The 461,373-nt window shown below is 45.2% G+C and carries 399 protein-coding genes, 1 tRNA gene and 2 pseudogenes (2 of these 402 only partly in view); 241 read left to right on the forward strand and 161 right to left on the reverse strand.

Going from position 1 to position 461,373, the window contains the following annotated elements; translation table 11 throughout:
- On the forward strand, positions 1-747 hold the 3' portion of the coding sequence (locus tag R3D00_02555; GenBank protein MEZ4772035.1) for a GNAT family N-acetyltransferase. The gene continues 348 nt to the left of window position 1, outside the view; 747 of the gene's 1,095 nt are visible here — the last part of the coding sequence; the start codon falls outside the window, past its left edge; its stop codon occupies positions 745-747.
- A 23-nt stretch (positions 748-770) separates the two neighbouring features.
- Positions 771-1,586, forward strand: coding sequence for a cyclase family protein (locus R3D00_02560; GenBank protein ID MEZ4772036.1), 816 nt, complete (start codon positions 771-773; stop codon positions 1,584-1,586).
- Positions 1,587-1,588: 2 nt separating this feature from the next.
- Here R3D00_02560 and R3D00_02565 read toward each other — a convergent pair whose 3' ends face one another.
- From R3D00_02565 to R3D00_02575, 3 genes are all read right to left on the reverse strand, one after another.
- Positions 1,589-1,945 (reverse strand): MmcQ/YjbR family DNA-binding protein, encoded by a 357-nt coding sequence (locus R3D00_02565; GenBank protein MEZ4772037.1) that lies wholly within the window; start codon positions 1,943-1,945, stop codon positions 1,589-1,591.
- Positions 1,945-2,463 (reverse strand): hypothetical protein, encoded by a 519-nt coding sequence (locus R3D00_02570; protein ID MEZ4772038.1) that lies wholly within the window; start codon positions 2,461-2,463, stop codon positions 1,945-1,947. Before R3D00_02570 ends, R3D00_02565 begins: the two co-directional genes overlap by 1 nt.
- Before the next feature lie 140 nt (positions 2,464-2,603).
- A complete protein-coding gene (locus R3D00_02575; protein ID MEZ4772039.1) occupies positions 2,604-3,899 on the reverse strand; it encodes a dicarboxylate/amino acid:cation symporter in 1,296 nt (431 codons plus the stop codon).
- A 263-nt stretch (positions 3,900-4,162) separates the two neighbouring features.
- Here R3D00_02575 and R3D00_02580 point away from each other — a divergent pair, with 263 nt between their 5' ends.
- Complete coding sequence (locus R3D00_02580; GenBank protein MEZ4772040.1) at positions 4,163-4,987, forward strand: DUF6089 family protein; 825 nt, start codon at positions 4,163-4,165, stop codon at positions 4,985-4,987.
- A gap of 47 nt (positions 4,988-5,034) precedes the next feature.
- Here the strand turns inward: R3D00_02580 and R3D00_02585 are convergent, their stop codons facing one another.
- From R3D00_02585 to R3D00_02600, 4 genes are all read right to left on the reverse strand, one after another.
- Complete coding sequence (locus R3D00_02585) at positions 5,035-6,579, reverse strand: glycine--tRNA ligase (protein MEZ4772041.1); 1,545 nt, start codon at positions 6,577-6,579, stop codon at positions 5,035-5,037.
- 125 nt (positions 6,580-6,704) lie between these two features.
- Positions 6,705-11,636: a C25 family cysteine peptidase gene (locus R3D00_02590; GenBank protein MEZ4772042.1), complete on the reverse strand. Its 4,932-nt coding sequence runs from the start codon at positions 11,634-11,636 to the stop codon at positions 6,705-6,707.
- An 11-nt stretch (positions 11,637-11,647) separates the two neighbouring features.
- Entirely contained in the window at positions 11,648-12,781 is a 1,134-nt protein-coding gene (locus R3D00_02595; protein MEZ4772043.1) for a PorV/PorQ family protein, read from the reverse strand.
- Between the two features lie 232 nt (positions 12,782-13,013).
- Entirely contained in the window at positions 13,014-13,703 is a 690-nt protein-coding gene (locus R3D00_02600) for a hypothetical protein (protein ID MEZ4772044.1), read from the reverse strand.
- Between the two features lie 199 nt (positions 13,704-13,902).
- Here R3D00_02600 and R3D00_02605 point away from each other — a divergent pair, with 199 nt between their 5' ends.
- From R3D00_02605 to R3D00_02645, 9 genes are all read left to right on the forward strand, one after another.
- Positions 13,903-15,579 (forward strand): peptide MFS transporter, encoded by a 1,677-nt coding sequence (locus R3D00_02605; protein ID MEZ4772045.1) that lies wholly within the window; start codon positions 13,903-13,905, stop codon positions 15,577-15,579.
- A gap of 4 nt (positions 15,580-15,583) precedes the next feature.
- Entirely contained in the window at positions 15,584-17,095 is a 1,512-nt protein-coding gene (locus R3D00_02610) for a peptide MFS transporter (protein ID MEZ4772046.1), read from the forward strand.
- A gap of 111 nt (positions 17,096-17,206) precedes the next feature.
- Positions 17,207-19,807 (forward strand): DNA gyrase/topoisomerase IV subunit A, encoded by a 2,601-nt coding sequence (locus R3D00_02615; protein ID MEZ4772047.1) that lies wholly within the window; start codon positions 17,207-17,209, stop codon positions 19,805-19,807.
- 117 nt (positions 19,808-19,924) lie between these two features.
- The gene (locus R3D00_02620; GenBank protein ID MEZ4772048.1) at positions 19,925-20,485 is read left to right on the forward strand and encodes a tetratricopeptide repeat protein; all 561 of its coding nucleotides are present in this window, start codon (positions 19,925-19,927) and stop codon (positions 20,483-20,485) included.
- A 191-nt stretch (positions 20,486-20,676) separates the two neighbouring features.
- The gene (locus tag R3D00_02625) at positions 20,677-21,399 is read left to right on the forward strand and encodes a hypothetical protein (protein MEZ4772049.1); all 723 of its coding nucleotides are present in this window, start codon (positions 20,677-20,679) and stop codon (positions 21,397-21,399) included.
- A gap of 36 nt (positions 21,400-21,435) precedes the next feature.
- Positions 21,436-22,134 carry a hypothetical protein gene (locus tag R3D00_02630; protein ID MEZ4772050.1) on the forward strand — a complete coding sequence of 233 codons (699 nt, stop codon included), beginning with the start codon at positions 21,436-21,438 and terminating at the stop codon, positions 22,132-22,134.
- Between the two features lies 1 nt (position 22,135).
- The gene (locus tag R3D00_02635; protein MEZ4772051.1) at positions 22,136-22,735 is read left to right on the forward strand and encodes a sugar transferase; all 600 of its coding nucleotides are present in this window, start codon (positions 22,136-22,138) and stop codon (positions 22,733-22,735) included.
- A complete protein-coding gene (locus R3D00_02640; GenBank protein ID MEZ4772052.1) occupies positions 22,736-24,793 on the forward strand; it encodes a hypothetical protein in 2,058 nt (685 codons plus the stop codon). It abuts the gene before it with no gap.
- A 99-nt stretch (positions 24,794-24,892) separates the two neighbouring features.
- On the forward strand, positions 24,893-27,133 hold the full coding sequence (locus R3D00_02645; GenBank protein ID MEZ4772053.1) for a putative porin: 2,241 nt from the start codon (positions 24,893-24,895) through the stop codon (positions 27,131-27,133).
- A gap of 11 nt (positions 27,134-27,144) precedes the next feature.
- Here R3D00_02645 and R3D00_02650 read toward each other — a convergent pair whose 3' ends face one another.
- A complete protein-coding gene (locus tag R3D00_02650; GenBank protein MEZ4772054.1) occupies positions 27,145-27,855 on the reverse strand; it encodes an RsmE family RNA methyltransferase in 711 nt (236 codons plus the stop codon).
- Positions 27,856-27,997: 142 nt separating this feature from the next.
- Here R3D00_02650 and R3D00_02655 point away from each other — a divergent pair, with 142 nt between their 5' ends.
- From R3D00_02655 to R3D00_02685, 7 genes are all read left to right on the forward strand, one after another.
- Positions 27,998-29,560, forward strand: coding sequence for a hypothetical protein (locus R3D00_02655; GenBank protein ID MEZ4772055.1), 1,563 nt, complete (start codon positions 27,998-28,000; stop codon positions 29,558-29,560).
- Between the two features lie 33 nt (positions 29,561-29,593).
- A complete protein-coding gene (locus R3D00_02660) occupies positions 29,594-30,355 on the forward strand; it encodes a uroporphyrinogen-III synthase (protein ID MEZ4772056.1) in 762 nt (253 codons plus the stop codon).
- 146 nt (positions 30,356-30,501) lie between these two features.
- Positions 30,502-31,494 carry a PorP/SprF family type IX secretion system membrane protein gene (locus tag R3D00_02665; GenBank protein MEZ4772057.1) on the forward strand — a complete coding sequence of 331 codons (993 nt, stop codon included), beginning with the start codon at positions 30,502-30,504 and terminating at the stop codon, positions 31,492-31,494.
- A gap of 215 nt (positions 31,495-31,709) precedes the next feature.
- Positions 31,710-32,786 (forward strand): SUMF1/EgtB/PvdO family nonheme iron enzyme, encoded by a 1,077-nt coding sequence (locus R3D00_02670; GenBank protein MEZ4772058.1) that lies wholly within the window; start codon positions 31,710-31,712, stop codon positions 32,784-32,786.
- 141 nt (positions 32,787-32,927) lie between these two features.
- Positions 32,928-33,701: a gliding motility protein GldL gene (gldL, locus tag R3D00_02675; protein MEZ4772059.1), complete on the forward strand. Its 774-nt coding sequence runs from the start codon at positions 32,928-32,930 to the stop codon at positions 33,699-33,701.
- A gap of 49 nt (positions 33,702-33,750) precedes the next feature.
- Entirely contained in the window at positions 33,751-35,448 is a 1,698-nt protein-coding gene (locus tag R3D00_02680; GenBank protein ID MEZ4772060.1) for a GldM family protein, read from the forward strand.
- 12 nt (positions 35,449-35,460) lie between these two features.
- Positions 35,461-36,357, forward strand: coding sequence for a hypothetical protein (locus tag R3D00_02685; protein MEZ4772061.1), 897 nt, complete (start codon positions 35,461-35,463; stop codon positions 36,355-36,357).
- Between the two features lie 54 nt (positions 36,358-36,411).
- On the opposite strand, the gene uvrC is transcribed toward R3D00_02685, so the two are convergent.
- Genes uvrC through R3D00_02700 form a run of 3 tightly spaced genes read right to left on the reverse strand, consistent with a single transcriptional unit; the run spans position 36,412 to position 43,261 of the window.
- Positions 36,412-38,229 (reverse strand): excinuclease ABC subunit UvrC, encoded by a 1,818-nt coding sequence (uvrC, locus tag R3D00_02690; protein ID MEZ4772062.1) that lies wholly within the window; start codon positions 38,227-38,229, stop codon positions 36,412-36,414.
- Between the two features lie 2 nt (positions 38,230-38,231).
- Complete coding sequence (locus tag R3D00_02695; GenBank protein ID MEZ4772063.1) at positions 38,232-40,529, reverse strand: transglycosylase domain-containing protein; 2,298 nt, start codon at positions 40,527-40,529, stop codon at positions 38,232-38,234.
- Between the two features lie 50 nt (positions 40,530-40,579).
- On the reverse strand, positions 40,580-43,261 hold the full coding sequence (locus tag R3D00_02700) for a tetratricopeptide repeat protein (protein MEZ4772064.1): 2,682 nt from the start codon (positions 43,259-43,261) through the stop codon (positions 40,580-40,582).
- A 74-nt stretch (positions 43,262-43,335) separates the two neighbouring features.
- Between R3D00_02700 and R3D00_02705 the strand changes: the two genes are divergently transcribed.
- The 10 genes from R3D00_02705 (at position 43,336) to atpG (ending at position 50,592) form a co-directional block, all read left to right on the forward strand.
- A complete protein-coding gene (locus R3D00_02705; protein MEZ4772065.1) occupies positions 43,336-44,289 on the forward strand; it encodes a M23 family metallopeptidase in 954 nt (317 codons plus the stop codon).
- A gap of 15 nt (positions 44,290-44,304) precedes the next feature.
- Complete coding sequence (locus R3D00_02710; protein MEZ4772066.1) at positions 44,305-44,796, forward strand: polymer-forming cytoskeletal protein; 492 nt, start codon at positions 44,305-44,307, stop codon at positions 44,794-44,796.
- Positions 44,797-44,845: 49 nt separating this feature from the next.
- Positions 44,846-45,049 carry an AtpZ/AtpI family protein gene (locus R3D00_02715; GenBank protein ID MEZ4772067.1) on the forward strand — a complete coding sequence of 68 codons (204 nt, stop codon included), beginning with the start codon at positions 44,846-44,848 and terminating at the stop codon, positions 45,047-45,049.
- Positions 45,050-45,082: 33 nt separating this feature from the next.
- Positions 45,083-45,457, forward strand: a complete 375-nt coding sequence (locus tag R3D00_02720; GenBank protein ID MEZ4772068.1) for a hypothetical protein — start codon at positions 45,083-45,085, stop codon at positions 45,455-45,457.
- A gap of 38 nt (positions 45,458-45,495) precedes the next feature.
- A complete protein-coding gene (atpB, locus tag R3D00_02725; protein ID MEZ4772069.1) occupies positions 45,496-46,638 on the forward strand; it encodes a F0F1 ATP synthase subunit A in 1,143 nt (380 codons plus the stop codon).
- 36 nt (positions 46,639-46,674) lie between these two features.
- Positions 46,675-46,914, forward strand: coding sequence for an ATP synthase F0 subunit C (gene atpE / locus R3D00_02730; protein MEZ4772070.1), 240 nt, complete (start codon positions 46,675-46,677; stop codon positions 46,912-46,914).
- Between the two features lie 82 nt (positions 46,915-46,996).
- Positions 46,997-47,491: a F0F1 ATP synthase subunit B gene (gene atpF, locus R3D00_02735; GenBank protein ID MEZ4772071.1), complete on the forward strand. Its 495-nt coding sequence runs from the start codon at positions 46,997-46,999 to the stop codon at positions 47,489-47,491.
- Positions 47,492-47,496: 5 nt separating this feature from the next.
- Positions 47,497-48,042, forward strand: a complete 546-nt coding sequence (gene atpH / locus R3D00_02740) for an ATP synthase F1 subunit delta (protein MEZ4772072.1) — start codon at positions 47,497-47,499, stop codon at positions 48,040-48,042.
- A gap of 19 nt (positions 48,043-48,061) precedes the next feature.
- Positions 48,062-49,639 carry a F0F1 ATP synthase subunit alpha gene (gene atpA, locus R3D00_02745; GenBank protein MEZ4772073.1) on the forward strand — a complete coding sequence of 526 codons (1,578 nt, stop codon included), beginning with the start codon at positions 48,062-48,064 and terminating at the stop codon, positions 49,637-49,639.
- 44 nt (positions 49,640-49,683) lie between these two features.
- Positions 49,684-50,592, forward strand: coding sequence for an ATP synthase F1 subunit gamma (gene atpG, locus R3D00_02750; protein MEZ4772074.1), 909 nt, complete (start codon positions 49,684-49,686; stop codon positions 50,590-50,592).
- Positions 50,593-50,679: 87 nt separating this feature from the next.
- Here atpG and R3D00_02755 read toward each other — a convergent pair whose 3' ends face one another.
- A complete protein-coding gene (locus R3D00_02755; GenBank protein MEZ4772075.1) occupies positions 50,680-51,711 on the reverse strand; it encodes a hypothetical protein in 1,032 nt (343 codons plus the stop codon).
- Between the two features lie 111 nt (positions 51,712-51,822).
- On the opposite strand from R3D00_02755, the gene R3D00_02760 reads away from it, so the two are divergent.
- The gene (locus tag R3D00_02760; GenBank protein MEZ4772076.1) at positions 51,823-53,040 is read left to right on the forward strand and encodes a serpin family protein; all 1,218 of its coding nucleotides are present in this window, start codon (positions 51,823-51,825) and stop codon (positions 53,038-53,040) included.
- Here the strand turns inward: R3D00_02760 and R3D00_02765 are convergent.
- Together R3D00_02765 and gcvH are read right to left on the reverse strand one after the other, a co-directional pair.
- Complete coding sequence (locus R3D00_02765; GenBank protein MEZ4772077.1) at positions 53,037-54,839, reverse strand: tetratricopeptide repeat protein; 1,803 nt, start codon at positions 54,837-54,839, stop codon at positions 53,037-53,039. The genes R3D00_02760 and R3D00_02765 overlap by 4 nt on opposite strands.
- Positions 54,840-54,936: 97 nt before the next feature.
- Positions 54,937-55,320: a glycine cleavage system protein GcvH gene (gcvH, locus tag R3D00_02770; protein ID MEZ4772078.1), complete on the reverse strand. Its 384-nt coding sequence runs from the start codon at positions 55,318-55,320 to the stop codon at positions 54,937-54,939.
- A 139-nt stretch (positions 55,321-55,459) separates the two neighbouring features.
- On the opposite strand from gcvH, the gene R3D00_02775 reads away from it, so the two are divergent.
- The 3 genes from R3D00_02775 to R3D00_02785 all read left to right on the forward strand — a co-directional run bounded on the left by R3D00_02775 (position 55,460) and on the right by R3D00_02785 (position 57,513).
- Complete coding sequence (locus tag R3D00_02775; GenBank protein MEZ4772079.1) at positions 55,460-56,074, forward strand: AAA family ATPase; 615 nt, start codon at positions 55,460-55,462, stop codon at positions 56,072-56,074.
- A 23-nt stretch (positions 56,075-56,097) separates the two neighbouring features.
- Positions 56,098-56,580, forward strand: a complete 483-nt coding sequence (locus tag R3D00_02780) for a hypothetical protein (protein MEZ4772080.1) — start codon at positions 56,098-56,100, stop codon at positions 56,578-56,580.
- Between the two features lie 96 nt (positions 56,581-56,676).
- On the forward strand, positions 56,677-57,513 hold the full coding sequence (locus R3D00_02785) for a glycerophosphodiester phosphodiesterase family protein (protein MEZ4772081.1): 837 nt from the start codon (positions 56,677-56,679) through the stop codon (positions 57,511-57,513).
- On the opposite strand, the gene R3D00_02790 is transcribed toward R3D00_02785, so the two are convergent.
- The 6 genes from R3D00_02790 to R3D00_02815 all read right to left on the reverse strand — a co-directional run bounded on the left by R3D00_02790 (position 57,482) and on the right by R3D00_02815 (position 65,124).
- Positions 57,482-59,998: a hypothetical protein gene (locus R3D00_02790; GenBank protein ID MEZ4772082.1), complete on the reverse strand. Its 2,517-nt coding sequence runs from the start codon at positions 59,996-59,998 to the stop codon at positions 57,482-57,484. The genes R3D00_02785 and R3D00_02790 overlap by 32 nt on opposite strands.
- 215 nt (positions 59,999-60,213) lie before the next feature.
- Positions 60,214-61,092: a glucose-1-phosphate thymidylyltransferase RfbA gene (rfbA, locus tag R3D00_02795; GenBank protein MEZ4772083.1), complete on the reverse strand. Its 879-nt coding sequence runs from the start codon at positions 61,090-61,092 to the stop codon at positions 60,214-60,216.
- 15 nt (positions 61,093-61,107) lie between these two features.
- Complete coding sequence (gene rfbC / locus R3D00_02800; GenBank protein MEZ4772084.1) at positions 61,108-61,659, reverse strand: dTDP-4-dehydrorhamnose 3,5-epimerase; 552 nt, start codon at positions 61,657-61,659, stop codon at positions 61,108-61,110.
- Positions 61,640-62,599 (reverse strand): UDP-glucuronic acid decarboxylase family protein, encoded by a 960-nt coding sequence (locus R3D00_02805; protein MEZ4772085.1) that lies wholly within the window; start codon positions 62,597-62,599, stop codon positions 61,640-61,642. The genes rfbC and R3D00_02805 overlap by 20 nt, the downstream gene beginning before the upstream one ends.
- Complete coding sequence (locus tag R3D00_02810; GenBank protein ID MEZ4772086.1) at positions 62,592-63,932, reverse strand: UDP-glucose/GDP-mannose dehydrogenase family protein; 1,341 nt, start codon at positions 63,930-63,932, stop codon at positions 62,592-62,594. The genes R3D00_02805 and R3D00_02810 overlap by 8 nt, the downstream gene beginning before the upstream one ends.
- Before the next feature lie 46 nt (positions 63,933-63,978).
- Complete coding sequence (locus R3D00_02815) at positions 63,979-65,124, reverse strand: DegT/DnrJ/EryC1/StrS family aminotransferase (GenBank protein MEZ4772087.1); 1,146 nt, start codon at positions 65,122-65,124, stop codon at positions 63,979-63,981.
- A 263-nt stretch (positions 65,125-65,387) separates the two neighbouring features.
- Between R3D00_02815 and R3D00_02820 the strand changes: the two genes are divergently transcribed.
- The 7 genes from R3D00_02820 to R3D00_02850 all read left to right on the forward strand — a co-directional run bounded on the left by R3D00_02820 (position 65,388) and on the right by R3D00_02850 (position 71,325).
- A complete protein-coding gene (locus tag R3D00_02820; protein MEZ4772088.1) occupies positions 65,388-66,212 on the forward strand; it encodes a hypothetical protein in 825 nt (274 codons plus the stop codon).
- 70 nt (positions 66,213-66,282) lie between these two features.
- Positions 66,283-66,618, forward strand: a complete 336-nt coding sequence (locus R3D00_02825) for a nucleotidyltransferase domain-containing protein (protein MEZ4772089.1) — start codon at positions 66,283-66,285, stop codon at positions 66,616-66,618.
- 334 nt (positions 66,619-66,952) lie between these two features.
- Entirely contained in the window at positions 66,953-68,215 is a 1,263-nt protein-coding gene (locus tag R3D00_02830) for a glycosyltransferase N-terminal domain-containing protein (GenBank protein ID MEZ4772090.1), read from the forward strand.
- Positions 68,216-68,269: 54 nt separating this feature from the next.
- Entirely contained in the window at positions 68,270-68,620 is a 351-nt protein-coding gene (locus R3D00_02835) for a hypothetical protein (GenBank protein MEZ4772091.1), read from the forward strand.
- Between the two features lie 23 nt (positions 68,621-68,643).
- The gene (locus R3D00_02840) at positions 68,644-69,711 is read left to right on the forward strand and encodes a branched-chain amino acid aminotransferase (GenBank protein ID MEZ4772092.1); all 1,068 of its coding nucleotides are present in this window, start codon (positions 68,644-68,646) and stop codon (positions 69,709-69,711) included.
- A gap of 6 nt (positions 69,712-69,717) precedes the next feature.
- Positions 69,718-70,155, forward strand: coding sequence for a (4Fe-4S)-binding protein (locus R3D00_02845; GenBank protein ID MEZ4772093.1), 438 nt, complete (start codon positions 69,718-69,720; stop codon positions 70,153-70,155).
- Between the two features lie 69 nt (positions 70,156-70,224).
- The gene (locus R3D00_02850) at positions 70,225-71,325 is read left to right on the forward strand and encodes a family 20 glycosylhydrolase (protein MEZ4772094.1); all 1,101 of its coding nucleotides are present in this window, start codon (positions 70,225-70,227) and stop codon (positions 71,323-71,325) included.
- Between the two features lie 534 nt (positions 71,326-71,859).
- Here R3D00_02850 and R3D00_02855 read toward each other — a convergent pair.
- From R3D00_02855 to R3D00_02875, 5 genes and pseudogenes are all read right to left on the reverse strand, one after another.
- Positions 71,860-72,213: a carboxypeptidase-like regulatory domain-containing protein gene (locus R3D00_02855; protein MEZ4772095.1), complete on the reverse strand. Its 354-nt coding sequence runs from the start codon at positions 72,211-72,213 to the stop codon at positions 71,860-71,862.
- Between the two features lies 1 nt (position 72,214).
- Positions 72,215-73,033, reverse strand: a complete 819-nt coding sequence (locus R3D00_02860) for a hypothetical protein (protein ID MEZ4772096.1) — start codon at positions 73,031-73,033, stop codon at positions 72,215-72,217.
- A 24-nt stretch (positions 73,034-73,057) separates the two neighbouring features.
- Positions 73,058-73,117, reverse strand: a pseudogene (locus R3D00_02865) (hypothetical protein).
- Positions 73,118-73,323: 206 nt separating this feature from the next.
- On the reverse strand, positions 73,324-73,710 hold the full coding sequence (locus R3D00_02870; protein MEZ4772097.1) for a type II toxin-antitoxin system VapC family toxin: 387 nt from the start codon (positions 73,708-73,710) through the stop codon (positions 73,324-73,326).
- Positions 73,710-73,919 carry a DUF2281 domain-containing protein gene (locus tag R3D00_02875; GenBank protein ID MEZ4772098.1) on the reverse strand — a complete coding sequence of 70 codons (210 nt, stop codon included), beginning with the start codon at positions 73,917-73,919 and terminating at the stop codon, positions 73,710-73,712. The genes R3D00_02870 and R3D00_02875 overlap by 1 nt, the downstream gene beginning before the upstream one ends.
- Before the next feature lie 323 nt (positions 73,920-74,242).
- On the opposite strand from R3D00_02875, the gene R3D00_02880 reads away from it, so the two are divergent.
- From R3D00_02880 to R3D00_02895, 4 genes are all read left to right on the forward strand, one after another.
- Entirely contained in the window at positions 74,243-76,471 is a 2,229-nt protein-coding gene (locus tag R3D00_02880; GenBank protein MEZ4772099.1) for a GH92 family glycosyl hydrolase, read from the forward strand.
- Between the two features lie 74 nt (positions 76,472-76,545).
- Positions 76,546-77,658: an Sb-PDE family phosphodiesterase gene (locus R3D00_02885; GenBank protein MEZ4772100.1), complete on the forward strand. Its 1,113-nt coding sequence runs from the start codon at positions 76,546-76,548 to the stop codon at positions 77,656-77,658.
- Between the two features lie 40 nt (positions 77,659-77,698).
- Positions 77,699-78,934, forward strand: coding sequence for a hypothetical protein (locus tag R3D00_02890; protein ID MEZ4772101.1), 1,236 nt, complete (start codon positions 77,699-77,701; stop codon positions 78,932-78,934).
- 29 nt (positions 78,935-78,963) lie between these two features.
- Entirely contained in the window at positions 78,964-80,526 is a 1,563-nt protein-coding gene (locus R3D00_02895) for an AAA family ATPase (protein MEZ4772102.1), read from the forward strand.
- Between the two features lie 21 nt (positions 80,527-80,547).
- Here the strand turns inward: R3D00_02895 and ddlA are convergent, their stop codons facing one another.
- From ddlA to R3D00_02910, 3 genes are all read right to left on the reverse strand, one after another.
- Complete coding sequence (ddlA, locus tag R3D00_02900) at positions 80,548-81,633, reverse strand: D-alanine--D-alanine ligase (protein ID MEZ4772103.1); 1,086 nt, start codon at positions 81,631-81,633, stop codon at positions 80,548-80,550.
- Between the two features lie 123 nt (positions 81,634-81,756).
- A complete protein-coding gene (locus tag R3D00_02905; GenBank protein MEZ4772104.1) occupies positions 81,757-82,569 on the reverse strand; it encodes a hypothetical protein in 813 nt (270 codons plus the stop codon).
- Between the two features lie 71 nt (positions 82,570-82,640).
- A complete protein-coding gene (locus tag R3D00_02910; GenBank protein ID MEZ4772105.1) occupies positions 82,641-83,069 on the reverse strand; it encodes a thioesterase family protein in 429 nt (142 codons plus the stop codon).
- Between the two features lie 124 nt (positions 83,070-83,193).
- Between R3D00_02910 and R3D00_02915 the strand changes: the two genes are divergently transcribed.
- From R3D00_02915 to R3D00_02940, 6 genes are read left to right on the forward strand one after another with little or no spacing between them, the layout of a single operon-like run.
- On the forward strand, positions 83,194-84,033 hold the full coding sequence (locus R3D00_02915) for a DUF3592 domain-containing protein (protein ID MEZ4772106.1): 840 nt from the start codon (positions 83,194-83,196) through the stop codon (positions 84,031-84,033).
- A gap of 23 nt (positions 84,034-84,056) precedes the next feature.
- Positions 84,057-85,802, forward strand: a complete 1,746-nt coding sequence (locus R3D00_02920) for a M14 family metallopeptidase (GenBank protein MEZ4772107.1) — start codon at positions 84,057-84,059, stop codon at positions 85,800-85,802.
- Between the two features lie 9 nt (positions 85,803-85,811).
- The gene (locus R3D00_02925; protein MEZ4772108.1) at positions 85,812-86,315 is read left to right on the forward strand and encodes a PAS domain-containing protein; all 504 of its coding nucleotides are present in this window, start codon (positions 85,812-85,814) and stop codon (positions 86,313-86,315) included.
- A gap of 8 nt (positions 86,316-86,323) precedes the next feature.
- A complete protein-coding gene (locus tag R3D00_02930; protein MEZ4772109.1) occupies positions 86,324-86,791 on the forward strand; it encodes a TlpA disulfide reductase family protein in 468 nt (155 codons plus the stop codon).
- Positions 86,792-86,831: 40 nt separating this feature from the next.
- Entirely contained in the window at positions 86,832-87,470 is a 639-nt protein-coding gene (locus R3D00_02935) for a hypothetical protein (protein ID MEZ4772110.1), read from the forward strand.
- A gap of 57 nt (positions 87,471-87,527) precedes the next feature.
- The gene (locus R3D00_02940; protein ID MEZ4772111.1) at positions 87,528-90,308 is read left to right on the forward strand and encodes a 2-oxoglutarate dehydrogenase E1 component; all 2,781 of its coding nucleotides are present in this window, start codon (positions 87,528-87,530) and stop codon (positions 90,306-90,308) included.
- Between the two features lie 2 nt (positions 90,309-90,310).
- On the opposite strand, the gene R3D00_02945 is transcribed toward R3D00_02940, so the two are convergent.
- The 5 genes from R3D00_02945 to R3D00_02965 are packed head-to-tail and all read right to left on the reverse strand — an operon-like array spanning position 90,311 to position 94,914.
- On the reverse strand, positions 90,311-91,336 hold the full coding sequence (locus R3D00_02945) for a cytochrome c peroxidase (protein MEZ4772112.1): 1,026 nt from the start codon (positions 91,334-91,336) through the stop codon (positions 90,311-90,313).
- A gap of 11 nt (positions 91,337-91,347) precedes the next feature.
- Positions 91,348-92,172, reverse strand: a complete 825-nt coding sequence (locus tag R3D00_02950; GenBank protein MEZ4772113.1) for an MbnP family protein — start codon at positions 92,170-92,172, stop codon at positions 91,348-91,350.
- 12 nt (positions 92,173-92,184) lie between these two features.
- The gene (locus R3D00_02955) at positions 92,185-93,198 is read right to left on the reverse strand and encodes a cytochrome c peroxidase (GenBank protein MEZ4772114.1); all 1,014 of its coding nucleotides are present in this window, start codon (positions 93,196-93,198) and stop codon (positions 92,185-92,187) included.
- Entirely contained in the window at positions 93,198-93,992 is a 795-nt protein-coding gene (locus R3D00_02960; protein MEZ4772115.1) for an MbnP family protein, read from the reverse strand. The genes R3D00_02955 and R3D00_02960 overlap by 1 nt, the downstream gene beginning before the upstream one ends.
- 28 nt (positions 93,993-94,020) lie before the next feature.
- The gene (locus tag R3D00_02965; GenBank protein ID MEZ4772116.1) at positions 94,021-94,914 is read right to left on the reverse strand and encodes a hypothetical protein; all 894 of its coding nucleotides are present in this window, start codon (positions 94,912-94,914) and stop codon (positions 94,021-94,023) included.
- A gap of 656 nt (positions 94,915-95,570) precedes the next feature.
- On the opposite strand from R3D00_02965, the gene dxs reads away from it, so the two are divergent.
- The 6 genes from dxs (at position 95,571) to R3D00_02995 (ending at position 104,211) form a co-directional block, all read left to right on the forward strand.
- Positions 95,571-97,481 (forward strand): 1-deoxy-D-xylulose-5-phosphate synthase, encoded by a 1,911-nt coding sequence (gene dxs, locus R3D00_02970; GenBank protein MEZ4772117.1) that lies wholly within the window; start codon positions 95,571-95,573, stop codon positions 97,479-97,481.
- A 289-nt stretch (positions 97,482-97,770) separates the two neighbouring features.
- On the forward strand, positions 97,771-98,151 hold the full coding sequence (locus R3D00_02975; GenBank protein MEZ4772118.1) for a hypothetical protein: 381 nt from the start codon (positions 97,771-97,773) through the stop codon (positions 98,149-98,151).
- Positions 98,152-98,166: 15 nt separating this feature from the next.
- Positions 98,167-100,269, forward strand: a complete 2,103-nt coding sequence (locus R3D00_02980; protein ID MEZ4772119.1) for a sensor histidine kinase — start codon at positions 98,167-98,169, stop codon at positions 100,267-100,269.
- A gap of 11 nt (positions 100,270-100,280) precedes the next feature.
- Positions 100,281-101,018 carry a response regulator transcription factor gene (locus R3D00_02985; GenBank protein ID MEZ4772120.1) on the forward strand — a complete coding sequence of 246 codons (738 nt, stop codon included), beginning with the start codon at positions 100,281-100,283 and terminating at the stop codon, positions 101,016-101,018.
- A gap of 134 nt (positions 101,019-101,152) precedes the next feature.
- Entirely contained in the window at positions 101,153-101,824 is a 672-nt protein-coding gene (locus R3D00_02990) for a response regulator transcription factor (protein MEZ4772121.1), read from the forward strand.
- Between the two features lie 338 nt (positions 101,825-102,162).
- Positions 102,163-104,211, forward strand: coding sequence for a caspase family protein (locus R3D00_02995; protein ID MEZ4772122.1), 2,049 nt, complete (start codon positions 102,163-102,165; stop codon positions 104,209-104,211).
- Here R3D00_02995 and R3D00_03000 read toward each other — a convergent pair.
- Positions 104,199-105,098 (reverse strand): hypothetical protein, encoded by a 900-nt coding sequence (locus tag R3D00_03000; protein MEZ4772123.1) that lies wholly within the window; start codon positions 105,096-105,098, stop codon positions 104,199-104,201. The genes R3D00_02995 and R3D00_03000 overlap by 13 nt on opposite strands.
- A 61-nt stretch (positions 105,099-105,159) precedes the next feature.
- Here R3D00_03000 and R3D00_03005 point away from each other — a divergent pair, with 61 nt between their 5' ends.
- The 4 genes from R3D00_03005 to R3D00_03020 are packed head-to-tail and all read left to right on the forward strand — an operon-like array spanning position 105,160 to position 109,514.
- Positions 105,160-106,518, forward strand: a complete 1,359-nt coding sequence (locus R3D00_03005; GenBank protein ID MEZ4772124.1) for a hypothetical protein — start codon at positions 105,160-105,162, stop codon at positions 106,516-106,518.
- 8 nt (positions 106,519-106,526) lie between these two features.
- Positions 106,527-107,783 carry a GNAT family N-acetyltransferase gene (locus R3D00_03010; protein MEZ4772125.1) on the forward strand — a complete coding sequence of 419 codons (1,257 nt, stop codon included), beginning with the start codon at positions 106,527-106,529 and terminating at the stop codon, positions 107,781-107,783.
- Between the two features lie 49 nt (positions 107,784-107,832).
- Positions 107,833-108,459, forward strand: coding sequence for an LON peptidase substrate-binding domain-containing protein (locus tag R3D00_03015; GenBank protein ID MEZ4772126.1), 627 nt, complete (start codon positions 107,833-107,835; stop codon positions 108,457-108,459).
- Positions 108,456-109,514 carry a hypothetical protein gene (locus R3D00_03020; protein MEZ4772127.1) on the forward strand — a complete coding sequence of 353 codons (1,059 nt, stop codon included), beginning with the start codon at positions 108,456-108,458 and terminating at the stop codon, positions 109,512-109,514. Before R3D00_03015 ends, R3D00_03020 begins: the two co-directional genes overlap by 4 nt.
- On the opposite strand, the gene R3D00_03025 is transcribed toward R3D00_03020, so the two are convergent.
- Genes R3D00_03025 through R3D00_03040 form a run of 4 tightly spaced genes read right to left on the reverse strand, consistent with a single transcriptional unit; the run spans position 109,511 to position 114,944 of the window.
- A complete protein-coding gene (locus tag R3D00_03025) occupies positions 109,511-110,560 on the reverse strand; it encodes a hypothetical protein (protein ID MEZ4772128.1) in 1,050 nt (349 codons plus the stop codon). The two genes, R3D00_03020 and R3D00_03025, sit on opposite strands and share 4 nt — an antisense overlap.
- A 26-nt stretch (positions 110,561-110,586) precedes the next feature.
- On the reverse strand, positions 110,587-112,371 hold the full coding sequence (locus R3D00_03030; protein MEZ4772129.1) for a BamA/TamA family outer membrane protein: 1,785 nt from the start codon (positions 112,369-112,371) through the stop codon (positions 110,587-110,589).
- 3 nt (positions 112,372-112,374) lie between these two features.
- Positions 112,375-113,676 carry a hypothetical protein gene (locus tag R3D00_03035; GenBank protein ID MEZ4772130.1) on the reverse strand — a complete coding sequence of 434 codons (1,302 nt, stop codon included), beginning with the start codon at positions 113,674-113,676 and terminating at the stop codon, positions 112,375-112,377.
- Between the two features lie 5 nt (positions 113,677-113,681).
- On the reverse strand, positions 113,682-114,944 hold the full coding sequence (locus R3D00_03040; protein ID MEZ4772131.1) for an ABC transporter ATP-binding protein: 1,263 nt from the start codon (positions 114,942-114,944) through the stop codon (positions 113,682-113,684).
- Between the two features lie 247 nt (positions 114,945-115,191).
- Between R3D00_03040 and R3D00_03045 the strand changes: the two genes are divergently transcribed.
- Both R3D00_03045 and R3D00_03050 read left to right on the forward strand, forming a co-directional pair.
- On the forward strand, positions 115,192-116,679 hold the full coding sequence (locus tag R3D00_03045) for a trypsin-like peptidase domain-containing protein (protein MEZ4772132.1): 1,488 nt from the start codon (positions 115,192-115,194) through the stop codon (positions 116,677-116,679).
- A 118-nt stretch (positions 116,680-116,797) separates the two neighbouring features.
- The gene (locus R3D00_03050; GenBank protein MEZ4772133.1) at positions 116,798-117,511 is read left to right on the forward strand and encodes a pyridoxine 5'-phosphate synthase; all 714 of its coding nucleotides are present in this window, start codon (positions 116,798-116,800) and stop codon (positions 117,509-117,511) included.
- A gap of 3 nt (positions 117,512-117,514) precedes the next feature.
- On the opposite strand, the gene R3D00_03055 is transcribed toward R3D00_03050, so the two are convergent.
- From R3D00_03055 to R3D00_03095, 9 genes are all read right to left on the reverse strand, one after another.
- On the reverse strand, positions 117,515-117,799 hold the full coding sequence (locus R3D00_03055; GenBank protein ID MEZ4772134.1) for a DUF721 domain-containing protein: 285 nt from the start codon (positions 117,797-117,799) through the stop codon (positions 117,515-117,517).
- A gap of 49 nt (positions 117,800-117,848) precedes the next feature.
- A complete protein-coding gene (locus tag R3D00_03060) occupies positions 117,849-118,544 on the reverse strand; it encodes a fatty acid desaturase (GenBank protein ID MEZ4772135.1) in 696 nt (231 codons plus the stop codon).
- Positions 118,537-119,382 (reverse strand): 4-hydroxy-3-methylbut-2-enyl diphosphate reductase, encoded by an 846-nt coding sequence (locus R3D00_03065; GenBank protein MEZ4772136.1) that lies wholly within the window; start codon positions 119,380-119,382, stop codon positions 118,537-118,539. The genes R3D00_03060 and R3D00_03065 overlap by 8 nt, the downstream gene beginning before the upstream one ends.
- A 29-nt stretch (positions 119,383-119,411) precedes the next feature.
- A complete protein-coding gene (locus R3D00_03070) occupies positions 119,412-120,125 on the reverse strand; it encodes a lycopene cyclase domain-containing protein (protein MEZ4772137.1) in 714 nt (237 codons plus the stop codon).
- Between the two features lie 13 nt (positions 120,126-120,138).
- Positions 120,139-120,978: a phytoene/squalene synthase family protein gene (locus tag R3D00_03075; GenBank protein ID MEZ4772138.1), complete on the reverse strand. Its 840-nt coding sequence runs from the start codon at positions 120,976-120,978 to the stop codon at positions 120,139-120,141.
- A gap of 17 nt (positions 120,979-120,995) precedes the next feature.
- The gene (locus tag R3D00_03080; protein ID MEZ4772139.1) at positions 120,996-121,502 is read right to left on the reverse strand and encodes an RNA polymerase sigma factor; all 507 of its coding nucleotides are present in this window, start codon (positions 121,500-121,502) and stop codon (positions 120,996-120,998) included.
- 301 nt (positions 121,503-121,803) lie between these two features.
- Entirely contained in the window at positions 121,804-122,736 is a 933-nt protein-coding gene (locus tag R3D00_03085; protein ID MEZ4772140.1) for an outer membrane beta-barrel protein, read from the reverse strand.
- 59 nt (positions 122,737-122,795) lie between these two features.
- Positions 122,796-123,458: an outer membrane beta-barrel protein gene (locus R3D00_03090; GenBank protein ID MEZ4772141.1), complete on the reverse strand. Its 663-nt coding sequence runs from the start codon at positions 123,456-123,458 to the stop codon at positions 122,796-122,798.
- 24 nt (positions 123,459-123,482) lie between these two features.
- Positions 123,483-124,010 carry a hypothetical protein gene (locus tag R3D00_03095; GenBank protein MEZ4772142.1) on the reverse strand — a complete coding sequence of 176 codons (528 nt, stop codon included), beginning with the start codon at positions 124,008-124,010 and terminating at the stop codon, positions 123,483-123,485.
- A 143-nt stretch (positions 124,011-124,153) separates the two neighbouring features.
- Here R3D00_03095 and R3D00_03100 point away from each other — a divergent pair, with 143 nt between their 5' ends.
- Genes R3D00_03100 through R3D00_03115 form a run of 4 tightly spaced genes read left to right on the forward strand, consistent with a single transcriptional unit; the run spans position 124,154 to position 127,927 of the window.
- Entirely contained in the window at positions 124,154-125,794 is a 1,641-nt protein-coding gene (locus R3D00_03100) for a S41 family peptidase (protein ID MEZ4772143.1), read from the forward strand.
- Between the two features lie 4 nt (positions 125,795-125,798).
- Positions 125,799-126,524 carry a 3'-5' exonuclease gene (locus tag R3D00_03105; protein MEZ4772144.1) on the forward strand — a complete coding sequence of 242 codons (726 nt, stop codon included), beginning with the start codon at positions 125,799-125,801 and terminating at the stop codon, positions 126,522-126,524.
- Positions 126,525-126,528: 4 nt separating this feature from the next.
- Positions 126,529-127,140: a TIGR04282 family arsenosugar biosynthesis glycosyltransferase gene (locus R3D00_03110; GenBank protein ID MEZ4772145.1), complete on the forward strand. Its 612-nt coding sequence runs from the start codon at positions 126,529-126,531 to the stop codon at positions 127,138-127,140.
- Between the two features lie 13 nt (positions 127,141-127,153).
- Positions 127,154-127,927: a hypothetical protein gene (locus R3D00_03115; protein ID MEZ4772146.1), complete on the forward strand. Its 774-nt coding sequence runs from the start codon at positions 127,154-127,156 to the stop codon at positions 127,925-127,927.
- Here R3D00_03115 and R3D00_03120 read toward each other — a convergent pair.
- Positions 127,920-128,264 carry a Rieske (2Fe-2S) protein gene (locus R3D00_03120; GenBank protein MEZ4772147.1) on the reverse strand — a complete coding sequence of 115 codons (345 nt, stop codon included), beginning with the start codon at positions 128,262-128,264 and terminating at the stop codon, positions 127,920-127,922. The genes R3D00_03115 and R3D00_03120 overlap by 8 nt on opposite strands.
- A 58-nt stretch (positions 128,265-128,322) precedes the next feature.
- Here R3D00_03120 and R3D00_03125 point away from each other — a divergent pair, with 58 nt between their 5' ends.
- Genes R3D00_03125 through R3D00_03135 form a run of 3 tightly spaced genes read left to right on the forward strand, consistent with a single transcriptional unit; the run spans position 128,323 to position 131,207 of the window.
- Positions 128,323-130,410 (forward strand): SpoIIE family protein phosphatase, encoded by a 2,088-nt coding sequence (locus tag R3D00_03125; protein ID MEZ4772148.1) that lies wholly within the window; start codon positions 128,323-128,325, stop codon positions 130,408-130,410.
- Positions 130,411-130,443: 33 nt separating this feature from the next.
- Entirely contained in the window at positions 130,444-130,776 is a 333-nt protein-coding gene (locus tag R3D00_03130; protein ID MEZ4772149.1) for an STAS domain-containing protein, read from the forward strand.
- 5 nt (positions 130,777-130,781) lie between these two features.
- Entirely contained in the window at positions 130,782-131,207 is a 426-nt protein-coding gene (locus tag R3D00_03135) for an ATP-binding protein (GenBank protein MEZ4772150.1), read from the forward strand.
- Positions 131,208-131,216: 9 nt separating this feature from the next.
- Here the strand turns inward: R3D00_03135 and R3D00_03140 are convergent, their stop codons facing one another.
- On the reverse strand, positions 131,217-131,753 hold the full coding sequence (locus tag R3D00_03140) for a YceI family protein (GenBank protein MEZ4772151.1): 537 nt from the start codon (positions 131,751-131,753) through the stop codon (positions 131,217-131,219).
- A gap of 136 nt (positions 131,754-131,889) precedes the next feature.
- Here R3D00_03140 and R3D00_03145 point away from each other — a divergent pair, with 136 nt between their 5' ends.
- On the forward strand, positions 131,890-133,356 hold the full coding sequence (locus R3D00_03145) for a Do family serine endopeptidase (protein MEZ4772152.1): 1,467 nt from the start codon (positions 131,890-131,892) through the stop codon (positions 133,354-133,356).
- A 74-nt stretch (positions 133,357-133,430) separates the two neighbouring features.
- Here R3D00_03145 and R3D00_03150 read toward each other — a convergent pair whose 3' ends face one another.
- Both R3D00_03150 and R3D00_03155 read right to left on the reverse strand, forming a co-directional pair.
- Positions 133,431-136,121, reverse strand: coding sequence for a T9SS type A sorting domain-containing protein (locus R3D00_03150; protein ID MEZ4772153.1), 2,691 nt, complete (start codon positions 136,119-136,121; stop codon positions 133,431-133,433).
- A 168-nt stretch (positions 136,122-136,289) separates the two neighbouring features.
- A complete protein-coding gene (locus R3D00_03155) occupies positions 136,290-137,396 on the reverse strand; it encodes a hypothetical protein (GenBank protein MEZ4772154.1) in 1,107 nt (368 codons plus the stop codon).
- Positions 137,397-138,309: 913 nt separating this feature from the next.
- Here R3D00_03155 and R3D00_03160 point away from each other — a divergent pair.
- The 5 genes from R3D00_03160 to secA all read left to right on the forward strand — a co-directional run bounded on the left by R3D00_03160 (position 138,310) and on the right by secA (position 146,574).
- Positions 138,310-140,706 (forward strand): histidine kinase, encoded by a 2,397-nt coding sequence (locus tag R3D00_03160; GenBank protein MEZ4772155.1) that lies wholly within the window; start codon positions 138,310-138,312, stop codon positions 140,704-140,706.
- Between the two features lie 149 nt (positions 140,707-140,855).
- Entirely contained in the window at positions 140,856-141,623 is a 768-nt protein-coding gene (locus tag R3D00_03165) for a LytTR family DNA-binding domain-containing protein (GenBank protein MEZ4772156.1), read from the forward strand.
- A 20-nt stretch (positions 141,624-141,643) separates the two neighbouring features.
- Positions 141,644-142,315 carry a 16S rRNA (cytidine(1402)-2'-O)-methyltransferase gene (gene rsmI, locus R3D00_03170; GenBank protein MEZ4772157.1) on the forward strand — a complete coding sequence of 224 codons (672 nt, stop codon included), beginning with the start codon at positions 141,644-141,646 and terminating at the stop codon, positions 142,313-142,315.
- A 100-nt stretch (positions 142,316-142,415) separates the two neighbouring features.
- Complete coding sequence (locus R3D00_03175; GenBank protein MEZ4772158.1) at positions 142,416-143,231, forward strand: inositol monophosphatase family protein; 816 nt, start codon at positions 142,416-142,418, stop codon at positions 143,229-143,231.
- Positions 143,232-143,289: 58 nt separating this feature from the next.
- Entirely contained in the window at positions 143,290-146,574 is a 3,285-nt protein-coding gene (secA, locus tag R3D00_03180) for a preprotein translocase subunit SecA (GenBank protein ID MEZ4772159.1), read from the forward strand.
- Positions 146,575-146,679: 105 nt separating this feature from the next.
- On the opposite strand, the gene R3D00_03185 is transcribed toward secA, so the two are convergent.
- The 3 genes from R3D00_03185 to R3D00_03195 form a co-directional block, all read right to left on the reverse strand.
- The gene (locus R3D00_03185) at positions 146,680-147,468 is read right to left on the reverse strand and encodes a methyltransferase domain-containing protein (GenBank protein MEZ4772160.1); all 789 of its coding nucleotides are present in this window, start codon (positions 147,466-147,468) and stop codon (positions 146,680-146,682) included.
- A 500-nt stretch (positions 147,469-147,968) separates the two neighbouring features.
- A complete protein-coding gene (locus R3D00_03190; protein MEZ4772161.1) occupies positions 147,969-149,051 on the reverse strand; it encodes a hypothetical protein in 1,083 nt (360 codons plus the stop codon).
- Positions 149,052-149,062: 11 nt separating this feature from the next.
- Complete coding sequence (locus tag R3D00_03195; GenBank protein MEZ4772162.1) at positions 149,063-151,294, reverse strand: RICIN domain-containing protein; 2,232 nt, start codon at positions 151,292-151,294, stop codon at positions 149,063-149,065.
- Between the two features lie 228 nt (positions 151,295-151,522).
- Between R3D00_03195 and R3D00_03200 the strand changes: the two genes are divergently transcribed.
- Genes R3D00_03200 through R3D00_03210 form a run of 3 tightly spaced genes read left to right on the forward strand, consistent with a single transcriptional unit; the run spans position 151,523 to position 155,015 of the window.
- Positions 151,523-153,577 (forward strand): histidine kinase, encoded by a 2,055-nt coding sequence (locus R3D00_03200; GenBank protein ID MEZ4772163.1) that lies wholly within the window; start codon positions 151,523-151,525, stop codon positions 153,575-153,577.
- A gap of 10 nt (positions 153,578-153,587) precedes the next feature.
- A complete protein-coding gene (locus tag R3D00_03205) occupies positions 153,588-154,331 on the forward strand; it encodes a LytTR family DNA-binding domain-containing protein (protein MEZ4772164.1) in 744 nt (247 codons plus the stop codon).
- Between the two features lie 36 nt (positions 154,332-154,367).
- Complete coding sequence (locus R3D00_03210; protein ID MEZ4772165.1) at positions 154,368-155,015, forward strand: PIG-L deacetylase family protein; 648 nt, start codon at positions 154,368-154,370, stop codon at positions 155,013-155,015.
- 1 nt (position 155,016) lies between these two features.
- Here R3D00_03210 and aroQ read toward each other — a convergent pair whose 3' ends face one another.
- On the reverse strand, positions 155,017-155,442 hold the full coding sequence (gene aroQ / locus R3D00_03215; protein MEZ4772166.1) for a type II 3-dehydroquinate dehydratase: 426 nt from the start codon (positions 155,440-155,442) through the stop codon (positions 155,017-155,019).
- 86 nt (positions 155,443-155,528) lie between these two features.
- Between aroQ and xerD the strand changes: the two genes are divergently transcribed.
- Positions 155,529-156,434, forward strand: coding sequence for a site-specific tyrosine recombinase XerD (xerD, locus tag R3D00_03220; protein MEZ4772167.1), 906 nt, complete (start codon positions 155,529-155,531; stop codon positions 156,432-156,434).
- Here xerD and prmC read toward each other — a convergent pair whose 3' ends face one another.
- Entirely contained in the window at positions 156,435-157,304 is an 870-nt protein-coding gene (gene prmC / locus R3D00_03225; protein MEZ4772168.1) for a peptide chain release factor N(5)-glutamine methyltransferase, read from the reverse strand.
- Between the two features lie 294 nt (positions 157,305-157,598).
- Here prmC and R3D00_03230 point away from each other — a divergent pair, with 294 nt between their 5' ends.
- Positions 157,599-158,477, forward strand: a complete 879-nt coding sequence (locus R3D00_03230) for a hypothetical protein (GenBank protein MEZ4772169.1) — start codon at positions 157,599-157,601, stop codon at positions 158,475-158,477.
- A 50-nt stretch (positions 158,478-158,527) separates the two neighbouring features.
- Here the strand turns inward: R3D00_03230 and R3D00_03235 are convergent, their stop codons facing one another.
- The gene (locus tag R3D00_03235; GenBank protein ID MEZ4772170.1) at positions 158,528-159,481 is read right to left on the reverse strand and encodes a phytanoyl-CoA dioxygenase family protein; all 954 of its coding nucleotides are present in this window, start codon (positions 159,479-159,481) and stop codon (positions 158,528-158,530) included.
- 140 nt (positions 159,482-159,621) lie between these two features.
- Between R3D00_03235 and R3D00_03240 the strand changes: the two genes are divergently transcribed.
- From R3D00_03240 to rplQ, 34 genes are all read left to right on the forward strand, one after another.
- Positions 159,622-160,284, forward strand: coding sequence for an outer membrane beta-barrel protein (locus tag R3D00_03240; GenBank protein MEZ4772171.1), 663 nt, complete (start codon positions 159,622-159,624; stop codon positions 160,282-160,284).
- 460 nt (positions 160,285-160,744) lie between these two features.
- Positions 160,745-161,119: a 30S ribosomal protein S12 gene (rpsL, locus tag R3D00_03245; protein ID MEZ4772172.1), complete on the forward strand. Its 375-nt coding sequence runs from the start codon at positions 160,745-160,747 to the stop codon at positions 161,117-161,119.
- A 9-nt stretch (positions 161,120-161,128) separates the two neighbouring features.
- A complete protein-coding gene (gene rpsG / locus R3D00_03250) occupies positions 161,129-161,596 on the forward strand; it encodes a 30S ribosomal protein S7 (protein ID MEZ4772173.1) in 468 nt (155 codons plus the stop codon).
- Positions 161,597-161,627: 31 nt separating this feature from the next.
- Positions 161,628-163,736 carry an elongation factor G gene (gene fusA / locus R3D00_03255; GenBank protein ID MEZ4772174.1) on the forward strand — a complete coding sequence of 703 codons (2,109 nt, stop codon included), beginning with the start codon at positions 161,628-161,630 and terminating at the stop codon, positions 163,734-163,736.
- Positions 163,737-163,768: 32 nt separating this feature from the next.
- Positions 163,769-164,074 (forward strand): 30S ribosomal protein S10, encoded by a 306-nt coding sequence (rpsJ, locus tag R3D00_03260; protein MEZ4772175.1) that lies wholly within the window; start codon positions 163,769-163,771, stop codon positions 164,072-164,074.
- A gap of 22 nt (positions 164,075-164,096) precedes the next feature.
- Positions 164,097-164,729 (forward strand): 50S ribosomal protein L3, encoded by a 633-nt coding sequence (gene rplC, locus R3D00_03265; protein ID MEZ4772176.1) that lies wholly within the window; start codon positions 164,097-164,099, stop codon positions 164,727-164,729.
- Position 164,730: 1 nt separating this feature from the next.
- Positions 164,731-165,363, forward strand: a complete 633-nt coding sequence (gene rplD, locus R3D00_03270; GenBank protein MEZ4772177.1) for a 50S ribosomal protein L4 — start codon at positions 164,731-164,733, stop codon at positions 165,361-165,363.
- A gap of 4 nt (positions 165,364-165,367) precedes the next feature.
- Entirely contained in the window at positions 165,368-165,661 is a 294-nt protein-coding gene (gene rplW, locus R3D00_03275; GenBank protein MEZ4772178.1) for a 50S ribosomal protein L23, read from the forward strand.
- A gap of 9 nt (positions 165,662-165,670) precedes the next feature.
- Positions 165,671-166,498, forward strand: a complete 828-nt coding sequence (rplB, locus tag R3D00_03280; GenBank protein ID MEZ4772179.1) for a 50S ribosomal protein L2 — start codon at positions 165,671-165,673, stop codon at positions 166,496-166,498.
- 11 nt (positions 166,499-166,509) lie between these two features.
- Positions 166,510-166,791 carry a 30S ribosomal protein S19 gene (rpsS, locus tag R3D00_03285; GenBank protein ID MEZ4772180.1) on the forward strand — a complete coding sequence of 94 codons (282 nt, stop codon included), beginning with the start codon at positions 166,510-166,512 and terminating at the stop codon, positions 166,789-166,791.
- Positions 166,792-166,810: 19 nt separating this feature from the next.
- The gene (gene rplV, locus R3D00_03290) at positions 166,811-167,263 is read left to right on the forward strand and encodes a 50S ribosomal protein L22 (protein ID MEZ4772181.1); all 453 of its coding nucleotides are present in this window, start codon (positions 166,811-166,813) and stop codon (positions 167,261-167,263) included.
- Between the two features lie 17 nt (positions 167,264-167,280).
- Positions 167,281-167,967 carry a 30S ribosomal protein S3 gene (gene rpsC, locus R3D00_03295; protein ID MEZ4772182.1) on the forward strand — a complete coding sequence of 229 codons (687 nt, stop codon included), beginning with the start codon at positions 167,281-167,283 and terminating at the stop codon, positions 167,965-167,967.
- 47 nt (positions 167,968-168,014) lie between these two features.
- Positions 168,015-168,434, forward strand: a complete 420-nt coding sequence (gene rplP, locus R3D00_03300) for a 50S ribosomal protein L16 (GenBank protein ID MEZ4772183.1) — start codon at positions 168,015-168,017, stop codon at positions 168,432-168,434.
- A 4-nt stretch (positions 168,435-168,438) separates the two neighbouring features.
- Positions 168,439-168,645 (forward strand): 50S ribosomal protein L29, encoded by a 207-nt coding sequence (gene rpmC / locus R3D00_03305; protein ID MEZ4772184.1) that lies wholly within the window; start codon positions 168,439-168,441, stop codon positions 168,643-168,645.
- Between the two features lie 6 nt (positions 168,646-168,651).
- Positions 168,652-168,921, forward strand: coding sequence for a 30S ribosomal protein S17 (rpsQ, locus tag R3D00_03310; GenBank protein MEZ4772185.1), 270 nt, complete (start codon positions 168,652-168,654; stop codon positions 168,919-168,921).
- Positions 168,922-168,957: 36 nt separating this feature from the next.
- Entirely contained in the window at positions 168,958-169,326 is a 369-nt protein-coding gene (gene rplN, locus R3D00_03315) for a 50S ribosomal protein L14 (protein ID MEZ4772186.1), read from the forward strand.
- 12 nt (positions 169,327-169,338) lie between these two features.
- The gene (rplX, locus tag R3D00_03320) at positions 169,339-169,662 is read left to right on the forward strand and encodes a 50S ribosomal protein L24 (protein ID MEZ4772187.1); all 324 of its coding nucleotides are present in this window, start codon (positions 169,339-169,341) and stop codon (positions 169,660-169,662) included.
- A 72-nt stretch (positions 169,663-169,734) separates the two neighbouring features.
- Positions 169,735-170,301 carry a 50S ribosomal protein L5 gene (gene rplE / locus R3D00_03325; protein ID MEZ4772188.1) on the forward strand — a complete coding sequence of 189 codons (567 nt, stop codon included), beginning with the start codon at positions 169,735-169,737 and terminating at the stop codon, positions 170,299-170,301.
- Positions 170,302-170,305: 4 nt separating this feature from the next.
- A complete protein-coding gene (gene rpsN, locus R3D00_03330) occupies positions 170,306-170,575 on the forward strand; it encodes a 30S ribosomal protein S14 (protein MEZ4772189.1) in 270 nt (89 codons plus the stop codon).
- 1 nt (position 170,576) lies between these two features.
- Positions 170,577-170,975, forward strand: coding sequence for a 30S ribosomal protein S8 (rpsH, locus tag R3D00_03335; protein ID MEZ4772190.1), 399 nt, complete (start codon positions 170,577-170,579; stop codon positions 170,973-170,975).
- A gap of 9 nt (positions 170,976-170,984) precedes the next feature.
- On the forward strand, positions 170,985-171,545 hold the full coding sequence (gene rplF / locus R3D00_03340) for a 50S ribosomal protein L6 (protein MEZ4772191.1): 561 nt from the start codon (positions 170,985-170,987) through the stop codon (positions 171,543-171,545).
- A 10-nt stretch (positions 171,546-171,555) separates the two neighbouring features.
- Positions 171,556-171,918, forward strand: a complete 363-nt coding sequence (rplR, locus tag R3D00_03345; protein MEZ4772192.1) for a 50S ribosomal protein L18 — start codon at positions 171,556-171,558, stop codon at positions 171,916-171,918.
- 6 nt (positions 171,919-171,924) lie between these two features.
- Positions 171,925-172,443, forward strand: coding sequence for a 30S ribosomal protein S5 (rpsE, locus tag R3D00_03350; GenBank protein ID MEZ4772193.1), 519 nt, complete (start codon positions 171,925-171,927; stop codon positions 172,441-172,443).
- A gap of 33 nt (positions 172,444-172,476) precedes the next feature.
- Positions 172,477-172,662 carry a 50S ribosomal protein L30 gene (gene rpmD / locus R3D00_03355; GenBank protein ID MEZ4772194.1) on the forward strand — a complete coding sequence of 62 codons (186 nt, stop codon included), beginning with the start codon at positions 172,477-172,479 and terminating at the stop codon, positions 172,660-172,662.
- Positions 172,663-172,666: 4 nt separating this feature from the next.
- The gene (gene rplO / locus R3D00_03360) at positions 172,667-173,116 is read left to right on the forward strand and encodes a 50S ribosomal protein L15 (GenBank protein MEZ4772195.1); all 450 of its coding nucleotides are present in this window, start codon (positions 172,667-172,669) and stop codon (positions 173,114-173,116) included.
- Positions 173,117-173,121: 5 nt separating this feature from the next.
- Positions 173,122-174,465 (forward strand): preprotein translocase subunit SecY, encoded by a 1,344-nt coding sequence (gene secY, locus R3D00_03365; protein ID MEZ4772196.1) that lies wholly within the window; start codon positions 173,122-173,124, stop codon positions 174,463-174,465.
- A gap of 6 nt (positions 174,466-174,471) precedes the next feature.
- Positions 174,472-175,263: a type I methionyl aminopeptidase gene (gene map, locus R3D00_03370; protein ID MEZ4772197.1), complete on the forward strand. Its 792-nt coding sequence runs from the start codon at positions 174,472-174,474 to the stop codon at positions 175,261-175,263.
- An 11-nt stretch (positions 175,264-175,274) separates the two neighbouring features.
- Positions 175,275-175,493 carry a translation initiation factor IF-1 gene (infA, locus tag R3D00_03375; GenBank protein ID MEZ4772198.1) on the forward strand — a complete coding sequence of 73 codons (219 nt, stop codon included), beginning with the start codon at positions 175,275-175,277 and terminating at the stop codon, positions 175,491-175,493.
- 46 nt (positions 175,494-175,539) lie between these two features.
- Positions 175,540-175,656 carry a type B 50S ribosomal protein L36 gene (gene ykgO, locus R3D00_03380; protein ID MEZ4772199.1) on the forward strand — a complete coding sequence of 39 codons (117 nt, stop codon included), beginning with the start codon at positions 175,540-175,542 and terminating at the stop codon, positions 175,654-175,656.
- 12 nt (positions 175,657-175,668) lie between these two features.
- Positions 175,669-176,046 carry a 30S ribosomal protein S13 gene (gene rpsM / locus R3D00_03385; protein ID MEZ4772200.1) on the forward strand — a complete coding sequence of 126 codons (378 nt, stop codon included), beginning with the start codon at positions 175,669-175,671 and terminating at the stop codon, positions 176,044-176,046.
- A 40-nt stretch (positions 176,047-176,086) separates the two neighbouring features.
- A complete protein-coding gene (gene rpsK / locus R3D00_03390) occupies positions 176,087-176,473 on the forward strand; it encodes a 30S ribosomal protein S11 (protein MEZ4772201.1) in 387 nt (128 codons plus the stop codon).
- 114 nt (positions 176,474-176,587) lie between these two features.
- Entirely contained in the window at positions 176,588-177,184 is a 597-nt protein-coding gene (gene rpsD, locus R3D00_03395) for a 30S ribosomal protein S4 (GenBank protein ID MEZ4772202.1), read from the forward strand.
- A gap of 70 nt (positions 177,185-177,254) precedes the next feature.
- On the forward strand, positions 177,255-178,241 hold the full coding sequence (locus R3D00_03400; protein MEZ4772203.1) for a DNA-directed RNA polymerase subunit alpha: 987 nt from the start codon (positions 177,255-177,257) through the stop codon (positions 178,239-178,241).
- A gap of 98 nt (positions 178,242-178,339) precedes the next feature.
- Complete coding sequence (gene rplQ / locus R3D00_03405; GenBank protein MEZ4772204.1) at positions 178,340-178,927, forward strand: 50S ribosomal protein L17; 588 nt, start codon at positions 178,340-178,342, stop codon at positions 178,925-178,927.
- 53 nt (positions 178,928-178,980) lie between these two features.
- Here the strand turns inward: rplQ and lipB are convergent, their stop codons facing one another.
- From lipB to R3D00_03420, 3 genes are all read right to left on the reverse strand, one after another.
- Complete coding sequence (gene lipB, locus R3D00_03410; GenBank protein ID MEZ4772205.1) at positions 178,981-179,685, reverse strand: lipoyl(octanoyl) transferase LipB; 705 nt, start codon at positions 179,683-179,685, stop codon at positions 178,981-178,983.
- 9 nt (positions 179,686-179,694) lie between these two features.
- Positions 179,695-180,273 (reverse strand): NifU family protein, encoded by a 579-nt coding sequence (locus R3D00_03415; protein ID MEZ4772206.1) that lies wholly within the window; start codon positions 180,271-180,273, stop codon positions 179,695-179,697.
- A 62-nt stretch (positions 180,274-180,335) separates the two neighbouring features.
- A complete protein-coding gene (locus tag R3D00_03420; protein ID MEZ4772207.1) occupies positions 180,336-180,659 on the reverse strand; it encodes a tetratricopeptide repeat protein in 324 nt (107 codons plus the stop codon).
- A 58-nt stretch (positions 180,660-180,717) separates the two neighbouring features.
- Here R3D00_03420 and R3D00_03425 point away from each other — a divergent pair, with 58 nt between their 5' ends.
- The 3 genes from R3D00_03425 to R3D00_03435 all read left to right on the forward strand — a co-directional run bounded on the left by R3D00_03425 (position 180,718) and on the right by R3D00_03435 (position 183,218).
- Positions 180,718-181,458: an electron transfer flavoprotein subunit beta/FixA family protein gene (locus R3D00_03425; GenBank protein MEZ4772208.1), complete on the forward strand. Its 741-nt coding sequence runs from the start codon at positions 180,718-180,720 to the stop codon at positions 181,456-181,458.
- A gap of 28 nt (positions 181,459-181,486) precedes the next feature.
- Complete coding sequence (locus R3D00_03430) at positions 181,487-182,461, forward strand: electron transfer flavoprotein subunit alpha/FixB family protein (protein ID MEZ4772209.1); 975 nt, start codon at positions 181,487-181,489, stop codon at positions 182,459-182,461.
- A 109-nt stretch (positions 182,462-182,570) separates the two neighbouring features.
- A complete protein-coding gene (locus tag R3D00_03435; protein ID MEZ4772210.1) occupies positions 182,571-183,218 on the forward strand; it encodes a bifunctional nuclease family protein in 648 nt (215 codons plus the stop codon).
- Positions 183,219-183,270: 52 nt separating this feature from the next.
- Here the strand turns inward: R3D00_03435 and R3D00_03440 are convergent, their stop codons facing one another.
- Complete coding sequence (locus R3D00_03440; GenBank protein MEZ4772211.1) at positions 183,271-184,152, reverse strand: TonB family protein; 882 nt, start codon at positions 184,150-184,152, stop codon at positions 183,271-183,273.
- A 149-nt stretch (positions 184,153-184,301) separates the two neighbouring features.
- The gene (locus R3D00_03445) at positions 184,302-184,877 is read right to left on the reverse strand and encodes an isoprenylcysteine carboxylmethyltransferase family protein (GenBank protein ID MEZ4772212.1); all 576 of its coding nucleotides are present in this window, start codon (positions 184,875-184,877) and stop codon (positions 184,302-184,304) included.
- 213 nt (positions 184,878-185,090) lie between these two features.
- Here R3D00_03445 and R3D00_03450 point away from each other — a divergent pair, with 213 nt between their 5' ends.
- The gene (locus R3D00_03450) at positions 185,091-185,861 is read left to right on the forward strand and encodes an energy transducer TonB (protein ID MEZ4772213.1); all 771 of its coding nucleotides are present in this window, start codon (positions 185,091-185,093) and stop codon (positions 185,859-185,861) included.
- Here R3D00_03450 and R3D00_03455 read toward each other — a convergent pair.
- Positions 185,858-187,633: an SGNH/GDSL hydrolase family protein gene (locus tag R3D00_03455; protein MEZ4772214.1), complete on the reverse strand. Its 1,776-nt coding sequence runs from the start codon at positions 187,631-187,633 to the stop codon at positions 185,858-185,860. The two genes, R3D00_03450 and R3D00_03455, sit on opposite strands and share 4 nt — an antisense overlap.
- 108 nt (positions 187,634-187,741) lie before the next feature.
- Positions 187,742-188,308 carry an AAA family ATPase gene (locus tag R3D00_03460; protein ID MEZ4772215.1) on the reverse strand — a complete coding sequence of 189 codons (567 nt, stop codon included), beginning with the start codon at positions 188,306-188,308 and terminating at the stop codon, positions 187,742-187,744.
- A gap of 209 nt (positions 188,309-188,517) precedes the next feature.
- Here R3D00_03460 and R3D00_03465 point away from each other — a divergent pair, with 209 nt between their 5' ends.
- Positions 188,518-189,474, forward strand: a complete 957-nt coding sequence (locus tag R3D00_03465; protein MEZ4772216.1) for an aldo/keto reductase — start codon at positions 188,518-188,520, stop codon at positions 189,472-189,474.
- A gap of 98 nt (positions 189,475-189,572) precedes the next feature.
- Here R3D00_03465 and R3D00_03470 read toward each other — a convergent pair.
- The 4 genes from R3D00_03470 to R3D00_03485 form a co-directional block, all read right to left on the reverse strand.
- Positions 189,573-189,646 (reverse strand) — tRNA-Ala (locus tag R3D00_03470).
- Positions 189,647-189,694: 48 nt separating this feature from the next.
- Positions 189,695-190,627: a hypothetical protein gene (locus tag R3D00_03475; protein MEZ4772217.1), complete on the reverse strand. Its 933-nt coding sequence runs from the start codon at positions 190,625-190,627 to the stop codon at positions 189,695-189,697.
- Positions 190,624-191,496: a DUF58 domain-containing protein gene (locus R3D00_03480; GenBank protein ID MEZ4772218.1), complete on the reverse strand. Its 873-nt coding sequence runs from the start codon at positions 191,494-191,496 to the stop codon at positions 190,624-190,626. The genes R3D00_03475 and R3D00_03480 overlap by 4 nt, the downstream gene beginning before the upstream one ends.
- Before the next feature lie 111 nt (positions 191,497-191,607).
- Positions 191,608-192,402 (reverse strand): thymidylate synthase, encoded by a 795-nt coding sequence (locus R3D00_03485; GenBank protein MEZ4772219.1) that lies wholly within the window; start codon positions 192,400-192,402, stop codon positions 191,608-191,610.
- Between the two features lie 104 nt (positions 192,403-192,506).
- On the opposite strand from R3D00_03485, the gene R3D00_03490 reads away from it, so the two are divergent.
- The gene (locus R3D00_03490; GenBank protein MEZ4772220.1) at positions 192,507-193,022 is read left to right on the forward strand and encodes an acyl-CoA thioesterase; all 516 of its coding nucleotides are present in this window, start codon (positions 192,507-192,509) and stop codon (positions 193,020-193,022) included.
- A gap of 289 nt (positions 193,023-193,311) precedes the next feature.
- A complete protein-coding gene (gene rpoN / locus R3D00_03495) occupies positions 193,312-194,805 on the forward strand; it encodes an RNA polymerase factor sigma-54 (GenBank protein ID MEZ4772221.1) in 1,494 nt (497 codons plus the stop codon).
- Positions 194,806-194,863: 58 nt separating this feature from the next.
- Here rpoN and R3D00_03500 read toward each other — a convergent pair whose 3' ends face one another.
- The gene (locus R3D00_03500) at positions 194,864-199,174 is read right to left on the reverse strand and encodes a PKD domain-containing protein (protein ID MEZ4772222.1); all 4,311 of its coding nucleotides are present in this window, start codon (positions 199,172-199,174) and stop codon (positions 194,864-194,866) included.
- A gap of 555 nt (positions 199,175-199,729) precedes the next feature.
- Here R3D00_03500 and R3D00_03505 point away from each other — a divergent pair.
- Together R3D00_03505 and R3D00_03510 are read left to right on the forward strand one after the other, a co-directional pair.
- Positions 199,730-203,293 (forward strand): PKD domain-containing protein, encoded by a 3,564-nt coding sequence (locus tag R3D00_03505; GenBank protein ID MEZ4772223.1) that lies wholly within the window; start codon positions 199,730-199,732, stop codon positions 203,291-203,293.
- A gap of 416 nt (positions 203,294-203,709) precedes the next feature.
- Complete coding sequence (locus R3D00_03510; protein MEZ4772224.1) at positions 203,710-205,095, forward strand: PKD domain-containing protein; 1,386 nt, start codon at positions 203,710-203,712, stop codon at positions 205,093-205,095.
- 130 nt (positions 205,096-205,225) lie between these two features.
- On the opposite strand, the gene R3D00_03515 is transcribed toward R3D00_03510, so the two are convergent.
- Entirely contained in the window at positions 205,226-205,882 is a 657-nt protein-coding gene (locus R3D00_03515) for an SOS response-associated peptidase family protein (protein ID MEZ4772225.1), read from the reverse strand.
- A gap of 183 nt (positions 205,883-206,065) precedes the next feature.
- Between R3D00_03515 and R3D00_03520 the strand changes: the two genes are divergently transcribed.
- Positions 206,066-209,311, forward strand: a complete 3,246-nt coding sequence (locus R3D00_03520; GenBank protein MEZ4772226.1) for a carboxypeptidase regulatory-like domain-containing protein — start codon at positions 206,066-206,068, stop codon at positions 209,309-209,311.
- An 88-nt stretch (positions 209,312-209,399) separates the two neighbouring features.
- Here R3D00_03520 and R3D00_03525 read toward each other — a convergent pair whose 3' ends face one another.
- Positions 209,400-210,377, reverse strand: a complete 978-nt coding sequence (locus R3D00_03525) for a YpdA family putative bacillithiol disulfide reductase (GenBank protein ID MEZ4772227.1) — start codon at positions 210,375-210,377, stop codon at positions 209,400-209,402.
- Positions 210,378-210,841: 464 nt separating this feature from the next.
- Here R3D00_03525 and R3D00_03530 point away from each other — a divergent pair, with 464 nt between their 5' ends.
- The 16 genes from R3D00_03530 to R3D00_03605 are packed head-to-tail and all read left to right on the forward strand — an operon-like array spanning position 210,842 to position 227,888.
- Positions 210,842-212,074 (forward strand): cytochrome c3 family protein, encoded by a 1,233-nt coding sequence (locus R3D00_03530; GenBank protein ID MEZ4772228.1) that lies wholly within the window; start codon positions 210,842-210,844, stop codon positions 212,072-212,074.
- A 34-nt stretch (positions 212,075-212,108) separates the two neighbouring features.
- Positions 212,109-215,270, forward strand: a complete 3,162-nt coding sequence (locus R3D00_03535) for a TAT-variant-translocated molybdopterin oxidoreductase (GenBank protein ID MEZ4772229.1) — start codon at positions 212,109-212,111, stop codon at positions 215,268-215,270.
- Positions 215,271-215,296: 26 nt separating this feature from the next.
- Positions 215,297-216,703, forward strand: a complete 1,407-nt coding sequence (gene nrfD / locus R3D00_03540) for an NrfD/PsrC family molybdoenzyme membrane anchor subunit (GenBank protein ID MEZ4772230.1) — start codon at positions 215,297-215,299, stop codon at positions 216,701-216,703.
- A 41-nt stretch (positions 216,704-216,744) separates the two neighbouring features.
- Positions 216,745-217,260: a DUF3341 domain-containing protein gene (locus R3D00_03545; protein ID MEZ4772231.1), complete on the forward strand. Its 516-nt coding sequence runs from the start codon at positions 216,745-216,747 to the stop codon at positions 217,258-217,260.
- A gap of 4 nt (positions 217,261-217,264) precedes the next feature.
- Positions 217,265-217,948 (forward strand): c-type cytochrome, encoded by a 684-nt coding sequence (locus tag R3D00_03550; protein MEZ4772232.1) that lies wholly within the window; start codon positions 217,265-217,267, stop codon positions 217,946-217,948.
- Between the two features lie 12 nt (positions 217,949-217,960).
- Positions 217,961-219,316, forward strand: a complete 1,356-nt coding sequence (locus R3D00_03555) for a hypothetical protein (protein MEZ4772233.1) — start codon at positions 217,961-217,963, stop codon at positions 219,314-219,316.
- A 52-nt stretch (positions 219,317-219,368) separates the two neighbouring features.
- Positions 219,369-220,415 (forward strand): cytochrome c oxidase subunit II, encoded by a 1,047-nt coding sequence (locus tag R3D00_03560; protein MEZ4772234.1) that lies wholly within the window; start codon positions 219,369-219,371, stop codon positions 220,413-220,415.
- 39 nt (positions 220,416-220,454) lie between these two features.
- Positions 220,455-222,326: a cbb3-type cytochrome c oxidase subunit I gene (locus R3D00_03565; protein ID MEZ4772235.1), complete on the forward strand. Its 1,872-nt coding sequence runs from the start codon at positions 220,455-220,457 to the stop codon at positions 222,324-222,326.
- A 5-nt stretch (positions 222,327-222,331) separates the two neighbouring features.
- Positions 222,332-223,312: a COX15/CtaA family protein gene (locus R3D00_03570; GenBank protein MEZ4772236.1), complete on the forward strand. Its 981-nt coding sequence runs from the start codon at positions 222,332-222,334 to the stop codon at positions 223,310-223,312.
- The gene (gene cyoE, locus R3D00_03575) at positions 223,312-224,202 is read left to right on the forward strand and encodes a heme o synthase (protein MEZ4772237.1); all 891 of its coding nucleotides are present in this window, start codon (positions 223,312-223,314) and stop codon (positions 224,200-224,202) included. Before R3D00_03570 ends, cyoE begins: the two co-directional genes overlap by 1 nt.
- A 12-nt stretch (positions 224,203-224,214) precedes the next feature.
- Positions 224,215-224,820: a cytochrome c oxidase subunit 3 gene (locus tag R3D00_03580; GenBank protein MEZ4772238.1), complete on the forward strand. Its 606-nt coding sequence runs from the start codon at positions 224,215-224,217 to the stop codon at positions 224,818-224,820.
- Positions 224,821-224,879: 59 nt separating this feature from the next.
- Entirely contained in the window at positions 224,880-225,965 is a 1,086-nt protein-coding gene (locus tag R3D00_03585; GenBank protein MEZ4772239.1) for a cytochrome c oxidase subunit 3, read from the forward strand.
- Positions 225,966-225,987: 22 nt separating this feature from the next.
- Positions 225,988-226,365, forward strand: a complete 378-nt coding sequence (locus tag R3D00_03590) for a cytochrome C oxidase subunit IV family protein (GenBank protein ID MEZ4772240.1) — start codon at positions 225,988-225,990, stop codon at positions 226,363-226,365.
- A 35-nt stretch (positions 226,366-226,400) separates the two neighbouring features.
- Positions 226,401-227,045, forward strand: coding sequence for a hypothetical protein (locus tag R3D00_03595; GenBank protein ID MEZ4772241.1), 645 nt, complete (start codon positions 226,401-226,403; stop codon positions 227,043-227,045).
- A 12-nt stretch (positions 227,046-227,057) separates the two neighbouring features.
- Positions 227,058-227,603 (forward strand): DUF420 domain-containing protein, encoded by a 546-nt coding sequence (locus R3D00_03600; protein MEZ4772242.1) that lies wholly within the window; start codon positions 227,058-227,060, stop codon positions 227,601-227,603.
- Positions 227,604-227,639: 36 nt separating this feature from the next.
- Positions 227,640-227,888: a hypothetical protein gene (locus R3D00_03605; protein MEZ4772243.1), complete on the forward strand. Its 249-nt coding sequence runs from the start codon at positions 227,640-227,642 to the stop codon at positions 227,886-227,888.
- On the opposite strand, the gene mtaB is transcribed toward R3D00_03605, so the two are convergent.
- Entirely contained in the window at positions 227,872-229,176 is a 1,305-nt protein-coding gene (gene mtaB / locus R3D00_03610) for a tRNA (N(6)-L-threonylcarbamoyladenosine(37)-C(2))-methylthiotransferase MtaB (protein ID MEZ4772244.1), read from the reverse strand. The genes R3D00_03605 and mtaB overlap by 17 nt on opposite strands.
- Positions 229,177-229,358: 182 nt before the next feature.
- On the opposite strand from mtaB, the gene R3D00_03615 reads away from it, so the two are divergent.
- On the forward strand, positions 229,359-230,030 hold the full coding sequence (locus R3D00_03615; protein ID MEZ4772245.1) for a hypothetical protein: 672 nt from the start codon (positions 229,359-229,361) through the stop codon (positions 230,028-230,030).
- A 4-nt stretch (positions 230,031-230,034) separates the two neighbouring features.
- Here the strand turns inward: R3D00_03615 and R3D00_03620 are convergent, their stop codons facing one another.
- Positions 230,035-230,814 carry an SAM-dependent chlorinase/fluorinase gene (locus tag R3D00_03620; GenBank protein ID MEZ4772246.1) on the reverse strand — a complete coding sequence of 260 codons (780 nt, stop codon included), beginning with the start codon at positions 230,812-230,814 and terminating at the stop codon, positions 230,035-230,037.
- Positions 230,815-231,097: 283 nt separating this feature from the next.
- On the opposite strand from R3D00_03620, the gene R3D00_03625 reads away from it, so the two are divergent.
- The gene (locus R3D00_03625; protein ID MEZ4772247.1) at positions 231,098-232,054 is read left to right on the forward strand and encodes a PhoH family protein; all 957 of its coding nucleotides are present in this window, start codon (positions 231,098-231,100) and stop codon (positions 232,052-232,054) included.
- Positions 232,055-232,108: 54 nt separating this feature from the next.
- On the opposite strand, the gene sucD is transcribed toward R3D00_03625, so the two are convergent.
- Both sucD and R3D00_03635 read right to left on the reverse strand, forming a co-directional pair.
- Positions 232,109-232,987, reverse strand: a complete 879-nt coding sequence (sucD, locus tag R3D00_03630; protein MEZ4772248.1) for a succinate--CoA ligase subunit alpha — start codon at positions 232,985-232,987, stop codon at positions 232,109-232,111.
- A 122-nt stretch (positions 232,988-233,109) separates the two neighbouring features.
- Positions 233,110-233,763, reverse strand: a complete 654-nt coding sequence (locus R3D00_03635) for a hypothetical protein (protein MEZ4772249.1) — start codon at positions 233,761-233,763, stop codon at positions 233,110-233,112.
- Between the two features lie 203 nt (positions 233,764-233,966).
- Here R3D00_03635 and R3D00_03640 point away from each other — a divergent pair, with 203 nt between their 5' ends.
- From R3D00_03640 to coaD, 3 genes are read left to right on the forward strand one after another with little or no spacing between them, the layout of a single operon-like run.
- Entirely contained in the window at positions 233,967-234,815 is an 849-nt protein-coding gene (locus R3D00_03640) for a DUF3822 family protein (GenBank protein MEZ4772250.1), read from the forward strand.
- The gene (gene rsmD / locus R3D00_03645) at positions 234,812-235,354 is read left to right on the forward strand and encodes a 16S rRNA (guanine(966)-N(2))-methyltransferase RsmD (GenBank protein ID MEZ4772251.1); all 543 of its coding nucleotides are present in this window, start codon (positions 234,812-234,814) and stop codon (positions 235,352-235,354) included. The genes R3D00_03640 and rsmD overlap by 4 nt, the downstream gene beginning before the upstream one ends.
- A gap of 36 nt (positions 235,355-235,390) precedes the next feature.
- Positions 235,391-235,867, forward strand: a complete 477-nt coding sequence (gene coaD, locus R3D00_03650) for a pantetheine-phosphate adenylyltransferase (GenBank protein ID MEZ4772252.1) — start codon at positions 235,391-235,393, stop codon at positions 235,865-235,867.
- Positions 235,868-235,876: 9 nt separating this feature from the next.
- Here coaD and aspS read toward each other — a convergent pair whose 3' ends face one another.
- Positions 235,877-237,646 (reverse strand): aspartate--tRNA ligase, encoded by a 1,770-nt coding sequence (gene aspS, locus R3D00_03655; protein MEZ4772253.1) that lies wholly within the window; start codon positions 237,644-237,646, stop codon positions 235,877-235,879.
- 127 nt (positions 237,647-237,773) lie between these two features.
- Here aspS and R3D00_03660 point away from each other — a divergent pair, with 127 nt between their 5' ends.
- Positions 237,774-238,304, forward strand: a complete 531-nt coding sequence (locus R3D00_03660; protein ID MEZ4772254.1) for a Uma2 family endonuclease — start codon at positions 237,774-237,776, stop codon at positions 238,302-238,304.
- Here the strand turns inward: R3D00_03660 and R3D00_03665 are convergent.
- Positions 238,301-238,666: a hypothetical protein gene (locus R3D00_03665; protein MEZ4772255.1), complete on the reverse strand. Its 366-nt coding sequence runs from the start codon at positions 238,664-238,666 to the stop codon at positions 238,301-238,303. The genes R3D00_03660 and R3D00_03665 overlap by 4 nt on opposite strands.
- A gap of 137 nt (positions 238,667-238,803) precedes the next feature.
- On the opposite strand from R3D00_03665, the gene R3D00_03670 reads away from it, so the two are divergent.
- From R3D00_03670 to R3D00_03700, 7 genes are all read left to right on the forward strand, one after another.
- Positions 238,804-239,358 carry a DUF4920 domain-containing protein gene (locus R3D00_03670; GenBank protein ID MEZ4772256.1) on the forward strand — a complete coding sequence of 185 codons (555 nt, stop codon included), beginning with the start codon at positions 238,804-238,806 and terminating at the stop codon, positions 239,356-239,358.
- A 6-nt stretch (positions 239,359-239,364) separates the two neighbouring features.
- Positions 239,365-240,924: an aldehyde dehydrogenase family protein gene (locus tag R3D00_03675; GenBank protein MEZ4772257.1), complete on the forward strand. Its 1,560-nt coding sequence runs from the start codon at positions 239,365-239,367 to the stop codon at positions 240,922-240,924.
- Entirely contained in the window at positions 240,914-241,204 is a 291-nt protein-coding gene (locus R3D00_03680; protein ID MEZ4772258.1) for a transposase, read from the forward strand. The genes R3D00_03675 and R3D00_03680 overlap by 11 nt, the downstream gene beginning before the upstream one ends.
- A gap of 105 nt (positions 241,205-241,309) precedes the next feature.
- Positions 241,310-242,974, forward strand: coding sequence for a serine hydrolase domain-containing protein (locus R3D00_03685; GenBank protein ID MEZ4772259.1), 1,665 nt, complete (start codon positions 241,310-241,312; stop codon positions 242,972-242,974).
- Between the two features lie 274 nt (positions 242,975-243,248).
- The gene (locus R3D00_03690) at positions 243,249-246,668 is read left to right on the forward strand and encodes a COR domain-containing protein (protein ID MEZ4772260.1); all 3,420 of its coding nucleotides are present in this window, start codon (positions 243,249-243,251) and stop codon (positions 246,666-246,668) included.
- Positions 246,669-246,682: 14 nt separating this feature from the next.
- Positions 246,683-247,933 carry a hypothetical protein gene (locus tag R3D00_03695; GenBank protein ID MEZ4772261.1) on the forward strand — a complete coding sequence of 417 codons (1,251 nt, stop codon included), beginning with the start codon at positions 246,683-246,685 and terminating at the stop codon, positions 247,931-247,933.
- 142 nt (positions 247,934-248,075) lie between these two features.
- On the forward strand, positions 248,076-248,801 hold the full coding sequence (locus tag R3D00_03700) for a formylglycine-generating enzyme family protein (protein MEZ4772262.1): 726 nt from the start codon (positions 248,076-248,078) through the stop codon (positions 248,799-248,801).
- Between the two features lie 58 nt (positions 248,802-248,859).
- Here the strand turns inward: R3D00_03700 and R3D00_03705 are convergent, their stop codons facing one another.
- From R3D00_03705 to R3D00_03725, 5 genes are all read right to left on the reverse strand, one after another.
- Positions 248,860-249,087 (reverse strand): DUF433 domain-containing protein, encoded by a 228-nt coding sequence (locus tag R3D00_03705; protein MEZ4772263.1) that lies wholly within the window; start codon positions 249,085-249,087, stop codon positions 248,860-248,862.
- A 66-nt stretch (positions 249,088-249,153) separates the two neighbouring features.
- On the reverse strand, positions 249,154-250,674 hold the full coding sequence (locus tag R3D00_03710) for a class I adenylate-forming enzyme family protein (protein ID MEZ4772264.1): 1,521 nt from the start codon (positions 250,672-250,674) through the stop codon (positions 249,154-249,156).
- Between the two features lie 2 nt (positions 250,675-250,676).
- Positions 250,677-251,720, reverse strand: a complete 1,044-nt coding sequence (locus R3D00_03715) for an adenylate/guanylate cyclase domain-containing protein (protein MEZ4772265.1) — start codon at positions 251,718-251,720, stop codon at positions 250,677-250,679.
- A gap of 51 nt (positions 251,721-251,771) precedes the next feature.
- Positions 251,772-253,709 (reverse strand): M1 family metallopeptidase, encoded by a 1,938-nt coding sequence (locus tag R3D00_03720; protein MEZ4772266.1) that lies wholly within the window; start codon positions 253,707-253,709, stop codon positions 251,772-251,774.
- A 12-nt stretch (positions 253,710-253,721) separates the two neighbouring features.
- Complete coding sequence (locus R3D00_03725; protein ID MEZ4772267.1) at positions 253,722-254,348, reverse strand: hypothetical protein; 627 nt, start codon at positions 254,346-254,348, stop codon at positions 253,722-253,724.
- A 71-nt stretch (positions 254,349-254,419) separates the two neighbouring features.
- Here R3D00_03725 and R3D00_03730 point away from each other — a divergent pair, with 71 nt between their 5' ends.
- The 3 genes from R3D00_03730 (at position 254,420) to R3D00_03740 (ending at position 256,495) form a co-directional block, all read left to right on the forward strand.
- Positions 254,420-255,082 carry a nitroreductase family protein gene (locus R3D00_03730; protein ID MEZ4772268.1) on the forward strand — a complete coding sequence of 221 codons (663 nt, stop codon included), beginning with the start codon at positions 254,420-254,422 and terminating at the stop codon, positions 255,080-255,082.
- A 197-nt stretch (positions 255,083-255,279) separates the two neighbouring features.
- Complete coding sequence (locus tag R3D00_03735) at positions 255,280-255,795, forward strand: hypothetical protein (GenBank protein MEZ4772269.1); 516 nt, start codon at positions 255,280-255,282, stop codon at positions 255,793-255,795.
- A gap of 10 nt (positions 255,796-255,805) precedes the next feature.
- Complete coding sequence (locus R3D00_03740) at positions 255,806-256,495, forward strand: hypothetical protein (protein ID MEZ4772270.1); 690 nt, start codon at positions 255,806-255,808, stop codon at positions 256,493-256,495.
- A gap of 52 nt (positions 256,496-256,547) precedes the next feature.
- Here the strand turns inward: R3D00_03740 and R3D00_03745 are convergent, their stop codons facing one another.
- On the reverse strand, positions 256,548-256,802 hold the full coding sequence (locus R3D00_03745; GenBank protein MEZ4772271.1) for a hypothetical protein: 255 nt from the start codon (positions 256,800-256,802) through the stop codon (positions 256,548-256,550).
- Between the two features lie 290 nt (positions 256,803-257,092).
- On the opposite strand from R3D00_03745, the gene typA reads away from it, so the two are divergent.
- From typA to R3D00_03765, 4 genes are read left to right on the forward strand one after another with little or no spacing between them, the layout of a single operon-like run.
- A complete protein-coding gene (gene typA, locus R3D00_03750; GenBank protein ID MEZ4772272.1) occupies positions 257,093-258,889 on the forward strand; it encodes a translational GTPase TypA in 1,797 nt (598 codons plus the stop codon).
- A gap of 15 nt (positions 258,890-258,904) precedes the next feature.
- Positions 258,905-259,483 carry a biotin transporter BioY gene (locus R3D00_03755; GenBank protein ID MEZ4772273.1) on the forward strand — a complete coding sequence of 193 codons (579 nt, stop codon included), beginning with the start codon at positions 258,905-258,907 and terminating at the stop codon, positions 259,481-259,483.
- A 45-nt stretch (positions 259,484-259,528) separates the two neighbouring features.
- A complete protein-coding gene (locus tag R3D00_03760; GenBank protein MEZ4772274.1) occupies positions 259,529-260,917 on the forward strand; it encodes a cyclic nucleotide-binding domain-containing protein in 1,389 nt (462 codons plus the stop codon).
- Positions 260,918-260,938: 21 nt separating this feature from the next.
- Positions 260,939-262,237, forward strand: coding sequence for a hypothetical protein (locus tag R3D00_03765; GenBank protein ID MEZ4772275.1), 1,299 nt, complete (start codon positions 260,939-260,941; stop codon positions 262,235-262,237).
- On the opposite strand, the gene R3D00_03770 is transcribed toward R3D00_03765, so the two are convergent.
- On the reverse strand, positions 262,234-263,184 hold the full coding sequence (locus R3D00_03770) for a hypothetical protein (GenBank protein MEZ4772276.1): 951 nt from the start codon (positions 263,182-263,184) through the stop codon (positions 262,234-262,236). The two genes, R3D00_03765 and R3D00_03770, sit on opposite strands and share 4 nt — an antisense overlap.
- Before the next feature lie 202 nt (positions 263,185-263,386).
- Here R3D00_03770 and R3D00_03775 point away from each other — a divergent pair, with 202 nt between their 5' ends.
- The 3 genes from R3D00_03775 to R3D00_03785 are packed head-to-tail and all read left to right on the forward strand — an operon-like array spanning position 263,387 to position 265,975.
- Positions 263,387-265,441, forward strand: a complete 2,055-nt coding sequence (locus R3D00_03775; protein MEZ4772277.1) for a thiamine pyrophosphate-dependent enzyme — start codon at positions 263,387-263,389, stop codon at positions 265,439-265,441.
- A 55-nt stretch (positions 265,442-265,496) separates the two neighbouring features.
- Positions 265,497-265,694 (forward strand): hypothetical protein, encoded by a 198-nt coding sequence (locus R3D00_03780; protein ID MEZ4772278.1) that lies wholly within the window; start codon positions 265,497-265,499, stop codon positions 265,692-265,694.
- A complete protein-coding gene (locus R3D00_03785) occupies positions 265,691-265,975 on the forward strand; it encodes a type II toxin-antitoxin system RelE/ParE family toxin (protein ID MEZ4772279.1) in 285 nt (94 codons plus the stop codon). The genes R3D00_03780 and R3D00_03785 overlap by 4 nt, the downstream gene beginning before the upstream one ends.
- Positions 265,976-266,039: 64 nt before the next feature.
- Here R3D00_03785 and R3D00_03790 read toward each other — a convergent pair whose 3' ends face one another.
- The 4 genes from R3D00_03790 to R3D00_03805 form a co-directional block, all read right to left on the reverse strand.
- Positions 266,040-266,540: a hypothetical protein gene (locus R3D00_03790; protein MEZ4772280.1), complete on the reverse strand. Its 501-nt coding sequence runs from the start codon at positions 266,538-266,540 to the stop codon at positions 266,040-266,042.
- Positions 266,541-266,549: 9 nt separating this feature from the next.
- Positions 266,550-267,014 carry a helix-turn-helix transcriptional regulator gene (locus tag R3D00_03795; protein ID MEZ4772281.1) on the reverse strand — a complete coding sequence of 155 codons (465 nt, stop codon included), beginning with the start codon at positions 267,012-267,014 and terminating at the stop codon, positions 266,550-266,552.
- 72 nt (positions 267,015-267,086) lie between these two features.
- Positions 267,087-267,605, reverse strand: coding sequence for a hypothetical protein (locus tag R3D00_03800; protein MEZ4772282.1), 519 nt, complete (start codon positions 267,603-267,605; stop codon positions 267,087-267,089).
- 198 nt (positions 267,606-267,803) lie between these two features.
- Positions 267,804-268,268: a YHS domain-containing (seleno)protein gene (locus R3D00_03805; protein ID MEZ4772283.1), complete on the reverse strand. Its 465-nt coding sequence runs from the start codon at positions 268,266-268,268 to the stop codon at positions 267,804-267,806.
- A 170-nt stretch (positions 268,269-268,438) separates the two neighbouring features.
- Here R3D00_03805 and R3D00_03810 point away from each other — a divergent pair, with 170 nt between their 5' ends.
- Both R3D00_03810 and R3D00_03815 read left to right on the forward strand, forming a co-directional pair.
- Entirely contained in the window at positions 268,439-270,121 is a 1,683-nt protein-coding gene (locus R3D00_03810) for an alpha/beta fold hydrolase (GenBank protein MEZ4772284.1), read from the forward strand.
- A 97-nt stretch (positions 270,122-270,218) separates the two neighbouring features.
- The gene (locus R3D00_03815) at positions 270,219-273,554 is read left to right on the forward strand and encodes a CHAT domain-containing tetratricopeptide repeat protein (protein ID MEZ4772285.1); all 3,336 of its coding nucleotides are present in this window, start codon (positions 270,219-270,221) and stop codon (positions 273,552-273,554) included.
- On the opposite strand, the gene R3D00_03820 is transcribed toward R3D00_03815, so the two are convergent.
- The 4 genes from R3D00_03820 to R3D00_03835 form a co-directional block, all read right to left on the reverse strand.
- Positions 273,551-274,414, reverse strand: a complete 864-nt coding sequence (locus tag R3D00_03820) for an inositol oxygenase family protein (protein MEZ4772286.1) — start codon at positions 274,412-274,414, stop codon at positions 273,551-273,553. The genes R3D00_03815 and R3D00_03820 overlap by 4 nt on opposite strands.
- Positions 274,415-274,483: 69 nt before the next feature.
- The gene (locus R3D00_03825) at positions 274,484-275,161 is read right to left on the reverse strand and encodes a DUF1361 domain-containing protein (GenBank protein ID MEZ4772287.1); all 678 of its coding nucleotides are present in this window, start codon (positions 275,159-275,161) and stop codon (positions 274,484-274,486) included.
- Positions 275,162-275,180: 19 nt separating this feature from the next.
- On the reverse strand, positions 275,181-275,483 hold the full coding sequence (locus R3D00_03830) for a transcriptional regulator (protein MEZ4772288.1): 303 nt from the start codon (positions 275,481-275,483) through the stop codon (positions 275,181-275,183).
- Positions 275,480-276,118: a hypothetical protein gene (locus R3D00_03835; GenBank protein MEZ4772289.1), complete on the reverse strand. Its 639-nt coding sequence runs from the start codon at positions 276,116-276,118 to the stop codon at positions 275,480-275,482. Before R3D00_03835 ends, R3D00_03830 begins: the two co-directional genes overlap by 4 nt.
- Positions 276,119-276,221: 103 nt before the next feature.
- Here R3D00_03835 and R3D00_03840 point away from each other — a divergent pair, with 103 nt between their 5' ends.
- The 6 genes from R3D00_03840 (at position 276,222) to R3D00_03865 (ending at position 282,055) form a co-directional block, all read left to right on the forward strand.
- Positions 276,222-276,782 carry a DUF2911 domain-containing protein gene (locus tag R3D00_03840; GenBank protein MEZ4772290.1) on the forward strand — a complete coding sequence of 187 codons (561 nt, stop codon included), beginning with the start codon at positions 276,222-276,224 and terminating at the stop codon, positions 276,780-276,782.
- Positions 276,783-276,814: 32 nt separating this feature from the next.
- Positions 276,815-277,039: an addiction module protein gene (locus tag R3D00_03845; protein ID MEZ4772291.1), complete on the forward strand. Its 225-nt coding sequence runs from the start codon at positions 276,815-276,817 to the stop codon at positions 277,037-277,039.
- Between the two features lie 204 nt (positions 277,040-277,243).
- On the forward strand, positions 277,244-280,096 hold the full coding sequence (locus R3D00_03850; GenBank protein MEZ4772292.1) for a COR domain-containing protein: 2,853 nt from the start codon (positions 277,244-277,246) through the stop codon (positions 280,094-280,096).
- A 6-nt stretch (positions 280,097-280,102) separates the two neighbouring features.
- Positions 280,103-280,867 carry an SUMF1/EgtB/PvdO family nonheme iron enzyme gene (locus R3D00_03855; GenBank protein ID MEZ4772293.1) on the forward strand — a complete coding sequence of 255 codons (765 nt, stop codon included), beginning with the start codon at positions 280,103-280,105 and terminating at the stop codon, positions 280,865-280,867.
- Positions 280,868-280,919: 52 nt separating this feature from the next.
- On the forward strand, positions 280,920-281,147 hold the full coding sequence (locus R3D00_03860; protein MEZ4772294.1) for a hypothetical protein: 228 nt from the start codon (positions 280,920-280,922) through the stop codon (positions 281,145-281,147).
- A 170-nt stretch (positions 281,148-281,317) separates the two neighbouring features.
- A complete protein-coding gene (locus tag R3D00_03865) occupies positions 281,318-282,055 on the forward strand; it encodes an SUMF1/EgtB/PvdO family nonheme iron enzyme (GenBank protein MEZ4772295.1) in 738 nt (245 codons plus the stop codon).
- A gap of 415 nt (positions 282,056-282,470) precedes the next feature.
- Here R3D00_03865 and R3D00_03870 read toward each other — a convergent pair whose 3' ends face one another.
- The 6 genes from R3D00_03870 to R3D00_03895 all read right to left on the reverse strand — a co-directional run bounded on the left by R3D00_03870 (position 282,471) and on the right by R3D00_03895 (position 287,240).
- Positions 282,471-282,719, reverse strand: coding sequence for a type II toxin-antitoxin system ParD family antitoxin (locus R3D00_03870; protein MEZ4772296.1), 249 nt, complete (start codon positions 282,717-282,719; stop codon positions 282,471-282,473).
- Positions 282,720-283,019: 300 nt separating this feature from the next.
- Positions 283,020-283,517: a DUF3368 domain-containing protein gene (locus R3D00_03875; protein MEZ4772297.1), complete on the reverse strand. Its 498-nt coding sequence runs from the start codon at positions 283,515-283,517 to the stop codon at positions 283,020-283,022.
- Entirely contained in the window at positions 283,501-283,749 is a 249-nt protein-coding gene (locus R3D00_03880; protein ID MEZ4772298.1) for a UPF0175 family protein, read from the reverse strand. Before R3D00_03880 ends, R3D00_03875 begins: the two co-directional genes overlap by 17 nt.
- 35 nt (positions 283,750-283,784) lie before the next feature.
- Complete coding sequence (locus R3D00_03885) at positions 283,785-284,951, reverse strand: DUF4105 domain-containing protein (GenBank protein ID MEZ4772299.1); 1,167 nt, start codon at positions 284,949-284,951, stop codon at positions 283,785-283,787.
- A complete protein-coding gene (gene pgi, locus R3D00_03890) occupies positions 284,948-286,597 on the reverse strand; it encodes a glucose-6-phosphate isomerase (GenBank protein ID MEZ4772300.1) in 1,650 nt (549 codons plus the stop codon). Before pgi ends, R3D00_03885 begins: the two co-directional genes overlap by 4 nt.
- 76 nt (positions 286,598-286,673) lie before the next feature.
- Positions 286,674-287,240, reverse strand: coding sequence for a hypothetical protein (locus tag R3D00_03895; protein MEZ4772301.1), 567 nt, complete (start codon positions 287,238-287,240; stop codon positions 286,674-286,676).
- A gap of 189 nt (positions 287,241-287,429) precedes the next feature.
- On the opposite strand from R3D00_03895, the gene R3D00_03900 reads away from it, so the two are divergent.
- The 4 genes from R3D00_03900 to R3D00_03915 all read left to right on the forward strand — a co-directional run bounded on the left by R3D00_03900 (position 287,430) and on the right by R3D00_03915 (position 293,811).
- Entirely contained in the window at positions 287,430-287,891 is a 462-nt protein-coding gene (locus tag R3D00_03900) for a hypothetical protein (GenBank protein ID MEZ4772302.1), read from the forward strand.
- Positions 287,892-287,994: 103 nt separating this feature from the next.
- A complete protein-coding gene (locus R3D00_03905) occupies positions 287,995-288,939 on the forward strand; it encodes a hypothetical protein (protein MEZ4772303.1) in 945 nt (314 codons plus the stop codon).
- Positions 288,940-288,957: 18 nt separating this feature from the next.
- Entirely contained in the window at positions 288,958-289,998 is a 1,041-nt protein-coding gene (ftcD, locus tag R3D00_03910; GenBank protein MEZ4772304.1) for a glutamate formimidoyltransferase, read from the forward strand.
- 81 nt (positions 289,999-290,079) lie between these two features.
- Complete coding sequence (locus tag R3D00_03915) at positions 290,080-293,811, forward strand: PKD domain-containing protein (GenBank protein ID MEZ4772305.1); 3,732 nt, start codon at positions 290,080-290,082, stop codon at positions 293,809-293,811.
- 73 nt (positions 293,812-293,884) lie between these two features.
- Here the strand turns inward: R3D00_03915 and R3D00_03920 are convergent, their stop codons facing one another.
- The gene (locus R3D00_03920; GenBank protein ID MEZ4772306.1) at positions 293,885-295,873 is read right to left on the reverse strand and encodes a caspase family protein; all 1,989 of its coding nucleotides are present in this window, start codon (positions 295,871-295,873) and stop codon (positions 293,885-293,887) included.
- 174 nt (positions 295,874-296,047) lie between these two features.
- On the opposite strand from R3D00_03920, the gene R3D00_03925 reads away from it, so the two are divergent.
- Together R3D00_03925 and R3D00_03930 are read left to right on the forward strand one after the other, a co-directional pair.
- A complete protein-coding gene (locus R3D00_03925; GenBank protein ID MEZ4772307.1) occupies positions 296,048-296,272 on the forward strand; it encodes a hypothetical protein in 225 nt (74 codons plus the stop codon).
- A 1-nt stretch (position 296,273) separates the two neighbouring features.
- Positions 296,274-297,755 (forward strand): hypothetical protein, encoded by a 1,482-nt coding sequence (locus tag R3D00_03930; GenBank protein MEZ4772308.1) that lies wholly within the window; start codon positions 296,274-296,276, stop codon positions 297,753-297,755.
- On the opposite strand, the gene R3D00_03935 is transcribed toward R3D00_03930, so the two are convergent.
- Both R3D00_03935 and R3D00_03940 read right to left on the reverse strand, forming a co-directional pair.
- A complete protein-coding gene (locus tag R3D00_03935; GenBank protein ID MEZ4772309.1) occupies positions 297,752-299,086 on the reverse strand; it encodes a dihydrolipoamide acetyltransferase family protein in 1,335 nt (444 codons plus the stop codon). The two genes, R3D00_03930 and R3D00_03935, sit on opposite strands and share 4 nt — an antisense overlap.
- A gap of 108 nt (positions 299,087-299,194) precedes the next feature.
- Positions 299,195-300,457 carry a CinA family nicotinamide mononucleotide deamidase-related protein gene (locus R3D00_03940; protein ID MEZ4772310.1) on the reverse strand — a complete coding sequence of 421 codons (1,263 nt, stop codon included), beginning with the start codon at positions 300,455-300,457 and terminating at the stop codon, positions 299,195-299,197.
- 52 nt (positions 300,458-300,509) lie between these two features.
- Between R3D00_03940 and R3D00_03945 the strand changes: the two genes are divergently transcribed.
- Together R3D00_03945 and R3D00_03950 are read left to right on the forward strand one after the other, a co-directional pair.
- Positions 300,510-301,037: a hypothetical protein gene (locus R3D00_03945; GenBank protein MEZ4772311.1), complete on the forward strand. Its 528-nt coding sequence runs from the start codon at positions 300,510-300,512 to the stop codon at positions 301,035-301,037.
- 14 nt (positions 301,038-301,051) lie between these two features.
- Positions 301,052-301,228: a hypothetical protein gene (locus R3D00_03950; protein ID MEZ4772312.1), complete on the forward strand. Its 177-nt coding sequence runs from the start codon at positions 301,052-301,054 to the stop codon at positions 301,226-301,228.
- Here R3D00_03950 and R3D00_03955 read toward each other — a convergent pair.
- The 9 genes from R3D00_03955 to R3D00_03995 all read right to left on the reverse strand — a co-directional run bounded on the left by R3D00_03955 (position 301,220) and on the right by R3D00_03995 (position 317,995).
- Complete coding sequence (locus R3D00_03955; GenBank protein MEZ4772313.1) at positions 301,220-301,654, reverse strand: NUDIX domain-containing protein; 435 nt, start codon at positions 301,652-301,654, stop codon at positions 301,220-301,222. The two genes, R3D00_03950 and R3D00_03955, sit on opposite strands and share 9 nt — an antisense overlap.
- 2 nt (positions 301,655-301,656) lie before the next feature.
- Positions 301,657-302,235: a hypothetical protein gene (locus R3D00_03960; protein ID MEZ4772314.1), complete on the reverse strand. Its 579-nt coding sequence runs from the start codon at positions 302,233-302,235 to the stop codon at positions 301,657-301,659.
- Positions 302,236-302,244: 9 nt separating this feature from the next.
- Positions 302,245-304,407 carry a S46 family peptidase gene (locus R3D00_03965; GenBank protein ID MEZ4772315.1) on the reverse strand — a complete coding sequence of 721 codons (2,163 nt, stop codon included), beginning with the start codon at positions 304,405-304,407 and terminating at the stop codon, positions 302,245-302,247.
- Positions 304,408-304,467: 60 nt separating this feature from the next.
- On the reverse strand, positions 304,468-305,748 hold the full coding sequence (locus R3D00_03970) for an S-adenosylmethionine:tRNA ribosyltransferase-isomerase (GenBank protein MEZ4772316.1): 1,281 nt from the start codon (positions 305,746-305,748) through the stop codon (positions 304,468-304,470).
- A 299-nt stretch (positions 305,749-306,047) separates the two neighbouring features.
- Positions 306,048-306,689 (reverse strand): endonuclease III, encoded by a 642-nt coding sequence (nth, locus tag R3D00_03975; GenBank protein ID MEZ4772317.1) that lies wholly within the window; start codon positions 306,687-306,689, stop codon positions 306,048-306,050.
- 69 nt (positions 306,690-306,758) lie between these two features.
- Complete coding sequence (locus R3D00_03980; GenBank protein MEZ4772318.1) at positions 306,759-307,097, reverse strand: hypothetical protein; 339 nt, start codon at positions 307,095-307,097, stop codon at positions 306,759-306,761.
- A gap of 72 nt (positions 307,098-307,169) precedes the next feature.
- Positions 307,170-309,263, reverse strand: coding sequence for a hypothetical protein (locus R3D00_03985; GenBank protein MEZ4772319.1), 2,094 nt, complete (start codon positions 309,261-309,263; stop codon positions 307,170-307,172).
- Positions 309,264-309,274: 11 nt separating this feature from the next.
- Positions 309,275-316,270: a hypothetical protein gene (locus R3D00_03990; GenBank protein ID MEZ4772320.1), complete on the reverse strand. Its 6,996-nt coding sequence runs from the start codon at positions 316,268-316,270 to the stop codon at positions 309,275-309,277.
- An 18-nt stretch (positions 316,271-316,288) separates the two neighbouring features.
- Complete coding sequence (locus R3D00_03995; GenBank protein ID MEZ4772321.1) at positions 316,289-317,995, reverse strand: hypothetical protein; 1,707 nt, start codon at positions 317,993-317,995, stop codon at positions 316,289-316,291.
- Between the two features lie 78 nt (positions 317,996-318,073).
- Between R3D00_03995 and R3D00_04000 the strand changes: the two genes are divergently transcribed.
- The 5 genes from R3D00_04000 (at position 318,074) to R3D00_04020 (ending at position 324,226) form a co-directional block, all read left to right on the forward strand.
- On the forward strand, positions 318,074-318,658 hold the full coding sequence (locus R3D00_04000) for a sigma-70 family RNA polymerase sigma factor (GenBank protein MEZ4772322.1): 585 nt from the start codon (positions 318,074-318,076) through the stop codon (positions 318,656-318,658).
- Positions 318,659-318,685: 27 nt separating this feature from the next.
- Positions 318,686-319,447, forward strand: a complete 762-nt coding sequence (locus tag R3D00_04005; GenBank protein ID MEZ4772323.1) for a hypothetical protein — start codon at positions 318,686-318,688, stop codon at positions 319,445-319,447.
- Between the two features lie 286 nt (positions 319,448-319,733).
- Entirely contained in the window at positions 319,734-323,207 is a 3,474-nt protein-coding gene (locus R3D00_04010) for a T9SS type A sorting domain-containing protein (protein MEZ4772324.1), read from the forward strand.
- Between the two features lie 356 nt (positions 323,208-323,563).
- Positions 323,564-323,857 carry a type II toxin-antitoxin system HigB family toxin gene (locus R3D00_04015; GenBank protein MEZ4772325.1) on the forward strand — a complete coding sequence of 98 codons (294 nt, stop codon included), beginning with the start codon at positions 323,564-323,566 and terminating at the stop codon, positions 323,855-323,857.
- Between the two features lie 12 nt (positions 323,858-323,869).
- Complete coding sequence (locus R3D00_04020; GenBank protein ID MEZ4772326.1) at positions 323,870-324,226, forward strand: helix-turn-helix domain-containing protein; 357 nt, start codon at positions 323,870-323,872, stop codon at positions 324,224-324,226.
- A gap of 161 nt (positions 324,227-324,387) precedes the next feature.
- Here R3D00_04020 and R3D00_04025 read toward each other — a convergent pair whose 3' ends face one another.
- Positions 324,388-325,191, reverse strand: coding sequence for a nucleotidyl transferase AbiEii/AbiGii toxin family protein (locus R3D00_04025; protein ID MEZ4772327.1), 804 nt, complete (start codon positions 325,189-325,191; stop codon positions 324,388-324,390).
- The gene (locus R3D00_04030) at positions 325,188-326,009 is read right to left on the reverse strand and encodes a transcriptional regulator (protein MEZ4772328.1); all 822 of its coding nucleotides are present in this window, start codon (positions 326,007-326,009) and stop codon (positions 325,188-325,190) included. Before R3D00_04030 ends, R3D00_04025 begins: the two co-directional genes overlap by 4 nt.
- A gap of 207 nt (positions 326,010-326,216) precedes the next feature.
- On the opposite strand from R3D00_04030, the gene pelA reads away from it, so the two are divergent.
- The gene (gene pelA, locus R3D00_04035) at positions 326,217-327,329 is read left to right on the forward strand and encodes a pectate lyase (protein ID MEZ4772329.1); all 1,113 of its coding nucleotides are present in this window, start codon (positions 326,217-326,219) and stop codon (positions 327,327-327,329) included.
- An 82-nt stretch (positions 327,330-327,411) separates the two neighbouring features.
- Here pelA and R3D00_04040 read toward each other — a convergent pair whose 3' ends face one another.
- The gene (locus tag R3D00_04040; protein MEZ4772330.1) at positions 327,412-328,185 is read right to left on the reverse strand and encodes a hypothetical protein; all 774 of its coding nucleotides are present in this window, start codon (positions 328,183-328,185) and stop codon (positions 327,412-327,414) included.
- Positions 328,186-328,350: 165 nt separating this feature from the next.
- Between R3D00_04040 and R3D00_04045 the strand changes: the two genes are divergently transcribed.
- The 3 genes from R3D00_04045 (at position 328,351) to R3D00_04055 (ending at position 329,829) form a co-directional block, all read left to right on the forward strand.
- Positions 328,351-328,707: a hypothetical protein gene (locus R3D00_04045; protein ID MEZ4772331.1), complete on the forward strand. Its 357-nt coding sequence runs from the start codon at positions 328,351-328,353 to the stop codon at positions 328,705-328,707.
- An 87-nt stretch (positions 328,708-328,794) separates the two neighbouring features.
- Positions 328,795-329,424, forward strand: a complete 630-nt coding sequence (locus R3D00_04050; protein MEZ4772332.1) for a macro domain-containing protein — start codon at positions 328,795-328,797, stop codon at positions 329,422-329,424.
- A gap of 57 nt (positions 329,425-329,481) precedes the next feature.
- The gene (locus R3D00_04055) at positions 329,482-329,829 is read left to right on the forward strand and encodes a glyoxalase/bleomycin resistance/extradiol dioxygenase family protein (protein MEZ4772333.1); all 348 of its coding nucleotides are present in this window, start codon (positions 329,482-329,484) and stop codon (positions 329,827-329,829) included.
- Positions 329,830-330,058: 229 nt separating this feature from the next.
- Here the strand turns inward: R3D00_04055 and R3D00_04060 are convergent, their stop codons facing one another.
- Together R3D00_04060 and R3D00_04065 are read right to left on the reverse strand one after the other, a co-directional pair.
- Positions 330,059-330,868 carry a hypothetical protein gene (locus tag R3D00_04060; protein MEZ4772334.1) on the reverse strand — a complete coding sequence of 270 codons (810 nt, stop codon included), beginning with the start codon at positions 330,866-330,868 and terminating at the stop codon, positions 330,059-330,061.
- 152 nt (positions 330,869-331,020) lie between these two features.
- Positions 331,021-331,602, reverse strand: a complete 582-nt coding sequence (locus R3D00_04065; protein MEZ4772335.1) for a sigma-70 family RNA polymerase sigma factor — start codon at positions 331,600-331,602, stop codon at positions 331,021-331,023.
- 360 nt (positions 331,603-331,962) lie between these two features.
- Between R3D00_04065 and R3D00_04070 the strand changes: the two genes are divergently transcribed.
- The 3 genes from R3D00_04070 to glpK all read left to right on the forward strand — a co-directional run bounded on the left by R3D00_04070 (position 331,963) and on the right by glpK (position 338,128).
- A complete protein-coding gene (locus R3D00_04070; GenBank protein ID MEZ4772336.1) occupies positions 331,963-333,489 on the forward strand; it encodes a hypothetical protein in 1,527 nt (508 codons plus the stop codon).
- A gap of 11 nt (positions 333,490-333,500) precedes the next feature.
- Positions 333,501-336,515 carry a CHAT domain-containing tetratricopeptide repeat protein gene (locus R3D00_04075; protein MEZ4772337.1) on the forward strand — a complete coding sequence of 1,005 codons (3,015 nt, stop codon included), beginning with the start codon at positions 333,501-333,503 and terminating at the stop codon, positions 336,513-336,515.
- A 116-nt stretch (positions 336,516-336,631) separates the two neighbouring features.
- The gene (gene glpK / locus R3D00_04080) at positions 336,632-338,128 is read left to right on the forward strand and encodes a glycerol kinase GlpK (GenBank protein ID MEZ4772338.1); all 1,497 of its coding nucleotides are present in this window, start codon (positions 336,632-336,634) and stop codon (positions 338,126-338,128) included.
- Positions 338,129-338,323: 195 nt separating this feature from the next.
- On the opposite strand, the gene R3D00_04085 is transcribed toward glpK, so the two are convergent.
- The 4 genes from R3D00_04085 to R3D00_04100 all read right to left on the reverse strand — a co-directional run bounded on the left by R3D00_04085 (position 338,324) and on the right by R3D00_04100 (position 341,857).
- Positions 338,324-338,704, reverse strand: a complete 381-nt coding sequence (locus R3D00_04085) for a hypothetical protein (protein ID MEZ4772339.1) — start codon at positions 338,702-338,704, stop codon at positions 338,324-338,326.
- 189 nt (positions 338,705-338,893) lie between these two features.
- The gene (upp, locus tag R3D00_04090; protein ID MEZ4772340.1) at positions 338,894-339,544 is read right to left on the reverse strand and encodes a uracil phosphoribosyltransferase; all 651 of its coding nucleotides are present in this window, start codon (positions 339,542-339,544) and stop codon (positions 338,894-338,896) included.
- Positions 339,499-340,512: a GNAT family N-acetyltransferase gene (locus tag R3D00_04095; protein ID MEZ4772341.1), complete on the reverse strand. Its 1,014-nt coding sequence runs from the start codon at positions 340,510-340,512 to the stop codon at positions 339,499-339,501. Before R3D00_04095 ends, upp begins: the two co-directional genes overlap by 46 nt.
- Before the next feature lie 34 nt (positions 340,513-340,546).
- Complete coding sequence (locus R3D00_04100) at positions 340,547-341,857, reverse strand: polysaccharide deacetylase family protein (GenBank protein ID MEZ4772342.1); 1,311 nt, start codon at positions 341,855-341,857, stop codon at positions 340,547-340,549.
- Positions 341,858-341,940: 83 nt separating this feature from the next.
- Here R3D00_04100 and R3D00_04105 point away from each other — a divergent pair, with 83 nt between their 5' ends.
- The 3 genes from R3D00_04105 (at position 341,941) to R3D00_04115 (ending at position 346,062) form a co-directional block, all read left to right on the forward strand.
- Entirely contained in the window at positions 341,941-342,675 is a 735-nt protein-coding gene (locus tag R3D00_04105) for an ABC transporter permease (GenBank protein MEZ4772343.1), read from the forward strand.
- A 94-nt stretch (positions 342,676-342,769) separates the two neighbouring features.
- The gene (locus R3D00_04110; protein ID MEZ4772344.1) at positions 342,770-344,797 is read left to right on the forward strand and encodes an OmpA family protein; all 2,028 of its coding nucleotides are present in this window, start codon (positions 342,770-342,772) and stop codon (positions 344,795-344,797) included.
- Between the two features lie 113 nt (positions 344,798-344,910).
- The gene (locus R3D00_04115) at positions 344,911-346,062 is read left to right on the forward strand and encodes an AIR synthase-related protein (GenBank protein ID MEZ4772345.1); all 1,152 of its coding nucleotides are present in this window, start codon (positions 344,911-344,913) and stop codon (positions 346,060-346,062) included.
- Here the strand turns inward: R3D00_04115 and R3D00_04120 are convergent.
- The gene (locus R3D00_04120) at positions 346,059-347,384 is read right to left on the reverse strand and encodes a tetratricopeptide repeat protein (GenBank protein ID MEZ4772346.1); all 1,326 of its coding nucleotides are present in this window, start codon (positions 347,382-347,384) and stop codon (positions 346,059-346,061) included. The genes R3D00_04115 and R3D00_04120 overlap by 4 nt on opposite strands.
- Positions 347,385-347,583: 199 nt before the next feature.
- On the opposite strand from R3D00_04120, the gene tyrS reads away from it, so the two are divergent.
- From tyrS to rhaM, 5 genes are all read left to right on the forward strand, one after another.
- Complete coding sequence (gene tyrS / locus R3D00_04125) at positions 347,584-348,882, forward strand: tyrosine--tRNA ligase (GenBank protein MEZ4772347.1); 1,299 nt, start codon at positions 347,584-347,586, stop codon at positions 348,880-348,882.
- On the forward strand, positions 348,879-350,084 hold the full coding sequence (locus tag R3D00_04130) for a hypothetical protein (protein ID MEZ4772348.1): 1,206 nt from the start codon (positions 348,879-348,881) through the stop codon (positions 350,082-350,084). The genes tyrS and R3D00_04130 overlap by 4 nt, the downstream gene beginning before the upstream one ends.
- A gap of 150 nt (positions 350,085-350,234) precedes the next feature.
- Positions 350,235-352,061 carry an ABC transporter ATP-binding protein gene (locus R3D00_04135; protein MEZ4772349.1) on the forward strand — a complete coding sequence of 609 codons (1,827 nt, stop codon included), beginning with the start codon at positions 350,235-350,237 and terminating at the stop codon, positions 352,059-352,061.
- Positions 352,062-352,112: 51 nt separating this feature from the next.
- On the forward strand, positions 352,113-353,921 hold the full coding sequence (locus tag R3D00_04140; GenBank protein MEZ4772350.1) for an ABC transporter ATP-binding protein: 1,809 nt from the start codon (positions 352,113-352,115) through the stop codon (positions 353,919-353,921).
- Positions 353,922-353,999: 78 nt separating this feature from the next.
- Complete coding sequence (gene rhaM, locus R3D00_04145) at positions 354,000-354,314, forward strand: L-rhamnose mutarotase (protein MEZ4772351.1); 315 nt, start codon at positions 354,000-354,002, stop codon at positions 354,312-354,314.
- Positions 354,315-354,328: 14 nt separating this feature from the next.
- On the opposite strand, the gene R3D00_04150 is transcribed toward rhaM, so the two are convergent.
- Both R3D00_04150 and R3D00_04155 read right to left on the reverse strand, forming a co-directional pair.
- Positions 354,329-357,241, reverse strand: a complete 2,913-nt coding sequence (locus R3D00_04150; GenBank protein MEZ4772352.1) for a helix-turn-helix domain-containing protein — start codon at positions 357,239-357,241, stop codon at positions 354,329-354,331.
- A 140-nt stretch (positions 357,242-357,381) separates the two neighbouring features.
- Positions 357,382-357,834 carry a DUF2147 domain-containing protein gene (locus R3D00_04155; protein ID MEZ4772353.1) on the reverse strand — a complete coding sequence of 151 codons (453 nt, stop codon included), beginning with the start codon at positions 357,832-357,834 and terminating at the stop codon, positions 357,382-357,384.
- Positions 357,835-358,053: 219 nt separating this feature from the next.
- On the opposite strand from R3D00_04155, the gene R3D00_04160 reads away from it, so the two are divergent.
- From R3D00_04160 to R3D00_04180, 5 genes are all read left to right on the forward strand, one after another.
- Complete coding sequence (locus R3D00_04160) at positions 358,054-358,704, forward strand: C40 family peptidase (protein ID MEZ4772354.1); 651 nt, start codon at positions 358,054-358,056, stop codon at positions 358,702-358,704.
- Positions 358,705-359,043: 339 nt separating this feature from the next.
- Positions 359,044-359,493 carry a MarR family transcriptional regulator gene (locus R3D00_04165; GenBank protein ID MEZ4772355.1) on the forward strand — a complete coding sequence of 150 codons (450 nt, stop codon included), beginning with the start codon at positions 359,044-359,046 and terminating at the stop codon, positions 359,491-359,493.
- A gap of 86 nt (positions 359,494-359,579) precedes the next feature.
- Complete coding sequence (locus tag R3D00_04170; GenBank protein MEZ4772356.1) at positions 359,580-360,695, forward strand: efflux RND transporter periplasmic adaptor subunit; 1,116 nt, start codon at positions 359,580-359,582, stop codon at positions 360,693-360,695.
- Between the two features lie 9 nt (positions 360,696-360,704).
- The gene (locus R3D00_04175) at positions 360,705-363,968 is read left to right on the forward strand and encodes an efflux RND transporter permease subunit (protein ID MEZ4772357.1); all 3,264 of its coding nucleotides are present in this window, start codon (positions 360,705-360,707) and stop codon (positions 363,966-363,968) included.
- Positions 363,969-363,993: 25 nt separating this feature from the next.
- Entirely contained in the window at positions 363,994-365,334 is a 1,341-nt protein-coding gene (locus R3D00_04180) for a TolC family protein (protein MEZ4772358.1), read from the forward strand.
- Here R3D00_04180 and R3D00_04185 read toward each other — a convergent pair whose 3' ends face one another.
- From R3D00_04185 to R3D00_04195, 3 genes are all read right to left on the reverse strand, one after another.
- Complete coding sequence (locus R3D00_04185; protein ID MEZ4772359.1) at positions 365,335-365,952, reverse strand: SPOR domain-containing protein; 618 nt, start codon at positions 365,950-365,952, stop codon at positions 365,335-365,337. It abuts the gene before it with no gap.
- 78 nt (positions 365,953-366,030) lie between these two features.
- A complete protein-coding gene (locus R3D00_04190) occupies positions 366,031-366,501 on the reverse strand; it encodes a hypothetical protein (protein MEZ4772360.1) in 471 nt (156 codons plus the stop codon).
- On the reverse strand, positions 366,498-367,067 hold the full coding sequence (locus tag R3D00_04195) for a sigma-70 family RNA polymerase sigma factor (GenBank protein MEZ4772361.1): 570 nt from the start codon (positions 367,065-367,067) through the stop codon (positions 366,498-366,500). Before R3D00_04195 ends, R3D00_04190 begins: the two co-directional genes overlap by 4 nt.
- A 136-nt stretch (positions 367,068-367,203) precedes the next feature.
- On the opposite strand from R3D00_04195, the gene R3D00_04200 reads away from it, so the two are divergent.
- On the forward strand, positions 367,204-367,620 hold the full coding sequence (locus R3D00_04200; GenBank protein ID MEZ4772362.1) for a DUF6249 domain-containing protein: 417 nt from the start codon (positions 367,204-367,206) through the stop codon (positions 367,618-367,620).
- Between the two features lies 1 nt (position 367,621).
- On the opposite strand, the gene R3D00_04205 is transcribed toward R3D00_04200, so the two are convergent.
- Positions 367,622-369,187 carry a BNR-4 repeat-containing protein gene (locus R3D00_04205; GenBank protein ID MEZ4772363.1) on the reverse strand — a complete coding sequence of 522 codons (1,566 nt, stop codon included), beginning with the start codon at positions 369,185-369,187 and terminating at the stop codon, positions 367,622-367,624.
- Positions 369,188-369,277: 90 nt separating this feature from the next.
- Positions 369,278-373,534 carry a PKD domain-containing protein gene (locus R3D00_04210; protein ID MEZ4772364.1) on the reverse strand — a complete coding sequence of 1,419 codons (4,257 nt, stop codon included), beginning with the start codon at positions 373,532-373,534 and terminating at the stop codon, positions 369,278-369,280.
- Positions 373,535-373,859: 325 nt separating this feature from the next.
- On the opposite strand from R3D00_04210, the gene R3D00_04215 reads away from it, so the two are divergent.
- Both R3D00_04215 and R3D00_04220 read left to right on the forward strand, forming a co-directional pair.
- Entirely contained in the window at positions 373,860-374,957 is a 1,098-nt protein-coding gene (locus tag R3D00_04215; protein MEZ4772365.1) for a substrate-binding domain-containing protein, read from the forward strand.
- Between the two features lie 105 nt (positions 374,958-375,062).
- Positions 375,063-376,931 carry a hypothetical protein gene (locus tag R3D00_04220; protein ID MEZ4772366.1) on the forward strand — a complete coding sequence of 623 codons (1,869 nt, stop codon included), beginning with the start codon at positions 375,063-375,065 and terminating at the stop codon, positions 376,929-376,931.
- 69 nt (positions 376,932-377,000) lie between these two features.
- Here R3D00_04220 and R3D00_04225 read toward each other — a convergent pair whose 3' ends face one another.
- From R3D00_04225 to R3D00_04245, 5 genes are all read right to left on the reverse strand, one after another.
- Positions 377,001-378,458, reverse strand: a complete 1,458-nt coding sequence (locus tag R3D00_04225; protein ID MEZ4772367.1) for a DEAD/DEAH box helicase — start codon at positions 378,456-378,458, stop codon at positions 377,001-377,003.
- A 77-nt stretch (positions 378,459-378,535) separates the two neighbouring features.
- Positions 378,536-379,639 carry a T9SS type A sorting domain-containing protein gene (locus R3D00_04230; protein ID MEZ4772368.1) on the reverse strand — a complete coding sequence of 368 codons (1,104 nt, stop codon included), beginning with the start codon at positions 379,637-379,639 and terminating at the stop codon, positions 378,536-378,538.
- A gap of 5 nt (positions 379,640-379,644) precedes the next feature.
- A complete protein-coding gene (locus tag R3D00_04235; protein MEZ4772369.1) occupies positions 379,645-382,218 on the reverse strand; it encodes an alkaline phosphatase family protein in 2,574 nt (857 codons plus the stop codon).
- The gene (locus R3D00_04240; GenBank protein ID MEZ4772370.1) at positions 382,208-382,435 is read right to left on the reverse strand and encodes a hypothetical protein; all 228 of its coding nucleotides are present in this window, start codon (positions 382,433-382,435) and stop codon (positions 382,208-382,210) included. The genes R3D00_04235 and R3D00_04240 overlap by 11 nt, the downstream gene beginning before the upstream one ends.
- Before the next feature lie 286 nt (positions 382,436-382,721).
- On the reverse strand, positions 382,722-383,834 hold the full coding sequence (locus R3D00_04245) for a hypothetical protein (GenBank protein ID MEZ4772371.1): 1,113 nt from the start codon (positions 383,832-383,834) through the stop codon (positions 382,722-382,724).
- 103 nt (positions 383,835-383,937) lie between these two features.
- Between R3D00_04245 and R3D00_04250 the strand changes: the two genes are divergently transcribed.
- From R3D00_04250 to R3D00_04265, 4 genes and pseudogenes are all read left to right on the forward strand, one after another.
- A complete protein-coding gene (locus R3D00_04250; protein ID MEZ4772372.1) occupies positions 383,938-385,221 on the forward strand; it encodes a hypothetical protein in 1,284 nt (427 codons plus the stop codon).
- Between the two features lie 77 nt (positions 385,222-385,298).
- A complete protein-coding gene (locus tag R3D00_04255) occupies positions 385,299-385,868 on the forward strand; it encodes a sigma-70 family RNA polymerase sigma factor (protein MEZ4772373.1) in 570 nt (189 codons plus the stop codon).
- A 13-nt stretch (positions 385,869-385,881) separates the two neighbouring features.
- Positions 385,882-387,165 carry a hypothetical protein gene (locus tag R3D00_04260; GenBank protein MEZ4772374.1) on the forward strand — a complete coding sequence of 428 codons (1,284 nt, stop codon included), beginning with the start codon at positions 385,882-385,884 and terminating at the stop codon, positions 387,163-387,165.
- A gap of 77 nt (positions 387,166-387,242) precedes the next feature.
- A pseudogene (locus R3D00_04265) lies at positions 387,243-389,267 on the forward strand (M13 family metallopeptidase).
- 12 nt (positions 389,268-389,279) lie between these two features.
- Here the strand turns inward: R3D00_04265 and R3D00_04270 are convergent.
- Genes R3D00_04270 through R3D00_04280 form a run of 3 tightly spaced genes read right to left on the reverse strand, consistent with a single transcriptional unit; the run spans position 389,280 to position 391,690 of the window.
- Positions 389,280-390,290, reverse strand: coding sequence for a membrane dipeptidase (locus R3D00_04270; protein ID MEZ4772375.1), 1,011 nt, complete (start codon positions 390,288-390,290; stop codon positions 389,280-389,282).
- Positions 390,291-390,296: 6 nt separating this feature from the next.
- Positions 390,297-391,091 carry a hypothetical protein gene (locus R3D00_04275; protein ID MEZ4772376.1) on the reverse strand — a complete coding sequence of 265 codons (795 nt, stop codon included), beginning with the start codon at positions 391,089-391,091 and terminating at the stop codon, positions 390,297-390,299.
- Positions 391,088-391,690, reverse strand: a complete 603-nt coding sequence (locus tag R3D00_04280) for a sigma-70 family RNA polymerase sigma factor (GenBank protein MEZ4772377.1) — start codon at positions 391,688-391,690, stop codon at positions 391,088-391,090. Before R3D00_04280 ends, R3D00_04275 begins: the two co-directional genes overlap by 4 nt.
- 233 nt (positions 391,691-391,923) lie before the next feature.
- On the opposite strand from R3D00_04280, the gene R3D00_04285 reads away from it, so the two are divergent.
- Positions 391,924-392,697, forward strand: coding sequence for a hypothetical protein (locus R3D00_04285; protein MEZ4772378.1), 774 nt, complete (start codon positions 391,924-391,926; stop codon positions 392,695-392,697).
- 6 nt (positions 392,698-392,703) lie between these two features.
- On the opposite strand, the gene R3D00_04290 is transcribed toward R3D00_04285, so the two are convergent.
- The gene (locus R3D00_04290; GenBank protein MEZ4772379.1) at positions 392,704-394,887 is read right to left on the reverse strand and encodes a cytochrome c biogenesis protein CcdA; all 2,184 of its coding nucleotides are present in this window, start codon (positions 394,885-394,887) and stop codon (positions 392,704-392,706) included.
- A gap of 132 nt (positions 394,888-395,019) precedes the next feature.
- On the opposite strand from R3D00_04290, the gene R3D00_04295 reads away from it, so the two are divergent.
- Complete coding sequence (locus R3D00_04295; GenBank protein MEZ4772380.1) at positions 395,020-396,471, forward strand: acyl carrier protein; 1,452 nt, start codon at positions 395,020-395,022, stop codon at positions 396,469-396,471.
- Positions 396,472-397,566, forward strand: coding sequence for a sulfotransferase (locus R3D00_04300; protein MEZ4772381.1), 1,095 nt, complete (start codon positions 396,472-396,474; stop codon positions 397,564-397,566).
- Here the strand turns inward: R3D00_04300 and R3D00_04305 are convergent.
- Positions 397,536-399,287, reverse strand: coding sequence for an HAD-IIIC family phosphatase (locus tag R3D00_04305; protein ID MEZ4772382.1), 1,752 nt, complete (start codon positions 399,285-399,287; stop codon positions 397,536-397,538). The two genes, R3D00_04300 and R3D00_04305, sit on opposite strands and share 31 nt — an antisense overlap.
- Positions 399,280-399,714 (reverse strand): VOC family protein, encoded by a 435-nt coding sequence (locus R3D00_04310; GenBank protein ID MEZ4772383.1) that lies wholly within the window; start codon positions 399,712-399,714, stop codon positions 399,280-399,282. Before R3D00_04310 ends, R3D00_04305 begins: the two co-directional genes overlap by 8 nt.
- Before the next feature lie 14 nt (positions 399,715-399,728).
- Between R3D00_04310 and R3D00_04315 the strand changes: the two genes are divergently transcribed.
- The 9 genes from R3D00_04315 (at position 399,729) to R3D00_04355 (ending at position 411,744) form a co-directional block, all read left to right on the forward strand.
- Positions 399,729-400,820, forward strand: coding sequence for a winged helix DNA-binding domain-containing protein (locus R3D00_04315; GenBank protein MEZ4772384.1), 1,092 nt, complete (start codon positions 399,729-399,731; stop codon positions 400,818-400,820).
- Between the two features lie 16 nt (positions 400,821-400,836).
- Entirely contained in the window at positions 400,837-401,340 is a 504-nt protein-coding gene (locus R3D00_04320) for a GNAT family protein (protein ID MEZ4772385.1), read from the forward strand.
- A gap of 131 nt (positions 401,341-401,471) precedes the next feature.
- A complete protein-coding gene (locus R3D00_04325; GenBank protein MEZ4772386.1) occupies positions 401,472-403,676 on the forward strand; it encodes an alpha-galactosidase in 2,205 nt (734 codons plus the stop codon).
- Between the two features lie 194 nt (positions 403,677-403,870).
- Positions 403,871-405,622 (forward strand): PQQ-dependent sugar dehydrogenase, encoded by a 1,752-nt coding sequence (locus R3D00_04330; protein MEZ4772387.1) that lies wholly within the window; start codon positions 403,871-403,873, stop codon positions 405,620-405,622.
- Between the two features lie 138 nt (positions 405,623-405,760).
- Positions 405,761-406,999 carry an XRE family transcriptional regulator gene (locus R3D00_04335; GenBank protein ID MEZ4772388.1) on the forward strand — a complete coding sequence of 413 codons (1,239 nt, stop codon included), beginning with the start codon at positions 405,761-405,763 and terminating at the stop codon, positions 406,997-406,999.
- Positions 407,000-407,004: 5 nt separating this feature from the next.
- A complete protein-coding gene (locus tag R3D00_04340) occupies positions 407,005-407,490 on the forward strand; it encodes a hypothetical protein (GenBank protein ID MEZ4772389.1) in 486 nt (161 codons plus the stop codon).
- Between the two features lie 338 nt (positions 407,491-407,828).
- The gene (locus tag R3D00_04345) at positions 407,829-408,815 is read left to right on the forward strand and encodes a nucleotidyltransferase (GenBank protein ID MEZ4772390.1); all 987 of its coding nucleotides are present in this window, start codon (positions 407,829-407,831) and stop codon (positions 408,813-408,815) included.
- A gap of 145 nt (positions 408,816-408,960) precedes the next feature.
- Positions 408,961-409,959: an SAVED domain-containing protein gene (locus R3D00_04350; GenBank protein MEZ4772391.1), complete on the forward strand. Its 999-nt coding sequence runs from the start codon at positions 408,961-408,963 to the stop codon at positions 409,957-409,959.
- Between the two features lie 189 nt (positions 409,960-410,148).
- Entirely contained in the window at positions 410,149-411,744 is a 1,596-nt protein-coding gene (locus tag R3D00_04355) for a hypothetical protein (protein ID MEZ4772392.1), read from the forward strand.
- Position 411,745: 1 nt separating this feature from the next.
- Here the strand turns inward: R3D00_04355 and R3D00_04360 are convergent, their stop codons facing one another.
- The 10 genes from R3D00_04360 to R3D00_04405 are packed head-to-tail and all read right to left on the reverse strand — an operon-like array spanning position 411,746 to position 420,447.
- Positions 411,746-412,435 (reverse strand): hypothetical protein, encoded by a 690-nt coding sequence (locus R3D00_04360; GenBank protein MEZ4772393.1) that lies wholly within the window; start codon positions 412,433-412,435, stop codon positions 411,746-411,748.
- 23 nt (positions 412,436-412,458) lie between these two features.
- On the reverse strand, positions 412,459-413,622 hold the full coding sequence (locus R3D00_04365; protein ID MEZ4772394.1) for an ATP-binding protein: 1,164 nt from the start codon (positions 413,620-413,622) through the stop codon (positions 412,459-412,461).
- 46 nt (positions 413,623-413,668) lie between these two features.
- Complete coding sequence (locus tag R3D00_04370) at positions 413,669-414,352, reverse strand: class I SAM-dependent methyltransferase (GenBank protein MEZ4772395.1); 684 nt, start codon at positions 414,350-414,352, stop codon at positions 413,669-413,671.
- A gap of 5 nt (positions 414,353-414,357) precedes the next feature.
- A complete protein-coding gene (locus R3D00_04375; GenBank protein MEZ4772396.1) occupies positions 414,358-415,146 on the reverse strand; it encodes a TatD family hydrolase in 789 nt (262 codons plus the stop codon).
- Entirely contained in the window at positions 415,143-415,775 is a 633-nt protein-coding gene (locus tag R3D00_04380; GenBank protein MEZ4772397.1) for a CoA pyrophosphatase, read from the reverse strand. The genes R3D00_04375 and R3D00_04380 overlap by 4 nt, the downstream gene beginning before the upstream one ends.
- Positions 415,772-416,344, reverse strand: coding sequence for a Uma2 family endonuclease (locus tag R3D00_04385; GenBank protein ID MEZ4772398.1), 573 nt, complete (start codon positions 416,342-416,344; stop codon positions 415,772-415,774). Before R3D00_04385 ends, R3D00_04380 begins: the two co-directional genes overlap by 4 nt.
- Before the next feature lie 56 nt (positions 416,345-416,400).
- Positions 416,401-417,444, reverse strand: a complete 1,044-nt coding sequence (gene rlmN / locus R3D00_04390) for a 23S rRNA (adenine(2503)-C(2))-methyltransferase RlmN (GenBank protein MEZ4772399.1) — start codon at positions 417,442-417,444, stop codon at positions 416,401-416,403.
- Positions 417,445-417,500: 56 nt separating this feature from the next.
- Positions 417,501-418,241 (reverse strand): phage Gp37/Gp68 family protein, encoded by a 741-nt coding sequence (locus R3D00_04395; GenBank protein ID MEZ4772400.1) that lies wholly within the window; start codon positions 418,239-418,241, stop codon positions 417,501-417,503.
- A complete protein-coding gene (gene tcmP, locus R3D00_04400; GenBank protein MEZ4772401.1) occupies positions 418,238-419,392 on the reverse strand; it encodes a three-Cys-motif partner protein TcmP in 1,155 nt (384 codons plus the stop codon). Before tcmP ends, R3D00_04395 begins: the two co-directional genes overlap by 4 nt.
- A gap of 47 nt (positions 419,393-419,439) precedes the next feature.
- Positions 419,440-420,447: a 2-oxoglutarate and iron-dependent oxygenase domain-containing protein gene (locus R3D00_04405; GenBank protein MEZ4772402.1), complete on the reverse strand. Its 1,008-nt coding sequence runs from the start codon at positions 420,445-420,447 to the stop codon at positions 419,440-419,442.
- A gap of 318 nt (positions 420,448-420,765) precedes the next feature.
- Here R3D00_04405 and R3D00_04410 point away from each other — a divergent pair, with 318 nt between their 5' ends.
- The 3 genes from R3D00_04410 (at position 420,766) to R3D00_04420 (ending at position 426,812) form a co-directional block, all read left to right on the forward strand.
- Positions 420,766-423,729 (forward strand): SusC/RagA family TonB-linked outer membrane protein, encoded by a 2,964-nt coding sequence (locus tag R3D00_04410; protein MEZ4772403.1) that lies wholly within the window; start codon positions 420,766-420,768, stop codon positions 423,727-423,729.
- 10 nt (positions 423,730-423,739) lie between these two features.
- Positions 423,740-425,425, forward strand: coding sequence for a RagB/SusD family nutrient uptake outer membrane protein (locus R3D00_04415; GenBank protein ID MEZ4772404.1), 1,686 nt, complete (start codon positions 423,740-423,742; stop codon positions 425,423-425,425).
- A 136-nt stretch (positions 425,426-425,561) separates the two neighbouring features.
- The gene (locus tag R3D00_04420) at positions 425,562-426,812 is read left to right on the forward strand and encodes a hypothetical protein (GenBank protein ID MEZ4772405.1); all 1,251 of its coding nucleotides are present in this window, start codon (positions 425,562-425,564) and stop codon (positions 426,810-426,812) included.
- Positions 426,813-426,826: 14 nt separating this feature from the next.
- Here the strand turns inward: R3D00_04420 and R3D00_04425 are convergent, their stop codons facing one another.
- The gene (locus tag R3D00_04425) at positions 426,827-427,228 is read right to left on the reverse strand and encodes a hypothetical protein (GenBank protein ID MEZ4772406.1); all 402 of its coding nucleotides are present in this window, start codon (positions 427,226-427,228) and stop codon (positions 426,827-426,829) included.
- A 146-nt stretch (positions 427,229-427,374) separates the two neighbouring features.
- On the opposite strand from R3D00_04425, the gene R3D00_04430 reads away from it, so the two are divergent.
- From R3D00_04430 to R3D00_04440, 3 genes are all read left to right on the forward strand, one after another.
- Positions 427,375-431,790 (forward strand): response regulator, encoded by a 4,416-nt coding sequence (locus tag R3D00_04430; GenBank protein ID MEZ4772407.1) that lies wholly within the window; start codon positions 427,375-427,377, stop codon positions 431,788-431,790.
- An 87-nt stretch (positions 431,791-431,877) separates the two neighbouring features.
- Positions 431,878-433,053, forward strand: coding sequence for an ATP-binding protein (locus tag R3D00_04435; GenBank protein ID MEZ4772408.1), 1,176 nt, complete (start codon positions 431,878-431,880; stop codon positions 433,051-433,053).
- 18 nt (positions 433,054-433,071) lie between these two features.
- Positions 433,072-437,310: an AAA family ATPase gene (locus R3D00_04440; GenBank protein ID MEZ4772409.1), complete on the forward strand. Its 4,239-nt coding sequence runs from the start codon at positions 433,072-433,074 to the stop codon at positions 437,308-437,310.
- Positions 437,311-437,314: 4 nt separating this feature from the next.
- Here the strand turns inward: R3D00_04440 and R3D00_04445 are convergent, their stop codons facing one another.
- The 4 genes from R3D00_04445 to R3D00_04460 all read right to left on the reverse strand — a co-directional run bounded on the left by R3D00_04445 (position 437,315) and on the right by R3D00_04460 (position 443,192).
- The gene (locus tag R3D00_04445; protein MEZ4772410.1) at positions 437,315-438,751 is read right to left on the reverse strand and encodes a hypothetical protein; all 1,437 of its coding nucleotides are present in this window, start codon (positions 438,749-438,751) and stop codon (positions 437,315-437,317) included.
- Between the two features lie 244 nt (positions 438,752-438,995).
- Positions 438,996-440,351 carry an ammonium transporter gene (locus tag R3D00_04450; GenBank protein ID MEZ4772411.1) on the reverse strand — a complete coding sequence of 452 codons (1,356 nt, stop codon included), beginning with the start codon at positions 440,349-440,351 and terminating at the stop codon, positions 438,996-438,998.
- 155 nt (positions 440,352-440,506) lie between these two features.
- Positions 440,507-442,243, reverse strand: coding sequence for an ABC transporter ATP-binding protein (locus R3D00_04455; GenBank protein MEZ4772412.1), 1,737 nt, complete (start codon positions 442,241-442,243; stop codon positions 440,507-440,509).
- A 106-nt stretch (positions 442,244-442,349) separates the two neighbouring features.
- Positions 442,350-443,192, reverse strand: a complete 843-nt coding sequence (locus R3D00_04460; protein MEZ4772413.1) for a DUF1295 domain-containing protein — start codon at positions 443,190-443,192, stop codon at positions 442,350-442,352.
- A gap of 143 nt (positions 443,193-443,335) precedes the next feature.
- On the opposite strand from R3D00_04460, the gene R3D00_04465 reads away from it, so the two are divergent.
- Positions 443,336-444,529 carry a thioredoxin family protein gene (locus R3D00_04465; GenBank protein MEZ4772414.1) on the forward strand — a complete coding sequence of 398 codons (1,194 nt, stop codon included), beginning with the start codon at positions 443,336-443,338 and terminating at the stop codon, positions 444,527-444,529.
- A 21-nt stretch (positions 444,530-444,550) separates the two neighbouring features.
- Here the strand turns inward: R3D00_04465 and R3D00_04470 are convergent, their stop codons facing one another.
- Complete coding sequence (locus R3D00_04470; GenBank protein MEZ4772415.1) at positions 444,551-444,886, reverse strand: hypothetical protein; 336 nt, start codon at positions 444,884-444,886, stop codon at positions 444,551-444,553.
- 180 nt (positions 444,887-445,066) lie between these two features.
- Positions 445,067-445,600, reverse strand: a complete 534-nt coding sequence (locus tag R3D00_04475; protein ID MEZ4772416.1) for a TetR/AcrR family transcriptional regulator — start codon at positions 445,598-445,600, stop codon at positions 445,067-445,069.
- 167 nt (positions 445,601-445,767) lie between these two features.
- Between R3D00_04475 and R3D00_04480 the strand changes: the two genes are divergently transcribed.
- Together R3D00_04480 and R3D00_04485 are read left to right on the forward strand one after the other, a co-directional pair.
- Positions 445,768-446,061, forward strand: a complete 294-nt coding sequence (locus tag R3D00_04480) for a type II toxin-antitoxin system HigB family toxin (protein ID MEZ4772417.1) — start codon at positions 445,768-445,770, stop codon at positions 446,059-446,061.
- Positions 446,045-446,437 carry a helix-turn-helix domain-containing protein gene (locus R3D00_04485; protein ID MEZ4772418.1) on the forward strand — a complete coding sequence of 131 codons (393 nt, stop codon included), beginning with the start codon at positions 446,045-446,047 and terminating at the stop codon, positions 446,435-446,437. The genes R3D00_04480 and R3D00_04485 overlap by 17 nt, the downstream gene beginning before the upstream one ends.
- 13 nt (positions 446,438-446,450) lie before the next feature.
- Here R3D00_04485 and rsmA read toward each other — a convergent pair whose 3' ends face one another.
- From rsmA to R3D00_04505, 4 genes are all read right to left on the reverse strand, one after another.
- Positions 446,451-447,212, reverse strand: a complete 762-nt coding sequence (gene rsmA / locus R3D00_04490) for a 16S rRNA (adenine(1518)-N(6)/adenine(1519)-N(6))-dimethyltransferase RsmA (GenBank protein ID MEZ4772419.1) — start codon at positions 447,210-447,212, stop codon at positions 446,451-446,453.
- Between the two features lie 5 nt (positions 447,213-447,217).
- Positions 447,218-448,312: a sterol desaturase family protein gene (locus R3D00_04495; protein ID MEZ4772420.1), complete on the reverse strand. Its 1,095-nt coding sequence runs from the start codon at positions 448,310-448,312 to the stop codon at positions 447,218-447,220.
- A 72-nt stretch (positions 448,313-448,384) separates the two neighbouring features.
- Positions 448,385-449,608 carry a sodium:proton antiporter gene (locus R3D00_04500; GenBank protein MEZ4772421.1) on the reverse strand — a complete coding sequence of 408 codons (1,224 nt, stop codon included), beginning with the start codon at positions 449,606-449,608 and terminating at the stop codon, positions 448,385-448,387.
- A 10-nt stretch (positions 449,609-449,618) separates the two neighbouring features.
- A complete protein-coding gene (locus R3D00_04505; GenBank protein ID MEZ4772422.1) occupies positions 449,619-450,356 on the reverse strand; it encodes a HEAT repeat domain-containing protein in 738 nt (245 codons plus the stop codon).
- A 164-nt stretch (positions 450,357-450,520) separates the two neighbouring features.
- Between R3D00_04505 and pdxA the strand changes: the two genes are divergently transcribed.
- On the forward strand, positions 450,521-451,609 hold the full coding sequence (gene pdxA / locus R3D00_04510) for a 4-hydroxythreonine-4-phosphate dehydrogenase PdxA (protein ID MEZ4772423.1): 1,089 nt from the start codon (positions 450,521-450,523) through the stop codon (positions 451,607-451,609).
- Between the two features lie 4 nt (positions 451,610-451,613).
- On the opposite strand, the gene nadD is transcribed toward pdxA, so the two are convergent.
- Both nadD and gmk read right to left on the reverse strand, forming a co-directional pair.
- On the reverse strand, positions 451,614-452,186 hold the full coding sequence (gene nadD, locus R3D00_04515) for a nicotinate (nicotinamide) nucleotide adenylyltransferase (protein ID MEZ4772424.1): 573 nt from the start codon (positions 452,184-452,186) through the stop codon (positions 451,614-451,616).
- A gap of 9 nt (positions 452,187-452,195) precedes the next feature.
- Positions 452,196-452,765, reverse strand: a complete 570-nt coding sequence (gmk, locus tag R3D00_04520; protein ID MEZ4772425.1) for a guanylate kinase — start codon at positions 452,763-452,765, stop codon at positions 452,196-452,198.
- Positions 452,766-452,926: 161 nt separating this feature from the next.
- On the opposite strand from gmk, the gene R3D00_04525 reads away from it, so the two are divergent.
- The 8 genes from R3D00_04525 to R3D00_04560 all read left to right on the forward strand — a co-directional run.
- On the forward strand, positions 452,927-454,522 hold the full coding sequence (locus R3D00_04525) for a VWA domain-containing protein (protein MEZ4772426.1): 1,596 nt from the start codon (positions 452,927-452,929) through the stop codon (positions 454,520-454,522).
- Between the two features lie 137 nt (positions 454,523-454,659).
- Entirely contained in the window at positions 454,660-455,349 is a 690-nt protein-coding gene (locus R3D00_04530; GenBank protein ID MEZ4772427.1) for a class I SAM-dependent methyltransferase, read from the forward strand.
- Positions 455,350-455,422: 73 nt separating this feature from the next.
- Positions 455,423-455,860 (forward strand): SRPBCC family protein, encoded by a 438-nt coding sequence (locus R3D00_04535; protein MEZ4772428.1) that lies wholly within the window; start codon positions 455,423-455,425, stop codon positions 455,858-455,860.
- Positions 455,861-455,949: 89 nt separating this feature from the next.
- Positions 455,950-457,389 (forward strand): aldehyde dehydrogenase family protein, encoded by a 1,440-nt coding sequence (locus R3D00_04540; protein MEZ4772429.1) that lies wholly within the window; start codon positions 455,950-455,952, stop codon positions 457,387-457,389.
- 31 nt (positions 457,390-457,420) lie between these two features.
- Positions 457,421-458,503: a phosphotransferase family protein gene (locus R3D00_04545; protein ID MEZ4772430.1), complete on the forward strand. Its 1,083-nt coding sequence runs from the start codon at positions 457,421-457,423 to the stop codon at positions 458,501-458,503.
- Positions 458,504-458,543: 40 nt separating this feature from the next.
- Positions 458,544-459,311, forward strand: coding sequence for an SDR family oxidoreductase (locus tag R3D00_04550; GenBank protein ID MEZ4772431.1), 768 nt, complete (start codon positions 458,544-458,546; stop codon positions 459,309-459,311).
- Positions 459,312-459,326: 15 nt separating this feature from the next.
- Positions 459,327-460,433, forward strand: coding sequence for an alanine--glyoxylate aminotransferase family protein (locus tag R3D00_04555; protein ID MEZ4772432.1), 1,107 nt, complete (start codon positions 459,327-459,329; stop codon positions 460,431-460,433).
- A 99-nt stretch (positions 460,434-460,532) separates the two neighbouring features.
- On the forward strand, positions 460,533-461,373 hold the 5' portion of the coding sequence (locus tag R3D00_04560) for a PAS domain S-box protein (GenBank protein ID MEZ4772433.1). 410 nt of this gene lie beyond the right edge of the window; only the first 841 of its 1,251 coding nucleotides appear in the window; it begins with the start codon at positions 460,533-460,535; the stop codon falls past the right edge of the window.

Genomic DNA, 461,373 nt, shown 5'->3' on the forward strand with positions numbered 1-461,373 from the left:
ACCCATGCGGCCAAAGGATTGTATGATTACTCGGGGGTGTTTGACGATCTTAAGAAACTGGAAGGAATCAGAGCCTATCTGCGCCTTCCTGTCTCTGACATTCTCCCCCGCAAAAAGCCTGTACTCAAATCGCTCACGCCGGTTTTGAGGTTTTTCGACAATATGGTGAATACCCTGATCTCAGTGAGGTTATGGTTTTGGCAGTCAAATCCTGCAATCAGTTGGGAGGTCATTCGCGAAATTGACGAAGAGTTGGGGGCATTTATCGAAGCCCGGCAGGAAAACCAGCTGATGCGTCGGAGTGCGGAAGACCTGAACTGGATGATTCGGTATCCCTGGCTGCTCGGTGGAGTGGGGGAGGATCGTATCAGCAGCCGGTACCATTTTTCTGCTGTGGATATGCGATTTGAAGTCATAAACCTTCGCCTGACGGATTCACAAGGAAAAACCGTGGGTTATCTTATGCTGACGGTTCGGGGCAATAACCTCAAAATCCCCTATCTGTATGTAGAAGATGGGCGTATCGCTGAAGTAGCAAAACTGATAGTCCGGCTGATGAAAGAAAAAGGACTTCGGGTGCTTACCGTATTTCACCCTGCGCTTGTTCAATATTTTCGCGCCAACCGCCGGCCTTTTTTTCACATCCGCAAAGCGTATCGCCATTTTATCATCTCCAAAATATTTGGTCCGGTAGATCCTGTGGAGATCGAAATTCAGGACGGTGACGCAGATTGCGGGTTTACCTGAATGTATTTACTGAATTGATTTCCATGAAGTTATACGCACATATTTCCGGAAAAAAATACGCAGTTGCATCTGAAGCAATGGATATTTCTATTCCGCTTGATTTTTACGGCTCACAACCCAATACGTATAATATTCCCCCGGCAACATCAAAAGCTTTCGAAGGGGGCGGATTTGTAGGTGACGTGCGTCGGGGCGGCAGTTGCAATTTTGAAACAACTTCGCTTACTGCGCATTGTAATGGCACACATACAGAATGTGTCGGCCATATTACCGGCACGCGTTTGTCTGTTCACGACCGCTTGAAGGATACGCTGGTTCCGGCAACGTTGATTTCTGTTATTCCGGAAAGAGCCACCAAGACCCGCGATACCTATGCGCCATCCTTTAATACTGAAGATCGTGTAATTACCCGCAACAGCATGGCAGAAGCGCTGGCGCATTCGGATCGGTATTTTCTGGAAGCGCTGGTCATACGTACCCTGCCCAATGAAACAGGGAAAAAGAGCCGGGACTATATGGTTCAGGCACCGCCATTTTTTTCACTGGAAGCTATGCAGATGATCCGCAGTTATGGGGTCAAACATTTACTGGTGGATATGCCTTCTGTTGACAGGTTATTTGATGAAGGATTGCTATCGGCGCATCATATTTTCTGGGAAATCACCGGGCATGAGGAAGGTTCAGTGGAAGGGGAAAGTGCATATCGGACGATAACAGAAATGATATTCGTGCCGGATGAAATTCCTGACGGACAGTATTTGCTCAACCTTCAGATTGCCCCTTTTGTAAGTGACGCTTCGCCCAGCCGGCCGAGGTTGTTTCACGTCAATCCGGAATGATACTACATATTTTCCAATTCTGCCCTGACCTTGGCAGGAAGCCCGGCTACTACCAATTCGTAGGAATGGTCAATGAGCGAAATGATCAGTGATTCCTGAAGATTATCGACGAGTGATACCGTATTCCAGTGTTTTTTGTTCATGTGATAGCCCGGTAAAATCGCCTCCGGATAATGTTCCCGTAGTTCCAGTGCGTATTCCGGATCACATTTCAGGTTGGCTGTCGTGGGGTTACTGAAAGAGGAAAGCGCAAACATTTTGCCCATCACTTTATATACAAGGGTATCTTCGCCAAAAGGGAATGATTCGGTAACACCTTTAAGGGAAAGACAGTAATTGCGTAAAGTTTCTATATTCATTATGAACCAATAGGAGCGGAAAGATCGCGGGTGACAGAATTGGGGTCAATGCGCAATTTGTCAGAATTAAGGATGATTTTTCCGACCTGCGGATTTTCGAGATTGTGGAGCGGCATTTTATGTTCGTCGAAAAACTCTTCTTTTAACAAAAGTGCCCCATTGATCTCGATAGTAATATCCTGGGAATCAGCTGACAGATTATGCCTTACAAATATATGATTCATGTAGGTGATTTTCACATCCACCTTATTTTCCTGCACTTTTTCGGGAGAAATATAGATAATGAAACTTCCATCCTTTTCAGATTGCTGTGTTGCCAGCACTTTATCGCCGGATTTAATAATAATACTTGCCTGACGAAATGGTTTCCGGGAAGTTTGTTCGACTATTTTCCCCGAAATCCTGATCATACACCCACCCGGGCATTCATTTCCTGCGGTTAATACAGAATGGCTGCCAAGGAAAAAAACAACCATCAGAAAAATCCTAAAGGAGGAGAAGGTGTATAGATTTTGCATATTTTCCGGAACTTTTATTCAAAAGGCAAAGGTATCTTATTAGGTACTACCCAATATTGCTAAAGGTTACAGTCACTGGAGGGCGATATCCTTATATGTGTCCGGAAGCGCGTTTTGACACAAAATTTAGCATTTTTCACCTATCCCGAAATGATATCGTGGTCGAGGGTAATCTGAACATTCTCTCCTTCAGATTTGGCCATTACGGTTGTAAGTACCAGGTCGCCAAAGATATTAACGACCGTACGGCACATATCCAGAATCCGGTCCAGCCCAAAAATCAGCGCGATCCCCGATTCCGGTATTCCAGCAGTGCTGAGAACGAGCGCAAGGGTAATCATACCCGCTCCGGGGACACCCGCAGCGCCTACCGAAGCCATGGTAGCGGTAAGGATAATGGTAAGTTGAGCGGCAAAACTCAGCTGGATATCAAAAACCTGGGCAATGAAAATGGCAGCTACTGCCTGATAGATGGCGGTTCCATCCATATTTATCGTCGCACCCAGTGGAAGTACAAAACTGCTGACCTGCCGCGAGACCCCCAGATTGGTTTCCGCGACGTTCATACTGATCGGAAGCGTGGCACTGCTGGAACTTGTACTGAAGGCCATGACAATGGCCTCTTTGATTGCTGAGATAAACTTCAGCGGATTTTGCTTTACATAAAAGCGAAGGAAGCTGAAATGCGTAATAGCAATATGCAAGGCGAGCCCCAGGAGTACGGCAAATGCGTATTTGGTGAGCAACAGCAAAATATCGAGCCCGAGACTGGCGACGACATTGAGCATCAGGGCAAAAACCCCGTAGGGGGCTGTTTCCATGGCAAGTGTCACCATCTTGATGATCGCATCATTCAAGCCGTCGAAGGCGTTGATCAGCGGCTGGGCTTTTTCGACAGGAATCAGCGTCATACATATCCCCAAAAATAAAGCGAAGAAGATGACGCCCAGCATATCTCCTTTGGCCAGTGCCTCAAAAGGATTTGTCGGGACCATGCTCACCATCAGGTCGATAACCTTCTCAAAAGCACTCTTCTCTTTCAAAGCCTGTGTAGCCTTCTCGTCAATTTTTGATGAGGCAGCTTCCTGATACTGTGCAACCAGTGATTCTGTTTTTTCTTTGGCCAGACCTTTACCCGGCTGCACGACATCTGCCACCAGAAGACCTATGCCCGCACCAACAGCTGTGGTAAACATAAAAAAGACAAAAGCTTTAACCCCTATTTTCCCCACTTTCCGGATATCACCCAGGCTGGCAGAGCCCAATATCAAGGAGACAAGCACCAGTGGCACCACAAGCATTTTTACCAGACGGATAAAGACTGTGCCCATCCAGTCCGTATAGACTGTGAATTCCTGCCATCCCAACAGATTGAAAAGATATCCGGCCACAATACCAGCCAGCATGCCGATAAGGATTTTTGTATAAAGCTTCATATTCGTACAGGTAGTTTGTTGCTGAAAGATAGCAGATATTGGAAGGAATCGAAAATTTTGATCATCCCTTTCAACCGGAAATGCCTGATTGAAAAATAAAGATTGACCTATTTGACTGGAATTCAGACGGATTGAACAAGGTTTTTTACCGGTTCGGGAAATAAAAAGTCAATCGAATTGTGGATTTCGCTTATTTTGTGTAATCATTTTGTCGATATTAAAAACTCCTTTTAGGTTTAATTACACACATTCCACAAAAATTTATGAATGCAAGAACCATTACTTTCATGCTCTATTTGGTTTTCGCGGCTGTCACAACCTCTTTCGGACAAAGAACTCATTCCATCTCCGCAGGGTTGGGGACGATTTATTATTATGGTGATCTCACCGATAATTTTAATAACTCTCTGCTAAAACCTGCTGTAAGCCTCAGCTACAGCAAGTATATTGTGCAGCAGCTTAGCTTTAGGGTAAACTTCACATTTGGGCAGATCGGTGCGTATGACAACGCGGCCTTTGACCGTGCCCGGGTACTTAGAAACCTCCATTTCAAAAGCAATTTGTTTGAGTTGAGCGGAAATGTCGTTTACGAATTTCTGCCTGACAAAAACTTCGGCAACGCATGGCAGGGCAAACCGCACTGGAGCCCTTACATCTTTGGCGGAATCGCCTTCTTCCGGTTTAACCCTAAGGCTATTTACAACAATGAATGGTATGAACTCCAGCCTCTGGGTACTGAAGGGCAGTTTATCCCTGGCAATGCAGGTCCTTATTCTTTGGTACAGGCTAGTGTACCTGTAGGTTTGGGAGCAAGCATTCGCCTTTCTGAAAAAGCCGGGATTAATTTTGAGATCGGTTACAGAACCACCTTCACCGATTATCTGGATGACGTAAGCACTGTCTATCCAGATTTTGAAGCACTGGCTGAAGTAAGTGGGCCGCTGGCGGTTACACTTTCCGAGCGTTCGGTAGGTGATATATTCAGACCCGGTGAAAAACGCGGTAACTCTGATGCCAACGATAGTTACTTCTTTACGATGGTTTCAGTAACTTATTACCTGAGCCGTTACGCTTCGCGTGATAACTAAAAAAAATGCCTGCTTCAAAAGCAGGCATTTTATAAAATAAGCTTGATTTAATCTTCCAGCACCTGGCGCCAGTCCAGGTGCTTTTTTATATAGCTCTGTACTTCCGCAATCGGAATACGAACCTGGTTCATACTGTCTCTTTCGCGGATCGTAACGGAGTTGTCTTCTTTGGTCTCGTAATCAACCGTGATGCAGAATGGCGTGCCAATCGCGTCGTGTCTCCGGTACCTTTTTCCAATGGCGTCTTTTTCGTCGTACATGACATTGTAGTCATATTTGAGTCCGCCGATGATCTCTCTCGCAATTTCCGGAAGCCCGTCTTTTCTTACCAATGGGAACACGGCTGCTTTATAAGGCGCAAGCAATGGGTGAAAACGAAGCACTTTCCTGACTTCCATCGTGCCCTGCGCGCTCGGCACTTCTTCCTCATCATAAGCGTTGCTGAGATGTGCCAGGAATGTCCGGTCAAGCCCCACGGCGGTTTCAACTACATAAGGGACAAAAGACTCGTTGGTTTCAGGGTCAAAGTACTGGAGCTTTTTACCTGAAAATTCCTGATGCTGTCCCAGGTCAAAATCTGTCCTTGAGTGAATACCTTCCAGCTCCTTGATACCAAATGGAAAACGGAACTGGATATCCTCTGCTGCATCGGCATAGTGAGCGAGTTTTTCGTGAACGTGAAACCGCAGGCGGTCGGTATTCAGGCCCAAAGCCTTGTGCCAGCGTGAACGTTTTTCTTTCCAGTATTCAAACCACTCTTTTTGTGTGCCGGGTTTGATGAAAAACTGCATTTCCATTTGCTCAAACTCACGCATACGGAAGATAAACTGCCGCGCTACAATCTCGTTGCGAAATGCCTTCCCGATCTGGGCAATCCCGAAAGGAAGTTTCATCCGGGAAGATTTCTGTACATTCAGGAAGTTGACATAGGTACCTTGCGCCGTTTCAGGACGGAAATAAAGATCCATCGCTGTTTCTGCGGTAGCTCCCAGCTGTGTCTTAAACATCAGGTTAAACTGCCGCACTTCTGACCAGTTTTTGGAACCTGACTCCGGGCATGCGATTTCATAATCAACAATGATATCCCGAAGGTTGTTGAGGTCGTCAGAGTTTAAGGCTGCTTCCAGACGTGCCTGGATTTCCTGCGCCTTCTGCGCATTGCGGTTTTTCTGAAGATAATCATTAAACTCTGGCCCACCGGCTGCCCAGCCTTCTTTTTCTGCACGTTTTTGCGTGTCTTTTAACGCCTTATCGTCGTATTTCTGGATTTGCTCTTCGATCAGTACGTCGGCGCGGTAGCGTTTTTTTGAGTCCTTATTGTCGATCAGCGGATCGCTGAATGCGTCCACGTGACCGGATGCTTTCCAAACCGTCGGATGCATAAGAATCGCCGAATCGAGTCCGACAATATTTTCATGCATCTGAATCATCGCCTTCCACCAGGCTGTTTTGATATTCAGCTTTAGCTCCACACCATTCTGCCCATAATCATATACGGCACCCAGACCGTCATATATCTCACTGGAAGGAAAAATAAAACCATACTCCTTGGCATGGGAAATGATTTTTGGAAATATTTCGTCGTAATTCATTGCTTACTGTTTACTGACAACTGAAAAAACTGACCACTTTTTTCGGGGCGCAAGTTAAGGATTTCTACAAAAAAGGGGCTACAAATTTGCAGCCCCTTATGCAATTCATATAAAAAACTCTTCTTTTACCGCATAATGACCATTTTCCCGAAGCCATTATTGAAGTACTGGCCGGTACTCTGGTCTTGTAATTCCAGCGTCTGTGTCGGCATGCGGGTTACCACCCGATACAGATACACGCCGTTGGCGAGTCTGTCTCCATATTCATCCGTCCCATCCCATGAATAGTTGGTGATATTCCGGCCAATATGTACATCGCCCAATGCCAGCAGGTCTATTACTTTTACCAGTTTTCCACTGATCGTATAGATATGGATCTGAAACAGATCGGGGATTTCCATACCGGTAAGTGTATAGACAAAACGGGTATTCGAAGAGAATGGATTGGGGTAATTCAGCACATGCGTAATGGTGCTTTTGGACTCAACCTTGAAGCGGATTTCGTAGAAACTTTCGCCTTTGCCGGAGGCATTTCCCCGCTGGTCTCTGCCCTGGACTTTCAAAGAATAGTCGCCATCCTCCAACGGAGTTTCTTTGCCCGGATAAAAATATAACCGCGCCTTGTTTTCGGGCAACTGCCCTGCCTGCCAGGTGATCCGGGGATCTGTACTGATAAATATCCGCTCAAAATCGGTCGATGGGGTGATCCCTTTCTTGAAGTACAGCTCAAATGCGTTGGAGTCAGACACCGCCTGGAAACGGTTTTCGTCGTTTACTTCGATCAGTATTTCCGGCCTTGGCGATATAATGTCTCCGTCAATAATATGTTTGCCGTCAACCGTCACGTCCAAAATCGGGTTGATCCTGTCCACCAGCACATAAAATCCCTGTACATAGACATTGTTAAACAAATGTTGTTCGGGCTGATCTCCGTCCGGGTTTAACTCTACAATCAGATTTACATTTCCCTCCAGTTCCATCCCGAAAGTGTTAAACTGATATTCAAACTCAACTGTAGGGCCATTTGCCAGAACCGGTGCAATCCGCATACTGTCAAGCAACAGACGGGTGCGGTCGTTTCTGTCCACAAATATCTTCACCTTCAGGCTGTCCATATTGTAGTTGGAAATATTTTTCGCCCCCATATGGATAAACACATCCTGTCCTTCCACGACGGTATCTGATCTGAACTCAAAGTTTGTAACGGGATCTACTACCACATCAGGCGTCGGGACAAATAGTACGTGCCAGTTGTCAAGCTGTGGAGCGGTGGCGCGTGCAGTATCCTGAAGATGGGCGGAGAGTCTCAAAAACTGAAACTCTTTTGCATCTATGTCGGAAATATTCAGCGTGTTGGCACTGATATTTTCGTAGAATAAGGTGTCTGTTCCGTCAAATCGCTCTCCCCGGACAGAGATTTCAGTTTTCTCCTGAACGATCGGGTCTATGGAATACCATTTCCAGAAAACTTCCTGCCATGCACTTGCCGGGCCGATCCGCGTGGATATGATATCCCCTTGCTGATAGTTGGCCAGAAAAACATTGTTGATCAGGTACTTATCTCCGGAGTTGGGCGCAAAAATTTCTGTAGCGGAGTTTGGATATCCTTTTCTGCCCATGATCATAAAAGCATCTCCATCTTTCAGCAGACGTATATTATCCGAGGCTCCGATTTCTTTGAGTGCGAGGAATACATCCTCAGACCATTGGGGTATATGGGGATTGAGATTGCTGCCTACGATAAAATAATCGCCCTGTTTGGTATTGAGAATTGCATTTCTCAGCAGGTGCATTTCGTTGGGGGCAATGGCTGAGCCGAAGTTGCCGTAATATTGGTTTGAAAAAATGGGGGTAAGTGAAAGCTGATCCAGTACGACGAATGCTACACCATCGCCCGAAAATCCATTTAATATCACGTCTGCCACGAGGTTACCGTTGCGGCTGTATGCAAATCCTCCATTTTTTCGGGTGATAAATTCATACTCAACCCCAAAATTTGCAAATCGCCATTCTTTCTGGATCTGGTCAAGCACGACTTTATCGGTTTCGTCCTTGGTAAACTGCTCCAGTCTTGCCTGAGCCCAGCCTGTGCGGTTGTTGATGTATTTGAAGGAAGCATTACTCCAGGTTACGGGGCTTACATTGGTGAGTCGTACCCGCCAGAAATATACGGTGCTGTCGGTAAGCGAGAAGGGCAGTGGCCATTCGACAAAAGTGGAGGTTCCGTTGATCACCCCTGAATTTACTTTTGCAGGGGAATTAAATAAAGCAGAGGTATCGATTTCGAAAAAATACCCCACACTCTGATCTTTCGTCATAAAAAATGCTGACGCCTGCAAAGAGATCTGACTTTCCCCCACGACTGCATATTCTGTAGGGTAGAGAATCGCAGGTATATTTCCGGGCACAATCCGGTTGATATTGACGCGGTTGTTGGTTTCAAAATACTCATCGATCGAATCACGGGAATCGACAAATACCTGAAATAAGTTTTGTCCCGTCATCTGGTTGCCTACGGGATTGTTGAGGGTAAAGGAAAGAGTATCCCTGTACCTCACAACTTCATAGTCATGCGCAGGGTGGAGGAAGTCTTTTCCATCAGGTAATCTTTGGGTTACGGTTACCCGAAAACTATCATCCGTCGCGAGTCCATAGTTGCTGGTGATGATATTGATTCTGAATGAATCATCCTGTGCGGTGAAATTGTCAGGCGTAAAATAGATACTGGATTGATTGATTTCCAGGTCGGGTTTCACCGGATGCGCCATTCTGATTGCAGGATCACCCTGGAGATTCATCTGGCGCCCGTGGTTGCGGTATTGTACGCCGATGAGAGAGTCCGAATAAACGGTAAAACCCGTACGGATAATATCTCCGATTGCCTGTCCCAACATTTTGTCGCTATAGTATTTGTAAAAAACCCTCCCGTAGTCGCGAAGCGGATTGAGATAACCAGCACTGGAATTACCAATATAGGCGATAGCGCCGCGATGAGGCTCCTTTACCCATCGTTCTCCAAAACTTTCTTCATCTACGGTAAAGTCCCCGCCAAAACAGCCCATGGCAATCATCAGTGGATATTTCCCAAAATTGTTGTACTCAAAAGGTTCCCTTACAGACACATCCTGGATATTCTGGGTGGAATGGCCAAAAAAGTGGATAATAGAAACTCCTGCCGATATTTCGTCGTGATAGGAAGCCGTCGTGGGGTCTATCGTAATCGAAGAACTATTTTTCTGAAAATAATGGGCTTTCCCGCCCAATGGAATATGAGAGAATATGTCGATCATATAATCAAAGGCAGAGCTGATAGAATTTTGCTCTCCCAGCGTTCCCCCGCCGCCAAGGAAAGTGCCTTCTTTCATCCATGGTTCCCATGGCGTATGTTCATACTCGTTGACTTTATCGAGGTACTCTAATCCTTCTGCATTCGTAAATATGTTTAACCTTCCGATGGATGCCTCCGGGCGAATGGTAACCGACTGCTGGTCAAAGTGACTGATAAACTCATAGTCTGTGGCGGGATAACCGTAGGTTGGGACAATATGCTCATCTTCGTGACCACGGGTGATAAATTTGCCCTTTCCCCACAGGAGAAAATACCGGGGTTTTACATTCCAGTGATCAAGTGCATCCTTACAAAACCGCTTGATGGCCCATGGGGTAATCGTGCCAAACCCGTATTCGTCGTAGATTTCATCTGTATAAACGATCCTGACTGAAACCGGATTGACGGTAGCCGTGTCGCGGTAATTGGCGTAGGCAATTGCCGAAGGTGCAAGTTCCCGGTGAGTAATGATAATATGTTCTGCTCCCTGTGTCGGGTCAAACAGTTTTTTTAAATTGGAAGCCTCAATGCGCGGTTTTCTTATGCCCGCATCTGTCGCAATAAAAACGTCGCGGGAATTGGGAAAACCAAGCAGGATGATACTGGCTGTTTTTCCTCCGGCGCCATTTGTGATCAGGCCTTTGTGGCGGATTCTGTTTTCCAGGTCATAGGCGAATACAGTATCCATTCCAGCCAGATTTTCCAGTTTGATATAGGCTTTGGTTGATTTATTCCAGTCAGTGATTCTTAAAGTAGAATCTCCGTTCATATTGGGCAACCGGTCATAGGTGATGGCAGAATAACAGATATTGTTGTTGTCGGTATTGGCGCGGTTGGCGTGGAAGGTGAGGTCGGTAATGGTCGTCAGCTGTCCGGATGGCGTGTAGTCCCGCTCATAGGTTTTGATATAGATAGAACTGATATTAATGGCTGTGTCCAATACCGGTGTAGTGGTATTGCCGTTCATTTCTATACGAAGCTGGTGCTGTGTATTCGATCGCCCAAAAACACGGGTGAGCACTTTTACAGGATTTCCGGTATTGGCAGCAAAAGGCGTCTGGATTTTTTCGGTATAGGGATCTCCATAGGCAAATCCCGGCCCTACATATCCCTCGCCGGTTACATAGTCGGAGTTGAGGGTATAAAATGAGTCATACGGGCCGCCGCCTCCCCTTACATATTCATATCCGCTGACACCTGCGGTATATTCTTTCCATGCCGTGTATTTGAAAGAGGATTCGGGGGTGAGTAGGGAATAGGTAGGGTCAAATATATTAAAATAGCGATTGCCGGAAGGAGTATTGTCCCAGGTGAGAAAATATACGGATTCATCCGAAAAAAGACTGATTCGCTTATTGGGCTGAAGATCGGGTTCATGAATACCTGAAGTGGGATTTCTGTACATGATCGAATCGATCTGCCCGTTGTTTCTTTCTCCGAAAAACTCCACATAGAGAAGTTGTCCGCCAGATTTTTTGACAAACAAAGACACTTCCTTTCCCCGGTAATAAAGTTTCAGGTTGTCGGGGTTGACCGACGACAGATCAAAACCTGCGGCAGCAAGATCAGAAACAGTAGCTCTGTAAATGCCCTCCTTTTCTACTACCAGCCGTATGAAAGTGCGGTTGGGGTTGGATTTATACCATGTGTTTCCGTAGTCAAAAAATTGTGCCTTTGCAGCAGAAAAGCTCAGGAGCAGGATAATATATATGAGAAAGCGCTTTTTCATTTTCGGTCAGATTACTGAATATGAAACTTCAGTGAGACAATATGTGTGTGCAAATTTTCGGACAGGTTGCCAATATTGGCAAGCGCATAGTCAATTTGAAAGTTTTTTAATACGACACCGATTCCTGCGGTTGGGAAAAGGCCCACAGCATTTTCGCCGTTTTGATCTTTAATGTTCTGAAGGTTATAAAACCCTCCCCGGAGAAAAGCCACTTTGCGGTACTGGCTGTTGAGGTAAGCCAGCTCAATACCTGCGCGCGGGTCAATGCTTATCCCGCTGCCACTGAGCAGCGAACTGCTGCGGTTCCCGTCAAAATACACGTCATTATCTACCGCGACAAGCATACTTAGCTTACGTGCAAGTTTCAGGTCATAGGCCAGTCCGAGTCTGACAGACGGGCGGGTGAGTTCTATGGAGTTGAGCGGCACGACGTTTCCGGTTTTTATAAAGTCATCCTCAAAAGTTTCCGTGTTAAAAGTCCACGCGTTAAACGTATTGGTGATATCTGTAACCATTAAACCGGCACTAAAGTTTTTGACCTGATACCGGGCTGCCACGTCAAGACCAAATCCCCAGGCATTGGCAAAGCGCCCTACACTGCGGTATATGATTTTCACATTGGTGCCGAGGCTGAGACCCTTAATACCCGGGATCGACCATGCGTAGGAAAAGAGTGCGGCAAAATCCGTATTGGAAAAGCTCTGCACTTTGTCATAATTGATCGAGCCGTCGGGTTCGACCAGTTTGAGAGTATTGGGAATATCGTCAATACCCAGCCGTATCAGCGTAACCCCAAACCTGCGCGTACCTGCGGAATCTACCGGCAGGGTAAATCCTGCGTAGTTGTAGGTAGCAATATTCGCGAAATAGGAAGCGTGCATAAGCGATACTTCCGGGTAAAGCGGGGAGGAAGCCGAAGCAAGGCCCGCCGGATTCCAGTACCCGGCAGTGACATCTTCTGCAATGGCAATCTGGGCGTTGCCCATGCCAAAAGCGCGGGCTCCAATGCCTATTTTTAGAAATTCATTGCTGTATTTGGGTGCCAGCGTCTGTTTTCCAGATGCTGCAGGATCTGATTCCTGGCCAAAGGTTGAAGATAGGATAAACAAGCAAGCAAGTAAACTACAGAGGTTTCTCAGAAACATTCTCTCATGTGATTAGCCGTCCCGGAAAAGGGTTGACGCCGAAAATCGAAGTTATCGGCAAAGTTTTGAAATTCAAATACCAAAAAAGATCACCATTAACATCATAAGACAAAAAAACCACGGGTTCATTCGCAGTTTATTTGGTTTGCCGGCTAATGGCATAAACGAAAGGTTCGGGCGAATGGTATATTAATCAGCCCGTAAAAGTAATGATTTTGCAGGAATAATCTTTTTAAACTTTGAGGAGTTCCTGGTTGAGATACTCAAAACCAGCGTAACATCTGCCCGACAATTCTTCTTCGTATTCCCGGATCATGGTGAGAAACTTTGGTGACTGAAGATATGCCACTTGCACAATACCCACCCCCTGTACGATCCGCCGCAAAATATAGCATACATGTGCCGGGTCGACATAGTTGCTCAGGTATTTTTTGCTCATGAATTTTTTCAGAAACCCGTCATAAGAAGGCATAGGCGTATGAGTTACCCACTCTGTAAGTCTGACAAGCTCTTTCACCGGATAGGTTTCGAGGTGATGGTAAAACTCCGGCACAAGGGTTTTATCATGTTGAATGAGAATCTTATCGAGAAGCAACTCAAAGAGGATATGCGCAACAAAAAATGTACGGTCGTATTCCGTTTCATCAAACGTACTTTCGATGAGCCGCGCGATGTAATGGGTTTCTTCAGTAAAAAAAGCAGATGAATGGAAAATGCGGTCAGCCTCAAAGTGACGCATGACCCCGTTGTAGAAGCTGATTTCTCCCTGGGAGGCCTCATTTTCCATGATCAGGGGCATTCGCGATTTTTTCAACCTGATATTCCGGTCAAATACTGACACGAGGTCAGGCGTAGAAACACCGGCAAAGAACAAGCTGTCATTGACTTTTCGGTCAAGGTAAAAATGCGAAATAAAATTCATTGGCCGTAGTTAGCAGAGAAGTCCTCCGGCAGCAAATAAACAAAAAATCTGTAGATTTTTCCAGATTCCTCCCGGCCTTTAACAGCCGGTGTATGAATTTATATATTTGTTTTCCTATATTCACCCCATTACTGTCGTCAAAATGCGGCTAAATCTATCCTAACTACAAAAATATCTTACCTATTAACCCCAAAAATTTATGAGTCAGGCAACTACTATGGAGAGCTCTCACCCCAAAGGACTATGGGTACTTTTTGGCACGGAGATGTGGGAGCGTTTTAATTTTTATGGCATGAGGGCACTGCTCTCGCTTTTTCTGGTGAACTCTCTGATGATGAAAGAATCTGAGGCTTCGATCATCTATGGAGGTTTTCTGGGACTGTGTTACCTCACCCCACTTTTTGGCGGTTATATTTCTGATAATTTTCTGGGTAATCGCCTCTGTATTATGCTGGGCGGACTTATCATGGCCCTCGGGCAGGGGTTCTTGTTTTGGAGTGCCTGGGTTTTTAGCAGCGATCTGCAGTTTGCTACATTCCTCACCTGGATTGCGCTGGGATTGATCATTATTGGAAATGGGTTCTTCAAACCCAATATTTCTTCAATGGTAGGTTCGCTATATCCTCAGGAAAAAAAGAGCATGCTTGATAGCGCATTTACTATTTTCTATATGGGCATCAACCTGGGCGCAATTCTTGGCCAGTTTATTTGTCCTATCGTCGGTGATGTTAAGATCGGAGATGTGCGCGATCTCACGGCGTTTAAATGGGGATATCTCGCAGCTTGTATCGCGATGCTGTTGGGCGTTGTGATTTTTTACTTTTTCAAAGACAAGTATATTGTTACACCCGAAGGAAAAGCGATTGGCGGAAAACCTAAACGCTCAACTGATTCTCACGACGAAAATGGCGAAGCAACCCGCGCAATTTTTGGGAATAAAAGTATCATTGGTGCAGCAGTGGCTTTTGTACTGCTGGTAATATTATTTCAATTTGGTCTGGGCCAAAACCTGATCTACTCCTTTATCTATGCATCAGGTATTTCCCTTGCCGGCCTTATTCTTACAGATGAGTCGCTTACTAAAGTAGAACGAGACCGGATTCTGGTCATTTATATAGTGTCGTTTTTTGTGATATTCTTCTGGGCAGCTTTCGAACAGGCGGGTTCGTCTCTGACATTTATTGCTGACTATCAGACTGACAGAAACCTTTTCGGCTGGGATATGCCGCCTTCCATGGTGCAGATTTTCAACGGACTGTTTGTGGTAGCTTTTGCCATGCCTTTCAGCTATATGTGGTTGTGGCTGCAAAAAAAGGGAAAAGAACCGATCTCTCCGGTAAAACAGGCGATTGGTCTTGCGTTGATTGCGCTGGGATATCTTGTAATCGCAAATAAAGTAGACGGATTGGGAACTTCTGGGAAAATCGGCATCATCTGGCTTGTGGTCATGTACCTCCTTCACACCTGGGGAGAGCTTTGTCTTTCACCTATAGGCCTTTCGCTGGTATCCAAATTGTCCCCTAAACGATTCTCTTCCCTGCTCTTTGGCGTATGGTTTATCTCCAATGCCTGTGCTTATGCATTTGCGGGTACACTGGGCGCTTTGCTGCCACCTACCGGGGACAAATATCTCGAAGCAGAAAAATTGGGGGTTGACCTCAATGCCTATCTGACGGGAGCAGTTACGCTTACTCCTGAACAAATGCAGGCTTATACGGAGGCCAACCTTCCAGCGGCATTCCCTTCGTTTGCCGGTTTTACCATTACCAGCCTCTATGAATTCTTTATGATATTTGTATTATTGTGCGGGGTTGCGGCAATAGTATTGTTGGCTATTACGCCATTTTTGAAACGTATGATGCACGGCATAAAGTAAAAACATGGAACAATCAGTGAGCAGAGCGGATATTCAGAAGTTTGAAGGGAAATATCCGCCCCAACTTTGGTATCTCTTTTTCTCTGAAATGTGGGAGCGTTTTTGCTTCTACGGTATGCGGGGTATGTTGATCTTTTTTATGGTAGATCAACTGATGATGGACGAGACCAGGGCAAATCTCCAGTATGGAGCGACTCAGGCTTTCGTTTATGCCTTTACTTTTATCGGCGGCTTGTTTGCAGATAAAATTCTGGGATACCGTAAATCTCTCTTCTGGGGAGGTATTCTGATGATTGTCGGTAGTCTGGTTCTGGCATTTGATCCCAGCAGGTTTTTCTTTTTTGGTATTACCTTTACCATCATTGGAACGGGCTTTTTTAAACCCAATATCTCCACGATGGTCGGGCAGCTATATGCAGAAGGAGACCCGCGGAGAGATGCCGGATTTTCACTTTTTTATGCCGGAATCAACACAGGCGCTTTACTGGGAGGTTATCTCTGCATTGCAGTAGGAAAAGGCGAACTATTTGGGGCAATCATCCCTGAAAATCTGCGTTGGAATGTGGCATTTAGTTTTGCTGCAATTGTCATGCTCATTAGCCTTCTGACCTTTCTTTTTACGCAACGCAGAATGGGGGATATTGGCCTTTCACCCCTACAGGATCTTTCCGATTCCCGTCGTAAATTGTATGAATGGCTGACATATCTGGGCTCCCTTGCTTTGCTGCCGGTAATTATGACGATGGTTTCACGTACCGAGTATACAGATTATTTTATGTATACCATCGGCCCGCTGACCATTGCGTATCTGATTTATGAAATGTTCAAACTGAGTGCAGCTGAAAATAAAAAGCTGATAGCCGCTTTTGTGTTTATTTTCTTTTCTATTGCCTTCTGGGCATTTTTCGAGCAAAGCGGAGGGTCTCTGAGTATTTTCGCTGCAAATAACCTCAGCAGTGAAGTTCTGGGTATACATCTTGACCCCAATGGCGTCAACAATTCCGCCAACTCCCTTTTTGTCATCATCTTTGCAGCCCTTTTAGGGATGGTATGGCTATGGATGAGTAAGCGGAATATCGAACCCAATACAGTCGTCAAGTTTGGCCTGGCATTTTTGTTTCTTGCCGGCGGATTTTATATTTTTTACTATACCCGTTTTTTTTCCTCTCCGGAGGGCGTTACCTCTCTGAATGTCTTTACCCTGGGATGGCTGATTATTACTTTTGGTGAGTTGAGCCTTTCCCCGATTGGGATGTCTATTATGACCAAGCTGGCTCCGGAAAAGCTGCAGGCCGTCATGATGGGGATGTGGTTTCTTGCCAGTGCGTACGGCCAGTATTTTGCCGGATTGCTCGGCGCCAATATTGCCGAAGCATCTGAGAACGCTTCCAATTATGAAAAACTGCTTGTCTATACAGAAGGCTACCGCCAACTGGGTATGTATGCAGTTATAGCCGGAGTTATTCTTATCGCCATCTCCCCTGTAGTGCGTAAACTGATGCAGGAGGTCAAATAATAGCGTGTATATGTTCGTAAAAACCTATGGGAAAGGGAAAACTTCTTGTTAGGAGTTTTCCCAACTCTTTGTTATATTTGCCAATAAAATTAGCTATACTAAGAACTTAGCATGGGCGACGAAATTCAAAATGGTCAGTACAACGGACAGGAGCATAACACAGTGCCACTTTCCGGGATGTACAAGGATTATTTCCTTGATTATGCTTCTTATGTGATTCTGGAACGGGCAGTTCCGCTGCTTCTCGATGGGCTGAAACCTGTACAGCGCCGTATTCTTCATGCCATGAAGGAAATGGATGACGGTCGTTTCCACAAAGTTGCAAATATCATCGGCCAGACCATGCAATATCACCCGCATGGAGATGCTGCTATCGGCGATGCCCTCGTCAATCTGGGACAAAAAGACTTATTGATAGATACCCAGGGAAACTGGGGGGATGTACGCACGGGAGATAGCGCTGCGGCACCTCGTTATATTGAGGCCCGACTTTCCAAATTTGCCCTCGACGTCTCCTTTAACCCTAAAATTACCGAGTGGCAGGCTTCATACGATGGCCGTAAAAAAGAACCGCTGGCGCTGCCAGTAAAGTTTCCGTTGATTTTGGCCCAGGGCGTGGAGGGGATTGCTGTCGGGCTTTCCACAAAAATTCTTCCGCACAATTTTATCGAGATCATCAAAGCTTCGATCGCGCTTCTCAAAGGCAAAAAGGTTGAGCTGTTTCCCGATTTCCCCAACGGAGGCATGATTGATGTTTCTGCATACAATGGTGGAAAAAGAGGGGGGAAAATCCGCTGCCGTGCACACATCGAAGTACAGGACAAATCAACGCTCCTGGTGAAGGACATTCCTTATGGAACTACGACTTCCAGTCTGATCGAATCCATTGTCAAAGCCAATGATAAGGGTAAAATCAAGATCAAAAAGGTGGTGGATAATACTGCTAAACATGTCGAAGTTCAGATCGATCTTCCACCTGGTGTTTCTCCTGATGTAACCATTGATGCCCTTTACGCTTTTACTGACTGTGAAATTTCTATCTCTCCCAACGCCTGTGTCATCATCGACGATACGCCGGTATTTCTCTCTGTAGAAGAACTCCTCCGCCTCTCGACCGACAATACACTCGATATTCTGCGCCGCGAACTGGAAATCAGGCTGGCTGATCTCCGCGAAAGGTTGTTGTTCTCTTCTCTGGAGAAAATATTCATCGAAAATCGTATCTACCGCGATATGGAAGAATGCGAAACCTGGGAAGCGGTGATTCAGACGATCGATAAAGGCCTGGAACCCTACAAGCCGAGCTTCTATCGCGAAATTACCGAAGAGGATATTCTCAAGCTCACGGAGATTCGCATCAAGCGTATTTCAAAGTTTAATTCCTTCAAGGCGGATGAATTAATGCGCGAACTTGAGCAGGAGATCGCGGAAGTTGAACACCACCTCGCCCATCTGACAGAGTTTGCGATCGACTATTTTGAAGGACTCCTGGCCAAGTATGGCAAAGGCCGCGAACGTGTTGCTGAAATCCTCACCTTCGACAATATTGAAGTTCGCCAGGTAGCCGTAGCCAATGAAAAGCTGTATATCAACCGCAAAGAAGGATTTGTCGGTTACGGACTAAAAAAGGATGAATATATCTGCGATTGCTCAGATATAGACGATATCATTGTTTTCCGTGCCGACGGGAAATTTATGGTTACCCGTGTGCAGGAGAAGGCATTTGTGGGAAAAAATATCATCCATGCCGACGTATGGCAGAAAGGCAACGAACGAAAAATCTACCATGCCATTTACCGGGATCCGGATTCGGGCAAAAATTTTGTCAAAAGATTTGCGGTTACGGCAATCACCCGGGACCGGGAATACGATGTGACCAATGGCGCCGAAGGTTCTAAACTGCTCTACTTCGAAACCCACCCCAACAGTGAAGCGGAAGTGGTGACGGTACAACTTACACCTACCTGCCGCGCCAAAACCAAAATATTTGATTTTGACTTTGGCGAACTGGCGATCAAAGGGCGCAGCTCACAGGGAAATGTCCTGACCAAATATCCTATTCGGAAAATCACTCAAAAGGAAATTGGTGCAGCCACGCTCGGCGGAAGAAAAATATGGTATGATGAAACCGTAGGGAGGCTGAATGTGGATGCAAGAGGAGAATATCTGGGCGAGTTTGATACCGATGATTCGGTACTTGTCATACATAAAGATGGCTCATATGAGATGACCAACTTCGAACTTACCAACCGCTATGATATCAACAAAACCCAGTTAGTGGAAAAATTTGACCCTTCTACAGTCATTACTGCTGTTTATTTTGATGGGAAACAGAAAGAATATTTTGTCAAAAGGTTCCAGATAGAAACCACTACCCTCGATAAAAAATTTGTATTTATCAGTGAAGATTCCGGCTCAAAAATGGCTTTCGTTTCTACTGATCCGTTGCCCCGTATCAAATATGTTACGACAGGACTGAAAGGGAATGCAAAAGAGGAAGTAGAAGTTAATCTCGCAGAATTTATAGATGTGAAAGGCTGGAGGGCCATAGGAAACAGGCTGGACAGAAGAAAGGTAACTTCCATTAAAGAATTACCACCGCTGGAGTTGGAAGAAGAAGAGAAAACGCCCCCTCCGGCAAATCTGAAAACCGGCGATCAGATTGAATGGAGTCACGATGAGCTAAAAGATCAGCAGGGGAAATTGTTTTGATAAATAAGCTCAGTCTTTTAGATTATCCGGGCTCTTTGGAAAAACCTGTTGGCAGGTAACAATTTTAACGGTAAATTAGGATTATATTTTTCCGGTAAATGGTAAAATATGAATAGAATGACTCAAAAAATTATAGGTTTTACAATGGCGATTCTGCTGTTTGCTGCAGTTGGCTGTACCAAACAACCCGCCGCAGATAGTATTGAAGCGCTGGAAGCAAAATTTCGCGAGGTTACTTCCTCCAGCAATGGCAATCATGACGAGATCAAACAGGTCATGTCTGATCTTGCAGGTGCTTATGAAAAGTACGCAACAGATCATCCTGGGGATCAAAACTCCGCTGAGTACCTCTACAAAGCCGCAGAGCTGTACGAGACAAATATGATGAACATCAATAAATCCATGTCCATCTTCGATAAGATTATCAGCGAATATCCCGATACAGACAGGGCCGCTGACGCGCTGTTTAAAAAAGGATATGTGCTTCACAATACTTTAAAGGATATTGACCGCGCAAGAGGGGTGTATCTTGACTTTCTGGACAAATACCCCAATCACGAACTCGCCGCCAGCGCTAAGTTTGAAATAGAAAACCTCGGCGTCGATGCCCGTGATTTACTGGATCGTATTCAGCATAAAGCAGATTCTCTGGGACAAGTCAATGCTTCTGATGAATAAGCCGCATGAAGCGTTTTACACATAAAAGATTTTTCTTTACAGGCAATTTCACAGAAATTGCCTTTTTGTTTTATACTACTTTCAGTGCTTCCTTACGTTATGGGATAAATCAGGCATAAAGTTTGACCAGAATAGGCTGGGGACTCTCTGCTTATTTTTTACAAACCACTTAACCTGTTAATTTGATTTTGATGAATCACATCAAATTTGTTTCCGGTTTATTGTTGCTATCGCTTGCTTTAATGGTTGGCTGTAAGGAGGAAACTTTCAAGCCAATTCCCAAACGGGAAAGAACTTTTATGCATTTTCTGAATGTATATTCGGGCTATCCCTCCGTCGATATACGACTGACTTCCTTTGAGGAAATTCGCACAGTTGCCGATGGGGTATCATTTAAACATGCCTGGCCTTCTTCCGGCTACGCCTCTCTTCTTACTACGCCTGATCCCGACAGCATCGACGGTAAGGGTGGCATTACAATCGAATTTCTGGAAAACAGCACTAAAAAACCGGTTGTTCCTGCCCGTACCCTCAAACTGGCCGCAGATGTATATTCGACGATCTGCCTCGTCGATAGCTTTGGGAAACCGCTGATAGTAAAAACTGTTGACAATCTCCCTGATCCGGTACCCGGAAAAGCTGTTGTCAGGTTTATGAACCTCAATTACACCGTGCTCTCTGTTTCCCTTCAGTCGGCGGATGACTCCGTTGCAATCCCCCGGCTAAATTTTCTGAACTACTCCTCTTTTTTGGAGACGCAGCCGGGAAAAAAGACTTTTTATTTTAAAAATGATTTTTCCGGAAATATTATTGGGACAATTTCTGACCTGGATTTACAGGCTGGAAAAGCATATAGCTTTTATTTAACCAACCAAAGCGGCACGCCTTCCGTTGGTTATGAAGTGTTGAGATAGATAAGGTAATCCAAAGACTATTAAACATCTGCTCTAATGAAATATAGCCATTTAGCTAAAATCTTTGTGTTTTTCCTGGCATTTGGGGCAGTAAATTCGCTTCTGGCCCAGCGGTTTAGTATCGCCGAAAAAGATGCCGTTCCTCTCAAAACTGGTACTTTTGGCAGGATTCAGTTTGGCTCCTCGTTCATCAATCTGGATGCGCTCAATCCTGTCCTCGAAAGTAAAGAGTTTATGGCTCTGCCTGAATCATATTTTGCTGTAGGTTTGGGCATTTCCCGGCTCAAACGAAAGTGGATCGTGGGGCTGGATTCCTACAACTATATGATTGCAGAGAGTAACCTCGATAATCAACTGGCTGTATTGGGCTTCCATTATGCGACGGTAAATGCGGGTTATGTCTTATTCCGAAAAGACAATGAGATTTTGATTTACCCGCTGTTTGGGATTGGCGGAGGGCTTACCAATCTCAAATCCAAACCCTATGACCAGCAGTTTCCTGTAACTTTTCGCACATCCGGATGGTTGGGTGATGTCTCGCTTAACCTCCGCAAAATCTCCCTGATGGCAGACGGGAAAGGCACGAGAATTGAACTTGGGCTGCAATTAGGATACCTGTATGCGGGAGAATCTTCCGGATTCAACCTCAAAAAATTTGAACCTGATACGGTTATCAACGTCAATCCTGGCGGTTTGTATTTCAGGCTTTCACTGGGGATGGGAAAAATGAGGTAGTATGGGAAGGCTGTCTTTCCGCCTCCGGGACATAGCGCTGGCACTTCCGGCATTGGTTTTCCTGAGCCCGGTTATGGCAATCATAGGACTGTTGCTGGCCTTCACGCAAAAAAAAATTCTTTTTCTTCAACAAAGGCCGGGCCTGAACGAAAAACCGTTTACGCTGATCAAATTCAGCACATTGCGGGATATTCTTCCCGGGGAAGAAGAGTATGGCGATATCCGCCACCGCCTCACGCCCGTAGGGCGTTACCTGCGTCAACTTTCACTTGACGAACTTCCACAACTGATCAATGTCCTGATCGGTGATATGTCGCTGGTGGGCCCACGGCCTTTGCTGATGGAGTACCTGAAGTTATATGACCAAACTGAAAAATTGCGGCATAGCGTTCGTCCCGGTATCACCGGCTGGGCGCAAATCAATGGTCGAAACCGCATTAGTTTTAAAGAAATTTTCCGTCTGGATGTGTGGTATGTACACAATCAGTCTCATTTCCTCGACCTGAAAATACTCTGGCTTACTGTTTTGCGTATATTTAGCAGTAAGGAGATTTACCGGGAAACATCCGGGGGCTCCAGTGTATTTGATGGAACAAATTGAATGACAAGGATTTGTATTTTATTTTTTTTACTGTCGATCTGTAAACTGACATTCCTTTCAGCACAGACAGACAAAACCCAGCATTCTTTTTTAGGGGGTGTTCACACTCCCCAGGGTGATCTTCACTTGCTGGTTGTTTTTATTCGTTACGACAATATTTCTTTATTTCCGGACTCACCGGTCTGGCGGGATACAACGGCGGAAGGCGTTTTGCCCAAAATCGCGACCGGCGACCCCAATGATCTGTTTCACTCCGACCCTGATGCAATCCGGGGACTGGACAGGGTACAGAATATCAGTGATTATTTTTATGTTATGTCGGGTGGAAGGTTCCGCATCACTGCTGATATTTTTCCCGCTCAGGTTCCGGTTACTTATGTGAGCGAGGCAAGAGGTAATTTCTTCAGCCGCCAGTCCCAGATGAATACAGCTGCGATCAACTGGATCGCAAAAAACTATCCCGACTTCGACTGGAGCCGTTATGATCACCGTACAAATCGCCCCAACTATTTGGTTGATAATCACGAGTCTTCCCCTGATAGTATCATCGACTATATTATCTTTATGCACAGGGCGCAAGGAAGCACTGGTATGGGTGCAAGCAGCAATATGGATATTCCCGGTACACCCTATAAAATCCGCGACGGACATACCGGTATCAAATCCTATACAGACAATAAACACAATTGGGAATATTTTAAGCATGAATTTGCCCACAATCTCTACAGTTGTCCGCATTACCTCGGTGCCAATTCTGCCGATGGGGATAAATATTATACACAGAAAGGATGGGGGTTAATGGCCGCATGGCATTCTCCTTTTTTTACCGCCAATGCCTGGGAAAGCTGGTGGCTGGGCTGGCTTGAGCCGCAGGAAATTGTAAGCGACGGAACCTATACCATTCATGACTATATCACCCAGCGGGATGCTATCCGCATTCAGTTACCCGGAACCCGCGACTATCTCTGGATCGAAAATCATCAGAAACGAGATCTTTGGGACGAAAAACTATTTTTTAAAGATCCTGCTCAAAAACACCCGCAGTCTGCACCTGGGCTCTATATGTATGTAGTTGCTTCTCCCGGGGCAGACCGTGAGCAGCCGCTTTTGAATCCGTTTAGTAACAAACACGCCAACCTCATCAAAATGCTCAATGGTGAGGGGAATTACGATTACGTAGCTACCGGAGACAGTATGCATACAGGCTATTTTCTTTGCCCACTGGTTGAAAAAACTGCATCAAACCCGATTGCCGGACAAAACCCCTTCCAGTTTATCCGCGCCGACTACAATCGCGATGGAGAAATACTGATCGGCATGTCGCATGGTAACTCAGATACAGGTGGGCGCGAACAAATGGATATTTGGACAGAGGTCATCGATGGGCAAAATGTATATACACTCAGCAGTACCGGCGACGAAAATGATGCATTGGAAGCAGGAGATGAGACGGGCCTTTCAGGCATTTTTCCCACACTCAACTATCCCATCTATGATAAAAAGGAGAATAAACTGAATCCCTATATTCTGAATGGCCTTAGTATCAAGGTGCTGGAGCAGGATGCCGAAGGTAATTTTACACTGAACATACAAATGAATGACTGGGAAGTGCGCAACACACAGCGGTGGTGCGGCAATATTCTTCTTCCCGGAAGCAATACAATTGGTGAAAATCCCTGGCTAACCCTGAAACCCGGTGCCAGGTTGAACCTCGACCTGAGTGGTACACCCGATCGAACAACACCACATCCTCAAACCGGAACATTTGCCAACCCGACGATCTTTACTGTAGAAGCCAACAAAGGATTGAAAATCATGGATGGCGCAACCCTGATTGTAGAAAACTTCAGCGAACTACACCTTCAGGCCAATTCACAGATAGAAATTGAAAAAGGAGGAAAACTGGTAGTCAGGGAAAATGGCTCTCTGTTTTTGGAAGATGTGAGCCAGATCATAGTGCGTAAAAAAGGTGTATTGATCATTGAGTCATCAGGTCATTTGAGGCAAATGCGAGACGCAAAAGTGTCGGTAGAACGTGGTGGGAAGTGGAAAGATTGATAAATGTAACGGCAGCCTCTCCGGATTTTATTAATATTGCATGGAGAAAAACAACCTTTCAGGGGGAATCGCCCACATTGGTCTGTGTTTCGGTACCGCATGGGAAAAAAAATCAAAATATTTTTCATACTGATGATGGCCGGTTATCTGTCTTTTGCGCAGATTCGGCCCGGGACATCTACGTTTCCCGGTGGTTCAAATACAGGTTTTCCTACCTCCGGGAGCGGCGGCTTTCCCGGGTCAAACTCAGGTTTTGAACTTGACAGTCTGGGTACAGACTCTGCGGCTGCCCAGCGTAAACCCGTAAAACCTGACACAAAAGTTATTGCCAGGGAACTGATGTTTACCCACAAACCCATTTATACCTTCAAGGAAGGGAGATCTTTTGAAAGAAGTTATTACTGGGATCAGCTCGACCATACTACCGGTTTTGTGCAAAGCCTTGGGCAGATCGGTAAACCTTATCAGGTCTTTTATCACGGGTTTAATGAAAACATGTATGACCTTCATTTCTGGAAAAACCCGGTGCTGGGCGCTTATAACCGCTACGCCTACAATCCGGAAACACAGGTGAAATATTTCGACACAAGAACTCCCTATGTGAATGTGGACTATCTTCAGGGGGCGGCTGACCTGCAATTGATCGGCGTTACCGTTTCCCAGAACATTACCCCCTTCTGGAATTCGACGATTTTCTTTAACCGTATCCAGTCTGTAGGAGTGTACCGCAACAATGTAACTGACCATTCCAATATGTACTTTTCGTCCAACTACCGGACGAAAAACAACAAGTACCAGGCTTTTGCAAACCTCACCTACAATAAACTCGCCAATGAAATGAATGGGGGTGTGCCCCGCAAAGGGATCGACAATTACCCGATTGTGGATGGAATCATTTACGAAGTGCCGACCTTGTACAACAGCGCCTTTTTCAAAGGGCTCTCCGCGCCAAATCTTACCGGCGCACAGTCTGAAAATAAAATAACGACGCTCTATGTGGATCATTATTACCATCTGCTTGGTGAGAATGACAGTGTCGAACGCCACAACAAACTCACTTTCCGCAATACCATTACTCAGGAACTGATGAACTTCCGCTTTATCAATAAAAATATCAGTTCCTCCCGTTCCACCAATATCATCCCTGTTTATCCCTCCGTTCCTGTTGATTCCACCAATATATATGAAAACTACCGTACCAACCGGTTGCGCATCGCGGGAGAAGCCAGCTATTCGCTGGAGGTAGGGAAAGGTTATGGCCTGAATATCAACGGTGGTCTCCGCTATCAAACCCTCGGGTTTGTAAAAGATACTACGATAGTGAGGGAAAATGCTACCACACAGTACGCTATCGCAGAGCTGATTCTTCCGCTTATTACTTTGAATGGGAAGGTGTCTCAGCGTTTTTCCGATGTATTCAAAGCCGAAAGGACGTTGTCTTTGGGTGGAACGCTTTCCCCGATTCCTTCCCGGCCATTATACCGCAGAAAAGGGAAATTTGAAGCAGACAGTGTATCTGTGCCCAAAGTGCCGGTAAAAAAGTCTTCAGATGAAAAAGAGGTGAAGCCAGAAACCCGTTCTCCTCTTACCATCAACTTTCAGTACGATGTGCGCGACCTGAATCCTTCTCTGTTTCAGACCTGGTTTACCGGAGATTCGGGCAATGCATACGCGCCCAACCCCGACCTGATCAACCAAACCCTCAATCATATTGAGGCAAAGGCTAAATATCAGTTTGCCGCACCCGTGCGGAGAAATGATACTTTGTTATCCAATTATGTTTCACTTACCGGTTTTTTTTCGCAGGCTTCCCGATTTATTTATTATTCGCCGCGCCTGCAACCGCTTCAGGCTGGTGATGGCGAAAATCTGAAGTGGATTGGTGCCGAAGCTGCATTTCGGTTTCGGTTTTTGCGGAAACTGTACATCGAATCATATACTGGAGTACAGCAGGGGAGTACCAACAGCGACAATGACTTTATGAAATGGTATGCGAGAGGTATCCCACTGGTGTATGGCAAAACTTCATTTTATTTTGATACCCGTAAGACCCCTATCGCCCAATCGCTTCGCATCGGTGTGGATGTGTATTATAATACCAACTATGTAGGGCAGTCTGTGGATCCTTTAAGCGGCACTTATTTTCCTGTAAACTACCGGGTTCCGGGATATGCGAGGGTGGATGTGCTTGCCGCAATGAAGATCAAAGGTGTGTATCTGTTTGTCAAATTTGTTCATGCCAATGAGGGGCTGTTAACAGCGGGTTATTATACGACGCCCTTTTACCCTATGCTGGAAAGGACCTTTACGCTGGGTGTTTACTGGTCATTTTTTGACTGACAGGAAAAAAGCTATTCCCTGAGCATTTTGAAAATAGAAAGACCATAAATGGCTGCGGTTTCGGTTCGGAGGCGTGTTTCTCCCAAACTCACAATTTCGTAGCCGTTTTCCTTCGCGAAGTTAGCCTCTTCGGGCGTAAAATCTCCTTCAGGACCAATCATCAGCGTGACAGTAGCGGCCTGTCTGATCGTAGTTTCATGGGTTTGCAGCATATGTTTTGTCTCACACCAGGCCAGGGCACGAAAACCTTCTGCGGGCAACTGAACGAATTTTTCGACGGAAAGCGGCTCATGGAGCGCCGGTAGTTTTGATCTGGCGCTTTGTTTTAGTGCAGTAAGGATGATTTTTTCCAGTCTTTCTTCCTTTATTTTTCCCTTGAACTTGTCAGTTCTTGAGCAGATAAGGGGAAATATTTCGGTTACGCCCAGTTCGACCGCCTTTTCCATCAGCCATTCAAAGCGATCTTTCAATCGTAGAAAAGAAACGGCGAGACGCACATTTCTGTTGGATTCACCATATCCGGGGTAGGTTTCCAGGATTTGCAAGACGGCGCCTGAAGAAGAGAAGGATTGAATACTGGCTAAAAACATACTGCCCCTTCCATCGGTGACATAAATATTGTCTCCAGGTAGATGTCGAAGGACTTTCTGGCAGTGGCGGGCTTCTTCGTTGCCCAGATGGGCCGTTTGCCCGGAGATGGAATCAGCAAAAAAAAACTGCATAAACAATTCCTGATAGAATGATAGAAATCAAATATCGGGAAATGATTCAGATATGCCTTATGTAGATTGTGCAAAATTCTACTAATTTTGCACGACCATTCTGATAATACTGCATCCCTGTTATAGTTGTTAAACTCAATCAGTGCGATTATTTCTACGAATACTGCTGTTGCTGATGGTTTTTACCAAGTCATTGGCTTTCGGTCAGGTATCTGATGATACGCTGCTCGCAAGAAAGCTGTACCCCTATACTTTTTTCTACACAGACTATTATCAACGGTTGGATTCAGGATGGGAGGTAGGGGGAAGAAAGGAAAAAATACCCTTCATATTTCCATTGGACCATGCAAGCTTCAACTGCCGGTTTTCGATGCCGGAGTGCCTGCCGGAGGAGTTGTATTTATATTTTGAGGGGTTTGCCTGGGAAGGGGAAGTGATTCTCAACGGGCATTACCTGGGATTTTTTGCCAAGCCATTTGAATCGTATTCCATTCGGGTGGATTCTCAATGGTTGCAAACAGAAAATAACTTGTTGCAGCTAAATTTGAGCAAGGGCAAATTATATGAATTGTATCCTCAACAGTTTGTCGGAATTTTTCGGTCGGTATGGTTTCTTACGAAAGCGCAATTGGCTGAAATCGGGAAAAGTACGATGCCCGAAGTTGTACATGCAGATACGGTGGCGATAGTTGCCCCATATTTTCGGACTTCAGGAGGGTATTCATTTGAAGAGTTTCCCGCTGCACAAAACCTTCAGCCACTGAGGAAGTACGGCGTTCGCCATATATACTTTCCCTTTGCACCGGATCGAAAGTTTGAGGCATTTTGCGCACAAAATGGGTTTATACGGGTCAGGAGCCTGGAAAAGGCTTCCCGAATATGTATTGTCAATGCATGTCCATGGGAGCCTGCGACTTACCCGTGGAAATTTTTGCCCTGGTTGGATATCAATGGAAACCGAACGACAGATTATGGAGAATTTTTTCCGGTAAAAGGTTATTCTCCATCAGTATTTACAGGAGAGAACCGATTTGCGCTCTCCATGCTTATGCTCATGCCGCTGATTTTTTTATTTCTGATCAAGCTTGCGAGCCCAGGTTTTTTCTATTCTTTGAGCGGCATGCTGTTTAAGCCCAAATTATACCTTGATTCCTCGATGGAATCAGGAGGTGCACAACAGGGATTATTGCTATTACTTCATACGTTTCGGCTTGCCAGCATGTCGGCGGTACTTGCGTTGGGGATATATATTATCTCCTTGCATCACGACTGGCAGCTTCTCAGTCTGATCCGGGAACCGAGTCTTATGCATCAGTTGTTTTATAAGACCAGTGGATTTTCGCTGATTCTGTTCAAAAGTGCAGCCGCAGTGCTTGGGTGGTTTATCGTCAAACACATGATGATCGTGCTGATAGGACGGATATTTAAGATTAAGGGAATGACGGATGGGCTGTTGAATCTGGAAATAGTCGGCACGTATCCGATTATTTTGATGTTGCCATTGGCCCTGCTTGCGTTTTTGACTGCTGAGGGGGCGGGATTCGGAATTATAGGGGTCGGATTGGCTGTTTTGGGTTTGATCTACTACGTGAGAAGACTGTACGTTCTGTTTGTGGGGTTAAATCGTTTATTTGGGTTTTCCTTGGGTATGAAAATTTTATATATTTGCACCTTCAATATTTTTGCGTACCTGATTTGGCTTTAGTAAGAGTAATACGGGGACTAATTGTTCAATCACATGAGCGTAGGTAAGCCAGTAAAAAGTATTTTGATTTCGCAGCCGGCTCCTTCAGATGCCGCCTCACCATATGTCAGACTTGCAGAGAAGTGGAATCTGAAGATCGACTTTCGGAAATTCATCCAGGTTGAGGGAGTCTCGTTGAACGAGTTTCGTAAACAAGGCCTTCATCCGTTGGATTTCACTGCTGTTATATTCACGAGTAAAGTAGCTGTGGATCATTATTTCAGGCTGCTGAATGAGATGCGAGTGGAAATGCCACCCGAGACAAAATATTTTTGTGTTACTGATGCTACGTCGAAGTATCTTCAGAAGTATATTGTTATTCGCAAGCGGAAGTTATTTGTCGGGGAAAGAACCCTTACAGACCTGCTTCCATTCATCAACAAACACAAGGGAGACAAATATTTTTATCCCAGCAGCAATGTTCATAAGAGCGAGTTGCTGACGATCATGCAGGATAAGGGGATCAACGTTACGGAATCCATTATCTATCGCACCGTGGACAGTGATCTTTCAGATTTGGAGAACATTTTCTACGATATGATCTGCTTTTTTTCTCCCGCCGGTATCAAATCATTATTTAATAACTTCCCCGGCTTTCAGCAGAATGATACACGCATTGCCGTGTTCGGATCAGGAACAGCAGAGGAAGCATTAAAATCAGGACTTCGTATTGATGTAGAAGCGCCTAAGCCCAATCTTCCTTCAATGACAGCAGCGATTGAAAAATATTTGCGAGATATTGGTCAGGAGATGTAACTTTTTCCTGTATCGTGTATTATGGGTGTAGAAATTGCGGAGGAGATTGCTGAATTGACAGGGCGGAAGGGTGTTTTTTTGGTATATTTGTGGAAAATGGTCATATTTATTCGAATTACCTTGTTTTCCTTTATTGTGGATCTGTCATGAGAAAACTTTTATCCGCCATTGTATTAACCGTGTGTATGAGTATGACTGCTTCAGCGCAGGTGTATTTTCAGAACACAATGTACGGTTTCAACCAGTTCGCCTACAATCCGGCAGCAGCAGGCTTTAGCCAGTTGGGAATGGACAAAGGCTTGAACCTCACGCTTTTAGGACGCCAGCAATGGCTGGGTATTGCAGGTGCACCCCGGTTGTCAACGATGACACTAAACGCGCCCGCTGACAACCTTGGAGGAGGTATTGGCGCTACATTGGTCGTAGACCAATTGGGCCCTTTGACTTCAACCGGTATGGATTTTGCCTATGCATTTCACTTGCTGGGTAGAGGTGATGACGAAGGATTGCGGCTTTCTATCGGAGTTTCCGGAGGATTTCGCCAGACTTCACTCAATGGTGACTGGATTTACGACGTCAGTAATGGTACTGACCCGGTTCTTTCAAATGGGAAAACGAGTGCCCTCGTTCCTTCACTTAATGCAGGCCTTTACCTGACCAATGCTGATGGCAGATTTTTTGCCGGACTTTCGGGACAAAATCTTCTGGAACCTTCCATCGAAGGATTGTTGCTCGACAGCAGGGGAGAAGTCTCGACCATACCAAGGAGCTTTTTCCTGATTGGTGGTTACCGGTTTGATATTGGAACAGAAACCGGCAAATCAACGCTTACACCAACGATTATGGCTCGTACAGACGGTCTTTTTCCGCCTCAGGTAGATGTGAATTTGTACTGGAATTATAAACCCGTAGTATTTGGTGCAGGTTACAGGTTCTTTAATGATTCATTTTCCGCCATGATGGGGGTAAATATTTCAGACCGTACATTCGTTGCATATTCATACGACTATACTATGAATGCCCTGAATGCCGTTGGAGATGTAAACACACATGAAATTATTATATCCTATACTTTCCCCGGTTCAGAAGGAAAAGAGTCTAAGAAAGTGGATATTTTGGACAACCCTGATAAACTTTGATACATAATTGATGGGAAAGCGGTAGGGTATTTGCAAGTATCAGTGTTAAAAAATGTGATGAATTACTTTTAAATAATTCAATATTCTTTTTAAAATAGCGTAATTAATAGCAAATGGATGAATCTCAGCGACAAGAGTTAAAGATTCCCCAAATATTAATCACCACAGAATCGTCTTTTCAACTGTAAATCGTACTTATTGAAATTCGCGCAGATATGAAAAAAGTATTTTTCCTGCTTACCGTCCTGGCAATGACTGCCTACGGATGCGGCTTGTTCGGCGGAAAAGGCACTGGCCATCATGGTGAGCTGACCGGCGTAATGGACAGACCAGATTGGGACCAGTACCAGCCGATGGGCATGGTGTATATACCGCCCGGTAGCTTCCATATGGGTCAAAACGATCAGGACGTTCCCTACTCTCAGATCGCTCTCAACCGGCAGATAACCATCAGTGCCTACTTCATGGATGAAACTGAAATTACCAATAACCAATATCGGCAGTTTCTGTATGGTCCTACTTCGAATGAAACCTCTTTCCAGCAAAATGGTGCTCTTGACACTATCGACCCGCTGTATGCAGAAATCATTATCCCTGATACAACTGTATGGATCAGAGATTTTGTTTACTCCTACAATGAGCCACTGATGGAAAACTATTTCTGGCATCCTGCCTTTGACAACTATCCTGTAGTTGGTGTCAACTGGTATGCTGCTGCGGAGTTTTGTAAATGGCGTACCGCACACCTCAATCAGTATCGTGAAGAGAAAGAACTGGCTCCTATGCCCCGGTTCCGCCTTCCTACCGAAGCTGAATGGGAATACGGTTCTCGTGGTGGCTATGAGCATAAATTGTACCCATGGGAAGGTCCTTACCTGAGAAACTCAAAAGGATGTTTCCTGGCCAACTTTAAGCCTGGTCGTGGTGACTATATCGCTGACAATTTTGAATATACTGCTCCAGTTGACTCGTACTTCCCCAATGACTACGGTCTCTATAACATGCCCGGGAACGTAGCCGAATGGTGTCAGGACGACTTTGAAGAAACCGGTTATTCGTATGCCCACGATCTTAACCCGGTGTATTACGATCCAAAGTATAAAGAAACAGACCGTGAACCAGGTGGTGCAAAAATCCGGAAGGTACATCGTGGCGGATCATGGAAGGATATTGGTTATTTCCTTTCAAATGGTTCCCGTACCTACGAATATGCTGATACCGCAAAATCTTTCATCGGTTTCCGTTGTGTGGTTACCGTAATAGGAAGATCTGGTGCCGTCGGTCGGTTCTAGTTCATCAAAATATTTATTCTTAACGAATAAGAAAATACAGGGTGTTGTCTGAAAAATGACTACAGGCAATCCCTGTAATGTCTGAAATACTTTGGACATTACTATCAGGCAACTAAAAGTTAAATTTAAGGAAAGTTTAAAATGGCAAAGAAAAAAGGTTTTCTGAAATCCCGGGTAGGTAAAAACGTAATGAACTTTGTTTACGGCGCGGGTGCTGCAGTTGTAATTGTCGGAGCTCTTTACAAAATATTGCACCTTGAAGGAGCAAATGAAATGTTGATTGTGGGTATGGTCACAGAAGCTGTGGTGTTCCTTATCTCCGCATTTGATCCTCCTGCTGATGATTACGAATGGGAAAGGGTTTACCCAATCCTCGCTGAACCTACCTATGAAGCTCCAATGGTAGAGTCTCTTACTCCTGAAATGGCAAGACTCGATAGCAGTGTTCTGAGCGAACTCTCTGATACACTCGTAGGACTTAATACAAACGTGGGCAAACTCTCTAGTGTTACTGATGCAGCCGGTGCTACCAATGAGTACGCTGTGAAAATCAGAGAAGCGTCTTCCAAAATCGACAGCCTGAATCAAAGCTACTCCGTAGCGGTAACTTCAATGTCTGGTTTCGCCAACGCTGCTACTGATGCACAAGCTTACCATGAGCAGGTTCAGTCAATCACCAAAAACCTGACCTCTCTCAATTCGATCTACGAACTGGAACTCCAGGATGCAAAAACTCACCTGAAATCTCTCAACCAGTTTTATGGTGCAATGACCGAAGCAATGTCTTCTATGGCTGAAGCCAGCAAAGACGCCGCTCAATACAAAGATGGCATGGCTGAACTGAACCGTAATCTCCAGAAACTCAACAACGTTTACGGTAACATGCTCTCAGCTATGGCCGGTGGTGCCAGATAATGGTTCATCTGTTCGATTTTAGTGTTTAACTTAAAAAGAAAGAAGAAAAATGGCATCAGGTAAAATGTCTCCACGTCAGAAAATGATCAACATGATGTATCTCGTGTTGCTCGCTCTTCTGGCTATTAATATCAGTGCGGAGATTCTCAATGCTTTTGAGAATATCCGAAACAAACTGAACAAGTCCGCCCAAAACGCGCTCTCCAACTCCGACGCTTTCATCACCAGTATGAAAGAAGAAATCAAGGAGGAAATCGCGAATGAAGGTAAACGCTCTAATGAAGGTCTGCTTGATACGCTGGACCAAATCAAAGGAAGAACTGCTCAATTAATTGGTTTACTCGAAAATCATATTTCCAAAATGACTGAGATCGCAGGTGTAAATCCTGAAACTGGTCAACTTGAGAAAAAAGATGAAACAGAGAAAAATGAGCAATATTGGCTGGGAGTGGGAAAAGAGCAGGAAGCCAATGATGGTCGCGGTAATGCTGAAGCATTCAAGCTGCATCAGGAAATGGATAGCTACATTAAATACCTTGTAGATATCTATAACGGTCAGCTGAAAGATCCTAAAGCAACCCGCCAAAAACTGGAAGAGGAGTATATGACGCAAGACCCCGAGGCGACTGCAACGCTTGACAAAGAAGCTAAAAATTGGGAGCGTTTTACATTCGAAGGTCCGGTTATTGCCAATATGGCTACCCTTGAAGCAATGAAACTTGATGTGTACGAAAAAGAGAAAATCCTTCTCGATCTTTTGAATACACGTCTGGGGGTTGCAACCTTTAAAGCGGATAAAGTTGTCGCTATCAATGCGCCTACCGCAACAATCGTCCCCGCAGGTCTTCAGTTTGAAACAAAACTGTTTGTGGCAATGTCCTCCAGCCAGTTACTGCCAAAGTTTGGAAGCTCCTCTGGTTCTATCAAACAAGAACCCGGTGCAAGTGTGGCTACTCTGACTATCCCCGCCAGTGGTGGTGTTATCCCCGCCGGCAAAAGTGAAGGCGTACAGAGCTATACTGCTTCCATCCAGGTGCCTAAGGCTACCGGTGGTTTCGAAACCTTAAGCGTGGAAGGCAAATTCACTGTCCGTAAACCTGAAATTGTAATTACCTCTGCTGCCGTACAAAACCTGTACAGAAACTGTGGTAATGACGTAAATATCGATGTACCTGCCCTCGGCGACCAGTACTCTCCAAAAATTGATGCTAGTCAGGCTACCGTAATACCTAGCCAGAAGACGCCTAAAAAATTCCGGATTGTACCTACTGGTAGTTCCTGTAAAGTTACTGTTAACAGTGTCACCGGTGGCAAAACCATTAAAGTTGGAGATGTTGATTACAAAGTAATTAACCCACCAAGACCGGGTATCAACATGGCTGTAAATGGAAAACCTTACAATGGCTCCACAATGGTTCCTAAAACGAGCCGGATAGCCCTGAGAATTGAACCTGATGACGATTTCAGATCAGCACTGCCTGAAGATGCTCAATATGGTATCACCAGTGTCGATGTACTCGCTCAGTTGTCTCTCGGACCTCCAACCCAGGTAAACCAGGTTAACTGTGCTGGTCAGGATGCTACCAAATCAATTGAAGTGGCACTCGGTACCCGTGTACGTGAAGCAAGACCAGGCACCAAAGTTTATGTCCGGATCAATGAAATCTACCGGGTGAACTTTCAGAAAAAGCGCGTTCCAGAAAGATTCAATGAAATTGAAAGAACTCTGTCTCTTGTTGTTCAATAACATCTCTTTAATATGAAAAAATACGTTCTTGTCAGCGTTATCTTTACCCTGTGCTTCGTTGATGCGTTTGCACAATTCCCTTCCCGCAAGGATGATCACTTCTGGCGGAGAAAGGTCGTGAACCGGATTGATCTGAATGAGAAGATAAACGCTCCTCTGATCAAGCGCGAAAGCCCTTTCTATACAGATAACTCCCAGTACACTGAAAAAGAAGGTCTGATCATGACGCTTTTCAACGGGCTAAAGCAAGGTAAATTCGTTGCGTACCACCCTGATAGTCTGACGAAACCTCTGAGCTATGAAGATATTTTGAAGCGTATTGATGAGTTTGAAGGTAGCCTGGATGCCGGCGGCGATTTTGATGAGCCTGATACTGGCTTTGGTGATGGCACCGAAGGAGGTGGGTTTGATGATTTCGGCGGCGAATCCGGTGGCGATGAATGGGGTTTTGGTGACGACGAAGCAGGCGGCGGTGAATTTGGTGAAGACTTTGACGATATGGGAGGTGCTGCTGATGCCGGTGGCGGTGGTTATATGGGTGATTTTGATCCCGCTCCTTTCGAAAACGTTATCCACTTTGTCGAAGACCGTATTTTTGACAAGACTCGTTCTGATATGGTGTATGATATTCAATTCGTTGAAATTATCTGGACCGATCCGGGCGAAACCCTTCCTGAAAAGAAACTATGTACATTCGCCTACAATGATATTCTGGAAACGCTGGATAATGCTCAATGGAAAAACCGCTTCAATGACGCAGAGTACAAAACCATGCGCGAAGTGTTTGAGCTCCGGTTATTCCACAGCTATATCATCAACGTTTCCGGCGAAGGTATCCGTACCCTGCAGGAAGCTGAAGACAGAAGACAAAAACTGGTGGAATTTGAACACCACCTCTGGAGCTACTAATCAGTACTCCATAATAAAAAAAAGCGTCTCTCAAAAAGGGACGCTTTTTTCGTTTTATATCTCGCCCTTTTCGATGGCGTCAGAAATCAGCTTTGCGCGGTGTTTACCAAGCTTCTCTTCCAGCTCTTCGCGTGAGGCATTTTTTAGTTTTCTTACCGATTTAAATATCTGTATAATTTCCTTTTCCGCCTGCTCCCCTATTCCCTTAATACTGGTAAGTGATGAACGCTGATTGGCGGCTTTACTCCGTTTATCCCGGTGAAAGGTGATGGCAAATCTGTGTGCTTCATTGCGTAGCTGTTGGATCAAATGAAGGGCGGGACTTTTTTTGTCGATATGAAGGGGAAAGCTATCTCCTACGCGGTAAATCTCTTCCAGTCTTTTGGCGATGCCAATCATCGGCACTTTATGTAAAAGACCGAGATTTTCCAGGGCTGTGGCCGCACTGCTTAGTTGGCCCTTGCCTCCGTCAATGAGGATAAGTTTGGGTAATACCTCACCCTCGTCGAGAATCCTTCGATATCGCCGTGTCACAATTTCCTCCATAGAGGCAAAATCGTTGGGCCCTTCAACGGTTTTGATATTAAAGTGCCGGTAGTCTTTTTTCGAAGGTTTGCCATCCTTAAAAACTACAACGGATGCCACCGGAGAACTACCCTGAATGTTGGAGTTATCAAAACATTCGATATGATCGGGAAGAACCTTCATCCGCAACTCTTTCTGCAACTCTTCCATCATTTTTTCGCCAGGCGTTTTCTTCTGTTTGAAATTCTGATTGTACAGTTTTTCTATTAACAGCGTCTTGCAGTTTTTGAGAGACAGCTCTGCCAGATGTTTTTTATCTCCCTTTTGCGGTACTGTATTGGTAAGACCATCGGGAAGCGCCTCCATATCCAGTGGAATATTTGTCACAATTTCGGGAAATAGTTCTTCCTCTTCACTCAACAGGTAATTGAGCGAAGACATAAGAATTTCGCCGTCTTCCTCCTGATTGACCCGTTTGATTTCCCAGGCATGGGTCTGAACGATGGCGCCATTTTGCACTTTAAAATGATTGACAACGGAGAGGTGTTGTTCTGTATCAATAGTCAGCACTTCCAGGTCATTGATTTTTTCGGAGACAACCGTGCTTTTAGACTGGTAGTTTCGGATTTTTTCCAGTCGGTTTTTTAGGAATTCAGCTTTTTCAAATTCGTAATTTTCTGCCGCTGCCAACATTTTTGCTTCCAGATTCTGCAGTACGGGCGCAAGTTTCCCTCTGAGAATATTTTTGATCTGATCAATTCCTTCCATATACTCAGCCTCCTGTATTAATCCTTCACAGGGACCTGCACAGTTTCCGATCTGGTATTCAAGGCACACCTTAAATTTCCCTGCACGTATATTTTCAGCGGTAAGGTTGAAATTACAGGTTCGGAGTTTGATAAACCCGCGGATCAGTTCCAGCAATGTTTTCATTGTGCCCACATTGGGATATGGGCCAAAGTAGGTTGAACCATCACTGATTTTTGTCCGGGTAGAAAAAACTCTGGGAAACCGCTCTTTTTTTATACAGATGTACGGGTAAGTTTTTCCATCTTTAAGGAGAATGTTGTACCTGGGCTGGTGGTTTTTTATCAGGTTATTTTCGAGCAATAATGCCTCAGCCTCACTATCTGTAACCGTATATGCAAGATCGTCGATATTCCTGACAAGGTGCTGGATGCGATACGTGTGTTGCCGGGATGAGGCAAAATAGCTACTTACCCGCTTGCGCAAATCTTTAGCTTTACCTATATAAATGATTTTCCCCTTCTTATTCAGAAAGCGGTAAACGCCAGGTGCGTCTGGCAAGCTCCGCACTTTGTCCAATACATCCTGTAACGTGCTCATCCTCAATCAAAACTGTCCAGATCGTCAGAACTTACCCGCAGCGTTTCCCTGGCACCTCTTGTCAAAATCTGAGGTTGGTCGCCACATGCGAAGTTCACATCAAATCCCGCCGGGCGCAGAAAACGATCTTGCGGCAATCCAATTTCAGGATCCTCATATAGTTTTTGCATATATAAAGCCCATATCGGCAAAGCCATACTTGCTCCCTGCCCCAGATCAATGGTTCTGAACCTGACTCTTCGGTCCGCACATCCCACCCACACACCAGAGACAAGGTTGGGGGTTATGCCTACAAACCATCCGTCGGCATGGTTTTGAGTGGTACCGGTTTTTGCTCCCATTTCATTGCGAAATTTATACATATACCGGAGCCTGCTGGCTGTACCGCCGGGCTCATCTACCACACCTTTGAGCAATTCGACCATCATAAAAGCAGATTTTTCGCTCAGGGCTTGTACCGGGGTCGGCTGAAATTCGGCGAGTATATTTCCCTTATTGTCTTCAATTCGCGAGATAAAATGCGGATCCAGCCGACGCCCCCGGTTGACAAACGTGCCATATGCACCGGTAAGTTCCAGCACAGAAAGATCCGTTGTTCCAAGACAAAGAGAGGGTACTGGATCCAAAGGAGTCTGAATCCCCATTCGTTGGGCGTATTTGGCTACTACGGTCGGGGTGATCTGCTTGATCAGCCTTGCGGTTACCAGATTGGTTGAAGTAGCGAGTGCCGTGCGAAGGGTCATAAGCCCACCAATTTTTCCATCTGAGTTTTTGGGAACCCACCGGGTACCATTTCCATCAGTATTTTCAAAAACTACGGGCTGATTTAGCTCAAGGTCGCAGGGGGTACGGTTGCCGTAATCTATCGCAGCAGCATAGACAAAAGGTTTGAAAGTGGAGCCCACCTGACGTTTCCCCTGACCGACATGGTCATATTTAAAGTATTCAAAATCAATTCCACCGACCCACGCCTTAATTTCACCATTGATGGGGTTAATGGATACAACCCCTGTTTCCAGAAATTGTGAATAGTATTTGATCGAGTCTAAGGGAGAAAGTACAGTATCAATATCGCCATTCCAGCTAAAAATCCGCATCTTTATGGGTTTGGCGAATTCCTCATTAATCTCAGATTCTGATTTTCCAGCCTTTTTTGCTTTCAGATATCTTTCAGATTGCCTGGTAAGATCTGTAAGAATAGCCGGTTCTTCTTTATAGGCTTCGCGCCCCTTGAGGTGTTTGTCAAAGGTTTTTTGGAGTTTCGTCAAATGTTCTCTTACAGCAGCTTCTGCATGCATCTGCATCCGGGAGTCAAGTGTCGTATATACTTTTAGCCCATCTGCATAAGGGTTGTAGAAAGAGCCGTCTGGTTTTGGATTGTTCTGACACCATTCTTTCAGAAAACTCCGTACATGCTGGCGAAAATAAGGCGCTGTACCTTGTACATGATCGCGCCCCTGGGCAGCAGTGACGATTGGTAAATTTTTGAGGCTGTCGATATTGATGGAATCCTTATTAAGGAATCCGTATTTGACCATCTGATTAATGACGACATTTCTTCTGGAAAGTACGGTATCTGGTTTTCTGATTGGATCAAATACACCCTGACCTTTAAGCATGCCAACGATAACGGCCGATTCTTCGATACTCAGGCTTTTGGATTTTTTACCGAACAGGCGCTGGGCCGCCATTTCAACTCCATAGGCATTGCCGTAAATATTTACGGTATTGAGGTAGCCCTCAATAATCTCCTGCTTGGTGTAATTTTTTTCCAGTAAGGCAGAGACAATTACTTCTTTGATTTTGCGGGTGACAGTTCTTTCCTGACTTACTGCGTTAAAAAGATTGCGGGAAAGCTGCATGGTAATCGTACTTCCCCCGCTGGTTGTACCTGTCAGATTTCTCTTCAGCAGTGCTGGAATAGACCAGTAATCGACACCGGAATGTTCATAAAACCGGGCGTCTTCTGTAGCGACGAGTGCGTCAATGACATAGGGGGAAATATCGTTGAGTTTTACATTTACCCTGTTTTCCGTGACATAAAAATTGTCGAGGATCATCCCATCAGCAGCAATAACCTGTGTGGAGAGGCTGGATTTGGGGTTTTCTATTTCAGTAAGCGCCGGAAGGTCCTGTGCGGAATAACCAATGAATCCGAATAAAGCGACAGTACCAAGGAAAACCATGCCCAGGAAAAAATATCTGGGGATTTTATAGGAGATTTTTTTTTTCGGGGGAAGGAACTGTTCAGCAACGGATTCCTGTTTTTTCAGTTCACTGGTAACAGAAGGAGTACTCATGAGCCAGGGATCAAATAGTTTGTCCCTGAAAGATAGCGAAAATTTTGAATTTATTTGTTCAGAATATTTTCGTAGTACTGGATATAGTCCTCCATTCTTTTCTGGCCGTAGGCTACTTTGAAGTTTGTATGGGAGATATAGAAGATTTTTTCATCTCCGCTGGAAATAATCGTTTTGGAAGCATTGTCTGCCAGGAAATCCTGAATGTATTTTTTTGCATCCTCAACAGTTTTGAAGCTGCTGATATAAGGAAGAAGATGCGTTTGTTGATATAAGAATGTAAAGACTTTCAGCCCCATTGCATCATAGTGGACTTTGTTGAAGTCGGCAATTTGTGTATTTGCGTCAGTCTTTGACACCTTGTTTTTATCAACAAAAATCAGGACAAAGATTTTGTCGGTAGGTTTGATTTTATCTGTAAAACCTTTGAACGCCTCATTGGAGGGGTCTGCAGATTCGGTCAGGGAAGCTCCGCTGACAGTTTCGCCCTTACTTGTAGCGGGGACACCCGTTTTGAGGTAGTTGAGGGTTTTTTGGGCCAGTGGCGCAACTTCTGATTGAGGGTAAGTAGTTACAAGATAGGTGAGGGTTTTTGCCAGACTATCTTTTTGTCCCAGATATCCATAGGACATTCCTTTTATATAATAGAGTTTGGCAAAATCGATTTCCGGGTTACTGTGAAACTGTTCGTTTGTAAGTAAGAAGTCGCTGAAGCCGATGGACGTTTCAAATTGACGGGTGGAATAGGCATTAAATAGGCCGTCATAGGCAAATGCATAATCCAGAATATCCCTTTTCAGTTCCCGGGGATCTTTATTCAGAATGAGATAGGCATAGACGGTCTCCGGATGTTCGTTGAGAATATAATTTTTATGAACTTCTGATATTGGACTTCGCTTTAGATTGTAGAGACCGTAGAGAGAATAACGGGCCCGGAGGGTATATTCGGAGTTTTCGTAGCGATCCAGCAATGTTTCAAGAGTTTTGATGGCTGAATCATTTTCGTTGAGTTTTTGTGCGTACAACTGTCCCAGATTGTACATAGCTTCTTCGATCTTCGCATTGGCGACAGCTATCCCTTCCTCATCTTTGGGAATATCTTTATAGTATTTGTATTTGTCTCCATATTGTTTGAGCAGTGTGCTGTCCACCTCTACAGGCTGTTTGTCTGCACCGGCATCAGGATCACCAGCCATAGAGATATTGGACATTTTCTTACTTCTACGCCAGTTGTCTTCATTGATACGTTTGCCCCATACCTGTTCAAACTGGAGCTTACCACTGGATACTGCGGCAGGGTTGTCAAAATACCAGACACCGCCCTGACTTTGTTTGGCCCGGTTGCCCTGATCCTGAAATTGTTGAAGTGCCGGATTATAGAAATTGTTATTGGGCGAATTCATTTCTTTCAGCATTCGCTCCTGCTCTTCTTCCTGTTTGCGTTTTTCTTCAGCTACGAGGCGGTTGATGAGGGCATCGAGGGTGTCAGCGGGAAGCGTGGACAGCCAAAGCATACTGTCCTGATAAGAGATGGTATTTTTATAATTGATGTAATCTTTGAGGGTAGCTGCGAGGGTGGTGATTTCTTTATATTCGGGAGCTTTAGGGGTGATGGCCGTAGCAGCACTGTCGTAATAAGTTTGGGCCTGGGTATAGTTTTGAAAGTCAAAGAAGTAGATCTGGCCGATCTTAAAGTAAGAAAGGGCCTTTTGACGCTGATTGCTGAGGTTGGCGCGGATCGATTCCTTGAGATAGTCAATCGCACCCTTCAGATTTTCCTTTTTGATTTCAAGCAGAGCAAATTCGTAGTAAACCTGATCTCTGTATTCAAAGTTTTTTTCATCTTTCAGCAGTTTGGTGAGATATTTATTGACTTCATCATCGTCATCCTTACCCTTCTGAAACTCTACGTAAAGGCGGGCAATCTTTATTTTGGAAGAAAAAGTCAGGCTATAATCTGCGCTAAACTTTTCTACCAACATATAATTTTCGAGTGCTTTGGGATATTCTTTGGTTTCGGAAAATAATTGACCGAGCAGGAAATGAGCCCGTGCGCGGCGGAGGTTATCTTTGATATAGATGACATTTTCAGAAAGGATTTTTGCTGCTTTTTTATAATCCTTATCCTGAATGGCGAGGCGGGTACGGAAAAGAGAAAGGTCAGCCTCAAGATCTGCGTCAATATAGACCGTATCATTGTTGATAAGTTCCTTATCGAGAATTGTTTTGGTCATTTCCGAATTTTCCATCATATAATGGGTTTTAGCAATCCAGAAATGCACCTCCGGTACGAGGCGGGAGTCAGGGAAAGTTTCGAGGATATAATCGAAATTTTCCATGGCGAGGGTATAGTTTTGGCGGTAAAACCAACTTTTACCATTGAGCAGACGGCAGTCATCTATCCAGTCCCCGTTGGGGTGTTTGAACATGACAGCATCATTTTTTTTGATGATGGTTTCAAAATCAGAAACGAAACTTTTTATTTCATCCTCATTTCCATAATAAACAACCTCAATAAATCCCTGTTCAGGAAATTTGTATTGTTCTTCAAGTCGGGTTACTGTTTCTTTGAAAAGATAAGTGGCGTTGTAATACCCGTTAAAATAAGAAGTTGTATTATGGTATAACCGGGCGGTTACTGTATCTTTTTCTTTACTACAGGAAAACACAGCCAGCAGCAAGATTATTGGCAGAAATTTTGTAAATTTGCGAAATACGGAAGACACCGTCATGACTTGAGTTTATCAATGGTTAAGAAAAGTAAACTGGTCAAATATACTTAATTTCAGCCTCAAGCTAAGAGCATATGTTACGAAACTTTTACAGGCGGATTCAGGCGAGGCTCATGAAGCAATACAGGGTTGAGTTGATTGATGACATTACCCTTTCTCAATCAAAGCAGTTCCTGTTAAAACCTATAACGGTAGTATGGATTGCAGCGTTGCTGTTTATCCTGATTGTTGGTGGAACTGCTGCATTATTTATTTATACGCCAAGCTTTCATCAACTGATTCCCGGTTACAAAAATCCGGAAGAGTTTGCGGAAGAGCGGCAGGAAATGGCGACTCAGCTTGCGGAGATGGAGGATCAGATAGAGCGATGGACTACTTATGTAGCCAGTTTCAGAAAGCTGGCCGGGGTAGAGGGGGACTCTATACCGGTATTTAGCGAGGACAGACTGGATTCGATGCGAGTAGTCAGCGAGGAGGCGATGCATAAGCGGCAGGAAGAAGAAGCTTTGGAGGAGAGTGAGACGGTATTGCCGGCCGTAGAAAAAAGGGAAATAACGCCGGAAAAAGTGGTGGAAACAACCCATGAATCCAAGCCTAAAATTGTCTATGTATCGGATACGCAAAGCGGCAACGGCCATTCACGGCATTACCCGCTGATGCAGAATCTTTTTTCCCCGATTACAGGAGAAATTCGCAAATCTTTTGATGAATCAAGTGCGCATTATGGCGTAGATATTGTAGCAGAAGAAAATACGCTGATTCGCTCAGTTGCCGATGGATTTGTGATAATCTCAGAGTATTCGGACGACAATGGATGGGTGATCGGTGTTGCGAGTGCAGAAAATGTAGTTACATTCTATAAACACAACAGCAGATTGCTTAAAGACGCCGGAACTTATGTGTATGCCGGAGAGCCTATTGCAGTGATCGGGAATACGGGAGAAAATTCTACCGGCCCCCATCTTCATCTGGAATTGTGGCGGCAGGGCAGGCCCGTAGATCCTACCAACTACATCGAATTTAATTAATAACCAGCCAAAAGCATGTTTGGAAACAAAAACGAAAACAATCGTCCAAAAGTGAATCCCTCTAGCTCTAACCCCGAAGGAAGAAGAAATATCATCTCTGAAGGTACCGTCGTTGTTGGTAATATCAACGCAGAAGGTGACCTCCGTGTAGAAGGTAAAGTCATAGGTACCCTGGTTTGTAATTCTAAACTGGTGGTAAGTGGCACAGGTTATATCGAAGGTAGCGTTGACGCCCGGATTGCCACCGTAGAAGGTGAAATCAAAGGGAATGTCGTTACCCGCGAATTGTTGACCATTGATAAAACCGGAAAAATATTCGGTGATATCTTTACGCAGAAGCTGGTTGTTCAAATGGGTGCTATCTTCACCGGAAGCAGCAAAATGGCTGAAGCCGCAAAAGATAAACTCACCGAAACGCAACCCCGTGCAAAAGATTTGCTCGCCAAATCAAGCGCTCGTCCGGTTCAACAGCCTCAGCCAGTAGAAAAGATGGGCAAAGCCAGCTAACTTTGGCAAAAATCCATTGGCTTTCGGCTGAAGGAAGATCTAAGGCTTCATGAAAGACAAAAGATCACCCTATCAGGAATATCTAAGATATACAGGCCTGGGTTTTGAAATCCTGGCCTGCATTCTTTTATTTGTTGGAGCAGGTTATGGCCTGGATACATGGGCAGGAACAGAAAAACCCTGGTTTATGCTGGTTCTTTCCATTGCCGGGTGTGCCGCTGCCATTTTTCTTGCCATCCGAAAGTTTAAATAAATATTCCTCCTCGTCATCTCCCAAACAACGCCTGTGTCGATACCTGTTTTTATTGTAAGAGCTGCCCTGATTGCATTATTTTTAATGCTTACGGGTTATGTCATCACAATCCTTTGGCTTCCTCAAATAAGCCTGGGTGCTGTAATTTCCGGTATTCTGGTCAGTTTTCTTACAGGGGTTACCGCTTACAGTATTACTTTCACAGGCTTGCAAAAGACTACCGGCAAGTTTGTGACTTTTCTGATTTTGGGGATGATGGCGAAGATGTTGGTCGGGATTGTTCTGGTAATAATTATGGCGGTAGGATACCGGACAATGATCATAGAATACGTAACTTCTTATTTCCTTTCATATTTTATTTTGACTGCGTTTGAAGTTTATGGGTTAATGCGTAAATTGCGCGCCTAAATTGATATGACGGCTGTAAACGCAGAAAATATATGCTGATGATTGTACGTAAGTCTTTCATACTTACACTCTTATGCCTTGTCTCAAGCGTTTTTGTATTTGCTGACGACGGAAACGCGACAGAAGAGTTTGACGCTTCGGAAACGATTCTTCACCACGTCCTGGACACACACGACTGGCATATTACAGATATTCCTTCGGGAAAGGACGAACATGGGAAAACCCATTATATACCGGTAGCCCTCCATCTTCCATGGCTTTTCTATAGTAGCCGCGATGGGGTACAGTTTGTGGGCAGTACAGAAGGCCTGGCCGAAAAAGGTTATATGGCGCTGCATGATCACCTGTATCCGCTGAAAGCGGGCGTTACGCCGCCAGTGGACGCACACGGGCATGTGGATATGGACGAAAAAGCTTTTGAAGAGTGGGAAGTGGAAAATATAGATCATCATACGTCTGTATATGATTTTTCCATTACGAAAGCGAGCCTTCACATGATCATGGTGGGTATTGCAATGTTACTGGTTTTTAGTGCAGTTGCCCGTGGATATAAGAAAAATGCCGGAAAAGCCCCATCGGGTATCCAGTCGATGTTTGAGCCGATCATCGTGTTTATCCGCGATGAAGTGGCAAAACCTTATCTCCACGACAAGACATCCCGTTTTTTGCCATATCTGCTAAGCTTGTTTTTCTTTATCTGGTTTTCCAATCTTTTTGGTCTTACGCCCTTCAATTCGAATGTGATGGGTAATATTTCAGTTACAGCCGCACTTGCTGTGCTGACATTTTTGTTGATCAATTTTAACGGAACGAAAGATTACTGGGTACATATTTTTAATACCCCCGGCGTACCCTGGGTGCTGAAATTTGGTATCCCCTTGATGCCCATTGTGGAAATCATCGGCGTTTTTACCAAGCCATTTGCGCTAATGATTCGTCTTTTTGCCAACATTTCCGCGGGACACTTTATGGTGCTTTCCCTGGTATGTATGATTTTTATTTTGGGAAAAAATGGTGCCCAGCCCGGCGGAGCCTTTGGTATCATGCCGCTTTCTTTCGCATTTACAACCGCAATTTTTGTACTGGAAATGGTGGTAGCCATTATCCAGGCATACATATTTACTTTGTTGACCACGGTGTTTGTCGGAATGGCTCTGGAGTCTCACGATGACCACCATTGATTTTGTATTCAATAACCATATTTAAATAATTTCCTTATGGGAACTTTCGGAATTTTAGGCGCAGGTATCGGAGCAGGTTTAGCTGCTATCGGTGCAGGTATGGGAATCGGCCGCCTGGCGGCTTCTACGGTTGAGTCTATTGCTCGTCAACCTGAAGCTTCCGGCGATATCCGCGGAGCAATGATCCTTACAGCAGCTTTCATTGAAGGTGTTGCGCTGTTGGGTGAAGTTGTTTGTCTGCTGATTGTATTCCTTAACCCTCAGGGAGTCGCTTAAGGCAACATGCAGGAAGTCAGGGGAATGCCCTGACTTCTCTGCTACATTTCAGATTTAAGTTGATACATTAATATATACAGAGATGGCATTACTGACCCCCCAGTTGGGATTATTCGCCTGGACCCTGATCATATTCCTTGTTTTCTTTTTTCTGCTCAGGAAAATGGCATGGAAACCTATCCTCAATGCACTGAAAGAGCGTGAGGATACCATTGAAAACTCACTCCGGCAGGCAGAACAGGCTCGCCTGGAAATGCAGAAACTCACCTCCGACAATGAGGCTCTTCTGAAAGAAGCGCGTGCCGAACGCGATAAAATCATCAAGGAGGCCAATACGCTGCGCGATCAGATTGTCTCAGAGGCCCGCAAAGCGGCTGCCGAAGCGGAAGCCAAAGAGCGTGAAAAAACAAAGCAGCAGATTGAAGCAGAAAAACGCGCCGCCATTGCAGAAATTAAAGAAACATCCGCTGCAATTGCAGTTGAAGTAGCCGAGAAAATCCTGCGTAGGGCGTTTGATGACAAACCTGTACAGGAAGCTTATGCGCGTCAGTTGATCGGTGATTTGAAAGAAAATTAATTCCCATGGTTGAAGATCGGATTGGCTACAGATACGCAAACGCCGTATTTAAACTTGCGGAAGAGCGGAATATGATTCCTGCGGTAAAAGAAGACATGGCGCTTATTCTGGATATTCATACGAATAACAGAGACTTCGCCAACTTCCTGAAGACGCCCATCGTGTCTTCTCCTGCCAAAGAAAAAATCATCAAGAAAGTCTTTGCGGGAAGGCTGAAGACGGAAATCGTGGATCACCTGGTCCAGCTGATTACCAAAAAAGGCCGGGAAATGTATTTACCCGCTACAGCCTCTTCATTCCTTGCGATTTGCGATAAATATTATGGTGTTGTCAGAGGAAAACTCATCTCTGCTTCCGTCCTTGACAAGGCTACTGTAGCTGCGATCAAGGCAGAAGTGGAAAAAGAAACAGGCGGCACATTTGAAATGGAACAGGAAGTGGATCCTGCCCTTATCGGCGGATTTGTACTCAATATGGGTGACAACCTCTTCGACGGAAGTGTTGTTACGGCCCTAAGAAAGATAAAACAAGAATTTTCAAAGAATAACTAACCAAAGAAATATTAAAGATATGCCAGCGGTAAGACCTGATGAAGTATCTGCAATCCTGCGTGAACAATTATCTAATTACAAAACTGTAGTCGAACTGGAAGAAACCGGTACCGTGCTTCAGGTAGGTGATGGTATTGCGCGTATTTATGGCCTGGCAAAAGTACAGGCCGGTGAGCTTATCCAGTTTGCAAACGGCCTCAAAGGCATGGTACTTAACCTGGAAGAAGACAATGTTGGTGCCGTATTGTTTGGTGAATCCGAAGGAATTAAAGAAGGCGACACCGTAACACGCACCGGCCAGATCGCATCCCTGAAAGTAGGGGAGGGGCTTCTCGGAAGGGTTATCAACCCTTTGGGCGAACCCATTGACGGAAAAGGCCCGATCACAGGTGAGTTGTACGATTCTCCATACGAACGTAAAGCTCCAGGGGTAATTTTCCGCCAGCCGGTAAACGAACCGCTTCAGACAGGTGTGAAGGCGATTGACTCGATGATTCCGATTGGTCGTGGCCAGCGTGAGCTTATCATTGGTGACCGCTCAACAGGTAAAACTGCTATTGCGGTGGATACGATCATCAACCAAAAAGAAAGCTACGACAGCGGTAACCCTGTTTATTGTATATATGTAGCCTGCGGTCAGAAAGCTTCTACTATCGCTAAGGTGGTAAAAGCGCTGGAAGATTCAGGTGCAATGCCTTATACGGTTATTGTAGCTGCTCCGGCATCTTATCCTGCTCCGCTTCAGTTTTTTGCGCCTTTTGCAGGTGCTGCTATCGGGGAGTTTTTCCGCGATACCGGACGCCCTGCCCTGGCAATCTATGACGACCTTTCCAAGCAGGCCGTAGCTTACCGTGAAGTATCTCTGCTTTTGAGACGTCCTCCCGGCCGTGAAGCTTATCCTGGAGACGTATTCTATCTCCACTCACGCCTGCTCGAACGTGCGGCTAAAATCATCAACGATGATGGTATTGCAAAAAATATGAACGACCTGCCGGAAGCGTTTAAGCCAATGGTAAAAGGTGGTGGTTCTCTTACCGCTCTTCCGATCATCGAAACCCAGGAAGGGGACGTTTCTGCTTATATCCCGACCAACGTAATCTCTATTACTGACGGCCAGATATTCCTCGAATCCAACCTCTTCAATGCTGGTGTACGCCCTGCGATCAACGTAGGTATCTCCGTATCCCGTGTGGGTGGATCTGCACAGATCAAGCCGATGAAAAAAGTAGCGGGTACGCTGAAACTTGACCTGGCTCAGTTCCGTGAACTGGAAGCTTTTGCCCGTTTTGGTTCAGATCTCGACAAATCTACCCAGCTTCAGCTTGACCGTGGTCGTCGAAGTGTACAGATCCTGATTCAGAGACAATATTCACCTGTTTCTGTAGAAAATCAGGTGGCCATTATTTATGCAGTCTCCAAAGGATTCGCTGATAAAGTGCCTGTAGAGAAGATGAGTGATTATGAAAAACAATTCATTCAGAATCTGGAACTCAGGCATAAAGGTACTCTCGATGCTATCAAAGGCCGCGACTGGAATGATGAGATCATCAAAGTACTGGAGTCTGTAGCAACAGAAACCGCGAAGTCATTTATATAACAGTTATTTTTCTGAACCATTAATCCGAAAACCCGGAACTCATAATGGCGAATCTTAAAGAAATACGAGGCCGGATAAAAACGGTAAAAAACATCCAGCAGGTTACCAAAGCCATGAAAATGGTGGCTGCGGCTAAATTGCGGCGTGCACAGGATCGCATGCTTCAGTTGCGCCCGTACGCTTCCAAGCTCAAGGAAATTATTGGAAATGTGACCGCTTCGGTCAACGTTGACGATATCCCGAGCAAATTGGTAGAGGTGCGGGAAGTTAAAAATATCCTCTTCGTAGTTATCACCTCCAACCGAGGCCTTGCCGGACCGTTTAATACCAATCTGCTCAAACAGGCCAATCAGTTTATCAAGGAAAATCACGCGAAGGATCTTGCCGAAGGGAAAATTCAGTTTTTATGTATAGGACGTAAAGGCTATGACTTTTACCGCAAACGCAAGTATAATGTCAATGGCAAAAACTTTGATGTTTTCGGTGATCTTACTTTCCAGGCAGTCAATGAGGTTGTCGACCTGATTTTTGAAAAATTTGAAAGTGGAGAAGTGGACAAGGTATATCTGGCGTTCAATGAATTCCGCAACGTCATGTCGCAGATTCGCCAGGTAGAACAATTGTTGCCTTTGTCGGTAGAAGGATTGGGAAAAGGTGGTGAAGTTGCTGCTGATGCGGATAAATATCGCTCTGACTATATGTTTGAGCCTGGCCGTGAAGAGATTCTTACAGAGCTGATTCCTAAAGCACTGCGAGTGCAGGTATTCCGCGCTGTGCTGGAGTCCAATGCTTCTGAACATGGCGCCCGTATGATTGCTATGGATAGTGCAACTACCAATGCAGAGGACTTGCTGAAAGGGCTGAAATTGAGCTATAACAAAGCTCGTCAGGCATCTATCACGAAGGAAATCCTCGAGATTGCCGCAGGTGCAGATGCGCTTGCAGCGCAGTAGCGATCGATTGTCAAAAAAATCAATATAAAAAAGGAGTATCTCTATTTGAGGTACTCCTTTTTCTTTATGTCTATGAAAACAGAAAAATCACATAGATAATTTCCGTGCAATCAGTGCCTGGGTGATGATCGTCACGATCACAAGTAAAGCAATTCCTATTGAGCTGAGGATAGGAACCCCCAAAAGCAGACCGCCCACAGTTCCTGCAATAAACCCTGATAATACAGCAGCACCTATTCTTTTCAGAAAAGTAACCTCGGGTTGCCTGCGAATGACTTTTCTCAGACTTCGTTTCTCATCATCTGAAGCATCCACTCTTTTTTGTACTAGCCGGAAAAAACGACCGAAGTTTATTGCTCCGTCTTCTTCCACAAAGGGAGGTATCTCAGAGAATCTGATATTGGTTGCGACTCTGATCCTTTTGCGCTGATTGGTTGAGCTAAGAAACAGGTTGGGTGCAATGCCGTACTGGTTCATTCGCTTATAGATATAGAGAAAAAGCTCATCCTCAGAGATATAACCCCGCTGGTCGAGATCTGCATCTCCAGTTTTTAAACCCTCAACAAGTGTTGCCGTGAACTTAGGATTTTTTACGCCATCGGCCGTTTGCGATGTACCTAATGTATCCTGAGAAGTAAGTACAAATGATTGGGTTGCCCGGGAGAAATCTGCCAGCATCGATTCTTTGTGAAATTTCTTTTCGGCATCCATTTCATCTCTTGAAAAACAATCAATGATCAGAATTTTTTGTTCTGCCTCGCAGTCTTTCATTGCATCATAAATAAATCTTGCAGACACAGAGGTCTCTTCCAATGCCTCTGGATTTGTATTGCTATCTGCAAAATATAGCCGATCACCTTCACTGACCAGTTCAAAGCCATTGAGGTATAAAAGTAGTAGTTCATGGAATTCTCTTTTTTGAAAAAAGCGCACAATCTCTCTTTTTGCTTTGGTACAATCACTCTCGGCAAGAGAAATCATTCTTCCAAACCCACCAATCTTGGGATTATTGAGTACCTCCCGTAAGTCCAAAAACTCCTGAGGAGTCGCAACGAGACTGGAAACTTGAGCATCCTCAGACGAAGGAGTACTGATCATGAGTGCAGATCTAACAATCATAGATTAGCCTTATTATTTCAGGAAACCACAAAAGTATAAAAACATTGCAAAGTATCCCACTTTTTCCACCTGGCACTTATACTGTCAAGGAGGTTTTTGTAACTTACTGGCATGGAGGAAATTATCTTAGCCCTGAAGCGTTTGTTTATGAACGATATTTTGCCCTTAAAAAGGGCTAGGGCTGAAGAATTTGGCGGCCATTTTCAGCAGGCTTTATTTTCATGGGATCCTGCAAAATTTAGCAAATATTCTTCTGCTGTCAATGATTTTTCCTCCCAACAATTTCGGTTGTGGTACAAACACCATGCCGGTAGCGGGATGATTTCCGGTGCGGGGCTTTCTGTTTTGCTTACCATGATGCTGTATATTTCTGATAATGACTCGGAGCAGGAATTTAGGGAAATGGCAGATCCGGCTATTTTTCCCAATCCGGCCCTCATGGGCGAATTGCTGGAAGCGTTGGATCGTGCAGACCGTTGGGCCAGATTTCGCTTAAAAAACGCCTTATGGTATCATCAGGGGATTGTAATGAATTCAGGTATCCGGGAAGCCTTTAAAAATTTCTTCCAAACCAGTGGTGGACCCCTGAACTTTAGCTCGGAAAGAGCCCAGCAAAAGGTGAATTCATGGGCAAAAGAAGTTTCTAACGGCCGGATTTCTTCTTTTCTGGAGTTGTTACAGGGGAATATGATATTTGCCCAGATGATCATGATGAAAGGTGTATGGCGGAATCCTTTTGAAAAGATGGGCTCTCGCACAGATTTATTTTTCCCTTACGACAAACGTCCCGTCGCTATAGAGATGATGCGCGCATCAGGATCTTTCCCGGTGCTTAAAATGCCGGATTGGGAAGCCATTTTCCTTCCATTTGGTACAGAATCCTTTAGCTGTATACTGGCCATGCCTGAGAAAGGGCAAAAGCTGCCAGACGTCCATGGAATTTTTGAGCCGGCAAAATGGAAAAAAGAATCTGCTATTTCTACAGTGGATATATCTGTGTCCATTCCGTTATTTTCGCTGAATACGGTAACATATTTTGGCCCTTTGCTCAGGGAAATGGGCTTGAGTCAGGTTTTTGATCCGGAAAAGGCCGATTTCTCCAAAATGAGTGAAGAGCCGCTCTGGCTTGACCAGGTGATTCAGGGCGTGCATTTTGAGGTAAATGAAACGGGTATAGGAGACAATCGGTTTGCCAAAACAAAACTCAGACAAACACCTTCCGAGCCTAATTTACCCGAATTGATTTTCAACCGGCCATTTTATATAGCGGTGATAGAAAATCATACAGGGCTGCTATTGCTTCAGGGCGTATTTGAAGGAGATCATTAACCTTCTTTTCGCAGTTCGCGAATTCTTTTTCGTACTTCAACCGAAAACAAGCTTCCCGGAAAGAGCTTCAGAAACTCCATATAATACTGCATGGCTGCTTCCGGATCCTTGATCGAATAATCGTAAATACGGGCCTTGGTATAGAGCGCATCATCTCCGTAGATATCGGTACTAAACTCGTTGAGGATCCGGTCAATGTAAATCATTGCCGAAGAAATATCATTTTGTTTGAGGAATATATTTGATCGCTCCCATAAAATTTCGTCAGCCAGGGTATGTGTCGGAAACTGATAGGCCAGCGAATCCAGCAATTTGAGTGAGCCTTTATAATCTCTCTGGTAAGTAAGGAGCTGGGCTTTGGCAAACATCTCCAGTGCTGTGGTTGTGGTATCAAGACCTGTATTGTCGATAATCAGGAGATTGAGTTTGATTGCGTCATTGGAGATGTCGTTTGAGGTATTGTCTTTGATTGCTCCCAAAAGAGCCTGAGCCAGGTTAAACTCTCCCCGGTAGTACGCCATTTGTCCCAGCTTAAATTTTGCCAATGCCCCGATCTGTCGGTCTTTGAAGCTTTCAGACACGTCTGTATAGATGAGTTTTGCCTTGTTGTATTCCTGTTGCATCAACAATACATCGGCGATCAGAAGCTGTCCCTGTGCCCAGTCTTCCAGACGTAAAAACTGCTTTTGCCTGACGATTTCTTCCAGTTCGGTTCTCGCTGTTTCCAGGTCGTTGAGATAGAATATCATCAGCTTGGCTCTGCGATATATGGCATCAAAATATTGCGGTTTGTAGCCAAATTCTTTCAATAAATTGCCGTAATCATTGACCGCCTGTTGTACAGACGGCATATCGACAGGAATCTGGTCAAAGGCTTTGAGTTCTCCGTTTACCGCTTTCTCAAAATGAGCCCGGTAGAAGTAGGGGGATGTTTTTTTTCGTTCAATAATATAGTCATACGCCTCATTGGAGAGGTCGTACATTTTATTGTTTCGCATGGTCTCGGCAAAATTATAGATACGGTCGCCATCCTCTCTGAACAGGCGGTCGATCGATTTCACCTGGATAAAGGCCTCGTAAAAGTTTTCGGCCTGTACATAGTATTCATACAGTATGGAGCGAAGTCCGTTGTCGTTGGGTTGTTTGTCTACCGCCTGAAGCAGCGCTTTTTCTACTTCCTGGGTTGATTGCGGGTTGACGAGATTCAGAATAGCAAGATTCGCCGCACTGAGATTGGATGCACTGGCGTAATACATGTTCAGGTATTCGTCTGTCGCCTTATCAAACTCTCCCAGTTGTGTATGGATATTGGCGATTTCATTGCTGAAAATATAGGGGTCGCCTAACCGTTTGCGCCCCTGGAGGTAAGCCTTGTTGGCAAGCTCCAGTTTGCCTGCCTGGTAGAGATAAGCACCTGCGCGCACAAAATCACCTTGAAGGATGAGTTGTTTGTCAATTACATCGAGATAGAGTTTGTCCGCTTCTTTCAGACTACCGGTTTTTTCGAGAAGGGATGCTTTGAGGAGGGAGAAAATAACCCCGGAGGATTGCCGCCTGGCATTTTTGTCGAGAAATTTTATGCCTTCTTCGAATTGGCCCAACATTTCGTAGCAGCTGACAATTCGGAGCCCATAGTTTTCCTGGGGATCTTTCCGGTAAACTTTGTCGAAAAGTTCGAGCGCAGATTCATATTCGCCGTCGGCAAAATATTTTTCGGCAAGATCAGCTTCAGGATCGGTTTGGGCAAAACCGGATATGAGCAAAAAGCTCAGGAGGAATAAGGAAATCAGTCGTATCATACCAACTAAAACGTATAAGGCAGATGAAAGATTTCCCAAGATACAAATTACAGTGGGAGAAAAGCGAATGATCGCAGGTGAAATCTTGCCTGAAAAATCAACCGTTTCCGATCATTTTTGCATAGTCTGCGGCCTTGAGTAAATCTGCAACACCTGCACTTTCCTCAATATGGATTTTCACCATCCAACCTTCACCATAGGGGTCGCTGTTTACCAGTTCAGGCTGGTCGGCAAGTTTAGGATTAATATCAATCACTGTCCCTGCCAATGGCATAAAAAGATCAGATACCGTTTTGACAGCTTCCACTGTACCAAAAATTGCATTTCGTTCAATGGACTGATCCAGTGTTTCTATTTCTACATACACAATATCGCCCAGTTCGTTTTGCGCAAAAGCGGTAATTCCAACCGTGGCGTTTTCTCCTTCGATCCGAATCCATTCGTGATCTTTGGTATAGTATAAATCTTCAGGAAAATGCATGAGAATCAAGTTACTGCACGTTAACAGAAAACAAAATATAAATTTTTTTTTATTCGGCGCTCGAAACTACAACAATTTTTTATGGAAACCTAAATGTGTATCTTGGAAACGCATTTGGGGAAAATGAATCAAATGTCCTATGATAGCTTATCGTAAAATTACCCGCATTAAAGTATTGGCCGGCCTGCTGATTTTTTTCTCAGCACAGTTTGTGTATTCGCAAAATCCTGAATATCAGATGCTTAATCAAATGTTTAAGGATCAGGTATTGCGTACGTTAACATTTGACGCGGAAAAATTTAAGGAGATACCGCCTGTTTTGCAGGAAGAGCTTAAAGAGGTTTCGGGGGCGATGTCTTCGGGAGAGGCCAACTGCCTTTTTGTAGGTGCTGCCTACAAAATCAAGGATCAGGCGGTTGCCGCATCATGGGTTGGAAATCAGCTCAAACGCAAGGTCTATCATGTCAGGCTTCAGCACGCAGTTTCTCTATATATAGGGGAAACGGAAAAGAATCTTGAGAAGCTGTTTGATCTGGCCGAAAAAGGAAAGTGGATATTATTTTTTGATGAGGCAGACGCAATCTTCGGACAGCGAACCACAGGGGAAGTTAACAGTACAAACAAATACGCAAATCTGGAAACCTCCTACTTTTTAAAGCAGATACGCGATCATCATGTGCCGGTATTTATGCGGGTAAACCGCGCTTACCCTGAGTTAAAGTCAACCTTTCAGTATCAGATCATTTTTGACTGACAACCATTTTAAAAACTTACGATATGGGACTGGTACGATCACCTATATTTTTACTTCTGCTGATTTTTATTGCGCTTGTCGTGGTTTTGTTTCGCTATAGGAAACATTCCCGGGGAATCATGCAAAATATCAGAAATCAGTTTCAGGAAATTGAGTCGATGTATGAGTCGCTGGTGAAAAAACGACTTTCGCTTAGTATTCTGGAAGACCGAAATCCCGAAAAAGAAAAAAAAGCTATTGCCGAAGAAGTGATGGCGATACTGCGTCCCGAAATCCAACTGCTGATCGCGCATATCCAAACGCAGGTAGTGCCGGATGCAAAACTGGGGTATTCTCCCCGTTATTTTCGGCTGGCAAAAAGCCTGGCAGAAAACATGGTGCAAAGAGGATCGGGGCAGGAAATTTCTTTATCTGAAATCGAAGGATTTTTTAAAGCTTTTGAAGAAGGTGTACAGGCCGATATTTCCCGCCGGATTATTGACCTGAAGACAGAAGCCCGGTTGTAATTTTTCCGAAATCTTATTCTCATCCCTGTGAAAAATATTTTTTTACTTTTTTTAATATCTGCCTGTAGTTCAGGTATTTCCAATCAATCTGAATCTATGCATACGCTCGATATTCAGGGGCATCGCGGCTGTCGCGGTCTGATGCCCGAAAACACGATTCCCGGATTTCTCCGCGCAATTGATCTTGGGGTAAACACCCTCGAGATGGACGCAGTCATTACCAAAGATGGGCAGGTGGTTCTTTCCCATGAGCCATTTTTCAACCACGAAATCAGCCTTAAGCCCAATGGGGAGGAAATTTTGGAAGAAGAAGAAAGAAGCCATAATATTTTTGAAATGACCTGGGAGGAAGTGCAGCTATATGATTGCGGCACAAAAATTCATCCCCGTTTCCCCAATCAGCAGAAAATGGCTGTTTCAAAACCGCTGTTGAAAGACGTCATAACCGCGGCAGAGAATTATGCAAGAGGGAAAGGTGTGGCTCCTTTAATGTACAATATCGAAACGAAATGTACGCCAGCAACAGATAACATTTTTCACCCGGAGCCAGAGGTGTTTGCCCGCCTGCTTATGGAGGTTGTCAATGAAGGCGGAATAGCGGAAAGAGCCACCATTCAGTCTTTTGATGTGCGGACATTGCAGATTATCCATAGAGATTTTCCCAATCAGAGCCTTGCACTGCTGGTCGAAAATAAAGAAACTCCGGAGTGGAATCTTTCTCAGCTGGGATTTGTGCCAACTATTTACAGCCCTGATTTTCTATTAGTAGATGACAATCTGATGGATTTTGTCCACGAAAAAGGAATGAAAATCATTCCCTGGACATTAAATGAAAACCCCGACATCCAGCGCATGCTCGATATCGGGGTAGATGGAATTATCTCAGATTACCCTGACCGCGTTATTGCTTTGGTTTCGGACGAAACTCCATAAAAAGTATTCCCGCAAATCCCAGCAACAGTAGGATCGAAGAAATCAGCGAGATCGTATTTCCGGTGGTAAAGGATTTGGGTTCAAATTTGAACTCAATCTTGTGCTCCCCGGCAGGAATCCGCAGTCCCCGGAGGATATAGTCTGCCCGGAAATGAGGCACTTCCTCATTATCGATATAGGCTTTCCAGCCTTTGCCGTCGTTGTAATAAACCTCCGAAAAAATACCCACCGCTTCAACAGGCGTATTGGCCTGATAGGTCAGGTGGTTGGGTTTGAAATCAGTAAGTACGATTCTTCCGCTATTATTGCCGGTTGGGGTAAATCCTTCAAATTGTTTTTTGAACCTGCCATTTTCAATCACCTGATCTACAAAAGCTGTGGTACGCGGGTTAAAATTGGTAAGTGCAGCAATTTCCTCGTCAGGTGTATTGACAAACTGTACTTCCTGCACAAACCATGCATTACCCATTGCGGCGGGATTTAGCAGCGGTTGTTTTTGTGGATCAAACATAAAATACCGGGTATTGAGCATATTGAAAATCTCCAGCCCCGCCAGTCCGGCGCGGAAAGCCGAGTCTGTCGGCTGAGATTGCAGCAGGGTGTACATATCCTGCATTTCTCTGGACAGATGGCGATCTATCATATCCTGATACCGGCGCAATTTGGCAGCATGATATCCACCTACGGATTTGTGAAAATAGGAGGTTTTTGCGTCGTTGAAAGGCCCGTCCGGCGCGTTGAAATTAAACACCCGGAAGTTGGGGTCTTTATCCTGAAGAATATAATTATTGACAGGTTGGGGCGCAAAATTGCTTTCGTATTTGCGTTTGGTGATATAGTCGCCATCGTTGAGGTAGCGATAGGCGACGGGTGCCATATCCAGAAGGATGAGGCCTGCAAGAACAGCCTGAAGAACCGTTTTATTGATTGTATCGCGAAGGTATAGCCACAACACAGCGCCGGCGGCGAGGATAAAACCGAAAGCTCTGAATGCGTCAGAGACAAGCATGGATTTTCTCACATCGTGGAGAATATCGAGGATTTGGCTATACCTTTCGAGGTCTGAGGGGCGCTCGAAAGCCATCATCTGTGCGCCGATGGTAGCCAGTAACAATGCAATTCCCCCTGTAACGCCAGCGGCGATATATAGAGACTTATTTAGCGAAGCGACGGGTATCCCCTCTTCTTTGGCTTCCATGAGCTTGGAGAGCCCCAAAATGGCCAGAAAAGGCATGGTAAATTCGACGATGACCAGACACATCGATACCGCCCTGAATTTGTTGTAGCCCGGGAAAAAGTCAAACATCAGGTAATTAAACCCGGCAAAAAATCGTCCCCATGAGAGCATAAGAAATAGGGCAGTAGCTGCTGTGAGCCACCATTTGATTTTGCCCGGGACGAGAATCAGGCCAAGTACAAACAGGAAGCAGATAATGGCACCGACATAAACAGGGCCGGAGGTGCTGGGCTGGTCTCCCCAGTAAGTGGGCAGCATCAGGTCATTGGTTTTAAACATACGCTCCAACTCGCGGTCTTCCACTTTTGTTCCGGAAGCGCCGCCATAGATATCGGGGATGAGGAGGGTTAATGATTCACTTACCCCATAGCTCCAGTTGAAAGCGTATTCTTTTTCCAGCCCGGCCTTTGCCTTTCCTTCATTTTCCGATTTGAGTACGGCTTTACCGCGCATGGTTTCGGCGGCATATTCGGCAGTTGTCATGAGACGGCCAGCATTGGGGCCGATAGCAAAAAGCGCAGCAATAAGCAGGGCACCGGAAGCTTTGGCGAAGGCCGGCAGTTCTTTGTTGCGGATGGCATCGACGAGAAAAGCGATGCCCAGCATACCGATGACAATGGCCAGGTAATACGTAATCTGGTAGTGATTGACGGTAAGTTCGAGGGCAAGAAAAAACGCCGTGATTGCTGCTCCAAGCAGAGGTTTTCCCCGGTAAGCCATGAGCACACCGGCGATGACAGGTGCCATATAAGCGATAGCATTGGCTTTAGAGGTATGCCCGGCTGTGAGGATGATAAAGAAGTAGGAGGAGAAGGCAAAAGCCGCAGCGCCTATTCCTGAAAGCCAGGGATTGATCCGCATGGAGGCGAGCAGAAAGTAAAACCCCAGAAAATAGAGGAGTACATAATTGGCGGGGCGGGGGAGGCCCAGCCAGAAAATTTTATTGATAGTGGAGAAAAAATTGCCGGAAAACTGGGTGCTGGTCTGGTAAGCGGGCATACCACTAAATAGGGTGCTGACCCAGAGCGCTTCTTCCCCGGTTTGTGCCCGGAAGTCCTGGGTTTCTTTGGCCATTCCCTGGAAGTGGATGATATCATGCCAGTTGAGCATTTTCCCTTCAAAGAAGAGCGGTTTGAAGAATACCAGCACGATAAGCAGGAATGCGAAAATGATGCCTGCGTGTGTCAGTAGTTGCTTTTGCCAGCTATTGGAGGCAGATAGTTCTGCAGTTTGCTTCGATTTTGCCATGACGAATAATGTAATTACGGTGTAAACTAATACCGTATTGGCATGGATCAAAATTTTGATCTTATTTTCATTTAGTTGGGGTTCTTGGCATGCTGGAAGAACTTAGTCATTTAGCTCAGGATGACGTTCTTGGCCGGAAACTTCAGGATATTGAATTACTGAAAGGCAAGCGATCTGTGTGATGAAGGAAATTCAGGTTGTCGCGGACTGGTGCCTCACTCCTCCTCCAGCAACTTCATCAAATAATCTCCATAACCGCTTTTGATCAGGGGCTCGGCGATCTTACGGAGTTGCTGGTCGTCAATAAAACCCATTCGCCAGGCCTGCTCTTCAATACAGCCGATTTTGAGTCCTTGTCTTTTTTCGATGATATGAACAAAACTCCCTGCCTGCATCAGCGATTCATGGGTACCTGTGTCCAGCCATGCAGTTCCTCTTCCGAGAATGGATACCCGCAGATTCCCCTGTTTGAGGTATATCCGGTTTACATCTGTGATTTCAAGTTCGCCTCTGGGTGAGGGTTTGAGGTTGGCTGCAATTTCGAGTACCCGGTTGTCGTAAAAATATACGCCCGGCACAGCAAACGAAGATTTGGGGACGGGCGGTTTTTCTTCTATACTGATTGCCTGGCCTTCTTTATCAAACTCAATCACACCGTAGGCACTGGGATTTGAGACGTGGTAGGCAAATACCATTCCGCCCCCCTCCGAAGAAATGGTCTGGCGCGCCTGAAAAAGTGTTTGGGCGAGTTGCTCACCGTAAAAAATATTATCACCCAGGATGAGCGCTGCGTCCTCATTTCCCACAAATTTTTCCCCGATGATAAATGCCTGAGCCAGCCCTTCGGGTTTTTCCTGAACCGCATATTCAAATGTTACTCCCAGCCTGGTACCATCTCCCAACAACTGGCGGAAAAGCGGCAGGTCTGATGGGGTGGAGATAATGAGTATTTCCCGAATCCCGGCCGATAAAAGCGTGGAAAGCGGGTAATAGATCATTGGCTTATCATAGACAGGCATAAGCTGTTTACTGACCGAAATGGTAAGCGGGTAAAGCCTTGTGCCAGAACCTCCGGCGAGAATAATTCCTTTCATGGCAGGGTTTATTTCCTAAAATGGCGACTCAAACCTGGCAAAAGTGGGGTGCAGTTTGTCTTTGGGTGAAATGACGGGTGGAATATCAGCCCAGGGCAGGCTAAGCTCCGGGTCGTCCCAGGCAATTCCGCCTTCGGCTGCTTTGTTGTAAAACTGCGTACACTTGTAGAAAAACAGGCAGGTATCAGAAAGTACCTGAAATCCATGTGCAAAACCTTCGGGTACGTACAGCATGGTTTTCTCAGTAGAATCAAGAACTTTTGCATAATGCTGACCGAAGGAAGGCGAGTTTTTTCGCAGGTCAACGACCATATCTAAAACCGACCCCTGAAGTGCTGCCACCAATTTTCCCTGGGCAAATGGCGGAGTCTGAAAATGCATTCCCCGTAGTGTACCTTTTACGGAGGAAGAAAAATTGTCCTGAACAAAATTGAGATGACCGAGCCCCATTTCTTTGAAGGAATTGTGGTTAAACAATTCCATAAAAAAGCCCCGGTCATCTCCAAAAATATCAGGTTCTATAATAATCAAATCCGGAAGACCGGTTTCAATTTTGCGGAACCCCATGCAATTGTTTTTTGAAATATTCTAGCGTTGTTGAAAGGCCCGTCCGGCGGCTAACCTTTGGTTCCCAACCCAGAATCTCGCGGGCAAGCGTGATATCGGGCTGACGGACTTTAGGATCGTCTTGAGGAAGGTCTTCAAAAATGATTTTACTCTTAGATCCGGTAAGTTCAATCACTTCTTTGGCGAAATCGAGGATCGATATCTCCGCAGGATTGCCAATATTAACCGGACCCGAATAGTCGCTCATCAGCAGGCGGAAAATACCTTCTACCAGATCGTCAACATAACAGAAACTCCTGGTCTGACTTCCGTCTCCAAAAACAGTAATATCTTCTCCCCGGAGTGCCTGTCCCATAAATGCAGGCAGTGCTCTCCCGTCATCGAGACGCATGCGGGGGCCATAGGTGTTGAAGATTCTGATAATGCGGGTTTCAAGGCCGTGATAACGGTGATATGCCATCGTCATCGCTTCCATAAACCTTTTGGCTTCGTCATATACTCCGCGATAGCCGATAGGGTTGACATTGCCCCAATAGTCTTCGGTCTGCGGGTGAACCATGGGGTCGCCATAAACTTCGGAAGTGCTGGCAATCAGTACCCGGGCACCTTTTTCTTTGGCGAGGCCAAGAATCTTGTGAGTGCCAAGTGCTCCTACTTTTAATGTCTGAATCGGTAACTTCAGATAATCAATAGGGCTTGCCGGTGAGGCAAAATGAAGGATATAATCGAGATTTCCTTCAACAAAAGTGTAGTTGGTGACGTCGTGTTTGATATACGTAAATCCTTCCACACCAAATAAATGCGCGATATTAGCAAGGTTTCCGGTAATCAGGTTGTCCATGACGACAACCTCAAAACCTTCAGAGAGAAATCGATCACTGAGGTGGGAACCGAGAAACCCGGCTCCCCCTGTGATCAAAACTTTTTGTTTTCTATTCATTCGTAGTGATGGTTTCACTGGCGACGACTGACTTGCGGCCAATTGAGTGGTAAGTAAAGCCAAGGCTTTCCATACTTTCTACTTCATATACGTTTCTTCCGTCAAAAATAATTGGTTTTTTCAAACCAGCTTTAATCTTATCAAAATCAGGAGCGCGGAATTCGTTCCATTCTGTAACCAACAGGAGTGCATCGGCACCGATAGCGGCTTCATACATGCTGTGGGTATATTCGATCTGAAGCTGTGGATAATATGTCTGTACAGATTCCATTGCTTCCGGATCATAGGCTTTCACTGAAGCGCCCATTGCCAGCAGTTTTTCAATGATCACAAGCGCCGGAGCTTCCCGGATATCATCAGTATTAGGTTTGAAGGCAAGCCCCCATACGCCAAAAGTAAGTCCGGAAAGATCAGTACCGTAATGAGAGACGACTTTTTCCACCAATAACTCTTTTTGGGTGTAGTTGACCTTCATAACGGCATCCAGAATCTGAAAATTGTAATCGTATTCCTGCGAAGTTTTGAAAAGCGCAGAAACATCTTTGGGGAAACAGCTGCCTCCGTAACCAACACCGGGGAAAAGGAATCTGCGGCCGATACGTGAGTCAGTACCAATACCTTTGCGCACATTGTCCACGTCAGCGCCTACTCTTTCGCAGAGGTTGGCGATTTCGTTCATGAATGAAATCTTGGTTGCGAGGAAAGAGTTTGCTGCGTATTTGGTTACTTCGGCACTGCGCTGATCCATAAAAATGATCGGATTTCCCGACATGATAAATGGCTTGTACAGTCTGCGCATAGTTTCAGCAGCGCGCTCGGTACGGGCACCGATGACAATACGCTCAGGTTTCATGAAATCCTGAACAGCAAATCCTTCACGAAGGAATTCAGGGTTGGAAACAACATCAAATTCCACATCGGTACGAGCAGAAATAGCTGCATGAACTTTGTCAGCAGTACCTACCGGAACCGTACTTTTGTTGACCACTACACGGTATTCGGTGAGCAGTTCGCCGATATCACCTGCAACACCTAATACATACTTTAAGTCAGCAGAACCGTCTTCCATCGGAGGAGTCGGCAAAGCCAGAAAAATCACTTCTGCGAACTTTACAGCTTCAGCCAGGGAGTCTGTAAAGGTGAGGCGCCCCTCTTTTGTATTGCGTTCAAAAAGTGTTTCAAGGCCGGGTTCGTAAATCGGGACTTTTCCAGCCCGAAGTTTCGCTAGTTTGTCCTGATTGTTATCCACGCACAAGACATCATTTCCAGCTTCAGCAAAGCAAGTACCTGATACAAGGCCTACATAGCCTGTTCCAACTACGGCAACTTTCATATTAGATTACGATTTGAAATATTAAGATGATTTAAAATTTGAATTCTTACTCCTGTTTGACCATTGCTGCAATATTTTTCAATGTTTGAGCAATGTACTCCTGTTGAGCTTTTTCAAGCTCCGTGTGCATGGGAAGGCTGAGCACCTCCTCTGTTAATTGTTCTGTAACAGGGAAATCTCCTTCCTGAAAGCCGTATTCGCGGTAGGCATCCTGTAGGTGTAAAGCAACAGGGTAATAGACCATGGCAGGGACACCGGCTGCTGCGAGTTCATTTTTGATCCGGTCTCTTTCTTTCCTGCCTGCAGTAATCCTTAATGTATATTGGTGAAATACATGCGTCGAGCCCGAAGCGCGTTCCGGAACCACCACCGCATGGCAATCTTTGAGTAGTAAATCATAAGTATCTGCAGCCTGAATACGTGCTGCATTATACGAATCCAGATGTCTCAGCTTTACATCCAGAATGGCTGCCTGAATGGAGTCGAGACGGCTGTTGACGCCAATTGATTCGTGATAATATTTTTCTTTGGAACCGTGATTGCAGATAACATGTATTTTTTCGGCCAGCTCCGGATTGCTGGTAAATATCGCTCCGGCATCTCCGTAAGCACCCAGATTTTTGCTGGGATAAAAAGAAGTTGTGCCAATAGCACCCATTGTGCCTGCCATTTTTTCGGTACCATCGGAGAACCGGTAAACTGCACCAATGGCCTGGGCATTGTCTTCTACCACCGGAATATTGTGGCGGTTGGCAATTTCCAGAATCGGTTCCATATCTGCACATTGTCCAAATAAATGAACCGGTACAATCGCCTTCGTAAGCGGGGTAATCGCAGCCTCCAGTTTTGAAGGATCGAGATTAAATGTACCTGGTTCGACATCGATGAATACAGGCTTAGCCTTAAGAAGGGCAATCACTTCAACCGTCGCCACAAAGGTAAAGGGGGAAGTAATCACTTCATCACCGGGTTGTAGATCCAATGCCATCAGGGCGATCTGAAGCGCATCTGTACCATTGGCACAGGGAATGACATACGGTACACCCAGATATTCTCCGAGATGTTGCTTAAAACGGCCGACAGAAGGGCCATTGATATATGCCCCGGAATTGAGGACTTCTGAAATTGACAGATCAATTTCTTTTCGGATTTTTTCGTACTGAGTAATGGTGTCAACCATCCGGATATCCATATAGGGCAAACTTTAATTTTATTCAATAGTTCAAGTGCAGGAATAAGCTGTAAGCTGCACAAATGTATTAATTTCCGAAGGATAGTTTCCTTTTTATTCGCAAACCGATAGTCTTGCCTCCTGATCGGTCATATTGATTTCTTATAAGGATATTACATCCTTGCCAGCAACCTTTTGGCCAATAAAGACCGTTGTGCTTCTTGAGTATGAGAACTTTATCTTTGCTTATTGACGAATCCTGAATGTTATTTGCCTCTAAAATAATGATCGATCATTCAACTCCCAAGTCACTTATGCGCGTAATCAATCATCAGGGTAAAAATTTTTACCGCTTTTTTTGCTATTGTCAGATAGCCATGCTTCTGTATCTGCCTGCATACCTTCAAGCCCAGAAAAGTATTGCCGATTCTGCGGTAAGTATGGCATTTTTACAGGTGGGGTATCAGGGAATGATCACCGGGAATGATCTCACCGACCGGTTTGGTTTTTCTTCCCAGCTTGGGATGGATGTGGGGTATAAATTTCGCAAAGGGCTATATCTGAGCACAGGATTGCGCGTTTTTTTTACCGATGCAGTCCGGGAAGACAAATTGTTGAATAATCTTATTGTACCGGGTGGTTTCCTGATCGCTGATAACGGTACCCTTACCGGAATACGTATTTTTGGTACAGGCTGGGTCGTGCCGCTGTCTGTGGGTAAAGTATTCTCTTTAAATCCAAAGCATAACAGCAACAGTGGCTTTTATGCAGAGGTGGGCGGACAGTTTTTCCAACATAAAATTTCACTTTTTCCTACAGACGAAAAAGTAAAAGCTATTACCGGAGATTACAAAAAAGGATACGACCGGCTGACAAATGGCATAGGAATCAGGGAAGCTGTCGGGTACAGGTACTTCGCCAATAATGGATTTCTGAATTTTTCCATCGGGTTTGAGTTTAGCCAGAACTTTACCCAAAGCCGCAGGAGCATTAATTTTGATACAGGTGAAATGGATACCCGTAAGCGCATGGATTTGCTTTCTGGGTTCAGTGTCGGCTGGATATTTCCTCTATATGAAAGGGCGCCGGATAAGGTCTATTATTTTTAAACATTTATTATTTTATCTACATTTGATTATATGGATTTTTTGGTAAAAATCTTTCGCCGAATAAGTTTCTATGGTTAATCCTGTCATCACTAAAAATATAAAAGCTATCCAGGCTCTTTGCCTGCGGCATCATGTCGTCCGGCTTTGGGTTTTTGGCTCCGTTTTGCGTGATGATTTTAATCAGGATTCTGATATTGATTTCCTGTATGAATGGGACGATGAAGCTATCATAGATAATGAATATCTGTCGAATTTATGGACACTTTTGGATAGCCTTGAGGCACTTTTAGGGCATTCCGTAGATTGGATTTATTACCCAAATCTTAAAAACCCCTATTTTATTGAAGAAGTTGAGGAAACCAAGTTTTTGATCTATGACCAGAAACAAGAAGAAATACCTGTATGATATTTTGAGTTGTATTAGAGATATCCAAGATCAACATCTACGGGAAATAAACAATTCTCAGGACTTCGAGGAATCAAAAACCATAATGAGAGCGGTCGAGAGAGAATTGGAAATCATCGGGGAGGCTGCTTATAGGCTTAGACAAATGGGTATAAGTTTAACCCAGGCTGACGCCTTGATCAATCGTCGGAATACTATTATTCATCAATATGATAGTTTTCAGCCACGTACCATTTGGAATTTTATACGACAACAACTCCCTGCGCTAGAATCAGAGGTCCAGGAATTGTTGCAAAACGCTGAGGATTAAACCATTTTCCCGATATTTAAAATAGTGGCGTATCTATACAATACAGGTATTCTCCTCCTGAACGTTTTTTTGCGTTTTGTTTCACTTTTTCACCCCAAAGCCTCCTTATGGGTTTCAGGCAGGAAAAACTGGCGGAATCGGCTGGCTGAAAAAGTGGAGCCCGGCCAACAATGGGTTTGGTTTCACTGCGCTTCTTTGGGTGAATTTGAACAATGCCGAAATCTGATCGAGTGGGTCAAGGCAAATTATTCCGAACATAAAATTCTGATTACTTTTTTTTCGCCCTCGGGTTATGAGATTCGGAAAAACTACGCATTGGCTGATTTTGTAACCTATCTCCCCCTCGATACCCCCAAAAATGCGGCTGACTTCCTTGATATTCTTAAACCTGCGCTGGTATTTTTTGTCAAATATGAGCTTTGGCTGAATATACTGAAGGAGATAGAATCGCGGAAAATCCCCTCTGTACTCATTTCTGCGCGTGTAGGCGAAAACAGTCGTTTTCTGACCAGCCTGTTTGCCCCGCTGTACCGTCGTGCTTTTCTGGGCTTTCATCATATTTTTGCACAGGATGAAGCCACCAAGGAACTCCTGACCAGATTTTCTGGACATAAAGCGATTACCGTAAGCGGGGATACCCGGTATGATCGTGTGCTCGCCAACCGGGAAAGTTTCAGTGCGATACCCTTCCTCGAAAAATTTACCCAATCCAAACTTTGCCTGATCTGCGGAAGTACCTGGCCGGTCGATGAAAACGCTATTTTTTCCGCATGGGATCGCCTCAAAGATTTGCCAGAACTCGTGATGGTCATTGCACCTCACGAAATCAATCCGCAGCGCATTCAGCAATGGAAACAAAAATATCCGGCAGAGACCCTGCTTTTTTCCGAACAAGAGCAGTACATATCTTCACACAGAATTTTGTGGATTGACAATATCGGGATGTTGTCTCGTTTATATTATTATGGACATGTTGCTTATGTTGGCGGAGGGTGGGGAACCGGCCTTCACAATATCCTGGAGCCTGCGACATTTGGTAATATCGTTTTATTCGGAAATCGCCACGAAAAATTTCCCGAAGCGGCCGACCTGATAGCCGGCGGCGGGGGGTTTGCGGTGAAAGATGAAAACGCCTTGTACGATTATCTGCGAAAGTTTTTTACAGATAAAGAACTTCGGGAAAAAATCTGCGTTTCGAATAAAAAATTTATTGATCAAAGAAGCGGGGCGACCCGTATAATTGTGGAGTGGTGTGAAAGGATGGCTTATTTTCAGGCAACAACGTAATCTGACGTGTCATTTGTCCTTGATTTTTGATGGGTTTTATCTAATTTGCGAGTTATGAAAAAATCGGTTTTCCTTTTCGGCCTACTTACTTACCTTTTGGTATCGACGCCGGTAATTCTTTCATTTGCCGGTAAACCTACAGCCGATCCCAGGTTGTATATTACCAAACTGGAGCAGAAGGCAGATGTCGTTGAAATCGCTTATGAAATCACTATGTCAGGGTTTGTGGAGCTACATCTTTTTGATCCTGATGGTAAGAAAGTTTGGATAAAAGGGCGTGTTACAGATCGTGTGGGCGTGGATAAAATATTGATTCCCCGTGCTCCGCTCAAATCCGGCCAACGTTATACCTATTTCCTTCGCTACAAGGGTAGAGATTATCCCGGTAGTTTTTATGCAAATTGAAGTAGAATAAAGAAAGAATTATCATGAATATCCTCGAAAGCAATATCCAGATCAAAAAAGTAAAATCATCCCGCATTGGCGAAGTAGATATGAACAAAATCCCCTTCGGGAGGATATTCAGTGATCATATGCTGGTTGCCCGCTATGACAACGGACAATGGCATACGCCGGAAATTGTACCTTACGAAAAACTGGCGATCGCTCCCAGTATTTCTGCGCTTCATTATGGGCAGGCTGTATTTGAGGGTATGAAGGCATTGCGTGGTCCCGTGGGAGAACCCCTTCTTTTTCGCCCGGAAGAAAACTTCAAACGACTCAACCGCTCGGCTCACCGGCTTTGTATGCCTGAGATTCCGGAGTCCATTTTTATGAATGGCCTCAAAGAACTGGTAAATCTCGATCAGGCGTGGATTCCTTCTGTTGAGCAGGGTTCCCTCTATATCCGCCCGCTGTATTTTGCTACCGATGAATATATTGGCGTAAAAGCTTCTCAGTCTTATATGCTGGCGATCATGACTTGTCCGGTAGGTGCTTATTACAACGATCCGGTAAATCTGCTCGCAACTACAGAATATATCCGCGCCGCTATCGGTGGTACGGGCGCTGCAAAAGCTGCCGGTAACTATGCTGGCTCACTCTGGCCGGATAAAATTGCCAAAGACCACGGTTATAATAATATACTTTGGCTCGATGCTAAAGAACACCAATACATCGAGGAGTGCGGCACGATGAATATTTTCTTTGTGATCGATGACCGGGTAATTACTCCCCGCCTTACGGGTACCATTCTCCAGGGAATTACCCGCGATAGTGTATTGCGTGTCCTGAGGGATAATGGCTATCAGGTCGAAGAACGACAGATATCTATCTACGAAATCCAATCTGCATACGATTCCGGCTCTCTTAAAGAGGCTTTTGGTACTGGTACAGCGGTTACCGTTATGCCCGTAGGGAAAATTGGTTTTAATGGCAGAGATATGGTTCTTCCTCCGGTTGAAGATCGCCCCATTTCAAACTGGCTGGGCGACACCATGGCGGATATTCGCAATGGCGTTGTAAAAGATCCTTATGGTTGGGTAGTAAAGGTATAGGAATATATGTCTGAAGAACAAAAAACCACTAAAGAATATACCAACGGCGAAGTGACCGTTGTCTGGAAACCCGATGTCTGTATTCACTCCGGAATCTGCTTTGGCGGCCTTCCGCGCGTGTTTAATCCCCGCAAAAGACCCTGGGTGGCAATCGACGGCGCTGAGACTGAAGCCATTGTCGATCAGGTGAAAAAATGCCCTTCCGGTGCGCTTTCTTTTTACATGAATGAAGAAGCCGAAAAAGGGAAAGTCGAAGTGGAGACAGAACGCATAATTGAAGTTGTGCCAAATGGACCACTTCTGGTATATGGGAATATCACCATAAAAAAGCCTGATGGCTCGGAGACCCGCGATGCAAAAGTTACGGCATTCTGCCGTTGTGGAGGCTCCTCCAATAAACCATTTTGCGATGGTACGCACAGGAAAAATGGTTTTGAAGGGTAACCTTTAAATTTTCCTCAAAATTTGTGGTAATTTCAGGCTGTTCATACGTAACTCCTTATTCCACAAATTATGCGATACTATCTGCTACTCCTCATGTTGAGTTTTTCCCTGGCAATATTTGCACAGGAAAAGTCTCCTGCCTTATTCCCTGTTCAGGGATTTTGTATTGGTGGTCCATCTGTTGGTGATGTGGATCGTTTTGTCAAGTTTATTGATGAAGAACTTGCGCCCCGGCATGTAAATACCCTGATCGTCAGAATTGATTACAATTACAGCTATACCAGCCATCCGGAGCTGCGCGGGGAAAACCCGTTGACTGAAAAGGATGTGAAAAAAATGGTGGCAGTCTGTAAAAAACATTCCATTCGCCTTATCCCACAGGTCAATCTTCTCGGCCACCAGTCGTGGCATTCGAAGGCAACCAAACTGCTGGAAGTGTATCCTCAGTTTGACGAAAACCCTGAAGTAAAACTACCGGAAGAATACAAATGGCCGAATGCAGACGGCCTGTATTGCAAAAGTTATTGTCCGCTTCACCCCGAAGTACATGGGGTCGTGTTTGATATTGTCGATGAAATCTGCAATGTTTTTGAGACTGATGCCTTTCACGCAGGCATGGATGAAGTATTTTATATCGGCAATGACAAATGTCCGCGATGCAGTGGCCGCGACAAAGCCGAACTATTTGCCGGAGAAGTTACCCTGATCCGCAATCACCTCGCCGCCAAAAACCGCGAACTTTGGATATGGGGAGACCGGATGATAGACGGAAAAACTACAGGCCTGGGTATGTGGGAAGCCAGCATGAACAATACCCACCGGGCGATTGATATGATACCTAAAGACGTTTTTATCTGCGACTGGCATTATGAGCGCCCTGACCAGACAGCGGTATTATTTGCGATGAAAGGTTTTAAAGTGGCTACCTGCCCCTGGCGTACCCCTGAAATCGGTGTACAACAAGTGGAGGATATGGCCCGATTCCGGGAAAGTGCGACCAAAGCCACCAAAGACAACTTTGCAGGAATGATACAAACCGTATGGTCTGGAGCGGGTCCATTTATGGATGAATACTACGGGGTGAAAAAAAACGAAAGTGCCGGCAATAAGACCCCGACCAGTTGCTTCAAAAGCATTTATGCTAAGATGAATGAGATGGCGAAGGAGTAAAAGCCAAGGCGACTCAATCCAAAGAATAGAAATGAAAAGGCCCTGCGCCAAACGGTTGAGATAGCGTCCCGTGTCGGTGTAGAGTCTGGTTGTTTATGACACCACTGGGGTACAGGCGTACCACCACCGGTTCAAGTTCGAGCGATTCAGCAATCCGGTGGCTGAGGCACCGGGTGTTTTGGGTACCCAACCTGACCAACGAGGCAGGATTGTTCGGTTACGGTTTGGTTGTACCGCCCCTGTACATGAAAAAGACCCAACAATCCACCTGGTAGAGCCAGATTATTATCTGGCTCTACGTGTTCACCCTACGTCACGCCCCGGCTTTGGGCGGGGAGGTGCATGAGGGTTGGTTGTTTTTGGGAAATGCTACCTTATTTGATTGTAGCCATAGGGTAATCATTTACCTTAATCTTTTGTCTAAATTTATCAAGGTATTAGGATAGAATGAAAAAACTCCCCGAAGGTGGGGAGCAAAAATGTTTTAACTTAAGGCAAATAAAGTAACTGGTCTCAGTTTAGTTCATTTAGCAATTACATATCTGGATTTAAGGCAAAATCTAAATTGATCTTTTTTCCTCTTATATTAATATTTTCAAATGCATCCTGGTATCCAGGAGCACTTACATGAACTTGAATAAAGGCAGCTGCCTCAATTTTTAATTCGAATTTTCCCAAACTATCGGTAGTTAATGTTTCAAATATTTCTTCAGAATAGCTTTCATCGGGACTATTCCCATAAATCCAAATCGTAACTCCTAATTTGGCTTTATGTATCGTACTTCCAGACAACTCATCAGTAACAACTCCTTGTAAGAGAATATCTTCATAGTCTGTTTTACAAGAAACCAAGACTAGAAGCAGAAATAATACAGTATATCCTTGCATTCTAATTTTGGTTATAATTAAATATACCTTCAACAAGTGTTTGTTTAATAATTGACCTTGCCTTTTGTTGAATATTACCATGAGTAACATCTGGAGCGGATAAATTTCTATTCATGACTGTTGTTTTATTTGGATTTCTGGCCTGATTTGGCCCACCATTAGAACCGGGGGAATTACTTGATGGACTAGAACTTCCACTGCTACCACTGGATGTCCCTGATGAGGATCCTATAATAGAATCAGAGCCAGAAGCAGCAAGAGAAAAAGATTCTCCACTAGAAGCAGAAGATGAAAGAGTTCCAGACCCACTACCCGAAGATGCAATTGATGTACCTGAAGAAGCATTTTGGAAAATATTCAAATTTAAACTTACATTTTCTGGAATTGTTGTAGTTACAGTTGCATTTTGCATAGGGCCATCAGAACCATCTACGGTAATTAATAAATCTACCGGAATATCTAAATCATTCAATTTCTCTGTCAGATCAACTGCAACATCTACTCCGTAACTATATCCATATATTATCACTTGATCTCCCTCTGTATAGTTATCTTTTATAAATTCCAACCCATTTTCAACTCCTGAAGCAGAGGTTAATCCAGGTGCAATGATCCTACCCTTAAACGCTGATGGAGTCATATTTGTATTAAATCTTGCGTTTTCATAGTGTTCTCCTGTTCCCCCAGCAGCATCTACATTTGTTGTTTTGCCACATCCAAATGGGCCACCATCATAGAAAACAGCAATCACAGAGCCACAGTCTCCATTAGGGCAAGGAGCCTTACCTTCTATATCGACGAAGAATATAGGATTATTCAAAGTGTAATTATACGGACTCCAGGCTGTGTACTTTTCGGCCATCGCATCTACGCCATTCCATCTGGCGATAGATGGGGCATACATTCTGGCCCCATAATCATACCACCCCAGGCCCAGCTCAGTTTGTAGTTCCTTGCCATCCCAAGGGGATTCCCTAAGGGATTTTTAATTCACTTCGTTCAATTGTACAGATACTCATTCCCCGGCGAAGCTGCGAGGGAGTTTTCTCCGGCCATGCGCAGGCGTCAAATATCAAAGAACAAAACCCGTGTCATCTGCCGGGAAGAGGGCTACCAAATCACCTTATTTGAATATAACCGAAAGGTCGCATCCTTCGAAATCAGGGTCATATTATCGGCTAGTGCCTGAGCCAATATCAACCGATCAAAAGGATCGCGGTGATGTGGCGGAAGCGTATCGAGCGTCGTAAGGTGCAAAGTCGATATGGGTAAGGATTGAATGCCTGCCTTCTCTGCATCCCGAATCATTTGCCCTATGGAATGGGGTAGTTTCAGTTTTTTCAAACCGGATTTAATCGTCATTTCCCAATATGAAGCCATGCTCACAAAAATGGAATGCTCCTGATTGGTAATAATTCTGAAAGCTGTTTCGGAAAGCTCAGACGATTGATCAAAATACCACAGAATTGTATGTGTATCCAGCAAATAGGAAGCCATCACATATAGTCCTTAAAGTCCTCTAAGGGCGCATCAAAGTCAGGAGATAATTGGATTTTTCCTTTGTACAGGCCATAAGCATACAGCCGGGGATTTTCCGGTTTTTTTTGAACAATCACTTTTTTAGAGTATTTGCTCAGCAAAAACTCGATATAATCCTCTACCTGTTGCCGAATTTCCGAAGGAAGGTTTGAGATTTGGTAAGCCATACTTATGCTGTTTACGAACCCCAATGTACGAAATTTTAAGAGAATCGGTTCTGTTTTCTTATGACTGCACGGGGGCGTGAACGGTGTGTTTTGTTTTTAGCTGGTTTAGCCCTTCATCGGGCGCATACATCCGCGCGCCCCTTCGACGATCGCTCAGGGTAAACTTCATCATACAACCCCAGCTCCGTTTGTAGTTCCTTGCCGCTGTACAGATATTTATTCCCCGGCGAAGCTGCGAGGGCGGCTGGAAGGGTAGGCGAAATGGCAGGTGTCAATCTTTAAACTTCGGGAAATTTCATTATTTTCCCCTCTCAATCCTGATTATGAAACAACTACTCCCGCTCCTTTTCCTTTTTCCGACCTGTCTGTTCTCCCAGACCGATTTGACCTCTTTTGTCGATCCCTTCATCGGTACTTCCAACTATGGCGCCACTCACCCCGGCGCTGTTGTTCCCTGGGGCATGGCCTCCGTTGTGCCCTTTAATGTCTCGGGCAAACAAAACAAATATGAAAAAGACAGCCAGTGGCTCTCCAATCCTTACTGGAAAGACAACAATTTCCTCACGGGTTTTTCGCATATCAATCTCAGCGGTGTAGGCTGCCCCGACCTCGGTGTGCTGCTGCTGATGCCGACCACAGGTGAAAGGGAAGTCAATCCCCGTATGTATGGGTCCTCTTACCGCGACGAGGAGGCACACCCGGGTTATTTTTCCACCTACCTCGAAAAACACAAGGTCAGAACCGAACTCACCGCTACCACCCGCACCGGCCTCAGCCGCTATACTTTTCCCGCCGGGCAGTCGCACATTCTCCTGAACCTCGGACTGGGGCTTACCAATGAAAGCGGGGCGTCTGTGCGAATCGTTTCCGACGCAGAAATTGAAGGCAGCAAACTGATCGGTACCTTCTGCTATAACCCCGGCACAGAAAGACAGGTGTTTTTTGTGGCAAGGTTTAGCAAACCCGCAAAAACTTACGGCGTCTGGAAAAAACAACCCAAACTTCAGGGCGTGGAAGACCAGTGGTCCAACCACAGTGGCAAATACAAGTTTTACGAAGGATTTAACCAAACCCTCGCCGGAGACAGTATTGGCGTATATTTTTCCTACGAAACCCGCGATCAGGAAGAGATTATGGTGAAAATGGGCGTTTCGTATGTGAGCATAGAAAATGCCCGTGAAAATCTCGATAAAGAACAGGCGGGTTTTGACTTTGAAGCAGTGAGGAAAAATGCAGTAAATGCCTGGAATGAGCAGCTATCCCGCATTCAGGTGGAGGGCGGTACAAAAGAAGACAAAGTAAAATTTTATACGGCCCTTTACCACACGCTTCTCCACCCCAATATCTTCCAGGATGTAAATGGCGAATACCCGGAAATGGGCAATTTTAAAACCGGGAAAATTACCACAGGCAATCGTTACACCGTTTTTTCTCTCTGGGATACCTACCGGAATGTGCACAGTTTTCTTTCTCTTGTTTATCCGGAGCGACAGGAGGAAATGGTCAATACCCTGCTCGATATGTACAAAGAAAGCGGTTGGCTTCCCAAATGGGAGCTCCTGGGAAGAGAAACCAACGTGATGGTAGGCGACCCTGCTATTCCGGTAATCGTTGACAGCTATCTCCGGGGAATACGGGGTTTTGATGTCGATCTCGCTTACACAGCCATGAAAAAAAGCGCAACAACGCTGGAGGGCAATAAACTCCGCCCCGGCATTCGAGACTATATCGAAAAAGGCTATATCCCTATCGACGGAAAAGACAAGGTTTGGGGTTCGCTTTCCACCACGCTCGAATATAATGTCGCCGACTGGAACCTCGCCCAAATGGCGAAAGTGCTGGGCAAAACCGACGACTACGACCTGTTTTACCAGCGGTCGTTGTCTTACAAAAAATTCTACGAACCTTCTTTTTCCATTCTCCGCCCCCTCATGGCAGACGGGAGTTTTATTGCCGATTTTGACCCGGAGTTTGGCAAAAACTTCGAAGCTGTACCCGGATATGTGGAGGGCACGGCATGGCAATATACATTTTTCACCCCACACGATATACCCGGCCGGATCGCACTTGCCGGAGGAGAAAAACCATTTGTCGCCCAACTGCAAAAGACATTCGACGATTCGCTTTTCAGCATGATCAACGAACCGGATATCACTTATCCCTATTTGTTTAATTACGTCAAAGGCGAGGAATGGCGCACCCAGAAAGCCGTTCGCAACAGTATCGACACTTATTTCACAACACAGGCCGGCGGTATTCCCGGCAATGATGATACCGGTACGCTTTCCGCCTGGCTGCTGTTTAGCATGATGGGATTTTATCCCGACTGCCCGGGAAATATGAACTATTCCCTTTCCAGCCCGGTATTTGAGCGAGTGAAAATTGCGCTCGACCCCGCATTTTTTCCGGGGAAAGAATTGGTCATCGAAACCAAAGGCAGCGGAAAGTATATTCAGAAAATCACCTGGAATGGCAGCCGCCAAAAAGGCTATTTTTTCCCCCACGGAGAACTGGTGAAAGGCGGGAAGATGGTATTTGAGTTGAAGGAATAATTTTAGGGAAATATCCCGATTATACTAAGGCTGTTATTTTGAAAAAGAAACCACCTTGCAAAACGAAACTAACGATGAAGAAACTTATTTTACCCCTGTTGTTCCTGACCATTTTCCGGCTCAATGCACAGGAAACCCATTCCCACGGGCGGGCGATCAATTTTCCCAATGTGCCGGGTTATCTTTCTCTGAAGTGCGACCTTCACCAGCATACCGTCTTTTCTGACGGAGAAGTATGGCCTACAATACGCGTTCAGGAAGCGCTGAAAGACAGTCTGGATGTCATTTCCCTCACCGAACACCTCGAATATCAGCCACATAAGGCAGACATTCCCCATCCCGATCGCAATCGCTCACATGATATTGCTGTGAAAGAAGCTGATGGCAATCTGCTGGTGGTACGCGGCTCTGAAATCACCCGCTCTATGCCTCCCGGCCATTGCAATGCCATCTTCATCAATGACGCCAACAAACTGCTCAATGACGATCCGATGGTAGTATTTCGGGAAGCAAAAAATCAGGGCGCATTTGTATTCTGGAATCACCCCAACTGGACTGCGCAGGCACAGGATGGTGTGGCTCGGCTGAGCGAAATGCACAAAAAGCTTATCGACGAAAAATTACTTCACGGTATAGAGGTGGTGAATGATGTTACCTATTCTGCCGAAGCACTACAGATAGCGCTGGACAATAATCTCACGATTATGGGTACATCCGATATTCACGGATTGATCGACTGGGGGCATAATGTTGCCGGGGGAGGCCATCGCCCGATCACGATCGTATTTGCAACCGAAAAGACCGAAGCCGCAGTAAAAGACGGGTTGGTTAACCGTCGTACCGTAGTATGGTACAACAATAACCTTATCGGGCGCGAAGCGCAGATATTGCCCCTATTGAATGCCTGTATGACCGTGAAAAAAGCCGAATATCAGGGCAAAACTTCAGTTGTGACCGTTACCATTGAAAACCATTCTGATGCAGAATTTATCCTGTCTTCATTTGGTGAATATACATTCCACGCCAACGACGATGTGGTGATGGTGGCACCCAACGGCATTACGGAGGTCCAGGTAAAAACCCTGGAAAAGCTCCCATCCTTTGACCTGAAATTTACAGTACTCAACGCAATCACTGCACCCCGGACACATCCGGAAATTACCTTAAAAGTAGCCGTGGGAGATTGAGGGAATTTAGTTATCTTCAACAACTAAATCCCCTGTCATTATGAAAACCCTGAAGTACTTCTGTTTGCTGGTATTGGCTGGCGTATGTATTGCTGCCTGTAACCTTGAGGTAATCCCCGATGACGATGGAGGAGGTGGTAATCCGCTTCCCGATGGGACATTTGCCAAAAAATTTGGAACAAGCAATGTCGTGGATAAAGGTTATTCAATCATCGAGACTACGGACAAAAAAATCGTAGTTACCGGTGAGGCCAGAGGTGCCGGATCTGGTGGGTCTGATATTGTACTCATCAAGCTTGACGACAAAGGTGTCGAACAGTACACCAAATACTTTGGCGGTCCACTCGATGACGTGGGCTACGAAGTGCGCGAACTCAGTACCAAAAATTATAAAATCACGGGAAGATATACAGAGGCTGATTATGAAAGATTGTATTCCTTCCAAACCCTTACCGATGGCATTATATCTGGTTCGCCTTTGAAAATGAACATTCAGAGTGAAGGGCGCGGAGCACTGGAGTTGTCCGGGCGGTTTAGCTATTTTGGTACGGAAAATCTTTGCGACCAGTCATCGGTTTGCAACCACTTCTGGATGTTTCAGACCGACCTTTTTGGAAATGTCGTAGGTATCAACGACGGGTATGGTTCCGGCGTAAATACCCTGGGTGCGGCTGCCGTCGTGTCCAGCAATTCTGCCGGCAATATTTATGGTGTGGGCAAGCAGTACAACGACAATACCAACCAGTACGATCCTTATCTCATCCGCATGCCCAACAACTTTGTAACCATCCCCAATATGCTTACAAAGGACTTTAAAGAAGCAGGTAATCAAACGTTGAATGCACTGGTAGAACTGGTGGACAATACCTTTGTGGCAGTAGGTGAAACTGAAAACAATGCGAAAGGAACCAGCGATATCCTGTTTATCCGTTTTGACGCAGACCTTAACCTGGTAGGATCTCCGGTAAAAATCGGCGGATCAGGCACCGACCGCGCCAATGCCATCATTCGCACATCAGATGACAAGCTGGTGATTGTGGGAGAAACCAGCAGTGAAGGAGCCGGAGATCTCGATGTATATCTGCTGAAGGTTGATTTCAGTGGTACCATTATCTGGGAGGAGACGATTGGCGGCACATTCAAAGATGGCGGATACGATGTGGCAGAAGCCTCAAACGGAGACCTGCTCATCACGGGTTACACCCAGAATACCGCCAACGCCAGCGACGTGGATCTCTACGTCATCAGGGCGAGTTCGAAAGGCAAGGTACAGTAGGGTTAGTTATTTTTTTGTAACTTAGTGGTATGAAAAAATACCCCATCGGCTTACAGGATTTTTCAGAAATCCGAACGGGCGATTACCTCTATGTGGACAAAACCCGGCAGGTGTATGAGTTGGCGGAAAGTGGGAAATATTTTTTCCTCTCCCGCCCCCGGCGGTTTGGCAAGTCGCTACTGCTTTCGACGCTGAAATATTTTTTTCAGGGCCGGCGGGAACTTTTTACCGGCCTCTGGGTGGACCGCGAAGTAGATTACGACTGGGCCGTGCATCCGGTGTTGCATTTCTCCTTTAGCAGTGCAGGGTACAAGGATATTGGGTTGGAATCGGCTCTGCTCCGGTTGGTGGAAGAATCCGCCGAAGCCTACCAAGTTCCGCTGAAAGAAGTGGGGCTGTCCCGGCGTTTTCGCGAACTGATCCAAACCCTGGGGCGCGGGGAAAAAAAACTCGTTTTGCTCATCGATGAATACGACAAACCGCTGGTGGATTACATCGAAAACCTGCCGCAGGCAGAGGCTCACCGTGAAATCTTAAAAAACTTTTTTTCGGTCATCAAAGACTGCGATCCCTTTATTCGCTTTTTCCTGATCACCGGCGTGTCAAAATTTAGCAAAGTATCGCTGTTTTCCGACCTCAACAACCTCAAAGACATCACCCTTCATCCTCGCCATGCCACCTTGACGGGTTATACTCCCGAAGAAATGGAGATTTTCTTCGGAACCGAATACGAAGCCCTGGCCCGCCAAAATAAAATGACTCTCCCCGAAGTCAAAGCGGCCATTCAGACCTGGTACAACGGCTACCAGTGGGAAATCGGACAGCCGGTGTACAACCCTTTTTCGATCCTGATTTTATTTGATTCTGGTCGTTTTGCCAATTATTGGTGGGATTCGGGTACCCCGACCTTTATGCTGAAACTCCTCCGTCAGGAGTTTGAGTTTGATCTCTCGACCCTGGAGGCCGGGGATGATATTTTTAACAGCTATACGCTGGCCAATATGGACTGGAAACCGTTGATGTTTCAGACCGGTTATTTGACCCTGAAGAGTTACGATCCTGACGTGCAGCTATATACGCTGAGTTATCCCAATCAGGAAGTTCGGGACTCAATGTACCGTTATCTGTTGGGGGAGTTTCGTCACGACAAACGCTCAGACAGTTTTCCCCTCATGGCCAATATCAAACGCGCGCTCGACGCGCAGGATCTGCCCCGATTGATGCAACTGATCGATACGCTATTTTCAACCATACCCTATCAACTTTTTGACGAGAAACGGGAGGGATTTTTCCACGCGGTGTTACACCTGACCTTTCAGGGGTTAGGGTTGCTCACACAGTCTGAAGTGAGTACCTCACAGGGCCGCGTTGATACAGTGGTGCACAGTAAAGCAGGCGTGTATGTGATGGAGTTTAAATTGGATGCCTCTGAGGAAGAAGCCCTTGCCCAGATTCGGGAAAAGCGTTATGGCTCTGCCTGGCTGGATGGCAAAACGTCGGTAACGGCTGTAGGTATTAGTTTTTCTTCGAAAACCCGTTCTGTGGCTGGCTGGCAGGCTATGCCTTATGCAGAACTTTTGGCAGAGGGGTAAAATATCTTATCCTCTGTTTCTTTAATCTCTCCCCTGTTTCTCCAGCGACTCTTCTCTTTTGCCGCGTTCGAAGGCAAGCTGGATCAATGCATCAATCAGCTCGGGATAAGAAGTTCCCTGATGCTGCCACAACTGCGGATACATACTGATATTGGTGAAGCCAGGCAGGGTATTGATTTCATTTACATACACCTGGCCGTCGTCGGTGAGAAACATATCCACCCGCGACATGCCTTCACAGCAGAGGGCGCGATAGGCATTTTTTGCCACGAGAACCAGTTTGGCGAGGGTAACATTGTCTACATCTGGCGCAGGAATCATGACTTTGGCCGCGTCTGCGGATACGTATTTGGAGTTGTAGTCGTAAAATCCTGCGGACATACCCACTTCGCCCACGCCGGTACTGGCTATTTCCCCATTTCCCATCACGGCACATTCCAGTTCTCTGCCAAAGACAGCTTCCTCCACGATGATCTTATGGTCGTAGCGGAAGGCATTTTTCACTGCGGCTTCAAATTCCTGCTGATTTTCCACCTTTTTTACCCCGACGGAAGAGCCCATATTGGCAGGTTTGATAAATAGCGGAAGACCGAGTTTATTGACTACGGCCGCATAGTCGATAGCCTCTTTTTCATAGTAATGGAAACAGAAAAATTCGGCGGTGAGCAGATCTGCCTCGCGCAAGAGGCGTTTGGCGACATCTTTGTCCATCGAAACCGCAGAGCCTAATACGTCTGGGCCAACAAAAGGCAGCGAAATATGCCTGAGAATGCCCTGGAGGGTGCCATCTTCACCGTAAGGACCGTGAAGAATAGGAAATACCACATCCACATGCGGAAGTTGTCCGGAACCATCACAATAGATCAACTGCCCAAATCTTTCGCCGGGCACAACTGCTATTTGTCTGCCGCCTTTCACAACTGTAAACGATGCATCCTGAAATACATCCAGCGGAAAATGATGCCAGGTACCCGATGGCGACACACCGATAAGGACGACGTGGTATTTGGATTGATCAATAGCGGCGAAAATATTTCGGGCGGAGCGAACCGATATCTCATGTTCAGGAGACTGTCCGCCAAACATCAGGGCAATAGTTGAAGACATACGAATGTGGTTATTGTAGAGATTCCAGGCTGAATACAATGATATCAGCAGGCAAATGTAAATGATTTTCCAGATAGAAATAACTATGTGGATAAACCTGTGGATAACGTGTGGGTAAGTTGTTTACAACTCCAGTCTTTGGCGGATGAGATGCCATACGGCCTCGTGTTTTCGGGTGTCGCCCCAATTCATGCTCAGCGTTGCTACGGGGTCTTTGTCGTATGGACAAAACTCAAACATCAGGCTCAGGGTTTGCCCTGTTACTACCTTGGTGATGCCTTCTGAAAGAATGGCAACCTGTCCTTCATGACTGGGAAATATTCTTTCCAACTGATAAGTACTCAGTCCGGTATAGCTCGAGCTGTCCAACGTCGAAAGAAATGCTACAGGAGGAATCCGGTGGAGAAAATTGCGCGATATTTCTTCAAACAGGCTGGTCAGCGTTTCTATGGAAAAGGTTTCCGGATCGAAGGCAAACTGCTCGGTCATTTTTTCCGGAATTATTCTTTCCTCAGGCCTGATACCTATATGATCATGAACCATTTGCAGAAGATCATCTGCCTGGTGGGAGGTAATCTCTACTTCGCCGTTGGGGCCCTGCGCAAGTGGATGGAAAGAAAGGCGCATATTCACCCATTGTCCGTCGAGCGTTGAAGCATCAATGTAAAGCATCAGCAACTTATCCCGCCGGTACTGATACATAAATTTTAGTTCCTGCGGATCCAGGCTAAAATGATAATCGCCATCCGTAGTTTCAAGCTGCATCCGGAACCAAGCCTTGTTGAGGTAGGTATGGGACAGCCGGTTGAGCAGCATGACAAGCATATCCGGAGCCACATTTGTATCAAAAAAGAAATAGTCAGACAGGGTAAATGTCGGCTTTGAGTAGGTGTACCCGCTACTCCTCATGGGCATATAGGGATTGCTGTCATACATCCTCCCAATGTACTAAAAACTTGCGAAGCAGGGTAGGGAAGAAGTATGGGTAAAATTGCGCTTTATATGTATCAGAATTCCCGCAGAAACATATCTTTCATTTTTCCCGCAATGGGGACGGCTTCGCCCTTTTCCAGATCTTTTACCACGAAGGTTACTTCTCCGTCGAGAATGATTTTCTGATTTATGCGCATCACAATTTTGTGCGAAAGGGTAATGCTCTTTTCTCCGATGCGAATAATGCCGGTTTCAATATCCAGAATATCGCCCAGGCGGGCAGCACCGCTGTAATCAAGGGTTACATTTACCAGTACAAAGGCCAGACCCAGGTCGAGAAACATCCCTGACTCAAAAAAACCCCGGAAGTGATTCCATCGCGCCTCTTCCAGAAACTCGAGAAACTTGGCGTTGCTAACCTGGCCATAAAGATCAAGCGTCCAACTCCTTACAGTAATTTCGGTGTATGATTTTTTAAATGCCTTTTCGTCCAATGGTGCCATGACTTATCGGGTGGTTTCTGCAAATAGGTGGGTAAAATAAATATAGTCCTTGTCTTTCAGGTGTTAAAGATACAAAAGCTACTGATAATTTGTATATTAGTTTTGAAATCAGTCGTTTGTAGCTATGCCTCAAAGAAATCTTCCGATACTTTCCCGCCTTGCCATCTTGTCTAGTGGTTTTGACGCCCAGTTTGGGTGGATATTTTTCGGATTTGGGATGATATTTTTCTGGATATTCTTTATGAATTCGGAGATCATCGACCTGTTTGCTTATGGGGACTGGGACCCGACTACAGGTACCGTGGTAAAGCTGGATGATACCGATGCCGAAGTAAATAATACGGATGTGTATGAATATACTTATGAATATAATGTAAACGGAGAAGTATATACCGGTACTGCTTACACTACCGGGCGATCTTTTCGGGAAGGTCAAAATGTTTCTATTGAATATAACCCCGATCAGCCGGGTGAGTCGCGGATGGCCGATTCCCGCAGTTCTTTATTTGGGTGGGAAACGATTTTTGTCATAATTTTTCCTCTGGTAGGGCTGGGTTTTATTCTTCACAGCTTCCGTCAAAATATGAAATCGATAGATCTTCTGGTGAATGGACGATTTGCGAGAGGAAAGCTGATAAACAAAGAACCTACCAATGTAAAAATCAATGATCGGACGGTGTATAAGTACACATTTAGCTTTGAAGCGCACGATGGCAGAACTTATGAAGCTACCGGAAAAACACATATTCAATCTCTATTAGAAGATGAAGAAACAGAGCGACTGATCTATGCGCCCAATGACCCTTCTTATGCGACGATGTATGATACCATTCCTTCCGCACCAAAAATCAATCCTGACGGATCTTTCCGCCCCCTGCGAATTACCAGTTATTTAAACCTGATCCTTCCATTGGTAAGCATTATTATTCATGGGGGCTTTTATCTGATCCGATATGTATTGTAGCTTCGCTGCCCAAAGAGTTGCCTATGAGAATGTTTACCCTATTATTGATTTCGCTGATTACAACATCTGCTCAAGACTTCACCACGCCTTTTGAGCGAAGCCAAAAGACACAATCGGCGACTTATGAAGAAGCTATCCACTATTACCACCAACTCGACAAGGCCTTTGGCGAAGTTGCGATGCTGGAATACGGACTGACCGATGTGGGAAAGCCGCTCAACCTTGTGGTTATTTCCCGCGATAAGGTGTTTGATCCGGAAAAAATCAGGAAGACGGGTAAACGAATTTTTTTGATCAACAACGGGATCCATGCGGGAGAACCCTGCGGTATTGATGCTTCTATGATGCTGGCCCGCGACCTTGTCACGCGCCCGGAAATGAAAAAGATGCTTGACCATGTAGTTGTGGCAATCATTCCGGTGTACAATATCGGTGGCGCACTCAACCGCGGCTGTTGCAGCCGGGCCAATCAGGAAGGCCCCGAGGCCTATGGCTTCCGGGGAAATGCCAAAAATCTCGACCTCAACCGTGACTTTATCAAGTCTGACAGCCGCAATGCCCGGGCCTTCGCAAACATTTTCCACACCTGGCAACCCGACGTTTTGGTCGATACTCACACCACCAATGGCGCTGATTATCAGGCTGTCCTGACCTACCTCGCCACCCTTCCCGGCAAGGCTGATCCCGGAATCGCTGCTTATATGACTGAGAAAATGATCCCTTCCCTCGAAAATCATATGAATAGCCATTCCATCAAAATTTGCCCTTACGTAAATGTATTTGGTCAATCTCCCGACAAAGGGTTTGCAGCATTTCTTGATCTCCCCAGATACTCTTCGGGGTATGCTTCGCTTTTTCAGACTATGTCATTCATTTCTGAAGCGCATATGCTGAAACCTTTTGCTGACAGGGTAGAAGCAACCTATACTTTTCTTGAAGGAACCCTCTCCCAGATACATGCTGACTATCAGAATATCGGAGATATCATCCATACAGCCAGAGAAAAGGCAAAAATTCAAACAAACTTTGACATAATGTGGAAACACGATCCGGGTGTTTCGCGGCCATTGGTTTTTGAAGGATTTGAGGCGCGTTTCAAACCCAGTATGGTTACCGGCCAACAAAGACTGTACTACGACCGATCATCTCCCTATAAAAAAACGGTTCCCTTTTTTTATAAATATGAGGCTGTGAAGACCATTGCAAAACCCGTTGCGTATATCATTCCACAGGCCTGGACCCAGGTAATTGAAAATCTGAAAATCAATCGGGTAGAAATGTATGACCTGAAAAAAGATACTGCCCTGCCGGTAGAGGTTTCCTATATTTCGGGTTATAAAACAGCAGAAAGAGCCTACGAAGGGCATTATCCCCATTCGCAGGTTGAAATAAAAAAGGAGCAGGAAGTGATTCAGTATTACGCCGGAGACAAGGTCGTATATGTAAACCAGACGCGCAATCCCTATATCGTACATGTGCTGGAGCCGGAATCACAGGATGCCTTTTTTGTGTGGAATTTTTTTGATGGCATTCTTATGCAGAAGGAATATTTTTCTGACTATGTTTTTGAAGAAGAAGCAGAAAAAATTCTAAAGGAAAACCCGCAGATCAGGGAATCGTTTGAAGAAGAAAAGGCCAGGGACTCCGTTTTTGCGTCTAATGCAGGCCTTCAGCTAAATTTTATTTACAAACGATCTGTTTATGCTGAAAAGACGTACAACCGCTACCCTGTTACCCGTTGGAATGGAACTACACCATTACCACATTAAACAAAGTTTTTGAACCGGACTCAGGCCCGTTTTTTCTATCACTCACTGATCTGTATGGATATAGCACAGGAACTCACCGAAGCCCGAAAGAAAATTGCCGATCTTGAAAAAGAGCTGTCGGGTACCAAAACCCGTCTTCGGGAGTTGGCGGAATTGCCGCATATGATGAAAGGCTGGTTTGGCTATTTTGTCAGGCATCTGCCGGTGTCAGTAGCTATGTTTGATAATAACATGAACTACCTCCTTGCCAGTCAAAAATATATCAAAGACTATAAAATCACAGACCCGGATATAATCGGTAAAAACCATTATGATATTTTCCCCGACGTACCTCAGCGTTGGAAAGATGTTCACCGACGTTGCCTTAAAGGTGTGATTGAGTCCTGTGAAAAGGATATTTACCACACCCGTAATGGGTATTCGCTGTATATTGACTGGATCATCACTCCATGGTATGATGAAAACAATCAGGTGGGCGGTCTGATTATGTTCGCAGAAATTGTAAACGAATGATTGGTAAAATGAGAATTTTGATCTATCTGGCTCTCTTGCCTTTATTTTTAAGTTCCTGCAAAAACCCGGGCGATATTCAATGGGAAAATATATCCGTAAGTGATCTGAATGGGCAGGCGGTGGATTTATCTCAGTATAAAGGAAAGCGATTACTGGTAAATCTATGGGCGACCTGGTGTGGCCCCTGTCGTGCCGAAATGCCGTCAATGGAAGTCGCCCGCGCCGGGCTGGAAGACCATGATTTTGTATTTATTGCGCTATCTGACGAGCCCTGGGATCGGATCCAGTCATTTAAAGAAAGCCACAACTATGGGTTTGAGTTTCTTCGCCTCAACGATCCGCTCAAGTCTTTAGGCATATTTTCTATTCCACAAACTTATATCATCGACAGCAAAGGCAACGTCGTAAAGGCAATTAATGGAAGTATCGATTGGGGGAGTAAAGAATCTCTTTCTTTTCTCCAATCAGTCCCATGAATTCCTTAAATTTACCGGTCTTTAACCAAACCGGTATGTTATGCGGTATATTACCTTTTGCCTTGTCCTTTTCGGACTGATTTTCAGCCAGAGTTGCGATCGTTCTTCTGAAGCCAGTGAAACCAAGTCTTCAGAAAAAAATCAGTCAGTCAGCCCTGACCTGCAACATGTACAACAAAATGAACGGCAAACTCCTGCCGAAGCAGAGGTCGCTCGTCTGGAACCTGCTGTGCCTGATCCCGTGCAGGAAGAGCAGAAGATTAGCAATCTGGTACAAAGCAAACCAGTCAATTCCGGCCTGGAATTTGCCATGAACCTTCCGGATGGATATACGATTGCTACTGCCAAAGGTACAGATGGTATATTAATCTACGCGCAGGAAGGCGGATTTCAACTGATTGTGAAAGAAACCGCATCGTCTCTTCCACAAATGCGTAAATACTGGGAAGATGGCCCCGATGGTCTGAAATTCAGCCGATGGCTGATCAATGGTGAAAACGGGCTCCTTGTAGAAATGGAAAAAGAGGGAAAAGCGGTTTATCATGTGGACTATTTATATGAAGGCAATATCAATTACAGGCTGACAACTCCTGTAGATAAATCCTTTTCGCAGTTTCAGGCGACACAAATGTTTCATTCCTGCCGTATGATTGCCGGATTGAACCAGAAGACAAGATAAGACTTTGGATTTTTTTTGCTTAATTTTGTTATATATCATACATACAAAGGACGAATAATGGCTGATCAATTGTCATTTTTAAGTAATACGACTCCCGAATTTGTGGACCAGTTATACCGGTCATTTCAAAATGATCCTGAATCCGTTTCGCAGGAGTGGAAAAGATTTTTTGAAGGGTTTGACTTCGCAAGAACCAATTACGGAGATGAGCCTGTCGAAATCAGACCTTCTTCAGGGGTAATTGATGCGAGCGGATTGAAAGAGATCAATGTGCTCAACCTGATCAATGACTACCGCATCAGGGGACACCTCTTTACGAAAACGAATCCGGTTCGCGAGCGCCGTAAATATTCGCCAACCCTCGATATTGAGAATTTTGGCCTTTCTGATTCCGACCTCGATACTGTCTTTCAGGCAGGAACAGACGTCGGCCTCGGCCCGGCCAAACTTCGGGATATCATAAAACTCCTGCAGGATACCTATTGCCAGTCGATCGGTGCGGAATACAAATATGTTCGCAACCCTGAAATGATCAAATGGCTGGAAGAGCGGATGGAGTCAACCCGCAACAAACCTTCCTTCGATATCGCTAAAAAGAAACACCTGCTGAGTATGCTCAACAAAGCGGTGATTTTTGAGAAATTTCTGGGTACTAAATTTGTCGGCCAAAAAAGATTTTCCCTTGAAGGTGCTGAGTCTCTGATCCCCGCCATGGACGCGGTGATTGAAAAGGGTTCAGAACTCGGCCTGGAGGAATTTGTAATCGGTATGGCGCACCGTGGACGCCTCAATGTGCTCGCCAATATCCTGAAAAAAGAGTACGACGAAATTTTCTCTGAATTTGAAGGGAAAGAACATAAAGACTCCGTCTTTCAGGGGGATGTGAAATATCACCTGGGATTTTCTTCGGACGTTGAAACCAGTTCTAAGAAATCTGTTCACCTGAGCCTTATGCCCAACCCTTCACATCTTGAGACGGTAAACCCCGTTGTCCAGGGTTCTGCCAGGGCAAAAATTGACCGCAAGTACCATGGCGACTATAATAAACTGGCTGCCATCCTGATTCATGGGGATGCTGCCGTAGCCGCTCAGGGTATCGTCTATGAAGTCAGCCAAATGTCCCAACTCGAAGGTTATAAAACCGGAGGAACCGTTCATATCGTCATCAACAATCAGGTGGGTTTTACTACCAACTATATCGATGCCAGATCCAGTACCTATTGTACAGACGTAGCGAAAGTCATACAGTCGCCGGTATTCCATGTAAATGGCGATGATGTAGAGGCACTGATATTTGCGGTAGAACTGGCGATGGAATTCCGGCAGACCTTCAAACGCGATGTGTTTATCGATCTGCTCTGTTATCGCCGCCACGGACATAATGAAGCCGACGAGCCGAGTTTTACACAGCCCCTGTTGTATAAAATTATCCGGAATCATCCTGACCCAAGAGAAATCTATTTCCAGAAATTGCTCCACTCCACCAAGGTGGAAGCCAATATGGCCAAAGCGCTGGAAAAAGAGTTTAAAGCACAGCTTCAGGCTGAACTGGAAGAGTCTCAGGCAAAAGAATATCTTACGCCCACTCCTTATCTCGATGGAACCTGGAACGGTATCCGCCGACCCAATAAAGAAGATTTCGAGCTGCCCTCACCGGCAACCGGTGTAGATAAAGGAAAACTCAAAGCCATTCTTGAAAAACTTCACCAAATCCCCGCTGACTTTAAAGCACACAGCAAAATTGTCAAGCTTTTCGCCGACCGGATGAAAATGGTAGAAGATGATAAACTGGACTGGGCATTGGGTGAGTTGATGGCATACGGGACGCTTCTGATCGAAGGTTTTCCCGTTCGCCTTAGTGGCCAGGATTGCCGCAGGGGCACGTTCTCTCATCGTCATGCGGTCATTGTAAGTGAAGATGCAGAACAAGACTATATCCCGTTGAATCACCTCTCGAAGGACCAGGCACCATTTATTGCCTATAACTCTCTCCTTTCAGAATATGGCGTTCTCGGGTTTGAATATGGTTATTCGATTACCAACCCCAACAATGTGGTAATCTGGGAGGCACAATTTGGCGATTTTGCCAATGGCGCACAAATCATGATGGATCAGTATATATCCAGTGCTGAATCCAAATGGCAGCGCATGAGCGGACTGATTCAATACCTCCCTCACGGTTTTGAAGGTCAGGGGCCGGAACACTCTTCTGCCAGAATCGAACGTTATCTGGAGCTCTGCGCCAGAAAGAATATGCAGGTGACGAATATTACGACTCCTGCCAACTTCTTCCACCTGCTCCGTCGCCAGCTTCACCGCGAATTCCGTATTCCGCTTATCGTGTTTACACCCAAAAAGCTGCTTCGCTATCCGCAGTGTGTAAGCTCGCTGGATGATTTTGCAGAAGGCGGCCGTTTCCGCGAAGTGATTGACGATAACTATGTGGACCCCGCAAGTGTAAAACGCATACTATGTTGCTCCGGGAAAGTATATTATGACCTTCTCGAAAAGCAGCAGGAAGATCAGCGCAAGGATATCGCCATTGTCAGACTGGAACAACTTTATCCACTGCCCGAAAGGCAGCTTCGTGAAATTATAGCCAAATATCCTCAGGCAGAGTTTTGCTGGGTGCAGGAAGAGCCGCGAAACATGGGGCCGTGGAACTATATCCTTAGGGTAATCACGGAAACAGACGTTCGATATATCGGACGCAAACCGGGTCCAAGCCCTGCAAGTGGTTCATATAAAAAACACGCGGCAGAGCAGGCCGATATTGTAACAGAATCATTTGATCTGGTATCTACCGCTAAATCCAGAGCAAAAGTCGCAGCCAAATAAGCTTACGGCTTAAACTCCGGATTCTGAATAAAGGTCTCATCGCTAAGTGCTTTCATGAAGGCGATGAGATCTTGTTTGTCTTGTTCAGTAAGGGTGATGTTGTTGATGAATATGTTTTTGTTGCGGTGATTTTTCCCCCCGCTGGCATAGTGGTTCATCACATCTTCGAGAGTGGCCAGGCTTCCATCGTGCATATAAGGCCCGGTAAATTCAATGTTCCGAAGGGTCGGTACCTTAAACTTTCCCTCGTCCCAATAACTTCCGGTGACTTCCATTCTTCCAAGATCACCATAGTTTTCATACAGGCCATTGTTTTGAAAAGTGCCGTCCGTAAAGTTATAACCAGAATGGCAGTGAAAACACTCGCCCAGCTCACTATTGAAAAGCGTCAGGCCGTGAAGTTCCTGCGGTGTTAACGCCGTAGAATCTCCTTCTACATATTTGTCATACCTCGAATTCGTACTGAGCAATGTCCGCTCAAAACACGCAAGTGCGTCCACTACTGCCTGCGTGGTAGGCGGCCCCCCGGTAGCTTCCTGAAACAATGCAGGGTACTCCGGATGGCGCTCCAGTTTAGGAATAAAAAATTCCGGCTTTGAGGCCATTTCCAGTGGATTAATGATTGGATGAATGGCCTGTTCCTCCAGGCTCGGATTTGCCCCGTCCCAAAAAAACTTCGTGCTGTAAACCAGGTTGATCAGCGGCATGGCGTTGCGCAATCCCAATCTCCCCTCCACTCCCCGGCTGAGAAATACAGAATCGGAGAATGCTTTATGCGGTGCATGACAACTTCCGCAGGAAATGGTACTGTCCAAAGAAAGTATGGGGTCAAAAAACAGTTTCTTCCCCAATGCAACCTTGTTGACAGTCAGTGGATTATCTGCCGGGATAGGCGGCTCCGGAAAATGCGCAGGTACAACCAGCTCGTAGTCTTCTGGCACCGGGTCAACCAACGGGAGATCGCAGCCTGAAATCAGCCATCCGCCTGCGACCATAAGAAGGATCGATATTTTTTTCGGAAATACCATAATGTGAATACTTAAGGCATTTTGTGTAAGCCGCCTGTAACCAGATTGTCAGTGATGGTTCTGGATATATCAAACTGTTCGCCCGGTACGCTATGGGAGATGTTAAATCTGACCATGTCAAGCGTATCCGTATCATTGTAAAACATACGGTTGACGTCGAGCTCGATATTGAAGTGAACGGTTTGGCCTGACTGAATGGTAAACGCATTGTCATTGTCGAGAAAAGAAATTTCCCGATAAATGACATTGGGCGAATTGATAGAATCTTTCCCCGTGTGATAGGCCAGCGGCAGATCGAGCAATGTGCCATTATTGTCAGGACTTTGGTCGATAAAACCTTCCAGTGATAAAAATTTATAACCCGTGCGCCATGACCAGTACATCGAACTGCCCACACTCAGCGGGTGGTTGACAGGGTAAGATGCCGGATCAGTATTCAGCCGGTCGGGTACGCCTATGCCAAACTTTACCCCGCGGTAAGCCCCTACGTCCACCATATCAAAAGTTTTGAAAGCGGCATTCTCAGCTGTCGTATGCCGGGCTTCCCCTCCTGAAACCAGGTCGTATAGATTGATTTCAGAGAGCAGCGTTTCCTCTCCGTTTTCTTTGACCAGAGTAATATCGGCCACGTACATCAGGAAAAAGTCTATCCGGTAATGGCGACCATTAATATTGAGTACAGGAACGCCTTGTTCGATTCTTTCCCCATTGACAGTAGGAACAAATGCCAGCTCAAAGCTTCCAGCCTCAATGGGTTTTTCTCTGCAAGATGTCAGAGACAAAGTCAGCAGCCCAATGATTGCTGAAGCAAAAATGATATTTATTTTTTTCAACATTTTGGTAAGGTATTAAGGTATGAATGCCTGATTGTTTACAAACTCAGGGTCCGTCAGCGCGTTCAAAAAATCAATCAGTTCATTTTTTTCAATGTCGCTTAGTTGTATTGGTTTTACGAATTTGCTTTGATTTGGGTGGTTTTTTCCACCGTTAATGTAGTGAGACACTACATCTTCAAGCGTTGATAGGCTTCCGTCGTGCATGTAGGGCGCGGTAAGGGCAATATTGCGGAGCGTAGGTACCTTGAATTTTCCGATATCTGATGGTTCAAGGGTAATTCTGTATCTGCCTTCATCTGTAAAAGTTTGGTAAAGCCCGTTATTTTCAAATGTGTAGTTGGTGAAATTAAATCCGCTGTGGCAATTGCTGCATCCGGTTTTTTCACTGAAAAACAAAGCCATCCCCCTTTTTTCTGATTCACTCAGCGCTTCGGGTTTATGCTCAAATGCATATTGGTCATAAGGAGAATGGCCACTGATCAGCGTGCGTTCAAAACTTGCAATGGCTCTGACAAGCACATACAGATCCATGTCTCTTCCGTAAGCTTTTTGTGCCAATGGTGTATAAAACGGATCGTCTTTTAACCTTTTTGCCAGTTCGGCTGCATTCATGTCCATTTCTACATGATTTTCGATGGGGCCGAGTGCCTGCAATTCCAGACTTGGGCTGCCGCCTTCCGCAAAAAAATAAGGCTGATAGGCCACGTTGGTAAGTGTCGGCGAGTTTCGCATCCCGATTCGCCCTTCAATCCCTATTGATATAGGAAAATGATCAGCAAAACCGGATGCAGCCTGATGGCAGGTTCCGCACGATATGGTCGAATCTAGCGAAAGGGCCGGATCGTAAAAAAGAAGTTTGCCAAGTTGTACCCGTGATTCAGTCAGGACATTGTCAGCGGGAATTTCCGGCATGGGAAAACCGGCGGGCAAACCCAGTGCATAGGGTTTGTCCACCGGTATTTCTTCCACCGGAGTATGGCAGGAAATAATGGCCAGAAAGGCATATATGACTCCCACCTTTTTCATTATTCATCTTCTACAGTGAAGATCGAAGGTACATTAGCCACCAGTTTAGCAGCCAGTCCGGGATCGTCTCCAGTGTGAGTGATTCTTTCAGTAGCCAGGTCTATGCCGGTAAACAGTTTCGCAAAATCTACTTGCATATGAATTTCCTCTTCTTCGGCGGCAACTTCCTTAGCTGCTGTGAGCATTACAGGCGCCAACTTTGCATCCGTACCAATATGCAACTCCATGAGGTCATCGGGGGTACCGTCGGCATTTGTGTCAACCTGGCCTTCGATACGGATAAAAATATACCCGCTGTTCCAGTTCCAATGCATGGTTGGATTTTGCGGAGCGAGCGGATGTTCGGCAGCATAGGTAGTAGGATCTGCATGGTTGGCAAGCGAGTCCACGCCTACATTAAACATCAGCATATGTTTGTGACCGGTTGTTATTTCTCCGACTTCATACACTGACTGGTTTGCCTTTACCAGAAGATATTTATCCGGGTTTGTATCAAAAACCCCATCTCCTCCCACCTGTATTCCCGATACATAAAACTGCGCGGTGGTGAAGGTTACAGCGACATTATTAATAGTATAAACGGTATTATAAGAAAAAACCTCATCACCGATTAACGAATGGAAGTGGAGGACAAGATTGGGGAAAACACAGTTTCCATCGCTTTCTTTTGCATCGGGGTTATAATTGGCAGCCAGTGGATCTGTACAGCCTTTTTCTTTACATCCGCTTGAGAAAGTAAGGGCGATTAATGCAATAACCGTAAGGGCGATTTTGAAGATGCTTATATTTTTCATTGAAGTAGGTTCTAAAAGGGTTAAAAACTCAGAATAAAAAACTCAGGCTGGCACTTAAACGGTTTCCGCCGCTAATTTCTCCTTCGGCGTAGGTTGAAGACAAATGTGGGGTGTAAGTGGTTCGTATTCCCCATCTTTTCATCTGCGCCTCTACCCCCAGGGTGGCGTAGGTTCCCGTTCCTCCTGTACCAGATTGGTAAACATTTTTGTGGACATTTCTGCCCAGTTGTTCATGATACACACCGGCAAAAGGCATAATACTCGCCCGGGAAGACTGTAGCAGCCAGGATAGGTAAATGGTCCCCGCCAATTGGTCTCCAAAACGATATTGTTGTGCATTGAGTGTGTTGATTCGGCCGGATATGTCCATGCTCAGGCCCCATTCGTGAAATCTGACATTGTAGAATACATGTAGCAGATAATCCCAGCTACCGCTACCCATTTGGAAATTGGCGGGCATAGGGTTTTCCTGATTTTCCAGGTCAAATTTTCCGGTTGGCGTTTTAATGCCCGTACCCAACGAGAGGAAGTGACGTAAAGGAAATTTTGTGCTGTCTTTGGATTGAAAAGCGGTAAACTCGACCATTGCCCAGCTATCGCCCGGACCTTTATAATGGCTTTTTCCCTCATCTGCGATATGCGTATTGAGGTTGTAAGGCAAAATTGCCTGTATTTGAAGCCTTTTGTTCAGTCTTAAGCCAACTCTTACATCAGCCTGCTGGAAATAATCCAGGCCTCCGTCGAGATTTTCTGAAGCATAAAAGCGGGAATAACGCCAGCCAAAGCTGACAAAATTACTTTTGTAGTTGGACATCATACCCATCATGCCACCCGAAGCGGCACAACCACAAACGTCGCAACCCCAAACCTGCCCATATCCCCAAAAGAGGATAAAAGCAAATAAGGACAATTTTCTCCTCATTGTGATAAAGATTAATAAATGGAAAACCTGAAAACCAATATGATCAGGCTTTGCGCTGAGGAGGGGGGCAAATTACAGCGGGTACATACTGGGAGACAGCCCTTTCAGGATTGACGAATTTCGCAATAGAGAATTTTTCCATCAGGAAAACCACACATAAAGCTTTGTCTATAATTTCCAGAGGCTGAACTTTGACCTTTACAGGTTGTGGAATCGTAGGAACTGAAGCGTTCTCTGCATCCAACTCTTTTTGGATTCGTTGCGCTAACACACATTTACCGTTACAATGAAGCTCCGGACGTGATTTATTAATACAGAGAACCTTTTGAATATATTCTTTGTGAAGGGAGTAATCTACATAAGGAAAAACCAGCCTGAATTGTAAACTCAGGACACATATCAGGCCAATGATAGCGATGACCGATTGTATTTTTTTTACCTTATACATTTATATTACCCCAAACCTAAAAACAAAAACTGACAAAAAAAATGACAAAAATCATGTACTATTTCTGTCAAGTTTAGCTATTCCACTTGTGGAATTGATTCGGAAATCATATAGAATTCCGTTAATTTTGGCAATTGTGTAACAATTTGCCCCTTTTGTAAGTTATTCAATGGCCTTTTCCATATTTATCTAAACAAACGATCCCATGATCAAAGTAGAGCCCGGAAAACTCCTTGCTCAGGTGAATGAGCCTTCAGACCTGCGAAAACTGAAGCCCGAAGAACTGTATGCGTTTTGTGTTGAGTTGCGCGACTTTCTTATTTCCACGGTTTCTGTTAATGGCGGGCATTTTGGCGCAAGTCTGGGCGTTGTAGAGCTTACCACAGCATTACATTATGTATTTGACACACCTCATGATCAAATTGTATGGGATGTCGGGCATCAGGCCTACGGGCATAAAGTAATCACCGGGCGAAGAGAAAATTTTCATACCAACCGGGTATATAAAGGTGTGTCGGGTTTTCCCAAAAGGACAGAGTCCGAATACGATACGTTTGGCGTAGGTCATTCTTCTACGTCTATATCAGCAGCGGTAGGAATGGCCGTAGCAAAAACTTACAAAAAAGAAGATCGCAATATTGTTGCTGTAATTGGAGATGGCGCCATGACCGGCGGTATGGCTTTTGAAGCCTTAAATCATGGCGGCTGGGAAAAAGCGGATATGCTTGTTGTGCTCAACGACAACAATATGTCTATCGACCCCAATGTCGGTGCTCTTAAGGAATACCTTACGGATATCACAGCTTCTCATACCTATAATAAACTTCGGGATGAGCTTTGGAAACTGTTGGGTAAACTCGATAAAGTAGGGCCTAAGGCTCGTTCGATTGCCCGTAAGCTCGAAGTCGGCCTTACCGCTGCTACGACCCCCGGGATGCTGTTTGAAGCACTGGGCTTCCGGTATTTCGGCCCTATAGATGGACATGATATCAATCATCTGGTGCGGGTATTAAACGACCTGAAGGACATAAAAGGGCCAAAGTTGTTGCATTGTATAACTGTAAAAGGGAAAGGGTACGAACTGGCTGAAAAGGACCAGACGAAGTGGCATGCGCCCGGACTGTTTGATAAAATCACCGGAGAGATCGTTAAATCTGTAAAAACTGAGCCACAGCCTCCTAAATACCAGGATGTTTTTGGCCATACGATTATTGAACTGGCTGAGAAGAATGAAAAAATCATGGGCATCACCCCTGCTATGCCCAGCGGATGCAGCCTGAAATATATGATGAAAGAAATGCCCGACCGGGCATTTGATGTGGGCATTGCCGAACAACATGCCGTTACATTCTCCGCAGGGCTTGCCACTCAGGGAATGAAACCTTTCTGTAATATCTATTCGTCTTTTATGCAGCGGGCTTACGATCAGGTGATTCACGATGTGGCTTTGCAAAAATTGCCGGTAGTCTTTTGCCTGGACCGGGGGGGAATTGCAGGCTCTGATGGTGCTACCCATCATGGTGCATTTGATATGGCCTATTTTCGCTGTGTCCCGAATATGGTCATTTCTGCACCGATGAACGAAGCGGAGCTGCGAAACCTGATGTACACTGCTTCGGTGTGGCAAGAAGGACCATTTTCTATCCGATATCCAAGAGGTGAGGGGGTAATGCCCGAATGGCGCACCCCGATGGAATATGTTGCGCCAGGTAAAGGCCGAAAACTGAATGATGGAGAAGAAATCGCGATTCTGTCTATTGGGCATCCCGGAAACTTTGTTCAGGAGGCAATCACAGAATTAAATACGAGAGGGTTGTTCCCCGCGCATTACGATATGCGGTATGTGAAGCCATTGGATGAAGCGATGCTTCATGAAGTTTTTGGAAACTACAAAAAAGTAATCACCGTCGAAGATGGCTGTATTCAGGGCGGATTCGGGTCGGCGGTACTTGAGTTTATGGCAGATCATGGATATGATTCGAGGCTTTTCCGTATGGGAATGCCCGACAGATTTGTTGACCACGGAAGCCAGCCCGAATTGTGGGCAGAATGTGAATACGATGCCGCAGCCATAATCGCTAAAGTAGAAGCGCTTTCGTCTGTTGCCCAAAAGGCCTAAGGCTTTGTTATATGTTTAATAATCAGGGGAAAAGCTTCAGGGTTTTTCCCCTGATTGCATTTAGAGGGTTTTGTGAATAAATTTTACCAGAAAGTTGGTAAAATGAATTTTTATTCCTAGTTTACATCAATGTGTTTATTGGTGTATTTAAAATAAGCATTTAGGAAAACATATGCCAGGCGCTGCCACTTTCCGTTGTAATCTGCTCCGAATCCGGAGGTACATGGCGTTTGAGTATGTGCGAGATTTGATGCATATACTTTTCCTAAACGTTAAAACGAACTAGAACATGATTACGAACAAACCCTATCTTCATCTCGAAAAAACTGAGTCTGGTTACCGCCTCGATGTGGTTTTTACACTCCCCTCCGGCGTCGATGTGCTGCCGGTACTTGACGAGACAGTTGGAATCAATAAAGTCCTGACTTTTCCCGTTGTAGAGGTAGAAGGACAAATGCATTTTGGCTTTAAGGATTATGTTTTTCATTTTTCAGGACTTAACCCATCCGCGTATATTGATGTCCAGCTTGTAGAAGTCAGCGCGATTGGTGGTTTGTCAGAAGATGGTTCGCTCGGTGTCACCAGAGTGTTTCTCAGCGCAGCTGACGGAGAAGAAGACCGGGAAGGCGACACCAATCAGGGTGGAACAGGCGGAGAGGGCGGTAACTAATATTTATTTATTTCCATGAACCACATTACGTATTATATCAGACTATCTTTCCCGCATCTTAAAATGACAGGTATAGCAGTTTTTTTACTGCTGTATCTGTCGTTTTCTGTTTACAGTCAGTCAAAAGAAGACTATACCTGTAGTCTGGGGGATGAAAATATTACCACGCCAGAACAGGTCGATTCTCAAAGCCGCAAGATTGCCGATAAAATCAAAAAGAGAACCCCGAAAGACTACCACTGCGCTGACAGCCTGGCTCAGGAACTTCAAAAGATCTCAGCGCGCATCGGTTATTATCGGGGCGTAGGAAAACAAATCTGCAACAGAGGCAGAATCAGGCGGTATCAGGGCAAATACGAGGAGGCACACGATTTTTATCAGGAGGCTATGGCTTACAGGGAAAAACACGGCTTACGCGATGCCTATACCGGCTATACCCTGCAGGAGATTGGGCTAAATTATCGCAATATGGGATTTTATGCAGAGGCTATTGAGGCTCATCTGGAAGCGATCCAATATTTCCGTGAAGAAAGCCTGACTAAGCAGGTGGGAGAAGAGTACAATAATATAGGTGCTAGCATTTCTGAATTTGCTTACAAGATGTATAAGATTGATTCCACCTTCAATCGGGACTCTGCTCTTCGTAAAGGAATCGTGAATTATAAAAAAGCCTTTGAAATTGCAGAAAATGGTAAAAACTGGTCTGATTGTGTCAATGTGGGTGGGAATATCGGAAGAGACTATGTGGAGATTGGCGAGCTTGATTCCGCAGCTTTTTTCCTGAATAATAGTATGGATTTATGTAGAAAAATTCTGGATACAATAACGGTTGACAATAAAGCACGAAAAGGAATCCTAAACTTGCAGGCAAGCACTTATGGTAAACTGGGGCATTTATACGAAAAACAAAAGTCCTATGATCTTGGGTTGGAACAGCATACAGCGGCATTGGCAATTTATAGAGAGCTAAATGATTCATCAGGTATTTTTACCGCCCTGACTAATATTGGCAACAACTATGAAGAACGGGGCGACAACAACAACGCATTGATATACTACAAGCAGGCTTATCAGGTAGGAGAACATGCCAAAATCGATCAGCGGCAGGATTTCCTGAGAAATAAAAATCTGTATGTTATTTACGCAAAACTGAAAGACACGGTATCAGCTTACCCCTACCTACTCGCCAAGGCTGATAAAGAACAACAGATTGCCGCAAATGAAATGGTGCAAAATGTGGCGTTTGCCGAAAATAACGGGATCCTAAAAGCAGAAGCTGAAAAAGAAAAAGCTAATGCTAAATTGAAAAATCAGATGCTTATGGGCTCAGGTATCGTCCTGATTCTACTCATATTAGGCATTATACAACAACTGCAACTGCGCAAAACACAGAAAAAACAAGCGACGCTTGAGGTTCAACAAAAAGCACAACAATACGAGGCAAGGATTGACCTGATCATGGATGAGTCTCGGCAAAGGTTGATCGCCAAACAAAACGAAACGCAGGAAATTGTACTGAAAGAAGTTGGCCGGGAATTACATGACAGTTTAGGCGGGACACTCGCCACCACTAAGCGGGTAATAGAAGAATGGATGGAAAGAGGGGTAGAAGAAGAGGCAATAAAAGAATATGGTCAAAAGGCGCTGGAGTTGATTCAGCGGTCGATTGATGGTGTACGGCAAATCTCTCGTGAATTAAAAGGTGTAACCCTTAAAGATGGTCTCATTCCCGGAATCAGGGAGTTATGCCGGGAGATCAATGAAGTATATGCCCGTCCCGAAATAAAATTACAGACTTACAACCTCAAAACCCTGAATATTCCAGCAAAATGGGAGATCAATATATACCGTATTTTCCAGGAAGCGCTCACAAATATTCTGAAATATGCCGAAGCAACAAATGTAGAAATACAGATGTTTGTCAGGGACGAAATATTGTCTGTCACCATCGAAGACGACGGAAAAGGGTTTGACATTGAAAAAAAAGCCGAAGGTATCGGGCTGAAAAACATGAAGTCGCGTGCCGAAGAAATGAAGGGTACATTTACCATTTCTTCTGTAATAGATCGCGGAACCACCCTGTTTATTGAAATTCCATTGCCTGACCAATTTTCCTGAAATACATTATTATGAAAACTATTGTGAAAGAACCCCAAACCGAAAAGAAAACTACCAAAGTAATGATCGTAGATGATCATAAGATTGTCATCGAATCCCTGGCAAATTTAATCAATAGTAAAGAAGGCTATCAGGTTGTCCAACTGGCAGAAAACGGACGCGCAGCGATTTCTTATCTGGAAAAAATAAGCCCCGCAGATTACCCGGATGTCATCCTGATGGATCTTCTTATGGAAGAAGATGATGATCAAAGAGAACCCGACGGGCTGCGCACCTCCAGATATATATTCAAACATCTGGTTAAAAAAGGCATATTTGAAACACGTGTGATTATCCTGTCTTCTGCGCTGAATGGATTGTATATCTCTGCTGCCCACGATATGTGTATTCAGGGTTATCTGGTAAAAGAATCAGGTATTAAGGAAATCATCCAGGCAATCGATGTAGTCATGAAAGGGGAAATGTACTACAGAGACAATGTTTACGCCGAAATGTCAAAGTATAAACAAGAGAGTCAGTGGGCGGAAAATGAAATTATCCCCCCTTCGGCCCTTGAGTTGGACGTATTAAAATTAACCGCAAAAGGTCTGACTGCAAAAGAGATCTCCGCAGCAACGGCAGACAACCTGAAGTTAACCGTAGATGCTACCGAAGCGCATAAAAGACAACTTTTGCGAAAGCTGGGCGCAAAAAATGTGGCGGAATTAATCGCAATTGCCTTTCGCCTGGGATATCTGAAGGTGTATTGATCCTGATACCGAGTTGGTTTATTTCCCTTCCCTTCTGTCGATTGCCATTCACTGTGGCGAGCAGGCGGCTGTATGCCTGAGGATAAACTTACTAATAGCCTAACCCTACCCATTGCGGTAGATAAAAGTGTAGAATGATGATAAAAATTATGTTGGTTGACAGCCACAAACTATATGTTGAGGCTGTGTCAGAGTTGATGAACCGTGAGAAAGATCTGGTCGTTTCTTATAAGTTGTCATCGGCCTTCGAGGCGTTACAAATACTTCAAAATCATAATGCAGAAAAACCTGATGTCGTAGTCATCGATGCCGATCTGAAAGAAAAAGAACCCGTAGGTTTATACCATGCGACTTATATCACAAGACAATACCCGGGCATTGCAGTAGTTGTACAAAGCCTCCAAAAAGTAGCGATTTATCCTCATCAAATGGAGCAGGCACAGGTGGCTGGTTTTCTATTTAAAGATTGCAGTAACAGAGAATTGTTCTCCGCTATACGGACCGTTGCCGAAGGTAAAAAATTTTATCAAAGAGAAGTTCAGGAAGTACTGAAACGATTCCGCGAATACCTCGAATCGCCAGCAGATAATGTTCCGTTTTTGACCGGTACAGAAAAATCTATCCTGCAATGGATGAGTTATGGATTTCCAGATGATCGTATTGCTGAAAATATGCAGATGTGTCAGAAAATCATTTCCCTGCACTGGAATAATATCGCCAGGAAATTTGGCTCTACGAACCTCCGGGAGATTCTTGTTGAAGCGTTGGATAAAGGGTGTTTTGAAACACGAACACTTGCCTTATAGTTGGAAATACCTGTGAATCCTGTGAAAAACTGCCGTTACCCTGTTTTCGGTGCAATTTTATACCAGAACCGTAGTACCGGTAAGGAAATATGTTGAGGATATTTGTTTCAGTTCTTTCCAACCAAATAATTCTCTCAGGGAGAAAAGCTTATTAATAAAGAGATAGGATATGTGTACCAGACCTGTCTCTTTTTTCCGGAAGTATGTACACACCTGGTTATTTTGGTGTGAATTTGAATAGGGAGTTTGTATATCGGGAAGGTTCCTCGTTTTTTGAGGGCCTTCTCGTTTCATTTTAAAGTGGATTTTGTTATTTTGTATTTTATTCCCCCTCGCCCATGACAAAACCTAAAAACCTATACGCGCTATTTGTTGGTATCAATAAATATGAGAGTGTCACTGGTCTCAATGGCTGCATCAATGATGTAAATGCTATGAGAGCGTATCTCCAGGCACAGCCGGATATTCTGTTGAAAGAACGTGTGCTGATCTCGGATGAAAATCATCATGATTTCCCCAAACCCACCAAATCGGCTATTGTAGCGGCGATAAAGGAGCATCTGGGGCAGGCCGAAAAAGATGATATGGTTTTGTTTTATTTTGCCGGGCATGGGGTACAGGAAAGAACGGCAATTCCCGCTTTCGTAAAAGCAGAACCCGGGGGGCTGATCGAATCCCTGGTTTGTTATGACAGTAAATTAAACGTTGCCAATTCTGCAGATCATACCTGCCTGGCTGATAAGGAACTTCGCTGGCTGTTTCACGATATCGCCCAAAAATCTCCGCATATTCTCATCCTTACCGACTGCTGCCATTCGGGTGATGTAATGCGCGATGCTTTGGAGGATGATTCTTCAAAAAAACGCAAAGGATCTGACAAAGTCCTTCCTCCCCGGGCGTTTGAAGGTTTCGTTTTCCATCAGCATATCTCCGCTCATGCCCTGGCTACACAGTCGCTCAATGATTTGATTCCCCTGGGTAATTATATCCATTTTGCCGCCTGCAGAAATACGGAGGTTGCCTGGGAAGGAGATTATGAACGTGATAAACCCGGAGGCCTATTCACCATCAGCCTGCTAAAAATTCTTCAAAAGGGAGGCAGAAATTTATCCTATCACGCCCTAAACAGCCGGCTGGTAAACTATATGCGCGGCTGGAAAAACAAAGCACAGCGCCCGCAGGTTTTTGCCGGATCTGATCAGATGGGTGCGTTGTACGGTTTGTTTCTCAATGGGGAGATCGCAAAAACGACCTCCCGGGCAAGTATAACCGGGAATGATAAATATGGCTGGACACTTGACCTTGGCGCCATTCACGGGATTGTGCCAGGGGATAAAAAAACGCCTGTAAAGGTATTTAACAGTACCGGCCATGAGCCAATCGGTGAAGTGATGATTGAAAAAATTTATCCCGGTTTTTGTACTCTCAACAATTCCTCGGGCCTGTTGGAAAAGGATCAATTGGTTTATTTTGCTACAATCAATTGTTTTGCCGCAACTCCACCGACCGTTTTCCTGAAAGGGCCGGATACAGGTGGCCTGGAGCTATTCAGGAAACTGGTCGGCGAAAATCTATGGGAGGCAAAAAGTCTCTCGGTTGAAATCGTCGAAAATGAAGCCGAAGCCGACTATGTACTGCATGCAGAAAATTCGGAATACAGGATTACAAAAAGCTATGACACCCGCCCTCTTGTGCAGCAGGTCTATGGCTACGAGACCGCTCAGGCAAAGCTGGTCAGAGACTATTTTTTACATATAGCCCGCTGGAAATTTGTCCGGGAACTCAACAACCCCGATACAAAACTTAATAAAAAACAGGGCATCCAAAAGTCCAACTACCCGATCAAAATGCAATTATTTGTATTGGACCCTGATGGGAACGAACGGGAGTCCGATATCCGTGAAGTCAACACGCTGGAAATGAATGTGCCCAATGAAGAGGGGGAACTTTTCGGCAAATTCAGAATCAAACTGACCAATGTAGGCTCAGAAAATCTGTATTGCTCGTTGCTGTATATGCCGATGACCTTTGGTATATACAATACGCTCCTTCCGGGTGGAGGAATCTGGCTTGACCCCGGTGATGAAATCTGGGCTGTAGAAGGTGAGTATATAGCACTTTCTGTAGACGGTTATATCTATGATTTTGACTGGGATGGATCAAGCGAATACCTCAAACTGATTGTCAGCGCTACAGAATTCAGTACGGAGGAACTCACGCTTGAGGAACTTCCCTTACCGGAAATAACTCGCAGCAAAGTCTCCCGGGGAGCTTTCCATTACTCGCCCCCCAAAAGCGGAGTAAAAGAAGACGACTGGATGGCTGTTGGGTACGAGATGTTTATCAAAAACCCCCGGGCTTTTGTACAAAAAAATCATTCGGCCTGACCATTTGTAGATAAAACCTGCAAGGTGTGAATATACTTTGCCTCCGGGTTTTGGTAGGTCCAGACGATTTTTTTGTCTCTGGTTATTTCCATCATTTTTAAACCATCTGCTGTCTGGTTGCCATAGCAGGAGACCAGAAAATGGCCATTTTTCAACACCTGCAACCCACATACATCCTGTAATTGCCCGTCAATTTCTGCGGTAGTCAGTTGCCATTCAACGGCGCCTTTTTTGTCAATCACCACCAGGCGATTGCCGGAAGCACACGTGATAACCGTTGAGCCATTATTAAGGCGTACAGCCTCGAAAGTACCGTTTTTGGCTTCTGTTCCACCGAGCTCGGGCATGTCAACACGAATGGTTCTCATCACTTTGCCGCGCTTATTGTATTCTTTCGCGAAGGGCATAAGCCGATGCGGCACCAGATACCGGCCATTCGTTAATTTTTGACTCATACGGGATTGCATGTGCACATTATCGGTTTCAGGCTGAATGGGGATCTCTCTGGTGATTTTTCCCTGCAAATCAACTTCCACCAAGCGGGGTTTTTCGCCCAGTTCGGTGACCAGTGTTTTACCGTCAGCAAGCCGCTGCGCACTCATGATTTCGGGATTTAGTTCACTTTGATACACCCAGACGACTTTCTTGTCCGGGGAAATTTCTTTCACTTCCTTTGCATAAGTGATGAGGTAGTTTCCTCCGGGAAGTTTGGATATGTCTCTGGAATTGCCATCATATTCCCATACAATCTCATCGTTTTCATTTATCTCAAATGTTTTGGGGCCACTGACGACAATGGCATGGCGTATTCCGGTTTCACTTTTTTGCTGGCCCCGGAGTGGTAGTGTGAGTACTAAAATAAGGATTAGCGTAAGTGGTAGTTTCATTTTGTAGATTCCTTAGTAGCGTGATGTCTTAAAAAATATATATAAATTCATACAGGAAATTATGCCTGTCCGAATATACATATCGACGATGATAACCGCAGTTATTTCTGCGGGTCTGTATTATATTCTACTTTTTCATACCCCCCGGGAAAATTTCTTCCAGTTGATCTTCCTGTTTGGCGCTTTGTCTGCCTGCTATATTCTTTTGGTGAAAGCTGCCAAAAATCAGGGAATCAATTATGTAGTTACCATTACTGTTCTTTTTCATCTTATTCCGCTTATTTCTCCCAATATCCTGCCTGTTTTGTCCGATGACTTCTACCGTTTTGTATGGGATGGGCAACTTCTTGTGCATGGGATAAATCCGTTTGCGGCCATTCCGGAGGTGTATATGGAAAACCCCCCATCTGCACTTGCCTATGGTCTTACAGAGGAACTTTTCCGGGGACTGAATTCAAAGGCGTATTTTACGATTTACCCACCGGTGCTTCAGGGAGTTTTTTACCTGTCTGCACGCATTTCACCAGAAAGTATTGCCGGATCAGTTATGGTGATGAAAGGGATAATTCTGGTAGCTGAGGCAGGAAGTATATGGATGATGGTCAGGCTTCTTCGTCATTTTCAGTTACCTGTGTGGCAAGTGGCATGGTATGCATTTAATCCGCTGGTCATTGTAGAGCTTTCGGGTAATCTTCACTTTGAGGCGCTGATGATATTTTTTCTTTTATGGGCTTTTTTGTGGCTTGCGGAGGGTAAATGGCTGCTTTCTTCCATTCCTTTTGCGCTGGCTGTGGGAAGCAAACTCTTACCACTTATGCTTCTCCCCTTGCTGATCAGAAGGCTGGGGTGGGGGAAAACATTGGTATATGGGACGATGGTGGTGCTGATAACAGGCATGCTGTTCATACCCGTATTTGATCTGGATACCTTTTTAAATCTGTACGAAAGTATTGATTTGTACTTTCACAAATTTGAGTTTAACGCCAGCATCTACTATCTGATTCGATGGGTGGGGTATAGAATTACAGGCTATAATATTATTCAGCTTATCGGGAAGTATCTCGCGCTCGCGGTATTTGTGGGAATCGGCATCTATACATTTCTGGAAAAAAAGCCTGGCTGGAAAAACCTTCCCGAAAGTTTTGTCTGGATATTTTTGATGTATTTCTCCCTGGCTTCTATTGTGCACCCATGGTACACCACCACGTTGGTTGCTTTTTCTGTTTTTACCAGGTTTCGGTTTCCCGTGATATGGAGTCTGGTCGTACCTTTGTCTTATTTTACCTATCGAACGACAGCCTATCACGAAAATCTTTGGTTGACAGCCCTGGAATACCTGATAGTAGTCGTCTGGATTATTTTTGAAGTAAAAAACCAAATGGGTAGTAAAACCGTTAAACCCCCGGATCAACCCGTATAAAAATTAGTATGAAGGCTATTTCCTGTCCACAGGTTACGTTCTCTTTACCCTCCTGTATATTCACACCACAGGTATTTGATACAACTTCTGATACAACTTCAACTGTTCAGACCCGTGTATTTCATTCAATAGGGGATGTTCCGGTTTACGAAATCAATAATATGCTTTCGCCTGATTTGTTGGCATTGCTGACAGGTACGGAGGCAGCCCAAATGCCCGGGATGAGTTTTAAATATGTACTCTCCACCCAGGCGGGAATGCCCGCGGTATTCGCATATTTTCAGCTATTATCTTTCTCCGCATCACAGATTCGAAGTTTTACCCCCCGCCCGGAAAATGCAGATGATCTATATGGAAAGTTGAGGAATGTGGCTGCCCGGATTGCAAAAAATATCCTTGAAAAACGACAGATACACATTCTTGTGAGTGGGAATGCCTTGATAACCGGCCAGTCAGGTATTTTTCATGCTCCTTCTTTGTCGCCGGAAGATGCGTATCGCCAATTGCCGGGCATGATCGAAAGGTTACTTGCTGAAAATCCGGGCATAGATGCAGTACTTCTCAAGGATCACCTTAATCTGCCGGAAGCAATCGCCGGGGAATGGGCAGCACAGGGGTATCAGCCATTTGCCACAGAACCCGATATGGGAATGCCGGTCATCTGGGAGACGGTAGATGATTACCATCTGGATATGGCTTCAAAATACAGGCAAAGAGTAAAAAGTGCGTATAAAAAGAGCAATGGAACTATTCGCCGGGAATTGACGGAGCACGAGGTGATAAAGTATAAAAACCGCTTGTTTGAATTATTCGATTCTGTGCTCAAAGAGGATCGCTTTAATCTTGTTCCTCATTCGACTGAATACCTTCCTGCGATGAAAGCGGCTTTGGGAGAAAAATTCCGGATTTACGGCTATTTTTCAGCGGGCGAGATCGTAGCATTTCAGACTTTAATTGAAATGGGTGAAGATTTGTATTGCCACTTTCTTGGATACCACTGTGAACTTAACCGGGAGTACAAACTCTATCAGCGAATGTTATATGATGCGGTAGCAATGGCAATTGATGGCCGGTTTAAGCGTATTTCCTTTGGCCGTACGGCTATGGAAATCAAATCTACAGTGGGTGCAACCCCGGCCTACCCGGTTTGTTATCTGAAATTCTCACGCCCTGTGATAAATCGTCTGGCAGCCCCTTATCTTCGCAATGTAAAGATCGAAGACTGGCAGCCCCGGCATCCTTTTAAATCTATGATTCCTGCATAAAATATATCTGTTGATTTTCGTAAGCGGGGTATTATTCGTATTTTTCACTATGGCTAGGTTATTCCCAATGTTTCCGCTGAATCTCGTCGTATTTCCCGGCGAAAGACTTCGGCTTCATATTTTTGAACCGAGGTACCGTCAGCTCATAGGTGAATGCCTGGCAGAAGAAAAGACTTTTGGTATCCCCACGATCATCGACAAAAAGCTGATGGGAATGGGCACGGAAGTGAAAATCATCAGTCTCGATAAAAAGTACGGCGGTGGGGAAATGGATATTAGTACAGAAGGTCTCCGGCGTCTGGAAGTCAAATCTTTCTATGAAAAAGCGCCAGATAAGCTATACTCTTCTGCTGAGATAGAATGGCTGGAGACAGAGGAGGTTTTTGATGAAACCCTTCGGCAGGAAGTGAAAAAATTGTTATCAAAACTTCACTACGCCCTTGGAATCTCCAAGAAGCTTTCAGATAGCAGGTTCCTGACCTATGAAATGGCTCATCATGTGGGATTTTCAATCAATCAGGAATACGAATTGCTCACTATCAATACAGAAGCAGACCGGCTAAAATTTTTCAAACGACATCTGGAAACCATTTTGCCCGTCGTAATGGAAACAGAACGCCTGAAGGCCCGCGCAAAACTCAATGGTCATTACAAAAATGTAATTCCGCCAAAATGAATCTCAACATTCGCTACATAACCTATTTTTTCCTAATTGCTCTTCTCGCTATCGTCTCAGCCTGTGAAGTGCCGCAGGGGCAGGGTGGGAGCAGTGGGACAATTCCCGGTCTCGATCAGGAAACCGTGGGAAACTTCGTCGAAGGCTTTCAAAATGTATCTACAGAGTTTAGAGAATTGGCCAAACCCAACAAAGTACAGGCATGGGTGGACAACCTGATTGTAAAAGCACAGCCGGGAGGCAAAGAAATGCCTCAGGTCGCAATCATGAAAGAAGGAGAGACCGCAGATTATCTCTACCAGCGTACGGTGCGAAAGTCTGAGTATCTCCTCCGGGGTCAGCGATATGTTGAGCCATGGATACTCATACGCACCCAGGATGGTACGATGGGCTGGGTACATGAAGGAGGCGTGAGGTTTATCGGCGCCGATCTCAATAATCTTCTGTCCATTGGACAGAATACAAACCCCACAGCGCGGACGCGCTCGGCAGATCAACCAACCGAAACCACAAACCCTGCACAGGACCGCCAGGTAATCCCCGGACAACGTGTAGGCGCTATCCGCCTGAAAAGCAATGAGGCAGAGCTAATGGGGATATTCGGACCGGGAAATGTGGTGCCCGGTATTGTCGATATACCCAACGATCAGAAAGAAGCCTGTACGATCATCCTGGGAGGAACCCAGGATGAGTTGCGGATTACCTGGAAGGATGATTCGCATACGCAAATCAAGGCCGTCTACATCACCCAACCCAATGCACGCTGGTTTACCCGTCAGGGACTCAGCAACGGTATCAGCCTGGCAGAACTTACAAAAGTCAACAAAGCACCTGTGAGTTTCTATGGCTTTGACTGGGGGTACAGTGGTACGATTAATTCTTGGAAAAATGGAACCCTGAATGCGTATGATAAATACTTTTATGTGGTATTGTCTCCACAAGCCCCTAAAAATCTGGTCAGTAAATATCAGGGAAATCAGGTGTTTTCTTCCAATGATGAAAACATCAACCTGCTAAATATCTATGTGAGCAGGGTGGTGGTTTATCTGGACTAACGCAGCAATAACACAAGGGCAGTTAGCAGCACGATTACTGCGATAATGATACCGTGAATTTTGGCAGAGGATAATGGCTTTTCTCCGGCCACCCTGCCTGTCTGTCCGTTGATCAGATACTGAAAGGTTTTGCCTTTATATACATAAGTGACGATCCACAAAGGTACAAGCACATGGCGCAGTGTAAGCGCCTGCTTCTCCGTTGTGATCTTCATATTTTTGTTTTCATTGGTCTTTTTTAAACGGGTCAAAACATCTATACCCAGCTGCCCGTCGATCATCGCATCTGCGATCATAAAGGCATCTTTTTCCGTACCCTGATACAATTCTGTAGTAAAAAGCCCCAGATAGTGCGAATCGTATTTTACAGCATCCCGGAAATTGTAATCTGCCACAATGGCCAAATGTCCCGGACTTCCTTTGGAAAGAGGGATGGATAGATCGCTGAAATGGCGCTCCAGGTAACCCGAAAAATTATCCCAGACCATTTTTTTCTGCTTTCCGTCATTTATCTCTATTCCTCCTTCTCCCTTCCATGTGGTGCGGGTAAATACATCAAAAAGAAAATAAGGGATAAATACTCCCCGAAGTTTATTCGCCTCGACAATCTCCCATATATCCTTGGGAAGCATAAGCGGGTACAGACTTTTGAGGTGATTGGTTAAGATTTTTTGGGCCGTCACCTCCGGAATCGTAAATGGGATGATGCTAAATGGCTGAAGAACCTTCTCCTGTTGTTTGGAAGCGGTGAGTTCGCCTTTCCCACAAAATGGGCACGATTTCAGTGGCTCTTTTTTATAAGCTGCTACAATGGCCTTGCAGGAACCGCAGGTAAACTCATTAAGCTCTGCATCCATCCCTCTGACAAAATCGTCAATCCTGATATTGTCGGTGAGTCTCCTGTCAGGAACCTGATCGGTTTGCGCATTCAGAGGCCGGCTATATCCGCAATTTTTACAGGAAAGACTTTTGTTGCCGCCAGCATACAACATCTGCTGGCCGCATTCAGGACACTTTGCGTGTATAAACTGTAGCTGATTTGCCAATTCCTAAAAAATTCAAAGTCAAACAATCAAAACTGATTTACCAGGCCTATATGGATTTTCCCTCTTGCTGGCTGAAAAGCTATTCCTTCTACTCCCCCAATGGCATAAGTAATCGATATAATCCCCGCCTTTGTACCGTAATTCATTCCCAGACCAAAACCGGCGGGGTGCAGTACCCATCCGGCTTCATGGTTTTCCATATAAGCATAGTCCCCGAATATAAACATATAGGAATCACGTTCCAGTTGAAATCTGTATTCAGCGGTAAAAAAACTATAAAAATCGGTGAAAAACTGATTTTCATTAAAGCCTCTGATACTGCGGCTGCCGCCAACCTGTAACTGGTCGTTGCGAAGGTAATTTTCCATACCCAGCCAGTACGTGTGATTGGCGAGATGAAGTACATTTCGGGGAAAAAAGGAGTAATACCATTTCACGCGAAAATTGATCTCCCGGGAAGGTTGTCTCAGATCAATACCTGTATAAATTTCGGGGTTTCTCCGGATAAGCAAAATATTCTCTCGTATCACTCTTCTTCCCAGGCCGAAGTCGAGCGACGCAAAAGTCCCTTTTCCGGGGTTATACCGGTAATCCAGTTTTTCATATACCAGCCCCACACCCAGCATCTGGCGTTTGCCATCCAACTGGGCCGGATTGCCTTTCACGGTGTCGGCGATGGCTGCGTCCAGCAATCGCGAGTTTCGGGTATTAATATAAAACCTGGCGGCAAGGTAAGGCGACAATTCATAAAGGATGGAACCCTGGTAGTTGAGATTGAGAAAATCTTCTTCCTGCTTCAGTAGATCGAGCGATCCCTCAATTTTCAGCGGAATGCCAAACAGATAAGGTGCCATCGCCTTTGCCTCCACCTGCTGCGAGGTGGAAAGTAGTTTGTTGTACTTAAACGAAATCAACTCTCCCTGCCTGAAAGGACTTACCAGTACAATGTCCATCGTGCCGGTAAAAGATAATTTTTGGGTATTATCTGCCGGAGGTAATATCCCCAGCAAAACATCAAATCTGCCGGCCTGTTTTTTCTCAAGTGAAATATCCAGCCTCGCAGTGTGAAACGGCGTAAAAACCACTTCTGGTCGCCCTACTTTTTGATAGTAGATCGAATTGTTGAGCACGCGGGGAATATCGTCTATCAGATCCTGATTGTAAGGTGAGCCGGGTGAAATTCTGGTCAGCGCGTAGATAAACCGCTCACTTTCTCTGGGTTTCCCTTTTATACGGATGCTGTCTATGCGTATCATCGGACCCGCATCAAACTGGTATCTTACCCGGGTAAATATCGTGTCCCCGGAAGGCCTGTAGGTTACAGAAAGGTTATTGAAAGCGGCAAAAGGATAACCTTCATTCTGGTAAATCTCAGCGCAGGCAAACAGTTTCTTTTCCAGATCTGCCCAACTGACAGGCAACTGTTTTTCCTCCAGAACCCCAATACCCGTTTTTTCACGGTAAAAACTATTGAGCCCATCAAGGCTGATTTCCTCAAATACATATCTCGGCCCCTGATGGAATGTTACCGCCAATGTGTCTGGGGAAAAGTGAAATGAACCAATATCAAATGTAGCAAATCCCTTGTGTTGCATTTGCCGGAATAACGGTTCTGCCGCCCGGAATAAAGCGGCAGAATCCTGCACTTTCGTCAGTTCTTTTTGTATCGTGCGGATTGTCCCGGCATCATCGATTCCCCAGACTACAACATCTCTGGCACCCCGGTTTCCGGAATTTTGGCCAGAAACCGGAGCGATAAACCAAAGCGCCAGCAGAAACACCGGAACTAATTTCCCGGGGGAATATATCATAGCTCAATTTTCCCGTGGGAAGGCAGCCAGTTTGGAAAAACGAGGTTTGTAACTACTATTCCACAAAATAATTCCCATCACTGAGCCTGTATAAAACAGCAGAATCGCCGTCTCGTCATTCATAGAATGGCTAAAGGAAGAAGTGATGATAAACGGCATAATCAGCGTAGTCATCGTAATAACAGACAAAGCAACGGATTTCCATGCAATCATCCTTTCTGTTTGTTTACGGCGAAACGCCTGATAGGTGAAAAATGTAAATGCTACAATGACGATCATTCCGATCAGACTATCATCATACACATTAAACAGATAGCGGATGGTATTGAAGGAAATGGATATGAGAATAATCGATATAATACCCGTTATCGCTGAACCTGCGAATATCTTCCAGCTTGTACTCAGAAACACCTGAAATGCCATCCAGATTATTACGAGCGCAAAAAGATAAAAATGGCCAAAGTTATGATTTGAAATTTCAAACTTTCCGCCCCAGGCACGCTGTAAACGCTCTAGGTTGGTGGTTACTTCGTATTTCGCGGTCTCAAAGCGATTTTGACGGAAATCGTCAAATTTTTTCTGCTGATACCGGGCGAGAATTTCCTCCGGACTTAAATCAATTTTTTCGCGAGTGTATTTATTAAAAACTTCTATAAAGTTGCTGATGATTCGAAGCATCTCCGGCTCAGAAAGTGTTTGATTCAGAATGTTGTTAATCTCAGTTTCGCGAAGCAAGCTAACCGGATAATAGGAGTAGTGAGAATACCGGTTGTAGCCGATATTGATGATTTCTTCTGAAAATCCTTTTTGCGCACCGGTATTCTCAAAAATATAAGGATCTGTAATGAACAGGTTTTCCCCGATATTCAGAGTGTTGATATCACTGATTAATTGTTCTTCCGAAATTTGCTGTTTGATCTTATGGTTGAGCAAATGGCCGTAAATCACGGGCGTAAAACCCAACGCAAGTATCACCGCGGCATAAATAAACTGATCGCGGATTTTTCCTTTACCCGGGATACCAAATGTTCTTTCCACCTGAAACAGTGAAACCCGGTATGCCCAAAATAAAAAGGCAATAGTGGCAGGAATCACAAGCAGCATGGTATTAATATCCGGACTCGGCACATCCTGGAGACTGATATTCCGGGTAAAACCCTGTAAAAATAGAAGTCCGGCCCCGATCGTGAAGAAATAGAGGATATAATGAATTTTGGTCGCCCAGAGTCCCGGGCGGTTTGTCAGCAGTTGATGATCCAGTTGACGGAGAAAGGGAGGGATAAACGAATCGAATTTACGTAGCATGATGATTACGAATTATGTCTTTCACGAAAGAGTTTGAGCGTAGATGTACTGATATTGCGGAAATAATCCACTGGAACGCCTTTTTTCACCAGTTCTGCCAGTAGCGCGTTTGCGTCAATTGTCAAAGGTGTATGGAAAATGATATGCTGGCCGATGTCCTCAACTTCAATATCGGGGATGTCGGATAATCGGAGGGAGAGTTCGTATTTGGACATCGGTGTGCTGATTTCGTAGAGATTTTGCGTTCGGTCCTGCCCAAATTCCTTCATTTTTCCGTTGTAGAGGGTTTCACCGTTTTTGATGAAAATGATATTATCAGCGATACTTTCTACTTCGTGCAGATGTTGTGAGCTGAGTAGAATGGATACCGGGTATTGGGTGGAGTCTGCCAGGTAGCGAAGATCTTGAAGAAAAACCTGTTGTGTATTGATGTCCAGATTTGCCAGAGGCTCATCGATGATGAGCAGTCCGGGATTCCATACAAGGGCGCGCGCCAGTTCAAAACGAAGTTTATAACCACTGGAGATTTCACTCCACCGGGCATCTTCATAGCGGGTAAGGCCTAGCCGGTGAATAATAAAGTCCACCCTGTCTTCATTTTCCTGCCCTTTTAATCCGTGGATTGCTGCTGTAAAGTGGAGATTTTCCTTCAATAACCCCTGCCATACGGGAAGTTGCTGGGTAATAAAGGCGATATTCTGTTTGATCTTGTACCAGTCTCCGGCCTGCACCCGGAAGTGCGGATAATTTAGCTTACCCCCGGTCGCTTCCAGGTCGCCTGCTACCATGCGGAGCAGGGTGGTTTTCCCGTTTCCGTTTTCGCCAACTACTCCTGTGATTTCGCCCAGGCGCAACTGGAGATCAATGGGTGGCAACTGAAAGGTGTATTTTGCAGAATAAAACGACTTTGTCATCCCTTTGCCTTCGAAGACGGTGCTGTTGTCGCGAAGCTGAACCTCACCCTTCAAAGGAATTTCGGGTATAAAATCGGTGACAGGGGTTGCGGGAATAAGTGCAGAAATTTTTTCCAGAACCTGCTGTCCGCGCTCTGCGAGGATATAAAACTTTTCTTCCGTCTGGTCTGCTTTCTCCAAAATGGAAAAAGCATTGTATGCGGCCCGGAAAGAGATTGCATCCCGTTGGATCTCAGAGGTCAGTGGAAAATCAGCAAGGAAGTCGAGAATGCGCCGTGAAAGGCGGCTGAGATCGTAATCTTTTGCCAGTGTACGGATTTCATCAAACCTTTGTACGGCAGTGAGTTTGTTCATTCGCGAAGGAGATTATCGTTTCCTGAAAAAATGACGTTTATTCACGGGAGTTATATCTGAAAGTTACGAAAAAATCCTCATGAAAGATTCAATACAATAAATTGATTTGTTCCTTTGGCTATAGGTTTTTAACTTAAGATATTCTAAGGTTGGCGGTACCTTTCTTATTTCTGATAACTCATTTTTTGTAACTTACGTTTAACTCAGTTATTCCGCAGCCTTTTGCATATTAATACCCAAATGTGATATGGTGAAAAAGAGTATTGGTTTATTCCTCGGTGCGTCGCTTATTGCATTGATCAGTTCCGGGATGGGTGCTTTCATATACGCTACGTATTTTGAAAAGCCCACCTATATGTATCTGCCACAAGAGCCGCTGCCCACTTCCTTTTCCAAATACACGGAAGATATTCCTCCTGCAAAATCAGCCTCAGCAGAAAATGATTATCCGGACTTCGTAGATGCATCTGAAATTGCCCGCCCGGCAGTGGTGCATATCAAATCACGCTACGCCGGTAAAAAAAGTGCCAAAGAAGGTGATTTTTTCAGCAACCCCTTCCGCGAATTTTTTGACGAAGATATGCTGGAAACTCCTCAGGGAATGGCTTCCGGCTCAGGGGTGCTCATTTCTCCCGATGGATATGTTGCGACCAACAACCACGTGATTCAGGATGCCGATGAAGTGGAAGTGGTGTTGTTTGACAATCAGTCCTTTACTGCAAAAGTGATTGGGACAGATGTAACTACTGATCTGGCATTGCTGAAAATTGAAGGGGAAGATCTCCCGCATCTCACATTTGGAAATTCAGACAATATCAAAGTAGGCCAGTGGGTGCTTGCCGTCGGCAACCCCATGGATCTCACCAGCACGGTGACTGCGGGTATCGTCAGCGCAAAAGGCCGCAATATCAATCTCCTCCACGCTGATTCTGAATTTGCCATAGAATCATTTATCCAGACAGACGCTGCGGTCAATAAAGGTAACAGTGGGGGCGCACTCGTAGATGTCAATGGAAAACTTATTGGTATCAATACGGCAATCGCTTCCCGTACCGGCTATTATTCCGGGTATTCTTTTGCCATTCCCGCTACCATTGCCCGTAAAGTAATGGAAGACTTGCTCGCGTTTGGGGAGGTTCGCCGCGGTTTCCTCGGTGTTTCTATCCGCCCCGTTGATGCAACCCTGGCCAAACAGCAGGGCCTCACTATTTTTAAAGGTGCTTATGTAAGCGATGTCAATGAAGAACTTGGGGCCGCCGAAGCGGGTATTCGCGAAGGAGATGTGATTGTATCAATCAATGGCGTCCCCGTAAGCAGCTCCTCCGAATTGCAGGAGCAGGTGTCTCGCTTCCGTCCTGGAGACAAAATTCGGGTACTGGCGTATCGCGGTAAAGAAGAAAAACAATTTATCGTTCCGCTCAAATCGCTCAGCAGCTCTTTACTTACCTCTGATCATCTTCGCGCTACCACTGAAATCAAAGGCAGCCAGTTTCGCCTGCTTTCCGAATCAGAATATCGCAAATTTGATGTGAATGCAGGGGTCATGGTAGATAAAGCCGGAGAAAAAATGGCCAAAGGGGGCATTCAGCAGGGTTTTGTTATCACAGAAGTGGACGGCAGAAAAATTCAGTCTATTGAAGATCTCGAAGCTGCTTTGGATGAGTCAGGCGACTATGTGACCATTAAGGGGCTTTATAGTAAGGGCATGATTGCTTCTTATAGTTTTAGCTGGTAGATATGGAAATCATATAATGAATTGTTCCGGCGGACCAGCAATGATCCGCCGGATTTATTTTGGAATTTCCCCAACGCAGATTTAAACTCGCACATTCAAATGATACAACAGGAAAACCATGGTACACCTCAGTGTAAATCTCAATAAAGTAGCGTTAATCCGTAACTCCCGCGGCAAAAATCTCCCCGATCTGATGAAGGTCGCCAGAGATTGTGTGTTTTTTGGTGCAAACGGTATTACCCTGCATCCACGACCCGACGAACGCCATGCCCGCAAACAGGATGTCTTCGACCTGAAAGCGATCCTTAATGTCGAACTAAATGTAGAGGGCTATCCGTCTGAAGATTTCCTGAGGATGGTGGAAATGGTAAAACCCGCTCAATGTACGCTGGTTCCCGACCCGCCAGAGGCGCTGACCTCCAATGCAGGGTGGAATACCATCGGGCATAAATATTTTTTGCTGGACGTAATCCTGAGGCTTCAGGCAGCAGGTATCAGAACCTCCATTTTTATTGATACCAATCTTGACCACATTGAAGCTGCCCGTGAAATCGGTACAAACCGGATAGAACTATACACGGAAGAATATGCTTCACAATTTGCACTGGGAAACCGCGCTGCGGTCGAGCCTTATGCCCGGGCGGCAGCCTTTGCTCACGAACTGGGAATGGAAGTCAATGCCGGGCATGATCTGAACCTCGATAACCTTCGCTGGTTTGCCCAAAATATTCCTTCGCTGAAGGAAGTGTCTATCGGGCATGCCCTCGTCTCAGATGCTTTATACTTTGGTCTGAAAGAGACAATCAATAAGTACAAAGCCTGTCTGATGTAAATGTCAGACTATTTTTACATCTTCGATGAGCTTGCGTTTGATGCGGGCATTGACCATATCGCGGATTTTGGTTCGCGCAAGCTGAAGCTCATTTTTCCAGACAGGGGATTTCATCTTTACATAAAGCGTCCCTTTGGAAAACCATATCTTCTCGGTATTGCTGGCGATCGGTGCGCCCATAAGTTTGTCCCACTCCTGAATCACGGCCTGAATAGAGGCCTCATCGCGGAGTCCGTGTTTATCCAGAAATGCCTGAATGGCTTCCCCAAGGCTCAAATATGGCTTCATGCAAATGTGGTTCTGTAGAAGTTAAAGATACAAACTTTTTCAATGAGTTTTACTTCATTCTCCACAATTGCCACCATGGTGTAGCCGGGGCGTCGTGATGTTCGTAGTGATAACCAAAAAAATAGCAGGTGAGAAATGCTACCATATGATTTTTGGATTGGGAGTGGGCCTTGTGCCGGTTGTCGGGTGCATGTTCTCCCATATGAGGCATATAAGTGCCAAAATAAAACAATTGAAGCGTGCTAAGGATAGAGGGGATGACCCAAAAAAGCAAAAGGTTGGTCTGCGGCACAATCAGCAAAAGCAGATTAAACACAATGGCAACGAGCACAAATTGTTTTACTGAAATATACTCCTTGAGAAAATCGAGATACCAACGCCAGAATCCCGGGTTTCCTTTATGGAAATCGGGATCTTTTTCTGTTCCTGCAAATCTATGGTGGAGGTAATGTTTGGGTTTGAGCGTTTTATAGGAATTAAACATAAAAAGCGCGGTGCATATTTTTCCTATCAGGTGGTTTACCTTTATATTTTTGGGGTAAACAGACCCGTGCATGGCATCGTGTGCCGTAATAAACATTCCCGTAAAAAGATGTGTCTGTAAAAGAATACCCAGCCAGGTCAGTGGATTGGAAAAAGACACTTCCACACTGAATAATACCGTCAGGGAAGATGCCCATAGCAGAATTAAAAAAATCGCTACTGCAATCCCGGTATAACTGCTGGATTTCCTTATCTCACGCATTCTGGAGTACTTTTCTTACGTCATCCATGAGCCATTGAGGAGTGCTCGTCGCGCCACAGATTCCTACCGAGTCATGCGGCCCAAACCAATCCATACTTATTTCCTCAGGGCTGGAAACAAAATAAGTATTCTGGTTTACTTCTTTGCAAACCTGATAGAGCATTTTCCCATTGGAAGACTTTTTGCCCGCTACAAACACAATATGATCATGCTCAATAGAAAATTCGCGCAATTCGTCATCCCGGTTTGAGACCTGGCGGCAAATAGTATCGTGTACTTTCACCTGCAAACCTGCTTCACTCAGGCGACGGGAAATATCGTAAAAAGTATTTTTGTTTTTAGTAGTCTGGCTGTACAAGGTCACCTGGCGTGGCATAGAAGCGAAATCCAGCTCTGCGATATCCTGAAATACAATTGCATTTCCCTGGGTTTGACCCTGGAGACCGATAACTTCTGCATGATCTTTTTTGCCATAGATCAGAATATTTTCCCCGTCGCTGTACGAATGATGAATGCGGTTTTGAAGCTTTAACACAACCGGGCAGGACGCATCGATCAGTTCGATATTATTTTCCAGCGCAATCCGGTATGTTTCGGGAGGCTCTCCATGTGCGCGGATCAGGACTTTTGCATTTTTCAAAGCAAGAAACTGCTCATAGCAAATAATCACGAGCCCTTTGGCTTTGAGCCGTTCTACTTCCATATCATTATGGACAATATCGCCCAGGCAATATAGGAGGCCTTCTCTGTCAAGAATCTCCTCAGCCATTTCAATGGCGTAAACTACACCAAAACAAAAACCCGACCGAGGGTCTATGGTTACCTTTAGATTGTACATATCGTGCAACGATTACAATAGGCAATCAGCTAATCTGAAATGTTAGAATTTGTAAGTAATTGGGTACTTGTAGTGGACCTTGAAAGTATATATTCAAATATATTTACATTGGCCAGTTGAAGAATAAAACCATATCCGGTATCTTCTATTGGAATAGTCCCCAGTCTGATACTTAGATTCTCCATATCATTGTAAATGACTACAGGCAGTGCAGTAAGTATCCCATTGACAATCAGAAAGGGAATCAGTGTTATCATATAACTTACGAAAAATCTTCCAATATAAGACGGTTTTATTATCCAAATGTTTATAGCCATAAGGATTGCCAGTGTCAAAAATGTCATGGCTGTGTACCATTTATCTATATGAATAATTCCGATCAGAAGCGAAATACCCATGATCATATAAGAAATGAGGGTGCTGACTCGCCCGGATATATCTGTTTTCATATAGACTTTCAGGCAGGCATAAATAAATACACAGGCATAAGGCACGGTGATAAAAAACATCCACTCTTCGGCTGGCAACCCCGCCAGATGAAGTCCCACCGTGTATGCTTCGTTGAAGGACCATACACCCATTTGGGTAAACCAAACATCCCATACGATAAACAAAACCCCAACAATCGCAATGGCGGGAAAAAGCGCGTGCCATTGCCGGAAAAACGCAACTTTTTTATCGAAAGATAATGCCAGCGTAGATCCGATAGTGCCAATATTCAACAGCAGATAAGTTAGGGTCATAGAGTCGCAGGGTTCATATAAAATTCAACTGGTCTTGAAAATAAGTACTAACCCAGATAGCAAACTTTTGGTTGTCGGGTACACGAATCCGCTCTTTCAAAATACGTGAAGCAGAAACTTTTGTAATCTTCCTGAATAGCTGAAGGTAATATCGGTAAGCCAGGAAGACCCCACGCCGCGCACCATCTGGTAATTGAATAATGCCCGTATAGGCATGCGCAAAATCTGCACTGATATCAGCTTCTATCTCTTTTTTCGAAGTATGGCTAAATTCTTGAAAATCAACTCCCGGAAAATATACTCTCCCTCTATCGAAATAGTCACTTTTCATGTCCCGGAGAAAGTTTACTTTCTGAAATGCCTTTCCCAGACTACGGGCAGGTTCTTTCAAATGATTGTACATCGCATCGTCGCCCTCACAAAAGACCCTGAGACACATCAGGCCTACTACTTCTGCTGAACCATAGATGTACGTCTCGTAACCAGATTGATTGTAAGAGTCTTCGTACAGATCCATTTCCATGCTGTGAAGAAATGCGTCGATCAGTTCCTGTTCAATCTTATACTGCCTGACGACCATTTGAAAAGCCTGGAGCACCGGATTGAGGCTGATTCCTTCCTGAATCGCTACTTTTGTATCTTCTTTGAATCGGGAAAGAAGTTTTTTCTTGTCAAAGTCATGGAAAGTGTCCACAATTTCATCTGCATACCGCACAAATCCATAGATCGCATATACCGGGTTGCGAAACCGCTTACCCAAGGTTTTGATCCCTAAACTAAATGAGGTGCTGTAACTGTTGGTGATGACCTGACTACAAGCGAGACAAGTATCCTGATATAGTTGAAGTTGCATAGTTGGGAGATTTAGTGTCAGCCTACAAGCGAACTTAACTGTTTTTTCAGTTGTTTTCTCGCTATATGAATCCTATTTTTCACGGTACCAATTGGAATATTCAGTATTTCTGCAATCTCATGGTACTTATACCCCTGATAATACATCATAAAAGGGGTTTTATAAACATAGGATAAGGCAGAAACTGCATCACCGATTTCTTCCATCGCCAAAGAAGTAAAAGCATTGTTTCCTACACTCCGGGAAAATGAGTTGAGAAAATGCTGGTCTTCTGTTGGATCCGTAAATGTATTGCGTTTGATCAACCTGTGGTAGTGGGTGATGAATGTGTTGCGCATGATTGTGTACAACCATGCCTTCAGATTCGTACCGTCGCGAAATTTATCTTTATTATCAAAGGCCTTTAATAAAGTTTCCTGAAGAAGATCCAGGGCATCTTCTTCGTTGCGGGTAAATTTATATGCGATCGGTAGCAGACTGGGCCGCAGATTCACAACTGCTGATTGAAATTCTATCTGAGTCATAGTTATGATGTTTAAGACCGGAAGGATGAAACAAAGATATGTGGGGGAGGTGTCAATTCCAAATTTTTTGTCTAACGTTTTTCAATAAATATTAAACAAAATATTATTGAAACCCAAGGTCTTTGTTTTTCGTTTAACTATGCTTCGATTTGTATTTTCCCTGTTTGTTTTATTGGAAATAGTCTATTTTAGCGCATTGCACATCATGAAACCATATAAACAGGGGGTGTTATTCCTGTAAAGATGGTAACTATTTGTTTACTGTTTATTTGTTTTTGTTAAACGGTAGTGGCACAAAACTCTATTTATGGTTTACACCAACACTATGGTTTATCGCCGGTTTGGTGGGAAGTATCTGCAGCGAGTCAATGATAATGATCAGATCTGTGCGGATAAAATTTTGCAATTGCTCGTACGCATCCGGCCGGGGCGGCTCGATTTTCGTCAATTGTGAAGGTAAATGAAATAGTTCCTCGTTGGATGGCGGTATAAGAATAGGGGAAAGTGTCAGTAAGGGAGTTTCCTCGATTTTTGTATTATTCGGATGAGCCGGAGCTGGTACAGGGGCAGGATTTAGGGAAATCAGCACACTTAACTGTACTGCCTGGATCGCATCATTTCCTTTTTTTGTTCCCAGTTTCCCGATATTATCCAGATAATCGGAAGTAGTAAAACGGTACGTATATTCAAGTGATATTCCCAGCTGTTTGCTCATTCGGGCTTCCAAACCGGCAGTGGCAGGGAAGCCTGCGATAATAGTAGAATAATTTTCATTATCCAGCCGCGTATAAATATTCTCACCGAGAAAATTCCCGGAGGCATCTCTGGGATTAAAAAATATTAACCCTGCCCCCATACTGAGATATGGCCGTACAGGCGATTGGCGCAATAACTTAACCTGCAGGCGTAAATCTGTATAAAAAAAAGAGGTTTGTACAAAATCATTGGGAATTACCTCTGTTATCGGATTGGTTCTTACAAGGTCATTCTGTTCAGTAAAACTCCCAAACCCTGCATTCATTTGCATTTGAATGCGTTTTTGCCCGTCAAACTGCAATGAAAGACTGGCTCCGGGATAACTGCGAAGGACACGTGGTGCCTGCTCTACCAGATCACCGAGATAAGAATACCCCGAAAAACCCAACCCCAATCGCAAGGGAGGACTTGCCGGTTGAGCCATAGAAATCACAGGCAGAAACAGAATAACGAGGCAAATGGATACAAAAATTTTCATGATCACCTACAATCTACGCATTCACCCGTGATATTACCACCCCAAATTCGGGTATTTCCTTACGGGTTTGCCATGATAAAGTACACACTAAGCTGTAAGGCATGGAGGGCATCAAAACCACGTCTTTTACCCAGCTGACTGATATTGTCGAGATAGTCAGTAGGAGTAAACCTATATGTATAATCAAAACTCAACCCAGCTATCTGGTTGATTTTCATATATATACCCCCGACTACAGGTAGCTGGGGAACAGCTGTATTATATTTTTCTTCTGAATCTTTGCGGGTGCCTTTGTTGCGGATCAAAAATTTCCCTTCCTGATCTCTCGGTGAGAATACGAGAACCCCCGCGCCCGCCGAAAGATATGGCTGAAACTTTTTGTGTACCATAAACCGATACCTTATCCGAAGATCCCCATATACAAAACGCGTGTCCACAAATGTATTGATCTGGGTACTGGTTGAGGATTCCGTTTGTTCTACAAAATTACCAAAACCCCCGTTTGCCTGAAGATCCAGGGCGTTTGTACTCGCCCGCTGAAGTGATAAATTTCCACCGGGATGTACACGCTGAAACTGCGTTGCTGTGCTGGACAAATCACCTACATACGCAATTCCTGAAAGACCAAATCCTATCTGTAGCGGATTCGCAGGCGATTTGCGCTGTGCAGATGCATAAAAAGAGCATAGGAGAACCAAAAATAGTAAGGGGATATTTTTCATATCCGTTATAAAGTGTTGAGTGGGTTACATAATCACAATTGCAACAATGGGCGATTCAGGCGTTATATCCTGGGACAAAATCTTTTCCCTGAGAAAGTATCCCTCGGGTTTTCCTTTATCACGGATAAGATAATGAACCGATGGATGATCTATCGAAATAATATCCAGTAGTTGATAATCTTCCAGCCATGCAACATCCCAATCCTCGTCCATAGATAAAAGCTCTGCGAAAGTCATACCAACACTGATTTTTTTTTGTACCCGGAGCTCCGGTGTCTGAATTCTGATACGGTTGATCTTGCCATTTCCCAGAAAATCCTCTTCCACATATACACGCCCCCCGCCATATTTGATGACCGCAGCCCGCCAGACAAAATCCTCCTGATGAAACATCGTATCGCGAACGGCATGTCCCTTCAGTTTAACTATTCCGGCATCAGGCATGGCGTCTCCCAGCCTGAGGTAACTCAAACCATTGTCTTTCAGGTTTTTAGAACCTGTACATCCACTTAATAAGACGAGAATCGTGAAGCTGAAAAAAAACTGCCGCATATACAAACGTATCTTTTCCCGATATAACGAAAGATTTGTAAAAGCGCACACAATTCCAAGAAAGAATTCCCTGATCTTATACGCATACCCGTAAGTGCAATTTTTGCCTTTTGTATCCAGCAGATTTCCTGTACATTAGTAGTATGAATAAGCTTATCAAATATTCTCTTTTCGGCTTTGCTTTTGTGATTATTGGCCTTCTTGCCGGGTTTAAAATCAAAGATCATGCTCCAGGTACTTCCCTGGCCAGCATCGATTCTGGTCTCAAAAAACTGGAGCAAACCTTCCTGTTTATTGAAAATAATTATGTTGAAGAGCCCGATCATAACAAACTCGTGGATGACGCTATCCGTGGGTTGCTGGAAGGGCTTGACCCACATTCCTTTTATATTCCTGCAACAGAGATGAAACAAATGCAGGAACAGCTCGATGGCAGTTTTGATGGTATCGGTGTACAGTTTGACGTAGTTGACGACACGATTTATGTAGAAACCCCTATCAGTGGCGGCCCAAGTGAAAAACTTGGTATTATGGCGGGAGACAGAATTATCAATGTGGATGGTGAAACAGTAGCCGGAATTGGCATTACCAATACTGAGGTTATGAAACGGCTGAAAGGGGTGAAGGGATCTGTTGTAAAGGTATCTATTCTGCGAAGAGGTTATAAAGATCTGCTGGATTTTGACATTGTCAGAGACCGTATTCCGCTCAATAGCGTGGATTATTCTTATATGATTCGCGAAAAAACGGGCTATATCAGAGTTACGCGTTTTGCAGAAACTACATTCTCTGAATTCAAAACTGAGCTGCAAAAACTCCGCAGTGATGGAATGGAAAACCTTATTCTCGACCTGAGAGGAAACCCGGGGGGATATATGACGATGGCCTATAAAATGGCGGATGAATTTCTCTCCTCCGGAAAATTAATCGTCTCCACAGAAGGAAGAATCCGGCAAAGCCAGCAGGAATACAAATCCAACTCTTCTGCCGGTTTGTTTGAAAATGGCCCGCTGGTTGTTTTACTTGATTATGGCTCAGCTTCTGCCAGTGAGATTGTATCCGGTGCAGTTCAGGATCATGACCGCGGATTGATTGTCGGTGTACGGTCATTTGGTAAAGGGCTGGTGCAGATTCAGGAAGAGTTTGATGACGGTTCTGCCATTCGGATCGTAATCTCCAAATATTACACGCCTTCAGGTCGCTGTATTCAAAAGCCTTATGATAAAAGTACCGAAGATTATGAACATGATATCGCTGACAGGTTCGCTTCAGGTGAAATCTTCGATGAATCCAAAATACAGTTTCCCGACTCGCTAAAGTATAAAACCATGTCCGGCCGCACAGTCTATGGCGGCGGCGGAATTTACCCCGACGTTTTTGTTGCTGATGATACAACTGGCAATAGTAAGTATTTCACCGACCTCCGGATCAAAGATATGTTCCGACAGTTTTCATTTTATTATGTGGACAATCAGGGGCGTCTCGATAAAAAGTTTGATTCACCCGAAAAATTCATTGCCAATTTCTCTGTAACACCTGAACTGGTGAAAAACTTCTCATCTTTTGCCGAAAGCAAGGGGGTGAAATTTGTACAAGAGGACTATCTGCGCTCCCAATCCTATATCGATAATCGCATAAAAGCTTATATTGGACGCAGATTGTATAATGACCCCGCGTTTTTTCCTGTGCTGCATGAAACAGACAATGTGATTCAAAAGGCTATTGAACTGATTCCAGTAGCCGAAACACTCGAAAAAACCGGAAAACTTGTAGTGAATAAATAGCCAGATGTTTAGTCAACAGGAACTGGAAAATATTTTATTTCTGGATGTGGAGACCGTCCCTGTGGTAGCCACTTTTCAGGAATTGCCGGAGAGGCTTCAGCCCTTATGGGAGAAAAAATCGTTATTGTATCAGCGAAATGATCCTGAAAAAACTCCTGCCGACCTTTTCGCAGAAAAGGCCGGGATTCATGCGGAGTTTGGAAAAATTGTCTGCATCTCCTGCGGATATCTTCAGTTTGATGATGGTGGGATACCGCATGTAACCATGAAATCCTACTTTGGCCCCGACGAATTGGCCATTCTGCAGGACTTTGGCCGGATGCTTGACAAATACACCGCGGTAAAGGACGGGCGCAACGTCTGTGCCCACAATGGAAAAGAGTTTGATTTCCCCTACCTGGGGCGAAGGTTTGTGATTCACGGACTGAGTATCCCCTATGTATTGCGGGTTCAGGGAAAAAAACCATGGGAAACCCGCTTTATCGATACTATGGAATTGTGGAAATTTGGGGACTATAAAGCATATACAAGCCTCGACCTTCTGGCAGCTGTGCTGGGAATCCCCTCTCCCAAAGATGACATGGACGGCAGCCAGGTAGCATCCGTTTTTTGGAATGATCGCGATTACGAGAGGATTAAAATATATTGCGAAAAAGATGTGCTGACTACTGCTCAGGTTTTACTTCGGATGAGTCGTCAGCCGTTGATTCCTGTTACACCTGAAGTTTAATCCTATGAGCGACAACCGCCTGCTGCTGATTTTTGTAAAACATCCTGTGCCCGGACAGGTCAAAACCCGCCTTGCCGAAGGTTTGGGAGAACAAAAAGCGCTGGAAATCTATCAAAAACTCCTGCAGTTTACTTTCGATATCACCCTCAAGGTTGATGCTGAAAAGGTGATATTCTATGGCAATGATATTCCTCCCTCCGATCTTTGGTCTGCAGAAGGTTATACACGGATGAATCAGGATGGCAAGGATCTGGGTGCCCGGATGCAGGAAGCCTTTCGCTGGGGCTGGCGTCAGGGGTATGGTAAAATTGTTATCATTGGCAGTGATTGTCCCGGCCTTTCCAAAAGGAAACTGACAGATGCATTCGAATACCTGGAATCCTATAGCACGGTGATCGGCCCCGCTAAAGATGGGGGATATTATCTTCTGGGCATGAACCGGCCTTTTCCTGCTATTTTTCAAAATAAAAAATGGAGTACTGATACAGTCCTTCAGGATTCTATTGACGATTTGCAAGTCGCAAACCGCTCATATTTCCTTCTTCCCGAATTGTCTGATATCGATACCAAAGAGGATATTGCCGGCACTTTTCTGGAAGAATATCTGATCAATTGATAATAGACCTGTTATGCCCCGACTCCACTTATTCGAATTTGAAGATCTTTCCTGGTTTCCCTCCCTGATAAGAAATTATATGACGGACTTCCTGCAGTTTGTCGTAAATAAATTTAATTTCTACGGTGGCATAATACCGCTGCTAAAAAAAGGATTAACCCATAGTGGCGGTACGACGGTCATTGACCTCGCTTCCGGTGGAAGCGGCCCCTGGCTCAGGTTGGCACCTGAACTGAAAAAAGAAATACCTTCGCTGCACATCGTACTTACCGACTATTATCCCAATATCCCTGCATTTGAAAAAACTGTCGCAGAAGGGAATGGCCTTTTCTCCTATGAAAAAAGCAGTGTAAATGCACTCGATGTGCCTGCCCGTCTCAAAGGCTTACGCACGCAGTTTCTCTCTTTTCACCACTTCCGGCCAGAAGATGCTCAAAAAATTCTGCAAAATGCAGTCAATAGTGGTATGCCGATTGGCATATTCGAAGCCCAAAAGCGCGACGTAAAACACTTTATTCAGTTTTTCTTCTCTCCCATAAATGTAATTTTGGTAACGCCTTTTCTTCGGCCATTCAGTTTCCTTCGGCTGATATTTACTTATCTAATCCCGCTTGTGCCCTTGTTTGTCTGGTGGGATGGACTGGTTTCTGTTTTGCGAACCTACTCAATTGCAGAAATGAAAGACATGATTTCCCGCCTGGATAAGAGTGATTCCTTCGACTGGGAAGTAGGCGAAAGCCGTACCGGACAGGTAACCAACCTGTATATCCTGGGCTATCCTAAGTAAAAAATCCTTTTTTTAATTTTACCCAAAGACCTCTGTTTTCGATTTTTGTTTCATAGGTCTCCACAAAGTAACCACCACTTTCAGAATTGCCGGTATCGAGATCAAAAGCAAACCGATGCCAGGGGCATACAATCTGATCGTGTGTGTTGACGATACCCTCATTAAGCGGGCCTCCAGAGTGGGGGCATCGGGCATTCATCGCAAAAACTTTCCCTTTATGCCTGATAAGACAGATTTTTTTTCCCGCTGTTTTACTTAGCGTAACAACTGTGTCCTCACCATCAGTCAGTGGTTTTACGGGAATATCGGTAATCCGGTACCATTCAAATCTTGGCATGGATGAATATAGGGAAATCGGTCGGTTTTTTATTACTTTTGGGGCTTAATTGTAAAGATTGAGACCACGTATCATCAACGGAATTATTTTGACCATGGCTATCCTGCTCTGGATGGTTCTGGTTACATTTCATTTGATGCAGCAGATCATTACGATTTTTCCTGAGGATAAAGCCGGCATGCTGCTAGGTGGGTTTTGGTTTAAAATGAGTCTGGTCGGTTTTCTTCTTTCCAATACAATCTTTATCAGCCGCATTTTCGCCAACATCGAAAAACTGCACGTGACCACGCTGCTATGGCGGTTGTTTATGATAGGAATGATTGGTATTACGGTAATCATGCTGATTACCTTTGCCAATAAAGTAACAGAATCTCTGGTCATTCACAGATATCTCGGGCCAGTGTTTTTCGGGTTGGGGTTATACGCCTTGCTAATATTTTTCCTCTCCGCTATTTTTATTTTCCGACGGTTTATTCTGTATCCGCGAACACGCCGCAAAATGATCGCCTGGCGGCTATTTCTTGGGTTTCTGTATATTTCCTTGTTGTTTCCCTTCAATTGGGGGAATTTTTCTCTCGGCATGTACGTGGTATTTTCCTACATACCCATCTCACTTATCACGCTTGCATTGTCTGCAAATGTCCGTTGGATCGCTTACCTCAATTTTAATCAGAAACTCAGGGCGCTCGGTCTTTTTGGACTGATAATGATCGTCATAGTTACTTATATCGTAGCTGCGAGAAGATTGCCGTTCCAGCTGGGAATATCTTCCGGAGAATATCTCAATACACAGTTTTTTCAGTATATCATTCTGTTTTCCGTAGTCTATAGTTCCTTTTCTATATTGGTTCTTTTCTTCAATCTGCCGACTTCTTCCATATTCGAAATGCAAAGTTTCGAAATCGCATCTTTTAGCAAGATCAATCAGGCGATTCAGTCTAATCTGGACCATGCCGATATTATGAACACATTGCTGGATGCAAGCGTTATGGCTGCCAATGCCAAAGCGGGATGGATCGAAATGATATCGGATGATACCGGAATCCCGGAGGTGCGGATATGTAAAACCATTTCAGTACAGGAAACCCAAATTATTCATCAGCCGGTGGACCTCACGCAAAAGATTCTGCAAGACCGCAAATACCTCCTGATTCGCAATACGCGTTGGCGCAGATCTTTGGTAAGACCTTACGGACGGCCCAACGGCACAAGCGAGTCCAGATACCGTTGTCTGCTGGGGGTACCGATTATCTCCAATAGCCAGGCCTATGGCGTTATTTATGTGGTCAACGATCTTGTCAATTCTTTTGAAGATGTGACCGTTCAGTCTCTCGTATCTTTTGCAGAACAGGCGGGTATCGCGCTCGAAAATGCCAAACTTGTGCGCAATTCTATAGAGCTGGAACGTTATCAGGAACAGCTGAAAATCGCCAAGGAAGTGCAAACACAACTACTTCCCCGTAACCTCCCTTTCTCCGAAGCGATAGAATTTATCGCAATGAGTGAAAATGCGCAAGAAGTCGGAGGCGATTATTTTGACGTACTTCAGCCTAAAGATCATATTTATAAAGTTGCCATTGGCGATGTTTCCGGAAAAGGAACAACGGCTGCATTTTACATGGCCGAAACCAAAGGGATTTTTCACGCACTGGCCCGCCTTGATCTTAGTGTAAGACAATTTATAACCACTGCAAATCAGGCTATTTCTGAATGTATGCAGAAAGGCTTTTTTATGACCCTGACCTATCTGGAGATTAATACACAGGATCGTGAAATAGAAATGATCAGAGCCGGGCATTGCCCAGCATTTTTTTATGATTCGGCAGCCGATCAGATTCGTATGCTTAGGGAAGGAACCCTGGGGTTGGGTATTGTGCGGGATATGAGTTTTGGCAAGTTTATGCAGGAAACCCAGAAAATCTCCTACAAATACGGCGATATGCTGGTGCTGTACACAGATGGCATTCTGGAAGCCCGAAACGCCGCAGGGGAAGAATATGGATATGACCGGCTCCAGGCAGAAATCGAAAAAAATAAAAAAGCCGCCGCCGCAGAGGTTGCCGCAAGTATAGTCAATTCAGTAAAAGAATTTGCCCAGGCAAACATTGATGATGACTATACAGTCCTGATTATCAGGTTCCGATAAAACATTACAAATTATTTGCCGTAATACGAAAAAATGGAAATCAGGGAACAGATTAACGAGAACTACACCACGCTTTATCCAATTGGAGAACTTGATGCAAATTCCTCTATTCATCTGGATGAAAAAATTGCATCGATGATTCAAAACGGGAAGGTTAACATTCACGTAGACTGTAGTGATGTATCTTATATGTCAAGTGCCGGGCTGGGAGTGTTTATTTCTCACCTGGAAGAAATATCGGCAAGGTCAGGAAAACTGATACTTTCCAATCTAAGCTCTGGCGTATTTGATGTTTTTGATCTTTTAGGACTAAATCAACTGGTAACTATCGCTGAAAACAGCGATGATATTGGAAAATATTTTTAGGCTGAATGAAGGCATACCTAAGAGTAAGGTGTAACAAAGAATACCTGGCTACGATCCGGGAATTTGTAAAAGACCGACTGGTCGATCTTAAGGTGACTGGAAAAGTCTCCCACCAGATTGTCCTGGCTGTAGACGAAGCTTGTGCCAATTGTATGATCCACCAGCATCAATGCGACAACTTTTCCACAATAGAAGTTGCCATATACCGCGAGGAAGGTACGCTCTATACTGAGATTACCGATACTGGGAAGGCTTTTCCCATCAACGAGTATGAGCCCAAACAATTAGACGATATCGTTAAAGATGGTATTAAGGGAGGACTAGGCATTAACCTCATCCGCAGGATCATGGACGAAATTCAGGTTGAGGAAAAACGCGATTGTTTTGTCTACCGTCTGGGTAAACGCATCGACCCCAATCACCCTCTCTGACAGATATAATCAGGATTTCGCCGTAACAGCAATCTGGAAGGTGATCTTCACTTCATTTCCCATCACCCAGCTTTTTTCGCCAACCCCATAGTCCAGGCGATTGACGGAAAACGAACCCTTAAATACCTTTTCTTCAAATGTAAACGGAATCGTCACCGTCTTTGAAGTATTTTTGACAGTGAAAGTACCGGTAACTGAATAACCACTGGTGGTTTTCGTAATGGTTGAGGAAACGAATTTTATCTGTGGGTATTTTTCAACCTCCAGATAGTGTTCACTGCGGAGGTCTTTATCTCTCATATTGATTCCGGTATTAATCGAAGCGGCTTCAACTGAAGCTACAATTTTTCCTGAAGAAGGATTCTGTGGGTCAAAATCAATATTACCCACCAGTCCGGTAAAAGTTCCTTCCGTATTAAGTCCGGCATTTTTAATGGTAAAACTTACTGTAGAGCCCTGTGCATTGATTTTCCATGCCGACATGGCTGCGTAAGCGAGGATCGTGCAAAAAAGGCTTAATGAAGAAATGGCTATCAGCTTTTTCATATTGAAAGATTTGCTAAAATGGCTTTATGATAAGGTGGAATTGTTAAATTTTTCTTAAAGTCTGCAATTCGGGAACAACGAACTGCTTTCTGGCGTTAATTTACAATTAAGGTAAGAACGTAAGACAGATTTATATATGAAAAATATTCTCTCCTATGTTTTGGTTTCTCTTGTGGTAAGTCTGGCGAGTATTGCCGGTTATCATTACTCTGGTATTGGCAGACAACTGATCGAAGTAAATCAGGTACCCGAATCGATGGTATTCTCCGCCAATGAAACCATGCCCAGGTACAACCCTGTCGCCCCCGAAAGTGTTCCTGCTGATTTTCATTTTGCTGCAGAAACAGCTATGCCCGCAGTGGTTCACATCAAGTCTATTCAGACAGTCACCCGTTCATACGATCCTTTTTATGATTTTTTTGGCGTAAAACCCCGGCAGTTCAACAACTCCCGCCAGCAGGTATCCAGCGGGTCGGGAGTAATTGTGAGTACCGAGGGATATATTGTTACCAATAACCATGTGATCAAAGATGCCGATGAACTGGAGGTAACCCTCAATGACAATCGCACCTATAAAGCCAAGGTAATCGGTACAGACCCTTCTACAGATTTAGGACTTATAAAAATAGATGCAGAAAATTTGCATATTCTTGAGCTTTCAGACTCTGATGAGGCCCGGGTAGGGGAGTGGGTATTGGCCGTAGGAAACCCGTTTAGCCTGGCCTCTACGGCCACGGCAGGTATCGTGAGCGCCATTGGGCGCGACCTTGAGATCATCAAGGATCAAATGGCAATAGAGTCCTTTATTCAGACGGATGCGGCTGTCAACCCCGGTAACAGCGGAGGCGCGCTTGTCAACCTGGAAGGAAAACTTATCGGCGTCAATACGGCGATTGCATCTCCTACCGGAACCTATGCAGGTTATGCTTTTGCGGTGCCCTCCAACATCGTCAAAAAAGTGATCAGCGATCTGCGACAGTATGGCGAAGTGCAACGGGCCTTCCTGGGACTTCGGTATGCCCAGAATCTTAATGGCGAACTCGCTTCGCAGCGCGGACTGAAAATCACCGAAGGTGTACTCGTCGAAGGTTTGTCTGATGAAGGGGGCTCCGTCAAAGCCGGGCTTAAGGAAGGGGATGTGATCGTAAATATTGAGGGTATACAGGTGAAAAATGATGCTCGTCTGAGAGAACTTATCGGTAGAAAACGGCCCGGAGATGTGATCGAAGTAGGTGTTTACCGCAAAGGGGCAATTGAATTGCTCAAAGTTCAGCTTACCGACCAGAATGGCGGGACTGAAATTCTTGCCTCCGAACGGAATGATATGCTGAGCGATCTGGGGATACACTTCCGCGATCTTACTGCTAAAGAACTGGAACGCCTGGGCACAGAACATGGAGTAGTTGTCAGTAAGCTCTTTGCCGGGAAAATACGCCAGTCAACGACCATGAAAGAAGAGTTTATTATCGTGAAAGTCAATCAACAGACTATCAAAAATGCAGACGAACTGGTAACTTTCCTGAACTCCGCCAAAGGGAAGGTAGAATTGACGGGTTTCTACCCGCGCTCTTACCAATTATATTCCTACACTTTCGAAATGTGATCTGATTGATTGTAGAAATAAAAAAAAGGCTGTCTCTGGACCAGAGACAGCCTTTTTTATTTTACGCTATGAGTTTATTTGATCACAATTCTTTCATAGCCTACTCCCTGAGAGGTCGTAACCTTGAGAGTATAGATACCCGCAGAAACACCGCTAAGGTCAATCTGCTCATTCAGATTGGTTACGCTGGTTTTGTTGCGCTGATAAACAGCTTTACCATTAACATCAAAAATAGTGAGCTGAAGATCATCTCTTTTGGCAAGTTCAATATTGACGGTAAAGGCACCCTGTGTTGGGTTGGGATATACAGACATGCTGTTGATACCCGCTTTAGCGAGATCTTCGATACCAACGTTTGAGTCAACATTGAGGGTAGCGGAAGTTTGGCATCCGTTGTAGTCAGTAATATTTACCGTATAAGAGCCGCTGGCCAGGTCTGATGCGGTAGCACCGGTAACCGCTGCGCTGTGGCTCCATGAGTAGGTATAAGGGTGAGTACCGCCAGTAACTACTACGGAAGCTTTACCATTGTTTGTGCCATTATCCGGATGATCAGAAGTTCCTGTTGCAGCCAGTAAAGCAGTATTGTTTACCGAGGTGGTTGTTGATACAGAGCAGCCATCGGCATCAGTCATAACCAAAGTGTAGTTACCGGGAGCAACGCCACTGATATCTTTGGTATTTGCACCAGTGCTCCATGCATAAGTGTAAGGGGTTGCACCACCAGCTACATATGCTTTGATTGCACCGTCAACCTCGCCATTGCAGGAAATAGCCGTAGGCGATATTACTACATTCGGACTAGGTTTTTGACCGATTTTTACAGGGACAGAGAATGAGCAACCACCAGCTTCGGTGATATTCACGGTATAGTTACCGCTGGCTTTACCGGTAATGATCTGGGTCGTTTCGCCTGTGTTCCATACATAGCTGTAAGGCGCAGAACCACCAGAAACACTCAGAGAGATGCCACCATCATTATTTGCACAGGAAGCTTCTGTAACGGTTGGCGTTGTAATTACTTTGCTACCGTTTGCACAGAAGTAGATACCCTGAGATTTGGCTACGGCAAATACCTCTTTAGTAGCGTCATTTTGTACCCATGCAACAACCCGCATGAAGCTCTTGTCAAATATGGCGTTTACAGGGAAAGAACCAGATACCGTGCTGGTCTGACCTACAGTTGTGCTGATCTGGGTTCCGGCTGCGGAAGGAACAGCATAACGCATGATTTCATAAAAGTTTTTCTCTCCGTTAGTTCCTGTTGGAGCCGGGTAATGCAGTTCATCCTGAGTAATCGCCACCTGAAGGGTGAGATTTCCAAGGCCTGGATCCTGAAGTGCAGTAGCAGCTACAGATACGTTGATATTCCCGCCTGTAACAGATTCCGTAAAATCGAAGTCAAACATATTGGGCTTAGCAACCTCTCCGTTTACCAGGGACTGAGTAACATCACCAGGCTGGGCATTGAGTACATTGCCACCAAGGATTGTATTGGGAACACCGTTAACTCCGTAATAGGTTCTTCTTGCAGTATTTGCCGGAACATTGAAGAAGTGTCTTGGGTCGTCATTAGGCGCAGGCCATGTTACTACCCATTTTACTACAGCAGTATTATGAACATTGTTGTGAACCAACGCGTCAAGCGCCGGATTCTGAGCGGCACACGGACCACAGTTATGTTGAGTGAAGGACTCTATCAGAGCCAGTTTTCCAGGTGCTTTTTCAACAACTTTTACCGTACGGCTGAGTTCGTTATCAGCAGGTTTTGCATCAGGTTCTCCGTTTGGATCAGTAATCCACAGTTTGATATCATAGGTGCCCAGTGCAGTAGGAACCCATGGGACATTGTGAGATACATCCAGTGTCGGGAATGAGCCGCTGAAGTGCTGTACTTTCTCCGGACCATTGTTGATGGTATAGTGAAGGTCAAAAGACTTCAACTCATCTGCGCCTACACTCAGGAATTTTCCTTTAACAACTACCGGAGCATCTGTCAGAAAGATCGTTTCCGGAACATCAATGGAAAGTCCGCGAACATCTTGTCTGGGCTGCTCGCCATAAACAAATTCATAGTAGGTATTGTCTGCAGCAGTAGGATCTGTAGAAGCCTGTGATTTCACTACTGGAGAACCTGTAACAGATACTGCCTCAGTAGCATCAATCTGAATACCCATAGTCAGGGAAGGACTACAGGTCGAAATAGCAGAACCCTTTTGGTCAACAAGGTAAATATTATTGGTATTTTCCTCCAAAACGATGCTGAAATAGTGATTACAGATCGGCAGGCTATTATTATACCCATAGTTAATATAGGAAATCCAAAGCTGCTTATTGGGGCCATTGGTAAACACCCGCATGACTATTTTATCGTCGGCAGCAGCTCCATTTAAACCCCAGATACAAACGGATTTGTCTGGTACAAGCGCGGAGGGAAGACTGGTGTTGAGAGAAGGGGGAAGAACAGTTGAGGATGTCTCAAAAGTAAGTACACCAGTAGTCGAAACCTTGAACTGGAAGGCCGGTTGTCCATTAAAGTTGAACAAAAATGGCATATTCAGAATAGGAGTCCATGCGGGCGCAACTGCTGATCCTTCCTGGATAATCGTCCATGAAGGATCTAATCCTGCGCCAACTGGTAATTCTGAAAAGGTGTTGAGTCCACCAGGGTTTGTGCCTGCATGTATGTACGGAATATAGTAATACTGGGAATAACCCATGCAGAAAGCAAACACCATAGTCAACGTGAGGAGAATTTTTTTCATAATCATGAATGTTTAAATACGGTCTGGTGATTGGGAAAATAAGAACGGATATTCCTGCATGACTACAGGAAATAGGTTAGCTCTATGTTCTTCAGAATTGACAAATATAATTCGAAAAATAACTTTATTCAATAGTAGAAGCTGCATAAATAATCAATACCTCACTAATTACAAGTTATCAAGATAATCCCCTATCCTCTTTCGCTGCATCTTTTCAATTTCCGGAAGATATTTATGGGAAAAACCTGCAGTTGACCCGGCCACATCTTTCATAGAAAACGCATTTTGTGAGAACACGAGTGCCTGCCCCATGGCCTGCATTTTTGTTGCGAGGTATTCCTGTTCGGTTTGCCCGGGAGTCGGTATAAGCACAGGTTGTGTAACACCGAGAATATGATAATCCATCAGGCTGCTGTAGCCCGATCGTGATATAAGCGTACCTGCTCGCGCAATCGCTAATGCGAGAAGATCTGAGGGTAAGTGAGAAATTGAAACGAGGTTGCCTCTGACAGCCACCTCTGCCTGGTCTGATTTCCCCCGTACAAGCCATATCACTTTTGATATTTCTTTTGCCTGTCTTTCAACCATTCTTTCAAATAAGGTTCGCTGTGGTTCGGGACCTGAAATAATAGCAAGGACTTCGGGTGGATATTTATCAAGTAATGTATGTCCAAAAGTATCGGGAAGCTGGGTTAAAGATTGAAACCTTGAAAGCGGGCCTGTAAAACAAATATTCTGACTGAGCGGAAAACGGTGTGAAAGGTCTCCACTGAGATTAAAACTGCCATCATAATCGGGAACCCAGATTTGGTCAAAATGCCTCATAGCTGCTTGATGTAATCGCGAGACGGCAGGCTCCATCCATTTCAGGCCAGAAGGCAAAAGCGGATGGAGCTGATGGCAAACAAAAACGGAAGGAATATCCGGCGAATGGATCCCATATCTGTTATCAGAGATGATCCCGTCAATCCTGATCGTTTTTAATATCTCCCGCAACCGGCGATTTTCAGCGCGAATGACTCCGGCCAGGCGCGGGGTTTGCGAAAGAATCCGGGCGACCTGCCAGTGATTGCGTGCGTAGGAAACGTTGTAGGCCGGAAGGGTAAAGGTCCTGATCGAAGGAAACTGTTGCTGAAGTAACATTAGCGAAGCCCCTGAACCGCCTGCAACCACATCTGCCCCTGCTTCCAGCAACAGATCAATCAGCCGTGCTGAACGGGTGGCGTGGCCGAGTCCCCAATCCAAAGGGGCAATAAAAATCTGTTTTCGCTTCATCTGATGTCTAACCTTTTTGCCTGTATGGATAAAAGTACAATGGTGAAGAAGATATTAAGACATTGATGCGGAAATATATTCGATAGTAGAAAAAAAACCGGGTGGCATACTATTTGCTTCATTTCAGATGAAATAGACATATTCCATCGATTTGTTTCTTTTGCTATTGGCAGATCAATACAACTGAAAAAGAAATATGCTGGATAATTATTTCACATAATTTTACGTTTCAAATAAATTTACTCCTGTAAAAGCAATAATTTTCTTACGCTTTTAAATATATATTTTACACACTATTTCAAAATCGCTCTACCGATTTTGAAATAGTGTGTATTTTTATTTAATTGATAATCAATTAATTACATGTGTGGTTATTGTGGTTTTTTTATGAGGCGGATTTGGGAAAATATTACCCATTAAAATTTTTTATTTTTTAGCAGTTCGCGCGTCCCCACAGCCTGTTCATCCCGTTTATTTTACCATTCATGTATTTTTTTAAATCAAATCACGCAATGCACACTATTATTGTAACTGAAAGGGCGATAATCCTGGATTACAAGAGCAAGGGCTAGGGTAGATTCTGTCGGAAGACATTGAATCCCCTAGTTTTTTTTTGCGTTGATATTTCGATATTTTTTTTCTCCCACATTTTAGGGGATGAAATTTACCAATCCTACATCATTCTCTTCCGTTTAAACGAATCCTGATGGGAATCTCAATTTTTCATGGTAAACTTGCATTACAACAGGACGGTAATCCTGGAATTACAAGAGCAAGGGCCAGGGTTGATTCATTCTCATGGAGTGGGTCCCCTGGTTTTTCATTTAGTTTCCAAAAATCTTTCCATTCTTTTGGGTTCTCTTTTGCACTTTCAGGGTTTTGTGCTAGTTTCAACACGAATAAGGCATAATAAATGACAAAAAAAGGCTGGGCATGGTATCTCACGTTAGGTATTTTTTACCTTGGACTTGCCACCCTGATTTTTTCATTCTACTCCCGAAGTCTACAGGTTCGAACCTTTCATTCAGATGAAGAAACAGAAGCTGTATTTGAGGGCAATGATTGGGTAACCTGGAAAGATACCCCCAAGGGTGTCGTTGTCACAAATGTTCACCCTTTGCCGCTTTACAAACCGATAGATAAAGACCGATTGCGTATAGGCGACAGGTTGTTGAGTATGGACTACACAACAATCACACAGGCTGAAGTCGTGGACAATATTACAAAGTCGTCTCGTCCGGGTTATATTTTTATTGCAAGGGTTGAACGCACCGACCCAACCAACCTTTCGGTTGAAACCCGCGAGCCGCTGATCAGAAATGGGTTTCGCCTGACTTTCAGCTTCAATCAGTTTGCCGCATACTGGCATATCATCAGCTGGGTAGTAGGGATAGGCGCGTTTGTCTCTCTGGTGATGCTCGTAATCTTGTTGCCCATTATTCGTGGTAGTATTCGCGATTATCTTCCTTTGCTGGGAATTGTCATTACGGCATTGCTTTTCTTCATGCTCCAACTGCTACATCATGTTTATCTGATTGTAGAGAGCGACCTGGTTTCTACCGGATTTGAAAAGGTGTTTATCCTGATTTACTGCCTGCTTCTCTTTATGTATGGCGGATACTATTTCTATTTTAAATCAGAAAGCAAAAATATCCTGTTTGTGCTCCCTTCGGTGCTTGCCGGGGGCTATCTTCTGTACAATTTTTACGATATTATTTTTGTCTCCGGGGAGCTCAAATACTTTCATGATATCATAGAAAACTATTCTGCATTGTATTTTCTTATGCATGTACTCACGGGGGTAGTTTTATATTTGGAAGACAATTGGAAGGTGCGGGCTATGCGACGTCTGGTGGGATTGATGGTGATCGCCGGAGTATCTCTATTGGGAATCTGGTATTATTTTTTGCCTCATCCTTCAGCGGTAATTAATAAAGAACATATTTTTTTCCTGTTGAATCTTTTGCTGTTCTTCCCGCTGATTAATGCTACGTTCCTTCAGTTGCAATTTGGAAAAGTCAGCCTTGTAGTTACGCAGACCCTGCAGTATATGGTGGCTTTTTTGGTAAGCGTTATCCTGTATCTGTTGGTAATCCAATTATTTGATTATACCCAGCCCAATATTCAATATCGCAGACTGCTTGAGTTTGTGACCTTTGTGATTTTGGTTGTCGTATTGCGGTTGATTTATGTATCGAATGAAAACCGGCTGAGCAAATATTTTGTGTCCTCTCAGCAGGAAAAGCTCAGTAGATTTAAGTCATTCATTGCCAGAATTCCGCAGTATACTTCCTCCCGGATTCTCAGGAAAGATCTGGTCGAACAACTCACGGAATTTTTTAATGCAGAAGTTGTACACCTCTGGTGGAAAGGTGATGCACCGGACTCTTCGGCAGAGCAGGCACACCACGAAAAGCAGGAAAGCATTTACGGGCAGCTGACCCGGCAGCTGACTGTATGGTCAAAAACTAAAGAAATATCCCCTTTCCGGCTTACCAATGACCTTGAAAAATATGTTCTGAACTCGCCTTACACCTTAATATCACCGATTACCGTTGATAAGGATGATTATGCCCTGCTGTTGCTGGGCAAGAAAAAGCGGGGCGTATATAACCTTTCAGATCTTGAACTGATCTCGCAGCTAATTCAGCAAACCCAGCTTACCCTCAATGTGCTACAACTTATCACAAGAGAAAAGGAGCTGATCCAGCAAACGTATGAAGCAAACCTGACCGCTCTTCGGTCCCAGATAAATCCACACTTCCTTTTTAATACGCTTAACTCAATTACCTATCTGGTACATGAATCTCCTGACCTCGCTGAAGAGGCGGTTGAAAAGCTGGCATTTATCTTCCGCTATACACTTCGTATGTCCAGCCAGAACTTTGTATCTGTCTCCAGTGAAATGAGTCTGATCTCGACTTATCTGGATCTTGAAAAAATTCGCTTTGGCGAACGATTGGATATTCACATTGAAATTGATCCGGCCGTAAAAGATATTCAAATCCCGGCATTTATCCTCTCAACCCTGGTTGAAAACTGTGTAAAACATGGTATATCCAAAATCATGGGAAAAGGACTTATTTCTATCGAAGCTTTCAAAGAGGAGGGATTTATGGTCTGTGAAGTCATTGACAATGGCCCGGGAATCGATTTAAGCCGTATTCATAAGAGTACCGGTCTGAGTAATAGTATTGCACGACTTGAAAATATTTACGAAATCAAAAATCTTTTGTATTTTGAAAACACGGGAAATGGTACACTTGTGCGATTGAAAATCCCTCTGGTAGATACGCCTCAGATCAGTTAGCGTTTTTAAGGCACGGCTTTTGATAGATTGCGATAAGATATTCGTACAATTAACGTGGGATGTTAGTACCTTCCCCAATACGCTCAGTTCTTTTTGTGAATAAATCACTAAATTTATCCTGGATCGCTTAACTTTTATCCTGACCGAACATGTCGAAATTTCGCGTACTTATTGCTGATGATGAACTGCCCGCAAGAAATAAGATGAAGCGGCTGCTGAAAAAATTTGAAAATGTGGAGCTGATACACGAAGCGGAAAATGGATTTGATGCGCTTGAACATATTCACTCCCTGAAACCTGATCTTATTTTCCTCGACATTGAGATGCCCGGGATGAATGGGCTGGAAGTCGCCGAAAATATTGATCTCGAAGAACCGCCATCAGTTATATTTGCTACGGCATACAGCGAGCACGCTATTAAGGCTTTTGAGCTCAATGCTCAGGACTACCTCCTCAAACCTTTTAGTGAAGAACGGCTAAAAGCTGCTATTGATAAGGTTTCCGATAACAGACCTTCCACTGTACTTGACAAAGATAAAATTGCTGAAATCCTGAAGTCTGAAATGGCTGAGGATATCAAATCGCCATTCTCTGATAAAGTTCCCATTCCTACCCGGGACAGATATAAACTGGTAGATTACAGTGAAGTACTATGTATAGAAGTAGAAGAGAGAAGTGTACGGCTATTTACCAAAGACAAATCTTATCTGCTCAACCATACCCTCGATACATTTGAACGTAAACTTCCCCTTGACCAGTTTTTTAGAGTAAACCGTTCTTGTATTATCGGGCTCAAACATGTAAAAGAGATTGTCATTTGGTTTGGCAATCGCTTTAAGATTGTGCTCACCAATGATAAAGAGGTAATCAGCAGCCGGGAGAAATCCAAAATCCTGAAACAGGTTCTTAAATTCTAGTACCAGTTCCCCGTTTTCCTATGTCCAGAATTACCCTTGTTCCTACCCCTGTCGGTAACCTTGAAGATATTACCTTCCGGGCCATCCGTATCCTTCAGGAAGCAACGTTGATCGCCGCTGAAGATACCAGGACCTCGGGAATTCTGCTGAAACACTACAATATCAATACGGCGCTGACTGCCCTCCACCAGCATAATGAACATCACCGCGTACCAGACATCATCGCCAGGTTGCTCAAAGAAGAAGTACACCTGGCAGTCGTTTCCGATGCGGGTACACCCGGGATCTCTGATCCCGGGTTTCTGCTGGTAAGAGCTGCGATACAGGCGGGAATCCCCGTAGAGACGCTTCCCGGCCCTACTGCCTTTGTCCCTGCCCTGGTGAATAGCGGCCTTCCCTGCGACCGGTTTGTATTTGAAGGGTTTCTTCCTATAAAAAAAGGAAGACAGACACGGATGAACGAATTGGCGGATGAAAGCCGGACAATGATTTTCTATGAATCTCCACACCGTTTGATCAAAACTTTGCAGAATTTTATTGCTACCTTTGGCCCCGACCGGCCTGCCTGTGTCTGTCGGGAAATTTCAAAAATTCATGAAGAGTCCATGAGGGGTACATTGGAGGAAGTTTCGGCAGGATTTGCAGACCGGAATATTAAAGGCGAAATTGTTATTTTGGTAGGAGGTAAATAAAAATAGTGACAATTTGGCACAAAACTCCGTATAAGTGGAGTCTGGAACAACTTTCGCCAAATTAATACTGTTCCTGCCCATAATAGCCGGACCAAAGTGTATGGATCAACTGGATATTCCGCAGACAGATGCAGCTTTGCAGGAGCTGCTCAAAAAAACCGGCAAATTTATTGTCGAAGAATTTCACCACTTTTCCTTTGACAAGGTAGAGTATAAGGGCAAAAATGATCCCTTTACCTACGTGGACGTTACCGCAGAGAAAATCCTGAAAGAAGGTTGCATCGCCCTCCTGCCCGGCTCCGGATTTGTAAATGAGGAAACCCCGGATGAACCCTCCGAAAATGGTTATACATGGATCATAGATCCTGTCGACGGGACGTCAAATTTTACACATGGCGTGCCTTATTTTTGTATCAGCCTGGCTTTACAAAAAGATGAAGATGTCATTCTCGGCTATGTCTATGAGCCTCTATACAACAATATGTTTCGCGCTGAAAAAGGAAAAGGCGCATGGCTGAATGATAAAAAAATCAAAGTAAGCGATAAAGAAAAACTTCCTACTGCCCTGATTGCTACCGGATTTCCCTATGAAAATTTTCCATGGAGAAATCTTTACCTCGATATAGTAAGGGAAGTAATGGATAGTGCTCACGGTATCCGTAGAATGGGTAGCGCAGCATTGGATCTGGCTTATGTTGCATCAGGCCGGTTTGAAGGGTTTTTTGAATTAAACCTGAAGCCCTGGGATGTAGCAGCAGGCGCTCTGCTCGTAACCGAAGCCGGAGGTGAAGTGTCCGATTTTTCCGGAGGAAAAGCGTATCTTTACGGTCAGCAAATTGTTGCAACTAATGGGCATATTCATTCTCGAATGATCGAAATTATAAAATCAAAGTATCAGTTTTTTCCTGCAGGTTGAGGCCAATAATATCTCTTTTGGCCTGAAATCCGTAATCTATCAGATAAAATTTATTACAATGTTCAACCTTCTCAAGAATATTTTCCCCTCGAAAAAGGATCGCGATGTGAAGCTGATGGCGCCGCTGGTTGCCAGGATCAACGACGCGTATGGTAAGCTCCGGAATATCTCTGATGATGCGCTCCGGAATAAAACCCTGGAGTTTAAGCAAAGAATCAGCGCTCATACACTGGAGATGCGCAATCTTATAGAAGAAACTCGCGAACTGGCCGCCAAAGAAACCAGTATCGATCAAAAAGACCGGCTGTTTAAAGAAGTCGACGAATTGAAAAAGAGTCTCTACCTGCAGTTGGATGATGCAATGGAAGAGCTCATGCCGGAAGCTTTTGCCGTTGTAAAAGAAACTGCCCGACGACTTACCGAAAACGGAGAACTGCGGGTAACAGCTACGGATTATGACAGAGAACTCGCTGCAACCCGTGAACATATTATTATTGATGGAGATACCGCTATCTGGAAAGGCTCCTGGCTCGCTGCAGATGCAAGGATAGACTGGAACATGGTCCACTATGATGTGCAGCTGATGGGTGGCTCCGTACTTCATCAGGGTAAAATTGCGGAGATGGCAACCGGTGAAGGTAAAACGCTTGTAGCTACACTGCCCGTATATCTTAATGCGCTGACGGGGATGGGAGTACATCTGGTTACCGTCAACAATTATCTCGCACGACGCGATGCCGAATGGAATGCTCCGTTGTTCCAGTTTCACGGGCTGACCGTAGATTGTATTGACCTTCACGAACCCAACTCCGATGCCAGGAGAAAAGCTTATCGCGCAGATATTACTTATGGAACCAATAATGAGTTTGGTTTTGACTATCTCCGGGACAATATGACTACACATCCTGAATTTTTGGTTCAGGGAAATCACTTCTATGCAATTATCGATGAGGTTGACTCCGTATTGGTCGATGAAGCCCGTACACCGTTGATTATTTCGGGGCCTGTACCTCGTGGCGACAAACAGGAATATAACGACCTGAAACCTCGTATTGAAAGAGTAGTAAAAAAACAGCGTGCTCTGGTCAATCAATACCTCGCCGATGCAAAAAAGAAAATCGAAGCCGGTAATGAAAATGATGAGGGTGGACTGGCGTTATTCCGCGCATATCGCGGCCTCCCTAAAAGTGGCGCATTGATCAAGTTTTTGAGCGAACCAGGCATGCGTGGTGTTCTCGCTAAAACCGAAGGGTTTTATATGCAGGACAACTCTAAAAATATGTTCATCGCAGATGACCCACTTTACTTTACGATTGATGAGAAAAATAATCAGATTGAAATGACCGACAATGGTCGCGATCTGATTGCCAATGCTGGTGAAGATCCTGATCTGTTTATTCTTCCCGATATCACTGCCAGGTTCTCCGAAATTGAGGGTAACTATGAGATGTCGGATGATGAAAAACTTAAACTGAAAGATGAAATTGCTCGCGACTATGCCGAAAAATCGGAGCGTCTCCATGCGATCAACCAGTTGTTGAAAGCCTATACACTGTTTGAAAAGGATGTGGAATACATCGTCCAGGATGGTAAGGTAATGATCGTAGATGAGCAAACAGGGCGTGTACTCCCAGGACGACGGTATTCAGATGGCCTTCACCAGGCAATTGAGGCAAAAGAAAATGTAAAGGTCGAAGCCGCTACACAGACTTTTGCTACAGTTACCCTTCAAAACTATTTCCGTATGTACCACAAACTCGCGGGGATGACGGGTACGGCGGAGACGGAGGAATCAGAATTCTATGAAATCTATAAGCTGGATGTGGTCGTGATTCCTACTAATGTTCCGATTGCACGTGACGACCGGGAAGATCTTGTATTCAAAACCAAACGCGAAAAGTATAACGCGGTTATTACCGAAATAGAAACCTTGCGCGAAAAAGGCCAGCCTGTTCTCGTTGGTACCACTTCTGTAGAAGTCTCCGAATTGCTGAGCCGCATGTTGCAGCGCAACAAAATACCGCATAACGTACTCAACGCCAAACAACACCAGCGGGAAGCTGAAATTGTAGCTGCTGCCGGTCAACCGGGAACAGTTACCATTGCTACCAACATGGCAGGACGTGGTACTGATATAAAACTCGGTAAAGGTGTAAAAGAAGCCGGCGGGCTTGCAATCATCGGTACCGAAAGACATGAATCCCGCCGTATTGACCGTCAGTTGCGTGGGCGCGCAGGGCGTCAGGGAGACCCGGGTGTTTCTCAGTTTTATGTGTCACTGGAAGACGAACTGATGCGTCTGTTTGGCTCTGACCGTATTTCTAAAGTAATGGATCGTCTGGGGCATAAGGAGGGCGATGTGATTCAGCACAAGATGATCAGCCGATCCATCTCCAATGCACAAAGAAAGGTTGAGGAAAACAACTTTGCCATGCGTAAGCGGTTGCTGGAGTATGACGATGTCATGAACTCGCAAAGGGAGGTAATTTACCGCCGCAGACGTAATGCGCTTTATGGAGACCGGATAAAGATCGACCTCGACAATATGCTCTTTGACTTTTGCAGCTCTCTGGTATCCGTTCACTTTGACATGACTGATGCCGAAGGCCTTCGGCTCGATAGCATCAGATACTTGTCTGTTGATCCGGAAATTAGTGAAAGAGAACTGAATGACCTGGATGAAAAGCGTATAGCCACGTTGATCTTTAAACGCGCACAGGAGTATTACAATCGTAAGACCCGCCTTCTGGCAGATGCGCTCTATCAGGGCATAGGAAGAATTAAAAAAGACAAACCTCAGGTCGAGCGCATCCTGATCCCATTTTCAGATGGAAGTCGCAGACTTCAAATCATCGTGGATGTAAACCAGGCGCTTGAAAGTAAAGGGCAGGCAGTTGTTGACGAACTTGAGAAAGTCGCTACCCTCGCTATCATTGATGATAAGTGGAAAGTGCACCTGCGGGAAATGGATGAACTGCGCCAATCAGTGCAAAATGCAGTGTTTGAGCAAAAAGATCCTTTGCTCGTCTATAAGTTCGAGTCTTTCGAATTGTTTCAGCAGGTACTAAATGATATCAACCGTCAGGTACTGTCTCTATTGTTTAAGGCCGATATTCAGGTGGAAGGAAGCCAGCAGGCTACCCAAACCCCGGACAATCGCCGGAGGGATGACTTCAGTAATATGAAGGCCCGCCACGATGATGCAGAACAAGAGCGCCAGCGCAGAATGGAAGCAGAACGTAAGGTGATGGCCGCCGCCGGGGGAGATGAACCTCAGCGCAAACTCTCCCGCACCGAACGCCGTGCGCAGGAAAGAAGTTCCGCGAAGAAGAAAGGAAGATAATCCGTCAAATAGCTTTTAATTAAAAAGGGTCTGGAGTAAAATTTTATTCCAGACCCTTTTGGTTGTTAAGCTATCGATAAAGCGTTTGTCGAAAACTAAAAGGAGTTACAATCCCGCCTTCCGTAATTGTAGCGACAGGATATTCTTGCTGACTTCAAACTTTCCCTCCCTTTCGCATATCTCATTCACCTGGTCAATAATGTTCTGATCAAATCCCGGGCGGTAAAACAACGAGTTTTTCAGATATTCCATAAACGCCTCTCCGGTTGAAAAAGGGATCTTGTTTCGCAACATCGATGGCTTTATGCTGGTAAAGCCTTGGTTTTTCGCCTTGTCAATGACCTCCTGATGGAAAATATCAAATACATAATCCATAAATGCCTCTACCTCATGAAGCGGTCGTATAATTTGCAGAAACTCTGCATTTGTTCCGCTATAAGGCGTAATTACCCAGAAAAGCCCACCGGGTTTTAACAATCGATACACCTCTTGTATCACATGAGAAAGGTCATGTGTATAATAAAGTGCATAAGAGGCGTAAATCAGGTCAAAAGAATTCTCCCGTAGCTGTGAAAATTTTTCTAACTCATCAAAACTTCCTTCAATTAAGGTTAGTGCTGGCGTCGACCTGTATGCGGTTCTGAGTTTTTCCAGACTTTCGCCGGACAAGTCTATTCCCCAAAAATGACTCGCTTTACTAAATACAGGGCTGAAAAGTGTAATCTGTTTCCCTGTTCCACACCCCAGGTCCAAAATCTGTGCATCAACTGGCAATTCGGGCAGTTGGCGGAAGCACCATTCATCAAAATCCCTGCTGGCGTGCTGGTTTGCATTTAACCGGGACTGGAGCATAGTGGTGGACTGAATGGATTCGGAGGATGACTGAGTCTTCATAGAATTTTTTTGTATAAAAATAATCAGTTTGCCTGCTTGTAACTAACATAAAAGTGATTTGTTCGCTTGTGGTAATATCAGGCTGGGGGAAAGAATCGGGCAAGTAAAACATTGAAAATTACCGTTCATGTAAAGATAGGTATCGAAGCCTGAAACCCGTTGTATATTTGTCATAACAGGTTAAAGTAAAGAATGAGCAAGGGTTAGGGTTGACTCTCCCAGTGGGATGAGTCCCCTAATTTTTTTTTGGGGGTACCTCCTGATGTAATAAAAATCATTCTTTTGAAGCTTTTTGTCAAAGCTATCAACCAATCCCCCGCTACTGGCACCTCACCCACTCAATTTAACCATTCACACAAAATCAGATACCAAAGGCTAATAGGCTCTGTATATTTGTCATAACAGGTTAAAGTAAAGAATGAGCAAGGGTTAGGGTTGACTCTCCCAATGGGATGAGTCCCCTAATTTTTATTTTAGGGGACTCCTGAAACTTCTTCGGCTCAATACCCCCACCTGATCCCATCCCAGGGCAAATGGTAAAAAGCCTGATCGGTTCCAACCACAATCACATCCAGTCTTTCAGGTCCCCAGGCAGTGGCTGAAGGGCCCCATTCCATCTTTCCTCCCAGATTTTCAAATGGAGTACTATCTCCGGAAAATACATTTCGGTAAAGGTGATATAACCCATCGTCCAATCCCCGTACAAAAACGTCCATAGTTCCCCGTTTTCGCGACACCGTTTGTATATGAGTACGTGGCGAAATCAGGAAGAACATGGGGCTCCACGGATTCCAGGCATTACCTGCCCAGCTTAGATGCCATAATCCTGATTCAGGCCCTTCGGCAATAATATCCAGCTGGTTGGGCGCAGCGGTTACCACGTCAAAGTGGGAAGGGTTGATTCCCCCAAGATTTTCCCAACTTCCCCAGCCGTTTTCATACCAGCTATGGATCATGTCATGTCCTTTCCGGATAGCGAATATGTCCAGCCTTCCATATCCCCATGTGACAACGCGAATGCTTAAATTCATGCGAAGGTCGCTGCCCATATAGATATACTCCCATTCGCCCCAACCATTCTCCCACCACAGATGTTTCATGTTTCCGTCAGCGGTGCGTGCAAAAATATCCAACCTTCCCTCACCCCACGATACGATATCAAAATCTCCTTCCAGGTTGCCGCCGCCCAACTGCTCCCATTGTCCCCACCAGCCTCCCTGCCAGTATGTATGATACAGATTCCCTTCTGATGTGGTAAAAACATCGATTCGCCCCGAACCCCAAGATACTGCTTTTGAGGGTCGTCGGTCTTTCTTCAAATTCCAGCCCATCGGCTCCCAGCCTGACCATTGGTTATTATCCCAACGGCGGCAAAAAATTTCGTCGTCTTCGTGCCTGAATACTGCCAGCCGGTTGGGACCATAAGCCAAAACAGTTGGGGGACTGGATGGATTTTCTCCCCCCAGATTGCCCCAGGAAGGCAAAACAGAAGCCGGATAACCGGGGTAGTCGTGAATCGTCTTTTGCCCATAGGTATTAGCCAAAAGAAAAAAAAGAATGTATAGACTCGTAATTGGTTTCATAATGGAATAGATTAAAGTGGAACCACAGAAATATCCAGACGGATCATTTTTACTATGTCGCCATCCCAGCCAAAACTTTCCATACCCTGATAGGGAGATGCGCCCATTAGTTCGGACAGATATATCTTTTTCATACAAAGCCTTCGGCTGTAGTTGCCTGTCTCACAGGTTTTGGTATTGTCCATGTACAAAAATGTGAAATGATCGTCGTCTCCGTCGGCGTACGCGTAGTCAGGATTCGCATCCTTTTCAAATAAGGAAAAGTAGATTTCAAACCAGGCGCCTTCTGCGGTGCCGGGGGGGAGTATATATTTTGCAGTACTGCCCGGCACAATCTGACTCCCTGGTTCTTCCAGATCAATGCTGTTTTCTCCGCTTATATCCATAAGCATATTCTGGCCCCGGAGTGCCGGGATTTCCTTTCCATCCGCCTGATAGGCCATTACCCAAACCTTACCGTACATCTCTACATCGCCATTTGCTCTGGGGTCGGCTTGCATCATCAACCCGCCAAAAGAAACGGTTTGCCCCCGGCTTTTTACTGCGGGAGGTACGCACCGCTGCCTGATAAACTCATCCGTAGCAGAGTGATAGTTGACAATATAGTTGTCACGGGTGGTGGCAATGGTATATTTGATCGGCTGCGAAGTGTGATAGGTGAGGTTGCGTACCATGGTTTCCACTTTGCTTTTCAGGTCGTCGAGGCTATATGCAGGTACAATATCCCGGGATTGACCACCTACCACAAACATTTTGACTGTTGTTTCGCGGGAGAGTTCTCGACTAAGGATCCCCAAATCTACCCCCGCACCAGCTACCAGCGCATTCACTTCTATATTCAGTTTGTTGGCAATTACTTCCAATGACTCGGATGTCTCCACACTTGCCAGAATCCGCATGCCATAATCAGCGCGTTTGAGATATACCATATTAGGGTCTTGATTCAGCAATTCATCCGAAAAAAAGCTTCCCGCTTTTCCATGCGCATCTATCGTGAACATGAGTTTGGTGATGTCCAGAAGCAGATAGGTGCGTTTGGCGTTTTGTTGAAAGTTGAACAAGTTTTCGAGGCTGTAAGCGAGATAGTGTGCATTGGCGCCGATCTGAAGCTGAAAGTCAGCTTCATTGTGGACTTCTTTAATAGTGGCATTATAACTCAGATTGGTCTGTTTGGAGGGATCTGCTGAAAATTGCCCGTAAAGATTGGCGATTGCCTGGCGCAAATGTGGCACAGTTGGGCTCTCTACTTCCTGATTGACATACCCCCCGGCAATTACGTTTTTTACGTCGGCAGAAAGAGTGATAGGTTGTAAAAGATCGGTCTGGCGATTCCATGATCCGTTGAGAAAATCAAGGATATTAAACACCGATCCGGGAATAATTTCGGAAAGCTGACTGGCGATATCTGCGGTCATAAAACTATTGTCGTCGAGGCTGATTCGTATATAGGCGGTTTCGCATTCGATATCACCACTATCCACAGGTCGGGGTTCGCTTGATCGGGCTTTTCCCGAAAGGTTGTTTCTCGGTATCGAATGTTGGATAACTGGCTCGGAGATATAGTAGGTGGAGGTGAGTGTTAAACCATCACTGGTAGTGCGGGTTTTTTTGATAGTTTTTGAGAGTACCGAGTTAAGGTCTGACGTTTGCCCTTTTACATCAAACAGGCTTCCGGAACCCGGCACTCTCTCAAAAATAAAGGTAGCTCCAGGGCCACTAAACTGAACCAGCGGGGCAGCATTTGCGGTATTTGTCTGGCCTCCATAGATATGCCAGTACTTTTTAGACTGCTCACAACGTACATAAAACCCATCTCCTGCCGGGTTTTTCATAAGCCGGAATAATAGATTTTCCTGATTTACATAATCCCATTGGATGACTGGCGCATTATCATCTACGGACTGATCCGCGACGTTCAAAAACCGCTTACTGTGCATAGCTTTGAGCGTAAACTGGCCGTTGGTATTGTTTTTTAACTCAAATTTGTGGTTGTCGAGGTCTGCATAATCCCACTGAATGACAGCTGCGCCATTTTGGGGATCAATGCCTGCCACACCGAGATATTTACCTGTATTGGCAATTTTGATAAAATAAATCCCATCCTCAATGGATGTTGCCATTGTCGTGGCGGTGGTTGTTTTGGGGAGGTTGGATTGAATTTTTACCGGTTGGGCTAAAGCGGCTCCCATGCTGAATATTCCCAGCATCACGCCTATCACAGCTAAAAAAGACGATTTCATCATAAAGGATATTTATTTGTTGAAACAATACCCAATGATCCGAATAGCTGTTTTCACCCAAAGGCAGTTTTTAACCAGTGACAGAAAATGAAGTGTGAAAGGTAAAATTATACAGGTATTGTGATTGTGAGGCCTCGAAAAGGTCAGTCATAGAGGAATTTGTACCATTCCTTAAAAAAATCATTGTGAAGATTTTCCGGTAGCTATCTTTATTTCGTCAATATTATCGCTATGAGGATTTTGAGGCTAATGACTTGGTTTGTGTTGCTGTTGGGGGTAATGCCCCTTATCGCTTTTTCTCAATCTCACTTGCTGGATTCTCTGCTAAAAACCCTTGCAGTGGTCAGTGGCGACCAGCAGAAAGTGATAATATTAAACCAGATAGCGGATTCTTATCTGAATATCCAGGATATCAGTCAAAGCCGCCAATATGCCGACAGCGCCTTTCTGCTTGCTGACAGGCTGGGGTATGTACCGGGAAAAGCAGACGCACTGTTGATGATCTCCCATCAACTATTTTTTTTGGACAGTCTGGATACCGCATTGGAAAAAGTCTGTCTGGCAAAAGAGTTATCCGAAGCTGAAAATTATGTTTCCGGAACTGCCAAAGCCTATATTGAGCAGGGCAATCTTCTGCTTCGGAAAAATGACCACCTGGGCTCACGGGAATCTTTTCGGAGTGCTTACCAGTTGCTGGAAATGAATCCGGACAAATCGACGGTGATACCGGCCTTAGGAGGCATTTCAGATACCTATATGAAAGAGGGTAGGGTGGAAGAGGCCCTCGATACGCTACTGCTCGCCTATCGGATTGCCGAAAATATCACCGATACTTTTTTGCTGGCAAGGTTGGCATATTCTATCACCGGTATTTATCTCAATATATCCGAAAACCCCGGCCGAGGGATTGGGCTGGGACGAAAAGGCGTGGAGTTTTCAGGGCGAATTGGAAATGTTATTCTTCAATGTCTCGCTGCTTCTAATTTGGGTAAAATGTATGTAAGGCTTCATAATCCGGATAGTGCCTTATTTTACCTCAAAATAGCACTTGATTTAGAGCAAAAACTACCTGATCCCTCCTGGCTGGTAACGGCGTGGGAGACAATGGCAGATTTGGAAACATCAAAAGAAAATTACGCAGAAGCGACGTACTGGCTGTTAAAAGCTTTGGAACAGGAGCCGCCCGATGAAGCCGGGTACTATTCGGATAAAGGCATTTATATCCTGTCTCACCTGGGAAATCTTTATCTGAAAATGAATGCATTTAAGACCGCTGAAACCTACCTGAAATCTGCGCTCAGAAGTTATACCCCCCCCAATCCGCGGATAAGCATGAACCTATATGAAGGGTTGAACCATTTATACGAACAGTCTGGAAACTCTGCCAATGCATTGCATTATTACAAACTGTTTATTGCTGCACGGGACAGTGTCTATAACGAAGAAAATATACGGCGTATGGCTCGTACCGAACTGACCCATGAGTTTGAAATCCGTAGAAACCGCGAATTGTTACAGCAACAGCGTGAACTGGCAATACGTGATGCAAAAACCCGGCAGCAGTGGATTATCTTTACTTTTGTGATGTTGGGTATTGTCGGAACAGGAATACTGGGGTTTTACAGTTACCGCCAAAGGCAGAAACGCCATCGTATCGAACTGGAGCTTGCCAGTCTTCGCGCTCAAATGAATCCCCACTTTATTTTTAATTGCCTCAACTCTATCTACCGCTATACCCGCGAAGGTGATATTGACACTGCCGGGAAATACCTTCAGAAGTTTAGCCGGTTGTTGCGCCTGGTATTGGAAAATAGCCGGCTGGAAAAAATTACGCTCGCAAGAGATTTGGAAGCGCTACGGTTATATGTAGACATTGAGGCTTTGCGATTTAAGGAAAAGCTGAAGGTGTCCTTCACCATCAGCCCGGAAATAGATCAGGGTTTCCTTAAAATTCCTCCTATGCTTATTCAGCCTTATGTGGAAAATGCAATTTGGCATGGCCTCATGCATCGCGATGCTGGCGGTGAAATCATGATCGCAATCAGCCAGCCCACTGAAGACAGGCTCCTGGTTGAAGTCGTGGATAATGGCGTGGGCAGAGCGGCAGCAGCCGAGATCGAAGGCAAATCTACCCGAAATTATACTAGCCTCGGATCACAGATTACGGAGGAGCGATTGAAAAAAACCCGCATGTCCAAACACAATATGAAACTCGAAACTACGGATTTGTTGGATAATATGGGAAACGCAGCCGGAACCAAAGTAGTGATTGAAATTCCGGTTTAATTAAATTCATATGAAAGCAATCATTATTGATGATGAATCGGATGCCGTGGAGGCACTCCATATTACCTTGATGGAAACCTGCCCTGAGGTTGCCGTTGCAGGCAAGTTTACGGATTCTGTGAAAGGTCTGGCCAGTATTCGGGCAACAGATCCGGATCTGGTTTTTCTGGATATTGAAATGCCTAAGATGAATGGATTCCAGCTTCTCGAAGAACTGGGTGATTTTCGGTTTAATTTGATCTTCACCACGGCATATGATCGGTTCGCCGTAAAAGCTTTTCGGTTTAGCGCAATAGATTATCTGTTGAAACCCATTAATCCCGAAGAGTTGAAGTCAGCGGTGGAAAAAGCGGGGCAAAAATTTCTGACTGAAAAAAAACAACTGGAACTGCTGCGCCGTCAACTCTATACTCAGGATAGCCGCCGCTTCGACAAGATCGCGCTTCCCTATGCGCATGGTTATACTTTTGTCGAACTATCCGATATCTTATACTGTGAATCGGACAGTAGTTACACGCGCTTTTATCTCGCCACCGGCGAAATTTACCTGATCACCAAAACGCTGGGCAATGTCGAGGAAATGCTGGAAGGCAGTGATTTTTTTCGCATTCATAAACAATACCTGGTCAATATGCGGCGGATTCAGCGTTATGTGCGCAACGACGGTGGTTATGTCATTATGCCCAACGGCGTCAGCATTCCCATTTCTCGTAGCAAAAGAGATGAATTCTCCGAATTGTTTACGCGCTTTTGATCCCTAAACCCCACCAGATTTTCCTACCTTCAACCTATGGATGTATTACTTATTCTCGCTCACGCCGATGATGAAACCCTGGGGGCCGGTGGATTCGTTCGTAAACTCTCCCGTAAAGGTCATTCAGTGAGGCTGGTCGTTGTTTCTGATGCCATTGTGGCCATGCGCCCGGAAAACTCTGACAATCGCCTCGCGCTAGATAAAGCCTGTCAGATATTAGGCATCGAAAGTTATCATTCCATCGGCTTTCGGGACCAGCAGTTTGATACTTATCCTGTCGCAGCAATTGCAAATGCCCTCAGCGAAAAAATGGGTACCCCCGATCTGATTATCACCCATTCCCCCAAAGATCTCAACCGCGACCACCGGCAAGTGTATGAAGCAGTCATGATTCTCACACGCCCAAGAGGAAGACAGGTGACTGTACTTGCCTGTGAGATTCCCTTTGTGGCGGCATGGAACCAGCAACCCTTCGCGCCTCAGTTGTTTGTGGATATTTCAGAATCTTTGGAAGAAAAAATCAAAGCTTTTGAGGTCTACTCTAATGAAATCCGCACGTTCCCTGATCCTTATTCTTCCGAAGGCCTGCGCACACTGGCCCGTTATAGGGGTATGGAATCAGGTTATCATGCCGCAGAGGCTTTTGAAATTGTCAGGATGTTTTCACCTGTTTTTTCACTGTAAACTAGTTTTTCTCCACCAACCATTCTATCGCCATTCGGTAACCCATTTTCCCAAAACCAGAAATCATGCCCTGACATGCCGGACTGATAACAGACTTATGTCTGAATGGCTCTCTGCTGTAAAGATGGGAAAGATGAACTTCTACTTTCGGTATTTTTACCATATTGAGCGCATCGAAAATAGCGTAACTATAATGCGTATAGGCTCCCATATTTACGATGAGCCCTGCTAGATTTTCGTCAAGTGTTTTTTGAATCCTCTCCACAAGATCGCCCTCGTGGTTGGACTGAAAATAAAGTATTTCAATCTGAGCAAACCGTTCTTTCAACTCGCCTAATATGTCCTCGAATGTTTCTTTACCATAAATATCGGGTTCTCGCCTGCCCAGCATATTGAGATTTGGCCCGTTGATGATCAGTATTTTCATATATTTCACCGTATATTTCCGTGAAACTAATCAACCCATTATCAACAAACAATTATCGTTTACCATAAACAGGTAACCATCCCGATATGATCTCCTGGACACAGGCAAAAAAAGAATATTCCCAATATCTGACGATCGAAAGAGGGATCGCCGAAAACTCTAAGGAAGCGTATCTCAGCGACCTGGAAAGGTATATCTTTTATGCCCGGCAGATACTTCAAAAGGATTCTCCTGATGAGATTTCGCTGGACAACTTACGGGAGTTTCTCACCTGGCTGGTTCAGGATTGTTTTCTCAGTGAACGCTCACTTGCCCGCAACATCTCCACCATCCGTTCCTTCCATGGATTTTTGCTGGCCGACGGTGCTACCGCTGAAGATCCCGGTCAATTACTGGAAATGCCGCGATTTGGGCGAAAGTTGCCTCAGGTTTTGAGTGTACCTGAATTGGAAAAGCTGTTTTCGGTCATTGATCTTTCTGATGATCGTGGCATACGAAACCGTGCCATGCTGGAAATTTTGTATTCTTCCGGGTTGAGGGTTTCAGAACTGGTCGGTCTTGAGCTGTCCCGTATTTATTTTGAAGAAGGTTTCCTGCGTATCCTCGGCAAAGGAAATAAAGAGCGACTTGTACCTGTCGGGCAGCCAGCCCTGGCCTTCCTTCGCGAGTATCTTTCACAAGTAAGACTGAACCTCAGGATCACCCGGGGGCATGAAGATTTTGTTTTTCTCAACAGCCGGGGATCCCAACTCTCCCGTGTGTCTGTATTTCTGATTATTAAAGATCTCGCTCATATAGCTGGTATAAAAAAAAGCATTAGCCCGCATACATTCCGGCACTCATTCGCTACGCATCTTATAGAGGGGGGAGCCGATCTCCGGGCTGTACAGGAAATGTTGGGACACGAATCCATTACAACTACCGAAATTTACCTCCATATGGATCGCGAATATTTACGCGAAGTACATGCGTTGTATCACCCCCGTAAATAATCAAGGTTTTTCTGCTCTGATCATCCGGTCTTTTCCCTGAAGATCACGACGCAGTGTGATTCCGGTAAATGAGGCTTTTTCCAGCAAGCTGACGATATCCGGGCCTGATGACTCATTGATTTCCAAAAACAGCCGGCCACCACTCGTCAACCATTCAGATGACAGCGCAATAATATGTTCGTAAAATATCCATGGATTCTGGTCTGAAACGAATAAGGCCGTCTCAGGTTCATATTCCAGTACATTTTTGTGCATGTCTGCCTTTTCACTTTCCCTGACATAGGGTGGATTACTCACAATCACATCAAGCTCTGTAAAATCGCCTGATTGGGCCAGGAAAATATCCTGATGAACAAACGCAGTCGATACATTCCATTTCTCTGCATTTACTTTTGCGACATCCAGTGCGTCCTGGCTGATATCCATGCCTGTGGTTCTTGTTTGCAGTTTCATATCTCCCAGTTCCAACGCAAGCGTAATCGGAATACAACCACTACCTGTACCAATATCAAGAATTTGTGGCGGTGTCGGATTGCGACGCCTGATCATATCGTCTCTTATCCAAACGACCAGTTCTTCAGTTTCACTACGGGGAATGAGCACCGCGGGGGATACCCTGAAATCTCTTCCGTAAAAATGCGCTTCCCCCAGCACGTACTGAACCGGCTCGGCCTGAAGTAGCCGCACAGCCATTTGATTGACAAATAGCCAGTTTGCATCAGAAAATGAGTCTGCCGAAATATCTTCGCTCCGGTTAATGAAATCCTCCAATAAGCCAACTACCGCGATGGATTCGCCGGTAGCGTATATCTTGCCAAGCAGACCGGTCAGATTTTGGTAAAACAGTGATTTTTTGCGGGGAAAATTCATGATCCAAAGCTACTATTTTGAGAGGAAATTATATCTGCAACCTGTAACCTTTTGCCTGCTCCGGTATTATGTGGGTAAATCAGGGAATCTGTGATGCAGATTTCTTTTCAGGCGGTTAAGTGTTAATAAAGGGGCGGATTTTTGTCCGCCCCGAATTCAATAAAATAAATATTGGTACGTTAAAAATTTTACCAATCAAAATCGCTGATCGCCATTATTATAAACAAAAATTAAGAACACAAATCTGATAAAACTCTACCTGTTAGATTCTGTACTTACTTAAAGCGAGCAATCATGCGATATTCCCTTTTAAAAATTGTGCTGGCAGGATTCGGCCTACTGACAGCTTTTCAACCTTTGGCTGGTCAACCAAACGTTCGCACAGAAGATCACTTCTGGCGTAAGCGTGTTGTAAACCGGATCAGCCTTGTCGAAAAAATCAACAAACCGCTGGTTATCTCAGCCTCTCCTTATTATGGTGGAAATGAGAAGTTTACGGAAATGAACGGTATGGTTCAATCTCTTATCAACGGATTAAAAAAAGGAAAATACCTTGCTTATGATCCAGATGATTGGAGGAAAACGATGACTTACGAAGATGTTGTCGCGCGAATGAACTTATTTGAGCAGGCATTGGCCGTAGACGAATCTGAAACCTGGGGAGATGATAGTCTGGAGGAAAATTTTGATGAACACTCCGGGTCTGACGGCAGTAGTGAATGGGTGTATGAAGAAACGTCAGAACAATGGGCGTCACCTTTCGAATCTGATCCACAGACTGAAAACGCACCTGAGGTAGCCAAACCACTGGATTTTGCTCCATACGAAGAAGTGATTCATATGGTGGAGGATTGGATATTTGATAAAAATACTTCCAGTATGATTCGCCAAATTGATTTTTTCGAAGTGATATGGACGGATCCTACAGGTATATTACCTGAAAAAGTCCTTGCCCGTTTTATGTGGAAAGACGTAAAAGAGCAATTAGATGAAACCCGATGGACGAGCCGGTTTAATGATGCCGAATGCCGGTCTGTGGCAGAAGTATTCGACCTTCGCATTTTCCACAGCTTTCTTATAAATGTGGGGGGAGAACCTATCATCTCACTGTCGGAAGCAGAACAGCGCCGGCAGGAGCTGGTGGAGTTTGAACATCACCTCTGGAACTACTGATTTTCTCCTTTAGTGTTATATCCGCCGGATCTGTAAAAGATCCGGCTTTTTTATTTTGCCAACAGGGCTGGCCGTTGTGTCATCTCGTGATAGCAGATTACATCGTCCGCAAAATAGTGTACTACCATACTTTTACGGGTAGAGCCCGATTTTTGGATCGGATGCCCGCCATGGATGAGGTTGGCATGCCAGATCAGCAGATCTCCAGGTTTCGCAACAAATGTTGCCGGTTTAAGATTGTATTCGTTTATGAGAGATTCTATTTTGTCCTCATAGTGACGATTGGCGTCGTATCCAAGCCTGAAAAATCCACCGCCATGATCAAAATCCCGGTTGAGAATATAGGGGAGCTTATGACTGCCCGGGTAATACACCAGGCCTCCATTCTGATCATCGATATCCTCAAGCGCAAGCCAGGTTGCCGCCAGATACCCCAACGGAAACGTAGTCATGTGAATGGAGTCAGAGTGCGGTCTTTGTTCGCTTCCATAAATAAAATTGATGCTCTGGAAAGCCGTCATTTTTTTCCCAAGTAAAAATGACATAAGCCTTACGAGCATTTCATCCCCTACCAATGCTTTCATAAGTGCAGATTGTCTGTATGCAAACATGATTCTGCCGGAGGGGTGGAAACCCACTACTTTTTCTCTGATCATCCGATCCACTTCCCTGTTGATTTCATCGACCTTTTCAGGAGAAAGAAACTGCTCAAGAATAAGGAATCCGTTATCAATCCACGAACGGATTTTCTGCTGAATTTCGGAAGAGAACGTTGCAAACTCCGGGTGTTGAAGAAGCGCCTGGTGTGCATTTGGGCTATCCAGCCAGGGCGTTTCTTCCGGAAGAGATTCAAAATCCTTGCTGGAAACCGGAGCAAATACAGATTTTTTTAGCCCATACTTTCTGTAAAGTTGCCGGTTGGCGCTCAGACTGTGAAAATGACGCAGATTGTTGAGCACATAAGTTGCCTTAAATGTTCGGAGAAATGCAGCGAGCTTTTGCATAAGAGCGATGATTTTCCTGGCAAATATATAGGATAATTATCCATTGTCTATAGCCCCCCTGTTGTAGCAACTTTTTGAGATGTTTTTTTTAATTGCAAACTTCCTTAATTTAACACAAGGATCATAAACTCACTCACTACATGAACAAACTTTACCTGGTTGCATGTTGTTTGATGTTTGAACTTCAAGTTGCTATTGCGCAAAATTTTAGCGGAGGTTTGATATTAGGCATAAATGCCAGTCAGATTGACGGCGACAATATTAAGGGTTTCCATAAGCGTGGGGGTACGATTGGCGGGTATGTCAATTACCGTTTTTCGGAGACCTTTTCGATTCAGCCGGAGATATTAATCGAACAATTGGGTAGTCGCTCAAAAGACAGGCGCCTAACTGTGTTGGGGGGATCTGCGGTTGATTTAAATATTAATTCACTGAATCTGCCTTTGCTCTTAATGCTAAGGCACCCGTTGATAATCGGTACAGATATAGAATTTGATGTGGATTGGTATGGCGGTGCTGCATTGGGGGTAAGGATGAACTGGGTAGATAATCATGGAAACAGCCCGGAAATAGATTTTTTGAAGCGGTATGATTATCGGATTATTGGCGGAGCAGACATTCCGATAGGAGATTACCTGAGCATAAATGGCCGAATCACCTATTCGGTCATCCCAACATTGGACACAGAACTACCTTTACCCGGACAAATGCCTAAGGATGAGGTTGGGCGTTTGAGATGGTTTTATCGATATATTTCACTTTCTGTCCATGTAAACCTGATCCGGGCAGACCGTTGGAAGTAGGCTCAGAGCATAATGAGGGGCAGAAATTTCAGGATTTTACCAAAAACAAAAATAGTTTCAGAAAATCCTTTGAAAGTAGCCAGAGATATGCGTAACTTGCGGCTCGAAATTCAGAAAAGGTCTAATAAACCCTATGAATTTCACGGACCAGGAAGTCCGCTTCATGGCAATGCCTCCGATCCTGTAAGGGTCCGTGGTATCCCGGAAGGTAAAAGTCAGTATAGAAGTAGATTTCTGGATTATAGCTCCAGAATATGTGAAACCACCCTCTACTCCTAACTCAATTGCCACCGCGAAACTGCGTAACAGGTGCTGTCCATGTGCGATCTTCCTCTCCGGATGATTTGGAGCAGTATTTCCTGAACAAATCACTTTATTTTTAAAATTAATAGCCTTGTGGCTTGTAGTTGGGAAAGATTATCCATACCTTTGCAGCCGCTTTCTATAAAGCATAAGAAGTATGCCTACAATACAACAATTAATTCGAAAAGGAAGAGAAGTCAAGCAGGACAAGAGTAAATCACCTGCTTTGGACAACTGTCCCCAAAGAAGAGGGGTATGTCTCCGGGTGTATACGACTACACCTAAGAAGCCAAACTCAGCACTCCGTAAAGTAGCACGGGTTCGTCTCACCAATCAAAAAGAGGTGAACGCGTACATTGGCGGAGAGGGACATAATCTTCAGGAACACTCTATTGTACTGGTAAGAGGAGGTCGTGTAAAAGACCTGCCAGGTGTGAGATATCACATAGTAAGAGGTGCACTGGATACAGCCGGTGTAGATGGCAGAAAACAAGCACGTTCCAAATACGGTACCAGAAGGGCCAAAAAGTAGTAAGGAATCATGAGAAAGAGCAGAGCTAGAAACCGAGCAATTACTCCCGACTCCCGTTACGGAGATACTCAGATCACAAAATTTGTGAACAATCTGATGATTCAGGGAAAGAAAAGCGTGGCCTTTGGGGTATTCTATGGGGCTATGGATATTATTGAAGCCAGATCTGAACAACCTGCGCTGGAAGTTTTCAGAGCTGCCCTCAACAATGCAATGCCTGCGGTAGAAGTAAAAAGCCGCCGTGTAGGTGGTGCAACTTTTCAGGTGCCTACTGAAGTACATCCAAAGAGAAAAGAAGGTCTTGGTATCCGTTGGCTGATCCGTTTCGCAAAATCACGTAATGGAAAATCCATGGAGGATAAACTTGCAGCTGAATTTATGGCTGCGGCAAAGGGTGAAGGTGCTGCCGTTAAGAAGAAGGAAGATACACACCGGATGGCAGAAGCAAACAAAGCATTCTCCCACTTCAGATTTTAGTATTTAAAGAATAGAATCGAAGGACAGTAAAATGAAAAAAGTACCATTAAAAGATATCCGGAATATAGGCATCATGGCCCACATTGATGCAGGGAAAACCACCACAACGGAAAGGATTCTCTACTATACCGGTATTTCTCATAAAATTGGGGAGGTTCATGAGGGGGCAGCTACGATGGACTGGATGGAGCAGGAGCAGGAAAGAGGTATTACGATTACCGCTGCTGCTACCACTACATTCTGGCCATACAATTCAATCGATCACCGTATTAATATTATTGATACTCCCGGACACGTGGACTTTACTGTTGAGGTAGAGCGTTCACTTCGGGTATTGGACGGAGCTGTAGCTGTATTCTGTTCTGTTGGAGGCGTTGAGCCCCAAAGTGAGACTGTATGGCGTCAGGCTGACAAATATAAAGTGCCACGTATCGGTTTCGTTAATAAGATGGATCGTTCTGGTGCCGACTTCTTCGAAGTGGTTCGCCAGGTGAAAACCATGCTTGGTGCAAACCCTGTACCCATCCAAATCCCTATTGGTTCTGAAGTGAACTTTAAAGGGGTGGTGGATTTGCTCGACAATAAAGCCATCGTCTGGAATGAACATGATATGGGGATGACCTCAGAAGTTATCGACATTCCTGCCGATTTGGTTGATACAGTAGAACAATGGCGTACTGTAATGATTGAGGCCATCGCAGAATATGATGATGCGTTGATGGAAAAGTACTTTGAAGATCCAACAACGATCACCAGAGAAGAACTTCTTTCTGCTTTGCGTAAAGCTACATTGGATTTGGCAATTACACCGATGCTCTGTGGCTCCGCCTTTAAAAATAAAGGAGTTCAGGCTGTTCTCGACTCGGTTTGTGCACTTCTTCCTTCTCCTCTGGATGTACCTCCGGTTGTGGGTATTAATCCTGATACAGATAAAGAAGAGGCTCGTAGCGCAAATATAAACGAACCGTTTACTGCTCTGGCCTTCAAAATCATGACGGATCCTTATGTAGGTCGTCTCTCCTTCTTCCGTGTATATTCCGGAAAATTGGATGGAGGTTCTTACATTCTGAATAACCGTACAGGTAGTAAAGAGCGCCTAAGCCGTATTCTTCAGATGCACGCCAACAAGCAAAACCAGATTGATACGGTTGAAGCTGGGGACATTGCAGCTGGAGTAGGTATGAAAGATATTCGTACTGGTGATACGCTTACTGACCTTAATAACCCGCTCATGCTTGAGTCTATTGTATTCCCCGAACCGGTAATTAAGCTGGCGGTGGAACCAAAGACTCAGAAAGATGAGGAAAAATTAGGTATAGGACTTTCCAAGCTCGCAGAAGAAGATCCCACTTTCCAGGTCAGAACAGATGAGGAAACAGGACAAACGATTATCGCGGGTATGGGTGAGCTTCACCTTGAGATTATCGTAGATCGTCTGAAAAGGGAGTTCAAGGTTGAAGTAAATCAAGGGCAACCACAGGTTTCTTACCGGGAGGCCATCACCAAGAAAGTTACACACCGTGAAGTCTATAAAAAGCAGACTGGTGGGCGTGGTAAATTTGCCGATATACAAATAGAAATCGGACCGGTAGAATCTGAATCTGGTCAGGGTTACGAATTTGTAAACGATATTAAAGGTGGAGTAATTCCAAAAGAATTTATTCCTTCTGTAGAAAAAGGCTTCCGCGAAGCTATGAATCAGGGCGTTTTGGCTGGTTACCAGCTGGATGGTTTGAGAGTAAGGCTTTTTGACGGTAGTTTCCACGCGGTTGACTCAGACCAACTTTCATTTGAACTTGCAGCACGTACAGCTTTCCGCACAGCAGTGCCCAAAGCAGGTGCAGTACTGAAGGAGCCCATTATGGCTGTAGAGGTGGTAACACCCGAGGAGTATATGGGTAATGTGGTTGGCGATCTTAACCGTCGTCGTGGAAAAATTGAAAATATGGGCGACAGAGGAAATTCCAAAGTCGTAAAAGCCAAGGTACCTCTCTCTGAAATGTTTGGCTATGTTACCGACCTGCGTACCATTTCATCTGGTAGAGCAGCGTCCACCATGCAGTTCTCTCATTATCAGGAGGCTCCATCTGGTATTCAGGAAGAAGTAATCGCAAAAGTAAAAGGTCTTACAAAGGTATAGGTAGTACCTGTACTCTTCTTAATCTTTGAGCAATGACCCAGAAGATTAGAATTAAACTAAAATCGTACGATCACAATCTGGTAGATAAGTCTGCCGAAAAAATCGTACGTACGGTGAAGTCCACCGGCGCCATCGTGAGTGGACCGATCCCGTTACCTACAGAGCGCTCTGTAATCACCGTAAACCGCTCTCCCCACGTCAATAAAAAGTCAAGGGAGCAGTTCGAAATCAGTTCTTACAAACGTTTGATCGACATTTTTAGTTCGAGTTCGAAAACGGTTGACGTTCTGATGAAACTCGAACTACCCAGTGGTGTTGATGTGGAGATTAAAGTGTAATTATTCTATTAACTGAAAAAAGATGGCAGGAATCATAGGAAAGAAAGTAGGGATGACCAATATTTTCGATGAAAATCGGAAAAACATTGCCTGTACTTTGATATATGCCGAGCCCAATGTGGTTACTCAGGTCAAATCTGATAAGCTAATCAATGGTAAGACAGATGGCTACAATGCTGTACAGCTTGCTTTTGATGAGAAAAAGGAAAAAAATACCACCAAAGCTCTTCAAGGTCACTTTGAAAAAGCAGGAACAACTCCCAAGCGCAAACTTGCCGAGATTGATTTCTATGATAAAGAAGTGAAACTCGGAGATACTGTAAGTGTAGATATTTTTGAGGAAGGTGATTACGTGGACGTTGTCGGAATGTCAAAGGGTAAAGGTTTTCAAGGTGTTGTAAAACGCCACGGGTTTAGCGGTGTTGGTGCCCGTACCCATGGTCAGCACAACCGGGAGCGTGCCCCAGGCTCACTCGGACCAGGTTCTACTCCTTCCCGCGTATTCAAGGGAATGAAAATGGCTGGCCGTATGGGCGGCGACAAAGTTACAGTTCAAAACCTTAGAATCGTTAAGGTAATCCCTGAGAAAAATCTGTTGGTTGTTTCCGGATCCATACCGGGGCATAAAGGGTCTTACGTCATTGTAGAGAAGTAATATGGAAGTAGCAGTTTATAATATAGAAGGTTCTGAAACCGGTAGAACGGTTTCTCTATCAGAGGGAATCTTTGGTTTGCAGAACCCGAGCGACCACGCCATCTTCCAGGATGTGCGGCTGATTCTCGCCAATCAGCGTCAGGGAACTCATAAAGCGAAAGAACGTGGTGAGATTTCGGCGACTACCAAAAAGCCCTACCGCCAAAAAGGAACGGGTAATGCACGTCAGGGTAGCCGTAAATCACCTCTGTGGCGTCATGGTGGTAGAGTATTCGGGCCAAGACCGCGCGATTATGGGTTCAAACTGAACCGCAAATTCAAGCAACTTGCACGGAGAAGCGCGCTTACCTATAAAGCTCGTGAGGAGAATATCCGGGTGCTGGAAAACTTTGACTTTGACGCACCTAAAACCAAAAACTTTCTGAGCATATTGGAAAAATTGGCTTTAGGCAACAAGAAAATCCTGATGGTTCTCGGCGACTATAGCCAGAATGTCTACTTATCAGGAAGAAATCTTCCCAAGGCACAGGTAATGACCGTAGCAGATCTGAATACTTACGATATTCTGAACGCTGAGACGCTGATCATTACTGAGGATGCAGTGAACGTTATTAATGAAAAATTAGCAAACTAAAGTCATGAGTATCCTTAAAAGACCAATCATTACTGAAAAGACGGCTGATTTTGCGGAGAAAGGCCTTTCTAAATACGGATTTGAGGTAGGACTGAGTGCTTCCAAAAGCCAGATCAAAAGTGAAGTTGAGAGGGTGTATGAGGTAGCAGTGGAGAATGTACGTACAATGGTCGTTAGAGGCAAAAGACGTACCCGGTTTACCAAAAAAGGTATTATCCATGGAAAGTCTTCAAACTATAAGAAGGCCATTGTAACCCTCAAAGAGGGAAATGAGATTGATTTCTACAAGCATATATAAAGAGAAGAGATGGGTATCAAGAAGTTAAAACCGGTAACACCCAGCCAGCGGCACATGTCCATATCGGATTTTGATACGATTACCAAATCGAATCCGGAAAAATCCCTTACCAAACCGCTGAAAAGTTTTGGTGGACGTAACCGTACAGGGATTACAACCATGCCTCACAGAGGGGGTGGCCACAAACGGAAATACAGGGTTATCGATTTCAAAAGAAATAAGTTTGGCATACCTGCAACGGTGAAAGCCATTGAGTACGATCCAAATCGTTCTGCCCGTATCGCCTTATTATTTTATGCTGATGGGGAAAAGCGCTACATACTGGCTCCTGAAAAGCTAGAAGTAGGACGGAAAATTGTATCAGCAGAGATTGCCGATCCGGAAGTGGGTAATGCAATGTGTCTGATGAATATTCCACTGGGTACTTTTGTGCACAATGTTGAATTGTATCCTGGAAAAGGAGGTGCAATGGCTCGTAGCGCAGGTACTTATGTTCAGATTACTGCACGGGAAGGAAAATATGTAACCCTTCGGTTGCCTTCCGGAGAAACTCGTATGGTACTTGGTACCTGTATGGCGACGATCGGTGTTGTAAGTAATTCTGAGCATCAGAATATTGAAATAGGTAAAGCTGGCCGAAACCGTTGGTTAGGAAAACGCCCACGTACCAGAGGCGTTGCGATGAACCCGGTAGATCACCCAATGGGTGGTGGTGAAGGTCGTGCATCGGGAGGCCACCCACGTAACCGTAATGGTCTGCCTGCAAAAGGATATAAAACAAGAAATAAGAAAAAATCTTCCAATCGTCTGATTATCAGCAGGAAGAAGAAAAGATAAATTAATTACCAATGGCAAGATCGCTGAAAAAAGGGCCATTTATTGACCCAAAACTCGAAAGAAAGGTTCTGCGAATGAACGAAAGCGGGAGTAAGCGTATGATTAAGACCTGGGCTCGGCGTTCGATGATTTCCCCGGATTTTGTTGGTCATACCGTTGCTGTACATAATGGCAATAAGTTTATCCCGGTATTTGTTACAGAGAACATGGTCGGTCATAAATTAGGAGAATTTTCTCCGACCAGAAATTTCAGAGGACATGCCGGTAATAGAAAGGATTCAAGGAAGAAGTAAGATGTCGGAAACAGCAAAAATGACCCGTAAGGAAAAAATCGCTGCCGGGATTGAAAAAGGCCCCAAGCGTAAAAAAGCTTACGCCGATAGGCTTAAAGCTGAAAAGTCAGAGAAAACAGAAGTTTCTCTGAATAACTACCGCTCCTCAGCCCGCAAAATGCGTATGGTTGTGGATCAGATCCGGGGCATGGAAGTGTTTCATGCTATTAATACCCTGAAATTTACCAGCCGTGCTGCTGCACCAGCTGTAGGAAGGCTTCTTCGCTCCGCTATTACCAGCTACGAAGAAAAAAATGAAGGGGAAAGAGTAGATATCGGTACCCACTATGTCAAAGAAGTATCAGTAGATGGTGCAAGAATGTTGAAAAGGTTGAACCCCGCTCCTCAGGGAAGGGCCCACCTGGTTCGCAAAAGGTACTGCCACCTTACACTTCAAATTGACAGGATTCCAGAAACTGAAGACGAAGATTAATCATTAACGCTAGGAAATTGGGACAGAAGACTCATCCAATAGGACTAAGGTTAGGCATCACCAAGGGTTGGGATTCCAACTGGTTTGGAGGAAAAGATTTCTCTGACAAACTGATTGAAGACGAAAAAATTCGCGCCTACCTCAATACCCGGATACCCAAAGGCGGTATTTCGAAGATTGTTATCGAACGTACACTTCGCAAGATTACAATTACTATTCACACTTCCCGACCTGGAATTGTGATCGGTAAAGGTGGTAAGGAAGTGGATAAATTGCGGGAAGAGATCAAAAAACTCACAGGGAAAGACGTTCAGATCAACATTTTTGAGATCAAACGTCCTGAACTTGATGCCACGCTCGTTGGGCAACAAATCGCTCAGCAACTGGAAGGCAGGGTTTCATTCCGTCGCGCAATGAAAGCTTCTCTTGCTTCTACGATGCGTGCAGGTGCCCAGGGTTGCAAAATCATGTGTGCCGGTCGTTTGGGCGGAGCTGAGATGGCACGTACTGAACAGTATAAGCAAGGACGCATTCCGCTACAGACTTTGAGAGCAGATATTGATTATGCACTTGTTGAAGCGCATACCATATACGGAGTTATCGGTGTGAAAGTCTGGATATTTAAAAAAGAAATTTACGGCAAGGTGGACCTTTCTCCCAACTCTAAATCAGACAGGAAAAGGACTAAAAAGCGGAGAAGGTAGGGACATAGGGCTTATACGCCATCCGAAACTCGAAATTCAGAAAAATTATGTTACAGCCTAAGAAAGTCAAACATAGAAAAGTTCAGAAAGGCAGAATGAAAGGCAATTCTGGGAGAGGTGCTGAGATTGCCTTTGGATCTTATGGTTTAAAAGTACTTGAGCCGAGCTTTATTACTTCCAGACAGATTGAAGCCTGCCGTATCACAATTTCCCGTGCAATGAAGAGGGAAGGAAATATGTGGATTCGGATTTTTCCTGACAAGCCCATTACCAAAAAGCCTGCTGAGGTGCGGATGGGTAAAGGAAAAGGTAACCCCGAATACTGGGCTGCTGTCGTAAAACCAGGAAGAATTATGTTCGAACTGGATGGGGTACCAGAAGCTGTTGCAAAAGAAGCCCTTCGGCTTGCTGCAAATAAGCTACCGATAAAAACAAAATTTGTAGTTAGAAGAGATTTACAAGGATAACGATATGAAGGCCAAAGAAATCAGGGACCTGACAACGTCAGAACTTGTCGCCAGAATAAAGGACGAAAGCGATAAGCTCCTGCGACTCAGACTCAACCACGCGGTGTCTGCAATAGAAAATCCCTCTGAGATACGGGATACGCGTAAAGCGATTGCAAGATTAAATACCATCTCTCGGGAGAGACAATTGGCGGAAAAAGCAAACAACTAACCAGTCATGAGCGAAATAACAGTTACGAGAAACCTCAGAAAGATCAGGGTCGGTAAAGTCATCAGTAATAAGATGGATAAGTCGATTGTGGTTGCGGTTGAACGGAGAGTAAAGCACCCGATGTATGGTAAATTTGTGCACAAAACTTCCCGTTTTATGGCGCATGACGAAAACAACGAATGTGGCATAGGTGACACCGTTCGTATTATGGAAACGCGCCCTATGAGCAAACGCAAACGGTGGCGGTTAGTCGAAATCATTGAGAAAGCAAAATAGGTTGCCTGATTTCAGGAACCAGAAACCCTAAGAACGATGATACAACAGGAGACGAGACTTAAAGTAGCGGATAATAGCGGAGCGAAAGAGCTTCTCTGTATACGGGTACTGGGAGGTACCAAAAGGAGATACGCCCGCGTCGGTGACCGGATTATTTGTTCCGTCAAGTCCGCCGACCCCAGCTCCAATGTGAAAAAAGGTGATGTGGTGAAAGCGGTTGTCGTTCGGACACGTAAAGAACGCCGTCGTGCAGATGGCTCTTACATCCGATTTGACGATAATGCTGCTGTGCTACTGGCAAATGACGGTGGCCCCAGAGGAACCAGGATTTTTGGCCCGGTTGCCCGCGAGCTTCGCGATAAAGGTTATATGAAAATTGTATCCCTCGCTCCGGAGGTTTTATAGAGAATAAGAATTATGGCAACAAAACTCCATATCAAAAAAGGCGATAACGTCCGCATACTCTCCGGCGCTGACCGTGGAAAAGAAGGTAAAGTCCTTCTGGTATTTCCAAAAGATCAGAAAGCAATTGTAGAGGGAATACGAATGGTTAAAAAGCACATTAAACCTTCCCAACAATACCCTAATGGTGGTATCATTGATCAGGAGGCACCTGTGCATATTTCAAACCTGATGGTGATTGATCCAGGCCTAAAAAAACCTTCCCGTGTCGGTCGCAAATTGTCTGATGAAGGTAAGTTGGTCAGATACGCCAAAAAAAGCGGAGATATTATCAAGTAAATAAGAATGGTTGGCTGCTAGCTCTCAGTAAACGCTGATTCGGCTGCTTATACAACCCTCAACATAATAAAAATGTCAAACGAACCGAGGTTATACACGCTGTACAAAGAAGAGATTATGCAAAAGCTCTTCAAGCAATTTAATTACAGTTCTGTGATGCAGATACCCCACCTGGAAAAGATCGTTCTTAACCGTGGTGTAGGAGAGGCTGTTTCAGATAAGAAACTGATTGATGCGTCTGTAGAAGAGTTCTCTTTGATCTCTGGTCAACGTCCCGTAGTTACTTTTTCAAAGAAGAGTATCTCAAACTTCAAACTGCGGGAAGACATGCCTATCGGCTGTAAGGTTACCCTTCGCAGAGTCAGAATGTATGAGTTTCTTGACCGGTTTATCAACGTCGCAATGCCTCGTGTAAGAGACTTTCGTGGAATACCGGTGCGTGGATTTGATGGTAGAGGGAATTTTACCATGGGTGTTAAAGAACAGATCATCTTCCCTGAAATTGATGTAGATAAGATTGGGAAGATTTCCGGAATGGATGTTACTTTCGTAACTTCGGCCAACACAGATGAAGAAGCAAAAGCGCTATTGGTAGCTTTTGGTATGCCTTTCCAGGGAATACAAAGAAAGCAAGAGTAAGATTATGGCAAGAAAATCAATTATAGCGAGACAGGAGAAAAGGGAAAAAATGGTAGCTAAGTTTGCTGCCAAAAGAAAAGCACTAAAAGAAGCTGGCTTATACCAGGAACTTGCGCTTTTGCCCAGAAACTCTTCCCCAGTGCGTCTGAAGAACCGGTGTAAGCTTACCGGAAGACCCAGAGCCTACATTAGAAGGTTTGGTATTTCCAGAATTAAATTTAGAGAACTTGCCCTTGAAGGAAAAATTCCTGGGGTGAAGAAAACAAGTTGGTAATATGAATACGGATCCTATTGCAGATTATCTGACCCGGATAAGAAACGCTCAAAGTGCAGGGCATAAAGTAGTGGACATTCCTGCTTCAAATCTGAAAAAGGAAATCACCAAAGTCCTCCATGAGTATGGCTACATCCGCAAATTCAAATTTGTCGAGGAAGGCCCACAGGGAGTTATTAAGATTGCGCTGAAGTATGACCGCTTCACCAAGAAGCCGGCGATCTCCAAACTCGAAAGAATTAGCAAGCCTGGCTTGAGACATTATGCCAAAGTCAAAAAAATGCCGAGAGTGCTGAATGGATTGGGTATAGCCATTGTATCCACACCCAAAGGTGTTATGACTGAAAAGAAAGCCGTTTCTGAAAATGTCGGTGGTGAAGTATTATGTTACGTTTACTAAGATAGACCCATGTCAAGAATAGGAAAATTACCGATCTCTCTGCCTGCTGGTGTATCCGTTGAATTGAGCGATTCTCATATTCTTACGGTGAAAGGACCTAAAGGAAAATTGCAGCAGAAGATCAATCCGGAAATGATTGTAAAGGTTGAGAATGGAACCGTTGTGGTTGGAAGGCCTTCGGATCTGAAACAGCATAAAGCTCTGCACGGTTTATATCGCTCCCTGATCAACAACATGGTTACAGGTGTGTCTCAAGGCTACACAAAGCAAATGGAAGTTATCGGTGTGGGTTATAAGGCTGAAGCTAAAGGCAATCTACTGGAGCTTTCATTGGGTTATTCTCACCCTATCGCAATGATTATGCCACCTGAGATTAAAGCAGAGACTGAAACCCTTCGGGGACAGGCACCCAAAATTACGCTTACTTCTATTGATAAGCAGTTGCTGGGCCAGGTTGCTTCTAAAATACGCGAAATGAGACCTCCCGAACCCTACAAGGGAAAAGGAATCCGTTTTGTAGGTGAAGATATTCGTAGAAAAGCAGGTAAGTCTGCAGGTAAGAAGAAATAATTGAAGGAAAATGTCAAAGACGGCGAATAAAACTCTGCGCAGAATACGCATTAAAAAGAGACTGCGCACCAGGATTAATGGCACGGCAGAACGGCCAAGGCTATCTGTTTTCCGGAGCAATAAGCAGATTTATGCCCAAATTATTAATGATGAGGCAGGGCATACCCTGGCGAGTTGTTCTTCTCGGGTAAAAGACTTAAATTTGCAGCCGCTTTCCAAAACAGATCAAAGCAAAGAAGTTGGTAAAAAGCTGGCTGTCCTTGCAAAAGAAAAAGGAATTGAAGCGGTAGTATTTGATCGTGGTGGGTTTAAGTATCACGGAAGAATAAAAGCATTGGCTGAAGGCGCACGCGAAGGCGGGCTAAACTTTTAAGAACTTATGAATATTCCTAACGAAGTAAGAGTAAAAAGTAGCGACGTCGAACTACAGGAAAAGGTAGTTAAGATTAAGCGCGTGGCAAAGGTCGTTAAAGGTGGCCGCCGGTTTAGCTTCAGTGCAATTGTAGTTGTTGGCAACGGAAATGGCATTGTTGGGTTTGGATTGGGAAAAGCCAATGAAGTTACAGACGCAATTGCAAAAGGCGTAGATGATGCTAAAAAGAATCTTGTGAAGGTGAATATTCTGAAAGGAACAATACCTCACAATTCTTTCACTAAATTTGGGGCTGCAAAAGTACTGCTTCGTCCCGCAGCAGAAGGTACAGGTGTTCTCGCCGGTGGTGCGATGCGTGCTGTTCTTGAAGCCGCTGGGATAAAGGATGTGATTGGAAAAAGCCTTGGATCTTCCAACCCTCACAACGTAGTGAAAGCAACTATTCTGGCTTTGGTAGGTATGCGTATGCCGCATGATATCGCCAAACGCAGAGGTATTGAGTTGAGTAAAGTATTTAATGGCTAATCAGGAAGGCCTAATAAAGAATAATTAGAAATCATGTATCCCAAAGTGAGAATAACCCAGGTTAAGAGTACCATTAACCGCCCGAAAGACCAAAAAGCTACGATCGTAGCTTTGGGACTCGGAAAGATCAACCGAACTGTGGAAAAGGAATGTACCCCGCAAATTTTGGGCATGATCAAAAAAGTGACTCATTTGGTTAAAATCGTAGAGACGGAATAATTATATGAAGCTACACACACTATCACCCGCACAAGGTGCAACGAAAACCCGGAAACGCATAGGTCGCGGTCAGGGTTCAGGAAGAGGTGGAACCTCTACCCGCGGGCACAAAGGACAAAAATCCCGGAGTGGATATAGTTTCCGTCCATGGTTTGAAGGTGGACAAATGCCCCTACAACGTCGGGTTCCTAAATTTGGTTTTAAAAATCCATTTAGGGTTGAATACAAAGTGATCAACCTTGATACGTTACAGGAACTCGTAGTGGCAAATCCCGGAGCAGAGATCAACCATACTTTACTGGTTGAACACGGTCTTATCTCATCTCCTCAGACGCTTGTAAAAGTGTTGGGAAGAGGTGAATGGAATATCAAGGCAGAGGTTAAGTTGAATAAATTTAGTAAGTCCGCCAGAGAAGCCATTGAAGGCGCAGGAGGAACCGCTACAGAAGCTTAGATTAGATGAAAGCCCTTATCGATACGCTAAGAAACATTTTCAAAATTCCGGAACTGAAAAACCGGATTTTGTACACCCTGTTGCTGCTGGCAGTTTACCGGTTGGGAACCTTTATTATCCTTCCAGGTATTGACTCCGGTGAGTTACAGTCAAACTTTGGCAATGCTGGTGCAGGCGGCAATTTGCTGGATCTCTTTAATGTGTTCCTTGGAGGAGCCTTTGCACGTGGTTCTATCCTGGCATTAGGGATCATGCCATACATCTCTGCATCAATCGTTGTGCAGTTGCTGGGAGCTGTGCTTCCTTCTATCCAGAAACTCCGGTCTGAAGGAGAAAGCGGACAGAAGAAGATGAACCAGATTACCCGGTATCTTACCGTAGCGATTACCCTCGGCCAGGCAGTCAGTTATGTGGTCTACTTAAAGGGACAGTTCCCGGGAGCGGCAGCCGGTTTATCGACTACTTTCTTCTGGATTACTACTGTCTGTATTCTTACCGCCAGTACTATGTTTTTAGTTTGGCTTGGTGAGCGTATAACAGATAATGGTATTGGGAATGGAGTTTCTCTGATCATTATGATTGGTATTATCTCCCGATTCCCGCCCACCCTGATCAATGAGGCCAGATCCACACTTCCGATGATTTTCTTCATTGAGATTTTGGCACTCGGACTTGTAACTATGGCTGTAGTTGCATTGACACAGGCTACCCGAAAAATCCCAGTAAACTATGCCCGCCAAATGATGGGTAACAGGATCGGACAATTGGGGCGTGGAAACGCAGCCCGTCAATATATTCCTTTAAAAGTGAATTCAGCTGGGGTTATGCCTATCATTTTTGCTCAGGCAATTATGTTTCTGCCGACAACCCTTATCCAACTTTCCGGAGCAGAGTCTCTGACAGGTGTTGCATCTGTATTGGGTAACTTCAACGGACTGTGGTACAATGTGATTTTCTTTTTAATGATTATCGCCTTTACTTACTTCTATACTGCAATTACTGTGAATCCGAATGAAATTGCAGATCAGTTGAAGCGTAATGGCGGTTTTATACCAGGTGTGAAACCCGGAAAAAGGACAGCTGCTTACATAGAAACGGTTCTCTCCCGAATTACACTTCCTGGATCTGTGTTCCTGGCATTTGTCTCAATCTTTCCTGCAATTGCGATGACAATGGGTACATCTCAAAGTTTTTCACAGTTTTTTGGAGGGACGACACTGTTGATTATGATTGGTGTGGTTTTGGATACATTGCAACAAATAGAGAGCTACCTTTTGATGCGCCATTACGATGGATTGATGCAGAGTGGAAGAGTGAAAGGGCGTAGCAGAAAAGGGCTTGCTGTATAATAGATCATGAGTGATCAGGTGACTTATAAATCGGTTGAGGAGATTGAATTGATTCGCGAAAGTTCTTTGCTGGTAGGGAAAACGTTAGGAGAACTCAAAAAGCATATTATACCTGGTGCCAATACATTTAAATTGGATCAGATTGCTGAAGAGTTTATCAGAGATCATGGAGGAATTCCTGCATTCAAGGATTACAGCCCTAGTTTTGGGGACTCTCCGTTTCCATATACACTGTGTGTATCTGTAAATGAAGAAGTAGTACATGGAATGCCTGGTGTAAACCGATTATTAAAGGAAGGAGATCTGGTTTCGATAGATTGCGGTGTACTCATGAACGGCTATTATGGTGACTCTGCATATACCTTTGCTGTCGGAGAAGTTTCTTCGAAAAAACGGAGGTTAATGGAAGTTACCAAGCAGTCGCTTTATATGGGGATTGAAAAGGCGATAGAGGGAAATCGTGTCGGTGATATTTCCAATGCTATTCAGCGCCATGCTGAGACTTATGGTTACAGTGTGGTAAGGGAAATGGTTGGACACGGTGTGGGAAAAAATCTTCATGAGCCACCGGAAGTTCCTAATTACGGTAAGCGTAAGACGGGTGCATTGCTGAAGGATGGGATGGTAATTGCGATTGAACCAATGATCAATATGGGAAAACGGTTCATCAAAATTGCCAAGGATGGTTGGACAGTTTTTGCTACGGACAAGTTGCCATCCGCTCATTATGAGCATTGTGTGGTAATTAGGAAGAATAAAGCAGAAATTTTATCTACCTTTGAGTTTATTGAGAATTAACAACAAAGATTTTGGCAAAACAAGCTCCTATAAAAGTTGATGGCGAAGTAGTAGAAGCGCTACCGAATGCAACCTTTCGCGTAAGGTTGGAGAATGGACATGAGTTACTCGCTCATATTGCAGGGAAAATGCGTATGTATTATATAAAAATCCTTCCCGGAGACCGCGTAGCGCTTGAAATACCGCCATACGATCTTAGTAAAGGAAGAATTGTTTACAGATATAAATAAAAACGTTTGTCCTATTCTATTGTAGGATAACACAACTAAACGAGAGATGAAAGTTAGAGCATCGGTCAAAAAAAGAACCCCGGATTGCAAAATCATCCGCCGCAAGGGGAAGATCTATGTGATCAACAAGAAGAACCCCAGGTGCAAACAAAGACAAGGTTAATTGTAAAGGAACATGGCAAGAATTTCAGGTGTAGACTTACCCAAAAACAAGCGAGGAGTCATAGGACTTACCTACATTTTTGGTATTGGCAAAACATCGGCTATTAAGATTCTTCATAAAGCCGAGATCAGCCAGGATAAAAAGGTAAAGGATTGGTCTGACGATGATATCGTCAAAATCCGCCGGATTATCGTTGAGGAGTTTAAAGTGGAAGGTGCGCTGAGATCCGAGATTCAGCTCAATATCAAGCGACTGATGGATATTGGTTGCTATCGGGGACTTCGTCATCGTAAAGGCCTACCACTCCGTGGACAGCGTACACGTACCAATGCCAGAACACGTAAAGGAAAACGTAAGACGGTAGCAGGTAAGAAGAAGGTCACCAAATAGGTAATTGTTTAGGGTAATCCTACAAAATATTCAATCAACTATGGCAAAAGCGACCAAAATAGTTAAGAAAAAGAAGAAAATTGAGCCAGTGGGTCAGGTTCATATATCCTCGTCTTTCAACAATATTATTGTAACGGTTACAGACCTTGCAGGGAATACAATTTCCTGGTCTGCAGCTGGAAAGATGGGCTTCCGTGGATCCAAAAAAAATACGCCCTATGCTGCGCAGGTAGCAGCAACTGACTGTGCAAAAAGGGCATATGATATGGGCTTGCGTAAAGCAGAAGTCTTTGTAAAAGGTACAGGTGCTGGTCGTGAGTCTGCCATCCGTGCTGTAAATGCTGTGGGAATCGATATTACCCTTATCAAGGATATCACTCCACTGCCACACAACGGCTGCCGTCCTCCCAAAAGAAGAAGAGTATAGTCAAATGTTGAACTTTGAGTGATTAGTTTTGAGTTGGACTGAACTCAAAACCCCGAAGGGGTCTCATAGGAGATCTTCGACTCAAAACTTAAACTTAAAAACGCATATAAAAAAATGGCAAGATACAGAGGCCCTAAGGGTAAGATAGCCAGAAGATTTAAGGAGCCCATCTTTGGTTCCAGCAAGGTTTTAGACCGTAGAAAATTCGGTCCAGGTCAACATGGTCGTGGCCGGAAGAAAGTTTCTGAATATGCAGTTCAGCTTCTTGAAAAACAAAAGGCCAAATACACCTACGGTGTGCTTGAACGTCAGTTCAGAAATACGTTCGATAAAGCTTCACGTAAAAAAGGTGTAACAGGTGAGGTATTCCTTCAGATGCTGGAGGCTCGTCTTGATAATACACTGTTCCGTATGGGATTCGCTCCTACCCGTCGTGCTGCCAGACAGATCGTCAGTCACAAGCATGTGATGGTAAATGGAACAGTAACTAATATCCCTTCCTTCGTCCTCCAACCAGGTGATGAAGTTTCTATCCGGGAAAATAGCAAAAACATTGAAGTGATCAGCCAGAATGCAGGCCGTAGTGCTCGTTATTCATGGCTTGATGTACAGCCTGGACAATTTAAAGGAGTATTCCTGAACTACCCTGACAGAGAATCTATTCCTGAGAATATTAATGTTCAGCTGATCGTTGAATTGTATTCGAAGTAATCCTTCGAATCCTAAGTTCGCTCTGATTATATTTTATTCATTATTTCATAAACAGAAAGGTAAACACCGTATGGCACTACTTAATTTCCAAATGCCGGAAAAAGTTGTTCTGGAAAAGGAAAATGACTTTTACGGCAGATTTCTCTTGCGACCTTTAGAGCGTGGGTATGGTATCACGGTAGGGAATGCCTTGAGACGAGTGCTTCTTTCTTCTCTGGAAGGATATGCTATCACTTCCGTGAAGATTCCTGGTGTTGATCATGAATTCTCAGTTGTTGATGGCGTTGTTGAAGACGTTACTGAGATCATCCTCAACCTCAAAGGCGTCAGACTGAAAAAAGTTGCTGACGGCGATTCTAAAATATTTGTTTCTGTACGTGGCAAAGAGGTCTTTACAGCCGGGGATATTGCAGATCATACTGCAGCATTCGTGGTTACAAACCCCTCTCATGTCATCGCTCGCCTCGATCCTAAAACGCAGTTTGACGTTGAGCTTACTGTGGGGAAAGGTCGTGGTTATGTTCCTGCAGAAGACAATAAAACCCCCAATGCCCCCATCGGAGATATTCCGATTGATGCTATTTTTACCCCGATCCGCAATGTTCGCTATATGGTGGATGATTACCGGATTGAGCAAAAAACAGACTACGAACAACTCGAGATAGAGGTTAAAACGGATGGTACGATCGACGCCGAATCAGCGTTGAAGGAAAGTGCTAACATTCTCCTCCGTCACCTTATGCTTTTCTCCGACGACAGCATAACGCTGAAATCAGATGAGCCCGAAAAGAAAGATGAGGTGGATGAAAATTATCTTCAGATGCGTAAGCTCCTGAAAACACCACTGTCTGAACTTGACCTTTCGGTTCGTGCGTTTAACTGTCTGAAAGCTGCGGATATCAAATCTCTCGGTGATCTGGTAAGCTACAATATTGCAGACCTGCTGAAATTCAGAAATTTTGGTAAAAAATCTCTGACAGAACTGGAAGAGCTTGTTGCTGACAAAAGTCTCAGTTTTGGGATGGAAGTCGCTAAATACAAACTCGACGAAGATTAATATATATCAATTTTTTAATTAACTCATTGCCCAAGGGAATATGACCCTCCTCCTTCGGTGGAATGGAATGCCCCTGGCCTGGCAAAAAGCTAATAACAATGAGACACGGAAAAACCTTTAACCACCTCGGGCGCAAAGCCGCCCACAGAAAAGCCTTGTTGAATAACATGGCTATCTCGCTCATCGAGCACAAAAAAATCACTACTACGCTTGCTAAGGCAAAAGAGCTCCGTAAATTTGTAGAGCCTTTGATTACCAAAGCAAAAAGTGACTCTGGACACTCTCGTCGTGTAGTTTTCTCTTATCTTCAAAATAAAGAAGCTGTAAAAGAGTTGTTTGGGGTGATTGCAGATCGTGTAGGCGATCGTCCAGGCGGGTATACCCGTATTCTGAAGATTGGCAACAGACCTGGTGATAATGCCGAAATGGCGTTTATCGAACTCGTCGACTTTAGCGAATTTGCCTCAGAAAAAGCTGCCGGTAGCAGCAAGCGCAAAAAACGCAGAAGAAAGTCGGGTAGTGGTGCAGGTAAAGAAACTTCTGCTGTGGTTGAAACTCCGGTAGTAAACGAAGTGTTTGAAGATGCTGAAGAAGTTGTTGAAACGGTCGCTGAAGAAACCGAAGAAATAACGGAAGAAGTAGTGGATGAAACTTCTGAAGAATCATCGGACGAAGAAGAAAAATAAAAGGTTGTTACCTTATAGTCATAAAGCGGTTGCAGATATCTGTAACCGCTTTTTTATTTGGAGTAGGTTAAGTCAAATATATCTGCAAAATGCTGAAGCAGCATTTTTTTGACTTCATCCATTGGCACTACCCGTCCCATCTCTTTGTGAAGAGAGGTTACTCCCTTATCGTCGATGCCGCATGGAATAATATGTTCAAAATAGGACAGGTCTGTGTTGACATTCAGGGCAAACCCGTGCATGGTGATCCATCTGCTACACCTGACACCCATTGCACATATCTTTCTTGGTTGATCTGTTTGAATATCGAGCCATACGCCGGTTGCACCCGCAATACGACCTCCCTCCAACCCGAAATCTGCCAAAAGACGTATGATCACCTCTTCCATATTGCGCAGATACCAACCGATATCCGTACGAAACTTTTCCAGATCAAAAATTGGATAACCTGTGATCTGGCCGGGTCCATGATAGGTAATATCCCCTCCACGGTTGATTTTGTAGTATAAAATCCCTTTTTCTTCGCGTGTTTTTTCGTCAATCAGCAGGTTTTCCGGATTGCCGCTTTTTCCCAGCGTGTATACATGCGGGTGTTCACAAAACAGTAGGTGATGAAGTGTATCGACTTGTTCGGGAACAGAAGACTTGCCTGCGGCCAGTTTTAATGCTACATTTCTTTGCAGGAGAGATTCCTGCAAATCCCAGGCTGTCTGATAGTCTATTTGTTGAAGATCCTGATATATGACGGGTTGTCTCATTCCCCGAAGCTATAATACATTATTCCCTGTAGCGGTTACCTTTCTGATCTCCGGCATTAATTGAGTAAGGAGGGGTTCCACACCATCCTTCATCGTTTGGCTCGCATAAGGACATTTATGGCAGGCTCCGTGCATGGTAAGGTTCAATACACCATCTGCATAAGATTCGAACACAATATCGCCGCCATCCTCCTGAGCTGCGGGGCGAATATGTTTATCCAACAAGTCCCGAACCATTTCTACAATTACGTCTTCAGAGCTTACGTGCTCAACGGCCTTCGAGCCAATATAGATAATCGGTTGGTTGCTTTCGAGATGCTGTTGAATCATCGCTCTGATCTCAAACAGAATATCCTGCCAGGATGTATTGTTTTTCGGATCTTTGAGAATGGTAATATAGTTATGATTGAGCATTACTCGATTCACATATCTGTACATCAGCAGTCTCCTGGCCAATGGGGAGGATTCTGCTTCAGCCAGAGAACTGAATTCGTAGGGTTTGTCAACGAGGATTCCATTTTCCAGTACAATCTTGATCGCATCTGGATTTGGAACACCCTCTATATGTAATTGTACCTTGCGGCTCATATTGATTTTTTATGGGAGCACAAAGATAAGGAAAATAGATAGCCTAAATACAACCGTTGAGATTAATCGTCAAATAGTAAATCATTCAGGGCTGTCTGTAATTCTGCCAGTGCATGCCGGTCCTTTATTTTCCGGGCGATAACAATTCCAGATTGATATACCTCTGAGGCAGCAGATTTGTTTCCCATTTTTTCCAATGTTTTTCCTAAATGATAGTAAGTGCCAATATATTCGGGGTGAAGTGATTTTAGCTGTTCAAAATATTTTATTGCAGTTTCTGCCTCCCCCAGAGTAAGATATTCGTATGCAATAGAATACAAGGTAAAAGAATCCTCTGGCGCAGTTTCAAGAAACCCCAGTAGTTGTTTGAGTCTGAGAGGTATCATAGTTTTTTTAATAGATATTCCTTTGTAATTTTGCAAAAATTTTAACTCCGACCAATTTATGAAGCTCTTAGTGTGCATAAGCCATGTTCCCGACACAACTACAAAGATTCAGTTTGAGGCGGACGGAAGTAAGCTTAACAAAACTGGCGTAACTTATATCATTAACCCATATTGTGAATATGGTTTGAGTAAGGCCCTTGACTTACGCGAAGCAGGGAAAACCGTTAACATTACAGTCCTTTGTGTGGGCGGGCCGGAAGTGGAGCCTACACTCAGAAAGGCATTGGCTATAGGTGCCGACTCCGCAGTGAGAATTGACGCCCAGCCTTCCAGTTCAGCTTTTGTAGCTAAACAAATTGCTGACTATGCTGAAGGTAAAGATTTTTCAATAATTTTTACGGGTAAAGAATCCATAGACTTTAATGGTTCAATGGTACCGGGTATGGTTGCCGAGCATATGCGTACGCCATTTATCTCTTATGCTACTTATATGGAGCTTTCCGGGGATAATGCCGCAAAGCTGCATCGTGAAGTTGACGGTGGATATGAAGTGGTTGAGACAAAATTTCCCGTGGTGATCAGTTGCCAAAAAGGTATATCTGAATGGCGTATTCCCAATATGCGCGGAATTATGGCTGCACGAAACAAACCTCTTGCCGTCATCAGTCCCACCGCTTCAACTGAACATATCAGGACGGTGAGGTTTGATTACCCCCCGGCAAAAGAGTCTTGTAAATATTTTGCCACTGATGATGTCTCCGGATTGGTAAATGCACTCGTAACAAAAGGACTGATCTGATTATTGACCCCCTCAAAACCTACTATACATGCCAGTATTATTATTTGCAGAAAACACACACGGTACATTTAAAAAACCGGTTTTTGAAGCAGCCACTTATGGCTATCATCTTGCTCAGTCGATGGGGACTTCACTAATTGCCGTTTCGGTCGGTCAGGTAAGTGATGACGAACTGGTGAAGCTGGGGACTTATGGTGTGTCCACTGTATATAAAGTCGGTGATTCCCGCCTCGATGCATTTGTTAACTCTGCATTTGCCGCAGCAGTCAGTAAAACTGCTCAGGATACAGGTGCAGATGTTGTGGTCATGTCCCAAACTTACCATGGTCGTGCAATTGCCCCCAGAATTGCCGTAAGACTAGGCGCAACGGCGTATTCGGGAGTAATCAGTCTTGCCGACCACGCCAATGGATTTGATTCCCGCAGATTTACCTATTCCGGTAAAGGGGTTGAAGAACTCCAATCAGATCCGGGAAAAATGGTTATAACTGTGAAAACAAATGGTTACACGGTGGAAGAACACCCGGTACCATGTAATATTGAACAAGGCGGCTACAGTCCGGTAAGCGAGGATTTGGACGTAGTGGTCAAGGAAATGGTGAAAGCATCTGAGGGTATTTCACTGACTGAAGCCGACGTAGTTGTTTCAGCAGGAAGAGGAATGAAAGGCCCCGAAAACTGGGGAATGATTGAAGAATTGGCAGGGCTCCTGGGCGCGGCAACGGCTTGCTCCAAACCTACTGCGGATATGGGCTGGAGGCCGCATCATGAACATGTAGGACAGACAGGTATTCAGATAGCCCCCAATGTATATATTGCCATCGGGATTTCCGGTGCGATTCAACACCTGGCAGGTGTAAGCTCTTCCAAAAATATCATTGTGATCAATAAAGATCCGGAAGCACCCTTTTTCAAAATTGCAGACTACGGAATCGTCGGAGATCTGTTTGAGGTAGTTCCTCGTTTAATAGAAGAAATAAAAAGGGTGAAAATAGCTGGTTAATAACTGTTTTTCAGATGGTTATCAGCTAGGAAAATTTCAAATAAGATATTAGATTGGGTTAGGAGTGAATTTGTTATAAATTTGGCAACAGAGTTTAAAACCCTGATAGGTGAAAAAAATTCGATTAGATATAATTGGCTTGTCTTCCAGTCATTCGCAGATTGGGCATTACGCGTTGGTTTTAGGGGAAAGTGACGGTAACCGACGTTTACCTATCATTATTGGTGGTGCTGAAGCACAGGCAATTGCGCTTGAACTTGAAAATATCAAGACCAACCGCCCAATGACGCACGACCTGATTTACAACCTTGCCCGCCATTTTGAACTGAATCTTCTTGAAGTAATTATCAATGACCTGAGTGAGGGAATATTTTATGCCAAGCTAATAATGGAAGTGGATGGGGAAATTCACGATATAGACAGTCGTCCCAGTGATGCCGTAGCTATTGGTGTAAGATTTAAGGTTCCTATTTATACTTATGAAAATGTTCTCCGGGAAGCGGGGATTGTCATTGATGAAGAGGATTCCGGCTCCGGAAATAAATACAAAGATGTAGAAGGTGAATTTTCGCTGGCGGAAATTGAAAAGTCAGAACCCGTTGAAGAAGAACGCACGCCTCCTGTAAAACGCCAGAGTGTTTCCTCTCAGGAAAAACTCAAACAACTGGAGACACAACTGAATGAAGCGCTGGCTGCCGAAGATTACGAAAAAGCAGCTCGGATCAGAGACGAGATCAAGCGACTAAGCGACGACTAAAAAAAAAGGCTGCCTTTAATCAGGGCAGCCTTTTTTTATATCTTTTAGGGTGTTATCCCTTCAGTCTAAATTTAATCGTAACCCGTACCGTTTGTCTTGTCTGCGGCTGCCCAGGCTGCAGTGCGCTGAATCTCCATTTTTTGATCGCATTGATTCCCGCTTCTTTTAACCCGGGTTTGTTGGTAACCCCTACCAACTTCACATAAGAAACAGAGCCGTTCGGTTCCACCACAAACTCAAACTGCAGCTCCCCTTCTTCCTGCACGGTGTACTGTGGTTCGGACAGAGACAGCGGAGCTCGTCCTTCCAGGCCACCACCGGCTCCCGTACCAAAAGAGTACAGACCATTGGGATCCAGTACTTTTACGTTAGGTGTGCCGGCATTGCCAGTGCCATTATCAGAATTACCCTGGTTCGACCCGGACTGTCCGGTATTATTGTTGAAAGTCAGTTCTGGCTTTTCCTGAGAGTTGGTATTGGTTGGGGTAGTGGTAGGCTTAGTTTCCGGTTTAGGTTCCTCTTTGGTCGGTGTAACGGTTTTGGGAGGCGTGGGTTTGGGATCGGGTTGTTTAACCTTTGGGGGTTCTGGCTGGGTAACCGGAGATGGTGCTTTGGTCACTACCGGAGGTTTGGGTGTGGGCGCAGGTTCTGCTACCACAGGTTGTTGAACCGGTTTTGACGTTTGAGGAGGGGTAGGTACCGGATCAGGTACGGCAGGCTGAAAATTATTCACCCGTTTACTACCATTTTTATAATCGCCAAAATCGATGGCGCCCAATACTTCATATTCTTTTGCTCCCGGAGGTGGTACACGGTTTCTGTAAGCCGTCCACATCAGGCTTAGCAAGAGGAGGGTCACAATAATAATGAAAGTAGCGACTCCGCTGATCTTTTCATTTCTTTTTTCCTCGGCGACCAATTCTGGTGTTATCATATTCCTGTTGTTGTTTGTCTCGCCTGTGTAGTGTTACAAAAAAGACAGGCATTCAGACAAAAGATTGCAAAACGTCCTAAATTCCACAAATAAACACAGTAAGTTGCAAAATTTGTTGGATTCTGTAAAGACTTATACGGGAAATATCTTCAAATGATAAACGGAATAAACATTTTCACTTTGTGTTTGTAGGTTTTGTATGCTTCGCCAAAGATTTTTTCCAGTTTTTGCTCTTCGAGGATTGTACCGACAATCAGGTAGAGAAAAGAAATCACCACAAAAATCATCGTATTGGCGGTAAATGAAATCATGAGGTACCCAGTGAGGATTAGAATGGTCGCAAAATAGAGCGGATGCCTCACGTATTGGTTGAGGCCGGTAGTAACGAGTTTGGGCGGCTCATGTTGTTGGGTTTGATTGAATCCAAAAAACTCACCTGAATCATACTGAGAGAAAGCTATGTAACCAGTAACCATCCCGCTGACCATCACAATTATTCCCCCAAAGAACAACCATGGATAGCGGGGAGAAAGCTCAATGTCCGGAATAAAAACCTGAATCCAGACAATGGCACCAAATCCAGCCAGGGAAATAACATTATAACCCAGCCGGTAGTAGCGGTAAAATCTCCCCGTTCGCTGTGCTGCCCACTCTTTTACCCGGGAAGAAGCAAGCAGGCTATGCATACAATAAAAGCCCAGCCAAAGACTGATTAATATGATCATAGACGGGAAATATAAGTAAAACTCCGAAAATTGCCTATTTGCGAAAACCATTTACCCGCAGATATAGGCAGTTCGAACCAGCGAAATGACCATTCAATACTGGCGGAAGGCGATTGAATGTAAATGATTTAGTTTGGATTTTGAAATTTACTTATTTCATAATATTAAAAACAAACGCCCACTTTAATCATTCTTTATTGTGCTGCTCATATTATGAGACCCGAAACACTAAACATTCACCAGTTTATCCGCGAAAAAGAAAAACAGGAAAAGCGGAGACTTGCCTTGCTGATTGCCGAAGTTTGTGTATGGCTTTTTATGGGAGGAATGATTCTTTCCAGGCTCAATGATCTCCGGAAGACGGAAATCGTCTGGACTGAACCTGTTACCCATTATGCCTATACATTTTTTTATCCTGAGGATTCTGATTTTTCTCAGGTTTTAAGTTTGGATTCACTCCGGGATATGTTGGATACGCTCGTTGAAGTGAAAGCCAAAGACGAACCCAATCTCTCTTCCCACCTTTCTGAAGTTCTTACCGAATGGGATATTCCGCTAACTAAAACGGATTCGGAGCCGGATGGAATCAAGGCGTCAAAATCTGCAAAAAAGAAAGCCCGTCAGGAGAAAAAAATTGAAAAAAGGATTGAACAGCTTTCTCCAGAACAGGCCAGAATGTCTTTGTTTGGCGCACAACTTCCTGCATTTCCTGGTGGAAATACAGCTTTAAACCAGTTTATTCAACGTGAGTTGCGCTATCCGATTGCTGCAAGTGAAGAGTCTGTAGAAGGAAAAGTCTTACTCCGCCTATGGGTGGAAGCCGACGGGAAAATCACGGATGTCTCCATCGTTGAAGGATTGGGATATGGTTGCGATGAAGAAGCCTTGCGGCTTGGCAACCGGATGCCCAGATGGAAACCGGGAGAAAGGCAGGGAAGAAAAACGGCCATGGCTGCCTATATCCCGGTAGTATTCTCGCTTTAATTTTTTAGTAATGTGGCGATTGCTACGGCCAGTTTGCGATATCCTTCTGCATTGGGATGAAGCCCGTCGTAAAAGAATGATTCTTCAATAGTTCCTTCTGAATTTAGGAGGACACTGCCGGGGTCTGCATAACCGACATTCATTTTGCCGGCCAGTTGCGCCAGTTTTGTATTAAATCCCGCCACCCTCTGGTCATAGTTTCGTCTGGGGTAGGTCCCAAATAGAAGTATCTCTGCCTGAGGTTGGCGCGTTTTTACAGCATTTACCAACAGTTCCATTCCCGCGATAATTTCTTCGTCTGAATTCAAATGGAGGTTGTTGGTGCCAATGTGAATCATGACTTTTTCAGCTTTGTAGCCGTCCAGTTCGCCGTGATATACGCGCCAAAGCACATTTTCCACCCGATCCCAGCCATAGCCAAAGTTGCGTACGCCCAATGGCTCAAGGTATTTGTCCCAGGAGTCGGCACCTGTACGGCGTGGACCGACGGGGTTTCCGCCCCAGAAGTGAGTAATAGAATTGCCCATATACACGATACGGGGTGGTTTTTCGTGGTTGAGTTTCAGTATTTCCCTATGCCGTGTTTGCCAGTCGTAATTATCAGGCTCGCGGTATTGGGTAACCGGGCGAGTTGTGGCGAAATCGCCAACCGGTTCATTGAGAATCATCCGGAGTGATTTTTCATACCCGTTGGCATGGCTGAGCATCCCCAGGTCATTGGGATGCGTACCATCTACGGTTCCGTCCAGTTCGAGTGCCAGCGCTTCGCGTGTAAGCATATAGATATTGTTTACCCCTTCTGATTTGAGCTGAGAAAAAGCCTTTTCGAGGGAAGCATTGACCGCAGTGTAAGCCTCTTCGCGGGAAGGCACCGTAAGCCCGTCGGTATAGCCTGCATGTTGCGTCAGGAGAATCGGCACACCAGGTCGCTTTTGCTGAAGGGTGCGAACAGAAGTGATGATTCTGCTGCGGAGCTCTTCGTCAGAAAACCGGCTGGGAACCATATTGGGGAGGCAGTCAAGGACAAAAACTTTTGCATCAATTTCGGCGATGAGGCTGATAATTTCGGGTTCCAGGCGACCATTACCAGAAAAACCGAGGTTGATGAGCGGACGATCCATTTTCCGGCTGAGAATAGCTGTCCACGCCATGCCTGGCCTGGAAGCACAGCCGCCCTGGGCGATGGATGTCCCGTAAATCACGATTGGTTTGTCCTGTCTCACAGGCAAAGGGGTAAAAATCGCCGTGTCAGCCGTGCCGATTTCGAGCCATTCCACCGAATTGTAAAGCGGGAGGTAGAGTCTGTATTCGCGGCCTCGCTTATGAAAACTATCATTGGGGCGCAGCCCGTCAAACACATAGGAGATTGTATCGCCAAAGGAATATTTCCCGTGGCACCAAAGCTCTTTTCCCTCAGCGTCAATCGCGTACATATCCACTCCACTTACACCGGTGGCAGGCATATGCGGCATTTGCAGATTCGGGCCGACGTGATAACGCACGCGGATGTCGGAAGAATTGGAAAAAAAACGGATCATCAGCCCGGCAGAATGACGGGACAGGTTCCACACGTCGGTTCTTGCTGTTTTTTCTGCCCGGGCCGGCAGCCTGTCATAGGTTTTGGCTACTTCGCCGGGCCAGGCCTGACCTTCAACGACCGGAAATCCGGCAGTGGCGGGATTCCACCAGCGGAAGCCGACAGACTGAGCGGAAGCCGAAAAACACAGGGTGAGGAAAACCAGAATCGGGAAAAAAGCAGCGCGAGGTTTCATAGGTTCAGAAATTGAGTGGAATCGAGACAGCTAAGTTTAAAAGATGGATATGTTTCGGTGAATTTGCTATATTTTTTTGGATTGAAATTTTCTTTTAGCCATTTTATCTCAAATGCTTTTCCTTCTTCGAACTGCTCTTCTACCATAAAATCCACCTCTTTCTGATCGTTTGTGCGCCAGAACTTTATCTGGTCGGGCTTGAAATTCAATGTATTCTTCGAGCGAGAGGGAGGATAGGTTAAAAATCCGCTTTCTTCCCGCCAGTGAGTCTATGAAATTTCTGTCTATATAAAATGCGCTACTGCTGGTAGCAATGATTTTTACATTGCCTTCGTACTGATCATAAATAAATTTCAGAAAATTAGTCGGATTTCGAGCGTATTGTACTTCGTCGATCAAAAGGTAAATAGGGTGTTCAAGGGTTTGTTGCAGCGTAGTGGGAGGTGTAACCGGAATATGGTCGAATATTTTTGAAGGGTGCAGATTTACACTGTCAAGGATCCGATAATCTTCAAATGTAAGATACCATACCTGTTTATTTTCACGAGTAAGTTTTTCAAATAACCATCTGAGGATGGATGTTTTCCCCACTTGCCGGGCACCCGTTATGATCGCATGTCGTTTGCCAGGTATATGCCTGATAATCTGTGAGTTAATGTGGCGTTGCCTTATCATTGGATATTTTTGGGGTGCAAACCCAGAAATATCGGATAATTTTGGGATTACCAACCGAAAATTATCTAAATCTCACGAACAGGAGATAAAAGCGAGGGCATCATAATATTTGGGATGCTGGAAAAAAATCAGGAGATTTAAATATCCTGATTTTGAAGGAAACCGAATCTTTATACATCAGGAAACTTCCGGAGTAAAACACAAAAACAATGAAAAAAACTACAGTTTTAGGACACAGTACGCTTAATATCAATCGAATAGGCCTTGGTTGCATGGGGATGTCAGAGTTTTATGGCACTTTTGATGAGGGGGAATCCATCAAAACTTTGCACAAAGCCATTGATCTGGGGATCAATTTTTTCGATACGGCTGATATGTATGGCTGGGGAGCAAATGAACGTTTACTGGGGAAAGCATTTAAAGGACATTGGAACGAGGTGATTTTAGCCACCAAATTTGCCGTGATGCGTGGCCCCAATGGGGAGTTTCTCGGAATCAACGGCAAACCTGAATACATTCAGCAGGCATGTGAGCAAAGCCTTCAGAATCTGGGTATAGAGGCGATTGATTTGTATTATATGCATCGGAAAGACCCCAAAGTGGAGATTGAAGAAATTGTGGGTGCAATGGCTGATCTGGTGAGTCAGGGAAAAGTAAAATATATTGGTCTTTCTGAAGCCGACCCTGAAACCATTCGCCGTGCGCATGCGGTTCACCCCATTACTGCCCTCCAGACAGAATATTCCCTTTGGAGCCGTGAGCCGGAGAAAGAACTTTTTGATGTTTGTAAGGAACTCGGAATCACCTTTGTCGCATACAGTCCGCTGGGACGAGGTTTTCTGACAGGAGCGATTAAAAGCCGTGCGGATTTTGAAGAAGGAGATTTTAGACTTCGCAATCCTCGTTTTACAGACGAAGCGATTAGGGAAAACTTAAAATTTGTTGAGGTGGTTGACCGGATTGCACAAAGCAAGGGGGTAACGAAAGCACAGGTTGCCCTGGGATGGATACTGAGCCAGAATGATGAAATTACCACTATCCCGGGTACAAAAAGTATTCACCGTCTCGAAGAAAATTTCGGCGCATTCGATGTGGTGTTAACGGAAAAGGATTTGGCAATTATTGAAGAACATTTGCCTTCAGTAACAGTGGGTGAAAGGTACTGAAAGAAGTATGGAATCATGCCAGTCGGATTTTGCCGGCAAATAAAATTTTTCCAACAAAAAACCCCGGCAATATTTTACCGGGGTTTTTTGATTTCTTGTGGAGCATAGCGGAGTCGAACCGCTGACCTCGTGACTGCCAGTCACGCGCTCTAGCCAACTGAGCTAATGCCCCATTGTGAGCACAAATGTAAAATATTAATTCTTAACGTCCAACATCTCTTCAAGAACTTCCTTCCTTCATTTTGCGTTTTCTCCGCTCATAGGCATACCCCAGGATATTCCGGACTTCTGTAATCATTCGCAGTACCTCCGGTTTTTCTATTACTTCCCCTGCATATATAACCTGGTCGCCGGTAAGAGCTGTCTGAATGAGCACTTTCTGCTGCTCTATGGAAAATCCCTGAATACGGCTGATATCTTCTCTCAGCTCCGTAGTGGTTTTGGTACGAAGCGCGTAGGTATCGTCAGGATCAAGGTATTTTTTCCATAGCAGATTTAACTCATCCAGTACTTTTGCCTGATCCTGCATTTGTTCCAGCCGGCGAATCTGTCGTTTGATTCCTCCCCATTCCTGTTGAATCCGGCGGAGTGTAAGGTATCTCTGAATCGGCTTTCTCAACAGGATAGCGATAATCACAAGCGCAAAAAGTGTCGCGAGAATAATCCCAAATATGATGATATAGTTGGGCGGGTCTTGAAGCCCGATGATATCCCCGCCATTTTTGTAACGAAGGTCATCCGTTACTTCTGCAATTCGCTCTACAAGGCGAATGGTGTCGCTGGTGATATATTCTTTTATAGAATCTTTTTGCGATATCCAGATAAAAGGCAGATTAACGGCCTGGCGGGGGTATAATTCGAAACTTCGAAGGGTGTAGTTGACGACATCCCAGGAAACCTGATTGACGGTACGGGTAGGCTCTGCATCAGCGCGTACAAACTCAAAAGGCGCAAATAGCCGCGGATCGCGGGGAAAAACCACCACGCTTCCCTCCGGATGTTCGATGGCCATTCGCAGTACGACCGGTCTTCCAATCGCCATTGTATCGGTAGCAAATTCGAGATTTGCACGGATCGTCTGACCCTCCACAAATTGCAGGATCAGGCACCAAAAAGCAGCAAAGGCTACATATCGTACATGCAGTTTTTTCATACTTTTCTACGGTTCCGCTGTCTGAAGAATTTTTCCAGCTCAGGGATATAGTCCTCTTTGGTGTTAATGGGAATGTAGCCGATTTTATTTCTTTTGCAAATATCCTGAAGGTTCTGGTCAATTCGGCTGAAACTTTCGTTGAGTTGTTTGCGATAACCTACATCCCCGGCATTGAGCCAGCGCTGGCGGTTGGTTTCGATATCGATCACAGGGATGGTTCCTGTTCCCATATGAAAAACCTCATTGGGATGAAAAAGCCGGATCAGGATAACCTCATGTTTCTGGCTGACCTGGATCAGCGACCTTTCGTAGTCTTCATCCAGAAAGTCAGAAATGATGATCAGAATACTTCTTCTTCGGAGCGTGTGTTTGACAAAATCGAGGGCAAAGTTAATATCGGTTTGCTCGCTTTTATTTTCATGTGTCAGCACGCCTCGCACGATTTTCAGAATATGTTTTCGCCCTTTATTGGGTTTATAATATTTTTCCAGCCGGTCGGAGAATGTTGCCAGCCCGATTTTGTCATTATTTTTCAGGGCGGAGAAGGAGAGAATCGAAGCGATTTCCATACCGATCAGGCGCTTATTTTCTTCAGCTGGCCCAAAATCACCGGAACCGCTTACATCAAAAAGTACAAACAGTGTTTGTTCCCGTTCTTCGCGAAACTGTTTGATATATACCTGTCCGGTTTTTGCGGTAACGTTCCAGTCAATCGTGCGAATATCATCGCCGTATTGGTAGGGGCGTACTTCATCAAATTCCAATCCCTGACCTTTAAAAGCCGACTGATATTCACCCGCAAAGGTATTTTCCACCATTTTGCGGATTTTGATTTCCAGGCGTCGTACTTTTTTAAGGATTTCTTTCATTATTCAGTTTGTATTTTTTTCGGTGGCTTCGGGAATTTCGTTGGCTGAGAGAAATTCGTTGGCTTCGAGAACCTCGTTGGCTGAGGTTCTCGAAGCCAACGAGAGCTACAATCAAACCGCGATAGGCGCAGAGATGGCGGGATCCGGGTGGTAGTTTTTGAGTTGAAAATCTTCAAATTTGAAACCGAAGATTGATTTTACCTCCGGGTTGAGTTCCATGACAGGAAGTTTTTTGGGTTCCCTGCTGAGTTGAAGTTTTACCTGATCGTAGTGGTTGTGGTAAATATGTGCATCGCCAAAAGTGTGGACAAAATCGCCGGGTTGGAGGCCGGTTACATGCGCCATCATCATTGTGAGCAGCGCATAAGAGGCAATATTAAAAGGTACGCCCAGAAAAAGGTCTGCACTTCTTTGATAAAGTTGGCAGGAGAGTTTGCCATTTGCCACGTAAAACTGAAACATGGTATGGCAGGGAGGGAGCGCCATATTTTCCACTTCAGCTACATTCCAGGCGTTGACGATAAGGCGGCGTGACTCAGGCTTATTTTTGATCATATCAACCACTTCTGAAATCTGGTCGATTTTCCGGCCATCAGGTGTGGGCCAAGAACGCCACTGCACACCATACACCGGGCCGAGTTCTCCATTTTCGTCGGCCCATTCATTCCAGATTCGCACGCCGTTTTCCTGAAGATAACGAACATTGCTATCGCCTTTGAGGAACCACAACAACTCGTGGATAATCGACTTCATGTGTACTTTTTTGGTAGTGACGAGGGGAAACCCTTCACTGAGGTCAAACCGCATCTGGTAGCCAAAGACACTTCGGGTGCCCGTGCCTGTGCGGTCGCCCCGGTCTGTACCATTTTCCAAAACATGTCGTAGCAGGTCGTGATATGCCTTCATTCGAAATAGGTTTAGTCTTTTGAAATCCGTTATTTCGTACATCAAAACTAATAAATTATCTGTCGGTTTGGTTGTACATTCACCTGACCGGACAAACAAAGATCATGAAAAGTAAAAAAGTCTCTGATTCCTATACGCTCAAAACCGAACTGGTATTACCTAATGACACCAATAATCTTGGGAATCTTATGGGGGGAACCCTGCTTCACTGGATGGATATCATATCGGCGATTTCAGCACAGCGGGCATCCAACCGCACCGTAGTAACTGTTTCGGTAGACTTTGTAGAATTTCGGGAGGCGATTCCTTTAGGCACCATTGTGATTTTGGAGGCAAGAGTAACCCGCACTTTTACCACATCTTTGGAGGTGCGGATAGATGTCAGTTGTGAAAGTCTTCAGACGGGAGAGCGTACAGTAAGCAATACAGCCTATTATACATTTGTAGCGGTCGACCAATCGGGTAGTCCCATACCTGTAAAACCAATAGTACCAGAAACTGATCAGGAAAAAAAATGGTACGAAGAGGCCCTGGAACGCAGAGAAATGCGTCTTTTGCTTGCAGGAAGGATCAAACCTGAAGAAGCTGTGTATCTTTCGAAGCTTTTGGCACGGAAGTAGAAAGAAATTGTAAATTCACGAGGAAATTACTAATTTATTTCCCGCTTTTCCCCTCAGAGGTTCCATATGCATTTCATGTTGGTATCCGCGAAGTAAAAGCAGGAAAGAATAGGGACAGATACAGATTCACCTACAGAAAAATTCTGGTTTGCAAATTAAGGTCTGATGCAAATGCATCCGATGAAACGCGAAAATTTGCCGATCAGGGCGAATAGTTTGGCTAAATGAATTATGAATTTGTATCTCGCAATGTCGTGAGATATGTACTCACCGGTAAAGAAGTTTTTGTATGCTTAAGCAGAACCAGCAGTTAAAACTGCTACAGAAAATATCTCCACAGCAGATCCAGTTTATCAAACTGCTTCAGGTTCCTACGGCCTCGCTTGAGCAAAGGATTAAGGAAGAAATTGAAAAAAATCCGGCACTGGAAGATGGCCAAATGGGATTTGGGGACGAGCCCCACAATGATTATGAAGATCTGGACAGAAAGGGAGATGACGATATCAAATCCGATGACAAGGAAGATATTTCCAACAATGAGGTGAGTCTCGACGATTATCTCGTCAGTGACGGTTATGATTATAAAACCAGGCTTCCTTCCAGCGGTGATGATGAAGATGAAGAATACGAGGCGCCCATTGTACAAATGAGCTCGCTGTATGATTTGCTCATGGAGCAAATTTCCCTGATACCCTTATCCGAACACGAAAGACTGATTGGCGAACATATCATCGGTAATATTGACGAGGATGGCTACCTGCGCGGACGTGGAAATGTAGATCCGGTCAAAGCTATTGTCAACTATATGGCTTTCCGCCAGAGCCTTTCCACTACAGTCGAGGAAGTGTCTCATGTTTTGTCCAAAATTCAGGAGCTGGACCCTCCCGGCGTAGGTGCCCGCGATCTCAAAGAATGTCTCCTGCTCCAACTTAAGAAAAAACCTCACAGCGAAGAGGTGGATGTTGCGATTACGATTATCGATAAATACTTTGAAGAGTTTAGTAAAAAACATTTTAATAAGCTCAAATCGCGGCTGGGCATAGATGAGGATATGCTCAAAGATGTGTATTCCCTTATTATTAAGCTGAATCCCAAGCCAGGAGAATCTCAAAGTGTAATCAAACATGAGTATATTATTCCGGATTTTATTCTTACTACAGAGGATAATAAAATCAATATTCGCCTCAACAGCCGGAATGCCCCTGACCTTAAAGTGAGCCGCAACTACGTGAATATGTACCGCGAGTACAAAGCCATGGAAAAAGCGCGCAAAAGCTCATCGGTAAAGGAAACCCTGGACTTCGTAAAAGCCCGTATTGAGGCAGCACAATGGTTTATTGACGCTATCCGCCAACGCCAGTTTACCCTTCTGAATACCATGGAGACGATTGCCGAAAAGCAGAAAGAGTTCTTTCTCTCCGGTGGTGAAGAAAACAAACTCCGGCCCATGATCCTCAAAGATATTGCAGAGGAAATTCAGATGGATATTTCTACCGTAAGCCGGGTAGCCAACAGCAAATATGTACAGACAGAGTTTGGTATTTATCCGCTGAAGTTTTTCTTCACGGAAGGAATCGAAACCGAAGATGGCATCGTCTCCAACCGTGAAGTAAAGAAAGCGCTGGAGGATATTATTTCGGGTGAGAGTAAACGCAAACCGCTTTCTGATGACAAAATCGCCGTTTACCTCAAGAAAAAAGGCTATAATATCGCAAGACGTACCGTGGCCAAATACCGCGAACAACTTGGCGTTCCGGTAGCCCGTCTCCGTAAAGAGGTGTGATTTATGGAATATTTCCGGTGGCTGAGGTTACTCGAAGCCCCGGAAATATTCCCAAAAACTACCGTAGCACCGTAATCGTTTTGCTCTCCTGCAATTCCTGCCCGTCAAAGTCGCGGGCTTTCATCACATATACATATACTCCCTCCGTCACAGTTGCTCCGGCAAGATTTCTCCCATCCCATTCAAAGTCGGGGTTGTCTGATGCAAAAACCAATTGTCCCCACCGGTTAAATATTTGTATGCTGAAGTCTGAAATGTTGTAATACCCGACTTTATAGGTGTCGTTTATTCCGTCCTGGTTTGGTGAAAATGCATTTGGCAAATAAACGCCCGTGAGTTTCAGCACTTCAATCACTGTAGTTTCGGTTCTTTCACAACCATTGATATCAGTTGTTGTTACTTTTACTTCATATTTCCCCGGAAAATGATACTCGTGGGTGGGTTCATCCTGGTCTGAAGTGCTTCCGTCTCCAAAATTCCATTGCCAGCTCACAAGACCAATACTGGATGCGGTAGTGAAATCCACAATTGCCAGCGGAAGATCCACCTTTGTCACATTAGAAACTATCTCCAGCTCCTGGTCAGGAAAAACAGCTGCATTTACAGGTACCCGATCATTGATACAGCCTTCCAGTGATCTTCCCATGACATAATAAGTCGCTTCGTAGGGCAGGGGAGGCGTTGTAAAGCTATTACCTGTATGAAAAGGCCGGTCATCATTGAGGTTTTGGTACCACTCGATGGTAATATCCTGCGGCGCGACTACCCGTAAGGTTGCCCTGTCACTAAAACACGCGGTATCTGCGTCTATCCTGCTAAACTCTGGCAGCGGATAAACCACTACTTCACGGCTCCTTACCGATGCGCATCCTGAGTCTGAAACCGCTGAAATCGTTGCTATATAATTCCCTGGTACAAGATACCTGTGGCTGGGATTGGGCAGGGTAGAATTGGCCCCATCTCCGAAGGCAAACAGATAATCAGTGATAGTGCCGCTTGCCAGCGTAGTCTGGTTAGTAAAATGTGTTGTATCTTCCAGACACTCCCGGGTCGAAGCAAAATCTACATTGGGTACAGGATTGATAACAATATTCCTGACGATAGTATCGACACAGTTTTCGGAGGTCTTGATAGCAAAGACAACCGGGTAGGTTCCTGGCCCTGCTGAAGTAAAATTATTTCTGGGCGAAGCCACATCCGCAGTCCAGCCAAACCCAAAGTCCCAGTGCCATTCCACCACAGGGGTTGATGAACTGGTTGTGGAAATATCGATAAACCGCGTATTTTCATTCGCACAGTTATCTTCATAGACAAAGTCGGCGATGGGTTCGGGATAAACATTTACCTCTCTCACAAGCTGATCACTACAACCTTTTCCGGTGGTGACAGTCAGCGAAATCGTATAAACACCTGCGGTCTGATAAACATGCCAGGGCCCTGACCAGTCAGAACTATTGGCGCTGCCGCTGCCAGGGTCTCCAAAATTCCACTGGAAAGTCTGGATATAGTCCAGCGAACCCGCGACTACAGAAGAATTTGAGGTAAAAACCACGCTGTCCTGGCAGGCACTTTCCACCCGGAAATCTGCAATCGGATTAGGATTGACAAATACTGTCCGGGTAAAATTGTCAGTACAACCATTATTGGAAATAGCAGTGAGCGTTACCGGGTAATAGCCATATTGAGGAAAAACATGGGCTGTGTTTCCCCCTGAAGCCGAAGGCGAGCCGTCTCCAAAATCCCAGTTTAGGGAAGCAATGGATCCGCCATTACCAATACTAACATTCTGGGTAAAAACATTTGGCAGCCCTTCACATACACTTGTGAAGTCAAAATCGATTACCGGCACTGGGTCAACCGTCACCATCATCGTAACTGAATCCCGGCACCCATTAGAAGAAGATACCACCAGTTTGACCGGATAGGTTCCTGCTACTAAATAACTGTGCAGCGGGTTTGACTGAGTAGCCGTTGCCCCATCGCCAAAACTCCACAGCCAGTTGGTGATAACGCCATTGGAAAGCAGAGAGGCATCTTTAAACACGGTTTCGGTCCCCTGACATACCTGTGGCGCAACAAAATCAGCGACAGGCTGTTCATAGGTTTTTACAGTTGCCGTTGCCGGTATTCCCGGACAACCCTGGCTGTCAAAAGCAGTTACTGACAAGGTGGTATCCTGGGAAATACCTGAAAGCGTAATGGCCGCATTATTCCATGCATTGGCAGACCAGAGATAGTTTACGCCGCCAAATGCAGTAAGGGTCGTTGTTTCTCCCGGACAGATATTAAGGTCGCCGGTAATTTGGGCCTGTGGGCCTTGTTGTACCACAACTGTAACAAACTTCTGGTCACTGGAGCATCCGTTATTGAAAGTAACTACAGAGTATGTTGTATTGACATTGGGCGATACGGTAATGTTTGCCGTTGTTTCCCCCGTACTCCAGAGATAGCTGGTTCCTGGCCCGAGGTTGCCCACGGCCTGAAGCGTGATGTTTTGGCCAATGCATATTATAGGGGTAGCAGGGAGAATATCAGTTTGTAAGGCAGGGTTTACTGTTACGGTAACATAGTCGTAGGTGGTACAAATACCGTCAGTAACGGTAAGCGTATAGTTGGTGGTGGTTTGAGCAGAAGTTCCGTTGGGCAGTGTGAAGGTAGGCTGCGCGATGGTGTCATTGGTAAGCGCAGTGTTGGGCGTCCATAGGTAGCTGAGACCCGGCAGAGCCGGCGTGCCCAGAGTAAAATTGTAATTGGAGCAGATCGTAACATCCGACCCCGCATTGGCTATTACACCTGTAGTGAGATTGGCTATCCCTCCAAGGTTAACTTTGCAACCAAAGGTATCCTGAATACTCAGCCCATAGAAATAAGTGTTAGGTGCAGGATAAAGGTGCGTAAAAGACGAATCGCCCGTATTCGTATTAAAGGGCAGGTTCCCATTCCCGCTCCACTGGTAATTTGTGAAAATATTCGCATAAGGGCTGGGGATCGTGGAGGACGGGAGGGCAGCAAAAGCCATTTCATTACAACCCACAGGAATAGCCGCTGCGCTGGATGCTGCGAGCACGTCTTCGACATAGACGATAATCGTAAACTGATTGAAGCCTGGGATCGGACACGCATCATCCTTTACGGAAACAACAAAGAAAAATGCACCATCAGTACCAGGAGGAGGCGTCCAGCAAAATTTTGCGACAGGTGTGGCTCCTGATACAGTGTCAATAACTGCGGCGTTGGAAGCATCCGTAAAAGTCGCGCCGGCTATACCGTGATTCCAATAAATCTGGTAATCGAGGTTAGGATCCTGAGAAATTACGGGAATCTCAAAGCAGGTTTCTATCCCGGCACAAGTTCGCACCTCATTGTATGAAAGCGAATTGGCCGGGACTTCATCTACTCCCAGCGCTACGTTTTGTACACCACCAGTCAAAGGATTTGAGGAATTGCATGCCGGAATTACCGTAATCTGCATGTCACGGGTTACCTGGCCGATTTGCTCTCCGTTTCTCCATTCCTTGACCACAATACACATCACACCGATCACCTGGTTGCCTGTAGGGTTGGGTGTCATGGTAATATCTCCGGTGAAAGCGTTGATGGAAACTGCCCATGACGTACCAATAGGCTGGGCTGGACTGAAACCTGCACTATATGTTACAGGAACTCCTGCAGTGTTCATACAATCCCCCAAATGGTAAGAAAGAGAATCGCCGTCTGGGTCGTATGCTCCCTGGTTGAATGTGAAAGGTTGCCCCGCACAAACATAGGGTACAGGTTTGTTTAAAAATTGAGGCGAGCTATTGCAGGAACTAAGAGAGGGTTTAATTACAGTCGAACCTGTGTATATCCCTTCATCAGCTGCGCCTGAGTTGATTACAGAGTTTCTGCAGCAGGAACCCCATTCGATGAGAAACGAATCACAGGCTGCGGGGACATTACAAAAGCTATAGTCCCGGTAATATACCAGTTCTGCCACGCCATTTATCGTCGCGGAAGGGTTTGTGGGGTCACAGCGGGTCGGGTGGGGGGTTCCGGGTGGCGGGTTTAGCGCATCAGGACAAAGCGGAGTTACTTCGCTGTATCCATTAAGGACCCAGCCTCCTATAGGCGCAGGAGGGGCGCAGCCTGCCGGGCTGAATATACTGAACCCCGCGGTAAGATTTGCCCATGCAGCGGTAGGCGCATTGGCATTGACTGGCGGTAGGTAAATGCTCATCGCTGCCCCCGCACAATCGTAATAGGACTTATGATAAATCCGGTAAGTACATGGACCGGTACACTCATATGAAATGTCGATCCCCATCTGGTGAGTTGCTTGTAGCGCCCCCGAAAAGATTACCAGTAAACATAAGAGTAGAAAATGTTTCATAGACACAGGGTTGATGTGTTTGCAATAAAATATGCCCGAATCTTTGCGACAGATTCGAGATACCATGATCAGGTTTGTATATCCGGAATTGGATAAAGTAAACTTAGTGAAAAAAAATACAGAACCGAATATTTTTTTTCATACTTGTCTGTAAATCAATTTTTTATGACAAAATATTTCCTTATTTGTGCGATAAATATGGAAACTGTAAATGTAAGATTACCCGTTCTGTTGATGGTAGGTTTCAGCGTATTTCGGGAGCTGGAAAGCAGCATCTACGGAGGGTTTATATGCCCATTATCGAAAGGTTGATTACCGTAGTTCTGATTATTTTGGAATACCTGATTTTTGCTCTTTTAGGAAATTATATTTAAAAATGCAGGGTTCTTAGCAGTTTATATATGTAATTTCAGAAGTATTTAGTAACCCTTAAGATAAGGTTGAAAATTCTTTTCACTTATTCGTAGGTTTTTATTAATAATTAAAATCCCTACTTTTGTTAAGTTGGATGTATTAATTCATTGTGTGAATGATATAATTTCTACCAAAAACTACATGAAATCCGCAGTCTTTTTCTCTAAGATCATCATTACCGTTGGTCTGATGTTGAGTTGGTTCTCTTCATCAGCCTCGCACTTTATGGGTGTCGATATTACATATGAGTGTCTGGGAACCTGTATTTATCGGGTGTATCACAGTACTTATTTTGATTGTTCGGCAGCACTTACGCCTACCCCTGTAGGTTCTCCCGGAACCAATCCACCCGGTGCTCCTTCTATCGGGACAGTAGGGGTTCCTAATTTTCCCGGACAGTTGTGTAATCAGCCCGTTGCTGTTGGCAACTGGGTGTTTGTTTCCTATACGGAAGTAACACCTATTTGCCCTACAACCTCGACGGAGTGTACGGTTAACAATTCGCCTATTCGTGGCGTTGCAGAGGTAAAGTACTATCGTGATTACGATTTTTGTAATACAAACTGCGACGTATATACGCTCACATGGGCCAGTTGTTGCCGCAATGGCGCCATCAACTCTCTGACGAATCCGCTGGCCGCAGGTATTTACTCAGGTAGTACGCAGATCAATACAGCGATTACCCCCTGTAACAGTTCCCCTCAGTTTGCCAATCCTCCTGTTCCTTATCTGTGCCAGGGGCAGACTTATACCTTTAATCAGGGAGCTTTTGACCCGGATGGGGATTCGCTCGTTTATTCCCTCGGCCCTTGTTTTGATGTAGCCGGTGTTCAGGTAGCGTATGCACCCGGATTTACACCTACACAGCCTTTGGGTGCTCAGTGGAATGTTTCGATCAACTCTCTTACAGGTGATATTACCGTTACGCCAAACCCAACGGGTCCTGCATTGGTTGCCGTGATGTGCGTGTATGTAGAGGAATGGCGAAACGGTGTAAAAATCGGGCAGGTATTCCGCGATATTCAGATGACCATTATCGACTGTAGTTTGTTTGGTCAGGTGAATAATCCGCCGATCATTGATACGCTCATTAATCTTTCTCCCGGTGCAACGGCAAATGGTCTCACTGTTACAACCTGCGCCTGTGATGAGGTTTGTTTTGATATACCTAGTTCAGACCCTGATCCCAACCAGAATTATCTTATGTTCTGGAACGCCAACGTGACGGGTACATTTGCAAATGCACTTAATCCAACAGTGCCGGTTGATACTGTATTTGGGCCGGGCCCGGGGCTTACGCCAACAGGCCAGTTCTGCTGGGTCCCTACCAAAACGGGGGTTTATACCTTCCTCGTTACTATCCAGGATGATGGCTGCCCGCTTTTGGGACAAAATCAGTTCTCAATCGTTATTGTTGTGAATAGTTGTTCTCTTGATCCTTATGCTTCCACTACTGTTGTAGGGTGTTATGATGTGCAGTTTGATGGAATTCCGTGTGGTGGTGCGCCTCCATTTACCTATCAATGGACTGGAAACGGTGGCCTGTTTGGTACCGGCCCCAATCTTACCCATAGCTATGGCGGACCAGGTAACTATAACTATACACTTACAATCACTGACTCTACAGGTACAAGTTCTTCTACATCAGGGAATATTGTGCTGACCAATACTTCCGTTGCTGATGGTGGACCTGATATTACTCTCTGTCCTAATCAGGTCGGAACAATCGGAACTCCCGGTTTGCCCGGTTATACCTATAAATGGACTTCTCCGACAGGTTTGGGATGGTCTGGTACGCCTAATCCTACGACTGCTTTGGCGAATGTCGCATTTAACAACACTACCAATAACCCGATTGTCCTTCCATTTATTCTTACAGCGACTGACCCCAATGGATGTATAGACATTGACTCTGTGCTTGTTACTTTCCAGGGTAAACCAATCTCATCTTTCAGTGCTACCAGCCAGGTCTGTGTGGGAGAAATCGCAACTGTTATCTACAACGCTCCTTCCACACCTGGGGCAATTTACCACTGGGATTATAATGGCGGTACAGGTACCAGTATCGGCCCCGGCCCTCACCAGGTTTCATGGAGTACGCCTGGCACAAAAAATCTTAGCCTCTGGGTTAATATTAATGGCTGTATTTCTGATACAACTTTTAAAACAGTCGTTGTAAACCCTATACCAACTGCTACTTTTACAGCTACCAGCCCTGTATGTGCTGGCCAGCCTTCATTGATCACCTACACAGGTTCTGCCAGTACAATTGGTTCTACTTTTATCTGGGATCTTGACGGCGGCGCAGGCCCGGGTGGAGGATCGCCTTTTGGCGCAAGCTGGGTATCACCTGGCCAGAAAACGGTAACTCTTCAGGTAAGTGCCAAAGGCTGTCTGAGCCCACAATTCTCGCAAACAGTTGATGTATTCCAGGTCCCTACTTCTGCCTTTAACCTTCAGGCGAGTGCTTGTGAAGGGGAAGTTATTCAAGTGGTTTATACGGGTTCCGGTACCTCAACTGGCTCCTACGCATGGAATTTTGACGGCGGGCAAATTGTGAGCGGATCGGGTAATGGCCCATTCCTCGTTCAGTGGCCAATTGCTGGACCAAAGTCTGTTTGTCTCCAGGTTGAAGAAAATGGCTGTATTTCCAATCTTACCTGCAAAACAATCAATATATCAAGTGAACCTGTTGCCTCAATCGCACCGGTAGCCAATCAGTGTCTGAGCGGAAACAGCTTCAACTTTGTGTATAACGGAGATGTGTCGGATAGTTATGCATGGAACTTCGGTGCGGACGCAAACCCAGCGGTAGGCAGCGGCCAGAATCCGGGGGCCGTCAGCTACCTCAATCCGGGCGTGAAAACGGTATCGGTGGTCGTTACGCGCAACGGATGTGTGTCTGACACAGCGAAAGTAACTTTTGAAGTCATCCCTGAGCCATCGGCCAATTTCACAACCTCGACGACGGAGATCTGCTCGGATGAGTGTATCACGTTTAGTTATAGCGGAATTCCAGTGGGTGCGAATCAGTCCTATGTGTGGAACTTCGGCAGCGGGGCGATTCCTCCGAGCTCGAGTCTGATCAATCCACCGTGTGTGGACTTTACGACACCGGGGGTACGTACGGTGAGTCTGGCGGTAACGTATAAAGGCTGTACGACGACGAGCAGCACACAAATCACGGTCAAAGGCCGTCCACAGATCAGCGCAGGGGCGGATGTGGCGTTCTGCGAAGGAGATGGAGGCGCACTGATCAACGCCTCGGTAACGGGGGGCACTGCGCCATATTTCTACTCGTGGACGTGTAGCGACCCGCCAAACTGCGGACTGAGCAGCAATGCGGTTCAGGACCCGACGGCCAACCCGCACGTGGCCCAGGCGACCGACACGGTGGTGTACTACCTGATTGTCAATGATGTGAATGGTTGTGTGAGCAATATCGACTCGGTGCAGGTAACGGTGAAAGCCAAACCTCGGATGAATGCGGGTCCGGATGTGTTCCTGTGCGAAGAAGGACTGGGCGACTTCCTCAACGGCAGTGTGGCCGCGACCAACCATGCGCCCCAACCGATCAGCTACCACTGGCAGCCTTCTTTGGGTCTGAGCGACCCGAATGTGCCCAATCCGTATGCGCGCCCAACCCAGACGACGATCTACACGCTGGTAGGCACATCGGTGAATGGGTGTAGTTCGGATGTCTGACCCTCGATACGCTGAGCACGGTAACGGTACATGTCAATCCGCTGCCGGTGGCTTCGGCCGGACCGGACACGGCGATGTGTGTGGGCGACCAGATTCAGCTGCAGGGTTTTGCCTCCGGCGCAGGGCCCAATTATCAGTACTTCTGGACCCCGGCGACGCCGGGAACGATCTCGAACCCCAACTCTGCGACGCCGACGATCCAGCCGTTGCAGACGACGACCTATACCTTGGTGGTATTGTCCAATGGCTGTTACAGTGAAGGCGATCAGATCGATGTGATCGTCGATACCAAGCCGACGGTCGATGCCGGTCAGAATGAATCGATCTGTCTGGGCGACAGTGTGATCCTGCCGGGCCGAGCCGATGGCGACCCCGATGCGACGTTCTACACCTACCATTGGAGTCCGGCCACGGGGTTGAGCAATCCGAATATTGCCCAGCCGCTGGCCAGCCCTTCGACCACGACGACCTACACCCTCGAAGCCAGTTCCAACTTCGGTTGTGGCTCCGACCAGGATGTGATTGTCATCACGGTCAAGCCGACGCCGGAGGTGCAGGCCCTGAGTGCCGACACCGTGATCTGCGAAGGCGATGAAATCGTGCTGCGGGCGACCCATAGCTGGACAACCCCCACCGGCAGTCCGGTGGTGTACACCTGGACCCCGGCCAACCAGATCAGCGGTTCGCCTTTCCTGCCCCAGGTAACGGCTTCGCCGACCCAGACGACCCTTTACACGGTGCAGGCTTCGGTGGCTTCGGCGGACTGTCCGACCTTTGACCGGGTACTGGTAACAGTGAGTCCGAAAGTCGTGGCGGGCGTGAGTGCCGACACCACCCGGATTTGTAGTGATGAAGAAACGCTGTTGACCGCCACGGGCGGACTGGGCAATGCGACCTATACCTGGTCGCCCGCCACGGGTCTGAGCGATGCCGGCACAGCGACGCCGATGGCAGGCCCCGATACGACGACCACTTACACCGTCATTGTCAGTGAGGGTGCCTGTGCTGATACGGCAGATATTACCATTGATGTCAACCCGACCCCCAAGGCCGGGTATTTCACCTCGGCACCGGGCGGTTGTGCACCGTTGGTGGTCTCGTTTATGGAAAATGCCGAAGGCGCCATCAGCTTTGAGTGGGACTTTGGCGATGGCAGCGGCGTGGTCAACGGGCCCAACCCCACCCATGTGTTTGAACTGCCGGGCAGTTATACCGTAACGCTCAAGGCCATTGGCGTGGGCGGCTGTGGCGATGAGATCACGATGGCTACCATTGAAGTATCCGAAGATATGCTCGCCGATTTCCGCTCCGAGCCCGCAGCCAACGAGACCTTATCCTTGCCAGGGGCGACGGTAGGGTTTATTGACCTGTCGCAAAACGCCGTGTCCTGGTTCTGGGACTTTGGCGATGGCAATGTGTCGAGAAATGCCAATCCTACCCATACCTATGAGCAGCCCGGAGAATACACCGTCAAGCTGACTGTTACGGATGTCAATGGCTGTGTCGAAACGGTAGAATACAGCAGCTACAAAGTGGTCATACCTGAAGTGATGATTCCCAATGTGTTTAGCCCCAACAGCGATGGCATCAATGATGTCTTCCGGGTGCAGTACAATGGCAATGAGCCCTTTGCGGTGAAGGTATTTGACCGGTGGGGCAGAGGCTTTTTCACGGCCGATGCACCCGACAAAACCTGGGAGGGTACCGATGAAAATGGCAACAAGGCCCCGGAAGGCGTCTATTTCTACGCCATCTCCATCGGCGACAAAAACTATACAGGTAATGTTACGCTGGTGAGATAAGCTGTAAGCATAAAAATATAAAACAGAGAGGGCTCGCTGTCAGCGAGCCCTCTCTGTTTTATACAAACAAAAAGGGTAGTTTTCACTACCCTTGTTATAAAGAACCTCACAAATCAGCCCCTCGTTCCGATTACGCAGCCACTTGCTCTAATCGTTCAAATTCTTGAATATCTCTTAACTCCTGTACCCTACGGATACATAGTTGATCATTTGCTTTTGAGTGAAGAATTCGGGAAACAGTACCTAAAGAAGTTTCAGGATCAATCCATATAGCCTCAAGACTCCGGGGAATGATCATGGGCATTTGGAGCCCAAATCTACTGGCATGCCCGGTAGCCTGTGTTGTTATGATTGTAAAAGTACTTAGTGTGCTTCCATCTTTATTTTGCCATAGATCATAGATACCGGCAAAACAAAAAGTTTGGTTATTGGAGAGAGAAAGTTTAAAAGTTTGGTTTCCGGTCGGGCTTTCTGTTTCTACATAATACCCGTCAGCAGGAATAAGACAGCGCATACTGCGCACAGGAGACTGATAGGCCACATTATTGAATACATGATCAGCGGCAGCAAAAATCCTGCTTTTGCCTTCTGTAGAACTTTCAGCCCAGCGGGGAATAAAACCCCATCGGAAGAATTTTAACCTGATTTGATCATATTCATTTATTAGAACAGGCGCAAATTGTTGTGGATAAAATTTTCCCCCTTCAAGAAGTTGAAGGCTGGGAAGCGAACTTCCAGGGTGGTTTACCGGGCTGTAGTGGGAGTTAAATGTGTAATTCGCTAACATGATTAGTATCCCGTTTGATTGATTGAAACAAATATACTAATAAAAATAGCAAAATCAAGAGAAAAGTCACATTTCTAAAAAAATTAGTTATGAGTGAAAAAAAGCTAAGATTTTAAAATACCTTAACATTCGGCTATTTACCTTTGCGGCGAAGTTGAATTTGTCAAACCAAACTATCCATTAATGACACAAAAACTTTTACAAACAATTATTGGGCTGGTTACCTTTTTGGTAATAGGCTCCAGCGCTTATGGGCAGGGTGTTACTACCGCTGCTATGAGCGGCCGTGTTACTGACACTGGAGGTAAAGGCCTCGAAGGAGCTACGATTGTGGCTACCCATGGTCCATCCGGTTCAGTGTATGGCGCTATTGCCCGTGGAGATGGTTATTTTAACCTTCCAGGTTTGCGCGTAGGTGGTCCTTACAAGGTTCGCATATCCTTTTTGGGTTATGGGACACAGGAGCAAAATGAAATTTATCTTGGGCTGGGTCAAAATTTCCAGCTGACTTTCAATCTGCAGGAACAGTCTGTTTCTACCGAAGAAGTAGAGATTACAGCGGTTCGTGCAGAGGTAAAAAATGGTGCAGCTACAAACATCAGCAACCAGGCCATTGGTACGCTGCCTACACTTAACCGTCGTATCAATGACTTTACCCGTCTGACACCTCAGGCCAATGGCGCTTCATTTGGTGGTCAGGACAACCGTTTCAACAACATTACCCTTGATGGTTCTGTTTTCAACAACAGTTTTGGTCTGGGCTCTCAGCCAGGTGATCGTACTGGTGTATCTCCGATTTCTCTTGACGCGATTGATCAGGTACAGGTGAGCCTCGCTCCCTATGATGTGCGTCAGGCTGGTTTCGTAGGTGCCGGTATTAATGCTGTTACCCGTTCAGGTACCAATGAAGTTTCTGCTTCTGTGTATCACATGCTTCGCAACCAGAACTTTCTGGGCGATTCTGCTGCCGGGCAGTATGTTCCCCGCGGAGACTTCAACTATTTTCAGAGTGGTCTGCGCGTAGGTGGTCCGATCATTAAGGACAAATTGTTCTTCTTTGTAAGTGGAGAGGTTGAAAGAAACTCATCACCCGGAACAACTTTTACACCGAATACAGGTGGTCAGCCTGTAGGTGGTTCTATTTCCCGTGTACTGAAGTCCGATCTCGATGAACTTTCCAGCTTCCTTTTGAACAGGTTTGATTATCAGACAGGTCCTTACGAAGGTTATAATCTTGATACAAGAGCTGATAAGTTCCTCGCCAAGTTTGACCTGAACCTGAACGATAAAAACAAAATGAGTGTACGTTACAACTACCTCAAATCCAGCCAGGATGTACTGTTATCCAACAGTTCTTCTCTCGGTTTCGGTAGTCGTCAGCCTAACCTCGAACGTTTCAGCTATCAGAACTCCAACTACAGCATCAATGAAAATATTCAGTCTGTAGTAGCAGAGTTGAACTCAAATATCACCGACCGGATTTCCAACAACCTGATTATTGGTTATACTTATCAGGATGAAGACCGTGGTGATTTTGATGGTGATAAAACTGATACCAGACCGACATTCCCACTGGTTGAGATTCAGAATAATGGTTCTACCTATATTTCTTTTGGTAATGAGCCATTTACCCCTTACAACCAGTTGAGCTACAGTACTTTCCAAATTTCTGATAACCTGACCTATTATGCTAATGCACACAAAATAACAGCTGGGTTTAACATAGAGCGTTTTTCCTTTAAAAACGTATTCTTCCCTGGCTCACAGAGTGTGTACGTATATCAGTCTCTGGCAGATTTTTATGCTGATGCTGACGGTGATGCCAATACGGTAATGGATACCACACTCCGTCGTTTCCAGCTTCGCTATTCTGCATTAGATGGGGGTGCTGAGCCTGTTCAGCCTTCGAAGGTGACCTATACAGGTCTGTATCTTCAGGATGAATGGCAGGTGAGCAATCAGTTTAACCTGACCTACGGTGTTCGTGTTGATATTCCTTTCTTCCAGAATACTGGTTATGAAAATACGGAAGTCAACAGCCTGTCTTTCCTTGATGACAATGCGCAGACAGCCAAATTCTCTACTTCTAAACTGCCAGATGCTAACCCGCTGATTTCTCCCCGTGTTGGTTTCAGCTATAACGTAAAAGCAGACGGAAGTACACGAGTACGTGGTGGAACCGGTATTTTCACAGGACGTCCGGCTTTCGTGTGGATTTCCAACCAGATTGGTAACAATGGTGTATTGACCGGATTTATCCAGGCTGATAATACCAGCGCTTATCCTTTCAATGCAAATCCTACCACTTATATTCCGGCAAATCCTACTTTGCCTTCTACTTACGAACTGGCGCTGACAGATCCGAAATTCCGATTCCCACAGGTATGGCGTTCGAATGTCGCTGTTGAACAAAAACTTCCCCTTGGCCTTATCGGTACAGTAGAAGTGTTGATAAACCGCGATGTAAATGCTGTTAAATACTACAATGCCAACCTGCCACAGGCGCAGTCTTCATTTGCTGGTCCTGACACTCGTCCCCGTTACACTGACAACCGGACCAATGACCAGATTACCAGTGCTATTGTACTTACCAACACCAACCAGGGGTCAGCTTACTCTATGACTTTCCAGGTTGAGCGTCCGTTTAACAATGGTTTCTACGGAAAACTCGCCTACAACTTCGGACAGGCTAAAAACGTAACCAATGCAGGTTCTATCGCTGCCGGGTCATGGTTTGGTAACCCAATCAGTGGTGATCCCAACAATCCTGCACTTGCATTTGCCAACGACGATCAGCGTCACCGTGTAATTGGTGCGTTGTCATACCGTATCGAATATGGCGACTTTGGCGCTACTCAGTTTGGTATCGTATATGAAGGTCGTACACAAGGCCGTGCGAGCTTTGTGTACAGCGGTGATATGAATGGTGATGGCGGTACAGCCAATGACCTGATTTACATTCCTAACAGTGGTTCTGAACTCAACTGGCAGGAATATACTTCCAGTGGTACAACGTTTACTGCCGAAATGCAAGCAGCAGCGTTTGATGCCTATATCGCCCAGGATCCTTATCTGAGCGCACACAAAGGCCAGGTAATGGAGCGCAATGGTCTCCTTCTTCCCTGGTTGAACAGAATGGACCTGAGCTTTGTACAGGAGTTTTTCGTCAATGCCGGTGGCAAACGCAATACACTGCAGTTCCGTGCTGATGTGATCAACTTCACCAATCTGTTGAACAGCAACTGGGGAGTCAGTCAGTCAGTAGTTAACACCCGTCCGGTTATTCCACGTGGTGTAAATGCTGAAAACCAGCCGATCTACCGTTTTGCAAGCTTTGGCTCTAACCTGCTCAACTCAACCTTCCGTTACAACAACTCCCTCAATGACGTGTGGCAGTTGCAGGTAGGTATCAGATATATCTTTAACTAGTTACTAGTTTACCTTTCTAAATAGAAAAGAGGCTGATTCACAAGGATCAGCCTCTTTTTTTATGCGATTCAATGAGCTAAGCGTTCGCTCATTCTTTCACATTTCCGGCAATTTCCTCCATGACTACCGCCGCGTGTTCAATGGAGTTTTCGATAAACCATTTGTTGGTATTCATTCCTCCGCAGACTGTCCCTGCCAGATAGATATTAGGAAGATTGCTTTCAAATGTTTTTTCATTTCGCTCCGGCAATTTTACTTCATCATTGGAAATACATACGCCGATTTTATTTAGCCACGAATAGTCTGGTTTATAGCCCGTCATGGCCAGTACAAAGTCATTTTTTATGGTAATGATTCCTTGTGGGGTGGAAATATCCGCTGAATCTTCTCTTACTTCGGAGAGAGAACTATTGAAAAAAGCCTGAATAGAGCCTTCTTTAATACGGTTTTCGATATCGGGTTTGACCCAGTATTTTACCCGGTGACTGATCTCTGCGCCGCGCACCACCAGGGTGACTTCTGCGCCTTTGCGCCATGTCTCCAATGCAGCATCTATTGCCGAGTTGGCCGCACCCACAACAATCACTTTATGGCCAATATAAGGATGCGGATCGTCGAAGTAATGTTTGACTTTGGGTAAATCCTCCCCGGGGATATCCATGAGGCTGGGATGATCATAAAATCCAGTTGCAATCACAACTGCGCGGGCGAGATAGGTTGTTTTTGCGCTTCTAACCTGATAGATTTTCTCAAAAGGTGTAATTTCTTCCACCTTCTCATAAGTTTGAATCCGAAGACTCCAGTTTTGCATCACTCTGCGGTAGTACTCCAGTGCTTCCTTGCGGGTAGGCTTATCGCGGTGAGAGACAAAAGGTACACCGCCAATCTCTATTTTTTCGGAGGTGGAGAAGAACGTCATATTTACCGGATAATGGTAGATAGAATTGACCAGGCAACCCTTTTCAACAATCAGATAACTGAGATTTCTTCGGGTTGCTTCAATGCCACAAGCCAGACCTATCGGGCCTCCGCCTACAATCAATACATCGAGAATTTTATCAGGCATAGTGAGTGAAATTTCCGCAAATTTCGGTATTTTTCCGGCGGTGCAAAAACTTTCAGTATTTATTGAAACTTATTTTGATAAATACCAAACAATCTGATTAAACAGAGTGTTAATCGAAGAAAATCAAGTGATTTATGAAAATAACCGATATAACAGATGGAGATAAACAGGAATTTTCTTAAATCGTGGCAATAATTGTATCAAATCAAAAATCATACGATGGTCAGGATTTCTGATACTGATAAAAACGAAACAACCCGATTTAAGTTGATTTTACATCCGGTCCGAATCTTATCTGACTTAGAAAATTTTTTAAGAAAAGGAAGGATTTTAGGAATTTAATTTAGAATGATTCTAAATGTAAGAATAAGATGAGAATCTTTGATCCAAGTGCTTTGAACAAAATCAGGACTATCTTAACTTGCCGCCCGAAAAAAGCAATGTCCGCTTTAAACGAAATCATTATGAAAAAGTTGGGCGACATAGAAAATATCTCATACTATATGGCACGATCCTATACCCGCTATATTCTGTTTTCCTCAATTTTGCTTTCCTTCTTCCTGCTGGGAGCTAATCAGCTTTATGCAGATGTGGATACAGCAGCCGGGGAAGCTTTATTCAAACAAAACTGTTCTGCCTGTCACAGGGTAAATGCAAAACTCATTGGCCCGCAGTTGTCGGGTGTCGCTACCAAATACGCCGCTGACAAAGAGTGGCTGTACAAATGGGTGCAAAACTCCACCGCGCTTATCCAATCCGGAGACGCGAAAGCTGTAGCCCTCTGGGAACAATATAATAAAGTGGCAATGACCGCTTTTCCTCAGCTGACCCCTGCGGAGATCGATAACATCCTGGCCTATGCAGATGAAGCTGCTGCTCCTCCCAAGCCTGTAATTATTGATGGACAGACTGCAGAAAGTCCACTCCCCACCGGTATTTATTATGCTGTGCTGGGACTCATTGGTTTGCTGGTGCTGATTGCGCTTTTGCTGGTGGTAATTACAGCCACACTGGTCACCGCGGTTCAATCCAAAGAGCAACAGGAAGCATTTTCTTTTGCGGATGTCTTTTCCCGGGCAAAACTTATCCTTCAGAACAAATTTGTCATTGCAGCGATCACCACCTTTGTGCTGGTGGGCGGCTCTGCCAAAGCTATCGTGGAAGCCCGTACGATAGGACTCAATCAGGGTTATATGCCTGAGCAGCCTATCAAATTCAGCCATAAACTTCACGCTGGTACCAATCAGATTGCTTGTGAATACTGCCACTCTGGTGTAACCAAAAGCAAAAACGCATGGATTCCTTCTGTGAATGTATGTATGAACTGTCATACGTACATCAACCAGGGGCCCAATTATGGTACAGAAGAGATTGCTAAAATCTACGAAGCAGCGGGGTTTGATCCTGAAAACGCGACTTATTCCAAAGAGCCGAAGGCGGTAGAGTGGGTGAGAATTCACAACTTGCCTGACCACGCGTACTTCAACCATGCACAGCACGTAGTTGTGGGTGGTGTAGCCTGTCAGACATGCCACGGTCCTATTCAGGAAATGGAAGTTGTCTATCAGTTTACCAATCTGGGTATGGGCTGGTGTGTAAATTGCCACCGCGAAACCAAAGTGAAAGTCCTGGGAGAAGAAACCGACTTTACAGTTGAAGATATGGGCGGACTTGACTGCGCCAGATGCCATTATTAATATAAAAAACAGATCATCATATAACTTTACATAGATGAAAAAACCAACGTATTGGAGAGGCCTGGAGGAAATGAAGCAAACGCCTGCGTATCTCAAACAGGCAACTGAAGAATTCCCCACTGATATTTCTCTGGAAGATGCGTTAAGTGAAGCTTCCGATAAGTCGCTCGGCTTTGCGTCCAACCGCCGTGATTTCCTGAAGGTTTTGGGTTTTGGGATTACTGCTGCTACCGTTTCTGCCTGTGTGGAAGGTCCGGTAAAAAAGGCAATCCCTTATGTAAATAAGCCTGACGATATCATTCCGGGTGTGGCAAACTGGTACGCTTCTACAGCTTCTACAGGGACCCCCATTCTGGTAAAAACCCGTGAAGGTCGCCCGATCAAACTGGAAGGCAACCCGGATTCTCCGCTGACCAAAGGCGGACTTTCTGCTTTGGGACAGGCTACCCTGCTGAATCTGTACGATATCGACCGTATGAAAGGCCCTATGAAGGGGGGAAATGACGCCGGTTGGGAGACGGTTGACACAGAAATCATGCAAAAACTCGCGCAGATCCAGGCTTCCGGTGGAAGCCTCCGCGTAGTATCCAATACCATCCTCAGCCCATCGTTGCAAAAAATCGTTAGTGAATTTGTTGGCGCATTTGGAAACGGTGCGCATGTAACTTACGATCCTGTATCGGTTTCAGCGCTGGCTAAGGCACATGAAGTTGCTTTTGGCAAAAAGGGTATTCCTTCTTACAAATTTGGCGATGCAGACGTAGTCATCAGTTTCTCCTGCGACTTCCTCGGCACATGGCTTTCTCCGGTTGAATTTGCTGCACACTATGTAGCAAAGAGAAACCCCGACCAGCCCATGTCAAGACACCTGCAGTTTGAATCTCTGCTGACGATCACCGGTGCAAACGCAGATATGCGTTTCCCAATCAATCCTTCGCAGGAAGGTGTCGCACTGCTGAACCTGTTTAATAAAGTTGCACAAAAACTGGGCAAAGCCACCATTCCGGGCGTGCCTGAATACAACGTCGCACTCAGTGGGCTGGATAAAGCCGCTGATGACCTCGTAGGTGCTCAGGGCAAATCACTGGTGGTATGTGGTACCAATGATGTCGCTATTCAGGTTGTCGTTGCCGCTATCAACAATATGCTTGGCAACTATGGCAATACACTGGACATAGATAATCACTCGCTGTACAAGCAGGGAGATGACGAAGCGCTCGCGCAACTGGCAAAAGAACTCGAAGGCGGTCAGGTTAAAGGTCTGATTGTCGTAGGTGCCAACCCCGCGTTTAACTCAGCTTTTGCTAAAGTATTCGCAGATGCCATTCCTAAACTAGATCTTTCTGTTTCGCTTGCTTATAAAGAAGATGAAACCTCTGCACTTTGTCAGTACACATGTCCTGACAGTCATTTCCTCGAATCATGGGGAGATGCACAGCAGACGGCCAGTCATTATAGCCTTATTCAGCCTGCGATTCATCCGATTTATAAAACCCGTCAGGCTGCTGCATCATTTTTGAAATGGTCAGGGCAGAAGACTTCGTATCTGACATACCTCCAGAATTTCTGGAAGGATAAGTTTTACGATGGTAGCAGTGAGTTTCGTGTATTCTGGAATGAGACACTACGCAAAGGTGTAAGGTTGACTTCCCCCAATGCAGCCGGAGCTACTTTCCAACTGGCCGACGTTTCGCTAAGCACTTATGCCAATACACTGAAACAAGGATTTACCGATTCCCCTGCGGAAGGACAGTTTGAGCTGGCTTTCTACCAGAAAGTAGCCATCCGCGATGGCGTTGAATCAGGAAATAATCCATGGCTTCAGGAAATGCCCGACCCGATTACCAAATCTACCTGGGACAACTATCTGACCGTTCCTTACAGCTATGCGGAAGCATCAGGTCTCAAAAATGATGACGTAGTGAAAGTATCGTTTGGCGGAAACGAACTGTATATGCCGGTAGTGGTTCAATCAGGCCAGGCCAAAAATACCTTAGGGATTGCGGTAGGTTACGGAAGCACTAAAGCTGGTAAAACAGCCAAAAGAGCTAGCGGAGAAGTTATCAGCGGACGTCAGGTTGCAGGAGCCAATGTATATCCATTTACATCAGTAAAAGACGGCGCAGTATCTTACTCGGTGAGCGGCGTTACTATCGAGCGTACAGGTCTTACGTATCAGGTTGCGCTGACTCAGACCTTCAATACGCTGTATGATCCTGCAAAAGGTGTACAGTTTGGAGAAGATTACGACCGCACAGATCATATTATTCAGGAAACCTCATATAACGATTATAAGGATCCCGATGGTCACTATGCAAAACATCTCGAAGAAAAAGAATCGCATAGAAAACATCTGGTAACCCTTTGGGATTCACACTTTGAAGACCCCGAAACCAGCCGTTATATCCACTGGAAAATGGCCATCGACCTTAACAAGTGTACGGGTTGCGGTGCTTGTGTGGTAGCTTGTCAGGCCGAAAATAATATTCCGGTTGTAGGTAAAAAAGAAATCCTTACCCGCCGTGATATGGCATGGATGCGGATTGACCGCTATTACAGTGGCAACCCCGACAATCCGGATGTGGTTTTCCAGCCGATGCTTTGCCAGCACTGTGACAATGCACCATGTGAAACGGTTTGTCCGGTTCTCGCTACGATCCATAGCCACGAAGGATTAAACCAGATGGCTTACAACCGTTGTGTAGGAACCCGCTATTGTGCCAACAACTGCCCATATAAAGTGCGTCGCTTCAACTGGCATAACTTCTGGAAGAGCGAAAGACTTTTCGGCGATTTCTATACCCACAATGAGCTGGGACGTCTGGTACTGAATCCTGATGTTACCGTTCGTTTCCGGGGTGTGATGGAAAAATGTTCATTCTGCGTACAGCGTCTTCAGGATGGAAAACTGAGAGCGAAAGTAGAAGCAAACAGCACATTTGCCAAGCCGGAAGATGGTTCTATTAAAACCGCCTGTCAGCAATCTTGTCCTACGGGAGCGATTGTATTTGGCGATTTCAATGATCCAAACAGCGAAGTTTCACGCCTTTTCCGCGACAAACGCGCTTACGCAGTATTGGAAGATGTAAAGACCCTGCCTTCTATCAATTATATGACCCTCGTGAGAAATCGCGATGCAGAGGAAGTTGCATATAAGGAAGAAGAAAGAGCTGAAGCAAGAAATTATCAAGCATAAAAAATATTTAAGAATAAACACTGACTATGAGCCACGCAGAATCACCCATCAGGCAGAAATGGGTAGTCAATACAGACCACTACGGGCAGATAACGGAAGACGTCACTCGTCCGATTGAGTCAAAACCCAACCTTCTCTGGCTGGCGGCTACTGGTTTTTCCGCCATGGTATTAGGATTAGGTACTGTGTTAATCGTTTGGACGATTTACGAAGGTATCGGCGTTTGGGGGCTTAACCGTACAGTTGGTTGGGCTTTCGACATCACAAACTTCGTATTCTGGGTCGGTATCGGTCACGCCGGTACGCTGATCTCAGCTGTACTGTTGCTGTTCCGCCAGAAGTGGAGAAATTCCATCAACCGGGCCTCAGAGGCTATGACCATTTTTGCGGTTATGTGTGCGGGTCTTTTCCCGCTGCTTCACATGGGCCGTCCGTGGTTGGGTCTTTGGTTTTTGCCTTTGCCCAATACAAGAGGATCGCTGTGGGTGAACTTCAACTCTCCGCTGCTTTGGGACGTGTTTGCTATTTCGACCTATCTGACGGTTTCGCTGGTATTCTGGTATCTGGGTATGATTCCTGACTTTGCTACCATTCGCGACCGTATGGCTAAAAAAGGTCGCAACATTGCTGCGATGATCTATGGTGGAATGGCTTTTGGATGGGAGGGTTCTTCACGGAACTGGTCTCGATTTGAGATTGTCTCGCTGATCCTTTCCGGTCTTGCTACCCCACTGGTACTTTCTGTACACTCCATCGTAAGTATGGACTTTGCGACTTCGGTTATTCCTGGATGGCATACGACGATTTTCCCTCCATATTTCGTTGCAGGAGCGATCTTCTCCGGATTCGGTATGGTACAGACGCTGATGATCGTAACACGGAAGGTGTATAAGCTTGAAAATTACATTACAATGGATCACATGGAATCCATTGCTAAGATTGTAATTGCGACAGGCTCGCTGGTCGGTCTGGCGTATATGACAGAGTTTTTCACTGCATGGTATTCCGGGTCGCTGTGGGAAAGATATATCTTTATCAACCGCGCTTTTGGTCCTTTCGGATGGGCATACTGGATTATGTTCAGCTGTAATGTGATCACGCCACAGTTGTTCTGGTTCAAGAAAATCAGAACTAATATGGTGCTGACTTTTATCATTTCCATATTCGTGAACGTGGGGATGTGGTTTGAGCGTTTTGTAATTATTGTAACTTCCCTTCACCGCGACTTCCTGCCTTCAAGCTGGGCTAGTTATGCGCCTACCTATGTTGAGGTTGGGATTCTGTTGGGTACCTTCGGTTTGTTTATGACCTGCTTCTTCCTGTTCTCCAAATATCTGCCGGTAGTGAACATGTTTGAAGTAAAAACACTGGTCAATCATCCGAAAAAGCCTAAAAATCTGGAAGAAAGAGCAGAAGAACCGGTAACAGTATAATGAAAAAAGAATCAATAGACGGCCATTTTAGATTAAGATAGATGAAAAAGAATTTCTTACTAGGCAAATACTGGGATCCGGATGCAACGCTCGACGGATTGAAGCGCCTTCAGGATGCAGGAGTACTCGTATCGGATGTATTCTCTCCGTTTCCCATTCACGGTATTGAACCCTATCTGAATATCAAGCGGACCCGCCTTACAGTTGCAGCGTTTATTTACGGCTGTCTGGGTGCTTTGACAGGGATATTGCTCATAGCAATTGTATTTGGGGTGATATGGCCCATGAACATTGGGGGTAAACCTACTGTTCCGTGGCCAGACTTTGTACCGATTACCTTTGAGCTTACGGTATTATTTGCTGCTCATGGAATGGTCATTACCTTCCTGATCGTAGGCAGATACTGGCCGGGTAAAAAGGCTGTGCTTATGGATGACCGTCAAACCGACGACGTATTTGTTGTGGCGATTGATAAAAATAAAGTGGAAGACGAAGCGGAAGTCCGCAGAGTTTTTTCCGAGACAGGTGCTTTTGAAATCACTGAAAAAGAAGTATAAGCCAATGATACGGATCAATCATAAATGGAAGATAGCGGGAATACTGGGCGTAGTAGCACTTGTTGTTACCAGTTGCTATACAGATAAATCCAAGCGGAATATTGAGTTTGCCCCCAACATGTATAACTCACTTCCATTGGAACCCTATTCCCAAACCGATTTTTCCGGAACAGCCACCGGCGGGCACTATGCAGCCACCGGTAATTCCGGACCGATGAACTCCATATTTGCTGATGGGCTGAATGCACAGAAAGCCCCCGAAGGTACAATCCCTCGCGAAGAGTCCTGGATTCGCCCGGAAGCTTATATGCCTTATCCTTTTGCCAATACACCGGAAGGAAAGGACAGTGCCAGACAGTTTTGGACGAGTCCGTTCAACAATGTGTCCATGAATGAGAAAGGCTACGAATGTACAGAAGCTACCTATCTGAAAGGAAAAACTGTCTATGAGACTTTCTGTATCATGTGTCATGGAGCCAATGGCGACGGACAAGGCAACCTGGTTACCAGTGGAAAATTTGGCGCAGTGCCTAACTATAGAGACCCTGCTGTAATTGTGTTAAGTGAAGGAGAGATGTTTCATTCAATTACCCATGGAAAAGGGATAATGGGATCTTATGCCTCTCAGGTTACACCTATGCAGCGCTGGCAGGTGATTTGTTATATCCGAAAATTTCATGAGCAATAAAAAATAAAGACTTTGGAAGCTGTACACACTACATCCGAAAAACTCAACGATCGGTTTAATTTCAGCGGTATCTCGCGTACAGTGGCTTATGCCCTGATCGGGATTGGAATTATTCTTTCTATCGCTGGGTACTTTCTCGCCTCAAATCCGGCTGGAGATTCACACGGCGGAGGGCATGCCACAGTGGAAACTCATGACCAGGCGGTACATCCTGCCTCAGATACTCCCGCTGATGAGGAGGGACATGGCGGAGGCCATCTCCATCACCCCGTAAATAAGGGTACACGCCTGTTGTCCAATATTCTGATTGACAGTCTGTACTTCCTTACCATTGCTATGGGAGCAATGTTTTTTCTCACCATTCACCAGGTCGGTAATGCTGGCTGGCATACAGCGATCAAACGGGTACCAGAGGCGATTTCCTCCTATCTGCCGGTTGCTGCTGTCGGATTTGTAGCGCTATTTTTCTTCCTGGATCATTTGTTTGATTGGGCTTACCTACATCCTGGTCAGGATGAGCTTATTGACCTGAAGCGCGCCTACCTCAATAATGGATTTTTTATTGGAAGAAGTATCGTCTTCTTTGGCGGATGGATTGGTGCTGCTTTGTGGTTGCGGAAGCTATCTGTCAGTGAAGATACTGATGGCGGTTTAAACAACTTCTACAGAAGTCAGACGATTTCGGCGATATTTATCATATTCTTCGCGATTTCTTATTCTTTGTTTTCTGTTGACTGGGTAAAATCCCTGGAGCCTCACTGGTTTAGCACGATTTTCGGCGTGTATATATTTGCAGGATCAATGGTTTCTTCAATCGTAGTAACCTATCTGGTCATTCTTTTTCTCAAAAGCCAGGGCCATATGTCCTATGTGAATGATTCGCATATGCATGACCTGGGCAAGTATGCATTTGGTTTTACCGTTTTCTGGGGATATATCTGGGTTGCCCAATATCTTTTGATCTGGTATGCAAACATTCCGGAAGAAGGTATTTATTACGTCATCAGATATCGCGTGGAAGATGAAGCGTATCGCGGTTATGCATCATTTTTCTACCTCAATATTTTCCTCAACTTCATCATACCATTTTTTGTGTTGATGACCCGCAACGCCAAACGTCGTGCAGAGGTATTTATTCCGGTAGCGGTGATTATGCTTTATGGGCACTGGCATGACTTGTTCCTTATGGTAATGCCCGGAGCAATGCAGCAAAACCAGGGAATCGGCATTATTGAAGTAGGGGTCTTTGCAACCTTCGCCGGAGTATTTTTGCTGGTGGTATTTAATGCTTTGTCAAAAGCTAATCTGGTACCACTGAAACACCCTTACCTCGAAGAAAGCCTGCACCATACTACTGGTCCGGTATAATTAAAGGTATTATTTATTCATTAATCAGAGAGATACAGCTATTTTTGCATATATGGATCCTCAAACACTCCAATCACTAATCGGAATCGCCCAGATCCTGCTCGTATTAATCTTCGGGCTGGTATGTGTCAACCTTTATCTGGTCTTCCGGCTGAAAGAAATTGATCCTTTCGCCAAATGGAACCCCCATAAAATCAATGGCACCTTGTTTTTTGTATTTATGGTTGTGGGGACCGTTGCCGCTTTTGTTTCTACCGGTGCCTGGTCAGAGCATTATACCCTGATCAATGATCCGGCTTCTGAACATGGAAAGGACATAGATTTCATGTTTGATGTTACCACAGTTGTTGCGGTTTTTGTTACCGTAGTTACCAATGCGCTGTTGTTTTTCTTTGCATGGAAATATTATGCAAAGCCGGGACAGAAAGCGTTGTTTTATGCCCACAACAACAGACTGGAGATTACCTGGACGATCATTCCTGCTATTGTACTTACAGGTTTGGTTAGTTACGGTATTATCAACTGGAATAAAATCACCGGAGAAGCTCCTGCCGACTCGTTGGAAGTTGAGATCAACGCGCAACAGTTTTCGTGGACATTCCGTTATCCAGGCCCTGACATGTTGTTTGGTGAAACAAAAGTTTCCTACATCAATGAGGCTGAGTCTAATCTCTTAGGCTTTAATACGGCTGATAAAAGAGGGGTGGACGATATTATTACACGTGAGATCCACTTTCCGGTGAATACCAATATCCTTTTGAAAATCAGATCACGTGACGTACTTCACAGCCCTACCTTACCGCACTTCCGGGTAAAAATGGATGCTGTACCAGGTATGCCTACAAGTTTTCATTTCAAACCAACGGTAACAACCGCAGAAATGAGACAAAGACGCGGCGACGAGACCTTTAACTACGAGATGTCCTGCCAGCAGATATGTGGCAGTGCTCATTGGAATATGAGAGCGGTTGTCGTAGTTGAAACAATGGAAGAGTACCAGGCATGGCTGAAAAGCCAGGCCAGCGATAAGCCCTATTTTGTAGATAGCGGCAATACGCCTACTGCTGAAACGGAAGTAAATCTCACCCTGAATCAATAAACTAAGGCTACGGATTAAAGAGTATTGAATATGTCTGATATGACTGCACATACGGTTCAAAATGGCAATGGCGAGCACCATTCCCACGATCATCACCATCACGGTAACTTCTGGACACACTACGTATTCAGCCAGGATCACAAGATGATTGCACGGCAGTTCCTCATTACAGGGATTGTTATGGCGGCGATAGGTGTAATCCTCTCTCTGCTTTTCCGCATTCAGCTTGCTTATCCAGAGACTGCCTTTCCATTTATGGAAACGCTTCTGGGCAAATGGGCTCCGGGAGGACAACTTGACCCTGCCTTTTACCTGGCATTGGTTACCATGCACGGAACCATCATGGTATTTTTTGTACTTACTGCGGGTCTTAGTGGTACATTCAGCAACTTCCTGATTCCATTGCAGATAGGTGCAAGAGACATGGCTTCAGGCTTTATCAACATGTTATCATACTGGTTCTTTTTTGCTTCCTGTGTGATCATGATTGCCTCTCTGTTCATCTCTACAGGACCTGCTGCCGGTGGGTGGACGATTTACCCTCCGCTGAGTGCTTTGCCTCAGGCTATTCCGGGTTCTGGATTAGGTATGACCCTTTGGTTGCTGGCAATGGCTTTGTTTATTGCTTCATCTCTGATGGGTGGTATCAACTACATCACAACTGTACTGAATCTCCGCACCCAGGGCATGTCGCTGATGCGTATGCCATTGACTGTATGGGCATTTTTCCTTACCGCCATCATCGGTGTACTTTCTTTCCCTGTATTGTTTTCCGCAGCGCTTCTGCTGATGTTTGACCGCCTGCTGGGAACGAGCTTCTACCTTTCTGATATCTATATAGCGGGTGAACTTCTCCACTATCAGGGAGGAAGCCCGATCCTTTTTCAGCATTTGTTCTGGTTCCTGGGACACCCGGAAGTATATATCGTATTGCTCCCTGCTTTAGGTATTGCATCTGAAGTAGTGTCGGTGCATTCGCGTAAGCCGATTTTCGGCTATCAGTTTATGATTGGTTCGATGATCGCTATCGGATTGCTTTCATTTATTGTCTGGGCACACCACATGTTTGTAACAGGAATGAACCCATTCCTTGGGACGGTATTTATGATATTTACGCTGGTGATTGCCGTTCCGTCGGCGATTAAGGCATTCAACTATATCGCAACACTCTGGCGAGGCAATATTCAGTTTAATCCACCTATTCTGTTTGCCATTGGGTTGGTATCATTCTTTATCACAGGTGGTATTACAGGTATCTATCTTGGAAATGCTGCACTGGACATTCCGCTTCACGACACTTACTTCGTTACGGCTCACTTTCACCTGGTAATGGGTAGTGCTTCTGCATTCGGATTTTTTGCAGGTGTATATCAGTGGTTCCCTAAAATGTTTGGTAAAATGATGAACCGTCGACTGGGGTATGCACACTTCTGGTTGACATTCATTTCGCTGTATCTGGTATTTTTCCCTATGCACTTTATGGGGTTAGGGGGAGTTGCAAGACACTATTATTCCAATACTGCATTCTCTTTCATGGAAGTTTTTGTGAACCTTCAGACATTTATCACCTTCGCAGCGATATTGGGGGGCACCGCACAGCTTCTGTTTGTAGTGAATTTCTTTGGAAGTATTTTCTTTGGAAAAGAAGCTCCATTGAACCCATGGCACTCCAATACACTTGAGTGGACTACTCCTGTAAACCCCGGACATGGTAACTGGCCTGGAGATATTCCTGCTGTATATCGTTGGCCTTATGACTACAGCAAGCCAGGTATCAAAGAGGATTATCTGCCTCAGCATATCCCGGATGAAGAAGTAGAGTACGAAGAAGGCTTTCCCAAACCAGCAACAGTTCCTCAAAGAGAATCTGCACCAAAACGGGTTGAGGAAACAAGTGAGGAAAAAGAATAAATAATTTGGCAACGGCAAAAATCGTCAATCGGTATAGGAAAATCGCAACTATTACGGTTGTTGCCGTTGTCTTTTTGATTTTCGTAGGTGGGCTTGTGCGGATGACTGGCTCAGGAATGGGTTGCCCGGACTGGCCGAAGTGTTTTGGGACATGGGTTCCTCCTACGGATATATCCCAATTACCTGTGGATTATAAAACCAGGTTTCAGGTAGCTGGAAAGATCATTGCAGATTTTGATCCTTTTAAAACCTGGGTAGAATATATCAATCGTTTGATTGGCGTTTTAATAGGGTTCTTTGCCATACTTACAGTTGCAGCTGCAGTTCCACTGAGAAAACAGCACAAAAGAGAATTTTGGCTGAGTATTTCGGGACTTGTTGCGATTATTATTCAGGGATTGATCGGTGCGTATGTTGTCAAAACTCACCTTCAGGTGGGAACGATAACCATACACATGGTAATTGCCCTGGCTATTTTGGGTATTTATGTTGCAGCATTACTGTATTCATACCTGCCTGAACTGGTCTCAATCGGGGAAAAGATAGCCAAAATCCCTTCATCACTGGTTTTCACCGGATTATTTGTGATCGTGATTACGGTCATTCAGATTGTGTTAGGGACACAGGTGCGTGAAGTCGTGGACCATGTCGCAGAACAATTGGGTGAAGAATCGCGGAATCGTTGGATAGATTCACTGGGAAGTATATATGAAATCCACCGGTTTTTCTATTATCTGGTCGTAGCTGCACTGGGATTTTGGTTGTATAGAATGAAAGAATGGTTGAAGGAACCGGGTATTATTCAGACGTTGATGCTTTTGGCAGTAGGTGTGTTGGTTTCTGAGATCATATTGGGATTGGGAATGCATCATTTGGGAATACCCAAAGTTTTCCAGCCACTTCATTTGTTGATGGCAACCCTGTTATTGGGAATTGAATTTGGATTATGTGGAATATTGTTCCTTTTAAATAAGGAAAAAGAATAATGATTTACGAACAAACAGAAAAAATCAGTCGTCTTCAGACAGTAAAAGCTAAAATTTCAGCTTACACAGAGCTATTGAAATTGAGGCTCTCTCTGCTTGTGGCAATTTCTGCAGTTTTTGGCTATGCCATAGCTGCCGGAAGCGAATGGACTTCGGCTGGCTTATTCTGGATAGGGCTGGGGGGGATGCTGATCACCGGGGCTTCGAATGTCCTGAACCAAATGTTTGAAAAGGAGTTGGATGCCTTGATGAAACGCACGGCACAGCGGCCGATTCCCACGGGAAGGATATCTTCTAAAGAGGCATTGGTCTTTGCCTTGATACTGGCCGCGACTGGGGTAGCGATTATTGGACGCTTTTTTAACCTTCCTTCAGCTTTGCTGGGCGTGATCGGCTTGCTTTCCTATGCGTTTGTTTACACACCGATGAAACGAATTTCTCCAGCATCTGTATTTGTTGGGGCGATTCCGGGAGGCCTTCCACCGCTGATCGGCTGGGTGGCATTTACCGGGAATATTGGGATCGGCGGGCTAATCCTGTTTGTCATCCAGTTTCTCTGGCAGTTTCCACACTTTTGGGCCATTGCCTGGTTGTTGGATGAAGATTATCAGCGTGCAGGGTTCAAAATGTTGCCTTCAGCATTAGGTAAAACTCCATTCAGCGCATTGATGATTCTGATTTATACTATTTCTCTGGTTCCTGTGGCAGTATTTCCGGTTCAGGCCGGATTAATCAGCTGGCCGGCAGCCGGGGTTCTCATGGTATTGGGTCTGGTATTTTGTATTCCTGCGTGGAAACTGTACAAGACAATGGATGCCGTACATGCGCGCAAACTGATGTTTGCGTCATTTCTATATCTCCCATTGGCTCAATTGGTATTTATATTTTAATAAATGATGGAAATGAGTGCTTACGGAATTGAGTTAGAAAAGAAGAATTATATATTTCAGCCGCAGAAATTTGCCCTTTGGCTATTTATTCTGACGGTAATCATGATCTTTGGCGGTCTTACCAGTGCATATATTGTTCAGCAGTCATTTGTAAGCGCAGAGCGTCGTGTATTTTTTGATCTGCCGGAGATTTTGTGGGTGAACCTCGCAATTATTCTCTTCAGCAGTGTGACTATGCAGTATGCAATATGGGTTGCGAGGAATAATGAGCGCAATAAAGCGCTGATTGCATTGGGAATGACCCTGGGATTGGGTGTTTTGTTTTTGGTAGGTCAGGTAGGTGCCTGGGGGGCGATGGTAGATAGTGGGATGCCGATGGTGGATAATAGCCGAACCGATAACTCCGTATCATTTTTTTATGTGTTTACTGGTTTACATGGTGCGCATATTATCGGAGCATTGATCGTATTGTTCATCGTATTTGTCCGAACAGCCCTTCAAAACTATCGTCAGGTGGGCCAAAGGGCATTAACTTATGAGTTGACCGGAATTTTCTGGCATTTTCTTGGTTTACTTTGGGTTTATCTATTTATTTTTCTGAAAATTACGCAGAATTGAGAAATTTTGCTTTTGTCTTAAATTTGCAATTTATTCGAAACGTCAAATAATCAAAGTTCATGGCAGACGTATCCGTAGATAAGAAAGCACTGGTTGAAGGGGAACGACCGATATTCAACGCCAGCTATGGGAAGCTGATGATGTGGTTTTTCCTGGTTTCTGATGCTTTCACCTTTTCCGCTCTGTTGATTGCATATGGTGCATTGAGATCAAGTTCTGTTTCTGAAGGACTTGCATGGGCGAAACCTGAAAATGTATTTACCCACTTCCCGCTCGCCTATGAAATCTGGCATCTTCACTGGCCCCTGGTATTTGTGGGGCTGATGACGTTTGTCCTGATTCTCAGTAGTGTTACTATGGTACTTGCTGTTGAAGCTGGCCATAGAAAATCAAAGAAGGAAGTTTCCAAATGGGTACTGCTCACTATATTGGGTGGTGCTACCTTTCTTTCCTGTCAGGCATATGAATGGTATCATTTTATCAATGGTAATCCCGACGGTGGTTATCTGGTAAATGTAAACAGCCTCAATGGAATTAAAGTACCCGCATTGGACGAGTTGTCTCTGGTCGCACTTACTCCGGAACATGAAGGCGAGTCTCATGAACATGGTGCGGTAACAGCCTTGAAAACGCTGGATGGAACATCGATTACTAATCCGGAACATATCAAGGCGATCCTGAAAAAAGCCAGCCACTGGCACTCCGGTGTATTTGTTCTCTCTGCCGTAGATGCAAGAAAACTCAATATATCTGGTCTTACAAAGACGGTTTCTGTTCAGGTTTACCCTGTAAAAGATACTGAAGGAAAGATTGTGGGCATCCGTCTCAATAATGGATTCCCGATTACAGGAGAAGATGTAGTAACTCCGATTGTACAAAGTGGTAGTTCGACCGATGGTGGAGCCAACCTCAAGGTAAATGAGTATGGCCCTCCGGCATTTGCTGACTTATTCTTTTTTGTTACCGGTTTTCACGGAACGCACGTTTTCAGTGGGGTAATTCTTCTTGTGATCCTGTATCTTAATGTGAATAAAGGGACTTATGAAAGACGCGGTCATTATGAGATGACCGAAAAAATCGGACTATACTGGCACTTTGTAGACCTGGTATGGGTATTTGTATTTACCTTCTTCTATCTAGTTTAGAACCTTATAATTGTCAATAAATATGACTGACAACGGAGCAGAAACCAGACGAGCCATTTACCGCACTGCGCTGATACTTACCGCACTTACTACCGTCGAGTTCATAATCGCTTTCACGAAAAAATATTATGGAGGATGGTTTGGTATTTCCGAAAGTACGGCTCACACCATCGTAGTCGCAACTTTTGTGATTCTGACAATTTTTAAGGCATTTTATATTGTTGCGGAATTTATGCACCTCCGGCACGAAGTAAAACGCCTTGCATGGACCATTCTGGTTCCATTTATTTTCATTGTATGGTTGATCATCGGGCTCATTAGCGAAGGAAATTACTGGGGAAAACAGGCTTCAATTGAAAAACCTGCCAGTATTCATTCTGAAATGATCTGGAAGGGCTGATACTCCGGTATTCGGCCATACGTATACAAAAAATTATGGCTAAAAGATCCATTGTCGGGCCTGTTATTCTGATAGGTGTTTTTGTTGTCCCACTTCTTGTTTACCTTTTCCTTTTTGTGGGAACTAAACAGCAGTTTAGCAGAGTACCTTATGTGTATAAAATTATGGAAAACGGGGATTCACTGGTTTACAGTCTCCCCGTTTTTCATGTGAAAAATGTTGCAGGTGATTCGATTTCAACAGAAACGCTTCTGGGCAATATTTGTATCATTGGTTTTTTCTCTCCCAAAGGTGATCACCTCACCAATACTGCGTTCATCGGAAACCTAAAGCGCACCTTTGACAATATCGCATGGGAAAAATCTCCCGATATACGATTTGTCCTGTTTAGTGAAGAGGACGCTTCCGCAGATCTCAAAGCATTTACAGACTCACTGGGGCTTAATCCTCAGCACTGGCTTTTCCTCTCTGGTTCTAAAGAAACAATTGAGAAAATTGCAGTAGATGGGCTAGGTGTTCCTGATTTTAAACAATCTCTCCAACCATTTACCGCGAGTACAGTTGTATTGACTGATAAGGAGGGGAAAGTGCGAAAACAGTATGTCGCAACAGATCTTGTCGAAGAACGAAAAATACAGGAAGATCTGATCACACTGCTCCGCCTTGATTATGGTTTGTAAGGCCCAATAAGAATGAACGAAACACCCAAATACAATGACCGTATCTATGTTCCAATCATATGGGTACTATCGGTTGTTATCCCATTAGCTGTAGCCGTACTATTAAATCCCCGGCTGGCCGTAAACTTCAACCTCGGGTTTAATCCATTGATTTTACCTAAAATCAATGCGGGCATAAATGCAACGGTTTCGGTACTGTTGATCGCAGGATTTATCTTCATTCAAAATCGTCAGATTGTATGGCACCGAAGAATGATGTTGTCTGCATTTATATTGTCCGCAGTTTTTCTGGTTTCTTATGTGCTATATCACCTCTCTGTAGGACATACGCCCTATTGTGATGATGGACCCGTTCCCAAATCATTCTATCTGTTTGTACTCGGTTCGCATGTAATACTTTCGGCTATTATTGTTCCTCTGGCGTCATTTACCGTTTATCGTGCCCTGAATGAGCGATTTGACCGGCACAGACGATTGGCCACCATTACCTGGCCTTTGTGGCTGTACGTGGCGGTTACCGGGGTGATTGTTTATTTTTTGATTTCCCCGTGCTATTGAGACGGGAGTAGAAAGCATTTTGTATATTTGTGAATCATGCATAAATACCTGAAAATAGCCGTTTTCTTTGCCTTGATGTTATTTCAACTTTCAAGTGTTTTTGCCCAATGTACACAGTGTAAAGCTGCCGCTGGTTCACGCGATGCCGCAGGAAATTTGATTGTAGGTGGTGGAATAAACGCAGGGGTTTTTTATCTGCTCAGTCTTCCACTTTTACTGATACTGATTGTAGGCGGGGCTTTCTATTGGAGGACACGCCAGATGCGGGTCAATAATGAAGGCTAATAGTCGCTGCAACTTCCATGATACCGTCGGGATTGACTGACTCAAGGGTTACAGGGACAATCTGATTGATAAAATCATCGCGATGCCGAGTAACTACTTTGATGTAGTTATCCGTAAATCCAAACATTCTCCCATCTTCCTCTTTTCCTTCGAATAGAACCGCTCTTGTTTGTCCGGCAAAAGGTGTATAAAAATACCTGCGTTTTTTTTCAGAAAGCATTCTCAGTCTTTCATTTCTGCTATATCTTTCTTTCATGGGGACTCGTCCTTCCATGATTTCGGCCAGCGTGTTTTCCCGTTCTGAATAAGTAAAAACGTGCAGATAGGAAATCTCCAGTTCGTTGAGGAACTGATAGGTATCTTCAAAATGCTGATCTGTTTCGCCTGGAAAACCCACAATCACATCCACACCAATACAGGCATGAGGCATAAGTGATTTTATGGTGTTCACGCGATCTGCGTACAGTTCTCTTTTGTAGCGACGGCGCATTTTGCTGAGAATTTCATTGCTCCCACTTTGAAGCGGAACATGGAAATGCGGCATAAACCGCTTAGACCCGGCGACAAAAGCAATGATGTCGTTGTTGAGCAGGTTGGGTTCAATCGAGGAAATGCGGTAACGGTCGACGCCCGCTACTTCATCGAGTGCCTGGATCACGTCGAGAAATGTACCGGGTTGGTCTTTGCCATAATCGCCGATATTTACGCCTGTAAGTACAATTTCCTTTACACCGCTCTCCGCAATTTTACGGGCATTGGTGACGATATTTTCAATGGTGTCGCTTCTGCTTTTTCCCCGGGCAAGCGGGATTGTACAAAAGCTGCATTTATAATCGCAGCCATCCTGAATTTTCAAAAAAGAGCGGGTGCGGTCGCCAACAGAATACGATTCCCGGAAATCCTGAACAGAGCGGATATTGTCATTGAAAACACAGGGATTTTTTTCTTTGGTAAAGTCTTTTACCAGTTCGAGAATACGAAATTTATCACCAGCTCCCAGCACCATATCCACGCCAGGGATTTCGGCGATTTCCAGAGGTTTTAGCTGGGCATAACATCCAACTACGATGACATAGGCTTCCGGATTTTGTCTGAGCGCCTGGCGGATGATGCGTTTGCAGGTTTTGTTTGCGTTTTCTGTAACCGAGCAGGTATTGACCACATACACATCGGCAGCGTTGGAGAAGTCTGTTTTGGTATAACCAGCACTGAGAAACTGCCGGGCGATAGTGGAAGTTTCGGAAAAATTAAGTTTGCAGCCAAGAGTATGAAAAGCGACGGTTTGCATGCCCAAATCATCATAATTTGAGGCAAAGATAGCACAAATACGGGAATATTTCGTAAATAGACAGGCCTTGTCGCAAATGGAACATCAAATTCTACCGGTGGGGTACAACCCGTAAATTTCTCCAAAAGGAAAGTGTAATTTCGCATGAATCTGTGCGTTAGACTACAAGATTAGTAAACTATATGATCCTCAAATTTATTCCCGTCCTGCTTACTGTTTGGGTGATGGTTTTCGGTGCGCCAGTGATGAAAGCGCAGGTCGAGAGCCAGGAGACCATGTATCTTGTTCAGGTAGATGTAAAAACAGCGGAAGATATTGCGCTGTGTTATACTACAAGATTTGATCTGAAGAAAGTAAAAATCCAGTACTCTGTAGAGGATTCGATTAATAACCTTGACGATTTCATTTATGAGGAAGACCCGTTGGTCGGACCGGAGTGTTTTATTCCGGAGTTAAAGCTCGTTTTCAGAGATTACACCTATATTGTCAGTCTTCATTGCAGCAAAATCATAAAGTTTGCCAATACAGCGCCACACGTTCCCTCATCCCAGCGGTTGAAAAATGATGTGATTGTAACACAGAGTATGATTGATTACCTCAACAATTTGCGGGTAGCATACTTTGGTAGTGAGATTCCCAGTCAGGGATTGTTGGCCAAAGTTGTCACAAGCGAGCCTTTTGATGAGATGTCTGACGAAGATGATATGATGAGACTGATTTTGGAGGAAGATCTGGAAGATTTGGATCTGGATCTTGAGATGGATGCTGGTGATACAGACAAGTTGTTGCTCGAGGACGAAAATGACGATAAGCTTCTGGAAGAAGAATTGGAAGGAGACGGTGACGGGCGTTGAGCGGTTAGTTAAATTCAATCGTAATCATATCGTGAACCTTTAGCCCGAGCAGTTCTGCGGCGGAGGCTTCACGCATGGCGATTTCGAGGTTGTCGCTTTCACCGAATATAGCCAGTGCATCAGCTTTGCTGACATCTGAGTAGGTATTGACAATTCGCCTGAGCCTTACATTGCGGATAAATATTTCGAACCTCCGGTCCTGTTTGATCTGAAGGAATCCATCCTTCTGGATATTGGTGACGGCGTTGCCAAACTTGTCGATATAGATAATTTTTCCCCGAAGACAATTTCCGTTATAACTGGGCTCTCCCCAGCGAAGATCGCGTATATTGGTAGGCTCACCGATTTCCTCAAGTGTACCTCCGCTGGCGATAAACGCAGCAGTAGGCGCAAAAATTCTGGCAGCTCTGAAAGATTTAGGATACCGGTCGAGCATAAGCGCCGGATTGGTGATTTCTACACTGTGCTGAATATTTTTGTCGCAGATCAGGCTCATTACGCCATTATCAGGGCCGATAAAATACTGGCCATTTGCCATCACAACTACCGGAATACGCGCCTCTGAGTGCTCCGGATCGACCGCCACCACATGGATTGTTCCCTCAGGAAATGAGGGATATGTATGCTTGACCACATATGCGGCGTGCATAATATCAAAGTTGTTGATATTATGAGTTACATCAATAATATCAACGCCCTTGAAAAGGGATAAAATCACGCCTTTAAGGATAGCCGAATAATGACTGCTATCCCCCAGGTCCGATGTCAAAGTTATGATTGCCATAGTATTGACGAACCAACAGCTGCGCCGGAACAAATAATTACTTCAGATGCCATATTACAAGTAACATCATTCTAAATCAATAGATTCCGGTGGATTCTGCAAGTATTCAGGTGGAATTGTCGAGAATTACCTTTATACAACGAAAATACGTAATGCTTTGTATGAAAATCAGGAAAAATTATGAATGTTTTGTACAGGCTTACCTGGAGGTTTTCTTTTGAAGAGAGAACAAAAATTCCGTATTTTAGTATAGATATTACTTAGGCAAATAAAATAAAAAGTATTGATTGAGCACACTTTTTTGCTGGAAGACATTAGCCCGCTGGAAGTTTACGGTGTGAATAATGTGCGTCTGCATCAGATTGAAGAAGGGTTCCCCGAGTTGAAGTTTGTTGCGAGGGGAGACGAACTGAAAGTGCAGGGCGAAGTAGAAAGAATCGAGAAAATAAAAGCTATTCTGGCTGCTATTTTCGATGAAATCAAGAGAAAGGGAAAAATCTCTGAAAATAAATTCAATGAAATCCTTCTGCCCTCATCTCCTGAAATCAATCATGAAATCCCATATGCTTCGGAAGATGAGGTGATTGTGCATGGCGGAGGCGGCATAATCGTCAGGCCCAAAAATAAAGGGCAGCGCCAAATGGTAGGGGCAGAACATCAAAACGATATCATATTCGCAATTGGTCCTGCGGGAACAGGTAAAACCTATATGGCGGTTGCGCTTGCGGTTCGGGCGTTGAAGGAAAAAAAAGTCAGAAAGATTGTTTTATGCCGTCCGGCAGTTGATGCGGGTGAAAGTCTGGGTTTTCTTCCCGGCGATATGAAGGAAAAGGTAGATCCGTATCTGCGCCCTTTATATGATGCGTTGGGGGATATGATTCATACCGAAAAGCTCAAATACTACATGGACAATAATATCATAGAGATTGTGCCACTGGCGTATATGAGGGGGCGTACCCTTAGTCATTCGTATGTAATCATGGATGAGGCGCAGAATGCCACGGAGATGCAGATGAAGATGTTTCTTACCCGTTTGGGAGAGCATTCACATATGATCATAACCGGCGATGATACGCAGATTGACCTTCCTTCGCGGGTGCGGTCGGGGCTGATTCAGGTTTCCCGCCTGATGACTGGTATTAAGGGGATCGCATTTGTGCGGCTTTCTGCTACAGATGTGGTAAGGCACAGACTGGTCAAAGATATTCTTGCAGCATATGAAAAAGCCGGAAACAAATAATCATTTCCGGCCTTTTGTAAATCCTAATTTAATCAAATCTTGAAATCGTTGAACCTAGGCGAGCTGTTGCAGGGCCCGGGCCATTGTACTGCCGATGTCAGCAGGCGTTTCCACCACGTGGATACCGCAATCTGCCATGACCCGCATTTTTTCTGATGCAGTACCTTTACCACCGGATACGATCGCACCTGCGTGGCCCATGCGGCGTCCGGGAGGGGCTGTCTGTCCAGCGATAAAACCGACTACGGGTTTTTTAACATTTTCTTTGATCCAGTAAGCGGCTATTTCTTCGTTTGATCCCCCGATTTCACCAATCATGATGATTCCATCGGTATCGGGATCTTCGTTAAACAATTTGATAATATCCAGGTGGGTAGAGCCAATGATGGGGTCACCACCGATGCCTACGCAGGTGGACTGCCCCAGGCCTTGTTTGGTTACCTGATCGACTGCCTCATAGGTAAGGGTTCCGGAGCGGCTGATAATACCCACTCTTCCAGGATTGTGGATGAAGCCGGGCATAATTCCCAGTTTACATTCACCGGGGGTAATGACACCGGGGCAATTGGGGCCGATCATGCGTACGCCACGATCATCAATATACTTTTTGGCGTAGATCATATCATTGACCGGAATACCTTCTGTAATGGTTACAATCAGGCTTACACCCGAATCTGCCGCTTCCATAATAGCATCTGCAGCAAATGCCGGCGGTACAAAAATGATGGATACATTAGCACCGGTTGCTTTTACTGCATCGGCAGCTGTATTGAAGACGGGGCGATCCAGATGAGATTGGCCTCCTTTGCCGGGAGTAACACCTCCTACGACCTGGGTGCCGTAATCAATCATTTGCTGTGCATGGAAGGTTCCTTCTTTACCGGTAAAACCCTGGACGATGACTTTAGAGTTTTTGTTTACTAATATACTCATGAGCGGTGATAGGAATTGGTTGAAAAGGGGAAAACTATCTGTGCAAAGTTACCCGCAATCCTTCAAAAATAAAAGCCCCGTCTTATTCAGACGAGGCTTTTTATTTTTATTAATTCTGCTAATCAGAATCCATAGATCAGACCGATTCCCCAGTTGCCCATAGGAAAGGTGAAAGAAGACACTTCGTCTTTGGTATTTACATCTTTAAAAACCAGGTCTGCATTTGTTCTGATAGGGGAAAAATGAAATCTTCCGGTGATTGGGTTTCCTCTTGACAAAATCGTCAGTTCTGCCACAACGCTGGGATTGGTATACCCGTTGCGTGTTTTTCTCCTCAGAGATATATTGTCTGTCTGCTGAGACAGATACGTATAGCTTGTACCAATCCCCAGTCCAAAACCTACCGACTGTTGGTTGTAGGAGGTAGCGTTTGCGCCAACTCTTCCCATCAGATACACCGGTACCTGCACTACATAATTGACACGGGTAAATATGGCAGACCCATTGGAAACCGGGACGAAGTTTAGTCCAAATTGCAAGCTGGGATCGACGCCAAAGCTGAATATATCATTGTAGTGCGCAATGGTGTAATAGGAGCCAATATGAAAATTGTAAAAGCTTGACAGAGTAGAAACTGGTGCTCCGGGTGTCTGTTCAATCGTAGCAAATTCCCACATAAACCCCATATGAGGGACAAGCCTGTCCACAAACTGAGCATGTAACTTCGCAGTCCCTAAACCAAAAGTGATACTCAAAAAAACCAGTATTTTACGCATATTATCAATCTGTTATTTGGTAAAAGCAAAAAATGAAAGTAGACTTTTTTCCTATTACTTTAAAACGAATTTACATGGGTTTGTGTTCATCTTTGGGCGATACTATTAAAAATACGTAATTTGTCGCAGGCTGAAAAGACCCAATGAGCATCATCCGCTTTTGGATGAATATTCGTGAGAAAATCACCCCGAACCGGGACTTTATGAATCGTACACCGTTTGAACAAATTACCCATATTCCGCAGGATATCAGGGATTCGCTCATAGCCACCTGTCATCTTGTGGTTTTTGTCCAGACGTCCCGTATCTATTACCTGCTGCTTTCGCCTTCAGGGGAAGTTGTGCTGTGTCGCGAGTGTATCAATTCCGACGGGTTTTCCCAGGAAATGTTTCTCCGGTTTGTGCTTGAAAAGGATAAATTATTGTCCGAGCCATTTCTCAACTGCCGGATTTATATATCCTCTCCTTTATTCACCTTTGTTCCTGATAAGTGGTGGGATGCAGGGAAAAAAGGATTGCTTGCCCGTGCGACTCTCAGCGACCAGCTCGAAGATGGGGAAATCATCACCTGTGAAAGCAAAACCCTTCGCGCCAGTCTGTTATATTCACTCAGACCCGGGATTCCTCATTTGCTTGACAGATATATCCGGCATTATTCTCTCAGCCATATCGGGCTTCTGATGGCAGAGACTACGATTCAGGCATGCGCTGACCATGCGATGATTTCTGTATTGGTGATGGATGATTATGTGCTGATTTCTGCTGTAAAGAAAAAACAGTTATTGTTGTGTAATAGTTACCAATACAGGTCTGCTTCAGATATGGTTTATTTTATCCAGACAGTAAAGGAAGTCACCGGGCTTATGCAAAGTAATATCCCTGTATGTATAATGGGAGAACTGGGCGAAAAAATTACCAGAGAAGGCGGTATTTGGGAATATCTCACGGATATAAATATTCCCGGCCCGGAGTCGCCATTTTTTGTCTCAGAAACTGCCGGTACTCAGTGGTGGAAGTTTTCATTTCTGGCAAATATTGACGGAATGTTATGAGAATTATCGGGGGGAAATATGGCGGAAGGAATATCCGCGTGCCTAAAGGATTGCCAGTCAGACCTACCACTGACCGCACAAAAGAAGCATTATTTAATATCCTCAATAACGAACTGGAATGGCCTGAAATAAAGGTATTGGATCTGTTTGCCGGAACAGGGAATATTTCCCTGGAATGCCTTAGCCGCGGTGCTGCACATGTCACCAGTGTGGACCAGCATGCCAAATGTATCGCAGCTATTCAGGCATCGTTTTCAGAACTTTCCATCACCAACGCCCAGGCCATACGGGCCAATGTCTGGCAGTTTGTCAAACAACCTGCCGCCGATCCTTACGGACTCATTTTTATGGATCCGCCCTACGATATGCCCCGGCAGGGAGAATTGGTTGCGCAGCTTATGGAAAATAACTGGTTGGCAATAGACGGACTTCTGGTGGTCGAACACACTTCACATACCCAATTTTCTGCCCTTGCCGGATTTGACTTTTCCCGCGTTTATGGAAGCTCAACCCTTAGTTTTTTTCGCCATTCCCGATAAATCAGTATCTTAATACAAGTCTCACTACCCACCAGTATGAAAAAAGCAATCTTTCCAGGCTCATTTGACCCTATCACGATCGGCCATGTAGAAATAATCAGGCGTGGTTGTGCCATTTTTGATGAGGTAATTGTTGCTATTGGAGTTAATAGCCATAAAAAATACCTGTTTAGCCTGGAAGACCGGATGAAAATGCTGGAAGCCTGCTTTGCGGATTCTGACCAGATTATCGTGACATCCTACGAAGGGTTGACGGTAGATTTTGCAAGAGAGCAGGGCGCAAAATTTATCCTGAGAGGATTGCGGTCCCCTCAGGATTTGAGTTATGAGCAGCCGATCGAGCTGATCAACAAACATATGGCTCCGGAGATAGAAAATGTACATCTCCTTAGCAGTCCCGACACTGCGATGATTTCCTCGACGATTGTGCGCGAGGTGATCAAATACAAAGGCCATATCGACGGACTATTGCCGCCGGAAATAGTACCTTTTGTGAGGGAATTGATGTATTAAGCCGGAATATTACAAATCCAGCTTAATACCCAGATCCTTCATAGCATTTGCGGGAATTTCTGCGGGAGCATCCATCATCAGGTCGCGGCCTCCGGCCGTTTTGGGGAAGGCGATGACATCGCGTATGCTGGATTCTCCTGCCAGCAACATCACAAACCGGTCAACACCAAAGGCACAACCTCCATGCGGGGGTGCTCCATATTCAAATGCCCGCAGCATAAAGCCAAACTTCGCGTCTTTTTCTGCTTCGGTCAGCCCCAGAATGTCGAATATTTTGTCCTGTACATCTTTGCGGTGAACCCTGATACTTCCACTCACAATTTCGTTGCCGTTCATCACCATATCGTAACTCTGCGCCACAACCCGCTCAGGATCGCTGTACAGATATTCCAGGTCATGCTCTCTTGGCATACAGAATGGGTGGTGGGCAAATGTGAGTTCCCCGGTTTCTTCGTCTTTCTCAAACAGCGGAAAATCCACTACCCAGAATACTGACCAGGCTTTGGGGTCAATCCATCCCTCTTCTTTGCCCAGGAGCAAACGAAGGTCACCGAGAATCTTGCGGGTTTTGTTTTTCAGTTTGTCTGCTACGAGTAGCAGCATATCACCCGGTTGAGCACCTGCAAATTCGCAGATACGCTGAAGATGTTCGGGAGAATAAAACTTGTCAATGGAAGACTTGAAAGTACCGTCTTCATTGTATTTGATATAGACCAGCCCGGAAGCGCCACGGTGGGGTTCTTTTACAAAATCGGTCAGGCGGTCGGTTTGTTTACGGGTATAGTGCGCGCAGCCTTTGGCGTTTACTGCTGCGATAAGGCCATCGGATTCCAGCAGGCTGTTAAACATGCTGAATTCGGTACCACCCATCACCTCATTGAGTTCGATGATTTTGCAGTCAAAACGGAGATCCGGCTTATCCGAACCGTAGTAGCGGATGGCATCTTTATAAGTAAGCCAAAGGAATGGCGGCAAATCGACATCCAGCACCCTTTTGAACACATGTTTGGCCATGCCTTCAAACATATCGAGTACGTCTTTTTGCTGTACAAAAGACATTTCGCAGTCTATCTGTGTGAACTCAGGCTGGCGGTCGCCGCGGAAGTCTTCATCGCGGAAACATTTTACAATCTGATAATAGCGGTCCATGCCCGCTACCATGAGCAATTGTTTCAGAATCTGCGGAGACTGAGGCAGGGCGTAGAAAGAGCCTTTGGACAAGCGGGAAGGCACGACAAAGTCGCGGGCCCCTTCCGGCGTAGATTTAATAAGAAAAGGCGTTTCTATTTCGACAAAAAAGTTTTCATCCAGGTATTCGCGTACGGCCTTCATGGCTTTGGCACGCAGAATGAGGTTGTCGCGCATTTTGGGGCGACGGATATCGAGGTAGCGGTATTCCATGCGGAGTTCTTCCCCGCCATCTGTATCATTTTCGATTTTGAAGGGCGGAAGTTTGGATTCGCTGATTACCTCAATGAGGGAAGGCGTAAGTTCTACCTCCCCTGTGGGTATTTTGGTATTTTTGCTTTCCCGCTCATCTACCTTTCCGGTAACCCTTACGACAAACTCGCGACCCAGTTTGCGGGCCTGCTCATAGATTTCAGGGAGTTGGTCAGATTTTATGGAGATCTGCGTGATGCCGTAGCGGTCGCGGAGATCTATAAAGAGGATATAACCAAGATCACGTGATTTGTGAACCCATCCGGAGAGCGTAACTTCCTGCCCGACGTGCTCCATTCTCAATTCACCACAACTATGCGTTCTGAGTGTTGTCTTCATATTCGGATTACATTTTAACTGACTGCAAAACTAGGAGATTAACCCGGAGAATGGGAACTTTTTGGAGGAAAAAGTCAGAAATATTGTGAAAAAATCGTATTATCTTTAACGGATCAAATCAGAGTGTATGTCCAATCATATTTCATTTGGCGATTTGCCACATTATACGGTGGATGATTATAAAAAATGGGAAGGTAACTGGGAATTGATTCACGGTATCCCATATGCAATGTCGCCAGCGCCCCGGCGAAGCCATCAGAAAATAAGTGTAGCAATTTCTTCAGTATTTTATCAGAAGCTGAGCAAATGCGATAATTGTGATGTCTTTCATCCCATTGATATCCAGATCAATGAGGATACAATACTACAGCCGGATATATCAATTGTTTGTGGTGATGAAAAGTACGAGGATAATAGCCTGCCAACCCTGGTCGTGGAGATCCTCTCACCATCCACCGCCATGAAAGACCAAAACCTGAAATTTCGTCTCTACGAATCCAATGGCATTAAATATTACTGGCTGGTAGAGCCTGATCAGAAGTGGGTGGAAGTGTATGAGCTGATAGACGGAAAATATGCAAGACTGGAAGTTTCCGGCCAGGTTACTTTTGATTTGGGTGAATGCGTGTTTGACTTCGACTTCAGGGAAATTTTTTAGATGTCATCTTTTTCTTCCAGCTCATATTCTGCAAAAACCACCTCTTTTCCCTTGTAGGTGATGGAAAATCCCACTGAGCGCTCTTCTACATACACTTTCGGTTCGTATTCCGTGTCAATGGTCGCGTATTCGGTAACCACTTCCTTATTTATTTTTTGTTCCAGCTGGTAGATGCTGTTGAGAAAATCTTCCAGAACTTCCGCATTGGAGACCAGTTTTTGGAGCACTTCCGGAGACATCTGCATGCCCAGATCATTGATCATCATGCGCGCATCCCCATGGTTGTAATGGCGGGAACGGCCCCTTTCAAAGCGGGGAATGATACTTTTTGAGAGGCGGGTAAGTCGTTTAAAATCAGACATAGCTATATTTTTTTACTGCCAGGTTAATATTACGAAAATCCTGTGTGAAAGATAGATTCCCGACGGATAACAATTGCCCCTGAAAGCATAATTCAGTACATTTGTGGTCTTGATTTCCAATAAATAAATACAAAAACATGAAAAAGACTTTATTTCTTATGCTGGCTGCTGCCTTATTTATTTTTGCCTGCAGCGAATCAGCTGATAATCACCACGACGAATCCGCAGCGGAAAATTCAGAAACCACCGCAGAGAAAATGGTTTACCCTGCTGACAGTGTTTCTCCCGATGGGATGATTTCTTTTCACGGACTTCGAATCTCAGAAGAAGGCGCACTTCCCATTGTAAAAGTAAGCGAAATCATGCCTGCGGGCAGCGCCGACCAAATGGTCAAACTGGAGGGTACGATCGATGCATGTTGTCAGGCAAAAGGTTGCTGGATGACTGTGAAACTCCCCAACGAAGAATCTATGCGCGTTACCTTCCGGGATTACGGCTTTTTTGTACCTAAAGATGCGGCCGGTAAAACAGCCGTATTTGAAGGACGTATTGCTTATGATACCACATCCGTAGAAACCCTTCGTCACTATGCCGTAGATGGCGGAATGACCGAAGAAGCTGCCGCAGAAAAATATACAGAGCCTAAAGTGGAACTTTCATTCGAAGCCACAGGCGTAATGATCAAAGGATAAAAATAAATGAAAACCCAAACGAGAACAGAACTACAGGAACTCCTTGCTACCCTGGGAATTAGTGAAAAAGGACCCGTAACACATACCGGGACTGTGCCCGTATTTGCCTACGGTGGCAATTTTCATCCCATTTATTCCGCTGCAAATGGCGAATTGCTGGCAAATGTCAGCTATGCGGATGCCGAACAATACGAGCAGGTCATGGAGACTGCGCAGGAGGCCTTCAAAATCTGGCGGGAAATGCCTGCCCCTCAGCGCGGAGAGATTGTGCGCCAGATCGGCGGAAAACTAAGGGAATACAAGGAGCCGCTGGGTAAACTGGTCTCGCTGGAGATGGGTAAAATCTATCAGGAAGGCCTGGGCGAAGTGCAGGAGATGATTGACATCTGCGACTTTGCCGTGGGCCTTTCACGTCAACTCTATGGTCTGACGATGCAGTCAGAGCGCAAACACCACCGGATGTACGAACAATGGCATCCGCTGGGCGTAATCGGTATCATCTCTGCCTTCAACTTTCCTGTTGCAGTCTGGGCATGGAACTCGATGATTGCTGCTGTCTGCGGAAATGTTTCTGTCTGGAAACCGAGCGAAAAAACGCCACTGACCGGCATTGCCTGTATGAATATTATCTCCGGGGTGCTGAAGGACAATAACCTGCCTGAAGGCATATTTAACCTCGTCATCGGCGACCGGGAGATAGGCCAGGCAATGGCATCCGATCACCGTATTCCGCTGATTTCAGCGACAGGTTCTACCCGCATGGGTAAAATTGTGGCTGAGACTGTCGGCAAACGTCTGGGTAAAACCCTGCTCGAACTCGGCGGCAACAACGCCATTATCATTTCTCGCCACGCCAATCTGAAGCTGGCAATTCCGGCGATCGTATTTGGTGCGGTAGGTACTTGCGGACAACGCTGTACTTCAACCCGCCGTCTCATCATCGATGAAGAGATTTACGATACTTTCAAGGAAAAACTCATCAACGCCTACCATTCACTCGAGTCGCGGATCGGCCACCCCCTGAGTCCCAAAACGCTGATCGGTCCCCTGATTGATACGCAGGCGGTAGAAGGAATGATGTTGTCATTGCGCGAAATTCAAGCCGAAGGCGGGAAACTCGTTTTTGGCGGGAAGGTACTGGAGGGAGAAGGTTTTGAAACCGGAACCTATGTAATGCCAGCCATTGTGGAGGCCGAAAACCACTACAAAACCGTACAGAAAGAAACCTTTGCGCCGATCCTCTACCTGATGAAATATTCGGGCCTGGAGGACGCTGTAGCGCAAAACAATGCCGTACCGCAGGGACTTTCCTCCGCTATTTTTACCGAAAACATGAAAGAGTCTGAGCGGTTCCTCAGCCTTATGGGTAGCGATTGCGGCATAGCCAATGTCAATATCGGAACCTCCGGCGCAGAAATCGGTGGCGCCTTCGGCGGAGAAAAGGAAACCGGGGGTGGCCGTGAATCAGGCTCCGACGCATGGCGGGCCTATATGCGGCGCCAGACCAATACCATCAACTGGTCCGACGAACTGCCGCTGGCTCAGGGGATTAAGTTTGATATTTGATTCCATTGTTTCCCTCAAAGCTACCCAGAGTATCGCATGGGCCGCACAGCAAATGAAAGGAATTACTTCGCGCATCATGAATACCCAAAATCAGCTTCCGGGAGGCTTTCGGTGGCAGAACGGATATGGTGGATTTTCTGTGAGCAGATGGGATGTTGAGATGATCAGGGAATATATCCGCCGGCAGCCCGAACATCACAAATTTATGGCCTACGAAGAGGAGCTTGAGGCGCTTATGGGATGTGATAAGGCATTTCTGAAGCGGAATGTGTATCTATAACCATATTATATCAATAGCGTGGGGTTTAAACCCCACGCTATTGATAACATTAGCTTTTATTTATTATCTTCCCTCGTGTAAACCCTCAAGAATACCCATTCCATTATGCGCCAGTCCACAAAACTCCTCCTGATATTACTGTTCAATATGTCAGCCTATATGTCAGCGCAGCAGCTTTCACCTACTCAGACATTAACCATAGACAGCATATTTCAGGCGTGGGACAAAACCAACAGTCCGGGTTGTGCGCTTGCCGTAATCAAAGACGGAGAGATCGCCTATTCCCGAGGTTATGGAATGGCCGACCTGGAGCATGGACTGGCGATTAACCCCAGGACCGTGTTTTATATTGGTTCGGTGTCCAAGCAGTTTGTGGCAATGTGTATGCTCCTGCTGGCGGAAGACGGGCAAATCAGCCTCGACGATGACATTCATAAATATTTCCCCCAACTCCCCGACTATGGCTACCCGATTTCCATACGCAACCTGATTCACCATACCAGCGGTATCCGGGATTATCTTCAGTTGTGGGAAATGTCGGGGCGCTCCTATCTGGATAAGGTGCCTGAAAAGGAAGCCCTCGAAATCATCTGTCGCCAGAAAAATCTCAACTTCGAGCCAGGAACGCGTTATCTGTACAGCAATTCCTGCTATTTTATGATGGCGCTGATCGTACGGAAAGTGACCGGTAAAAACCTTCGGGAATATGCACAGGAGCGAATTTTTGGCCCATTGGGCATGACTTCCACACAGTATTACGATGACAACCGACGGTTGATCCCCAACCGGGCATTTGGATATGGCGAGCCGGTAAACGGCACATTTGCCAATATGATGATGCGTTTTGACCTGGTGGGTTCGGGCGGCATTTACAGCACGGTTGAAGACTTGTACAAATGGGACCAGAATTTTTACCACAATCAGATTGGAAAGCAGGGGCAGGCGTTGATTGACCAGATGCTGACAAACGGCAGATACAAAGACGGTACCGAACTGAACTACGCATTTGCACTGGAAAATGGCAAATATAAAGGTCTTCGAACCATCAGTCATGGCGGAGCATTGGGCGGTTATCGCTCAGGATTTTTACAATTTCCCGACCAGCGGGTGAGCGTCATTATCCTCAGTAATTTGGAGACATTTGACCCAATGGGCATAGCGCATGAAGTAGCCGATGTGGTATTGGAAAAGAATTTTTTGCCAGAGGTGCCTGTTTACCAGCCAAAGCCCATCAGTCTCAGCATTGAAAAACTGAAAGCCTATACCGGCTTTTACTGGAACGATTGGGATGGCAATAGCAGGGAGATTGTATTGAGGGACGGAGTTTTGTACTACAACCGGGGCGGTCAGAGTGAAAGTGTGCTTACCCCTGTCGGCGAGGGAAAATTTATCATGGGAGCCGATGCGGCGGCAATAACAACCGTAATATTTTTTGATGATCATCTGGAAGTGATTCAGGGACAGGAGCAACCAACGGTTTTGACCCGGTATGAGCCCTTTATTCCGACAGAAAAAGACCTGATTACCTACGCCGGAAAATATTACGCAGCGGACATAAAAGACACAGTTGAGCTGGTAGCTTTGGAAAACAAACTCCAGCTTGTTTTGGCCGATGGCCAGAAATTACCCCTGCTGCCCGCAATGAAAGACCAGTTTTACCACCCTTATATGGGCAGCATGCGCTTCACCCGCAAAAATGCCAAAGCCGTGGAAGGATTTACCCTCGACGCGGGCCGGGTCAGAAATGTGTGGTTTGGAAGGGGCAATTGATTTCCCTCATTCGTGATAATTTGTATATTGGGACAAATATCCATGAATGAGCAAGCCGGCCCTTATTACAGAAATCGAAAAGATTCTGGGTTTTACCCTTTATCCTGCGCCCATACACCCTGACCCCATCACCGGGCTGATGGCCTATAAAAGAGATACCCCCAAATACCAGATGGAGGGAGATCGCCTGATCGGGCTGAACCTGGCCAAAACAGGCCTGACGGATACGCAGTGGAATGCCATTACCAGCCTCTCCAATTTGCGCCCCGAAGATATGCGGGCGCTCAATCTAAGTGAAAACAAGCTGAAAGAACTCCGCTTCCCAGCCGGAATGGTGAATGTGGAGACCTTGAATGTGGAAGACAATACACTTACCTTCCCTACGGAGGAAACCACCAAACAGGGAGGTGCGGCCATTCTCAGGTTTTTGACAGCGTTGGCCAGCCAGGGGGAAAGCCAGGTATATGAAGTCAAAATGCTGATTGTAGGTGAAGGAGGAACTGGGAAAACCACGCTTTGGAACAAACTTCAGAACCCAAATCATAAAGTTCCTGACGAAACCCAACTCAGTACGGTAGGTATTAGTATCCGGGAAGGCTGGCAATTTGACCATCCGAATTTTCCCGGCACGCCGTTTCTTGTAAATCTCTGGGATTTTGGCGGGCAGGAAATCCAGTATATGACCCATCAGTTTTTCCTCACCCGGCGGTCGTTTTACGTATTGCTTGCCGACGGCAGGCGGGAAGTAGCCAATTTCCCCTACTGGTTTAAAATTATTGACCTGCTCGGTTACGATCCCAAACAGGAAAAAAAACTACCTGTTCTGGTTATTCTCAACGAAAGAGGCACGATCACCGCCCGCTGGCCTTACGATCCAGAGGCTGCTAAAATAGACTATCCCCGGCTGGACGTAATCAAACGCGATGTGGATTTTGCCAAAAAAGATGACAGACTGGAGGGGCTAACCAGGGCTATTAAGAACATCCTTTGTGAGTATATGACTCACCTTCCCTGGAAGATACCCTCATTTTGGAGCGAGGTGAGAAAAGAACTGTACAAGCTCCGTAAAACAGTCAATCACATCACCTATACCCGTTTTGAAGAGATATGCAGGGAAAAAGGGATAAACGAAGAGCTTCAAATGAGCGACCTGAGCCAGATGCTGCACGACCTGGGGATCATCTTGCATTATCACGAAGACCTCAACCTTTCCGATTTGATGATTCTGAATCCCGAATGGGCGGTAAACGCCGTATATGAAATCCTAAAACACGAAGAAGTCAAAAACAATCAGGGGAGATTTGAGAAAGAGCTTTTACTGAAGATTTGGTCGGAGAAAAAATATACTCGTGAAGAACAAAGACACCTGATGAACCTTATGCTGAAAGACAGTTTTGAGGTATGTTTTCAGGCCGAAGAAGAAGGCAAAACCGTTTATATAGCTCCTCAGTTACTTCCAGATATTCGCCCTCATTTTCCCTGGGATAGAAGTGCAAAGACCCTTCGTTATACCTACCAGTACCCATTTATGCCCAAAGGCATTATCGGACGGCTGATTGTGCGGCTGCATCCTTATATTTCCGTGCAGGAAGAGAAAAAAATAGTCTGGGAAAAAGGCATTTTGGTTATTCAGGAGAGCTGTCAAGCATTGGTAGAGGAAACTGAAGACGGCAAAACGGGAAGTAAAATCATTGCCATTGAAGTGCGAGGAGCACATGATAACTCTCGTTACCTCCTTCATCGTATTCGCAAAGAACTGGAACATATCCATACCCGATCCTTTCCCACCCTGAAATTTGAGGAAAAAATTCCCTGTTGTTGTGAAAGTTGTGTAAGTAGCAATGAGCCACACTTTTTTGATCTGAGTGTATTAATAAGCCGAGAGCAAAAAGGAAAACAAACTATTGAATGTGTTAAAAGCGGAGAGGATGTTTCAATACGAGACCTGCGGAGAGGTGTATTTTCCCAATTAAATCTTGATCATATTAGGGTTTTAGTTGAAAACGATGATCTTGAAAATGCTCTAAATTCCTTTAAATCTTACGCAGAAAGACGAAAGGATTCTAAATTAATAGACCAAATAAGCCTCGTTATATCTCAACTAAACAGATATGAAAACGATTTTAGGAAAGGACTTCTTGTCGATCACATAGAGCTAAATAAAATACGAGAGTCTATTCTCCATTTACTTACTTTTGAAGGAAAAGAATATCTTCAAAGTAGAGTTGTTGAATTTGAAAAAGAATTGAGTGAGAAACCTGATGACTCCGAAATTTGGCTTGAACTATTCAGTGTTTATCGGAAGTTAAATCGGGAAGAAGAGGCTCAACGGGCGTTCGATCAATATGAAAAAATTCAAGAAGAAAAATTTTTCAAAATCAATCTATCTGCCCCTGTTGTGCTAAAGGAGTTTAAAGTGGACGGCATCCGATTTTTCCAATCACTCAGATTGAAGTTTCAACCCAATATAAATATTCTTCTTGGTAAAAATGGATTTGGAAAAAGTCATTTTATGCGGCTTTTAGCAGCCTTCTTATTAAAAGAAAATGATCTAATAGATAAATACTTCCAAAAATGTAAACCAGAAGCAAATATAGCGCTTTATATTGAACAAGGAGAAGACGAAAAAAGTATTAAACGGAGTCCAACTGCCTTTGTGGAACATTATGGAAGAATCCCAGTATTGGCAATACCGGATTCTCGATTTATCAATCGCTCTGTTTCTCAATTATCTCCTTTAAGTGTTGAAAATAGTGATCTCCGGAGTAACGGGGCATTCCATTTTTTGCACCAAAAGCCGTATGAATCCATAATCCAGACTTTTCTGTATCAGCTTTGCATTAGTTACTTGGAAAAAGGAAAAAGCTTTGATCAACCAGTGTTTAAGTTAGTGAAGAATATTCTCAATTCACTTTCTGATAGCGACTTCGAGTTTTATGAAATCAAAAGCTTAGATAATGCCATGTTTGAAATATGGGTTCACACAGAAGGAAATAGAGATATCCCGATTCTTATACAACATGCATCTCAGGGTACATTATCTATTATATCAGTATTTGGTTTGATTTTTTTCTACCTCAGATCTATTTATCCCGACATCCCCGATGATAACTTGCTAAAGCAGAGGGCAATAGTATTCATAGACGAATTGGATGCACATCTTCATCCTAGTTGGCAACAAAAGATTATAGCCTTACTTCGAAGGATTTTTCCACAAATCCAGTTTATTATTTCTGCTCACAGCCCTCTCATTGTTTCAGGGTGCTTCTCTGGGGAAGTCTCGGTCATGCGCAAACGAGGAAAAGTAGATGATTTTGGGATTCAGCAGTATGAAGGTGATTTTATTGGAGCGATGGCAAATGAACTTTACGAAAAAGTATTTGAGATTGAAGAAGGTTTAGACAATTACCAAACAGTTAACTCAATATTTAAAGAAGATTGGGAGAAAGAAATTACAGAGTTGGAATTAATCGAAGAAACTGGTGAACTCACGCCAAAACAACAAAATCGACTTAGTAAATTGTATGATGATTTATACCATCTCAATAAATTTCTAAAAGTTAGAATAAGCAAAGAAAAAACAGATAGCCTAGAAGAAAAACTAAAAAACCTACTATTGGAAAATGAAAGACTAAAATTAGAACTTGAAAAATATTTTATCCCTGAAACAAATAATGAAATTAAGGATGAGTGATAAATGATTTTAAAATGAAAGACATTAAAAATACTCTTATTCTACTATATGCAAAGTACGAAGTAGCTTTTCTGGATTTGAATGGGAAAGTGATTGCTAATGCATTAGAAAAAAACAGTAAAGACGACCTCTCATTTGATGAAGAGCAAGAAATCTATAGATGGCAGACCCCTATAAGGGAAGCAAAATTAAAACTAGAAAGAAGAGTTTCTTTTGAACAATTGCCGGATGAACAAGTGATTCATTGCTTGAAGTTTGCCTATGAATTAATTGATGAAAGCAAAAGAACATATAACCCCTCCCTTAATCGACAAAAACAGATACTCAGAGCACTTATTTCGTCTACTTTTTTTCATATATGGACTTCAGAAATCCAATCTCATTTTAACCTAATCTTTGATAAGCTAATGGGGTGGAATTGCTTTTTCTTTTCTTTTGATATTGATTTCCTGCCTTATAGACAATATAAAGAGTTAATAAAGGCAATTATCCAATCTTCTAAAATTTTAGTTAACGAAAAAGAGTTAAAAAAAAATAATTCCTTTGCCATAATACTAAGCGAGTACTTGCGATTGAATGGAGTAATAGGGCATCATACTCATTCAACTTATCTAGGAATCACACCTGAACTGGGAGATCACTGCGAAAAATCAATGACTTTTATTCAACTCATTAATCGGGATATACTGCATAAAGTTGGAAATAATTGTTTTCAAGAATATAAAATCTTTATGAATCACAATGGTTCCTCATTAAGGGAAGTGCGGGAGAGAATTGTGAAAGAGAAGTGTTTTTTTATTAGTACTGATACCCTTACTTCCGAAAATTTGCCATCTACTCATACTGACTGGTACACTGATATTTCAACCAATCAGATTCTCATTACAAGCAATCCTGAAGAATTTATGTCACTCGCAGAGAAGATTAAGCATCATATCCTTACAGCTAGGAATCAAGCTATTGAGGCTATTTTAGATCAAATAAAATCACAAGCAGTGGCTCCCCCCTCTGATTTTGAGACTGATCCGAAAGCATATATTAACTATCTTATTAGCCAAAATAAATTAAAGATAGCGCTAGAAAAATTAGAGTATAAATCGAAAGAGGCAGAGAAGCCTTACTATAATGATGTATTAGGGCTACAAAGCCGATTAACAGGTATCGAAAGTGAGAAAGCAAAGGGCTTAGTTACTGCTAACGAATATCTTATTCAGATTGCCAATGTACGAGATGGAATTATTCAATTAGTGGACTTATTCATGTGAAGAAAAATTCTAGAGGATCGATCCACATGCGCTTTTTTTTGTATCTCTATAAAAAGTGAACAAGTACAATGTTTTATTTAGACCGGGAAGATAGATGGATTGTTTCAGACTAAGCCGTATAGTGTGTTAATTTCAGGAATTTATGGCTATTTATTTTTCGAATTTTGAAAAAACTCTCCCCCACCACGAGATGATCTTTGTGGAAGGCGGAGAGTTTGGTATGGGGGGAAGCGACGCAGAGGCTCGTGACAATGAAAAGCCGATTCATAGGGTACAGGTGTCCTCGTTTTATATGGGGAAATACCCTGTGACGCAGGCCTTGTGGCAGGCGGTGATGGGAAATAATCCATCAGAATTCAAAGGCAAAAACCGCCCGGTGGAGAAGGTATCGTGGACTAATGCAAAAACGTTTATTCAAAAACTGAATGAAAAGTCTGGCAAAACCTACCGGCTGCCCACAGAAGCGGAGTGGGAGTTTGCTGCCCGTGGGGGTATTTATAGCCAGGGATATCTCTACGCAGGAAGCGATAAACTAAAAGAGGTGGGATGGTATGATGAGAATAGTGAAAACAAAACTCATCCCGTCGGACAAAAACTACCTAACGAGTTGGGGATATATGATTTGAGCGGGAATATATGGGAGTGGTGTGAGGACGACTGGCATAACAATTATATAGATGCGCCAACTGATGGCTCTGCGTGGGTTAGCAGCGAAAATCGGGGGTCTGATCGTGTGTTTCGTGGCGGTAGCTGGGGGAGCACTCCGGACCGCTGCCGCATTGCGTTTCGCCTCAGCATTTCGCCGGTGCTTCGGGACCCTTATCTTGGCTTCCGCCTCGCGATGTCTGCACCTTCAGGTGAAGAATAGGCATTGTCAATAAATCTCCAGTTAATGCATAGTTTTTTACTGCTGAGTCCACCCAACCTCATGCAGCAGCATACCCGATTTTCATCATTTGCTCAATCGCAAACTCCAGCGCAACCGAAAGGTCTTCTTTGGTAAGTTCAGGATAATCTGCCAGAATATCTTCAACTGTCATTCCTGAGGCGTACCACCGTAAAATATCTACCACGGCGATCCTCATACCTCTGATGCAGGGTTTTCCGCTTCGCTTCCCGGGCTCAATCGTAATAATATTTTTGTAGATATACATCCGTATGGTTGATTGATGGTATCGTAAATATACAAAAATTGTGCTATTCCCTGCTATTCCTTTTTCTCATCCCCCCACCTCTCTCCGTATCGCTTGCCGATCGACCTTGTTCTGCCGGCCGCTGCGGGGCAGGGTGCGGAAGATGATGTGGTCGGGCAATGCCTCCTGATCGATGGAGTATTTGCCGTAGCGGAGTTGCTGCATGATTTCTGCTTCGGTGAGGGGTTTTTCGGCTTCGACGATGAGATAGACGACTTCGTCAAATTTTTCCTCACTGTACACGCCTACCATCACCGCTTCGGTGATGCCGGGGATCTTGTTGATCGTGGGTTCGTACAGGCCCGGGTATATGTTCATGTTGCGGCGGATGATCATGTCCTTTTTCCGGCCCGTGAGGATAAGGTTTCCTTCCGTATCAAAATAACCCAAATCTCCGCTCCGATGCGGGGTCTCTCTTTCCTCCAGATGCCAGTAGCGGGTAAATAACTGCGCCGACCGGACAAGGATTTCGCCTTCCTCATTTACCGTCACTTCTGTTTCCTCCACCGGCTTACCGAGGTTGTCTCCCTGTCCCTGCCATCGGGCTTTTTCTCTCCCGTCAATCGTCGCAACGAGCAGGTGTTCGGTCATGCCGTATAATGCCGTGATCCGGGTGTGGGAAGGCAGATAGTTGATCAGTTTTTCCAGAAAGGAGGGGTAAACCGGGGCCGAACCCAACATCACATGCTCAAGGCTTTCGGGCAACTTCCGGCCCGTTTTTTCGCAGTGCTGAATCAATTCCAGATAGTCGCTGGGCGGGCCGAAGAGAATCGTGATATGGTTTTTTTCGATAAAATCGAGTTTATACGCTGCATCTTTGCTGTAATCCCACAGGTAAACGGGGATTGCTGCGCTCAGTCCCATGAGCATAAATGAGGGCAAATGCGTAGCCACCCGCTGACCTTCCGGATTGCCCATCAGCCTGACAATATGCCCGATGCTCGCCTGAAGCGAACCAAGGGTATGTACCACGCCCTTAGGCTCTGATATCGTACCGGAGGTATAGGTAATCAAAAATGGCTGGTCGGGAGAAGTTTCGTGCAAATCTTCCGGTTGCGATTTTTGTTTTTTTAGCTGGCGCATGGGAATATGCGCCTGAAACAAAGGCATAAACGGTCCGGTGGATATGACTTTCAGTCCCCGAAAACGGGGGAAATACAGGCCTTTTTTATTTTTGCGGAAATACAACCACCGTATCAGCGGCTGCTCCTGCAACAGCAGCAGGCGAGAATCTACAAATCCCCAGCCCGGGGCAAACTGGCGGAGTTTTGCCTGGTAGTTTTCCCGGCCCATCTCGGGATCAATGATGGCGACAACCGCCCGCACCATGACCAGGGCGTAGATGATTATGAGAAAATCCTGCCCCGGAGCGGAGGCAATCACTACTTTATCACCGGCGACCATTCCGCGTTTTTGGAGCTGAATAGCGAGTTGGTGGGCGGAGGAAAATATTTCTTCCGGAAATACAGGGTGGCCGTTTTTCACCAGCGCCGGTTTGTCTGGCGGCAGGTTTTGAAGGGCTGTGAGTAGTTTATCTGTGAAGAGCATAATTAATCCCCAACCGGGTCCAGGCTGTATAATTCGAGTTCCTCCTCCTTACCCCGGAGGCGGATTTTCGTAATGTATTCCGAAACGTATTCTTTGCGGTAGTCGAGCTGCTCCAACAGGGTGTTGGACAAAAGGAGCCGCCGGTTGTAGTGGTTGCACTCCAACTGAATACGGGAAGCTGTATTGACCGTATCGCCGTGAAACACAATCTCTCTTTTGTAGTCGCCGATTTCCCCGACAATGACTACGCCGATATGATAGCCTGCTTTGAAAACCGGTTCATAACCGTATTTCTTCAGGTATCGTTCCCGCCGCTTTTCCATCCGGTCCCAGATATCAAAAAAACAATGGATACAGTTGTTGTTTTTTAGTCCAATCTTTCTGGGCCAGCTGATTACTACTTCGTCGCCTACATACTGGTAGATTTCTCCCTGACTGCTGCGCACGGGTTTGGCTATATCAAAGAAAAAGTCGTTGAGGAAATTGTGCCACTTCAAATGTCCCAGCCGCTCGGCAATGGTCGTGGAGGCGCGCAAATCCATAAACATAAAAATCCGCTCCTCTTCTTTGGGGGTGTGATAACGCCCCAGCAGGTAGTTGAAAAGGACATTGGGGCCGAGAAGTCGTGATACCAGTGTCACAAACTGCAATACAAGCAATACTACCAGACTGTAAAAGACTATATAGGCAAACTCGCCGCCGGCAATCCAGTTTGACAGCACGGGAGAACTTGCCAGGTCGGAGAAATTGGTCTCAGTGGTAAGCGCGGTGTAAATACCCGCGACCAACACAAGCGATATGCTGATCACTGCGAGATAAACCAGGGTACGCACTAACAAGACAATCATAAACTGCTGTCGCCGTAAGTTGGTATTAAATAACCAGCGGTCGAGCAATCCGGTAAAAAAACCTATCGAAAACCCGATACTGACGGTTACGGCGATAAGTTTCCATTCACCACCCAGATTTAATACGGCATAGACAATCCCTACGATCCCTCCGTAGAGGCCCCTTTCTAATAATCTGGAGAATGCCTGGTTGTTCATAAATACTGATAAAAGTATGAAGTTACGGCAATAGTTGACCCTAAGTTACAATCAGAGGTTTGGGTTAATCCAATGTTGATTTTCTTCATTGACATCGGGAAACGCTTCATGTCCCAGAATGACTTCCCTGACCGGTTGTTCCGTCTTGAGTTTTAATACAGTCTCTGTTTGTCCATTTGCCCATACCGCTGCGGAGGTATATAATTGCTGGCCGGTTCCGTCTTCAAATACAATTTTCAGGTAAACAGGAATCGGCATGGTGCCAACCTTTTCAATAGTTATATGTGCCTGTTTCCCTTTTACTGCAACCTCTTTTAATCCCAGATCGGGGACACCATAGTCAAAAAACCACGCTTTCCAGAACCAGTTCAGGTTTTTCCCGCTGACATCATTAAAAGTATTAAAAAAATCCCAGGGGAGCGGGTGTTTTCCTGCCCAGCGTTCAATATAGGTTTTCAGACATTTTTTATACACCTGATCACCCAGCATATCGCGAAGGGTATGATAAGCGCAGGATGGTTTGTAATAGGTGTTTTCCAAATACGGCCACCCTGACAACCATTTGCTGGGCATAATCAGGGGAAGATCATCTTCGGTACCGGCAGCCCTGACATAACTCATGACATTGTAGTACATGGGGTCGCCATTTTGCGATTCTTCTTTATATACAAGGTCATTGGGGAAAATATTTGCCCAGCCTTCGTCCATCCAGGAGTATTTTCGCTCATTGATACCTGTATAAAAGGGAAACCATGTATGTGCAATTTCATGGTAAGTGAGGTCTATGAGATCCGCGCGGTCATGTACTCTGCCATCGTTGCAAAGCATGGGAAATTCCATTCCGCCACCTCCCTGGTCTGCCTGAAAAACAGTCAACTGAGGATAAGGGTAGGGTAGGCCGGGAATGTTTTCCTGCATATCTGAAATAGACATCCTGGCAATCGATGCACATTCTTCATAATAAGGTGACTTTGGATCATAAACGGCATGAATATTCACCCTGCGGCCTTTTTCTGCTTCGACACTGGTCGCATCCCACTGCAGGCTATCGCTCACTCCAAAAGCAAAATCAGGCACATGGGTTGCTTTGTACTTCCAGGTGAGGAGGGAATCGTCATTTGTGAGTTTTCCATCCAAAAGATCTTCCTCCGTTACGATATGAATGACATCATCGGAGGTCGTAGCTGATTGGAGCTTTTCCACAAATCGGGGTAACAGCACTGCATCCATATTTTGGAGTTCGCCGGTCGCCCATACCAAAGTCTGTCCGGGTATAGTGATTTCTACTTCATAGTCGTGAAAATCATTGTACATCTCCTGACTTGGGGTATAATTGAGTCTGTCCCATCCATCGATATCGTCATAAACGGCAATCTGGGGGTACCAGTAAGCGACAAACCAGGTCCGCGGGCCAAATGCTCCCATTCGCTCGCTGAATCCGCGGGGAAATGTTACCTCCCAGTCTATTTCCATCTCCAGACTTTCGCCCGGCCTTAGGAGTTTGTCGAGAGGGATAATGAGGTTGGTTCCGTTGCGGGAGAGTCGGTTTGTTCGCCAGTAATATCTACTCTCACCCGGCGCGTCTGAAATATTTATTTCCTGCTGATTGATAGTCAGGCGGCGAATGACCACGCCATCATTGATGATATCTGGAGAAAATTGGACATTGCGGATTCCCCCTTTTTTCAAAAGGTCTGGATACAGGCGTACCACCATTTGATTGAGCGCATCGGGACTTTGGTTGTAATACGTGACTTTCTCTGTGCCGCTGAGTTTCCCCAAATCAGGGTCAAAATTTGCGCGGATGTGGTAGGCTGCCCGATTGATCCAGTAATTTTTTCCCGGATTTCCATCTCTGGTTCTTGTTCCATCTTCGTAAGCCATTTGCATGGAGCGAGGAACGAAAAGTTCGGTAGATTGACAGAAAGCCAGATGGACCGACCCCCAGAAAAGTTGTAAAACAAGGGCTCCAAAGGGTAATACTTTCATACCAGAGAGTGATTAAACGGTGATATGACCAGATTCAGGGAAATGGTCGGCAAATATTTCCAGAAAATCATCTATTCGCTGATAGTTCAGCAATCCTGGCTCCTCCTCCGCTTCTTCTCCAAAGGAAAATCCATAGGGCTGAAAATCGCCAGACTGAATATACGCCTCTGCTTCGTCAATATCCGGAAAGTGGAAAAAAATATGTTTGGCTACCGCGCTATAAGTCTTTGCTGCGGAAATGGCAGGGAGCTGGATTTCAAACTTCAATTCTTTTTCCATGGATTCTGCCAGTTGTACCAGCCTTTGGATCTCTTCCGGGGTAGCGGTGTGGTCTGTACGGAGGATAACTGCATCAGTGTAAGAGAAGATGAGATCATTCCATTCAGAAGCAGGGATTGTAATATATTTCCATGAAAACATTTTTTCTACTTCAGAAAGTTCTTCCAGGCTGGCGACATTCATTTCGAGCACAATGCCAGGGCCGGAGAGCCAGTTGACGATATTCCAGATCAGGCTGGCAGATAATTTTTTGTCGTTGCCGCGTTCAAGACTGAAGCTAATCAGATCAAAACCTACAGCTGCGCTTGAGCGCGCATCCTGAAGATTTATTAAATTGCTGATCTTAAGTTTTGGTCGCACAGGAAGATTGATTAAAAGATGAAGACGAAAAGTTTGGGCAAATTTAAGACTTATTATCGAACGATTAAATTATGGCAGAAAACACCTTTATTCCTTTTTCCCGTCCTGTTTATGACGGTGAAGAGCTGATCAGACGCAGCAGGGAGCATTATGAATGGATGGATCAGCGCCGCACCCTGCGGGCATTTTCAGACAAGGCTGTTCCCCGGGAAGTAATAGAAAACCTGATACTAGCTGCATCTACGGCACCTTCCGGTGCGCACAAACAACCGTGGACCTTTTGTGCGGTAAGCAATCCCGGGATCAAACAAAAGATCAGAATTGCCGCCGAAGAAGAAGAGTATCGCAATTACCACGGCCGGATGCCAGAGGACTGGTTGGCAGATCTTCAGGCATTTGGCACAAACTGGGAAAAACCATTTCTGGAAATCGCGCCGTGGTTAATTGTTGTATTTCGCCGTGCGTATGAAATTGAAAATGGAGAAAAGCGCAACAATTATTACGTGCAGGAATCGGTGGGACTCGCTACGGGGTTTCTCTTAGCGGCGATCCATCAGGCGGGACTGGTAGCCCTTACCCATACTCCCAGTCCGATGAATTTCCTCATTGAAATTTTAGGTCGCCCGGAAAATGAGCGCCCTTTTTTGTTGATTCCGGTAGGGTATCCGTCATCAGATGCGACGGTGCCTTTACTCGAAAGAAAACCACTTTCAGAAATTGCCTGTTTTTTCTGATCCACGATTTTTGGCAGGTCTGACCATTAAACAGACGGAATGCGCAAACTATCAATCCATTCATGCAATAAATATTACACGTAGGGGTATGAATGGAATAATCGGGATGATTTTTGATATAGAAAAGGAGGAATGTTTTTTTATATTTATTCGCACATTGCGAATTACAAACAGGTAGTATGCGCAAACACAATGGAATGCGTCCACAGGACGTGGTGATCTTGCTGAAAATAGTTGCTATGGGCGAAACCCCGTGGCGTTATTCTGATATAGCAGAGGCTTTACATATGAGTCAGTCGGAGGTAGCCGAAGCATTAAACAGGTCAAAGCTTGCCCGGCTGGTGGATGTATCAAAAAAGAAAGTGTACCGTGAATCATTTATGGAATTTTTAATTCACGGCGTGAAATATGTATTCCCGGCGCAGCCGGGAGCACTGGTCCGGGGGATCCCTACAGCACATTCAGCCAAACCTCTTTCGGACCTGTTGATATCAGAATCAGAGTCTTTTGTGTGGCCAAGTTCGGTGGGGAATATGCGGGGGCAGGGAATTGTGCCTCTTTATCCCAGTGTGATCAAGGCGATACGGAAGGATCCGGTTTTATATGAAATGCTTGCGTTGTTGGATGCCATACGGGTCGGAAAAGCCCGGGAACACAACCTGGCAGTGGAATCTTTAGAGAAAATGATCAGAGAAGGTGCCTATGTCGGCTAAAAATCTTCAAATGCTGGAAACCCTGGCTTCCGGTTTTGGCGAGTCTTTACACAAAGTAGTTTTTATTGGAGGTGCAACCCTGAGCCTTTACGTGACAGACCGGTCTGCGCCGGAATGCCACCCCTCTGGTGATATCGATGGGATCGTCGGTGTCTCCAGTATGCTGGAGTTTCTGGAGTTTCAGAAGGTAATAGAAGGAAAGGGCTTTAAAAGAATGAAACTCTCCCGTCCCGGCGCAGAGCAATGGGTGTATGAAGGAATCAAAGTGAGGCTGATGCCCATGAATACCGAAAAGTTGGGCTTCACCAACCGATGGTATGAGGAAGGGGTATTTCATTCCCGCACGTATCGGCTTCCCGGTGGCAAACCTGTGCGTATATTTATGCCGGCATACTATCTGGCTTCAAAACTGGATGCATTTCTCAACCGGGGGGGTACAGACCTTCGCATGAGCGAAGATTTTCAGGACGTGGTGTATTTGCTAGACAATCGCCAGGAAATACTGGATGATATCCATCATGCTTTTTACGAGGTAAGGTCCTATATCCAGCAGCAGTTTGTGCGGTTTTTATCCCTTTCAAACCTGAATGAAGGGCTTGCATACGCCCTGCCTGATAGCTTTGATGAAGAAAATATTTATCGCATCAGGTCTATTATGGAAAAAATAGCGTTGCCGCAGGCAGCTTCTGTGCGGGCATAAAAAACCCGGCAACTGCCGGGTTTACCTGATGAGTAAAAGGGAGGAATCCCTGTCAAAAAAAATTTTGGGTCGATTCTTTAAATATCTTTACAGAAAGCAGGATGTTTCCTGATCCGTCAAAAAAGTCAGTTTTGTAGAGACCTTCAGGTAATCCTGAGAAATCCACATTTTTCCCGTCCAGCTCTTTGGAAAGCACAACCTTATCCAAATGATTAAAAATCGTAAAGCTTTTTAGGGCATCAACCTCTCCAGAAAGCGACAGGATGGCTGATTCTAAATGAAAATGATGGTCGATAAGATTTCCCATAGTACATAAACATTACAACCCAGAACACCTTGCAGAATTAATTTTGGACTAATTCTCTGGTTGAAAAGCTTATTTACCGTCAGGAAATCTGTCTGAATCCTGACAAATATAGGGAGTTGAGCGGATGGAAAATATACCCTGTGTGGGGGATATTGTATATTATTTTCCTCAGGTATTCCTAATATACACCCTTTTTTCCTCAAAAAAAATCTTTCAGACACAGGTTTTCCTCAACATTCGGAAATGAGCCGTTATTAGTCTATCTTTGCGCCCAAATTTACTGAATCTGGATGATACAACTTAGAAATATAGCCATTATTGCTCACGTTGACCACGGCAAAACTACCCTTGTGGACAAAATGCTTATGCAGGGTAAATTGTTTGGATCACATGAGACCCCCGGTGAACTGATCATGGATAGTAATGACCTGGAGCGGGAGCGCGGGATTACCATTCTTTCCAAAAATGCCAGTGTAAGGTATAAGGACGCAAAAATCAACATTATCGATACCCCTGGCCACAGTGATTTTGGGGGAGAGGTAGAGCGTGTACTTAACATGGCTGATGGGGTATTGCTGCTTGTGGATGCATTTGAAGGCCCTATGCCGCAGACCCGTTTTGTGCTGCAAAAAGCACTCTCTCTCGGATTAAAGCCCATTGTGGTAATCAATAAGGTCGATAAACCCAACTGCCGCCCTGATGAAGTGCATGAAGCAGTATTTGACCTTATGTTTGAACTGGAAGCCAATGAAGATCAGCTTGATTTTCCAACTGTATATGGTTCTGCCAAAAATAACTGGATGGGCCCTGACTGGAAAACCCAGACAGAGGATATTTCCTATCTGATGGACCAGATTCTGGAGCATATTCCTGCTCCAGAGATCAAAATGGGTATCCCTCAAATGCAGATTACCTCTTTGGATTACTCGCCTTATGTAGGGCGTATTGCCATAGGACGTGTGATCCGCGGAACATTGAAATCGGGTATGGCTGCCGGGCTGGTCAGAAGAGATCAGTCGCTGTTGAAAACAAGGCTGAAAGAACTGTTTGTGTTTGAGGGTCTGGGAAAACAGCCTGCTGAAAATGTATCTGCCGGTGAAATCTGTGCAGTAGTAGGATTGGAGGATTTTGAAATTGGTGATACAATTACAGATCCTGAAACTCCGGAAGGGTTGCCACCTATTTCTATCGATGAACCAACCATGAGCATGGTATTTACCATCAATGATTCTCCTTTCTTCGGTCGTGAGGGTAAATTTGTTACTTCCCGCCACCTGAAAGAAAGACTGGATCGTGAGTTGGAGAAAAACCTGGCGCTTCGCGTCGAGCAGACTGGTTCTGCTGACGCTTTCACCGTGTATGGTCGCGGTGTGCTTCACCTTTCGATTTTGATTGAAACGATGCGTCGTGAAGGGTATGAAATACAGGTCGGTCAGCCTCAGGTAATTATCAAAGTGATTGACGGAGTCAAACACGAACCTGTGGAGGAACTCACGATAGACCTTCCGGAAGATACCGCAGGTCGCGCTATCAATATTGTCACGCAGCGTCGCGGCGAATTGCAGCAGATGGAACAACGCGGCGGCAGAACGAATCTTGTGTTTAAAATTCCTGCCCGCGGCCTGATCGGATTGAGAAATGAAATGCTTACCGCTACCGCAGGTGAAGCGATCATGGCACACCGCTTTGTGGCATTTGAGCCCTATAAAGGTGATTTTGAGAAAAGAGCACATGGTGCATTGATCGCCCACGAAACCGGCTCCGCCTATGCGTATGCCCTGGACAAATTACAGGACAGGGGTTTCTTTTTTATCGAACCCATGGAAGAGGTGTATGAAGGTCAGGTAATCGGTGAAAATAACCGTGGTGATGATCTGATCGTGAATGTGACCAAGTCCAAAAAACTGACCAACTTCCGGGCATCAGGTTCTGATGACAAAGCAAAACTTGCCCCGCCTATTAAATTTTCCCTTGAAGAATCACTGGAGTACATCCAGGAAGATGAATATGTGGAAGTAACACCCAAATCGCTCCGACTCCGGAAAATTTTCCTGAAAGAACACGACCGGAAGAAGAAAAAAGGGTGATCAAACCGCCCCGCTATGCTGATTGACCAGTTACCGTCTATTACTCAGGATCGGTTTTGGGATGCACCCATCAAAGTGGTCCTGACTACGCTGCTGATTTGTCTGGTAGCACCAATAGAAATTTTGCCAGGGACTGCTGTGCCGGTTACACTTCAGTCTCTGGTAATTCTTGTCTCAGCGATGTTGCTGGGGGCCAAAAAAGGCCTGTTTTCCGTTGTTCTGTACCTGATTTTGGGCTTTGCCGGTCTTCCCGTTTTTGCAGGGGGCGGCCACGGCATAGAACGGCTGCTGGGCCCCGGAGGAGGGTTCCTGCTGGCTTTTCCGCTGGCTGCCTGGGTGGTTGGTATGATGGCCACAGGGGTATGGGGGCAAAGATGGTGGAATATCATTCTGACAATGCTGACCGGGCATGTAATTATTCTCGTTATCGGCTTTGGCTGGTACGGTTTTAGTCAGGGATTTGATGGTATTAAACCAGTGTTATTGCCTTTATTGCCGGGGATGTATATAAAAACCATCGTCGGTGCGGCGTTTGTCATTGCAGCCAATGCCTTTATGCTGATGATCATCACAAACGGAAGTGAGGATTCGTAATATCCCCCTTTTCCGTTTATCTTTATGCGTTGAGAGGTACCATTTATGGATAAAGATAAAGTAATTGACTCGCTCCGTCAATCCCAGCTGTTTTCAGATCTTTCTGAGCCCGAACTTCAGCAGGTAGCCACACGGGCAAAAGTACGTCAGTATTTTGCCAATGACGTCATTGTCTGGCAAGGTCAACCCAGCACGGCCCTTTTTCTGGTGATCAACGGAATCGTAGCAGTAAAAAATATGTCCGGAAATAAAGAGCGGCTCCTCGCTTATCTTATGCCGGGAAATACATTTGGAGAAGTAGGGATTCTGGAAAATGAACCCCGGTCTGCAACAGTTTCTGCCCTGAGTGAAGTGGATGTCCTCGCGATTCAACGTGAAGATTTTCTGCAGATTTTGGAACAACATTCCCGTGTGGCCATTGAACTTGCCCGTATGCTCGGGCGCTACCTCGTGGATGTCAGCCGCCGGATGAGCAATGAAAACCGCAAAACCAAGCTGATTCTTTTATTCCATGGTGAAGAGCATAGCGGAAGTACTACTATTGGTACCCTCCTGGCTGAAGGAATGGTCGAAACCCTGAATGGCCCTACGGCATATATGGAGTACCCCAATCCCTGGCGGGCTCTCAGCGGTCTTCAGCTCGCTCACGGCACTTCGGTCTATCACCATGCCGATGGATATGATATTCTCATTCCCTCAGAAGAAAGTTACCTCCCCGAAAATACCCGCGTTACCCTCATGATGGACAGCGTGCTGAGTCGCTATGAAAATGTCGTGATTCAGGTACAAAATCAACTCGATGAGGGCGTAACCCAAATGCTGGAACATGCCAATCAGGTAATCGTCATGGGTTCTCCCACACGCGATGGGCTTCTTCAGATCGAGGCGATGCAGAAACAAATCAAAAATCGCATCAGAAAAGAAGAAACCAGTCTGCTGGTAATGATCAATCGCAGCAAAGCTGCTTACAGTAAACTTGATGCCAAAGGCATTGCTGATTTTGATATCCCTTTTATGAAGGATTTTCCAATATTTCAACTGGAAAAAAGAGACTCATCAGAATTGCCGGAACCCATCGTGCGTCTCATAGAAGGATGCCTTGAGCGGTTGGAAAGAACCAATAGTATTGGTATATTTATTCCTACTACAGTCGATGCTGATGTGGCTGCCGATACAACAATCTACATGGATCAGGCAAAAGAGTTTATGGCAGAGCGCTTTGGGGGAGCAACGTGTAAAGTGGTGAGTGGTGTGTGGAAAAGCGAGCAAATGGGCCTGATTGATGAAGTTGTTTATATTGTCCATTCCTACCTCACCCAGGCTGATATGAACCGCTATCTGGATGAAGTCGTGGATTTTATCAAACGACTCAAACGCGAACTGCGCCAGGAAGCCATGGCACTCGAAGTGAATCACAAGCTTACGCTGATATAAGATCTGAATAATCTTTTCGCCATGATCCGAAAACTCACCCGGTTTTCTCCTGCTTTTCTGAAAAACTTTGACAAATACCTTCTGCTCAACCATCCTGAAATCTGGGCTACCCGCATTCATTTTCTGGCCTGGGTGGTATTTATTTTTTCATTGCTATCTGTAGCGATGGCCTATCTTCAGGTGAATATTCGGTACTTATCCAATCCCAATGATCATTTTTGGCTGATGTTTATTCCTGGAGGAATGATTTTCTCTGTATGGATGTATCATTTAACCAAACACAACAGTGAGCGTGAATTTGGAATTAACGCCAAACGCGAACAACTCGGCGTACAGGCCGTGCTGATGCTGGGGATAATTCTGTTGTTATCGTTGCCCTATGTGTACGGATTTTCGGTTTCTGCTTTTAATGCCTCGCGGGTGAGCGACCGGGAACTTGTCAGCGAAATCAATAAAATCAATCTGGTCTCCATGAACATTGGGCAACCCAACTACAGTCGTTCAGAGAAAATGCCGGAGAATGAAGATATGCCTCAATGGCTGAATGGCCCCGAACATCTCAGCGGGTATGTTACCGGAGCAGATCTCTATTTTGACTGGCAAAAACGCAGCAGAGAAGAAAAGCTGGAAATGATTGCCGGCTATTTGCAACTGGTGGAAAAGTATAATGGCTGGCAGTCCATTCTTGTATATGAGCCGGAAGATATTCTTGACAGAGAAGTCGTAAATCCCGAAAACCTCACTGAGGCGATAAACGGCAGCTATGACAATTTTCGATGGACGATGAGTGAGATTGTTCAGGCAAAAGAAAAACATTTTGCACTTGATCATCGCTTTATGCGGAAGGGTACGTTGACCATCATCATTATGCTGCTCATCGGTCTGTGGGTGCTTATGCAGATTTTTATAAAAATTGGCTGGGCCAAATTTTCCATTAGCGTGATTGCCGGGATTTTCCTTGCCATCACGGGCGGTTTGGTGGTGGTTTCTGCACGATATGTCGACATTCCCGGCGTTTCGGCAAATGATATCGGGATAATACTATTTCTGGGATTTTGGGCACTTTTTGTGTATCAGTCATATGCTCAGGCAAGCAGCCGGCGGGTAAACTACTGGCAGATTATCGCCCTGACTTTGGCAGTTGTAATGACTCCATTTATTCCGCTTGTATTCCAACTCATTACGAACATACCTTCTCTATACCTTCTGCGCAATGAGCTTTATGTAATCATTGCAGGAGGTATTCTTACCGTAATATTGTGGAATACAATCTTTAGCCAGCGGTTTCAGTTACTCTCTGCGACTCCGCAAAAGAATTAATCTTCGAGAAAGGCAAACCCGCCGACCATATAGATGCCTTTCGGATCACCCTCTTCATTTTCTGTAGACGCAATTTCCTCAACTTCCAGCGAGTCTTTGATTACCGCTTCAATTTCAAATTCGCGGATCAGATCGAGGGCATCTTCCTCGCTGTCTGCCACAACACCATAGGTTGTGATAAAAGGAATTTCATCTTCAGACTCCGAATCATTGAGAATACCACTGATCACTACAGAATAGATCTTCGAATTTTCAGAAAACCTGCCATTTACCTCCCGGAAAAGAGCTGCCGTTTCCTCATTTGTGCGATGATATTCAATCGCCTGGTGGATATAATGAAGCGCGGGTTCCTTTTGATCTTCGATATAATAAGCACGGGCAATATGAGTACAAATCTGCGAAAGTATTTCTGCCGATTCCTCATCTTCCGGTGTCTGAAGATGTTCGAGTTCATCCTCCATTTGTAAAATCAAATCGTGTCGCCCCAACTGGTCAAGGATCCTCAGCTGAAGTTCGATCGCCTGGTTTACGGCTTCCGGATGTTCGATTTTTTGAAGCAACGTCAAGGCCTTGTCAAATTCCATTTGCCGGGTAAAAACTACCGCCTTATTCATATTGAGCCAATGTCTTTCCGCTCCGGGAAGTTTTGACGCGTGATCAAATGCGCGAAGTGCCGAATTAAATTCGCCTTTGTCTGATAAAAAATTACCCAGTTGAAGATATAGCTGCCAGGCATCCGGTATCATCGCGATTCCGGCGTTCAACTCGTTGATCGCTTCATCAGTTTTTTCTTCTAATGCATAGGCCATCGCGATAATCCGGTAACCAGATTCAATACCTTCGGCCTTGAGCAACTCTCCAATTTTGATAGCGTCTTCTATGCGCTCCTCATGAATCAGATCCCATGCCTGTTCGCTCAGATTTTCTATTTCTTCTTGTGATATCATTGGGGGAATTATGAATTTCTCAAGGCAAATTACAAAATCTTGCAAACAGATTGGCGTTTATCGTGTTATCTTGAAAACCTAACAACCATTAGTTAGTACCAACGGGATTTATTATCTTTCGGATGGTTGATTGTGCCCGAATGTTATGAAAACGACTATTAGCGATTCTTTGGTAACTAAAAATAAATCTGCCCGGCTTCCCATGAAAAAGGAGCTTTTGCTTCAGGCCTATTCGCTTATGCGTACAGCAGAAGCAATGACCGAACTATTTGAGGAGCACCGGGAAATGACAGGGAAATATGTTCACGCGACTTCCCGTGGACACGAAGCGATTCAACTGGCTTTAGGGTTACAATTGTTGCCGCAGGATTTTGTATCGCCTTATTATCGCGACGATGCCCTGTTGCTGGGCATCGGTTTGTTGCCACATGAGCTAATGCTTCAGCTTTTGGCCAAAATTACAGATCCTTTTTCCGGCGGCAGAACCTATTATTGCCATCCGAGCCTTCGCCTCGACGGCAAGGCCAAGATTCCGCATCAGTCCTCTGCGACCGGTATGCAGGCAATTCCGGCTACGGGCGTAGCCCAGGGAATGAAATATCTGGAATCTCAGGGACTGGTTTCCTTTGACGCAGCAAATTTGCCACCCGTTGCTGTATGCAGCATTGGGGATGGTGCAATGACTGAGGGCGAAGTTTCAGAGGCTTTGCAAATGGCGGCCATTCATCAGTATCCGATTTTATATCTTGTGCAGGACAATGGCTGGGGAATTTCTGCCCGGGCCGAAGAAATGTATGCACAGAACGCGGTTGAGTTTGCCCGAGGGTTTAAGGGAATTGAAGCCTTGGATATCGACGGGACAGATTTTGTGAAGTGTTACCAGACATTGGAGAAGGTATTGCAAACTATCCGAAAAGAAAGAAGACCTTTTCTGGTTCGGGCCCGCGTTCCGCTGCTCAATCACCATACCTCCGGTGTCAGAATGGAGTGGTATCGCACTGATCTGAGTGAGCATAAAACCGGCGACCCGATTCCCCGTTTTCACCAACAGCTACTCAATCTGGGAATCAGTGAGTCAGAATTGGATAAATGTTCTCTGGAGGCGCTGGGATTTGTCCGGGAGGAATTTGAAAAAGCCATGGACGCGCCAGATCCCGCACCGGAAGATTTATTTAATAATATATATGCACCTACCCCGGTAACCCAGGAGACGGGAGAAAGGACGCCCATAAACGGTAAGGAAGTGGTCATGGTAGATGCCGCACTTCATGCTGTAGATAACATCCTCAGAGATCACCCCGAAGCCCTTTTGTATGGACAGGATGTGGGCGGAGATCTGGGGGGAGTATTTCGCGAAGCCGCATTGCTGGCCAAAAAATACGGCGACAAACGCGTGTTTAATACGCCCATTCAGGAGGGGTATATTATCGGAAGCACAGTCGGTATGTCTGCGGTAGGGTGTAAACCCATTGTGGAGATTCAGTTTGCCGACTATATATGGCCGGGTGTAAATCAGCTGTATGCCGAAGTAAGCCGCTCTTACTATCTGTCAAACGGGAAGTGGCCGGTACAAACCGTCATTCGCATACCTACGGGTGCATATGGCAGTGGAGGACCATTTCATTCTTCGAGTATTGAGTCAGCGATTCTGAATATACACGGAGTAAAGATCGTGTATCCTTCCAATGCAGCCGATATGAAAGGCCTGATGCGGGCCGCTTTTTATGACCCCAATCCGGTGATTGTATTTGAGCACAAAGGCCTTTACTGGGGGAAAGTGCCGGGAAGTAAAGAAGCGCGTACCGTAGAGCCATCAGATGACTATATCATACCCCTGGGCAAAGCCCGGATTTATCAGGCGGCGGCTGAAGAGAAGGTTGCCACAGGGGAAAGCTGTCTGGTTATCACCTACGGAATGGGCGTGCACTGGGCAAAAAATGCTTCCAAAGCATTTCCCGGCCAGGTCGAAATACTGGACCTCCGCACACTGGAGCCACTTGACTGGGACGCGATTGTCTCCGGCGTAAAGCGGCACAACAAAGTGCTGATACTTACAGAAGAAACGCTAAAAAATTCCTTTGCAGAAGCACTGGCAGGCAGGATTTCCCTGGAGTGTTTTCGGTGGCTGGATGCCCCTGTACATCTTTGCGGAGCAGAAGACACCCCCGCCATACCCCTTAACGCACTGCTGGAAGAGACTATGCTGCCCAATGCGGAAAAAGTAAAAGCGAAGTTGGAGACGTTGTTGGGTTGGTAAAAAAAATTAACAAGCCTCTTTGAAACTTCGTATATTGGGATAAAGAAAATACATAATGGTAAACGTTATATTTTCAGGAGAATCCGAAGCAGATATTAAGCTGCTGATCAAACTTGCCCGGAAAATAGGTATTAAAACCAGAGTTCTGAGTACCGAAGAGTGGGAGGATATGGGGTTAGGTTTTGCCATCGATCAAGGCAAAACAGGTGAGTTTGCAGATACGGGAGAGTTTTTGAAAAAACTTCGTAAATGAAGGTTCTGATTGATAAAACCTTAGAGAAGGATATTTCAAAATTGAAAGACAATGCCTTACACAAAAGACTTGCAGGGATCATTGAGCAGGTTTTGTCGGCTGATAGTAAAAAGGAAATTCATAATCTTAAAAAACTTCAAGGATATAAAACCTATTACAGAATTAAGTTGGGTGACTATCGGATTGGAATAGATATCGTCAGTGACACTGACTCCGATGAGGAAACTGTATATTTTATCCGATTCCCTCACCGAAAAGATGTTTACAAATATTTCCCTTAAAACTGCTTCTCGACAAACTTTCCGGCTGAACTGGTAAACCCCTCAGAACTTCTCCTTTTTTTGTTTATGCCTGAGGTTGTATATGCTTATTCAGAAGTTCTGAAGGATCAATAATGGGGAGGATTGCTCCTTCCAGATATGTTCCCATTGTTTTCACAAGAATCATCCCTCTTGAGGTCGAGTAGGCTATTGCTAATAGGTGGGTGATCAAAGTCCCATCAATAGAAGGTGAGGTTTCTTCTTTTTCTGACGTCAGAACTAATTCTTCAAAGTTATCAACAAGAAACGAAAACCCCAGCCTGAATTTCCCAATAGCAGTTACAGATTTCAATTCGTTGCCATCGTCATCTTCAAACTGAATATCAGCCTGAACATTCAATATGATCCTGGCAAGTTTTTGACCAGCATCAAAAAACTCTTCTGATTTAACCCTAAAACCAACGCCAACCCGTTCTTCTGGAGTTATATAAAATTCATCTTCGCCTCCAATACTGAAAGACAGAATACGTGCATCTATGAGGTGTACCTTACTACTGTGGAATATTGTTTTCTTAGACTTAGACATGATTGAGTTTTAAGAAACTGCTCGAGTTATTCGATCAAAAGTAACTTTTGTTGGGATCGGTTTATGAGATGCAACCTCTCGTGAATATGCCGCCATGCCAGGAGTTTCCAATATAAAATCGTCAGTTTCTATACGTTCAAATACTGTGCTTGTGAAGGAAATAATTTTTGCCTGGCGTATAGCATCTTCCAGGCCACCTTTTTCTTTCATTCGAATCGGAGTTATGAAAATATCTTCGCCTAAAACAGATTCCAGCAGGGTTAGTGTTTTTAGTGTAATATTTTGGAATCCGGAGAGCATCCGGCTGATTTCCGGCTCAGATTTTTCCAGCAATTGAGCGAGGTCTCGCTGAGTCATCTTTTTCTTTTCGAGAATTGCCATAACCTGTTCTGTGAAATCCAAGTTTTTTTGTACAAAAAGCCGATTTTCGGGTTTTATGCCGGCAAGTGCCTTTTCAAAATATTTGCTAGCCATTTGTTCTCTTTTTTCTACGATTTCATTTTATAAAATAGCTCTATAAGCAAGCCTTAAACTACTGTGGTTGAATCATAACCATATTTCCATATTTCCTTTCAGTTTGACATCCTCTACTATTAGTTCCTGAGTAGTCAAATCCTCAGTAATTTTAGAAGCGATTTGATTTGCCAATCGAAAATGGGGTAAAACATCCGGAGAGTCCTGAACTTTTGGAGAAGTTTTAATTCCACCACCACAAAGTAACATTACCCCAGGAGGTAGGGGAATACAATAGAGTCTAAGTTTTCCCTTTCTTTTGCCCAAGTATAATAAATCTTTTGCAGATACATGATTGGGGGGAAGGGCTTTTGCTTCATTCTCATGGCGTAAACTACAAATGCCAAAACCTCTTTTGCCAATCTGCTCAATCCATTCAAGGATAATCGTAAGGTCATCATAGAAGCCTACCTGGTGGTTTGGGTGATTTTTATCAAAAAATCGCTGAATAAAATTATCTGTTTCTGAATCCTGTTTTTGCTCATCTCTGATAGTATAAAAACCTACTTTCCCGTAAAGCTTAAATTCCTCAATCAAAAATAACTTTGGCACAGATTCTTTTTTATGAATAGTGGACTTTGAACTTTGTACGAGAAGGTTAATTATTATCTTATACGGTAACTTATCTTTAAAGTTAAGTATAAATGTAGTGTATTTTTTTTATCAAACAAACTTTTCTGTTAAGACAGTTAACAATATTTCCCTTAAAACTGCTTCTCGACAAACTTTCCGGCTGAATTGGTAAACCCCTCAGAACTTCTCCTTTTTTACGGTTTCCCACTTTTCGTTGGCGGTATTGATATACTCCTTCTGATCTTTATTCCACCGGTCCTGAACCTGTTGGTTATAATTGAGATAAAGTTTGCCATCCAATATGGTGAAGGCATCGGGAGAAATGGGTGCCTTATGTCCGTCTGCAACGCCATAGGCACAATACCCGCCATACTGGGGGGCGTATTTTTCAGGGTTTGCTTGAAAAGTAGCCAGGTTTTCTGCGGAACTAAACCGCCAGATAGCGCCATTCCATTCAAAAGAATATGTCTCAGAACCCTTGACCGGTTTCGCTTCTGTGAAATAAGCTACCGGGTCATATCCCTTAATGGCTCCTTCTTTGGTAGAAAAAACTTCACTATCGGATTTCTGGGAACAGCCGTATGACAGGATTGCCAAAATAAAAAAAGCTGTCAGGAAAGATGTTTTTGATAAATTTTCCATATTAATAAATCTGTATTGAAATAATTACCATACAAAACAACTCTCCCCATACAATTCAGTGTGTCATCAGAAAGACATTGCAGAGATTTGGGATCGGAAATTTTTTGTGAAAAGGGAAAATTCCACAATCGTTTCCTAAATTGAAAGCCTGAGTATAGCAGCTATTTCAAATGAGAAATGTATCCTTCCTCCTCCTGATCCTTACACTCATCTCCTGCCAATCACAGGAGAAAGATGTCCGGACGCAAAATTTTCCCCGGCTGGAATTGACCCCGGCGCACTTACCCGCAAAAGAAAATACCTGGGTTTTTATCCTTGCCGGCCAATCCAATATGGCAGGCCGGGGGTTGGTAGAACCAGCGGATACCATTCCTTCAGAACGGATATTAACCATCAATAAACAAGGGGAAATAATCATTGCAAAAGAACCCCTTCATTTTTATGAACCTGCCATGACAGGGCTGGATTGTGGATTGTCTTTTGGTAAAACCTTACTGAAACATGTGCCTGACAGCATAATGATTTTACTGATACCCACAGCAGTTGGCGGCAGTTCTGTCAGTCAGTGGCTGGGCGACTCGACGCACAGAGGTGTTCCGCTTTTGTCCAATTTCAGGGAAAAGACAGCACTGGCCAAAAACTATGGAGATATAAAGGGAATTTTATGGCACCAGGGCGAAAGCGATGCCAATGAAAAAAGTTTGCCCGTTTACCCGGAGAAAATACATACGCTATTTACTACGTTCCGGGAGATTGTCGGAAATGACCGTCTGCCCATCCTTATGGGAGAACTCGGATCATACTCCAAAAACAATAAAAACTGGCAGAAGGTAAACGAACAAATGCATATTTATTCCCAGATAGATTCAAATGTAATTGTCGTGTCCACGGCTGATTTTGTCCACAAAGGTGATAGTGTGCATTTCAACTCAGAGGGCCAGCGAATGCTGGGGCAGCGATTTGCAGAGGCGTATTGGGTATCTGGTCGGGAAAATGTGAAAGGGGGGAGCAATGTTATTACCGTCGATGGAAGCAAACTGGAATATGTGGTGGAAGGAGAGGGGATACCCTGCCTTGTTATCGGTTCTTCAGTTTATTATCCCAAAACATTTTCGATGGAGGTACGCAAACACCTGAAAATGTATTTTGTCGATATGAAGTGGTTTGCCAGAGATTATCAACCCGAAAATCTCGATTCCGTCAATATCGAATCAATTGTAGATGATGTGGAGGAAATCAGGGGAAAACTTGGATTGGAAAAGCCATTAATTTTGGGGCATAGTATTCACGGTACCATTGCGACTGAATATGTAAAAAAGTTTGGGAACAAAACCTCCGGACTGATCGTCATTGCTTCCCCTTGTGAATGGGGTAATCCTACATTTACACAGAAAGCAGAAAAGCTATGGGAAACAGCATCTGCTGAACGAAAAAAACTACAGGAAGAAAACTGGGGAAAAGTAAAAGAATTGGATCGCCTGACCGGACAGGCACAGGCTTCAAGAGAGTATAACACCATGTCTCCCCAGTATTGGTACAATCCCCGCTATGATGCCCGATGGCTTTGGGACGGTATGACTGTACATGAAGCGGTGACACAGCATCTGTTTACAAAGGTATTTCAAGCATACAATATGTTTGACCGGCCAGTAAATATCAATGTTCCCGTATTTGTGGGAATAGGAAAATACGATTACGTAATTCCTCATACCCTTTGGAAGACCAGTTATCCGGGTATTCCGGACTTTACGCTGGTGCTATTTGACAAAAGCGGGCATACACCCCAACTGGAGGAGTATGGAAAATTTGACGAAGAACTGATGCGGTGGGTGGCCCAAAAAGGATTGGAATAAAGCCAGGTATAAGCGGTGGATGCTGTTTTTGCATGCGTTTTTATTCAATTTTCGCCTGGCCGTTTCGTATATTACCTTAAGACTGCAATTGTAATCTATGAATTACCTTCGAACCAGTGGCATCCTTCTGCTCTGTTTTATGCTGTTTTCAGTCTCGTTTGCCCAAAAAACCGATACTACAGGTGTTTGGGAAACCGTAATTCTGGCTGAAAAGCAAATGGATTCCCTCAATCAACAACAAGCACTTGTATTACTTGATGAGGCGGAAGCTGTTTATTCAAATTCAGCGGATTATGAAAAAATCATCAAGGTTTACCTTAAAAAAGTTTCGATATATCTCAATTATCTGGATTTGCCTCTGGCAGCCGAGTACCTGCAAAATGCCCGGATAACATTCTCAAAAAATAGTTCGCTGCCCAAAAGTCTTGAGGCAGAGTGGTTATTTCTGAAAGGGGTATATTTGTATGAGACTGCGGCTTATGATTCTGCGCTGTATTATCTCCGGCTCTGTGAGCCAATGTATAGGGAAGTTCGCGGACCGGAGAGCAAATATACGGGCGAATGTTATTATTTCCTGGCTGCTGTTTTTCTTCGCAAATCTGAATATGAACATTCGCTTGATTATTCAAATCGGGCACTAGACCTATTCTTAAAGGCCAAGGGAGATTCTTCGTGGTTGGGAAAAACCTATAACCTCATCGGCTTTACTTATGGTGAGCAGGGTTATCTCAACAAGCAAATAGACTATTACCAAAAATCGCTGGCTGTAAATTTGGCCCTGTATGGCGAGGATAATTATGAAGTAGCGGTCAATTATAATAACCTCGCCTATACTGAAGGAGTAAAAGGAAACTTTCATAATGCGATTGCTTTTCTGCACAAATGTCTGAAAATCAACGAGAAAAAGCCGAAGGATAACCAGCAGTTGTTGGGTAGCAATTATTTGAATCTGGGGATGGACTATGCCTATATCGGCGACTACGGGCGTGCTGACTATTATATGGCCAAAGCGCTGGAAGTCCGCACTCGTATCTACGGAGAAAATCACCCCGATATCGCCAACGTCTATCACAATATGGGTTCTGTCGCAATGGATCTGGCTGAATACGAAAAAGCAAAAAACTATTTCTTAAAAGCACTTGAAATTCGCACCCGCTATCTGGGTGAAGGCAATCCTTACGTCGCACTTTCTCATACTATGTTGGGCCGCAGCCTGCTTTATCTGAAGCAAAAGGAATTGGCCCGGGACCATCTTGAGCGGGGGCTTGCCGGCTTGCGGGCTGTGTTGGGAGAAAGGCATTTTATGGTAGCCAATAGCTATTTTGACCTGGGTTTGTGTCTCGAAGAAATGGGGGAAATGACCGCAGCAATTGAAAATTACGAGAAGGCGATTGCGGTTGTGAAAAATACGGCCGGAAAGGACAATGCTATGCTTACCCGCTTATACGACGCATATGCAACCGCTCTGGTGAATGCCGGTCGCATTGACGATGCGCTTATCGTTTTGCAGGATGGCCTGATTGTGGTCTCTGAAGGGTTTTCGGATAAAGATTTCCTTAAAAACCCCGCACTCAGCCAGATGGATTTTGACATAACCGGGATATTTATTTTGGGTCAAAAGGCTGGTACGCTTTTGAAAACCGATGTCGGAAATTCTGCGGAAGGATTGCGGTCAATTTGGGAAACGTATTTGCTGGCAGATTCGCTGATCCAAAAATTACGGTTGGGCTTTTTTAATGAAAAATCTGGCGAACTGCTTTCCTTTCGATTTGTGACTGTGTATGAAAATGCGATCAGTGTTGCCTGGAAAATTGCTGAAATAACGGGAGATGATGCAATTCTTCAAAAGGCATTTTCATTGACCGAAAAGGCAAAATCTATGCTGTTGTTTCAGGCAGTAAGAGAAAATCAGGCTATGATTACAGCAGGCATTCCTCCCGATTTGTTGGGAAAAGAGCGATATCTGCGCGCGGAGATAGGCTTTTGCGAAAAAGTGATTTTTGATGAAAGAAGGCTTGGTGAAAATGTCGATAGTTTGAAATTATTTGACGCTATCAATCGGCATTTTACCCTGACACAGGAACGACAGGCGCTGATCCTTGAGTTTGAAAAAACATATCCCGAATATTATCGGCTTAAATTTGACGATCAGGTTGCGACAGTTGGGGATGTGCAAAAACGACTGGATGAAAATGAATCTGTACTTACCTTTTTCACCGGAGAACATCATCTCTACAGCTTCCTCCTTACGAAAAAAGGATTTTACCCGCACCGGTCGGTAACAGGTGAGCAGTGGCTAGAAGATATGGGAGAATTTATCACCTATCTGAAAGACACAGAAATAGCTGATCAAAAAGCCTATACCAGTGAAAATTATCAACGATTTATTCGCCCTGCCTATCGCTTTTACCAGGACTTGATCCAGCCTTTTGAAGATGAACTGCAACATTCAGAAGATCTTGTCCTTATTCCCGATGGCGTTTTGGGGTATCTGCCATTTGATATACTGCTCACACAACCTGCGGGAGGAAAGGCAGATTACGGTTCACTACCCTATATGCTTCGGTCATGGCAAATGCGTTATGCCTATTCCGCTACTTTATTTTGTGCCCCCGAGCCAGTGACTCGAAAAAATCGCGCATTATTTGCCGGTTTTGCACCCGGAGCAGAAACAACCCCAGCTACGGGTGGCGACATTATCGCTGATATACAGCGAAGTCACCCCCGTTTTTCCAAACTATACGCCAACCAGCCTGAAGTAAAAAAAGCAGCCGGGCTTATGGCCGGAAAATCCTGGCTTGCATCTCTTGCGACAGAAACCGCCTTCAGGGCAAACGCAGGCGGATACAAAATTCTTCATCTCGCCACACACGCATGGGTCAATGATCTCAATCCCCTTTATTCAGGTTTATGGTTTGTTTCAGAGTTGGAGGGCGATTCGGCGCATAGAGACAGTCTGGCTCTCTACAATGAGGCAAAAGACGGGATTTTGTATGCCTACGAAATTTACAATATGGATATTCCCGCTGATCTCGTGGTCTTGAGTGCCTGTGAGACTGGCGCAGGCAGCCTTCGACGGGGGGAGGGCATTATGAGCCTCGCCCGGGCTTTTCGTTATGCCGGGAGCCCCAATGTGCTGATGACACTTTGGAAAGCCGAAGACGTCGCTACTCAGGGGCTGATGGAGAAATTTTACCAAAACCTTCGGAAAGGTATGGAGAAAGACGAAGCTTTGCGGAGCGCAAAGCTCGATTTTCTGTCGGAGACAGACAGACAACACCCGCACTTTTGGGCAGGCTTTGTACTCATCGGAGATGAATTGCCGGTCCGTGCGGACCGGCCTTTATGGATTTGGATTCTGGTTGGAGGGGCAATAGCCCTGGTTTTTTATCTGCTCAATCGCAGAAAAAAACTCCTTTCACCTTCAGCTTAAAACCGCAATGTATCAGGCAGATATTTGGCTGCCAGATCTTCGTAGTAAGGCCTTAGCTCCTTCACATTGGGAGGGGTAGGGGACTTGGAGTACAGGTCATAGGGATTAAATTTCTGTACCCATTTGAACATCTCCTTGTCGTGGCTGTCAACCAGGTGATCGTAAGAACCTTCTCTGTGCTGAGCATAGAAAGAGTGGTACCGGATCATGTACAACGCCTCTTCAGGCAGATAGTCTTTCATGATATGGTACAGATATTCGTCGTGCCCCCATGACATATGCACGTTGCGAAGGCCGCAGTTGGGTTCGTACACACCGTATTTGGTATTAAACCGCTCGTCGGTGTAGTCAGGGTTATTTACAAAAAACTCAGGATAGACAATTTTATCCGAATAGGCACATCCTACGGGGAAAGTATCTCCCACAACTGCCCACTGAGGCTCACCAAACAGACACAGTACTTTGCCCAGGTCGTGCAAAAAGCCGGTAAGAACAAACCAGTCCGGATGCCCGTCTTTGCGGATCGCTTCAGAAGTCTGCAACAGGTGCTGGGTTTGGTCGAGATCGATGTCAGGATCTGAGTCATCGACGAGCGTGTTGAGGTATTCAACGGCATCCCAGAGCGACATTTCACGGCGGTCAAACTTCAGGAATTCTTTTTCCTTTTCCATCACAAAATCATAGGTCTGATAGGTATGGTTGAGGCGGTAAAATTCCTTGACGGTATCACGCGCAGGATCGTCGTAGTTGCGGTAATCGTCTTTTGCTTTGGGAGCAGTTTCTTCGGGATAACGGCGCAGTACGTCCTCTTCCCAAAGTTCCATCATATCGTGTGCGGAGACTTCTTTCTGGTTTTTCATATTCGGAAAAAATTTGCGCTAATATCGTATTTTCCCGCGATCACAACAACGAAAATCTAGGGCAAACTATTACCCAACCGAAGATTGTGCATTGTCCTGATGGCGAACGATGTAAGTAAGATAGGCGATCGTCAGAAACAAGCCAAAAACGATGGTAAAACCAGTTGACCGGCTGTATTCCAAAGGATGAATAATTCGCATGAGAATATCATTGATCAGCCCCATAGGATTGGAAATAATATCCCAGGAATTCCACCTGAGATAACGTCCCAGATAAACGCCAAAACTGGTCAGGAAGATCACGCATACGGTAACGATTCTTCCCTGAATATGACCCAGTTGGTCAAAGTATGCGAGTTGTATTTTTCGGAGCGAGCTCATACCCAGCCAGAGGCCCGTCCATGCAAAAGCAAGCAACACGGTCAGATCCAGCCACAGCGGGCTGGCATGTCTTTGGTGGAGGTGAAACAAATCTGTGAGAATATAGGGCGCATTGGGAAAAAACAGCAGCCAGCCGATAATACCCGCAGCGGTTATCCAGGTGGGGCGGTCATTGCGTTGGGTAACCCAGTGTGCGATCAGGAAGGGAATCCATGCCAGGAAAAGATTCCACGAAAGGAAAAGAAAATACTTATTTCCCGAGATATATACCCGCACCAGGAATATGCAGAAGGCAAGGATAGAAGATAGTGCCAGAACAGAAAATTCTGATGACCGGTTTTTCCAAAGCAGAGAGACTGTATTCATAGATGATAGATTGTATTGGTTAGGACCCCATACCGTGGATAATTTCTTCCAGGGCGCTGAGGTGTTCTTCGAATGCTTTTTTTCCTTCGGGAGTCGTGCTGTATGAAGTTTGCGTTTTTTTGCCAGCAAATGTTTTTTGGATGGTGAGATAACCGGCTTCTTCCAGCTTTGTGATATGGCTGGCCAGGTTGCCGTCAGAGATATTCAGTCCAGATTTCAGGCTAAGGAAATCCACCGCCTCATTGACCATGAGGAGCGACATGATTTTCAGCCGGAAATGGTTTTCAAAAACCTTGTTTAATCGTTCAAAAACGTCTTTCACCGTTCGTATTTTATGTACATCATGGCGCCATACACGATGTGAAGTACGCCAAAACCTATTACCCAGAAAAATATCCCATACCCGATAAAACTTGCCGAAATCAGCCCCAGGACAATTTCGCTGATACCGAGATAGCGGATTTCGCGGTAGGTGTATTTACCCGCATTGAGCAGGGCCATACCGTAAAATACCAGCGTCGCCGGTGCTACCAGGCCTGCAAAACCATACCAGGCAAGCTGGACACAGAAGACCGCACCCGCAGCCAGCGGAATAAAAAGATTGATCATCATCCGGCTGGACGATTTTGTCCAAATCTTTTTCCCTTGTTTACGGGCATTTCTGACTGTAAAGAACGTCGCTACTCCGATCGCGCAGACGAGTATAAGCAGGGCAATGCCTACAAGCGTAAAGAGTTGCTCGACTGTGGTGAGATAGGGTTTGCCGCGGATCAAGCGCACGATATTCTGGTACATATCGTGTCCGTGGAGGTAATGATAGGTTCCGGCTGCGCCTATCAGGGCCACGACCCCTGCGCCTACCCCCGAAAGCCCGCTCAGCGACATAAAGCGGCTGGACTCTTCCATGAGGTTGCGGATTTCAGAAATGTCTTTTAGTCTGTCTTTATATTCGTTCATCCCAAAGCACTTTGCTGTACAAAGCTAATAAACGGAAACGAAACGAGAAAGTTTGGCTGGGAGTAAATCAAAAATCACTAACTTTCGGCAAAATAAAAACACAATGAGCACCAAAAAAATCATACTATTTTCCCTGTTGGGCATTGTCCTGATTTTTGCAGGATATGTAGTCTATATAATGGCCACCACCAAAAGTCATAGTCCGGCGGGCAGCGCCAATATTTCCCAAAACGGGCTGGACGTATCAGTCAGCTATTACCGTCCCTACAAAAAAGGCCGCGTGGTATTTGGCACTGAGGCCGGCAAAGCATTGCAGCCATATGGCAAATACTGGAGGCTGGGCGCCAATGAAGCCACAGAAATTGAATTTAGCAAAGCAGTGACCTTTGGCGGATCGCCGGTAGCAGCGGGGCGATATGTCATGTATGCCGTTCCCGGCGAAAGCGTCTGGACTTTCGGCCTCAACACCGAACTGGGTCGCTGGGGTTATGCCGAAGTGGATCACGGAAAAGACGTATTGACGGTAGAAGTTCCCGCCGCAGCCGCCCTCTCCGAGCCGGTGGAGCAGCTCACCCTGGACTTTACAGGACAGGACTCCGTCATTTTCCTCAACATGAAGTGGGATCAGACCCATGTGGCTGTGCCGATTATGGCGGGGGAGTAGATTTTTTGAGAGAATTTTCGTATATTTTGAATATGTCAGATATACTTAAACAAATAGACACCTTAAGTCCGTCCGAAAGATGGGGGCTCGTTTATTACCTTTTGCAGACACTGAGAGAAGAAAAGGAAGATACGGCTCCCGTTCCTGACTGGCAGATCGATATAGCGATTAGCCGTGCCAAAGATATTGACTCTGGAAAGTCCAGGACTTTGACGAAGGAAGAGTTTTGGAAAAAACTGAATAAAAGGGCCGGTTGAGTAAGGGTTACAGGATATGTTTTTCCGGAAAATAGGTTTAACCACAAAGGACACGGGGGACGCACGAAGTACACGAAGGGGGATATAATCTATAATTGAATTTATTTCCAATCCACTCATTCCCCGTTGCCAATTCCGGTTATTTCAGCTATTTTGTACCGGAGGTATGGCATAACGTGCCTCGCTGTAACGTTACCCCGATTTATGATCACCAGCTGGCTGTATTACAACAAAAAAAACCTCACCAACGATGACCTGCTCAACATTTGGGGAGAAGCCCACCATGAAAAGGTGGAGTTTCTCGACATCAGCGGCAATGCCTTCAGCGGAACGGTTCAGTTTCCCCACCCCCTGCCTGATCTTAAAGTGCTGGAGATGAGCGGGAATACTGCGGAGATTGAGGCGTTGGTTTTTCCATCTTTTATTTTCCCCAACCTTCAGCATCTATACCTGCAAAACAGCCAGATTAAAAACTTACGCATAGGAAGCGACTTCGAAAAGCTGGAGTACCTGTACCTCTACGGAAACCCGATTGAAAATATCCCGAAAGAAATTTTTGATAAGGAAAGAGAAAATGTGGCGGAGCCGGTGAGGGATTATTTCCGTGCAATGCTTCAGGGAGAGGTAATCAATACGGAAGCTAAAATCGTATTTATCGGAAACGGAGAGGCGGGAAAAACGACGCTATCTCACCAATTTCGGAAAAAGGAATTTATTTACATTCCTCCGGAAGAACGCACACACGGCATTCTGATTGAACCGTGGGAGGTAAAAGAAAAACAATTTCCTCAGTCGCTTAAAGATAAAATCGGCGCAAAAAGCGTTGGCATGAAAATGCGGAATGGCTGGCAAATCATCGGAAGAATTGAAAAAATAAATCTATATATCTGGGATTTTGGCGGACAGGAGTATTACCACGCCACACACCGGCTGTTTCTCAATAGCAATGTATTGTATCTCCTTGTCTGGGATGAAAATACCGAACACCAGGAGCACGACAAAGGCATTCACCCCCGCGATTATTGGAAACGAAATATCAACCACTACGCCCCGGAAAATACAACGTTGGTGATTCAGAATAAGGCGACAGAGCGAGCCGTTATGGATTCGTCAAGGCTTGTGTTTAAAGTAGGTTTTCGCAATAAAAATGATGAGCGAAGCATCTCTCAATACAACCTGGATGTAGAATCTCTCGAAGAAGCGATTCTTGAACAATTAGCAAACTTACCGCATCTGGGAACCCCTTTTCCCAGCGTATATGACGATATTCGGACTGCTTTACGGAAAGAAAAAAAAGGCTATCTGCTGTACCGCGATTATCTGAAGTTTTGTCGGGACAACGATAACAGCACAGATAATATCATGCAGGAAAATAGTCAGATAGAGACACTGACAAAATTTCTTCACGAAACCGGTGTGATTATCTGCTATCGTTACGAAAAAGATTGTCCGGCTACCCTCAAAAACTACGTTTTTACAAATCCTGCGTGGGTGACAGATACCATTTACAAAATTCTGGATAAAGAAAATGTCCTTAAAAAAGATGGAGAATTTGACGAAAAACATGTGGAGGACGTCGTACTCAGCCTGGAAACCAGCCTCAATTTCAACGAGTGGATTGACCTGATGAAGCGGTTTGAGCTAATATTCGAAATCAAAAAAGACAACGAGCCCCGATTTATCGCACCGCAATACCTGCCGATGAATTGCAAAGAGCCGGAAAGAGAAAAATCTGCGGCCTCACTACCCCTGGTATTCAGTCTGCATTACCCCGACTTTATGCCCAAAAGCAATTTTCTTCGGTTTATCAGCAAGTATGGGTCTGCAAGTGAAAACTATTGGTACTGGAAAAAAGGCATGATTTTTCAGCACAACGGAAAAAATGTCTATGCTTCGTGCGATTATGAAAACCGCCTGATTTCCATCCGCATGGAAAAAGCCGATATGCCATTTGCATCTTCATTATTCACCACCCTGTATGAGATTGATAAAACGGAAAGCCTGGAAGTATCAGTAAATAGGATAGATTTTGTGCCGTATAAAATGCTAGAGGAGTACCGGCAAAATGGAGCCTCAATTTGCATATACAAAAGTAAAACATTCCATGTCCGAGACTTTGGCTTTTTAACCTGGGATGCGTTTGATGAAAAAGAAATCAGGAATATGGATCATAAAGCGTATATCGAAAAACTCATTGCTGAAGGGAATACCCGAGCGGCAATAGAACAGCTTCTGGAGGGCTCAAAAGCCGCCCAGAGTGACATTTACCGTGAAATGATTCTTCTTTCAGCCCGGTATTATAGTATTGAGCAGGAAAAGGAAGAAACTACAATTACTGATGAAAACTACAGAGTCGAAAAAGCCCGAATTGTAAAATCTTTGGTTGATAAAGTGGGCAAATACAAACCCTCCCCAGGTTTTATTTTTTCGCCTATTGTCCAACCGGTTTCAGACGAAAAGGCAGACATTCCGGTATTTTTTGTTACAGAAATGAAGAAGCAGTTTGAAGATGAATACCGTAAAATGCACCGATTTGAAAAGTTGCTAAGTAGCATGAAGGAGAAGGATTTACGGACAGAATATGAAGAAGAAATTGAATTATGCGATGAAAATATCACACGTATTGAGAAACGATATTTGAAAAAAATAAAAGACCGGCAGCCACAAATACCTGAAGCGGATATCAGAAAGATGATAGACGAACTCAGAGAAGATATATCCCATCGCTTCAACCAGATCGACGATAAACTAACCGGTATCCTTCTTGCAATTGAAAACAGTATTGATGAAAATGCTATTGAATCCGATTTGGAAGAAAAACAAAAAGCCGAAGAACTGCTTCAGGAAATATTAAACAAGCTGGAAACCCATCCGCCTCAGGATAATTCTGTAGCAGAGAAACTGAAAGGCGATATCAGCACCGGGGCAAAACTCAAACTTGCCATTCCCCTGATCCCGGGGATTCTGCAATATGAAAGTGATTTATTATCCTTTTCAACCAAAGAATCTATTAAATCTTGGAAAGACTTGTGGAAGATTTTTGTGAAAAAACAGTAACCCACCATGCTCCTCAAAATCACCCCACCCGCAACTTTGGATTTTGATATCAATGGCTTCACTCTCGAAATGATCGAAGTCCAGGGAGGGAGTTTTATGATGGGGGGAGATGAATATGATCGGGAAAAACCTATCCATAAGGTAACTCTTGACTCTTTTCTTATCGGCAAATACCCTGTCACCCAGGCTCTTTGGTCTGCCCTTATGCCGAAAAATCCTTCTGAGTTTAAAGGCCCAAACCGCCCGGTGGAGCAGGTAACCTGGCTTGATGCGGCGAAGTTTTGTAATGTGCTGAGCAAAAATCAAGGGTTAAAGGAAGTTTATGAGTTTAATGGTGAAGTTGAGGTATTAATCAATTATGAGTCTAACGGTTTCCGCTTACCAACGGAGGCCGAATGGGAATGTGCAGCAAAAGGTGGAGTTGTTGACGGAGGTAAATATTATTATGCTGGGAGCAATGATTTGAATTTTGTCAGTTGGCATGAGTCCAACTGCCATGAACAATCACAGCCAGTTGGACTTAAAATGCCCAATCAGTTAGGAATCTATGATATGAGTGGGAATGTATGGGAATGGTGTAATGATTGGTACATGGATTATACAGAAAAAGAAGAAGAAAATCCTATTGGCTCAAATATCAAAACAGAAAGAGTTAGACGAGGGGGTAGTTGGAGATTTGATTACAGAGGGTGTAGGGTTGCCTATCGACGTAGCAAACCAGTAGAGTTTCTTGATGATGACCTCGGCTTCCGCCTCGTCTTAAAGCGTTAGCCAAACCTTGCCAAAAGGCATAGAATTGCCTATCTTTAACCAAAAAACCACAATGACCGAAGCCGAATTAAAACTTACCCTTTTCCGGTGGATAGATCAATTTTCGGGCGATAGCCTGAGAAGGTTGTTCAAACTCGTGGGGAAAAGCCTGAAAAAGGAGGTGGATGAACCGCTCTCTTTAGTAGAGGAAATGCAGGCGGGATACGCTGCGATGGCAGCCGACAAAAAGCGCGAAGAAGAAGCGATTGAGTGGATGGAAGGGGTGCTTAGTAAATGTTAATCCATTGGTTGCTGTTACTTCTCCAACCGGAGAAGTAGTATTTTCTGACGGGAACCGTCATTCCGACGAGCGATAGCGAGGAGGAACCTATGAAGGTGATATCCGTCGGATAACAAGATTTCAAAACAGCTTAACTAAGACTTCATCGTTTTTAAAATTCTTCTCCCTCTATGCTCCTCAAAATCACCCCACCCAAAACCATAAACTTCCATGTCAATAACCTCACCCTCGAAATGATCGAAGTCCCGGGTGGCAGTTTTATGATGGGGGAAAATTACGAAGTAACTCTTTCTCCCTACCACATCGGCAAATACCCTGTCACCCAGGCGCTTTGGTCTGCCCTTATGCCTAAAAATCCTTCCTGGTTTAAAGGCCCAAACCGCCCGGTGGAAAATGTAAGCTGGTTTGATGCGGCGAAGTTTTGCAATGCGCTGAGCAAAAACCAAGGATTGGAGGAAGTTTACGCTTTCCGAAGGGAAGAAGTGACGGCCAACCACAAAGTCAAAGGTTTCCGCCTGCCTACCGAAGCCCAGTGGGAATATGCCGCACGGGGAGGCACACATCATATCGACAACTATGAATACTCTGGAGAAAAAAACCTTCACGCGGTGGGTTGGTACAGGGACAACAGCCACAACCAGACCCAACCCATCGGGTTGAAAGACCCCAATCAACTGGGCATTTACGACATGAGCGGAAATGTATGGGAGTGGTGTGGGGATTGGTATGGCAATTATCCGGAATCGGTGCAGCAAGACCCGCCCGGCCCCTTGAAAGGCTCGAACCGTGTTTTGCGCGGCGGTAGTTGGTACGGCGATTCGGGGTCTTGCCGCGTGACTCATCGCTACCGCATCATGCCGGAGTATCGCCACGACATCGTTGGTTTTCGTGTGGCTCGTCAGTTCTAACTGCCTGTCCGGCGTTGTTATGAGCTAAAGAAGAGCAGGAAAAAAAGAAGGGAAAAAATCTTTTTGGCTCAGTCAGCCCGGCAGGCAGGCGCGGGAAGCGCCGTCCGCCTGCCGGGCTGACTGAGCCAAAAAGATCGGGGTTTGGGGTCTCGGATTCCCGCAAGGAATCTGAGACCCCATAGGAGAAGCTTTAGAATGGGGGACGGTAGCCCCAATTTTTTATAAAACCTTATGCCATTGACACACCTTCTACACATCCGAAATATGTGTTTCGAAATCCATTTTTTGATGGAGAATACGGATGATTTCTACTATGTCATTCTTTACTCTGTAGAAAATGATATGCTTGCCAAAGGCGTAAGACCGACATTCATTCAATAAGTCCTTTCGATTTCGGCTTATGGGATGATAAGGGTCAGTAATTTTTTAAAACTCTTTCGGCAATCTGGCTTACCGTAAACTCACTCGATTCTCCACGATCGAGTGATTCTACCCCGGAGATTAACTCTTTTTTTAGCAATTCGATTTTGAGTTTTTTCAATTGATCCTGTTCTTCCATAAGACGAAGCGCCTCTCGTATAACTTCGCTGGCATTGTTGTACAGCCCCGATGAGACTTTAGCCTGAACAAGTGCCTCTAATGTGGGTGTCAGAGATATATTCATTGCATATTTTTACTGTAAATATAACGAAGATTGACAATCTTTGTTATGTGATTTGTAATTAATATCAGCATCACACGCTTTTTCTCTTACCCCTTCAACCCCACCCACACACTCCGTACGATCGCGATGCCCACCAACGGTAAACTCGCCGGGGTATCGGGTCAGTTATCTCGGCCCGCCTCGCTTTGTCCTCCCCAGTTTAGGGCAGGAATGGGAAATTACAAATGCCAAATCGGAGATGTCACTCAGGATGCTAAATTGAATGTGTTTCACATCAAGGCGCCTGAAAACGCTTTAAATTCAATCTTTTTCCCCTACAATTTTGAGCACATGGTCATATACCCGGGCACTCAGATAAAATCCAATTTGATCTTTTAACCTATCAAGCAGAGGTCTTATTTGGGGAATAAGGCCTTGCGATTTCGCTCGGATTAAAATACCTAATACACCAATAGCATCAATTTGATAATTCCGGGCAATTTGATAACCAGCTCTTTCATCTATCAGCAACGCATCAGCTTTTAACTCAAGAGTTAACGCAATCGCTTCTGCCTCCCCCGGATCAAGATTGGTTAATAAATTTTTTACCATTTCCTGATCGGAAACTGTTTTTTCTATTAGCCAACTTTCCTGCCTGGCCTGCTGAAAAATACTTTGAAATGTCGGGTCAGGGTGCGTGAGAAGTTCTGCTACAACTGTGGATGGAATCACAACTTCTTCAAATAGTGCTGGCAAAAGTTTAAGCTGCCCGAGAGAAATCAGGTTACTTACGGGCGAGGTATCACTTACTACTATCACCGAAAAGCTTTTCTATGGTTTTGAGATCCTGCTCCACTTCCTGAATTCCGTAATGCATCGGGATCTTCAGGCGACCTAATACCTGTTGGAAATCCCAGCGGGTTTTACCTGCAAAGCGGCTTGCCTGAGCCAGGGTAAATATTTCTGCCTGAAATAGCGCAATCGCTATTTGTAGCTTAATGTCGGACTCGGTGCGTCCTTCAAGCAGGTGATCAGGTATTTCAATGGTCATTTTCTCAAAATTTCTATTAATATACGATTTTCCAATCACCCCTTCAACCCCACCCACACACTCCGCACAATCGCGATGGCCATCAATGGCAGACTCGCCGGGTGGAAGGCCTGGCCCAGAAAAAACCAGCCGAGCAATACAATCCCCGCCAGGATCGCCGAACCGAGAAAATAGTATTTCAACCACATGGGTTTGTTGGCGGGAATCAGCAGGATTCCGGCAATCAAATGGGTGGGCAACAGCCACAATATATTGAGGTTGTCTGCCGTCGCAGTGTGGTCGGTCGCAAACCACAATAAGGCGATCACCACACCTGCAAATCCGTAAATGATAAATATCGTTACATCGAGCCAGTTGCGGCGACGGTCGGATTTGTACTCCTGCCAGGTAAGAAAACCCATCAGCAAAAACAACAGCCAGAAAATTATGCCCGGCCGCAGCAAAAACGGCGTCGGCGCAAACTCTGCCCCTGAATTGTACAATGGCGTATTGCTCACGACAAACGGCTGCTCTTTTCCGTCGTGGATGATCGTCGCCGAACCGAGATACCCGGCAAGGTAGTCAGGCAAAAAACTCTGCTCCTCGGGCGTCGCCTTCCGGTCAATCACTTTTCCAAGGATCAGGTCGATGCCAAAGTCTGTCCAGGCTTTGCCTGTCAGGTATTCGCCGATCAGATCGCGAAAGGTTTTGTCCGGGTCGGTATAGGAGGGCTCAAACTTCAGGCTGTCTCCAAGCACTTCCTTAAACACATCTTTGATCCGCGTGGCGCAGTTGTCAAAGAAAAAATCGTAGAGGTAAAACCGGTTTTCGGGTTTGTAGTTTTCGTCGAGATAGTCAAAAATGGCTTGCTTCTGCTCCAGCGTCAGGTTAAATACTTCCTCGTCAAACGACCGTTTGAAATACCGGTAGGCGTAGTCAAAGTCCCGCCATTTGTCAATATCGAGCTTGTAATTGAGCTGCCCCCGCATAAATTTCAGGTAGAAATTGGGGGCATCAAAATCAAATGTTCCGTAGTTGAATACAATGTCTATCCCTGTTGCCGGGTCACTTACCCTGATGGCACTATGCCCAAAGGAGGAGTAAAGTTCTTCTCCTGGTTCACAGGTCAGGAGACTGATCTGCGCCTGGGGCGAAAGCTGCGGCGCGGCACAAAGCCAGACCGTAGGTAAAATCGACAAAAGTGCAAGGATAAAATTTCTCATCGCATTTTTTTATAGGCGTTGATCAACCCGTTGGTAGAACTGTCGTGCGAGGAAATACCTGCATTCCCTTTCAATTCGGGCAGAATGGCATTGGCGAGCTGTTTGCCGAGTTCGACACCCCACTGGTCAAAACTGAGAATATTCCAGATCACGCCCTGAACAAATATTTTGTGTTCATACATGGCAATCAAGCTGCCCAGCGTGCGCGGGGTGAGTTGTCGGAACAGGATGGAATTAGTGGGTTTATTTCCGGTGAATACCTTAAATGGTTTGAGATATTCGATTTCATCGTGGTTTTTTCCGGCGGCTTCCAGCTCGAGGACAACTTCTGCTTCGGTTTTTCCTTTCATCAGGGCTTCGGTCTGGGCAAAAAAGTTTGCCAGCAACTTTTGATGGTGATCGCCAAGTGGATTGTGGCTTACTGCTGGTGCGAGGAAATCACAGGGGATAAGTTTGGTTCCCTGGTGAATCAACTGGTAGAATGCGTGTTGTCCATTGGTGCCGGGTTCGCCCCAGATGACGGGACCTGTCTGCCAGTTTACTCTTTTCCCGTCGCGGCCTACATATTTGCCATTGCTTTCCATATTTCCCTGCTGAAAATAGGCCGGAAACCTGTGCATATACTGGTCGTAGGGGAGGATGGCTTCCGTTTCCGCGCCAAAAAAATTATTATACCAAATCCCTAGCAGCGCGAGGATAACAGGCAGGTTTTGGGAAAATGGCGTATGGCGGAAATGGTTGTCCATCCCATGTGCGCCTTCGAGCAGAGCGGTGAAATTTTTGGCTCCGATGGTACACATGATCGAAAATCCGATCGCGGACCAGAGTGAATATCTTCCACCTACCCAGTCCCAGAACTCAAACATATTAGCGGTATCGATGCCGAAGGCCGACACTTCTTTGGCGTTGGTGGAAATGGCCACGAAATGGTCTTTGACATATTTTTCATCACCGGCGGCTTTCAGAAACCATTGACGCGCAGTATGGGCATTGGTCATGGTCTCCTGTGTGGTGAAGGTTTTGGAGGCGATGAGAAAGAGGGTGGTTTCGGGAGAAATGCGTTTCAGCGTTTCAGCGATATGAGTTCCGTCCACATTGGACACAAAGTGCGGCTGAATGCCCGGTTTCCAGTAGGGGCGGAGCGCTTCAGTCACCATTACCGGGCCGAGGTCGGAGCCGCCGATGCCGATGTTGACGATATCTGTAATGGGCTTGCCCGTATAACCTTTGATAGATCCTTCGTGGAGGCGGTTGGCAAAGTTTGCCATTTTGGCGAGTACGGCATTCACTTCCGGCATGACATCTTCACCGTCCACGATGACGGGCGAATTGCTGCGGTTGCGAAGGGCAACGTGGAGGACTGCGCGGTCTTCGGTTTCGTTGATCTTATCACCGGTAATCATCTTTTCGATGCTTTCGCCGAGCGAAACTTCTTCGGCAAGTGCCAGAAGGCCCGCCATTACAGGCTCATCGATAAGGTTTTTGGCATAATCGAGCAGGATGTCTTCGTAGGAGAGAGAGTATTTCCCAAATCGTTGCGTATCACTGGAAAAAAGATCGCGCATGTGGGTTTTCCGCATGCGCTCATATTCTTTTTGTAACGATTTCCAGGCTTGGGTTTCGGTAGGATTTATTCTGTTCAGCATTCAGCGTTATTTTGAATGCGTGAATTTAGTGAAAATTCTGATCACCCCGAAAGCGTTCACGATGACTTAATACGATTCACCAACTGCGTTTGATTTCCAGTGGTTCACGCAGGTAAAACTCGATGAGACTGCCTGCGGGTAGTTCGATTTGTTTGCCTTTGCTGGCTGCTGCAATACCCAGTCCGACAAGGGCGCCATTTCGGGCACCTCTGCGACCGCCGAGTACCGCACCTATGAGGGCTCCGCCACCTACTTTTGCCCCGGTTCCGGATTTTTTGCCGTGGAGGGAAAATCGTTCGGTTTCAATATCTACCCATCGGCCATTGATCATAATGGCAGTGAGGGTAAGCGTCAGGCGAGCCTGATTGGAGAGCCTGCCTGCACGTGAAGACTCTACGATATATCCATTGACCGGAGTCCCGGCAGGGGCAATCACTCTGCCTTTGAAGCGAAGATCTTCGGCCATTACTGCCGAAAAAATATTTCCTTCACATTGAAAATCGGTGCTCAGCAATGACTGTGTCTCAATAAGGATGGCAGTACCTTCCGGTAATTTTTTGTCTGTTGGCAATGGATTTTTTGCAAAAGTAACCGGGCCTGTCAGCAACAGGATCAGGAGAATGTTTAAAAGATGATGTTTCATAGCTATACAGGTTAGATATAAGTCTATGTTCTAAACTACGGGGCAGGGAGCGGAAAGATTAATGAAAGTTGACGAATGCGGGAATAGTCGGAGTGAATACAGGTATAAGGGCTATGAAGCCAATAGGAACTTCCACCTAATTTTAATAATTTCCCCGTCCGTTTCAGGAAATTGAAAATTACTACCAATATGATTTCTGCAGAAGCTATAGAAAATGCTGCCGAATGGATCAGCAATCTGGAAGATGATGACGAGATAGAAAAGCTGATCGACGATTTTGGCGAGTCGCAGCCTTTGCTGTTTACCTATCTGATGATGATGGGTGAAGACGATTTAAATGAGGAAGAAAACGAACTGCTGCTTTTCCTTGGACTGGTAATATGGAAAGCTTTCGGCACAACCAAAACTGTGGAAAACAACATTTTGGATGAAGTGAAGGCCAAAAATGAAAGATATCTCGAATCTCTTCATGATGCCTCATCGAGTGAGCTGGAAACGGTATTGGAAGAAATGGAAGAAGTTACCTCCCAGCCCGCGATTTTTGCCTATATCAGTGAAAATCTGGAGGAAGAATCTGACTGGATTCGCCCGGCCAACCGGGGTATTATCCTGTTTTTGTTGAGTGTGATGATTGATTGCCTGAGCAGGTAATCATTTCATAACCTTAGAATAAGATTATATTAATCTTTAACAGCCTTCTTTCGGGGGCTTATTCATAAGGTGTTGAATAAAGCGTCGTCATTAAACAAACATTATGGAACTTCTTTTAATGATCACTGGATTTTGCCTCGCGGCATACTCTGTAGTAGGCAATGATGTGATCCAGACACTGGGAACGTTTCTGAGTTCCAATGAGAAGAAGAAATGGTATGTTTTGTGGGGATATACGGCGACTATTATGGCGGCTGTATTGCTGTTTGGATGGTTTAATATGGGAGACGTATCCTATGGACGACTTTCAAAAGTGCCCGTACCCGACATTTTTCACTGGTATTATATTCTTCCACCGCTGATCCTGCTAGTGATCACCCGCCTGGGGGTTCCGGTTAGTACCACGTTTCTGATTCTCAGTGTATTTTCGGAGCAGTTGATCGGCAGTATGATCGAGAAATCAGTTTGGGGATATGTGGTCGCTTTTGGTACCGCTGCTGCGATTTATGCGGTGATCAGCCGGTTGTTGGAAAAACATTTTATCCATACTGAGATAACGGAAAGAGAAGAAAAGATTTGGTCTGCCTTGCAATGGTGTTCTACCGGATTTTTATGGAGTCAGTGGCTGATACAGGATCTGGCAAATATTTATGTATATCTGCCGAGGAAAATGAGCGATCTGAGCTTTTTGCTTTCTGTAGCACTGTTGTTGGGATTGTTGGCCTATATTTTTTATCGTCGTGGAGGTGCTGTACAAAAGATTGTTACCTCCAAAACCAATACGACGGATGTGCGGTCTGCAACCTTGATTGACTTCCTGTACGGAATTATTTTGCTGGTATTCACCACATGGAGCAAAATACCGATGAGCACTACCTGGGTATTTGTGGGTTTGCTCGCCGGTCGGGAATATATGATCAGCTTTATGTTGAAAGATCCGTCTCTGCGAAAAGTTACTCAGGTGATTTCGCTGGATTTATTCAAAGTATTTTCTGGTTTGATTGTGAGTCTTGCCCTGTCATATCTATTGACGTATCTTGCGGCTTAACCGCGTTGAGATACCAAAATGCCACTGATAGAATGTATCCCCAATTTCAGCGAAGGGCGTAATGATGCCGTCATTGATCAGATTGTAGGAGAAATCGCCTCTGTATCAGGGGTGAAAGTCATGCATGTCGACAAAGGGTATTCTGCCAACCGCACAGTGGTCACTTTTGCCGGTGAGCCGGAATCCGTAGTGGAAGGAGCATTTCAGGGTATAAAGGCGGCTTCCCGGCTGATTGATATGCGATTACACTCCGGCAATCATCCGCGTATGGGCGCGACAGATGTCTGCCCGTTGGTTCCTATAAATGGTATAGATTTCGAGTCGCTGATTCCTTTCGCTCACCAGCTCGCAAAGAGGGTAGGAGAGGAGTTGAATATTCCGGTGTATTTGTATGAAAAAACGGCTCTCCGTGCCGAGCGGAAAAAGCTCGAAACAATCCGGGCGGGAGAGTATGAAGGATTTCGGGAAAAGATTCTTCAACCTGACTGGGTGCCTGATTATGGACCGCAGGAGTTTCAGCCGGGACCCGGCCAGACGGTGATCGGTGTTCGCGACTTTTTACTTGCTTTTAATATTAACCTCAGTACCCGTTCGGTAGCACTTGCCGGAGAGGTCGCTGCGGACGTTCGGGAGAGTGGGAGATTTAAGCGAATTGACGGCAAAATTGTCAAAGATGCTTCTGGAAAGGCGGTAAGAATTCCCGGTAAATGCAAAGGGGTAAAAGCGATTGGATGGTATGTGGAAGAATATGGACTGGCTCAGGTATCTACGAATATTACAGATCTTGAAATCACACCGCTGCATCGGCTTTTTGAGGCAGTCTGTGAAAGTGCTGAGTTGCATGGTATTCACGTTACTGGGGCTGAATTGATCGGTATGATCCCGTTGAAATGTATGCTGGACGCAGGGCAATATTTTCAAAAAATGGGAGAACATAAGGATGGTGTTTTATCCGAAGCAGAATACGTAAATATCGCAGTACAGGTAATGGGTCTTTCGGCAGTGGTTCCATTTGTGCCGGAGCAAAAAGTTATAGAATACCGGTTGGAAAAGATGTAAGAATTGGATGATTTTTACTTTATTCGTAAATTGACCAATTATTATAGTGCACAGAATCCGTAATCTTTACCAAAAAACCTTATGAAGCATCTATTTACCTTATTGGTAGGGTTGTGTTTAATTCCATTTGTCACAAATGGACAAATCCTGCTAGACGAAAATTTTGCAACTGGTACAGGCTCTACGCCTCCTGCCGGCTGGACACAGGCCACATTAGTTGGCGATCCTACTTTCGACACATGGCGTTTTAACAACCCGGGCGCTCGTACTTTAAATGCCCCTATTAGCAGCCCGGCGGCTATTTTTGACAGTGACAACTATTCCTCGGCCGGTGGGGCAGAAGACGTTGTGCTCACATCACCTGTATTTGATGGTACAGGCCTCACCGTGATCAATCTTACCTGGGATCACTACTTTCAGGCAGGTTTTGGCGGTGGATGGGCGGTGGAAGTATTTGATGGTGTGAACTGGGTGCCTGTTGCATCCGGAGGCGCTTCTACTACTGCCAATCCTCAATCAGAAGCGGTTGATATTTCTTTACAGGTAGCTGGCAATGCCAATGCTCAGTTGCGCTTTCGCTGGACAGGAGATTATTCCTGGTACTGGATTGTGGACAATGTAAAGGTGGTTGCACCTGTAGCAAATGATGTTGGTATAGTTTCCGTTGATCAGCCTGGTGATGGATGCGCGCTTTCTGCTACAGAAACCGTATCGGTCACGCTTAAAAACTTCGGCGCTGTTACGCAGACCAGTATTCCGGTTGGGTTCTCTGTAAATGGCGGAGCACCGGTAATGGAAACCTATACAGGTTCTCTCGCACCCGGAGGTGTAGATACCTATACTTTTACAGGTACAGCTGACCTTTCTGCGACCGGTGTATATTCCATCGACGCATTCACCATGCTTGCCGGTGATGGCATAACAGCCAATGACTCAGCGGCAACAACCGCCGAACATTTTGTTCCTGAAGGTCTGCCTGTATCGGAGAATTTTGACGCTTATGGCAATGGCGTAACGGTTTTCCCAAACTTTGCCAATGATCCAACAGGTACAGTCGCATGGAGGGTAAACTCCGGCACTACCCCATCTTCTCCTACAGGTCCTTCGGGAGATAAAAATGGCCCTGGAAAATATATCTATATCGAATCTTCCGGTGCTCCGTTTAGCGGATGGAAAGGAAAGTTGGTGTCTGATTGTATTGACCTTACTACAGCCATTGCGCCTAATCTGATATTCTCCTACCACATGTTTGGTGCAGATATCGACTCCCTCGAAGTGGAAATCACCAGTGGCGGTACCACTACGAAATTGTTGTCTCTGCTCGGTCAGCAGCAGACAGCTACAGCAGACCCTTATATTACAGATACACTTGATCTGGCGGCATTTATCGGTTCAGTTGTATCGGTTCGTTTTACTGCTACCGTTCGCGGCTTTTTGGGCGACGTTGCGCTGGACGAAATTTCGATCAAGGATATTGTTCCGATAGACCTGGCCACTACATCTATTCAGCTACCTGCTGATGCTTGCGGATTGAGCGATTCTTCTGATGTAACAATCATTGTTAAAAATGAAGGCACCCAGGCAATCGCAGGTTTTGCTGCTGCATATTCAGTTGATGGTGGCCCGGTCATTACCCCTGAGGTTGTTACTGCCCTGTTAAACCCCGGTGATACCTACACCTATACCTTTATTGCTAAAGCAGATTTTTCTGTTGTGGGTCCTCACTTTGTAGCTGCAGGAGCAACGACTTTGGGTGATCAGGTTGCCGCAAATGATACGGTATTTGGTACCGTTTTAAATATTCCGACTATTTCGACTATGCCATATTTTGAGGATTTTGAAAATGGCAATGGTTTCTGGACAGCAGGTGGAACAAATTCCTCATGGGCATTAGGTACACCAGCGAAGGCTGTGATTATCGGCGCCGCTTCCGGTAGCAATGCATGGATAACCGGCGGTTTAACTGGTGAATATCCCATCAACGAAAACTCAGAAGTAGTATCTCCATGTTTTGATATGTCTGCTGCGCCTGCCAATTCGGCCGTAGCGCTCAAAGTCTGGTGGGAGACAGAATTTAGCTGGGATGGTGCCGTACTTCAGTCAACCAATGACGAAGGTGCCACCTGGACTAATATCGGTGGTTTTGGAGATCCCAACAACTGGTACACTGACAATACCATCAATAGTGCTCCCGGAGGCCAACAGTCCGGATGGTCAGGGCGTGTCAACTCCAGCAATGGTTCCAACGGATGGAGACAGGCGCAACACGCACTCGACAGTGCAGTTATCGGTCAGCCTAGTGTTCGTTTCCGCATAGCCTTCGGTTCTGATGCATCAGGAAATGATGACGGATTTGCATTTGATGACTTTGCAATTGGCGTTCCTCCTCAAGTACAATTAGGTCCCGACTCTATGACCGTTTGTATCGGAGCTACCCTTTCCGCAGGTGTAGTTGCCGATGTGTATGACTGGTCAACCGGTGATACTACTTCTTCGATCACGATTGCAAATGCCAGTGGTGTGGATACTATTCAGAAAATCTGGGTTCGCGTGGTAGATAGCCTCGGCTTCTCTGCCAGTGATACGATTCTGCTGAGCGTTCCTGCAGGTGTACCAGGTGTAACCGCTACGCTTGACAACAATGTAAATTGTAACGGCGATTCTACCGGACAGGCTACTGCCATCGCAACCGGTGGTTTGGGTATTCTACTATATGAGTGGAATACAAGCCCGGCTCAAAATACTCAGGTAGCAACCGGCCTCCCCGCAGGTTCTTATACAGTAACGGTTGTCGATGAAAATGGCTGTGAGGCTACAGATGCTGTTACTATTTCAGAGCCTACAGCTGTTGCTGTTGCATTGGACTCCTTGTCTGACGCGCTTTGTGCCGGAGATGCCAATGGCTCAATCTCAATTACCGTAGCAGGTGGTACTGCTCCTTACTCCTTTAGCTGGAGCAATGGTGCTACGACTGAAGACCTTACCGGACTGGCCGCAGGTACATACACTGGTACAATCACCGACTCTCTGGGTTGTGTACTAGTTTCTCCCGATCTGACAGTGGGCGAGCCTGACAGCCTTTCTGTAGCACTTGATGCGCTCTCAGATGTAGCTTGTCCTGATGATACCGATGGCTCGATCTCTATTTCGGTTGCCGGTGGTACAGCACCTTACAGCTTCCTTTGGGACAACGGCGCTACTTCCGAAGATCTCTCCGGTCTGGGTGTAGGTTCCTACGTAGGTACAATCACCGATGCGAATGGTTGTGTGCTGGTTTCTCCTGTATTGACCATTACAAATACAGATTCGCTGCCCGCAGCAGCATTTGATTATGGTACAGTAGGTGCAGCTGTAAACTTCTCCAACATGACGCCAAACGGTACTTCTTACGCATGGGATTTTGGTGATGGCAATACGAGTACGGATGAGAATCCTACAAATCTCTATACCACCAATGCCCAATTTGTAGTGAGTCTGACTGTTACCAACGATTGTGGTTCGACTACAGTTACGGATACCATTCTGATTTCTCAGGTAGGTATTGAAGACAACCTGCTTGCCGCGAAAGTAAGTGTATATCCAAACCCGACACAAGGTGTATTTGATATCAGATTTGACCAGCTAAACCTCGAAGATGTTGAGATCGTTCTTTCAACAGTAGAAGGGAAGCAGGTCGTGAAAGAAAAAATCGGTAGCGTCCGCGGTATTTTCACTCACCGTATGGATCTTTCCGACAATCTTGCACGTGGCTCATATGTACTCCAGATCATAAGCAGTCAGGGAGTCACCCACAAACGCATTCAACTTCAATAATCATTATTGAAACTGAGTCAATAAAAAAAGCCGGACCATATGGTTCGGCTTTTTTTGTTTATATGGATAGGTTTTAGTCCAGTACAAAAAGCGGAATATCACCAAAAAGGTTGATCGGCGTGAATGGGTGTTGTTTGCCGCCGGTGAGTTCTTTTACCCTTTCGGTTACATAAAGATTTAACTCAAAAAGGTTGATTACACGGTCTTTATTAAAATCCGCCCCGCCGTTGAGTCCTTCCAGAATCGCCTTGGTAAAGGCACCGTGTTTCCATGCAGGGTTTTCATAGGAAAACTCTTTCCCGCTGGAAGAAGTCATAACCGTAACGCCCGGCTCTTTTTCCATCAGCTCATCTACCGCTTTGTTGATGTGCGTTGCTTTGATAGAGGCAAATTCGAAAAGGTCGTACCCTGACTGGCCGCTATGGCAGGCATCGAGGAAAATAAGTTTTTTGCATGGGGTGCCGTTCATTCCTTCGGTCAGGTCTCTGATATTGAGGGCTGTCGCAAATAGATTATTAGCATCAAAATCTGTTGGGAGAATATACAGATTGCCTTTGTTGTCAAGTGCGCCATGTGAAGAAATGAATACCACGATCATATCCTTTTGCGTTGCTTCTTTTTCCAGCCAGGATATTCCGGTTTTAATATTGAAAAGTGTAGCGTCTTTGTTGAGATACTTGCGCACCTGCACTTTGTTGTATAATGTGCCTTCCAGGCTGGCAAATTTATCTGCAAGTGCTGAAGCGTCAGAATGGGCATAGCTTAGACTTACGGAGGGATCCTCATATTCGGAGACACCCATAGCGAGGATATACAGGTTGGGTTTGAAAATGTCGGGTTGGGAACTGATTACGGGCCTGCTGGTGTTGTCGGGGGTAATGGTCTCTGCTACAAATGGGCCTTCGCCAAAATTACCTCTTGCATCTGTTTTCAGGAGGTACATATCTGCGCCTTCCGCCTTGTAACTTTTTGTGCCTCCGGCAATGACAAACCCGCCATCATTGGCCTGGGCAATGCAGTGACCGTAGTCATTTTGGCCGCCATCGCTTCGTTTTTGCCAAAGCATGGTGCCATCTGAGGCAATACAGAGGATCCAGACATCGGAAGTTTTACTAAATGATCCGGTTTGACCAGATAGAATGAACCCGCCGCCGCTGGCGGGGATCATATCGTAAAAGGCGTCTTTTCCCTCTCCGCCATACGTGTGCTCCCATAGTACTTTCCCGCCGCTTGTGAGCCGTACTACTTTCCCGTCCAAATCCCCTTTTTCAGGCATAAATGCCCATCCTCCCGCAAGATAGTCTCCATCGGGTGTTTCCTGCACGACTTCAACTATGTCATTTCCGGGTGAACGCAACGCCCGTCTCCATAATCCTTTGCCTTTACGATCCACTTTGATCAGCAGCATGTCTGCTCTGTTGACCGTGTCATAAGACTGATAACCGCCGATCAAAAACCCTGAATCACGGGTTTCTACAATAGAATACCCCATCTCCACACCGTGTCCGCCGTAAGTTTCCTGCCAGAGTTCTTCCCCTACAGCATTGAGCCTGAGGAGCCATACATCACTTTCTCCTTTGCTGTTGGAATAGGTAAAACCGGTAACCGCAAACCCCCCGTCGGCAGTTTGTGTAATGGACTTGGCCTCTTCGTCATAAGCGCCTCCATAGGTTTTTGACCACATGCCCTCTCCAAATTGGTTTAACTGGAAAACCCAGGCATCGCTCTGCCCCGCATTGGAGTTGCGGGTATAACCGGCAACCACATAGTTTCCGTCTCGCGTTTCAATCAGGGCATTGGCCCAGTCAAAGTCAGGGGTTCCCAAAAACCTTCTCCATATTTCTTCTCCATAGCGGTCCACTTTCATCACCCAAACGTCACTTTTTCCTTTTCCATAAGAAAAAGTAAAGCCGGCCATGACATAATTGCCATCGCGTGACTGAATGACTGACATGGCGTGTTCGTCTTGTTTCCCACCATAGATTTTGGTGAATGTTTCCTGCGCAAAAACCTCTGACCACATCAAAAGTGTGGCAAAAAGATAAAAAAACAACCTATTCATAATTCCTACAGTTTAGTGTAGATCATTGTTTCATAGAGGATTCCTTAGGGGTGGGGTGTATATGGGTGAATCTATAATCTAAATATAAGCAGATTTTATGCAAAGATTGTCCCAAATTCTGTTGATTGATAGAAAAAATTATGAAATTATCCCGGAAATAACAGACTACTAACTATGGAAAAAATTGTTGGATATCTTGGACTATTTATGAGTGTATTTTTTATGTTCACCGGAGTATTTATTATGTGGAAACAACCACTGAATGTTCCGGCCTATTTTTCTTCATTACAAAGCAATCCTGCTGTTTTCCATTTTATTCTGGGAGCGATGCTCCTTGCCTATGGAATCTTTCGGTTTGTCAGGGCGTATAAAATGGTAACAAACAACAAAACGCAGTAATATGAGATATTTTGGTGTGTATATTCTGGCTGGTCTGCTTTTGCTGAGTTCGATTCCATTGATGGGCCAGACAGATGTCGTCGCAAGACTTGATCTCAACCGAAGAGATCCCAAGCCTGATTTTTATGAATATTCGCCGGTTGATGGCGGACTGGTTACTCTGGGGCCTTCAAGCCTGGCTTCAAACCGTTTTTTAAGCGTTACGAAGTACGACAAGAACCTGAAAAAACAGTGGACAAAAAAAGTAGTGGAACAAAATGGCCGCAAGAACATAGACTTTGTCGCAGTCATTGGCTCTAATATACTGGTATTTGTTTCGGAGTTTTTCCTGAAAGAAGGGGTAATCAAAACCTATTATTATGGATTTGACCTGGAGGGAAATGAAATCGCCAATGAAGAGACGCTTTCTGTTTATCCCAATCAGAAGGAACAGAAGGTGGAACTTCAGTATGTGCTTTCTCCCAACAAAAGGCAATTGCTCTGTTATAAAAACCTGAAAAACAAGCGTGACTCGGAGCAGATTCTCTATTATATTTTTGATGATGAAGGGGATCTCGTTCAAAATGGTGAAATGGAACTGAAATACCCTGACAATCGCTTTCAGGTGGTCAGTCTTCGGGTGAGCAATAGTGGAAATATTTTTGTCCTGGGTAAATTTTTCCGCACAATCACGGTCAAAGAAGCAACTGATTTTCAATATGTGGTTTACCGGTACGATATCTCTCAGGGACAGGGCCGCGAAATTCAGATCGAACTGGGGGACCGCTACATCACCAATCTGGCTTTCAGGCTCGACCGCGATGAAAATATTTTTGTCGCCGGGTTTTACTCCAACCGCTCTACAGACCAGATTGCCGGTACTGTGCTTCAGCAGATTCGACCTGATGGGACAATAGCTCTTAACTCAAATGAAGCTTTTGATGAGGGATTTTTGAGAAATTATCTCTCCAATAGCCAGATTCAGAGAGGAAGGGAGTTGCGCAATTTTTATCTCGACTCCGAAAATGGCATTATTCTGCGTTCAGATGGCGGGGTACTGCTGATTGCAGAGAAATTTTACATCACCTACCAGTCCTACCGTGATCTCGCAGGGTATTGGGTGGATCGGGAAATTTACCACTATGAAGATGTGATCCTGACCTCCATTGACGGAAATGGAAATATCGAATGGCATGCAATTGTAGACAAAGCGCAGGAATCGGAATCGCCCACGGCACTTTCCTATTTTAATGCGATCAGTAGCCAGGGGTCTTATATTTTCTACGAATACAAACCCCGCAAACGCGATATCAACATATACTATAATACGATTGGTATGACCGGCCGTGTGTCTGAGCGCATTCCGCTGCTCAATGACTATAAGTTTGGTGACCAATTTTTTCCCCGATTCTGCGAGCAGATCAACAATGACGAGGCACTGATGGTCTATATGCAAAACCGGGGAAAGGTTCTCTCGGTAGTAAAAGTTAAGTTTGCCGGCTAAATGGGCGTGTTGATATCCCACGATTCGAGGATATCGGCGACTTTTTTGACAAATCTTCCTCCCAGTGCGCCGTCGACAACGCGGTGGTCATAAGAGTGTGAGAGGAACATTTTCTGGCGAATGGCAATCATATCACCCGTCGGGGTTTCGACCACGGCGGGTATTTTTCTTATAGCACCGGTAGCGAGAATGGCCACTTGTGGCTGCATGATGATGGGTGTCCCCATGACATTGCCAAATGTGCCGACATTGGAAATCGTATAAGTGCCGCCTTCCAGTTCGTCGGGCTTGAGTTTATTGATGCGCGCCCGGTTGGCCAGATCATTGACTGCGGCAGAAAGTCCGGCAAGATTTAATCTGTCGGCATGTCGTATCACCGGTACGATCAGGTTGTCGGTTGGGAGAGCCACGGCCACGCCGATATTAATATCTTTTTTGACCAGGATTTTATCGCCGTCAACAGAAATATTCACCATAGGATGTTCACGCAGGGCGCGGGCAACCGCCATAATGAAAATCGGGGTATAGGTGAGTTTTTCGTTGTATCGGGCCTCAAAGGCATTTTTTACCTTGTTTCGCCATACGGTGATATTGGTAACATCTGCTTCTACAAATGAAGTGACATGTGCAGAGACATGTTTGGAGTTTACCATATTCTGCGCAATCAGCTTGCGCATGCGATCCATCTCAATGATGTCGTATTCTCCTGAATGAGAAAATGTGATAGCGGGTGCCTTGGCTACTACCGGCTGGGCAGCAGAAATTGCTGTGGTTGCTGCAACCGGAGTTACTACCGGTGCTGCAGATCGCTCACTGACATAAGCCAGAATATCTTTTTTTGTCACTCTGCCGTCCCGCCCGGAGCCGGGGATAGTTTCCAGTTCCCCCATTGTGATGCCCTCAGTCCGGGCAATATTGAGCACAAGTGGCGAGTAAAAACGGTCGCTTGCCGAACCAGACAATGAAACAGTCTCAGCAACAGGCTGATCAACTGGTAAGAAAGGTACACCCGATCCTGCAGAAACAAGTTCTTTTTTTGCTTCTTCAAATGTGGGATGCCCGTTTCCATTGCCGGGATTATCTTCTTCGGTCTCTGTTTCGATGACAGCAATGACCGTACCTACCGCCACGACATCTCCTTCTTTAAACCGCTGCTCCAACAATTTCCCATCAACGGGTGAAGGAACTTCGGAGTCAACTTTATCTGTCGCAATTTCCAGTACGGTTTCTTCCTGCTCGATCGGGTCGCCGATTTTTTTCGTCCAGCTGAGGATCGTCGCTTCAATTATACTTTCGCCCATTTTGGGCATGATAAGCTCAAATTTTGCCATAACTTCTTCTTCTTGATACAATCGTATTTTCCGGCAATCTTTCAAAAACAGATGTTATGTTGAATCTGTTTCAAAAATGAAATCTCAAAGCTACTCAAAAATCATACGTTACTCAAAACGAGTACGGACATTTTTCAAACATAACTTCAGCGCTTCATTGGCAGCTCGTTCTATATTAACGTTTCTTTTGTAAATAAAATCAACATGATGTGAGTCTACACCAAATCGATCGGAATATCCGAGCCAGGCATGGGGGCGGGTTTCTCCATCCTGCTCGGCAAGCCCTGTGGTTGCGATCCCAATATCTGCTCCAAGGAGTTTTCTCACACCTTCTGCCATTGCGATTGCTACAGCTTCTGACACTACATTATTTCTCTCAATCATATCGCCGGGGATGCCCAATACCTGAATTTTTACAGGAACGGCATAAGCGGTGACCGAACCTCTGAAAAAACTGGAGGCGCCGGAAATGGACACAATCATCGCTGAAATTATACCGCCGGTTAGGCTTTCTGCTACCGCCAGCGTCAATTCTTTTTTCTGAAAAATGTCTGCGATTTCTTTGGGCAGAGGCTGTTCTCCCAAAGCATAAATTTCGTGGGCAAACAGATCTTTTACTAATTGTGCGCTTTGGTCAAGTGCGGCTTCGGCACTGGCGGCCTCGTTTTCAGGAACCTGTGTAAACAACTCCAGCCAGAGACCGTCATTGCGGGGCAGGTAAGCGATTTCGATAGAACCGGGAATCTGCGGCTCTATGGTTTCCATACGCTCCGCAGCTACAGACTCGGGCACTCCCGTGATTCTGACGGTACGATGGAGAAATGCCTGTACCGGAAAATGTGCCTGCATCTGTGGAATGACCCCATGTTCCAGCATATGAAGCATTTCAAAAGGTACTCCCGGCATGGAAAAGAGCAGTTTCCCTTCCCGATGAAACATCATCCCCGGGGCCGTTCCCTGCGTGTTGGGTACTACCTGACATACATCCGGAACCATAGCCTGAAGGCGTGTCAGATGAGTCATCGGCCGGTTTCGGCTGGCATATCGTTCTTCAAGAAAAGTAAGCGTAGGCTGATGCTCTACGAGTGTGCTGTCAAACAACTCTGCAAGGGTGTGTTTGGTAATATCGTCTTTGGTTGGACCTAATCCTCCCGAAACAAGGACAATATCGTTTTGCGCCAGCTCCGCTTCAACCGTATCGCGGATGGCTTCGCGGGTGTCGGCAATCGCAACGACCCTGTCCAGAGAATATCCATTTTTCCTGAGAATCAGTCCGGCTTCTGCGGCATTTGTATTGACAATACGGCCCTTCAGCAATTCTGTACCGATCGTGATCATCGAAACCTTCGTCATAAAAAATACTTTAGTCAAACAACTTTTTTTCCCGCTTGAAGTTAGAATTTAGTATCACGAATAAAAACAGATGAAATCAATGTTTTTTCTTTTACCCTCAATTTTTTTCATCAGCTTTTTCGGTTGTGTGAATCCTCCGGAACCCGTGCTGACCAAATCAGAATCTGATACCATGCAGGTAGTTTCCTTTCCGCAAACCTACCTTGCATTGGGCGATTCTTATACGATCGGACAAAATGTACCGGAGTCTTCCCGTTGGCCGGTACAGCTTCGCGATTCTTTGGTTGCTTTGGGGATAGAACTGCAAAAGCCGGAGATTGTTGCCAGAACAGGCTGGACTACTGACGAACTGATCGAAGCGATACGAAAAACGCCGCTGGCTGATACTTTTGGAATGGTTTCCCTGCTGATTGGGGTGAATAACCAGTATCGTGGATATCCTATTGCCAAATACGAGACGGAGTTTGGGCGCTTGTTGGATACTGCGCTGGGATTTGCCGGAGAAGATCTCAACTGTGTTTTGTGCTGTCTATACCAGACTATGGAGTTACGCCGTTTGCGGCAGGCCGGAATCCCGCCAAAATCGCAGAAGAGATAGACAATTATAATCTGATGGCAAAAAATATCTGCGAACAGCGGGGCGTCCGGTTTTTTGATATCACAGAAATCTCCCGGCTTGCCAAGGACGATCCGGAACTGGTAGCCAGCGACGGGCTTCATCCTTCGGGTAAAATGTATACAGAATGGGTAAAGCTGATTTTGCCGGAAGTTAAAGCTATACTAAAGTGAAACCTGACGCTCAATCACCGCCTCTACCAGCACGCGCGTCGGTTGGTTGAGATCGAGTCCAAGGCTCTCCTCAAGCCCCACCCAATGGTACGCGTAGGCTTCGTCGTTGAGGATAACTTCGGTAGAATGGGTCCTGGCCGTAAAGTTTATCAGCAGAAAATGGCTTGGCCGGTAAAATTCGGGGTGGTTGTAGGCATCCTGAATCAGGATAAACTCTAAATCGAAGATGTCCAGATTGGTTTCCTCTTTGGCTTCACGGATAAATGCCGCCTCCATCGTTTCTCCGTATTCCATCTTTCCGCCCGGTGTGCCGAGAAGATCCGACCATTTGTGAGTACGTACCAATAGAATTTTTCCCTCCGGATTAAAAATCAGTCCGCCAACCGTAGCCAGAGGACGCGGGGCTGGTAACTTTTCGTATTCCATATTCAGTTGTCGGTTTTTTCCAGTGTCCAGGACGACTCGCTGATTTTTTCTCCGTCCTCACCAAAGTAAACCGAATACTCCCTGATAATTGTTTCGGATTCCCAGATATAAATATGCTGACCTGCCGGCGTCTGGCCTCCTGCTATGTATTCTGTCAGTAGCAGCTTGTTTTCGTTTTCAAATGTACCTTTCCCTATATGGACAAACGTCCCGGTCATTTCTACCACTTTTGAGTGATTTTTGGTAACTCCCAGTTTGTAGATAATCTTACTGTTGGGTTCGTAAACCAGCATCTCTGAGCCATCAGAAAGAAAGGGAATACGTCCCTGGTCGGTAATAAAGGTCTTATTTCCCTTGTATTCGCAGATCATGGAGAGCCCGTCTGCTCCTTCCCGGCATACTACTTCCAGGGTAATGGACTTCGGGTCAATGCCATCAGGAACAGGTTCAGATTTGAGGCTGCCTGGCACCATTTTCCACGTACCATGAAAGCGGCGCAACGGATTGCTCTCCACTGTCTGCTGTTGGGGTTGGAAAATTGTCATCCAGACAGCAACCAAAAATAAAGGATGTAAAGTCATAATTCCGGGTTATTCATTGGGCGCCATTCCAACCAGCTTCATCTCTTTGATCAGATAACCGGCGCCGGCAAATTTGTCTATCACAAACAGCACATATCGAATATCCACACTGATATTGCGGCACTGGTTGATATCGTAATTGACATCGCTCATGGTTCCTTCCCAGTTCCGGTCAAAATTGAGTCCTACCAACTGCCCTTCGCCGTTGATCACAGGACTACCGGAATTTCCGCCGGAAGTGTGATTGGACCCGATAAAACACACCCGCAACTCTCCATCTTTATGGGCATAAGGTCCAAAGTCTTTGGCATGGTAAAGGTCAACCAGCCTGGATGGAATATCAAAATCATAGTCTCCAGGGATGCCTTTTTCTACAATTCCGCCGAGGGTGGTGTAATATTTATAGTTCACCCCATCATTGGGTTTCATGCCCTGTACTTTGCCATAGGTAACGCGCAGGGTGAGATTGGCATCAGGATAAAAAGGCTCTTCAGGAAAAACTTCCCGGAGGGCTTTCATATACGTGCGGTTGAGTTGTTCGACTTTCTGATTTAGAGAGGTGTACTGTGGTGCGAAGCGGAAATAATTTTGATACAGACTCGACATCAGGCCGAAGGCTGGGTCGCTTTGTATAGCTTCTGCATCGAAGTTGTTGAGCAACTCATTAAAACTGCGCTCAGAGGTAAACTTGCTGTTGTCAAAAACATAGGTGGCATAGGCCTGAAAATCTCCGCCAAAACGCTCATTGATTACGGGAATCAGAGCGGGCAATTCGTCTTCACTAAAATATTTGAAATAGGATTCCAGGATCAGCCCCATCGTCTCCCGGTCTATATCGGGATTGTAATCCCTGAAAAACTTCCGTCCATAGCGCCGGAGTTTTTCTATTTCCTCTTCTTTCCGCTCATCATTGCGGGTTTCGAGGATTTCACCCAGGCCTTCTGCCAGTTTCCACGCGACATCCATCAGTTCGATCTGGTCACCGCCTTCCTGGAAAAACAGCATTTGTTTTAGGGCGGGGGTCAGTTGTTGATAGTAGGATTCGTAATCAGAGAGGATATTGCCGTAGTTTTTTTGCCAGTCGGGATTGGCATTGATCCGGCGCATGAATTCCTGTTCAAATATTTGTTTGTTTTCAACAGTATGGTTGCGGGTCAGCCCCCTGACTTCGCCTTTCCATTTCGTATATCCATTGCTGATACTTTTTTCCTTATTTGCGTATTGCAGGCGGATAGCGTCGCTTTTTTTCATTTCGCGATTTAATACCCGGAGTCGTTTCTCCCGTAGATCAATGCGTATCGGGTCCTGTACATTTACGATCATGTCTACGGCATAAGATGGGAGGTATTGCTGTGTGCTTCCGGGAAAACCATACACCATCGTAAAATCACCTTCTTCCACCCCTTCCATAGATATGGGGAGGAAATGGCGGGGTTTGAGCGGAATATTCTGCGGGGAATAGTCGGCGGGTTTTCCATCGGGACCGGAATATACACGGAAGACGGAAAAATCGCCATTGTGCCGGGGCCATAACCAGTTGTCTGCTTCTCCGCCAAATCTCCCGATCGAAATAGGCGGGGCGCCTACCAGGCGCACATCCGAAAATTCTTCCATGACAAACATGTAATACTCGTTGCCATAGTAGAATGGTTTGATCTCTGCTTTGTAGTGGGTATTTTGAACGGCTTCTGCCCTGATTGAGGCAATTCTTTCCGCAATCAGCGTTTTCCGGCTTTCTTCATCTGCTGCCTGGTCAATGTCTTTCAGTACCTTTTGGGTTACATCTTCCATTCTTACGATAAAGGTAACCGTCAGTCCGGGGTTAGTAATTTCCTCTTCCCGGCTCATCGCCCAGAAACCATTTTTTGTAAGGTCTTTTTCCAGCGTACTGTGTTTTTGTATATAGCTGAATCCGCAGTGGTGATTGGTCAGCAGCAAGCCTTCGGCAGAGACCATCTCGCCTGTACAGCCTCCGCCAAATCTGACAATGGCATCTTTAAGACTGGACTTGTTGATACTGTAAATATCTTCAGCTGTGATTTTCATTCCCATTGCCTGCATTTCCGCCTCATTGGCTTGCAGCAGCAGTGGCAACCACATCCCTTCACCCGCAAATACCGGAAGGGAAAGAAATAGAATAAATAATAAGTGTATGAACCGTTGGAAGCGCATGGTAAATTGATTAATGTGCACGGCACAAGTTAATCATTTCACTGCTAATCAGCCTAAATACTAACTGGTCAATCGTGGGAAAAGCAGGGAAGTATCGCCATAACTTAAAAATCGATAGTTATTTTGAAGGGCTTCTGCATAGATTTTTTTCCAGTCATCTCCCACCAGTGCCGCTACGAGCAGCATGAGCGTTGTCTCCGGCATGTGGAAATTGGTCATGAGGGCATCGCATACATGAAAGGGATATCCGGGCAGAATCAAAATTTGTGTTTCCCCTGTCCACTGATGCATATGGTGACTTTTCATAAAATCGGACACTGCGCGCAGGGCGGTTTTCCGGTCGGGCAGTACATGTTTTTCCTGATCGTAGGGTTCCAGTTTGCCGACGAAAAATGGCTTGTCAGGGTCTGCGGTTTTTCCGCGAAGCAATTGTAGGCCCAGCCAATAAATGCTTTCCAGCACGCGCATGGAGGTGGTCCCTACGGGTATCATCTTGCCCGGATGGTTGCTCAGTCTTTCGATTACATCGGGGTAGATGATCATTTGCTCTTTGTGCATGTCGTGGTCCACAACTTTGTCGTGTTTCACGGGCAGGAAAGTCCCGGCACTCACATGCAGTGTTACAAATTCGAGCCCTATACCTTTATCTTTGAGGGAGTTGAGTACGGATTCTGTAAAATGCAATCCCGCTGTAGGAGCGGCTACGGCTCCTTCCTGGTTGGCATAGACCGTCTGGTATTGTTCGCTGTCTTCATCATCCGCTTTCCGGTTGATATAGGGCGGCAGTGGCATTTCGCCGAGATGATGGAGGATGTCTGCAAAAGGAATATTTTCCGGCATCCAGGAAAGTTTTACCAGATTTTGTTGTCTGTCAAGCAGTTGGGCGAACAAGATTGTTTCTTCTCCTGCAATGGAAAAAGGTTGCCGGAGAATTTCTCCCTCTTTCCATCTTTTTTTCCTTCCTATGGCGCATGACCAGACACATTCGCTGGTAGCCTGCATAGCCTGATTTACTTCGTGAGGGGTATGAGGATTGAGCAGGAAAATTTCAATCAGCGCGCCAGATTCCCTATGAAAAAACAGCCTGGCCCGGATTACCTTCGTATCATTGAAGACCAGCAGCGTATCTGGCGAAAGTATTTCCGGAATCTGAAAAAATATCTGATGGGAAATCTCTCCTTCTCTGCAGACCAGAAGTTTCGACTGGTCCCGCTGTGCCAGCGGATGCTGGGCAATACGATCTTCAGGCAGGTCGTAGTGATAATCGGAGAGGAGGATATGGTCCAGGTAGTCGATAGATCTTGAGGTTTTTATGTCCGCAAAATTAATACTTTCCTGCAATTTTTTTGTCTGTGGAAGACAAAAACAAAAACTTCAAAGCTCCAGATCTTTTCGCCCGAAACTTTGAAGTTGGATTGTGTGAGAATCAATTATTCCCCAATAAATCAGCGTTCTTTACAGGGGTAAATCAAGCAGGATTCTTTGTCTTTATCAATATTTCGGGAATTGCGAATGCTGTGGGAGGTGTTATATTTTTGAGTTTTTGTGAGAGAAAATTGGAGGTTCGCCAAAAAAAAACGAATGATTCGCATTTTGCGACTTTTTGCGTCACTTATCAACATGTAAGGATTTTCCCAACTTTATCCCTGCTGAAACAATTCGGGTTTACCAATCACACTGCAAATAGGGCATTTGTGCGGATCGTGTCCCCTGGCCGGGCAATATTCCCTGCCGAAGTAGATTATCTGAAGGTGAAGTTTGTTCCAGCTTTCGCGGGGAAATATTCGTTTTGCATCAGCTTCGGTCTGGACAACATTTTTTCCGTTGCTGAGCGTCCATCGATCCATCAGCCGGTGAATATGCGTGTCCACAGGAAATGCTGGCTCCCCAAAGGCTTGTGACATGACGACGGAAGCGGTTTTATGGCCTACACCGGGCAGTGCTTCGAGTTCCTCATAGGTTTGGGGTACATGGCCCGCATATTTCTCTATCAGTATTTTTGACAGGTTGGAAATGGCTTTGGATTTGGTAGGCGAAAGACCACAGGGTTTAATGATTTCGCGGATTTCATCCACATCAACCTCCGCCATTGTGAAAGGATCCCCTGCGCGGGCAAACAGGTGCGGTGTTACCTGATTGACACGCACATCTGTGCATTGGGCAGAAAGAAGTACGGCCACGAGCAGCGTATAGGGATCTGTATGTTCCAGGGGAATAGGCGTTTCCGGATACAACCGGTCCAGGGTATCTATTACAAATTGAGCCTTTTCCTGTTCAGTCATAAGTCATGTTTTATGTTGGTAACACTACTTTCCGCCAGCCGCAGGCAGGATTCGCGCAAATAGTAAATTTCACTCCTCCTCTTCCTGAATTTTCCTCCCGATCTGGTCAATCATATTATCTGTTTCAAGGGTGTTTTTTTCCTGAAGCGATTTTTTGAAAAAATAAAAAACCATCCGGGCCAGGGCGATACCAACTACCACACCGATAATAAAAGCCTTGTATTCCAGCACATAAACCCAGACAAAAACAACCCCGATTTCGATCGGCCACCAGATGGCAATGGTGCCCAGCACCCATTTCAGCGGACGTTCGCCTTTTGCGATTGCCAGCTTGTAGATATCCTGGCAATGGAAAAAAGTGCGCAGCAGTTCGAGACAGATGACGAAAACGACGATGAGTGTATTCAATATGCCAATGATTGATCCCTATCCGTACGAATGCCAAAAATTACGTCTTTTTTTGACTTCGGGCAACTTTGGTTATTCGACCTTAACCATTACTTGCGGACTTAACCCCGACTCTCTTCCATTGGGATAAATGACCTTTACCGTGTATTCATAAATCTGCCCCGGGCGGATCTGTCTGTCGGCAATTTTCTGCTCTCCTTGTGTGAGGTTGGCCAGCGTGATAAAATTGCCGCCATTCACTGCACGGTATACAGCATACCGGAATTTTCCAGAATACGGATACTGCCAGGAGATATCTATTTGGTTTTTTTGGGTGTTGAGACTGGCAGAAAGCAACCTTACCGGAGGTTTAATGGAAAAGTCCACTGCTTTCAGATAGAGCGGGTAAGCCTCCTCTGAACTCAAACCATCATCATCAATCGCCATAATAGAATATTCATAGTGTTTGCCCGGTTCAATCAAGCTGTCGGTAAATACAGGGAGATAGTTTTTTCCGGGGAAAATCGCCATCTGTTCCCACTCCTGTCCAGCTTCTCTGCGGAACAGAAGGTGCATCGCCACATCTTCGCTGGTGCTGGAAATCCATTCAATGCGAATAAACCCGTTGCCCACGAGATAGTCGCTAAATACAGGCGGAGAAGGCGGAATGAGGTCGGGCCTTTTGAGCTTGAGTATTTGGGAGAATGGCGAATAGTTGTAGTTTGCATCGACGGCTACGACCCTGTAAAACGCATTTTCTGTCAGCGTTTTAATCATAATCGTATCATAAAAAACAGTATCGCGCCAGGGGCTGTCTGTGATCCGGGCAAATACATGGTCTTCGGCGTTGGCATAAAAAACCTCATAGCCGATAATATCCTTTTCCGGCCCGAGGTTCCACCTCATTGTAACCACCCCGTTGGTGTCCACTTTGCCCGTGAGACCCACGGGCGGGGCGGGTGGAAGGCTGTCCACGATCAGGCCATAAATGGCCATGGAAACCTGCCCGTTTCCGGCGGTATCTTTGCTGGCGACGACATAAAAATTGGCTGTAAGCGGGTTGGCGGTTTGGTCGGTGAAAGATCTTGCAGCCGGTGGAAGCGGCTGCTCCGTCAACGGCAGAAAGCCGTTGATCGCATTGTCGCTGCGACCGACATAAAAACCTTCCATATCACCAGGGATATCGGGCATCTCCCAGGTGATCTTCACCTGGTTGCCCCCCAAAGCAGTTGCTTTGAGGTTGATGGGAGCCGGAGGCGGTGTCCGGTCCCGCCCCATGGCGGAGATGGGCGCTGAAGGTTCGCTCAGCTCGCCAAATGGGGTAATGCCGGTAATTCGGTAAAGGTATGGGTGGTAGTTTCGGGGAATAGAATCGAGATATACCATGTTGGGATTATACAGGGCGCTGTCCTGAGACGGTGGGCTGATAAATGGCAGGTCTGTCAGGCGTTGGTAAGATTTTTCTCCGTCGCCTGAGCGTTCGATATAATAAGCAGTGAAATCTCTCTGGTGCGCTTCCCTCGACCATTCGATCTGAATCTGTCCTTCCATTTCCACCGCATTTGCGATCACAGGTTGAGGAATATCGTTTGTTTCCGCCGCATTCACTACGATGTAAGCTGTATCAGAAGAATAAATCTGGTGGGGAATGGCAGGATAAATACGATATACATATGTTCTTCCCTTTGTTACATTGTGATCTGCAAACCGCAGGCCTGAAGCCGTTGCTGTACGGGAAGAAATATCAGCGGCAAGTAATGTGAGTGTCCATCGGTTGGCGAGTTCGTTGGCTTGCTGAAAATATCCTGCGCCTTTTTTACCTATTGTCAGCGTTTTTCCATGAATACATTGTGCTGCAACTGCCGCCATCGGATTGTTTTTTTCGGGTGTGCCGATAGCTGCCCATTTTTCCAGATCCCAGGGTTTGACAGGTTGCTGCACTATTTTTTGATATTGTCCCGGGTCAAAATCTTCGGGGCGCATATAACTCAGGCGTTCGATTTGGTAGCCGTGCTGGTTGGCCAAAGCCCAAAGCGATGCATTACCCGGTGCCCAGCGCAATACGATGGAATCTCCGTAGCTTTTGGCCATGACCAAAAGGTTGGGTACGTGTGTTGAATCTGGCGTCTGTGCAGACAAGCTGGCTGATAGCGCAACCAACCATATAAAAGCAATGAATTTTGGCATAAGGCTTTGGATTAGTAGCGAAAGTCTTTGGTAAAATAGGTTCCGTCCATCTGGCTGCTGGTGCCATTGGAGGGTCGCCGATATTTGAAAGACAGGGTATAGGGCTGATTCATATAACCCGAAAATTGATAATGTGCATCTACCTTCCCCATCATCTGATTGGCAGCCTGCCAGGCAGAATTATAATACTGTTGTACATAACTCCATTTTGCAGGTACAGATCGTATTGCGGCAATATTATTCCTCATTTCATGGAAATCCTGAACGACATATAATGGTGTTCGCATATTGAGATTAAAAGTATTCGAAGGAATATTTGCCATCGTATTTCCTCCCGCAGGTGTTGGATAGGTGAGAGCGGGACCGCTCAGGATACCTGTACTTGCCGACATTCCGGAAAGCCCATTGCCAAAAGTGCCGCCGGCCTGCATATTCATGGTGCCGGTTACTCCTGTCCCGACAGTTGTTGTGGTAATACCCGGGGTATTCATGGATGTCGGGTTTCCAGAACCTCCGGTATTGTGATTACCTAAAGCATGATGCAGATACCAGTCTGTGAGCGGAGCCGTCCATGTATTTTGGCTGTAATCTATGCTCAACCGTGGGGGAATTCCCTTTCCATGGGCATTAAGAGGTGCAACACTAAATCTTCCCAGGCTGCTGGCTGGCATAAGCCCGTTTCGCACTCTGTAGACGTCAATATTATTGTGGTAGGGAGAACTACTGAAAAAAGGATCGCTTATCATCACCAAAGGCTGAAGCCGGCGTGTACCATCCTTATAATAACCCACCAGATCGTATTCTTCGAATGGTTCTGCTACCAGAGTATGTAGTGCAAATTCATCCCATGACCCATGCCAGGCATATCCAACGAGAAATATTTGCATATTATTCAGCTTGTCTCTGAGTGTATTAAACTTGCTGGTTCGGAAGTATAATTTGTAAAGCAGTTTTTCTGATTCATCCACCACGGCACCGGGAAGTTGTTTTGCCTGGGAGCGAATGGTCTGCTGCCCTCCCGAATAGGTATTTACCAGCGGGCTTACCGTCATCAGGCTATTGATACCACTGGCCGTTAGCTGGCTGTTAACCGAAAGATTGGCGGTGGTCATATTTGCCAGGATACCTGATAATGGGGCTCCCGATCCGGATGAAGGCGGGGCAACTTCTTTTCGGAGAATCTGAATCGCATAGATTTCTTCATTATCCAAAGCGGGCAGGGCAAAGTTTATGGAAGTGCCTCCGGTGTAGGTGATGGGCATGTCAACGGGTGTTACGTCATTTTCATCCAGCCTCGTAAACCTGGCTGCGTATGTGTAATTTTTTCCAGCTATCTGCGGGGCAAACAATTGGGGCATACCCACATTCAGTCGTATAAACCCACGGTTTTGAGATGTTTCTCCTTTGAGGAAATAGTTTTGCCGCTTCAGTGGATACGTGAATGTTACGTTTTCTTCCGGAATGCTATCTGGTTGTGCGCCTGTGGTAAACTGTACTTCTTTGATTTCAGACCAGGGTAATCCGTTGTCGAGTACAGGTTGGTTTGTACCATTGGTGAAGAGTTCTCTCGCACGGATTTCAATACGGGCAGTGTAGCTGGTATGACCGTCGAGCATGTCGCGGAGGTTGAAGTAGGCAATAGTACCATCATTGCTCAATTGGCGCGTTCCTCTTTTTCTTTCACCGGTAGTAGTATTGATAACCGTAAAGTTGTGTATATAAGGCTCAAACCTTCTCGGCGTTCCATAATTGCCGTGTTCGTCCATGATCGGAATTTCCACAATCCTTTCTACTGGCATGTGAAAACTTACTGTAGGATTGGTGAAAACGCTCACAGGGTTTCCTTCCGGCTGCATATCTGCGATAAAGGAGATACTTTCAAACGGATTGGAAGAGATGGCTGTACACGGCTCACCGAGTGTAAGCTGGAAGTTGTGATTTCCCTCTACCAGTCCTCCCAGGACACTGTATTGCAGATGTGCCTGTCCTTTAAAATATTCAGGATTGGGGAGTCCGGCTGTGAGCAAAAGGGCTGCATTCGCACGAAGAAAACTCACTTCTCCTTCAAAGAAAAACACGTTTACATATATCCCAAAATCACCCCAAACCCCTGCATAAGCCTGCCCTTGTGCGTACCAGCCATCTGATCCCGGGGCGATTCCCGACTCCTGACAAATACGCGTATCACTGTGGGTAACATTCAGGTCAAAGCCCAGCATGACTCTCAGGTCTGCATAAAATATCAGGTTCCACAGTCGAGGCGGATCAACATCCAATGCTGCACCAAAGGCAAATCCCTGTCCGCTGGTATATACCGGCATATTGGTGCGGGGTTTATTGATAAATGTATTGGACACAGCCGTTCCCTGCCCCGGGCCGCCTGAATTCAACAAAGCGAGGATTTCATTTGGTGGAGGGGGAAGTGTGGCGGGCAGATTATGGCCAATCATCAGGTATCCGTTGATGTCAGCCTCTGCGGGTATGGGGTCAAGGTTAATTTTTAATCCGCCTCTCGCCGATGGCGAACCTGCGTGGAAATACCAGAGGCCAGACTCGGCGTGGAAGGTTGCGTCCACCATCTGGTTATTCGCCAGCCTTCCATGCAGCCTTCCGTAGTTCATAAATACATCAATTTCCCCATGTACAAAATCATTTCCCTCGGCAGGATTGCTGTACACTACGTCTACAGAGCCCCATATTTTTGCGCTGCCGCGGTTGTAAACGGGTGCCATTACATAAGCATCTCCCCGAATCCGGATCATGTTGAGTCCGCCGGAGTTGTTGAATTCCGCCTGAACCGTTACATCCATATTGAGGGCGTCAGACTTGGGCGTCGTACCCAAAACAGCGGTCAGTTTTAACCCCAGAAAGGTATTAAAATTGGGGGTATAGGTTACGCCGGAAGTCTGCGGAAGCTGGCTGTTTGCGGCTCCGCCTGCCAGGGTGCGGGACGCCGTTGGCAGACCGTTTTGGTTCATCTGCATATGGTGGTAAGCTCCCCCTCCAAATCCATATATGGCCACGCCTGCCCACAAAACAAGCCCCGGCTCAGGTATTCCCACCATCCCGTCTACATACCAATAGCTGTAATAACCGCTGGTATTAAATCTGGCCGTAGGGTCGGGGCGCATCGTACCAAAGCGGGTTGCGAGATTTGCCCGTATGCCCATCGGAAGCGTGACATCCAGTCCGCCTGCGATCCCGTTGCCATAGACTGGGTCCTGATCATAAAATTCGAGGAAACCTGAAAGTCTCATCGCACTGGCAGTGATGTCTATTTCCACGCGGGATAGATCAACGCCTGTCAGCCGGAAGAATTTTTTTCCTCCCCCCGGCCAGTTGAGTTCGGATCGGATCAGAATAGTGGCTGCCGCAGAAAATCCCGACTCTCCGCCTGCAAGGGTGATTTTTGGCTTGATAAGCAGGGTGGGTGTACCCAGTCCCCCTGTAAATTTGATGGAGTCTATGGTCAACGGAAATCCTGCCAGCTCTTTTTGCGGACTGGCATGTGAAAAATACACTCTGTCTGCATCAAGGCCGGTTTCGGTATTCAGCCGGAAGTTTTGAAAAGCGAGTTCCGGAATATGTATCGCGGGCACTTTGGCTATCGCCCTTCTCACGGCAGAGGGTACATATTCGTCTGAAATGGTCAATCTTCCGGTAAGATTTGCATCGGCATACGTGCTGTCAGCTGATACGGAAAGGTTGATGTACGAATTGGGTTCGAGCTGTAGCCTGGCAATGACCATTTCTACATTCACGGTATCTTCTGTGCTTACTCTGAAGTCAAAGGCCAGCCCTGAAGATGGCCGGTTGCTCAGCAAGGCGCTATACCGCAGGTATTCTTCTTCCTGCATGATGGGCATACCTACCTTTCCGGACATCCCTGCGGAGGTAAAGCTGCTGGAAACCAGGGTCATATGCAATGTATCCAGTGAAAACCCCCAACCCTGTATGTCTCCATCCATATAAGAAATGATATTTTCCGCGCGAAGACTTCCTGTTACTCCCGTACGGTCAATGATAAGATTCCTCACGCCAAAAAAGGACCGCTGGCTGGTGGAGAATTCTTCGGGAGTACGCACCGAAAGCGTTTCCATATAAAATCCTGTCCATAAATTGGTGAGGCGGGGGTTGAATACAGATGTGTCGGCGTAGGCTGAGGGGAATTGAATATTCACCGGGTTGCGGGTATCAGACATATCCATCCAGGCATTGGTTACCGCAAAGCTCCATCCTTCGGCCCCCGGGATCTGAAAATCGCTGATGCTGATATTTGCCAGAAAATCTGACAATCCTTCACAGGACTGGACGGAAAACTGCCCCTGTACATTGCCAGGCCCTGGTTTTCCGTTGGGGCCATCGGGAACCATCATTGCGCGGGGAAAATTGACATGACCTGAAAGATTGAGACAGGTCAGCCCTTCGCAGTTCCATCCCACACTGCTAATGACTTTTCCGGCTCCACTATCGACTCCGTTGAGGGCGATTTCGACTCCGCCTTCCAGGGGAATGGTAAATTCTCTTGCCAGATTCAGGTTTCCTACTGCTCCGAGGCCATTGGGACTAAAACATATATCCGTAGCCCCCAGGGAGATAATATAATCACCAATAGCTGGTAACTCCAGATTGGCCATCGCAGAAAGTGTTGCGCCCGTAGGTGTAAATACCATATCGGTAATGGCCAGAATATAATTTCGCCCCCCGATTTCCCTGTCAATACCTATGGGCAACGGTGTTTCTGTATTTCCCGAAAAAGCGCTTACTACCCGGTTCCCTTCGGAAAGGTACTGGTTGAGCGCCCGAGCTGCACCGGGAGCCATTGCGGCAAGTTTTGACGACCCCGGCCCGATGCTGTCCACCGTAAACGAGGTGCCGTTGTCCTGAACGGCCCGTATATCCCCGGCAAATACTTTGTTTGTCCCGTTGTACTGAAGATCGCGAAACCGCACCCTTACCCGTATTTCGTTGAGAAAGGGCACCGCAATCACTCCCTGCCCGGTAAATCTGCTTCCACTGGTACCAGTGACCGACTGTACCTGCAACTGAAACAATCCTACCTGAAGTGTCCGGCCTGTAGGATCGTCAAAGGTAGGCTCGGTGGAAGTGGGCGCAAATGCCTCACAGGTCGAACGGCAGGTAGTATCTTCAGGGGCCGGGGAAGAAGCAATTTGTGGTGCGTCAAAGTTTTCCCTCAGAATAAACATATTTACCTCGCTTCTTCGGTAGGAAATTGTGTCATTTCCTTCAGGATTTTTTGCCCATTTTACCCGCCAGTAATAAGTGCCGGTATCACTTGCTACCCAGTTTCGGGAAATCTCTTTATAAATCGAGTCTGCAATGGATATGGAATCTCTGACCACAAAATCGAGCTGCAACCGGCTTCCAGAACCGCCGATGGTTCCCTGTTTTATCCATTCAACCGAATCAAAATCAGGGGATTTGCTGACCTCCAGTATCCATCGCTCATGCACATAACCGTTAAACCAGTCCGCCTGCTCACAATCGGCCCCTTGCCGCTGGCGGATGTCCACATGGTCGGGAATGAGTTTATTGGCCGGATCCCCGGTATCAAAGCGGAATACCAAATCTGCCGGACGGATAATATCTCCATATAACGGGCTGATGAGATTCGGTTCTTTCATTCCAATCTCAAACTGCTGCTGTTGAATAAAGGTGGAAAAAACATCGCCCTTTTTTCGCAATTCTACTTCCGCCGTCCAGTAATACCGTTTCCCACGCTCAAATGTGATAGGGTTTCGCGCCTGATTTTTGTAGGCAGGCATGGTCTGCGCCTGAATCTGGTTGACATTACGCTGGTCGCACATGATCCTTCGCTGTGACTCCATCGGTCCCCAGGGCCATCGGTTGTCCGCAATATATTCGTCTTCATACCCATCTTCTATGCTGAATAGTTGAAGATGGCTGTGATAATAATCAAATTCGTTGTCGTAAGGCGCCCATTGGACTACAATCGGGAAAAAGTTGAATGGCACGATGTCCCGGTCCAGCGGAAACATAGGAAAAGCCTGAATAAAGCCCCCCTGTTGTGAACTGTTATTAAAAACAAAGGTACAGACTTCGCTATACCCGTTGTTTTTTACTCTCAACTGACCCAACAGATCGTAGGCGCGTACGCGCACAGCGTAGGTAGTGGCTTCTTTTAGCTCAATTTCCTCCGGAATCGAAACCGTCAAAGCTTGTGCGTTGACGACTTCCTGTTCGAAGAATAAGGGATAAGTCGCAGATTCAATTGCGTCCTGTGGGGCGCGGTTTCCCGGTTCGAGGGGAACAATCCTGACACTATAGTATATATCATCCGTAAAGCCCGGAGGGCGAATGAAGGTCCAGTTGACGGAAAGGACATTGGAATTTGGGGTAACAACTACGCCGCAGGGAAGGCCTACAACCGGTGCATCGGGAGTTTGGACAGTAAAAATCGCACAACCGGAGGGGAAAGGTGGGGAAAGCTCGTTGAGTTCATTAAAACAATCAATGGCCTGTACACAAAATTCATACGTACCATCTCGCAGGGAAGGATCACGCTGCAAATCTGCGTAGGTAATCCCTGTGAAAATCATCGTATTGGCTGCATTCGGTTCAAAAAAATTGCCCAGTTCTTTGGGATTCAGATCCGTAACCCCTGGCTGCAATTCCATGCAGGGTTGTTGTATGTTGTAAATGTCGGACTCAATCGAAAATCCCTGGTCAAGATTGGTCAGTTTTACATGGTATTGTACCCATACCGGTTCGGTACCGGTATTTACTGCAGTGACCAAAAACAGATCATCTCTTTCGTAAAGATCAGCGACATTTACCGGAACCGGTGGCGTAAATGCAACATTGATGGCGACGGGATATTGCCCGAATGCTGTGCCATAAAACAGAACTGAAAAAAATGAAAAAACTACCAGCTTGCTAAAGCAACTTGTGGACTTTGTGCCGTCCTTGTGACCTTTATGTTTATGGGAATCGGGCTGCTGAAAGGTATTTCTTTGATTTTGCATGGCTTCGGGCGTTACAGACTAAAAATTTGCAGTGTAAAAGACGTTTCCTCTGGTTTCAGAATAGGGCAGGTACCTGGACTCAATCGGGTTGCGGCTGATATACTGGACATTTAGTCCCAGCGACTGTTTTTTGCCCGCCTTCATGCTCACACGCAGACTGGCAGTTTGGGAGCTGCCATCGTTCCTGCCTTCCCGCAGGTTGAAATAATAGCCGGATGCGAGTCGGAAACGCAGTTTTTTCTTTAGGAAGCCTTTCGTGGCTGTAAGTTGCCCGCCATACCGGGAGGTATTGGCCAGCTCCGAGAAAAAGTCTGAATACGTGCCACTGCCACTCATCGAAAAATCTGCATCCTGTTGAGACCATGAATACACAACACCTGCCCCCTGCGTCTGATTGTCGTTGAAATGACCGAAGATGATGTTTTGGTCGTCAAATACCTGATAGTAAGTGTTGAAATTGAGGTTGTGTCTGTGGGGACGTTTGCCAAAGTTGATATTGATATTTGCATTGACATTGTGAGAAACCTGGGTTACCATAAAAGAATCGCTTACCACAAATCCTTCGCGGTTGCGCGCTTCGATCTGGTAGTTGGAGTAGGTGAGAGAGCCGGAAAGATGGGCATTCGGAGAAATCGCTACTGTCGCCGAACCAACCTGCCGGAAGCGGTTTTGTTGTTCTCTTGCCAGAAGATTATTTCGCTGAATACCGTAAGAGGCATTGATTCGAAGTTTGTGCTTGAACATAGACCAGGAAGGATTGATTGTAATATCTTCCACATTTGTCTGAAAAAACCACGCTCCCATAGACTGAAAGTCAGGATCAATCCGCTTGTATTTCAGTCGCATATTGAAGGTTTTGGCAATTCGAAAGGAAAGCCCTGCCTGTCCGGCAGTTGAAAACTTGCTCGAAACTCTCGGTTGATACAGTTTCAAAACCAGCCGTTTCATAAAAAAGTCTTCCAGCGCCAGCGTATCAGAGCCGGTATTGTAGGTAAATGCGCTGACTGCAAAATCGAGGTCGAAAAAGACCGATTTCCCGAAACTGAGTTTCGACGTGATTCCCCCCACGGCATTTTCCTGAAGCGATAGTGTACCGAGCCGGGGATCTGAAATCAATTCCTGATTTTCGTCCCAGCCTTTAAAAAATACCAGATCCACAAAATTGCGGCGGTTGCCAATGCCCAATTTTGCGGCATATCCTTTTCGGGTATAAACGGGTTCTACAATTATATCTGAAAGTGTCGTATCTGCTACCACCCTCCGCTGAAACCGTCCATAAACAAAACCAAGCCTGAAAATGGAAGGCTCAAGTTCTATTCCCCCGCCAAGAAATGTGCGGCCACTCAAGGTAAAAGGTGAGAAAGAGACATTCCTGTACCCGGCGTGAAGCGTTACCCAACGGTAATAAGGACTCACCCCAATCTGATTAAATGGTTGCCGGAAATAGCGTTCCTTCTCGCTTACCATTGCCGAAAAGGGAAACGTTATTCCATACAAAGAAACTACAGGATTGCCGGTAATCGCCCAGGTAAAAGGGGCATAACGGGGCACTTCCCGGGTAGTCTGATAGGCATATGCGCTCAGTGAAAGTGAGCCTGAGATATTCACAGGTTTCTCCTTGCCGACCTGTTCGATATCCTGAGCATAGGACCATTTACCCGAAAGGACCATCAGGCTGCAAAGCAGGATCAGGGGTGGTATAGCGCGGAATCTGAAATCTTTCATATCCTCACAGTCGGAAAGCCCGGGTCGCGATCACCCGAAAATCCACGCAAATCAGAATTTTCCTTATTTTTGTTTACTATGTTTGGGAAAAAAGACTCAGCTACTGATCAGGAAATCATGGCGGGCATTCGCGCCGGAGGGGTAACGCGTCAGCGGTATGAGAACCTTTTTTTTCTACGCTACAAAGAATTTGTGCGCAAACGTCCGCGCAAGTATCGCATTTCCGATGAAGAAGCCCTTGATGCCTATACGGAGGCTTTTTTGGCCGTGATCGACCACATCACTACCCAGCGGTTTCGTGGAGAAGCCAGCTTAAAAACCTATCTTTCCCGAATCTTTCGCAACAAATGTGTTGATCAACACCGAAAAAATACGACTGTAAAACCAGACTGGGTGGATGAGTTTCCCGAACTTCCCGACAAGTCGCGCGACTTCCTGAAAAAACTTATGGGGGAAGAGCGGCTGGAGCAGGTAAGTCAGTTTATGGAGCGGCTGGGTCAGCGGTGTAAAGAACTGCTGATGTTGTCGGCGTGGGGCTACAGTCCGGTGGAGATTGCGGAGAAAATGGATTTTAGTACGCCACACAGTGCGTCAAGCCAGCGGCACAAATGCCTGGCTAAGTTGAAGGAGATGATGGCAGGAGTGGAGGAATATGAAGAATAAAGAGTTTACGTTGCTTAACCCAATTTTATGGCTGGTGAGGATATATTTACCCTGATTGACGCCTACCTCGGAAACCGGTTAACTGAGGAGGAAAGGCAGGCTTTTGAGCGAAGGTGTGAGACTGACCCCGCATTTGCCCGCGAGGTAAAGGCCCATACCCAGGCCGAATACGCGGCCCGCAGTTATGCCCGAAGCCAGCGCAGCGCAGAACTCAAAAACCTGTATAGAGAATCAGAAACCAGTGATTCGGTTGTCCGCCGTTTTCCTTCGGCGATATGGTATAGTGTGGCCGCAGCGGTAGTTGTATTGTTGTTTGGCCTTGTCTGGCTGTTCAGGCCAGGGGCATCATCAGAGGAACTTTTTGCCGAAAATATCGGCGTGATAGAACCCTTCACCGGATACCGGTCAGGGGAAGCAGAAACTCCGGCCATACTCGAAGCCGCTGCCGAGGCATTTAACAGCCGTAATTACGAAGCGGCCATTCCCCTGTTTGAGGCCGCCCTTGCCGATAGTCAGTTGACCGGGAGTGCCCAGGTAAACCTTTACCTCGGACTGAGCCATACCTTGCTGGCCGGAGGCACTGATGCCAGCCGCCATGTTGATGCCGCCATCGCAGCTTACGACCAGGTACCTCCCGGCAGCGCCTACGGGCAAAAGGCCTTGTGGTATAAGGCCCTTACCCATATCAGAGCCGGACAGAAAGAAGAAGCTAAAAAAGCCCTCGAAGCTGTGGTGGCTTATCCGGGGCATTACCGGAAGGAGGCTGCGGAGCGGTTGTTGGGGGAGTAGGGGGATAGGCGGGGTTTTGAGATAAAGTGAATGATATTTTTCTCCCGAACAATATTCTGCGTCCTCAGTCTTAAAGAGTACTTCATTATAAATTGATAGTATTAAAAAGGTGATACAACAGATTGAGATCACCAGCATTTGAGGTATTTTGTTTGTTTTTGGGGAGGGTATTTGGCTTGAATTTGTCGAGGAATTATCTTTGGATATGTTAATCATTCTCTTTTTTAATAAAATGATAGAGACCTGTGCAAAGTAGGATCCAAAACCCCTTTCAAAATAACCCTGTATGAAAGCACGATTTATCCTTTTCTTCAGCCTGACGACTCTTTCTTTCAATTCCCTGTTTGCCACTCACTTTATGGGTGTTCAGATGACGTATGAGTGTATTGGAACCTGTACCTATCGCTTCCACCACAAAGCCTATTATGACTGTAGCGGGGGAGCAACTACTCTTCCTCCAGGCCAGACGGAACAACCTGTCTTCAGTTTTGTCACCGTGCCGTCGGGTTGTGGTCTTAATCCTCAGATCATCGGATCCTGGGTATTTGTTCAGAATACCGAAGTAACGCCTATTTGTCCGCAGCTTTTGAGTAGTACTAGTTGTAATGGCGGAGGCATATTAAACGGCGTTACAGAGGGGTACTACTATGTAGATTACAATCTTTGCAATGGGGGAGGGGCAGGTTGTAATAGCGTGAAAGTTTCCTATTCGATCTGCTGCAGAAACGGGGCGATAACTTCGGGTTCCGCCAATGAGGGGTTTTATCAGGAAATGCTAATCGACTTATCCTCATCAGTATGTAATCAATCTCCGGTGTTTAATCAGCCTCCCATTTCCTATATATGCACTGGTGAGCCTATTATTCTCGATCAGGGAGCCGTGGATCCGGATGGTGATAGCCTGGTATATTCTTTAGGACCCTGCTATGATGGGCCCGGGGTAATTGTACCATATAACCCGGGTTACGATTACCTTCAGCCTATGGGCACTGGATGGAATGTCCATCTGGATTCGTTAACAGGTTTTTTAAGTCTGACTCCCAATCCTTCCGGCGGACTCGAGGTAGGCGTAATCTGTATTAATCTGGATGAGTACAGAAACGGACAGTTTATGGGAAGATTAACCCGGGATGTTCAGGTGACGGTTCTGGATTGCCAAAATTCAAGCCCGGTAACACTCTCGGGAATTCAGAATCTTGCTGGAGGTATTCTTGACTCTCCTGATAAAATCAGGGCATGTGCAGGAACAAATTTAAATTTTGACATTGTTGCTTCTGATGTGAATCCCATGGATAGTCTTACTTTTCTTAGTAATATATCAGGGCTTCTTCCGAATGTCGGGGTCAATATTGTGGGAAACAATCCTGCCACTTTTCAGGTTAGCTGGATGCCTGGAATACAGGATATCGGGAAAATATACGCCGTGTCCTTTTCTGTAAGTGATAATGAGTGTTTGATCAGTTCCACAGATGCAAAAACGATTTTTATTGAGGTTGCAAACACTTGTATTGCTTACCAGACTTTTCCCAGCAATTGTAATGACAGCACCGGAGGAATCGATATCACCCTATTCAACGTGGTTCCACCTGTCCAGTACTTATGGAGCAATGGAGATACAACCGAAGACCTTTCGGGTATTCCCACTGGCATTTACTGGGTTTATGCAACAGATTCCACAGGTACAGTTTTTACAGACACATTTTGGGTAGATGCCAAAGATATATCTATTTTATCAACACTGATTCAGCCGGATTGTGATTCAATTACAGGATCTGTTATTACCAATATCAGCGGTGGAACCCCGCCTTATACATTTACCTGGAGTAATGGCGATACTACTTCTTCTTTGGTCAATATCCCTGCCGGAGGATATACGTTGTATATCTTTGATTCGGGGAATTGTGTGAAACACGAGACTTTTATCCTGGAAGAACCTGATTCCTGTTTTGTCTCGGTATCTGGGAAAGCCTATCTTGATCTCAATGGCAACTGTGTTTTCGATTCCACTGATTATCCTCTGGTAAATGCCTTCATTGATTTTAATCCGGGAGGAGGCGTGTTTACGGATTCGAGTGGCAACTATTCATTTATTTGTAACACCGGGACGGTATCTGTTTCTTATACAAATACTGCTCACCCTCCGGCACTCTGCAGTCCGGGAAATACTCAGACACTAATCCTCAATAGTACGGATGATGACACGACAGGTATTGACTTCCCTATTGATACCGTAATCATTCAGGATCTGAAGATAAATGGTTTTGTTGGGGGAAATCTCGTCCCTGGAAACCCACATTATTACCTTATCCATTATTCCAATACGGGAACTATCCCCATGGATGGGACTGTATCATTATTTCTGGATAGTGCAGTGACTTATGTTTCCAGTTCGCCAGCAGGAAGTTATGACCCCTCAACCTCTACGGTTACCTGGTCTTTTTCAGACTTAAGTCCCGGACAGAACAAGACTATTCTTGTACAGGGATTTTTGCCTGCAGTAGTGCCTGTTATTTCGTCCATTACCACGTCTGTAGCTATTTATCCCATTGCCGGAGATTTTACCCCGGGAAATAATACGAAAACCTGGTCCCAACCAACCTTTGCTCCGTACGACCCTAATGACAAACAGGTTTTTCCTGCGGGAATAGGTACTGAAGGGTTTATTCAGGTAACAGACAGTGTGTTGGAATACACCATTCGCTTTCAGAATACAGGTACATTTTCAGCCAATTATGTGATCATCAAAGATCTGATTGATGATAACCTTGATATTTCTACTTTTAGCCCAGGGGTTTTCAGCCATCCCTATTCCGTAACTGCTGAGCTGGATAAACAGCTTGTATTCACCTTTGCGAATATCAATCTGCCAGATTCTGCTTCTGACCCGGAAGGCAGTAAGGGTTTTATTCAGTTTTCACTCAAACAACGACCGAATCTACCTATTGGCACAAGAATCAAGAACAGTGCTGCCATCATCTTTGACTTTAACGAACCAGTTATCACAAATGAAGTAGTGAATACTATTTTTAATTATCCGGAAGTTGAAATCATTGAACCGGCAGACTCTCTCTGTCCCGAAGATCTGCTCACTGCTCAGTTGCTCATTCCGGCAATGCCTCCTTATGAATACGAATGGAAGCCAACAGGGAGCATATCCAATTCTTTTGATGTAGAGGATATGGACGAGGTTAACCAATCCGGATGGTATTATCTAACCGTTACTGATTCATTCGGATTTAGCGATACAGATTCTGTATATGTCCCGGTTAAATTTAATCCGGTATCGGATTTTTCATTTGAAGCACAAGAACTGGAAGTGAATTTCACAAACCTTTCACAGTATGGAAAAACATGGCTTTGGGACTTTGGAGACGGCAATGAAGCGTCCGAAATCCATCCGGATCATCGGTTCTCTAAAAGCGGAACATATCAGATTCAGCTAGTTACCACGAATGAATGCCAAAGTGATACGATTATCAGGGAGATTGATGTTTATTCTGGAAACAGAGGGGATAATTTTATTCAGTCAGTTCGGATAGCACCTAACCCATTTTCCGAATCGCTGGTGATTTCTTTTTATAATCCTGACTTGTTTCCGGTGGAATTAAATATGATTGATGCCAGGGGACGATTGGTTGTTCATTATGAGCCTGAGCAAACAGAAAGTTTTACCATAAATAATTCAGGATTTGCCGCGGGAATATATTTTATTGAATTAATCGGTACTGAGCGATTTTTGGGAAAAGTGATGGTGCGATAGGTTTGCTTCTCAAATTTTGCCAGGCTTGCCACTAGCAAACCATATTTGATTTTCATAACTTTATGGTATGAAAGTCAAGACAGAATGGTCGGTTTCCGCCTTTAAAGATGATCAGCTACGCAATTATATTCATCTGATTATCCCTGAAGCACTGAAAATTCAGCCTTCAAAAGACTGACTGGCACAACGCCTAAAGCCATTCGATTCTGTTTGCAGCATGGATTTCTGCCATTGCCCAAGTCAGGAAATCCGGCCCATATGAAAAATAATGCTGAGGTACTTCTTCGGGTCTTTTTGTATAAATTGTTACCATTTTGGGAACAATCTTCCTATATTGCCGTACCAAATAACAGTTGATGCGAGTCATTGCAAAAAAGGCATTACGAAATTTCTGGATAAAACATGCTGATTCACAGGCGCAATTAGAGGCCTGGTTTAATGAAGCATTGAAAGCGGATTGGAAAACACCCAATGATATAAAGCGGGAATACCCATCAGCGAGTTTTATTCAAGGTAATAGAGTGATATTTAATATTAAGGGGAACCACTACAGGTTAATTGTAAAGATAAGTTATGATTATGGAATGGTTTGGATTCGTTTTGTTGGTACCCACAAAGAATATGATGGAATTGACCCCACAACAATTTAATCACTTACCAGAATGAATATTAAACTCATAAAAACAGAAGCAGACTATGAAAATGCCCTGGCTCGTCTGGAAGAAATATTTGATACACCCAAAGGCTCACCGGAGGGTGATGAATTAGAAATTTTGGGAATGCTGATTGAGAAATATGAAGATGAGCATTATCCTATTGGTACTGTTGATCCTATTGAAGCCATTAAATTCAGGATGGAGCAAATGGGAATGAAGCAGAAGGATCTTGCTGAGATTATTGGCTATAAAAGCAGGGTAAGCGAAATCCTCAGTAAGAAACGAAAACTGACACTTGAAATGATCCGAAAACTGCATTCCAGCCTGAAAATTCCTACTGAAATTCTGGTACAGGACTACTAAGTGGAGTCTGTTCAGAATCTGTTAAATAAACTTTGCCAGGTACTTCTTCGGGTCTTTGTGCATAAAGCAATATTTTCGTAGCCTCAACGGACTTTATAAAGTAGGGATTTCGCAGGCTTGGATAAGTAGGGGGGAATTTCTATAAATGCATTCCAGGTAGATCAGAATTCACATTTTTTTAGATGTCTTTGAACTTGCCGACTTACTTGCTCAAAGTCAGGTAAATCTTTAATCTGTTCCTTTAAAGAACTTTGCCACCGACCTTTGTATTGAGGTAATCGTTCGGAAAGTTTTTTAGAAAAATCTGTAGCTTGTAAACTTTTGTTTTCACATTTCTTTTTAAACGCATTTGCATAAAAATCAACCTCCATTCCGTGCTCTTCCAGCAAATACCAGATGTCATAAAAATCCCTTGCCTGCATTCTCTGCATTACTGAGCGCATTTTCTCCACTAATATTTCTTCCAGCGGGTAACACAATAGTTCATGATCTTCTAAATCGGTATAGTCAATAAAAACGCTTTTCTTTACAGGGGCAAAAACCATTACTTCACTGCGGGAAATATCAACTTTTGCTCGTTTATGATTACCTTGTCCACCGAGCGGGCCAACATAGCTGATGTAGAAATTTATACCACCGTCTTCGTGTTCATTATTGTCAATAATTTCAAAAGTAAGGTTGGCTTCTTCTTTTTGAAATTCAAACATTTCATTGAACCATTCAAAAATTTGCCCATTATGAATTTCATTTTTGAGCAGTGTAAAATCGAGATCTTCTGAAAATCTGTAATCTTTGAAATATACCTTTTTCAAGACTGTGCCACCTTTAAAAACAATTTCTTTTGAAAGTTGTTTGTGTTTAGAAATGCCAAACAGTAGCCATGATAGGATATAATCCTTTTCAATCTGTTGGTCCCGAACGCCTGCTTCTCGTGCTTTCTGTTGTATTTCTCCTGGCTTAATCATGTGTAAATTGCTGATTTAATCGTTTCTGTTTCCAAATTTTGTTGAATGCTCCAACGACTGATTCTTCTACCTGACCTGGGTAATTCAGTATCAAGGACGATATAGGAAGCCGTTTTCAACTTTTGTAAATCGTCAATGATATTTGTATTGATTTCAAAAGTCTCCAATAGAAATCCTAATCGTTTTATAACTGCCTGAGAATTGAATATTCTGGCATATTCTAACAGTAGGTCGTACTTTATTTTTTCTTTTGAAGCGAATATCGCTTTTGCTATCTCCACAATTCCACCTGCATAGTCGGGCTTAAACAAACAATCAATAATCGTTTTTTCTAGATCAGAACATATCACTTTGTTGAAGCTATCAATCCAAATTTTCTTTGCCCCAAAAAAATGTTTCTCATTGTGGTAGATAAATTGAAATGGAACTTCTTTAACCCTGATTTCCGAAGGACGGATTTGTTTTGAAACAACAATTTGTTCTTTCAAAGAGGGTTGTGTAATCAAATTATGGATTTGCAATGCGGAATAATAGCCAATATAATATGGTGCCTCATTCACAAGATATCCAGCTATCAGATGCCAGTCGGGCATAAATGTTTTTGCGTCTGCTTCATAGGGGATGATATAGTATATTCCTTCTTTCAACCGCATAAGCAGACCCCGTCTTGTCATATCACTAAGTAACTCCCGCACAGTTCCTGGTTGAGAATTCGGTAACGCTTTGTAAGCTAAAGAGTAATCAAAGCAAGCCATGTTTTGATTATTGAAATAGGATAAAAGTCTATTTGATTGCGTTGAAATATTTTTATACTTCATAGCTTTAATGTCAGGAATAAACTGACTGTAATGATACAAAATATAAAGTAAAAACTCCTTATTTTAGTTAAAATGTTACTGATTGTAACCGAAAGGTTAGCATTAGCCCTTGCTCAGTTACCCCCCTGAGGCTGCTTTAAGCTGAACCGTTTTCAAAATTTTCCTGTCTATATTTGTATCCCGTTGTTTTCACCTAAATCCCATCCCATGAAATCTCTTTTCCTTACCTCCCTGATTGCTTTTCTCTCATTTTTTTCTCTCCAGGCCCAGGAGGACGGCTCCGGAGATTCCTACCTCAACAAGTCCTGGCGCGAGGTGGCTACCGCAATGCCTCCCGAATGGTATGGATCCGACGAGGCGAAGCGGGTGGCAGAAAACGTATTGCTTACCCAAAAGGAGGTGGGCGGATGGGAAAAAAACAAACCGTACCACCATATTTTTTCTGAAGAGGAAAAGGCAGATTTTGTGAAAAATATGGCCCAAACTGGCGCGACGTTCGACAATGGCGCAACGACAACCGAGCTGCGGTTTCTGGTAAAAGTTTATACAAATATCAATGACGAACGATATAAACAGGCTTTTGAGAGAGGGCTGAATTATATTTTTGCCGCACAATATGCCAATGGTGGCTGGCCGCAGTTTTTCCCTTTCCGCGAAGGGGTAAGTGTCGATTATTCTGCATACATCACCTATAATGACAATGCCATGGTGGATGTCATGCAACTGCTGAAAGAAATATATTCCGACGAAGAGGCGTATGCGGCTTTTCAACTGGATAGTGAAGTAAAAGAAAAAGCTCAAAAGGCATTTGAAAAAGGGATAGAATGTATCCTCAAAACTCAAATCATAGCCAATGGGAAGCAGACCGTTTGGTGTGCTCAGCATGACCCTGTTTCGCTCGCTCCTGCAAAAGCCCGGAGCTACGAACTCGAATCTTTTAGCGGTGGCGAATCTGTGGGGATTGTAGATTTGCTGATGGACATAGATCATCCTTCCGATGATGTGGTAGCGGCTATAAACGGTGCAATCAAGTGGTTTGAAGCCCACAAAATTGAAGGTATAAAGCTGGAAAAGGTGACAGACAAAAAAGGAAAGGAGAATCTGGTTGTTGTCGAAGATAAAGCGGCGACACCTGTATGGGCACGGTTTTACGATCTGGAAACGGGGAAACCCTTTTTCTGCGACCGCGACGGGATCAAAAAAAGCTCGCTGGCGGAAATCGGCTACGAACGCCGCAATGGTTACGCCTGGTACACAGAAAAGCCCGCAGCCCTTCTGAAAAAATACCCGGACTGGGAAAAAAAGCGAAATGAGGAATAACTAAAACAGCCTGTACGATTGCGCTGTACAGGCTGTTGCCATTAATTCGCTGGCTTATAATTATTGCGGAAATCGCTTCCTGTTACCTGGTTTCAAACACTGCTTCCGGTAATTGGTCAAAAACGGCGATATTTTCGAGCTTACGGCCACCGCGGTCGCCCGACAAAATAATTTTTCCGTAAGTCTGGTAGTCAAGCCAGGGGTTGATAAATCGCGGCTCAGGATCGTCGGCGTTGGCGTAGTAAGCCCATTGGGTTACCAGATGGCTGGTTTTGTCCACCCAGACATTGTATTTGTTTTGTGGAGTAACGCCTACTTCCTTAAATCTAAGCTCCAGCTTGTCGGCGGCAGCTCCGTCCTGGGTAGTGTCTGCTCCTGCATAAGTCAGTGTAACCCCTGAATCTTTCAACTTATAAGGCATGACCAGCCAGTAACTGTCATTGATCCATATACGGCGGCCTCTGTCGAGAAATTTGGCGAGCGAGTCGGGATGGGTCATCTCTGTACTGCCCTGAAATACCTTGCCAGTTACGTCATTGGTATTGACCAATATGACCATACTGTCACGGGGAATTTCGATTCTCACCCGGTTGTCGTATTTGTCCCAGGTGAGGGTGCGGTTGCCAAAAAAGTCCCACTTGATATAGCGGGTGGCATCCCAGTTTGCACGGCCACCCATGGCGTCCATGGCAGAATCGGCAAGGGCGATGGCCTGAGGGTCAGAACCAGCGGCATCAAATCCTTCAGCAGGCGGATTGCCGGCAACGGTATTTGTATCGGACTGGCTGGTAGAGGTAGAAGTGCATGCTGCCAGAAAAAGCGAAGCAATCAGGAGGAAAGTATAGGTAAAGCGCATAGGGGATTGATTTTTTGTGAAAATAAACAATACTGTCAGAAACAAAAACTAAACGGGCGTTATGTTTTGCCTAAGCCCATATGAAACCCGGAAAAATCAGGGAGCAACCAGGGATAACTTTCCGGGATAATTTGTAAATTAAAAACTGATTACAAGCTGGTACTAATGGAAAGAGCACTAACAGATATATTGGCATTAATCGACAGCGTTGACATTACGATTTTTGTCATACTTGTAGTTGTAAACATTGTTTTTTGGAAAAAACTGAAGTCCTCTTGCCTGGTAAATGGCTCTCTTTTTTTAATGCTTGGGATTGTATTGCCGCTAATGTCAAGTAGTAGAGAAGTTAGTAGAAATGTCGCAATAAACGGGCCGGCAATGGATAATTTTGAATTGGCGTACACGTTCTCCCTCTTCCCTGTTTACTGGCTAATATTGGCTTTTCAGGTTATGGTTCTAATATCCAAAAATACTGATGAAGAGAGTGGAAATATCAATGGTACAGACCGGAGTGAGAAATAAACACCCAATACCGGCTGAGTCTGCCTCTGGAAAACGCTACTGATCGAATGGTGGTTTTCTATTCTATAAATAAGAAATCGAAAATTGATGTTTAATTTAATATTGACAGATCCGAAAGAAGAACTTTGTGTAAAATGGGAACAGGCATTTGCTCAATTCCCTGAAGTCAAAATTGTGAATGGCTACTTTGAGGAAATTGAAAAATTTGATTGTATGGTAAGTGCAGCAAATTCCTTTGGTTTAATGGATGGGGGAGTAGATTTAGCAATTATCAGATTCTTCGGCCCGGAATTAGAAAAAAGGGTTCAACGAGTAATTATTGAAGAGTATTTTGGAGAACAGCCAGTTGGAACCAGTTTCGTAATCCCGGTAAACAATCCTCAGAACCAATTTGTTGCCCATACACCCACCATGCGGGTACCTATGCCTATTAATGGTACAGATAATGTTTATTTAGCTATGAAAGCTATGCTGGAAGCCGTAAATAGATATAACAAAGAAAATGCTTCAAGCCCGATACAAAGTGTAGTTTGTCCGGGTTTAGGAACCGCTACAGGTCGGATGCCATTTATAGAAGCAGCCCGCCAAATGTCCCTTGCATATAAAAATTTTATTAACCCGATTGATGAATTAAACTGGCAAGTCGCCCAAAGCCGTCATTTTGAAATAACATATGGAGGCAAGATGGGGTATAATTTTGGGAGAGAGAACAATTGAACATTTAGAAAAAAACGCATGAACAGTTTCTCAAGTGTCTTCGAGGGATAGCCAAAAATGAAATTGAACCTATTGGTAATCAGGACAAGTGATCCTAAAAAACTCAAAAAGCAGTATGAGCTTCTGGGATTCACATTCAGCTACCATCAACATGGGAAAGGATCATTTCATTATAGTGCAGAAAATGATGGATTGGTTTTTGAAATCTATCCGTTGACAAAATCCATGGAAAAGGCTGACAATTCTGTAAGGCTTGGATTCGAAATCAAAAACTTAGATCTGAAAATACAAGAATTAGAAAACTCAAACTGGAAAATTGAATCAGGCATGTCGGATACGGAGTGGGGACAGATTGCTGTAGTTCAGGATTTAGACGGAAGGAAAATAGAATTAAAAAATAAGTAAATACACTCAGTCAATGGTATTGCTGTTGGGAAATCACCTCCTGAAAAACCTGGGAGCAAACTATAACAACTTTGCGGCCAGTCTGATGGAAATATCATTTTGCGACTCCTCTGCTGGCTTTGCGTTTAAAATATCGCTTGCAGAAAGCTTGCAGAAAATCCATTCTAACACAAACGGTTTAACGCAAAGGCCGCGGAGGATTACTTTCAGAGCAGAGACTCCTGTAACCCTACTCCTGAATCCTCTCAATCTTTTCCAAAATTTCCCCTGCCTGCTTGCGGCGGTCTTCAGTTTGTTCCTGGTCGTTGGATAGGGCTTCCAGAAGCGCACGCGCCTCTGTCAATTGATTGGTTTTCAGATAGGCGAGGGCTTTATACCAATCCGCCATCTGCTTCTGGTCAAATGCTTTTACCTGATCAAAATAGGGGATCGCTTCAGCATGTCTGTCGCTGAGCATCAGGGCAATGCCCATTTGATAATTGAGCGCACTGGGCGACCGCTGCATCTGGGCAGAGTCCTGCATGAGTTGTTGGTATAGTGAAACGGCTTCTGCCGGCTTCCCTTCATTGATCGCCTGAATGGCCTGTGCCCAAAGTGCATTTGCACTACTTGCCGCAGAATCTCCCGAATCAGTGTTTGTCCCCCTGACCGTATCGTCATGTAGTTCGGGAACATTAAAATTCATCGCGTACAGCTGATCGGAAGAGTAGGAAGGCGAAAGAATGCCTGGCAAAAACCTCACCCCAAGGAAAAGCAGGAGAATAGCCGCAGCAATCGACATTGTCCATTGCAGGCGGGTACGGCGCATATCCACAATATGCGTCTGCTTTGTTTGGGTAAAACGCGCATCGAGCCTGGCTTTTAATTGTGCCATAGAAGTGGCATGAATTTCTTCCCTGGCCAGGGTATGAAGAATGACTTCATTGGCAAAGGTCTGATCTGCCTTACACCTGGCCTCAAATGCCGCCGCTTCTCCCGGAGAAAGCTCATTGCTCAGGTACTTTTCTATCAGGTTATAGGTTTCTTGTTCCGACATCATAAACACATAAATTTGAGGGAGTTGTCTGCCTGTACCCCGGACGTTCCTTCCAACATACAGCACTGTAAAACATTTCTACCGGTAAAAAATCAATTTCATGTGACGCAAGATTTTGATTTACCTCAACTCCCATGTAAGAAAAAGATTCAAAGTCAGGTATTTACCCCGGCTTCTTCCATAATCTCCTTTAGTTTCTTAAAGCATTTATATTTCTGGCTGGTTACGCTTTCTGCATTTTTCAGCCCGGTGCGCCCTGCGATTTCCTCCATGCTGAATCCATTGTAAAAGTCGAGCAGGATCTGCTGGCAGGTTGCCCCGATCTGTTGAAGAAACCCGCGTATAGAGCGCCTGCTTTCATCAACTTCGAGCATGTCCAGAATGTTTTTTGCCGGGTCGGGCTGATGGGTAAAGTCCTCCACAGGCAGCGTTTTGATGCCTGTAGCATGGGAAGGACGTGCCCGGAGCTTGTCCACCGATTTGTTGTAAAGGATTCGGTAGAAGTAGGTGGAAATTTTACTTTCCCCCCGAAAATTGCCTTTGATAATCTGCTCCACCAGTTTTACCGTAGCGTCAGAATAGGCGTCTCTCACTTCGTCTTCTGTCAGATGAAGTTTTGTCTGAATCTTGTGGGTCATATCAATAAATGCCTTATCATAAAGATAATTGATGACCCTTTCCCGTTTGGCACCTCCGGTCAGTATCGCCTGGATGATCTCCTCGTCTGTGATTCTCATTGTAGGTAACTATTCAGATAGGTCTGACATTACAAACTTGCGAATTAAAGTTTGCTTAACAAAAATTTACCATTGATAGTCAGGAGTATATACCTGCTCCGTCTAATGGAGAAAAAGCAACAGATGGGTAAGAGAGAGATGAAACGTAAAAAAAAATTGTCCGGGGTGTGTGTGCTTTCAGATTTTTTATTTCCAACGCTTCAATTTTAAGATAAGTATAATATTCCATTTTTTTTCTGGTTATAATCTGAAAATTAGTCATCGATAAGTGCTGCGAACTCCCTGTCTGTCTTATTTTGTGTTTAATCAGATAATTCGTATAATTTAGAGTACCCGTTTTTTTCTAAATGCTTAATTGTTATGAGAAAGATTGTTTTACTTCTCTCCATATTCCTCACCCTTCTGACGATCTCGTCTCAGGGCGCAGGCGGAACTGTGAATATTACACAGGGAACCAATAGTGCCAGAGTCCGGGTTACCAACTTTGTGCATTTGGCCCAGACTTTCGAAAGACCTCCTTTCTATTATGTTTTTATTGAATGGGGAGACGGGATGTTTGACACTCTCCGGGCCAGCCAGGCCAACAACTGGGCAAATGTGGATATTACTCACCCTTATGCTCAGGGAACGGTCGCTTTTCAGGCTGAGGTAAAAGTATCTGTCACGCCGGTATATAGTGAGGATGATAAACCTGTGATGATGCGGAAAAAAATTAATGTGAGCAAAAAGAACACGGGTACCGCACCTATGCCGACATCTTACCTCCCCGATACCGCTGAGATGAGAATATTCTCCAGTTGGGATGTAGGGGTGCAAATCGGTGATACGATCCAGTTGGTAGTGGCCGTCAATGATCTGATGACCAGTAACGGAAAACCTGTAGGCGCAGACAACGGAGAAGTCTATTTATACTTCAACTCCACCTTTGTCAGTCCGGTCTATCCTCGTTCCAATGGCGCTTTCGGTCGTGTGCATCCGCTGTACTTTGTCTCCCCTCCTTTGGGAACGGTTACTGGTTCGGAGCCTCAGCCGCCTGTTGTTCCCGGTGCCGATCCGATGATTCCGGAAGAATGGGATATTTACAACGCCCGGCTGAAATGGGACTACAGCAACCGGCAGGAATCCAGAGAATTGCTGTTTTTTGTGGATTTTGTGGTTGAAGCTGAGGCTGAATCTGAAAGTTTTCTGTATTTCCTCGGAATGGTCACCGGGCGCCAGGATCCCAACGGAAATATTGGCAGTGCATTTGACCCCGATAAGGATATCTGGGCATCCAAACTGTACTCAACGGAGGTTGTTTCCAGCCGCGACCCCAACGGGCTGATTGTCTTCCCCGAGCAGGTACCCAACGGCAATGCGCCTACGACTCTTACCTATACCATCAATTTCCAAAATGAAGGAGATGCGCCCGAAGATAATGTGGTCGTAACCTTTGAATACCCGGCAGAAGTCGATCCTGCGACCTTTCGCTCAGAAGTTACGCTTCTCAAAAGAGAGGTGATTTCCCCCAACAATGATCCCGGTACACCCAATTTTCAGATAGAAAAAGATGTGCTCGTCAATGGAAAACGTTCGGCAAGATTTACTTTCTCCCAGGCCAACCTCCTGGGGCTGGGGCAAAATCTTATCGATCCGAAAAAATCTGAAGGTAAAATCATTTTTACTGTGCAAACGCTTACTCCCACTGCCTGCCAGGAAATATCAACGACCGCGACCATCAACTTTGGTGCAGAAAGTCTCACCACCGACCCTGCCGTGGTAAAATGTCTGGACTGCGAAGGCGGTGCTACAAACTATGTGTACTGGTGTCTGGTGTTTATCCTGGCACTCGCTGCATTCCTGCTTGCCGTATGGGTCGTAACGCTTAAAACAAAAACAACCGCATAAATCACAACACCATGAATTTTTTCAGGAAAAAGGACAGTCTTCGGGCTGTCCTTGTCCTGATCCTCCTGGGAGGGTCAGGACTGACGATCTGCGCCCGGACACCAGTAGAAGCAGACAGCCTCAAAGGGGTGAGTTTGTTTCAAAATGCAAAGGAAGAAACCGACCAGGACTGCCGGGTAGAATTGTACCGACAGGCGTCCCTTCATTTCCGGGCGGCAGATCAGCCTGTATTGTGGTGGAACTGTCTCGACAATATCTGTTGGGAGCTATTTAAAAAAGAACGGGACGATGAGACCTTTGCCTGGCTCGATACCGCAGTAAAAGAAGTATGGTGGCCCGAAGACCAGAAGACAGCAACCATATATGCAAACAGAGGATATTATCGCAAACAAACCAAAGACTATTACCTCGCAAAAAAAGACTACGAACGGGCACTCCAGATTACCCGAAACCATACTACACTTGATTGCCGCCATGGCTACACACTTATGAAATCGCTCGCCAACCTTTACACACAGTTTGGTGAATATGAAAAAGCCCGTTTGCTGCTGGAGTCTGCCCTGAAACTTTGCGATGATTATCCCGACCTGTCTAAAAAAGCGGCTTTAATGAGCGATCTGGCAATGGTTTACCGCTTTGAAAATAATCCCGAAGCTGCCCTTAACCTCTACGATCAGGCGCTGCTGTTTCAGAGTACAGACAACAATACACAAGGCCTTCTGCTGATCAATAAAGCAGATGCGTTGAGCCTTCTCGGCGAAAACGAACAATCCCTGCCGCTGGTTCTGAAAGGCATTAAAGAAATCAATGCTGCCCCAAAACCCAACTTAAGATATCTGGAAAGTGCGTATGCAATCCTTGGGTCAGTATATGAACAGCTCGGCAAAAAAAGTGAAGCTTTAAACTTTTTCTACCGTGCGCTGGATATCAGTGGGAAAATGTATGGTGGTAAGCCTGGCCGCGAGGCTGGAAAAATTTATAAGGCATTAGGTGAAATTGCTTTGGCCGAAGGAAAATATACGGAAGCCGAAGACTTTTTCTATTCGGCACTGAAAACCGTTCTCCCGGAGAATGAAACCACAACTCTTCAGAACCCCGGCCATATGGCTGATAATGTGCTGATGGAAGCTCTCGAAGGCATGGGCACAGTCGCATGGACTGCCTGGAAGCAGAATCCCGATCAGAATTTGCTAAAAAATGCATATACCCACTATACGCAATCTATTCGTGTACAGGATGCCCTGCGAGCCGAATATATTTACGAATCTTCCAGCTTCAAACTCCAGGAAGAAAGCATCCGGCGCCATGAATATGCAATTGCCACAGCATTTGAACTGTACCAGGCCACAGGCGAACCATCATGGCTGGATTCTGCATTTTCATTTTTTGAAAAGAGCAAGTCGGTTGTGCTGAAAGAATCACTCAGCGAAATTGAAGCCGGAAAAGCCAGTGCCATTCCCCAACCCCTGCTCGACCGCAGAAATGACCTAGAAAATGCCCGTATTTTTTTTGAAAGGCAGATTTTTGAGGAAAAACAAAAAGCAGACACTGCTGACCAAAAGATGATCGGGTTTTGGGAAAACCGGCTCTCAGAATTGCAGGTTTCGCTTGATTCGGTTGAGTCTCATCTCAAGTCTCAGTACGCCAACTGGTACCAGTTAAAGGATTTGGCATCGCGCCGCCATATTTCCGAAGTTCAACCCTGGCTGGCGGGAAAAGATGCGCAGATGATTCAATATTTCTGGGGAGAATCTTCGCTATATATTCTTGCGATTGACGCTAAAGGCATTCGCAGCAATACCCTGCGTCTGGACTCTGTAAATCTTGCCGTAAAGATCGATTCACTCAGGCTGATTTTAGGTGATTACCAACAGACGGAAGATGAGGCCCTTGCCGCTGTGTATTACCATGCTTATGTGCGCCTTGCATACAAGCTGTACAATTTACTGCTGGCACCTGTACTGCCTGAAAGTAAGACAAATCGCACCCGTCCCGGAAAAATGATTATTATCCCAGACGGACTCCTGGGTTATCTTCCCTTTGATGTATTGCTTACGGCATCAGCCGAAGGCAAAAGCGGTTTTCGTACGCTTGATTATGTCCTGAATGACTATATCGTCAGCTACGGATACTCTGCTGGTTTGAGCATGGTCAAAAACCCACAAAACAATGCGGCATCCGTTGTTTTGGGCGGATATGCCCCCTCCTATGGAGAAGGTTGGTTTTCAGAGGCTCGCCGTTCGTTTCGTCTCAATGATCTGCGCGCATTCAACAACCTGAAATACAACCAGCCGGAAGTAGAAAGTATTATCCGTGTGGTTGGCGGTGAGGCTTTTATGGGTAAAGATGCTACAGAAGCTGCTTTTCGTTCTTCCGCAGGCCGTTACCGTATCCTGCACTTGTCCATGCATGGCTTCACCAATGAAGAAGACCCACTATACTCAGGGTTGGTATTTTCATATGGAAATGGGATGGAAGCGGTTTCTGATCAGCAGAATGCTCGTTCTCAGACACCGGAATCATTTAGCCAGGTTGAAAGAAATACAGGGAAAGGGCAGAATGATGGGTTTCTCCACACATATGAAATTTTTACACTCAATCTTCAGGCAGAAATGGCTGTACTAAGTGCCTGTAAGACAGGTTTGGGCAAATTGATCCGGGGGGAAGGCATCATGAGTCTGGCCCGCGCATTTCGGGCTGCCGGTTGCCCGGCTGTAGTGATGAGCCTTTGGGAAGCCGACGACCAGTCCACCCGCGAGATTATGGAAAAGTTTTATGCGAATGTGAAAGAAGGTCAGTCCAAAGATGAAGCACTGCACAATGCCAAATCCGAATACCTGCAAAGTGCCGCATCCAACCGAATCAATCCGCTCTATTGGTCCACATTTGTGATGATAGGGGATGATACACCTGTTTTTAGGGAGGACTATACCTGGCTATTTTTCCTCGTAGGTGGCGGCCTTATTCTTGGCATATTGGGGTTGGCTATTTTTTTAAATCACCGCAAACCACAGGAACAAATATAAAATTCTTTATATATTGGCCTGTTGCGATAAGGAAAGAGAAACAGACAAGCTAAATGGTGCGAATTTCCCCTTCCTTGTGCAATTTCCTATTTGTCATTCCTCGTTTGTAATTACTTATGAAAGACTCCTACATACTCGCATTAGACCAGGGAACCACCAGTTCCCGCGCTATCATTTTTGACAAAAAATGCAATATCATTGGCGTTGCCCAGAAAGAATTTACCCAGATTTTTCCTAAGCCGGGATGGGTAGAGCACGATCCGATGGAAATTCTCAACAGCCAGCTTGCTGTTGCAAGATCTGTAATGGCGATACATGGCATATCTCCCCAGCAAATTGCCGGCATAGGCATTACCAACCAGCGGGAGACTACGATTGTATGGGATAAAACTACCGGAATGCCGGTTTATAATGCGATTGTATGGCAGGATCGCCGTACGGCGGGCATATGCGACGAGTTGAAGTCACGCGGTCTTACTGATTATGTACGCAGTCAGACCGGACTGGTGATTGATGCCTATTTTTCCGGCACCAAAATCAAATGGATTCTCGACTATATCGCAGTCAATAATCCCGACATAAAAATTGCCAATCTTCTCTTTGGCACAGTAGATACCTGGCTGATCTGGAATCTTACGGGTGGAAATGTTCACGCTACGGATTACTCCAATGCCTCCCGTACGCTCCTCTACAATATCCGCGATCTGAAGTGGGACGACCGTATGCTCAATGAACTGGATATACCCGTGTCGATGCTTCCGGAAGTTCGAGACTCAAGTGGCGACTTTGGCAAAACCGATCCGCAGATATTTGACGGAGTCGCAATACCCATTGCAGGGGTAGCGGGGGACCAGCAGTCTGCGCTCTTTGGCCAGGCGTGTTTTGAGCCCGGTATGACCAAAAATACCTACGGTACAGGGTGTTTTATGCTGATGAATACCGGAAATAAACCTGTTTTTTCCCAATCAGGGCTGATCACCAGCCTGGCCTGGGGTATTGGCGGGAAAGTAAACTATGTGCTGGAAGGAAGTATATTTATTGCAGGCGCCGCGATTCAGTGGTTGCGCGATGGGCTGAAAATCATCGATGAGGCAAAAGACTCTGAGTATTTTGCGATGAAGGTGCCGGAGAATGACGGGGTATATGTTGTACCTGCTTTTGCCGGTCTGGGTGCACCTTATTGGGATATGTATGCCCGGGGAGCAATTTTCGGATTGACAAGAGGTACGACCAAAGGGCATATTGTACGCGCCACCCTCGAGTCGCTGGCTTACCAGACACGAGATGTGCTGGATGCAATGCAGAAGGATTCCGGAACACCAATAACTACCCTTCGGGTAGATGGTGGTGCCTGCGCCAACAATATCCTGATGCAGTTTCAGGCAGATATTCTCAACACACCGGTAGAGCGGCCCGAGATTATCGAAACCACCGCCCTGGGGGCAGCGTACCTCGCCGGGCTCGCAGTAGGATATTGGGAAATGAAACAAGTCTCAGACAACTGGCGGATAAATGCCAGATTTTCTCCGGAAATGGAAAAATCAAATCGTGAAAAGCTGTACAAAAAATGGCAGGAGGCGGTAAAACGCAGTATGGGCTGGGAACAGGAATAAAAAAGCCCGGCGATACCACTTTCGCCAGGCCTTTTGTCGAAAATATTCCCTTTGGGGGACTCACCGTCTGCCAACCAGATCGGTGAAATAGAATTACAGCCCTCAAATTAGGAGGTTGTAATGGGACAGCCAAACTTCTTAAGGCGAGTGGTTGAGATGGTCACCCGAATCGCCATTATTGAAAGGTTACCGGTTTTACCGGATTATGGCTAATATGACTTCTTTAAAGGAGGCCATGACCAGAGACCAGCTGAGTATGCTTACACACATTGCCGTAATAATCCTGCGCGGTTTTTCACCAAATGAAACGGCAATACCTATACTGATCATGGGAGAAATAAGTGGGGCAAGAAATGCTACACCCGGCAGTCCATAACGTTTCCATATTTTAATAATCTGCCGCCTTCGGGCAAAACTGGTAGGTGTACTCCGCTTAAAGTTTGCTTTTACCCAACGTTTAATCTGGGTGCCGAAATAAACAAACACGACAGAACCCGCAATGGCACCGCCGCCGGCAGTTACGATAATTTCCCAAAAGTCAAATTTTGGATTGCCCATAGCAATAAGCGCTGCCACTGCAAATTTTACTGAAGCAACCAAAAACACGGACAGGTAAACCCATATCATTTCGAAATGGAATTCAAGCAAAAGCAATGATATGATACCACTCAACATAAAATTGGGGAAGATCTCGGGATAAAAATTTTATAAAAGGGAAATGTACTTAACTAATACTAAGAACGAAAAGTGTTATGCATAGTTGCATTATTTGGGGCCAAATGCCAGATCTCCTGCGTCACCCAGCCCGGGGACTATGTAAGATTTGGCGGTAAGCTCGTTGTCAACGGCTGCAACATATATCTTTGCATTGGGCATATGGCGAAGTACGTATTCAAGCCCTTCTTCGCTGGCAACCACCCCAGCCACAAATAACCGCTCTGGTATTCCCATATTATAAATTTCTTTTAAGCTTAGGATAATGCTCCTTCCGGTGGCAATCATCGGATCAATCAATATCAGGTCGCGGTTTGTAACGTCAGGAATTGCCGTGTATTCTACCTTTACCACAAATTCATTTTCAGAAGTATGCTGCCGGAAAGCGGATATAAAACCATTGTCTGCATGATCAAACATTTGCAGCAATCCATTGTGAAGTGGTACGCCGGCCCGGAGAATAGAAACCAACACCGGGTGTTTGGCAGGAAGGTTCATTTCGAGCTCTCCTAGCGGTGTCGTAACGGTTTGTTCCTGATAGGTGAGCTCCTTGCTGATCTCATAAGCCAGCAACGCGCCAATCCTTTCGAGGTTTGTCCGGAATCGCATCCTGTCTTTCTGGATATTCATATCCCGCAACTCGTAGAGCATCTGGCTCAGGCATGAGTTTTTCTTTCCGACGATCGTAACTCTTGAATCCATCTGAGTAAATGGGGTAAATGGTTTCTGTAAATCTGCAAATAAGGTACGGGGAATGCACCAAATTTCCTGAAAAAATGCTCAACTCCTTCTATCATTGACCCCTCAAAGTCAAAAATCAGGTGTTTTTTTTCTTTTGCTACCTCAATTCCCTTCCACATCAGCATCGCTCCGGCACCTGAGTCTGCATGCTCCGGATGATAAGCGCCCATCAGGTATAGCGTTTTTTCTCCAAAAAAGGCAAAAACCGCCGCCGCAATAATCTTCCCCTCTGGCGTACTTACACCGAGTACTTTTCCCTTTCCACTCCCGATAAGGTATTCACAGATCTGCAAAACCCGGCGATAACTCTCCTCGTCATTGCCGACGATATTATGTCCATGTTGGCGGTTGACGCGAAATAGTTTCTCCAGATTCTCTCCATCTGTCTGAGGTGCAATGTGTAACCCCGCTTTTTCTGCTTTACCGATATTCCGTCTTATGTTTAATGAGGTATTTTGCCAAAGCGCAGATAGCTCTCCCCTGATGTCAAGGTGATAGGTGTACCGGGTTTTGAGTTCGAATCCCGCCCAGTGAAAGGGGAGGGGATAGTCAAAGTCTGGGGAGAAATTTTGAATAATCAGATGGTGGGGCTGAATCTGTCCGATAATTTTGACAATGATTTCTTCTTTCAAAAGGAGCTGTTTTCGCAGTGAAAGGTTTTCCATCGGCACAAAACATATCCCCCAATACTGTGCAAACATCGGCTGTGGCATATACAGATACCGCCATTTTCGGTTTTGGCAGAAGGGCATGACAGCCAGCCACTGATTGTGTTGACTCACAACCACTGCTTTCCAGTCGGGCCTGATCAGGCTGGCATATTCATACGACACATAGAGCGAACCCTGGGGTGACTGAATGACAAATTCGTCCCACCTGGCCTGGGTGATTTCGCTATGATCGAGAATATGCGCGGTGATTGCCCCCAATAGTTTGTTTTTCGGTAAAGATCGTTACTAGTATTTATCCTGCCAACTCTTTGAGAAATGCTGAGACAGGTTCCCGCCATCCTTTCCATTCTTCTGACTCACTCAATACATCATTGTGCAACAGAATCGTAAACATTCCTTTATATCTGCGCGTGATTTGCAGCAGTTTGTGGAAGTGTTTCACAGCCTCTTCCGGGCCAAGGCCCAAATATTGCTGAAGTGTGCGGTCCATCACCAGGGTAGGCCACAATATCAGGTCGGTCATTTCATCCTTCAGCAGGTCATACCAGGGGAAAGGCACCGCCATGCCACAGGGAAACCCCGCTTCCTGAAACCTGCATAAAGTAAACTCCTGCTCAATCCCTGCTTCGGCCAGATAGCGAAAAGTATCGGGCAGCCGGTACCTAAGAAAATGCTGCCGGGAATGGGTGACGGGTTTGTCGGTAATTTCCCGGAGGCGCTGACATTCTTCCTGTATTCGCACCGGGTCGAGATAGCTGGAATAGGAAGGATGAATGCCAGTGGTATATCCTTGATCTGAAATATAGCGGATCAATGCGCGCAGGTGGGGGTTTCTCCAGGTAAATCTACTATCCTGTTGCGCGTTTCGGTCAATGAGAAAAAAGAATATCGTTTTGTCCGGAGGCGAAAGGGAATAGATTTGTGAAAAAGAATCATTCGGATCTTTGCCGGTGAGCCACGCCCGGGTGCGTTCTTTCAGTCTTTTCCATTCACCTGCCCGGATATCCTTGAAGAACCCACCGATATGAGTGAGTGGGTCTTTGTGAAAATATTTCCACGGAAAATCTATATCCCAGGTAATGCGGTAATCAAAAACAGGTGGTTTTCGACTGGAAGCCAGGCTGGTATACTGAAGACAAAGTTTTTCCCACAACTCCTCACAGTAAATATGTACCAGCGGAAGCGCCTGTAATCCATAATCGTTGGAAGGATACTGGATAAGATCAAACCTATCATGGCTATCGCGAATAGCTTCAATATACTTTTCGTAATCCGTCGCCAGATAAAAAACTGCCGAAAAAATATCAAATTCAAGCTGATAAGAAGAGCCACTGGCGCTATAGTGAAACAGGTAGGGAATTTCCCGGTTTGCCAGTCGTACATCTACAGGCAGAATATCAGTTGATTTGTGAATCCCGGCATTGGGGATAGAAAAAGCTTCAGGAATGATGAGTTGGGTATAATTGATCAGTGGCGTTTCCTGTCCGGCATGCCATTCGCTAAGCGGGATGATTTCGTAAGGGATGCCTATGATCCGGGAAAAGATCAAATCCAGGGTAAAACTCAGCCGGGGAGTGCTGGCAGGGATAAGAATTTGAATCATAATGGTCCCGGAATATGAATTTGGGCCTGACAATATCAATTACATCGGAAAATATAGTAATTTACCGACAATATTGACATCAAATGAAAGTGATTCATGTAATGGGCGAGTTTGGTTATCTGATCTGGCGTTTGCTGGTGAATCTCAGATATACCTTGCGTGACCGTGAAAGAGTTGCTTATCAGTTGGATCATATGGGCGTGAAATCCATTCCGCTGGTAGCGCTGATTGGATTATTTGCCGGAGCGATCATAGCATGGCAGGCAGCCTATCAGTTTAAAGGTATGATTTCGTTATCAGTCCTGGGCGGCCAGGTGGTGAGGGTTGTCATGATGGAAATGGCCCCCGTACTTACCGCACTGGTAATCAGCGGGCGGATCGGCGCTTCGATGACCGCAGAAATCGGCTCAATGAAAGTTACTGAGCAGATTGATGCGCTCCGGACGATGTCTATTGACCCGATACGATACATTGCATTACCCCGGTTTTTGGGTTTGAGCCTGATGATGCCATTTTTGACTTTATTTGCGGTTGCGATTGCCGTAATTGGTTCATACCTTGTTTCCGACTATTTTCTGGACATTTCCAAACAGGTATTTTTCAGTTCGATACGTACTTTTTTTAGTGTCTCGGATTTGTTGGGTGGATTGGCTAAAGGCGCAATTTTTGGGATGATAATCGCCCTTATCGGCTGTTTTATGGGGATTCACACCCAAGGCGGCTCCAAAGGCGTAGGAAAAGCTACGATCGCTAGTTTTGTGATTTCATCCGTTTGTATATTAGCCGGAGATTTCCTGTTATGGATAATTTTATTCTAAAACGTTGAGTAGTAACGGTATTTTTTCTATGTTTGCTTACGTATTTAACCTGCTCTATATATTCCGCTTTTCTGAAATTAACACCTCCGATCCTATGACACCAAAAAGAATCATACGGCTTTATGCCTTTCTCCTGGGGGTTTTTCTGCTTGCGGTGCCGCTTGGGGCCATTGGTCAGAGCAAAACTGACAAGCTTTTAAAGAAAGCCAACCTCTATTTCAACAGCTACAATGTTGTAGGTGCTGAAGAACTTTATAAGGAGGTGCTGGCTCAGGATGAAAACAATTTTGAGGCTGCTTACCAACTCGGTCGGGTAAATAACTATCTGAAAGACTACCGGGAAGCACTCCGCTGGTTTCGCAAAGCCAGTGAAGTTGACCCGGATCGTAATGATACGGTGTACCTTCAGATTGGCCTTGCTTACAAAAAATTGAACAATTACCGGAAAGCCAAAGAATCATTCGAAGAATTTAAAACCCGCCACAAAACGCAGGATGAGTATTATCAGCGTGCGGTGCTTGAAATCGAAGGATGTGACCTGGCTGAAGCGGCGCTCACCTCGCCTCCGCCATTCCGTGTAAAACCTGTCTCTTTTAACTCTACTGCCAGTGATCGTTTTGTATCCTATCTGGATCAACGCCAGGAAGATGTATTCCTCAGTTTCGCTTCCTCCCGTCCACTGGAAAAACAAAAAAATAAAAGGAATCAGGTTACAGGTGAACCCAAAGATTCTGACATCTACTATATCGTCAAAGAGAATGACTCTACCTTCGGTGCAGATGTTACTCGTTTTCCCTACAAGCTGATCAATACCAAACACAACGATGGGCCCGCTACTTTCAGTGGCGATGGTCTCACGATGTACTTTGCGATCTGTAACAGTAAAGAAAATAAGGACGGTTGTAGTATCTACGAATCACGCTACAATCCTGTAAAAAAAGAATGGGGCAAACCTCGCGTCATCGAAGGTCTCGCCGGTAAAAAAGAGGTGATCGTAAATTCCCGTGGTAAAACCAAACAGGTTCCTACCGACGACCGCCAGCCTTTTATCACTCCTGATGGGCGAACGATTCTCTTCGTATCCGACAGAGGGGGAGGCAAAGGTGGATTCGACATTTGGTATTCCCGCAAACTCGGCAGTGGCTGGTCTGAACCCCAAAACCTGGAAGGGAACATCAATACTGCCTTCAATGAAGCTTCACCTTTTATCAACAAAGAAGGTACCCGTATCTATTTCGCTTCTGAAGGTCTTGCCGGATTTGGTGGTTATGACCTCTATTATTCAGAAGGTGCAATCGGTTCTTTTGGCGATCCTATTAACCTCGGATCTCCGATCAACTCGACATACAACGATTTTGGCTCTTACTGGATGGACGACTCTCTGACTTATTTTACTTCTGACCGCCCCGGCGGTATGGGAAGTGATGATATTTACTGGGGGCGCGCAATCTATTATCCAGAACCTATCTATGATATTTCTGTAAAAGGATTGGTAAGAGATAAAGAAACCAAACAGCCGATTCCTTTCGCTACAGCCACGCTTTACGAATATCTCGAAGATGGCTCTATCGCCGAACTGGGCATGTTTAGTACCGACCAGTCAGCCCGATATGAGTTTAAAAAACTTGAAAAAGAGAAAAAATACAAAATCCTGGGTAATGCTCCCGAATACCTCGCCAATGAAGAAGAAGTTTCTACCGAAGGGATTAAAGGGAATGCTGAACTGGTAAAAAATATCGATATAGAACTCGAACCCATTGTGATCGATTCGGCGATTGTACTGCAAAATATCTATTATGATTTTGATGAATACTACCTCCGCCCAGATGCTTTGGACGAACTGGAGTTTTTGATCAAAATCCTGAATGATAATCCTAATATTATGATTCAGATGGGTTCACATACAGACTCAAACGGAACGGAAATGTACAATAAAGAGCTTTCCAACAACCGTGCGAGAGCCGTTGTGAAGTATCTGGCCGATAATCAGATCTCACCCGGAAGACTGTCCTGGTTTGGATTTGGCGAATCTGATCCTCTTATCTATCCTGAACTTTCAGACGATGATGAGCAGGCAAATCGCCGCACAGAGTTTAGAATCACTTCTATTGATTTTGAATAGCCCCTAAGGGTAACTACTAAATACAGACGGTGCAGTTTTTTAATTGCACCGTTTTTTTTTGTGTTTGTGCTATACCAAGGGAAAGCCGTAATTTGCAAAAGAAACTGACCATCATGAGCAATAACTACGCCCGCCGCGGGGTATCTTCAGCCAAAGAAGATGTGCATTTTGCCATCCGCCACCTGAATAAAGGATTGTATCCCAATGCTTTCTGTAAAGTCATACCCGATATGGCCGGCAATGATCCCGAATGGTGCAATATTATGCATGCAGACGGTGCCGGTACCAAATCTTCGTTGGCATATCTATACTGGAAAGAAACCGGTGATATGTCTGTGTGGCGGGGAATAGCGCAGGATGCCATTGTGATGAACCTCGACGATATGCTTTGTGCCGGAGCGACAAACCATTTTCTGTTCTCCAATACGATTGGCCGGAATAAATTTGTCATTCCCGGTGAAGTGCTCTCAGAAGTGATTGCGGGGATGGAAGAATGTTTTGATATGCTTCGAAACTATGGCATCGAAGTGGAAAATACCGGTGGAGAAACCGCAGATGTTGGCGACCTGGTAAAAACCCTTGTACATGACGCTACGGCTTTTTGCCGTTTGCCCAGAAAAGAAGTGGTGAGCAATGAACAGATACAGGCGGGGGATGTGATCGTAGGGCTGGCAAGTTTTGGGAAGGCCGTTTATGAAAAAGAATACAACAGTGGAATCGGCAGCAATGGCCTGACCAATGCCCGGCACGACGTGCTGAAAAAAGAATATGCTGCCCGATATCCGGAGTCCTACGATGCAGCGGTTCCCGCAGATCTGGTTTACTCCGGAAAATATCTACTTACAGACACTGTAGAAGATGCGCCATTACCAGTAGGAAAACTCCTGTTGAGTCCTACGCGTACTTATCTTCCTGTCATGAAGGAAGTCCTGGAAAAACACAGGGAGTCTGTTCACGGACTGATTCACTGCACAGGAGGAGGCCAGACAAAGTGTATGAAGTTTGTGGAAGGTCTCCACATTATCAAGGATAATCTTTTCCCGCTTCCACCGGTATTTCGCATCATTCAGGAATCCTCGGGGGCTTCCCTGAAGGAAATGTACCAGGTACTGAATATGGGGCACAGACTGGAGATCTATACAGACAAAAAAACAGCGGCTGCCATTATTGAAATAGCAGCCACTTATGGGATTGAAGGACAGATTATCGGAAGATGTGAAGCTGCCGAAACCAATCGCCTCACGGTAAATGATATATCGTTCTAGCCTTTTTCGGTAATGTTGTCAAGCTCGATTTTTGCAGCGGGTTTGTAGGGCCCATAAAGCGCATTTTTAAAAGCTTCGCGCGCTTTTTCCAGATCAGAAGCCTTTTTCGCAGCCATTCCTAACATAAAGCTGTATTTGGCTTTGGCTTTGGTATCAACACCTGAGGCCAGAAGTTTTTCCAGCGTATCGATTGCTTCGCGGAAGCGGCCGGAATCATATTCGGCTTTGGCTTTCAGATAATAAAGTGAGCCAGCCGTTTTGGGATCAGCCTGCATAGCTTTTTCGATAGAGGCTAATGCGTTGTAACTATCGTTGTTATTGAGCTGAAGGGTGGCAACAAGTTTGTACATCTGCGCCTTTTTCTCCGGTACCTTTTCAAAGTCGATCGCTTTCTGGTAATTTTCGATGGCGCGGGCAGTATTTCCTTTTTTGCCCTCAATTTTGCCTTTCAAAACAAAAGCGCTGGAAAAATCGCGTTGCAGATCCAATGCCTTTGATATATAATTTTCACTTTCGGTGTATTCACCGTTGAGGTAATAACTTACAGCTATTTTGTAATAGTACACGTGATTGGTTGTCAGCATCTGCTGAGCAATCAGGTCTTTGTAAGGGCCAAAATTGGCTTTGCTCCATGCGTTTCTGGCACCGGCATTGTCGCCGATTTTCGTGAGGGCAAGTCCCAGACCATAGTAGTATTTGGCTTTTTCGGCAGGAGAAGCGGATTTGAGACGGTCTGATTCCAGCGCACGCTCATAATTGCGGCGGGCAGCGTCCCAGTTGCTGTCCAACATATTGATTTCTGCACTGTAGTAGAGAATATTCGGATTGTTGGGGTCAATCGAATTGGCATCATCGATATGTTTTTTGGCATCAGATACGCGGTTTTCCTTCAGGAGAAGATTGACGAGGAGTAATTGGTATTGAACCTTACGCCCGGCATCACTTTCATAGCGGGCCGCTTCCTCGTAATAGTAAATGGCATTGCTATAATCCTTCTCGTTTTTAAAAATTTTGGCCAGCAGGGAATAAGCCGGGGTAAAATTTTTCTTGTAGGAAACCGTGCTTTTGAAGGACTCTTTCGCTGCTTCGAAGTCCTTATTTTTATACTCACATTTCCCTCTCTGGAAATAATACTTATAGTTTGACGGCTCCAATCTTATCGCCTCATTGTACTGATTGATCGCTTCATCGCACTTGTTCTGCTTCCTAAAGTTTTCCGCTGCAAGAAAGGCGTTTCTCCCAGGCCCCTGTGCAAGCGTAAAAACAGGCGCCATCACGAATAGTAATGCCGCAAATAGTAGGTAAATAACAGTTTTATTCATGGAATTACGGATATGTATGATTCAGTAAAGGTTGGGTTTCATTGTTTGTATCAAAGATATTGATTTTAGCCGATTTCCCCTAAATTACAGAAAAAACCCGGTAAAGTAAATTACTTATTATAAGATCATTACTGTTTGACCAAATGGATATTGCGGAGTAAATTGCGTTCAAATTTTTGATGATCTGTTACCTTTTGTTATGAATTTTATTGAAGAACTCACCTGGAGAGGATTGTTGCATCAGTCCATCCCCGGCACAGAAGACTATCTACAAACGCATAAAGTTGCAGGATATTTGGGCGTGGATCCAACAGCTGATTCCATGCATATCGGAAATCTGGTGTCAGTCATGCTGTTGGTTCACCTTCAACGTGCCGGGCACACTCCTTATGCACTGGTCGGAGGTGCTACGGGCATGGTGGGAGATCCCTCTGGCAAAGACAAGGAAAGACAACTTCTTTCGGAGGAGCAGATTCGTTACAATGCGGAATGTATCCGGAAACAACTGGAAAACTTTCTCGATTTCACCGACGTTCCTAACCCGGCCCGTATGGTCAATAACTACGATTGGTTTAAGGAATTTTCGTTTCTGGGTTTTTTGCGCGATGTGGGTAAACATATTACCATCAATTATATGATGAGTAAAGATTCCGTAAAAAAGCGACTGGAGGGAGAATCGGGGATATCTTATACTGAATTTGCCTACCAGATGCTTCAGGGATATGATTTTTACCATTTGTATAAAAATCACGGGGTCAAAATTCAGGTGGGAGGCTCTGACCAGTGGGGAAATATTACGACGGGAACCGAACTGGTCCGCCGCATGCTGGGGCCGGAAGAAAAAGCCTATGCAGCGGTGTGTCCGCTGCTGACTGCTGCCGATGGCAGCAAACTCGGCAAAACTGCCGGTGGGGATAATATCTGGCTTTCTCCCGAACGTACCTCGCCTTACCAGTTTTACCAATACTGGATGCAAGCTTCCGATGTCGATGCGGAAAAGTATATCCGGATTTTTACACTCAAAAATCAGGCTGAAATTGAAGCTATTGTCGCTGACCACGCCCTGGCTCCCCATACCAGAATCCTGCACAAAGCCCTCGCCGATGATGTAACCCGACGGGTACATGGTGAAGCCGGACTGGCTTCTGCTACCAAACTTACCGACTTCCTCTTTGGAAAAAATGCCGATAACCGGGATGCGCTGGCCGCACTTTCCCGCGCAGACTGGACGGACGTAGCCAAAGTCTCTGAAACTAAAACGCTGTCCCGGTCTATGTTTGATGGGGAAATCGGAATTCTTGATCTTCTCGTCTCACTTGAAATCGCCTCATCCAAAGGAGACGCCCGCCGGTCTGTGGAAAAAGATAAATCTGTGAAAATCAATCAGGAACTATGCGAATCTCCTGACCAGAATATCCGCGCCGAGGATTTCTTTTTTGGAACATTCCTCCATATTCAAAAAGGTAAAAAGAATAAGTATATTGTTGAGCTTGTATGATGAAACACACTTACAGAATATTACCTGCGTTCTCGCCTGTGTCTTTGCTGACAGGGATTGCCGGGCTATTTCTCTGTATGTGCTGGGGCGGTGCCAATGCCCAGAATTTGTATATCTCCAAGTTTATTCCCACTAACCCGCTAAACCGGCAAAATGCGGATCACAGGGTTGAACTTTTCTATGAAGGGAAAAAAGATTATCTGGATCTTTCGGGATATGTGCTGGTAACCCGCCACTATATTCTCCGCTTGCCCAATAATACTTTTATTGGGCCGATGAGTGCACTCCGCCTCGGAAGTGTTTCCAACGAGTCAAATAAGGATCTTGACCTGGAGTACAACTACCAACGCGATTTCGCTCCCCGTGTGACAGAGGGAACAGATGAGGGTGATTTTGCCGTGCTGTATGACCCCAACCGAAATATTGTGGATGCTTTTTATTTTGGCCCGCAAAAAACTGTTTCCTTTCTCCCTTCACGCGCCTCTCTTAAAACCTACAGGGAGAATATTGAAGTCTCTATTCCCGATGAAGAGGATAGCCGCTGGTCATATCTGCAGAATCCTGAAGATCCTGCGATGGCTTTTATTTGTATAAACCATTTTTGGCACCCTACTTCCCGAAGATCCAATATCTTTCCTGCTGCCCGCTACCGGTTCCTTCAGGCAAAGTATGTAGATGGAATTGTTACAGTAAAATGGAAGACTCTTTTTGAAAATGATTGTTATGTCCATACTGTCGAAAGAAGTACGGACGGAAATACGTTTGAAGTGCTTGAAAAACTTCGCGGCCCGGTCAATAGTTCGCAGCCGTTTGACTATACTTATTATGATGCTGTTGTCGAAAAAAACAGGGTCTATTATTATCGGATCGCCAATATTGATAAGTTTGGTAATGTCGTGCAATCCAGCCTGACCAAAATCCGTACAGAAGAAAACCCCGGCGGGTTTACCTTCGATATTCTCCCCGCAGATAAACATACCATTGCTTCCCTCAATGTCCGTTTCTCTGCAAAAGAAAGCCAGACCGTGCGGATAAAATTGCTCGACGAACAATTACGTGAAATAGCTAATCTCTATCAGGGTTCTATTGAAGCGGGAAAACAAAATCTGCTTAACTATACCAAACCCCTTCCTGTCGGGAAATATTTTGTGGTCGTTTCCACAGACCAAAGGCGATATTATGAGCCGTTTGTTGTTCATTGACGAAACCCGATCTATCCTGTCCCGTATATCTACCTTTCCCCTCAAATAACACGCTGCACCACTTGCAGTACACCTGTTTCCCTGAATGTATAAACATCTCAGGGCCTGACCTTTTGAATTATTTGTTATCGAAAAAAATTTACACGGGCAATGACTGCTTCGATCAAAAACCTGTTTCGCGCCCTCGACCGGTACAAATGGCAGTACCTGGTCTCGGCTCTGTTGCTGATTCTCTCGATTGTATTCCGGAGTTTCGAGCCAAAAATCCTTCAAATTGCCATTGATGGGGTAATTGCCCTGTATCAGGAAACGCCGGCTGCCAGTGAAGCAGTCAAAGATGGCGTATCTCTCTTTCTCTATAGGTTTTTACCCGCGGTGAGTGAGCACAATATCTCGAAACTGCTCCTCGCATTGGCGCTTATGTATATTGCCATTTCTGTTCTTCGCGGCGGGTTTTTGTTTGCAGCTGACGTCATCAGGTCGTGGTGTGCCGAGAATATCTCAAAAAAAATGAGAGATCGCGCATTTGCCCATATCCAGAAGTTGCCATTGAGCTATTTCTCACGGATTACCAGAGGCGAGCTGATTCAACGATGTACCGGCGATATTGATACGATCAAAGGATTTTTAAAGGACCAGATTATCGAAATTATCCGCGTACTGGCCATTTTTATATTTTCATTCTGGATGATGGCGCTGGTGAATATACAGTATGCATGGATCAGCATTTGCCTTACTCCATTGATCGGGATCTCTGCTTACTGGTTTTTTCGCAAGGAAAAAGCCGTGTGGCGGCTTCATGAAGCCGAATCGGACAAACTCAGCGACATGGTTCAGGAAAACCTGAACGGTATCCGCCTGGTAGCCGCTTTTGCAAATGAAAACCACGAAATCGAAAGATTTCGGGAGCAAAATATACGAAAACGAAGTATGGGTTTTCAGCATAACAAGATCCATGCGATTTTTTGGCCGGTTTCAGATTTGCTCGGATTTACTCAGATTGCGGTATCTATTTTGGCAGGAGGGATTTTTGTGGTTCGCGGGCAAATAACGGTAGGTGAACTGGTGAGCTTTTTCACTTATATATACATGGTTGCGTGGCCCATGCGCCAGTTGGGGAGAATTCTGTCCAACATGGGTATGGCTGTAGTAGCGATGGAGCGGATCTCGGAGATCATGACAGAAAGCGGAGAGCCGGAAGACGGAGATTCGGCTGCGAATATTAAAGGTGCGATTAGCTTCCGTAATGTCAGTTTCCGCTACAGGAAAGACGATCCATATGCTTTGCACAATGTCAGTTTTTCGATATCGGCAGGCGAAAAGGTGGCTATTATCGGTCCGACAGGTGCGGGCAAAACTTCGGTAACCCGCCTGCTGTTGCGACTGTTTGAACCAGAGGAAGGGGTAATTCTCCTTGACGGAAAACCCCTGAATACCTATTCGAGAAAATCTGTCCGGAAGAAAATAGGACTGGCGCTTCAGAAGGCATTCCTTTTTTCTATGACTATCAGGAAAAACATAACCTATACGAGCCCCAAAGCTGAAGAAGATCGCGTGGATGTGGTTGCCGGTATTGCTCAGGTGGCAGAAATCAGGGATATCTTCCCGCAGGGATATGAAACGCTGGTAGGAGAAAAAGGCGTAACACTTTCCGGGGGGCAGAAACAAAGAGTCGCTCTGGCAAGGACGCTTCTCCCGGAGCCGGAGGTGTTGATTCTGGACGATATTACTTCGGCAGTTGATACAGAGACCGAGCAGGAAATTTTCCAGGCGTTGAAAGGCGAACTTGCCGACAAGACGACCCTGATTGTTTCCCACCGGATTACCTCTATTCAGCAGGCCGACCGGATTTTGGTGTTTGACAAAGGACAGATTATTCAGGAAGGTACACCTTCTGAGCTGGAGAAAATCCCGGGATATTATCAGGAGATTTTCCAGTTACAATCTTCCCTGGAAGAAGAAATCAGTAAAACCTGAGACAGGCCGTACTGATAGCGAATGATGGTTGAATTATTTACACAAGTTGGTATGTCATCACATATATTTCATGGAGAGAAGCAGGAGGCGGAGCGAAAGCAGGCGTTATGGCCGTTTCTCCGGCGGGTATTTCTCATTAGTTTTCAATACAAAAAATGGTTTTGGCTGGTTGCGGCAGGGTCTGCTGCAACCGCTATTGCCGACGGCATCGTTCCCCTGATCTGGCTCAGGTATATCGACGAAGTCATTACACCGGCGATGGAGACCTTCCGCGAAAGCGGAACGGCTGACTGGACTTCGGTCTATCGGTTTGCGATGATTTTTCCGATCGTTTTTGTCTTGCAGGCCTGCGCTATCGGTGCTTTTATTCTGGCTGCCGGTAGATTAAAGGAGAATGTGATTTTCGATCTGCGCGAACAAATGTTTCATAAACTCCAACATTTGTCTTACAGCTTTTACGACAAAGCTTCTATCGGCAATCTCTCCATACGCCTGACTTCAGACGTAAACCGGGTAGCTCAGGTAATTTCGTGGGGGTTTGTCGAATTGCTCTTTGGCCTGATGATGATCACCGTAAGCCTCACGGCCATGTTTTTGTACAACTGGCAGTTGAGCCTGATTGTCATGCTTTCTATTCCGGTGTTGCTGTTTCTGTCGATCAAAGTTCGGGGCCTCCTGATTGGGTATTCACGGAAAGCGCGCAAAGCCTATAGCCAAATGGCTGCTTATCTGACCGAACATATCAACGGCCTGGAAGTCAATAAGACAACCGTACAGGAAGAGCAGGCAACGGAAGACTTTCATGAAGTGACCGAAGAGTTGCGCGATGCAGCTTATAAGTCTTCTTTTTACGCATCGCTGTACTTTCCGATCGTAGTTGTAACGGGTTCTGTATCAGCGGCATTGGTTGTTTTTCTCGGTGGGAATATGGCCATTGCCAGTGCTACCGGTGTCACAATAGGTGTGCTGGCCGCTTTCTTTAGTTACGCCAGGATGATTTTTGAGCCTATTTTTGATATTACCAAGTTTTATGCAACAGCACAGGATAGTCTTTCGGCGGGAGAACGGATATTCAATCTGATAGATGAGCCGGTCGAAATCAAAGACCGTGAAGGCCTTGAATCTTTTGGCGAAATCAAAGGCGAGATTCAATTCGAAGGGGTTGACTTTGCCTACGTACGTGACGGGACGATGATTCTGAAAGATTTTGATCTTCATATTCCTGCCGGGCAGTCTGTAGCAATTGTTGGTGCTACAGGTAGTGGGAAAACGACAATCTCCAGCCTTGTGAGTCGTTTTTATGAGCCATTGGCGGGAAGTATTAAGATTGATGGAACTGACTACCGGGAACGACAGCTTCACAGTTATCGCCGGCAGTTAGGGATCATTCTTCAGACACCTCATTTGTTTTCCGGTACTTTCAGAGACAATCTTCGTTACGGAAAGCCTGAAGCGACAGATGAGGAAATTTCTGCTGCATTAAAACTGATTGGTGCAGAAGAATTTGCCAGCCGTCTGGATGAACAGGTGGGGGAAGAAGGCGGGAATCTTTCTTCGGGAGAAAAACAACTGATTTCCTTTGCCCGTACCTTGCTGAAAAAGCCGCGCATTCTCATCATGGACGAAGCCACATCTTCGGTGGATACCCTGGCAGAAATGCGTATTCAGCGCGGAATTGACAGCATGATCCGCGGTCGTACGGCGATCATTATTGCCCACAGGCTTTCTACGATCCGCAACTGCGACCGGATCCTCGTGATTGCCAAGGGCAAAATCATTGAAGACGGAAGCCACGATGAACTGATTTCCAGTCAGGGACACTATTATGGATTGTTTACCCGGCAGGCAAGAGAGAATTGATTTTCAATTCTCTCTTTTATTTTTCGGAAGTTGGGAGAAACTTTGGGAAAATTCCTGTCCACTACTTAATATTTACGCATGAGACGAAACGCTTTTACTATGAAGCTCAAGCCTGGCTTCGCAGAAGAATACAAAAAAAGGCATGACGAAATATGGCCGGAACTGAGCAGATTTCTTTCAGAATCAGGCATTTCGGACTATTCTATTTTTCTGGATGAAGATTCGCTTACATTGTTTGCGGTGCAGATATTGGCTGATGATTTTGATGAGGAATCTATTCCCCGTCACCCGATCGTCAAAAAATGGTGGGCATATATGGCTGATATCATGGAAACAAACTATGACCATTCCCCGGTGACCATGCCATTAAAAGAAGTGTTTTATATGGCATAAGTGCCTGCCAGCAGCTAATCTGCCTCCTCCCGGATGTTTTCAATAAATTCTGTGGGAGTGACACCAAACTCCTTTTTAAAAGCGCGGGTAAAAGAGTTGGGCAAATCATAACCGACCATATAGCTGATCTCCGCGATGTTGAGTTTGTTCTGGCTTAGCAGGTCGCGAGCGCGTTTCATCCGGAATGATCGCAACATTTCCTGTGGTTTCATACCCGTAAGCTGTTTTACCTTTCTGATAAAGTGCATATGGCTCAGATTGACCATTTCGCACATTTTGTTGACGTTAAAACTGGCGTCTGAGAGGTTTTCTTCCATAATCTCAGACAGCAGCCCCAGAAGTTTTTCATCAGAAGAGGTCAGTAAAACCGGAGAAGGAGTCAGCTCAGGTACTACGGGTGGTGCTATTTCTGGTTCAACAGTCGGAACTGGTGCCTGTGGGTTTTCTGTGTCTGTTAATGTGCGGGTAGTGTCTGGATGAGAATATCGGTTCCAGATGGTTATTCTGAATATAAAAATAAGGAAAACAAATAGAAGGAAGACCGTGAGAAAAACAGCCCAGTTTTGTTGCCAGAGCGGAAGCGTTACCTGAAAATGTATTTTAGCAGGCGAAGGATCTACGTTCATATCAAAGTCTCTGGCTCTGACCTCAAGCGTGTATGAGCCTGTAGGAAGATTGGAGAAGGTGTGTGATGTTTCTCTGGTAAATGGAGACCATTCTTCCTGATTGAGTCTGTAGGAAAAGGCAAGCAGATGCGTAGGGGTGTTGAGCTGATAGTCTTCTCCTGCCCATTGAAATACCGGACTGCTCAGCGGCGATATTTTTGAGTTATGGGGTTGAATGGTAGTTTCGGGGTGCTTATTTTCAGGTGAATAACGATAGCTGATCACTTCATTAAAAATCCCGGCTGTATTTTTACTAAGTTTCAGTGCCCTTCTTTTCCATTCTCTGGGAGCTTTTGTAACCCAGATATTTCCATCATCGGTTCGCAAAATAGTCCCACCTTCCACCTGAATATTCATCTCATCAGGGAATAAACTACAGGTCCAATTTTTTCCATCAAATCTGCAAAGATTATCTTCCGTCACAGCCCAAAAAGCTGAATCAGATTCTACAAAAACACTGATAATGGTATTACTGGTAAGTCCGGAGTCGATATTATAGTTGTTCCAGGTAGTTCCATCATACGTAAAAACGCCATACAGACGAGTACCGACAACCAGAAACCCATCTTTACTGTGGAGGGAATTAATATAAGATTGCAGGCGGGTATCTGCCGGAAGTGTCCATCTTTTTCCATCAAAGCCAAATAGGTTACTGCCTCCCAGCCAGATTTGTCCATCTTTGGACTGGGCAATGCCATAGGCGTTGGATTGGGTAAGTCCATTGGCATTTCCCGGGTGAAAAACCCATTGCAGCGGGCGTAACTGGGGATTCAGCAGTTGGATGGCACCCCCTCGATGGCCTTGAGCCGAGACTCTGTCAACGCTACTTCCAAACCAAAGCGAGCCATCTTCAGCTTCAAACATTGCGCGGTAGTCGATTCCCCACGAAAGTTTGGGATGCGTTTCCTGATGCCAGTGTCCAGATTCAAACAATGCCGTTGCGGCCACGCCTTTATCAGAACCTCCGGCCCAAATCTGGCCATTGCGGGTAACGATCAGTTTTACGGGTGCATCCATAAGACCTGAGGTAGTATCCCAGGATGTCCAGATGCCATCTTTTTCTGTGACTACTCTCCCGTCAGCCTCGATAAACCATTGTTTTCCGTCGGGTGTCAGGCATTGAAAATTGAGCCTCGGAAATGTAGCCCACCGGTCAGCGGAATAATCAATTCTATTTACCCTTGACTTAATGCCGAAAACCCAAAAATTTCGTTTTCCTGAAAAAAACTTAATCCTGTTGGCAGGCACATGGTACTGAGGTGCTTTGAAAGTATACCAATGATTATTTTTGAATGCATAAACCTTCCCAATAGCCCCAAACCAAATGGTTCCATCTTCAGTTTCCGCAATATCTGTGGTAAATTCATCTCCGCCAACTTCATCGCTCAAGCGAATATGTTTCCAGGTTTTTCCATCAAAGACGCTGATACCCAGATTAAACGAGCCATTGATGATCCATATTTTTCCATCGCGGGACTGGATGATTTTTTGTTCCGGTCCGACAGGGAAATCAGGCGTAGAATGAAATATCTGATATTCTTCGATCAGAGGTTGAGGGGTAGCGGACGGCCGAAATCGCAGAATTTTTCCTTCATTTCCCTCCCAGTTAGCTGCAAACCATAATGTACCATCTGCCGCTTCCAATACATGTGAAATCAGGAGCGAATCTCTCCCTTGTAACAGGGATTCGGGTAAATCAACCCAATGCGTATAAGTTAATTGTTGCTCCAGCCGTTTTCTTACGGATGACGCAGAGTAGAAAACCATTTCCGGAGAATCTTCGGCAGAAAGTTGAATCACACCTGCATTTGTAGCTGCCATGATTCCATTTTTGGAAGTAGCGGTTATGCTCCGGATCGTAATACCCCATGAAGTTTTCAGCGAGAAAAAGGGTTTCCAAGCGCAGCCTCTGTAGCGAAAAACATCATGAGGCGTTGCCGCATAGAGTGTGCCGTCTGAGGAGGCCGTAATTTCTATGATCTGATCTGTTAGAGAGGGGAGGTGAGTGGTCCAGGTATAGCCGTCGTATTCCTTGATCCCATCGTCAGTGGAAACCCACAAGGTGCCATTACTGTCTTCAAAGATTGCCTGTACGCCACTGCCTTCAAGCGCGTCAATGTTTTTCCATCGCCATGACTCGGTAAAAGGATAAGCATACTCAGGGGTGTAGGGCTTTTGACCAGTCAAAAGCCCTATATTCATCAAAAAGACAGATATGCCTGCTAAAAGATATTGCCATTCCTTAACATAAAAGTCTAGCACGGCAGAAGTAGTTTGGAAGTTTGAGTTTCTTTATGAAAATACATAACGAGCCCCAAAATACAAACTTCTATAGTTTGCCGGAAGTGAAAATTTGGAGAGAATATGCTAACTTTTATTCGGCAACATATCCAGATCGGAAACTACTGAACCCGGTACCAGTATTGGGTACGACCGATAAGGGAAAAACCAAGATAGCCTCTCAGTTTGAGTTTGTCTTTTTCTATGAGGTCAATATAACAACTGTAAACGCTGCCATTTTTGGGGTCAAGGATTTCTCCATTTTCCCAGACATTGCCTTTGCCTTTTTCGAGTCCTTCAAGGATAACCATTCCCATTACTCTTTTGTTGTAACGTGGGTCATCTTTGTCGCACTCATCACAGATAGGGTCCTGTTCTTCATTGGGTTTGCGGAAAAGCTGGATGACTTTTCCATAGAGTTTTCCATCTTTTTCAAAAATTTCGACGATAGATTTCTGGTCTCCGGTTTCATCATCGATGGTTTTCCATTTACCTACAGGAGACTGAGCTTTTAGCCCTGCAGAGGCGAGGAAAATGAATAAAAGAGAGATCGTTATTTTCTGTGCGAGTTTCATAGAATTGATTTTAGCGGAAAATTACGTAAAATTTACTACAACGTAAACGAAGTCATCTTTACATTGTTTGGTTTTGAAGATCATACAGTTATGTAGGATTCATCCTGCCTGCAGGTATGTGGCAGACACCGCATCACCAAAATCTTTTGTATCTTTTCCGCGAAACTTGCGTACCAAACACGCACAAGGCAGATACAAAAAATTGATAGCTAAATACTTATGCGAAAATTTCTTGCTTTATCTGTTATTTTAATTCTCCTGTATCAGGGGCGGGCCATGATTCGGTGGTTTTTTTCAGAAACACCTACCAATGAAACTTCTGTCATCCTTCCCGCAAAGGAATCCCCGCAGATCGTTGAAACCCCGCCAGCAACAATGGATGCACCATTGCCAGAACCTGTACCCCTGCCAGAACCTGTACCCCTGCCAGAACCTGTACCCCTGCCAGAACCGAAGGTGGTGAAAAAGCGGGTTAATACAGAAAAGTTGATCGATTTTGCCCGTGAACTCGAAGGCAGTTCCTACCTGGCTGGTGGGATAACTCCCGAAGGTTTTGATTGCTCAGGATTTGTAAGCTATGTATATAAGGAGGCGGGCATGAATCTTCCCCGATCCAGTAGCGAAATGGCCATGTATGGGCGGCGAATTGACCGGCAGGATGTAAAGCCCGGCGATCTTCTGTTTTTTGCCGGTACGAATTCACAAAGCGGAGAAATCGGGCATGTAGCCCTGGTGTCAGGAAAAAAAGGGAAAAATATATTTATTATTCACGCGACCAACCGGGGGGTAGTGACAGACAACTTGTTGCAAATGAAATACTACCGTGAAAGGTATATCACGGCAAGCAGACCCTATGAATGGGAAGAGTAGAAAATGTTTTTGCAACCTCATAAAGGATGCGTATGTTTATATTCCTTTTGATCTTTTACATGATCTCATCCAGAGATATGAATAAATATCCTGCATGAATACCTAACTGTTTTTGAAACTAACAGGAACGTAATTAGAGATTTGCTCAAGGTGGCAAGGGCGGGCCTCAGCCGTTGACTTGTCCGGCTTCCCTCGGGACGGAGGATTACCGAAACACTATGGCTTCTCTAGGCATGTCATATAGGGGTTTCACAAAACTCCTGGTATTTGTGCGGGGTTTTTTTGTTTTCACCAAACATTTTCCTTGCTTCGCGGTTAGTTACACCTGTAACTATAACTATGCATCCCGAATTCGATTTTGAACAATCCATCGCACCACTTGTCGGTAAAACTGCCGGCATATTGGCGCATGTCATGACGGAGCGATTTCGGCAAGCCGGATATGAAATCTCTATTGAGCACTGGATTGTGCTTGTGCATCTCTGGCGCAGGGATGGCCGCAACCAGCAGGAGCTGGCCGGCATGTCTGGAAGACATAAAACCGCAATTACCCGTGCGATAAACTGGCTGGAAGAACGCGATTTTGTGGTCAGAATTCCCGATAAAGCTGATCGGCGAAATAATCTCATTTACCTCACATTTAAAGGAAAAAATCTGAAAGAAATTCTTTTCCCCTGTGCTATCGACACGATGGAGGAAGCAACACGTGGCATTTCATCAGAAGATCTTGACCATTGCAAAAGCGTACTGAAGATGATTCAGGAAAATATGCTAAAGTATGGTTGTTGATATGTTGATTAGTTTCTATTGAAACGGTATCATATGTAACCATTAAATCTAACCATTATTCAGAACGAATTTACTCCTTATATACCATGTCATTAAGAAAAACACTGATCAGTATTGGGGTTGCGATTGCATTCCTCGTGCTTGCCGGAAGTATTGCCGGAAGGATTTCAGCCTCCAAAGAGCCTGTTCCCCGGGTGGAATCGGGCCCCAAAGCTAAAACAGTCAAAGGCCGTAAGGTTGCCAATGCGACTAGTGGGTCTATCGTAGAAATTACCGGAAGACTCGCTGCCCGTGAAAAAATTGATGTATTTTCTGAAGTAGGCGGTATTCTCAAACCCGAAAGCAGCCGCTTTAAAGAAGGCAACTTCTTTCAGAAGGGAAGTCCTCTGATCGTCATCGACGATCAGGAGCAGCGTCTGACGCTGCTGGCGCAAAAAAGTAGCCTGATGAACCAGATTACCCTGATGCTGCCGGATATGAAAACAGATTTTCCCGCAAGTTTTCCCAATTGGGAAAATTATCTGGCTTCTTTTGATCCGGATAAATCGCTCCCACCATTTCCTTCCGCTGGCAGCGACCAGGAGAAGTATTATCTCTCTGCCCGCAATCTCTACAATCTCTATTATTCGATCAAAGGTCAGGAGACCCGCCTGGCAAAATATGTAATCCACGCGCCCTTCAGTGGGAAAGTGTCTGAATCTCAGATTACCGAAGGTACGCTTGTGCGTGTCGGACAAAAGCTCGGCGCATTCTTTAATCCTGCTTCTTATGAACTTGAAGCCGCCGTAAATCTCGAAGACCTGGAGTTTATGCGTATCGGCGATCAGGTCGATCTTTACTCCAATGATATAGAAGGAAAATGGAAAGGCGTAGTGCGGCGAATCAGTGATGTCATTGATCCTAATACGCAAACTGCCACGGTATTTATCGCAACTTCCGGCAAAGAACTGAAAGAAGGTATGTACCTCAATGCCAAAGTAAAAGGTCGTCAACTGGAAAATATAGTAGAACTTTCGCGAAATCTTCTCGAAGATGGTAACCATATTTTTGTGATCGCTAATGGGCAGCTGAAACTTTTTCCGGTTACTCCAGTGAAATTTTCATCCGATATCGTGCTGGTAAGAGGCATTCCCGATGGAACCGAAATCCTTGACGAAGTAGTCATCGGTGCTTATGAAGGAATGACAGTGGCAACCTATTAATCCCCATACATGGAAAACCTGATAAAATATTTCATCAAATACCCCATTGCGGGTAATATGATGCTGGTGCTGCTATCCGTATTCGGGATATTCGGCCTGATGAATATGCGCACTACCTTTTTCCCCGAAAATGACCTCCGCAATATCGTCGTAACAACCGTATTGCCCGGAGCCTCGCCGGAAGAAATTGAAGAAGGGATTGTCGCAAAAATCGAAGATGAACTCAAAGGCCTTTCCGGTGTGAAGAGAGTTACCTCTACTTCATCCGAAAATACCGGTACGGTGCTCGTCGAAATTGAGCGGGGATTTGATATGGATCTCCTGCTCCAGGACGTAAAAAATGCTGTGGATCGGATTAATTCTTTCCCCGGCAATATGGAACCGCCCATTGTTTCTAAGCTGGAATCTCTTACGCTTGCGCTCAATTTTGCTATCTCCGGTGACACAGATATCAAAACACTCAAGCAGTTTGCCCGCAAAGTTGAAAAAGACTTGCTCGCAGTTGACGGGATTTCGAAAATAAAACTTAGCGGTTTTCCCGAAGAAGAACTCGTGATCAATGTAAGGGAAAATGATCTTCGAAAATACAATCTCACCTTCAATCAGATTCTTCGTGCTGTACAAGGGGCCAACCTTGACCTTAGCGGGGGTACAATCAAAGGCGACGAGGAAGAAGTCCTGATCAGGAGCCGGGAGAAAAAATATTATGCTGAAGACATTCAGGATATCGTAGTGGCAGCTACCCCTCAGGGACAAAAACTCACGCTCAAAGAAGTGGCAGATATCCACGATAGTTGGGCGGAGACACCCAGCCAGGCGTATGTAAATGGCAAGAGAGCCATTATCATGGAAGTCAATAATACCACCAGTGAAAGCTTGTTGTTTATTGCCGATAATATTAAAAGCTATATCGAGAAATTTAATCAGGAAAACGATATCGTAAAAGCGGTGGTAATTGTAGATGGATCTGTTACCCTGAACGAACGTATCGACCTTTTGACCAGCAATGGTGTGCTGGGTTTTGTCATGGTACTGATTCTTTTAGCGATGTTTTTGCAGATTCGGCTGGCATTTTGGGTCGCTCTCTCCATCCCGGTATCTTTCCTCGGAATGTTTGTATTTGGCCCCTTTATCGGCCTGAGCATCAATGCGATTTCTCTGTTTGGAATGATTCTCGTCATCGGGATTCTGGTGGATGACGGGATCGTAATCAGCGAGAATATTTACCGGCAGTGGGAGAATGGAAAACAGCCCTTACAAGCGGCCTTCGATGGCGCTGTGGAAGTATTGCCTGCTGTATTTTCTTCCATTATCACAACGATTGTTGCATTCAGCGGGTTTCTGTTTCTGCCGGGTGTGACAGGTGATTTTTTCTCCGATATTACCCTGGTCGTGATGATTACGCTGGGCATCTCACTTTTTGAAGCAGCGTTTGTATTGCCTGGGCATATTGGGCATTCGGAAGCACTGAAATGGAATTCGGGAACTCAATCTCAGGCACTGGCATTTTTCAGACCTGTTCAGGAACGGTTGTGGCAGTTTATGGACTGGATGCGTTCCAAATTGTATGCGCCGATATTGAGGTTTTTTATGACTTATACCTGGGCGGGGATCGGCATTTTTGTAGGTACCCTGATCATATCATTTAGCCTCGTAAGTGGAGGGCTGGTAAAAATCACGTTCTTCCCTGAAATTGAGTCTGACTTCATCTCGGCTTCGCTGAAAATGCCTTCAGGAACACCTGAGAAGGAGACGATGCGGTTATTGGATAAAATAGAAAAAGGTGTTTGGCAGGTAAATGAAAATCTGAAAAAAGAACAGCCCAATGGAGAAGATCTGATTGTCATTGTCAGTAAAACGCTGGGTATTTCCGGCGGTGGGCCCACCGCGGCCGGAGCAGGTACTTCTCCCGATGGAGAGTTACGTATCAATCTCCTTACTGCCGAACTTCGGAAGTTTACCAGCCGTCAGGTGGCAGATTCCATACGGAAAGTTGTCGGTCCGCTGTATGAAGCAGAAGAAGTTACTTATGGTGTTTCAACACCATTTGGTAAGGCATTTTCTATTGCAGTGATTGGCGACAACCTGAAAGAAGTGGAGGCCGCCGCTGATATGCTGAAAGCTGAAATGAATACAAACCCGGATATCAGAGACGTAACGGACAGTAACCGGGAAGGTCTTCGGGAAATCAATGTTACCCTCAAAGAAAAAGCCTATCTGCTCGGACTCACGCTTCAGGATGTGATCGGTCAGGTGCGTCAGGGCTTTTTTGGTGCAGAAGTACAGCGTCTCCAACGTGGACAAGACGAAGTCAAAGTCTGGGTAAGGTATGACCTCGCCGACAGGGGTTCTATCGGTGATCTCGAAGAAATGCGGATCAGAACGGCAACAGGTGCGGCATATCCGCTAAAAGAAGTTGCTAACCTGGAATCTAGCCGTGGGGTTATTTCTATCAAACGTATAGATGGCAGCCGCGAAATCCGTGTGGAGGCTGACCCTGCCGCAGTGGATGTTTCTACTACAGAAGTTACGCAGCAGATTCTAAATGAAATGATTCCCAAGGTGCAGGGCGAATTTCCTTCGGTACGGTTTTCCATGGAAGGTCAGTACCGGGAAAATGCAAAAACCGGGGAAGGTGCCGGGAAAGTATATCCCATCCTCTTTATCATTATGATTGCGATTATTCTGCTGACCTTCAGATCGGTTAATCAGACGATTGCTGTATTGTCAATTATTCCCTTTGGCCTGATCGGTGTTTTCTGGGGGCATTATCTGATGAATAAACCCTTTAGTATTATTTTCTCCGGTCTTGGGGTTCTGGCTCTGGTAGGTGTAATGGTAAATGACGCACTGGTTCTGGTGAGTGCCCATAATAACCTGATAAAGGAGGGTAAACCCTTTAGAGAAGCGCTTTATGAAGCGGCTATCTCAAGGTTTCGTCCGATTTTCCTTACCTCCATCACTACCATTGCGGGTCTGGGACCTTTGATTGTGGAAAAAAGTTTCCAGGCACAGTTCCTTATCCCGATGGCGGTTTCAATCGCTTTTGGGCTGGCTGCCTCTACCGTGGTAATTCTGCTGGTATTACCCTCTATTTTGATCCTGTTCAACCAATATAAGGTGAATCTGGTGTGGTTGTGGGAAGGCGAAAAACCAGATGAAACTTCTGTAGAGCCTGCCCTCGATGACCGTAAATATTACCTGGGCCTCTGGGTACTCATTCCCGGTGCGGTAGTCGCATTATTTGTTGGCCTGAAATATCTTTTCTCCTGATTTAAGAAACGCGAAAACAACAAAAATGAAATATCGTTTTGCTTTAATCCTTTTGTTTATCCCGCTTTTGCTTCCGGCACAGGAGATTCTAAAACTGGAAGATGCGGTAAAAACAACCCTTGAAAAAAATTATGGGATACAGGTTGCTGAAAACAATGCCCAGATTTCAAGGAATAACGCGCACCCGGGAAATGCGGGTTTGTTGCCCAGGGTTTCTCTTGATGCTGCCGCCAACTACAATAATTCCAATGCTCAGGTCGAACTCATTAATCCCAATGCAGGCCCCGGAGAGGCGCCTTACAATACCGTCGAAGTCAATGGCCTGCAAACCTATGGCGCCAACGCGGGAATAGGGGTTAGTTATACTGTATTTGACGGACTGGGTAATGTGTACAACTACCGGGTGCTGAAAACCAATGCGTCTTTGTCCGAAGAGCAAACCCGTGCCCTGATAGAACAAAGCCTGATTCAGGTGATCAATGCCTATTATACTGTGGCTCGTCTTACCGGTACGTGTAATATTCTGAAGGAACAGCTCAATACTTCGCATGGGAGGCTGGCTTATGTCAAAAACCAGAATCAGTTTGGCAGCGCCAACCGCCTCGCAATCCTTAATGCAGAGGTTGACATCAATACAGATAGTGCAAATCTCGCAACGGCAACGCTTAATCTGGAAAATGCTACCCGCACACTGAATCTGCTGATGGGCAGAGAGATATCAGATTCGTACATGGTCGAAACGCAGGTTTCTTATATAGAAGACCTTCAGCTGGAAGAGTTGAAAACACAGGCCATGAGCAATAATGCCAATCTGGAAGCAGCTACCATTAGCCAGCAGGTGTCAGAGCTTAACCTTCGGGTAAGCCAGGCCAACCGCTATCCACGGTTGGCTGTAAACGCTTCTTATGGATATAACTATAACAACAATGGCGCTGTGAGTTTTGCCCGCTCGATCCAAAGCCTTGGGCTTTCGGCAGGTGCTTCGCTCAGCTTCAGCATCTATGATGGCAGCCGCATCAGCCGGAATGTGCAAAATGCCGAAATCGCTGTCGCCAATAGTCTGACCAGAAAAAAAGAAGCAGAACAACAACTGTTGCTGGATCTGTACAATGCATACGAATCCTATCGGAATAGCCTCGCCATTTACCATCTGGAGCAAAAAAGTTTGCTGGCTGCCAATCAGAATTTTGAGCGCACGCAGGAGATTTTTAAACTCGGTCAGGCTACCAGTGTACAGTTTCGCGAAGCACAACTGAATGTGCTTCGGGTAAAAAACAGGCTCAATGACCTGAAGTACGATATTAAGCTCAATGAATCGGAGCTGATGTTGTTGTCAGGGCAGTTGATTCCTTCGGCAGAAAGATAATTACTCTTTTCCCCGGTTGTTTTCAAAACTGTCTGAGTCTTCGTTTTCCGGAAGGGCACGTGGTACTTTTACCATATCAGGCACAATAAAAGCACCGGGGAAAACTTCTCTTAAGGTGCGCAACATCAAAATCGCATCCTCTTTATCCATGAAATCACCTACTCGCACAACGTAGTTTGGCGCCTGGTACTCCAGATATTGCGAAAGTTTGGGAAACCGGCTCATCGCAGTGCCTTTGGAAGACCAGGCGTTTTGTCGGTTGGAACCTGCAAAAACCTGAATCCGGAACCCCGATATCTGATGCGTATTGCCGTTGATCTCAATATGTTTCTGAATCAGAGATTCCAGCTCTTTATCTGCTTCAATATAAAGCTTTTTTCCCGGCCCAAACAGGTAGCTGAGGCTCATGCCATGGGGCGTTTCCTCCGTTACCTCCACCGCAATTACTTTTGGCTCAGGCATCTTGAAATCTACTCTGTCGCGATAATCAGAAACTTCTTCGCGCTCATATTTGTAGTAAAACTCCTTGCCTTTATTTTTCTTTTTGTCGCCGCCATCCCCTCCTGAGGAAACCTGCACACTCATCATACCTGCGAGGAAAATGCTCAGTAGTTTCATAGTCAAAAAATATTGAGAATTGCCTGAATATCGGTTTGTCTGTACAAAGATGCTAAATAGATTTCACTTACTCAATAGTCATGAGTGATTGGCGATTTTATGCGTTTTCCATCGGTCAAAAAGAATGACTCCCCAGAAGGCAACAATTGCCCAGAAAAATATCGAAATCGTATCATTTGAAAAGGTTTCCGGGAATAAATGGGTCTGATAATAAACCGCCGGAATAATGCCTGATATCAGAATTGAAAATATACTGAGTGAAATCACGATGAGTGAAACCCTGGCAGATGTGAATCGGGGAATTAATGAAACGGAATCAGGGGTAACTTTTTCCATGCTACCGATTTTCTCCATCAGATTTTTACTGAAGCGGAGCGAAGGCTGTTCGATTTGCTGGGTACGCAACAATTGATCAAGCGAAGTGATTTTTTCAAACAACACTTTTACTTCTGCATCCTCCGCTATTTTTTTTTCGAGCTGCTGCTTCGATTCTTCATCCAGATTTCCATCCAGATAATGCCATATCATTTGTTCATCTGGCTGTATCATAACATTTCCTTTAATTCATTTTTCATCATAACCTCCAGCTGCTTTCTGAGAATATTTCGCCCCCGAAACAGAATAATTTTGACATTGGACGGGGTAAATCCAGTGATACCTGTTATTTCTTCAACGTTGCATTCGTGAAGATAGTACAGGGTCAGGATCGAGGCCTCTCGCTCGGGAAGTCTTGAGACCAGTTGCTGTATAATTTCCACATTCTGCCCCGATTGTAAAATTTCCAGCTGCCCCGAAGCCTGATGATCGGCAATTCTTTCTTTTTCTCTGTCATCAATGGAATCTGTATTCTGCTTCCTCGATCTCAACCTGTCGAGCGAAGTATTCCATGCAATCTTATACAACCAGGTACTAAACCGCGCCGATTGTTGAAACGTACTCAGCTTTCGAAAGGCCTTCATAAAAGTATCCTGTGCAGCTTCTTCTGCTTCTTCCCGGTTTTTTAATATCCTGAGGCAAAGAGAAAATACATACCGCTGGTACTTTTCAACCAGAATCCCAAAGGCTGGCGTTTCCCCTTGCAATACCTTTTTGATATGTAACAGATCTTCGGCCATAGATGCTGCGGGTGAGACGGTATATGGGAATAAACGGTTACAAATGATCAGGAATTTTTTTTCTCACCCAATTGTAACCGATATTCTGATATCCGCGTCTCAGATTCCAGATACTTAACTTAATCATTTTTTGCAAATGAATCCACTTCAATTTATTGCACCGACTCTGATGATGCTTACCCTGGGGGTTACCGTCTTCGGAATTATTTACATTAATGTTACTGCGCGTCACAAGGAGCGAATGGCTTTAATCGAACATGACAAAACTGCGGCTGTTTTCAGTTCTAACCCTGCTGATTCATTTCACAAAAAAAGCCGGCAGAATGCACTGAAATACGGTCTGGTCATTTTTGGGCTGGGTATAGGCCTGGTCATGGGGTTTGTTTTGTCAAAAATGGGAATGCCTAAGGAGCTTTCACTTCTTGCTATGATGCTGGTCTGTGGTGGTCTGGGGTTAATGCTGTATTACCGCCTGACCGAAAAAGAAGATGTGGAATCTGTACAAATCCGGGAAGAGAAACACCCTGAGGATATCTTTGATCGTATCAGCTGATTTAATTGCGCGGGCTGATTCTTATGGGCTTTTGTGTGTCAGTTTCCATCTTTTCTGGTAACTGGTACACATTTCCCGCTTTATCGGAGAAGTAGAACCGGGAATTTGAAGGTTGCCTCCCATGTCCATCAGCCCAAAATGCATAAAAGCCTGGTTGTGCATAAATCGTACGTCGTGCATAGGTGTGGTTGTATAAACTGTTTTGGGTAAGGGTGTGTTCCCGCCGCCAGTGTTCTCCACGATCGTTACTTATCCATTCGACCATTTCCCCACCCGGATTGTAAGCCTGTGCCCCAGTATCTGTAGGAGCAATAATACGCCAGGCGTCGGGCTCAATAAACAGGGATCCCATATCGTAATTGTGATCAGAGTTTGTAACAGTAAAAATGGCCCATGACAGACCATTCCAACGGGCAATTCTCCATGTATAAGGCCCGTTTTCCGGTCCGGGTTGATAGCCTGTACTGGTAAGAAACAGAATAACGGGATACCCATTCTCATCGTACGTGAGGTCTTTCATATACACTTTAAGACCTTCAGATTCAAAATCATAAACCAGTGCCGGGTTTTTCGCTTCTGTAAGTGGAATCTGAACTTTTGCGCCATCCATGGCCTGCCAGGATTTTCCGAAATCCCCGGTTTGGATATAATAGAGATTGGTCCGGTAGTTGAGTCCGGCTTCTCCGGGTTTCGGCTGGTCCGGATGGTAGTTAAAAGCGGTTCCTGCTGTGTGAAATTCAGGGTTGTATTCGCTGATCTGGTAATGTCCTTCAGAAATTGCAGCGAGCTTTTGCCATTCAGACCATTCTACTCCATTTTTGCTGGTGACAAAATAAGCCACACGCTGCCCCATTCCGGAGGTTTTGTCTTTTTCATAGTGGGTAAAAAATCCCATAAATCCCTGCCTCCCGGTATTCCAAATCTGGAAATAAGAAAAATTATCCATTGGAACCAGAATCCCGTTTTCCAGTTTTTGGGCATGCACCTGTTCAAAGCCGGAGATGTCAAAAGGAGAAATACTCTTATGAATATAGGATCGGCGGCTTGTCCCATGAGAGGTCGAGAAAATCCAGATATATCCTTTATCGTCAATGGAAATTACGGGATTGTCATGTGCGTCGCTGGTCATTTTGTCAAGAATAATGGTAGGTCTCGCGACTTCTCCTGTATTGTGATCATAAAATGATACCATATGAAGGAGCATTCCCTCCAGCGTATCCCTGTCTCTGCTGATGGTCAGATCAAATTTTTTCCAGGAGTCTTGTGTTGTTCCCCCAAAACAAAAAAAGGTCTTATTTACCTGTGAAGCATATATGGAAAATGGGCGGTGTTTTGCACAGTAAGTACCCATGCCACCGCTGTATTTAAACTGGTAAGGCTCTCCTACCGGCTGATTCATGTACCATATTCCCCGAAATCCATCTCCGGGCTGGTTGATAAACTTCGCATCAGGATATGGGTTATCTTCGGGAGTTGATGGAGGCGTTTTACAGGCAAACAGAAGTAATACAGCAACCGGCAATAACCGAAAGATCAACCGGGGTTGAGGGTAATAAAAGCTTTTCATAATCCTTAAATGTATATGCTTTACCCCATTTTTCAATAAAAAAAAGGCTGCCCATGTTTTCTGGGCAGCCTTTTTTTGTATAAGATTCTCTTACTTGATGACCGTAATGGTGCGGTTTTCAGAGATTGAGTTTCCATCAAAATCAGTCGCCTGTAAGGAGTAAACATATACTCCTTCCTGTACACGCTGACCACTCAGGCTGTTTCCATTCCATTCAAAGTCAGGGTTATTGGATTCAAAAACCATTTGTCCCCAGCGGTTGAATATTTGAATAGAAAACTGGCTCAGATTGTAATGTCCCACACGGAAAATGTCGTTGATACCGTCTCCATTGGGCGAGAAAGCACTCGGTACGGAGATATTGACAATTTTCTTGACCTCAACCACATCTACAAGGGTAATTTCACAACCATTGATATCGGTGAGCACAACACTCACTTCGTATTTGCCCGGGTACTGGTATTCGTGCGCAGGGCTTGGGTCGAAAGAAGTATTGCCATCTCCAAAGTTCCACAACCAACTGGTCAGGCTTGCAGAAGTCGCCACATCAAAGTTGATATTTGCCAATGGCATTTCGATTACTGCGGGATCTTTTACGATTTGTGCAGATTGAGGCGAAAATACAAAACCAGTTACCGGGACACGATCATTGATACAACCAAACTCAGATACCGGCTGAATATAATAGGTTATGTCATAAGGCAGCGGAGGTGTTGTATAAGAAAACCCTTTATGAAATGGCGTATTGTCATTCAATCCATAGAACCAAAGCACTTCATTTTGGGGATCTGTGATCGCCTGAAGTGATGCCAGGTTGCTAAAGCAAACCGTATCATTGCGTGCTTCAAAGATTTCTGGTATTGAGTTGACCGTTACCAGCCCGATTTTGGGAGTCACACAACCCGAGTCAGACGTCGCTACGACATAGATCTGATAGGTTCCTGCTTCCCTGTAAGTATGGACAGGATTGGGGAGAGAGGATGTTGCTGACTGGTCGCCAAAGTCCCATGTATAAGTCATGGTGCCGCTCGCAATGGAGGCTTCATTGACAAATACCATAGAATCACCCAGACATACAGGCTGCGCTTTGTAATCCATTACAGGTTTGGGGTTGATAGTGATATCGCGGTAAACGGTATCCACACAACTGCCAAAAGTTCCTACAGCCAGCATAACTCTGTACACACCGGGTCCGGCATCAGAATAGTCGTGATGCGGGTTTTGGAAGCTGGAGGTGGCGCCGTCGCCAAAGTCCCAGGACCAGTTGTCAATCGGTGTCGGATTGATGCCTGTATTACCGGTGCGGTCAAGGAAGTAGGTAGTTTCTTTTTCACAGGTACCGTCATAGACAAAGTCTGCTGCGGGTTTACTGTAAACATCTACATCCCGTATGACATTGCCGATACATCCATTTTCGGTTGTTACGGTCAGCGAAATCTGGAAAACTCCTGCATTGGGATATACATGGCTGGGGTTGCCGAGATTACTTGTGTTTGGCGGGTTATTCGGGTCGCCAAAATTCCAGCTGTATGACTGGATATAGTCCAGCACACCGGGTACCGTTGAAGAGGTCGAGGCAAACACAACGCTATCCTGACAGGCATTGACTACCCTGAAATCAGCGATAGGGTTGGGGTGAACAAAAACTGTTTTCGTAAAGCTTTTGCTACAGCCATTTTCCGAAGTCGCGGTAAGGGTTACATTGTAATAACCATAGTCAGGAAAAACGTGAGCTGCCGAACTTCCCTGGACTTTCGCCGAATTGTCGCCAAAGTCCCATTCCTGGTTTACGATCGTACCGCCCAGACTAATGGTTGATGTACTGGTAAACTGGTTGGGAAGGCCTTCGCAGACATTGGTGAAGTTGAAGTTTACATCAGGTGCCGGCGCCACGTTGACCGGGCGTACCACGGTATCTTTACAACCATCGCTGGAAGTTGCGATCATCTGAACCTGATAAGTGCCAGCATCGGAAAAAGTATGTATTGGCTGGTTGAGGTTCGAGAAGTTTGCATTGCCTGTTGAGGGGTCCTGGAAGTTCCAGTTCCACAATACAATAGCACCGCTTGCTACGGAGGAAAGATCTGTGAAAGTAGTGATTTCCCCTTCACACTCGTTGCTGGGTACAAAGTCGGCTACGGGCTTGGGGTGAGTTTGAATCACTACTGAAACAGGATCTCCGACACAGCCTGCTTTTACAGGTGATACACTTACCGGAGTCGCGGCCTGGATGTTGTTGACTGTAATGGAAGAGGTCGTACTTCCCGAAATATTCCAAAGGTAACTTGTGCCACCTGAGGCGGTAAGGACAGTATTATCACCGGGGCAGACCAGCAAATCGCCGGAAAGCTGTCCTACGGGTTTGTCCGTTACTTCTACCGTCGTGTAAACAGGCGAGCTGGTACAGCCGTTGGCGAATGTAACTACGGAGTAGGAAGTTGTATTGTTGGGCGCAACCTGGATTGATGCAGTTGTTTCGCCTGTACTCCACTGATAGGTGCTTCCGCCAGTTGCTGTAAGCGTCATGGTATCCCCGTTACAGATTTGTGGTGCTGCGGGAGAAATAGACACAGAAGGCGTCGGGAAAACAACTACCCGTACATTGTCGAAGGTAGTACATATGCCGTTGTCTGCTTCAGCGAGGAAGTTAAGGGTATCGGGTGTAGTACCGTTGTTGACAAATGTAAAGGTTGGATTGGAAGACGTGTTGTTGTTGAGGCCTATAGCTGGTGTCCACAGATAGGTTTGTCCCGGAATGGCCTGTGAACCCAACTGGGCGGTATAGCCTGAGCACATAACTACGTCGGGGCCTCCGTCAATGATGGCACCCTGGGTAATGGTTACAGAGTTGTTGATGGTAACGGCGCAGCCAAAAGTATCTTTAATCGTAACCTGATACGGGTAGGTACCCGGACCGGGATAAAAATGAGTGAAGGCCGAGTCATTACTGTTGGGGTTGCTGGCAAGACCTCCCGTGCCCAGCCAAGAGTAGAGCAAATTGCCACCCGCGTTGGGGTCGGGGAGCGCGTATAAATCTACCTCATTACATCCGACAGTGTCGGCCTGAGCAGCTGAGTTTTCGAGCCCGTTATTGACTTTGATAATAATAGAGTACTGGTTCAGACCATTGATCGGGCATTTATTGTCCTGAAGGGTAAGAACAAAAGAGTATAACCCTGTCGCATTCGGGGTCCAGCAGAAATCTGCGACCGGCTGACCTCCGGAAAAAGAGTTAGCCTGAAGGGGGTTACCCGCATTGATAAAAGTCGCACCTGCAATGCTCTGATCCCAACTCATTGTATAAGTAAGTGTCGGGTCAGGGTTAGTGGTGGGAATCTGGAAACAAAGCGGAAGACCGACGCAGGTATTGATTTCGTTGAATGCCGTAGGAAAAGCCGTAAGACTGTTGATACTTGCATTCGTAATACCACCTGTGGTTGGATTACTACCGACGCAACCAAAACTGATTACCGTAATCTGAATATCCCTTACCACAGAGCCGATCTGAATTCCGTTTCGCCATTCTTTTACTTCCAGACAGAGAACACCTACAACGGGGAGACCAGTAGGGTTGGGTGTCATGGAAATATCACCTGTGGCTGCATTTACCTGAACATTCCATGTAGCTCCGAGTGGCTGCTGAGGGGTATAACCGAAGTTATAGACAACAGACGCACCAGGTCCGTCATAGCAAGTGATCAATGAGTAGGAGAGCGAGTCTCCGTCAGGGTCATAAGCACCCTGATTGAAAGTAAATGCCTGTCCGGAACAAATATAGGGTACAGGTGGGTTGATGAAGGTCGGTGAGTTGTTACAGGGAAGCAGACTCGGGTCGATAATCGTGTTTCCTGTAAAAATACCGGCATTGGAGGCACCGGAAGTGATTGCACCATTGCGGCAGCAATTGCTCCAGGTAATGTTGAATGTGCTACATGCCGGAAATCCCGCTGTACAAAAATTGTAATCAGCATACCAGTAACCTTCCGCTACGCCATTGAGCAGCGCACCGCCATTACAGGCTGTCTGGGATACCCATGAAGGACAAACGGGTGTTACTTCTATATTGTGTACAAAAATCCAGTTCCCGATAATCTGCGGAACTGTCTGGCAACCTCCGGGGTTTCCAATAAAGGAAATGGCAGGCTGCTGGGTCTGTCCAGGTGGCAAAGTTGTGGCACCACCGCTGCAATCAAAATATGACTTATGGAAAATCCTGTATGTACAGGGGTCCAGGCACTCATATGTGATGTCTACACCCATAAAGTGCGTTGCACGAGTGATTCCCCCTGGAATTATCATCAATAATATGACAACCAGAATCTTCGCATTTGTCGAACGAATAACCATAAGGGCTTTAATTTTGGAATGAAACTGACTTACAAAGAGGAATTTCAGGGGTTGAACTTACAAAAATGCAAGGTTTTTTACTAAAAAAACCTGTTTTTCGTCGAACAGACATAAAAACTGTCTAAATGGAGAATAATGGAACATCAACTATTTATGGAATCTTCAGCAAAAAATGGTCTTTATTTCAGAATAACGTACCAGTCACACCCCTTGTTTGTTTATTTATAGCACATCTTTAACAGAAGACGGAGAGATGTTATAGAGAAAACAAAATTATCGGGGAAAATTACTAACTTTGAAAAACAGAAACATCAAGCATCGGGTTATGAGAGCCTTTCGTGCCTTCTTTTTTCTGGTTTTGGCTTTTTATCTGTTTACATTTTGTGAACAGCAGTCGACGACGTCCTCTTCTGAGAGCCCGTCGAGGGAGAATAATTACAAGTCTCAACCTTCTACCTCCCCCAATGCTCAGGAGAATGTGACGAAAGGGGAAATCTACATTGCCGTGGATGAATCGCTTTTGCCGATCATCCAGGCAGAATTAGATAATTTTCAGGCAGTATATGATGGTGCCATTATTCACCCCATCGTTTTACCCGGAGAAGAAGCGATTCGCGCTATGCTGGTCAGCGACTCTATCCGCCTTGTAATTACCGGCAGGAAACTCAACCGCGAAGAAGAGTATCTTCTCGAATCGCTTACCATACCTCCTGACTATGCTACGCTGGGGAAAGATGGTGTGGCGCTGGTCGTAAATCCTAAAAATACAGTTAACCAGCTCCAAACCAGTCAGCTTACCGGCATTCTCTCCGGGGAGATCAAAAGCTGGAAAAAAATCGATCCGGGCTCTCCACTGGATAATGTTTCCCTGATTTTTGATAATGCCCGATCTACAACGATTTCATTTCTTCGCGACAGCCTGATGGAAGGTAAATCTTTCTCCCCGACTGGTACGTTTGCCATGAAAAATACAACGGAAGTCATCGACTACGTTGCCGAAAACCCCGGTTCCATTGGCCTTGTCGGAATGTCATGGCTGAGCGATAAAGATGATCCCAAAGTTCAGGAAAGATTGAAAAAAGTGCGGGTTGTATTTTTGGAGAAACTGGCAGACAGCGATATACCCTGCGCCTATACCCAACAATACTTTGGCCCCTACCAGAGTTTTCTTGATCAGGAGTGTTACCCATTAACCCGAAAAATATATTCCATTTCCCGCGAATCGGGCATTGGACTGGGTACAGGACTTGTGGCATATATAGATGGTCCGCAAGGACAAAAGATCATTCACAAATCAGGCCTGGCCGCGATTCATACGATTCCAAGAAAAATAAAACTTCCTGAAGAAGAACCAAACACAACCACAGCAAGGCAAAAACCACCTACAACAAAAGAAAATAGTCCAGACACGGGTAAAAAGTGAAACCACACGGCTGATAGTCAGTGGGTGACTTTAGCCCATATCCGGCAGTCAATGAAGTATGTAATCTATGTTTAACCTCGTAACTTAATAAAACTATTGACGATTATGTTGAAACGTGTTGTGATTTTCTGCGTTGGTATCCTGGTTTTTGGTCAGGCCGCCCTCTTTGCTCAGGTTCCTCTGGATAAACCCAAGCAAAACATTCTCTACGAAAAATTTGGCGATGCTGAAACTGAACTCAAGCAGCTTCTGTCTCAGGCTCCTAAGAATATTGATGAGATATATTACCTGCTGGGAATGATTTCCTATAAGCAGGAAGGGTATGATAAAGCCAAAGAGTATTTTCAGACTGGCTTGAAAGAAAGAAGTTCCAGCGGCCTCAACATGGCTGGTATGGGAATGTCGATGATCAAAGAAAGCAAACTCGCCGAAGGATATGACTTTCTCACCAAAGCACTCGCCCGCAGTAAAGGAAAAGATTTTGATGTGGAAGTAGCCGCTGCGCTTGCTTACCTTGAAGGTGGCCCTTCAGAAACCGCTGAAGCGAAAAAAATCCTCTATGCCCTGAAAGACAAAGATCCTAATGATCCCCGCCCGCATATCTATCTGGCAGAATACTACAAAAAGCAGGGTGTACCCGAACTTGCTATCGAAGAATACGAAAAAGCCAAAGAAAAAGCACCTGATTTTGTACAGGCTTATGCTGCACTCGCAGAACTTTACTTCGAAGAAGGTAAAAAAACCGGTGACGGTAATATGTTGAACGAGGGTGTGAAAAATGCCAATGAAGCCATTCGCATTGACCCCGCCTTCCCGCCTTCTTACCGTATCCGTGGTGAGCTGAACCTCCTGGCGAAAAGATACGAAGCTGCCAGAGACGACCTGAAAAAATACGTCTCCATGACTGACAACGACCTCCGCGCGCGTATCCGTTATGCAAGTTTCCTCTTCCTCAGTGAAAACTATAAGGAAGCGATCGCTGAGTTGGAACAAATCGAGATCGATACAGTAACCAATGTTATGCTCCGCCTCAAAGGTATGTCATACAACAAACTTGGAGACCAGACCAAAGCCAAAGATGCTATGGACAAGTATTTCAGCCGTGTAGCAAAAGAAGACTATATCATTTGGCAGGACTATCAGGTTACAGGTGATATTTACCGTGCCATGGGTAATCTGGAGCAGGCAGATGAGAACTACAAAAAAATGGTTGAGAAAAATGATGAAATGGTTTCCTATTTCGAAGATCTCGCTAAAGAATATGAGGCTAAAGCCAATGCCATTGACGATGAGGCAAAAAGCTATCGCTCCGCTGCAACTGCTGCCCAGTCAGACGTTCAGAAATACTTTGATGCCTACAACGAATGTGCAAAAGTAAATGATGCCGAATGTGCCGACAAAAATAAAATCCTGATGGACGAAGCGGCAGAAAAAGGCAAAGAAGCCCTGGCTAAACGCGATGAGGTGCTGGCTAAACAACTTCCCATCTACAAGCTGGAAGCGCACTACCGGCAAAAAGTCGTAGATTATGCTGATGGTGAAAGCCTCCAGAATTTCTACCGCCTGGCCAGAGCCCAGTACAATGGGGAAATGTACCATGAGTCTATCCCCAACTTCAAGAAAGTGATCGACCTGAAGCCTGACTATGTGCCTCCCTACAACTATCTGCTTCAGGTAGCTAACAGACTGGAAGACGAAGACAAGGAGTCCATGTCATGGTATGTAAAAGAGCCGGCAGAGATGATTGTAAATGCTTTTGGAAACAAAGCGGTAGGTAGCCTCGAAAACTCAGAAGCTAAAATCCTGTTGATCGGCTACGAAATTCTTGCCAATTACAACTTCAATCCTTCGGGAGAAGAAGGAAACTACCATTGTCCCGAAGCTAAACCCTTCGTTGACAAAATATATGCGATTGATGCCAATTATTCCCGGATCAAAAATCTGGCGGACTATTGTGCAGAAGTAAATCGTTAATCAGAAATTAAACGAGGTACAGAGGCTTGTAAACAGAATGGGTTTACAGGCCTCTTTACTTTTTACAGACTATTTCTTCTTGCGGTCCTGCTTCAGTTTTTGTACCGACCGGTCTTTTCTCTCCTGCTCCTCCTGTTGGAATTTCCGCACCTTCACCGACTTTCCTTTTAATTTCACATTTTCCCCCATATCCCGCAGTGTATCGAGCCCGTGCTGGGGGATGTCCACAATCGCATAGGCTTCGTAGATCGTGATGGTGCCGATTTCTTCTGCGCTGAGCTGAGCATCATTTACCAGAAAACCCACAATATCGCCTTTCATCAGCTTATCGCGTTTTCCCCGCGAAAGGTGAACTTTTACCCAGCGTTGTGAATGATCTGTGCTGCCCGTCGATTTTTTGGGGGGCTTGATTTTCAGTGGATTCATCTCCAGACCGATCACTTTGTGATGGTTTTCAAGCCTCACCTTTTCGGCTTCTCCCCGCACCAGGTTGTAAACCAGTCCTTTACTGCCCGCACGGCCTGTTCTGCCCACACGGTGGAGGTAAAAATCGTATTCTTTGGGAATAGACAAATTGATGACCGCTGGTAAATCCTCGATATCCAGGCCTCGGGCTGCAAGGTCTGAAGCGACGAGATAGTCGATGTGTCCGTCTTTAAATCGCTGGAGAATATTGGCCCTTTCGGTCTGCTCCTGATTGCCATAGTAGGCTTCCGCTTTGTAACCGGCATTTCTCAGAAAACCGGTTACGGCATATAACTCCTGTCTTTTGCCGCAGAAAATCAGCGCTTTGGACACTCTTTCCTGTTCGAGCAACCCGGCCAGCCATGTTTCCCGCTGTCCCAGCTTGATGTCTGCAATAAAAAATCGAATATTTTTGAGCATCACCCTGGGGCTGAGGCGGATCGTATGCATTTTCTCAAAACGTTCGCGCATCAGGGTTTCTGCATCGCGGGAAATCGTTGCGGAGAAAAAACCTACCTGTGCTTTGCCGCGCACGTGTTCGCGTATTTCATCAAAATCTTTGAGGAAACCCATCTCGACGAGTTTGTCGCCCTCATCGATAATGAGGAAACGTATGTCCCTCCAGAGGTAGTCGTATTGATAATGCGCCATGACATCGCGCAATCTGCCCGGTACTACAACCAGGATATGTGGATTGGCTTTGATTGCCGCAAAACTTTCTTCCATGGGTACCCCGCCAAAGACCGCACCGACCTTTAGCGTATCTCCCGCGAAGTAGGACTCCAGCGAGGACGCAATCTGCTGTGCCAGTTCGCGCGAAGGGGCAAGCACAAGCGCCTGTGTACTGCGTTTGAGCAGGTTGAGGCGGGAGATCATGGGCAAGCCGTAGGCTGCAGTTTTCCCTGTGCCTGTAGGCGCTTCCACAATCAGGTTTTGTTTTTGGGTAAACAGGGGCATGACTTTGTGCTGCACATCCGTCGGAACTTTGAATCCCAGTTTGCGCACCGCATCCACTACCCGTTCGTGGAGCTCATAATTTGTAAAGCCCGTAGTTTTGATCATGCCGCAAAAATACGCGAAGCAGAAGGCATTTCAAAGGATCAAATTTGAATCGCTTTCTGTTGCCGCTGGCTGCGAGCTTACTTTACAATCAAGGATTTGTACTTGCTGTAATACCGGCCCTGTACTTTGAGGAAATAGGCTCCTGCTGGCATGTTTGGAACGGCAATAGCAATCGTATTTTCCCCACTGATCAGCTGCGCCCGTTGTTCATAAACCATTTGTCCTGTCACAGAGAATATCCGGATATGGATCGGTTCTGCCTCCAGTGCCTGTATTTCCAGGCTGAATTTGTTGCCTGATACGGGGTTTGGATATGGATCTTTGATGTTAAAACCAAAATCATTAAAAACTGCCTCAACAATCTGAGAATATTCAAAACTCCCGTCTAAATCTATGGATTTAAGCCGGTAATAATAGCGTTTGTTTTCCAGAATGGTTTCATCGTTAAACGCGTAGTTCCGGGGGGTACTGGAATTTCCCGAACCGGGTATCCATGCGATTTCGGTGTAAACAGATCCTTCTTCTGCGCGTTCGAGTGAAAACCCGTCAAAGTTTTCTTCGCGTGCAGTACTCCATTGAAGAGCTACGGCATGTTGAAGTATTTTAATGTCAAATGAAAGCAGTTCGATAGGTGTGGGTGTACCGGTATCGCCGGTCAGAATCGGAGAACCGTTGTCCTGGTAAGCCCAGTCTGTGAGGGTGAAAGTAGAAGCGTCGGCGGCGGCAGAGAGCCTTATCCAGCCATATTTTACCCCACCGTTATTAAATCTGATAGCCAAAAATTTCCCGCTCGTACCGATAAAGTTACCCCCCCGATTGGCTACACTGCCCGAATAGGCCATAAACTGGGTAACTTCCGGATGCCATGCGCCTCCGGCACTCACCAAAAAACCCGCATTTAATGCATCGGGAAAATAGGCCGATGCTGCGCCTGATACGGAGACGCCGTTTAAGGATAACCAGAAAGATCTTATCGCTACTTCTTCCCGGAAACGTATGGATTGTCCTCCCGGGAATACCTGGGTAACGATGGTGTTGGAAGTAGGTATTCCGCTTAAAGTGGAATACTGTATGGTTGCCTGTACCTGGTTTGTACTGCCAATCAAAGCACCACCTAACGCGGAGTAATGTGCCAGAGAACGAAGGAAGTCGTTGGGCTTCCTGGTTTGTTTATTTTTCATCGGTGTTAAATTGTTAATTGACGATTTTCTCTATGTAATTCAGGGGAGACAACCTGTGTCATTTTTTCTACTATTAGCTGACCTCCCAAAAAGTCATTGATCTGTAAAGCCACAGCGAAAGGCTGGTTTATCACTTCCTGATAATCAATGAAACATATCTCTGTATTTCCCTGTGATCTCTGCCAGTTTTTTGCTTGCTGAAGAGCTTGTTTGAAATTTTCCTGAAGATTATATGGGAGCACATCTGTGGGTATTTTCCCCAGTCTTGCCAGCATTTTTTGTTGGGAATTCACTACCTCATCCAGATCTCTTTCCATAAAAATGATCTTATAGTGATAATTGGGTGGCAGGTGTTGTAGCTGTTGTGCAATGACTTTTACAGCTTTTCCTTCCGCCAGGGGCATCCATTTTTTATCTCTGGCCAGTCTTTTTACTGCTTCATGTTCGTAATAGCCCAGCGGATTGCTCTCATCTGCTTCCCGCTGCATATCTGTGAATACTTCCATGCCACCTTCTTTCAGCATTTGCATCATCATGGACGTACCAGAGCGTGGAAGGCCAGACACAATGGTAATGGTTCCTTTTACATGTGTTTTGATCTGTGCCCGCACCGCCCGTGCTTTTTCAGGCTGTTGCAGCTTTTCTTCATAAATGGTTACCAGCCACCACCTGGCCTGGTTGAGCTGTGGATCCAGTTTCAGCGCCGTCGTAAATGCTTCCGCTGCAACTTCGTAGTGCCCAAGATGAAATAAAGCTTCGCCCAGATAAAAATGATGGGTAGGCGTATGATACATCAGCTCTATCGCCCGCAGGAAATTTTCTGCGGCTTCCTGATACAATTCTGATTTGAGCAAAGCCAGTCCCAATCCATACCAGGCGCTGGCGTTTTCCGGGTCTGTTTTCACTTCTCGTGTATAGGCATCTCTCGCCTCTTCCCATTTGCTGAGTTGAAGAAAGGCCTGCCCCAGTTGCTGATGGATACCCGCTCTTTTGGGGACTTCGTTTTGAGCCATCCGGAAAGATTTAAGCGCTTTATAGACTTTGTTCTCCGATAGAAACAGCTTCCCCTCGGTCATATAGACAGAGGCTTTGTCAATATTGTCCTCCAACAGCTCTTTGATTTCCTCAAATACAACCCGTGCATCTTTGGGGCGTGCCAATTGGATATAAGTTTGGATCAGGTGAAGCCCATACCGAAAATGTTCGGGTTCAGATTCGTGCAATTTTTCCAGTATCTGTACGGCCTCATCCAGTTGTCCGGTATGCAGATATGAGCGGGCCAGATAGAAGGCGTTTTCGTTTACTGTCTTCTGGATATTTTCTTCTGCTTTTTCTCCTGGTTCTTCTATATATCCCAGGGCGATTAATTGTTCCATCGCCTGTGCTTCGATATCGGCATCCAGTATTTTGCCGGGTTCATGCATGCCACTTTCCCCTTCAATGGCGTCCCAGCTAATTACTGGTGCAGGCAAATGGCTATTTGTTAATGCATTCACCAGTACTTTCCCGTCCATATCTTTCCCTACCGGAAGTCCCAGTAAGGACAAAAGGGTAGGGGTGACATCCAGCAATCCTGCGCCTACGATAGGTATGCCTTGTTGAATGCCGGGTCCCTTCATACAAATGATTCCATAGGGACTGTGCTCTGCTGCCGGGCCAGAGGGTTCGTGCGGAATCGATTCCGGGCGAAGATGATCTGCATGGAAACCATGGTCTGAGATCAGAATCACGGTAGTTTCCGGGCCTGCCAGTTGAAGCAGTCGCTCCAGCATCATGTCGTGGTAGCGATATCCGCCGGAAACGACCTCCTTGTATAGCTCATATTCCTGCACTGAAATATGATCTCTGCGTGGCGGATGATAGCGCATAAACCCATGACAGTAATGGTCGATCGCGTCAAAATATACGGCGGTTACATCCCATTCCTCATGTTCGAGAATATAGGTTGCCGCTGCATGAATGGTCGAGCAGTCTGCCGTAACACTCGCTACATTCATCAATCTTTTGTCTTTCTTTTGGTCAATGGTAGCGGCATGGGGTACAAATGGCAGAATATGCTGCTCTGTCAATTCTCCGGGATGCACGCGGAGCTTCGCAAAAAATGCGGATCTTTCCTCAGGATGTACCGTCCCCTTTGTAATTGGCCATGGATGGCTGATATCATGAGAGGGTGCTTTCTGATAAAAATTGGAAATCATGGTCCCGTTGATTTTCTCCACGGGGTGACTGGGCCACCAGCCAATGACATTTGTTTTGAATCCTTCCTGCGAAAGAATGTTCCAGAATGCCTTGGTCTTGCGATTCAGATTGGTAATAGGCCGAACCCCGCTTCCATCGGGTTTGGGTTCTGTGAATCCATGAATCCCGTGTTTGTAAGGGAGTTTTCCTGTTGCGATGGAAGTCCACAAAATGGGCGAAAGCGGTGGATCGAGTGTCGCCAGCCGGCCATAGGAGCCTTCTTGCATCATTCGTTGAAGCGCGGGCATATAACCTGCTTCCATCAGCGGACGAATCGTTTTCCAATCGGCAGCATCCCAGCCAATCAGGAGAATTTTGGAGGTTAATGATTTAGGTTTCATTTTTGGGTTGAGTCAGAGAAGATGAATAGGTATTCATAATCATTTGGGCAGAATGGTGCCTTACCTCACGCCAGGCCATAAGCCCTGCATATCCCAGTGCCAGTAATCCCAGCGATCCGTCTGCCGGAATTTCAAAACATTGCCCGGTTTCTGTAGTGAGGGTAAATGGCATGACAAGTGCTTTTGGTTGGATTTCTGTAATTGCGGCCTTTTCCATTTTATTTTTTCTTAGAATCTGACCATCCCAAAATTCATTCAACCCAGGTGATTTTAAAACTCAACCTTTTACAAAAGAACACACGGTAGATATTCCAATAGCTGAATAAGTAGGTGTGTAATATTAAAAGCTGTCAGAGACAGCTTTTACTTAATTTGGCGTATTGGATTGTAACAGGGGTTGTTGGCGAGCTTATATGCTTTGTATTTGGTCGTTAGTTTATAAAGAAAATCATAGTTTCTTTCCCCTGTTCTGTTAATAAACCGGGAATCTTTTACATTTGAGTCTATTCGATTGTGACCTTTTCCGGCTCAATCAGCTTTCCCCTGATGCCCCAGCCGCCAAATCCTTCCGAAACGGCGATCATTATTTCATTGCGTCCTTTTTTCAATGGGAGGAAGATCGTATCAAAGTAGCCGATGGAACCTAAAAACCGGTAGTCCCTACTGCTATAGGTATCATTTCCACTGAATAGCACCTTACCATTGACATATACACTTACGCGGTCGCTAAAGGCGAGTGCGAGCGGCTGAATGTGGTCTGCGCTGGCGTTTATTATGACTTTTGCGAATACCGTATTATTTTCTTTCGTGCGCTCCGTAAGTCGTGAAATATTGGCCAGCCCGTCGGGTTCTGTTTTCAGGATGGTCCAGTCCCGGGCCGGGAGGTCTGATTCTTTGAACTGAAGTTGAAATTTGTCAAACCAAACTTCCGAAAAGGCCCGGGAGACCATCCATTTTTGTATTAATCCGGCTTCAGGTGCCGGGGTTTCTATCTGCCGTGGAGAGAATGGCGCTTTGGTAAGTGCCTGATATTGAAAATTGGCATAGTGTGCAGGCGAAAAGTTGGGATTTACTTCTAACCCTACTTTTCCAGCAGCCGTTTCCTGCTTCAGGTCATGCATAAAAATCAGCGGATTCTCCATATCCCGGATATAAATTTCCCCCTGATCTTCCCAGAAGACTATTTTGACATGCATCCACTGGTCAAAATCCATGGTAAAGGTTTCGGTAAATCCGGTCCCAAAATATAATTGCCAGCCAGCCATTCCATTGAACACAGGTGTGTACTGGGTAGCATCAGGATTGCCCGACTGGTGCATTCTGAGGTAAAATTCTTCATAATTGGATGGGTCGGTAGAACGGAAAATTGCGCCAACGAAACCCCGCTTTTCCGGAACCGCCAGATCAAATTCGATGATTCCGTTGCGGAGTTCTATATCTTTTAAAAAAGCAATTCCGCCTTGTAGAAAAAGGCTTTTTTCACCCATATATTCTTCCACAACTGCCTTTCCTTCGGGAAGCTGCCAGTGTTCAGAATCGAAAGGAATTTGGGTTTGGGAGGAAACAGTTTTAACAAAAACTACGAAAAACAAGAGATAAGAAACGGGTACTTTCATACTTAATGTGCTTAAAGGGTTGATGCAAAAGAGCAGAAAGGTTAGATTTCTTATCGATTCAATTCCGTACAAGTTGGCGCAAGTTGGTTCAAACTATTTTCCGATGAATACATCAGACGAATACTACCTCAGGTTGCTCAAATCGCAGGTCGAATCCTTTCTGGGCTGGGGAAGTAGCCCGACCTGGACCAGCCGTGATTTTACCGAACTCAGCGAACGCATTCTGGAAACGACAGGGGTAAATCTTAGCGCGACGACCCTGAAAAGAATTTGGGGCAGAGTAAATTACCAAAGCGCGCCCAGTACCCAGACACTGGATACCCTGGCAGCTTATATTGGGCATGACAACTGGCGCGTGTTTCGCAATAGTTTTCCTCCTACCGATCATCTCCCCGCGCCGGAACCCGAATATTCCTTCAGACGGCCAGTTTTTGCGATATTGAAACCATTCGTGTGGTTTGGTGGAATGGGCATTTTTCTTTTGGCGGCCCTTCTTTTATGGCTGAATGTATCCTCTACCCCCAAACGACTGCCCGACCCCGTGAAAAGCCCCGGCTTCTTCAGCAGCCCAGTTGCGAAAGGCATTCCCAACACAGTCATTTTTCATTACGACTTGTCGTGTTTTACGGCAGACAGTTTTTCTATTCAGCAGAGCTGGGATGACCGGCGGCGGGAGCGTATTGATCCGGGCAACTTTACCCATACTTCGGTATATTATACTCCCGGGTATTTTCGTGCAAAAATTCTTGCAAACGATCAGGTACTGGCCGAACACGATGTGTATGTTCCTTCTGATGGGTGGATGGCTTTTATCGATCGTTTTCCTCAACCGCAATATCTGGCAGTAAGCGAGCATGAGCATAGTTTCTCGGTAGATAAACAACAACTGGCAGAAGCAGAAAACCGTTACCCGGACGAAATTCCCTCTCTATGTTATATTCTCGTCGAAGATTTTGGTGAAGTTTTTAGTGATGATTTTGAACTGGAAACAAATATGAAGATGGAAAAGCCCTTCCGGAATGCCGTTTGTGGCCGAATGAGTATGGTTGTTATGTGTTCAGAAGGGCGAATCGTCATTCCCTTCTCGGTGCCCGGCTGTGTGGGAGAACTGAAGATTCGTTGTGGTGAAACAGAGATTGACGGAAAATCACATGACCTTTCAGCATTGGGTATCCCGGTTGAGGAATGGAACCTTATTGGGCTGAAAGTAAAAGACAGACAAGCAGAAATCTGGGTGAATGGCCAGCCCGTTTACCATTTTCCGGCACAAAACTTCCCGGGGAAAATCATAGGCTTGCGTTACCGTTTTGAGGGTGAAGGAACAATCCGCGGAGTAAAGCTTACAGGACGTGAGGCGGTCGCTATTTATCCCATGCCCGGTACGTAAAATTTTCCCAAAATTCCGTATCTTTTCGGCTTCTCCGCCATTAAGAAGTAAAAAACATATATCGGAACAGGTTGGCTTTGAGCAGAAGAACTTTATCACAGGCGCAAATTCAGGAAGAATACCTGCTGATCGAAGCGGCAAAGAAAAATCCACGCCGCTTTGCGCTCCTTTATGATCGTTATTACAGACAGATTTTTCTGTTTGTATATAAACGAATTGATGAGGAGGAGTCCACAGCGGATGTCACTTCACAAGTATTTCTCAAAGCCATGCAAAACCTCCCCAAGTATCAGTTTAAGGGGGTACCATTCTCTGCATGGCTGTACAGAATCGCGATCAATGAGATAAATCAACACTTCCGGGAGTCTAAAGCCAGCCGGGCGATCAGTATGGAGAGTACACAGATTACGGACATGATGGATGAAGTGAGCGAAGATGCTACAGATGTCAATATCAGCCGTATGATGGAAGCCATCCAACAACTCGCCCCTGATGAAGTTCAACTGATTGAACTGCGGTTTTTTGAGCGAATGTCATTTAAGGAGGTCGCAGATGTGTACAATATAACCGAAAACAACGCTAAGGTGAAAATGTACCGCCTCCTGACTAAGATGAAAAAACTTATGGGTAAGAAAATTGAAGCGTGAGAATCCTGTTAGTATGTCTGATTACAAAATAAATATCGATAAACCGCTACCTGATCCCAAAATCATAGATCGTCATAAAGATTTCGATGGACTTTACGATCAGTATCAGGTAACAAGAAGATTTGATTTCTGGCGGAATATTTACCGCAAACCTATCTATTTCGCCTCCGTCGCGGCTTCTGCTGCAATCATCTTTCTGGTTTTTGAAGCGGTAAATGAAGAACTCCCCTCCGAAAAGTCTGTTTCGGTATTGCCGCCACTTGCCGCCAATGATCCGGCACTTTTGATTCTGAAGGTAAATGCTTCAGCGCCTTTTTCTTTCGAATCAGCCTCCTGCTCCCAGGTGCAAATTCCTGCAGATGCTTTTACTGACATAAACGGTAATCTGGTTTCTGGTGAAGTGGAAATTTACTACCGTGAACAATTGGCAGCAACTTCTCTCACAGAAGAAACTGCTACCGGTGACCATCCACTTGGAATGGTTGAAATTTCTGGTTTCCAAAACGGAAAACCACTGAAACTAAGTGAAAATAAAGCGATTGAAGTGGCCTTCTTCAGCCTGGATACTTCCGATGACTATCAGGTATATACTTTGAATGAAAAACAGGACGAATGGATCCTTTCCGGCAACGATCAGGTACTCCTGGCCGAAGCGACAAACCGTATTTTGCCTAAGCCCGAGCGCCCGGCCAGTACCTATATCCTCGAACAGCCGGAAGACCGGCTGATTCCTAAAAGTGTAGAAACCATTGTACCCAAGCCGGGAAAACCTTTTGGAATCAAAATCAAAAACCCTGAAGATTTTGCCGAATTTCGCAACTATGAGAAAATCTACTGGGAATATCTGCAAAGACCCGGCTCCGCCAATCCGTGGGAAGAAGGGTTGCTCGGAGAAAATTCCCCATGGAATGATGTACGGGTGAGAAAAATTTCAGCAAGGGAGTACGAGCTTCGCTTTGCCAGATTGAATGCTTCCGGTGGCATCAGCACGCAGACTGTATTTGCTACGCCTATGTTTGAGGCAAAAAGTAAAGAGGCCGCTGACGAGCTATACAGAGAAAGATATCTTGCCTGGGAAAATGCAAAAAAAGCGAGGGAACAACAAGCAGAAGAACGCCGGCAGGATCAGGAAAAAATGGCCGCAGCCGAACGTGATTACCGCGCCTATCAGCAAAAGCTAAAAGAATGGGAATCTGCTATGGCCGATACGGCAAACACAGTGAGCCCCAAAGGTGCTTACCATAAGTTTTCTGTTTCCCAAACCGGCGCGTTTAAACTTGCCAAAGACAAACCCTGACACGAAAGTAGTAAAGCTGGAAATTTGCATGAAAGAATCGTATAGCGTATCTTTCGCGGCTAAAATCTCCAATCCTTATGAATTTCCCCAGGCTTCCTTTCCTGTTAGTTTTTGTGACAATCGTTGTTGCGCTGTTTTCCTGTAACAATAAAACACAAAAAAACCTCCGCGGTGCGGATATCTCCAATATCGATACAACGGTACGACCGACCGATGACTTCTTTTCGTATGTCAACGGTCTGTGGCTGAAATCTGTCGAAATTCCCCCTACTGAAAGTTCCTGGGGAAGTTTTGCTGAGCTTCGCAACGATAATGTCAAGCTACTCCGTGGACTGATGGAGGAAGCCGCAGCTTCAAATTCAGAAAAAGGAAGCATCCGGCAGAAAGTAGGTGATTTTTACAAGACAGGGATGGATTCTGCTGCGATTGATGCAGCCGGAGTAACGCCAATTCAGGATATACTGGATATGGTTCAGGGAATTTCAGACAAAAGCGAGGTTGCGAAAATTGCGGCAACTATTTCCCTTCGCGGCGCGGACGGGTTTTTCCGGGCTTTTGTGAGAAACGACCTGAAAAAGAGCAATATCTACGCATTTTATCTTTACCAGGGCGGACTAGGCATGCCCAACCGCGATTATTACCTGACTGAAGGAGGGCGTTTTGATAAATATCGGGAAGAGTATCTCGTCTATATCCGCACTCTATTTACAGAAGCAGGCAGCAACCCCGATGTTGCAGAAGCCATTTACGATCTTGAAAAACAAATGGCTACTTTTTCCCGGAAGAGTGTGGATCTTCGGGATGCAGAAAAAAATTATAACAAAATGCCTTATGCACAGGCGGAAGGTTTATTGTCCAACTTCGGCCTAAGTTCTTATCTCTCAGTGCTGGAGATTCCTCAACAAGACTCCATTATTGTCGGTCAGCCTGAATTTCTGGAAGGGCTGAATAAACTATTTGCAGAAATTCCTCTGGATACATGGAAGGCATATATGACATTTACCATTCTTCGGTCAAGTGCTTCGTACCTGGGCAAGCCATTTGCTGATGCAGATTTTCGTTTTTATTCTTCCACACTCAGGGGCGTAAAAGAGCAGGATCCCCGCTGGAAAGTTGTAGGCGAACAAACCAGCCGCATGATCGGAATGATTGTAGGACAGCTGTATGTAGAAAAATATTTTAGCCCTGAAGCCAAAGCCAAAGTCAATCAGATGGTCGATGACCTGCGCGATGCTTTTGCTCAAAGGATCGAAAGACTGGACTGGATGAGCGCTGAAACTAAAACGGAAGCCCTCAAAAAACTGAAAGCGATCCGTCAGAAACTGGGCTACCCCGACAAATGGGAGGACTACTCCGGGCTGGAAATAGGTGCAGACTCTTATATTCAAAACGTACAGCGTGCGCGCGCTTTTGAAATTCGCCGCAGACTGGATCGCATCGGAAAAGAAGTTGACAGAGATGAGTGGTTTATGTCTCCGCAAATTGTCAACGCCAGCTATAACCCTACCAACAACGAAATTACTTTTCCCGCCGGAATCCTTCAGCCGCCTTTCTTTGATCCCAATGCAGTAGATGCGGTCAACTACGGCGGTATTGGTGCTGTTATCGGGCATGAAATTACCCACGGATTTGACGACAATGGCAGCAAATACAACGACAAAGGAAACCTCACCAACTGGTGGACAAAAACAGACAGTCTGAAATTTTCAGAATAGACACAAAAAATTCGCAAACAGTACGATGAATACACGGTGCTCGATACCGTTCACGTCAATGGCCAGCTTACGCTGGGCGAAAATATTGCGGATCATGGGGGAATAGCCATTGCATTTGAAGCCATGCAAATCGCCTTTAAGCGAGATGGCAGACCAGAACTGGTGGACGGATTCACGCCTGAGCAGCAGTTTTTCCTGAATTTTGCCAATCTCTGGAAGGGTAAATATCGGGAAGATGCCCAGTTGCAACGTATCAAAACAGACCCGCATTCTCCCGGGCAGTACCGCGCTATCGGTACGCTTTCCAATTTCCGCCCATTCTATGAAGCATTTGGCGTCAAAGAAGGCGACGGGATGTTTCGCAGTGAAATTGTAGAAATCTGGTAGGGAAATCTTTGGTCAGCTGCTCCATAGTTTTTGCAGGAAGTTACGCACATTTCCCGAGGCAAAATTATCGGTAAATGGTACACTTTCCGTTATTTCTGAGAGCTGGTTCAGGATTGCCTGATAAGTCCCGGCATTCGCCATAGATTCGAAAAACAGCGGGTGCCGGGACAAATCCGGAATGTCATGGATATAAAAATAGTCTGCTCCCAGACAAAGTTGTCCTGCTGCTCCTGAGTCAAGGCCATAGGTAATATGTTCGAATAGTTTTTTGGGGTTTTGGATATCCACATATTCCCGGAAAAAATTTATACCTATCAGCCCGCCGCCATTGATAACTTCCTGAGCCAGTTCATCGGGAAGATTCCTCACATGCGGGCAAATGGCTCTGAAGTTGGAATGGCTGGCAATAACAGGAATCTGGAGTTGTTTTTGGCTGATGTAATTAATCACATCGAAGGCCAGAGCATCAGAAGTATGGGCGAGATCAAGGCAGATTTTCCTTCCGGAAATATATTCAAGCAAGGCTTCGCCATCGGATTTCAGGCCGACATTCTCACTAAAATTTCCTCCGCCAAATCGATTTTCGGTGTGATGAGTAAGCCCGATATAAAGGATTTGACCGGTAGTCTGAATGATTTCCTCCAGTCTTTCAAAAGCGAGTTGCAGCGGTTCTGATTCTTCGCATAGTCCTGAAGCATTTTCTATCGCAGCAAGGATTCCGGTTTTATCCTGAAAAGGGAGTTTTGAAAGCGCCTGCATCCCGGTTACGGCACAAAAATCATTTCCTTCGGTCAGTTGACGAAACATCAGGGCTTGTTTTTTTGCCTGAGAAACACTTCCCTGCTCAGTTTTGGTGAAAATCGCCGTTACCTGAAGTTGTACATTCCCCTTTTTCAGCCAGGGCAGGGTAGCGCCAATATCGTCAGTGGAATATAAAGATGCCCCAGGTACAAGGGCAAGGTAAGCGAGCAGATCACAATGCAGATCTGCGACAGGGAAAAGAGGGGCGGAAATGTTACTCATAAAAAATTATTCCACCGGAGGGAATATCTTGAGGATTTTTGCAGCATCCTCGCTCCGGTTTACTGATAGTTTTTCCTGAGCAATTTCGGTAAATAATTCTTTTGCTTTACGAAGTTGATTCATTTTGAGGTAAGAAAGCGCCATATACCAGTGTGCATCTTCGGTCATGGTGCTGCCCGGACTTATGTGTTCGAAGGCGGCAATTGCTTCGGGGAAGCGGGATTGTTCCATTCTGGTAATACCCAGAAAAAGCCAGGCATCGGAGCGGTATTGCCCGGTAGAGTCATTGATAATGGACTCAAAGAGGAAGGCCGCCTTGTCAAATTCCCGGTTGCCATAGGCGAGCGCAGCACTTTTCCAGATAATATCTACAGATTGATTGTCACCTCTGTAAGTTTTGATTTTCTGAGGGGAAAAATAGATTTGATAAATATTATCAGGAGAGAGATGAGTATTATTTCTGGTAAAGACGAAAACCAGAACCAGTATCAGTACAGCGGCTGCGGTTGTCCAATAGAAAAAAGCAGAGTTGTAAGAGGGCGGGAATTTGAATCTTTTTTCTTTGATAACGGGAGCATCGGAACGTTGAGCCGTGCTTAATTTTTTTCCCAGAACCGTCAGCTTCTCATTGAGTTGCTGGTCGCCGTACTGTTGTATGGTTTTATACATTCGCACATAAGATCTTACCGTTTCGGAAAAATTTTCATCTTCCTGAAATTTTTGTTCCAGTTGCGACTTCTCTTCATCAGATAATTGGTTTCGGTAATATTTAATTACCTGATTGTACAGTTCCGGATTCATGGTTGATCGCTGTTGTTGTTTCTTGGAAAACCTTTTTCAAGCATCTTTCGCAATGTTTGTAAGCAGGTGTATTTTTTGCTATTAACACTTTTGGCATTACTATAGCCGATCTCCTGAGCAATTTCTTCTGAACTATAACCGTAATATTCCGAATCAATAATGATTTTCCGGCAGGGGTCTCCTAATTTGTCAAGCAGCCCCATCATCTGTTGAAAATCTTCTTTAATATATAGTTCGTGGAGGAAATTAGTTTCACTGGTATTGGGTTCGGGAAGCTTTTCGTATGGGTCTGTCTTATTGGACGAATTCTTGCGAATAATATCAATACATTTATTGAAAAATATACGATACAGGAATGTCCATAGAGAGCTTTTCCTGTGGAATAGCCCAGCAATAATTTGCCCTCTGACAGATAGTATCGCAGAATTATAAGCCTGAGTGAGTTCATCTTGCGTCAACTGATGAAATTTTTTCTTCCCTTCGAATATAAGTGAGAAGTATTTGTCATACAGTCTTTCGATGGCTATTTCCTGCGCTTTCCCTCCGGCATTAATACGATCAATGATTTCCTCATCCTCCTCCTCATTGTGCTTTTTCATAAACCAAAAGAGTGATTCTTATTTCGGAATATTCTGAACATAAATTTAAGGTTTTTTGATAAGAATATCCCATTTAGTTGAATACTTTCAACAGTATATAATATTTTGTCATTGGGAAATCCATTCAGGCCGGAGGAATATTGGCGGCTGTTCCTGCCCGGAAACAGCTTTGTTTGATTATTCTGGCATAATTCCTGCAATATGATCTTTGATTCCTTGTGGTTCCCTGTTACATGAAAAGAATAACTCTGATCCTCCTGTCTTGCTTTTTTTCTCCACATCTTATTTTTTCCCAGGTCGTCGAGACTTACTATCCCAATGGCGCCATCCAGTCCAGAATTCCGCTGAACGATGAAGGGCTATATGATGGAATTGGCCGCATCTACGACAACTATGGCGCCCTGATTGAGGAAATACCTTACTTTCGGGGTGTTGTGCAGGGGGTAAAAAAAGAATATTACCCTGAAGGCGTACTCAAGTCTCGTTGTGATTATGTGAATGGTGAGAAAAGTGGTTCATTCTCAGGGTTTTATGCTACCGGCCAGTTGCAAGTTTCACAGGAATGGCGGGATGGAAAAAAACACGGGGCAATGTTTGCCTGGTATCCTGACGGGATGATGCGGATGTATGGATTGCTGGAAAATGATTCTATTCTTTTTGCCCAGCGATTTGATACTGAGGGTATGCTGATGGGGGAGAGGGTAAGTTATATTCCTGCTCCGATTGATACGAGTCAGCTACCTGCTCCTGAGATTTTCTGTGAAAGCGGCGCCGCCTTAAGTCGCAGCCACCCCAGTGCCGTGCAGGTATTTATTCCTCAGGTTCCAAGTGAATTTATCAGTTTTGCCACAACTGATGGCGAAATTGCCCGAAGTGGGAACGAGAAATTCCCTTTACTGCTCACGCCCAATTCGCAGGCGGATGAATTTGTCCTGTACCTGCGGATCAAAACGCATTCTTCGGCCCGCCCGGTAATGTTGCGAAGTGTGCGGATCCCCGTTCGTTAGTTCAGACTACAGAGAATGTCTGTTTTTGAATTCTTCCAAACCTTTTGCAAAAAAGTCTCTGTATTCCTGCACGTTTAGTGGAGGATTAAAGCCGGTGGGGGCGACGAGGTTGGATTTATCGTGATCGATCAGCACGTAATAGGGCTGGGCATTCTGACGATAGACATCGCGTTCGTATTGAATCCATTGATCTCCAACAGTACGCAACTTCCTGCCGTCGGCCAGTTCGAGCGTTTCCGGCAGTTTTTCCCGGTCGTCAGTATAAAGCGAAATCAATACAAATTCCTCACGGATATATTTACTGATTTCTGCATCAACCCAGGCATTTTTTTCGAGGTATCGGCAGTTGGCGCACGTATGGCCGGTAAAGTCGAGGAATACCGGTTTGTTTACCTTTTTAGCATATTCGAGGCCTTGTTCCAGATCATAAAATGCACAAAATCCTTTAGGTGTACCTTCTGAAAGGTGTCCGGATATTTTGTCGGGGTAATTGCAGATCTCGTAGCTGGCGGCAGCAAAGGTGGATTCCGCCGAAAGGCCAGTCTGACTCATTTGCCCATCGAGGATCATCACCCCCATTTGTTTATTACTTTCAGGAATATAGCCGCCGAGCATATTCAGTGGCGCACCCCAAAGCCCGGGGACCAGATAAGTTACAAACCAGAAAGCGCTCATTGCCATCAGGAAACGAGGTACAGAGAGGTTGCCTATCGGACTGTCATGCGGAAGAGATATTTTTCCCAAAAGATACATGCCCAACATAGAGAAGATAACCACCCACGCCCCTATAAATATTTCCCTGTCTAAAATACCCCAGTGCATGACCAGATCTGCGCGGCTGAGGTAAATAAATGCCAGCGCGATTTCCAGCAATCCAAGCACAACTTTTACGCTATTGAGCCATCCGCCAGAGTTGGGGAGGGAATTCATATAGCCGGGGAAAATGGCAAAAAATACAAATGGCAGCGCCAAAGCTGAAGAGTAAGCAAGCATGGCGATGATCGGGCGGATAAATTCGCTGCCGGTAGCCGCATCTGCAAGCGCGGTAAAAACCAGGGGGCCTGTACAGGAGAAAGACACAATCGCCAGTGTCATGGCCATCAGAAATATACCGATAAACCCTCCTTTATCACTGCCTTTGCTGAGTGCTGTGCTCCATGAAGAAGGAAGGGTAATTTCAAACATTCCCAGAAAGGAGAGGCCGAATATGAAAATAAACGCAAACAGCGCGAGGTTGAACGCCGGACTGACCGAAAGCTGGCGCATAGCATCAGGCCCAAATATCGCCGAAACGAGCAATCCGAGGATCGTGTAGATCGCCACGATGGAAAGCCCGTAGAGAGAAGCATTGCGAATGCCTTTGGCTCGCGTGGTGCTTTGTTTTGTAAAAAAACTCACCGTAAGCGGAATCAACGGAAATACACAGGGCGTAAGTACAGAGCCAAATCCCAGCGCAAGTCCTTTCAAAATCAGCACCCACAAACTTTCTTTGGGCGCAGCAGGAGCAGTTTCTTCTGCCAGGGTTTGGGTTTCAGTTATAGCTGGAGTTTCTGCATTGTTTTCCTCCGTAACCGGTGTTGGCTCTACAGAAGCCGTTTCTGTTGAGGTTGGAATGACTGGTTGAATTTGTTCCTGTTGAGGTTTTTCCGTCTGGGGATTCTCCTTGTTTATGGGAGTGGTCTGCGTTTCTATAACTGCAGGCTTCGCTTTTTCAACGGTTTTGATGGAAAAAGAAACATCATAGGAACCGGGAATACAGCGAGAGTCATCGCAGACCTGATAGCGGAGAAAACCTACAATTTTGGGATTGGCTTCGGTGATTTTCAGTTTTTGAAAATAGGTAACTTCATCATGATACAGCGAAATATCTCCTTCGAAAATATCATCATAGGCAGTTTCGACATGCCCCTTATCGTCGAGTTTTCCTACGATTTCCACCCCTTTGGCAACTTCATCCAGATCAAACGTCGCTGCTACCATTGCCATCTTTTCGATCTGGTTTGCCGAATACATATGATAACCCGGATCAATAGATGCGGAAATGGAAAGTGTAATAATGTCTCCGACTGCCAGATTTTCCTTAGGTTTAAAGGAATTATCAAACGATACTGCATTCTCTATCTGGGCGAATAATGACATATTCAACAGAAGGAGGAAATTCAGAAGGATAAACGCTACAGGTTTACGCATAATGGATCATAAAGACTTAAGCTGTCAAATTTAACTTTTTTCCGGGGGAATGGAAAGTCGGGTTTCAGACAAATTTTTCATATTTGCCCACACACTATTCTTACTTTTAGTATAAACTTTTAGTAAAAAGATATGGCGTTTCCCAATTCAAAGCGAAAGGTAACCCTCAATGAGCGCCTCTTTGAGGTGGCTGAATCGATCATTCCGCCCTTTGCATTGCAGTATATTATCGAGGGAACCGGATTGCTGGAACCGGAACATGTCCGCAATTGCCTGATACAGCTGGTTGAAAAACTGCCCGTTTTTACCCTCGTGCTGAAAGGCAATCGTTGGGCACCCGAAGGGGGGAGCCCTGCATTCTTTGTCCATGAAAAACCGTTTTCACCCGACTGGAATGATCCCTTCTTCCAAAATCCTATACGAGCAGAAAATGGCTATTGTGCAGAATTACATCTTTTTCAGGGGCAGAGCTCTACGGTTGTTTTCCGCGTCCAGCACAAAGTCATGGATGCCAAAGGTATTCAGCTGGCGCTGTATAGTCTCTTTGCGCTTCTGCGCGGGGAGACCATTCACCCTGACACAAATTTCAGCTCGGATATGGAGGAGCGCGGACAATTGGTGGAAAAGGAAACGGTGGTGAGAGAAGGTTATGCTTCCAAATGGCCGGGTTTTCGACTTTCTCCCCAGGACCCTTATCGATACAAATTGGGCGTCATCACATTGGATTTCAGATTGGAAGGGACGTTGGCAAAATGTGGAAGCTGGTATGCCCAAACAATGGGTGAAGCCTGCCGGGTGATAGTTCCGGTAGATATGAGACGGCATAAGCTGGTCTCAAATACAGCCTCAAACCTGAGCCTGCCTGTTTATCTGTCGGTAAACCCCGGTGAAACCTGGCAGGAGATCCAGGCCCGGCTGCTTTCTGCATTGGCCGAAAATCAGGAACTGGCGAAAGAAAGATTGGAAAAATGGGTGCTGATGATTCCCCGTCAGCTTCTGGCGTTTGGGTTGAAACAGGTTGTCAAACGAACTGCGAAAACAGGTCGTTTCCCCATGAGTGGTATCCTTTCCGACAATGGGTGGATGGATCTCCGCGGTGTTTCTACTTCTTCTTTTCTGGCGAAAAGTGTAATTTCTCTTCCTGTTTATGTTTCTCTCTCACCCTTTTGCCTCGCAGTTATTCACCACAATGACCGTACAAATATTGCGTTTACTGTACCGGCAGAATGGGATGTTGAAAGTCTGAAAAATAGCCTTATGGAAAGCCTGCTGACCGACCAACAGACCAAACCCGTGGAAGTTGTGGCTGTACCTGGCAATTCGGATGAAGTAAAACGGCTCAGCGCGCTTTGGGCTGAAGTACTGGAATGTCCGGTTACGTCCATCAGCCCGGATGCTACTTTTCACTATCTGGGAGGAGACTCATTGAAACTGTTATTTATGTTGTCAGAAGTTTCTTCTGAGTATTCGATGAATTCAGACAGTGCATTTTTTAATGCAGTTTTGAATACGGGGGGACATATCACGATCCAGTCTCTGATAGGCATTATGGATCAGTTTCGGGCCCAAAATATAAATGGATAAATGAAGCTTTCCTTTTTACACGGGGCGGATTTACCGACTTTATTTCGCCTTTTCGGGCAGCAAAGATTTCGGATAGATATCCGGACGCTTCCGGTCATTCTGCTGCATTTCGTTCTGGCTGTATTTAATACTTTGGTAAGCCTGCCGGAGCGTTTTCTCCGCTATGAAAATGATCCGGTAAAGCCTGTTTTTATCCTGGGGCACTGGCGCAGCGGAACCACACATCTCCACAATCTGCTAGCCGCCGATCGCGCATACCATACGCCCAATACTTTTCAGATTGCTTTTCCTCATGCATTTATGTACTCCGAAAAATGGCTGGCTCCGATTCTTTCTCTGGCAGGCCCGGGTGTAAGGCCTATGGACAATATGGCAATGCTTATGTCCACGCCCAATGAAGAGGAAATCGGTATGGCCGCTCTGGGGGCACCTTCTTCGTATATGGCCATTCATTTTCCCCGCAATCATGAAAAATACCGGACTTATCTTTCTTTCAGGGATGCTTCTGAAAAAGATGTGAAGCTATGGAAAAAAATGTACCGGAATTACCTGCGGAAATTTGTCGCGAAGTATGGCAATGACCGCCCGCTGTTGCTGAAATCGCCCTCAAATACTGCCAGGGTACCCATGCTCCTGGAAATGTATCCCGACGCCAGATTTATTCATATTCAGCGTAATCCTTATGAAACGATCCGTTCTACCCTTCACCTGTATGATAAATGGTTTGAAATGGCAAATTTTCAATCCCTGAAAGCCCTGCGGGAAGGACGAGACCAATATGTTCTGGAAGTATATGAACAAATGCACAGGCTTTGGTTTGAAGATCGGAAGTTAATCCCTGAAAATCACTTATTCACGATCCGGTTTGAGGATCTTAAAAAAAGCCCTGTTCAAATTATCAATGCCATTTATCAGTTCCTGGGTGATACAGCGCTTGATCAGAAAGCGCTTGATACTTATCTGGATTCCATCAAATCGTATAGCCAGAATAAATTTGACCCATTATCACCCGAAATGATTCTGGAAATCAACCAGCGTATGGCATTTGTGTTTGAAGAATTGGGCTATCCTATGGTTGATTCTTCTGAAATATGATGTTTGAGGAGAATGAAATCCGCTGGTGATAGTTCCCACAAACCCTGTTCATTTTTGGTAAATCCCAGGGTTTGATAGTGGTTTTCTACAGGATTGTTTTTGTCTGTAGGTAAATATTCGCCTGTCAACCGTTCAAAGCCCATGTCCTTTGCTTTTTGGACCAATTTATTGAGTACAAACCGCTCAACTCCTCTTTGCATCACCCGGCAACTCATCAGCCAGTTTTCGATAAACAGGCTGCGGTCGTCTATCTGCTTCATTACCACAATAGAAATCAATCCATAGCTGCCAAATTTATCCTCCAGGCTGACCGAAAAATGCAAATACCCGGGGCTGGCCTGAATATGTTTTACCTCAGCTTCGCTGTAGCGAATCGTGCGGAGATTAAACTGATTGGATCGCTGGCTTAGTTGGGCGATTCGGGGGATATGGATATCCTGAAACGGAACGATCTGCCCTTTCATTTCCAGAGACTGGAGGAAAGAATCCATATCAGTATATGATGACGCGACAGCTTTTCGTTGCGATTCTGTCTGATATTGTTGGGTTCGGGTCTGGTCCTGGCTGGAAAATGAAGGTGTTTCAAACAGATTCATTCTGCTCAGAAAAGGCAGATAGTGTGCAGGGTCTGCGGGAAGTTCTGGCACCAGCACTTCGGGCAATGTATGGCGTATCAGCGTTCTTTCGGCGGGATTGTCGTCGAGAAAAACCATCGAGTCGAAGCCGATATTGAGCAACTGCTGAATGTGGCGGATGTTGTCAGCTTTATTGTTCCAGTTCGCAACAAAAGCAGCGATATCATCGAGGCGGAGGATCATTTCCCCGCGTGTTAAAAAAACCTCTTTGGCAAGGGTTTCTTCATTTTTACTGCAAACCGCCAGCATGATGCCCCGCTCTTTAAGCTGTTTGATCCATTTCTGAAGTTCTGTGAAAGCTTTTCCCGGGCCAGCCGGACCAATGGTAATTCCTTCTATCCCATCATCTCCGACTGTGCCTCCCCAAAGCGTATTGTCGAGATCCATGATCAGGCATTTCCGGATATGGCCCATCATTACCTGGATCATCGAAACACATTCAACCGCGATTTTCGCTTCTGTGTCCAGTGTATAGGGGATATCAGCTGCGAGGTATAAACCCCGGTCTTCAAATTTCTCTATACCCAGGAGACCCGAAAGCGCAGCGACATCGACCACATGCAGGTTGCTTTCGGCTTCTGCCAGATCCATGAATCCTACATTGATACGTCGGATTTGGTTGGAGAATGAAGCCCGGGTTTTGTTGGAAAAATTGCCAAATACCCCATCAGGTTTGTCTTCCAGATTGGTAATGAATATACGGCTGGTTGTTTGGCTCAGAATGGTTGCGGAAAGATGGGCAAAAGTATCGAGAATACGGGAAGAGAATAACCGCTTTTCATCTCCTGATAAATCATAAAACTGGTTGTGCAGTTTGCTCAAAGAATTTACAATCAGGACTACCTGCGGGGCAAATTTATACAAACCCGACGCCGGATTGATGATCTCCATTTCTACCTGATCGTAACCAGCTTCATATAACTCCACACGTATCCCGCTGATGAGTCCCGCTTCTTTGATAAATTTGGACAAAAACTGCGTGGATCGGTAGCCAAGAATAGCCAGCCGGCAGGATATTTTGCAGGTTTCCGGATCTACGGCACCCGCATGTTTGCTCAGTGACCGGGCGGTAAAGGTCTCATTCATCTGCCTTCAGCGATTGGGGTGTGTTTCTGCTTTTTCCTTCTGCCAATTCGATAAGGTTGCAGTTGGTATTTTTCATATTTAAAAATACGAAAGCAATCAATCGGTTTTCAAATCCACTTACAGGCTCCACAATTACTTTTGCCCCTTTGTTTTTCATCTCTTCAACGGCAGCATAAATGTCTGGCACTTCAAAACAAATATGGTGAATTCCTCCTCCTGAACCTGCATAGGCAGATACCGGCGAATCACCGCCAATTGGTTCGATCAGTTCTATAAAACCATTCTCCATATTCAAAAAACAGACATTCACCTTTTGACTTCCGATAAGTGTGGGAATGCTGGTCTCTGTGAAAGGAATAAAATGTTTGAGATCCTTTAGGGAATTTTGAATATTGGGTACTACTAAGCCGATGTGATGAAACCGCATGATGCTGAAAATCAATGACAGACAATTTAACCCAAATTTCCCACATTCGCCTCGCGAGTCAGCAGATTCCTTCAACTACTCTGAAAACAATTCCGGAAATGATCTCGTGGATGGGAGCTATGCAGGCGCAGGATTATCCGATGGCAAAATGGGCAATGGGAATCCGGCTGCCCGGTACAACAGATGTAGAAATCGAATCAGCGATCAATACTGCGGCAATCATCCGCACCCATGTCATGCGCCCTACCTGGCATTTTGTATCGCCTGAAGATGTGTATTGGATGCTGGCGCTTACAGGTCCTCGTATAAAAGCTTCCATGAAGTCCAGACATATTCAACTCGAACTTACCGAAGAGATTTTGAGAAAGTGTTATCAGGTGTTGGAAAAATCTCTGGAAGGAGGAAACCATCTCACCCGCGATGAAATTGTGAAGGAATTTGAACGGGCAGGTGTGGTGGTCGATAACTCGCGCGCTGCCCATATTATGATGCGTGCTGAAATCGAAATGCTGGTTTGCAATGGGGTTGTGAAAGGGAAAAAACAAACATATGCGCTTCTGGAAGAAAGAGTACCCATGGTGAAGAAACGCCAGGAAGAAGAAGCACTGGCAAAGCTGGCAGAAAAATATTTTTTCAGCCACGGCCCGGCCACTTTGCAGGATTTTATCTGGTGGTCAGGACTGACGACTACTTCTGCCCGCAAAGCGTGGGAAATGATCCGCCCGGATCTTGAAGTTATCAAAGACAATACGGGGCAGGTTTATGGTTTTTTACCCAAATATCGCGCTGCACCAACTTCAAATTTCCGTGTATATTTACTCCCCGCCTTTGATGAATATTACGTCAGTTACAAAGATCGGAGGGCAGCGATTTCATCTGAGGATTTTGTAAAAGCCGTTTCCAATAACGGTGTGTTCAGACCTATCGTGGTGGTGAATGGCGAAATCAGAGGAATCTGGAACCGGACAGCCAAAAAGAATCATCTGGAAGTAAAAGCGCAGTTTTTTCGTCCGCCCGAACCAGAAATTCTGGCAGAAACGGAAAAATCAGCCCGAGTGTATGGCCGTTTTTGCGGATTTGACGTAACAGCCTTTGAGTACGAATAATCATTTACCCTGAATTATGGACTTTATCCTCCGCCCCTGGACTACGGAAGACCTGGGAAGTCTGCTCAGATATGCCGATAACTACAACATCGCCAAAAATCTGACCAACAAATTTCCGCACCCCTATACCGAAGAAGCGGGAAGAAATTTTATTGCCTTTGCCACCAGCAGAAACCCTGTACATATCCTCGCGATTGACATAAACGGGGAAGCTATTGGCGCAACAGGCATACATCAGCAGGAGGATATCATGTGCAGAAATGCAGAAATGGGCTATTGGCTCGCCGAACCATTCTGGGGTAAGGGAATTGTGACAGAAGTGGTAAAACAGATGGTCGGATACGGATTTGCCAATTTCGACATCGACCGCATCTACGCACGTCCCTTTGGCTCGAATATCGGTTCGCAGCGCGTGCTCGAAAAAGCAGGCTTTACCCTCGAAGCCCGGCTGGAAAAAACCCTTTATAAATGGGGAAGATACGAAGACGACCTGATTTATGCCGTGAGGAGAACTACATAAACCATTCGATCCATTATTCGTGCATTCGTGGTTTTTATTATAACAAGTTCAGAAAACCACGAATGACGCGAATGTACACGAATGAATAATTATCCTTACTTTGGCGCATTAATGCTTTAAACTTAAGCCCTATGCGTTTTGTAAGGATTTTTTTGCTGTTGATTTCCGTTTTTTCTCTTGGAAATCTGTATTCCCAGACACCAGTTACGATTCCCGTTGAAACCAATGACTATGCGCTGGTATTGCAGACAGATGATCACCAGCGGGTAAATACCGTTTATTTTGGCAAAAAACTCCATTCTGCCACCGAGTACGCAACCATTTCCAGCCTCTACCGGATGAACGACAATAACGCCGGAATTTACACCAACGCCTATACGCCTTCCGGTACCTTTAACCTGGTGGAGCCTGCACTTTCGATCGAACATGCCGACGGCAATCTCTCCACGGACCTGCATTATGTCAGCCATACAACTACCTCACAGGGCGATAATGTGAGTCTGACAACCATTCACCTGAAAGATCCGCTTTATCCTGTGGAGGTGATGCTTTTCTACAAATCATACCACAAAGAAAATGTCATCGAGCAGTGGGCAGAAATCAAAAATGGCGGAAAAAAAACCATCACACTCGAAAAATACGCATCAGCTAACCTCTATTTTACTTCCCAAAACTACTACCTCCGGCACTACCATGGCAACTGGGCGCGGGAAATGAAACCCGAAGAAACGCTGTTGACAGCCGGAATTAAAACCCTCGACTCCAAACTCGGCAGCCGCGCCAATCTGTACCAGCCGCCTACATTTTCGGTTTCATTTGATCGCCCGGCTACAGAGGAAGACGGAAAAGTAATGCTCGGCACATTGGCATGGTCAGGCAATTTTAAAATGGATTTTGAAGTTGATTCTTATCACAACCTGCGCCTCATCGCCGGTATTAATCCTTTTTCCTCCGAATATGGGCTGAAGGCAGGCGAAACTTTTCAGACTCCGGCATTTATCTACACCTACTCCGAGCAGGGAACCGGTCAGGCGGGCCTTCAGATGCACAACTGGGCGAGAGATTACCGTATTCCCGATGGGAATGGTTCGCGCCTTACCCTGCTCAACAACTGGGAGGCGACATACTTTGACTTTGATGAAAACAAACTGGTCGGACTGTTTCAGGGAGCAAAAAAACTGGGAGTAGATATGTTTTTGCTCGATGACGGCTGGTTTGGCAACAAATACCCCCGCAACGGCGACAACGCCGGACTGGGCGACTGGCAGGAAAACCGCAAAAAACTTCCCCACGGCATCGGTTATCTGGTAGCAGAGGCCGAAAAAGCCGGGGTAAAATTTGGTATCTGGGTCGAACCAGAAATGGTCAATCCTAAAAGCGAATTATATGAAAAACATCCCGAATGGGTGATCCGCGAGCCGGAAAGACCGGAGCAATACTTCCGCAACCAACTGGTGCTGGATCTGTCCAATCCTGCGGTTCAAAATTTTGTGTATAGTGTATTGGATACTCTTTTCACCGAAAATCCCACGCTGGCTTTTGTGAAGTGGGACTGCAACGCGGTGATGTTTAATGCCCATTCGGCTTACCTGGAAAAAAAGGGGGAAAAACAGTCGCATCTTTATGTGGACTATGTAAAAGGGCTGTACAGCGTGTTGGAAAGACTCCGCGCCAAATACCCGAAAGTGCCGATGATGTTGTGTTCGGGTGGGGGAGGAAGAGTAGATTATGAAGCACTGAAATACTTCACGGAATTTTGGCTCAGCGACAATACCGATCCGCTGGAGAGAGTGTTTATTCAGTGGGAATATTCATTTTTTTACCCGATGATCTCGCAGTGCAATCACGTGACAGACTGGAGCAAAGTGGGGCTGAAATACCGGACAGATGTAGCGATGATGGGCAAACTCGGCTACGATATAGTGGTAGATCAACTGGACGAAAAAGATTTGCAGTTTAGTCAGGAAGCGGTGAAAAATTACCAGTCCATCAGCGATGTAGTCTGGCATGGCGATTTTTACCGGCTGGTGAGTCCGTGGGAAAATCCGTTTGCCTCGATGATGAGTGTGAGCAAAAACCAGGATAGGGCGGTGGTGTTTAATTACCTGGTAACCAACCGGTTTGACTTCACCTATTCCACTCTGCCGGTGAAACTAAAGGGCCTTGATCTCGCAAAAAAATACCGACTGAAGGAATTAAATGTTTACCCCGGCACGCGGTCATTGATAGATACGGAAGCCATTTATTCAGGAGAATTTCTGATGAATGTAGGATTTAATCCAACCATGAGCCTGCGGCGGACGAGCGTGATTGTGGAAGTAGAGGAGGTGAAGTAAATTTACGGAGAATTGGAAATAACCACGGAGAACACGGAGAACACGGAGAACACGGAGAATTTTTTAATACCCTCCGTGTTTCTCTGTGGTTAAAACTCAATTTTGAAGAAGTAATGCACAGGTTTTAATATTACATCCGCTTTATTTATTCCATCTTCTCACAAAAAACAATAAATTCGGTCAACCAATGACCTATGAATCACGCCTCACGCTATCTGCTTACTGCTACCGGCAAAATCCTGCTGCTTTTTCTTGCTTTCAGCCTCCTACATTGTGCTCCTGAACACGGTCTCCCACCCGGCGACCCCGACAATGGCGGTCTCCTCCTTCCCGACGGCTTTGAAGCCGTGGTTGTGGTGGACAGCGTGCCCGGAAAAGTCCGCCATCTGGCGGTCAATACCAATGGCTACATTTACGCCAAAATCCGCTTCTCCGATGAGAAGGGTGGGGTAGTCGCCCTCCGCGACAACGACTACGACGGCAAAGCCGACGAAATGGAATTTTTTGGTAAATACCCCCATGAGGGGAAGTGGAGTCTGCAAACCGGTGCCCGCATCTACAACGGCTACCTTTACTTTACCACCGAACTCGAAGTATTTCGGATGAAACTTCCCCGCTGGGGACTCGTGCCGACAGGCGAGATGGAACTCGTCATCAAAGACGACCATGAGCACGGACGGCACGAACATATAGCCAAACCCATTACTTTTGACAATCAGGGGCATATTTACGTTCCTTTCGGCGCGCCTTCCAATGCCTGTCAGGAACCCAAACGCACCCCTGAAAAACCAGGCCTCGATCCATGTCCGCAGTTGGAAGACCACGCAGGCATCTGGCGGTTTGACGCAAACAAACTCAACCAGACACAAAAAGACGGATACAGATTTGCCACCGGCATTCGCAGCGTGGTAGGGCTGGACTGGAATTTCCAGGACAGCCAGCTTTACGTCGTGCTTCACGGGCGTGACGACTTGTTGCGGTTGTGGCCGAAAGTCTATTCTCCCTGGCAGAGCGCGGTTCTGCCTGCGGAAGAATTTGTACGAGCAACAGAAGGATCAAATTTTGGCTGGCCTTATTGCTATTACGACCAGATTCAGGGCAAAAAAGTGCTGGGCCCGGAATATGGTGGCGATGGGATAAAAGTGGAGCGATGTGCAGATTTTGACGATCCGCTGATCGGTTTCCCAGGGCATTGGGCGCCCAACGATATGATGTTTTACACCGGGGAGATGTTTCCGGAGCGGTATAAAAGCGGCGCGTTTATAGCGTTTCACGGCTCTACGAATCGCGCGCCGTATCCGCAGTCGGGGTATTTTGTAGCATTTGTGCCTTTTGAGAACGGCAATCCTACGGGCGAATGGGAGATATTTGCCGACGGATTTGCAGGCGTTGATCCGATTGTAAGCGTGAGTGATGCCGTTTATCGACCCATGGGCCTGGCGATGGGGCCGGATGGATCGCTGTACATCGGCGACACCGAAAAAGGCAAAATCTGGCGGGTGATGTATAAAGGAGACAAAGCGGCATTTGGCAGCAGTGAACTGGCGGCGATGGAAGCCCGCAAAAAAATGTCGCATATCCGCACGCCGGATCAGATCGAAGACAATTTGCAGAGAGACGAAACAGCACCCGGGGCTGCCACATATTTCCAGTATTGCGGTATATGTCATCAGGCCAACGGCGAAGGCGCATCGGGGCGATTCCCCCCGCTTAAAGGCACCGAGTGGGTAACCGGCGACAAAGATCGGCTGATCGGCATCGTCCTCAACGGAGTAGAGGAACCCCTCGAAGTCAACGGCGAGACCTACACCAATCCTATGCCCCAGCACAGCTTCCTCAGCGACAAAGAGCTAGCCGATGTACTCACCTACATCCGCAGCAACTTTGGAAATGAGGCGGAGGCGGTGACGGAGAAGGAGGTGAAGGCAGTGAGGGGGCGGAAATAACCGGAGGTATAAAGAAAGAGTAGACTAAATCTACATTATAAACAACTCTATATGCTAAAAATATTATATTTTTTTTTGGCTCAAAAGTAAACCATTTGATAAATATTTAATTATATTTGTTCAAATAATGGCTCTTTTATGGACAATACTAAAAAAAATATCTATTCAGGCGATGATGATGACCTTTTAATGCAGGAGATATATAAGTACCTCGGGGAGGATTTGGAGATCAATCTAAAGACCTTGATGGAAAATAAAAAGGTGCAGTTTGGGATTTCTTCAGACCGGCAATTGAGTCAAATAATTGGGATTGACCGAAATACTATAGGGCGTATATTAAACGGGGAGGTGCAAAAAGTTGATATATTGTCAATTTTAAAAATCAACCAATTTTTAGGCATTCCCTTAAATCGGTTGATTCAGATTTATGTGGCTTCAATGCAATCAGGCTCAGTCGCGGAATTAGAAGCCGTGCGAAAGAAAACATTTATTATCGAAAATTTTGACCTCAATTCTTTAAAAAAAATTGGGTTCATCGAAACTACAACCGATTTTGATCAAATAGAACACCGAATTTGTAGTTTTTTTGGTCTTGAAAGCCTTTTCCAATTCAAACAGGAGATCGGAAATGTCTTATTCAGCCGCACCAAAAACGCATCAGATGACAAAATTCGTGAGTTTTGGGTCAGATGCGCCTTTACGCAGTTTGAAAGAATCAATAATCCCAACAATTTTGAAGCGACTCTGGTTGAAAAATTCGCTACTAAAATACGGCTTCACACCCGGCAGGAAGAAACTGGTTTGATAACGGTTCTTCGGGCTTTATATTCTTTGGGTGTGACGGTAATTGTGCAATCCTATCTTTCAAAGATTCAGATTCGGGGAGCGACATTTTCAGTAAATGGAAAACCCTGTATTGTTATTACCGACTATCGGAAATCATATGATACCCTATGGTTTTCGCTGATGCATGAATTGGCTCACGTTATCTATGACTTTGAAGATATTAAGTCAATGAAATACCATCTAACAGGAGGGATTCCGGATTTATTTATTACGGAAGAGCAAGAAGGAGTAGCTGATTATTTTGCCCGACAATTACTGGTGTCCGATGATAAACTAAACTATATATTACCGTTTATAGACACCCCAACTATTGTAAATGATTATGCAAAAAAAATAGGTGTTCACCCAGCATTGATATATGGGTTTTATTGTTGGGATCAATCTTCCCGAGACAGAGAGATATACGCAAAATATGCTTCTTACATCCCTAAATCAACCCAAGCGGTTCGATTGATGAAATCAAATCCCTGGGAAAAAACCAATCTGTTTGAGCAGGTAGAATACATAAAAGCACAACTTCAAAATTTTTAATTTTTATGGAAGAAAATAAAAAGAAAACCCAACTGACTGCGGAAGAGAAACGCAAGAGGATTCAGGAATTGGCTGCGAGTCAAAAAGAGACGGCATCTCCCCAGTTATCACTTGATTTGGAGCTTGAAGATGAAGATGGGGAATTTGATACATCGGTTCTAAGGGACACCCAAAACCCGGAATTATCCTATAAACTCTATTATGAAATCAGAAGGCTTCTTATGTCTTATCTTCCAAAAGGATCCGAGCATAAAAAACTGCGAGGCTTTATCTATGAAGAGAAAAATATTTTTCTAAACCGGGGTAAACAAAAAGATGCACAAGGTTTCAGAGGTAGTGATGGAAGAATGAGTTATATTAGTTCATCTTTGGAAATTGCGTTGGAGGCAGTCAAAGAATGGATCAAAACAGGACCAGAGCCAACAGCGATATGGGAAAAATTTAATGAATTGAACGAGAAGTTTAAAGAGGAGAAAGATGAGACTTCCTGACCAGTTATCATTAGGGAATTATGTTTTTAAAATTGGATGTATTATACGATTCTTCAGAGCCAAAAACTTTTAAGCCACCCACGGCAGAGGAAATATCAGTTTACCTTGAGCGCAAATAAACCTACCTTGCCAAAGCGCTCGAAATTGCCCAACATATCGCAGATTGGAGTAAAATCGCCAAAAAACTCGCTTCTTTTGAAAGGCTGAAAAGATTTGCAGAAGAAGTGTGCGGGTGAATTAGGATGGTACCTGTACTGTTCCCAAATAATGACAATTTGTCATTCTATGCTTTTTGGGCATAGCTATTGAATTTAGTTATAAAAACTAAATTTAATATCATGTCCCAAACAAACTTCAACAAATTCCATGAAAAGATTCGTCTTACTTTTGAGGAATCAAGTGCTTTACGTGAAAAGCGTGATCTTTTAGTAGAAGAAATCCGCAAAGACATCAAAGCAAAATTTGACAGCCTACCCATCAAAACACCCAGATTTGAGGTTTTTAATCAGGGGAGTTATTATATAGGCACTGGGATCAAACCCTTACCCGATGAAGATTATGATATTGATATTGGATTGCAGTTTCATTTCACAAGAGAAGACCATAAACCCGTTGAGGTAAAACAGTGGATTTACGATGCCCTGTCAAAAAACCCCAACCGAAAGGTAGAGTTTAAAACTCCCTGTATCAGGGTACAGTACACAAAAAAGGGAGATGACTTGTTTCATGTGGATATTGTAGCATACTGTGAAGGGCCTGGCTTTTTGAGCGACAAAAATCTCTATATAGCAAAGGGCAAGCTTAACTCTACGTCGGAAAATAAAAAATGGGAAATATCACAGCCTCATGAACTCAAGAAGAAACTTGATAACAAATATTCGGGAGAAGATGCGCAACAATTTAAAAGAGTGATAAGATATTTAAAGCGGTGGAAGGATTTGCATTTTTCATCCAGTGGTTATGCGCGTCCGACCGGTATTGCCATTACGGCTTGTGCTTACAACTGGTTTAGTCCTTACACTGAATATAACTTCATAGGCGGAAAACGCACCTACAACGATGCACAGGCAATAAGAAATTTGGTAAGTTCAATGATATCCCATTTTGGATGGCCGAATGAAAGAATAAGTGTCAAACTACCCGTAGAGCCGGGAAATGATTTATTTGAGAAAATGGGCAGCCAACAACACAAAGACTTGAAAACAAAACTTGAAAGACTTCGGAATAATCTCGATGAAGCCATGCGATTGGAGCGAAATGGAGATATAGCAGGAGCGCGAAAATTGATGGTAAAAGAATTTGGTTCTGACTTTCCCGGTTCATAGGTAAATCATGACACAAAGAAAATCCATTCCCGAAGCTACCAAACTCCGTCTTTGGACGGAGGCCGGTGGCAGATGCCAGTTTAGCGGCTGCAATAAACGACTTTGGGAAAATAACCTTACCCTTTCAGATGGAAATTTTGCGCAGATGGCTCATATCATCGGCGCAAGTGAAAAAGGTCCCAGAGGACGACAAAAAGTATCCATTTTGGCCCAGACAGATTTCGAAAATCTCATGCTTCTGTGTGCAGAATGTCATAAGGAGATAGACGCAAATCCAGATAAATACACTGAAAATATACTTAAGGAATGGAAGCGAGACCACGAAGAGCGAATTGAAATTCAGACAAACATTACCCATCATATCCACCGCTCTACAATCCTTATATTTACCGCTAAGATCAAGGAAAGAATGCCGCAGGTGAATGATGATGCGACTCACAATGCGATGTTTCCCAAATTCCCTACGACAAAACGCCCGTTACGGATAGAATTTCCTGATTTCGACAGAGAAAATATAAATGAATGGGAATCTGCCAAAACAGCCATTGAAAAACGAATCAAAACCATGCAAAATGACGGCTATGATGGAAAAACCGTTTCTCATCTATCCGTTTTTGCGATTGGACCTATGCCCTTGTTGATGTATTTGGGGAAATGCATCGGAGATACCATTCCTGCAAATATTTACCATGCAAACCGAAATAGTTCCGACACAAACAATACCTGGTCGTGGGCACAAGAACCTGATGATATACATTTCCAGGTTAAAGAAATTCAGCAAAATGACCAAGCTAGACATATTGCGGTTTTGTTATCTATAAGCGATTCGGTCACGGGCAAAAAAGTATCTTCGTTCGTTCAGGATGACTGGTCTGTTTATGAGATTGCTATTGAAAATCCATCTACCCATTTAAAATTAGCACCCGACCATATGGCCCAGTATAGCAAAACCTTTAGAAATCTTCTGAACCAAATTCAGGAAAGAAATGGCCTTAACTGCGAAATAAACATCTTCCCCGCAATACCAGCTGCTCTGGCTGTTGAAAGCGGGAGGGTGTTATTGCCTACAAAAGATCCGAAGATTTGGGTTTATGAGTTTATTCCAGAGAAAAAATCCTTTATTAGAGCCTTGAGATTACAATAATCTGTAATAGTCATTTTGAAACATTCACTCAAGGCGTTGAAAATATATCTGTGTTCTCGTTGCATTGCTTTAAAAACAATCTTCCCCAAAAGCAATTCTCCGGTTTTTCTTCTAATCAATCCAATCCCCCCCCATCCCTTCCATTTCTCCCGCCTACTATTTATATTGCCTTTTCGGTAGCTGTATCGCATGAAACAATCCAAAACCGCTCCCAAAAGCTCTAATCCTAAATCTGAATCCGCCTTTTTTGCCAAAGGAAACCCACCTTCGGCTGATCCTTTTTTCTCCCCGCAGGCTCTCCAAACTCAAAGCCAGCCCTCTCAGCCGCCCGCCATCCAACGCACGCTCGATTGGGATGAGGCCAAAATGGCCCGGCTCGCCGGGGGGAAAACCTTCCGCTCGGAAGAATATAAAAATATCCTCAGGGCGATCAAAACCTATAAAGAAATGGTCGAACCGGGGCCGCTGCCTGACCACATGAAAGTACAGCGGCTGTACGAACTCCAGGGTTACGCCATCACATGGCTCGAAAAACATAAAGACGATACCGGCGATGCTACCGTCGAATCCCGCCGCCAGGCGATTGAGGATTTTGCTTACCGGTCTATTATTCAGGAAATTACCCGACTCGGTGGTGATTATACCGAAGGCAAAAGCCTCGGCGTCATCGGCAAAGGCCAGGTCGGGGAAGTAAAAGCCGTGGACTACTTTATCCCCGGACAGGAAAATCCCGAAAAACGCCTGTTTAAACCCTCCGAAGAAAGTTATGACGAATCCGTGGACTCCGCCAGAGATTCGGGCATCCCCACCTCCCGCGCCCTTCTCTCCAACCGCGCCGTAGCCACTTCTGTGCTGGATCATTTGTTTGGCTTTCACAGCACCGTCTCCACCGATTTTGCATTCGACCCCGACAATCCACAGAAGTTTGGCATCGCTATGGAAATCGCTCCGGGCCTTTCTCCGCAAATGGTTCATCACGAAAAAACAAGTGATGGCGATCTTGAATTACATTTCTACCGGGAGTTTAAAATGGAGGACATCGAACTTCAAAAACAACTCTCCACCCTTCAGGTGTTTGATGCCATCACCGGGCAGGTGGACCGCCATCCCGGCAACTATTTTGTCAGACAGACCGGCGACAGCACGACGGTTAGGGGCATAGACAACGATTTTTCTTTTGGGAAAAAACATACCGATGTGAGCAAAGGCGCATCAGATAAGTCCAAATACCACAGTTTTCCGGCCTACGTGCAAAAATCTGTAGCCCAAAAAATCCGCAGCAAATCGGAGAGCGAAATCCGCGCAGCGATTCGCCCGCTGCTGCCTCCCAAAGAAGTGGATGCAACCATTCTTCGCTTCAAAAGTACCCTCACACAGCTTGATCTGCTCGAAAAACAAGGCCACCTGCTCGACGATGCTGACTGGGGAAACCAAACGGCCAAAGGCTCAAACGAAGGCGATTACGCACGTTTTCTTCAGGACAATACCGAAAAGAAAAAATCAGATGCCATGAGTATCGCCTATGATTCTGACCAGACCGCATTTGACCGCGCCCGCATGGAAAAAAAATACACCAGTGCCTATGGCGCTTTATTTAGTCTGATGAGCCATGACACCGACGACCTGAAAAAAGGCGTTTATCCCCCCGCGTTTAAAGCAAAAACCAAGGAAGAATTTAAAGTAGAAGTGAAAAAGGTCTATCAGGAAGTGCTAAAAGAAAATATCAATATCGTCGGGCATACCGCAATCCAGATGCGGATAGATTTTATTTTGGATAAATTGTAAATCAGAGTTGGTGGTAATAATTGAGCAGTGCTTTCAGCGTTTCTGTTTTTTTTCCTGAAATCTTTTCCTTTTTTACATAAGCCTCCATTTCAGGCTGGTGATCGGGAAGGAGCTGGATCATCTTTTTTATACTGCCAAATTTTTCCGTCCGGCCATCTTCATATTCAAGGAAATACTGCGGCGGCTCCAGCAGATAACGCGCAGGCTGGGGATCCTGAATGGCTTTAGGTGCCACGGCCGGCTTATAGGTTACGGTTAGTTTTTCCAGTAAGGATACTTTGTTGCCGGTGTGCACAAGTCTGAAGAATACCCCATCTACTCCCTTTTCGGTCGGATGTTTGCGGTATACCATCGTGTCTTCTCCCAAAATCGCCATCTGAAGCGCGGGAACTTTGAGTAGCTCCAATACTTTTTCCTTTTGAAAATACTCGATCTGGTCTTTAAAAATATTATACCGCAATAAAACAGGGGTAACAGGTTTCCGGTTGTCATAAATTACTTCCCCTACGACAAATTCATTATTCAGGTAGGGCGAACCTTTTACCTCTTCAGCCTCATCGTTATAAGCATGGTTAAGGTTGATGGTACGAATGGCATAGATCAGTTTGGGGTCGGCATTGATATCTTCCTGAGCATAAACACCCTCGCTCCAAAGAAGTCCGATAATAATGAATACGTAGTGTAGTTTCATATCAGGAAGATACGCATTTAGTTTCAGGAAAAAATCTGATCTAAATCATGATAGCTTAAAACCATCACATTTTCCGCGAGCGGATAACTGCTGGATGTGGGGCAAACTATAAACTTTTGCCTGACATTTAAATCTTTCCCGGCTTCATAAAATCCCCTGCCAGGTTTCGGTGTGCTCGTAAATTTTACTTCAACCATCACTTCCGGAACGCCTCCCGGTGCAATGACAATATCCGCCTTTGTGCCGTCCTGTGTTCTGTAATAAAACAATTCGGTTCGGGCGGGAACTTTGGCCGCAATCTGCTGAAGAATAAAGGCCTCCCATGAATTGCCAAGCATCGGATTTCCCATTAGTTCTTCCAGGTTTTGGATATTCAGAAGGGAATGTAATACGCCCGTGTCGCGAATAAAAACTTTCGGTGATTTTACCAGCCGTTTTTTGATATTGGCGTGGAAGGGTTGTAATCGTCGTATAAGAAATGCTGACTCAAGAAAATCAATATAACGCCTGACGGTAGATGCTGTTATACCCAAAGACCGGGCGATATTTTCCAGATTGAGTGGCTGGCCATTCATATGAGCCAGCATCGTCCATAGTCTTCTTATGAGCATAGGGTCTGCTTTCAACCCCAGAAGGGGAATATCCCTTTCCAAATAGGATTGGATAAAATTGCCCCTCCAGTCAAAACTGTCCTGGTCATTTTCTGCCAGCAGAGATTCAGGAAACCCCCCTCTGATCCATAATGCCTGGTAGTCTGCGATATTGGAAAGTTCTTGCAGAATAAAGGGCGAAAGTTCCATATAAGCAACTCTTCCTGCCAACGATTCCGAAGTATCACGAATGACATCGGGAGATGCTGATCCCAACAAAATAAATCTGCCCGGCCTTCTGTCCCGATCGATCAGCGCGCGAAGAATCGGAAATAACCCAGGCATCCGTTGGACTTCATCAATAATAACAGTTTGGTCTTTAACTGACTCCAGATATAGGGTTGGATTTGAGAGCTTATTGATATCCTCCGGATATTCTAGATCAAGATAGATAGCAGGTCTGCCCAGAGAGTTGGAAATATGCTTGACCAGTGAGGTTTTTCCCGCTTGCCTTGGTCCAACGATTACAACCGCTGGGTATCTTTCAACCCGATACAGGATATCCTTTTCGATAAATCTCTGAATATATGTCTTCATAACCCTGCAAATCTAGCATTAATTTACGGATTTGCAGGGTTGATTTTTAAAAAATCACATAGTCCACACGATAAGCGGCGTAAGGCAAGTCTCCGGGCTGCGTCCGTTTTTCACAGTTTAGGCCCACTTCCCTGCAAATTTTTTGAAATTCCGCCTCTTTCCAGAACTTCCCCATCGGATGCCGCCCAAGAAAATGGCTGATCCGATACCGAAAACGGGCCATCTGAGACGGGAAGAAGACCGCTATTTTTGCATCATCGGGCACATCGCCGATAAATATTTTGCCGCCGGGTTTCAGCAATGCGGCCATTCCCATAATAGCTGCCCTTCCTTTTTTGTAGCTGTCAAGGTACTGAAAGGAAAAATAGAGATTGATCCGGTCAAACGGGCCTTCCACATGTGAGGTCAAAGCCAATGCATCGGCGACCTGATATCGTATGGTAGGGGAAGAAAAATGGGTATTTGCCAGCTGGATTTGTTCGGGAGAAATATCTACTCCCAGCGTAGCCGTACATTCTTCGGCCAGAAGACGAGTAAGCATACCATTGCCACAACATACATCGAGCAGGGTGTGATCCGGTTGAAGATCGAGCTGAACCACAATGTGAGCGGCAATCCGGTGTAATTGAGCTTCTGTTAAGGGTTTTTCTCCCAACAGTCTTGCTACCTGCGCATGAGGATTTTCACTGCTTCGGGCAATCTTGTCCCAGTATGTCTGCCAGTTGATCATGGAATTCAGGAGACGATCACAGCTGTGCGAAAGACTTCCCGGGTATTTTTACCCGTAATCCGGGCGATTTCCTCCACCGAAGTATCAAAAGTTTCGGCCAGTTTGGCGGCTACATATTGCGTATAGCTGCTTTCATTGCGTTTGCCGCGATGGGGTTCAGGCGGAAGGTAGGGGCTGTCAGTTTCTATGACGAGATGGTCGGGACCAATTTCGGCAAGTACGGTCGGGAGGACGGACTTTTTGTAGGTGACGATTCCTCCGATACCAAGTTTGAAATTGCCGAGAGAAACGATTCGTTTTGCCTGGTCTGCCGTGCCATCAAAACAATGGAAAATTCCCCAGAGGCTTTCGTCGTGGTTTTTTTCAATCATTTCGATGGTCTCATCAATCGCATTGCGGGCGTGGAGAATAATGGGCAACTGCCGATTTTTAGCCCAGTTTATCTGAATCTGCAAAGCCTCCCGCTGAATATCGAGGGTGGTTTTGTCCCAGTACAGATCGAGGCCGGTTTCGCCGATGCCATAGTACGTGTATTCGCCTTTGTCCAGCCATTCTTCCATGACCTGAAGCTGCTGTACAAAATCTTCTTTCACGTGGCAGGGATGCAGACCCATCATAGGAAAGAAAAAATCTTTAGCCAGATCGGTCAGTGCATGAACGGCGTCGATACTTTCTATGTCGATATTAGGTAAAAAAACTGCCTCATTTACCGATTTTGCGCGGAAAATGACTTCGTTTTGATCCTGCTCAAACTTCCGGCTGTAGAGGTGGGAGTGTGTATCTGTCAGTTTCATTTTACTTCCTTCAGGATTTCGAGAAATTCTGCGATCATCATGGCGGTAGCGCCCCAGATCAACTGATTGCCATTGACAGTAAAGCCAGGGGCTGTAATATAATTTCCTCCAAAAACTTCCACGCGATGGGAACCCCGGATATTTTGGTCGGCCAGATGTCCAATTTCAACTTCGACTACCCCTGCCACTTCGTTGGGATCGGGAATAAAGTCAGGCCTGCGTGGAGAAAACCCCACAGTAGGATATACAAGAAAATTGCTGGGGGGAATGTACAGTTCGGTCATTTGCCCCAGCACCTCCACATCTTCCCGGAGGATGCCGAGTTCCTCATTAGCCTCACGCAGGGCAGTATCAACAAAATCAATATCTCCCTCATCTCTGCTCCCACCTGGAAAGGATATCTGTCCGCTGTGAACTCTTCCATCTTCTGCGCGGCGCATAAAGGGTACATACAGGCTGCCATTTTGTGGATATACGAGGATGAGCACGGCGCTTTTGCGCACATTGTCGGGTATCAGCGGATTGCGTCCCCGAATGCCAGGAGACATTGTCATCTGCGCGTCCAGACCAGGCAGGGGCTGGCTGAGCCGCTGTTTCAGTTTATGGATAAAGAATTGCAAATCGTTCATTCGCTGCCGGGAAACACGTCCAACATCAGTTCAAAACCAGGCAATACATCTTCTCCGGATAGAATCTGGTCAAATCCTTCCACAATGGTATGATTGCCGCTTTGGCGATATATGTAAACTTTTTCGTTTCCGGGGTCAATCAGCCAGCCGAGGCGGGCGCCATTTTGAATATATTCCTCCATTTTATCCTGAAGCGTTTTGAGGTGATCAGTTTCAGAGCGAATTTCTACCACAAAATCCGGACACACGGGAGGGAATTTTTTTAATTGCAGACGGGTCAGCCCGGCAAGTCTTTCAAGAGAAATCCATGCAGCGTCGGGCGACCTTGTTGCCCCATTGGGAAGAATATAACCTGTGGATGAATCGGTTACTTTTCCGGTTTTTTTCTCAAAGTTCCAATTGCCTAACTGTCGGTTCAGTTCGCTGTTAAAATCTCCGGTTTCAAATCCTGTGGGGGGTATAATAATGATTTCACCTTGTGCTGTGCGTTCTATTTTCAAATCTCGTTGTTCCTGACAGAAGAGGAAAAATTCCTCGTCATTCAGGCGGTTGAGAATATGGCTTTTCATGATTACCGACATGGTACAAAGATCAGTGTATGGATGACAGACAAATATACAAAATTTTACCGATTGTGCCGCAGAGCAAGTTGTCCGCATCCACCGTCAATATCCTTGCCGCGGCTCCGCCTTACGTTGACGATTACCCCCGCATTTTCAAGGTATCGGATGAAGGCATCCATGCGCTCTGCAGTGGTATTAAAAAGGCCGGTTTCGGGCACAGAATTGTATTCGATCACATTGACTTTGGAGGGAATGACACGGGTAAAATCGGCCAGTTCGCGGGCATCGTCAAGGGTATCGTTGAAGTCTTTGAAAATAATATATTCGTAAGTGACCCTTGTGCCCGTTTTTTCATAAAAATACCGCAGGGCATCTTTGAGCACTTCCAGCGAATTGGAATCATTGATTGCCATCATCTGGCTGCGTTTGGCGTCATTGGCGGCATGGAGGGAGAGGGCAAATTCAAATTTCACATTGTCGTCGCCGAGTTTTTTGATCATTTTGGCGATGCCTGCGGTGGAGACGGTAATGCGTCGGGGCGACATGCCCATACCCTCCTCAGAGGTCACCATTTCGATAGAGCGGATGACATTTTTGTAGTTGAGCAGCGGTTCGCCCATGCCCATATAGACGATATTGGTGAGTGGTCGGCCAAAATGTTTATCTGCTTCCTGGCGGATGATATGGATTTGGTCGAAGATTTCGTAGAAGTGGAGATTGTGTTTGAGCGGGAGAAGCCCGGTCGCGCAAAATTTGCAGGCCAGCGAGCAGCCCGCCTGGGAGGAGATGCAGGCCGTGAGGCGGTTGGGAGTAGGGATGAGCACCCCTTCTACCTGTTCGCCATTGGGGAGGCGGAAGGCATATTTGATGGTGCCGTCGTTGCTTTTTTGTTGATTGTCGATGACGACTTTCCCCAGCGAGAAGCTGGCGGCGAGGCGTTCGCGGAGCGGTTTGGAGAGGTTCGACATTTCCTCAAAATCCGAGACCGGCATTTTCCAGAGCCATTCATAGATTTGTTTAGCCCTGAATTTTTTTTCATTCCAGGACTCCAGCAGCGATTGCAGCTCTGCCAGACTGAGGGCACGTATGTTGGGTAAAAGATTCACCCTGCAAAAATACAGTTTGTGGGGGGAAAAAGCTATTTTGGGGGGAGGCGGAGATATTAATTTACCTTAATTATTTGAGGTTCCTCATTCCATTCTTGCCCTTCAAAAAGACGTCCGTTTGCAGATTTATTTCGTTTTATCCCATCGGCGCCCCAAGTTCCCCATTGCTTGAAGAAAAATGCTACTTTCTCTTCTTCGCATTGAGACTGAATATTTTCTATCCAGCTATGCTCCATAGGTCTTGCCTTGTTTCCACTTTCGCCTCCGACAATTACCCAGTCAATACCTTCCAGGTTTATTTCGCCAAGATCCTCCAGTAAAGGTTCAAGGGAAAGAAACCGAATCGAAGCATCTACTGATCTCAATAGGTCTATTCTGAACTTTTGTGCAGGGTTTTCAACACTCACTCCCATCCATACATTATTAGGTATTTTCCTGGTAGTAGTATAATTGATCAGAATATGTGGTCTTTTGGTTAATATCTGATAAGTATGATGAGGGGTATTGGATATAACTTCAAAGACACTATCTAAATAATCAAAAGGCATCTTTTCATGGAAAAGATCACTCATGGAATTGACAAAAAATTTAGTAGGTTTTTTGATCTTAAGAGGCATTGTCAATCTTTCCGGAACGAGAGTAAACTCAAAACCATTTTCATACCCCCTTGTACCCATCGCCTGTAGGCGGTTGGACATAACCTCTGCATAACAAAACTTACATCCTGCGGAGACTTTATTGCACCCGGTACTTGGATTCCATGTCGCTTCTGTCCATTCTATTTTTGATAACTTCATCGTTTCGATAGTAAAATGTAGTTAATACATCGTTTATATTTTCCAAAAGTACTTTCGTAAGTTAATAAAGGCGATTTTTCAGTGAAATCAACCAATTTCTCTCTCTTCATTGCCTTGACGACATTAGAAGCATGACTTCCAATGTGGCCTTCTTCCAGTGTGAATAAAAAAATATCCTGATTCGTTTTCAGCTCTCCCGAGAGAATCTTCTCACGCAATTTTTCATTAAATGCTTCTAACTTTGTCTTAGGCTTACTGCCAAAAAGTGTAAGTTGAGATTTCTGCACGTCTTCATCTAAATCAAAATTTGCTTCCCCATTTAATTCATTATGCTTCCAGGTTATTCCCAGAAACTTGTCAACCGCTCTTATATGACTTGCTCCGAAAATAATGCCGTAGATATTGGATTGTTTTCTAATAGAAAAGGGATACAACTTAAGTTTCGAACCTTGTGGGATTTTTTTCCTTAATTGATTTAGCAAACTTCGATGAATAAGCCTGTATGGCTGTTCTCGAATTTCCTCCATGTTTAAAGAAATGTTTTTCTGAAATTCCTCCGTATTTCCAAATCGCTGAAAATAAGATGAGGAAACGAAATAAAGAAAGTCAGTTTGGCTATGAGTACTAAATTCAAGCAAATATGTGTCAGCAAGGAACTTAATCCCATTTTGATCAAGAAATAGAAGGCTTGGAAATTTTTTAATAATATGGATAAGCTTTTCAAAAATAATTTCAAATGAATCATGAGAATAGAATACCTGAATAACTTGTTTCAATTCTTGGTTTTGGTCTAAAAAAGCTTCGCAGGCGGTTTTCATCAACTCAAACTTATTGGAATCATACTCATTCAGATAAACTGATATCAGAGTATCCTTTTGAACAATATTAGAAACCTGCTCAAGTATTTTTTTTAGAATCCGTATGGGGCTTCCTGGAACGCCATTCTTATCATAACCAGTTCCGGCAAAGAAATCAAAAATATGCAAATGTTGCCCACCTATCATAGTGAATATTGGGATCCATGCTTGTGCGTATTGTTCAAAAATTTCAAGTTTTGAGAGAGTTTCCGCATCAAAAGGTTTTTCATGGAGGTCTTTTACCGGCATTGCAATTTTTTTTAGCAAATTAGATAAAAAAATAGAATCAGTCAATGCCTTTCCATTTGGATTGTAAAAAAATCCATCTCTCACTTTCCCCCTCACCCCACATCCCGTCTCAACTGCGGAAATACCTTCGCTACCTTCCCCAGTACATAGTCGCCATAAGTGCCTTCGAATGTGTGTACATTTTCTCCGTCCCAACGGGCCTCCGGCTCGTCAGACAACGCTGCGATATGCCGCAGGTCTATGGGTTTGACCTCCACGTCAAAATTGGGGTCAAAGAAAAATGGAAACGAATACCGCTCCCGGCCACTCGTATTGCGCACCCGGTGGGGTGTCGAACGATAATAACCGCCGGTCATCCGGTCGAGCATATCGCCGATATTGCAGATGAAGGTTCCCTCAATATAGGGCGCTTCAATCCATTGTCCGTGTGATCTTACCTGCAAACCTCCGACTGTATCCTGCTTGAGAATGGTCAGCACGCCGTAGTCGGTATGTTCGCCCACACCCCAGGGCATGGCTGCTGCATCTTCCTTCGACTCGGGCGGATAGTGAAAGATGCGAAACAGGGTCAGCGGGTCACTGGTGTATCGGTCCGAAAAGTACGATTCGGGTAACCCCAGACTCAGGGCCAGCCCTTCCATGAGCTGGTGCCCCAGCGTGGTCATGGCACTGGTATAGGAAAGTACGGTTTCCCGCAATCCGGAGGGGTGACCGGGAAATAAATTGGCGCCGTGCATGGGTAGTTTCGCCCGCACGCGGGGATCTTCAGGACCAAGCTCCGTACCAAAGTAGAGGCCTTCCTTCCTGTCAGGCTTACCTGAGGTGAGTTCCTCACCAACCGGAAAAAATCCCCGCCAGGCTCTGCCCCCCAGCTTCATGTGTATGTTCATTTTCTCCTCCAATGGCAGGGCAAAAAATTGTTCACTCAGTTGGTGGAGGCGGTTTTGAAGGGTTTCGTCAATGCCGTGCCCCCGGATATAAAAAAAGCCCGATTCACGACAGGCTGCATGGAGTTGTTTTGCAACGGAGTTTCGGTCGCCCTGACCCGCAACGAGGGGAGAGATATCGATGACTGGGACATGGGTCAGCGGAGTTTGCATATGATCAATATTATTGAATGACATACCCGGTTTAAAATAAAATTTTTTGTTCTGCCTTTTGAACTATACCCATTGGTAAAATCATTTTGCCTCCCTATATTACTTAACATTTGGCTAACAAATGATTAATATTTGGTTAATGTTGGGCCTCTGATAAACAACTCACAATTAAACGTTCATTAAGTTTTTGGGGAGGCTAAAGCCTTTCTTTTTTTCTATCTAACTATGTACTGTCTACTTAACTACAATTATAATTTTGCTTCGATGAAACATTCACTACGTTTTGCATCTCCAGATTCATGGTTGCTGCGGTTTTTTATGTTGAACTTTTTGTTCCTGCAGCTTGCATGGGTTACGGCAAAAGTGCCTGAAACCGTCTCTATCGCTGATTTTACTGTCAGTGGTCGCGTCATGGATGCCCAGTCAAAAGAACCCCTTGTTGGCTGTACCATCACGCTCAAAGGTGCTACAACCGGTACACTTTCTGGCGACGACGGCAGATTTTCGATCAGTGTGCCTGACGAAAAAGCCGTACTGGTATTCACTTACCTCGGCTATGAAAAACAGGAAGTAACCGTCGGCAACCGTACGTCCATTGACGTGATGATGGCTGCTTCCGGTCTGGAACTTGACCAGGTTCTTCTCGTTGGTTATGGCTCTACCGCCAAAAAAGATCTCACAGGTTCGATCACCTCGCTTAAAAGTGATGACTTCAACCGTGGGATTATGAATTCACCCGAACAGCTTCTTCAGGGTAAAGTCGCAGGGGTAAATGTGACCTCTGCAAGCGGCGAACCCGGTACAGGTCAGAATATCACTGTGCGCGGACCCGGTGGCGTTCGTACCGGAAGTACTCCGCTGTTTGTACTTGACGGACTTGCACTGGACAACTCGAGCACAGGTGGCGCGATTAACCCGCTGACCTTCCTCAATCCCGAAGACATTGAGTCCATTGATGTGCTGAAAGATGCATCCGCAACCGCTATCTACGGTGCCCGTGGTGCCAATGGGGTCATCATCATCACCACCAAAAGAGGCAAAACTGGTGTTTCTTCCTTCAACTACAATGGAAGCCTGGGTTTATCGACCATTGCTCGCCCTCTGGATGTATTTACCGCTGATGAATACAGACAGGAAGTGGTGAAAATCGGTGGTATCCTCGACGACCGCGGTGGCAATACTGACTGGCAACAGGAAATTACCCGTCAGGCGATTACCCAAAACCACAACTTTTCTATGGGCGGCGGTGCCGGTGATCTTACCTACTACGCTTCTTTTGGGGTACAAAACCAGGAAGGTATTCTGAAAAATAATCAGTTTGACCGCCTCTCGGGAAGGATCAACGCTACACAAAAACTCTGGGAAGACCGCCTGTCCATTGACGTGAATATCAACGCAACCAACTCTGTCAATGAGCGCCCGCCAATTGGTTTTTTGGTCGGAAGTGCTATCACAGCTAATCCTACCTATCCGGCGTATGCTTCAGATGGTACGCCATTTATCGATCAGAATTTTACCAGTCCGCTCAGAGTGCTGGATCTGGAAAAAGACATTACCACTACCAACCGGGTGATTGCCAATGTTTCTCCCTCTCTCAAACTGATGAAAGGGTTGGTGTATAAGCTCAATTATGGTCTTGACTACTCCAATTCCACACAAGATATTCAGTCTCTGGCAAGCAATTTGCCACAGCAGGACGGTCGCCTGGAGTCCCGGTATATTACCAATCGCAACGAGCTGATTGAAAATTATCTTACCTATACCTACAACGGCGATAAACATAACCTGACTGTACTGGGAGGACATTCCTACCAGACGATTTTTGTACAGGGACGCACCAGTAGCATCAACAAATTTCCTGTATCGGATATCGAGCCAATCTACAACCCCGGACTGGGGCAGGAACTTACGCTCGCGAGCAATAAGCCAACAGGTTTTGCTGTGATCAATGAATTGCAGTCTTTCTTCTCACGGGTAAATTATCAGCTGATGGATAAATACCTGCTGACAACTACCGTACGTGCAGATGGTTCTTCCAAATTTGGTGAAAACAATAAATATGGTGTTTTCCCTTCCTTCTCCCTCGGCTGGAGAATTTCTGAAGAAGCTTTTATGCAGAATACACCTTTCAGCGAATTGAAACTGCGCGGTGGTTACGGATTGACCGGAAATCAGGAAATCCCTTCCAAGATTACCCAGTCGCTGTTTACTTCCTCTGTGTCAAGTACTACCAGCTATCCGCTCTCTCCGGCTGGGCCATTTCCTGCGGGAACATCTTTCACACGTCTGGCAAATCCCGATATCCAATGGGAAGTATCTTCGCAAATCGACCTCGGACTTGACTTCGGGTTGTTTGACGGAGCACTTTACGGCTCTATCGATTACTTCAACAAGGTATCCAATAATATCCTGCTGGAGGTTATCCCTGCCGACCCGGTACAGCCTGCGAGCAGTTTCTGGACCAATGTGGAAGACATGACGATTACTAACCAGGGATTTGAGTTTGAGCTTAATTACCGTTTCCTCTCCGAGAAAACTTTCCGGTTTGAAATTGGCGGTAACCTGACTCTGATAGACAATGAGGTAACAGGTTCACCTTATACCGTAATTCCTTCGGGAAGTGCTTCCGGTTCCGGTCTGACCTCTGCCACAATCAATGGATATGTAAACGGACAGCCTATCGGTACATTTTTCCTGAGAGAGTTTATTGGCTTTACAGATGATGGTCTGAGCGAATACAGCGATATCGACGGAGACGGCCTGGTAGGAGATAATGACCGGGTTGCAGCGGGAACTGCTTTGCCAAAACAAATCTTTGGATTTAATACGATTTTGGGATTCAAGGGCTTTGAACTGGTGGCCAACCTCAACGGAGTTGCCGGAAACAAAATCTATGACAATACTGCCAATGCCAATTTCTACAAACTGCGTTTGTCCAAAGGTATAAATACTACTGCCGAGGCGATTGCTTCTCCCGAAGAATCCATTAACAATGCGGCGCCTGTTTCCACCCGTTACTTAAAAGATGCTTCATTTCTCCGGATGAACAACCTCAGCCTGAGCTACAATGTCGATACTCAGGCAATGGGTATCGGTAAATGGGTAAAAGGCCTTAGACTGTCTGTAACTGGTCAGAACCTGTTTGTCATCACTTCCTATGATGGATTTGATCCGGAAGTAAACACAGACCGCACGATCAACGGAATCTCTTCTTATGGAATTGATTATCTCAGCTACCCTCGTGCAAAATCGCTCATCTTTGGCATTAACGTCAATTTCTAATTCTCCGACAATGAAAAAAAATCTATTGATATTCACGCTCCTCAGTGTCATGATGGTGTACAACAGTTGTACCGACCTGAAGGAGAATATTCTCGACGAAACCTCTGCTACCGGCCTTTCTGACAAAGAAGCTGCCGAAGGAATCGTTGCACCGGTTTATGCGTTGCTGCCCAGTCTTTTCCAGCATACCCGCTACTTCGCATTGCAGGAAATCTCTACAGATGAGGCCATTTTGCCTTATCGCGGAGGTACAGACTGGGGCGATAATGGTATTTATATCGAAATGCACCAGCACAATTACCGCAGCACGGATCCCAATATCCGCGGTACCTGGACTTTTCTGCTTACCAGTATTTCACGGGCAGTTACGGCGATTAACGTATTGCCCGAAAACAGCGATCCTTCCGCACAGCTTTACCTTGCTGAAGCCCGGGGTATGCGTGCTTACTATTCGCTGTTGACGCTGGATCTTTTTGGGTTGGTTTTTGTAAAAGATGACCTCAATCAGACCTCAACGATTCTCCGCGGTTCGGAAGCCGTAAACTTCATCGAAAGCGAGTTGCTCGCCGTCGAACCTTCTTTGTCAAACGACGTCGGACATGGAAGATTTAACCGCGCTGCTGCATGGGGACTGCTGGCAAGGCTGTATCTGAATGCTGCTGTTTACAGAGATCCTTATTCTACCAACTTCGACTTTACAGGGTCTGATATGGATAAGGTTGTCGAGTACACCGACAAGATTATCAACTCGGGTTTGTTTCAGTTGTCGTCAGACTATTTCTCTATTTTTGATTCTGACAACTACGACAACAGCGAGATCATATTTGCGGTAGATCAGCGGGCAGAACTCAACGGACACAACCGGATGGCTTATTTTTCTCTTTCCGGAGATCATTATCCATTACCAGCTTTCCCAAATGCAAATGGAACAGACGGCCCGGGTATTACTTCAGATTTTTACCAGACATGGGTAAGTGCTTACGGAGCTGATGATCCTTCTGTTGATCCGCGCTTTTACCAGCAGAATCTTGGGGTATATACCAATCCCGCAGATACGTGTGTGGCAGCTGCCGATTTCAAAATCGACAGAGGCATCCTGAGAGGTCAGCAATACGGTCTGATTCGCACCAATGGTGTATTTGAAACCTGTGCTGACGGCAAACTTCGCATTGGCCCGCTTACCAATGCTTCCCGCAATCGTCAGGATTTGCCGGTCAATTTTACCGAACAAATAGACTTCACGGTAGAAGGCAGTAACTACAGCACGGGTTTTCGGGTAGAAAAATACGAGTTTAGCCCCAAGTCTTCCAGCGGAAGAAACTTTGGTGATGCAGACCTTGTGATTATTCGCCTGGCCGACGTATATCTGATGCGTGCAGAAGCTAAACTCAGAAAAAACAACGATGTAGGTAGCGCCCTGGCGGATGTAAATACCGTAAGAGCTTCCAGAACCAGCACAACTCCTCCTCCGGCACTGACAGATATGTCGCTAGATCTGTTGTACCGCGAGCGTGGGTTTGAGTTTTACTGGGAAATGCTTCGCCGCACCGATATGATCCGGTTTGGCAAATATGAAGATACATGGACAGAAAAAACCAATTCCGATCCAAGGAAGAGATTGTTCCCGATTCCCCAGACAGCCATTGATGGAGCTTCCAACCTCCCCGGCTATCTGGAGCAGAATGAAGGGTACTAGAATTTAAGGACTTTGAACATTGAAAAAAACCCGGCTCATCTTTTGGATGGGTCGGGTTTTTTGTTTATGCTTTCTCCATTTGGCAGTAAAAAAATCTTATATTGTGACAGCCTGAAAAGAATACGAAATAGAAAGTATGTTAGCCCGGACAAAAACAACTATCCCAATCCTTAACCCGAAATCCGATTCAGGTAAGGGACATTTTTTCAGTCGAACGGGAGACTCGCCGGGTACATTTTTTGCGAAAAAAAATGAAATCCAAACGAAGAAAAACCCTATTCAGAGAAAAATTCAGATTGGAAAAGAAGGCCTGGTTTGGGCACGGGGGAATGAGGATGAGGCGTACCAGGCTGCGGGAGAAACTGTTAAAAACGAACAAACAGGACCTCTTGCAAAATGGTTTGTCCGGTATTTGTTAGCGAAAGATAATGTTGAATTTTTTGATGATGAATCTAAGTATTCTATCCATTTGGATACCTATGTCGAGAAGTGGAAACAGAGGCTGGGAGACCTTGGCATTAAGGATGACGCGAGGATGGAAAATGCCTTTTGGATGTACAACAAGCTCGAAAATACAGATGCGGGCGATGAAGCGATAATCTATAAAATTGCGGATCAGTATCATGCCTTTAAGGAAAGATGGATAGAACAGCAAAAAGCCAATGACAAAGATTATCAGGGGAAAGGTTTGATTTACTACCCCCGAGCTGCTGCTAAAGCTTCTAAACAGGCCTCAGAATCTTCGGAGGCTCCCGCTACGAAAGATAACCTTCATACAATGCCTTTAAATTTTTCCTGGCTTGCTGCACTGGTACACCACCAGGTACCAGTCAGAGTAGTTGTGCCGTTAGATGACAGGGTACTGATCCGGGCAAAAGATGGAGCAACAGATATGGAGGCTGTGAAAAGCGGTAAAGCAATGGCTCCACTTTCTGCAACCGCCAGGGAAGTACTGGGGCTTCTTAATGGAGGCTATTATACTGTCAGCAAACAACAACCTGGGGACAGGGATTATGAAATCGTACTAACTCCTACAGGAAAGCCCCTACTATTTCCAGATGAAGTCGCAATAGTGTCAGAAATGGCTTATATGGAATTGGTAAAGGAATTAGGCAACGCCGGAATTAAAATTCAACCAGAAACGCTTGTAGGCCAAATTACTCCACAAATAAAAGCAGAAACTGAAAAAATACAGTCTGCAATGATTGCCCGCGCAACACAAAATAAGTCAACCAAAGCTGATAGCAATGCAGATGATATTATGGCTGCACTTGGTCAAAGACCTCAAGGGAGCATATGGAAAGCACGGATGATTGCGGGAATCATCATTGCCCTGATCGCATCTTTTTTATTCAATAGATTCAGTGGGAATACAAATACCCATTGAAGAATAAATTGTCTCTACTCAGCCGGAGGCGGGGTATTCCGCAATCCTGTGGCTACTTCAATCCTTACCCGGTCAGGGCGCATCATTTTCTGAATTTTGAACCAGAATTTTTTCGTTTGGTCGCCTGGGTTACCCGGTGCGATTTCTTTTCCCGGATCTTCAAACGAGCGCACGATTTTGCCATTGATGGCTGGGTCCTTGTCAACGATTTCCAGAATCCATAACGGGCCGATAGAGTTTAGACTAAGGCTGTCAGCTTCCCTTTTTGCAATGACAACACCCGAGAAATAAGTATTGTCATTCCACTGACGACCGGTTTGCTCTTCCTTGGGGAGAAGTTCTGTTTTTGGCTGTTTTGCCAGCACATCAGTCGTAGGGTCTGAGGTGGTGGTGTTTGTGGTATCTGTATTTGCCATAACTGCAAGGTTTGATAGTTGTAAAAACTATTATGAAGATAGTATTTTTTACTGTGAATGAGAAATTATTCCTTTTCGGTAGCTAAGTATTATATTTAGGGATGATTAGATACCCCCTATTCATTTCGATCAGATTGGCTTTTTTTATGATCATGGTATTGTCATGCCGTGGGGTGTGGGGGCAATCAGATAATCCTTTTATCCGGAACTATCCGCGAAACGCTTATTTCTCCAATGATTTTGTTACGGCCCCTCAAAACTGGGGATTTGCTCAGGATACTTCCGGTCGTATGTATCTGGCCAATACACATGGGGTACTGGAGTTTGACGGAAAATCATGGCGAATGATAACCGGGACCGAAGGCTTGACCTCACTTCGTATCCATACAAGGCAAAACGGTCAAGTCCTGGTGGGAAGCCGAACCGATTTTGGGTATCTCTCTCCTGATGCCGATGGGCAGTTGGCTTTTGTCTCCCTGAGACCTTTGATGCAGGATAGCTTTTCGAAGGCGCCAGCTATTCGAAGTATTTGGGAGGCAAATGATGGGATGTACTTTGTTTCTACCAATCATATATGGCGCTGGAATCCGGAGCAGCAATCTCTTATTCATCAGGAGACACCATCTTCGATACAAAACGCTTTTCTACACGGCGGGCGATTGTATTGCCGTGTGGAGGGGAAAGGGATTTGCACGATTTCTGATGATGGCTGGGACGTGTTTTCAAGCATCGATCAGGAAGTGCCAGGGAAAGTACAGCTGATTCTTTCTCTTTCCCCCTCAGAAAATGAGCCGCAAAATCTTTTGTTGATCTGCCAGCGTGAAGGGATATATCAACTGCTGGATGGGCAGTTGCGGCTATGGAGTGAAAAAATCGAACCGATTTTGCCTGACCTTCAAATCTGGGATGCGATCAAGGTTCTTCCCGATAAAATTGCCTTTGCGACCCACAATCAGGGATTAATTCTTACTGATTTTGAGGGAAATGTTGTCCAGACCTATGACCGCGAGGCCGGACTTATCAGCAATTCGCTTATCACCGTTTTTCAGGACCGGCAGTCAGGTATCTGGGTTTCTTCTGATATTGGCATATCCCGTGTGGATTATCCGCCCGGGCTTCAGTTTTTTGGTTATAATAGTTTGCTGGAAGGGGCAGTCATCTCGGTTGTCCGTCAGGGCAAAACCCTGTGGGCAGGTACCACCAATGGGTTATTTAATACTACCATTTCCTCCCGGGACTCATACCTATTTTTTCAAAAGGAATCGATTTCCCTCGATGAAGTATGGGCATTGGCTGGTGTAAACGGGGACCTGCTGATCGGAGCTACCCGTGGGTTATTTATCCGCAATCCATCATCGCGTTTTTTGAATATTTTTGATAAAAGGGTCAATACATTGTTGGTATCAGGAGTGTTTCCAAACATAGTATATGCTGGTCTGGAAGATGGGGTAGGGGTGCTTGAAAATAAAGCCGGTAAATGGGTGTGGAAGGGGATGCTGGAAGGGATTGGCCACGCAGTCAGAACGCTGGCGGAAGAGCCAGATGGCACGCTTTGGGCTGCCTACAGGGAAGTATCCCAAATTGCGTTTCCGCAGGGAATAACCTTGCTTCCCAAAGTTGAAAAAATGGGTAATGAAGAAGGATTTACGGATGATCTGGATATCATTGAACCTTCCTATGTGGGTGGAAGAATACGTTTTGGCACCTACAACGGCTTGCGAATTTTTGATAAAAACCAGCAAAAACTTTTGCCCGATACCACGCTTCCTGCCCGCTTTTACGATGGAACGGAGGCTACCTATTTTCTCAAAACCGATGCTTCAGGGAGGTTCTGGCTGTCATTGGGTTCTGAGAATGGCTGGTTTGAACATTTGAATACGGACCATCCCGCCTGGCAATCCAATGCCTTAAATCCCGTAAGTTCTGAGGTGGTTTCTATTTACCCTGATCCTGCCGGTATCATATGGGTAGGTACGCTGGAAGGGCTTTACCGGTTTATTCCGGAAGCGAGCCAGGCATCGCCGGCTAATTTTCTGGCACTGATAAGAAAGGTTGAAGGAACAAGGGGGAGCCCCCTTTTTTGGGGTGCTGGTAATCCCACCTCCTATTTAAAGCAAATTAAATACCCCAACAATACGATTCGCTTCGAATGTTCATCTTCATCTCAAAAATTTCCGGAACAGGTGAAGTTTCGTTTTTGGCTGGACGGGTATGAAAAAAACTGGTCGGAATGGGCCTATTCTTCTACCAAAGAATATACACGCCTCTGGGAAGGAAATTATCGCTTCCATGTGCAGGCAAAAGATGTGTATGGAAATGAAAGTGTAGTTGCCGCTTATCAATTTCGCGTACTCGCACCCTGGTACCGTACCTGGTGGGCATGGCTTATCTATGTGATACTCTTTGCAATGGCTGTCGTGGTCGGTGCGCGGGTCATTCTCCGAAAGCAGCGCCAAAAACTACAGGATAAAGAAGCCGAACTCAAACTCGAACGAGAAACCGCTGAACGCCTCCGCCAGGTTGACCGCCTGAAAGATGAGTTTCTCGCCAATACGTCGCACGAACTGCGGACGCCGCTCAACGGTATTATTGGTATCACTGAGTCTTTGTTTGAGCAATCTGACAATCTGCGTGTACGCCAAAACCTGGGTATGGTCATCGCTTCAGGCAAACGCCTGTCCTCTCTCGTCAATGACTTGTTAGACTTCTCCCGTATCCGAAATGCAGACCTCGTCTTGCGCCAACGTCCTATCGACCTGCGGTCGGTGGTTGATGTCGTATTGCAGGTTTCTCTGCCGATGGCACGGGGGAAAAATCTTCAGCTGGAAAATCTCGTTCCTGCAGAACTTCCCGCTGCCTTTGCCGATGAAGACCGCCTCACGCAGATACTCTACAACCTTATAGGCAATGCCATCAAGTTTACTGAAAACGGGTACATACATGTAACTGCTTCTGTAAAAGACGAAAAGCTTGAGATTGCTATCGCAGACACCGGAATCGGTATCGCCAAAGATAAATGGGAATCTATATTCGATGCATTTGAGCAAGGCGACGGCTCAATCAGCCGCACCTATGCCGGTACTGGTCTGGGACTGAGCATCTCCAAAACACTGGTCGAACGCCACGGGGGAAGGATGTGGGTAGAGTCTGAAGTCGGAAAAGGATCAACCTTTTATTTTACCCTCACGATTTCTGACGAAAAAGCTGAAGCGCTGACGGAAATTGAAAATATGCGGCTTACGCCTATTCGTGTTAATCCTGCTGATACAGGCATCCGGGATATGGAACATGACGAGATATTGGTCAATACCAATATCGAACGCACCCGCATTCTGATCGTCGATGACGAGCCGATCAATCATCAGGTGCTCAAAAATTATCTTCGCGAAGAGCGATATGAAATCGTCTCTGCAATGAATGGCACTGAGGCTATGAGTATTCTGGAAACGGATGCTTCTTTTGATATCGTTTTGCTGGATGTCATGATGCCACGGATGTCGGGGTATGAGGTCTGCCGCCTTATCCGTCAGAAACACCTCCCTTCCGAACTCCCCATTATCATGATTACTGCCAAAAATCAGGTCAATGATCTCGTGCAGGGGCTGAATATCGGTGCAAATGACTACCTCGCCAAACCCTTCTCCAAAGATGAGTTTCTCGCCAGGCTAAGTACGCATCTCAATCTCGGTCAGATCAATCGCGCAACCAATCGCTTTGTTCCCAACGAATTTATCAAAACACTGGGGCACAACTCGATCACCGAGGTGCGTTTGGGCGACAATATTGCCCGCGAGGTTACGGTTTTGTTCTCCGATATCCGGGACTACACCACCTTGTCTGAGTCCTTAACTCCTGATGACAATTTCCGTTTTGTAAACGCGTATGCCCGAAGGATGGGCCCTGTAATACATAACCATCACGGTTTTGTAAATCAGTATCTGGGAGATGGGATCATGGCGCTCTTTCAGCAAAGCCCCGGCGATGCCATAGCTGCCGCTGTCGGTATGCAGGCAGAAATCAGAGCGTATAATACCTATCGGCTCGCTAAAGGCCGGAAGGCGTTGAAAGTAGGAATGGGCCTTCATACCGGCCCGTTGATTATGGGAATTATTGGCGATAATCTGCGCTCGGAGGCCGCAATCATCGCAGATACAGTCAATATCGCTTCACGACTGGAAGGGCTTACCAAATACTACCACACACATGTTCTCCTGAGTGAAATGAGTTATCTGGAGCTTTCGGAAGCCGACCAGGCAACCTGCCGTTACCTGGGTAAAGTACAGGTCAAAGGAAAGCAGGAAGCAATCGGGATATATGAATGCCTGGCCGGAGAAGAAGAAAAAATCCGCGACCTGAAACTTTCAACTAAGAATGTATTTGACCAGGGATTGCAAGCTTACCTGAATAAAGAATTTATCCCGGCTGCCGAATCTATGAAAATCGTTCTGGCAAAATACCCTGAGGATGAAACTGCCAGATACTTTCTTACGAGAGTTACACAACTCATTCAAACTGGTGTACCGGAAGAATGGACGGGCATTGAAGAAATGAAAGGGAAGTGATGCGGGATAAAATACCCGATATTTTTTATTTTTTCACAAAAAATACCCGATATTTATGGTATACTAAAGCGGAAAATATTCGACAAGTTGCTTGAACACCTGTCAAAGCAGGAACATACGATTGTCATCGGTGCACGGCAAACAGGTAAATCTACTTTACTTAAACAACTTTCAGAATCACTTTCCAACTCGGGTGAGCATACGGTAATGTTAAATCTGGAGCGGAAGGATATTTTACTTGAACTGAACCGAAGCCCGGAAAGTATTCTAAAATATGTTTCTCTAAATCATCCATTTCGCACGGTGGTATTTATAGATGAGGTACAATATCTGGATGATCCATCCCATTTTCTGAAATTGCTTTACGATGAATATGCAGGGAAAATTAAAATAATAGCTACTGGCAGCGGTGCTTTTTATATCGACCGTCAGTTTAAAGATTCATTGGCCGGAAGAAAAAAAATTTTTGAATTACCAACCCTTGATTTTGAGGAGTTTCTTCTATTTAAAGAGCAGGATACCCTGCGTGATCAATTATTGTCTCTCCGATCAGGGGAAATTGAAAAATCTATATTTGGCGAACAGATTTGGACTTATTTGGAAGAATATCTCACTTACGGTGGTTATCCTGCTGTCGTATTAGAATCGAACATACAAGATAAAATTGAAAGACTACAGGAGCTCAGGGATTCATTTGTAAAAAGAGATATAATGGAATCAGGAATTACGGATGAAATTAAGTTCTACAGAATGATGATTCTGTTGGCCGGGCAAGTAGGAAGTTTACTCAATAGCAGCGAACTCGCCAGTACGCTTCGGATTAAAAATACCACTGCTGACGAATATCTTTTTGTACTTCAAAAATGTTTCCATATCGGATTGCTGAAGCCATTTTTTAACAACCTCCGAAAAGAACTGGTCAAAATGCCAAAAGTCTATTTCAATGACCTGGGCCTTCGAAATGTATTGATCAGCTATTTTGCCCCCATTGAACAAAGAGCAGATAAGGGTGCATTACTTGAAAATTATGTCTATCGCCGCCTGACGGAACGTTTTGCCAGAGATCAGATCAAATTTTGGCGAACTTCAGACGGTAATGAAGTAGATTTTGTTGTTGAAGAAACACCACTGGGGGGACATTCTGTGGAGGTGAAGTTTAGTAGTGCAGAAGTAAATACCTCCCGATACAACAAATTTGTATCTACGTATCCGGCTTTTCCTTTGCAGTTTGTTTCCTGGAGAGAACCTGCTTTATTGCATTGAAATTGAAAAATTTCTTCCATGGCTAATAAAAATTTGAAACCCGTCATTCTCCTCGCTTTTGCCAACGACAAGCAGGAAGCAGGCGCTGGATTTTTGCGCCTTACGGAAGAGCGAAATGGCATACGTGATGCATTAGCCAAGGCGGAAGAACAAGGCCTGTGTGAGGTGATTGTAGAGCCTGACGTATCGATTGATCGCATTTTTAATGCTTTTCAGAGTAAGGTCTATCGGGATCGTATCGCTATTTTCCATTATGCCGGACATGCCGACAGTTACAAACTTTTGCTGGAGTCTCAATCCGGAACCAATGTCACGGCACATACCGAAGGGCTGGTTTCTTTTCTGGCAAAACAGCGCGGCCTTCAGATGGTTTTCTTAAATGGCTGCTCTTCTCAAAGCCAATCTGAAGATCTTGTAAAAGCCGGAGTGCCTGCCGTTGTAGGTACTTCTCAAAAAATCAATGACCAGGTCGCTACCAGTCTGTCTGTTCGTTTCTACAAAGGTTTGGCAGCCGGCAACGAAATCGGGCGCGCCTGGGAAGAAGCCATTGATCAGGTAAAAACGGAAAAAGGAACAGTCTCAGGAACACGAAGCATGTTGTGGGATGAGGAGGAGGACGAAACGCCGCCAGATCGTTTTCCCTGGGAAATTTACTATAGCGAAGACAACGGATTTGCTGAGGACTGGAATCTCCCTGCTGCGGCCAAAGATCCTTTGTTTGGACTGGATATTCCCGGGCGTTATTTTCGGAAACTTCCTGTCACTCCCTATGTTGGATTGCGAAGTTTTAAACAGGAAGAGGCAGCCATATTTTTTGGGCGTGGGCGGGAAATTCGCGAGTTATATGGGTTACTGAATTCCATGCAGCCGGTTATTTTGTTTTACGGAAAAGCGGGCGTGGGGAAATCTTCTCTGCTACAGGCCGGGTTAATACCGCGTGTTGAAGATGACTACCTGGTCACGTATGAAGAAAGGCAGGCATCGGGACTGACCGACACGTTGGTACAGATCCTCAACAAACTCAGCGACAAATACGAACTGGTACGCTCCGTATCCTCCGCAGACCTCCGTCTGACTGAAAAGATCGCCGAGCTGCGCACGGCGCTGGAGGGCACATCCGGATTTGCGCGGGAAGTCATTGATAAGGAATTGCAAAAGCTCACCATTCTAAACCGGGACAACGTCTCAATGGTCGAGCAATGGCATATGATCGAAGAAAAGACCGGGAAACCGCTGCTGATTATTCTCGATCAGTTGGAAGCATCTTTCTCTGCAGATCAGGAAAATCTGACCAAAGAATGGGAATTATTTACAGAAACGCTCCGGCAAATTTGTAATACAAGCCATATTCCTATAAGCGGAAAAATCATTCTCAGCTATCGGGATGAACACCATGCGTTGATGAATGAACATTTCCAGGAGCTTTCTTTGCCTTATTCGGAAATCTATATTCCTCCGTTGGACTGGGACGGAATTGTAGAGGCGGTAGAAGGGGTAACCCTTCGTCCATCCACCCACGACTACTATCATCTTGAAATCGATAGAAAGCCGGAAAGCAGTTTTCCTGCTATTATAGCCGACGATCTGCTCGAAGGAGATGAGTCTCCTATTGCGCCGATTCTTCAGGTATGGCTTACAGATCTGTGGCACAGAGCCGTAAGGGAAAATGCCCGGTCCCCCCAGATTTCCGTCAGGATGTATCAGGAGTTCAAACACTCCGGTGCGGTGATGATTAGCTTTTTTCGGCAGCAGCTAGCCAAACTTCACGGATGGCAAAGGGAGGTAGTAGAATCGGGATTGATATTGGATCTGTTGTACCACCATACTACGCCGCTGGGTACAACAGAAAAAATCAGTCAGGAAAAACTTTGGGAAATATACCAGGATCGGGAGGGGCTCATCGGGGAAATAATGGCTATGTGCCAGGACTTGTATCTGGTGACTTCAGTTCGCCGCCGGATCACCAGTCTGTCTCACCACTTTCTCGCACCGGTACTGATCAAAGAACACAGCGTGTCGGTCAGACCCGGCCAGCAGGCAACCCGTATCCTTAGCAGTAAAATTGAAGAATTTCGCTCCAAGGAGAGTGGGATATGGCTCAATGACGCCGACCTGGATATTGTGGAAAAGGGGTTGGGGGGAATGCGAAAACTGGATGGTGATGAAACAGCGTTGCTGGAAATCAGCCGCCAACTCAAAATTAAAAGAGAGAAAGATCGAAAACGCAGGCGGATCATTGCCTCCGTTTTGGTGGCAGTAATATTTTTATTTGCCATTCTCGCAGCCTGGCAGTGGAGGGTGTCAGTCACAAACTTTAATAAATCCAAATCCAACGAACTGGCGTTCGTCGCGAAGGAGCTATTCAACACCGATAATACAAAAGCGCTTCGTGTGGCGTATGAAGCCTATAATATCCTGAGTGCCAGATCTTCTCCTACGGTAACACAGACTATTAGCGAGATATTTCACACATATGCAAAAATGCCTTTTTACGCGGCCGTTTTTTCGCATCGTGAAACAGTGAATTCTGCTGTTTTTTCTTCTGATGGAGCATATGTGCTTACCGCTTCAGAAGATGGGTTTGCCAAGCTCTGGGACACAAAGGGTGTGCTTCTGGATACATTCTCCCATGATGGTTATGATGTGTTGTATGCTGACTTTTCTCCCAATGGAAAACAAATCCTGACAATTACCAAAAGTGAGGTCAGGCTGTGGGAACTGGACGGAACGCTCGTTGACAGTGATTCACTTCCGGAAGGTCAAATCCCCGATCTGAAAAACTTCTCGACAGACGGTACCCGGATCGTACCCGCTCCCCGCCTCAAGGAAGAAGAAGACTGGAACATTCTGCTGGATACGCTCCGGCAGGAACATATGGAGGTCATTCCTGCCAAAAACAAAAGCCGGATCCTTGTTTCCAGCTATGACCAGGTACTCAAACTTTGCGACGATCAGGGGAATGTGCTGAAAGACTCCCTGATCCTTGGGTATGCTGCTGCTGCGTTTGGTCCGGATGACAAACAATTTCTATCAGTTTCATTTTCCTACGAATCTGATACCAGCATCATCAGTATTTGGGATGAAAATATCCGGTTGATTTATTCCTTCCAATACAAAGGCGAAGTCAAGAAAGCCGTTTTTTCTCCCGACGGTAAAAAAATACTAACCGCATCCAGAGACCAAACCGCGAAACTCTGGGATTTTTCGGAAAAACCTGTGCATCAGCTTCCCCGACAGGGAGCTGTAAAAAGTGCTGAATTTTCGCCCGATGGTACCATGATTGTCACAGCCTCTCAGGATAAAATGGTCAGGCTTTGGAGTGCAAATGGTATCCTTCTGGACAGCCTGCGGCATGAGGGGGTTGTGAATGCTGCGGTATTTTCGCCCGATGGAAAACGCATTCTTACTGCATCCCGGGATTATACGGCGCGGCTATGGACACCTGGCGATCACAAAACGGTAATTCTTCCACATCAGGATATCGTATCATCTGCGACTTACTCTCCTGACGGTAGCCGTATCCTGACGGGTTCACTGGATACCTATGCCCGCCTGTGGACGGCTGACGGTTTTCCCGTGGATTCATTTAAACATGAAGGAGAAGTGAATACTGCCGTATTTTCTCCCGATGGGAAAATGCTCCTTACCACTTCCCGGGACCTGTATCAGGCAAGCCTGTGGTTACCGAAAGATCCCACTCCCATTATTTTCAAACATCAGGCAGAGGTGAATGCTGCGGTATTTTCGCCTGATGGAAAACAGGTGCTTACTGCTTCCGACGACGGACGCGCCACATTATGGAGTATAAAGGGTGATTCCATCATATCCTACAAGGAGACAGCTGCCATGAAAGTGGCCATATTTTCGCCTGATGGTCGTTCGGTTTTGACCGGAGGGGTAAAGGAAATGGTCAAAATCTGGGATCTGAAAGGAAAACTCAGGGACAGCCTTGCGCATGAGGCAGTAATCACATCCATCATGTTTTCTCCCGACGGTAAAAAAATATTGACTGCTGCCAAAGATCAAACTGCCCGGTTGTGGAATGACAAGGGCAGCTTGCTGGCAGAGTATCAGTGCCAGAGCCAAATCGTCAACAGGTCTATATTTTCTCCTGACGGCAAAAAAATACTGACAGCAGATGAAAGTGGTTATGCCATCGTCTGGTGGGCACCTTATTTTATCTACGATTGGTTGAAAAAGGCGCCGGTTTATTCTCTGAATCCGGAAGAAAAGGACTTATACAGTATACCTTACTAGATTTTTAGTAAGGAAAATCAGTGATGGTAGCACATGCTTCCAGAAGGTAGGACATGAGCCTTTCGTATTTATCTTCTTCCAGGGTCTCCCAGTCATTGACTTGTACTGATACTCCCATGAAATCAGTATCACTGATAGTCAGCCTGGCATAAAACTCAGCGGTTACATTGTTATCTTCATCAATCACCACCCGTTGCATATCTTCAAAGTAGTAGGGGTCGTATTCGTCATCGGTATAATCTATGGGTTCCTCATCGGGAAAATCTTCGTCCAATTCCCATGGGCGGCCGTCGCTGACAAGGTATTCTTTAAACCAGGCCATTTCATCTCTGGTTTCCTCCATCGTCTCATTGTGGCTGAGATAGATATACATCGTAATACCGTCATATTTGCTCGAAATCTCTACCAGTGTATGCGCCCCTTCCTGCTGGATATTGATTTTGCTGTTGGTCGGTACGGCAACAGTAGCGCCTGTCCGGGCATCCTGATAAATGTCGATTTTCTGTCCGTATAAATCGTAGATAGAAAGTTTTTCTGCAACATTCCTATCGTCTTCGCCCAGCTCTACAATTTCCCGGATATATTCCTGATCTTCGGGAAATAGGGTTCCATAAAAATCGCGACAGTTGGTTCGGTAGGCAAGCGAAAAGGAAAACCCGTTATCCCCATTTTTTGTTATGGGATGCTCTCGGGAATATTCTATGGTTTTGGCCATTTCCAGAAGGTCAGGATTTAAAAGCGGATTGTCTGAGCGCAGGCCACTGTACAGTTTTACACTGGAGCAGGGCGTCTGAGCACCTGCAACACTCGTACCTTTGGTTATAAGGTTTTGAAACTCTGTAGCGGGAATCGCCCACACCAGCACAGATCCGTTGACGGGTTTTTCCCCACCGTCTACAATCCCTACGATCTTATTTCCAAAAGTAATGGGCGAACCTGAATGTGCTTTTTCAATATTTTTTTCAGAAAATTTAATAATAGAAGTATTGAGTCTGGGATAATTGGCCTGACCATCTGTACAAAGTGCTTCGGCAAAAGCCGTTTGCAATTTAGGGTCGGCCAGTCTGGGGTCTATTTTTCCAAGAGTTGTCTGCTTTTGCAACTGCGTAGTTTTACTGGTCATCAGTTTTGAGCCGATTTTTAGTTCCCAGTAATTCAGGTCAATCGATGTTGGCGCATCACTCTCAAATGTTTCGAGCAGGGGAATGCTCAGTGGTGAAGCCAGTTTCAGCAGGGCAAGATCTGCCGGTTTATGGATTTTTTCGATCTTAGCATCTACGGTTTTTCCCTCCCATACGACTTTGATTTTGTTCCTTCCAGATACCAGATGGAGGGCGGTTACGATTTGATTGGGAGCACCCCAGGCTACTCCGTAACCCGATCCTGCTTCAGTATTGATCAGTACTACCGACCGCTGCTGTGCAGTGGCGAAGTTGAACATGACACAAATAAAGAAAGGCAATAAATGGTATGCCTTGCATGGGATTCGATAACGGCTGGACATATGTGGATTTGTTTGTAGTGAAAAGTAACAGTGCTGTGAAGGGAAATACACTATTCTATATTATGAAAATTGGACTCACAAAGCAAGTATTCACTGAAGTTTACATGCTGAGGTTGAGTAAAATGCAAAAAGGCTGCCTCAATCTACAGAGACAGCCTTTTTACCTGAAGAAGGCAAATATTTATATCATGGCGTGTGCCTTCTCAATGACAGTCTCATCATGCTGGCTTATATCCAGGCCTTCGGCTTCCTGCCCTTCGGTTACGCGAAGCGGAGAGATGAAATTAGTCAGTTTATAGACAAGCCATGAACCGATACCCGTATATACCAGTACAATCACGAGTGCGATCAGATGGTTGATCAGCAGCTTGGGGTTGCCGGTGGCAATCAGTCCGCCAAATTCTTCCGTAGCAAAAACGGCAGTCAACAGCATCCCTACAATACCACCTACTCCATGGCAGGGAAATACGTCCAATGTGTCATCAAGGCTGGTTCTGGATTTGCGCACAACGGCATAGTTGGAGATGGTCGCCGCCAATGTTCCAATCAGCAGGCTGGGGCCATAGTTGATATAGCCGCAGGCAGGGGTGATGGCCACGAGTCCGACAACAGCGCCAATGCAAGCGCCCATGGCCGAAGGTTTCCGCCCTCTCATCGTATCTACCAATATCCAGGTAATCGCAGCCGCAGCAGAAGCCAGGTTGGTATTGACAAACGCCGTAACCGCCTGACCATTTGCAGCCAGGGCAGAACCACCATTAAAACCAAACCACCCAAACCATAGCAGACCCGTTCCCAGCATTACATAAGGCGTATTAACTACAGAATGTGCATGTCCCTCGACATGAGTTTTTCTTCTCCCAAGAAATGAGGCCCCTACCAATGCCGCAATCCCCGCAGAAATATGTACGACTGTGCCTCCTGCAAAATCCAGAACGCCCATTTTGTATAAAAACCCTTCCGGATGCCAGGCCCAATGTGCCAGTGGAGAATAAATCAGCAGACTCCAGAGAATAATAAATATAATGTAGCTCCAGAATTTTACTCTCTCGGCAAAAGAACCTGTGATGAGAGCCGGCGTGATAATAGCAAACTTAAGCTGGAAAGCTGCAAATAGAATAAACGGAATGCCCTGATTAATACCTGGATTTCCCGCCGGCGCAGTACCTACACCGGTAAACATGAAGTGCGTCAGCGGGTTGCCTATAAATCCCCAGATTGAATCGCCAAAAGCAAGACTAAAACCTATCACATACCAAACGATACTAATAACACCCAACGCAATAAAGCTCTGCAACATGGTGGAAATGATGTTTTTGGCGCTTACCATCCCTCCATAAAAGAAGGAAAGTCCCGGGGTCATCAATAAAACAAGGCTGGCAGCAACGAGCACCCAGGCCACATTTCCTGTGTCAAATGTAACACCTTCAGCAGGCACAGGAAAGTTGGGGGGGTAAACAGATGCGACCAAGGAGATCAGGAGGAGAAGCACAAATCCGAAAGTAGCTTTCGGCTTGTTGGTAATCAGCGTTGTCATTTTGAGTGTTAGTTAGAATCAGAGTTAGTTGCCCATTCGATAAATCTTGCAAATTTATTCGTTTGGCAAAAGTAATAGGATTTGTTTAGAAAAATCCCAACAATCTGCAATAATTTTTAACGAGATGTAAACTTTCTCTGATTCTGCTAATTTCTCTAAATCCGCGACTGAAAGGTGTAAAGTTTGTGGTAACGTCCCTCCCGTGCAATCAGATCGTCATGAGTGCCGCGCTCGGCAATCTGGCCATCTTCGATGACCAGAATCTGGTCTGCCCGGCGAATAGTACTGAGCCTGTGGGCAATGACAAAGGTAGTCCTGCCTTCCATCAATTGAGCGAGTGATTGCTGGATATAACTTTCACTCTCAGTATCGAGATTGGAAGTCGCCTCATCGAGGATGAGGATTCGCGGGTCAGCCAGAATGGCTCTCGCAATCGTGATGCGTTGCCGCTGTCCTCCCGAGAGTTTTACCCCGCGCTCTCCGATCAGGGTATCCAGTCCGTCTTCAAACCGGTCAGTAAACTCATTGACATAAGCCGCTTTCACCGCCTGTATCAACTGCTCCTCCGTCGCATTGGGACGGGGGAAAAGGATATTTTCCCTGATCGTGCCCTCAAACAAAAAGTCGTCCTGCAACACGACCCCCAACTGCTTCCTATAACTGGGAAGCGTAACCTTGGACATATCCTGTCCGTCGATCGTGATGATTCCTGACTCAGGTGTATGAAAGGTGGCCGCCAATCCGGCAATGGTGGTTTTTCCTGAGCCTGAGCTTCCTACAAGGGCAGTAACCGAACCCGCAGGCGCATCAAATGAAATGCCATGCAATACCTCTTTGCCTTTGTCGTAAGCAAACGTTACGTCGCGGAAAGTAATGTCGCCATTAATCCGGTCGAGGGTGATCGTACGGTTGGGATCATCTGTCTCACGATCCATATTGAGCAACTCCTGTGTGCGGTCTAAGCCGGCAAACGCCTCTGTCAACTGGCTTCCTATATTGCTCATTTGTATAATCGGAAAAATGAGGAAAGCGAGATAAAAAATAAAGGAAATCAAATCTCCTTCTGTGAGTTTTTCATGGATAATCATCGGTACCCCAATCCACATAATACCCAGGGTAGTGATTCCTGCAAGAAAAGTTCCTGCACTGGTGACAAAACTCGATGCGGTGAGCGAACTTTTTACATTTTCATACAGCCGCATGACGCCTTTATAAAAAATTTCTTTTTCCTGTTCTTCAGCCTGAAAACCTTTGATGACACGGATGCCGCCGAGCGACTCCGTAAGGCGACCAGTTACTTCTGCCTGAATCTTACTTCTCTCCCTGAAAATCGGGCGTATATAGCCAAAAGCACGCATCGAAATAAACCCAAACAACAAAAGCGGAATGACTGCAAAAAATGTCAGCGCAGGGCTGATATAAATCAGGATGATCAGTGAAGCGATAGCCGTGAGCACGCCGCCTATCAACTGCGTAAATCCCGTGCCTACCAGGTTTCGTACGCCTTCCACATCATTCATAATCCGCGATACCAGACTGCCCGATTTGGTATTGTCAAAGTACTTGACCGGAAGATTGAGGATTTGCTGCTGTACTCTGGAACGCAGGTCTGCAATCATTTTTTGTGCTTCCACACTGAGGATTTTTACCAGCGAGTAAGAGGTAATCGCCTGAAGGGTTACTGAAATACCCACAACAGCCAGCACAAGATAGAGTAGCTGCATGTTTTTTTCAGGCAGCACCTGGTCAAAAAGGATTTTGTTGGAGCCGGGGAGAATCAGTCCGGCAGCGCGGTTGACAACCACGAGCAGCATGCCGATTGCAAGCATTTTGCGGCGGGGCCAGACAATATTTTTTAGCGCATAACGAACGCTTGAGTCAGATTTAGCCATAAGGTTAGTGGTAGATATGTATGATCGATCGTGTATAAATTTATTAACGGAGAATTATTTTTCTGCTGACACTTTTTCCGGCATATTTGTGACAGGTTTGAGGACGCTATTTTCCTGGAAACCACGGAAAAAAAGCAGAGGTTCGTCCAATATACGCTCGATAGGCGGGTTTACTTTCCGAAAGGGTTTTTTCAAGCAGGGCAACGCCCGATACCTGCATTAGCAAAAAAGTCATTAATACAGGGCTGAAGATGAAAATCCATCCGCCGGTCTGATCGAGGGCAAACATAAAATAGCCCCACCACAACAAAGCATCGCCAAAGTAGTTGGGATGACGGGTAAATCGCCACAGGCCCTGATCCATTACTTTGCCCGCATTTTCGGGATTGGCTTTAAATTGTTTCAACTGCCTGTCTCCCACAGCTTCAAACCCAAAACCAATTACCCATAAAGCAATACCCACTTTATCGAGCGTGGTCAGGCTGAAAACCATGCTGTCTGACATGGCCATCATCAATGGTGAAGATATGATCCACATAAGGATTCCCTGAAGAAGGAATACTCTTAAGAAGGAAATCCACCAGTAGTTTTTTCCCCCCGCTTCCCGCCATCCTTTGTAACGGAAATCTTCGCCTTTGCCGAGATTGCGCCTGCCAATATGCCACGCAAGCCTGAGCCCCCAGATCGTCACCATACTGCACAACAGCACACTTCGCTGGCTGCCCGGCCCGGGCGAATGCCAGAAATAAAACCAGGCAAGAATCACAAAACCCGGACCCCAGAATATATCAATGATACTCGCATCTTTTATTGCCAGACTTAATAACCATAAACCTGCCAGTACTGAGAGGATCATCAAAAAAGCTTCCCCAAACGGAAGTGGGTACATAAACAGAAAAATTGCCGGAACAACTATCAGCACGATGAGAAGAATGTATCGGTAATTCATACTGTAAATTACAATTTTTCCATTCTATGCGCTGAAACACTCAAACAATTTCGAAAATTCACGTATTTTCATTTATCAGGTTAACGTTTCCCATCGTTATATAAAAACAAGTCCTTCTGTCATTCACATAACAATGCTTTTGTATGAAAATATCGGCTAACTTTTTTTTGCTGACTCTTGGTCTCACTATTTTTTCCCTAAATATACAGGCGCAGGACGGGGTAGAATTTTTTAAAGGTTCGTGGAGTCAGGTACTCGAACAGGCAAAAACCCAGCGGAAACCCGTATTTGTTGATGCTTACGCCGAATGGTGCGGCCCGTGTAAAGCCATGGCCCGCAATACTTTCCGCAATGTGAAGGTGGGAGAGTTTATGAATCAGAACTTTGTCAACTATCAGTTTGATATGGAAAAAGGCGAAGGTCCTGCATTTGCTCAAAAGTATAAAGTGAATGCGTACCCGACTTTACTTTTTGTCAATCACAAAGGCGAAGTTTTGCATGTCGCCTACGGCTATAAAGCCCCCAATGACTTTGTCAATGAAGCACAAAAATCACTTGACCCGGGGAAAAATCAGGCGCTGCTCGCCCTTGAATATGAAGCAGGCACGGAAGATCCCGAACTTTTGCTCAACTATGCCCTGACGCTTAAAAAGCAGGAAAAAGACTTTCGCGAAGTAGCCGGAAAATACTTCGCTACGCAGCAGGAAAATGATCTGATCGATGAAAACAACTGGGCTGCCATCCAGGCGCTGACCACAGATGTCAATAGCCGTGAATTTCAGTTCCTGATAGCGAAGCAAAAAAAATTCATGAAAAACTACGGCATACAACCTGTCGCAGATAAAATGATCACTGTTTTGAGAAACAGTGCGCTGGAATCTGCCCTGACCGGTAATCCCGAAAAATACAATGCAGCGCTTAAAATCGCCATGGACGATATCAGCGACAATGGCCAGACCGCCAACCGGCTCAGAATGACCTACGCCGAAGCCACCAAAAACTGGGAGGATTATGCATTCAAAACCCTTTACCATTTTGAAACTTTCATCATCACCCAGCCTAAAGAACTGGATCTTGCCGCACGCAATTTTTACGATCATATAGCCGACACAGAGAAGCTGGAAAAAGCAGCAGAATGGGCACGGCAGTCCGTAGCGCTGGAAAACGAATACTACAATAATGAGACTTACGCCCGCATTCTGTATAAACTAGGCAAATATGAGGAAGCCCGGCGTCAGGCTAATAAAGCACTGAGACTCGCTGCAACAAAAAATCAGGATGCGTCTGACGCTGAAAAACTCCTGCAAATGATAGAGAAAAAGATGGCCGGGCGGTAAGGTGGTGCTGCCTCGGTTACATTAGCTTTTTGCTGGCTTCCAAAGCGGTCCAACTGCTGCTAAAAGTACGATCACATTAAAAATAGCATTGGAGCCATTGCCCGAAGCAATGGAGCCTGCACTATCCAATAAAAACCAGGAAATCACGCTGACAAGGACGGATTTTCGTACGCCTTCCGGTGCAAAGTCATATACCCATTTCTGAAGACACCAGATACAAACACCCCATCCCAATAAAAAACCGCCTGTTAGCGCTGACAAAAACCGGGTGGTAGGCGCTTCATAATTTTGCAATCCGTCAAGTGGCCAGCTTAAAAAATCAAGTGTCCACCTTGCGGGTTCCGAACTGGCTAACATTGTCCCTAAAAAGAAAATTGGCCCAAAAGAGCCCACTACGAAGGCCGTGAATTTGAGATACGATTTGTGAAATTGACTTGTCATGATAGAACTCATAATAGTTGCTTATTAAAGTTTAAGCAAACGTAGTTCTACGAAATGAGCAATTTTAGACGCTACCGTCCAACGGCGATGAAATACTCAGGCAAAGCTGTTTGCTATTCGCTTTAGGTTGGCGAAGTAGTCGGAAAGCCATTGGTGATTGAGGTTTTCTGAATTGATCTGCAAATAGAAATTTTCAAGGGCCAGCTCAAAAAAAGCCGCCAGCTGTTTTTGAGTGAACTGTAAGTTTAAATCTTTGACCCAAACCAGAACAAATCCATCCCCAACTATTTTATTGGATTCTGATAAAGTATCTGCAAATGATTGAATTTCCCGGTTTATGCGTAGCTGTCGGTTGAAAAGCAGGTCGATTTTGTGTTCAGCCAGAATGTCAATTAAATCCGGGTTAATATTCTTCGCATTAAGCTCTTTTTCCGCCATAATGCAGGACTGGCTGATATGATGTTTTAGCAAAAAGCCAATAAATATTTCAAGATCTGCAAAATGATGATAAAAGGAAGACTTGCTTACGCCAACCTTTCTGGACAGCGATTCGATTTTTAGTCCGGTTGCACCCCCTAGCGCAAATGTTTCATACCCTTTTTTTATCCAGATGTCTTTGCTTTCTGTCATAAATTATGGTCGTTTGTGTGCAGCCAGCCTGACAAAATCATCCACACTCAACTGCTCTGCCCGGAGGGAAAATAGGGAAAATTTCTATTTAGAGGTATGGTTATTTTTGGTAATTTTGTTCTATATTTGGGAACATTTTAATTGGCACTCCGTAACTCAACCATGAAATGAGAGTAGTAACCCCTAAAAGATTATGGGAGTTCTCAGAATCGCATCCATCAGCTAGAATTGCATTGCTGAATTGGTATGAGATTACCCGGAATTCGTTTTGGGGAAACCTTAACGAAATTAAGCGGGATTTTCCTTCAGCAGATTATGTGGGTAACAATCGAATTGTTTTTAATATAAAGGGAAATCGATACCGGTTGGTAGCTATAATAATATTTGCTTCTCAGAAATTGTACATCCGCTTCATTGGCACACATTCTGAGTACGACAAAATTGATGCAAGTACGATTTAAGAATATAGAAATGGAAGAAATAGCCGATATCCAAACTTATCAAAACGCACTACAGCGAATGGAAGAACTTCTTAATGTCGTAGGCAATGAAACAGATCCGACATCAGTTGAATATAAAGAACTGGATTTGTTATCAGACCAAATTGCAGACTATGAAGAACATTATTTTCCATTTGAGCCGAAAACCCTTCGGGAAATGATTCAGCTTCGAATGTATCAGCGAAAGCTCAAACAGGCTGATTTGGCCAGGATTTTGGAAACTTCGCCCTCCCGGGTAAGTGAAATTTTGAGTGGAAAACGCAAGTTGTCTTTTACACTCGCCAAAGCCTTATATACTAAGTTGAATATCGATGCCGAATTGATCTTGAAGTCATGATTTTTTCGACTCCCTAACGCATTTCCCTTGCCAGCCTGACAAAATCATCCACACTCAACTGCTCCGCCCGGAGGGAAAGCCATTCCTCTTTTTCGGGAAAGTCGTTGAGTTCAATCCCCTTCAGCGCATTGCGCAAAGTTTTTCTTCGCTGATTAAACGCTGCTTTCACCAGTTGCTTAAATTGTGGAAAATCCACGTCAGGAAGCACTTCTTTTTTCACCATCCGTATCACTCCGCTCATGACCTTGGGTGGCGGGCGGAACACATGTGGCGGCACGGAAAACTCGTATTTCAGGTTGAAGTATGCGCCCAGCAATACACTCAAAATGCCATAGGTTTTGGAACCTTTGCCTGCGCAAATTCTTTCCGCCACTTCCTTCTGGATCATAAATACGCCCTCTTTAACCTGAGCGAGGTTTTCCAGCATCAGAAAGAAAAAAGGCGAACTGATATTGTAGGGAAGGTTGCTGATAAAATAGGTTTCTGCATCGAGATTTTCGGCAGGATTCCACTTCAATACGTCCTGATGAATGATGTCGGGTGAATACTTCGCAAATTGTGTCTGGATATAGGTTACGGCCTCAGGATCCACTTCCAACAGTTTGAGTGAAGGATATTTTTCAAACAAAAATGCTGTCAGCACTCCTTGTCCGGGGCCGATCTCAATGACCGTAGCGGAAGGCGGTGCAGAGAGCAGACCTACTATTTTTTGAGCAACAGAAAGGTCTGTGAGAAAATGCTGACCCAAATACTTTTTGGGTTTGAGATTTTGCATGGAGCTTAATCTGAATATTTTGTTTTTGTCAACAACCAGAAACTATGCAGTACTAACAGACCGAAGAGCGTTAGCAGCACAGGATTCGTAATGTGCTGATCCAGAATGAAGAGCGGTGCTAAGACCAGAAAGTTGATAAACCACAAAACAAGGCCCCAATATTTGTATTCTGAGATCCCTCCGTTGGCAATGGTGCCGAGGAAAATAATCCCAAAAAATTCAAGTTTCATATCTTCAGGGCAAATTTTTTCTATAGAAATATAATACAGCAACAACCCAAATATCAACAATCCCCCGGTCGCAATAAAATAATCCTGAATAAAATATGGGCGGCTTTTTTCCTTTTTTTGAGGTATGGGAATTTTGAATAACTTCAAAAATGGCAGATTATTAGCCCAAAAGACATCATAGTTTTTTTCATATTTTTTTGTTCCATAGATAATCGGAACCGTCTTTATCTCCGGTTGGAATGTCCCGAATAGTTTGTCCCAAAAAATAAAAGTTCCGCCAAAATTCCGATCTATATACTCGGGGTTTAATCCATGATGAACACGATGATGTGCGGGGGTAATCATGATTTTTTCCAGCCATCCACTGTTTTTTACCAGATGGTTGTGGTTGTAAAACTGGACAAAATAGTTGATGCTGGATGTTGCGATGAATACTTCAACAGGAACTCCGATGATGGCTAATCCTATGAAAAAGGGAAAAGAAGTCAGCGATGAATACCAGGAATTGCGAATGCCTAATGAGAGGCTAAAGTGCTCTCCTTCGTGATGGACGACATGCACAGCCCAGAGGAATTTGAATTTATGATGAAATCGATGGAGCCAATAGAAACAAAAATCCCAGGCGATGAACGCGAAAATCCAAATGCTCAGATAATTCCAGTCTGCCAGAAGGTGATAGTTCCAATAGGTTGATACAAAATGGAATGCCCCGATTTCCACGCCTCTGAGAACCCACATTAATATATGTCCGGAATTAATGTTAAAAACGACTTCTCGCCAGGGTATTTGTTCTTTTTTATATACTGAGATAACAAATAACTCAGTCAGAACAAGCAGTAACAGAAATCCATTGGCATATACCAGGCTCATGATGTCTTATTTTTGGGGCATGTCAGAAATTTGAATCTCAGCTTACAAAGTACAAAGAAATCAGACGTTTTGTCAAGCTCGTTTCGCGAGTCTTTCTATTGTCAGCCCTTGTACGATTATACTAAACAATACACAAAGATAGGTCGCGACCAACAGGATGTTTTTTGCTTCACTGCCCGGCAAAGATAAGACCAGAGCCAGCGAAAGCCCGCCCCTCAAACCGCCCCAACTGATGATCTGGGCTTCTTTATTTGTCAATTTTAGAAGTTTTGGAAATGCCAGATGTGGCAGATAAACCACACAAACCCGCGAAATTAAAACCACAAAAATTGAAAGCAGCCCCACGAAAAAATATTTTACCTCAAAGTCTATAACGATAAGTACAAAAGCGATGAGTATGAACAAAACTGCGTTGAGAATTACATCCACTAACTCCCAAAACTTATGGATATATTCTTGTGTTGTGTCGCTCATGGCGATATCCTGCCTGAAATTTCCAACCATCAACCCCATGACAACCATTGACAATGCCCCCGAAAGGTGCAAATAATTGCAGAAAGTATAGCCTGCCATCACAAAAGCCAGGGTCAATAAAATTTCTGTTTCATAATGGTCAACGGATTTTAACAGTAAATACAGGAAATAGCCCATGACCAATCCCATGATAATGCCACCAAAAGCTTCCTGGATAAACAGTACTGCGAAATGCGAAAAACTAAAAGTTCCCAGCGACAATGTGTCCAGCAAGGCAATGAAAACGACAACGCCTACCCCGTCATTAAATAAACTTTCGCCAACAATGGTGTATTCTGTTTTTTTAGGAACATTGGCTTTGGTCAGAATTCCTAAAACCGCTATGGGGTCAGTAGGGGAAATTAAGGCTCCGAAAATCAAACAATAAATATAACCAACCTCCAGGCTGAATAGCAGCGTTAATCCGTAGAAAAGCGTAGCAATCAGGATTGTCGAAAGTAAAACGCCCCCTAAGGCAAATGTGGCTATGGAATTGATCTGTTCTTTGAGATTGCTCCAGTTGGTCTGCAATGCCCCCGCAAAAAGTAAAAATCCTAAAAGGATATCGAGAAGGATTTTGTCAATATTGGCATGTTCAACATATGATTTGACTTCATCAATGGGAATGTTTAACCATAGTTTTGAACTGATCACCACTAACGACAGAATGGTCGATAAGAAAAACAGCCCGATTACAAATGGCAGTTTCAGGAACCGCTGGTTTACATAAGCAAATCCTGCCGACAGGCAGATGAGAATAGTTAAAGCGAAATATATACTCATGGACTTTATTTCAATTTTTGGTTGTAGAATGTCTCTTATCTATTTCTTCCAGGGTTCTTTCAATACCATCTCTTAGGATATAATCACGCGTGTTTTTATATGCTTTGTTTAAAACTGGGATCGATTTTTCTGAACCTACAGTTTCTAATGGCGTGCAAATCATGTTTTTGATATGGCTGTCTTTGGTGCCCTCAAAAATCTTCAATAACAAAGGCTCTACATCTGTATCATTGGTTTTTTGGAGGGCACAAATCGCTTTTATTTTGAGTTCTCTCGATCTGCCTTTTGCCAACGTTTTGATAGGTTCAATATTTATGGAGCTGGCAGTTTTATCCATACTTTCTATTCCAATTAAAATAGCGATTTTGAAGTCCGGGTCTTTCTCCTCCTCTAACCTGTTCATCAAAAAATTAAAGAGCTGGTCATCAGTTCTGTTTTTACACAAATGTGCAAGTGCAAAGTAAACATGCCTCTTTTTTGATTGTAATTTATTATCATCCAGAAAAGATAATAGCGTTTGTTTGTCGTTTTCAGATTCCAATTTTTCGGCCCTTCTGTAGCCATACCACGAAATATAATCTTTGCTACTGATTTCTGTCTGTCTCCTCTGGTGTAAAAGTGGAGAATATATTTCATCAGAAGCCATTACCTCAACCAGAAACCTTAAATCATTATTTCTTAAATCTGTTTCCAGCTTTAATATTGCTTCCTCAAGCTTTTTTTCGGTACTCTTAAAGATGTTGAACATATTACGACTGTTGCCTGGCACTCTGGTTCCTAAAATTGCTCATACTTCTTCATCATCCCAAATATTTTGGTAATTGTGTTTACGCAGAGAAAAGTATCCCCCTATTTCTGATTGTGCTTAAGTGTTTGTAATTTGCCGGGAATGAAGGTAATACTCCTCCCGAAATGAGCAACAATCCTAACGATAAACTTCGCATTGGCATTACCATCGGTGATGTCAGTGGCATTGGCCCCGAACTTGTCCTGAAAGCTTTTCAGGATCAACGCCTCAAAGACCAGTTTATACCCATTCTCTATGGTTCTTCCAAGGTTCTGAACATCTACCGTAAGGCGCTGGAAATCAATAAGTTTAATTATAACATTGTCCAGAAAGCCAGCCAGGCTCATGCCGGTCGACTCAATCTTATTGAGGTCGGTGATGACTCCGATCGCTTTGAAATCGGCAAACCTTCCGAAGCCGGTGCTCTCATCGCCTATCAGGCGCTGAAAAGTGCCATCGAAGATGCACAACATCAGGAAATCGATGCGCTCGTAACGCTTCCGGTGGACAAGTCGCTTATTCAGCAACATCATGCGGGTTTTACCGGTCATACGGAAATGCTCGCCGAGGCTTTTAATGTGGATGATAATCTTATGCTCATGGTATGGGACGGCCTGCGTGTCGGGCTTGTGACCAATCATGTCCCCATCCAGGATGTTTCCCGCAATATCTCCAAAGAGCGGATCATCCGTAAAGTTATGCTCCTGAATGAGTCCCTTCAATATGATTTCAATATTCCCAAACCGATGATTGCTGTCCTCGGACTCAATCCGCATGCGGGTGATAATGGTCTTATTGGCCCTGAAGAACGTGAAATCATTATGCCAGCGCTCGAAGAACTGAGTGCCAAAGGCATTTTTGTCTCCGGCCCATATCCCGCCGATGGATTTTTTGGTTCGATGACCTATAAAAGATTTGATGGTGTGATCGCTATGTACCACGACCAGGGGCTTACGCCTTTCAAGCTTCTGGCTGGTTATGAAGGGGTGAATTACACGGCGGGTATTCCTTTGGTGCGCACTTCACCTGACCACGGTGTGGCGTTTGATATTGCCGGGAAAAATATAGCCGATCCTGCCAGTCTGTATCAGTCCATTTTTGTAGCGATGGATGTGTTTCGCAACCGCACGGAAAATGCAGAACTTCGCGCAAATGCGCTGGTTATGGGCAAAAACTATGTTCGCGAAAGACTGGACGGCGATTACGAAGAATAAACGTTCATCGGTAAATACCTGAGGCTTCCATATATTCCCATACCGGGTCGGGAACCATGTACCTTACGGATTTTCCATCCTGGATCGTCTGCCGGATATAGGTGGCAGAAATATTGAGAAGGGGCGCTTCAAACCAATGTACATTGGGGTGGTCGTCAAACGGAGAGTGTATTTCGCCTACCCTTGGATACACAAATATGCGGTAGTATTTGAGGATCGCTTCAAAGTTTTTCCATTTATGCAGAAACTGAAGGTTGTCCTGCCCCATAATAATGGAAAATTTGTAAGACCGGTATTTGTCGGCCAGATGTGTCAGTGTATCAATGGTATAGGAGGGCTTGGGCATGGAAAATTCTACATTCGAAGCCAGCATCCGGGTATTTCCTTCGACGGAAAGTTCCACCATTTTCAGGCGATCGTATTCCTGTAAAAGATTACTCTTTTTCTTCAATGGATTTTGGGGAGAAACCACAAACCACACATAGTCGAGGTCAGTCTGATTGAGTGCAGTCTGCGCAAGAATCAGATGTCCGTGATGAATGGGATTAAATGAACCAAAAAACAGGCCGATGTTCATTTTTAAAAATTAAATATGAGTGCGAACGATTTCAAACAAAGTTTCGGTTGCCCTTTCCAGATCATCATTGATCACAACAAAATCAAAGCGATCACGGTAGCCCATCTCGCGTTCTGCCTTTGCCAGCCTCCGGTTGATTTCCGTTTCGCTATCTGACCCTCGTTGCCGTAGCCGGTCTTCGAGTGCCTGAAGAGATGGCGGACTGATAAAAATAGCCACCGCGTCCTCCCCATAGTGTTTTTTTATATTCAACCCACCTTCCACATCTACATCAAATATCGGATGGTTTCCTGCTGCGAGGATTCTGTCTACCTCGGCTTTCAGCGTTCCGTACAGACGTCCCTGATACACTTCTTCCCATTCGAGAAAATCTCCTGCAGCGATCCTTTTGCGAAAATCTTCTTCTGTGATAAAATAATAGTGTACACCGTCATGCTCGTAGTCTCTGGCCGGGCGTGTAGTCGCAGAGATAGAGAATGAAAATCCTTCAAAATGATTTAGCACACGGTTGACAAGCGTGGTTTTTCCCGCGCCGCTGGGAGCAGATATGATAAATACAGTTCCTTTTCTGAATTCCATAGGCAAAATTACACAATCCGGCTGAATCACCAATCATTGTGTGATTGAATATGAGAGATTGGGTTAACGGATATATAAACTTCACAGGTAATAAATTCCAACAAATCGAAATTGAATTAAAACCCTGAATAATTATTTTTACGATTCAAGGGTGTTGATATATGAAACTGAGGAGTGGAAAAATACTGGTTCTTGTATTATCTTTTACCGCCATAGCCTGTCTTCATGCACGGCCTGCACCTATTACCACAGAGATGATGCAGGCATTCAACCGGTATCCCGACTACCTCAATACCTGTGTACAGGATCTCTGGCTTACTCACAAGCAATTCGAAACATTTAATCTTCAGTTGAATCAGTATTATTTCCAGCGGTTTGAAAATGGTTTGGGTGAAAACAACCAGGTAGTATTGATGACTTTTCCCGATGAGTTGATTCGCGAAAACTCACAGGTGGTACGGGAGCTGATGGCTTCCTCTCGTTTTTTTGTGCCATCAGATCAGGAACGGCTCAATGCGCGTGTGGCAGAGATTCAGCTGATTTTTGCGCGCCTTCGTGCGATATCTTCGAAGCTGAAGGCATTTTCGCAAAATGCGAACAGCTACTCTCTGGATCAGGTAAAATCGATGTATGATCTTTTGGATGAGACCAGTGTCTTGTTTGAAGACTTTAACATAATCAAAGGCAATCTCTATTTTGAACTGGAACAAATCTACAAAAGCTATCAGGCGCCCGACCGTTGGAGCCCGTGGGTTATTGCTTCCGGAGAACTTCAATACCTCACGGCACTGAGCCACAAAATGCTTGATGCAGTACGGGTGGACAATCCGCAGGTGTTGCGCGAAGTTCTCCCTGAAATGGAGCGCGCCCTTGGAAGAGCGCTTTCCCGCCAGCGGGCAATCATGAAGGATATCGAGCCACGGCCGGAAAGTAGTTATGATCCATATCTGCGGTATCGGGAAGTGATAATCCAGGCAAGGACAATCGCTGATGCTACCCGCGAATTTTTGGACAATCCGCAGATCGATTCCCGATACGAGATTTTAGGGAAAGGGTATTATTATTTCAACTATCGGTTTGTCAACAAATACAGTGCGGAAGGGCAGGGGTTGATTCATCAGTACAACCGGTTTATTACCCTTTCCGATGCACCGTTATTAAAGGCGGTAGCCGAAGCCAATATTTTTCGTTCGATTCCTCCCGGTGCCTTGCCCGTGCAGTTTGCCGGACGGAACCTGACCTTTTTACTGGATATTTCAGGGTCTATGGACAGGTCTGATAAACTTCCCGTATTCAGGCAGGCCTTTGTATATTTACTGGAGCAACTTTCTCCTTCGGATTATGTGTCGATCATCACCTATTCGGGAAATGCGAATGTCGTGCTTCCTGTTACTTCCGTAGCGGATAAGAAGGAAATTCTGGCAGCACTGCATAAGGTCGAAGTAAAGGGCGAGAGCAAACCCGATGAAGGATTTATGTTGGCATATAAGGAAGCGGCGAGAGGATTTTTGAAAAATGGAGACAACCGGGTTGTGATGATTTCTGACGGAGGTTTTGAGATTTCGGCTTCACTGAGAAAATTGATTGCAGAGAATAGTGTGGGCAAAATATCACTTGATGCATTCTATTTCGGGCATAGCGAGTCCGTCGTAAGAACCCGGTTGAGCGGCCTTGCCCGGCTGGGCAACGGGACGTATGCACCCATACCGGCTCAAGGTGCCCCGGCAGTATTTTCGCGGTACATTTTAGGGAAATGATTCAAAATTTGCGATTCGCTGTTTTTTCTATTTTCTGTTTCCAAAAAAATATTATATTCCGCGATTGAACTGTAAAAAAAATCCAATTGACCGGGGGTGTAATAACGGAAAAGAGCAGAGATCCATTTGGGCAGGCGATGCGGGATTACTTTCGTGGACAACTCTCCGCGATGGTTCGTGTATTTTCAGATCTTGCCGAAGAAGATTATATCCCCGTGAAATATTTGTTTCGCAGCTATTCACTTATGCCTGAGTGGGAGAAAAAAGCATTGGAGGAATGTCGGGGAAGTGTTCTGGACATCGGTGCGGGAGCAGGCAGTCATTCGCTGGAGCTACAGAATATGGGGCTGGAAGTCACGGCATTGGATATCTCACCGGGAGCGGTGGAAATCATGCAGCAACGCGGCCTGAAAAATGTAACACACGGCAATATCTGGGAAATAACCGGGCAGACATTTGATACCCTGTTGATGTTGATGAATGGCATAGGGATCGTGGGCGATCTGAAGGGGCTTAACCGGTTTCTGGAATTTGTTCGCCGCCTTTTGAAACCCGGGGGGCAACTGTTGATGGATTCCTCAGATATCGCATATCTTTTTGAAGGAGAAAACACCGCGCCACCTAATCCGGTTTATTACGGAATCATCTCGTATCAGATGGCCTATAAAAAGACTTTGGGAGAAACTTTTGACTGGTTGTACATCGATTTTCCTCGCTTGTCGCGGCATGCCCGGGCACATGGATTTCAATGTGAACTTCTGACAAACGGCCCCCATTTTGAGTACCTTGCCAGGCTTACGCCTGTGGAGAAGAAATTAGAACCTTAACCACTGAAAATCAGTATATACAAGATTAGATTGTACGAGAAATCAGATCTTTGGAAAAGACACGTTGAAGATTATGAAATTTAAGGAAAGTATTATCATTGAAATGCCTGCTAAAAAAGTATTTAAGTTCCTGAGCAACTACAGGAGCCATAAACAATTTAGCAGTACCTATAGGGAAGCCAAGCAGGTCACAGAAGGGAAAATGGAGGAAGGGGTTGAGTTATTTACCAAGTCATTTTTTTTAGGTAGAAAGATAGAAACCAATAGTACGGTGATTCGCTTTGTCCCTGAAAAGGAAATAAAGTATAAATCGACCTCGGGCCCTGTGCCACTGGAAGTGCAGTTCCTCCTCGATGAAGAAGGGGAGACAACCCGCGTCACCCTAAACTACCAGATTGAGCCGGGTGGCTTTTTCCAGTTGGGTGAAACCTTCCTGCGTCCGCGTATCGGACAGGAACTGGAAGCGACTATGCGAAACCTGAAAATGATACTTGAAGCAAAAGCTTCCTGATACAGTGTCCCGTCTGTCTGGCATTTGCCAGACAGACAAAAAAATTATTATATTATCTGGCTTTTTAGCAGGACTATCATTGCCAGATAATGAAAAATACTATTTCCCTCGCACCCAACTCCGCAACATCTGAGCAAATCAGGCAGATGTTTGCCCTTCAGCAAGCGGGTACCCAAAAAGTTTCCGCCCGCACGGTCATCGAAAGAAAAGCGCGCATTCGCGCCATACTGGATTTTGTACTCGATCATCAGGATGAAATCAAACAGGCATTATTTCGGGATTTTCAAAAGACAGAGTCTGAAGTAATTATATCCGAGATCGCCCCGCTGAAAGTTGAGGCAAAATTTGTTCTGAAAAATCTGAAAAAATGGCTCCGCCCTGAAAAAGTGCCTACTCCCTGGGAGCTTTTGGGCAGCTCGTCTTCCATTCACCGTATTCCTAAAGGAAATGTGCTCATAATCGGGCCTTTTAATTACCCCTGGTTTCTCACAATAAAGCCTATTATCTGGGCAGTAGCTGCGGGCAACACGGTCATGGTCAAACCCTCCGAACTGATTCCCCACACCTCCTCGATGATACGAAAAATGGTAGAGCATATTTTCCCTCCCGAAGAAGTTGTGGTAGTGGAAGGAAATCCGGAAGTATCTATCGAGCTGCTGAAACTTCCCTTTAATCATATCTATTTTACCGGAAGCCCTCAGGTGGGGAAAATAGTCATGGAAGCAGCTTCCCGGCACCTGGCTTCTGTAACGCTGGAACTTGGCGGGAAGTCTCCGGTTATTATTGATGAATCTGCCAAAATCAGGGATGCCGCTTATCGGATCGCCTGGGGCAAAACCCTCAACAACGGGCAAACCTGCATTTCTCCCGACTATATCCTTGTTCATGAGTCAGTCAAAAGTGCTTTCGTAGAGGCTTATAAATCTTCTATTGCCAAAATGTTCAATGCAGAAGGAAAGGGTATCAGCCAATCTCCTTCATATTGCCGTATTGTCAATGCCCGGCATTTTGAAAGAATCGCACACCTCCTGGAAGATGCCGTGGAAAAAGGTGCGAAAATAGAAACTGGCGGAGAGACAGACTCAGCTCAAAATTTTATTTCCCCCACACTCCTGAGCGATGTTACAGAAGAAATGGAAGTAATGCATGAGGAGATATTTGGCCCCCTGCTTTCGCTGGTTACTTTCCGTAATATAGAAGACATACCGGCGATTGTGCAACGCCGCTCCCATCCGCTGGTATTGTATATATTTAGCCATAATCAGCGAAATATCGACTACCTGATGCAAAATATTCCTTCCGGCGATGCTGTCATCAATGACGTAATTATCCATTTTGGAAATAAATATTTACCTGTAGGCGGGATCGGAAACAGTGGAATTGGAAAGAGCGGCGGGTATGCGGGTTTTCGCGAGTTTACGCATGAACGCAGTGTCGTCCGCCAGGTATTCGGCAGTTTCAAACCAGTATTTCCGCCTTATGAAGGCAGAGCAGGAAAACTTCTGAAATTGTTTTTACGTGTTGTTTAGCCTGTAATGATTTAATATCCGCAAAATACGAATGACCTCTGAATGGTATGACAAACCCGGCCCGCTCCGGAAAGGCGAAAAACCTGATATGGCCGGGCTGGATGAATATTTATCTTCAAACCTTGAAGGCTGGGAAGGTATAACTGATATCAGTCAGTTTCCTCAAGGGTATTCCAATCTTACGTATATGATTTCCGGCAAGGAAAATCACTACGTGTTGCGACGACCTCCTTATGGGGCAAATATCAAATCGGGCCACGATATGTCCCGGGAATTCAGGGTACTTTCCAGTCTTAAAAAGGTATATGCAAAAGTTCCCCGGCCGGTACTATTTTGCGAAAACCCGGCTGTCATAGGTGCGCCCTTCTACCTGATGGAAAGAGTCAATGGCGTAATACTCCGCCCTAAAATGCCTGTGGAAATGCATCCATCGCCCTCTCTGATGGCGCAAATCGCAGCGTCGCTGGCAGGTAGCCTCGCCGAACTTCACGAAGTGGACTACCAGGCAGCTGGCCTGGGTGATTGGGGAAAACCGGAAGGCTATGTAGCCCGGCAGATAAGTGGCTGGACAGAAAGATATCTGAAAGCCAAAACCGATGAGGTACCGGAAATTGAAGCTGCCGCCCGGTGGCTCGCCGAAAATATGCCCAAAGCCTCGTCTGCGTCTCTGATTCACAATGACTTTAAATACGACAATGTAATTTTAAATCCTGACGACTGGTCAGAGGTAATAGCTGTGCTTGACTGGGAAATGGCTACAATCGGAGACCCACTGATGGATCTCGGCACCAGTCTGGGTTATTGGGTTGATCCAGGTGATCCGCCGGAAATGCTGGCGCTTCAACTGAGTCCGACTACACTCCCCGGCAATCCTACCCGGGCAGAAATGGCCGACCTTTATGCAAAAAGATCGGGAAGAGATGTGGGACAGGTTTTATTTTATTATGTTTATGGGCTCTTCAAGGTATCGGTGATTGTTCAGCAGATTTATTGGCGGTACAGAATGGGGCATACCGGAGACACGCGATTTGCGAATCTTATTCACGCTGTGCGTGGCTGTGGTTTGATGGCTGCACAGGCGATTGCAAAAAAGCGGATTGACCGGTTGTTTTGAGCGCGTTTTATACTTGTTGTAATAGAATTTTATGTTTAAGATCAGCAATTTGTTTTCAATTGAGGGGAAAGTGGCGCTCGTCACAGGCGGCTCCCGCGGGATCGGTTTGATGATTGCCCGTGCCTATGTGGAAAATGGGGTGAAGGTGTATATTTCCTCCCGGAAGGCAGAAGTATGTGATGCGGTTGCGGCTGAGCTTTCTCAGTCGGGTACCTGTATTTCCCTGCCGGCTGATCTTTCGACCGATGAAGGAAGGAAATCGTTGGTAGCCTCACTGAAAGAAAAAGAAGATTCGCTGGATATTCTGGTCAATAATGCCGGGGCTGTCTGGGCAGCGCCTTTTAAAGATTTTCCTGACAATGGCTACGACAAAACCATGGACATCAATGTCCGTGCGGTATTTTTGCTTACACGCGATCTGTTGCCTTTACTGGAGAAAAATGCTTCTACAATTAATCCCGCCAGGATTATTAATATCGGTTCTATAGATGGATTGCGCGTACCGGAAGTGGACAATTTCCCCTACGCAGCTAGTAAGGCCGCAGTCCACCAACTCACCCGCGTACTGGCGGTAAAACTTGGCCGTAAAGGCATAACGGTCAATGCAATTGCGCCGGGACCCTTTGAAAGTAAAATGACCGAATGGATGCTCGACAATTTTAAGGCGCAGATCGAAGCGCAGTGCCCGCTCAAACGCATCGGGAGTCCTGAAGATATGGCCGGGATGGCGATTTATCTCGCTTCTCCTGCCGGTGCTTATGTCAATGGAACCATTATCCCATTAGACGGTGGAATTCATATCAGTTAAAAACTCAAAGATTGTATGTATAAAGAACTCAACACCCATACCCGTGTTTTAATGGGCCCAGGCCCCAGTGAGGTGCACCCACGTGTACTGAAAGCCATGTCTACTCCCCTCGTAGGGCATCTTGATCCTGATTTTCTGGAAATCATGGATAACATCAAGGCAATGGCTCAAACTACTTTTAAGACTAAAAACCCGCTTACCTTTGTGGTTTCTGCTCCTGGTAGTGCCGGAATGGAGACTTGCCTGGTCAACCTGCTGGAGCCTGGTGATGAAGCGGTGATTTGTGTCCACGGTGTTTTTGGCGGCCGTATGGCTGACATTGCCGAAAGATGTGGGGCAAAAGTGATCCGTGTGGAGGCTCCCTGGGGAGAAGCGATTGATCCGCAGCAGGTGAAAATAGCGCTGGAAAACAGTAAGCCCAAACTGGTTGCTATCGTGCACGCAGAAACTTCTACCGGTGTACTTCAACCCTTGCAGGAAATCAGTCGCATGGTCCACGATGCCGGGGCTTTGTTTGTGGTAGATGCTGTCACCTCTTATTGTGGTACAGATCTTCGGGTGGACGAATGGGGGATTGATGCCATTTATACAGGCACCCAAAAATGTCTGAGTGCGCCTCCCGGAATGTCGCCTGTTTCTTTTAGCGAAAGAGCCGTAGCAGCCCTTGACAACCGCAAAACAAAAGTTCAGAGCTGGTTTATGGATCTTTCCCTGGTAAAAAACTACTGGGCGGGGGCAAAACGCGCATACCATCATACTGGCCCTGTTTCCAATATGTATGCACTATATGAAGCCTATCGTCTCGTACTGGAAGAAGGCCTCGACAAACGATTTGCCCGGCACAAAGCCAATCATTTACTGCTAAAAGAGGGACTTGAAGCAATGGGGTTTGAGTTTCTGGTAAAGGAGGGATTCCGGTTGCCAATGCTCAATTCTGTGCTGATTCCTGAAGGTGTAGATGATGCAGCTGTCAGGAGTCGCCTGCTCAACGAATACAATATTGAAATTGGTGCAGGGCTGGGAGCATTTGCCGGAAAAATCTGGCGAATTGGTCTCATGGGAGAAAGCTCTACCCCTAATCATATCAATATTTTACTTTCTGCCCTGAGGACGATCCTGTAGGTAATCTTTGTTGTATGTAAGGGGAATGCTTTTACATAGTGATGCGGGTTGCTTTTTAGCATGATAACCGCTAACTTTTAAGTAACCCATGGACTGTGTATGAAAAATGCGCTAAAGATTTCCCTTATATATCTGGTTTTTGGTGTAACCTGGATTCTGCTGAGTGATGATCTGACTTTCTATTTGTTTAGAGATAATATGGTTGTGCTTGAAAATGTACAACATTTGAAAGGTGTTTCATTTGTTTTAATCTCGGCGATATTGGTATTTCTACTTACCAATACGGTGATTCAGGCGCTCACAAAGCAAAAACTGATTGAGGTAAAAGCAATAGAAGATCTGGGCAAATCGGAAAAAAAATTCCGTTTATTGTTTCATAGAACCCCTTTGCCGGTACTGATTTTTGACAAAGAGCACATGCGATTCCTGGAGGTCAATGAGACAGCGACTAAAAAGTACGGTTATTCGAGGGACGAGTTTCTTGCTATGGAAATATGGGATATTTTCAAGCCGGAGGCAAGAACCGAAAATATGAAGGCTTTTTTTCTGGAAAATATCCATGCCATTGAAAAAGGAGACTATGCTGAAAATATTTCCATACATCGCACCAAGAAGGGAAGTTTTTTTGAAGTGAAGGTAGTATCTTATTCTCAATCCTATCTGGGTAAACCGGTGGTTTTTAGCAGTGTTCTGGATATTTCACAAGAAAAAGTAACGGAACAGCGCATAATCAATGAGGTAATTAAGGCAACAGAAGAAGACCGGGAACAAATTTCCATGGAAATCCATGATAATCTGATCCAGATTTTGGGTATGGCCAGTATGTATCTGAAAAATCTGGTTTATGATATCGACGAATTAAAGACCTCTACCAAATATCAGCATGCTTTGAAACATCTGAATACCGGAATTGACCTTAGCAGATCGATTTCTCATAAAC

The sequence above is a fragment of the Bacteroidia bacterium genome (assembly GCA_041391665.1).
Classification (GTDB): Bacteria; Bacteroidota; Bacteroidia; order J057; family J057; genus JAGQVA01.

Bases quoted from the DNA above. Each gene is read 5' to 3' on its own strand.
- R3D00_02560 (MEZ4772036.1), top strand. From the start codon at position 771: ATGAAGTTATACGCACATATTTCCGGAAAAAAATACGCAGTTGCATCT.
- R3D00_02565 (MEZ4772037.1), bottom strand. From the start codon at position 1,945: ATGAATATAGAAACTTTACGCAATTACTGTCTTTCCCTTAAAGGTGTT.
- R3D00_02570 (MEZ4772038.1), bottom strand. From the start codon at position 2,463: ATGCAAAATCTATACACCTTCTCCTCCTTTAGGATTTTTCTGATGGTT.
- R3D00_02575 (MEZ4772039.1), bottom strand. From the start codon at position 3,899: ATGAAGCTTTATACAAAAATCCTTATCGGCATGCTGGCTGGTATTGTG.
- R3D00_02580 (MEZ4772040.1), top strand. From the start codon at position 4,163: ATGAATGCAAGAACCATTACTTTCATGCTCTATTTGGTTTTCGCGGCT.
- R3D00_02585 (MEZ4772041.1), bottom strand. From the start codon at position 6,579: ATGAATTACGACGAAATATTTCCAAAAATCATTTCCCATGCCAAGGAG.
- R3D00_02590 (MEZ4772042.1), bottom strand. From the start codon at position 11,636: ATGAAAAAGCGCTTTCTCATATATATTATCCTGCTCCTGAGCTTTTCT.
- R3D00_02595 (MEZ4772043.1), bottom strand. From the start codon at position 12,781: ATGTTTCTGAGAAACCTCTGTAGTTTACTTGCTTGCTTGTTTATCCTA.
- R3D00_02600 (MEZ4772044.1), bottom strand. From the start codon at position 13,703: ATGAATTTTATTTCGCATTTTTACCTTGACCGAAAAGTCAATGACAGC.
- R3D00_02605 (MEZ4772045.1), top strand. From the start codon at position 13,903: ATGAGTCAGGCAACTACTATGGAGAGCTCTCACCCCAAAGGACTATGG.
- R3D00_02610 (MEZ4772046.1), top strand. From the start codon at position 15,584: ATGGAACAATCAGTGAGCAGAGCGGATATTCAGAAGTTTGAAGGGAAA.
- R3D00_02615 (MEZ4772047.1), top strand. From the start codon at position 17,207: ATGGGCGACGAAATTCAAAATGGTCAGTACAACGGACAGGAGCATAAC.
- R3D00_02620 (MEZ4772048.1), top strand. From the start codon at position 19,925: ATGACTCAAAAAATTATAGGTTTTACAATGGCGATTCTGCTGTTTGCT.
- R3D00_02625 (MEZ4772049.1), top strand. From the start codon at position 20,677: ATGAATCACATCAAATTTGTTTCCGGTTTATTGTTGCTATCGCTTGCT.
- R3D00_02630 (MEZ4772050.1), top strand. From the start codon at position 21,436: ATGAAATATAGCCATTTAGCTAAAATCTTTGTGTTTTTCCTGGCATTT.
- R3D00_02635 (MEZ4772051.1), top strand. From the start codon at position 22,136: ATGGGAAGGCTGTCTTTCCGCCTCCGGGACATAGCGCTGGCACTTCCG.
- R3D00_02640 (MEZ4772052.1), top strand. From the start codon at position 22,736: ATGACAAGGATTTGTATTTTATTTTTTTTACTGTCGATCTGTAAACTG.
- R3D00_02645 (MEZ4772053.1), top strand. From the start codon at position 24,893: ATGGGAAAAAAAATCAAAATATTTTTCATACTGATGATGGCCGGTTAT.
- R3D00_02650 (MEZ4772054.1), bottom strand. From the start codon at position 27,855: ATGCAGTTTTTTTTTGCTGATTCCATCTCCGGGCAAACGGCCCATCTG.
- R3D00_02660 (MEZ4772056.1), top strand. From the start codon at position 29,594: ATGAGCGTAGGTAAGCCAGTAAAAAGTATTTTGATTTCGCAGCCGGCT.
- R3D00_02665 (MEZ4772057.1), top strand. From the start codon at position 30,502: ATGAGAAAACTTTTATCCGCCATTGTATTAACCGTGTGTATGAGTATG.
- R3D00_02670 (MEZ4772058.1), top strand. From the start codon at position 31,710: ATGAAAAAAGTATTTTTCCTGCTTACCGTCCTGGCAATGACTGCCTAC.
- gldL (MEZ4772059.1), top strand. From the start codon at position 32,928: ATGGCAAAGAAAAAAGGTTTTCTGAAATCCCGGGTAGGTAAAAACGTA.
- R3D00_02680 (MEZ4772060.1), top strand. From the start codon at position 33,751: ATGGCATCAGGTAAAATGTCTCCACGTCAGAAAATGATCAACATGATG.
- R3D00_02685 (MEZ4772061.1), top strand. From the start codon at position 35,461: ATGAAAAAATACGTTCTTGTCAGCGTTATCTTTACCCTGTGCTTCGTT.
- uvrC (MEZ4772062.1), bottom strand. From the start codon at position 38,229: ATGAGCACGTTACAGGATGTATTGGACAAAGTGCGGAGCTTGCCAGAC.
- R3D00_02695 (MEZ4772063.1), bottom strand. From the start codon at position 40,529: ATGAGTACTCCTTCTGTTACCAGTGAACTGAAAAAACAGGAATCCGTT.
- R3D00_02700 (MEZ4772064.1), bottom strand. From the start codon at position 43,261: ATGACGGTGTCTTCCGTATTTCGCAAATTTACAAAATTTCTGCCAATA.
- R3D00_02705 (MEZ4772065.1), top strand. From the start codon at position 43,336: ATGTTACGAAACTTTTACAGGCGGATTCAGGCGAGGCTCATGAAGCAA.
- R3D00_02710 (MEZ4772066.1), top strand. From the start codon at position 44,305: ATGTTTGGAAACAAAAACGAAAACAATCGTCCAAAAGTGAATCCCTCT.
- R3D00_02715 (MEZ4772067.1), top strand. From the start codon at position 44,846: ATGAAAGACAAAAGATCACCCTATCAGGAATATCTAAGATATACAGGC.
- atpB (MEZ4772069.1), top strand. From the start codon at position 45,496: ATGATTGTACGTAAGTCTTTCATACTTACACTCTTATGCCTTGTCTCA.
- atpE (MEZ4772070.1), top strand. From the start codon at position 46,675: ATGGGAACTTTCGGAATTTTAGGCGCAGGTATCGGAGCAGGTTTAGCT.
- atpF (MEZ4772071.1), top strand. From the start codon at position 46,997: ATGGCATTACTGACCCCCCAGTTGGGATTATTCGCCTGGACCCTGATC.
- atpH (MEZ4772072.1), top strand. From the start codon at position 47,497: ATGGTTGAAGATCGGATTGGCTACAGATACGCAAACGCCGTATTTAAA.
- atpA (MEZ4772073.1), top strand. From the start codon at position 48,062: ATGCCAGCGGTAAGACCTGATGAAGTATCTGCAATCCTGCGTGAACAA.
- atpG (MEZ4772074.1), top strand. From the start codon at position 49,684: ATGGCGAATCTTAAAGAAATACGAGGCCGGATAAAAACGGTAAAAAAC.
- R3D00_02755 (MEZ4772075.1), bottom strand. From the start codon at position 51,711: ATGATTGTTAGATCTGCACTCATGATCAGTACTCCTTCGTCTGAGGAT.
- R3D00_02760 (MEZ4772076.1), top strand. From the start codon at position 51,823: ATGGAGGAAATTATCTTAGCCCTGAAGCGTTTGTTTATGAACGATATT.
- R3D00_02765 (MEZ4772077.1), bottom strand. From the start codon at position 54,839: ATGATACGACTGATTTCCTTATTCCTCCTGAGCTTTTTGCTCATATCC.
- gcvH (MEZ4772078.1), bottom strand. From the start codon at position 55,320: ATGCATTTTCCTGAAGATTTATACTATACCAAAGATCACGAATGGATT.
- R3D00_02775 (MEZ4772079.1), top strand. From the start codon at position 55,460: ATGATAGCTTATCGTAAAATTACCCGCATTAAAGTATTGGCCGGCCTG.
- R3D00_02780 (MEZ4772080.1), top strand. From the start codon at position 56,098: ATGGGACTGGTACGATCACCTATATTTTTACTTCTGCTGATTTTTATT.
- R3D00_02785 (MEZ4772081.1), top strand. From the start codon at position 56,677: ATGCATACGCTCGATATTCAGGGGCATCGCGGCTGTCGCGGTCTGATG.
- R3D00_02790 (MEZ4772082.1), bottom strand. From the start codon at position 59,998: ATGGCAAAATCGAAGCAAACTGCAGAACTATCTGCCTCCAATAGCTGG.
- rfbA (MEZ4772083.1), bottom strand. From the start codon at position 61,092: ATGAAAGGAATTATTCTCGCCGGAGGTTCTGGCACAAGGCTTTACCCG.
- rfbC (MEZ4772084.1), bottom strand. From the start codon at position 61,659: ATGGGGTTCCGCAAAATTGAAACCGGTCTTCCGGATTTGATTATTATA.
- R3D00_02805 (MEZ4772085.1), bottom strand. From the start codon at position 62,599: ATGAATAGAAAACAAAAAGTTTTGATCACAGGGGGAGCCGGGTTTCTC.
- R3D00_02810 (MEZ4772086.1), bottom strand. From the start codon at position 63,932: ATGAAAGTTGCCGTAGTTGGAACAGGCTATGTAGGCCTTGTATCAGGT.
- R3D00_02815 (MEZ4772087.1), bottom strand. From the start codon at position 65,124: ATGGATATCCGGATGGTTGACACCATTACTCAGTACGAAAAAATCCGA.
- R3D00_02820 (MEZ4772088.1), top strand. From the start codon at position 65,388: ATGATCGATCATTCAACTCCCAAGTCACTTATGCGCGTAATCAATCAT.
- R3D00_02825 (MEZ4772089.1), top strand. From the start codon at position 66,283: ATGGTTAATCCTGTCATCACTAAAAATATAAAAGCTATCCAGGCTCTT.
- R3D00_02835 (MEZ4772091.1), top strand. From the start codon at position 68,270: ATGAAAAAATCGGTTTTCCTTTTCGGCCTACTTACTTACCTTTTGGTA.
- R3D00_02840 (MEZ4772092.1), top strand. From the start codon at position 68,644: ATGAATATCCTCGAAAGCAATATCCAGATCAAAAAAGTAAAATCATCC.
- R3D00_02845 (MEZ4772093.1), top strand. From the start codon at position 69,718: ATGTCTGAAGAACAAAAAACCACTAAAGAATATACCAACGGCGAAGTG.
- R3D00_02850 (MEZ4772094.1), top strand. From the start codon at position 70,225: ATGCGATACTATCTGCTACTCCTCATGTTGAGTTTTTCCCTGGCAATA.
- R3D00_02855 (MEZ4772095.1), bottom strand. From the start codon at position 72,213: ATGCAAGGATATACTGTATTATTTCTGCTTCTAGTCTTGGTTTCTTGT.
- R3D00_02870 (MEZ4772097.1), bottom strand. From the start codon at position 73,710: ATGGCTTCCTATTTGCTGGATACACATACAATTCTGTGGTATTTTGAT.
- R3D00_02875 (MEZ4772098.1), bottom strand. From the start codon at position 73,919: ATGGCTTACCAAATCTCAAACCTTCCTTCGGAAATTCGGCAACAGGTA.
- R3D00_02880 (MEZ4772099.1), top strand. From the start codon at position 74,243: ATGAAACAACTACTCCCGCTCCTTTTCCTTTTTCCGACCTGTCTGTTC.
- R3D00_02885 (MEZ4772100.1), top strand. From the start codon at position 76,546: ATGAAGAAACTTATTTTACCCCTGTTGTTCCTGACCATTTTCCGGCTC.
- R3D00_02890 (MEZ4772101.1), top strand. From the start codon at position 77,699: ATGAAAACCCTGAAGTACTTCTGTTTGCTGGTATTGGCTGGCGTATGT.
- R3D00_02895 (MEZ4772102.1), top strand. From the start codon at position 78,964: ATGAAAAAATACCCCATCGGCTTACAGGATTTTTCAGAAATCCGAACG.
- ddlA (MEZ4772103.1), bottom strand. From the start codon at position 81,633: ATGTCTTCAACTATTGCCCTGATGTTTGGCGGACAGTCTCCTGAACAT.
- R3D00_02905 (MEZ4772104.1), bottom strand. From the start codon at position 82,569: ATGTATGACAGCAATCCCTATATGCCCATGAGGAGTAGCGGGTACACC.
- R3D00_02910 (MEZ4772105.1), bottom strand. From the start codon at position 83,069: ATGGCACCATTGGACGAAAAGGCATTTAAAAAATCATACACCGAAATT.
- R3D00_02915 (MEZ4772106.1), top strand. From the start codon at position 83,194: ATGCCTCAAAGAAATCTTCCGATACTTTCCCGCCTTGCCATCTTGTCT.
- R3D00_02920 (MEZ4772107.1), top strand. From the start codon at position 84,057: ATGAGAATGTTTACCCTATTATTGATTTCGCTGATTACAACATCTGCT.
- R3D00_02930 (MEZ4772109.1), top strand. From the start codon at position 86,324: ATGAGAATTTTGATCTATCTGGCTCTCTTGCCTTTATTTTTAAGTTCC.
- R3D00_02935 (MEZ4772110.1), top strand. From the start codon at position 86,832: ATGCGGTATATTACCTTTTGCCTTGTCCTTTTCGGACTGATTTTCAGC.
- R3D00_02940 (MEZ4772111.1), top strand. From the start codon at position 87,528: ATGGCTGATCAATTGTCATTTTTAAGTAATACGACTCCCGAATTTGTG.
- R3D00_02945 (MEZ4772112.1), bottom strand. From the start codon at position 91,336: ATGGTATTTCCGAAAAAAATATCGATCCTTCTTATGGTCGCAGGCGGA.
- R3D00_02950 (MEZ4772113.1), bottom strand. From the start codon at position 92,172: ATGTTGAAAAAAATAAATATCATTTTTGCTTCAGCAATCATTGGGCTG.
- R3D00_02955 (MEZ4772114.1), bottom strand. From the start codon at position 93,198: ATGAAAAAGGTGGGAGTCATATATGCCTTTCTGGCCATTATTTCCTGC.
- R3D00_02960 (MEZ4772115.1), bottom strand. From the start codon at position 93,992: ATGAAAAATATAAGCATCTTCAAAATCGCCCTTACGGTTATTGCATTA.
- R3D00_02965 (MEZ4772116.1), bottom strand. From the start codon at position 94,914: ATGAGGAGAAAATTGTCCTTATTTGCTTTTATCCTCTTTTGGGGATAT.
- R3D00_02975 (MEZ4772118.1), top strand. From the start codon at position 97,771: ATGATTACGAACAAACCCTATCTTCATCTCGAAAAAACTGAGTCTGGT.
- R3D00_02980 (MEZ4772119.1), top strand. From the start codon at position 98,167: ATGAACCACATTACGTATTATATCAGACTATCTTTCCCGCATCTTAAA.
- R3D00_02985 (MEZ4772120.1), top strand. From the start codon at position 100,281: ATGAAAACTATTGTGAAAGAACCCCAAACCGAAAAGAAAACTACCAAA.
- R3D00_02990 (MEZ4772121.1), top strand. From the start codon at position 101,153: ATGATGATAAAAATTATGTTGGTTGACAGCCACAAACTATATGTTGAG.
- R3D00_02995 (MEZ4772122.1), top strand. From the start codon at position 102,163: ATGACAAAACCTAAAAACCTATACGCGCTATTTGTTGGTATCAATAAA.
- R3D00_03000 (MEZ4772123.1), bottom strand. From the start codon at position 105,098: ATGAAACTACCACTTACGCTAATCCTTATTTTAGTACTCACACTACCA.
- R3D00_03005 (MEZ4772124.1), top strand. From the start codon at position 105,160: ATGCCTGTCCGAATATACATATCGACGATGATAACCGCAGTTATTTCT.
- R3D00_03010 (MEZ4772125.1), top strand. From the start codon at position 106,527: ATGAAGGCTATTTCCTGTCCACAGGTTACGTTCTCTTTACCCTCCTGT.
- R3D00_03015 (MEZ4772126.1), top strand. From the start codon at position 107,833: ATGGCTAGGTTATTCCCAATGTTTCCGCTGAATCTCGTCGTATTTCCC.
- R3D00_03020 (MEZ4772127.1), top strand. From the start codon at position 108,456: ATGAATCTCAACATTCGCTACATAACCTATTTTTTCCTAATTGCTCTT.
- R3D00_03030 (MEZ4772129.1), bottom strand. From the start codon at position 112,371: ATGATATATTCCCCCGGGAAATTAGTTCCGGTGTTTCTGCTGGCGCTT.
- R3D00_03035 (MEZ4772130.1), bottom strand. From the start codon at position 113,676: ATGCTACGTAAATTCGATTCGTTTATCCCTCCCTTTCTCCGTCAACTG.
- R3D00_03040 (MEZ4772131.1), bottom strand. From the start codon at position 114,944: ATGAACAAACTCACTGCCGTACAAAGGTTTGATGAAATCCGTACACTG.
- R3D00_03045 (MEZ4772132.1), top strand. From the start codon at position 115,192: ATGGTGAAAAAGAGTATTGGTTTATTCCTCGGTGCGTCGCTTATTGCA.
- R3D00_03050 (MEZ4772133.1), top strand. From the start codon at position 116,798: ATGGTACACCTCAGTGTAAATCTCAATAAAGTAGCGTTAATCCGTAAC.
- R3D00_03055 (MEZ4772134.1), bottom strand. From the start codon at position 117,799: ATGAAGCCATATTTGAGCCTTGGGGAAGCCATTCAGGCATTTCTGGAT.
- R3D00_03060 (MEZ4772135.1), bottom strand. From the start codon at position 118,544: ATGCGTGAGATAAGGAAATCCAGCAGTTATACCGGGATTGCAGTAGCG.
- R3D00_03065 (MEZ4772136.1), bottom strand. From the start codon at position 119,382: ATGTACAATCTAAAGGTAACCATAGACCCTCGGTCGGGTTTTTGTTTT.
- R3D00_03070 (MEZ4772137.1), bottom strand. From the start codon at position 120,125: ATGACCCTAACTTATCTGCTGTTGAATATTGGCACTATCGGATCTACG.
- R3D00_03075 (MEZ4772138.1), bottom strand. From the start codon at position 120,978: ATGCAACTTCAACTATATCAGGATACTTGTCTCGCTTGTAGTCAGGTC.
- R3D00_03080 (MEZ4772139.1), bottom strand. From the start codon at position 121,502: ATGACTCAGATAGAATTTCAATCAGCAGTTGTGAATCTGCGGCCCAGT.
- R3D00_03085 (MEZ4772140.1), bottom strand. From the start codon at position 122,736: ATGAAAATTTTTGTATCCATTTGCCTCGTTATTCTGTTTCTGCCTGTG.
- R3D00_03090 (MEZ4772141.1), bottom strand. From the start codon at position 123,458: ATGAAAAATATCCCCTTACTATTTTTGGTTCTCCTATGCTCTTTTTAT.
- R3D00_03095 (MEZ4772142.1), bottom strand. From the start codon at position 124,010: ATGCGGCAGTTTTTTTTCAGCTTCACGATTCTCGTCTTATTAAGTGGA.
- R3D00_03100 (MEZ4772143.1), top strand. From the start codon at position 124,154: ATGAATAAGCTTATCAAATATTCTCTTTTCGGCTTTGCTTTTGTGATT.
- R3D00_03105 (MEZ4772144.1), top strand. From the start codon at position 125,799: ATGTTTAGTCAACAGGAACTGGAAAATATTTTATTTCTGGATGTGGAG.
- R3D00_03110 (MEZ4772145.1), top strand. From the start codon at position 126,529: ATGAGCGACAACCGCCTGCTGCTGATTTTTGTAAAACATCCTGTGCCC.
- R3D00_03115 (MEZ4772146.1), top strand. From the start codon at position 127,154: ATGCCCCGACTCCACTTATTCGAATTTGAAGATCTTTCCTGGTTTCCC.
- R3D00_03120 (MEZ4772147.1), bottom strand. From the start codon at position 128,264: ATGCCAAGATTTGAATGGTACCGGATTACCGATATTCCCGTAAAACCA.
- R3D00_03130 (MEZ4772149.1), top strand. From the start codon at position 130,444: ATGGAAATCAGGGAACAGATTAACGAGAACTACACCACGCTTTATCCA.
- R3D00_03135 (MEZ4772150.1), top strand. From the start codon at position 130,782: ATGAAGGCATACCTAAGAGTAAGGTGTAACAAAGAATACCTGGCTACG.
- R3D00_03140 (MEZ4772151.1), bottom strand. From the start codon at position 131,753: ATGAAAAAGCTGATAGCCATTTCTTCATTAAGCCTTTTTTGCACGATC.
- R3D00_03145 (MEZ4772152.1), top strand. From the start codon at position 131,890: ATGAAAAATATTCTCTCCTATGTTTTGGTTTCTCTTGTGGTAAGTCTG.
- R3D00_03150 (MEZ4772153.1), bottom strand. From the start codon at position 136,121: ATGAAAAAAATTCTCCTCACGTTGACTATGGTGTTTGCTTTCTGCATG.
- R3D00_03155 (MEZ4772154.1), bottom strand. From the start codon at position 137,396: ATGAAGCGAAAACAGATTTTTATTGCCCCTTTGGATTGGGGACTCGGC.
- R3D00_03160 (MEZ4772155.1), top strand. From the start codon at position 138,310: ATGACAAAAAAAGGCTGGGCATGGTATCTCACGTTAGGTATTTTTTAC.
- R3D00_03165 (MEZ4772156.1), top strand. From the start codon at position 140,856: ATGTCGAAATTTCGCGTACTTATTGCTGATGATGAACTGCCCGCAAGA.
- rsmI (MEZ4772157.1), top strand. From the start codon at position 141,644: ATGTCCAGAATTACCCTTGTTCCTACCCCTGTCGGTAACCTTGAAGAT.
- R3D00_03175 (MEZ4772158.1), top strand. From the start codon at position 142,416: ATGGATCAACTGGATATTCCGCAGACAGATGCAGCTTTGCAGGAGCTG.
- secA (MEZ4772159.1), top strand. From the start codon at position 143,290: ATGTTCAACCTTCTCAAGAATATTTTCCCCTCGAAAAAGGATCGCGAT.
- R3D00_03185 (MEZ4772160.1), bottom strand. From the start codon at position 147,468: ATGAAGACTCAGTCATCCTCCGAATCCATTCAGTCCACCACTATGCTC.
- R3D00_03190 (MEZ4772161.1), bottom strand. From the start codon at position 149,051: ATGAAACCAATTACGAGTCTATACATTCTTTTTTTTCTTTTGGCTAAT.
- R3D00_03195 (MEZ4772162.1), bottom strand. From the start codon at position 151,294: ATGATGAAATCGTCTTTTTTAGCTGTGATAGGCGTGATGCTGGGAATA.
- R3D00_03200 (MEZ4772163.1), top strand. From the start codon at position 151,523: ATGAGGATTTTGAGGCTAATGACTTGGTTTGTGTTGCTGTTGGGGGTA.
- R3D00_03205 (MEZ4772164.1), top strand. From the start codon at position 153,588: ATGAAAGCAATCATTATTGATGATGAATCGGATGCCGTGGAGGCACTC.
- R3D00_03210 (MEZ4772165.1), top strand. From the start codon at position 154,368: ATGGATGTATTACTTATTCTCGCTCACGCCGATGATGAAACCCTGGGG.
- aroQ (MEZ4772166.1), bottom strand. From the start codon at position 155,442: ATGAAAATACTGATCATCAACGGGCCAAATCTCAATATGCTGGGCAGG.
- xerD (MEZ4772167.1), top strand. From the start codon at position 155,529: ATGATCTCCTGGACACAGGCAAAAAAAGAATATTCCCAATATCTGACG.
- prmC (MEZ4772168.1), bottom strand. From the start codon at position 157,304: ATGAATTTTCCCCGCAAAAAATCACTGTTTTACCAAAATCTGACCGGT.
- R3D00_03230 (MEZ4772169.1), top strand. From the start codon at position 157,599: ATGCGATATTCCCTTTTAAAAATTGTGCTGGCAGGATTCGGCCTACTG.
- R3D00_03235 (MEZ4772170.1), bottom strand. From the start codon at position 159,481: ATGCAAAAGCTCGCTGCATTTCTCCGAACATTTAAGGCAACTTATGTG.
- R3D00_03240 (MEZ4772171.1), top strand. From the start codon at position 159,622: ATGAACAAACTTTACCTGGTTGCATGTTGTTTGATGTTTGAACTTCAA.
- rpsL (MEZ4772172.1), top strand. From the start codon at position 160,745: ATGCCTACAATACAACAATTAATTCGAAAAGGAAGAGAAGTCAAGCAG.
- rpsG (MEZ4772173.1), top strand. From the start codon at position 161,129: ATGAGAAAGAGCAGAGCTAGAAACCGAGCAATTACTCCCGACTCCCGT.
- fusA (MEZ4772174.1), top strand. From the start codon at position 161,628: ATGAAAAAAGTACCATTAAAAGATATCCGGAATATAGGCATCATGGCC.
- rpsJ (MEZ4772175.1), top strand. From the start codon at position 163,769: ATGACCCAGAAGATTAGAATTAAACTAAAATCGTACGATCACAATCTG.
- rplC (MEZ4772176.1), top strand. From the start codon at position 164,097: ATGGCAGGAATCATAGGAAAGAAAGTAGGGATGACCAATATTTTCGAT.
- rplD (MEZ4772177.1), top strand. From the start codon at position 164,731: ATGGAAGTAGCAGTTTATAATATAGAAGGTTCTGAAACCGGTAGAACG.
- rplW (MEZ4772178.1), top strand. From the start codon at position 165,368: ATGAGTATCCTTAAAAGACCAATCATTACTGAAAAGACGGCTGATTTT.
- rplB (MEZ4772179.1), top strand. From the start codon at position 165,671: ATGGGTATCAAGAAGTTAAAACCGGTAACACCCAGCCAGCGGCACATG.
- rpsS (MEZ4772180.1), top strand. From the start codon at position 166,510: ATGGCAAGATCGCTGAAAAAAGGGCCATTTATTGACCCAAAACTCGAA.
- rplV (MEZ4772181.1), top strand. From the start codon at position 166,811: ATGACCCGTAAGGAAAAAATCGCTGCCGGGATTGAAAAAGGCCCCAAG.
- rplP (MEZ4772183.1), top strand. From the start codon at position 168,015: ATGTTACAGCCTAAGAAAGTCAAACATAGAAAAGTTCAGAAAGGCAGA.
- rpmC (MEZ4772184.1), top strand. From the start codon at position 168,439: ATGAAGGCCAAAGAAATCAGGGACCTGACAACGTCAGAACTTGTCGCC.
- rpsQ (MEZ4772185.1), top strand. From the start codon at position 168,652: ATGAGCGAAATAACAGTTACGAGAAACCTCAGAAAGATCAGGGTCGGT.
- rplN (MEZ4772186.1), top strand. From the start codon at position 168,958: ATGATACAACAGGAGACGAGACTTAAAGTAGCGGATAATAGCGGAGCG.
- rplX (MEZ4772187.1), top strand. From the start codon at position 169,339: ATGGCAACAAAACTCCATATCAAAAAAGGCGATAACGTCCGCATACTC.
- rplE (MEZ4772188.1), top strand. From the start codon at position 169,735: ATGTCAAACGAACCGAGGTTATACACGCTGTACAAAGAAGAGATTATG.
- rpsN (MEZ4772189.1), top strand. From the start codon at position 170,306: ATGGCAAGAAAATCAATTATAGCGAGACAGGAGAAAAGGGAAAAAATG.
- rpsH (MEZ4772190.1), top strand. From the start codon at position 170,577: ATGAATACGGATCCTATTGCAGATTATCTGACCCGGATAAGAAACGCT.
- rplF (MEZ4772191.1), top strand. From the start codon at position 170,985: ATGTCAAGAATAGGAAAATTACCGATCTCTCTGCCTGCTGGTGTATCC.
- rplR (MEZ4772192.1), top strand. From the start codon at position 171,556: ATGTCAAAGACGGCGAATAAAACTCTGCGCAGAATACGCATTAAAAAG.
- rpsE (MEZ4772193.1), top strand. From the start codon at position 171,925: ATGAATATTCCTAACGAAGTAAGAGTAAAAAGTAGCGACGTCGAACTA.
- rpmD (MEZ4772194.1), top strand. From the start codon at position 172,477: ATGTATCCCAAAGTGAGAATAACCCAGGTTAAGAGTACCATTAACCGC.
- rplO (MEZ4772195.1), top strand. From the start codon at position 172,667: ATGAAGCTACACACACTATCACCCGCACAAGGTGCAACGAAAACCCGG.
- secY (MEZ4772196.1), top strand. From the start codon at position 173,122: ATGAAAGCCCTTATCGATACGCTAAGAAACATTTTCAAAATTCCGGAA.
- map (MEZ4772197.1), top strand. From the start codon at position 174,472: ATGAGTGATCAGGTGACTTATAAATCGGTTGAGGAGATTGAATTGATT.
- ykgO (MEZ4772199.1), top strand. From the start codon at position 175,540: ATGAAAGTTAGAGCATCGGTCAAAAAAAGAACCCCGGATTGCAAAATC.
- rpsM (MEZ4772200.1), top strand. From the start codon at position 175,669: ATGGCAAGAATTTCAGGTGTAGACTTACCCAAAAACAAGCGAGGAGTC.
- rpsK (MEZ4772201.1), top strand. From the start codon at position 176,087: ATGGCAAAAGCGACCAAAATAGTTAAGAAAAAGAAGAAAATTGAGCCA.
- rpsD (MEZ4772202.1), top strand. From the start codon at position 176,588: ATGGCAAGATACAGAGGCCCTAAGGGTAAGATAGCCAGAAGATTTAAG.
- R3D00_03400 (MEZ4772203.1), top strand. From the start codon at position 177,255: ATGGCACTACTTAATTTCCAAATGCCGGAAAAAGTTGTTCTGGAAAAG.
- rplQ (MEZ4772204.1), top strand. From the start codon at position 178,340: ATGAGACACGGAAAAACCTTTAACCACCTCGGGCGCAAAGCCGCCCAC.
- lipB (MEZ4772205.1), bottom strand. From the start codon at position 179,685: ATGAGACAACCCGTCATATATCAGGATCTTCAACAAATAGACTATCAG.
- R3D00_03415 (MEZ4772206.1), bottom strand. From the start codon at position 180,273: ATGAGCCGCAAGGTACAATTACATATAGAGGGTGTTCCAAATCCAGAT.
- R3D00_03420 (MEZ4772207.1), bottom strand. From the start codon at position 180,659: ATGATACCTCTCAGACTCAAACAACTACTGGGGTTTCTTGAAACTGCG.
- R3D00_03425 (MEZ4772208.1), top strand. From the start codon at position 180,718: ATGAAGCTCTTAGTGTGCATAAGCCATGTTCCCGACACAACTACAAAG.
- R3D00_03430 (MEZ4772209.1), top strand. From the start codon at position 181,487: ATGCCAGTATTATTATTTGCAGAAAACACACACGGTACATTTAAAAAA.
- R3D00_03440 (MEZ4772211.1), bottom strand. From the start codon at position 184,152: ATGATAACACCAGAATTGGTCGCCGAGGAAAAAAGAAATGAAAAGATC.
- R3D00_03445 (MEZ4772212.1), bottom strand. From the start codon at position 184,877: ATGATCATATTAATCAGTCTTTGGCTGGGCTTTTATTGTATGCATAGC.
- R3D00_03450 (MEZ4772213.1), top strand. From the start codon at position 185,091: ATGAGACCCGAAACACTAAACATTCACCAGTTTATCCGCGAAAAAGAA.
- R3D00_03455 (MEZ4772214.1), bottom strand. From the start codon at position 187,633: ATGAAACCTCGCGCTGCTTTTTTCCCGATTCTGGTTTTCCTCACCCTG.
- R3D00_03460 (MEZ4772215.1), bottom strand. From the start codon at position 188,308: ATGATAAGGCAACGCCACATTAACTCACAGATTATCAGGCATATACCT.
- R3D00_03465 (MEZ4772216.1), top strand. From the start codon at position 188,518: ATGAAAAAAACTACAGTTTTAGGACACAGTACGCTTAATATCAATCGA.
- R3D00_03475 (MEZ4772217.1), bottom strand. From the start codon at position 190,627: ATGAAAAAACTGCATGTACGATATGTAGCCTTTGCTGCTTTTTGGTGC.
- R3D00_03480 (MEZ4772218.1), bottom strand. From the start codon at position 191,496: ATGAAAGAAATCCTTAAAAAAGTACGACGCCTGGAAATCAAAATCCGC.
- R3D00_03485 (MEZ4772219.1), bottom strand. From the start codon at position 192,402: ATGAAGGCATATCACGACCTGCTACGACATGTTTTGGAAAATGGTACA.
- R3D00_03490 (MEZ4772220.1), top strand. From the start codon at position 192,507: ATGAAAAGTAAAAAAGTCTCTGATTCCTATACGCTCAAAACCGAACTG.
- rpoN (MEZ4772221.1), top strand. From the start codon at position 193,312: ATGCTTAAGCAGAACCAGCAGTTAAAACTGCTACAGAAAATATCTCCA.
- R3D00_03500 (MEZ4772222.1), bottom strand. From the start codon at position 199,174: ATGAAACATTTTCTACTCTTATGTTTACTGGTAATCTTTTCGGGGGCG.
- R3D00_03505 (MEZ4772223.1), top strand. From the start codon at position 199,730: ATGAAATCCGCAGTCTTTTTCTCTAAGATCATCATTACCGTTGGTCTG.
- R3D00_03515 (MEZ4772225.1), bottom strand. From the start codon at position 205,882: ATGTTAGCGAATTACACATTTAACTCCCACTACAGCCCGGTAAACCAC.
- R3D00_03520 (MEZ4772226.1), top strand. From the start codon at position 206,066: ATGACACAAAAACTTTTACAAACAATTATTGGGCTGGTTACCTTTTTG.
- R3D00_03525 (MEZ4772227.1), bottom strand. From the start codon at position 210,377: ATGCCTGATAAAATTCTCGATGTATTGATTGTAGGCGGAGGCCCGATA.
- R3D00_03530 (MEZ4772228.1), top strand. From the start codon at position 210,842: ATGAAAAAGTTGGGCGACATAGAAAATATCTCATACTATATGGCACGA.
- R3D00_03535 (MEZ4772229.1), top strand. From the start codon at position 212,109: ATGAAAAAACCAACGTATTGGAGAGGCCTGGAGGAAATGAAGCAAACG.
- nrfD (MEZ4772230.1), top strand. From the start codon at position 215,297: ATGAGCCACGCAGAATCACCCATCAGGCAGAAATGGGTAGTCAATACA.
- R3D00_03545 (MEZ4772231.1), top strand. From the start codon at position 216,745: ATGAAAAAGAATTTCTTACTAGGCAAATACTGGGATCCGGATGCAACG.
- R3D00_03550 (MEZ4772232.1), top strand. From the start codon at position 217,265: ATGATACGGATCAATCATAAATGGAAGATAGCGGGAATACTGGGCGTA.
- R3D00_03560 (MEZ4772234.1), top strand. From the start codon at position 219,369: ATGGATCCTCAAACACTCCAATCACTAATCGGAATCGCCCAGATCCTG.
- R3D00_03565 (MEZ4772235.1), top strand. From the start codon at position 220,455: ATGACTGCACATACGGTTCAAAATGGCAATGGCGAGCACCATTCCCAC.
- cyoE (MEZ4772237.1), top strand. From the start codon at position 223,312: ATGATTTACGAACAAACAGAAAAAATCAGTCGTCTTCAGACAGTAAAA.
- R3D00_03580 (MEZ4772238.1), top strand. From the start codon at position 224,215: ATGAGTGCTTACGGAATTGAGTTAGAAAAGAAGAATTATATATTTCAG.
- R3D00_03585 (MEZ4772239.1), top strand. From the start codon at position 224,880: ATGGCAGACGTATCCGTAGATAAGAAAGCACTGGTTGAAGGGGAACGA.
- R3D00_03590 (MEZ4772240.1), top strand. From the start codon at position 225,988: ATGACTGACAACGGAGCAGAAACCAGACGAGCCATTTACCGCACTGCG.
- R3D00_03595 (MEZ4772241.1), top strand. From the start codon at position 226,401: ATGGCTAAAAGATCCATTGTCGGGCCTGTTATTCTGATAGGTGTTTTT.
- R3D00_03600 (MEZ4772242.1), top strand. From the start codon at position 227,058: ATGAACGAAACACCCAAATACAATGACCGTATCTATGTTCCAATCATA.
- R3D00_03605 (MEZ4772243.1), top strand. From the start codon at position 227,640: ATGCATAAATACCTGAAAATAGCCGTTTTCTTTGCCTTGATGTTATTT.
- mtaB (MEZ4772244.1), bottom strand. From the start codon at position 229,176: ATGCAAACCGTCGCTTTTCATACTCTTGGCTGCAAACTTAATTTTTCC.
- R3D00_03615 (MEZ4772245.1), top strand. From the start codon at position 229,359: ATGATCCTCAAATTTATTCCCGTCCTGCTTACTGTTTGGGTGATGGTT.
- R3D00_03620 (MEZ4772246.1), bottom strand. From the start codon at position 230,814: ATGGCAATCATAACTTTGACATCGGACCTGGGGGATAGCAGTCATTAT.
- sucD (MEZ4772248.1), bottom strand. From the start codon at position 232,987: ATGAGTATATTAGTAAACAAAAACTCTAAAGTCATCGTCCAGGGTTTT.
- R3D00_03635 (MEZ4772249.1), bottom strand. From the start codon at position 233,763: ATGCGTAAAATACTGGTTTTTTTGAGTATCACTTTTGGTTTAGGGACT.
- R3D00_03640 (MEZ4772250.1), top strand. From the start codon at position 233,967: ATGAATCGTACACCGTTTGAACAAATTACCCATATTCCGCAGGATATC.
- rsmD (MEZ4772251.1), top strand. From the start codon at position 234,812: ATGAGAATTATCGGGGGGAAATATGGCGGAAGGAATATCCGCGTGCCT.
- coaD (MEZ4772252.1), top strand. From the start codon at position 235,391: ATGAAAAAAGCAATCTTTCCAGGCTCATTTGACCCTATCACGATCGGC.
- aspS (MEZ4772253.1), bottom strand. From the start codon at position 237,646: ATGAAGACAACACTCAGAACGCATAGTTGTGGTGAATTGAGAATGGAG.
- R3D00_03660 (MEZ4772254.1), top strand. From the start codon at position 237,774: ATGTCCAATCATATTTCATTTGGCGATTTGCCACATTATACGGTGGAT.
- R3D00_03665 (MEZ4772255.1), bottom strand. From the start codon at position 238,666: ATGTCTGATTTTAAACGACTTACCCGCCTCTCAAAAAGTATCATTCCC.
- R3D00_03670 (MEZ4772256.1), top strand. From the start codon at position 238,804: ATGAAAAAGACTTTATTTCTTATGCTGGCTGCTGCCTTATTTATTTTT.
- R3D00_03675 (MEZ4772257.1), top strand. From the start codon at position 239,365: ATGAAAACCCAAACGAGAACAGAACTACAGGAACTCCTTGCTACCCTG.
- R3D00_03685 (MEZ4772259.1), top strand. From the start codon at position 241,310: ATGCGCCAGTCCACAAAACTCCTCCTGATATTACTGTTCAATATGTCA.
- R3D00_03690 (MEZ4772260.1), top strand. From the start codon at position 243,249: ATGCGGGCGCTCAATCTAAGTGAAAACAAGCTGAAAGAACTCCGCTTC.
- R3D00_03695 (MEZ4772261.1), top strand. From the start codon at position 246,683: ATGAAAGACATTAAAAATACTCTTATTCTACTATATGCAAAGTACGAA.
- R3D00_03700 (MEZ4772262.1), top strand. From the start codon at position 248,076: ATGGCTATTTATTTTTCGAATTTTGAAAAAACTCTCCCCCACCACGAG.
- R3D00_03705 (MEZ4772263.1), bottom strand. From the start codon at position 249,087: ATGTATATCTACAAAAATATTATTACGATTGAGCCCGGGAAGCGAAGC.
- R3D00_03710 (MEZ4772264.1), bottom strand. From the start codon at position 250,674: ATGCTCTTCACAGATAAACTACTCACAGCCCTTCAAAACCTGCCGCCA.
- R3D00_03715 (MEZ4772265.1), bottom strand. From the start codon at position 251,720: ATGAACAACCAGGCATTCTCCAGATTATTAGAAAGGGGCCTCTACGGA.
- R3D00_03720 (MEZ4772266.1), bottom strand. From the start codon at position 253,709: ATGAAAGTATTACCCTTTGGAGCCCTTGTTTTACAACTTTTCTGGGGG.
- R3D00_03730 (MEZ4772268.1), top strand. From the start codon at position 254,420: ATGGCAGAAAACACCTTTATTCCTTTTTCCCGTCCTGTTTATGACGGT.
- R3D00_03735 (MEZ4772269.1), top strand. From the start codon at position 255,280: ATGCGTCCACAGGACGTGGTGATCTTGCTGAAAATAGTTGCTATGGGC.
- R3D00_03740 (MEZ4772270.1), top strand. From the start codon at position 255,806: ATGCTGGAAACCCTGGCTTCCGGTTTTGGCGAGTCTTTACACAAAGTA.
- R3D00_03745 (MEZ4772271.1), bottom strand. From the start codon at position 256,802: ATGGGAAATCTTATCGACCATCATTTTCATTTAGAATCAGCCATCCTG.
- typA (MEZ4772272.1), top strand. From the start codon at position 257,093: ATGATACAACTTAGAAATATAGCCATTATTGCTCACGTTGACCACGGC.
- R3D00_03755 (MEZ4772273.1), top strand. From the start codon at position 258,905: ATGCTGATTGACCAGTTACCGTCTATTACTCAGGATCGGTTTTGGGAT.
- R3D00_03760 (MEZ4772274.1), top strand. From the start codon at position 259,529: ATGGATAAAGATAAAGTAATTGACTCGCTCCGTCAATCCCAGCTGTTT.
- R3D00_03765 (MEZ4772275.1), top strand. From the start codon at position 260,939: ATGATCCGAAAACTCACCCGGTTTTCTCCTGCTTTTCTGAAAAACTTT.
- R3D00_03770 (MEZ4772276.1), bottom strand. From the start codon at position 263,184: ATGATATCACAAGAAGAAATAGAAAATCTGAGCGAACAGGCATGGGAT.
- R3D00_03775 (MEZ4772277.1), top strand. From the start codon at position 263,387: ATGAAAAAGGAGCTTTTGCTTCAGGCCTATTCGCTTATGCGTACAGCA.
- R3D00_03780 (MEZ4772278.1), top strand. From the start codon at position 265,497: ATGGTAAACGTTATATTTTCAGGAGAATCCGAAGCAGATATTAAGCTG.
- R3D00_03785 (MEZ4772279.1), top strand. From the start codon at position 265,691: ATGAAGGTTCTGATTGATAAAACCTTAGAGAAGGATATTTCAAAATTG.
- R3D00_03790 (MEZ4772280.1), bottom strand. From the start codon at position 266,540: ATGTCTAAGTCTAAGAAAACAATATTCCACAGTAGTAAGGTACACCTC.
- R3D00_03795 (MEZ4772281.1), bottom strand. From the start codon at position 267,014: ATGGCTAGCAAATATTTTGAAAAGGCACTTGCCGGCATAAAACCCGAA.
- R3D00_03805 (MEZ4772283.1), bottom strand. From the start codon at position 268,268: ATGGAAAATTTATCAAAAACATCTTTCCTGACAGCTTTTTTTATTTTG.
- R3D00_03810 (MEZ4772284.1), top strand. From the start codon at position 268,439: ATGAGAAATGTATCCTTCCTCCTCCTGATCCTTACACTCATCTCCTGC.
- R3D00_03815 (MEZ4772285.1), top strand. From the start codon at position 270,219: ATGAATTACCTTCGAACCAGTGGCATCCTTCTGCTCTGTTTTATGCTG.
- R3D00_03820 (MEZ4772286.1), bottom strand. From the start codon at position 274,414: ATGAAAAACCAGAAAGAAGTCTCCGCACACGATATGATGGAACTTTGG.
- R3D00_03825 (MEZ4772287.1), bottom strand. From the start codon at position 275,161: ATGAATACAGTCTCTCTGCTTTGGAAAAACCGGTCATCAGAATTTTCT.
- R3D00_03835 (MEZ4772289.1), bottom strand. From the start codon at position 276,118: ATGAACGAATATAAAGACAGACTAAAAGACATTTCTGAAATCCGCAAC.
- R3D00_03840 (MEZ4772290.1), top strand. From the start codon at position 276,222: ATGAGCACCAAAAAAATCATACTATTTTCCCTGTTGGGCATTGTCCTG.
- R3D00_03845 (MEZ4772291.1), top strand. From the start codon at position 276,815: ATGTCAGATATACTTAAACAAATAGACACCTTAAGTCCGTCCGAAAGA.
- R3D00_03850 (MEZ4772292.1), top strand. From the start codon at position 277,244: ATGATCACCAGCTGGCTGTATTACAACAAAAAAAACCTCACCAACGAT.
- R3D00_03855 (MEZ4772293.1), top strand. From the start codon at position 280,103: ATGCTCCTCAAAATCACCCCACCCGCAACTTTGGATTTTGATATCAAT.
- R3D00_03860 (MEZ4772294.1), top strand. From the start codon at position 280,920: ATGACCGAAGCCGAATTAAAACTTACCCTTTTCCGGTGGATAGATCAA.
- R3D00_03865 (MEZ4772295.1), top strand. From the start codon at position 281,318: ATGCTCCTCAAAATCACCCCACCCAAAACCATAAACTTCCATGTCAAT.
- R3D00_03870 (MEZ4772296.1), bottom strand. From the start codon at position 282,719: ATGAATATATCTCTGACACCCACATTAGAGGCACTTGTTCAGGCTAAA.
- R3D00_03880 (MEZ4772298.1), bottom strand. From the start codon at position 283,749: ATGACCATTGAAATACCTGATCACCTGCTTGAAGGACGCACCGAGTCC.
- R3D00_03885 (MEZ4772299.1), bottom strand. From the start codon at position 284,951: ATGAGAAATTTTATCCTTGCACTTTTGTCGATTTTACCTACGGTCTGG.
- pgi (MEZ4772300.1), bottom strand. From the start codon at position 286,597: ATGCTGAACAGAATAAATCCTACCGAAACCCAAGCCTGGAAATCGTTA.
- R3D00_03895 (MEZ4772301.1), bottom strand. From the start codon at position 287,240: ATGAAACATCATCTTTTAAACATTCTCCTGATCCTGTTGCTGACAGGC.
- R3D00_03900 (MEZ4772302.1), top strand. From the start codon at position 287,430: ATGATTTCTGCAGAAGCTATAGAAAATGCTGCCGAATGGATCAGCAAT.
- R3D00_03905 (MEZ4772303.1), top strand. From the start codon at position 287,995: ATGGAACTTCTTTTAATGATCACTGGATTTTGCCTCGCGGCATACTCT.
- ftcD (MEZ4772304.1), top strand. From the start codon at position 288,958: ATGCCACTGATAGAATGTATCCCCAATTTCAGCGAAGGGCGTAATGAT.
- R3D00_03915 (MEZ4772305.1), top strand. From the start codon at position 290,080: ATGAAGCATCTATTTACCTTATTGGTAGGGTTGTGTTTAATTCCATTT.
- R3D00_03920 (MEZ4772306.1), bottom strand. From the start codon at position 295,873: ATGAATAGGTTGTTTTTTTATCTTTTTGCCACACTTTTGATGTGGTCA.
- R3D00_03925 (MEZ4772307.1), top strand. From the start codon at position 296,048: ATGGAAAAAATTGTTGGATATCTTGGACTATTTATGAGTGTATTTTTT.
- R3D00_03930 (MEZ4772308.1), top strand. From the start codon at position 296,274: ATGAGATATTTTGGTGTGTATATTCTGGCTGGTCTGCTTTTGCTGAGT.
- R3D00_03935 (MEZ4772309.1), bottom strand. From the start codon at position 299,086: ATGGCAAAATTTGAGCTTATCATGCCCAAAATGGGCGAAAGTATAATT.
- R3D00_03945 (MEZ4772311.1), top strand. From the start codon at position 300,510: ATGAAATCAATGTTTTTTCTTTTACCCTCAATTTTTTTCATCAGCTTT.
- R3D00_03950 (MEZ4772312.1), top strand. From the start codon at position 301,052: ATGGCAAAAAATATCTGCGAACAGCGGGGCGTCCGGTTTTTTGATATC.
- R3D00_03955 (MEZ4772313.1), bottom strand. From the start codon at position 301,654: ATGGAATACGAAAAGTTACCAGCCCCGCGTCCTCTGGCTACGGTTGGC.
- R3D00_03960 (MEZ4772314.1), bottom strand. From the start codon at position 302,235: ATGACTTTACATCCTTTATTTTTGGTTGCTGTCTGGATGACAATTTTC.
- R3D00_03965 (MEZ4772315.1), bottom strand. From the start codon at position 304,407: ATGCGCTTCCAACGGTTCATACACTTATTATTTATTCTATTTCTTTCC.
- nth (MEZ4772317.1), bottom strand. From the start codon at position 306,689: ATGACTGAACAGGAAAAGGCTCAATTTGTAATAGATACCCTGGACCGG.
- R3D00_03985 (MEZ4772319.1), bottom strand. From the start codon at position 309,263: ATGCCAAAATTCATTGCTTTTATATGGTTGGTTGCGCTATCAGCCAGC.
- R3D00_03990 (MEZ4772320.1), bottom strand. From the start codon at position 316,270: ATGCAAAATCAAAGAAATACCTTTCAGCAGCCCGATTCCCATAAACAT.
- R3D00_03995 (MEZ4772321.1), bottom strand. From the start codon at position 317,995: ATGAAAGATTTCAGATTCCGCGCTATACCACCCCTGATCCTGCTTTGC.
- R3D00_04000 (MEZ4772322.1), top strand. From the start codon at position 318,074: ATGTTTGGGAAAAAAGACTCAGCTACTGATCAGGAAATCATGGCGGGC.
- R3D00_04005 (MEZ4772323.1), top strand. From the start codon at position 318,686: ATGGCTGGTGAGGATATATTTACCCTGATTGACGCCTACCTCGGAAAC.
- R3D00_04010 (MEZ4772324.1), top strand. From the start codon at position 319,734: ATGAAAGCACGATTTATCCTTTTCTTCAGCCTGACGACTCTTTCTTTC.
- R3D00_04015 (MEZ4772325.1), top strand. From the start codon at position 323,564: ATGCGAGTCATTGCAAAAAAGGCATTACGAAATTTCTGGATAAAACAT.
- R3D00_04020 (MEZ4772326.1), top strand. From the start codon at position 323,870: ATGAATATTAAACTCATAAAAACAGAAGCAGACTATGAAAATGCCCTG.
- R3D00_04025 (MEZ4772327.1), bottom strand. From the start codon at position 325,191: ATGATTAAGCCAGGAGAAATACAACAGAAAGCACGAGAAGCAGGCGTT.
- R3D00_04030 (MEZ4772328.1), bottom strand. From the start codon at position 326,009: ATGAAGTATAAAAATATTTCAACGCAATCAAATAGACTTTTATCCTAT.
- pelA (MEZ4772329.1), top strand. From the start codon at position 326,217: ATGAAATCTCTTTTCCTTACCTCCCTGATTGCTTTTCTCTCATTTTTT.
- R3D00_04040 (MEZ4772330.1), bottom strand. From the start codon at position 328,185: ATGCGCTTTACCTATACTTTCCTCCTGATTGCTTCGCTTTTTCTGGCA.
- R3D00_04045 (MEZ4772331.1), top strand. From the start codon at position 328,351: ATGGAAAGAGCACTAACAGATATATTGGCATTAATCGACAGCGTTGAC.
- R3D00_04050 (MEZ4772332.1), top strand. From the start codon at position 328,795: ATGTTTAATTTAATATTGACAGATCCGAAAGAAGAACTTTGTGTAAAA.
- R3D00_04055 (MEZ4772333.1), top strand. From the start codon at position 329,482: ATGAAATTGAACCTATTGGTAATCAGGACAAGTGATCCTAAAAAACTC.
- R3D00_04060 (MEZ4772334.1), bottom strand. From the start codon at position 330,868: ATGATGTCGGAACAAGAAACCTATAACCTGATAGAAAAGTACCTGAGC.
- R3D00_04065 (MEZ4772335.1), bottom strand. From the start codon at position 331,602: ATGAGAATCACAGACGAGGAGATCATCCAGGCGATACTGACCGGAGGT.
- R3D00_04070 (MEZ4772336.1), top strand. From the start codon at position 331,963: ATGAGAAAGATTGTTTTACTTCTCTCCATATTCCTCACCCTTCTGACG.
- R3D00_04075 (MEZ4772337.1), top strand. From the start codon at position 333,501: ATGAATTTTTTCAGGAAAAAGGACAGTCTTCGGGCTGTCCTTGTCCTG.
- glpK (MEZ4772338.1), top strand. From the start codon at position 336,632: ATGAAAGACTCCTACATACTCGCATTAGACCAGGGAACCACCAGTTCC.
- upp (MEZ4772340.1), bottom strand. From the start codon at position 339,544: ATGGATTCAAGAGTTACGATCGTCGGAAAGAAAAACTCATGCCTGAGC.
- R3D00_04100 (MEZ4772342.1), bottom strand. From the start codon at position 341,857: ATGATTCAAATTCTTATCCCTGCCAGCACTCCCCGGCTGAGTTTTACC.
- R3D00_04105 (MEZ4772343.1), top strand. From the start codon at position 341,941: ATGAAAGTGATTCATGTAATGGGCGAGTTTGGTTATCTGATCTGGCGT.
- R3D00_04110 (MEZ4772344.1), top strand. From the start codon at position 342,770: ATGACACCAAAAAGAATCATACGGCTTTATGCCTTTCTCCTGGGGGTT.
- R3D00_04115 (MEZ4772345.1), top strand. From the start codon at position 344,911: ATGAGCAATAACTACGCCCGCCGCGGGGTATCTTCAGCCAAAGAAGAT.
- R3D00_04120 (MEZ4772346.1), bottom strand. From the start codon at position 347,384: ATGAATAAAACTGTTATTTACCTACTATTTGCGGCATTACTATTCGTG.
- tyrS (MEZ4772347.1), top strand. From the start codon at position 347,584: ATGAATTTTATTGAAGAACTCACCTGGAGAGGATTGTTGCATCAGTCC.
- R3D00_04130 (MEZ4772348.1), top strand. From the start codon at position 348,879: ATGATGAAACACACTTACAGAATATTACCTGCGTTCTCGCCTGTGTCT.
- R3D00_04135 (MEZ4772349.1), top strand. From the start codon at position 350,235: ATGACTGCTTCGATCAAAAACCTGTTTCGCGCCCTCGACCGGTACAAA.
- R3D00_04140 (MEZ4772350.1), top strand. From the start codon at position 352,113: ATGTCATCACATATATTTCATGGAGAGAAGCAGGAGGCGGAGCGAAAG.
- rhaM (MEZ4772351.1), top strand. From the start codon at position 354,000: ATGAGACGAAACGCTTTTACTATGAAGCTCAAGCCTGGCTTCGCAGAA.
- R3D00_04155 (MEZ4772353.1), bottom strand. From the start codon at position 357,834: ATGAAACTCGCACAGAAAATAACGATCTCTCTTTTATTCATTTTCCTC.
- R3D00_04160 (MEZ4772354.1), top strand. From the start codon at position 358,054: ATGCGAAAATTTCTTGCTTTATCTGTTATTTTAATTCTCCTGTATCAG.
- R3D00_04165 (MEZ4772355.1), top strand. From the start codon at position 359,044: ATGCATCCCGAATTCGATTTTGAACAATCCATCGCACCACTTGTCGGT.
- R3D00_04170 (MEZ4772356.1), top strand. From the start codon at position 359,580: ATGTCATTAAGAAAAACACTGATCAGTATTGGGGTTGCGATTGCATTC.
- R3D00_04175 (MEZ4772357.1), top strand. From the start codon at position 360,705: ATGGAAAACCTGATAAAATATTTCATCAAATACCCCATTGCGGGTAAT.
- R3D00_04180 (MEZ4772358.1), top strand. From the start codon at position 363,994: ATGAAATATCGTTTTGCTTTAATCCTTTTGTTTATCCCGCTTTTGCTT.
- R3D00_04185 (MEZ4772359.1), bottom strand. From the start codon at position 365,952: ATGAAACTACTGAGCATTTTCCTCGCAGGTATGATGAGTGTGCAGGTT.
- R3D00_04190 (MEZ4772360.1), bottom strand. From the start codon at position 366,501: ATGATACAGCCAGATGAACAAATGATATGGCATTATCTGGATGGAAAT.
- R3D00_04195 (MEZ4772361.1), bottom strand. From the start codon at position 367,067: ATGGCCGAAGATCTGTTACATATCAAAAAGGTATTGCAAGGGGAAACG.
- R3D00_04200 (MEZ4772362.1), top strand. From the start codon at position 367,204: ATGAATCCACTTCAATTTATTGCACCGACTCTGATGATGCTTACCCTG.
- R3D00_04205 (MEZ4772363.1), bottom strand. From the start codon at position 369,187: ATGAAAAGCTTTTATTACCCTCAACCCCGGTTGATCTTTCGGTTATTG.
- R3D00_04210 (MEZ4772364.1), bottom strand. From the start codon at position 373,534: ATGGTTATTCGTTCGACAAATGCGAAGATTCTGGTTGTCATATTATTG.
- R3D00_04215 (MEZ4772365.1), top strand. From the start codon at position 373,860: ATGAGAGCCTTTCGTGCCTTCTTTTTTCTGGTTTTGGCTTTTTATCTG.
- R3D00_04220 (MEZ4772366.1), top strand. From the start codon at position 375,063: ATGTTGAAACGTGTTGTGATTTTCTGCGTTGGTATCCTGGTTTTTGGT.
- R3D00_04225 (MEZ4772367.1), bottom strand. From the start codon at position 378,458: ATGATCAAAACTACGGGCTTTACAAATTATGAGCTCCACGAACGGGTA.
- R3D00_04230 (MEZ4772368.1), bottom strand. From the start codon at position 379,639: ATGAAAAATAAACAAACCAGGAAGCCCAACGACTTCCTTCGTTCTCTG.
- R3D00_04235 (MEZ4772369.1), bottom strand. From the start codon at position 382,218: ATGAAACCTAAATCATTAACCTCCAAAATTCTCCTGATTGGCTGGGAT.
- R3D00_04240 (MEZ4772370.1), bottom strand. From the start codon at position 382,435: ATGGAAAAGGCCGCAATTACAGAAATCCAACCAAAAGCACTTGTCATG.
- R3D00_04245 (MEZ4772371.1), bottom strand. From the start codon at position 383,834: ATGAAAGTACCCGTTTCTTATCTCTTGTTTTTCGTAGTTTTTGTTAAA.
- R3D00_04250 (MEZ4772372.1), top strand. From the start codon at position 383,938: ATGAATACATCAGACGAATACTACCTCAGGTTGCTCAAATCGCAGGTC.
- R3D00_04260 (MEZ4772374.1), top strand. From the start codon at position 385,882: ATGTCTGATTACAAAATAAATATCGATAAACCGCTACCTGATCCCAAA.
- R3D00_04270 (MEZ4772375.1), bottom strand. From the start codon at position 390,290: ATGAGTAACATTTCCGCCCCTCTTTTCCCTGTCGCAGATCTGCATTGT.
- R3D00_04275 (MEZ4772376.1), bottom strand. From the start codon at position 391,091: ATGAATCCGGAACTGTACAATCAGGTAATTAAATATTACCGAAACCAA.
- R3D00_04280 (MEZ4772377.1), bottom strand. From the start codon at position 391,690: ATGAAAAAGCACAATGAGGAGGAGGATGAGGAAATCATTGATCGTATT.
- R3D00_04285 (MEZ4772378.1), top strand. From the start codon at position 391,924: ATGAAAAGAATAACTCTGATCCTCCTGTCTTGCTTTTTTTCTCCACAT.
- R3D00_04290 (MEZ4772379.1), bottom strand. From the start codon at position 394,887: ATGCGTAAACCTGTAGCGTTTATCCTTCTGAATTTCCTCCTTCTGTTG.
- R3D00_04295 (MEZ4772380.1), top strand. From the start codon at position 395,020: ATGGCGTTTCCCAATTCAAAGCGAAAGGTAACCCTCAATGAGCGCCTC.
- R3D00_04300 (MEZ4772381.1), top strand. From the start codon at position 396,472: ATGAAGCTTTCCTTTTTACACGGGGCGGATTTACCGACTTTATTTCGC.
- R3D00_04305 (MEZ4772382.1), bottom strand. From the start codon at position 399,287: ATGAATGAGACCTTTACCGCCCGGTCACTGAGCAAACATGCGGGTGCC.
- R3D00_04310 (MEZ4772383.1), bottom strand. From the start codon at position 399,714: ATGCGGTTTCATCACATCGGCTTAGTAGTACCCAATATTCAAAATTCC.
- R3D00_04315 (MEZ4772384.1), top strand. From the start codon at position 399,729: ATGACAGACAATTTAACCCAAATTTCCCACATTCGCCTCGCGAGTCAG.
- R3D00_04320 (MEZ4772385.1), top strand. From the start codon at position 400,837: ATGGACTTTATCCTCCGCCCCTGGACTACGGAAGACCTGGGAAGTCTG.
- R3D00_04325 (MEZ4772386.1), top strand. From the start codon at position 401,472: ATGCGTTTTGTAAGGATTTTTTTGCTGTTGATTTCCGTTTTTTCTCTT.
- R3D00_04330 (MEZ4772387.1), top strand. From the start codon at position 403,871: ATGAATCACGCCTCACGCTATCTGCTTACTGCTACCGGCAAAATCCTG.
- R3D00_04335 (MEZ4772388.1), top strand. From the start codon at position 405,761: ATGGACAATACTAAAAAAAATATCTATTCAGGCGATGATGATGACCTT.
- R3D00_04340 (MEZ4772389.1), top strand. From the start codon at position 407,005: ATGGAAGAAAATAAAAAGAAAACCCAACTGACTGCGGAAGAGAAACGC.
- R3D00_04345 (MEZ4772390.1), top strand. From the start codon at position 407,829: ATGTCCCAAACAAACTTCAACAAATTCCATGAAAAGATTCGTCTTACT.
- R3D00_04350 (MEZ4772391.1), top strand. From the start codon at position 408,961: ATGGCTCATATCATCGGCGCAAGTGAAAAAGGTCCCAGAGGACGACAA.
- R3D00_04355 (MEZ4772392.1), top strand. From the start codon at position 410,149: ATGAAACAATCCAAAACCGCTCCCAAAAGCTCTAATCCTAAATCTGAA.
- R3D00_04360 (MEZ4772393.1), bottom strand. From the start codon at position 412,435: ATGAAACTACACTACGTATTCATTATTATCGGACTTCTTTGGAGCGAG.
- R3D00_04365 (MEZ4772394.1), bottom strand. From the start codon at position 413,622: ATGAAGACATATATTCAGAGATTTATCGAAAAGGATATCCTGTATCGG.
- R3D00_04370 (MEZ4772395.1), bottom strand. From the start codon at position 414,352: ATGATCAACTGGCAGACATACTGGGACAAGATTGCCCGAAGCAGTGAA.
- R3D00_04375 (MEZ4772396.1), bottom strand. From the start codon at position 415,146: ATGAAACTGACAGATACACACTCCCACCTCTACAGCCGGAAGTTTGAG.
- R3D00_04380 (MEZ4772397.1), bottom strand. From the start codon at position 415,775: ATGAACGATTTGCAATTCTTTATCCATAAACTGAAACAGCGGCTCAGC.
- R3D00_04385 (MEZ4772398.1), bottom strand. From the start codon at position 416,344: ATGAAAAGCCATATTCTCAACCGCCTGAATGACGAGGAATTTTTCCTC.
- R3D00_04395 (MEZ4772400.1), bottom strand. From the start codon at position 418,241: ATGAAGTTATCAAAAATAGAATGGACAGAAGCGACATGGAATCCAAGT.
- R3D00_04405 (MEZ4772402.1), bottom strand. From the start codon at position 420,447: ATGCAAACTCCGCTGACCCATGTCCCAGTCATCGATATCTCTCCCCTC.
- R3D00_04410 (MEZ4772403.1), top strand. From the start codon at position 420,766: ATGTTGAACTTTTTGTTCCTGCAGCTTGCATGGGTTACGGCAAAAGTG.
- R3D00_04415 (MEZ4772404.1), top strand. From the start codon at position 423,740: ATGAAAAAAAATCTATTGATATTCACGCTCCTCAGTGTCATGATGGTG.
- R3D00_04420 (MEZ4772405.1), top strand. From the start codon at position 425,562: ATGTTAGCCCGGACAAAAACAACTATCCCAATCCTTAACCCGAAATCC.
- R3D00_04425 (MEZ4772406.1), bottom strand. From the start codon at position 427,228: ATGGCAAATACAGATACCACAAACACCACCACCTCAGACCCTACGACT.
- R3D00_04430 (MEZ4772407.1), top strand. From the start codon at position 427,375: ATGATCATGGTATTGTCATGCCGTGGGGTGTGGGGGCAATCAGATAAT.
- R3D00_04440 (MEZ4772409.1), top strand. From the start codon at position 433,072: ATGGCTAATAAAAATTTGAAACCCGTCATTCTCCTCGCTTTTGCCAAC.
- R3D00_04445 (MEZ4772410.1), bottom strand. From the start codon at position 438,751: ATGTTCAACTTCGCCACTGCACAGCAGCGGTCGGTAGTACTGATCAAT.
- R3D00_04450 (MEZ4772411.1), bottom strand. From the start codon at position 440,351: ATGACAACGCTGATTACCAACAAGCCGAAAGCTACTTTCGGATTTGTG.
- R3D00_04455 (MEZ4772412.1), bottom strand. From the start codon at position 442,243: ATGGCTAAATCTGACTCAAGCGTTCGTTATGCGCTAAAAAATATTGTC.
- R3D00_04460 (MEZ4772413.1), bottom strand. From the start codon at position 443,192: ATGAATTACCGATACATTCTTCTCATCGTGCTGATAGTTGTTCCGGCA.
- R3D00_04465 (MEZ4772414.1), top strand. From the start codon at position 443,336: ATGAAAATATCGGCTAACTTTTTTTTGCTGACTCTTGGTCTCACTATT.
- R3D00_04470 (MEZ4772415.1), bottom strand. From the start codon at position 444,886: ATGTTAGCCAGTTCGGAACCCGCAAGGTGGACACTTGATTTTTTAAGC.
- R3D00_04475 (MEZ4772416.1), bottom strand. From the start codon at position 445,600: ATGACAGAAAGCAAAGACATCTGGATAAAAAAAGGGTATGAAACATTT.
- R3D00_04480 (MEZ4772417.1), top strand. From the start codon at position 445,768: ATGAGAGTAGTAACCCCTAAAAGATTATGGGAGTTCTCAGAATCGCAT.
- R3D00_04485 (MEZ4772418.1), top strand. From the start codon at position 446,045: ATGCAAGTACGATTTAAGAATATAGAAATGGAAGAAATAGCCGATATC.
- rsmA (MEZ4772419.1), bottom strand. From the start codon at position 447,212: ATGCAAAATCTCAAACCCAAAAAGTATTTGGGTCAGCATTTTCTCACA.
- R3D00_04495 (MEZ4772420.1), bottom strand. From the start codon at position 448,312: ATGAGCCTGGTATATGCCAATGGATTTCTGTTACTGCTTGTTCTGACT.
- R3D00_04500 (MEZ4772421.1), bottom strand. From the start codon at position 449,608: ATGAGTATATATTTCGCTTTAACTATTCTCATCTGCCTGTCGGCAGGA.
- R3D00_04505 (MEZ4772422.1), bottom strand. From the start codon at position 450,356: ATGTTCAACATCTTTAAGAGTACCGAAAAAAAGCTTGAGGAAGCAATA.
- pdxA (MEZ4772423.1), top strand. From the start codon at position 450,521: ATGAGCAACAATCCTAACGATAAACTTCGCATTGGCATTACCATCGGT.
- nadD (MEZ4772424.1), bottom strand. From the start codon at position 452,186: ATGAACATCGGCCTGTTTTTTGGTTCATTTAATCCCATTCATCACGGA.
- gmk (MEZ4772425.1), bottom strand. From the start codon at position 452,765: ATGGAATTCAGAAAAGGAACTGTATTTATCATATCTGCTCCCAGCGGC.
- R3D00_04525 (MEZ4772426.1), top strand. From the start codon at position 452,927: ATGAAACTGAGGAGTGGAAAAATACTGGTTCTTGTATTATCTTTTACC.
- R3D00_04530 (MEZ4772427.1), top strand. From the start codon at position 454,660: ATGCGGGATTACTTTCGTGGACAACTCTCCGCGATGGTTCGTGTATTT.
- R3D00_04535 (MEZ4772428.1), top strand. From the start codon at position 455,423: ATGAAATTTAAGGAAAGTATTATCATTGAAATGCCTGCTAAAAAAGTA.
- R3D00_04540 (MEZ4772429.1), top strand. From the start codon at position 455,950: ATGAAAAATACTATTTCCCTCGCACCCAACTCCGCAACATCTGAGCAA.
- R3D00_04545 (MEZ4772430.1), top strand. From the start codon at position 457,421: ATGACCTCTGAATGGTATGACAAACCCGGCCCGCTCCGGAAAGGCGAA.
- R3D00_04555 (MEZ4772432.1), top strand. From the start codon at position 459,327: ATGTATAAAGAACTCAACACCCATACCCGTGTTTTAATGGGCCCAGGC.